The following is a 461,373-nucleotide window of genomic DNA, read 5'->3' on the forward strand; positions in this document are numbered from 1 at the left end:
CAACAGGAAGAGTATGTTCATAAAGAAGAAGTAGTTAATAACTGCTTGGCCCTTATACTACATGAGGCATTGCGCGTGCAGCCACCAACGGAGGCCAGCGCACCTCCTAGCGCGGCTATGCATCTCACGCAGCGGTTCTTAGGGCTGCTAGAGCGGCAGTTTCCTCTCGAAAGCCTCGAGCAACAGCTTGCTTTGCGCACCGTCCAAGATTTTGCTAGTCGCTTGGCGGTGCACGTCAACTACCTCAACCGCTGCGTGAAGGAAATTACGGGCCGGCCCACCTCGGCCCACCTTGCCGAGCGCTTAGTGGCCGAGGCCCGGGCGCTGCTGCGCCACACGCGCTGGAGCGTTGCCGACATTGCCACATGTCTGGGCTTTGCTTACCCCACTTATTTCAATAACTACTTCAAGCGGGAAACTGGTCAAACGCCTGCTGCCTTTCGCAAGCATCAGGTTTGATAATTATACTTTTTGGGTTTGATTCTCATTAACCGCCGACGGTTGAGGGCACGCAATTTTGCACCACCTAGCAGCTAGCTTCAGTAGAGGCTGCGCTGGCTAGGCTTACGCACGCCTTTCTTATGAACAACCCTCAAGTTTTTGCGCCCGAAGCCGCCAGCGTGGTGCCGGCTGCCGTGCAGCTCACCAGCACAGTCGTCTCGCTTAGCCCAGTCGTACTGGCTGCCCCAGCGCGAGCCGTCGATTTGCAGTTGCGCATCTCTCTGCCCCGCACGGGGCACGACTTGCCCATTTTGCTGCTCTCGCACGGCCACGGCGCGTCAAACTACCTTTCTTCGCTGGAAGGCTACGCGCCATTAGCTAACTTCTGGGCCGCCCGCGGCTTCGTCGTTATTCAGCCCACGCACCTCAGCTCTAAAACGCTGCGCCAAGACCCGCGCGTGCTGCATGCGCCTGGTGCGCCATTTTTTTGGCGCTCCCGCCCGCAGGATATGAGCTACATTCTCGACCAGCTGCCCACGCTGGAGGCCGCCGTGCCTGAGCTAACTGGGCGCCTCGACCATAGCCGGGTAGCGGTGGCCGGGCACTCGCTAGGGGCGCACACGGCCAGCATGCTGCTAGGTGCGCAGCTTACCGAAGACGGCACCAAGGTCAGCCTCGTGGACACGCGCATCAAGGCGGGCGTGCTGCTTACGCCGCCTGGCAATGGCGGCGCCGACCTCACCGCGGCGGGCGCCGAGCGCGTGCCCTTTTTCCGCTATCCTAGCTTTGCGGAGATGACGACCCCCACCCTCGTGGTAGTGGGCGACGAGGACCTTTCGCCCCAATTCACCGTACGCGGCGCCGATTGGCACGCCGACTCTTACTTCCTGAGCACCGGCCCCAAATGCTTGCTGACAGTATTGGGCAGCGGGCACTTGCTAGGTGGTATCTCGGGCTACGACGCGGCCGAAACGACCGACGAAAACCCCGAGCGGGTAGCATTGGTGCAACACCTCACCTGGGCCTACCTGCGCACCGCGCTCTACCCCGAAGACCCAGCCTGGCCCAACGCTTGCGCTCAGCTACAGCAACAATCGCCAGCTTTAGCCAGGGTAGAATGCAAATAAGCAATTAGCTAGGCTTCCCTAGGTACTAGTAGCCTCCTATATAAATGCAAAAGAGCCGCAGCAATAGCTGCGGCTCTTTTAGTTGCCAGCAGGATGTAAAGGTGTGAGTGGTTCCGGCTGCTTGGTCTTGATTTTCTTAAGGTGCACCACTTACATGGCGGGCTTGAAGAGGACATTATTTAATAAGTAGCTGTATCCGTAAAAATTGAGCACAAAACTTCGGCAGTATGCGCTAGTAACAGGGAGACCTCAACACTGTTAGTGACGCTCAACCATTTACACTGGGCGTTCGATAAGCAGGAGTAGTGGTGAAAAGAAGTATAAGTTGGCTATTTCTAAGAAAAGCTTACTACCAGAATGGTGGCCGTTCTACCCTTACTTTGGGCGATTGTTCTTTTCTCCACCGCCGCCTAGCCTGCTCCATGACTGTATCTACTACTTTTTCCTGGCTGCTGGCTATGCAGCTGCTCCCAGTGCCAGCCCTCTTGGCCCAAAGCCGGCAGGAAATTATTTTGAGCCCAGATAAACGCCTAGCGCTCACGTTGTCTTTTGCCGGCGACCAGCTACAGTATAAGATACTATTTAGAGGCAAGCCAGTTATCGAGCCTTCGGCGCTGGGGCTGCAGCTTGGCACACAGCTGGTGGGCCGGGGGCAGGCGTTTGGCCCAGTGCAGCGCACTAGCTTTTCGGAAACCTACGCTTGGCGAGGCGTGCATAGCCAGGCCACCAATGCCTACAACCAAGCGAGCCTGCCGGTTACGCCTACTGCGTCGGCGGCCGCCTTCCGCGTGGAGGCCCGGGTGTTCAACGACGGCGTGGCGTGGCGCTACGTGGTACCGCAGGCCGGGGCAGGCCTCGTGCGCGCCGACAACACGGAGTTTACTATTCCGGCAGGCAGTACCGTATGGAGCCAGCCCGATGTCGTCAACTACGAGGGGCGTTATCAGCCGCAGCCCATCGAGGCAGTGCCGGTAGGCCAGCTGGCGGGGCCGCCCCTCACCGCCGTGCTCCCGAACCGGCAAGGCTACCTGGCCATTACGGAAGGCGGGGTCACAAACTTTGCTGGTATATCGCTGGCGGCCAGTGGCCCTAGGGTGTACAAAGCCAATTTAAAGGGCACCGTGACTACTGAGGCCACTATCGAAACGCCTTGGCGCATTGTGGAAGTAGGAGCTGACTTGAATGCGCTGGTAAACTGTGATATTGTGCACAACGTGTCGCCCAAGCCCGATGCCCGCCTGTTTCCGCAGGGCTTTGCCACGCCCTGGGTCCAGCCTGGCCGCAGCGTTTGGTCGTGGCTCACTGCCAACCGGGCCGTGACGTTTGAAAACATGAAGCGATTTTCTCAATGGGCCGGCCAGCTAGGTTTCGAATACAACCTAGTGGACGAGGGCTGGTCCCGCTGGAACGACGGCGGCAAAGACCCCTGGACCCTGCTACAAGAACTTGTAACTTATTCGGCCACCCAACATGTGAAGGTCTGGATATGGAAGGCCTACCCCGACCACGACGGTACCCCCGGCTTGCAGCAGGCAGCGGCGCGGCAGGCTTTTTTCCGCCACTGCCGCGATATTGGTGTGGCAGGGGTAAAAATAGATTTCTTTAATGGCGAACCACAGCAAGTGCTTCAGTTTTACCAAGCTGCGCTGCGCGAAGCCGCCGAGCTGCACTTGCTGCTCGATTTTCACGGGGCCAATAAGCCAACTGGTGAGTCGCGCACCTGGCCCAACGAGCTGTCGCGGGAGGCCGTGCGGGGTTTGGAAAGCGAAAAGGTGTGGCCGGCGCACGATGCGGCTCTGCCCTTTACGCGTTACCTAGCAGGCCACGGCGACTATACGCCCCTCACTTTTGGGCCCCTAGGCCAAGGCACGACCCTGGCTCACCAGGTGGCCACGATGGCTACTTTCACATCGCCTTTTCTGTGCGTGGCCGCTAATCCGGAGGAGATACTGACTAGCCCCGCGCGGGAGTTTATTACCAGTATCCCTACGGTATGGGACGAAACCATCGTCTTACCCCAGAGCGAGCTAGGGGCCCTGTCCTTGCTGGCTCGCCGCCACGGCACCACTTGGTACCTAGCTGCCTTAAATGGGACTGCAAGCCAGCAAGTGTCCGTTAGCCTCGCTTTTCTGGGTAAGGGCAACTACCAGGCCCTGACACTCGCCGATAGCCCCGACTCGCCGGCGCAGGCGGTTAGTAAGCGGCCCACCGTCACGCGCCAAACCTCACTTACTATCACTCTACAAGCGGGTGGGGGCTACCTCGGCATCTTCCGCAAATAAGCTTGGCTATCAGCCATTAAGCGGCGCATCGTGGTTTCTTGCTAGCGGAGCAGGTTGTTTACTCTTACATCCTAGGTTCGCGCACTAGGCAGCTCGGTCCCAGCGGCTATCTAGTGCGCGAAGGCGGGGCAGCTATAAGCTTCTTCAGTAGCAGTTTCTCACTAAACTAACTCTTAGGGAGTCTTTCTGCGTCTAAAAACGCTTGGCTAAAACGATATAGCTAGAGCACAGTGTATTATTGCAAACGTTTGCGGACGCTACCTGCACCAGGTGAGCTTCTTAGCAAGAAAGCTTTTTATTCATTTCCCACCCTACCCCGTTCTTATGCGGATAAAAAATCTACTCTTACTCTTGGCCCTAACAAACCTAGGCCTGAGCCGCGCGCATGCGCAAACCGCGCCCATACGCTCGCTGCTCATTGACTTTGGCGTCAGTGACGGCACAAATGGAAATATTACCTCTAGCCCCGACGCCAATGGCAGCTATTGGAATAACCTGCTCAATAGGACGGGTGTAGCCGATACCTTTCGGCTCGTAGACAAGCAGAACCAGGCTACCGGCGTGAAAGTAAAAGTTGGTCCCAATTTCTTGACCAATGGCATTCTCAATGGGGGCTTGCTGAGCCCAAGCACGACGCTGCTCGGTGAATACGCCGTTTCTACGGCCACGCAAGACTACTTTTTTGTGCAGGGCACGGGCAGCACTAGCATGGCTACGCTGCGCTTCAGCGGCTTAGAGGCGAGCCGGCGCTATGTGTTTCACGTGTTTGGTTCGCGTCAGACCGCGGACGAAACTCGGATATCACAATACAAATTCACCGGGGCCAACGTCAGCACCATCACCCAGACAACCACGGGGCCTGGCGTAGGGGCCAACGGCTACCCCGGCAACAACAACACCATTACAAAATCGGATACTCTGACAGCTGACGCGGCGGGTGGCATCACCCTGGAGCTAAGTAAGATAAGGGGCTCGTTTGGTTATCTTAACCTGATGCGGATAGATGTTGTGCCGGGCCGCGCCACTACTACGCCACCCGTGTACTATGCCTTCCAGAACCCAGGCTTCGAGTTGGGCAACCTAGCGTACTGGACTACTGCGGGCGGCAGCGCCGGCGGGGGCAGTGTCGGCCAAGCCCCGAAGCACCAGGGCTCATTTGCGGCCCGGCTCACCGGCATGAACAATTTGCGCCTTGAGCAACGTATTAGCTACCAAGCCACTAGCAGCGTGAGTACCTACCGCCTCAATGGCTGGTTTCTGAATGCCGCCGCTAGCGCCCTGAGCGGGGCGCAGGGCGCCCACCTAGAGCTGCTGTTTTATAACTCGGCCAATGCGCTGCTCGGGCGCTTCAAGTCCGACTCGGTGCAGGCCAGCACGCCCACCGATACCTGGGTGCGGCTATCAGCAGTGGGCGCCATCCCGGCGGGTACGGCCTTTGTGCAGGCGGCCGCCGTGTGGCACAATAGCGCTGGCCTGGCTACGGGCAGCGTGTACTTCGATGACCTAGCCGTGGAGCCCTACATACCGATTAACACTGCTAAAACGATTTATATAGGCTCGTCAGTACCTTATGGTACCGGCGCCACCGGCAACCGCGGCTATACCACGCTCTATGCCGACTTGTTGGCGGCGCGCAGCGCGGCTGGCATTGGCGGCCCTTGGGTGACCGCCAACGTATCGGTGCCGGGCAACAATACGGTGGACGTGACCAATCGCTTCGACAACGACATCTTTCCGCAGAATGGCAAGTATGTCTTTATCGGCCTCTCACTAGGTAATGAAGGCATCACGGGCAGCAATAAAGACAACACGTTCAACCAGTTTCGGGATAATATGCGGGCCCTTATCACGCACGCCCGCGCTAATGGACTGGTGCCGATAGTGGCCGGCAACTATGGCCGCAACGACTACACGCCCACCGAATATGGCTACGTGCAGCGCATCAACGCCCTGCTCAATGGCTGGAGCGTGCCTACCGTGAACCTCCTCGGGGCCGTAGACGACCTTAGCGGCAACGGCCGCTACACCCCCGGCTACTGGTTTGATGACCTACACCCCAACGATGCCGGCCACGCCGAAATGGCCCACGCCATCGTGCCCTCGCTGCTCGATGCGCTGGCCGCCAACAAGACCCAGCCCCGGCGCCGCGTGAGTGCCGGTATTACCCTACGCAACTCGGCCACCGCACCCGCTCCGCTGGTGCGCCTGGTGCCCGAAGATGTGGTGCATCCTTTCACTACCACGCTGCGCTTTCGCACCGCCAGCCCTGGCCAACTCATGCAGGTGCTCGATAGCGCGGGCCTCCAAGCGGGCACCATCCAGGTGGCCAGCACGGGCAAGCTGCTTTACACGTCGGCCAAGGGCCGCACCATTGCGGGCACTAAGGTGGTGAATGACAACCGCTGGCACAAGTTGGTACTCACGCACTACTACGGTCGGGGCCTCACGCGGCTTTATGTGGACAGCCTCGCCGAGGGCACGGCCGCTGAGCGCCTGCGCCCCACCCGACTTGACCTAGGTGGCAACGCGGCCCCGGCGCGCGTGCAGCTGCGCGATTTCTTTTTCTATCGCTCGGGCATGAACGAGGGCGAGGTACTGGCCATGGCCGCCGACTCGCTGCTGAAATCGAGCCTGGAGCTTTACGCCCCGCTCGATGGCAGCCGCGCCGTGGCTGCTGACTCGCTCCTGAACCTAGCCCAGAGTCTGAACTCCCTAACCCGAGTGGCGGCTACTCCACTGGCCGCTCGCGAAAGTGCGGAAGCCGCTGCTATCAGCCTCTACCCCAATCCCAGCACTGGCTTGGTGCATTTGCGCGCTTCTACCAACCTCAACGGCACGGTGGTACAGCTGCTTAATGGGCTGGGCCAGCTCGTGCTGACTGCTACCGTGCGCCAGGGCAGCATCGACCTAGGGGCTTTGCCAGGGGGGGTATTTATTCTACAATTTCAGGTGGCCGGTGAAACCGTTCGTAAGCGCTTAGTGCACCAAGCGAAATAAACGTATTTAGGCCCATGCTTTTAAAGCCCCGCTGCCAGCTGGCAGCGGGGCTTTTGGTTTACAGTAAGATAGTCGCGCCGGCCGGTGAGTACTTGCTAGCGTTGGCCAGCACGCTGCCCAGAACCAAACCAACCAAAAAGGGCGCAACGGCAAGCTCGACTACCGCAACCCGGACAAGCACGTGTAGCAGTTCCAAGTGCACATGCAATAGCGCCGAGCGGCGGGACCAAGAGCATACTGGGCTACTGGGCGGCGGCCGGGTGAGAGCAGCTACTGGCAAGCCAAAACGCACCAGCCGCCAGTTCATGAAAAACACCTATCTAACGCCGTAACTTAGAACGGCTTCTTAAGGCTTCTGCCCTACCGGCCCCTACTTACGGGCCACAGGTTATGCCCGCCCAATTTGGCTTGTGCGGTGCCAGGCTAAAGCACCGGTCGCCTTCGCCTCTACTACATCTTTTTATCATGACTACGCTGCTGAATACGCTCGCCATCAGCTTTTTTAGTATGACCTTTACCGGGTTGCCTGCTAGCTTGGCCCAAACTGCGCCGGCCCCAGCCTGGCACACCTCGCTACCCGAGGCGCTGGCGCTGGCCAAGACCAGCCAGAAGCCAGTGCTGGCCGTGTTTTCGGGCTCCGACTGGTGCAAGCCCTGCATGATGCTCAAGCAGGAAGTATTTGACCAGCCCGAGTTTGCCAGCTTCGCCAAAGACCGGTTTGTGCTGGCCCGCTTCGACTTTCCGCGCAACAAGAAAAATCGCCTCGACCCGGCCCAAACTAAGCTCAGCGAGGAGGCCGCAGCTCAACTCAATAAAGAGGGTGCGTTTCCGGCCGTGGTACTTCTTTCCCCCGAAGGCAACATCTTGGCTCGCACCGGCTACCGCCCCGGCGGGGCCGCGGCCTACGACGCATATCTAACCCAATTGCTACCTCAGAAATAGTGCGCTATGCCACGCTTTTGGTTAGCTACCCGCTGGGCCATAGCTCTGTTAATCAGCATTTCGTTTGAACTGCTGCTCAATGGCCCCGCCGGTGCGCAAGCTGCGCCCCGCGCCCGGGCCTACACGCGCAGCGCCCACCTCATGGGGTCTCACTTTACGTTCACGGCGGTATCGGCCGACGACTCGCTGGCCTGGCGAGCCTTGCGGGCGGGCCTGCGCGAAACGCAGCGCATCGACCGCCTTTTTTCTTACTGGGATTCGACCTCGCAGGTAACTAAAATTAACCGCTTGGCCGGTATCCGCCCCGTGGTGGTCGACCAAGAAGTAGTTGACTTGATTGCGCGCACGCTAAAAATATCGGCGCTGAGTGGCGGTGCCTTCGATATCACGTTTGCCAGCGGCGACAAGATTTATAAGTTTGACCGGCAGGCGCACGCCAGCCTGCCCGACTCGGCCACGGTGCGCCATTCGGTGCGCCGCATAGGATGGCAAAAAGTGCAGCTCGACCCCATTAAGCACACGGTCTTTCTACCCGGAAAAGGCATGCGCATCAACCTAGCGGGCATCTTGCAAGGCTATGGCGTGCGCCGCGCCCAGGAGCTGATGAAGAAAATGGGCATCGCGGGTGGCCTCATCAATGGCTCGGGCGATGTGTACTGCTGGGGCCAGCAGCCCGACGGCAGCGGTTGGCGCATTGCCATCGGCGACCCTGCCCGCCCGCAAAGCGTGTCGTCGTGGCTGACGGTGAGCGACTTGGCCGTGGTCACGGCCGGTAACTACGAGCAGTATTTCACGGTGGACGGGCGGTACTACGGCCACATCATCAATCCTCACACTGGCTACCCAGCCACTGGCCTGCGCTCAGTCACCATCATTTGTCCCGATGTGGAACTGGCCGACGCGCTCGACGATGCCGTGTTTGTACTAGGGCCCGTCGAAGGGCTGGCTTTCATCAACCGGCTGAAGGGCGTCAGCTGCACGCTTATCGACGACAGCGGCCAAACCCTGGTTTCTAAGGGTATGCAACTCAATTCTTACCACAGCGCGGCCCCGGCGGCCGCGGCCCATCCTACTTCCAAACCATGAGGTACACTACCTTATTTCGCCCATCATTGCTGGGCTTGCTACTGGCTGGCGCGGCTACGCTGCCCAGCTGCGTGTCGGTGGCTGCCTACCAAAAGGCCTACCTCAACGACGAGGATATGAAGCTGGCCACCAAAAAAGTGGAAACCCCCGAAGTCAATTTTGAGAGCTACCGCGAAGGGGCTGGCGGGGCCAATGGTGGCAAAGTAGGCGGCGGCTGCGGCTGCAATTAAGTAGCGCGGAATTTTAGTCCGCAAGTGACCAGAACTGCTATTCGTGAGCAACAAGCTCGCGCCATACCACCTACTACCTTGTTAATTAAACACTTATTATTCCTACTAGCGCTTGCCGCGCCCCTGGCAGCTTTGGCGCAGGCCACCCCTACTCCCAACCGCCTCGATGGCTCGGGCCTCTCGCCCAACGCAGCGCAGCTGCCCGCGCCTGGCCGCTACGGCGAAACGGAAGTGGACATCCTAGGTAGCTACTACCAGCAAAACGGCGACCACTCGGCCGTGGAGGGCGGCATTGGTAGCCAGCACCTTACCGACACAGCGCCGACCATTTTGCTCAACGTGCCGCTCGACTCGACCACCCGCCTGGCGGCCAACGTGGGCATCGACTACTACACCTCGGCCTCGTCCGACAAAATCGACCAGGTGATGTCGTCGCCCTCGTCGCACGATGCACGCTACCACGCCGACTTTGGCTTGGCGCGCGTGCTAGCCGACAAGCTCACCACGGTGGGCCTAGGGGCTGGCGTATCGAAGGAGTATGACTATCTGTCTTTTAATCTGCTAGCCAGCTGGGCGCGGGCTTCCCAAGATGGCAACCGGCAGCTGAGCGTGAGCGGGCAGGCGTTTCTGGATAAAATCACGCTCATTACCCCGGCCGAGCTGCGTGTGGGCGGCACCCGCAACAAAAACTACGGCTCCGACAACCGCCAAAGCTTCACGCTGTCGGTGGTGTACGCGCAGGTACTTACCAAGCGCCTGCAAGCGTCCATCAGCATCGAGCCGGTGGTGCAGCGCGGGCTGCTGAGCACGCCGTTTCAACGGGTGTATTTCTTCGACAGCAACCCCGCCCTAGGTACGCCCGGCGCGCTGGGCACGGCCCAGGCCGAGGTGCTGCCACGCCTGCGCTACAAGTACCCCGCCAGCCTGCGCCTCACCTATTATGCCACCGACCTGGTGCAGCTGCGTGGCTTTTACCGCTTCTACAACGATAACTTCGGTATCCGGGCGCACACCTTCGAGCTGGAAGTGCCCGTAAAGGTGACGCCCTTCTTTACGCTTTACCCTTTCTACCGCTACCACACCCAAACGGCGGCCGACTACTTCGCGCCCTACCTCCAGCACTCGGTCAGGGAGGAGTATTTCACTTCCGATTTTGACTTATCAGCCTTCTCGGCCAATAAGCTGGGGCTAGGGTTTCGCTACGCGCCGCTCTACGGGCTGGGCCGCTTCAAAACGCCATTCGGGGGTGGCCGCATCACCAAGTTTAAGTCCTTAGATGTGCGTTACGGCTACTACCGCCAAAGCACCGGCCTGACAGCTAACATCGTCAGCGCCAACCTAGCGTTTACCATGCCCTAGCCGCGGCGCGCTACCGGGCCGTACTACCTATTTCGCTTAGCTAATTTGACTATGCAACACGTGGAGCGGCACCACACGCACCGCCTAGGCTGGCTTCGGGCGGCCGTGCTGGGGGCTAATGATGGCATTATTTCTACGGCTAGCCTGGTGGTGGGCGTGGCTGCGGCCAGTGCCACGCCGCACAACGTGCTGCTGACGGGCGTGGCGGGCTTGGTGGCCGGGGCCATGTCAATGGCAACTGGCGAATACGTGTCCGTTAGTTCGCAGGCCGATTCGGAGCAGGCTGACCTGGCGCGCGAGCAAGAGGAGCTACGCAGCGACCCCATTGCCGAGCAGCAGGAGCTGGCCGACATTTATGTGGCGCGCGGCCTGGCGCCAGCACTGGCCCTGCAAGTGGCGCAGCAGCTCATGGCCCACGATGCGCTAGGCACCCACGCCCGCGAAGAGCTAGGCATCTTCGAAGCCATTGCAGCCAATCCCATTCAGGCGGCGCTGGCGTCGGCGGCCTCATTTATGGTGGGGGCAGCTTTGCCGCTGGCGGTCATTTTGCTGGCTCCTACCGTGGGACTGGCCTGGACGGTGTCGGTCACGGCCTTGCTTTTTTTAGCGGCCCTAGGGGCGCTGGCTGCCTATGTGGGTGGCTCGGGCATGTTGCGGGCTGCCGCACGCGTCACCTTTTGGGGCGCGCTGGCCATGGGCCTCACGGCTGCCGTGGGCCACTTTTTCAGCGTTGCGCCCTAGGTAAGGCGAGCTTTATCCTAGCGTTTTTAGGTCCTATTGCTTACTCATGGGCAATTATAAAAAAGGCTTCTCACCGCGGTGAGAAGCCTTTTTTTCTTCCAAGCGAGCGACACCCGCTGCGAATTATAGGTTTGGGCGGTCGTCCTGGCCCTGTTCTTCTAGGTAGTCGGTCAGCTCCTGGCAGAGGGCGCGCATTTTGGCAGCCATCTTTTGGTCGCTGGTGGCGGTCACGATGGTTTCAGCCATCGAGCCGATGGTATCTACCACAAAATACTTCATGGCATCCGTGGGCATGTCCTTGGTCCACAGGTCAATCTTCATCGTGCCATCGGCATTGCGGTCCCAGATGGAGATGTTGATGGCTTTGGCAAAATGAATGTCCTGCCCCGCATCGGTGGCTTGCCAGCTAATAGCTTCCGGTACTTTTTGGTCGTCCAGCGCGATGCTAAAACGGATTTCAGACTTCTTCATCACAGATTCAAACGTATTAAAACAGGACCGCCAGCTTAAGCGGCTTACACATAGTTGTTAAGCATCACGGGCATCACTAGCATCAGGATGCTTTCGTTTTCATCGGCCTGGGCAGGCATCAGCAGGCCGGCGCGGTTGGGCGTGCTCAGCTCTAGGGTGATGTCTTCGGAGTCGATGTTGGACAGCATTTCGAGCAGGAAGCGGGCGTTGAAGCCGATTTCCATGTCTTCGCCGTCGTACTGACAGGCCAGCGTTTCCTTGGCTTCGTTCGAGAAGTCCAAGTCTTCGGCCGAAATCACTAGCTCCGAGCTCGTGAGGCGCAGGCGCACCTGGTGAGTGGTTTTGTTGGAGTAGATGCTGATGCGGCGCACCGAGTTAAGCAGTTCGGCGCGGTTGATGGTCAGCTTGTTGGGGTTGCTTACCGGAATAACGTTCTCGTAGTCGGGGTAGCGCTCGTCGATGAGGCGGCACACCAGGCGCATCTGGTTGAACGAGAAGAAGGCGTTGCTCTGGTTGAACTCGACGCGCACCGGCGCAGCTTCGCTCGGCAGCGAGCTCTTGAGCAAGTTGAAGGCCTTGCGCGGAATGATGAGGTTGGCGGTTTGGCCGGCGCCTACGTCTTGGCGGCGGTAGCGCAGTAGGCGGTGGCCATCGGTGGCTACGAAGGTCACCTGCTGGTCGGCTAGCTGCACCAGAATGCCCGTCATGGCGGGGCGCAGCTCGTCGGTGCTTACCGCGAAGATGGTCTTGTTGATGGCCCGCGCCAGCGACGACGACGGGATTTCGACCGGGGCCGAACCTTTCACCACCGGCACGCGGGGGAAGTCAGCGGCGTTCTCGCCGGCCAGCTTGTAGCGCCCGTTGGCCGAGCTGATTTCGATATTGTAGGTTTCCTCGTCCAGCGTGAAGGTCACGGGCTGGTCAGGCAGGTTCTTGAGCGTGTCGAGCAGGATGCGGGCCGGGGCCGCGATGCGCCCTGCCTCCTGGGCCTCGATGGGCAGCTCAGTAATCATGCTCGTTTCGAGGTCAGAGGCCGTAATCGTCAGCTTGCCCGGCTCAATCTCGAAGAGAAAATTCTCCAGAATCGGCACCACGGGGTTGTTCGTAACCACGCCGTTGATGCTCTGGAGCTGCTTGAGCAGGGCCGAGGACGAAACGATGAATTTCATAAATATAAGCTAGACAGGAGCCGGGGTTTGGGAAGGAGCAAAGATACGCCCGGCGGGCGGGGTTTAGAAAAGCTTGTGCTTTGGCTTGGGGCAACAACGCCTGGCTTATTTTTCGACCGCGTAGAAGATGTTGCTGATAGCAATCAACTTAGCTCAACAATGGCACTTTCTAGCTTCTGTGTTCAAAAACCACTCGCTCGGCGAAGCAGCCCTGCTACTACGGGCCCTAGACAGGCGTATGCCCCTAGGGCCGGCGGCGGGCTCTCCTGTGTTTAATGCAATGCCGCAAGATGAGGAGTGGGTTCATGGCAGCTGGTTGAGAAAGTCGCCATACCCATTGCCGACCAGCGCGCCCCCGTCGCTGTTCCAATGCAGCTGGTCTTGGGTGGTAGCAGTCACGTTGGCGGGCGTGATGCCGGCGAGGTGGTACGCATCCCAGTGCGGCAGGCCTAGGTAGTCGGCCGTGGTCATCAGGGCCTGGCAGCCGGCTTCCAGGGTTAGGCCATAGTGATTGGCCGCGGGCGGCACAGGCTCATTGGCATACACCCCGCGCCAAGTGTCATTGAGCACAATGATGGGGAGATTGCTGTCGAGCGCACGAATCTTACCGACCACGTATTTCAGGTCGCCACAAATAGTGTTCATGTCTGGTGTGTCGGTGACCTGGCCAGCCGTCGAAAAGCCGTGGCCGTAGTCGTTGGTGGGGCCCTCGATAGATACAAAGGCGGCGCCGGCTACATCGGCAGCGGTTAGGTCGTCGGCCATCGTGCGCAGCAGTTGGCCGGGCACGCCTTTGTTAACGATGGTTGCCAGCCCAGTGCGCGCCTGCATATAGTCTACATACACGTGCTGAAACGTGAGGGACGTGCCCAGCAACACCGCTTTTTTGCCTTTAAATGGCTGCTTACCGCCCGCGTTGCTTTTAAAAAACGGCTTATAATTGGCGGGTACCTTGCCCCCGTAGATGAGCATGGTAGTTGGCAGGGCGCCGGTTTGGATGGAAATTCGCACGTAGGCGGCTTCCTCGGGTGCGATGCCATCGCCAAAAGGCGCCAAAAACTCTTTATCAGCGTCATACCAGGCGCTGTGTACCAAGTTATTATTAGAGGCGTAGCGCACCCCCGGTACTACCGGGTAATAGGCAGAGGCGCTGAAGCTTGGCACGGTGTATTCGGTGCCGTAATAGCGCTCATTGATGGCGTACCCCGCCTCATTGCCGGGGTCGGTGGGGTTCAAAATATTATCGCCGTCCTGTGCATTAGCTGCATTGGCAGCGCTCAGTGATTTTGCGGCGGCACTGCCGGTGGTGTTTTTCGAGTGCTGGACCGCCGCGGTCTGGGTCGGCGGCACTTCTGTTTTTTGCTGCGCACAGCCTGGCGAGCCAAGGCCCAGGCAGGCCACGGCCAGGGATAACAAATACTTTCTCAACGCCATAATGCGCACTACTAAGGTTAGGTCTTTTAGTTTGTTGGCAGCCCCGGCAGCTAGGTGTGCGGCATGGCGAGAGCTGGGAATTGCGTAGAGACCACGGGCTGCTGGGGCCATAACTAGTGAATAGTCCTGCTTGTTCGGCCAGCCGGCGTATTAGCGCTAAGCGGCCGCCACAGCCACCTAGGCGAGTGCGCCGGGTAGCTTCTGGCAGCGGGCAACGCCCCACAAACTATTGGTTGCTGATTTTGGCGTAGATTTTTGACCGATTTAGCGACCTGCAGCCGGTGGGCAAGGGCCCTAGTTTTGCCAGGCAGGGCTGATTCGCAAGGGCCCTGCACTTACCTCCCACCCACGTAGCATGAAAAATAGTTGGTTAGCCGTACTCGGCTGCGCGCTGCCGCTGCTAGCAGCAGCCCAGAAACCGGCTGTCCCGGTTATTCGCAAGAATATTCCGTTGGACTCCATTGGGCTGAGTGACCCATTTATTCTGGCCGATGCCAAAACGCACCAATACTATATGACGGGCACCGGGGGCATGCTTTGGAAAAGCCCCGACCTAAAAACCTGGGAAGGCCCCTACCAAGTAGCCCGGCCCGACCCTACCTCCTGGATGGGCCCCAAACCCATGATTTGGGCGGCCGAGATTCATCCCTTCAAAGGCAAGTATTATTACTTCGCCACCTTCACCAACCGGAATATTAAGATTGACACCGTGCAGGGCAGCGCCCTAGAGCGCCGCGCCAGCCACGTGCTTGTCAGCAACCAGCCCACCGGGCCCTACGTGCCCATGGGCGATGCCACGTACTTGCCGGCCAACAAGTCTACCCTAGACGGCACGTTTTGGATTGATAAAGATGGCAAGCCCTACCTGGTGTATTGCCACGAATGGGTGCAAAATCAGGATGGCACCGTTGAGAAAATAGAGCTAAAACCCGACCTAAGCGGGACCCTAGGTACCGGCCAAGTCTTATTCAAGGCCAGCGCCGCGCCCTGGAGCCGCGAAAATCCACGCACTGGCCCTGCCCGCCCCAACAAAGTAACCGATGGCCCTTACCTGTTCCGGACTAAAACCGGCCGCCTAGGTATGCTCTGGACCAGCTGGGTATATGATGTATACACTCAAGGCGTAGCCTATTCCCGCAGCGGCACCCTCGATGGCCCCTGGCTGCAAGAGGCCGCCCCCATTACGCCGCCCAACTACGGGCATGGCATGCTCTTTCGCACGTTTGAGGGCAAGCTGCTCATGTCCCTGCACAGCCACAAAGACATAAAGGGGCACTACCGCCGCATCCCGCACTTGTTTGAGGTCGATGTATCGGGCGATAAGCTGGTGCTTGGTCAGCCTTATCGGCCGTAGCCTATGCAAGCGTTAGCCCAGCTCGACGACCCTAGGTGGCTAGCACAGCTTTCGGCAGATGCAGGCCGAACTGCTAAACAGCTGCCAAAGGTGATAGCAGCAGGGCCAACAAATACAACTAATTATTGTCCTAAAACCAATCTTTTTTAGTTTTTTCACCAGGCTACATTGCGCTCTAAAGCATGGCATATGCGGTGCTAGGCCAGTTTTTAGAGTTCGGCCCACTCCACAGCGCCCGGATAAGCTGGCAAGAAGCCATGTCGTAAAATCAAGTTAATTGTCCTTGGTAACTGCGCGCAGGGTCGCGTCCTTTGATATCATTCCTGCAACGCTACGCGGCGCATCTCTACTATCTATTCCCACCCTAGGTCAATTACCATGAAAATTCTGTTTTTAGTTGCCTCCATATGGTCAGGCGGTGGGGTTGCAGTTTACCACATCTTACCACTGTGGGCTTTGGTGGTTTATGGACTGCTTTCGCTCTTCTATCTGGCCACGTGGCTGACGCTGCGGCGCGGCTTTTACCCAGTAAAATAGCCAAGCTCACGGCGTACTCTCAACTACTTTTTTACCACCAAAAACCCCGCTTACCCAGCGGGGTTTTTCTTTGCCCGGCCGCTAAGCGCTTAGCAGCCTGCTCCTAGGTTACTTCAGCGCGCCTTTGCGCCCCCTAGCCGCATAACTGGTCTTGGCGGGCGGCCATTACGAAGGGTGTGCGGCTAGGGGGCTGGCCATAAGCTGTAGGGGCAGTGGTGCCTCAGCTGCAGGCCGGGAAGAAGCTACGTGCAAGCACACTTGCAAAGGCTTTGTCAATACTGGCCAGTGTTTTGCTAAGCTGCACACATGAAATATTTTACTCATCGCTACTGGTCCTGCTTTTCCATCCTACTGCTTGCGGGCTTGCTACCTCGGCTAGCGCACGCCGAGGATTTAAAAGCAGTCAATATTTTATTTCAACTTGCCCTGCTCGGCATCGTGCTGCTAGCTATGGCGTTACTCCTGCTCGCCTTGCCTTTTGTACTAGCAGCCAAGTGGAAGCGGCTGTCTACGGAGGCAAGATGGCTCGGGGTAGTGAGTTGGTTGGGAGTACTCATGCTGACTGGTAACATCCTTCGGGCAGGGCTTGGCTCGCTCTGAGGTAAGGAGCGGCCTCAGGAAAAGTGGGCAACATTATTACCAGGTAGCAGGACACTCCCTAGGCGCCATCGGGGCTCAACTACAGGACAAGACTGCATCCCCACCTAGGGTCGCGGCCTTGCGTGAGTGCTTAGCTCTTATTAACTAAGTAACTGAGCGACACTTGAAATGCTCGGTTATAAGCAGTAGGCTGATTATCATACACCTGCCCATTGTACTGATAAGGAACCGCCGAATTGCGCAGTCCCAGACTATAGCTGGCTTGTACCTGCACTCCCTTTACGCGGTAGCCTACGCCAGCTTGCAGGCCGCCATCAAAACGCTGCGCATATCTGTTGTCTCCATCAGACGCAACGCTGGCTGGCTTTATTTTTCCTCTCACCTCCTCGAAACTACTAATCTTATCGCTGTAATTGCCTCCTACGAGCAGGCTCACATACGGCCCCGCAAAGACTTGGAAGCCTTGCCCATCGCGCCCCAGGGTGAAAGCTAGGTTGAGCGGCAGCGTCAAGTAGTTGAGGCGTACTTCTTCCTCGTAGGAGGTGGCCATATCGATAAGGAGCCGGTAGCCCGAGGTGCGGTAACCTTTTTGAGAAAACAGCAGGCTAGGCTGCACGGCAAAGTGGCCAAACTGCACTGTGCTAGTTAGCCCTGCCTCAAAGCCTAGGCGGCGCGTAGCAGAAGCCTGCTCGGGAAAGGCCCGCTCTGCCGTTGAGAAATGACCGGTGGAAACATTTAGCCCAACGCGCGGACCTATACTGAATGTAGTTTGCGCCTGTGCCGCACTAGCTAGCGCTAGGCCGCTAACTACGAGGAGAAGAAATTGCTTCATAAAAAACAAGGAAAAGTAGCTTCTTGGTGAGCCACTGGGCGGGCAAACGGTTGCAGTAAGCGGCAATAAAATGGTACCCTGGTAATTAGCTTCTCCCCTACTGCCCTGACTTACGAAGGCCTCGCAAGCCAACTATACTACTTACCTAGGTGGCCACTCTATCTGCCCCGAGCTTATGTCTCATACTAGGGCCTTTATGCACGTCAGCCACTCCCTTGTGACATGCATTTCGCCGGATAGTAGCCCTCATAAGGCTCCAACCTGTTAGTATTTGCCATAATTATAACAGGACAGCCTAGCACTATTACAAGCGCATTCTGCCTGGTAGCCGTGTCGCTTTTAGGGTGCCTTTGTCCCTGTGCAGCAGCACACTGCATCGTAGGTTTGACTGTCCTTCCGCCTTGGTCAGCGCCCCCACGTTATTCCGAGCTAAGCGCGACCGCCGTACTCTGCCATCCTTCCGGAATAAGGTCTTCTTATTCCTCCTTTTCCACTCCCACCCAATCCTTTACCATGAAAGTCGGAACCAACCGAGCCGCTCGGCCACTGGCCCTCTTCGGCACCTTGCTCACCCTGCTTTTTTCTGCCTGCCAGAAAAAAGACGAGTTGCCTACCCCAACATCTCCCCAGACGCTGGCTGCGCCCGGGGGTGTTTCGACAAATGCAGTCGGCGTTAGCGGCGCTAAAACAGTGTGCTATGTAGAAGTCAATAATAATAACTTCTATAACGTAGGCAAGTACTCGCTGGCCTCTGGCCAACCACTATTTGATATCGGTATCATTTTCGCAGCCAATATCAATTATAATACTTCTACGAAGAAAGCGACCCTCTTTTTTAATACGCAAGTCACCAACGTTCTCAACAACCGAGCTACGTACATCCAGCCGGTGCAGGCCAGGGGCATCAAGGTACTGCTCTCCATCCTGGGCAACCATCAGGGGGCGGGCGTTTGCAATTTTACAAGCCAGGCGGCGGCCCGAGAATTTGCCCAGCAGTTGGCGAGCGCCGTAACCACTTATGGGCTAGATGGCATAGACTTCGACGACGAATATGCCGACTACGGCACGAATGGCACCGGACAGCCCAATAGTTCTTCGTTTGTGTACCTAGTGAGCGCCCTGCGAGAACTGATGCCGAACAAGATTATTTCGTTCTACTACTACGGGCCAGCCGCCAGCCGCTTGTCCTACAATGGCGTGACAGTAGGCTCGAAGGTGAACTACAGCTGGAACGCCGTGTACGGCACCTACTCGGTACCGGCTGTGCCGGGCTTAGCCAAGGCCAATTTAGGCCCAGCAGCCGTCCAAATCACTGCTACTTCTTCCGCAACGGCCGCCACACTTGCCACCCGCACCAAAACCGACGGCTACGGCATCTACCTCACATACGACTTACCTAACACAAACTCCAGCAGCTACTTATCTAGCATTTCTAATATCTTGTACGGGCAAGCTACCACGTACACTCCCTGAGCTAGCAGGAGTACCTCACAGCGAAACCTAGCCGCTTTGCTGACGCACGTGCAAGGGCCATATCAGAGCCGGTGCTACTTGCTTTAAAGAGAAACTCCCACTGTACTTGATTTACAGTGGGAGTTTGGTTTGCAGAGAGGAAGGAACTCATAACTTGAAATAGACAGATACAAATACTGTGTCAACGCCGTTTTACAGGCTTTTTAGGCACATTATGCAACGCTATTTGTAGCACGTTTTATCGCTTTTGTTTTACGCGTGTTTTACTCATCAAAAATACTGCGTGCCTTTTGGGTTAATTCTAGCGACTCCAACTCCCCATAGTAGCCTTCGGTTTGCGCAATGCTATGGTGATTGAGCATGTCCCGCATGTCGGAGGCCGATATACCACGTCGGCGGCCTCGGTCGGCAAAGCTGTGGCGGGCGGTGTGGCTGGTAAGGGTTTTTTCGATACCAGCCAGTCGGGCCACCCGCTTCAAGTTCCCATTAATACTGGTGGTAGCCGACTCAACTTTGCGTAGCAGCTGCATCCATAGCGGGCGGTATTCCGGTAGTCGGCTCAGCTCGGCCCAGGTCAGGCCTGCGGGGTACTGCGCATAGGGTGCCTCGGTTTTGAGATAGGGTAACACAAAATTATTCGGGTTATCGCTCCGCTCGGCCCAGCGCGCCAGCACTGTGTTGAGGCGGGCCGAGCGTGGGGAGAGCTTCGCCTTACCTGTTTTGTGTTCGGTAAAAAAGATTTCCTCGGCGCGCACATCGCGCCAGCGCATGCAAACGGCATCCCCTACCCGTGAGCCCAGCAGATAATATTGGAGTAGCCACGCATCGCGGGCGCTCAATTCGCCGCGGGTCAATTGCTCGGCAGGCAAGGCTTCCAAGCGGGCTACTTCCTCATCGCTGAGCTTAGCCTTTGGGCGTGCCTTGCCTTCTTTAAGCTTGATTTTCTTAAATGGGTTTTTGGCCTCGGGTAGCTTATCCTCATCGATGGCTTGTAGTACGACTGTCTTGAGAAAGGACAGCTCCTTGTTTAGGGTGGTTTCCCGATTGCCCAAACCCGCCAGGTAGATTTCGTAGTCCCGAATCAGGCGCAGGGTGAGTTGTGAGAACGGCAGCGTTACCGTGGCCCGCTGCGTTTTTATATCGTCTGACTCATTACGTAGGCCGTAGCGGCCCTTGGGGTGCGGGATGCCTAGGCAGAAGCTTTGGAGCTTGCTGCGAATGCTAGCAAATTTTTCGGCCGTGCGCGGATGCCCTGCCTTGCGGCGGCGCTCGATGTCTTGCTGCATGTAAGCCAAAAAATCGTCACCCCCGCCCCCATCCAGTGCGTCGCGCACTTGCTTGGCTGACCATAGCGGGTTTTCATCGAGCAGCTGCTGCACTTGGCGCAGCAGCTTGCGCAGCACGTCATTGTAGCGACGTGCCTCTGGGTGCGTGCCACGTACCCAGTTTTGCTTTTCCAGCGTGCCAGCTTCATTCCAGTGCTTGGCTGATACTGCCACGTCGGGAATGGCGCGGTACGTAGGCTGTCGGTCGGAGGTCAGGCGCAAGTGCACAGGGTGCAGGCCATCCTTCGCGCGAGGTGGGCGAAGGACTAGCGCGAAAGTGGTGGCCATAGGCTACGACAGCAAGCGCACGGGCACGATGCCGTAGAATTCGCGCACCTCCAAAATAGTGTTGATGTCCTTGCGCGCTACGGTGAAGCTGCCACCCAGCCCGCCCGTTGCGTGCAGAGTCAAGCCATCTGTGTTGTTTAGGTCATTCTTGAGAATGGCCTTCACTGTTACCTCTTCGGCATAGGCAACCACGCAGATGGTATTGTGCAGGTATTCCCACTTGCCCTCCGGAATAGGCCAAGCAATTACCTGCTGGCCGTCGCGCAGGCTCGGCTCCATGCTATCGCCTTCGATATCGAAAACGAGGGCATCCTTATAATCTTCTTCGGTGCGGCCGGGTGGGAGGCGGAATAGTACCGTGTCGAAGATGTCGGCGTCTTTAAAGCGCTGCATCTGCATGTATCCAAAGCTAGCACGGGCCTTGAAACTCAGGCGCCTCAGCTTGATGACCGGGATATCAGAAAGCAGACCTGTAGCCTGCACATTGGTCTGAAATGGTGGATAAGGCGGGTCGACTACCACTGCATCAATTTTTCCGGGCTCCTTATACAACAAAGTATTTTGTGCCCCTGCGCTTGGAAGCTCGGATTTATACATATCACCAACACCGGTCACCAACCAATCTAGACGTAAATGCGGGAACGCATCTGCAATCTTTGCTAGCAAATCGAAGCTTGGTTTATTCTGACGTTTGCCAAACATATCAGTTATAACCCCAGTCCTGACGCCAATACGTCTAGCCATCTCAGACATATTGCCCCCAGCGAGCTGGTCAAGGACAATTTTTAGTCTTTGATGAACAGGCACATACGTAATATTTGACGCATTTACGTCAAAATTTCTCACGCTTTTACTTGACTCTTCCAACGTATTTACGTTAAGTTTGCAATACCAATACCAATAATAGAAAGGTACGGCAAGCCAATGGAAGCAATTGCAGAGAAAACCACCGGAACTACCCCAACCGAGCTAAAGGCACGGGTACTAGCCGTGCGGCCCCGTCTGCCGCAAAACATCCGTGCGCTGGTGCTGGAGAAGTACAGCGAGTACGATACAGCCCAAGGCAGCCGCAAGCTCAATAACGTGCTGGCTTTTGCTAGCTCTGACCTACGGCTAACAGAGATTCTTGAGGGCTTTGCGCTGTCAATAGCCGCCTAAAAGCAAAAGCCCCGGCCACACTACGAATGCGACCAGGGCTTAGAACCTACAACGGTTCAAAGATACAACTTAATCCCCTAACCTACAACCACAACACTGTCATGCAGTCGCCTGCAACCACCATCGCCGCCCTAGTGCCTACGCTTACTGACGTATTCAATAAGCGAGTCAAACACAACGCCACCACCCTGCAAGGTGGCGACCAGCTCCACTTCACGGCCCCCGTGCTGGGCTTCCCCAAAGGTGGGGTGCAGGCCATTTACGGCTACTGCGTCTACACCGATGAGCAGGGCCAGGCCTACGCCGTGACGGCTTACGTGCGGGGTGGCCAGCATGCAGTAGCCTACACCGACCGCGAGGCCCGCCGCTACCCTACGGCCAACCAGCGCGAACAGTGGTTCGGCTCGGTGCTCATGTACCTCACCGAAATCGACTTAACGGACTACGCCGACTGCCTGCGCCTAGAGCGCCTGAGCGAACGCGTAACTCCCTTGCTACCTGCTGCTACCATCACTTACCGCCAAGCTGCCTAAGCCATGCAAGTGCCAACACTCGACCAGCATGAGGCTTTGGCCCGGCAGCTAGCCGAGGCGCTGGCCCGCATTGCCAAACTAGAAGCTGCGCAACCCGACTGGCTACGTGAAGAGGAGGCCATGTCCCTGACGGGCTTATCTCGGTCTACGCTGATTCGGGAGCGCAAAAAGAATGATACCCCGCTAGTCATCACCGACTCTGGCCCCTTGCGCTACCTGCGCAGCAGTGTCGAAGCCTTCAACGAGGCGCGCATGCTGCGCAAAACCACTCTTCGCCTCGCCGCCTAACCTTTTCTCTGCTACTGCCATGTGCCTGCCCAACCCCCTCAAGCGCGCCTTTGACCACGCCAGCTGCACCGCCGAGGGCGCCCAGCGCCTCCTGTCGCTGCTCACTCCGCGCTTGAACGCCGAGACTTACACGGAGGCGCGCGCTTTGTGCGACGAGCTAGCGGCTGAGGCCGAGCAGGCACGGCTAGCCTATGAGGCAGGTCAGGCGCCCATCACCACCGAGCAAAAGCAGGCGCTCATTGCGCTCAGCAATCACCAGTTCGTGCGGGCCAATGAGAAAGGCGAGATACGCTACGGCCTCGACCAACTGACCCAGCAGCAAGCGGCTGACCGCATTCGACTCTATAACAAGATTATAGATAGCCGCTACCCCAAGAATTACACCGTGCGCGCCGAAGCCTACCAGGTACGGCCCGCCGCCTAACTCCCTCACTTCATGGACACTTCTCAACCGCCCTAGGCAGGGCTGGCCTGCCCGACGACTGCCTACATCTCACAACAACCGCCTACCTCTTAACCGCCTACGGGCATTTCAAAAACTCAAAATTTTATGTCATCTGCCTTCATCCCCGAAACTTATGTAGCCCCCGTTAGCGGTGGCGATTACACCAAACTGCAAGACGGCACCACTAGCCTGCGCATCCTATCGGAACAGCCCCTGTTCGGCTGGGTCTACTGGAACACGGCCAATAAGCCAGTTCGCTTTGAATTTGCCAAGCACCCTGGCCAGCCCTCAGATGCCCGCATCGGTGCAGACGGCAAGCCTGATGCCGTGAAAGAGTTCTGGGCAATGGCAGTCTACAACATCACCAATAAAAAGGTGGAACTGTGGGAGGTTACGCAAGCGCAGATTAAGAATGCGCTGACTGCTCTAGCAAAAGATGCCGAGTGGGGTCACCCTACACAGTATTCCATTAAGGTCAGCAAGTCGGGTACTGGCAAGGACACCAAATATGGCGTGCTCCCCACGGCCCCAAAACCGCTGCCCGCTGAGATTCAGGCTGAAGTCGATGCAAAGCCTGTCAACCTGCGCGCCCTCATAGACGGCGGCAACCCCTTCGATTCGCAGCCCAAACCGGGCGCTGCGCCTACGCCTGAGCAGGCTAAAAATTTGGCGCCCACCGACGACAACGACCTGCCTTTCTAAGTCATGGCCAAGCTCACGCCCGCCGCCTTCGCCGCCTGGGTGCTCAAGCACATCGACCAGGACGTGTGGCTCACCGAGGCCACGCTGGCCCGACGCTTGGCGGGCGTGGGCAACTGCCCTTTCACGGCGCCCGGCCTGTTCGGGGCGCTGGTGCGGGCGGGGTGGCTGACCCAGCACCCGAAGTACCCCCAGGAATACATCATGGCCAGCGTGTGCTGGCTGAGCGAAAAACCAAAAGCCCCCGCACGGACGAGGTGCGAGGGCTCTCAAATAATTGCCCATTCATAAGTCAGAGCCCTACAAAGGTATGGAAGCCAAGGAAATAAAGAAACTCGCCAAAGAACACGCAAAGCAGCAGCTTGGCGATGAGCAGTTTAAATCTAATAAAGATGCGGCCCGAGCAATCGCAGAAGACTTTGAAGCTGGTTTTACTGCCGCTCAGTCTGCCCTAGGTGCCGCCGCCACCCCCGCGCCGCTGGCCGATGCCGAGCTGGCCGAGTTGACGCGATTGATGAACAGGGCTACACAAGGTCGTTGGTGTGTAGCTGAAAAGCCACAAGGCTACGGTGATGAATACATAAGCGACCACATTGTTGGTGTTGAAGCTATTCAAGCCAATGGCTTAGAACTGGTTGTAGGTGAAAATATTGATGGCGAATACGCGCTAACTAGCCAAGCTGACTTTCGCCTGATAGTAGCCATGCGCAACGCCCTGCCCGGCCTGCTGGCGCGGCTGGCGGCGGCGGAGGCCTTCAAGGGCCAAGTGGTGAAGGTCCTGAATAAACGCCGTGACAGCGCCCACGCTGACTTCCTGGCCTATTTAGATGATGGCGGCGACCCCGATGAGCCTATTCCTGGCGCTGAGGCTGGTGAAGAAATCAACAAAATTGCACGCGACCTAGGGCTGACTTTAGGCGAAACGGTGAAAGGAGGCCAGCAAAATGCTTAGCCCCGCCGTTCGCGCCGCTGCCGACCAGTACGCTATTAGCCGGGGCATTGCACCCACTGGTGGGCCCATTTTCAAGGAGGTAGTTTATGGGTATGAAACCGGCTATCATGCTGGCTTCATTGCCCGCCCTCAAGTCGAGCGTTTCCCCCTCTCTGGCCAGCGTGAGTTCCTGCGCGTGCTGGCGCCCTATGTGGCCGAAAACATCACGGTCTACCATCCGCACTCGGGCCGCTACGGCCTGCTGCGCGGGCTGCCCGCCACCTACGAGGGGCAAGGGGAGCCGCTGGCTGATGTCGAGTTTTATTGTGATGCCGAGGCCCGCGGAGAGGGCGGCGGGGATATTACCGAGCCGGTTTCTAAGATTCTGCCGGTGCTCTACGCCTTCGAAGACCTAGCCACCGAGCTGACGCTGCCCGATGGGCGGCGCGTGGTGCCGGCGGTGGAGGTGGCGAAACTCAACGGCGGGCATGACAACATAGATGGGGCTGAGATGACTCAGGACCTTTTTAGAAATAATATCCTTTCGCTCACGGCCAATGGCATACACTGCTGGGCTTTATATCGACATGATTTTTTTGCGGCTGATACTGGCTATGGGCTGCGAGAAATCAACTGGCTGCGCACCGCCCACTTCGCCATAGGCCTAGCCCCCTACCAGTACCACCGCCGCGTGGTGGGCGTCGACTACGCCAGCGGGCAGAAGCCTTTTCAATACCTGACCCTAGGTGAGCCGTTGCCGCTGGTGACGCCGTGCCCTAGCAGGCGGAATGATTGCCCTAGTGGCTGCCCAAAGTGCCCAACGGAAAAGGAGGTCAGCCGTGCTTAGCAAGTTCACCCACCCCACCACCGGCTCGGTGCTCTTCATCCAGCGCCCCAAGGAAGTCGCTGACTTCGTGGCCCGCCAGCCCCGCCTCGTGCCCACAGCGCCGCCCACGGTAAGTCGTGGCGTCATCTGGCTGGCTATCCGCCTCATGGCCTTCGTGCTGCTGGCCCTGGCCATCACCGCCGCCTTTTTCCTCTTTGGCGAAGAGCGCCCGACTTCCGTGGTGCGCCCCGCCCTCACCAACGCCCAGCGGGCGAAAGCATTCAGACTATAATGGGTACTATCAAAGAACGGCCCATCCTGTTTTCGGGGGCCATGGTGCGGGCGCTGCTCAATGGCAGCAAGACGCAGACTAGGCGGGCTATCAAACCACAACCCACGCAACCGCGCCAAGCTGGTTATATTCTGCACAGCACTGACAAGAGCCGTGAGGGTGGCTTTCAATGGAGCGATGCGGATTGCAAAAACCTGTCTGAGCCGATACACTGCCCCTACGGCCAGCCCGGTGACCGGCTGTGGGTACGGGAGACGCTGTTTTGGTCGGCATGCGATGACGGTTGGTGCTATCAGGCAGATAACGACATGTTGCAGTGCGAATACCACCTAGCGCCCATTCTGCTAAAGGACTATAAGCCTGCTATTCCTTCAATCCACATGCCCCGCGTGGCCAGCAGGCTGCTGCTTGAAATCACGGCCGTGCGCGTCGAGCGTTTGCAGGATATCAACACGGACGATATTAAAGCCGAGGGCATTCGCCACACTATTGACTACGGCCCAATTCTTTACGAAGAGTGGCAGCTGCTTTGGGAGAAAATAAACGGCCCCGAGTCGTGGGCTGCCAACCCCTGGGTGTGGGTGGTCGAGTTCAAGGTTATCGACGGGAAGGAGGTGGCTAGTGCTTAGCGACTTCACTATCGTAGACCTCGAAACCACGGGCCTCGACCCCGTGGCCGGGCGCATCACCGAGATTGCCGCGCGGCGGTATCGGAATGGGAAGCTGAGCGGCGCCATGTCGGCCCTGGTGTGGGCAGGCGTTGACCCCGAGCCCGAGGCGATAAAGCTCAACGGGCTCACTTCCGACAACCTAGAGCGCCACGGCATCACCGAGTGGCAAGCCCTGGAAATGCTGCAAAAGCTACTAGGCACCTCGGTGCTGGTGGCCCATAACGCTGCTTTCGAAATGGCGTGGCTCAACCAGGCCTGCTGGCGCTGGCAGGATGCGCCCTTTGCCCAACCCTTCCTGTGCACTAAAACGCTGGCCGTGGGGCTAAAGGCAGGCTCGGGCCGCAGTTACTCGCTGAAGCAGTTGACCCATGATTATAACATCGTGTGGACGGGCGTGGCGCATCGGGCCATGCCGGATGTGCAGGCCACCAAGGCGCTGCTTGATATCCTCTGCCACAGTGAGCAACACTTTGCGCAGGCTGGGCCGCTGCTAACTGAGCTGCTCAACTGCTGCGGCACCAATCCCAACAAGGCCCTGGTGGGCGCTCACTACCCGCTGCCCGCTGGGCTGCCGGACCATGCGAAGGAGGTGAAGCAATGAGCACGGCCCGAGTAATAGCTAACAGTGGTGGGCGCACCAGTGGCGTAATGGCCCTGCGTGAAATGGCTAAGGGCCTAGGCCCCGCGGATTATATAGTTTTCTGCAACACAGGCAAAGAGCGTGAAGAAACCCTGCGCTTCCTACACTTGCAAGAAACCGTGCTGGGGGTGCCCATTATCTGGCTGGAGTACTGCCGCTTCAATAAGTGGAAGCGCGTGAGCTACGAAACAGCTAGCCGCAAGGGCGAGCCATTTGAGGCACTACTTACCAACCGCCGGAATGGTAAGGTCTACCTGCCCAACTTCATGACGCGCTATTGCACGCAGGAGCTGAAAATCCGCGTGATGCGTGATTTCATGCGCAGCCAGGGCCATCGGCATTACGTGTCGCTCGTCGGCATTCGCTACGACGAGCCACGCCGCCACGCCAACGGCAAAAACGACCGCAGCCACGATGTCGAGCACCCGCTTTACCACGCTCGCATTACTAAGCCTGATGTCCTAGCAATTTGGAAAGCACAGCCTTTTGACCTGGAGCTAAAAGACCACGAAGGCAACTGCGACCTGTGCTTTATGAAAGGCGAGGCCAAGCTACTCGACATTATCCGCAGCGACCCCAATGCGGCGCAGTGGTGGATTGATGGCGATGCCGCAGGCAATGGGCGCGGCTTCCGCCCAACTGGGCGGGCTAGCTACGCTGATTTGCTAGAGCGCACCCAAGTGCAGCCCATGCTCGACTTCTGGCCCGAGGCTCAAGAAGAATCTCTCACTTGCTTTTGCACTGACTAAGATGGGAGCTATTCAATTAAGGGAGTACCAACTCCAAGCCATCGCCGAGCTGCGCACGGCCCTCGCTGCGCCCGCCAGCTCAGCCGTGCTGGTGCTGCCGACTGGCGCCGGCAAAACGACGGTAGCCGCTGAGCTGACTAGGCTCATGGTGAGCCGCGGCAAGCGCGTATGGTTTGTGGCCCACCTGTACGAGCTGGTGGCCCAGGCCCGCGCCCGCATGGAAGCTTTTGGGCTGACCGTGGGCGAGATAGCCAGCGATGCCCACTACTGGGGCAACCGGCCGGTGCAATGCTGCATGGTGCAAACGCTCAGCCGCCGCATCGCCAGCATTCCCGCCCACGAGCTACCCGACTTCATTTTCTTCGATGAGGGCCACCACACGGCCGCAGGCACTTACCAGAAGGTGCTCGACGCCTGCCCGACTGCCCGCCGCATTGGCCTCACCGCCACGCCCTACCGCCTCGACGGCAAGGCGCTGGGTGAGTGGTACCAGAGCATGGTGGAGCCCATCACCATTGGCCAGCTGATGGAAGCCGGCCACCTAGTGCCCGCTCACTACGCGCTGGCCGAAGTGGACCTCGACGGCCTAGGCGAGCGCGGTGGTGACTACGCCGCCGACCAGGCCTTCAAGAAATTCAACAAGCGCCAGCTCTACGCCGGCACCGTGACGCAGTACGAAAACTACGCGCCGGGCGAAAAGGCCATCTGCTTTTGCATCAACGTCGAGCATAGCCTAGCCACGGTGCAGGCCTTCAATGAGCGCGGCATCGCGGCCGCTCACCTCGACGGCGCTACCCCGCTGGCCCAGCGCAAGCGAGTGCTGGAGGAGTTCGCCGCCGGCAAGTGGCAGGTGCTCAGTAATGTGGCTTTGTTCACGGAAGGCTTTGACCTGCCGAACATTAGCTGCGTGATTCTAAACCGGCCGACCAAGAGCAAGGCGCTGTACTTGCAGATGGGCGGGCGCGGCCTGCGGCCCAGCCCCGGCAAAAGCCGCTGCCTCATTATCGACATGGGCGGCAACGTGAAGGCGCATAGCTTCCTCGATACCCCGGCCGAGCACTCGCTGGAGTCGACGAAGAAAAAGAAGGGCACTAGCGTCGGGGTGCGGCCGATGAAGGACTGCAAGTTCTGCGGGCTGTTCTGGCCTATCTCGGCCAAGGCCTGCGAGGGCTGCGGGGCTGACTTCCCCATCGAGGTGGCTAGGCCGCAGGAAGTCACCTTCACCGTGGTGACCGATACGCGCCAGTTTCTACCCCCCTCGGTAGCCAAGCGGCGCGGTGGCCCTAAGGCCGTGCCGGCTGACCTCGAAGGCAAGAACATGCACGACTGGAGCGATGCCGACTGGCGCCGGGCCTGCGCGCTCTCGGGCTATAATCCTGGTTGGCGCAAGCACCAGGGCGCCTGGCAGCGGGGCGCGGGCCTGCGCGAAGGGCTGTATCAGCCGGAGCCCCAACAGCAGGTAGCATGAACATCCCGCCCACCCAGAACCCCCGCGCCTACGCCACGCACCTGCTGGCCGCCTGGCAACAGGAACTGGCCCAGCGGCACTACCAAGGCATCGCCCGGCCGCCGAGGCTGCTGGCCCTGATTACGCAAGAACTCGCCCGCCGCCAAGGTGCGGCAATTCCCAACTCAAAATGATGGTTTCGCTCTTTCCTCAAATCAAAGCCACCACGGGCGGGGAGAAATTACCTCTCGTGGAAGTGCTCGCCGGCATCATGTCGGGACTCTGGCGCGCCCAGGTCGAGGCCGTGCGAGCTGAACAACCGGGCAGCGGCGCCTATGACATGGCTAAACGTGCCCTGCCTTACTTCACCCCTAGCGGCACTTTCGAACGCCGCGCCGTGGGTGGGCTGGTGCAGCACTCGGGCTTTATGAGCCTCGACCTCGACGCCAAACCAAACCCCGATACCGACTGGGCCCAGGTGCGGGCTGCCATCGAGGCTGATGAGCATACCTACGCCTGCTTCCTGTCAACCGGCGGCGTGGGCCTGTGCGTGCTGGTACCAGTACCGACCACTCACCACCTCGGCAGCTTTCGGGCGCTGGAGGTGTATTACGCCGAGCACTTCGGGGTAAAAATCGACCAGAGCTGCAAGGACGTGAGCCGCGCCCGGTTCGTGAGCTACGACCCCAAGTTGTTTCTCAATGAGCAGGCCGAGACGTTTGCGGAGCTGGTGGAGCCCAAGGCGGCCACCATTCCGGCCCGCCAGCCCCAGCCCGTAGCCACCACCGACCTGCGCAGCACCGACACGGAAGATAGGCTTATCGCCATCGGCGTGAAGATGATACGTGAGGCCCAGGACGGCGGCAAGTATGTGCAGGTGCGCAACGCCGGCCACCTAGTGGGCGGCTACGTGGGCTCAGGCTTCGTCGAGGCTGGCCGCGCGTTTGACGCGCTGTATTCGGCACTGCTGGCCAAAGAGAACGTAGCTGACCCCAAGGCGGCCGAGAAGGCCCTGCGCTCAGGCCTCGAGGTTTCGGGCCCGGCGCGGCCGCTGCTGCCCGACTGGCTGCAATACAAAGTGCGGCAGGAATTGCGCGAGCACAAGGGCAACCCTGGCGCGGTGGTCACCATTGCCCACCGTGAGGCGGCAGCCGCGCACGTGGCGCCGGCCGGCGTGCAGGCAGCAGTCGAGGCCATTGCCGCCGAGCAGGCGCAGGAGGTCGAGCTACTGACTTTTTGGGGCCTGGTCGATGGCCCAAAGCGGGACGGCCCCAAGCGGCTGCTGCTGAGCCTCGACAAGTTTATTGCCTGGCTCGGCACCGAGGGTTTTCGCAAGTACCGTAGTGCGGCCGGCGGCTACGCCACGGTGCGCGTGGTGGCGGGCGTGGTCAGCGAAATCGACCGCGGGCAGCTCTTCGACCACGTGCTGGGCTACCTGGCTGGCCTACCCTTCGAGTTTGATGGGGTGTATGGCTTTCAGGTGCGGGAACTGGTACTGGCCCAGGAGCGCAAGCTGCTGGATGCTAACTTTCTGCAAGCCCTGCCGACGCTCGACGAAGACTGGCTGCGCGATGGCCCCAGCCAGGCCTACTACTTCTTTCGCAACTGCTGGGTGACGGTGACGGCCACCGGCATCGCCACGGCCGAGTACGGCAGCCTGCCCGGCCAAATCTGGGCTGAGCAGGTGCGGGCACATGACTTCGTACTGCTGGCCTCTGCGGAAGCGGCGCTGCAAGCTGACTTTCACCAGTTCACCGTCAACGTGAGCGGCGGCAATGCTGACCGCCTGGCGCTGCTCCGGGCCAGCCTGGGCTATCTGCTGCACGGCTATAAGGAAGAGCAGAATGCGAAGTGCGTGATTTTCGTCGATGAGGTGGCCACCACCGGCAAGCCCGATGGCCGCACCGGCAAGTCACTTTTGATTAAGGCCGTGGGTGAATTGGTGCAGGTCACCACGATTGCCGGCGCGACATTTCGCTTCGAAGACTCTTTCCGCTTTCAGCGCATCAGCGCGGCCACGCGCCTGGCCTACTTCGACGAGTGGGACGGCCGTAGGCTGCCGTTCAAAAAACTCTTTACCGAAATCACCAGCGAGATTGCCGTGAACCGCAAGAACCACGCGGAGTTCACGATACCCTTTGCCGACAGCCCAAAGTTTGCCATCACCACCAACGATGTGGTGAGTGGTGAGGGCGGCAGCCACGAGGGCCGTAAAATCGAGATTCCGCTGGCCCCGCACTACTCGGCTCGGCATACGCCCAAGGATGATTTCGGCGTCGGCTTTTTCAAGGAGGGCTGGGATACGGCCGAGTACAACCGCTTCTTCAATCTGGCCCTTGGCTGGGTGCAGCAGTTCCTCTCGGGCGGCCGCCAGCTCACCCAGTTGGCCTCAGCGGCGCTCGACGCCCGCAAGCTGGAGGATTCGACGAGCCCGGAGTTTTTGGAGTTTGCGCGGACTGAACTGGCTGAACTGCAAGGCCGCGGGCACACGATATGGGCTGAGCAGGCCTACAAGGACTACCTGACTTTCGCCGGTGAGAGTGACCGCCGCTTTCCAATGCGCCGCTTCTACCACTGGATGGCCAAGCTGGGTTTCGAGCGCAAACGTTGGAAGCACATCGGGGCCGACCGGGATAAGAGCTACTTCGAGAAACCCGAGGCTAGCTCAGAATAGCTAAAACCCCTGGGGCACAACTTTTAAAAACGAGTTGTGCCCCAATGTGGGACTTTAATAATCAATTAGTTATGGTACGTTTTCGGGTATCATTTTCCAGCCTCACAACTTCCCTATACAAAATTGCATTTTTCTTTTACACGCGTTTGTATTATAAGAAGAATATATAAGTAAAGTACAAATAGGGGTCTAATAAAAATACTCTTTTATAGCCGGAAGTATTAGAGACGGTAAAAGCTACTCCGCAAAGGCCGCCAAACGCTAATAAAATCAATCACTTACACCGGGGCACAAGTAGTTGTGCCCACTTCTGCCCTGAACGATATGAGCCACCCCGCCGCCCCCTACGCCACTAGTTCGCCCGCTTTCACGCCGCTCACCGGCCCTGCCTTCGGGGTTGCTGCTACGGCCGCACCCAAGCCTTATGCCCTCATCCACAAAGAACCCGAGGCGCTCTGGGATGAAAATGCACTCCAGCAGGAAGCCTTTCACTGGATGCGCCACCACTACCCCCACCAAGAGCAGTCGCTCATCGCCATTGCCAATGGGGGCCTGCGCACCGCCGCCACCGGCCAAACGCTCAAGAATACGGGCCTCAAGCGCGGCTATCCTGACACCGCCCTAGAACTGGCCCGCAAAGGCTACTACGGCCTGCGCATCGAGCTTAAAATCATCGGTGGCACCTGCGAGTGGAAAGGCCAGACCATCAAGCGCAAGCCCGGCACCGTGAAGCCTGAACAGCGTGAGTGGCACGCCCGCCTTACGGAAAATGGCTACTGCGTGGTAGTGGCCTGGGGCCTGCAAGGATTCATCGACGCTATCACTGAATACCTAGGTTAAGATGCCCGACCTGCGCCTCCTCTTCCCGCCAGCCCTAGGCGAAACCACCGCCACCCTGGCCGAAGGCCCAGACCGCCAAGTATGGCACCGCTGCCAGCTCGACGCCCACCAGCTGGACTACTTCTGCCACGAAGACCTACACCCCGGCTGGCGCTGCTGGACCCACGAAGGCCGCTACCTGTCCGATGCTTCGCTGCGCTACCTGGTTGGCCAGATGTGGCCGGGTTATGGGCCGCCCGATTAGGAACGAAACTACTTGCTCAAACCTTTCTGCATTTGTACCTTAGATAGTTATTCCGTCCTGCTTATGCTACCCGCTTACGACCCTATTCAACACATCCCCCCACCCATTGATTTACTGCCTACCCTGCGCCTAGTGTACCTAGGCCGGGAGTATGCAGGCCAATACCGGGCCTACCTATGCAGTGCCCTCTGTGAGCGGCTGCAACTACGGGCTTACCAGCCCATCGACCTGGTACCGCCTTCTGGCCACAGCCCGTACTGGCACCTCGATCTGCGGCCCGAAGCCAAGCGCCGCCTAGCTCAGTATGCCGACACCCGCCCGCGCATCAGCAGCCTCAAGCTGCCAGTCGGCCTAGTCGAGCCAGGTAGTGCCTTAGTGCTGCAATTGGTGAACCAGCCCGCCTTCCCTGGCTTTTACCCCATGCTGCCCCATGCCCTCGCTGCCTAAGCCAACACGCCGGCCCTGGCAGCCCGCCCCCGCCAAGCGCGTGTATCAGCAGCACGAGGCCAGAGATAGCCGCTACGATACGGCCCAGTGGCAGGCTGCCCGTAAGGCGCAGATAGCTCGCTGCCCGTGCTGCGTGGTGTGCACTAGCCTAGGCCGCACCACACCGGCTACCGTGACTGACCACATCACCCCAGTAAGGCTAGGCGGTAGCTTCTGGGACGCTAACAACCATCAGAGCTTGTGCCGCGCTTGTCACCAGGCTAAGAGTGCGTCAGAGCGCACGCAAACAGCTCCTAGGGGGTAGGGGGTCGAAATCCTCCCGGCCCATCACGCCTACACCGTAGCCCTGAGTCAAATTTTCACGCTGTCAGGTTAGACTGTTTTTTCACATATTGTATTTTACAAATATTTATTGAACTATGCCAGGCCCACCCCCCAAACCAGCCCGTCAGAAGCTCTTAGAGGGCACCCACCGCCGGGACCGCGAGGCACCGGGCGCGTTGGACTTCGACCCCACCAAGGACTTGCCAGCACCCCCAGACGACCTGCGGCCGGATGCCGCACGGCAGTGCTGGGAAGTGTGCGCGAAAGAACTGCACGCCAAGGGCATGCTGGCCACGGTGGACCTGGCGCTGTTGCGGGCCTACTGCTACCAGACGGCCTTGATGCTGGAAGCCGAGGAACAACTGGAGCTGAACGGCAAGACTGAAACCCGCTTCACGGCCAACGGCTCGCATCAGGTGCGCTCGCCCTGGGTGGCCATCCTGTCGGACGCCACCGAGAAGGTCAATAAAATCGGCCAGCAGTTTGGCTTTAGCCCGGCCAGCCGCACGCGCATCAGCGCGCCCGAAAAACCTAAGGAGGACGCTAAAAGCGGCTTTGCCGTGTTCCGCAAATGAGCAACTTATCTGAACTTTCTACAGCCCAGCTACAAGCTGAACTGGTGCGCCGAGGCCAGCGCCGCGAACAGATTTGCCCGACCTGCAACGCGTGGGCGGCCTATATGGGTTGTTCGCGTAGCTGGCGGGAAGAACTTCACTGCTGCGGCTGCCGGAAGGCTGTAGCGCTTTGCACCTGCCGTCGATGAGCAAGCCCCGCAACTACATCGCCATCGCCAACCAGTATATCGAGGACGTGCTAAGCGGGCGCGTGCTAGCGTGTGAGTTGGTGCGGCTGGCCTGCCAGCGCCAGAAAAACGACTTGCAGCGCGCAGGCACCGAGGCGTTTCCCTACTGGTTTGATGAGGAAGAGGCCGCTAAGCCCTGCATGTTCATCGAGCTGCTGCCGCACATCGAAGGCGAGTGGGCGAAGAAAAAGCTTAAGCTGGTGCTCGAGCCCTGGCAGATATTCATCATCACCTGCCTGTTTGGGTGGCTCAAAGAAGATGGCAACCGCCGCTTTGTCAAGGCCTACATCGAGGTGGCCAAGAAGAACGGTAAGAGCGCGCTGGCCTCGGGCCTCGCGTTGTACATGCTGGCCGCCGATGGCGAAGAGGGCCCGCAGGTGTATTCGGGCGCTACCCGCCGCGAGCAGGCCGCTATTACGTGGGAGGTCAGCCGCAAGATGGTGGAGAAATCGCCGGACCTGCAGCGTGAGCTAGGGGTAAAAGTCAGTGCCAATACTATCTACTGCGAGCTAAACGGTGGCTTTTACCGGGCCCTCAGCAAAGAAAAGGGCGGTAACCAGGATGGCATTAACACCCACTTCGGGCTAGCTGATGAGCTGCACGCCCACCCTAAGCCCGACCTGGTGGAGAACATGGAAACCAGTATGGCCGCCCGCGCCCAGGCGATGCTGTTCCAGATTACCACGGCCGGCTTTAACCTGGCCGGGGTGTGCTTCAACACGCGGGCGCTGTGCGTGAAAATTCTGAAAGAAGTGGTAGATGCCGAGCACTATTTTGCCATCATCTTCACCATTGATGAGGAAGATGACTGGACCGACCCCGCCGTGTGGCCGAAGTCAAACCCCAACTGGGGCGTATCCATCGACCCTAAGAAGTTCGCGGCCGAGGCTGCCGAGGCCAAAGCCGACGCTACCAAAGAGGGCTACTTCGTTACCAAGCGCCTCAACGTGTGGCGCAATGCCAAGGCCGCCTGGATGAACATGATTGCCTGGAAAGCCTGCGCCAATCCGTCCTTAACGCTGGAAGATTTTGTAGGTGAGGAGTGTTACGTCGGGCTCGACCTCGCCAATTCGACTGACATTGCCGCCCTGGTTTTCATCATCATTCGCGGCAACCAAGTATTTGTTATTCCGCGCTTCTATCTGCCGGAAAGCGAGGCCGAAACGGGCGAGGGTGCTCACTACGCCGGCTGGGCCATCGACGGCCATCTGACGCTGACGCCCGGCAACGTGACCGACCAGAACCTGATTCAAGACGACCTGCGGGCCGCGGCCAGCGTGGTGCACATCAAAGGCATGGCCTACGACCCCTGGCAGGCCAAGAAGTTCGCCACCGAGATTGAGCAGGAGGGTATCGCCACGATAGAGTACCGCAACACGGTGCCCAATTTCAGCGCACCCATGAAGTCAGTGTTTGCCATGGTGAAGGACGTGCTCACGCCCGAGGAAAAGCGCAGCGCCAAGAATTACCAGCTGGTCCACGACGGCAGCCCCGTTATGGGCTGGATGATGAGCAACGTAGTGGCCAATATCGACGCCAAGGATAATATCTACCCGCGCAAAGAGCAGGCGAAGAATAAAATCGACGGGCCAGTAGCGTTGATTATGGCCGTGGGTGCCTGGGGCGGATTCGAAGATGCCCCCACCAGCATCTATGAAGAGCGTGGCCTGCGGGTGCTATAGGCGCTTGCCCCGCCTTGCCCCGCCTAAGATTGCAGCCCGCCTAGGGTCAGTCGGAGCTTTGACACAGTTCAAGCCCGACTATGCCTTTCAACTTCTGGAATAACTCTGCTGCGCGCTCCGCTGCTACCCCGCTTCAAGCGGCGGTGTCGGCTGAGCGCGAGCAGCGCAGTGCTGGCGTAGTCGAATCGGTTAGTACCGAAAGCAATGATGCCCGCCTGCTGGGCATCCTAGGCTTTGGCGGTGGTAGTGTGGCGGGTGTGCCCGTCAACCAGCAGACGGTGATGAGCATTGCCGCGGTCTATGCCGCAGTTAATGCCATCAGTCAGGATATTGCCGGGCTGCCCTGCCAGTTGTTCGAGCAAACGACTACCGGCCGCGAGCGGGTGAGTGGCCATGCCGCCACGCCTATTCTCAATCTAAAGGCTTCGGGCCTGCAAAACAGCTTCCAGTTTCGGCAAACGTCAATGGCCGTCACGCTGCTGCGAGGCAACTCCTATGGCTTGATTGAGCGCGCTGGCAAGCTAAAGCCGGTGCAGGTGCATTTCAAGCACCCCGACGAAACGACCGTGTTCAAGTCGGGCGGCCGCCTGTGGTACCGCTTCAGTGGCGACCCCAAGACCTATGCTGACTACGACGTGCTGCACTTTCGAGGCCTGAGCCTCGACGGCGTAATGGGCGTGTCAGTCATTCACTATTTCCGCGAAACGTTCGGCAAGGGTCTGGCTGCGTCGAAAGCTCATACTAGCTTCTACCAGAACGGCGCCAAGCCCTCGGGCACGCTGGAGATGGAAAAGGGCACGCTGACCGACGCCGCAGCAGCTCGCCTCTCCGCATCCTTTGCTGCCCAATACGCTGGTATTGAAAATGCTGGCAAGCCCATCTTATTGGAGGAGGGCCTGAAATACAAGGCCATTAGCCTAACACCCGAAGATGCTGAATTTATCAGCATCCATAAGCTCACGCGAAGCGATATTTTTAGCATTCTGCGCTTTCCGCCGCACAAAGGTGGCGATTTGGAGCGCTCGACTAACAACAACATTGAGCAGCAAAGCCTCGACTACGTGGGCGATACGCTCATGCCCTGGCTGCTGAATTTCGAGCAGGAGTACCGGCTGAAGCTACTACTGCCTTCTGAGGTCGAAAACCGCTATTTCAAACACAATCTGGCCGCCCTGCTGCGCGCTGACGCCACGGCCCGCGCCAACTACTACCAGAAGCTGGTGCAGGCCGGCATCTATTCCATCAACGAGGTACGCGAAATGGAAGAGCGCAACGCCATCGACGGTGGCGACCGCCACTTGGTGCAGGTCAACCAGATGCCGCTCGATAAGATGGACGAAACACTGGCCGCCCGCAACGCTAAACCCGCTAATACGCCGCCCCCGGCCCCTGAAAATGAGTAAGCCCCTGCACCTACCCGAAGGCCGGGAGGCCCGTGTTGTCACCACCCCGCCCAGTATTGAGTACCGCGCCATTGACGGTGGTGGGCAGGAGCCTGCTGCTTTTATCGGGCAGGCCATCGTCTGTGGCGTGCGTAGTAGCCCCCTAGGCTACGCCGGCTTTCGCTTCGTGGAAATCATCGACGCCCGGGCCCTGGATGCCACGGACATTTCGGATGTGATTGGGGTATTCAATCACGACCCCGACCAGCTGCTGGGGCGCACTCGCAATAACACGCTGGAGCTCACCCGCACGCAGGACGGTGGCTTGAGCTACCGCATCCCCTACGACGCACAGGACCCCGACCACCAGCGGGTGATGCGCAAGATTGAGCGCGGCGACGTCGACGGCAGCAGCTTTTTGTTTCGGGCTAAAAAAGACGACTGGCAAGAGGAACAGGACGCAGCCGGTGGCAGCCTCTACGTGCGCACGGTGTTAGAAATCGAAACCCTGTACGACGTGTGCCCGGTGACTTCACCGGCTTACCCTGATGCCACGGCGGCCAAGCGCAGCCACGACGCCTACCAGCAGGAGCACCCTATGCCGCCCATCGGGCCGTGCATGGATATGCTTGAAAAAGAGCTTGCTCTTGCCATCATTAGTTAATTCACTCACTCACCTTTTTTCTGCAAATTTTTTATGAACGAACTGCAACGGCTGCGTGAGAAACGCGCCAAGAAAGTTGAAGAGGCTCAGGCCATTTTCAACAAAGCCAAGGGCGAAAGCCGTAGCCTGAACGCCGAAGAGGTGCCGGTCTACGACAGACTCATGGCCGAGGTGCGCAGCCTTGCCACTGACATTCAGCGTGCGGAAGAGCAAGAAGAACTCGCCCGTGAAACTGCTGGCAATACCCAGCCAATCAACAACCATAATACGCAGGAGGCCCGTGACCTGTCGAAGTACTCGCTGCTGAAAGTGGTGCGCTCCATGTCAGGCGGTGCGCCCCTGGAAGGCATCGAGCGCGAAATGCACCAGCAAGCAGTTGCTGAAGCACGCGCCCTAGGCCAAGACGTGAATGGGGTAGGCATTCCGCAGATGCTACTCAGCCGCCGCGACAACTCGATTACCCAGCCCACCCAGCCCGAGGATGGCTCGGCCGTGAAGGCTGTGGACACGGTTCGCCCCATCATCGACTTGGCCCGCCCTAAATCGGTGCTGCGTGCGCTAGGCGCTACGTTCCTGACGGGCTTGGTAGGTGACGTTGGCGTGCCTTCTCTCTCGCAGGGTGCCAAATCGACGTTCAAGGGTGAAATCGAAACCCTTGACAAGTCGAATCAGAAGTTCAAGGACGCGAAGCTCACGCCGCACCGCATGGGTACGTGGGTGCGCCGTAGCAAGCAGTTTTTAGCCCAAACCTCCCCAGGCGTCGAGGCGCTGCTGCGGGGTGACCTCGAAAAGAGCGTGGTGCAGGAGCTGGAGCGCGTGGCCATCAATGGCGACGGCCAAGACAACGAGCCGCTGGGCATCCTCAATTACAACGACATTCTGCAATTGGTGCTGGGCGCCAACGGCGCAGCGCCCGACCGTGACACCCTGGTGTTGCTGGAAGCCTTGGTAGAAGGTCAAAACCTGGCGCTCGACTCGTCGGGCTATCTCATCAACGTGGCCACTAAGGCGAAGCTCAAGCGCACGAAGGTGGACGCTGGCTCGGGCTTGTTCTTGATGAACAGCAACACGGAGCTTAACGGCTACCCCGTGCAGGTAACGACCAACGTTCCGCGCGACCTGAGCAAGGGCACCAGTGCCAGCAAGCTATCGGCCGCCATTTTCGGCGACTGGAGCCAGTTGCTCATCGGCCAGTGGGGTGGCCTCGACATCACGGTGGATAACATCACCCTAGCCAAGCAGGGTCAGGTGGAAATCATCATCCAGACGTTCCACGATGTGCTGGCGGCCCAGCCCAAGGCATTTGCGGCCGTGAAAGACCTGCTCACTGAGTAGCATAACCTGAAAAAGCCTGGCTGGCAGTAGCTGGCCAGGCTATGGTTTTACCCTAATTATTCCGTGTTATGTCGCAAACTGCTGAGCAAAAGGCCGCAAAAGAGGTCGAAAAAGCCCAGAAAGAAGCCGAAAAAGCAGCAAAAGAGGCTGCTGACAAGCAAAACCAGCTTGAAAGCGGCGAAAAGGCTGCTGAAACCCAGAAAATCAAGTTTTTGCGCTCGCATCCGCGCTATGGCTACTGGCCCGGCGATACCGCCGACCTCGCGGCTGAGCATGTGGAGTTACTGACTAGTGGCGGCTTTGCCGAACTGGTAGCGGCGCCTGAAACCGAGTCTGAAAACGAAGAATAACCTCCTAAGATGCTCACCCTCGCCGACGTAAAGACCCACCTCAAGCTCGACCCCACCGCCACGGATGAGGACGCGCTGCTGACTGGCTATTTGGCGGCGGCGCTGGGCATGTTCCGCACCGAAAGCAAGCGCCGCTGGCCCGACGTGGGCGAGCCGGCGCTTGCCAAGGCCAGCGACCCGGCTATCAACCCGCCCACGCTGGTATTTCTGCGCTACGCGGACTATACCGTGCTCAGTCCCGACGAGCAGGCTATGGCTGACCAGTATATCCTACTCACCCTAGGGCACTGGTATGAAAACCGCGGCTCGGTGGCGGTGGGCCTGAACGTGACAGAGGTGCCGCAGACGGTCAAAATGCTGATGAATCTTTTGAGGGAGCCAACGCTATGAACTTCGGCCAGCTCGACCGCCTCATCACCCTGCAAAAACCCATGCCCGCCCCAGCCAACAGCTTCGGCGGCTCGGGTCAGCAGTCCACGTTTACCGATGTGGCCCAGGTGTATGCCAAGGTCGATAGCGTGCCGGGCAGTGAGGGCTTTGTGGGCGACCAACTCACGGCCACCCAGCGGCAGAAAATCACTATCCGCTACCGGGCCGATGTGGCACCCGACTGGCAGCTGGTTATCGACGGCCGCACCTTTCAGATTACTGACTTACAGCAATTCGGCCGCCGTGTAGGGCTGCTTTTATTCGTCTATTCCCGTGGCTAAGAATTTATCCTTTGTAGGCATTGAGGAGCTAGGCCAAGTGCTCGACGGACTATCGGGCGATAAGAAGCTCAGCAACAAAGTGGTGCGTGGCATCCTCAACAAGGCAGCTAAACCCATCATTGCTGAGGCTCAGAGCCGCGTTTCGAAAGAGAACGGCGACCTACAAAAAAGCATCGGCTCCATTCCCGGCCGCGGCCGTGGCAAAGGGGAGCAAGTATACGTCGGGCCTCGGCGCGGCGGGCGCTTCAAGGGCTACGCGGGCCATTTAGTTGAATACGGTACGGCTCCGCACATCATCAAGGCCAAGGCAGCCGGCGGGCATTTGCACCTGCGCGGCAACGTGTTCGTCGAAGAGGTGCAGCATCCGGGCGCAGTGGCTAAGCCCTTCATGCGGCCTGCCTTCGACAGCAAGAAAGACGAGGCTATCGGCATCATCAAAGCCGAGTGCAAAAACATCATTGAAGACGCTTTTAAATCAGTTTTTAAATAGTGGAAGCCGGCGCCATCCTAAATACGCTGCTCAGCCAGGCCGCCCCCGTGGTAGCCCTGCTCGGCTATGTAGATAAGGACCACCAGCAGCAGGTCCGTATCTACCCGGTGGTGGCGCCCCAGAAGACACCGCGGCCCTACTGCACTTACCAACTGGTGAGCCTAGTACCCGAAGCGGGCAGTTCTGCCGTGTGCCGCCTCGGCGATGTAGGCCGCGTGCAGCTCAGCCTCTACGCCGATGCCTACGACACCTTGGCTGCCCTCACCACGGCCGTGCGCGGCGCGTTGGACTACGCCGAGCCTGAGCCCGGCGTGTTTCTCGAGCCAGACAATCAGCAGGACCACCATGACAAGGATGCCGTCTGCCTTTTCCGCAGCTTGGATTACCTGGTCGAATTGCCCTAACTCTCTCACCTTTTTTTCTGCAAAATTTCTATGGCACTAGACAAAGTACAAGGCCGTGACGTCGGCATTGCAATTCAAAAAACAATCAATGCGGCCCTCGTTTACGCGCTGATTGGCTGCCTTACCGACTCAACATTTGATGTCGATACCGAAACCGACGAAGCGACTTGCATTGCCAGCGGGCAGTTCAAGGAGTTCATTGGAGGCCAAACTGGCTGGTCGCTGGGCGGCACGCTCAACGTACGCCAAGCCACCAACGACGCCAGTGGCCCCGGCGCTACGGATGCCGACGATAACGTGACGGCTGAGAACCTGCTTGATATTCAGTTAAGCGAAAACAATCAGGTGCAGGTGCGCTATCGCATTGGCTCCAAGAAAGGCAGCGCGTGGTACACGGGGACGGGTATCATCACCAAGAGCAGCTTCAAAGGTCAGCTAAAAGGCATCGCTACCTACGCAATTACCATTCAGGGCTCAGGACCACTAGTCAAGACGCTGGCACCCGCCTAGGTATCACTTCCAGGTGTTTCACAAAAAACCCGCCCGGCTTCCGTGGCGGGCTTTTTGGGCGAAACCCATTCTCTTTTTCTGCAATCATGGAAGTCAATACCACCCCCAATACCGCCCGCGGTGAAGTGCGGCTTACGATTGCTGGCCAGCAGCACCCCGTGCGCTTCAACCTCAATGTGATGCGCGATTGGAGCAAGCTCAGCGGCCGGCCGGCCAGCGAGTTCAACCTGGCTATCATCGAAGACCACATCGAGGCGTTTTCCAGCATCATCACCTGCGCCATTCGCCGCTTCGTGCCAGCCTACCCCGAGTACGCGCAGGACTTGGCAGTGGACCTGCTTGAAGAAATGCCCCAGGCCGAGGCGGATGCCATCGCGGAAGCGATTACCGAGGCGACCGTGACCGTAAACCCTCTGCTGGCGTCGATGAGCAAGCAGTTAGCGGCCAAAATGCAGGCGCTGACTCCATCGACGCCGAGCGAGAATGGCGCGACTTCCGAGACTTCGCTTACGGCGAGCTAGAGCTAAAGCCGGCCGAGTTCTGGGAGCTCACGCTAGCCGAGTTTGACAGCATGGCTCGGGGCTACCGGCGGCGGCAAGAGCGCAAAGAACGTGAGGAGGTAGAGCAGTGGCGCCGCACGCGCTTGGTAGCTACCATTCTAGTAAACGCCCACCGTGGGGCCAGCCAACTGGCCCAGTCGCCTGAGGAGTTCATGGCTTTGCCCGGCGACCCGCCCCCAGCTCCGCCCATGAGCGAGGAAACATTTGACGAGACCATGGCCCGCCTCGCTGAATTTGATAACCTACAAACTGCCGCATAAATGGCTGATATTCTAGCTTCCGTTTCCGTCGTCCTAGGTGCTGAGGTCAGCGCGTTTAAAGCTGCGATGGCAGATGCCAAGCGTGAGCTAAAAGGCCTACGCGAGGCGGGACTAGCTATGCAGGATATTGGCGGCAACCTGACGAGGGCCGTTAGTGTGCCGCTGGCCTTGCTAGCTACGGGGGCCGTGGCTGCTAGCGCTAAGCTGGAAAGCCTAAAAAACGGTCTGCAAGCTATTGCCCGGCAGGAGCTAGGTAAGCAAGGGATTACGGGTCTAACTGGTATTCAGCAGGCAGCCACGCAAACGGGGGAGCGCATTCAGTTGCTCCAGCAGATTGCCAAGCAGCCAGGCCTCGGCTTCGAAACAGCTGAACAGGCGGACATTCGCCTACGTGCGGTGGGTATCTCGGCCGAACAATCGGCCAAGAGCATCAAGGCCTTTGCCAATGCCATTGCCACCACCGGCGGCGGCAAAGTAGAGTTCGGTACCGTTACCACCCAGCTCTCGCAGCTGGGCGCCAAGGGCAAGGTATTGGCGCAGGACCTACGCCCCATCATCGAAGCCGCGCCCGCCGTAGCCGCCGCGCTGCAAACGCTCTACGGCACAGTGGACAGCGAGGAAATCTCAAAGAGCCTGACCAAGCAAGGCCAGAGCAGCAAAGACTTCATTCGCATTCTGACCGATGAGCTAGCCAAACTGCCCCAGGTGACGGGCGGGCTGAAGGCTGTGTATGAGAACGACCTTGACGCGCTGCTGGTAGCCAGTGCCAAGGTGGGTGACGGCATTGCCAAGGCCTTCAACCTGCAAGCCGTCGGCGAGCGACTGGGCGACCAAATCACCGCCATTGGTGATGACTTTGCCAACCTCTCAGCCCCCACGCAGGCGGCAATCGTGACGTTTGCCGGGCTGGCCGCCGCCACTGGCCCGGTGCTGGTGGGCCTCGGCGCTATCGGCGCCGGCCTGCCCGCCGTGAAGGCGGGGCTGGTGGCTGTAGAGTCAGGCGCGCGGCTGCTGAGCACGGGCTTCGTTTCGCTACTCAACCCTACCACACTAGTCATTGCAGGCGTAGCCGCGCTGGCTGCTGGTGCCTACTACCTGGCCACGGCCAACCAGCGCCTGCTCGACACTTACCGCGAGCAGACTGCCGCCACTCAAAAGCTCACCACCGAGGTCAGCCCACTGCTTGACCGCTACGACGAGTTGCGGGCGAAGACTACCTTAACCAGCAAAGAGCAGGACGAGCTGCGCGCCATTGTCGAGAAGGTCACGTCCGTCATGCCGGCCGCTGGCCAGGGCATCGACAGCTACGGCAACTACATCGGGCTGGCCACCGACAAAGCGCGCGACTTTATCAAGGGCAACCAAGCGCTTGAGAAAGCCATCGCGCTGCAAAGCCTGCCCGCCCAGCGGCAGAAACTGCTGGAATTAAGCGACGCCTACGACCGCTTGCTCAGAGAGCGCGACCAGCTCAACCGCGGCTCCTTCAACGGCGTGAAGGTTGAAGACCTCGGCGCGCAGTTCTTGGTTGATTTCCGGCAGGAGCTAGCCACCACCGCTACGGAGCTAGAAAAGCAGAAGCGCCTGGTATCAGAGCTAGGCACCGCAGCGGGCATCACGGCCACCCAGTACGACGCCCTAGGCGCCACCTTCCCCACGCTGGCCGCCAATCTGGCCAAGCTGGGCAATGCTTTCCCGATTCCCAACTTTGCCGGCAACGCAGTTGACATCACGGCGCAGGTCGGCCTGCTAAAAGGGCTGCACGAGCAGTTAAAGCAGCTAAAAGAAGACCAACAGAACGCGGGCACCGAGAAACAGGCCTTATCCTTCAACCCGCAGATTAAAAGCCTGCAGGAATACATTGCGCGGCTGGAAGGGGCAGACAAGGCAAATAAGAAGGTCACTGACGCCATCAAGAAACTCCGCGAGGAGTTGGCTCGGCTCACCGCGCTCGATAATATTCTAGGTAATACCCCTAGCGAGGTCGAGGTACTGGAGCGGCGCGTGAATACGCTTACGAGTGGGCTGAAAAACCTAGTAGACGCAGGCGTAAGCACTAGCTCAAAAGCTTTCCGCGGCTTTGCGGCTGACCTGGTGAACACCAGCCAGGCGCTCGACAAACTGCGGGCAGCTGGTGGGGACCTCAACTTAAAGCCAGTCGAAGTAAAGTCGCTCATTCCGCGCACGATTGGCGACACGCTGCCGCAGGACGTGGCCCGGCTGCTCGGCGACTATGCCAAGCAGGTCAAGCCGTTCGAGCTGCCGATAGCGGCCAAGCTCAACATGCAGGCTATTACGGAAGCGCAGCGGCCAGTGCAGTTGCTGAGCAGTGAGCTGCTGCGCCTAGGTGACATTCAGGTGCAGCCCAAGTTTGACGGCCTCGTGTCGAAGGGGCTTTACAATGAGCTGCTGACCCTAGGTGCTGGCTTCCGGCAAGTGCAGGCGAATGCCGACCTGTTTGGGGGCAGCTTTGATGCAGCTGGGGCCAGGGCTAACATTTTACAGGGCACTATTCAGAACCTCATCTCACAAGGATTTAGCCCCCAAAGCCAAGCCTTGCAAGATTTAAGCAAGCAGCTGCGCACCTATTCGATAGAGTCGGAAAATGCCCAGATTTTAACATCATCCCTAAAAGATGGAGCCGCAACGCTAGGCAACGCCCTAGGGGATGCCATTGGCAAAGTAGCTTTTGCCGGGGCAGGCGTAGACACGCTCTTTGCTTCCATCTTCGCCGGCATCATCGACGCCTTGGCTGATTTTGCCGAGAAAAAAGGCCGGCTCCTCATTGCCATCGGTATTGCTGACTTAGCCACCCCCGGCCTACAAGCTGTGGGGGCTGCCGAGTTGGCGGGTGGCATCGGCCTGCTGGCGGCGGCGGGTGTAGCACGCGCGGGCGCGGCAGCCATCAGCGCGAGTGCTGGCTCAGGCAGTGGTGCAGGTGGCACTACCCCCACGGCTAGCAATTATGGCCAGAAGAGCAGCACCCAGACCGTTAAGGTTGTCGGCGAGTTTCAGCTACGCGATACGACGCTAGTGGCTGCACTACGCCAGGCTGAGTATCGCTCAGAGGTATCGGACTAATTTTGCCGCTTATAGGTTACCACTGGTGCTTTATAAGACAAGGCTAGTCGGCTCATTTCCTGCCATGCGATACCTGGTGCACTACCAAACGCACCCCGATAGTCAATGGGGGTATCGCCTAAGCGCATGCTTGGCATTTTGCACATGCCTCGCACCTCAATAATGGCACCTTCTTTACTAGGCTTGATTGAAAACCGATAAGCGGCTTCTACGGCTCGGTTTTGGGTTGGTCGGTAACTGGTATTGATATACCCAAGCTCTTTATCTGACCTGTCTATTGGATAGCCACCATCCAAGAGCACACGGCCAAGCTTAGAATAGGCTACCGCAACACTATCCGTAGTGTGCAGAATAATAACGTTATCTCTCTTAGTTGGCTGCGCAGCCTCCTGCCCAGCGGGCGGCGCAGTCTGAGCCAGGGTGGGAATAGCGGCCAGTAGCAGGCCAGCGAGTAAGAAGTGCTTCATAGTACTAAACTACTACTTACCCCGCCTTGCCCCGCTTTCGCCGCCACCCCGCCTGAGCCCGGCCGGAACTTCGGGCATGGCTTACCTACTGCTGCGCCGCACGGTGCTGCCCAACCCTGTTGGCAGCCCCTTGCCTTACCGGGTTACTGAAATCTATTTCGACACTGAGAAGCGCACTCGCACCCCCACGCAGTTCGACTCGTCGGATAACACGACGTTCAACCCACCCAGGGGCGCACGGGTCTACGATTACGAGTACGCGCCCGGCAAAACGCGCTACGTGTACTACGATGGCAACGGCAGCGTCTACACGCAAAACCAAGTAACGCCCGTGCAGGGTGGCGGCACTAGCCTCAAGCTGAAGCTCATTCCAACCAGCCCCGGCACAACCGACCAGAACGCCCGCGACGCCTGCTTCGACCTAACGGGGCAGTTTGGCGTGGCCCCGTACCAGCTGGAGGTAATCGGCCAAAAAGGCAACGCAGCGGGCTACTATAAAACCGACACGTCCAAGCTGGAAATCTACCCGGTCCGGTTTTACAATCTGGCGGCCGGACAGTACCTGCTGCGTGTTACCGACGCCACGGGCGCCATTGCCACGCAGTTGCTCGACATCGGCGTAACGTTTTATGGCTACCCCCGCGGTACTGTCCTGGCTGACTTGCTGAACGCTGGCCGGCTCTTTCGGCGCTGGTGGCTGATGAATGAGCTAAAGGTGGAGCTGCGTAACTATTCCATCGAGCAAGGCAAGGACAACTTTAGCCTGCCTTACGGCACCTTAGTAGACGGTTACTTATTGCCCGGCTCCAACGGCCAGACGTGGCGCCAGGTGTATGCCGACGGCGTGGGCGGCGTGTTTGAGGAGGGCGTGTACTTCGTGGACACCCCCACCACTGTTAGCAGTTCGCTCGAGCTCGAAAACCTGATTTTATTCAACCCCACCTCGGGCCCCGAGCAAAACGGCGGCTGCGTCGTGGAGGTGCGGGCTAGCGCCCCGCCCGTCAAGTTTACCCTAGGTGGCGTGACCAACACCACCGGCCGCTTTGACAACCTCGGGGCGGGCATGTTTTCGGTGGTAGTAGCTGACGCCAATGGCAACACCCTCACCGTCAGCTTTACGCTCACCCAGCGCTACGCCGTGCACTGGTATCTCGACTTCTCGGACCTGCACGGTGTGCCTTGCCGGCTGGAAATATGGGAGCGTGACTATAAGGGGGCGCCCGTGCTCATCAAGGGCCAGCGCAATCCGGTAGTGATTAAAAGCGACGGCCTCAATACCAGCCTCGGCGGCCGGGGTGATTTGCCGCCCGTCGTGGGCACCACGTGCCAGCTCAGCCTGAGGGTAGCGCTCGGCGAGCTCGAAGACCTCACCGTCGGCGATGACCGCCTCGGGCGCGTGGACGTGCGCCGCGCGGGCAAATTGCAATTTCGGGGCTACGTGCAGCCGGACGTGTACGAGGGCGAGCTACAAGATGGGCTGGTGAACGTGAACGTACTGGCCACCGATGGGCTCGCCGGGCTAAAAGGTACCTACTTCACCGGCCATAACGGCCAGCGCCTGACCGGCTACCGGCCTATTTTGAACAGCCTGCTGCATTGCTTTAGTCGCTGCGAGGTATCGCTGCCCGTTTACCTCTACACCAACAGCCGCGACGCGAGCATGGCCACGCTCGACGCGCCCGAGGAGGCCAGCGCTACCAACCGCACGGGCTACTACTTCCCCGATAAGGATGAGCCCGAGAACTGCCGCACCGTAGTCGATGCGCTAGCGCAGGCGCTACGTGGCACCTTGGTGCAGCGTGAAGGCACGTGGCAGGTGCGTAGCATTCTGGAGGCGGCCACCGACGCCCCTGGCCGGTCTTATCTGCCGGCTGGCACGGCGCAGGCGCCCGTCGTGGCGCTCGCACCCAGCGGCACCATCCAACCGCCGCGGGTGGGCGCACTGCACTGGCTGCGGTCGGTGGAGGCGCAGAAGCTTTCGGTGCGCCAGAGCTGGAAATCACTCACGGGCAGCACGGATACGGGCTGGCTCAAAAACGCCTACCCAGCCGGCGACGTGTTTTCGGATAGGTACGCCTGGCTGGAAGACCTGAGCCAACTGCGGACTATCACGGGCTGGGTGGCTCCGCCCCGGCTGCCCTTTCCGCTGGTGCTGGTGCGCGCGGGCGAGAAAGGCGGCGACCTGGTAACGCAATGGGTGCGCAGCCTCGGCCTGAGCCAGCGCGATGACCGCTACCTGCAAGGCCCGGCCCTGCCGCTGGTGGGTGGCCTGGAAGCCACGCCCGCGTTTCTCACCTTCACAGGCAGGGTAGTGCCTACTGAGACATTCCTCGATTACGAGGGCAACGCCGTGAGCTCGCCCACCACGGCCGCCGTGGGCACCTTGCCCTACGAAATCCTAGTTGATGGCCACAGCCTAGGCGTGCAGCTGGCCACGCTCAAGCTGGCGGCCGATGGCAAGGATAACACCTTCGAAGTGCCGTTGGCCCCGCTGCCCTCCGGCACGCAGGCCGCCACCTTGCGGGTGTATTCCTGGCTGGCACCCGACACCAACCTGTTTCGGGATGCACCCAGCTACTCGCCCTACTCCGACTACAAGAAGGGCGACGTGGTGCGCGATGACTACGCCAGCGGCAAAAACCTGTTTGTGGCCCGGCGTGACCAAGCCAAGTTCGTGACGCCGCCGGCCACCTTCCTGCCGCCCGAGGAGTGGGCGCGCATTCAACCCGTCAACGCCGCTACGGGCAACCTACTGCTCAGCAGCATCGGCGTGCAGCTGCGCCCGCAGGGCGTTACCTGGGACGGGAAGGATAACTTCCGCGCCGATGGCCCGGCCGGCACCGTACGGCCCACCGAGGTGCTGAACGTCTACCACGCCGACGTGCCCATCGGCGCAGGCCTGTTTTCGGGCAACCTACCGGCCTTCGGCAAAACCATCGCCAACGTAGACGGCACCATGACCACCAGTTGGAGCCGGAGCCTTGACCTGCTGCCCGCCCCGCTGTTTGAGTCGGTGGTGCTCGACGGCCTAAGTCTGCGTTCAGGCAATAGCAAGCTGCTCACGGGCGCGCTGAGCCATCTAGGTACGGAGCCCATCTACCTGCTTGATACCCTCGACGCGCCCACCGATGTGCCTGGCCGGCGCTTCTGCGTGGGTAGCACCGAGTGGAGCCTGAAGCTGGGCTACACCCGGGTGTCGCTCATCGAGAACGGCGCCGGGGCCGATGCACCCGACCCCTACGCCCAGCTGAGCAACGTGCGCGTCACCCACCAGCTCTACGAGTACAAGCCGGCCTTCTTCGCGCCCGTGGCCCGCGGCACGCACGACGGCAGCCTGCGCGTGCGGGGGTAATTACTTGCCCCGCCTTGCCCCGCCCGGCTTCTTTCCCGGCCTAGGTCGCGGGGGAACTTCGGGGCATGGGTGTCAAGGTTCTCCGCATTTATCAGCTCGACGGCATCGTCAACGCGCGCCTGGAACTGGTGGGCGGTTTTTTCGAAGTAGAGGTGCCCGCCGGCCCCGTCGCGGGTGGCTTTCAAAACAAGCGCCTGAGCTTCGAGCAGCTGGCTGACCTGTTGGGTGGGGGTGGTGGCCAACTCACCGCCGACCAAGTAGCCGCGCTACAAGTACCTGGCGCCAACGCTAATAACCAGTTCGTACTCAACAACGACTACCGCCTAGACCCTAACCTGCTGCACCTGCTGCCAGTAGGCTCCCGATGCTATATGTATGGCCCAGATGATGGGAGCAACCAGTACGGCAAGGATGGAACGGGCATCGGTCACGTCGATAACGTGTATGGCTTCGGCATGAGCGGCGGGACGTTTGGCGACAACCATTATAACAACACCTACGACTCGGGCCTGACCGATAGCGCGTTTGGAGATAGCCACAACGGCAACACCTATGGCGCGGGGTTGCAGCAAGGCACCTTCGGCAAGAGCCATCGCAACAACCACTATGCCAACGACACAGTGCGCTGCACATTCCGCGATAATCATACCGGCAACACCTATGGCAACGGTTTAAGCGACAGCACGTTTGGCAGTAACAATCGCTACAATATCGTTGGGGATAACTGCTCAGACATCATCACTGGGACGGGCGTTAATGAGTGTCAGATTGGGCCTAATTGCAGTGGTATTCAGCTTGGCATTAACTGCAAAAACGTCAAGGTATTTGACACCCGCAACGGCAGTAATGTAACCGACCCGACCGGCGTGAGCAGGCTTGTAATTCCAGCCGGCACGCAAAACGCGGTGTACCGGCGTGGGGTACTTGAAACTGCTAACTCGGGCACCCCTGGCACGCCCGGCACGGGTGTGGTTGCCGTGGACGTGTCGGGCGACAAGCGCAAGCAGGTAGCAGCTGACATCGCGGCTAGCGTGGCTGGTGGCGGGCAGGCGCGCATTCAGGAGCCTGATACCAGCTTCACCGAGAAGCACTTCACCGACAATCGCAACCCCAGCGCACCCTACTTCTTCTGGGCCTTGCAAGAGGACAATCCTGACACCAGCACCACGGAACTGTGGTGGAACCGCTTTCGCATCCAATAGCTATGCACGCCGATACCATCAAGGAATTGCAGCAGGCGGTCGCGCCGATTCAGACCTCCGTAGCAGGTTTGCAAACAGTCGTGGGCACCAACGAGAGCGGGGTGCCAGTCAACATAGATGACCGCTTTAGGGTAGCGCTCGGGCAAGACTTTCCCGTGCTACCCGAGGGGCAGACGTGGCCGATGAGCAGCCGCAGCAACTACTTCGCTATTCAACTGCTGAAAGCGCAGTTTGCGACGCTTAACGAAACGGTTAACAACACCTTCCCGGCGCTTTCGCTGCGCCTGGAGCAAACCGAATCGGCGCTTGCGGCTCTGCAAGCGCAGCAGGATGCCGATGACCTGGCCGAAGTGGCACAGGACGCTTACGCCCAGCAGACCCGCGCCCTAGCGCTGGCTGCCGATGCTAAAGCCGTAGCCGCGCAGGCCACGGCTGATGCTGCGAAGGCTGCTAACCTGCTGACCGATGCCAAGGCCGCCGCCGCGCTCAGCGCAGCGGCGGTGGCTGACGGCAAAGCGGTAGCAGTACAAGCAAAAGCAGACGCCGACGCAACTGCCACAGCACTACTTCAGGCCCGCCTCACCACTGATGAGGCGGCCATCGCTGCCGCTCAGGCGAAAGCTGAGCAAGCACTGGCCGCGGCGCAGGCTGCTCAAACAACGGCTAACACTGCCCAGGCCAAAGCGGATGCCGATGCCAAAGCAGCAGCTGATGCGCAGCTCACCGCCAACCAGGCCCTGGCCCTGGCCACCACGGCGAGCAACACGGCTGCCAGTGCCCAGACTGCCGCCACCAATGCGCAGGCCTCGGCTACCACGGCCATCAATAATGCGGCCGCCGCCCAAACCACCGCCACCGCCGCCCAGGCGGCTACCACGGCACTGGCTGCCAAGTTCCGCGAGAAGCGGGTGCCGACCAACCAGATGGCCCTAGGTGCCACGATTACGCAGGTCGTCACCTGGGATACGCCCTTCAGTGATGACAAGTATTCACCGATAGCCGAGCTGACTGGCTCGGGCGTGCTGGGCTTGCGGGCCGACGTGCTGAGCTGGACGGCCGCCACCGTCACGGTGCAAATAAAAAACACCCTGGGCCTCGTGCTAGTCGCGGGAGCTGGCACCCTCATCATAACCGCCAAACACGACTAAGATGGCCGCCCTAATCCTTACTGCGGACCCCACTTTCACCGTTCCAACTTGGAGTGCCGGCGGTGTTACGCCTGTCCCTAGCACTAAGTATACCGCTAGTTCCGCAGATTTTCAGAGCAACGTTCGGGATAATGCCTTAGCAGGCACTACGGCCCGCAACCGCTGCGCATTCGCCTATGTGGAACATAGGTTTTCTAACGGGCTACCGACCCAGGCTAGCATTAAGATGTTTAGCCGCGTCTACGGCCGCACGATTGCCAACAGCCAGGTAGGCATTGCCGTGTTTGTAGATGGCACTTTCGTGGGTATTGCCAACCCTACCGCCGCCGATGTCGAGCAGACCATCCCCTTCGCCCTCAGTGGCGCCAGCGGCAACCACGTCGTACGCTTTCAAGAGCCCTTACAGGAGCAAGGCAATGTCGGGGATTACCGGGGCACTTCTATCATTTCCATAGACTACGGGCAAAACGCACCAGCTTACAGCGTGGTCGCGCCTACCGTTTCGGCTACTACCATAGCCTGGAACTCCAACAGTATCGGGGTGGGCACAGGCACCGACATCCCGCAGCGCGATGGCGTGCAGGCTGTCCTAAAGGGCTTGATGGGCAATACAGCCAAGTTTATCAGCTTGGGGGCCGGGGGGCGCAGAATATCCGACGCTTACCCCGACCAAGCCGCCTGCGATGCGGAAATGCTGCTACTGGCTAAGGCCTGGCAAGGGGTAGCTAATCCAGTTTATTACTTGTCTATCGGGGTAAACGACATCCCGGCTGGCTTTAGCATTAGCCAGGCTGCGGCCGCTGCTGGCCGCATTTTAGATACCGTACACGCCCGCTACCCCAAAGCCCGCGTTCTGTTCCAAACGCCGCTACTCGTGTCGGGTGCAGTAGCCAATTATACAGAGGCCAACATGGTGCCCTTGCGGGCGGCCTTCGTTGCCCTGGCGAACGCGCGGCCCTGGGTAGAGCTAGTAAACGGGCTGGGCTTACTTGCTAGCACGCAAAAGCTCATTGATGGCCTGCACCCGAGCAATGCGGGGGCAGTAGAGTACGCCACCAACTTGTATACCAACTATTTCGGAACGTACTCGGAATCTGGTAACGGCGCCATTTTTGACGAAGACAATAGCTCCCTGCGCTTCCCCGATGGGGGGTACACGGTCGAGAACAGCACCCTCTATATTAACGGCCGAGGATATTCTACGCAAGAAGTAGATAAGCGCGCTCGGGTGAAGTTCTACAACCCTACCCCGTTTAAAATGGCGGCTAGTTATCCGTTGGCTGCAGACAAGGGCGGGGCATTGCTGACGCTGATAGACCGCACCAGCCAAGAGGCTGTGCTTAATGTTAACTTGAAACAGTCGCTGCCACTCGGCAGTACGTCGCAGCCTTCAGCGCAGCGTTACGTGAGCGCGAACACGTACCCAGCAGGCCATTACGAGCTAATCTTCCAAAGCAACCCCGCTATTGCGACAAGAAAAATTTCTTTCGACCAATGCCGCGTCGTAGACCCTAGCACGCCTTCTATCGGGGGCGAGGAGGTTGTTTACGATATCACTTTTAACACGCTCCAGCACGCCCCGCTAGATGGGCAAGATAACTGGACGGACTACACGCCGAACAAGGACCAGTACTTGGTTACGAGCACCGGCCTCACGCTAAAAGCGGGGTCTAGCTTCGATGCCAACCCTCGGGGTGCGCTCTATAACTACCAGTTTCTAAACGGGGAAATTCGCGTGCGGCTAAACAAGCTGATTCCGACCGTAATGATTCGGGCCCGGCACCAGCTCAGCACTGATAGGTGCCTCGCGTTTTGGTGCCGCTTTGATGATGTCGCCAAAAAGTTCGTGTTTGATGCGGGCGTGATTCAGGGCACCAGCGTCGCGGTGCTTAGTCCCACCGTGGGCCCTTACATGCCTACGGTGGGGGTAGATGATTTTATCATGGCCTTCAAGCTAGTAGGCAATCAAGTAGAGTTGCGCGCTTATAGCCAGTTCGCGCCTTACCCCGAAACGGCCTCCTACACGACCACGCTACCCGATGACTACAACCTGCCCGCAGGCTTAGTGGGCATCTGTGCCCTCTCCTATGAGGCAGAGGCTTATGAGTTCGTCCTGTTTGCCTAGCCATCGCGGCTAGCGGCCCCACCCTCACTGTATTTGCTTATCGCCCCTAACCCTATGCACATCCATCTCCTCGACGGCCAAGCCGTTGCCTGCTACGACCCCGACCTGCTCAAGCCCGTGCATGTGAGCGGCCCCAAGCCGACTGGCCTACATCCGGAAGAGCGCGCCCGCCTCGAATCTGAGCGCGCCTGCCTCATTCGTGAGCGCCATAACACCCAGTGCGGCATCGACCACATCACGGCTTTGCTGGCTGCCTAGTACTCATGTCTAATAACGACAGCACCATCGACAAGCTCAAAATCTGGGCTTTCCCGGCCCTGTTGGCGGTGCTGAACGTGCTGCTCACCACCCAGATTAACAGCGCCGCCAACGACATCAAGGAAACGCGCAAAGACATCATCGAGCTCTCGACTACGGTGAAGCTCGAAACGATGGAGCGCCAGTACCTCACCCAGCGCGTCACCAACCTGGAAGCGGCCAAGCAGGAGGCGGCTGCTACACATAAGGAGTTCGAGCAGCGCATCAATTCGCTGGAGCAGCGTGCGGCCATGTACGACCAATTCATGAGCACCCACAAATGAAAGGAGCCAGCCGCCACCTGCGGGAGTTCTTCGAAGATGCCCGCGGGCACTTCAACGCCTTCACGCTTATCGCTCTCACCGCCGGCATAACGCTGGCCACGGCCCCGCTGGTGTGCCGCATCATGACGTGGCCCACGCTCAACCGCGACGAGATAAGTGCCCTGAGCCTCGTGTACTGCATCTCGGCCCTGGGTGATTACCTGCTGGGCATTTTCCTCAACAAGATGCCCTCGACCCTGGTGCAGCAAAACCAAGGCGACGGGGGCATGGCCATCGGCGAAGGTGCCACTGCCGGCCCAGTTGGTGAGCTGCCGCCCGCTTCCTAACTGTCACACCCTCTTTTTCTGCCAATGCCCAAGTACCTACTCCTACTATCCCTGCTGGCCCTAGGTGCCTGCCACCCGAAAGAGTCCACCGTGCCCGCCATCGTGCGCGCCGCGGTAGCACAGGCCCGCCGCGACAGCACCAAGGCCGCCCGCCTGGATAGCACCGCCCGCTACTACCGTGACCTCGGCCAGACCTACGAAGATTCTGCCACGCTCTACCATCTGCAAAGTACCCATGTCAAAGCTCAAGCTACTGCTGCTGACAGCGCTGCCCTTCAGCGCTTTTTCGCAGGCTATTAAACTCATTCCGCCACCCGGCCCCACCGTCTGCATGCCCGTAGCGCAGGCGGCTAAGGTACGCGACAGCCTCACGGTGCTGCCCAAAGTGCGGCGGGAGGCGCGCACCTGGCGCAAGGCGGCTACCACCTACCGCACGGCCGCCGATACGGCGCAGGCTGCTTACGTGCGCCAGGTTGCAGCTATAGCCAACGTGCAGCTGGCCCTGCGGGAGGAAACCATCGAAGCCACCCGCTACGAGGTCAGCGCCAAGAAGTGGAAAGGCAAAGCGCAACGCCGGGGCTTCTGGAGCTGGCTGGGCTGGGCTGCCGCCCTTGGTCTCACCCTAAGTATTGCCGCTCGCTAGCATGGTTATTTCCATCATTCGCCAGCCGAGCGCCAAGGGCGCGACGCTGAGCACCTGGTACATCGAGGGCCAAAAAGTATGCGTCGGCATTGAAGACGTAGTGCGTGGTCCGAGAGAGGCCAAGGTCTACGGCAAGACGGCCATACCTGCCGGTACCTACCGCGTGATTGTCACGATGAGCAACCGCTTCAAGCGCCGGCTGCCGCTGCTGGTGAACGTGCCCGGTGGCAGCATCCGCTTCGGCAACAACCTCATCGACGACTGCGGCGTGCGCATCCACCCCGGCAACACGGCCGCTGATACCGAGGGCTGCCTGCTGCCCGGCTCGGCCTTCGGCGCCGACGGGGCCAGCGTTTCGGCTAGTCGCGTGGCGTTCGACCGCCTGTTTCTGCGCATCGAGACGGCCGTGGCCAACGGCGAACCTATTACCCTCACCATTAAATAATCTTTTCTGTGAAAAAGTATCTCGCAATCATTCTTTGGGTAGCAGCTGCTGCCATGTTCATAGCTGAGCCCCTCAACCCTGGTTCTGGCTGGGTAGTCGGTGGTATTGGCTTCACAGCCGTGGGCTGCATCGTGGCGGGCTACAGCAAGTACCGCACGGGCAAGTGGTTTACCAACGAGTCAGGAGGCCACTAGATGCTTGCTATCACCTATCAGCTTTTCGCCATCCTGTGCGGCTGGCTGGAAGCCGTGCTCTACGCGCGCCGCGGGGCTGAGGCCTTCACGGGCAATGAGCACACCGGCATGATGCTGCAGCGCATCGCCGCCTGGCTGCTGGTACCGGTGTCGCTACTCGCCCAGCACTGGATAGGCGAGTGGGCCCTGGTCGAGATAGTGCCGGCCGGGCTGCTCTTCCCGCTCTTCCATGATGAAGCCTACAACTTCACTCGGCTCTGGATTGACAAGCGGGCGCAGCTCAATACAGGCCTAGGCATCCTGGCCCCTGAGGCGACTCGGGACAAGCTAGCTTGGCACCAGGCGTGGGCAGCCTACGCCTACGGCTACCAGTCGCCTACTACCACTGCCCGCAATGATTTCAATGGCACGCAGCGCACTTGGCTGGCCCTAGGTGGCCTGCTGGTACTGATAGCTGGCTACTGGTTACTTCTCAAATAGCTCATCAAACTTGATAAGCTGCTTGAGAAGCTAGCCTCATAATCTATATCGGCGGGAAGGGAAGGCTCGCCACGTGTTCTATTGTTCGTGACCTATTAGCTATAAGTAAAAAGCCCCGGCCTGACCAGTCGGGGCTTTTCTATTCAGCTATGTGATAGGGCGTAGCGCCAGTGCCTTCCCGGTAGTGGGGCTTTCTTGTATAATTCTTGTAACATCTTTGTAGCATGAAAGAACCTAAAGCCGCCCGCCGTAACCCCCAAGTGAGTATTGCCCTTGCCCCTGAGGATAAGAAATTTATAGAGAAAGTAGCCAAAGCACGAGGGTTAAGCATGAGTGCTCTGCTGCGCACGCTGGCCTATGATGAAGGGCGGCGACTAGGTATTGCGGACCCAAGCAAATAGCCGCCCCAACCTGACCGGCCGGGGCTTTTTTAGTCAAGCACAAACTCAACTGCCGTCCACGTGTAGTGCGCGTCGGGCAGGCGCTTATATTCTTTTTGAAATGCCTGTAGGATAGGGCCCCTCATTTTATCCTCGTTGGAGCAACCGATGATGCCACGCCCGAGTAAGGCAATGACAATAGTGGCTGGCTCATGGCGCTCGATGTACTGACTAAGCAGGAGCATGCCTTCTATATTGGTTGTAATCTGAGGGCCGTCGCTGTCTATTTCTGGCAGGCGGATGTAGCGGATAATTCTATTCTTATAGGAAAGGTCATGAAACAGGTAACGCATCTACGGAATCACTTCAAAGTTTCGCCTAGATTACGCGTTGCGCGTATCCAGAGTTCAACATTAGTGCTACTGTCGCTGCATCTAGCTGTATAATAGCAGGTATAAGTAGTATAATGAAGAGATACAACCTAACCATCTAGCGCTTTTATTTGCGCTATGTACACCCTACGCCGTCTGCGCTACGCGACCCGCTGGACGCGGCGCCTCAGTTTTGCGCTCCTTATTGTCTTGCTGTTGTTCCTTAGCTGGCGTGCCTATCAGGCCCGGCAGCAGACCTATCAGCCAGCACCAGCCCCAGTTACGCAGCTAGCGTAGCATGACCTGCTACGCCTTCCGCCTGCTCGCGTCCGTCGCTATCAATCAGGCAGCACAGAGTAAGTTGCTAAGCGAGCAATCACTTCCTTACCTTCCCTATTGCATACACTCCCGCTTTGGCTTTCAATGAATCCGGCCAGGCTAGCGCCTTAATGGACACGTAGCCTATTCTAGTCTCGCTTAATCTTATTGCAATCTGGCCCCACTCGGGAGTTACGGGCATTACCAGGTCTACTGTATCGCCCGCCTCTACAATTGCTTGGGGCCTCTTAGAGTCGGCGGTCCATATCTGGGCATGAGCAGTAACGGCGACGGGGTAAGCAAGCCTCTCAGGTTTGCAGGTAACTAGAATTCCAAGCGTGCCAATAAATAGTAGTTTTTTCATGCTTGAAAGCTACAAAAAATTCCCCTTCCCGTGCAAGTACTACTATACTGCTAAGACGTGCATATTTGTAGGGAATCCCTCACGGAAGGAATTCATACTAACCAAGAAGAAAGCCTCGTTTGCTTCAAGCGAGGCTTTTTCATGTATCAGCTACCCATACACTACAAAAAAGACTCACCTGAAGCAGATGAGTCTTTCTGAGCTATGAAAACAAACTAGCCCGAAGGCCATCGCAAAATTAAATAAGCTGAACAAAAAAGGCCAGCCCTAGTAGAGCTGGCCTTTTTAGATTGTGAACTTAGAAAAGCAGCGCGCTGCCTTTCTACTATAAAGATAAAAGCCCCGACATGACCGGCCGGAGCTTTTTAATTATGCACATAGAATGTAGTTCAGTTTTCTACCGACGCACACCAACTCGCTCAGGCGAAGAGTTTAAAGGAGTGAGCAAATCGAGTGAGTAAAGAAACCAAGTGATGAAAGCAGTAATCAGCAGCGACGTTAGTAGGCGCGCTAGTAGTTTAAGCAGGACAGTCGAGGTAAGCTTTGCCATGTGTTAAAAGGTGCACCAGCTGAAATCAAATTATGACGGGCTGAGGCATTGTCGGTAGTGCGACACAACCACCACTAGCTACTTGCTAAACCACTTCTCCCACTGCTCAGGCGTCACTACCAGCAGCCTTATGCCTTCGCCCACAGGGATTGGCTCGATAGCCACATTGCCATCCTTACGTCGGGTGATTTGCAGCTCGTAGCGCTGGCCTACTCGAAAGCCTAGCCAATTATCATCTACGCCAGCAGCAATTTCGCCGAGATAGGTGCGGGTTTCGGTAGTCATAGAAAAAATTAATTAAGAGAGTAGCGATAGAGTAGCGGCTCTATGCGCGTAGGCAACCGCTCAGTAGGCCGTGGAAGGCGACTATCGTAGTGCGCGCGGCCACGTGCTAGCAGGGCCAGCCCCTGAATTGTAGCCTTATTAGGTAGCGAGAAATAGGGCATTGTTTGACGCTTGTTTTACTCAAGCAAAAAAGCCTACCGTAAACACTTGATTTACAGTAGGCTTTTGAAACACTAGCAGAGAGGAAGGGATTCGAACCCTCGATGACCTTTTGAGCCATACACACTTTCCAGGCGTGCTCCTTCGACCACTCGGACACCTCTCTGAATGGGGCTGCAAAGATAGGTAAAAAAATGAGCAGGTGAGAAAGGAACGAGGTGAGGAAGGCGAAAGAAGTCGTTTTTCTCGCTGTCCTGCGCCGTCCTTCTGGCCGCTTTGCCCTCTACTGCGGCGTGATTTCCCCGCGGAGGTCTTGGCTGAGCAGCGCCCGCGTTTGGGTTTCGTCTAGCTCTATGCCCAGCACAAACATCAACTTGGTAATGGCCGCTTCACTGGTGATATCATCGCCGCCAATTACGCCTAAGTTGGTGAGGTGGGCGCTGGTTTCGTAGCGGCCCTGCACCACGCGGCCTTCTTCGCACTGGCTAACATTCAAGATATAAACGCCGCGCTGGCGCGCGCGCTCTAGGCACTGCAAAAACCACGGAGCCGTGGGCGCATTGCCTGAGCCGTAGGTTTCGAGCACGCAGCCGCGCAGGCCCGGCACCCCCAGCACGGCCTCCACCACGGCCGCCGTAATGCCCGGAAACAGCCGCAGCACGGCCACGTTTTCGTCGAGGCGCTCGTGCACTTTGAGGCGAGCGCTGGGCAGCAGCCGAATATCATTGTCGGCAAACGTGAGGTTGATGCCAGCGCGAACCAGAGGCGGATAATTCTCGCTCCTAAAAGCGGCAAACTGCTGGCTTTCAACTTTCTTAGCCCGGTTGCCCCGAATGAGGATATCATCAAAAAACAATCCTACCTCGGGCAGCTGCACCGTGTGGGCTTGCGGGTGGCGAGCCGCAGCTATCTCTAAGGCCGTGAGCAGGTTGCGGGCCGCATCGGAGCGGGTGCGACCCACCGGCACCTGCGCTCCCGTAAAGATGACGGGCTTGCCTAGGTGCTCGAGCAAAAAGCTGAGCGCCGCAGCCGAGTAAGCCATGGTATCGGTGCCGTGCAACACCACAAACCCATCGAACTCGCTGTAATACTGCTTGATAAGCTGCGCCAGACGCAGCCAGTCGGTAGGTGTCACGTTGCTGCTATCGATGAGCTGCGGCAGGGTCAGCAGCTCTAGCCGGTAGGGCAGTTGCCGCAGCTCGGGCACCAAGCGGTCGAGCTTACTGAAATGCATGGGTACTAACTCTTGCCGGGTGTTGACGACCATGCCAATCGTGCCGCCCGTGTACAAAATGAGTAAGCGCGGGGCGGTGGTATCAGTAGCGGGGGCGGCCGTCGGGAGGGTCAGGAGCGGCAAGTCGGCAAGAGTATCTGGCATAGCACAAAGAACGGTAGCGAGGCTGAGGTAACGCATTAGCTACTTAGTGCGCTATTCGATGCTCTACGGACATGCATACCAGCAGCGGACTAGGTTATTGGACCTCGCAAGGGTGCACCTTGGCAATTAAAATGCTACAAGTTAACAAATTATATAAAATTGCAACATTGTTACAATTAAGGCAAAGGCATTCAGCTCGACAACAGAGTTTTTATGTGCAACATTGTTTCAATAATAAAATAAAGAGACTGTGAAAAATTCAAAAATCTGATTTATAAGCCTTTACTCGCCTATCATTTGCTCAGGACAATTGAAAGAGTTGCTGGGCATTGCGCGTAGTAGCAGCGGCTACGGCTTCGGGGTCTTGGCCAAGTAGCGTGGCTAGGCGGTGCAGCACCAACGGTAGGTAAGCGGGTTCGTTGCGCTTGCCGCGGTAGGGCACGGGCGCCAGGTAGGGGCAATCGGTTTCGAGTACTAGGTGCTTGACCGCTACGTGCGGCAGCACTTTATCGAGGCCGCCATTCTTGAAAGTAGCTACGCCGCCGATGCCCAGCTTAAAGCCACCTAGGGCAATGATGCGCTCGGCTTCGGCTACGCCGTCGGAAAAGCAGTGGAACACGCCGCGCAGCGTGCCATCCTGCGCTTCGGCCACTAGCTCGAAGGCCTCTTCAAAAGCGCTACGGGTGTGGAGCACGATGGGCAAGTCGTATTGCTTGGCTAGGCGCAGCTGTACTCGCAGGGCTTCCTGCTGCTGCGGCAGAAAGGTTTTATCCCAATATAAATCGATGCCGCACTCACCTACTGCCACGAAGGGACGCTTGCTGAGCCAGTCTTCTAAGCGGTAAAGTTCTTGCTCGAAGTCAGCCTTTACCGAGCACGGGTGCAGGCCCATCATGGCGTGGCAGGTTTGGGGAAAGTCAGCTTCCAGCTCCAGCATACCGTCGATGCTAGTGTGGTCGATGTTGGGCAGCAAGATGGTTTCGACGCCGGCCGCTACGGCTCGGTGCAAGGCCTCGGCACGGTCGGGCCGAAACTGCTCGGAGTAAAGGTGGGCGTGGGTTTCGATTAACTTCATTTCGTTTGTTGGTATCCTTTTTTCGCTGGTTATTTTTTGCGCCTCAACACGCACTGCTCAGTCAACAAGACCTAAAAACAACCAGCGAACAATTCATTTTAGGGCAGGTAGCGCCGCAGCCGCATGTAGGGAATCGGGCCTTTGTAGAAAATATCGCCCTCGGGCTGCAGCCCAAACCGCCCGTAAAAAGCTAGTGTGTTGTGCCGGGCATCGCACCACAGCGAGTGCGCCCCCTGGGCGGTAGCCGCCGCAATGGCGTGCTGCAACAGCGCCGAGCCAATGCCCTTCCCCTGCCACGCCGCTGCAGTGGCAAACTTGCGAAAGCGAGCCACATCATCGGCATCGACAAACAGTGAAATGACGGATACTAGCTCGTCGCCTTCGAAAGCGCCGAAGTGCTGCCCTAGGTGGTCATCGGGCAGTTTGATGTAGTCGAGCGGCTTGGTGGGCCACAGCACGGCGTGGCGCAGGGCGTAGGTTTGGGCAGCAGTAATAGATTGAATAGTCATGTTTTCATCGAGGAGGACGTAGATAGATAAGATTACGCAAGAAGGCCGCAAAAGTCTCTTTATTGATAATGGCGGCCCTTCCAATCGACCCCGCGGCGGCCAAATAGCCGGCTTAGGGCCAAGTGCGTGGTGAGTGCCAACGAGAAAAACTCATATCCCACCACTACGGCCACGGCTGGCATGGGCAAGCCCGCCCGGCGCGTAGCCACCCGCAACATAAGGGCTTGGGCGCAGATTTTCAATAGCATGGCCCCTAGGGCCCAGTCGGGCCGCCCGAGCAGCAGTAGGCCGGCCACCGCTAGCCAGTAGCCGCTAAAGAGCACCAGCGCCACCTGCACCCGGCGCGGCAGCGCCGCCACCCCGCGCACCCAGCGTAGGCGCTGCCGCAGCAGGGCAGCCCACGCGCCCGCTGGTAGCGACGAGGCGCGCACGGCCGGCTCGAATAGCTGCCGGAAGCCGTAGCCCTGCGCATTCACAGCCTCAAACAGGGCAAAGTCTTCGATGATGGTAGCGGGCATGGCTTCGTAGCCGCCGGTGGCCTGGTAGGCTGCGCGGGTCACGAGCATGTTGTTGCCCATGGCCGTCATGGGCTGGCCGCTGTCGGTGGCGACCTGGATGGACCCCAGCGACAGCAGCCAATCAACGCCTTGCAGCTTAGCCAATAAGCTAGGTCCCTGCACCACCGTGAGGCCCGTGACGGTGCCCACCCGCGGGGCGGCGTGCGCCAGCAGGCCCTGCACCCAGGTGGCAGGCACGGCAATGTCGGCGTCGGTTAGCAGCCAGTAGTCGGTGGTGGCGAGGTGAGCCAGGTGGGCCAGCACATTGGCCTTGCCCCGCGCCTGCCCTAGGGTACCGGTGATGGTCACCACCCGAAAGCTACCGGCAAAGCCCTGCATGGCAGCTTCGGCCACGGCGCGGGTGCCATCGGTGCTGGCATCGTCGCCCACCAATACTTCGAGCAAGTGCGCCGGATACTGGAGCGCGCGCACGCTGGCCAGGCAGCGCGGCAGGGCTGCTTCCTCATTGCGGGCCGCGATGAAGATGCTGACGCGAGGCAGCGGCTCGGGCAGTGGCACAGGCGCCGGGGCGCCGGCCCGCGTGGCCAGCCGCTGCATAATGTACCCTAGCCAACCCAGCCACAGGGCGCAGTACACGACACAGCCATACGCTACAGCACTTATCAGCAAGGGGTTTTACTTAAAGCGTGGCAAATTCATAGCCTAGGTCGCCGTAGTGCGCCAGCAGCCGCGGTAGCAGAAAGCGCAGCGAGCGGCTGGCCTTGCGCGAGTCGTGCAGCACCACAATATCGCCGGGGCGGGTGGCGGCTAAAGTCAGGCGCAGGGCCCGCTCGGGCGAGAGGTCGCGGTCGTAGTCGCGGGTGAGCAAGGACCACATAATGACGCGGTACTCGGCCCGCAGTTGCCGCAGCACCGGCCACGTGAGGCGGCCGTAGGGCGGGCGAAAAAGCGGTTGCTGCGCCGCGCTGGGCACTCCTAGGTCGGCTAGCTGCCGCTGGCACGCGGCTACATCGGCTAGATAGGCGGGGCGGGGCGTGTTCCAGGCGCTGCGGTGGTGCTGGGTGTGGTTGCCGAGGCGGTGGCCAGCAGCCAGTGCAGCGCGGGCAATGTCGGGGTGGCGCCCTAGGTTGTCGCCCACGCAAAAAAACGTGGCTTGCGCCTGGTAGGCCGCCAGTTGCTCTAGCACCCAAGGAGTTTCTTCCGGAATGGGGCCGTCGTCGAAGGTGAGGTAGAGCCGCGGGCGGCCCGTGGGGCCGGTGGGCGCGCCGCGCCATTCGCTGCCCGAAAAAATGGGCCGCAGCCAGGCGGGCGGACGAGTGAGCGGATTGGGAGGCAGCAAAACGAAACCGAAGCCAGCGCAGACCGGTACTAAGCTACCTAGGTGCCCACTTCGGACTGCAAACTTACCCCGCCCGTGTCGTAGCGGGCCGCCCGACTTGGCTCCTACCCCCTACCTTTTTTAACTCATCACGCAAATTCGCCATGCCTCGCAAGTCTTTTTCCGAACTCATCAATAGCCCCGGCATGCCCGTGCTCGTCGATTTTTATGCCGACTGGTGCGGCCCTTGTAAGACGATGGCGCCCATCTTGCAGCAAGTGGCGGCCCAGCACGAAGGCAAGCTGCGCATCATAAAAATCGACGTGGACAAGAACCCGGCCGTGGCGCAGCAATTTCGCGTGCAAAGTATCCCTACCCTCATTCTTTTTCATAAGGGCCAGCCCGTGTGGCGGCAGGCGGGCGTGGTACCCGCTGCGCAGCTCAACCAGAGCGTAGGCGCTTATTTATAAATGAATTTTGAATGAAGTTATAGGGTATATGCAAACTAAACACTTTCGGGGTGCGTTGGCTACGCGCCACGCCCCCGTGGTGATTACTTTGCAGTATGAGTCAGATTGCCCTACGCAATAGTGTATTAATTAGCTTATTAGTTGTCTTATTACCCGGCGTAAGCCTCGGGCAGGTGCGCCATATCCTGAGCGGTATTGTGCGCGCGGCCGATGGCACGGCCCTGCCCGGCGCCACGGTGGCAGTACCAGCCCTAGGGCTGGGCACCGCTACGGAAACCGACGGCACCTACCAATTGGACCTACCCGCTGGGCCGCAGCAGGTGGTAGTGTCGTTTGTGGGCTATACTTCCCAAACGGCCGAGGTGAAGCTGACCCGCAACCAGCACTACAACTTCACGCTGGCCGCCAGCCAGAGCGAGCTGGGCGAGGTGGTGGTACAGGGCCAGCAGTCGCTAAAAGAGAAGCTGACGACCACTCAGATGGGCGTCGAGCACCTCAGTATTCGGGAGGCCAAGCTGCTGCCGGCCCTGTTTGGCGAGGTCGATATCCTGAAAACTCTGCAGCTGAAGCCGGGCGTGCAAAGCGGCGGCGAGGGCAGCAGCGGTTTGTTTGTGCGCGGCGGCTCTTCAGACCAAAATCTGATATTACTCGACAATGTACTGGTTTACAACCCCAACCACTTGTTCGGGCTATTTTCGGTGTTCAACTCCGACGCGGTGCAGAGCGTCGATTTATACAAGGCGGGCTTTCCGGCGCAGTATGGCGGGCGGCTGTCGTCGGTGGTCGATGTGAAGCTGCGCGAGGGCGACCGCCAGAAATTCACCACGTCGGGCGGCATCGGGCTTATTTCGTCACGCCTCACCTTTGAGGGACCCATTAACAAGGGCAAAGGCTCGTTTTTGGTGAGCGGGCGGCGCACGTACTTCGACATTTTTACCCGCGCCCTCAACCGGGCCAACGAGGGCAAGGAAGATTACAGTCCTATTCCGGACTATTACTTCTACGACTTCAATGCCAAGGCTAACTATTCGCTGGGCGAGAAGGACCAGCTGTTTTTCACGGGCTACCTAGGGCGCGACATTTTCGGCTTTACCTCACCCAATGGCTTTAAGTCGAATTTCACCTGGGGCAATACCCTAGGCGTACTGCGCTGGCAGCACGTGTTTTCGCCACGGCTCACGCTAAATACCTCGGCTGCCGTAACGACCTACAAGTACGACCTCAACAACAGCATCGACCAGTTTAGCTTTACCCTAGGCTCGACTATTCTGGATTATACCCAGCGCGCCGACCTCGACTATGTACCCAACGAGCGGCACACTATCAAGGTGGGCGCGATGCTCACGGAGCACAATTTTGGGGTGGGCCGCTTGCAACGCAGCTCGCAGGACAACAGCGTGAACTTCGGGGCCGATGTCAACTACACTGGCCAGGAAGCCGGCCTCTACGCCTCCGACAACTTCAAGGCCAGCGACAAGCTCCAGCTTGAAGGCGGGCTGCGATTCTCGGGCTTTCGCAGCGGCACCAATACCTATGGCGGCATCGAGCCCCGCGCCTCGGCCCGCTACTCGCTCACCGACAAGGTAGCGCTCAAGGGCAGCTACGCCCTTATGTACCAATACGTTCACTTGGTATCGAACTCGGGCGCCTCGCTGCCCACCGATATCTGGTACCCCTCGCGCTTGTCGGTGAAGCCCGAGCGCTCGCAGCAGGTGAGCACCGGCGCAAGCTTTTTGCTGGGCGATGGCAAGTACTTGCTTACTAATGAGGTGTATTATAAATGGGCGCGCAACGTCATTGATTTCAAGGACGGCGCCCAAATTTTTGCTAATAACGACCTCGATTCGCAGTTCCTCTTCGGCCGCGGCTGGGCCTATGGCAATGAGCTATACCTAGAGAAAAAAACTGGCAAAACCACCGGCTGGATAGGCTACACCCTGGCCTGGACCAAGCGCAATTTTCCACCTCAGCTCGGCACCACGGGCATCAACGGCGGCCGCGATTTTTATCCCAACTACGACCGCCGCCACAACCTGAACGTGGTGGTGCTGCACCAGCTTAATGCGCGTATCAATCTCACAGCCAGCTTTGTCTTTACTAGCGGTGCGCCTACTACGCTGCCCCTAGGTCGGTTTGCGTTGCAGGATATCTACCAGGGCGGTATTCAGGCGGTGCCTATTTACCCCGACCGCAATTCGTACCGCCTCATCCCCTACCACCGCCTCGACCTAGGCGTGGTGTACAAGCTGCGCCCCTCACGCATCGGCGGCGACCGCGACCTGACCTTCAGCATCTACAACGCCTACAACCGGCGCAATGCTTACTTCATTTATTTCGACCAGACCCGCGACAAGGCCACCGATAAAGTGACCGGCTACGCAGCGCGGCAAGTGTCGCTGTTTCCATTCATTCCGTCCGTGACGTACAATTTCCGCTTCTAAACCACAGATTCAAAATAATTTAATAGGTTTCGTAGATACGCTTGCTGACGTTGGTTTTTGATGCTTTCAGTTCAGATGGTTTTCGATTATTTCATGGATAGCCTTAGTTTTAGAAAATTAGTTAGGACGCTTATCTCTGGCGCGCTGCTAGGTGGGCTGGCGGGCTGCGGCAGCTTGCAAAAGGATATCAACGTGCCGCTGCCGGCCTATGCCAATCAACTAGTGGTGGAGTGCTACCTCGAAAACGGCCGCACCCCACGGCTGGCCGTCACTGAGTCGGTGCCTTACCTCGATGACGGCCAAGCCGCAGCGGCCGGCTCCTACTTATTGAAGCTACCTAACGGCCAAAATGTGCAGCTGCCTACTGACGTAGCCGCGAAGCTGACCTTGCCCAACGGGCGGACGATGAACCTAGTCTTCAGGCCCGGCCTAGATGCGGCCACGGGCAAGTACTACACTCACATCGGCACCGGGCCCATCACGGCGCGGGCCGGGCAGCAGTTTGCGCTGGATGCGCAGGACCAGCGCGGGCGGCACGTCACGGGCACTACGGTGGTGCCCACATTTATTCCTATCGACTCAGTTAAATATAAGTTTAACACTCAGACGGATACCAGCCGCCGCGCGTATTTTATGACCAAGTGGACCGACCCCGGCGCCACTACCGACTTTTATCGTCTGATGCTGCACAAGGGCCGGCCATCGAACAACTCCGAAACCGACAACGACATCCGCGACCGGCTCTTCAACGGCCAGTCTTATGCGCAGGTCACGCGCTACCGCTTTCGGCCCTACGACACCATCACGGCCACGCTCTACCATGTCGATTCGCTGTATTTTGACTTCCGCCAGTCGGTACGCGATGCCCGCAATGCCAACGGCAATCCCTTTTCGCAGCCTTCGGCCATTCACAATACCGTGCAGGGCGGCATCGGCGTCTTCACGGTACTCGTGAAAGACCAGAAGGTGTTGATTTTGAAGTAGCCTACTCGCTGCCCTAGCTCCTACTCAGCTGCCAGCACGGCCTTCATGAGGGCCGTGAGCCGAGGCTCGGCCACGGCCGCGGCAGCCAGAATATCGGCAATTACCACCGGCTTGAGCTGGCCGGGATAGCAGAGGTCCGTAATAACCGACACGGCCAGCACGGGCAGCCCTAGGTGCCGCGCCGCAATGACTTCAGGCACAGTGCTCATGCCCACAGCATCAGCCCCGATGGTACGCAGGTAGCGGTACTCGGCCGGCGTTTCGAGCATGGGACCGGGCACGGCCACGTACACACCACGCTGGGTCGTTTCGTTCTGGCCTAGGGCCACGGCCGCAGCGCGAGCGCGGGCGAGCAGTGCCGGGTCGTAGGCAGCGTACATATCGGGGAAGCGCGGGCCGAGCTGCGCGTCATTAGGCCCGATGAGCGGGTTGCTGGGCAGTAGGTTGATGTGGTCGTCGATGAGCATCAAATCCGAGATTTGAAACTCGGGGTTGAGCCCCCCAGCCGCGTTGCTCACAAACAATTGCTTGATGCCGAGCAATTTCATCACGCGCACCGGAAACACCACCTGCTCCATCGAGTAGCCCTCGTAGTAGTGAAAGCGGCCTTGCAGCACCACCACCTTTTGACCGCTGAGCGTACCTAGGAGCAGGCGCCCGGCATGGCTCTCCACCGTGCTAACCGGGAAGTGCGGAATGTCGGCGTAACTGATTTCGTGCTGAATTTCAACTTCTTTGGCCAGTGCCCCTAAGCCAGTGCCGAGAATGATGCCGGTGCTAGGCGCAAAGTGCTGCGTTTGGGTTTGGATGAAGGCGACGGCTTCCTGGAGGTGTTGCATAGGTATAAACGAATAAAAGCGTCTGTCATGCTGAGCTTGCGAAGCATCTTCTCACGTTAGAGTGACCTAGCGTGAGAAGATGCTTCGCAAGCTCAGCATGACAGACGCTTTTTCAAACTTCTTGCGGTTTTACTGCACCGTCAGCCGGTCGTTCTTGGTGTCAGCGTCCATATACAGGCCGTGGTCGAGCGAGACGGCGCGCACGGCTTTGCTACCGGGCACCGTGATGCTGGCTTGCTGTTGGTTGGCGCGCCAGAGCTCAGGGGTGCGGTGTAGGGTTTCGGTGCTGCCGTCGGCGTAGTCCACTTTCAGGTCCACGGGCACGGCGAAACCACCGATATTCTTGATGCTGACGGTCGTGCCCTGGGCGGTTTTATCGGCTTTGGTGAGGGCCAGGTCGATGTAGTTGTTGCTGAAAAACCAGTTCTGAAAAAACCAGGTCAGGTCCTGCCCCGAGGCGTTGCTCATGGTGTTGAAGTAATCCCACGGAATGGGGTGCTTGCTGTGCCAGCGGTCCATGTAGGTATGCAGGCATTTCTTGAACAGCTCATCGCCGAGCATATCCTTGAGGGCCAAGTAGCTGAGCGACGCCTTGCCATAGGAGTTGTTGCCGTAACCGGCCTTGAGTTCGCTGCTGGGCGTGATGATGGGCAGGTCCTGGGCGGTGCTGGGATTGTTTATCCAGTTGGTCACCCGAAACTTACGGTAGAAGTCGTCGGCCGCTGCGGTGCCGTTTTCGGCCCTGCCAATGAGCAGCTCAAACGTGGTAGCCCAGCCCTCGTCCATGAAGGCATAACGGCTCTCGTTGATGCCCATATAAAACGGGAAGTACGTGTGGGCAATCTCGTGGTCTTGTACCAGCTGCGCAAACTGCAAATCATCGGCCGGGCTGTCGTTCACCATCATGGGGTATTCCATGTCGGCAAAGCCCTGGAAAGCCGTCATTTTCGGATACGGGTACGGCACGCCCGGCCAGTTGCGCGAAAACCACCCTAGGGCGTTCTGCCCAAACTTTACGGAAGAGTGAAAGTCCTTAGTCGCGTCGGCAAAGGCGGCCTGCACGCTGGCCCGGCGCTTGGTGGCGGGGTCCACGATGACGCTGGCCGCATCCCACACGTAATGGTCGCTGAGGCCCACCGTCATGTCCGGAATATCAGTGGCCTTCCACACCCACGTGTTCATCGGCTGCTGCGCCGTAATGCTTTTCTTGGCGAGGTCGGCGGCGGTGGCCACGTGAATCAGCTCATCACTGGTCATCGACTTTTCGAGGCGCTTGGCCGCCGCGGGCTGCAGCACCTGCTTGGGGTTTTGGAGCGTGCCGGTGGCCCACACGATGTAGTTGGCGGGCGCCTTCACGCGCAAGGTGTAGTCGTTGAAGTCGTTGTAAAACTCCTTGTCGTTCAGGAAGGGCAGCCGGTCCCAGCCGTTGTAGTCGTCGTAGACGGCCACCCTAGGGTAGAAATACGCCAGGAAGTACGTGGTCTTGTCAATCATGCCCTCGCGCCCGCTCTGTACTGAAAGGGGGAAGTGCCAGGCCACGGCGAGCTTCACCGAGTCGTGCGGGGCCAGCGCCTTGGGCAGGCGCACGCTTGGCGCGGTACCTAGGTCGGGCGGCAGCGGGCGCAGTTGGCCCGCCACCTGGAAGCTGTCAATCACGACGCCCGAAGTGAGGTAGTCGGGCGATACATTGCCCTCCCGCGCCGCCTCGGGCTTGTGCACATTCATGATGATGCGCAGTACCAGCTGCTTCAGCGTGTCGGGGCTGTTGTTAAAATACGTTATCGTTTCGCGCCCCCGAATGTCGCGCGACGGCGGCGCGGCCTGCACCGTGATATCGTAGCGGCCGCGATTTTGCCAGTACTTGGGGCCGGGGCGGCCATCGGCGGCGCGGGTGCCGCGGTCAAACGCCCGCTTGATGTCGCGGGGCTGGTAAAGCGTGGGGGTGGTTTGGGCGGTGGCGGCGTGGGCGAGGCCAGCCAGCGCTAGAGCACTTAAAAAAACGGAACGCATGGGGTGGGCTTAAAACTCAAAATCGTCTATCGTGCCGACGAAAGGGCATCTTGGTAGTGACGCTGCAATGACGCAAGCGAACGGGCCAAGATGCTTCCTTCGTCGGCACAACAGACGATTAGGCAACAGACAAACTATTCAACTATTTAATTTCTAGCTCATAAGGCAGGCGAGCTTGCACGCCGCGCATTTGCATCAGCTGCTGGTATTGGCGCACGGCGGGGTAAAGTGGGCCCAGCTTAGCTTGCAGCAGGCGGGCTTCGGCAGCAGCCTGGTCTTCATCATCACCACCAAAGCGGCTGAAGAATTTCTCAATGGCCGATTTCTGACGCGGCAGGCGCTGCACTTTGTAGTCGTCGGCCTTGAGGTGGGCGCGGCTGGCCGCAATCTTCAGGGCATCGTCGTACGAACCCAGCACATCGACCAGGCCAATGGCTTTGCCCTCGCTACCGCTCCACACGCGGCCCGACGCAATGCGGCGCAGGCGCTCGACGGGCATGTGCCGACCTAGGGCCGCCTTGCTCGTGAAGTCGGCATATATCTCGTTTACTTCCAGTTGCAGCTCTTTTTTCTCGTAGTCGGTAAGCGAGCGGGTAATGGTGGGCAAGTCCGAGAACTTGCCCGTATTCACGCGGTCCACGGTGATGCCGAGCTTGTCGGCCAGCAGCGGCTGGATGTTGGGCAGCACGCCAAACACGCCGATGCTCCCTGTAATGGTATTGGGGTGGGCCACAATAGTATCGCAGGCCATAGCAATGAAGTAGCCGCCCGAGGCCGCCACGTCGCTCATGCTAGCGATGATGGGCTTCACTTTCTTAGTCAGCAATACCTCGCGGTAGATGATGTCGGACGCCAGCGACGAGCCGCCCGGCGAGTTGATGCGCAGCACCACGGCCTTCACTTTATCGTCGAGGCGAGCCTTGCGGATGGCCTCGGCAAACTTGTCGCTGCCGATGTTATCGTCTGACCCGCGGCCCGTTACGATGTCGCCCTCGGCGTAAATAACCGCGATGCGGTTGCCGCTGGTATTGCCTTCCTTCTCATCGGCCTTGTCGGCGTCTTGGTACTCACCTAGGGACACGAGGCCGGGCTTTTTATCCTTAGCTAGGCCCAGTTTGCCGCGCAGGTAGTCCTGCACCTCGTCAAAGTAGCCAAGCTTAGTCACCAGCTTCAGGCGCAGCGCGTCCTTGGCGTTGTGCACCAGCATGGAGTCAGAAATCACTTTCAGGCGCGGCTCAGGTATCTGGCGGCTGGCAGCCACCTGGCCGAGCATGTGGCCATTGAGCGAGTTGAGGTAGGCCACCGTCTGGTAGCGAGCCGAGTCCGAGAAGTTTTCGCGAAAGAATGGCTCTACAGCGCTCTTAAACGAGCCCACCCGGAAGATATACGGCTCAATCCCAGCCTTGTCGAACAGCCGCTTGTAGAACATCACCTCTGAGCTTAGGCCGTTGAACTCCAGCGTGCCCAGCGGGTGCAGGTAAATCTGGTCGGCTACGCTAGAGAGGTAGTAGCTTTTCTCGGAGGCGATTTCGTGATAGGCCACGATGAATTTGCCGCTCTTTTTAAAGTCGAGCAGCGCATCGCGCACTTCCTCCAGGCTGGCCATGCCTCCCTGCACCAACTCCAAGTTGAGCAGAATGCCTTTGATGTCGCCGTCGGTTTTGGCCCGGCGAATTACTTCCTTTAAGTTGACCAGCCCGATGGTGGCTTGATTGCCCCCTAGGGGGTTCAAATCGGCGCTCTGAGCGCGCTCCGAGATAGGCTTATCGAGCTTCAGCTCTAGTACCGAATTAGATGCCACCGACTTTTCGGTACTGCTGCCCAGCGCCTTACCCAGCCCGATGAGCAGGATGAAACCCAACACCGAAAACAGCACCAGCCCCACTATCGTGGCCAGCACAAACTTAAAAAATTGCCTCACAGGACCGCAGATTATAACGGATTAAACGGATTTCGTAGATACGCCCGGCGCCGCCGGGCTGACTAACTCGGGCGGCAAGATACGGCCGCTGGTTTCTGCTACCTCTATCGCGACGCGGGCTCTGGCATTACACTGGTACTAGCGCGAGTTTAGCGCAGCGTAACTCGTGCTGGCTATGACGTGGAGGCTGCGCCTCCACTGCCGCAACGCGGCAATTTTCCACTGAAAGGTAGTGTTGGCCAAACGTGGGTTGCCGCTAGCGCGGCAGTGGAGGTATAACCTCCACGTCATACCTAGGCACGAGTTACGCTGCGCTAAACTCGCGCCAGTGTTGGGCTAGTGTTGGTAGTCAGCCCGCCGGAGGCGGGCGTATCCGTTAAATCCTAAAAATCCGTTTGAATCTGCGATTAATAGTCGTACTTGTCTTGCCACCAGCCGCGCAGGCGCTCCCTTATTTTGGCCTCCAGCGGGTTGTCGCCGGGGTCGTAGAAGCGGGTGCCGCTGAGGGCGTCGGGCATGAACTCCTGGTAGGCAAAGTTGCCCACGCCGTTGTGCGAGTACTGGTAAGCATCGCCATAGCCTAGGCTTTTCATGAGCTTGGTGGGCGCATTGCGCAGGGGCACCGGTACAGGGTGCACGCCGTGCTGCCGCACCTGGGCTTGCGCCGCCCGGATGGCCGTGTAGGCCGCGTTGCTCTTGGGCGAAGTAGCGAGATAGATAACCGTCTGACTCAGAATCAAGTCGGACTCGGGCAGGCCAATGACGGTGCAGGCCTGGAAGCAGCTTTGGGCCAGCAGTAGGGCGTTAGGATTAGCGTTGCCGATGTCTTCGGAGGAGAGAATGAGCAGGCGGCGGGCGATGAATTTGACGTCTTCGCCACCTTCCAGCATCACGGCCAGGTAGTAGAGCGCCGCGTTGGGGTCCGAGCCTCGAATACTCTTGATGAAGGCCGAAATCACGTCGTAGTGCATCTCGCCGCCCTTGTCGTAGCGCGCAATGGGGCGCTGGGCGGTTTGCTGCACGGCGGCATCGGTAAGTTGCACGCGGCCGTTAGCATCGGGTGGCGTGCTCTGTACCACCAGTTCCAGCAGACCTAGGAGCTTGCGGGCGTCGCCGCCGCTGAGAGCTAACAGTGCGTGGTCCTCGATAACATCGACCGGGATTTTGCTCAGCACCTCGTCCTCGGTCAGCGCCCGGCGAATGATTTCGCGTAGCGTTTCGGCGCTCAGGGCCTCCAGCGTGTACACCTGGCAGCGCGAAAGCAAGGCCGGAATTACTTCAAACGAAGGATTTTCGGTGGTGGCGCCGATGAGCGTGACGGTACCGTTTTCGACCGCGCCCAACAGGGCATCTTGCTGCGCCTTGCTAAAGCGGTGAATCTCATCAATAAAGAGCACCGTGCCCGTCTGCTTCTTGGCGCGGTCTATCACGTCGCGCACGTCCTTCACGCCCGCATTGATGGCTGACAGCATAAAGAAAGGTCGCTTCAGCTCCTCGGCCAGCAGCAAAGCCAGGGTAGTTTTGCCCACGCCCGGCGGGCCCCAAAGTATGAGCGAGGGCAGGCGCCCAGCGGCCAGGTAGCGGCGTAGCACGCCATTTTCGCCCAGCAGGTGGGTTTGGCCAGCGTAGTCGGCCAGGCGGTGCGGACGGCGGCGCTCGGCCAGGGGGGCGGTAGTAGGATTATCGAAAAGCGAGGCCATAGAGCAGTGTTGCGCGAACTTTGTAGTTCGCGTCTGTTAGCGGGCAACCAAACGGACGCGAACTACAAAGTTCGCGCAACGTGCGCCCCTCCCCTATGGTTTCTAAGTTTCGCCTGCACACGGCGCTGTTTCTGGTGTCGCTCATCTACGCCGGCACCTATAGCCTCGCCAAGGACATTATGCCGCACTACATGCAGCCGCTGGGCATCGTGACGCTGCGTATCAGCGGGGCGGCGCTGTTCTTTGCCTTGCTGAAACGCATAGTCGCACCCAACGACAAAATCACGGGTCGGGCCGACAACATTCGCGCGGTAGCCAGCGGGCTCCTAGGTATCGCCCTCAACCAAGTCACCTTCTTTGCGGGCCTCAACCTCACCACGCCCATCAACGCCTCGCTGCTCCAAACCGTCTCGCCCATCGTGGTGGTGCTGGCCTCGGCGGTGCTGCTGAGCGAGAAAATCACGCCCACCCGGTTGCTAGGCATCTTATTGGGCGCGGCTGGCGCGGCGGCCCTTATCCTAAGCCGCCCCAGCACCGGCAAGGTGCCCGCCAACTTGCTGCTTGGCAACACCTATTTGCTAGTGAATGCGGCCGTGTTTGGGCTGTATTTGGTGCTAGTGGCGCCGCTTATGCGCACCTACCATGCGTTTACGGTGCTGGCGCGCATCTTCTTAGTGGGCGCCATTGTGGTAGTGCCCCTAGGGCTGCCGCAGGCCATCGCGGCCGACTACGCGCGCTTTCCGCTCTTCATCTGGGGCGAGCTGGGTTACATGATTTTCTTTCTTACTATTCTAGCTTACCTGCTGAATAACTGGGCGTTGAAGTTTGCCTCGCCAGCGCTACTAGGCGTGTACATCTACTTGCAGCCAGTGCTGGCGGTGCTTATCGCGGTGGCCACGGGCAAGGACACGTTTACGCTGGATAAGGCCTGGCAGGCGGCGCTCATCTTCCTAGGTGTCTGGCTGGTGGGCCGCAAGCCCAAGGCGGCTGTGGAGGCCGCCCCCAGCCCGGCCGCAAGCTGAACCGTGCGGCCCGCTGGCCAGCATTGCCCTAACCAAGTTAAAAAAGCCTCGTTGAGTACGCAGCGAGGCTTTTTTGTACCCGCCCGACCTCATTATTCCTTCATCTTAAGATGACCGAAACTACTACCTCGCGTGCCACTGCGGCCGGCACGCTCATCGCCCTAGGTATCGTGTACGGCGATATTGGCACCTCGCCGCTCTATACCGTGCGCGGCGTGTTTGAGGGCCGGCCCGTGAGCGAGGCCGTGGTGCTGGGCACCGTATCGGCCGTTATCTGGACGCTCACGCTGCTCACGACCGTCAAATACGTGCTCATCGCCATGCGGGCCGACAATAACGGCGAGGGCGGCATTTTGTCGCTCTACGCGCTACTACAGCGCCTCAATTACAAGTACTTGTACCTGCCGGCTATCGTAGGAGCTGCTGCCCTGCTGGCCGATGGCGTCATTACGCCACCCATCTCGGTGTCGTCGGCCATTGAGGGGCTGCGCATTCTAAAGCCGGAGTTGCAGACGGTGCCTATTGTGCTGGTTATTCTGCTGGGGTTGTTTACCATTCAGCAGTTTGGCACGGCCATTATCGGCAAGCTGTTCGGGCCGGTGATGCTGGTATTTTTCACCATGCTGGCGGTGCTGGGCGTGCAGTTTCTGGTGAAAGATTTCAGCGTTTTGCGGGCCTTCAACCCCTACTACGCCCTGCACATGCTGGCGAGTGAGCCGGGCGGCTTCTGGCTCCTAGGTTCCATTTTCTTGTGCAGTACGGGGGCCGAGGCGCTCTATGCCGACATGGGCCACGTGGGGCGGCCCAACATTTACGTGTCGTGGGCTTTTGTGAAAGTGTGCCTGGTGCTCAACTACCTAGGACAGGGCGCGTGGCTGCTCCAGCACCTAGGGCAGCCGCTCGGCGACCGCAATCCGTTCTTCGCCATGATTCCGGCCTGGGGGCTGCTGCCGGCCATCGGGCTGTGCACGCTGGCCACCATCATTGCCTCGCAGGCGCTCATTTCGGGCTCGTTTACGCTCATCATCGAGGCGCTGCGCCTGAATTTCTGGCCCAAGGTGAAGGTGCTCTACCCTACCGACTTGCGCGGGCAGGCCTACGTGCCATCGCTCAACTGGCTGCTGTGCGCGGGCTGTGTGGGGGTGGTGCTATACTTCCGCGAAAGCTCGAACATGGAGGCGGCCTACGGGCTGGCCATCACCTTTACCATGCTCATGACCACGGTGTTGCTGGCGTTTTACCTGCACCTGCGCAAAGTCAGTCCCGTCTGGATAGGGCTGCTGATACTGGTCTATTTTACCATCGAGGGGTCGTTTTTGGCGGCCAACCTGCGCAAGTTTCCTGAGGGCGGCTACGTGAGCGTGCTCATGAGCCTACTGCTACTGGCCGTGATGGTGAGCTGGATACAAGGTGGCCGCCTACGCGACAGCTTCATCAAGTACGTGCCACTGGCCGACTGGCTGCCCCTGCTTAAGGAGCTGAGCGCCGATACGTCGGTGGCCAAGTACGCTACCCACCTCGTATACCTCACCGATTCGGCCGACCCGGCGCAGGTCGAGCGGGGCATCACGCACTCTATTTTTCAGAAAAGCCCCAAGCGGGCCGACGTGTACTACCTCATCCACGTCATCACCACCGACGAACCCTATACGAAAGAATATCACGTCGATACGGTACTGCCCGACGACCTGGTGCGCATCGAGTTTAAGCTGGGTTTTCGGGTTGACCACGCCATCAACTACATGTTTCGGCAAGTGGTGACGGACCTGGTAAAGACCAAGGAAATCGATATTACCTCGCGCTATAACTCGCTGCGCGAGCAAGACGTGGTGGGCGATTTTCAGTTTGTTATCCTCAATCGCACCCTACCCTACGCGCAGTCGCTGAGTGCCTGGCAGCGGCTGGTGGCGCGGCTGGCCGGCGGCCTGCGCTGGCTGGGCATCACGCAGCAAGAAAGCTTTGGGCTGGATAACTCGTCGGTGACGTTCGAAAACATCCCATTGCTCATTCCGGAGCGGCCCGAGCTGGCCCTGACGCGGGTATAAGCCGGCCGTAGGGCAGACTAACAGCCAACCTTGCTTCCACTTGGCCGTTAGCCTACCCTAGTTTTAAGCTGGCTCATTACCTCATGGATTTTACTGGAAAAAACATTCTACTCGTCGGCGCTTCGTCGGGCATTGGGCTGGCTACGGCCCAGCTGCTGCACAGCGCTGGCGCCACTCTCTACACAGCCTCGCGCCACCAGTCGGCCGAACTGGCGGCCCTAGGTACCACCCACATCACCTACGATGCCACGCAGCCCGTGGGCACTGCCTTCGACCAGCTGCCCGACGTATTGCACGGCCTCGTGTACTGCCCCGGCTCCATCAAGCTGCGGCCCTTCGAGCGGGTGCCGGTCGAGGATTTTCGCAGCGACTTTGAGCTGAACGTGCTCGGCGCGGTGCAGGCGCTGCAAGCAACTATCAAGCGCCTCAAAAAGGCCGAAGGTGGCGCCAGCGTAGTGCTGTTCAGCACGGTAGCTGCGGCCGTGGGCATGAGCTTCCATACCAGCATTGCCACCGCCAAGGCCGCCGTGGAAGGCCTCACCCGCGCCCTAGCCGCCGAGTACGCCGCCAGCGGCCTGCGCGTCAACTGCTTGGCGCCCAGCCTCACCGACACGCCCCTGGCCGCCGCCCTGCTCAACACGCCCGAGAAGGCCGAGGCCGGCGCCAAGCGCCACCCCTTGCAGCGCGTGGGCCGGCCCGACGACCTAGCCGGCATGGCCGCCTTCCTACTCTCCGACCAAGCCACGTTCATCACGGGCCAGGTGCTAGCTGTGGATGGCGGCATGGGCAAGCTGAAATAATATTAGCCTGTTGCTTGGACTTTGTAGTCCGAGCGCAGTGAGCAGTTACGTCAGGCTGACTCCTCACACACAAGATGCTCGCTGCGCTCGCACTCGGGTTACAAAGTCCAAGCTACTTTCTTCCTGCTCTATTTTCTATGAAAATCAGTATTTTCTGGCATCGGCGCGACCTGCGCTTTCAAGACAATGCGGGGCTGGCGGCCGCGCTGCAAAGCGGGCACCCGGTGCTGCCCTTGTTCATTTACGACCAAACTATCCTCGAAAAGCTACCTAGGGACGACGCCCGTCTCACCTTCATCTTTGACCACGTGGAGCGGCTGGCCGACGAGACACATGAGGCCGGTGGTGGCTTCGTGGCCCGCTTCGGCAAAGTGCCGGAGGTGTTCACGCAGTTACTGGAAGACTACGACGTGGCCGCCATCTACACCAACGAGGACTACGAGCCCTACGCCACCGAGCGCGACACGGCCGTGGCCAAGCTCGCCGAGAAAGCCGGCGCAGAGTTCAAGGCCTTTAAGGACCAAGTTATTTTCGCTAAAGATGAAATACTGACCAAGAATGGCAAGCCGTCGAAGGTATTTGGCGCCTATTCCAAGGCCTGGCAAGCCCGTGTGAAGCCGGAGGACTTCAAGCCACGCCCCTCACAGCGGCTGTTTAAAAAAGAGAACCTAGCGACGCTGAAAGCCGGCGACAAAAAGCGCCCTACCCTCAAGGACCTAGGCTTTGAGCGGCACGAGCAGCTGACGCCACCCGCTCGCTTGCCCGACGCCGACGTGGTGAAGCACTACGACAAAACCCGCGACTTTCCGGCCGATAACAAGGGCACCACGCACCGCTCGGTGCATCTGCGGTTTGGCACCATTAGCATCCGGCAAATCATGCAGCAGGCCCAGGAGCTGAATAACAAGCTCTTGAATGAGATGATATGGCGCGACTTCTTCATGATGCTGCTCTGGCACTACCCCAATACGTCGTATGAGGCCTACGACCCCAAGATGCGCCACCTCCCCTACCGCGACGACCCCGAGCAGTACCAGGCCTGGACCGAAGGCCGCACCGGCTACCCGCTCGTGGATGCCGGCATGCGCCAGCTCAACCAGTCGGGCTACATGCACAACCGCGCCCGCATCGCGGCGGCGGGCTTTTTGGTCAAGCAACTGTTCATGGATTGGAAGATTGGCGAGCATTACTTCTCCGAAAAGCTCATCGACTACGACATGAGCAATAACATTGGCAACTGGCAGTGGATGGCCGGCACCGGTGCCGTGGCCGCGCCCTGGTTTCGGATATACAGCCCCGAAAGCCAGCTCAAGCAATACGACCCTGATTATAAGTACGTAAAGCAGTGGGTGCCCGAGTTTGGCACCGACGATTACCCGGCCCCGATAGTAGACCATAAGTTCGGCCGTGACCGCGCCCTCGACCTTATCCGCAAGGGCCGTAAATAAGCGACCTAGGCCCGAACCACCCCCGTGCGGTGGTGGTTATACCACCATGGAAACTACCGCTCTCAAAGCCGCCTACCTCGACTACCTGCGCCGCCACGGCCACGCGCCTAAAACCGTGTTTGCCTTCGCCGATGCGCAGGGTATTTCGGAAGGCGAGTTCTACCGCTCGTTTGCGTCGTTCGCCGCCATCGACCGCGAAACCTGGGCTGATTTCGGCCGCGACGCCCGCGAGCAAGCCGCCCAGGAGCCCGCCTGGCAGAACTACAGCAGTCGCGAGCGTTTGCTGGCCTTCTACTACACGCTGCTCGAAATCCTGAAGAATAACCGCAGCTTCGTGCTGCTCACCCTAGGTCGCTCGCAAAAGCGGATGCCGGCCATCATACCCAAGGTCTTAGATAAGTTCGAGGCTGATTTCAAGTTCTTCGTGGAAGAGTTGCTGCACACCGGCCGCAATACGGGCGAGGTCGCTAGCCGGCCCTTCCTACAGGATGGCTACGTTCGCATTTTCCTGCGCCAGCTCCAGTTTATCCTGCTCTACTTCGTACGCGACGAGTCGGCCAACTTTGAGCGGACCGATGCCGCCGTGGAGAAAGCCGTGACGCTGAGCTTCGACTTAGTAGGCCGCAACACATTTGACTCGGCCCTAGACTTCGGGCGGTTTTTACTGCAAAAGCGGACCTAGGAACGCAGCCCCCAAGACATCGCGACACTGCCTCTCAATCGTCTGTCATGCTGACGAAGGAAGCATCTTATCAGGTTCGCATGACTTACCCTAGCGTGATAAGATGCTTCCTTCGTCAGCATGACAGCTGTTTTTGAACAGCCATTTTGGAGCAATTCCGCTAGCCCTTTTCTATCCTTTTCGACCTATCCCAATAATGTCTGACCAACCTCAGGAATCGCTGCCGACCTCCAAAGTGGCCCGCGCCGCCCGTTTCGCCAAAACCGGCTTTAAGGTAGGCGCCAACTACGTGCAGCACTATGCTAAAAAAGCAGTGGGCGCCGACTCCACCACCGCCGACCTGCACCAAGCCAACGCGGAGGAGCTCTACGGCACGCTCAGCGAGATGAAGGGCTCGGTCTTGAAGGTGGCTCAGATGCTGGCGATGGAAAAGAACCTGCTGCCGCCCGCCTACGCCGAGCAGTTCCGGCAGGCGCAGTACCAGACGCCGCCGCTATCGGGGCCGCTGGTAGTGAAGGCGTTTCGGGATGCGTTTGGGCACTCGCCTAGCGAGGTTTTCGACGAGTTTGACCCCAACGCCCGGCAGGCGGCCAGCATTGGGCAGGTGCACTTTGCCCGCAAGCTGGGCAAGGACCTAGCGGTGAAAGTGCAGTACCCCGGCGTGGGCGCCAGCATTCAATCGGACATCGCGATGGTGAAGCCGGTGGCGCTACGCATCATGGGCCTGAAGGAGGAAACCCTGCGGCCTTACATTGCCGAGGTCGAGGCGCGCTTGCTCGAAGAGACTGATTATAAGCTTGAACTAAGCCGCGGCCAGGCCGTGGCGGCCAAGTGCGGCCACCTGCCGCATTTGCAGTTTCCAACCTACTACCCAGCCCTGTCGTCGGCGCGCATCCTCACCATGGACTGGCTGCCCGGCCAGCACATGAAGGAGTTTCTGGCCGAAAACCCCAGCCAGGAAGTGCGCAACCAACTCGGCCAGGCCCTCTGGGATTTTTACCAGTACCAGCTGCGCGAGTTGCGGCAACTACACGCCGACCCGCACCCCGGCAACTTCCTCTTTAGCACCACGAACGGCGGCACCGTGGGCGTGCTCGATTTTGGCTGCGTGAAAGATGTGCCTGCACTAGAGCAGCAGCAGTTTCTGGCCCTGCTCGACCCGGCCACCCTCGCCGACCCCGGCCGCCTCGAAAACCTGCTGGCCGAAGCCGGCGTGCTGCGCCCCGGCGACGCGCCAGCCCTGCGCGAGATGTATCTGCGCACCCTCACCCAGTCGCTGGGCCTGGTGGGCCGCCCCTTCCGCGAGGACACCTTCGACTTCGGCGACCCCACTTACATGCAAAGTCTCTATGCATTAGGCGACGACCTGATGCAGGACAAGGACCTGCGTCAGCAGCGCGAGCCCCGCGGCTCGGCCCACTTCGTGTACCTCAACCGCACGTACGTCGGCCTTTTTTCGCTGCTAACTGACCTTGGGGCAGTAGTGCGCACGGCGCCGGCCACTGCCTAGCGAGCGGCTTCCATTTCCAAGCTGGCCATAATGAAGGGGCCGACACCCTTGAAATCATTCTTCTTCAGCGGCTCGCTGAGGTAGTATTCGTAGGAGCCGTCGCGGTAGGGCGAACCGCCCAAGCCGCCCACGCTCACGGTGCCCGTGAGCGCCAGCAAGCCATCCGGCTCGGTCTGCACAAACTGCTGAAGGATGCCCGCGTAGCCTTTCTTGGTTACAGCCGCGTATTTCTTGTCGAGGTACCCTAGGCGCACGCCCTTGGCCAGGGCGTAAACAAACATGCACGAGCCCGATGCTTCGACGTAGTTGCCGGCCCGCTGGCCTTGGTCGGTAACCTGAAACCAACAGCCGGTTTTGGCATCTTGGTAGCGGGCCAGCACCGGCGCCAAGCGCTGCAAGTACTTGACTAGCTGCACCCGCTGTGGGTGGTTTTTGGGGAAGTAGTCGAGCACATCGACCAGCGCCATGGCGTACCAGCCCATGCCCCGGCTCCAGAAATTGGGCGACTGGCCGGTGCTGGGGTTGGCCCACTTTTCGGCGTGGCTTTCGTCCCAGCCGTGGTAGAGTAGGCCGGTTTTGGGGTCTACGAGGTGCTTTTCTACCAGTGCAAACTGCTGCGCCACGTGGTCAAAACCTGCCGGCGCCTGAAATACCTGGCTGTATTCGGCTGCGAAGGGCTCGGCCATATACAGGCCATCGAGCCACATTTGGCTGGTGTATTTTTTCTTGTGCCAGTAGCCTCCTTCGCTGGTGTGGGGCTGCTCGGTTAGCTGCTGGTGCAGCAGCTGGGCCGCCTGCCGATACACGGCTCGGCGCGGGCCGGGCGCCCGACCTAAGGCCAGCAGCACCCGGCCCGTATTGATGTTGTCGAGGTTGTAGTCCGCCGCCTTATAGCCCAGGATGGTACCATCACCGGGCAGTAAATAGTCCAGTGTGCGCACCACATAGTCGTGGTAGCGGGGCAGGCCAGTCCGCTGCGCCACCCGCTCAATAGCCAGCAGCATCAAGCCCTGCTCGTAGCCCCAGCGGGCCGCTTTATTCTGAGTTAGGCCCAGCGAGTCAGGGTACCAACGCAGAAAAGCATCGGCCATGCGCTGCGAGTAAGGCTTGGGCGCCGCAGGTTGAGCCAAGGCGGCAGTACTGAGCAACAGGCAGATGAGAAAGCGAAGCATAAACAAAATAGCGTGGACTCTGCGAGTCCGCGAGTGAGCGCAGCGAGCATTCTACGTTCTAATCTATCCAAACGCAGATGCTCGCTGCGCTCACTCGCGGACTCGCAGAGTCCACGACTACTGGCTGACTTTAAGGCATTTTTTGGAGGCCTTCCCACCGCACTTTCCACCCTTTGGGAATGCCAGGGTTGGCCTCTTTGCAGCCGTCGTAGCCAGCGCACATGAGGGCCACGGCGGCGAGCAGGCCGCCATTGCCGGGCAGGTAGAGGGGCAGGCGGCCTTCCTGATAATTATGGCCATTGGGGAGGTAAGTATTAGTGCGCACCTTCATCAGCAGGGCGTCCACCGCCTTTTCGGGCAGGCCTAGGCGGGTGGCAGTCATGGAGGTGAGCGGGAAGTCCCAGCCCCAGGTTTTGTCCCAGCTCCAATCGGTCCACACGAGGTCGAAGGTGCGGCGCATGGTGGCGGCATCTTGCTGGCCGGTGGCGGGCATGAAGCCTAGGGCCCCAAGCACGGCCGGGTGGTCGGTTTTGTACTCGGGGTTGGTGTAGGAATCGGGCGCGCTTTCGGCCGCCATGTAAACGCCATTGGCCTGAGGCAACTGAGCGAGCTTGGCTAGCACGTCGTCCCACTGCGGGTTGCGCGGCTGCCCTAGGCGCGCTCGCCATTTTTGCGCCGTTTCGAGGGCCCAATGCCAGTACACCAGCTCGAAAGTGGGGTTAAAAGTCTCCTCCGCTTTAAATCGCTCCTGAGCCGGAATGACACCCTTGCCGAGGATGTAGCGCCCTTTTTCTTTCTCAAAAAATGGGTACGAAGCGATGAATTCGGCAGTCTGATTTACCCGCTCTTGGTACAGCTTGAGGGTGGCTGCGTTGGGGTGAGCGCGGTAGGCTTCTTCGGCAAAATAGATGGTGTGCGGCTGCTGCCAAATGAGAAACGCGCCTACCGACGACGGCCCTTCGGCGCCCCAGGGGTCGGTCATTTTTTGCCAGCGCCAGCCAGCGTAGCCTTGGCGCTGCGCAATGGCGCGGGCCTCGGCCTGCACATCGGGGCGGGCGTACCAAGTCAGGCTGCGTTCCAAAATTTCGGGGCGGCCCCACAGCGCGAAATGGGCCGCGTGCCACCAATGCATTTCGAGGTGCGGGCGGCCGTACCAGCTATTAAGCAGCAAGCCAGTTTCTTGCGGGGGCTGCGAGCCAGCATTGTGTACCTTGGTGAGGTACTGCGAGAGCACAATGCGGCGCTCTAGCTCGGCAGCCCTAGTGTCGGCGGTGCCGCTAAAATCGACTGCGCCGCCGCTTCGCCAAAAGGTGAGCCATTGCTGCTGGCTATTAACGCGGGTGACGGCGAAAATGGGCGCGGCAGTTGGCTTGCGCGGGGTGAATAGGGCGCTTATTTCCAGCGAATTGCCCTGTCGGCCCGGCGTGAGCACAAACTCATGCGGCCGACCTTGGGTTAGCGTGGCCGCCCCACCCCACCCTAGGGCCACGAAATACTTGGTCGTATCGAGCTGATGCGTGAGCAGGGCGCGCCCAGCTTTTTGCTCCGCAATAGCCGACTTATGCGCCTCAGGATGCGAATAATCGGTAGCCATATCAGCCCAACCAGCCGTTGGGAAAGGAAAGCGAAGTGCCACCTTAAGCCGCCCGGTTTTCAGCAACTCCGACGTGACCTGGGCCGCCACAGCATCTTGCGTTTGGTGGCCCACCGTGACCACGTCCACGGCCGTGCCCTCCACCGTGAAGTGGCTGCGGATTTCGCCCGTCCACGGATTCAGCTCCTGGCGGATGTTCTTGATGTCCTGCACCGTGGCGGGCTGACCACTCTTCTTCAGAATAACGAATCCTAGGTTGCCTAGCTGCAAGCGGTGCGGGTTGGCCCGCAGGTAATCCACGGCCTCTTTGTTGCCGGGCGTTTTTACCTGCACCGCATAGGGCACGGGGCGCCCGTTCAGCGTGTACGTGCGCAGGCTTGCATCAAACTTGTAGCCCTCTTTATTGGGAAAGCGGTGCCAGCCCCACTCCGACTCGGTGCCCAGCGGCAGGCCTTTTTCGTAGTGCAGCGGGAAGGTTTGCAGGCCCGTCATGTCGGCCGTGAAGGCAAATTTGCCGTTGCCCACCGACAGCGAATTGAGCGAGTCAGTAGTCGTAACAACGACTTTGTGGCGCTCGACAAGCGCTTGGCGGTCAATAGGTGCCGGCTGCGCAGCAAGGGAGCGCGAGGCTAGAAACAGCAGTCCACTAACGAGGGCAGAACCAGTATTTTTCATAAGCATCTACAATCAATCGCGACCTAGCGTCACGCTCATCAACCCTATCACCACATCGTTGGCCAACGTCCGCACAATCAGGTTTTTCAGCTTTTTCTGGGGGTCGAGCGGCAGTTCCAGCACAGTGGCTGCGCCGCCGTCGATGGCTTTGGTGCTGAAGCCTTTGATGGTGGTGTACTGGTTGAAGTCTTTGGTAATGAGGCCGGTCTTGAGGTGCACACGGTAGGGTTTGGGCGCACCTAGGCGGAAGGCGAAGCCATCTTCCACGTAGTCTTGCTCGATGGGCCACCAGGTATCGGGGTTGCGCAGAGGTAGCGTGGCGGTGCTGCCGTCGGAGTAGGTCACTACTACTTCACCATTAATAAATTGGCTCTGCATGGCGCTGGTGCTGCCGGCCATCAGGAGCACGGCGTGGCGGGCGCGGCCGCGCAGGGGCACGGTAGCCTGCCGGGGGTAGTTGTCCCACTGCGATACGAAGAGGCTATTCTTAACCCCGGACGCGCCCGGTGTGCGCAGGGGCACACCGCTAGGCAGTTGCACTTCGTTTCTCACACCTGCCAGCCGGCGTAGGCCGCTGTCGTCGATGTTGGCCTGCGTGAGGGGGTAACACCAGTTGCCGATGCCTTGGGTTGGCAGTTCCAGCGTAGCCGTTTCGGCCCGCGGCGAGAGGTATTTATTCTGAAAAATGCGGGTTATCTGGTCATTGAAGTAGGCCCCTAGGTCCACCGTTTCCCACTTGACGGGCGCTGAGGCGCCGGCGGCCGGCGGGGCGGGCGGCGGGCTCGACACGCGCAGCTTCACGGGCTCCCACCACTGCAAATCGCCTTGCCGCAGTTGCACAAACGCCGAGCGGCTGCCCGGCTGCCCAGCCACTCGCGCCGCCAAGCCGGTGGCACTGGGCTGCGGCTGGCCCAGCGCTTGCTGTGGGTCGAATACCGACCCCACCGTGGCCGGGGCAAACTGCGCGGTAAAGCTGCTGCCAGAGGCCACCGCCACTTCAGGCACTGCGGGGCACGGGGCCTGCCCCTTCCATTGAATAGCAACTACATAGCGCGCTGCTGGCGCACTGCTAATTTCGAGGAGCGGACGGCCTACCGCGCCGGGTACGTTGCGCCAGGGAGCGGGCTGGCCGTTCACCGTCACTTGCTCGACATGGTCGGCCAGGGCGGACACTTGCAGGCGCAGGGCCAGCCGCTTAGGTAGCTGCTGGCTTATTGCATACACCTCGCGTTGCCCTTGGCGGCGAAACTGAAACGCCATATCGGGCACCGTAAGGCGGGCCGAATCCCAGGCGGCGGGCAGGCCGGGGCGCACCAGCAGGGTATCGCGCAGGGCGTTGGGCTGAATGCCAAACAGGCCCTCGACTAGCGAGCGGGCGGCCACCCCAATGGGGTCGGCAAAGTCGCGGTAGAGCTCGCCACGGTTGGCGTCGTAGAAGCTGATTTGCTGAAAGTTGCCGGGGCTGGTGCCTAGGTACATGCTTTCGAGCAGGGCACTTTTCCAGAGATGAAAGGCGTCTTCGCGGCGGCCGGCCTGCCAGTAAGCTAGCGTAGTGTGCAGGTTTTCGGCCAGCACCACGTTGTTCAGAGACCAGTCGTAGGGCTGCCAGTTGGTAGTCGAAAGCAGCTGATAGTTTTCATCGGGCAGCCCCGCCGCCTGCACCGGAATGTGCGGAATTTCCGCATCGACGTAGCGCAGCGCCTGGTAGGCCTGGAAGGCATCGGGCACCTCCGAGTCAAGGGCATGGTAGATGGTCCAGAGGCCAGCGCTGGGGTGCAACGCCTTCAGCCCTAGGGCATCCTGATACTCGGCGTACCACCCTAGGGCCGGCAGCCACAGGCGCTGCCCTAGCGCGGCCCGGATGCGGGCGGCCTCCTGGCGGTAGGGCGCGGGGTCTTCGCGCAGCAGCGTGGCCAGCTCGGCCGCTTGCTGGTTGGCGAAGTAGTTGTAGGCTGAGGTGTGGGTCACGGCGCCGCCGCTGTACTGCAAGGCGTCGCTGGCCCAAATGGCGGCGTAGGCATCGTAGAGGCCGTCGCCGTCGGGGTCAAAGTTGCGCTTCTCCCAGGCCAGGTGGCGCCGAAGGGTTGACCACAGCGCGCGGGCCTCGCGTAGGTCGCCGGTCCAGCGCAGGTGGCGCAGCAGGGCATCCACGTACACAAGGTTCATGTCGTAGTGGTGGGGCCGAAAATCGCCGCCGGGATTGCGGCTGATGTAGCCGCTGCTGAACACGGCCGTGCCCAGTTTTTCGAGCTGCCGGGCCCGGTGCAGGGCCGTGTCGGGCGTAACCGGACCGCTGGGTGGCGCCGTCAGCTGCGACTGCGCATAGGCTCCAAAGTGCTGGCTGGCGCGGTCGTGCCAGCCCAACGGGTCGGCGGCGTAGGGCCCGCGCCAGCCGTTGAGCCGAATGCGCCAGGCCACCGCGCCGTGCAGGTACGAAGGGGTTTCCCAAGTAGCATTGGCGGCCACGGCCAGCGCCCCGCCGAGGGTATTGATATAGGGGTCGGGCGTGCTGACCTGCACCCGGCTGGCCAGCGTGGCCCGCGCGGCTTCGGCCTGCGCAAAGGCCCTAGGTAGCTCTTTGTAGGTCAGCGCCTTGCTAGCCGCGGGCTTTAGAACGTTGAAATACAACACTTCGCCGGCTCGCACGGGCAGCACCCCGGCCACCACTGGCGCGGCCATGGCCGCCGAGGCTAGCAGCTGTGCTGGTGATTCTTGCTGTGCAGCATCGGCTAGCCGGAGCTGCACAGCGGGCGGCCCCATCCCGGCCAGCAGCTTGGGGGCGGGCGGAGTGGCCGTGGCTTTGGCCGGCTCCCCTACCCCGTAGGTCAGGCTGAAGGCGTTGTTTTTCAGGCTAAACTCACTGCCCCGGCAATACTCTGGCTTGAGGTAAAAGCTGGATTCGGGGTCGGCGCCGATGTCGCCGTCGCGGCTGAATTTCTTGCCCGTAGCGCCACCAAAGGCCCATAGCAGCTGCACGCTTTTGGCCGGCACGTTGTCAAATTGCGCCTTGATGAGGACGCCTTCAGCCTCGGCCATCGCTTGCACTTCAAGATGCAACCGGCCGGTGCCCAGCAGCGGGTCGGTAATGTCATACAGCATCATGCCCGGCCGATAGCGCGCCGTGATGCTGGTGGCTTGTATTAACCACTTGCTCTGGCCATTAGCCAGCAGGCCAAACTTTAGATTGCCACCCATGCCGGGCAGGTAGAGCGCAAACTCGGGCAGGTCGCCAGCCTCGACGCGAAAGGCGGTATTAGTGCCGTACAGCGCCCGATTGAAGCGGTGCGTGCCGTTGGTAATGACAAAATCTTGTCCCTCGGGGTGGTAGCGCAAGGTGCGCGGCTGGTTGTGCCAGAGTGGGGCTTGCGCATGCGCAGCGCTGCTCAGCAGCAGGAGCAACAACAGGCTGGCCTGGCAGCCAATGGCAAAGCGCTCGCCTAGGCCGGCAAGCAGCACACTCCGCCAAGCAGAAAGAAGAAACACGGCCATGCGTGAGGTGGGAAAGGACACGCGAAGGACGCCCTAGGTCCTGCCCCCACTCTCCTGTACTGTGTGGGTAGGCAACATTAAAAAAAAGGCCAGCTTGAGACGAGAATAGCTCGTTCCAAGCTGGCCTTTTAAGTAGACTAGGCACTAAAATTTATTGTCTGTCATGCTTCGCTACGCTCTGCATGACAGACGTATTTTTCAGGATGCTTTCTTACCCCGCTGCGTGCACATAGGGCGTGGCTAAGCGGCTGATGGGCTGGTAGTCCACAAAATCCACTTCAGGCGACAGGTAGCCGTCGCGCACAGGCTCTTCGCGCAGCAGGTCGGTGCTGAGGTACTTCTTGTTGCTGTCGCAAAGCAGCGTCACGACGGTGGCCTCGGGGCCCAGCTCGGCGGCCAGGCGGATGGCTCCGATGACATTGGCACCCGACGAGATACCCACCGCCAGCCCGAGCTGGGTAGCCAGCTTTTGGGCCACCAAGATGGCGTCGCCGTCCGAGGCCTGCACCACGGCGTCAAGCTCGTCGAGCTTCACAATGGCCGGAATAAACTCATCGGAAATGCCCTGGATGCGGTGCGAGCCCACTTTGTGGCCGGTAGTGAGGGTCGGCGACTCAGCTGGCTCCAGGGGGTGAATGCGCACGTCTGGAAACTGTGCCTTGAGGTAGCGGCCGGTGCCCATGACGGTGCCGCCCGTGCCCACGCCCGCCACGAAGGCATCGGGGCGCCGGCCCACGCTGGCTAGCTGAGCCATAATTTCGGGGCCGGTGGTGCGGGCGTGCGCCTCGGCGTTGTAGCAGTTCTCAAACTGTTGGGTCAGAAAGACGCGGCCATCGGCGGCAGCCATTTCTTGCGAGAGCTTGATGCTACCTAGGAAGCCACCCTGCGCCTTGCTGATGAGCGTGACCTCGGCCCCGAGCGAGCGAATGATGTCGATGCGCTCGCGGCTGAGCCAGTCGGGCATCAGGATGCGCACGGGGTGCCCGAGGGCCTTGCCGATGGCCGCAAACGCGATGCCCGTATTGCCGCTGGTGGCCTCCACGATGGTGTCGCCGGGCTGGATTTTGCCCTGCTCGTAGGCCTGCTGCAAAATGTAGAGCGCCATGCGGTCCTTGAGGCTGCCAGTGAGGTTGTAGTGCTCGCACTTGACAAAAATGCGGCCCGGCTGGCCCTGGTAGGTGTAGTGCAGCGCCAGCATGGGCGTGTTGCCGACCAGGTGCCAGAGGTGTGCAAACTTGTTGGTAACGGCCGAGGGCAAGGGCGCACCGGCCACAACGTCTTGGTACATATAAGTAAGGAGAGAGTGCCTAGGTAGGCCGCACGGCTCGCCACCGGGCTAAGCGTTGCTATTTGGCTGCAAATAACTGAGCTAATTTAGCTTGCAGCTCTTCGCCGCGCAGGTTCTTCGCAATTACTTTACCTTGGGGGTCTACCAAGAAGTTTTGGGGCACGGCGGCGATGCCGTATTGCACAGCCACGGCGTTTTTCCAGCCTTGCAGGTCCGAGAGCTGGGTCCAGGCCAGGCCGTCGGTTTCGATGGCTTTCACCCAGGGTTCCTTTTTGCCATCGAGCGACACGCCCAGCACCTCGAAGCCCTGGCCGTGGTACTTGTTGTACATAGCCACTACGTTAGGGTTTTCGGCGCGGCAGGGGCCGCACCAGCTGGCCCAGAAATCTACGAGCACGTACTTACCCCGGAAATCACTCAGCTTCACCTGCTTGCCATTGACATCGGCCTGGGCGAAGTCGGGCCGGGTACCTAGGGCCGTTTTGTCGTAGGTCGTCATAAACTTACTGACGCTGCGGCCTGGCTCCGAAGCCTTAGCCACGGGGCCCAGCTGCTTGTAGAGCTTGCTGGCCTCGTCGTAGTCGGGAAAATCGACAAAGCGCCACTGCACCACCGAGGCCGCCACTACCGAGTTGGGGTGCGCCTGCACGTAGGCCTCGGCTATCTGCTTCGACTCGGCACTAAGGGCCGCGAAGCGGGCGTCGCCTTCCTTGCGGGCTTCGGGCGTGGCTTCTTTAGCGCCAGCCGGGGTGGCCTGCTTCAGCATTTCATAGATGGGGCCAGCTTTCATCGTGATGGCCTTCCACTGCTTGTCGTAGGTGGCATACTCGTCTTGCGTGGCCGAGCCCTTCACTACGGGCGCCTGCTGGGCATCAGCGGGCAGCTCTACCGTAAGCGGATGGTTTTCAACGAACAAGCCAGCGTAGCGCTTCACGGCCGGCAGGCGCAGCCCGTACCAGGTGGGCTCGGCCACGCGCCCTTTAAAGGCAAACTGATTGCCTTGCACCGTGGTCGAGTCTTTGGTGGGAGTCGTTCCGAAGCTCATCAGGTACACCTTGGTGCCGTCGGGGGCATCTACTTTGCCTTGCAGGGTGTAGCCAGCGGTAGCGGGCTTCGGCTTGGGGCGCGCGGCTACCAGTTTTTTCTGGGCAGCGGCCGAGCCAGCCGTAAGCAGGGCAGTGCTCAGCAGTAGGGCGCCTAGGTTGCGGGAATAAGTCATGGTTGAAAAGGACTAAGACTAAGTGGTGTATTTTAAAACGTAGTGGCACGGTGTATTCAAAAGCGTTTGTCATTGCGAGCGCAGCGAAGCAATCGCATCACTACGAGCCGTTCAGGTGCGATTGCTTCGCTGCGCTCGCAATGACAAACGTTTCCTTGTGCAAACCCTGACTCTGTTAATACCCAGGGTTCTGCGTCAGCGCGGGGTTAGCCAGCAGCTGCGTGGCCGGGATGGGCCACATGTTGTCGTTAGCGTCCCAGGTGGTGCCCTTATAGGCACCTAGGACCGCCGCCACGCGGCCCGTGCGGATGAGGTCGAACCAGCGGTGGCCGTACTCGGTGAAGAGCTCTAGGCGGCGCTCATTTTCCACGGCCAGCAGGGCATCGGCCTGGCCTAGGGCCGTGGACAAGGCAGGGGCCCCAGCGCGGGCGCGCACCACGTTGAGGTCGGCCAGGCCATCGGCTACTTTGCCCTGCCGGATGCGGGCTTCAGCCCGGATGAGGTACTGCTCGGCCAGGCGCAGCACTACGCTGTACTCGGTGGCGGCACCGGCGTTGGCCGTGGGTATCCGCTGCTGATACTTGAAGGGGTAGCGGTAGGTGGTGCCGGCCACGGCGTAGGAGTTGGTCCAGGTGGTACGGCGATTGTCGGGCGTGCCGAAGGCGTTGTACAACGTATTGGTCAGCTGATAGGTAGCTGCGGGCGCCACCGTGAGAGAGGACGGCACGAAATAGGCGCCCTCGGCGGTGTTAGTCGAAACGGTGCCCGCGCGACGCAGCTGCCAGATGGCCTCCTGGCTATTAGCTAGGAATACTTGGTTGAGGGCTGGCAGGGTGTAGAGCGTGGTTTGGCCGAGTACGGCGCTGGCCTGGGTTTCGGCGGCGGCCCAGTTTTGCTGGTACAGGTACACGCGGGCCAGCAGCGCCGTAGCGGCGGCCTGGTTTACGCGAGTGCGCTCGTTGCTCACAGGGTAGGTGGCGGCCAGCGACTTCTGCGCGTCGAGCAGGTCGGTGACTACGGCGGCGTACACGTCGGCCTTAGGCGTGCGGCCTAGGGTGCTGTTGGCGGCGTAGTCGGTGCCGAGCACCAGCGGCACATCGCCAAATAGGTTGGCGAGGTAGAAGTAATTGAAAGCCCGCAAAAACTTGGCCTCGCCCAGCAGCTGCGTCTTGAGGCTCACCGTGAGCGTTGTGCTGGCCGTGAGGCCGGCCACGGCCGTGTTGCACTGGTAGATGTTGGTGTAGGCCTGGCTCCAGAGTAGGCTAGGGCCGTTACCGGCCGGGTTCACCTGGTTGAGGCGGTACTCGTCGAAGGCGGTGGTGGCATAGAGCAGCTCGTCGGCTTCCAGACCCAAAAAGGTCGAGAGGGCCGCGTCGTTGGCGATGCCGGGCACGTTGGTGCCCCGCGAGGTGAGGCCGATATAAATGCCCAGCACGCCCGCCGTGGCCGAGGCGTCGGCCGAGTACACGGTGGTATCCACGACCTGGGTGGGCGGCGGGCCCACATCCAGGAAGTTGCAGGCCCCTAGGCCTAGCAAAGCCGGCAAAAGCAGCCGGCGCGAAAAACGAAATAGCGTTTGCGTTTGCATAACAAGTTAAGTTTCTAACCGACAATTAGATGGACACCTGCACCCCACCCGTGAGCACGCGCTGGGGCGGCAGCGCAAACAGCGGCACCTCGGGGTCGAAGCCATTGTAGCCCGTGATGGTGAACAGGTTCTGGCCTTGCACGTAGAAGCGCAGCCCTTGCAGGTGCCAGCCCTGCACAGTGGCGCTAGGCAGCGAGTAGCTCAGCGACAGCGTTTTGAGGCGGATAAACGAGGCATCGCCAAACACCGTGGGCGAGTTGGTATAGTTGAAATACGTGCTGTAGGCGGTGCCAAACGACGAAGTAGCCTTCGGAATGTCGGTCACGTCGCCGGGCTTTTGCCAGCGGCGCAGGGCGTCGGTAGTCCAGTTGCTCAGGCCCTGGCCGGGAGGCCCCTGGGGCACGTAGCTTCTGGCCGTCTGGCGGGTAAATTGCAGGAAGAAATCAAGGCTGAATCCTTTGTAGCTGAGGCTATTTTGCAAGCCGCCGAAATACTTGGGGTAGCCATTGGTGCGCACCTGCGTCGAGAGCGCGGGGTTAACCGTGTACAGGCCGGTGGGGCTCACGTAGGCGCCGCTGGCCTGGCCGGTGGCCGGGTCGATGCCGGTGTAGTTGTAGAAGCGGGTCAGGGTCGTGGACTCGCCCAGCAAAAACTGGCCGTTGTAGGCCGAGGCCGCTAGGTTCGGAAACTCCAGCAGCTCGTTGTGGGGCACGGTGAGCGTGGCGGCCGAGGTCCAGGTGAACTTGCCGGTCTGGATGTTGGTCGTATTCAGGCTGAACTCGAAGCCCCGGTTCAGCACCACGGCCGGAAAGTTGGCGGTGATGCTCGAAAAGCCGGTTTGGCTCGGAATGGCGAAGCCCACTAGCTGGTTATCGGAAATGCTACGGTAGTAATCAGCCGTGAACAAAATCCGGTCTTTCAAAAAGCCCAGCTCGATAGCCAAGTCCAGCTTCTTCACGTTCTCCCAGCGGAAGTTGGTGTTGCCGAGCCGGGTAGGCCTTAGGCCCAGCAGCGAGCCATAGGCCGTGCGACCGGTGGACTCAAACGTAGCCAGGTAATCGTAGTACCCACTGGTGCCTAGGTCGTTGCCAGTGATGCCGTAGCTGGCGCGCAGCTTGCCGTAGCTCAGGGCTGGCAGCGAGTTTTTGATAAAGCCTTCCTCCGAAAATAACCAGGCCACGCCGCCCGCCCCGAAGTTGCCCCAGCGGTTATCGGGCCCGAACTTCGACGAGCCATCGCGGCGGAAGGTACCGTTGAGAATGTACTTGCCCTTGAGGTTGTAGTTCAGGCGCCCAAACACCGACTGGTAGCGGTAGGTGAAGGCGTTGTCGGTGTAGTAGGTTTTGGTGCTGGCGGCGGTCAGGTTTTCGAGCACCGCGTCGGAGATGTAGTCGGTGGCCGCTACGTAGAGCTGCTCGGAGGTAGTCTGCTGAAACGTGCCGCCGGCCAGCGCTTGCAGCTCGCCCGGCCCCACTTTGTGGTTGTAGATTAGCTGCGGCTCGGCTAGGTAGGTGGTAGTAGCGGCGTTGGCAAACTCAGCCGAGGCTTTCGCTGGGCCGAACAACGTGCTGACCGCGGCAGCGGGCGTGGGGCTGAACTGCTCCATTGTCAGCCGGTTGAGGCCGGCGCTTACCTTAGCCGCCAGTCCTGGCAAGATGGTGTAGCTCAGGGCCACGTCGCCAAGCAGGTTGCGGCTGGTGTTGGTGATGCCGCGCAAAGCCAGCGCGTAGGGGTTAGTCAGGCTCGTGCTGAAGTTGAACGTGCCGTCGGCGTTGTAAGGGTTGTAGTTAGGCGGCAGCGTAATAAGGGTAGTATAATCCTGCGCCGCCTGCTTGTTGTCGGTGTGCACGTAGCCCATCGAGGCGTCGAGGTGCAGACGCCCGTTGGCCGAAGCCTGGTTGATAGCTAATCGGCCGTTGTAGCGATTGCTGAAATAATCGCCTAGGTAGATGCTGCCCTGGCGCCGGAAGCCACCCGTGAGGGCAATGCGCGTGAGCGCGGTGCCGGCCGTGTAGCTGGCCTGCGCATCGGTCACGGAAGCCGTGTTGCCAATCAGTGTTTTCTGCCAGTCGGTGTAGCGGGTTTGGTCGAAGGAAACGAGGTCAGGCGCGTTGCTGGCCGTGGGCGTAATGCCGTCATTGGCAAAGGCTTCGCGGCGGAGGGCTAGGTACTGCTCGGTATTGAGCTGATTGATGAAGCGGGTGGCCCGGCCCGCGCCGGTGTACACGCTTACATCGAGCTTACCCTGGCCGGTTTTGGCTTTTTTAGTAGTGATGAGCACCACGCCGTTGGCCCCGCGCGAGCCGTAGATGGCCGTGGCGTCGGCGTCTTTCAGCACGTCGATGCTGGCAATGTCGGCGGGGTTGATGCTATTGAGCGGGCTGTCGTAGCTGCCCTGCGGTGCAAACGCGCCGAAGGCTGCAAAGCTGTTGAGGCCAGTAGCCGCGTAGGGCACGCCATCGACCACATATAGCGGTTGGTTGCCCCCTAGGAGCGAGTTTTGGCCCCGAATCTGCACATTTACGGTAGAGCCGCCAAAGCCGGTAGAGGGCGTTACGAGCACGCCCGCCAGGCGGCCCTGCAAGGCCTCGATGGGGTTGCTAACCGGCTGCTGCGCAATGGTCTTGGCATCGAGGGTGGCCACGGCGCCGGTGTTTTCGCGCTGGGTGGTGGTGCCGTAGGCCACTACCACTACGTCGTCGAGCTTGCTCACCCCGCGCCGCAGTTGCACCTCGATGCTGGTTTGGCCGTTCAGCGCAATTTCCTGGGGCTCGTAGCCCACGTAGGAGAAGATGAGCACCACATCGGGGCCAGCCACCGTGAGGTTGTAGTGGCCGTTGGCATCGGTGGCGGTGGAGGGCGCCAGCTGCGCCTGGCCCGACTTCACGCGCACCGTCACGCCCGGAATGGGCACGCCGCTTTCGTCGCGCACGATGCCCGTGATTTGGATGGGCGCGACCACCGCCGCCCGGCTGGTCGGCTTGGCCTTCACAATAATCGACTTGTCCTCAATAGTGTACGTCAGCGCCTGGCCGGCAAACACTTGGTTTAGCGCCTCCGCGAGGGTGGCGCGCTGCAAGTTGAGCGTGACGGGCCGGGCCGCCTGCACCATCTGGGTGTTGTAGAGAAAGGTGTAGCCGCTCAGTTGCTCGATTTTCTTGAGCGCCTGGCTTAGCGGCACGTTGCGCTCCACAAGCGTGATGCTTTGGGAGGGCGTGGCCGCCTGCGCGTAGGAGGCGGTGTGCAGCTGCCCGGCCCCCAGCAGCAACCCCACGGCGGTGGCTTTTGACCAGCGCCCTAGGGGGCGTCCGGCGCCCAGGCCCAATTGGGAGAGTACAGGAGTATAATTCCTCATCGTCAGTGGTTTGGTGAAAGAAGCAGAAAGGCGTAGCAAGCAGCGCCCTTGCCAAAACCGGGGCAAGGCGCGGCCCAGAACCCCTAGGCAGGGGCGCGGGCAACCAATGGGTGGGCAGGAAAGGAAGAGGCAGGGTCTAGGGCTGCACCGTAATGCGGCGGCCCTCGGTAGTGAAGTGGACGGCGCCAGTTAGCGCCAGCACGCGCAGCACATCGGCGGCGTCTTTGTAGCGGGATATTTTCCCGTTAAAGTCCTTGTTGGTCAGCGTGCCCTGGTACTGCACGTCTACGTCGTACCAGCGGGACACCTGGCGCATAATGGCCTCGATGGGCTCGTCGTTGAACACGAAGTAGCCATTCTTCCAGGCCACCGCGTGCTGCACGTCCACCTCCCGGACCTGCACCCGGCCTTGGGGCCAACATCGGCCCTGCTGGCCTGGCTGCAGCAGCGCCTGCTGCGTGCCCTGGCCCAGGCGCACCGACCCTTCGAGCAGCGTAGCGGCCAAGGCGGGTTCGTCGTCGTAGGCCTGCACGTCGAAATGGGTACCTAGGACCGTAACCTCGGCCCCGCGGGCGGTTACTTTAAAGGGATGCTTGGCGTCCTTGGCCACCTCAAAGTAGGCCTCGCCCGTCAGCTCCACGCGCCGCTCGGCCCCGGTGAAGGCCACCGGAAAGCGCAGCGACGAGGCTGCATTCAGCCACACCTGGCTGCCATCGGGCAGGGTGAGCTGGTACTGCCCGCCGCGGGGCGTGGCTACCGTATTATATAGGAGCTGGCTAGCACTGGCAGCGCTGGCAGCGTAGCGCAGTTGGCCGTCGGCGGTTTTTTGCACTTGGCTGCCGCCTTGCTGGGCCAGCAGCCCTAGGTGCGCTTGGTCGAGCAGCACGGTGCGGCCATCGGCCAGCGTGAGCAGGGCCTGGTTGCGGCCGGGGCGCAAGGCCACCGGGGCGGCCGGTCGAGCGGGCCGCCGCGCCACGGCGGGTGCCGTGCGGTGCTGCCAGCCCCAGTAGCCCCCTACCCCAGCCACTAGCACTACCACGAAGGCTAGCAGCGCGGCCCACGGCGTGCGCCTCCGCCGGGCAGGCGCCGGCACGCCACTGTGCCGCAAGCGCTGGAAAATAGCAGCTTGCGTAGCTGCCTCGTCGCCGTGCTCGGCCTCTTGCCAGGGTAAATCGGGCAGGTCGGCGGTCCCTAGGGTTGCCTCAAAGCGCGCCCGCTCGGCGGGCGTGGCCGTGCCGGCTTGGTGCTTTTCGTACAGGTCTAGGTACTCTTCGTCGGTCATGGGGCGGGGCGCTTACCTAGAGAGAGTATTTTTCGAGCCCCAACACACACACTTCTGGTAAAGAAAACGTAATTATTTTTTCACAAGCAGCTTAACTAGGTAATTTGCAGCGTCTAATTTTTACTTGCCAGCTTTATATTTAGAGAAGCGGCCCGCACGCTTTGCTGTATCGGCCCGCTTTTCGGTTCATCTCCGCCCTACCCCGCCATGCCCATCCCGGATGCTGCTTTGTGGGAAGCTATTCAGGCCGACGCCGATACGGCGGCTTTTGCTACGCTTTATGAGCGCTACTGGCGGCGCTTGTTTACGGCGGCTTTTGCCCAGCTCAAGGACCGGGAAGCGTGCCAGGAAATCGTGCACGATATCTTTCTGACGCTCTGGACTGAGCGGGCACGCTTGCAGATTCAGGCCTTTCCGGCCTACCTAGGGGCCGCCGTGCGCTACCAAGCGGCACGCCACCAGCGGGCCCTTAGCACCAGCCCCCTACGCTACGCCGATGCCCTCGATACCCTGAGCACCGCGGCCGACTACAACTACGGCGAAACCCAGCTGCTGGGCCTCGACCTGGAGCAGCGCCTAGCCGCCGCCCTCGGCCAACTACCACAGCGCTGCCAAGAAATCTTTCTGCTGAGCCGCATGCAGCACTTCTCCAACGATGAGATTGCGGAGCGCCTGCACATCTCGCGCCGCTCGGTCGAAAACCAGCTCACCACGGCGCTGCGCCACTTGCGCCTCACACTCAAGTGCATGGGCGTGCTGTGGGTGATTCAGAATCTAGGATAGTTCGCGTGAGGCGCCCTCTACAACGCGTAGCCCAGCGTGAGCAGAAAATTGCGCGGCGCGCCCGGAAACAAGCGGATGTAGTCGTAGCCCCCGACCCAGTAAGTGCGGCCGGCTAAGTTGTTAGCGTTGAGCTGCATCGTGACGCGACCGGTGCGGTAGTAGAGCGCCGCATTGAGCAAGAAATAGCTCGGAATGGTCTGGGTTGTGTTGAGCGAGAGCGTGCGCACCGTGGCTAGGTTTGAGCCGAAACCGATACCTAGGCCACGCAGCGCGCCCCGGTCGAGGGTGTAGCGCGTCCAGAGGTTGGCAAGGTGGCGGGGGGCGTTGGGCTTTTGCGCACCCACCTCGGCGGCCACCGGGCTCTCGGTAATGCTGGCTTCGTTGTAGGCGTAGGAGGCCGTTACGCTCCAATTCAGCGAGAGCTGACCTAGGACGTCAAATTCGAGACCTTTTGATTCCTCCGCGCCTACCTGGCGCAGTAGGTCAGGCTGGCTGGCGTCGTTGGCATTGTAAAGCACGTTGGTTTGGCGAATGCGGTAGGCGGCGGCCGTGATACTGAGCCGATCTTGCAGCCAGCTCGACTTGCCGCCCACTTCCAGCATATTGCTTCTCAACGGGTTGAAGGGGCCGCCCGCGTTGGGATTAGCGATGGTGGCCGCCGTTTGGGGGTTGTAGCCCTGCACGTAGGTACCGTATAGGTTCACGTGCTCGTTGAGGGTGAACACCAGCCCGGCGCGGGGCAGCAGGGCGTGCTGGTTCACCTTGGTTTCGGCGGCCGTTTTGTAGCCCACTAGGTCGGTGTAGCGCTCGTAGCGCAAACCCAGTAGCGCCTGAACGCGACCTAGGCGCAGTTGGTCCTGCACGTAGCCGGCGTGTAGGTTGTAGTAGGTGGGGTCGAAGGAACGGGGCGTGAAAAAGAGCTTGCTATCATCCTGCATGCGCTGCGAGCCTAGCACGTCGGTGAGGTCGAAGTGCGGCACGTTGGGCACGGGGTTGCCGCTGGCGTCGAGCAGGTAGCGGGTGCGGTTGGCGGGCACGTAGGTGGCGATGGCGGCCGTGTTGGCAGCGTTGCGGTAGCCAGCGGCCGTAAGCTGCGAGGCGCCGGGCGGCAGGGTTTCGCTGCCGTAGTCGTAGCCCAGCACGAGGCGGTGGGCCACCGGCCCGGTTTGCAGGTCGTAGTTGACGAAGGCCGACAGGTTGTCGATGTAGCGGCGGCGCTTGCGGGCGAAAACCTGCATGGCCACCTTACTGTCAATGTCTTGCCCCGCTGCGTTTTGGGCGTAGGCATTGGCGCTGCGGTGCTCGTAGAGGTCTTCTGCGTAGCCAGTTTTGATGTAAGAAAGGTTGCCCGTGAGGCCTTTCGTAAACTGGTGGCTCAAAGAACCGGTTACGTTGTAGGTCTGCTCGTTGAGGTAGTCGTTGCCGGTGGCCAGCGACTGCGACGTGGGGGTCGAATACAGGTCGTTTTTATAGGTCGCCTGGCCGCGGTCGAGGCGGCTGTTCGAGTTGTTGTACACAATATCGACGTTGAGTCGGGTGCGCGGCGAGGGCAAAAACGAGAAGGACGGCGCAATGACCAAGTTGCGGTCAAACTGTAAATCGCGGAACGACTGCGCGTCCTCGTACCCTAGGTTGAGGCGGTAGAGCAGCGTGCTGTCCTTGCTCATGGGACCGGTAAAATCGGCCAGCGCTCGGAAGTTTTGGAAGCTGCCCAGCGATACACTCAGCGACTTGCGGTTCTCATTCAAGGGCTTCTTGGTCACGCGGTTGAGCACGCCACCGGGGCTGGCGTTGCCGAACAGCGCCGACGATGGACCTTTCAGCACTTCTACCCGCTCGAGGTAGTTGGCCAGCGGCTGCTTCCAGAAGCCGGTGCTGGTGCGCAAGCCATTCAGCAGCTGCGTATTGCTCTGCCCATTCACCCGGAAGCCGCGAATCACGATGTCGTCGTAGAACGTGAACTGGGTGACGCCGCTAAAGTTCTTCACTACCTCGCCTACCCGCATCAAACCCTGGTCGGCAATAAGCTCCTTGCTGGCGTAGGACACGGACTGCGGCAGGTCTTTAATCTCGGTTTCCGACTTGCTACCTAGGAAGGTGGCCTTGGTACGGTAGGTAGTTTCCTTACGGCCCAGCACCTCGACTTGCTGCAAGGCCTGGTGGGCGTTTTGCAGGGTAGCGGGCAGACGCAGGCCGTGAATGGCGGGCAGCGTGAGCGTGCGGCGTTGGGCTTCGAAGCCCACATAAGTCAGGCGAATGGTGTAGTGTTGGCCTGCGACTAATTGCAGCTCGTAGCGGCCTTCGGCGTCGGTGGTGGTACCTAGGGTAGTGCCCTCCACTACCACGCTCACGCCGGGCAGCACTGCGCCAGCGGCATCTTTTACCTGGCCTTGCAGTGTACCAGCGGGCAGGCTCTCAGCTGCTTGTATTTGCTGTCCCCAGGTAACGTAACAGCAGAAAACGAAGAGAAAGAACGTACAGAAAAAGTGCCGCATGCCTTATTTAGAATGATTAAAAACAAGGCAAAGGTATTCGGACCGTCTACGAAAGCAAGCAAATGGGTAAAAGAATAGTACCACGAGCACTGGCAGCAGCGCCTAGGCTATAAGCTGGAGCACTCAGAATGATTAACTTATCTGTGGTCAAAATTTTACCCCTACCCCACTCACCAAGCCGCCTTCCGCAACCACCCGGCCCGAAAGCAAAAAGCGGCCGCCCTAAGTAGGGCGGCCGCTTCACTAGCTGCTGTTGCTAAGCATAATGGCTCTGAGCTATCCTACGCAGGCCGGCGCTTAGCTACTTCACGGCAACAATGCTGGCTTGCCGGGCGGTGAGCCGCCAGCCCGCTTTCGTTTTCAGCCAAACGTCGGTGTACTGCCGGGTTTCTACTTTGCCGGCAAACTGCGTGGCCCGCTGCGGCGTCACAGTTTCATGCCCCATAGCAATGGCTAGGTTGTCAACAAGTGTCACGCGCTCCACTACACGCTCGACCGTCGAGTAGTCGAGCTGGCCCCTGCGCATAAAGGCGAGAATTTGGGGCCGCGTCACGATTTGATTGTAGGGGTTGTTGACCACGAACTCGTGGTGCCAGAGCTGGCGCAGGGCCAGGGTATCGCCCCGCTGCACGGTGGTGATTTCGAGTGCTTCGAGCCGCCGGATGTCGGCTTCGACGGAGCGTTGGGTTTGGGCCCACGCGGGGGCCGCGCAAACGAGCAGGGCAATGCCCAAGCCGAAAAGCTGCTTCATGGAACGTGCGGAAAAGGGTGGTGGAATACTAGCCCAAACCTACCCACCAGCCGCACCGGGGTAGTGGTAAAAAATCCGCATTCTTAGCCCCCCAGGCGCGCCAGCCGGTCGGGGGCCTGCGCCTGGGCCAGCAATAAGGCGGGCGGGGTAGCGTGGGCAAACTGCCGAAAGTCTTTCCCTAGGTGCTGGTAATCGTAATAGCCGCAGGCCACGGCCACGTGCAGCCAGTCTAGCTCTGGGTGGGCGTGCTTGAGGGCGTGGGCACGGCTGAAGCGAGCGATGCGCGCATACAGCTTGGGACTCACGCCGAGCTGCTGCACAAACCGCCGCTCTAGCTGGCTCACCGAGAGGCAAGCCTCCTGGGCCAATTGGTCGAGGGAGTAGCGGTGGGGAGCGGCCGCCAATGCGCGTAGGGCGCGGTCGAAGGGCTCAAACGTGATGCGCAGCCGCTGAACCCGCCGCCAGAGATACGCCTCGACTTGCGCCAGGATAGCTGCGTAGGTGGGGGCATTAACGAGCTGCTCCTGCACCTGGCGGATTTCGGCCGCCAGCACCGCTTCTGCATCAATGCGCGCGTTGGTAAACTCGGGCAGGGGCAGGCGCAGAAACTTGGTCAGCACCCCGGGCTGAAACTGCACGGACAGCATCCGGAAGGGGGAGCCACTGTAGAAGTCGAACCGGGTAGACTGGATGCCATTGAGCGCGATGGGCGCGTACACGGTGCGCGTGCCCGAGTCGAGGTGGCTGGCCGTTACGTGCCCGTGTAGGTAGAACACCAGGCACTGCTCGGTATTGGCCGCCAGGGCTTTCACCGGCACCACCTCGCCGGGCCCGGCCACTACATCTAGCAACAGCAGCTCCCGGATGAAAGGCCGCAGATGCACGGAAGGAAGACAGGTATGATAGTAGACATCCATCACTGCTGGCAAGGTGCCTATCTGCTGCCCGCGCTTCTTGCCGTAAGGGAAGATACGTAAAAGATTTTGCGTTAGCGGTAGCGTTAAGGACTCGCGAGCACGCTCCCAACCGAGTCACCTCCTACCAAGAGCATGTATAGAACTGAAAAACGGTCAGGCTGAGTTTGCCGAAGCATCTTTATCGCCCCGTTGCAAGAAGCGGCAGAGATACCTGGACAAGCTCAGCCTAACCGTTTTTCAAATTCTCAAACTCCCAGATACCCCCCTAGTAGCCGGCGTTTTGGTCATACAAGCCGGGGGCGGCGCTCAACTCATTCTGGGGCACGGGGTAAAGCAGCAGGTTGGCCGTGATGGGGCGGGTGATTTTGGCGCTCACATCGTCTTTAAGCGCCCAGGCGTTCATCACGTCTAGGGCTAGACCTGAGCGCACGAGGTCGTTCCAGCGCAGGTTTTCGCCGGCAAACTCGCGGCGGCGCTCCTCCATGAGGCTAGCCAGCGTGAGGCCAGTGAGGGCGGGCTGGGCAGCGCGCGTGCGGATGGGCGCAAGCAGGGTAGCCGCATCGGTGGCCGAGCCACCTACGCCGCGCACCTGGCATTCGGCCTTCATCATCAAGATGTCGGCGTAGCGCATCACGATGAAGTTGATGGGCCAGTCGCCCCGGCCCGTGCCGCGGCCGGTGGCACTGAAATACTTCTTGTAAAACGGCCGGATTTCGGTGATACCCGCCTGGGTATAGCCCGTCGTTAGAATGTTGAATGTCTTGCGGGTATCGGTAGTGGCGTAGGAGGTATTTACCAAGTCATTAGAGCAAGGTTTAATCTCGACCGAGCCGGCCCCGAACGGCAGGCCGCTAAACGTGTAGTAGGAGTCTGGAATCACGACGTTGGGAAACGACCCACCCAGGCCCAGCGACGCATTCGAGATATACTGAATGTCCCACAGCACCTCGGCGTTGTTCTCATTGTTGTACGCGAACACGTTGGCGTAGCTCGGCAGCACCGAGTAGCGCCCGCTGTTGATGATGTCATTGAGCAGTGGTAGGGCTTTGTCGTACTCTTTGCTGTCTAGGCCGGGGCCGTTGATGCCATAGGTGGGGCCCGAGCGCGTGAGGTAGGTGAGCGCCAGCAGGCCTTCAGCGGCGTACTTGGTGGGCCGTCCTAGGTTGGCCGCGGTGTAGGTGGTGGGCAGGTTGGCAACGGCCGTTTGCAGGTCACTGATAATGAGTTCGTACACTTTCGTTACCTCGCTGCGGGGCGTGGAGGCCACTTCTTGCGGGCCTAGGGCCTTGTCTAGCACTGGCACTTTGCCAAACTTGCGCACCAAGTCGAGGTACATGAAAGCGCGCAAGAACTTGGCCTCGCCCTCGTAGCGGGTACGCAGCGAGCCAGTGACGGCACCATTGGTGGCCAGCTGGTCGAGCAGGGTATTGGCCCGGAAGATGGTCAGGTAGTCCGAAGTCCACGCGTCGGCCACGTAGGGGTTGATGACCAGCAGCGAGGCCGAGAAATTGTTGATGGGGTCCCAGTCGCGCGAGCCAATAGCGCTGATAGCGTACATGTTATCCGAGCGCGCCTCCGACAAAATCACTTCCCGGTCGGGGTAGCCGCGTAGGGTGTTGTACACGGCCGTCATGGCCTGGTCGAAGTCGGTAGCGGTTTTGTAAAACGTATCTACCGACCCGTTGGAGATAGGAACTTGGTCGAGGTCTTTTTCGCAGCCGCCCAGTGCGAGGCTGCACGCGGCCGTAATGAGTAAGAATAAGCGCTTCATGGGAATTCTTAGAAAGAGAGGTTGAGGCCCAGCACCAGCGACTTAGCCAGCGGCAGCCCGCCGTAGTCGGAGCCCGACACGAAGTTGCCGGTGTTGCTGGTGTTCACGGCGTCGGGGTTCAGGCCGCCGTAGTAGTTGTCGTGGCCAAAGAAGTTTTCGGCCGTCACGTAGAGGCGGGCGCCCTGTGCGACGCGCTTATTGATGAGGCGCCCTAGGTCGTAGCCCAGCGTGATGGTGCGCACCCGGAAGTAATCGGACGAGTACAGCCAGTCGGTGTTGCGGATGAAGCCGAAGCTGCCGGTGGCTTTGCCCTTCACGCCGTCGCCGGGGTTGTCGGCCGAAAACCAGCGGTCGCGCACGCGCCCTAGGGCGTTCTCCTTATAGCCCACGCTGGTGCGGTCGATGGCGCGGCCCAGGGTTGAGTAAATTTTGCCGCCGTTCTGACCCTGCACCAAGAAGCTCAGGTCGAAGCCTTTGTAGCGCAGCGTGTTGGTGATGCCCCAGGTGTATTTGGGGTTGGGCTGGCCCACCACCTGGCGGTCTTTGCTGTCGATTACACCGTCGCCGTTGTAGTCTTCGTAGCGGGGGTCGCCGGCGGTTTGGGCGCCGAAGCGGGCTACCCCCCCATCGACGTCAGCTTGGGTCAGAATGCCGGTTTGCTTCACCACAAAGAAGCTGTACACGGGCAGGCCCACTTGCAAGATGTTGCTGGGCGTGTCGAGGCCGTTGGGCACCTCGATGGTGGCATCGCCGGGCCCTAGGTGCACTACTTTGTTCTGGTTGTGGCTCAGGTTGAACGAGGTATTCCAGGAGAACTCGCCTTGTAGGTTGCGCGACGATACTTCCAGTTCCCAGCCCTTGTTCTGCACCTCGCCGATGTTGGTGAGGTAGTTAGTGTAGCCCGAGCCCGAGGGCACTGGCACGTTCAGGAGCAGGTCTTGGCTGGTTTTGGTGTAGTAGTCGGCCGAGGCCGTGATGCGGTTCTGGAACAAGCCAAAGTCCACCCCGAAGTCTACGGTGCGGTTGCGCTCCCATTTCAGCAGCTCATTGGCGGCGCGGTTGGGGGCTTGGCCGGTGGCTTGCGCGCCCGCGTTGCCGCCGAAAACGTAGTTGTAGAAGCCTAGGGTGGCAATGCTGCTGTAGTCACCGATGTTGTTGTTGCCCGAGTAGCCGAGGCTGGCCCGCAGCTTCAGGTCGCTGAGGGTGTTGTTAATCGGCTCCATAAACTTCTCTTGCGAGATGCGCCAGCCCGCCGACACGGCCGGGAAGATGCCCGAGCGGCTATCGGCGCCGAAGCGCGACGAGCCATCGCGACGGATGCTGGCCGAGAGCAGGTACTTGCCATCGAAGCCGTATTGCACGCGGCCGAAGTACGAGAGCAACACGTTCTGCGTCTCCGTATTAGCCGACGACACCACGATGGCCGCAGCTCCGTTCAGGGTCGTCACGGAGTTGTTGATATACCCGCCCGACGAGGCCAAGCTGGCGTCGTTTTCGAGCTTCGAGAAGTTGTACGACTGGCCCACCAGCACCGTGAAGTCGCTCTTGCCCACCACCTTGCTATAGGTGGCAGTGTTCTCGTTGGTGAAGGTGCGGCGGTGGTAGGCACTGTACGAGCCCGACGCTAGCGACGTAGTGAGGGTGCGAGTAGGCGGCGAAAACGACTTCGAGGTCACGTCGCTGTTGTCGAGGTTCAGCGTCGAGCGGATGCGCAGGCCGTTGATGGGCTGGTACTCGGCGTAGGCGGTACCTAGGGTCCGAAAATTGCGGCTATCGCCTTGATACGCTTTAATAACGGCAATGGGGCTGGCCGTGCTCACGCCCCAGCGGTAGGCCTCATTTTTGCCATAGGCGGTGTTTACGCCCGCGGTGTCTTCCACCACCGGCGTTTCGGACAGCAGTTGGTGAAAGCGATTGTCCTTGCCCTCGATGCCGGGGTCGACGGAGATGGAGTACGTCGGCGTCAAGTTCAGGCCAAACTTGAACTTGTCGTTGGCTTTCACTTCCACGTTGGCACGGGCCGAGTAGCGCTTGTAGTCGGTGCCGATGGCGAAACCCTGCTGCCGGTTATAGTTGCCCGACACGTAGTAGTTGACATTAGGCGTCGAGCCAGCGGCGCTCACCTGGTAGTTCTGGGTGCCGCCGGTGCGGTACAGCTGGTCTTGCCAGTCGATGTACTGCAGGCCGGGGTGGCCCTCCTGCGCCCAGCGGTCGTCCAGCATCAGGTCAGGGTTCACGTTGTTGCCGGTGAGGCCCAGAATCTGGCGGCGCTGCGCGGTGGTTTGGCTGGCCGTGCGGCCGGCGCCCGACTTTACCCAGTTGTTATTGATGATTTCGGTGGCGCGCGCCGTCCACTCGTCGCCGCTCAGCAAGTCCAGTTTTTTGGCCGCCCGCGAAATACCCGCAAAGGCATTGACGCTGATTTGGGCCTTGCCGTTCTTGCCGCGCTTGGTAGTGATGAGCACCACGCCATTGGCGGCCCGCGAGCCGTAGATGGCGGCCGCGGCGGCATCTTTCAGTACCTCAATGTTCTCAATGTCATTGGGGTTGATGTTATCGAGCGGGTTGCCGGTCGAGTAACGGCCGCCACCGTTGGGCGCGGCTTGGTCGAGCGGAAAGCCGTCGATAACGTACAGCGGCTCGCTGCCCGCCGTGATGGAGCCCGCGCCCCGCACCCGCACCGAAAAGGCGCGGCCCGGAATGCCCGAGGTTTGCTGCACCTGCACGCCCGCCAGCTGGCCCACCAGCGCCTGGTCGACGCGCGTGATGGGGCGCTCTTCGAGCTTTTCGGCGTTGAAGGTGGCAATGGCGCCCGTAATGTCGCCGCGCTTCTGGGTGCCGTAGCCCACTACTACCACGTCGTCGAGGCTTTTGGTGTCCTCGCTCAGCTTCACGTTGATAGCGCCCGGGCCGGTGAAATTGTGCTCTTGGGTAGTGTAGCCAATAAAGCTAAAAATGAGCGTACCCGCTTTATCGGGGGCATTCAGTGAGAAGCTGCCGTCGGGGCCCGAAGTGGTGCCGCGGGTGGTGCCCTTCAGCACCACCGTCACACCGGGCAGGCCGCCGCCCTTGGCATCCGTCACGCGGCCGGTCAGCTGCCAGTCGGCCACAGCGCGGGGGTGAGAGGCGTGGGCCAGGGCAGCCACCGGAGCCACGCCCGTGAGCAGCACCGGCAGGCAGCAGGCCAGTAGCCGGCGGCGGGGCCAAGCGTATTGTTTCATCATGAGTAAAGGGTGGGGTTTATAAAGACAGAAGGAGAAAGCGAGTGATGAAAAACTCACTGTTTGGTGACCAATATTACCGGCTTGTTTTTCAGACACTCTCCTGTAGAGTACTGGCTATCGCTATTTTTAAACCCTGCTAACTACCCAGGGAATTGCGCTAGCTAAAGCGTAGCACAAACGCCGAAGCCGTACCCGCCGCCCCACCCTGCGAAGCGCAGAATAAGTACTCGGGGTGCCCATTGCGCAGCAGCAGTTGGGGGCGTTCCAAGCGGCCGTAGCGCTTGAGGTTGCTCGGGGCCGGCGGCTGTTGCACGCCGTAATTGGCCAGGGGCAGAAAGGCGATTTTGGGAAAGCTCCAGGCTTTGCCATCGGCCGACTCTAGGTAGAGTCCTACGTCCTGGCTATACACGCCCATGTCGCGGGCCAGCAGGTTAAACTTATCATGCTGCCGCCACACAAAAGCGTCTTCAAACTGCTTGTTTTGGCCCTGGCCCGAGAAGTCGATAACCGGGTTGCCGGCGTACTTCACGTAGGGGCCGCCTAGGTGCTCGGCCACGGCCAGGCCGTACTTGCGGTTACCCCTGATGGCCTGGCCCTTAGCAGCCTCATACTCGGCCGTGTTCCACGACTTATAGTAGAGCCAGTACTGGCCATTGGGGTGCTTGATAAAGGCAGGGTTGGTGGTGCAGTGGTCGTCCCAGGCGCCGGCGGGGCCGGGTAGCAGCAGCGGTTGGTCGGGGCGCGTCCAGGGGCCTTCGAGGGTGGGCGCGGTAGCCAGGCCGATGCGCTTGGTGTCGGTTTTGCCGTTGGAATTGCCCATGAAGAAGAGGCAATACTGCCCATCAACCAGCTGAATGCTAGGATTGTGGCAAGTGGTGGCATCCCAGTAGCCAGGGCCCCTAGGTGCCAGTACGGTCTCCTGCACGGCGAAAGGCCCCTCGGGGCGGTCGGCCACGGCGCGCACTATTTCAGAGCCATTGAGCCAGCCGCCCATGCCCTTCTTGGCATCCCAACGCGAGAAAAAGACGTGCACCCGCCCATCGGGCCCGTAGATGGGCGAACTGCACCACACGTAGTAGCCAGGCAGCTCCAGCGCCCGCCCCACCGGCCGTAAGTGCCGGCTGATTTTGGCAAAGTCGCGGCGCGGGTAGGCGCTCGGCGGGGCGGCGGCAAAACCGGCCCAGGCGCGGGCCAGCGGCGCTAAGGCCAAGGTAGAGAGGAAGGTGCGGCGGGTGGGCATGGGGCAGGTTGAAAGCACCCTCAAGTTGGCCCGGCGCCCGCCCGCCACTCTCCTGCACTGTGCGGGTAGGCGGCGCGAAGCTACTAACCTAGGTGGCCCGCTGAGCAAAGCAATTTCGGCCTTTTAAACAAAGTACTCCGGTTGAGGGGTGTCTACCTTTGCCTTATCAAGTAGCGCTGCTCATCGCTACAAACCACCTAGTAAACAGCTATCCACAACCACCCATGACTGCCAAAGAGCAAAACTGCTACGCGGACCTAGTAGCAGTCTGTAGCGGCGACCAACGCTACGGGGATGAGAAAACCTTTGCTGACAACGTGCTGGTGAGCGTGCTCGCTGGCGAGCTAAAAGTGGTGCACGCCAACCGCACGCACTATTGCGGCGCTGGCGATACGGTATTGCTGCCCCGCAACCAACCCGCCACCCTGCTGAAGCAGCCCAAAGATGGCCGTGCCTACCAGGCTGTGCTCATGAAGCTACCTAAGGCCCTGGTACAGGCCTACTACCGGCAGCATACCCCGGCGCCGGCCCAGCCAGCACTCAGCGGCCCGTTGCTATTCCCGAAAAACCCGCTGTTGCAGAGCGTCTTTGCCTCCCTCCTCCCCTACCTAGAGCTGGAGCACCGCTTGCCGGAAAACCTGCTCACAGTGAAAATAACGGAGGTAATCGAGATACTGCGCAGCCTCGACCCGCACAGCGATGGAGTGCTGGCCGATTTTTCGGAGCCAGGCAAGCTGAACCTGGTCGAGTTTATGGAAGCCAACTACATGTTTAACATGCCCTTGGCAACCTTCAGCTACCTGACCGGCCGCAGCCTCACCACCTTTAAGCGAGACTTCAAAAAGGCCTTCCAGCTGAGCCCTCAGCGCTGGCTTACACAGCGCCGGCTGACACTGGCGCACTACCAGCTAGCGGAAAAGCGGCGCAAGCCCGTGGACCTGTACCTGGAGGTAGGCTTCGAGAATCTAGCGCATTTCTCCTACGCTTTCAAAAAGCAATTTGGCTACCCGCCGACCGCCCTGGCCGGGCAACCGAGGCACCAGCCAGCCGCGGCCTAGACCCACGGGCCACCCTAGGGCTCGCCCCAGGCGAGGCATCGCCCTAGGTCGCTCCTATCCCTCTCCTTACTAGCCACCTCATCCTAGTCAAATTGACCGGGCAGAATGGTTCTGCCCGTTAGTTTCCTACTCACATTCAACAAGTTTCACTGATGAAATCAGCTTTGGTCACCGGCGCGAATAAGGGCATCGGCCTGGAAGTCGCCAAACTACTCGCCCAGCACGGGTTCTTTGTGTATATCGGCAGCCGCAACCTCGAAAACGGGCAAGCCGCCGTGGCAAAGCTTCAAGCGGCGGGGCTCACGAACCTCGAAGCTGTGCAGCTAGATGTCACGCAACCAGATTCCATCCGGGCGGCCCGGGCGGCGATTGGGGCTAAAACGCCGGTGCTGGATGTTCTGGTCAACAATGCCGGCATTTCGGGCGACCTAGCTCAGTCGGCTCGCGAGACCACCCTTGAGCAGTACCAAACTGTGTTTGCCACCAATGTATTCGGGGTAGCCGGCGTCACGCAGGCGTTCCTGGATTTGTTGGAGCAGTCGCCGCAGCCACGCATCGTTAATGTGAGCTCGGCAATGGCTTCCCTCACCTTGTTTGCGGACTTCGAGAACGCCAATTCTGCTTACCGGGTGCCGGTGTACCAAGCGTCGAAAACCGCCCTGAATATGTACACACTCAACCTGGCCTATGAGCTGCGCGGTACTCCTTTTAAGGTGAATGCCGTGTGCCCGGGCTACACCCAAACCGACTTTACGGGCCACCAAGGCACCAGCACGGTTGAGGAGGCCGGGCAGCGCATCCTGAAGTACGCGCTGCTGGGCCCGAATGGCCCTACCGGCAAGTACTTCAGCGAAGAGTATTTCCCGGCCCCGGCTACGTGCCCGTGGTAGGTTTGGGCAGTTTATCCTTGACCTAGGATAGTCTTTAGAGCGGCCTAGGTCTAGGATATTACTACAGCTGCTCAAAGGCAGCTAACTAGCTAGGCAGCAAGCTATGTGCTAGTTAGCTGCCTTTTTCAGGTACTTCTTCAGGCTCAGGCCCTTGGCCTGCCGAATGCCCTGGGCCACCAGCTCGGCATTTAGGCGGGCGCCGGCCTCGATGGTGTGGGTGTGGTCGGTGGCGTTGAAGTATGTGCTGCGCACAGTGGCCTCGCCCACTTGGTCGTAGCGGTCGGCGATAAGCTGGTTGAGGTCAATGAAGGTGGCGTGGCCCTGGCAGGCGGCCTCGGCGGCCCACTGGCCGTAATCGGCGCGGTTGCGCTTGACCTTGCCGTCGGCCCACTCGTTGCGCGGAATAGGCGAGCACACGATGACCGTGGCGCCCAGCTGCTGGGCCTCGCTGATGTACTGGCGCAGGTACCAGCCGTAGCTGTGCACCACTTCCTTTTGCTTGGTGAGGTAATTATACACCTCCTGGCTTTCGTCGCCGTTGCTCTTGATGGTGCCCCGCGCCCGCGTCGAGTCGGTGAGCGGACTGCTATCGTTGTGCCCAAATTGCATCATCACGTAGTCGCCGGGCCGGATTTTAGGCCGCACTTTTTCCCACCAACCCTGGCTACGGAAAGTGCGAGTACTAGTGCCGCCGCGCGCACCATTCTCCACGCGCAGCCGCACCGTGTCGAAGGCCACGGGCAGATAGTAGCCCCAGCCCCAGAGGCCGCCATCGCCCCGGCCTTGCCCGTTTTTCACCGTCGAGTCGCCGATGAGGTAGAGCGTGGGCCGGGGCTTGGGAGCCGCCATACTCAGCAGCCAGCCGCTGAGTAACAAGAGCGTGGCCAGGAGCGGCCAGCGGCGAGAAAGGGTTTTCTGGGTGGGCATGAGCCAGACGGGGAGCGGTTTGGAAAGAAAGAGCAGCAAGCAAAGTACTTGTCGAAAGTCCTTGCGGCGGCAAGTACGGCGCAGCCACTCCTAGGGGCTTCCCGCACCCTCCTGCTCGGGCGTGCCCTGCCCTACAGCACAGGACGGTGAGCAAGCGCCTTGCCGAGTACTTGCAGCTCTCTTACTTTGCGAGCGATGCTACTTTTCTTACGCAGGCGCAGCGACCTGCTTCTTCTCCTAGGGCTGCTACTGGGCTCGGCCAGCGCATGGGCGCAGCACCCCGCGGGCCGGCTGGCACCCAAGCCCCTCTACCGCGACCCGGTGTATGATGGCGCCGCCGACCCGGTGCTTATCTGGAACAAGAAAGCCAAAAAATGGTGGATGTTCTACACTAACCGCCGCGCCACCGACACCACCGCAGCGGGCGTGACGTGGGTGCACGGCACGCGCATTGGCATCGCCGAATCGGGCGACGGCGGTGCCACCTGGACCTACCGCGACACGGCCAACATCAACTACCGGCCCCAGCCGGGCTACACCTTCTGGGCACCCGATGTGGTGGAGGACAAAGGCACCTACCACATGTTTCTGACCTACGTGCCGGGCACTTTCACCGACTGGAATCACCCGCGCACCATCGTGCACCTCACCAGTCCCGACCTAGTAAACTGGCAGTACGTGAGCACCTTGCCCCTTGCCACCGACAAAGTCATCGACGCCAGTGTGTTCCGCTTGCCCAATGGCACCTGGCGCCTGTGGTACAACAATGAGCGCGACCACAAGAGCACCTACTACGCCGACAGCCCCGACCTCAGGACCTGGACCGACCACGGCCCGGCCCTACCCGACCGCGGCGAGGGCCCAAAGGTCTTTCGCTGGCAGGGCCAGTACTGGCTTATCATCGACCCCTGGAAGGGCTTAGGGGCCTATCATTCCACTGACCTCCTGCATTGGACCGCCCAGCCCACCCACCTGCTCGAAGCCCCCGGCCGCGGACCCGACGACCAAGCCATCGGCGGGCACGCCGACGTGGTGGTGAGCGGCGACCGGGCCTACTTGTTTTATTTCACGCACCCCGGCCGCGGCGCGGCTCACCCTGCGCCCCCAAACAGCATCGCGGCCAAGCGCAGCGTCATTCAAGTGGTAGAGCTGCATTACCAAAACGGCCAGCTCACCTGCGACCGCGACGAGCCGACTTATATGCAATTGAAGGCAGGGCGGTAAGCCAGACGGGAAGACCCCACCCCCGGCCCCTCCCCTCCGGGAGAGGGGAGCCCGACGACTGCGAACGTGACCTGACGTTAGGCTCCCCTCTCCCGGAGGGGAGGGGCCGGGGGTGGGGTAAACACATTAATTGCCATCCGGCTTGGTCACTGCGCTGCGGGGGCTTTCGGGCCAGCGCCACTGGGTTAGCGCATCGGGCTGGGCTGGGTCGAAAGGCGGCAGGCCGGGGTGCAGGTATTTTACTAGGTCGAGTTTAGCTGCCTTCATTCCTTCGACCACGCAGCGGGCCACCTCGTAGGCGCCGTAGGGGTTGAAGTGCGTGTTGTCGGCCAGCGGTGCGGGCTGGGCAGGGTAGCTATTGGCGGGGTAGTGCACGAAGGCCTTTTTCGACTCCTCCTCCCCCATTGCTTCGTATAGCTTGGTGGTCATGGCGTTAAGGTCGATTAGCGGCACCTTCTCCTGCTGGGCAACTTGGCGCACAGCGACCGGAAAGTCACCTAGGCTGTTTTCTACCTTGCCCCCGGCCCCAAACGAGCGCCGACTGGTGGAAGTCACCAAAACCGGAATGCCGCCTCGCTTGCGCGCCTCCGCCACATACAGCTTAAGCCGCTCGGTATAGGCTAAAAAAGCTCCGTCGTTCGGGCCTTTTTCTTTCTGGTCGTTGTGCCCAAACTCGATGAAGAGATAATCGCCGGGCTTCATGACGCTGAGCACTTTATCGAGCCGATGCGAACCAAGGAAGCTGGCTAGGCTTAGGCCCGATTCGGCGTGGTTGGCTACGGCCACGCCGGGCCCAAAGAAGCGTGGCAGCATCTGACCCCAGGCGGCCCAGGGCTCGTCGTCCTGGTTTACCACGGTCGAGTTGCCGGCCAGGAAAACGGTGGTAGCGGCCGGGGCAGGCGTTATTTCCAGCGCTACTAGCGCGCTGGGCGTTCCGTCAAACTCTAGCGTCAGCTTATCGTCCCAATCGAGCTTAGCCAATTCGCGCGGCTTTAGGCTGACCTCGCCCCCACCGGCAATGCGACGGTTTTTAACGTTGATAGTCCACGTCTGGGTCACAAACTGACCCGGCCGTGTGGACGTGGTTTCGAGCAGCAGCCGGCGCGATTCAGCCTTAATAAAATTAGAGGACGTGCCCTTGAGGTCGCCTAGGGTCACGGTCACGTTGTAGTTGCCTTCAGGTACGTTTACCGAGAAATAGAACGGCTGTGCACTGGTCACGAAGTCAGCCTTTAAGGCATCTTTGCCGCCGCGGTCTACGCCAGTAGCGGTAGTGCCGAAGTCGAAGCCGTAACCCGCTTCTTTGGTGTAAGTGGCTGTGGACTGCACCGGCTGGTAGCCGGCGGCCGCCCGGCCGGGCCCAAAGTCAAATTTAAACGCCGGCCCAGCCGATTGGGCAGCCGCACCGGTTGCCCAGCTCAGCAAGGCTGTGCTTAGCAAAAATCTGGTTTTCATAGCAAAAGGCCCATTATATCTACATCAAAGACTTCCGTCCTGCTGAAGCAGGAAGCACCTTGTTGAGTCAGAGCCGCGCGATAAGATGCTTCCTGCGTCAGCATGACAGATGGGAGGAAGCTGTCTTTTGATGTAAGCCACTGCTAGCTGGCCGGCCGCAAGTACTTGCGCAGCGCCAGCTTTTTATCGGCGCGAATGCCATCGGCCACCGATTCGGCGTTGAGTTGCGCCCCAGCAGGGCTGGTATGGGTGTGGTCGGTAGGGAAGAATTTCTTGGTTTCTTCGGGGCCTAGCTTCTCGTACTTGCGGGCTGTGCGGTCGTTGAGATTGATGAAGGCGACGCCTTCCTGCTGGGCCACCTCGGCGGCCCACTTGCCAAAGTCTTGGTCGGCGCGCACGACTTTACCGTCCTTCCATTCATTGCGCGGAATCATGGAGCAGACTATCGGTGTGGCGCCTTTGGCCTTAGCCTCCCGAATGAATTTGCGCAGGTACCAGCCGTAGGTATTCACCGTTTCGGGGTGGCCGTCGGGCCACACGAGGCTTTTGGTTTCGGGGCCGGTGCCGCGCAGCACACCGCGGCGGCCCGCCTTAGTGGTGTCGGGCACGCTGCCTTCGTTGTGCCCAAACTGCATAATCAAAAAGTCGCCGAGCCGAATGGCCGCAATGGTCTTGTCCCAGCGCCCTTCCGAAATGAACGTGCGCGTGCTGCGCCCGGCCATCGCATTATTGACAATATGCACCCGCGTGGTATCGAAGTAAGCGGGCAGCGCCGTGCCCCAGCCCTGGTAGCCGGGCGTGGTATTACGCACTGTCGAGTCACCGATGATATAGAGCGTGGGAACAGGTGCCGGCTTAGACAGGAAAGCACTGAGGCTTAATAAGAAGCCAAGCGCTAGTAATAGGCGAAATTTAAACATAGCTTTCAGTAAATCACTACCAGCGCGGTAACCCCACCCCCGGCCCCTCCCCTCCGGGAGAGGGGAGCCCGACGACTGCGAACGTGACCGTTAGGCTCCCCTCTCCCGGAGGGGAGGGGCTGGGGGTGGGGTCTTTACGTTACCCTAGACTCATTCAGCCACCACGACCTCAGTGGGCTGCTCGGCCTTAGCCGTAGCTGGCTTTTCCGAGCCTAGGTAGTTGCCGTAGCCTACAACTACGGTAGAGAGCACTACGGCCAAGATGCCCAATTGCACCGTGCGCATAGTCAGCTTATTAGCCCCGCGCCACTCGTGCAGCAGCAGGCCCCACATCGAGCTGAAGGCGATGATAAAGGCCATGTGCAGCGTCCAGCCCGAGAAGCGGTACTCGCCCATCTGGCTGTCGCCCATACCGTAGAAGAAGAACTGAAAATACCAGGTCGTACCCGCCAACGCGCAGAAAATGACGTTTCGCAGCGCCGGCATCGTGGGGTTGAGGTAGTCGGTGTACGTCTTGTTTTTGATGTTGAGGTAGATGCACCACGCAGCGTTGGTGGTGAGGCCGCCGAGCAGAATAATGACCAAAATGGCATTATTGACGAACAGCGGGTTCGTGCCGTTTTTGGCGGCTAGCTCGGCAATCGGTTGCCCAGCGGTGAGCCCAAACGACATGCAGGCGCTCATTACCCCCGAAAACACCGCTACCAGTAGCCCTTTGCGCAAGTCAAACTCTGCAATCGAGGCCTGCTTCTGCTCTTTCGTTAAGGTCTTCTCTTTTAACAAGCCAGCACGGCCACAAATCAGGATGCCCAGCACGCATACGGCCAGCCCAAGCATGATAAATCGCCCAGAGGAGGAGCCAGTCAGCTCGGCCATTTTACCTTCGTAAATGGGCGGCACTAGCGTGCCAAACACGGCGCACAGCCCTAGCGTCACGGCCATGCCAAGGCTCAGCCCTAGGTAGCGCATGGCCAGCCCAAACGTGAGCCCGCCCATGCCCCAGAGCACGCCCCAGAAATATGCCCAAAAGATGGTGCTACTCGATGCCTGGTGCAGCACGTCAAACAGGTGCGGTACGGTGAGGTAGCCCAGTATCCAGGGGGCCGCCAGCCACGATACCAGGCCGCCTACCAGCCAGTAGCTTTCCCACGACCAGCCTTTAACTTTCTTGTAAGGCAAATAAAAACTGCCGGAAGCGAAGCCCCCGAGTGCGTGCAAAATAACGCCCCAGATAACGGCCATAATTGGGTGGGAATGTGGTAACAGAGAAGGATAGCGGCAAAGCTGCGCGCCACCTAGGGCCAAACTCTCCTGTGCTCTCCTGAGAAAAATAGGCCGCTAGCCAGAAGTCAAGAGCCGTATCTTTTTTGCCTGCAAGCAGGAGAGTGCAGGAGGTTGGCGCCGCCGCGGCCGCGCAGTTTTGCGTTAAATTAAACGCTGGTCATTTCCCGGCCGACCATTCCGACATCTCTATGCACCCTACGCTCACTTTCCAGCACGTCAGTTACTTGTGGGATGAAGCCAAAGCCGCCGAGCTGGCCGGCGACGAAGTGGCCCTGTTCCTGTACCGCTCCAACCTGCTCGGCGCCGACCTGCGCCTGACCAACTACGCCGGGGGCAACACGTCGGTCAAAATCCAGGAAACCGACCCCGTGAGCGGCCAGCCCGCCGAGGTGATGTGGGTAAAGGGCTCGGGCGGCGACATCGGCACGCTCACCAAGGCCGGCTGTGCCAACCTCTACGTAGAGAAGCTGCACCAGCTCAAGAACCGCTACCGCGGCCTGGCCCACGAAGACGAGATGGTAGGCCTATTTGAATACTGCCTCTTCGACCCCAAGTGCGCCACGCCCAGCATCGACACCCCGCTGCACGGCCTACTGCCCTTCAAGCACATCGACCACCTGCACCCCGATGCCCTCATCGCCATCGCGGCCAGCAAGGACGGCGAGAAAATTATGCACGACATCTGGGGCGACACCATGGGCTGGCTACCCTGGCAGAAGCCAGGCTTCGACCTAGGCTTGCAACTCGAGAAAATCGTGCAGGACAACCCCAACCTGCGCGGCGTTATCCTAGGTGGGCACGGGCTCTTTACCTGGGGCGAAACGAGCTACGACTCCTATATCAATACGCTGGAAGTCATTGAAATGGCTGCCACGTACCTAGAAGCCAACTACGGCAAGAAAAGCCCAGTTTTCGGCGGCGTGAAGCTCGCCGATGGCCCCGACGCCACCGAGCGCCGCCGCCTGGCCGCCGCCACCATGCCCGTGCTACGCGGCCTCGCCAGCAGCCAGCGCCGCATGCTGGGCCACTACACCGACGATGCGCGTGTGCTGGAGTTCGTCAATTCTAATGACCTAGGGCGCCTTGCGGCCAAAGGCACCAGCTGCCCCGACCACTTCCTGCGCACCAAAATCCGCCCGCTCGTGCTCGACCCCGCCCAGATGCAGGGCGACACCGCCGGCGTAAAAACCTACCTAGAAGGCCTGTTTGCCGCCTACCGCGAAGACTACAAAGCCTACTACGACCGCTGCAAGCACGACAACTCGCCCGCCGTGCGCGACGCCAACCCAGTGATTATTCTGTGGCCCGGTGTGGGCTTATTCTCCTTCTCCAAGGACAAGCAGACCGCTCGCGTGGCCGCCGAGTTCTACACCAACGCCATCAATGTGATGCGCGGCGCCGAGGCCGTGAGCGAGTACCAGGGCCTGGCCGAGCAGGAAGCCTTCAACATCGAGTATTGGCTGCTCGAAGAAGCCAAGCTTCAGCGCATGCCCAAGCCCAAGAGCCTCTCGGGCCAGATTGCCTACGTCACGGGCGGCACTGGCGGCATTGGCCTAGCCATCTGCGAGCTGCTGCTGCAAAACGGGGCCTGCGTGGTCGCCACCGACCGCGACCGCCTCGACGAAACCCAAACCAACCTGCGTAAGAAGTTTGGCAAAGACGTAGCCCTCACTGCGCCCATCGACGTGCTCGATGCCGACGCTATTGCCGAATCATTCCGCCAAACGGTGCTGCAGTTTGGTGGCGTTGATATCGTGGTCAACTGCGCCGGCCTGAGCATCAGCAAGCCGCTGAGCGAAACCACCCAGGCCGATTGGGACATCCTCAACGACGTGCTCGTGAAGGGCCAGTTCCTAGTGAGCCAGCAGGCCGTGGCTATCCAGCGCCAGCAGGGCCTAGGTGGCGATATCGTGAACATCGCCAGTAAGAACGGCCTCGTAGCCGGTCCCAACAACGTAGCTTACGGCACCGCCAAAGCTGCCCAACTGCACATGAGCCGCCTGCTGGCCGCCGAGCTCGGCGCCGACAAAATCCGGGTGAACACCGTGAACCCTGACGCCGTGCTGCGCGGCTCCAAAATCTGGGAAAGCGGCTGGGCCGAAGGGCGCGCCAAAGCTTACGGTATCTCGGTAGCCGAACTACCCCAACACTACGCCAAGCGCACGCTGCTCGGCGAAGAAGTGCTGGCCGAAGACATCGCCAAGGCCGTGCTCGTGTTTGTGGATGGCTCGCTAGCCAAGAGCACTGGCAACGTGCTCAACGTGGACGGCGGCGTAGCCATGGCCTTCGTGCGCTAGCCGACCTAGGTATTCCATAGAACGTCAGGCTGAGCACGCTCGGCCTGACGTTTTACGTTTAATAGCTTGTTGTTGCGCGGACTTTGCAGGTCGCGTTCGTTAACGAGCAGCCGGACGGATGCAGCCTACAAAGGCCGCGCAGCGGCATAATAACAGTCTTTTTAGTGGTTTGCAGTAGCTTTGATGTCCTACGCTTCCCACCTCATTCCTTCTGCACTATGTACACGTTACAGCTCAAGCCGCTCGATAAAACGCCCAAGTACAAGCAGATTGTGCAGTCCGTCATCATGGACATCGAGCGGAGCGTGCTCAAGAACGGCGACCAGTTGCCAAGTATCAGCGAGCTCAGCATTGAGCACTACCTGGCCCGCGATACCGTAGAAAAAGCCTACCGCGAGCTGCGCGAGCGTGGCTTTATCACGTCGGTGCAGGGCAAGGGCTACTATGTGCAGGCCCGCGACACGAACAAGTTGAAAATATTGATGATTTTCAACAAGTTGAGCTCCTACAAGAAGGAAATTTATTACGCTTTTCTCGAAGTTCTGGGCGACCGCGCCACCGTCGATTTACAGATTCACCACTACAACGTCAATCTATTTCAGGAGATAATTGAGAAGAGCCTCGGCAAGTATAACTACTATGTTATCATGCCGCACTTCACGCTCGACACCGATAAGGCGCTGTACCGCAACATTATTAATACCATTCCAGCGCACGAGCTGGTGCTGCTGGACAAGGACTTGCCGGAGCTTAAGCAGGAGTGCCTGCGCGTATTCCAGGACTTCGACAAGGACATTTTCAACGCCCTCGTCAATACCCAAGACCTGCTGGCCAAGTACTCGCGGCTGGTGCTCATCCTGCCCTCCGACGCCAACCACCCCGAGGAGCTGCCCTGGGGCTTCCGCTCCTTCTGCCTCAGCCGCGACAAGGAGTTTTCGGTGGTCGAAAATGCTAAGAATGAGGTTTTGAGCGAAGGCACGGCCTACGTCGTCATCCGCGAAACCGACCTAGTGGAACTGGTGAAGAAAATTCGGCAGACGAGCTTCCTCCTAGGTCGCGAAATCGGCATCATTTCCTTCAATGAGACGCCCCTCAAGGAGCTGCTCAACATGACGGTGATTACCACCGACTTTGTGGCCATGGGCCGCACCGCTGCCCAGCTACTGCTGGAAAACAAGCGCGTGAAGGTGAACAACCCGTTCTACACCATTCGGCGCGGCTCGCTATAGGCAGCTAGCCTTGCGTTGACTTGAATTTCATAAGTTTACTTTATGAAATCAAGCGAGGCTATTGCGGAGTATTACCGCCAGCACGGCCACGGGCACCCCGACACGGGCCAGGTGGCGATTTACCGGATTAGAGAGGTAGCGCAGCCCGTTTCCTTTCCGCACGTGCGGCGAGACTTCTATAAGATAAAGCTGCTGTGCAATGCGCAGGGTATCCTGTCGTATGCTAACCACCGGGTCGTGGTGCAGTCCTGCGCCCTGGTTTTTGTGAACCCGCTGATTCCATATTCCTGGGAACGCACGGCGGGCAGCGAAACCGGCTACGCCTGCTTGTTTACGGAAGACTTTATTACGCAACAGCTTAAAACTGCCAGCGTGGCCAGTTCGCCTCTCTTCCGGGCCGGGGGCAATCCGGTGTTGTTTCCGCCACCGGAAGTAGTGAGCCGGCTCAGTGGCCTTTTTGAGCAGTGCCTAGCTGAGATTCAATCATCTTACGCACACAAGTACGACTTGCTGCGCAACTACTTACAGCTCATTCTGCACGAGTCGCTCAAGCTGGCCCCAGAGCCAGCCCTGTACCAACCGGGCACTTCGGCGGCTCGCCTGAGCTCGCAGTTTTTAGAGCTCCTAGAACGGCAATTTCCGCTGCTTTCGCCCCATAGCCCCCTGCCGCTCAAGACAGCGCAGGAGTTTGCCGGACACCTAGGCGTTCATCCCAACCACTTGAACAAGGTGCTGAAAGAAACGACTGGGCTCACTACCACCAGGCACATCGCCAGCAAACTGGTAGAAGAGGCCAAGGCCTTGCTGCGCAACAGCAACTGGAGCGTGGCTGAAATAGGCTACTGCCTAGGCTTCGAGCACGCTTCCAATTTCAACAGTTTCTTCAAAAAGAACACCGGGCAGCCACCAAATCAGTACCGGCGCCAGCCGGAGGTACTTTCATAAGTTTTGGCTTGATTCGCATAATTCTGCCGCAGCAGCTGCCGAGACCTTTGTGCTATCATTTTTGATTCACTAAATGGCAGAAACAGATGGAGAATGTGAAAGGTAAAGTCATTGCGATTACGGGGGCTAGCAGCGGCATCGGGGCCGCCACGGCCCGGCTACTCGCGGCGCACGGGGCAAAAGTGATACTTGGGGCGCGCCGGCTCGACCGTCTGGCGGCGCTCGCAGACGCCATCGTGGCGGCGGGCGGCGAGGTGGCCTACGCTCGCACCGATGTAAGCCAACGCGCCGATGTTACGGCGCTCATCCAGCTGGCTTGCGAGCGCTACGGCAAGCTCGATGTACTCATCAACAACGCCGGTATCGGCCTAATTTCGCCGCTTGATGAATTACGCGTTGAAGATTGGGAGGCCATGATTGACGTCAATATCAAGGGCACGCTGTATGGCATTGCGGCGGCGCTACCAGTTTTCCGACGGCAGGAGTTTGGTCATTTTGTGAATGTGCTCTCTACCTCGGGGCTCAAGATTGTGCCGTTGCAGTCGGTATACGCTGGCACCAAAAATGCCGTGCGCGCCATTTCAGAAGGACTACGGCAGGAGGCCGGTGACAAGCTGCGCGTGACTATTATTTCGCCCGGCTTCGTACATACTGACTTCGCCGACAGCATGACCAACCCTGAAGCCAAGGCCCAAATACTTGCGGCGCGCGACAAGATGGCCATCTCGCCCGATGCCATTGCACGGGCTATTGCTTTTGCCATCGAACAGCCAGCCGATGTAGATGTCGGCGAACTAGTAATTCGACCCACGGCACAGAGTTAAACTCACAGAACACACGCTTGTCATTGCGAGCGCAGCGACGCAATCGCACCCGAACGGAGCCTAGGTAGGCTCGTCTTGGTGCGATTGCGTCGCTACGCTCGCAATGATAAGTGGACCTTCTATATCGCTCCTGCAAAGAGTGGTTCTTGATGCGCGCACTGTATACAGGAGAGTTCAGAAGAGTTTGGGCGCGGGAAGCGGGGTAATTTGCTACTCTCAAAAACCGGCTTATTCCCCACCCTAGCGCCATGCTCACCGAAGACCAACTCCACGACCTGAACCAGCCGCTGCTGGCCGAGCACCACTTGCAATTTGACTACCTGGCCGACCTGCTGGCCCGCCGCGGCCAAGATGCACACCAGCTTATTCTACAGCTGGTCGAGTTTCAGGTGGCCATTCCGAGTTGGGCGCTGGGCACGGGCGGCACGCGCTTCGGGCGCTTCCCGGCCGGCGGCGAGCCGCGCTCGCTGGAGGAGAAAATCGGCGATGTGGGCTTGCTTAATCAGCTTAACGGGTCGTCTAATTCTATTTCATTGCACATTCCCTGGGATATTCCGCAGGACATTGCGGGCCTGCACCAGCTCTTGAAAGAGCAGGGCTTGTCGATTGATTCGATGAACTCGAACACCTTTCAGGACCAGAAGGAGCAGGCGCACACTTACAAGTTTGGCTCGCTGAGCGCCACCGACCGCGCCGTGCGCGAACAGGCCATTCAGCACAACATCGACTGCATCCGCTACGGCACCGACCTAGGGGCCAAAGTGCACACCGTATGGCTGGCCGACGGCTCTAACTTTCCGGGCCAGAGCCACTTGCGCCGCGCCTACCTGCGCACCCAGGAGAGCCTGGCCGCCATCTACGAGGCGCTGCCTTCCGACTGGACCATGCTCATCGAGTACAAGCCCTACGAGCCGAATTTCTACTCGATGGTCATTCCCGACTGGGGCACCTCGTACACGCTGTGCCAGAGCCTCGGGCAGCAGGCGCAGGTACTCGTGGACCTAGGCCACCACTTGCCCAATACCAACATCGAGCAAATTGTGGGCCGCTTGCGCCAGCTGGGCCGCCTAGGTGGCTTCCACTTCAACGGCTCGGGCTACGGCGACGACGACCTGACTACCGGCAGCGCCAAGCCCTTCCAGCTCTTCTTAATTTTCAACGAGCTAGTAGACGCCAACCAGGATACCAGCCTGACCGCTAGCACCGTGGCCTATATGATAGACGCCAGCCACAACACCAAGGACCCGCTCGAAGACTTGCTGCAATCGGTTGATAACATCCTAGGTGCCTACGCCAAGGCGCTGCTCGTAGACCGCACCGCCCTGCAAGAAGCCCAGGAAGCCAACGACACCGTGCGCGCCGAGGAGATTCTGCGCGACGCCTTCCTCACCGACGTGCGCCCGCTCGTGGCCGAGGCCTACCGCCAGAGCGGCGGCGCCCTGCACCCGGTGCGCGCCTACCGGGCGGCCGGCGTGCGGCAGCAGCTCATCGCGCAACGCGGCAAATTCAGCTTATCTACTGGCCTGTAAGCAATGGTGACGAAGAAACCCGTGTACGCCGTTTTCGACATCGGCAAAACCAATAAGAAGCTGATACTTTTCGATGAAGAGCGGCAGATTATTGACGAGATGCTGCACGTGTGTACCGACGTGCTCGACGACGACGGCTTCCCCTGCGACCACCTGCCGCGCCTCACCCAGTGGATGCAGGACCACTGGCACCGCCTGCGCCACCACCCGCACTACACCGTAAAGGGCGTCAATTTCACGGCCTACGGGGCCAGTTTTGTGCACCTAGGGGCCGATGGCGAGCCGGTGCTGCCGCTGTATAACTACCTGAAGCCCATTCCGGAGGACCTAGCCGCTCGCTTCTACGCCGAGCTAGCCGAGTCGCCGGAAGATTTCACGGCCACGACCTGCTCGCCCAAGTTAGGCATGCTCAATTCGGGCTTGCAGCTCTACTGGCTCAAGCGCGCCAAGCCCGAGCAATACGCCAAAATTCACACCTCGCTGCACCTGCCGCAGTACTTGTCGTACTTGCTTACGGGTGAGAAGTTTAGCGATTTCACCAGCGTAGGCTGCCACACGGCGCTCTGGGATTTTGAGCGCGGGCAATACCACGATTGGGTGCAGCGCGAGGGCCTCGATGAGAAGCTGGCGCCGCTCACCAAAGACTCTATCGCGTCGGTAGTCGATGGCATCATGGTGGGCGTGGGGCTGCACGACAGCTCGGCGGCCGTGATGCCCTACCTGCTCGAAGTGGATGAGCCGTTTATGCTGGTGAGCACGGGCACGTGGTGGGTTACCATCAATCCATTTAATAGCCAAGCGCTTACACCCGAGCTGCTGCGCCGCGACGTGGTGAGTTTCCTCACGCCGCGCGGCCAGCCCATGCGGGCGGCCCGTGCCTTCCTAGGTCGTGAGCACGACTACCAGGTCGAGCGCATCGCGCAGTACTTCCACGTGAAGCCCGATTTCTATCGCTCGCTGGTGCTGGCCCGGCCCTACGACGAGGCCTCGGCTTGCTTCGTGCCCGCGTGCCTAGCCGGCGGTGGGCCGCTGCCCGATGCGCCCGAAGGCGAGTGGGACCTCTCGGGTTTCCGCACTGCCAACGATGCCTACCAGCACCTCATTCACGGGCTGGTCAACATCCTGCTGGCCTCGATGAAGCTGGTGTGGCAGGGCGAAAAAATCATCTATGTGGACGGTGGCTTTGCCCGCAACCCGCTGTTTATGCAAACCCTAAGCTGGAACTTCCCCAAGGCGGAAATCCGTACCTTAGAGGTGCCGCAAGCCACGGCCCTAGGTGCCCTAGTGCACCTCGAGCAGGGCGAAGCGTGGAAAAAGACCCAGCTGTTATTTAGCTGATTTTGATTACGCGTAGCTTGTCATTGCGAGCGCAGCGAAGCAATCGCATCAAGACGAGCCGTTTGGGTGCGATTGCCTCGCTGCGCTCGCAATGACAAGCGTTTCTTACTTTATTCGAATAGCTTTTTAGCTACCTCGCGTTAGTGTTGAATACTTCCTTATGAAAGTTGCCCTATTCGTCCCGTGCTACGTCGACCAGTTCTATCCGCAGGTTGGCATTGCTACCTACCAGCTGCTCGGGAAACTAGGCGTGCAGGCGGCCTTCCCAGCTGCTCAAACTTGCTGTGGCCAGCCCTTGGCCAATAGTGGCTGCGAGCGCGAGGCGCTGCCTATCTATAAGCACTTTGTAGATACGTTTCAGGACTATGACTACACAGTGGTGCCCTCGGGCAGCTGCGTGTATCACGTGCAGAAGCACTTCGACAAGCTGGAGCAGACGCCCGCCGTGCAGCACGTGCGCGCCACTACCATTGACTTGATTGATTTCATCACGAACATTTTAGAAATCAAAGAACTACCCGGCTCTTACCCTCACAAAGTAGGCCTGCACCTGAGCTGCCACGGCCAGCGCGGCCTGCACCAGGCCAACGAGTCGGAAATGACGCCCGTGCGCGACGGCCAACTGCGCCGTCTGCTGGCCGGCCTAGGTGGCATCGAGCTCACTGAGCTCGACCGCAACGATGAGTGCTGCGGCTTTGGGGGCACGTTTTGCGTGAGCGAGGCCGCTATTTCGGGCCGCATGGGCCACGACCGCGTGCAGGACCACGTGCGCAACGGCACGCAGGTACTCACGGGCGGCGACATGTCGTGCCTGATGCACCTGCAAGGCATCGTGCGCCGCCAAAAACTGCCCCTGCAAGTGCTGCACGCGGCCGAAATCCTTAACGGCCTGACTTCTTAATTCATGTCCTACCTCACCCACGCCAGCCGCGCCGAGGCGTTTAACCTCGACCACGAGCGCACCAGCTGGCACGACGAAACGCTGTGGTTTGTGCGCCAGAAGCGCGATAAGGCGGTGTACGCCGTGCCCGAGTTTCAGGAGTTGCGCAACCTAGCTTCGGCCATCAAAGACCACACGCTTAGCCGGCTCGATGAGTACCTGGCGCAGTTTGAGGCCGCCGCGCAAACCAATGGGGTGCGCGTGCACTGGGCCGCCGACGCGGCCGAGCACAACGCCATCGTGCTCGATATTATCCGGGCCCGCGGCGCTACCCGCGTGGTCAAGAGCAAGTCGATGCTGACCGAGGAATGCCACCTCAATCCTTACCTGATTAAGGAAGGCATCGAGGTGATTGATACCGACCTAGGAGAGCGCATTATCCAGATGCGCGACGAGCCGCCGAGCCATATCGTGCTGCCCGCCATCCACTTGAAGAAGGAGGATGTGGGCGCGACGTTCTTCAAGCACCTAGGTACCGCCGAGGGCCTCACCGACCCGCAACAGCTCACGGAAGCCGCCCGGCAGCACCTGCGCGCCAAGTTCCTGGCCGGTGAAGTGGCGCTCACGGGCGTCAACTTCGCCATTGCCGAAACCGGCTCAGTAGTGGTGTGCACCAATGAGGGCAACGCCGACCTGGGCGTGAGCCTAGCGCCGGTGCACGTGGCCAGCATGGGTATCGAGAAGCTGATTCCGCGCCTGAGCGACCTAGGGGTGTTTACGCGGCTGCTGGCCCGTAGCGCTACGGGCCAGCCCGTTACGACCTACACCTCGCACTACACCAAGCCGATGCCCGGCCGCGAGATGCACATTATCATCGTTGATAATGAGCGCACGCAGCAGCTCGGCCGGCCCGATTTTCGGGCTTCGCTCAAGTGCATTCGGTGTGGGGCGTGCATGAATACCTGCCCGGTGTACCGGCGCAGCGGCGGCCACAGCTACGACTTCACGGTGCCGGGCCCAATTGGCTCCATCCTCTCGCCCAACATCGACCTCAAAAAGCACAGCACACTGCCCTTCGCTAGCACGCTCTGCGGCTCGTGCACCGACGTGTGCCCCGTCAAAATCGACATTCACGTGCAGCTCTACAAATGGAGGCAAATCGTGTCGGAGGCCAACCACCTGCCCACGGCTAAAAAGATAGGGCTGAAGTTTATGGGCCGGTTGCTAGCCAGCCCTACGGCCTTCAAGCTCAGCGGCTCATTTGGTCGCCGGGCGCTGCGCTTGCTGCCCTACGGCCTCACCCACAACCAAACCGTGAACGCTTGGGCCATCGCCCGCGAGCTGCCCGAGCCACCCCAGCAGAGCTTCCGCGAGTGGTTTGCCCAACAACCCCAACCCGCTACATGAGTACCGCCCGCGACCGCATCCTGGCCGCCGCCCGCGCCAACAAACCCGCCGAAACGCCGCTGCCCACCGTGCCCGACTTTTGGGGCGATAATTCACTGGAGCGCTTCCGCACCGTGCTGGCCAGCATAGGCGGCGAAGTAACTCGGCTAGCTTCGCTGGATGACCTGGAAGCTACCGTGCATGAGCTTTGGCCCGATGCAAAGCTTATTGCCTCGCCGCTCTTCACCCCTACCCTGCGCATCGACCAGCATACGCCTACCGACGTGCTGGCCGACGTAGACCTAGCGGTGCTGCCCGTCGAGTTTGGCGTGGCCGAAAACGGCGCAGTGTGGCTGCCCGAGGCCAATATGCTGCACCGCGCCCTACCCACCGTGACGCAGCACCTAGCTTTTGTGCTCGACCAGCGCCAACTCGTGGCCACCATGCACCAAGCCTACGCCCGGCTGCCCGATGGTCCCGGCGGCTACGGCATGTTCGTCGCCGGCCCTTCTAAAACGGCTGACATTGAGCAGTCGCTGGTGATTGGAGCGCACGGCGCCCGCAGCTTAGTAGTGCTGGTTTACTAGGACCTGCGGACAGTACCGCATTTACTATCCGTTACAATCGAAACGGTCATGCTTGGCTGCGCGCTGCATGACCGTTTCGATTGTAGGTCACTTCAAAAGCAGACCTAGGTCAGGTTATACTCGGGCTGCCACTTCTCGATGGTGTGGTTGTAGATGGCTTTATTGGCTAGGTGCACGGTGCACGCCGCCCGGGCACCGGTGAAGACGTTGGAGTCGGGCAACTTCTTCTCGTTCACGGCGCGGTAAAAATCATTCAGCGCGTACCAGGAGCCGTCTTTCAGGGGCTCGGCGCCGGTCGTAATCGGGATGCCGCCGTCCTTGTTCCAAGTGATTTTGGTAGCGCCCGTTACGCCGTCCACGGTGCCGTACTGCTTTAGCGTATCCTTTTCGGGGTAGTATACGCCCTCATCGACGAGCAGCGAAATGGTGCCCTTGGTGCCCTTGAGCTTGAAGAGGTAACCGTCGCGGGCATTGCCGCAGGTGGCGCCGAAGTTGCCCACGATGCCTTCCTTGGCGTAGCGGGCCATTACCTGCACGTTGTCGTAGGTTTCGCGGCCGTCTTTGTAGTAGTCGATGCCGCCGGTGCCAAATACTTCGTCGGCGTGGGTATCGAAGGCCCAGTTGATGAAGTCCATCTGGTGCGAGAGCAGTTCGGCCGCCAAGCCGCCCGAGTACTCGCGGTACATGCGCCAGTTGATTTTGCGCTCCAGGCTAGGTTCGGGCACGGGGCGGCGCCAGCTGCCATTGCGGTCCCAGCGGCAGTCTATCTGCGTCACCTTCCCTAGGTAGCCCTGCTTAATCATTTCTTTCACACGGTAGTACAGCGGCGAGTAGCGGTACTGGTGGCCCACCTGCAAGGTTTGGTTGGGCCGCAGCTGCGCCAGCCGCACCAGCTCTAGGGCCTGCGGAATGTCGTAAGTCATGGTCTTTTCCAGGTACACCTGCTTGCCGGCGGCCAGCGCGTCTTTGGCCACCTGAAAATGCAGATTCAGGGGCACCGAGATAATGACGGCATCCACGATGTGCGCATCGAGCAGGGCGTGGTAGTCGGTATAGGTTTTCGCCTTAGCGCCCGAGCCAATTTTTTGCGCCGCCGTTAGCCGAAAGGGCAAGTCGTCGCACAGCGCTACCACCTCAAACTTATCGGTCAGCTCCTGCAATATCTTGAGCAGGCCCGTGCCCCGGTCACCGCAGCCGATGATGCCAATTTTGAGTTTGCCCGCTGCCACTGGAGTTACAAAGGCGGCCGCCAGCTCTTGATGCAGCAGCAGCCCGCTGGTCAGCAGGCCCGTTTTCTTGAGGAAATCTCGTCTTGGAAAGTCCATTACTCGTGCACTAGTAAGCGTTGAAACCCCGGCGTGGCCGTGTCGGCAACAGTCCCGTCGGGGCGCTGATAAATCAAGTAAGCTTGCAGGCTAGCGTGGCGCTGCAAAAAAGCCAGCGCGTTGGCTAAGCCCATGCCCATCAAGGCGTTGTCGTAAGCATCGGCGGTAAGCGCATCGGGGGCTACCACCGTCACGCTAATCAATTCATTCTGAAAGGGGTAACCAGTCGTAGGGTCGATGAGGTGCGCGCTTTTTACGGCGCCCCAGCGCTTGAATTTACGGTAATTACCCGAGGTAGTCACGCCGCCCGCGGCCAGCCGAATGACTTGCTGCATGCTCGTAGGCAGCAGGTCGCTGGTGTCGGGCCGTTCAATGCCGATGCGCATCAGCTCGCGGCTCGGAAACTTGCGCCCCCGCACCCGGATTTCGCCGCCCAGCTCCACGAGGTAGTTGCGAATGTGGCGGCTTTCGAGCAGGGCCGCCAGCACATCCACGGTGTAGCCCTGGGCGATACCATTGAGGTCGAGGTGCACGGCGGGCTGGTCTTTCGCCAGCGAGTCGCCACGCAGGTGCAGCTTCTCGGACCCTACTCCCTTCAAAATATCCTGAATAGCGGCCGCCGACGGTGGCGCTTCGGTGTGCTGAGTACCAAAGCCCCAGGCCCGCACCAAGGGCTCGACGGTGGCATCAAACCGCCCATTGGTGTCCTGATACACCTGCAACGCCTTGCGCACCACCGCCTTGAGATGCCGGTCGGCCACGATGCCCCTGGCCGCTGCATTAAACTGGTTAATCAACGAGCCCGGCTGGTAGAGCGACAGGGAAGCATCAATCTCCGCCAGCTTGCGGGACACGTCCGTACTTGTCACGACGCTATCGGCAGCGTAGTAAGTAATAGCATAGGTGGTACCCTGCGCGTAGCCATTGAGCTGAAATGCCCGCAACGCAGCCTCCCTAGGGGACACCAGCCACAGGCTAAGCGTAAGAAGGAGACAATTCAACACGATGGAGAAGGCTGAAATTTACCGAATTACGTCATGCTGTATAGGAGACACTTGCGGCCCTGCCGACCTAGGGCAAGTTTGTCTATTCTTAGGTCATGCAGCGCGTAGCGAAGCATCTCGCGTGGCGCAGTACTTACTAGCGTTTGCAGACGTCAGCACGCGAGATGCTTCGCTACGCGCTGCATGACAAGCGTTTTGAATTTTGATTGATTCGGGGACAAGGCACTCTATTTCTACCTCAGTAACATGGCGCGTGAGCAAGTTACACTTCTTTCAACAACCGAGTTATCCTAGGTACTTCCGAGCCTGCCAGTACGGCGCAGGAGAGTTAAAGCCAACTATTTTCTCAGAATTGTACTAGCGTTCTCCCTAGGTAGTAAGCAGCTCGCCCCGGTAGGCAAAGCACTGTGGCGCTTATACCTAACTACGCTGCTCAATCTAGCAAGTGCCATAAATTCCAGCCTACATTGCCACCCGATAGTTGCTAGGCGACAGCGCGTTTAACTACTAACCTCTCCCCTATTTCCCACCCAATGACTAGACCCGTTCTTTCCAGCGGCGCCCTGCTGCTACTCGTCGCTTGCTTTTCGGAGGCTGCGGCCCAGCAAACCGAGCCAGTGCGCGTGACCAAAGACGCCAAGGCGAAAAAGATTGATGTGTTTGTGGGCAAGCAGCTGTTCACCAGCTTCCTATATCCCGACTCGCTGGAGAAACCGGTGCTCTACCCCCTGCGCGCTGCCAACGGTACCGTCGTGACTCGCAGCTTCCCGCTCGACTCCCGGCCGGGTGACCCGACCGACCATCCGCACCACATCGGCGCCTGGTTTAACTTCGAGAACGTAAATGGGCTGGACTTTTGGAACAACTCCTACGCCATTCCGAAAGAGAAAAAAGCTAACTACGGCTGGATTAAAACCGACCGGATTGTGAGCACCAGCAGCGGGCCCATCGGCGCGCTCACCTACCACGCCAACTGGACCAACCAGCAAAACGAGGTACTGCTGCAAGAAACCACCCGCTTCGAGTTTAGCGGCACCGGCCGGGCGCGCACCATTGACCGCGTCACCACCCTCAAAGCCGACCGCGACGTCACCTTCACCGATGCCAAAGACGGCCTGCTGGGTTTGCGCCTGGCCCACGAGCTGCAAATGCCCAGCGACCAGGACCAAAAGTTTACCGACAGCAAAGGCATCGTGACAACGGTAAAAGCTGGCACCGACCAGCTGGCCAACGGCACCTACCTCACCAGCGCTGGCAAGCGCGGCAACGACGCCTGGAGTACCCGCGGCGCCTGGTGCAAAGTATACGGCAAGATGGGTGCCGACTCCGTCACGGTAGCCATCCTAGATTACCCGCAAAACCCGAACTATCCGACGTTTTGGCACGCGCGCGGCTACGGCTTGTTTGCTGCCAACCCCCTAGGTGAAAAGGTATTCACCAACGGCAAGTCGGCCAAAAACCTTCAGCTCAAGAAAGGCGAGTCGGTGACGTTCCGCTACCGCATCTTGATTGACGAAGGCACAACAACCCTCTCGACTCAGCAGCTGAATGAGGCCGCCGCCGCATTCGCTAAGAAGAGCTTGGCGGCCGTGAAGTAAGGAAGTTTGCAGCCCCGACCTAGGGAAGCGTGAGTTACCTATAACTGGAGGATAAAAAAGAGGCCGCTCCCAGGGGAAGCGGCTTCTCGCATTTATCCACTTTTCAAGTACCTAGGGCTCAAAATTTGATTTTTGAGCTATTCTGCACGGCGATAGGCTCTTCGTCCTGGGCCGTGATATTGACGTTTTTGATAATCCAGTCTTTGGCGTAGCTGAGGCCGCCGGCGGTGGCCGCGGTCATCGTCACGTTGTCGAGGGTCATGCCTTCGAGCAGCGAGTTGGGCTGGCCTTCGGCCGAGATGGCGACCTTGGCATTTTGCACCTTAACGTTGCTAATCACCACGTCGCGGAAATGCGGCAGGCCTTTTTCGGGGTCTACTTTGGTCAGCATGGCTTTCCAGTGGGCGGGCAGGGTGGCCTCGGTGTAGCCCTCGGGCAGGGTCGAATAGCTGTAGGCAGGGTTCCAGTTCATGGTAAGCAAGATGGCCGTGCCCACACCGTCCATCTCAATGTTATCGACCCGGATATCCTCGACCGTGCCGCCCCGGTTGAGGGCCGACTTGATGCGAATGCCCACCTTGGTGCCCTTGGCCTTGAGGTTGCGGGCAATGACGTGGCGGATGCCGCCCGACGTTTCGGAGCCGCAAGTGAAGAGGCCATCGCCGGCGCCGGCTACGCAGTTTTGAATGACGATGTACTCGGCGGGGCGGTTCACGCGCAGGCCGTCGGCGTCGCGGCCCGCTTTCAGGCAAAAGTTGTCGTCGTTGCAGTCGATGTCAGCATTCTGCACCAGCACGTAGCTACTCGAATCGATGTCGATGCCATCGGTGCTGGGGCCGTGGCCGCCTAGGTTGTTGCGGACGGTGATACCGTCAACGGTCACGTTCTTAGAGTACAGCACGTGCACCGTCCAGAAGCCCGAGCGCTGGAGCGTTACGCCTTTAATGGTGATGTTGCTCGAATTGGCCATTACCAGCAGGCGCGGGCGCTTGGCATCGTAGTCTACTATCCAGCGCAGGCCCTTTTTATCGTAGTCTTTGCGCAGGGCCCAGTAGCTGTCCCAGAATACTTTGCCCTGGCCATCCACGGTGCCTTCGCCGGTAATGGCGACGTTGTCCTGGTCAATGATATTGATGAGGGCGGCGGGCCACACCATCTCAATGCCGGCCACGCGGGTCATGCGGTCGGGGTAATCTTTGAGGTCCTGGCTGCCGAGCAGCGTCACGCCTTTGTCTAGGTGCAGCTCCACGCCTTTTTTCAAGAACAGCGAGCCCGTGAGGTACTGGCCGGGCGCCAGGGTCACGACGCCACCCTTCTTGGCCGCGGCGTCGATAGCCTTTTGCAGCGCCTGCGTGTTCAGGGTTTTGCCATCACCCACGGCACCGTATTTGGTGGCGGCAAATGCGGCTTTGGCGGTTGGCATCGTCTTGGCCCCTACCTGCTTCACCCAGGCGGGGTCGGCATCGGCGGTCGGGGCGGCGGGGTGCACAAAGGCACTCAGCGCCAACAGCAATACGGGGAGGATGCGGGTGGGAAGGAGTTTCATTCAGAGCAGAGAATCGGCCGCGCTGGTTAGCAGGCCGGTAGTGGTTTCAAAGGTGCGGCAAGCGCGGCAGGCCACCTACCCGCACTCACCTGCCAACTTGCAAAATGAAGGCTTATTCTTGATGAAACACCCGAGCTAGGGTCGTCACGACCGGCGAATTATCGGGATTAGTTTCCATTAAATCAGCCATGTAGGCCCACCAGCGCTGCATTACGGGCAGGCCGGGCAACGCGTCGGCGGTATGGTCCGGCAGACGCTTCTGCACCCCGAAGAGCCGCCCACTGGCCGCATCGAGAAAGATGGAATAGTCGCGAATACCCGCCTCATGCAAGGCCGCTGTCAACTCGGGCCAGATTTCGTCGTGTCGGCGCTGGTATTCGGCCGCTACGCCGGGCTTGAGCTGCATGGTAAAGGCTATTTCTTCCATTGCTTACAAACGTCTGTTTAGTACTGTATCACTTAATTCCTCCTCTTCGTCTGTCATGCTGAGCTTGCGAAGCATCTTTTCACGCCTGGGCTAACACGCCTCACGTGAGAAGATGCTTCGCAAACTCAGCATGACAGACTACTAAAGAAAGCAGCTTGCTACAACGGTGGCCCACCTGCCGCCATGGGCGTCAGCGTCACCGGACCTAGCAAGCCCGACTCGATAGGCGACCACGGTGCGGCCGTGAAAAGACCATCGGCCCCGCGGTTCTCCTTGAGCTTGGCGGCCATGTTCACATTGTAGAATTTCTTCCACTCCTGGCCAGTGCGGTCCATGTCGGCAATGCGGTTGGCCATGCCATTGCTTACGCTCACGGCTAGTATGTTGCTGGCTTTGAGCTGGCTCTTAGGCACGTATAGCTGGTAAGCGGGCCCAATCAACGTACCTAGGTCCTGGCCATTGAGCTGCACGCGGGCGCTCTGCCCCACGCGACCTAGGTCAAGTAGGTAACCTTCAGCGGACCCTGAGGGCAGGGTAAAGCTGGTGGTATACGAAGCCGTGCCAGCGAACTTCTGCCCGGCCTCACCGGCCAGCTTCGTCCATGAGTCGAGTTGCGTGGCGCGCATGGGCGCGGGCAGCGTAGGCCCACCCGACACAAAGCGTACATCCCAAGGCCCGGCCACGGGTTGCGGCGCACTGGTAGGGCGATAATAGACGTAGGCTGGGCCGGTAGCCGCAGCTGTAGCTTTGGTGTCGAGGAGGCACGAGCCGCCGGGCGGCAGCTGCACATATACCTCGGGCCGCCCCTTGGTTGATTGCCGCAAGGAGGCTACTCCCAACTGCCCGGTTAGGGGGTCGTAGAGGTTGGCCGACTTGGCAGACGTGGCCAAGGGCACCCAAGCGTTCAGCGGCTGGTCGCCCCAGTTGGCCAAAAAATAGGTGTGGCCGCCCGTAGTGCGGCGACGCTCAAACTGCAAGCCACTGTCTACAAGCGTTTCGCGCTGCACGCCGGCTTGGGCTAGTAGCTGCGGCACATCGGCACCTAGGAGGAACGCGCCCTTGCCAATAGTGGCACGTTGCCCACCAGCGGTGGGGTTAAATTGTAGCTGCGCGGTCAGCTTTTTGAAGGCCGCTTGACGCTGCGTGAGGTTACCTAGGCCGGGTACATCGGTAGGCAGTTGCCCCTGCACCACCACCGTGGCGCCCGCCTGCGCCAGCCCTACTAGGTGCTGCCAGGTGGCCAGCGGCATAGTGCGCGCCGCCGGCACCAAGATGGTGCGGTACTGCGCGCCGCCGCTGGTGCGCAGGCCAGTGCCGCTGGCTTGTACTTGCTGCACCTGCTTGTCCGAAATGAAATCGTAGCCGAAGCCCTGCTTGAGTAGCAGCTCGCTGGTGGCGTCGATGGGCAAGCCTTTGAAGCCGTGTTCGATGCCGTCGAAGTGCTGGAGCAGCACCTTGCCCGGCCGCTGGTAGGCGTCGTACTGGGGTAGGTAGAGCAGCACGTCGTTGGCGGGCTGGCCAGCTTGCAAGAAGCTTTGGCAGCGCGCTGCGTAGCGGTTCAGCTGGCCGAAATCCTGCCAAAACGGGTTTTGCGGATTGAACTCGACGGCGGCGTAAAACAGCCAACCGGGCCACGCCGCGGCTTGCGGCGAATAGGCCGTACCGTGATAAAACACGTGATTAACACCACCTAGGAGCATGCGGTCCACGGCCTTTTTCACGTTGCTCAGCTTCGAGAGAAAGTGGTCGTTTTCCCAAGTCGCCGTCTCGGCCGAGGTCAGCGGCTTGCCCGTAACATGCGCGGCCGACGAGGCAAATTTGATGCGCGTGAGATTCTCCCCCTCAGTTTCGGGGATATCAGTAGCGGCGTACAGGTCTAGGATATTGGCCGGCGAACCGTGGGCTTGGTTACGGATTTTTGCGCCGTAGCCGTGGGCCCAGGTGGCCCAGGTCTGGGTGTAGTTTTCGAGCAGCAGCTCCGAGATGGTTTCGCGGTAGTCGGTGAGTACGCGGGCGTTCTCGTCGGCGCTGGCTTTAGCGAACAAGGCCGGCAAGTGCTGGCGCAAGTCGTAGCCCCGCCGCCGTTGAAACTCACTGAACATCAACGGTGTCCAGTTAGCTTCGCCCTGCGCATCGTCTACCTCATACGAGTCGTTGAAAAAGGCCCGGACGCCCTTGACGTCGCGGCCCTTAAACGCCTGGTCGAAGCGCTGCAAGTAATGCTGGGTGGCCACTTTAGAGAAGTGGTCTACCACGTCGCCCTCGCCGCCGGGGCCGGCGCGCTCCACCTGCTTGCCGTGCCAGCCCTGGAAGATGGCGTAGAGCGTCCAGGTGCCCGCCGGGGCTGTCCAGCTGAGCTTACCGGTGGCATCTACCTTGCTCGTGAGGTCGATGGCCGCTCCTTTTTCGGGGTAAGCCATGAGGGCTTGCAGCGGCAGCGGCTTCTCGAAACGCACCTGCTCCAGGGCCAGCGCTTGCAGGTTGGCGTTGGTGGCCACAGGGTCCTTAAGCTGCTTGATATCGACTTTGTGGCCGATGGCGGTGGCAATCGGCTTCTGCATAAAGCTGATTTTCTCAGCCAGCTGCTCGCCCCCTTTCACCGAGTAGGTTTGGTAGGCTACGTACTTGCAGGCGTCGGCGGGCGTCACCCAGGGGCCACCGAAGGGCCAGCCCGAAGCCTGCGCCACATCGACGCCTAGGTTCAGTTTTTTACCCTCGGTGAGGGTGTGGCCTAGCATATCGAGCCACTTCGGCGAAATAAAGTCAATGAACTGACTTTCCGCACCTTTCACCCCGTAGATGGCCGTTATCTCGACGCCACCTAAGCCCGCCTGCTCATACTGCGTCAGCAGGTGCGTGAGGTCGGGTGCATTCACGGCGCTGCCCTCCCACCACCAGCGCGTCCAGGGGCGATTTTGCTGGGTGATGGCGGGCCAGGCGGGCGCCTGCGCCCGGGCGGGCAATTGCGGCAGGGCGGCACCTAGGGCGAGGGCGAGAGCAAGTGGCTTTTTCATGGAATACTATGCTGTCGTGCTTCGGCAAGCCCAGCAGGACAAACGTTTTTGTTCTTTTACTTCAACTTATACACCTCGCTACCAGCCAGCAAGAAGCACCCTAGGCCGTAGTCCTCAAAGTCGGGCTTGCTGGTATAGCTCACCGGCTGGCCGTCTTTCGGCTCTTTGCCAGTGCCTTGCACGTACCCTAGGGCCCCGTCGGGGTGCACGCATTCGGTGGCCATCGCGTTCCAGGCTTTGATAATAAGAGGCTGGTACTGCGCCTTATCCAATAAACCCTGGCGCACGCCCCAGGCCATGCCGTAGGTAAATAAGGCGGTGCCCGACAGCTCTTTGCCACCAAAGTGCGTCGGGTCGTGCAGGCTTACATTCCAGTAGCCATCGGGGCGCTGGAGGCGGGGCAGCGCCCGCATCATTTGCAGGTAGGTTTGCTCGTACTCGGCGCGGTGGGGAGCGTCTTTGGGCATGATGTCGAGCACGCGCACTAGCGCGGCCACCACCCAGCCATTGCCGCGGCCCCAGTAGCAGTCCTGACCATTGGGCTCCTGGTAGGGCGGCACAAAGTCTTTGTCGCGCCACCATAGGCTGTCCTGGGCATTATACAGGCCGTGGCCGCCCTGCTGCAGCTTGGTGTGGCTATAGAGGCGATACATTTTGCCATAATAGGCCGTGTCCTTGGTCATTACGCCGAGCTTGGCAAACACGGGCATGGCCATTTGCAGGGCATCTATCCACCACCAGTCGTCTACTTTGTCGCTGTGCACCATGTTGTCGATGGCGGCTTTCAGCTCCTTGATGCGCTCGGGCTGGGGGTCGATTTGGTAAAGGTCGAGGTAGGTTTGGCCGGCGCATTGGTTGTCGGCGTTGCGGTCGGTGGGGCCGTTGCGCAGGCCCCACTGGTGCTTCTGGCCCCAGTCGACGGCGTAGTTGTAGTACTGCTTCTTTTTGTCGAGGCCATAGAGCGCCATCAGACCCTCATAGTACACGCCGCGCGTCCAGATATGACTGGGCCGCAGCTTATTGGTCATGATGTCCTTGCCAGGGTCGGGCCATTGCTTCATGAAGTAGGCATTGGCCTGCGTCATTTTCTTTAAGACTTCCTTTTTCTTGGGCAACTGCTGCGCGGTAGCACTGCCAGCCAGCAGCAAACCAAGACCTAGGAGCCCGCAGCTTATCTTCTTAATGTCAAGCATAAATCTCATTTTTTACGAAGCGGCCTTAGCGATTTCTACCGCGTACACCTGCTCTTTCCCTTCAAAATTGGCCCTAAAAATCACCCACTTGCCATCGGGCGAGAAGTGCACGTTGGGCTCTAGCTTGTAGCCGTGGTGCGCCATGCTCACCAGCTTTTCGGCCTGAAACTGGTCGCCCGCGGGCCGAAACAGGTATATCCATTGGCCGTCAGTTGCCTTGGCTACCTGGCCGGGGTCGCCGCCGTCGCCAGCGAAGAGCGTTTGGTCGGGCGAGATGTTGTAGTGTATCGACCACTCGTTGCGCTGCAACTGGTAGCGCCGCTCGGGGCCGCCCGCCACCGGCGCGCCGGCTAGGTAAAACGTCACGCTGCGCGGCTGCTGCAAGTCAAACCAGATGGTTTTGCCATCGGGGCTAAAGAATTCGTGGCCCGCAATTTCGCCGTCCACCGTGCGCTGGTGCATCAGCTTGGTAGCGTGCGTTTTGATGCTAATGTGCCAGATACGGTCCACCTTGCCCCAGGGACCCTCGTGGCAGTACATGAGCAGGTCGGGGTCGGTGGGCGAAAATTGCACGTGCCCCAGCCAAGTATTCTCCTGGTAGATTTCCTCCCGCTTGCCCGTCTTCGTGTTAATGGTGAACAGGATGTGCTGCACCTTAGCGTCATAGATGCGGTTGAAGAAGTCGCTCTTGGCCGGGTATTTCTTGAAGATTTCGCGCGCCTCGGCGCCACCTAGGGAGCCGGCCAGCAGGGTCTCGTCGGCGTTCAGCGTCGAGATGCTACCCGGAAAATCGCTCGGAAAGGCGTAGACCTTGCGGTTTTTGCGGGTGTCGGCGTTGATGGCGTACACTTGGTTTTCAACCTGATAGTACACCTCGTGGCTGCGGCGGCCCACTATTTCACCCACAATGCGCTTGTAATAGCCCGTGAGCGGCCGCACTTGCCGGGTTTGCAGGTTGAGCAGGCGCAGTTGCTGGCCCTGCTCATCGGTGTGGTAAAACACCATTTCGTCCTGGCCGGCCACGGTCTTCAGAAACGGATTATTGTGGAAGTAAAAACTGCCGTTGCCCCCATCTAGCGGCGTGAGGCGCTGCACTTTGTGGCCAGTGGCTTGGTCTACCCACTCGGCGGCAGGCATGGGTTGCTGGCCGCCAGTCTCGAGGTGGGCCTGGGCGCGCGCGCCTAGGGTGGGCAACACGGCCGCTGCGCCCAGCAGCGCCGCGGTTAGATAGTTTCTCATAGGAGCAGGTTGGGTGGGGAAGACAGCAAAAGAGAAGAGACGCGTTACTTAACCTTATCAATCAGCGATATAACGCGCCACATCGCGCAGGGCTACCACGCGGTAGTGGTGGTCGTGCAGGTACTGCAAGTATTCTTCAAACAGGGCCGGCGGGGTCGTCACCCAATCGTGGGCCAGGTCGGGCACGCCATGAATAGTCAGCACCACTAGGCGCCCGTCTTTAGCCTGGGCCAAGGCGTCCAGAATCTGCTGGCGGTTGGTAGCCAGCGTGGTATAGCTTGGGATTAGCAGCGGATTGTCGCGGGCGGGGTCGTAGGGGCGGTCGCCGCCGGTGCGCGCCAAGCGGTAGCCTTGGCGGCGCAGCACTGGCAGGGCCCGCGGGGCGGTGTCGTAGCCGGGGTAGGCAAAGGTGCGGGGCCGCGGCAGGCGCTGGGCTCGGCAGCGGCTTTCCAGCGAATCAAGCTCGGCCACTAGCTCGCTTTCGGTCAGCTTGTTCACGTGCCGGTGCGTGAGGGTGTGGCTGCCCACCTCAAACCCCTGCCGGTGCAGCTCCCGAATCTGTGCCCAGCTCATGTACTTGGTTTTGTCGGCGAAGGGCGGCTCCCGAAACTCGCACACAAAAAAGGTAGCCCCAAAGCCGTACTTCTTCAGTAGCGGCGCCACGTAGGTGGCATGGGTCAGGGCCGCATCGTCGAAGGTGAGCACCACCAGGCGGTCGGGCACGGGGCGGGGGCGCGCGCCCACCCGCTCGGCCCCGGCGAGCAGGCTCAGCACTAGTAGCAGGTGGGTGGGGAGGTTCATAGCGCGGCCCTCCTGCCTAGGTTGGCAGAAGGGCCGCAAGAAGGCACCCTCCCCTAGCCGAACTGTCCTGTACTCTTCGGTTTGGCCGGGTCAGCTATACGTTAAAGACGAGCATCACTCCTGACGCTACCCTAGGCTACGGCTGATGCCCAGCTCCAGGCCGCGCAGCTCGGCCAGGCCACGCAGGCGGCCGATAGCCGAGTAGCCAGGGTTGGTTTTCTTGTGCAGGTCATCAAGCATCTGGTGGCCGTGGTCGGGGCGCATGGGCAGGCGCACCTGGCGCTGGCGCATCACGTGCACCAGCTCGCGCATCACGCCATACATGTCCACGTCGCCCTCTAGGTGGTTGGCTTCGTAGAAGTTACCATCGGCATCGCGCTGGGTGCTGCGTAAGTGAATGAAGTGAATACGGTCGGCAAACTGGCGCACCATGCCCGGCAGGTCGTTGTCTTCGCGCACTCCAAACGAGCCCGTGCAAAAGCACAGCCCATTGCGTAGCGACGGCACCGCCTGGGCCAACGTCACTACGTCATCGGCCGTGCTCACCACCCGCGGCAGCCCCAGAATGGGGTACGGCGGGTCGTCGGGGTGAATGGCTAGGTTCACACCCACCTCCTCGGCCACGGGCACTATTTCCTGCAAAAACAGGATAAGATGCTGGCGCAGCTTGTCGGCGTTGATACCCGCGTACGTATCCAGCGCCGCCTGAAACTGCGTTAGCGTGAAGCTTTCCTCGCTACCCGGCAGCCCGGCAATGATATTACGCTGCAATAGCTGTCGTTCGGCCTCTCTCATGTGCTGAAAGCGCTGACGGGCTGCCGCTAGCTCGCTGGCCGAGTAGTCGCCCTCAGCCCCTTGGCGGCGCAGCAGCAAGGTATCGAAAGCCACGAAAGCCGCTTTTTCAAAGCGTAGCGCCTTGGAGCCATCTTCTACTTCATACGCTAGGTCGGTGCGCGTCCAGTCGAGCACGGGCATGAAGTTGTAAGTGACCGTGTAGATACCGCAAGCAGCCAGGTTGCGAATAGACTGCTGATAATTAGCAATATATCGCTGAAAATCGCCGGAGCGCGTCTTAATATTTTCGTGCACGGGCACGCTTTCCACTACGCTCCACGTCAGGCCAGCTTCGGCAATCAGGGCTTGGCGCGCCTGGATTTCGGCCACCGGCCACACCTCGCCATTTGGAATATGGTGTAGCGCCGACACGATGTCAGTAGCGCCAGCCTGGCGAATGTCGGCGAGGCTTACGGGGTCATTGGGGCCAAACCAGCGCCAGCTTTGGAGAAGAGACATTATTTTAAAGCAGCAATTAGCAATGAGCACTTATCAACTTTCTGCCCGCCATGTTGCGCGCGAGGCAAACGAGCATGGCGCATGAGGCAGTAAAAGTAGACGCGGCGAGCTAGTGGCCCTTTTAGCTTCTTGCTGTTAGCGCAGCCCGTTTGCCCCACCTAGGGCCCGGTAACATTCGCCGGGTCAGTTGTTATGGCACCATACTTCCTTTCTCTCCTTATTATGAAAAAAATTCTGCTCTTTGTAGCGGCCGTTTTTAGTAGCGGCGCGGCCGTAGCCCAGGGCCCCAGCGCGGCCACCGTACTCAGCTGCTGCGCTCGCCCAGCCACCGCCAGCGCCACCGAAGCCTTCGCCATGCTGGCCAATGACCAGGACTTTATCGGCGGCCATGATGCGCCCCTGCCCTACTCCTATGCTGGCGAGGGCCAGATGATAGAGTTTAAAACTACGGACGGCCAAACCGGCCACGCCTTCGAAATTAAAAGCGCTAAGCCCAGCAACAAGTACTTGTTTGTGTACCAGGAGTGGTGGGGCCTCAATGACTACATCAAGAAAGAGGCCGCCCGCTTTGCCGAGGAAATGCCCGGCGTGAACGTACTGGCCGTGGACCTCTACGACGGCCAAGTAGCTACCACCCCCGAAGAGGCCGGCAAGCTGATGCAGAGCATCAAGACCGACCACGCTGCGGCCATCATCAAGGGCGCGCAACTTTATGCTGGCCCCAAGGCGCAGTTTGCCTCGGTGGGCTGGTGCTTTGGCGGCGGCTGGAGCCTGCAAAGTGCCCTGCTCGGCGGTAAGCAAACGGTGGGCTGCGTCATGTACTACGGCATGCCAGAGAAAGACGTAGCCAAGCTCAAAACCCTCAATTCGGACGTCCTAGGGCTATTTGCCGAGCAAGACAAGGGCATCAGCCCGGCCATCGTAGCGCAGTTTGAGAAGGACATGGCTGCCGCTGGCAAAAAGGTAACCGTGAAGGAATATCCGGCCGTGCACGCCTTCGCCAACCCCTCCAACCCCAAATACGACCAAGCGCTGGCCGCCGACGCCCACCAGCGGGCGCTCGCCTATCTCAAGGCCCGCCTCAAAGCGTAGCTGCTGGCCAGCTTACTCTACAAAAAAGCCCGCGTCCTATACCTAGGGCGCGGGCTTTTTGTGGTTGCCGTGGTGCGATGCACGATGTTAGCTCGCCTGCCGCAGCTCGGCGGTGCGCTGGGCAAAGCTGCTGGCGCGGCTCCCAACCTCCGCTGAGGCGAAGGGCAGGGCGTGCGGCCCGGGCGCCGGGCGTTGGGCCAGGGTCAGCTCGGCCGTTAGCTGCTGCACCTCGGCAAGCAACTGTGCCCAGTCGTGCGCCACAAAGTAAGGTTGGCTTCCGGCTTCGGGCACCAGCCCCGCGGCGGGGGCACCTAGGAGCCGCAGCCTCCGGGCAGCCCCGGCCAAGGGTTGCAAACTTTCGGTGGGGGCAGCGGCGGCCGCGTGCAGGTGGCGGGCCGAGGTCAGCAGCGTGAAGCCGTACAACTGGGGCTTTTCGCTAGCGGGCGCCAGCAGCCCTAGCTCAAAAGTGGCCCGCGTGAAGCGCCGCAGCAAAGCCGTGGTGGCTGACGTAGTAGCCAGTGCCCAAGCCTGACCTAGGGCCTGCAGCGCCTGAGCATAAGCGGGCTCCAGTAGCAAAGGCAGCCGGCCCATCACTTCCGAAAACAAATCGACGCCGTGGGCCGGCTGGTCAAATTCGGCAAACGTGCGCAAGCGCGTCACGAGCGGCAGTTCGCGCTGGGCCAGGGCCGCATAGTACGCCGCCTCGGGCAGCGGGCCGCCCACCGGGCGCAGCGTCCAGCCGGTGCGCTGGTATACCACCTGGCTCAGCCGGGCCACCTGGGGCACTTCCTCGCGGCGCAGCCCTAGGGCTGCCACCCCAGCCGCAAACGCCGGGCACGCCCGACGGTGCAGCAGCGCGTGCTGGCGGTCGAAGAGCATCTTCCAGACCATGCCCGAGGCGGGCGTGGCAGGGTGGTGAGGGTGGGCGAGCAGGTGCAAAGTCATGGTGCGTCGCGGGGGTGAAAAGGGTAAAAAAAAAGCCCGATTCCTGTCGAAGGAATCGGGCTAAAGCTTAGTTTGAGGCTAGAAGGGAAACCATTTCTTTATCTCCCTGGTGGCCGGCTATGCCGCACGATTCCGAGGCCCAAATTGGGTCGCTTAATCATTAGGCAATAAATGGTCGAGAAGCCGGTCATGTCGGGGGCAAATATACGAGGCTTTATAAATTGTGCAACTAGCTCAGCTTTTTTCGCGAAAAAATTTATCAATTATCCTATTTCAGCAATAGCCACTGGTAGGCGGGCCCAAACTCGCGCCGCCAAAACCACTCGGCGTGCTGGCCGTCAACAGGAGTTTTGAAGGCAATGTGGGTGGAGCTGAGGCCACGCGCCAGCAGGGCGTCGCGCACTTCGGCCATGTGCGGCACCATAGTAGGCCCTTCGGCCGGGCCAGCCACAAAGTAAAACCGGCTTTTGCTAGGCGCCGGGCGCCGCCGCACAAATGCCAGCACCGAGTCTTTCGCAAACCAGAATGCGGGTGAGAAAACCCCTACCCGGCCAAACACCGCCGGGTACTTTACCCCCGCATACAGCGAAATAAGCCCGCCCATGCTAGAACCCATAATGGCGGTATGGGCTGCATCGGGGCGGGTGCGGTAGTGCTGGTCGATATAGGGCTTGAGGGTGCGCACCAGAAACTCGACGTACTGGCTGCCTTCGCCGCCTTTTTTGAGGCGCTCATTCACCCAGGGCGAATACTCATCGAGCCGGCGCTCGCCGCCGTTGTCGATGGCTACTACGAGGCAGCCGGTTGGGTCCTGGCCGCTCTTCTTTAGCTGATTGAGAGTCTCATCAACGGCCCACTCGCCGGCGTAGGCTGTGGCCTCGTCAAATACATTCTGGCCATCGTGCAGGTACAGCACCGGGTAGCGGTGCCCGGACGTAGCGTAGTCCGGCGGCAGGTAGAGCCAGATGCGCCGCCGACGCCCGCCTAGCTGCGGCAGCCGAAAGGAATCGGCCAGAATGCGCACATTAGGCGCGGCGGTATGGGGCTTGGGAGGCACTGCAACGGAGCCACCGGGGCGCTGGTCTTGCCAGGCGGCTACTCGCAAGGTAAGCGTGCGCGGGCCGGTCCCAAAGTCGGCGCGCCGATTGGGCCGGGGCTGAAAGCTGCTGTCGGCCTCGCCGGTTTGCCACGAGCCGCGCGTGAACTTGAACTCCTGGAGCCCGCGCACGGCGGCGGGCAGCGTGAGCTGGTACGAGCCATCGGGCTGGGGCCGCAGGGCAAAATCGGGCGCGGCGGGGTTCCACTCATTGAAGGAGCCCGCTACGTAAATTTTCTGGCCGGCAGCTGGTGCCGGGCCAGGCAGTAGCCGCAGCGTGACCTGGGCATTGGCCAATTGGCTGCCTAGGCTAGCCGCCAAGCTCGCTGCCAGTAGGCGGCAGTAGCTAAGCGCGTGCATAGGTGCCGCGCACAAGTTTTTTTAAAAGCACCAATTGCCCTAGGTGGTAGTGCAGATGTTCTACGGCGCCTTGCAGGTTCTTGTAAGCAGAAGCGTAACCTGGCAAGATGGTATCGGGAAGCTTAGCTTCGTCAAAGCTGCGAATCGCCGCCGCTAGCTCCTGGGCCGACTGGCGGCTATCGGCCAGCAAGGCCTGCCAATCGGCCTCCTTTTCAATCGTTGGGGCATCAAAGCCATTGGCTGGGCCTACCTCAGTGGCCACCCCTTGGGCGCGGCGCGCCATTACGCGGTTCCAAAACGTGAGGTGGTGCAGGAGGGTGGCAATGGTATTGGGCGAGGCGGGCGTCTGAGTAATGGCCTCGCGCCACGTCACATCGTGCAGCGTCGGCAAGATGGCTACTTCCGTCCAGTTATCGCCTTCGTACACCTCGAGCACGTGCTGCGCAATAGCTTCGGTGAGTTCCATAACCAGTGGGATTAAACTAGCGGATAACCTCGCCAGCGCCGGCGCCCCGCTCCGATACGTCAATCTTGCGCAACGTGTACGCCGCCCGCACCGAGTCGACGCCAGGCAATCCATTGACCTCGAAGTTAATACGTGAACCCCGCTTTTGTGGGCCACTTACGAAGTGGCGGTATTCTTCGGCTGACTCGCGCACGACGTACAACTCGCCAGGGCTAGGCACCTTGAGGCGGGCGTAGGTGCTGCGGCCGTCGGGCGCGGGGTAGCGCTTTTCACTACTGGCCAGCAGGCTCACGCCCGTGAGGCGAAAGCGCTCATCGTCGGCGGCCTGGCCAGGTGGCGAGTAGTTACCTAGGCCATCCACAAAGACTTCGCGGCGGGCTACCAGTTCTTCCAGCGGCGTAGTTTTCAGCAACGGCAGATTTTTCTCCTCCATCAATAGCTGCTGCACCGCCGTGCCGGGGGCAGCCTGTTGGTAAAAAACCAGGACAGGGTCTTTTATTTTTATCTTACTAATAATGAGCTGTGGCTTGGCCTCTTCCTCGACCACGCGCTTGGCTGCCTCCACGGGCGGCGGCGGGGGCGGCGGCGCTTTTACCCCAGGTTTACCTTTCACCGGTGCCTTGCCGGGCACGGGCTTCCGGGCTTGGGCAGTTGCCGAGCCTACTGTGGCACCTAGCAGGGCTAAGGCGAGTAAAAAAGAGTAAAGCGTAAACTTCATAGTAGCGCAGAATCGGTCAAAAGTACAAAATTGGCGTGAGTTTGCGCAACGAACTGGCTCTTTGCCACCATCCAAAGCCAAAGCTACTGCCGGAATGGGATGCAGCCCATCACCCACTTAGCTTCTTGGCGCAGCAATGGCTTGCAGCCCTTGCCCGCAGCAGCTACGAGGCACCTAGCGGCGGCGGATTTTCGAAGCGGCACCCATAAGCAAGTCGAATGCCAGGCTCCGCTTAGCTAGCCTTGGTGCCCAGCCTACTAGCACGCCTAGCACCCTAAAATTACGCAGCTCGCCCCCTTACGCAGGCCCTTACCAGCTGCTAAACCGTCCTATTGCGAGTATGAATATTTCTGCTGCATGCCGACTAATGCATCATTTCGGCGCTTGCGTACTTAATTTTGCGGAATCGATTTCGTAAGCTCCTGCGCGTGCCTTCGGGCACGCCAGCTTAGGGAGGCGGAGAAAGCTGTTTTGTGGAAAAGGAGCCTTTTTCAAAACCTTCTCCCCGCTGCTACCTGTTTACCGCTCCCCTTTCCTTACGGATTATTTTTCCCACTTTTTTCCCCACCCGATTTGTTGTTTATGAAGCAACCCTACCTGGCGAAACTCCGGTTTCTGCTATTCTTATTACTCAGCTTAGCTGGCCCCCTAGGGGCAGCGTGGGCGCAGGCCACTACCGGCACGGTAACGGGCCGCGTGACGGACACCAAAAACGAAGGCATTCCGGGGGTAACGGTCGTGATTGAAGGCACGCAGCTCGGCAGCAGCACCGACGTGGATGGCAACTACACGATTTCCAACGTACCGGCCGGCGGCCGGGTGCTCGTTATCTCTTTCGTTGGCTACACCACCGTACGCCAGCAAATTGCAGTAGGTGAAGGCAAAACCCTGACGGTGCCCGCTCAGGCACTCAGCGAAAGCGCTACCCAGCTCGGCGAGGCTGTAGTAGTAGGCTACGGCACTCAGCGCCGCCAAGACTTGACCGGCGCCGTAGAGCAGATTTCTTCGAAATCCTTCGTGAAAGGCCAAGTAACCAACCCCGAGCAGCTTGTGCAGGGCAAAGTGGCTGGCGTACAGATTACGGACGCGGGTGGTGCCCCTGGCGCAGCTACCCAGATTCTGATTCGCGGCGGTTCGTCGCTGTCAGCCTCCAATGCACCGCTCATCATCATCGACGGTGTGCCGGTTGATAACACGGGCATTTCGGGCGCCACCAACCCGCTGAGCCTCATTAACCCCAATGATATCGAGAGCATTACTGTACTTAAGGATGCCTCTTCAACGGCTATCTACGGGGTGCGCGCTTCGAACGGTGTTATTCTGGTGACTACTAAGCGTGGCGTAATAGGCGACAAAGTACAGGTAACGGCTTCGACTCAGCAGTCGGTAGCTACGGTAGCTAAATATTCCAATGTACTGAATGCCGACCAGTTCCGCTCGTTGGTAAATACCTATGGCACCACCGGCCAGCGCGCCGTGCTGGGCACCGCCAACACCGACTGGCAGCGCGAAATCTACCGCCCCGCCTACTCGGCCGACAACAACGTGAGCGTGAGTGGCGCGGCCGGCAACCTCCCCTACCGGGCCTCGGTAGGCTACCTCTCGCAGCAGGGCCTGCTGAAGCGCAACGACCTAACCCGCTATACCGGCTCGCTGAGCTTGACGCCTGTGCTTTTCAAAGGCAGCCTGCGGGTAGCCCTGAACCTGAAGGGCTCGTGGGTAGACAACAACTTCTCGAACCAGGGCGCCGTGGGCGCTGCCACCTCATTTGACCCCACCCAGCCTGTGCGCTCTACTGCCTCGCAGTACTCGGTGTTTGGCGGCTACTACGAATCGCTGAACCCCGACGGCAGCCTCAACACGCTGGCCGTGCGCAACCCAGTGGCGCTGTACGACCTGCGCCGTGACCGCAGCACCGTGAAGCGCAGCATCGGCAACCTGACGCTCGACTACAAAATTCCATTTGTGCCAGGCCTGAGCGCCAACGTAAACGTGGGCTATGACGTGCAGCGCGGCCGTGGTACTACCTTCATTCCGGCCAATGCTGCTGACAGCTACGTGCGCAATGGCCAGAATAACTTCTACTCGCAAGACCTCAACAACTACCTGCTCGAAGCCTACGGCAAGTATGAGCGCACCCTAGGCCCCGGCCGCCTCGAATTTCTGGCGGGCTATTCGTACCAGAAGTTTGAGAACCGCTCGTATGTATTCGACGACCGCCGGGCCGATGGCAGCATCTACAACCCGGTAGCCCTGAGCTACAGCGGCCAGAGCACGTATTTGAACACCAACGTCCTCATTGGTTTCTATTCGCGCCTTAACTACAACATTGCCGATAAATACCTGTTCACCGGCACGTTCCGTGCCGATGGCACTTCGCGCTTTGCCCCCGGCCGTCAGTTTGGCTACTTCCCCTCGGGTGCCTTTGCTTGGCGTTTGAAAGGCGAGGAATTCCTGAAAAACTCGTCGGCCATCTCCGACCTGAAGCTGCGCCTAGGCTACGGCCAAACCGGCCAGCAGGACCTAGGCGGTAGCTACTACCCCTTCCTAGCCAACTTGTCGCTCAGCAACCTGACGGCGCAGTACCAGCTGGGCAACACCTTCTACCGCACGCTACGCGCTGACCAGTACAACCCCAATATCACGTGGGAAACCACGACGACCTACAACGTGGGCTTGGACTACGGCTTCCTAGGTGGCCGCCTGTATGGTTCGGTTGACTTCTATAAGCGCGACACCAAAGACCTGCTCAACTTCGTGCAAGTAGCAGCTCTTCAGGGCCTTTCGAACTATGGCAACTTCAACGTGGGGTCGCTCACCAACAAAGGGGTAGAAATCGTTACTAACCTGGATGTGGTGAAAACCGACAAGCTGAGCATCACCGTAAATGCTAACGCTACCTACAACCAGAACCGCATTACGAAGCTCACTAACTCTGACTCGCCCAACGATATTGGCCAGCTGACCGGCGGCATCTCGGGTGGCGTAGGCAACACGATTCAAGTAAACTCGGTGGGCTACTCGGCCCAGTCGTTCTACGTGTACCAGCAGGCGTATGACACCAACGGCAAGCCCCTCGAAGGCGTGTACGTAGACCGCAACGGCGACGGTACCATCAACAGCTCGGACCGCTACCGCTACAAGTCGGCCCGCCCTAACTGGATTCTGGGTGGCGGTGCCAATGCCACGTACAAAGGCTTCAACTTGGCCTTTACGCTGCGTGCCAACCTAGGCAACTACGTGTACAACAACGTGCGCGCCAGCTCTTTCTACGACGCCAGCACCAACAACTTCCTGGTTAACCGCAACCGCGAAGTATTGAGCTCGGGCTTTACCTCGGCTCAGTACTTCTCCGACTATTTCGTGGAGAATGCTTCGTTCCTGCGCATGCAGAACGCTACTCTCGGCTACAACTTTGGTGAACTGCTGAAGAAGGGCACGAACTTAGGCTTGTCAGTTGCGGTTCAGAACGTATTCGTAATCACCAACTACAAGGGCATTGACCCCGAGATTTTCTCGGGCGGCGCCAACCCAACGATTGGCATCGACCAAACGATTTATCCGCGTCCGCGCACGTTCACGGTTGGTCTTAACCTCGGCTTTTAATTTCCCACCCATCGCATATGCAAACTAAATTCACTCGCACGCTCGGGATGCTGGCGCTGGCCGCTGGGTTAACAGCCCTCTCGACAGGCTGCACCAAGGACCTAGACCAAGTGCCCGACTACTCGGCCAACGCCGAGGTAGTATACAGCGACCCCGCCCAGATTCAACAAGTACTGGCGCGCCTCTACGCCACTTATGCCGTGAGCGGCCAGCAGGGCCCATCGGGCCAGGCCGATATCTCGGGCATCGACGAAGGCTTCTCGAACTACATCCGGGTGTACTGGCAGCTGCAGGAAATCACGACCGACGAGGCCGTGCTGGGCTGGAACGATGGCAACCTGCCTTCGATTAACACCATGACTTGGAACGCGGACAACGAGTTTGTGCGCGCTACCTACGACCGCATTTACTACCAAATCGGCCTCTGCAACGAGTTCATTCGCCAGACCACCGATGCCAACCTGGCGAGCCGCGGCATCACGGGCGCCACGGCCACTACCGTGAAGCAGTACCGCTCCGAAGCGCGCTTGCTGCGCGCCATGAGCTACTGGCACATTGTGGACCTCTTCGGGGGTGGGCCGTTTGCCACCGAAGCCGACGTACTGGGCACCCTGCCGCAATACAAGACCCGGGCCGAAATCTTCGCCTACGTAGAGTCGGAATTGAAAGCCCTCGACGGCACCGACGCCAGCAATGGCGGCCTGCTGGCGCCTAAGGCGGTGTATGCCCGCGCCGACCAAGCCGTGTGCTGGACGCTGCTCACCAAGTTGTACCTGAACGCGCAGGTATACACCGGCACGCCCCGCTACACCGACGCCGTGACCTACGCCAACAAAGTGCTCGCAGCCAATTACCAGCTGTGCACCACGCCTTCGGCACAGTTCTCAGCCTACCAAAAGCTGTTTTTGGCTGACAACAACACGAGCGAGGCCCGCAACGAAATCATCTTCCCCATTGCCTTCGACGGCACCCGCACCCGGGGCTACGGTGGTATGACCTACCTCGTGCACGGCGCTGTGGGCGGCACGCTTTCGCCCGCTACCATCGGTATCAATTCGGGCTGGGGTGGCTTCCGGGCACGCCAGCAGTTTACGGCCCTGCTCACAAACAATACCACTAGCACTTCAGACGCACGTCGCAGCATACTCTACACCTCGGGCCAGCGCCTGAATGTGGATACGCTCACGGCTTTCCGCAACGGCTACCTGCTGCCGAAGTATAAGAACGTAACCTCGACGGGCGTGAAGGGCTCGGATGCCGCGGGTGACTTCCCGGATACCGACTTCCCAATGTTCCGCCTCGCCGACGTGAAGCTCATGTACGCCGAAGCTGTGCTGCGTGGCGGCACAGGCGGCACCGCCGGCACGGCCCTCGACCAAGTAAACGAAGTGCGTCGCCGCTCGGGCTCGGCTAACCTATCGGCCGTAGCGCTCAATGACATCCTCGACGAGCGCGCTCGCGAGCTGTACTGGGAAGGCCACCGCCGCACCGACCTCATTCGCTTTGGCCGCTACACTACCGGCTACAACTGGGCGCTGAAAGGCGGCGTGAACAGCGGCCGCGACGTGGATGCCACCCGCGCCCTGTTCCCAATTCCGAACACGGACATCGTAGCCAACCCCAACCTGCAAGGCAAGCAGAACCCTGGTTACTAACGCATTTTTATTTTTTGAGCGCCGGAATTCTTTGGTATTCTAGAGGGTTTCGGCCTCAAGAAAAATGCGACAGTGCCCCGCTTTTACCCACCCGTATTTTATCGTTCCATGAAAACTTGGATTACCCAAACGGCGGCCGGCGTGTTGGCTGTTGCCGCCTTCAGCCTGACGGCTTGTAAGAAAGACGAGGTGCAGGCTACTCTCACGCCTACCAACTCAGTATCGCTGACTGCCTCGACCACCAGTGTGGTGCTGACGCAGGCCAATGCCGCCGCCAACGCCGCCACTTTCACGTTTACGCCGCTCACCTATTCCTGGGCCAACGTAGACAAGCCCTATAGCCCAGCCACTACCTATACCCTGCAAGTTGCCAAGCAAGGTACCAACTTTGCCAATGTCGTTTCGTCTATCGACCTAGGTGCGGGCCCGAGCAAGACTTTCACCGTGGGCGACCTCAACACGCCACTGCTGGCCGGTGGCCTACCCGTGGGCACAGCCACACCGCTCGACATTCGGGTGAAGGCCGTGTACGCAGCCAATGCCCCAATGTACTCCCCTACGCTGCCCCTCACGGCCACCGTGTATTGCGCACAGCCAGCTGCCAACCAGGCTTGGTCTATCATCGGTGCAGCAGCTAAAGGCTGGAGCACCGATGCGGTGATGACGTATGACTGCGCTCAGAATGCTTTCACGTACACGGGCTCGTTTGCAGCCGATGAGTACAAGTTCCGCTACGGCGCAGACTGGAAAGCTAACCTAGGTGATGGCGGCAGCACCGGCGTCCTCAAGCAGGATGGTGGTAACCTCAAAATCACTAAGGCTGGCACCTATACTATCACGCTGAAGCCGGCTTCGCTGAACAGCGACGGCAAAGTGTCGGATGGTAGCACGTATACCGTTAAGTAGTAGGCGCTACTATTTTGCTTTTAAAAAAGCCGCTGCTGGTCAGCGGCTTTTTTTATGACTACTACCCGGCGATTTTCGGCACCAAAATGGCTATTCTCGACGTTGCTTCACCTATTATTGCCAGCGCCGATAGACGCACCCTTCCCTACTTCTATGCTTATTAAGCACTCCATTTTCTTGCTATTGCCGTTGCTAGCTGGCTCTTCGCTAGCCAGCGCCCAGGTAGCCTCCACTATCAAAAAGCCGGCGGCCGCTGGGGCTGCTGCTACTTCGGTCGAGGACCGCGCCAACGCCCTCACTACCAATATGGCCCAAGCGCTGGGCCTGACGCCCGCGCAGGCAGAAAAGGTCCGCGTTATTAATACCAACTCGGTGCGCAATGTGGAGGCTGCCCGGCAGCGCTTTCGCCAAGACCCCACCAAGCTGCGTGGTTACATTGAGGACATCGGCCTGGCCCGCCTCGAGCAGTTGAAAGAAGTGCTCACGCCCGCTCAGTTTACCCGCTACCAGCGCAAGCGCGAAGAGAAAATGGGCATTCCAACTTCACAGGGCGCCCAGGGCACCCCGCCGCCCGGCCTAGGTCGCCCAGATAGTGAATAGCCCCGTGCTACAGCCAAAAAAGAAAAAAGCCCGCGCACAGTTGTGCGCGGGCTTTTTTCTTTTTTGGCTGTAGCACGGGCCCTAGGGGGCTCTAGCTCATCTACTCGTTGTTGCGGCGAGCCTCCTGCTTGTTGAGGGTCGTGAGGAAAGAGCGCGTGATAGGCGTTTCACTTTCGTAGCCGCTGCGGCGCTCGTTGGCAGCTGGGCTTTCGCCGGTGGCGGGCAGGGCGCGGTTTACCCAGGCCAGCACATCGACCGTAGTACCCGGCAGCACGCCGTGGAAACCTGCCAGCAGCTTGGCCGGGAGCGAAAGGATAATTTCGCCATCACCGCGGCGGGCGGCGTTCCAAATGCGGCGGGCGGCTTGCTCGGCGCTCATCGTGAATCCTGGCAGCGCATCGGCAATGCTAAACCAAGCGTACTCTTTCTCGTGCTGACCCTTTATTTCGGCGTGGCCGGGGCTGCCTGTGCGCAGCAAGCCGGGGCACACCGTGGTGACATAGATGCCGTACTGATTCAGCTCGGCGCGGAAACCTTCGGATAGCCCGACAAGGGCAAACTTGCTGGCGCTATAGGCTGTGAGGTGTGGAATAGCCACTTTGCCACCTAGGGAAGAAATATTGATGATGCGCCCCTCACCGCGCTGCTTCATGCCGGGCAGCACGGCTTGCATAGCGTGGAAGGGTGCCCAAAAGTGGGTGTTCATGGCATCCTCGAAGTCGCGGGTATCCATGTTTTCGAGCGGGCCACCGATGATAATACCTGCATTGTTGACGAGCACATCAATGGGACCTAGGCGGTTTTCAACTTCTTCCACGAGCGTGCGCACGTCGTTGGCATCGGTGAGGTCGCGGGAGAGGGCAAGCACGGTGGACTCAGTACCGCCGTAGTCGAGCAGGTCTTGCCGCGCCCGGGTGAGTTCTTGTTCATCGCGGGCGCAGATGGCTACACGGGCGCCTTCCGACACCGCGCGGCGAGCCAGCACCAGCCCTAGGCCCCGCGACCCTCCCGTGATGAGCACGGTGCGGCCCGTAAGCTCATACGAGCCCCGGCGATTGCGCCAAACAGTGGTAGCAAGGGCCGCTAGGCCGAATCCGGCGGCCCAGAGCCAAGAAGTAGTGCGTGGAGTTGGCTTCATGCTATGCTGTATGGCAATTGGCCCGGAAAGGTTGCACAGCACTTGGCAAAAGCGTGAGCATGCCTTAATCTTGTTTGCACTTTTGCGCTTCCTTCTCTCCTATCTCCCTCAGCTTGGAAATCGCTCCCTATATCGCTGCTGTGCTGCTGCTAGTAGTGCTACTTTGGTGTGTAGTGGGTGTGCTACACGAGGCGGGCCATGCCTGGGCGGCCCTGACGTTGCTGCCAGGCCCCGTCACGGTACACCTCGGCACCTATGGCCAGCCTACCAGAAATCTGCGCTTCCAAGTTGGCCGCCTACAAGTATTCGTAGCGTACACCGTGCTGCTGTGGCGCGGCGGCTACTGCGAGCACCAAGCGACTACTGCTGCCTGGCGCAAGGCGGCCATCATAGTAGCGGGGCCTCTGCTACCGCTTTTGCTGGCGGGAGGTGGCGTGGCAGTCGCTTTTTCTCAGTCTAACTATCCTCTGCGAGCGCTTGCGTGCTGCCTGCTGGGGTTGGCTACTGTAGGGTTCTTCTTCAACTTGGTGCCACGTACCAGGCCTATCTTATTAGCCGACGGTCGCCGAATCTTTAATGATGGCCAGCAGCTAGTAAACATCTATCGACTACCCGAGCTAGGCCGGCGCCTGAATGCGCAGCTGCAACAAGCCGAAGCCTGCCGGGTGGCCGGCAACTATGCCGAAAGCGCTGACCTCTACGTGGCGCTGCTGCCCAAAGTCGTGCCCACGGCTTCTATCCTACAGCACGCTTACTATGTACTGACACATGCGGGCCGGTACGCCGAAGCCTTACCGGTGAGCATGCAGTACCAAGAAGAATTTGCGGACCAGCTAACTGATGACGACCAATTTACCCATGCGCTTATTCTGTCGCGCCTAGGCCAGCACGCCGCCGCTATAGATGCCTACACTGCCCTCATCGAGCAGCCGCAGCCCTACGTTAATGCCTATAATAATAGAGGCTATACCCACAACTTATTGGGCAATTATGCGCTGGCACTCGCCGATTTTGACCACGCTATTGCCTGTGAGCCTGGACAGGCCTACGCCTACAACAATCGGGGTTTGGCGCTGCTCAAGCTAGGCCAAGAAGCGGCGGGCCTAGCCGATATCCAGCACGGCCTAGCGCTCGACCCTGCCAATGCGTATGGCTACCGCAACCTAGGCATTTACCACCTCGACCGGGGCGAGTATGCAGCGGCACTTCATCATTTTGAACAGGCGCAACAGCTCGACTCTGCTACGCATGAGCTAAGCACATACATGCAAGAAACCCACCAGCGCTTGGCACAAAGCACTGGTGGGTCACTGCCGTAGCGGACACTTAGCGATGATAGCGGGCTTATTTACCCAGCTTTTCTTGGAAGAAAGCTAGCGTGAGAGCCCAGGCCTCGGCGGCGGCCTCGGCATTGTAGCTGGGGCGTTCGTCGCAGTTGAAGCCGTGGTCGGCGTAAGAAATAACCGTGTTGATGTAGGGTTTGCCGGCCGCTTCCACGGCCTCGACCACTTGCGTTATTTGGTCTTTGCTGATGTGCTGGTCGAGCCCACCCCAGTAGAAAAGGTGCGGCGCGTGCAGGTCAGCGGCTAAGTTGGTGATGGTGTGCGTGCCGCCACCGTAGTATGACACAGCCGCAGCCACGGGCACCACAGCATTAGCCCGGAACGACACCTGCCCACCTAGGCAAAACCCGATGCTGCCAACTTTATCTTTTTGCACGTCGTCCTGGCTTTGCAGCCAGTCATAGGCGGCCTGAATGTCTTGGTTCAGGCCTTCCGGCGTGATAGCCTGGTAGTGCGGCATGGCCTGGGTGGCAAATTCGGTGTAGGGAATTTCGAGGCCCGGCTCGGCCGAGCGGTGAAACAGCTCGGGCGCTACCACCACGTAGCCGGCTTGGGCCAAGCGGTCGGCTACGTTACGAATGTGACCATTCACGCCGAAAGCTTCCTGAAACAGCAGGATGCCGGGTGCTGGGCCGTTGGCTTGGGGGCGAGCTACGTAGACGTGCATCTGGGTGCCGTCGGCTACGGATAGCACAAGCGAATTAGGAGTACTCATGGTTGGCTAGAGAGTGGAGAAGGAAAGTGCTGCCAGCAACAGGGCTCCTAGGTAGCTTGTTTTTGGTGATGCAAAGAGCAGTTGCGGTTGGCTATGAGTGAGTCGTTGCTGACTTAGCTACCTAGGGCTTGAAGCGGTCGCCTACCAGACACACTGTAAGCTCATTACTCCTGGTGCTGCATAAGCGAGCCCTGTTTCTTAGTTAGCAATTTTAGCTAGAGCCTTATAGTCTTCATTAAAAATTCATCATAAATAGGTGCCACTGACAGATTTATAATTTTAAGTTTATTTGGAACATATCTAAACAAGCCGCATATTTGCCCTTGAATTGAATGATTCTAAATAAGACTATGCGCCAACACCTACTTCCTTTTCTTCTCTCGAGTAGTCTATTTCCTGCCGTTGCCTTTGCCCAAACGCCTGCCACGCCGCCACGCCCACACCATGCTCACCGAGGCCGCCTAGGTACCCTGACAGGCCACGTAGTGCTGGCCGACGGCCAGCCTGCCGACCACGTATCGGTAATGGTAAAAGGCACGCCCCACGGCACTACTCCCGACGCGGCCGGCAATTTTAGCCTGGAGGCTCCCACGGGCTGGCAGATTATCACGGTAACCGGCCTAGGGTACTCGGCGCAGGAAGTTTCGGTAGAAGTGCTGGAGGGCCAAGCTACTGCCGTGCCCACGCTGACTTTAGTGCGGGGCCACCGCCAGCTCGATGAGGTCAACGTGCTGGGTAACAAAACCCTCAACCAGCGCCCTACTGCGGTAGGCAAAATGCCAGTAGCCCCGCTCGACCTGCCCCAATCAGCCATTACGGTTGGGCAGCAGGTACTGGAAGAGCAGCAGGTGCTGCGCATCAGCGATGCGGTGGTGAACACGCCCGGTCTCTACGTGATGGGCAACACCGGCGGCACCCAGGAAGAGCTAGCCAGCCGGGGCTTTGCTTACACCAGCAATAACACCTTCAAAAACGGGGTGCGCTACAACAACGCCATCTTCCCCGAAGCCAGCTCCTTAGAAAGGCTGGAAGTACTGAAGGGCAGCGCGGCCATTTTATACGGCAACGTGGCAGCCGGTGGCGTGCTCAACCTCGTCACCAAAAAGCCCCGCTTTGAGCGTGGCGGCTCGGTGGGCCTGCGCCTAGGTAGCTTCGGCTTCGTGAAGCCCACCTTTGACGTGTATGGCGCGGTAGGCACCAGCGACAAGGTAGCCTTCCGCCTAAATGGCACCTACGAGCGCGGCGACAGCTACCGCGACCAAGTGACGGGCAACCGCTTCTACGTCAACCCTTCGCTCCTCTTCCGCCTCACGCCCAAAACCGACCTAGTGCTGGAAGGTGACTTCTTGCGCGACCGCCGCACGCCCGATTTTGGCATTGGGGCCATCAACTACGAGATTATCGACTCGCGCAGCCGCTTCCTCAACGTGCCCGGCGCGCTCAACTCGACCCAGCAAATCAGCACCACGGCCACCCTCACCAGCCACCTCAGCGATAGCTGGAGCATCCGGGCCATCGGCGGCTTTCAGCGCTACGAAAACGAGCTGAAGAGCGGCGCCCGCCCCACCAACGTAATCAGCACCCCCGGCGCCACCTACGGCAACTGGACTCGCACGCTGCAACGCAGCGAAACGTACCAAAACTACTTCCTGGCCGAAGTTGACCTGACCGGGCAGTTCCGCACCGGCGCCATCGGCCACACACTGCTGGTGGGGGCCGATGCCGACCAGTACCAAGGCAGCACGCTGGCCTACACCAATCCGGCTTCGTCCACCAGCGCTACCACGGCTGTCTCCGCCTATGATGTTATTAATATCTTGGACCAGAGCCGGGTACTTACTCAGCCCACCTCGCGCCTCAGCGGCTTTGAGGCGCTGGTAAACAACTCGCTGACCAAGGACAATACCCGCCGCGCCGGCTTCTACGCCCAGGACCTAGTGAGCCTCGGCGAGAAAGTGAAAGTGCTGGCTGGCCTGCGCTGGAGCTACCAGGAAACTCCCAGCGACGTGTACTACTACAGCAATCCGGCCACGCTAACCGCCAAAACGGCCGGCACCTACGTCGAAAACCGCCGCTACGACAACGCCTTTTCGCCGCGCCTCGGGGTGGTGTACCAGCCCGTGAAGAACTCGGCCGTTTTCGCATCTTACTCTAACTCCTTCACCCCCAACTCGGGCATCGACGTGACGGGGGCGGCGCTGGCGCCTTCGGTTATCGACCAGTACGAGGTGGGCATCAAAAACGACCTGTTTAAGGGCGCGCTATCGGCCAATGTCACGCTGTACCGCATCGTGAACAGCAACCAAACCCAGACCGTGCTGCAATACTTGAGCGGCACCAACACCCCCAACCCCAACTACAACGCCGCCTACCCCAACGCCCAGGAAATGGCCGGCCAAGTCACCAGCAAGGGCGTAGAGGTCGATGTGCAAAGCAAGCCCTACCTAGGGTGGTCGGTGCTGGCGGGCTACAGCTACAACAACACGGCCTACACCAACAGCAACGTGTATGAGAATGGCAGCCGCCTGCGCTACAACCCCGCACACACCGCCAACGCTAGCGTCTTCTACAACTTCAACTCGGCCTTCGACGGTGGCTTTTTGCACGGCCTGTCGCTAGGGGCAACGGGCTACTACGTGGGCGACCGCCTGGCCGGCCGCAACCCGCGCTTGGTAAACCCCACCACTGGCGCTCCCAATTACACCGATGCTTTCAAAATCATCGCCCTACCCAACTACTTTCTCTTCGACGCCAACATTGCCTACACCTACCAACGCTTTACGCTGCGCGCCAAAGCTGCCAACCTGCTCGGCAAGCTGAGCTATAATGTGCACGACGACAACAGCGTGAACCCCATTGCGCCGCGCACCTACGCTGCCACCCTCAGCTTCCGGCTATAGCAGCGGCAAAAAGACTCGCTCTGCCGCTACTTTTCACCTATTAATCGTCAAGTACTTGACCCACCGGCTTGCCGGTGGGTTCTTTGCTAAAATTATTTATCGGTCATGAAGCTGTTTTTCCGCCGCATTCACTTGTACCTCGGGCTAGTGTCGGGGCTGTTTTTGGTCGTGGTGTGCCTCACGGGCAGCATCCTAGTTTTTGAAGAAGAGCTAGAGCATGCGTTTCACCGCGAGCGCTACTTTGTAGATGCCGCTGCTACGCCGCGCCTTTCCTTGGCCCAGCTCACCGCCGCCGTGCGGGCTGCTAAGCCCAAAGCCAAAATCAACGGCTTCAAAGTTTACGCCGACCCCACCCGCACTGTAGAAGTGAACCTAGGTGGCGCCGGCCGCCCAGGCGGCTCCCAAGGCGAGCCGCGCGGCGCAGGCAAGAGCGCTAGTGGCCCACAAGAAGGTGCCGGCCCAGGCGCTCGCGGCCGCGAGCGCAGCCAGGCGGGTGGCCCTGCTAATGCCAAGGGCGGCCCCGGCAAAGGTGACCGAGGCCCCACGCTTTTCCTGAACCCCTACACCGGGGCAGTGCTCGGCGAGTTTAGCAAGCAGCAGTCATTCTTTCACTTCGTAGAAGAAATTCACCGCGGCCTGGTAGCAGGCCGCGTGGGCAAGCTGGTGATGGGTATTAATTCTATCATATTCGTCTTCATCTTGGGCACCGGGCTGGTGCTGTGGTGGCCAGCCACGCGCCGCGCCCTCAGTTCGCGCCTGCGCGTAAAATGGGACGCCAGTTGGAAGCGCGTTACTTACGATTGGCACACGGCCCTAGGGTTTTACAGCTCGCTGTTTCTGCTTGTCATGGCGCTCACGGGTGTAGGTATGGCTTTCGATTGGGTGGGCAAGGGTATCAATACGCTCACGCACTCGCCCCAGCAGCGGCCCGAGCCACCCACTTCGACGCTGCCCACCGGGCCCGCCCCTGCAGCCTTTGGGGCCGACGCAGCCCTGGCACTAGCCCGCCAGCAGGCCCCCGCGGCCACCAGCTACACCCTACAAATGCCCAAAGCTCCCGATGGCAGCATCCAAGTAGGCATTTTGCGTCCCGATGCTATCATGGAGCGAGCTACTGACGACGTATACCTCGACCAGTACACCGGCCAGGTGCTGCGCCAGCAGGCCTATGCCGAGAAGCCTGTGGGGCAGCGCATTCGGGGGCTGTTCAAGCCCATTCATACGGGCGCTATTTTTGGCTGGCCCACCAAGATGCTGGCCTTGGTAGTAGTACTACTGGGCGCCACCTTCCCCGTCACGGGCACCCTCATGTGGTTAAACCGCACCCGCAAATCACGCAAAAAGAGTACGCCCCACGTGGCGGTAGCCTAGCCTCTCCGCCGCCCCAACTCTCTCCTAGGTTAGCCAAGCCGCTGCTCCCGAAGCTGAACGCCACGGGAGCAGCGGCTTTGTCGTACTGGCCCGCGATGCTAGGGCAATGGCTGCCCTAGGTGCCCCTATCTAGAAGCTTAGGCTTGATACATATCCCAACCTAGCTTCATAATAAACCCGCTGACTACTAACAAGAACAGCACTCGCACGAAGCTCGTGCCGCGCTGTAAGGCCAGGCGGGCGCCCAGCGCCGAGCCTAGCATGTTGCAGGCTGCCATGGGCAAAGCAATATGATAGAGCACTTGCCCCGTCGAGATAAAATACGCCAGCCCCGCGATGTTGGTAGCCACGTTCACCACCTTGGCCGAGGCCGAGGCGGCCAGAAAATCGTAGCCAAATAGCCCCACAAAGGCAAACAGCAGTAGGCTGCCCGTACCCGGCCCAAAAAACCCGTCGTAAAACCCTAAGGCGGCGCCCAGCGCTACACCCGTCAGCAGTTCACGGCTGCCATGCAGCCGCGGCGCGTGCAGGCTGCCAAAGTCTTTGCGCCAAAAAGTATAAGCTGCCATGAGTACCAGCAAAGCCAGCACCAGCGGCCGCACCAAGTCTTTGTCGAGGCCACTCACGGCGCGGGCACCTAGCAGGGCAAAGCAGCCCGCTACTACCGCCGCCACGCCTACTGTGCGCCAGCGCATAGGTACCGCACTACTACCCCGTAGGTAGCGCGTCAGGGCGGCGCTCGTGCCAGCCAAGCTAGCTACTTTGCCGGTACCTAGGATGGTGGGCACTGGCACCTCAGGCAGCAATAGTAGCAGCGCGGGCAACTGAATGAGCCCGCCCCCGCCCACCATGCCGTCAATCAGGCCCGCCCCAAAGGCAGCCAGGCAGAGCAAAAAGAGAGTGAGAATAGATATGACCACTATAATGAAGCCAACTGAATGCGTAAGCAAGTCAGAATAATAAATGCGGCCACGATGTACAGACAAATACGAAGCGGCTTCACAACGCTTCTGCGTGCAAAGCTGGCTTCATTAGGCACTCGCTTTTTCAGCAGAAGCCATAGACCAGTACCCCAGGCGCCCCCAGCACCACCCCTAGCAACACGGATGAATTAATAGCCCAAAGCAATACAAAGCAGCCGATACTCACCCACAAGACGTACCGTGCAAAGCTTATTTGCCCAACCTCTTTCAAGGACTGAAAGGCCATAATACCTCCAGCCAGCGGACCAAAAATCAACGAAAACCAAAAAAGCGCTACGGGAGAATAAATGCTTACTCCCTCCTCTTCAGTTGACTGATTTATCATCATGTGTACCGGCTAATAATAGCCCTAAAATGGTGGCTCCTCGCCAAAACTGTTACTCTTAGGAAAGGGCACTGGCGAGGGTGGCGCATCATTCATGCGGCTACCTAGGCGGATAGTTTGCGGCTGACCAAAGCCCGCATCGCCGCCGGCTGGCCCTTCGTTGTCGAAACTGCTGCCTGGCAGGGCATTGGGCGAGTATGAGGCATCGCCAAAACCACCGGCCCCGCCCCCATCGAAGCCGTCGAGGTCGGCAAACTTGGTAAAGCGCCCGATGAACTTGAGCTGCACCGTTTCGAGCGAGCCGTTCCGGTGTTTGGCAATGATAACCTCACCCATACCCTGGGTAGGATTACCCATTTCGTCTTCGGTAATCTTGTAGTACTCAGGGCGATACAAGAAGATAACCATGTCTGCGTCCTGCTCGATAGAACCTGATTCACGCAGGTCACTTAGCTGGGGCTTCTTGTCGCCGCCCCGCGTCTCTACCGAGCGCGAGAGCTGTGACAGGGCGATAACCGGCACGTTCAGCTCTTTGGCAATGCCCTTAAGCGCCCGCGAAATACTGGCAATTTCCTGTTCGCGGTTGCCACCCTTGCCCCCATCGTTGCCGCTCATCAGCTGCAAGTAGTCGATGATAATGAGCTGGATATCGTGCTGCGACTTGAGGCGCCGGCACTTGGCCCGCAGCTCCCGGATGCTGAGCGCTGGCGTATCGTCGATATAAATCGGGGCGGTAGAAAGCGACGAAATCTTGTGGTTGAGCTGCGACCATTCGTAGTCGGCCAGATTGCCCTTTTTGATTTTCTCCGAATCCAACTCCGCCTCGGCCGATATCAGACGGTTGACGAGCTGGAGCGACGACATTTCGAGCGAGAAAATGGCCACCGGTTTTTTGAAATCGACTGCTGCGTTACGCATCGCCGACACTACGAAGGCCGTGTTGTGCGTCACGGTGCAGTCGGCCAGCAAAAACAGGTGGTTGCCGTCAATTTCGAAGCCGTAGTAGTCGTCTTCCTTGTCGAACTCGACCGAGATGCCCGTCAGGCGCCAATCGACAGGCGAAACCCAAGGCTGAGCTTTTTTGCGGGCCACGCGCACCGGCACGCGCTCGATGTCGCCGTAAATCCGCACGCGGTACACTTCGCTTTCGTAGCCAATTTTGGCGATTGCGGCGCGCTTTGTTTTTAGCGACGTGCGGAAGCCCAGCGAGTCGGCCAGAAACTTGATTTGCCGGGCCAGCTCTAGGTTCTTCTGCGTAATCTCGTAGCCGTTGCTCACGGGGTCGAGGTGCCCGTCCGAGTCGATGAGGCCAGCCAGCAGCCGCAGGCGGTTGGCAGTCGAGTTGATGAGGTAGCGCTGCGGAATGTGCTTATTATGCAATACGCTTAGCTGGCGCAGTTCGTCCTGCACCGAGTACTGGGCTAGGCTACCGCCCCGCCGGCCCCGCGTGATGCCGTAGCTGTTGCAGCGGTCGGCTACCACGCCGGTCGTTACCTGTAGCCCTAGGTCGCCAGCGTACTCATGCAGGTAGTCAATAATTTCGGCGTCCTGCCCAGTAATGCGGGAGTTACCTGACGCGCCATCGCCCAGCCACACCCCTAGGAAATACGGGTCGAGCGGCAGCGCTTGTTCGATAAACTCCACGGCCACTTTATAGCCCTTGTAGTTCGATTGAAACTTGGGACTTTTTTTCAGCCAGTCGCGCACTTCAATGTTAAGCACATCGCCGTGGCGGTGCGGGCCCTCGTTGCGCGAGCGCTTGAGCGACAGGATGTGACTTTCGTTTACGCGGTAGTCGTCGCTCTTATTTTGGCGCACCCAGTACATATTCTCGCGGCCGCGGGCCAAACTCAGCACCCGGCGCGGGGTCGAGTCGTCGCCCATCAGCAGGTCGCCTATTTGCACGTCTTCCACGTTGCGCAGCGTGCCATCGAACATGACTACTCGCGTGCCCTTCGCGAGACACTTGCCCATGCCGGGGCGTGCCGCCACAATCACAAGGTCAGATGGCTGCCAGCCGCTCGTGACGCGGTCTAGGGCCGAGAAACCGGTGGGCACGCCCGTGAGGCCGTCCTTTTGGTGCTTCTTTTCTTCGAGCTCCTTGATGGCTTTCACCATCAAGTCCTGCATCGAGTCCACGCCCTTGCGCATGTTGTCCTCCGACACCTGGAAGATATTCTTCTCCGTGGAGTCAAGCAGCTCAAATACGTCGGTGGTTTCTTCGTAGGCGTCGCGCAGAATGTCGGTAGCCGTGCGAATAAGCTCGCGCTTGATAGCCGCTTCCAGAATCACGCGGGCGTGTGCCTCGATGTTGGCGGCCGAGTTGATGTGCATCGTCAAGCCGGCCACGTAGCCCACACCGCCCGCGGCTTCGAGCTCGCCCATTTCACGCAGTTCCTGCACTACGGTGAGCTGGTCGATGGGCTCCGACTTGTCGAACAAGTTACTGATGGCCTTGTAGATGCGCTGGTGACCTTCTTTGTAAAAGCTCACCGGCTTCAGAATGTCTACGACCGTCGTGAGCGCATCCTTCTCTAGCATAAGTGCGCCGAGCACGGCCGCCTCCATTTCGAGGCGCTGCGGGGGCAGCTTGCCGGTGGGCGACGTAGGCACGGGCACGCGAGTGCCGCGCACGCCTTGGAAGGCGGCAGCGGCGCGGGCCGCAGATTGCTTGAGGCGGTCGTCCATACGGTCGTTCATGGCGGGAGGGAAGCGGGAGGCAAAAGATAGAATAGCAGCGCGGACGCTCAACGCAAGTAGTCCGCGCTGGCGGGGCCGGGGAGGGCCCGAACTAACAAAACTAACCAGTAAGCGTTCGAAAAGAAAGTGTGAATAATCGGTTTCTTTTTAGTATGCAAGCGGCCCTGGGCGACCTAGGGCCACCGGCGCAGCCGTATTTTCGCCTCCTCAACAAGGCGGGCCACCCGGGCATTTTCGGCCTGGCCCGCGCCTCGCCCCTAGCTACCCCACCACTTGGAAAGTATTCACCTTATTGCCGTTGGCGGCAGCATCATGCACAACTTGGCGCTGGCCCTGCACCAGCGCGGCGCCCACGTCACGGGCTCCGACGACGAGATTTTTGAGCCAGCCCGCACCCGCCTAGGTAACGCTGGCGTGCTGCCTGCGGCCGAAGGCTGGTTTCCCGAAAAAATTCACGCGGGGCTGGCGGCCGTCATCGTGGGCATGCACGCTCGGCCCGACAACCCCGAGCTGCTGCGCGCCCAGGAACTGGGGCTCAAAATCTACTCCTTCCCTGAGTATATCTACGAAGCCAGCAAGGACAAACAGCGCGTGGTTATTGGTGGCTCGCACGGCAAAACGAGCATTACGGCGCTCATTCTGCACGTGCTGCGCTACCACAGGCGGCAGTTTGACTACGCCGTGGGTGCGCAGCTAGCGGGCTTCGACTTAATGGTGCAGCTAACCGACGACGCGCCGATTATCATCATTGAAGGCGACGAATACCTTTCCTCGCCGGTGGATAGACGCCCCAAATTTCACCTCTATCAGCACCACATCGGCGTGATTTCGGGTATCAGCTGGGACCACATTAACGTGTTTCCGACCGAGGAAATCTACCGCGAGCAGTTCGAGATTTTTGCTCGCCAAACACCCAAGGCCGGCGTGCTCATCTACGACCGCGATGACGAGCAAACCCAGCTCGTGGCCGTGCCGACCAGCCCCGACGTTACCTATGTGGGCTACGGGCCGCATGAGCACGTTATTCGCAACGGCCAGACATTCTTGCTCACCAAGCGCGACGACGAAGTACCCATCCAAGTGTTTGGCGAGCACAACTTGCGCAACATCTCGGCGGCTAAGGAAGTCTGCAAGCAATTGGGCATCAAGGGCAAAGACTTTTACCAAGCCATCACGAGCTTTAAGGGTGCCGCGCGGCGCCTCGAGTTGGTGCAGGCCGGCCCTAGGTCGGTAGTGTACAAGGATTTTGCCCACGCGCCCAGCAAGCTGCGCGCCACGGCCCAAGCCCTAATAAAACAGTTTCCGGAGCGGCAATTGGTGGCCTGCCTCGAGTTGCACACGTTTAGCTCGCTCAACCCAGAGTTTTTGCCCCAATACGCACACTGCTTCGACGCACCCGATGTGGCGGTGGTGTATTTTAATCCCCATGTGCTGGAGCACAAGCGCCTGCCCCCGCTGGCTCCTGAGGCGGTGGCGGCGGCTTTTCAGCGCCCCGACCTGCGCGTATTCACCGATAGCCAAGCCCTGGCCGCTTTCCTGCGCACGCAATCGTGGCCCAATACTAATTTGCTGCTCATGACCTCAGGCACCTTTGATGGGCTAGACCTGGCTGGGTTGGCGGCTGAGGTGGTGGGGCAGCACTAAGCAGAACAGTACCTAGGGACATGAATTTTCCATGTCCCTAGGTATAAGTTTTTACGTAAGTAGCGAACCAGTTCAGCTTATCTAGCTAAATTGCTCTTTCATCTCCGTTCTATGCATCATATTGCCTACATCAGCCGCGCTGTGCGTCCCCTCACCGACGAGGACTTGCACGAGTTGCTGACGCAGTGCCGCCGCGACAACGAGCACCATCACATTACAGGCATTCTTTTTTATAGCCATGGCAATATTGCCCAGCTTTTCGAAGGTGAGCCCGAAGTAATAGAGCCCTTATTTGCCCGCATTTCGCGCGATGGCCGCCATTCGCACGTGCAGAAGCTCATCGACAAGCCCATAACGGCTCGCAGCTTCGCCGATTGGTCGATGGCCTTTCATCCGCTCGAGCCGGTAGCGTTTGAGACATTGCAGGGCTTTTTATTGCCGCACCACGTGCCTGCGCCACCTAGCACGCTCAGCATCGCCGATGCAATGCTTATCGACTTGGTGCGGCTAGCTGTTTTTGGTGGTGCCACACCACCACAAGCTCCCGCGCCTACTGCTGGCCTAGACCCAGCCTAGACGCTGGCCAGCCCTTGGAGTGCCCGCCGGGCGCGTCTGGGGGCCGGCTTACCCTACCCTTCTCATGCGCGAGCACTCTGAACAAACAATTCTGCGCCACATGCCAGCTGGCGTGGCTACGCTACAGGGCCCTGAGCTATGCTATGGCTTTGTAAATGAGGCGATGGAGACCGTACTCGGGGGCCCAGCCCCAGAGGGCACGCCCATTGCCAAGCACCCAGGTTTTTTGGCGGCCGACTTGCTCGATGTCATGCAGCGCGTGTACGAGTCGGGGCGGCCGTTTATGGCTAAGGCGTACTGCCTGGCGTTACCCGGCCCCGACTCTCCCAACCGCTACTACGACCTGACGCTGGAGCCCTTCCGCGAAACCGGCGATGTTATTAGCGGCCTGCTTTTGTTTGCGGTGGATGTCACGGCCCAGGAGGAGGCGCGCCAGCAGGCCCACCGCCTAGAAGTCGAAACCCGCCGCCTAGACACCCGCCTACGTGTGCTCACCGAAACCGTGCCTCAAATCACGTTTACGGTCGATGCCAAAGGACACTACGAATACGTGAGTCCGCAGTGGTACTACTTTACGGGGCAGCCGCCTACGGCGGCAGTGGATGCTATTTGGCCGCTACTCATTCACCCCGACGACCGGCTCCGGGTGCTTTACCAGTCGGAAGCGGCCCGCGCTGCGGGTACTGGCTGGAGCTACGAGTACCGCTTGCGCCGCCACGATGGGCAGTACCGCTGGCTGCTGAGCCGTGCCCTGCCCGAGCAGCTGCACACGCCCGGCGAGCCAGTGTTTTGGCACGGCGCCCTCACCGAAATTCACGACCAACGCGAGCTTACCGAAGCCCTACGCCGGGGCGAGGCCGAGTTGCGCTTCTTGGCCGATAGTATTCCGGAGCTCATCTGGACGGCGACCGCCGAGGGCTTTATTGATTATTACAACCGCCACACCGGCGAGTACACCGGCCTGACCCAGCAGGAGTTAGGCCCCACAGGCTGGGTAAACCTGCTGGCCCCGAGTGAGCAGGCCGAAGCGGCCCGCCAATGGGTGCACAGCATGGCCACGGGCGAGGCCTTTGAAGGAGTATTTCGGATGCGCCGCCACGACGGGCAGTATCGCTGGCACATCATTCGGGCGCGGCAGTTGGCCGACGGGCAGGGCTTGCGTTGGTTTGGAGCCTGCACCGATGTCGATGACCAGCATCGCCTACGCGAAGTGCTGCAAACCCAGTACAACGAGCTTGCCCGCACCAACCACGACTTAGACACCTTCGTGTACACGGCTTCGCACGACCTGCGCCAGCCGCTTATCAACCTGCGCGGCCTGTTTGAGGAGCTGTCACGCGTGGCCTCGTTCGACGACCCGCAGGCCAACTCTATGCTGCACATGGTGGAGGATGCCCTGGCGCAGCTTGAGCTCACTATTCAGGACCTAGCCGCCACCGTGCAAGACCAGCGTGGCTTGTCGGCGCCTGCCGAGCGCCTCGACCTGCGCAGCATTGCCGACGAGATACTGATGGGCCTGCGCGCACAGTTTGTGCAAGCGGGCGCCACGCTGGAGTTCGACCTCGACGGCGCGCCTACCTTGCACTATGGCCGCGCCAACCTGCGCTCCATCCTCCACAACTTGCTCAGCAACGCCCTCAAGTTTGCCCATCCCGAGCGCCCAGCTCACATTCAGGTGCGTAGCTACCTGCACGATGGGCAGCCCGTGCTTTCGGTGCAAGACAATGGCCTAGGTATGGTCGTGCCCTCGCCGCACAGCCCAGGCTTCCGTCCTTTTACTCGGCAGCATACGCACGTGCCAGGAGCCGGCGTCGGCATGTACCTAGTGCAGCGCATCTTAACCAGCCGGGGCGGGCACCTAGAGGTGACTAGCACCCCGGGCGAAGGCACCACCTTTACGGTGCATTGGACCGCCGCCCAACCCGGCATCTAGCAGCAGCCTCTCCGAGCTAGCTCTTTCGTGCACAATACGCAGTACAAAAGCCCACTAGTTAGTGGGCTTTTGGGGTTTAGGTCGGCCGCTGTCATTGGCTAGCAGTATGGCGAGGGCGGCGAGCGAAAAGCGAAGCAGCCACTTAGTAGTCGGTTTCATTTGACGGGGAAAAATGCATTTTCATTCAGCACTTGAAAGGCGCAGCTGTTGCCGCCTGAGTTGTCGCCGCATGACGAGCCGATAATGCGGCTGCCCTCAAAATCGAAAAAGCAAGTAGGGCAGCCATTGCCCGTGAGTACGTAGCGCTCGGCATCGGGCGTCAGCAGCAGCGCCCCGTTGCCGGTGTCGCGCAGGGGTAGTGCCATGGCCCGAAAATGCCCATCGCGCAAACCCATGCCTACCAGATAATAGGTAGCTTTCTCCTTAGGCGCACTAGGTGAAGGACGCACGAGCACTTTATCGACCACCGTGCCATCGTTAAACTCCCGAATGAAGGCGGCCGCGAGCACCGCCTGCCCCATTTTGAAAGTAGGTGGGCCGGACTCGTTTACCTGGGCTATTTGGCGGCTGCGGGCGGCCCGGGCAGCAGCCTCATCAGTGAGGCGCTGGGCCTCGCGGGTAGGGTCGCTGCGCTCGCGGGTGCGGGTGGCTTCGCACGAGGTGAGCAGCAGCAACCCCGCCAGCAGGCCCAGCAACCCAATGCCTAGCAGACGAGGTAAAACGCGCATCAATAACATGTTGATATACTAAAAGTTAATAAAATAAAGATGGACAAGTACAACGAACTAATGATTATGCTTACTATATAATTTTCAATAATTTATCACGCTGCCGGCACACCTATCGCGGCTTATAGTACTTCTGCGCCTCGGGCAGTAAGCGCTCGATATCGGCAATGCGGGTGGCATCGGCGGGGTGGCTCGACAGGAATTCGGGGGTCGAGTTCTGACTTTGGGCCGCCATACGCTGCCAGAATGGAATGGCCTGCGCGGGGTTGTAGCCCGCCATGGCCATAAAAATGAGCCCTAGGTGGTCGGCTTCACTTTCCTGGTTGCGGCTAAACTTGAGTAGCAGTACTTGGCTGCCCAACTGCGTGCCGGTGCCCACGGCGCTGGCAAAAATGCTCTGGGTAGCGGCTGGGTTTTTGGTGAGGGCCGTTGAGATGGCCGAGGTACCCAGCTGCGCCAGCATCTGGTCGCTCATGCGCTCCGAGCCGTGCTTAGCTACGGCGTGGGCTATTTCGTGGCCCATCACTACAGCTAGGCCGGTTTCATCGCGCGTGATGGGCAGAATGCCGGTGTACACGGCTACTTTGCCGCCGGGCATACACCAGGCGTTTACGGTCTTAGGGTCGTCGATAAGGTTAAATTCCCACTGGTAGCCTGCAAGCTGGTCGCTCTGGCCCTGGTCGCGGAAGTACTTTTCGACGGCTGCCTGGATGCGCTGCCCCACGCGCCGCACCATCGCCACATCGGCCGAGTTAGTCGACAGTTTCGACGTGGTCAGCGTTTCCTTATACTGCGTCATAGCCAGCGAATTCATTTCGCTGTCTGATACTAGGTTGAGAGTGCGGCGCCCAGTGATGGGCACCGTAGTACAACCAGCCAACAGGGCAATACTCGCGGCAACAATAGCTTTTTTGAATAACATACAAGGTCGGGTTTTGGGAAAGAAAGAATAGCGAACGCCGCGCCGCCTAGGTGGCAGATTTGGGGCCAATGCCGGCAAGATGCGGGTGGTAGCTATACGCAACCAGACGGGGAGAATGTTTACTTTGTGCTTTGGGTATAAAGCCAGCTTGAGCGAGCGGTTACTACGAAGAAAAGGCCATATCTTGAAAAAAACCAACTCTTCTATATACTATCCAATTTTTTCCTCGTTCTCTGCCTTCTGCCCCTTCTTCTCCGCCCCGTCTTATGAAAATCATCTGCATCGGCCGCAACTATGCCGACCACATTGCCGAGCTTCAAAACGAAACGCCCACCGCGCCTGTCATCTTTCTTAAGCCCGAAACAGCGCTTATTCAGCGCGGCCAGCCCTTCTTCTACCCCGACTTTTCCAAGGATGTGCACTATGAGCTGGAGCTAGTGCTGCGCATCAGCAAAAACGGCCGCCATATCGAGGAGCAATTTGCCCACACCTACTTCGACGCCATTACCCTAGGTATCGATTTCACGGCCCGCGACCTGCAAAGCGAATTGAAGAAAAAGGGCTTGCCTTGGGAGCTGGCTAAGGCCTTCGATGGCTCGGCCCCGCTCTCGCCTACCTTCAAGCCCGCCACCGAGTTCACCAATTTTAGCAACATCAACTTCCGGCTGGAGGTGAATGGCGAGGTGCGCCAGCAGGGCAATTCGGGTCTGATGCTGCATCCATTTGCCAAGATTATCAGCTTCGTATCGCGCTACATCACCCTCAAGCAAGGCGACTTACTCTTCACGGGCACGCCCGCCGGCGTGGGCCCTGTGCAGCCCGGCGACCAGCTCGTAGGCTACCTAGAAGACGAGAAAATACTGAACGTGGCCGTGCGGTAGGCAGTGGGCTCGCCCCCTCCCCGCGCCCTAGGTCCCATTACTTAAGCAGGAATACGGCAAGCCTTGGCCTGCCCTAGAAGTTATTTATTTTGCTGACTATCAAATTTATGCGCCGGCTTGGGTGGTCGGTTGCAGGCGGGTTGCTATTGCTATCTACCGTTAGCCACGGCCAGGACGATGGCAGCGACGACACCACCAGCCACAAAGTGAGCGGCCCCATCAGGCCGGCCACGGCGGCCACAACCGTGGCAGTGGCGCCGGGCTATTTTTTGCTGCCCATTATGCCGGGCCAGCAGAACTTTCTAGCTGCCAGCATGGGCGAGCTACGGCCCAACCACTTCCACGGCGGGCTCGACATCAAGACGGCTAGCGTCATCAACAAGCCCGTGTACGCGGCGGCCGATGGCTACATTTCGCGCCTCAAGCAGTCGTCGTTTGGCTACGGCAACGTACTCTATATCACGCATCCCAATGGGTTGACGACGGTATACGGCCACCTCAATGAGTTTCTGGACCCGGTGCTGACCGAGCTGCGCCGCCAGCAGTACGAAAAGCAGACCTATGAACTGGAGCTATTTTTCAAGCCCGGCCAATTTCCGGTGAAGCGCGGCGACATCGTAGCCAAATCGGGCAACACCGGTGGCTCGGCCGGCCCGCACGTGCACTGGGAAGTGCGCGACGGCCAGGACCGCCAGTTAAATCCCTTGCAGTGGGGCGGCTTTCCAGAGATACAAGACCACCTAGGGCCCATTTTACAAGCCTTAGCGGTGGAGCCGCTGGCCATCACGGCACGGGTGCGGGGGCAGTTTGAGCGGGCGGTGCTGGTGCCCAAGGCGCAGCCGCTGCCGGGTGCCAACACGGTGTTTCCGGATACTGTGGCGTGCGTGGGCCAGGTGGGCCTACTGCTGCAAGGCTTCGACCGGTTTGACCAGGCTTGGAACAAGAATGGCATCCAGCGCGTGACGGTGCGCGTGAACGGGCAGCCGCACTACCAGCACGTTATTGACGCGGTGCCGTTTCCGAACGGCTCGCGGCAAGTCAATAACTTCGTGGACTACGCCTACCACATGCAGGCGGGCCGCATGCTGCAAAAGCTGTGGGTAGACGAAGGCAACGACCTGCCATTCTACACCCCGCCCGGCCTAGGCCAAGGCAAGCTAACGGTGGAGCCTGGCAAGGTGTATACTATTGAGTATGAGCTGGCCGACTCCTACAATAACAAGGCTACGGCGCGGCTGGTGCTGCGCGGCGAGCCCACCGAAGACTACGCCGCGCTTACCCCAGCCCCGGCCCCTACCCCTACTGCCAAGCCGCTGCTGCGCTACGACATCACGCGCAACCTGCTGCGCGCCGTGGTAACTAATGCGCCCCTCGACACCGCCGATGTGCCGGCCAACTTAATACTGCGCCGCAGCGGCCGCGAGCTAGCTCTGCGCCCCAGCTACCGCAAGGGCCGCGAAACTACCTACCTCTACGACCTGCGCGCTGGCCTGCCCGACTCGCTGGTTTTAGGGGAGGTGTCGAAGCGGTTCGACCGGCAAGTGATGATACCAGCAGGCCAGGAAACCAGCTACACGACGCCGCACCTCAACTTGGTTTTTGGGCCGCAAACGCTGTTTTCGCCGCTTTACCTGAGTACCGCATACCGCCCCGCTACCGCTGCCGCGCCCGAAACCTGGGTGGTAGGCTCGGCCCTCACGCCACTCTACCTACCGCTGCGGGTTACTCTCAAAACCACTACCCCACCCGCCGACCGCGAGCGCACGGCCGTGTACAGCGTCACGGCCAAGGGGGGCCGCGCCTACGTGGGCGGCAAGTGGGACGAAAGCGGCCAGCAGGTGTCGTTCAACACCAAGGTTTTTGGTCAATACCGCCTCTACACCGACACCAAGGCACCCGAAGCCCGCCTCCTAGGTAAGCCGGGCGGCCAGCTGCTGTTTCGGGTCGGCGACGACTTGTCGGGGCTGGCCTCGTACCGACTTTTCGTGGGCGGGCGCTTCCGACTGCTGCGCTATGAGCACAAGAACAGCACGCTATTTACCGTGGCGAACGACCCGAATGCCCCGGCGCTGCACGGCGCCGCCGAGTTGCGCCTGACCGACCAGGCCGGCAACGAGCGGGTTATTCCGCTGGCGTTGTAATGTGCTAGCCGCGCTCCGTCTTTCCGCGGAAAGGTTGGCGCAAGCTTCGCAGTAGACAGCTACAATTCACTTGATTAAAAATCTCCATATGCTTCCCGAACCCGGCACCCCCGCCCCCGATTTCACCGCTCCCGACCAGCACGGCAATCCTTTCACGCTGAGCAGCCTGCGTGGCCAGAAGGTAGCCCTCTATTTTTATCCTAAAGACGACACGCCCGGCTGCACTGCCCAGGCCTGCAACCTGCGCGACAATGAAATGCAGCTGGCCGCCCAAGGCATTAAGGTAGTGGGTGTGAGCACCGACGACGCAGCTTCGCACGGCAAGTTTGCCCAGAAATATGACCTAGGCTTTCCGCTGGTGGCCGATGCCGACAAAGCCATCGTACAGGCCTACGGCGTGTGGCAGGAAAAGAAAAACTACGGTAAAACCTACTGGGGCACCGTACGCACCACGTTTTTGCTCGACGAAAATGGTGTGATAGCCCGCGTAATCAAGCGCCCCGACACCAAGGAACACGCCGCGCAATTGCTGAAATAATCGGGCCGCTGAGCCAGCTTTTTGCTTACCTTGCGCCTATGCACCTGGCTTTCTGCACCGCGCCGCGCCTTCGTCCCACCCTATCCTCTCGCGGCTTCTTCTGGTTATTCATCAGCGCCTTGGCGCTGCTATTGTCGGCCTCGGCCGCTCGGGCGCAAAACGCGCCGCCCGAGCGGCCCAAGGTTACGCGCCTGCTCTTCCTGCTCGATGCGTCGGGCTCGATGATGGCGCCCTGGGAAGGCCAGCCGCGCTGGGAAGTGGCCAAGCGCCTACTGGCCAAGATGGCCGACTCACTCAACGCCTACCCCAACCTAGAGCTGGGTTTGCGTGTGTATGGCCACCAAAGCCCCAATTCCGAGCAAAACTGCGAGGACTCGCGCCTGGAAGTGCCCTTTGCACCTAAGAACGCCGCCGCCATCAAGGCCAAGCTCAAGACGCTGAAGGCGCAGGGCAACACGCCCATCACGTATTCGCTGGGGCAGTCGGCCAATGACTTTCCAATTGATAAGACATCGCGCAACGTACTTCTGCTCATCACCGACGGGGTAGAGTCGTGCCAGGGCGACCCGTGCGCTACGTCGCTGGCCTTGCAGCGCAAGCATATCTTTTTAAAGCCTTTCGTGATTGGTATCGGGGCCCAGAAGGATTTTGGCAAGGCGCTGGACTGCCTAGGTCGCTACTATAACGCGGCCGAGGTCAAGACCTTCAAAACGGTGCTCAACGACGTAATCGCCCAAACGCTGGCTAAAACGACGGTGGCCGTAAACCTGACCGACGAGGCCGGCCGCGCCGTGGAGTCGAACGTGAATATGACGTTCATTAACAACGTCACGGGCCAGCCTGAGTACAACTATGTGCACTACCGCGACGCTGCGGGCAAGGCCGATGAGCTCGCTATTGACGCTTTGCAGAGCTACGATTTGGTTATCAATACGCTGCCGCCCGTGCGTCAAGCCAACCTTGTTATCAAGCCCGGCAAGGCTAACGTACTGAACTATAAGACACCACAGGGTACGCTAGCTCTGCAAGGGCCTAACCTCAGTCCCAACCCCTACGGGGGGCCGGTGCAGGCGGTGGTGCGCACGCCAGCGGGCGCTACAGTAGTGGCCCTACCCTTCGGCGCTAAGCAAAAGCTGCTAGCTGGCAACTACGAAGTGGAGCTGCTGACGCTGCCGCGCACGGTGCAGCGCATCAGCGTGCGGCAGGGAATGACTAGCACCCTCACCTACCCTGCGCCTGGCACCCTCAACATTACCAGCGACTTGAAGGGCCATGGCAGCATCTACCAGGTCGATTCGGACGACTCCCAAACCTGGGTAGCTAACCTGCCCGAAACTAGCAGCAAAGTCAACCTAGCCTTGCAGCCGGGCACGTATCGGCTGGTGTTTCGCACGGCCACTAGCACCGGCAGCAAGTTTACCGATGTGCGCAACTTCACCATCCGCTCGGCTCAGACGACTTCGGTAGCCATTTTTGGGCGGTAATGGGGCCTGCTGCTCAGGAGAATTTCCTGCTTGATGTATTCCTCCCTCTAGTCGAGTGGTTTGCCTGGCTGCTCCCAAAGGATAAAGCGGCAACAGAAGGACGCCGCTTGCAGCGGACTCGACGCGACCAGTGAGGTAGTACATTAAACCCGGCGCTATTCCCGTCGTCTAACCAGCCCGCTCGCCCCACTCCGCGCTTGGAAGACCACGAAATCCTCGCCAAATTTCAAGACCCCGCCAGCCGCAATCTGGCGTTTAATCAGCTCGTGCGCAAGTACCAACAGAAGGTGTACTGGCACGTGCGCAAGATGGTAATTGACCACGCCGATGCCGACGACCTCACGCAAGACGTGTTTGTGAAGGTGTGGAAGCACCTAGGCGACTTTCGGCAGGATGCCCAGCTTTTCACCTGGATTTACCGCATCGCCACCAACGAATGCCTAAGCTTTTTGCAAAGCAAGCGGCGCAAGTTTTTCCTGCCCCTCAACGACGTGGGCGCTGAGCTGGCAGCCAAGCTGGAGGCCGACCCCGCCGTAGCGGGCGACGAAATCGAGCTGAAGCTGCAAAAAGCCATCCTGCGCCTGCCCGATAAGCAGCGCCTGGTGTTCAACCTACGCTACTACGACGAAATGCCCTACGAGCAGATGGCCGAGGTCACCGGCACCAGCGTAGGCGCCCTCAAGGCTAGTTACCATCACGCCGTGCGCAAAATCGAGGACTACGTGACGGCCGCCGACATGCGAGGCTATTCTTCTGATGACGCTAATTAAACCCTAGGTCAGAATTTTCATCTTATCCTTATATGAAACCCTCGTTCCGCCTCGACCAGCACCCGCGCCGCTGGCCCCAGCCGCTGAGCGCGCCGCCGGCGGGCTACTTCGAGCAGCTACCCACCCGCGTGATGGCGCAGGTAGCCGCGCCAACTCGCCCTTGGCAGCTAGCCACTTGGCTGCGGCAAGCCCCGGCCTACGTGCGCACCAGCCTGGCTTCTACGCTGCTGCTGGGCACGTTTGCGGCGTCGCTATGGCTGGGCGCAGGGCCCGCGCGGCAGCCTAGCGTAGCTGCGGGCCTCGACGGCGTGCCGCAGGAAGAACTCGTGGACTACCTAGCCAGCGAAGCCCACCTCGACCTGACGGACCTGGCCGAACTGCCTGCACGCCCCCTAGGTATTACCCATCACTACCTGCACCCCTCGGCCCCCGAGCTAGCCGACGCCCTCGATGCTCAGCCCACCGATGAAGCTGCGTTGCTCTAGGTTTCTTAGTTACTGTTTATGAATATACTACGCTCTTTTCTTTTTGGCTGCTGCTTGCTAGCGCTGGCTGCCCAGCCGGCGCGGGCGCAGGTGCGCCCGCGCGGCGGGCTAAACCAGCCGGCCGGCCGACGCCTCACGCAGCTCGATAATGCCCGCATTGCCTTCATCACGGCCCGCGTGGTGCTGACCCAAGACCAAGCTCAGCGGTTCTGGCCCATCTACAATGAATTTATTGGCAAGCGCCGTGACCTCAACCGCTCGGCCCGCCTACTGCGCCGCGATGCCGACAACGCGAGCCTGAGCGACGCGCAGCTGCGCGAAAATTTCAACCAGGATTTTGCCATTCGCCAGCAGCAGCTGAATCTGGAAAAAGATTATTTCGAGCGGGTGCAGAAAGTGCTTTCACTGCGCCAGGTAGCCCAGCTCTACCAAGCCGAGCGAGACTTTACGAAGGAGGTGCTGCGGCGCGTGGGCGGCCCCAACCAAGCCGATGCGCTACCAGAACCTAGGTAGCTCAACCTTTTTAGTTAGCAATCAAGTATTTTCAGCAAATAAGCGAGGTAGAGCCCCCAGGTATGCGGCGCTACCTCGCTTATTTGCTGCTACCTACACCACCGGCTCACCAAGCATCGGAAAGCCGCGCTGATGCCAATAGGGATAGATGGGTGGCGTGGCGCTGGCCGCATCGAGCTGCGCCACTTGCGCGGGCGTCAGGTTCCAGCCTACGGCGCCTAGGTTCTGTCGCAGCTGCTCTTCGTTGCGCGCCCCAATCACGAGGTTGACCACCGTGGGGCGCTGCAATAACCAGTTGAGCGCCACCTGGGCCACGGTTTTGCCGGTTTCGGCGGCCACCGCATCAAGTGCGTCGATGATGCCAAACAGCAGGTCGTCGGGCACCTTGGGGCCCTGGCTACCGCCCTGCGCCAGGCGACTGGTTTCTGGGATGGGCTGGCCGCGGCGAATCTTGCCACTGAGCAAGCCCGCCGATAGTGGGCTCCACACGATGGTGCCCACCCCCTGGTCGACACCTAGGGGCATCAGCTCCCACTCAAATTCACGGTTGGCAAGCGAGTAGTATGCCTGGTGCCCCACGTAGCGTGCCCAGCCATAGCGCTCCGATACCGACAGCGACTTCATCAGGTGCCAGCCCGAGAAGTTGGAACACGCGATGTAGCGCACCTTGCCGCTCTGGACCAGCGTATCGAGGGTGCGCAGGGTTTCCTCGACCGGTGTGTGGGTGTCGAAGCCGTGCATGTGGTAAATGTCGATATAATCGGTACCTAGGCGACGTAGCGAGTCTTCACAAGCCTTCACCAAATGCGCCCGCGACGAACCGTAATCATTGGGCCCCTCGCCCATCGGAAAGGTCGCCTTGGTGGAGATAAGCACTTCGTGGCGACGGCCCTCTAGGGTCTTGCCTAAGATTTCTTCGGCCATACCCTGCGAGTAGACGTTGGCCGTATCGAAGAGATTAACGCCCGCCTCCAGGCAAATGTCCACCAGCCGGCGAGCCTCTTCTACCTGGGTGTTACCCCAGGCCTTAAAGAATTCATTACCACCCCCAAAAGTGGCTGTACCATAGCTTAGCACGGGTATTTTCAGGCCCGAGCGGCCTAGTTGTCTGTATTCCATAGTTAGTACATAGGCCAGCCCAAGTTATACCGGCCTCTTCCTAACAACCGCCCGCGGCCGCCCTAGGTTGGCGGTACCTTTGTAGGTGTTATGCTAACCCCCCGCCAGCTTTTTCTCCGCCACCAGGCCCAAACTTCCGGCTTCCCGCTCCTGCTAGAAATCGAGCGGGCCGAAGGTGTGTTCATGTACACGCCCGAAGGCCGGCCTATCCTTGACCTCATCTCCGGCATCGGCGTCAGCAATGTAGGCCACCGCCACCCTAGGGTGCTCCAAGCCATTCACGACCAGCTCGATAAATACCTGCACCTGATGGTATACGGCGAGTTGGTGCAGGCCCCACCCGCCCGCCTGGCCCACGCCCTGGCCGCCACCCTGCCCGCTCCCCTCGACACGGTATATTTCACCAATTCAGGGGCCGAGGCCATCGAGGGCGCCCTCAAGCTGGCCAAGCGCCACACCGGCCGCACCGGCCTGGTGTCGGCCTACAATTCGTACCACGGCTCCACCCACGGCGCGCTATCTATTACCGGCTCCGAGGGCTTCAAGAACAGCTACCGTCCGCTGCTGCCCGACGTGACGCACTTGCGCTACAACGAGCTGGCCGACCTTGCACTGATAACCGAGCACACGGCTGCCGTCATTCTTGAAACCGTGCAGGGCGAGGCCGGCGTGCGGGTGCCCGCTCCCGACTATATAGGCGCTGTGCGCCAGCGCTGCACCGAAGTTGGTGCCTTACTCATCCTCGACGAAATTCAGTGCGGCTTTGGGCGCACGGGCACGCAGTGGGCCTTCGAGCAGTTCGGCGTTGTGCCCGACATCTTGGTGTGCGCCAAGGGCATGGGAGGTGGCATGCCCATTGGCGCCTTCATCTCATCGCCCGAAATCATGGTCGGTTTCCAAACCAACCCCATCCTGGGGCACTGCACCACGTTTGGTGGGCACCCGGTGAGCTGCGCGGCGGCCCTGGCCACGCTCCAGGTCATTCAGGACGAGAATCTGCTGGCCGGTGTGGCCGCCAAAGCCGCCCGCATCCGAGCCGGCTTGCAGCACCCGGCCATCCGAGAGGTGCGAAACCAAGGCTTACTAATGGCTGTGGAGTTTGAATCGTTTGACGTGCTCAAGCCCATTATCGACCAAGCGTTGGCCCACGAAAGCATTCTCACTGACTGGTTTTTGTTCTGCGATAACTCGCTGCGCATCGCCCCACCGCTCACCATCACCGATGAGGAAATAGACCAAGCCCTAGGTGGTCTATTGCGGGCCATTGAAGCCACTGTCGGCACTACAGAATAAAAAAGGTATTTCGGATGAGGCGAATTTTGTAAGCAGCAAGTAGTACGGCTGTTTACAACGCGACCATTCGCAAAAAAGGCCGCCTAGTTAGGCGGCCTTTTCTAGTTTAGTGATGTCAGGAGCAGTGCCCTGCAAAATCCGCCTCATCCGAAGAATCCGCGGCTCCGACAGTGGTTTTACCTCTGTGGTATGTTGTTGTAGTTCAAGAAAGAAAGACTTTCTTCTTTGATGCGCTCGCGGGGCATAGCGTCTTTCACCCCTTGCGAGATTTTGCGTACCAGTACGCCCACAATGGCTTTGCGGAAGCCGAGCTTCTCAGCCATCATAATGCAGAAGTCCATTTCGGTTTCATCCACGATGCCGTCGGCCAGCATCATATCGACCAAGTCGAAAATCTGGTCGAAACGCTCCGAGTCGTTGGTTGGAATGTCCGAATCGCAGTTGGTCTGACCTAGCACGAGCTTACGCACGTTGGGGGCCGACATGCCGTTTTTTTTGCCAACCGTGATGATAAAATTCATCTCACGGTCGTCAATGTGCCCGTCGGCCTTGGCCAGGGAGGCTAGATTACACAAATGGCCTTTAATTTTTTTGGCCTGCTCATTTTCGAAAAAACCAAACATAGAGCGGAAGAAAAGAGGTGGGAGAATGTTCGGCCGCGGGCCGGGTGGGAAGTGACCGAAAAATAGGGAGAAAAAGTGTGATAAACTAGCGCTTTTCCTATAGGCAATGAGACTAATACGCAAGCGCCATAAAAATGTCCGGCGAAAAACCTCAACCCTACTCAATAACTGCCGCTCACGTACGACCTTTGCGAGCTTAACGGCGGCCAGCCCTGGCTAGAGGCCAGCTGGCGCTACTTAAGAAACCGGTTTTATGAAGCGAATTGGAGTTTTCACCAGCGGCGGCGACGCACCGGGCATGAACGCCTGCGTCCGCGCGGTAGTGCGGGCGGCCGTGTACCACGGGCTGGAAGTATACGGCATCATGCGGGGCTACAGCGGCATGATTAAGGGCGAGTTTGTGCGCATGGATTCGGCCTCGGTGGCCAACACCGTGCAGCGCGGCGGCACGATACTAAAGTCGGCCCGCTCCCAAAAATTCATGACTAAGGAAGGCCGCCAGCAGGCCTTTGACCAGCTCGTCAACAACGGTATTGAGGGCCTTGTGGCCATCGGGGGCAACGGTACCTTCACGGGCGCTACCATCTTCGAGCAGGAGTTTGGCATTCCAACCGTAGGCGCACCAGGCACCATCGACAACGACCTCTACGGTACTGACTACACCATCGGCTACGACACGGCCGTGAACACGGCCCTAGAGGCCATCGACAAGATTCGGGACACCGCTGACTCGCACGACCGCTGCTTTTTTGTAGAAGTAATGGGTCGCGACTCGGGCTATATCGCTATTCCGTGCGCCATCGGCGGCGGCGCCGAAATCGTGATGGTGCCCGAAACCGCTATGAGCGTGGAGGCCGTAATTGAGACGCTGCAAAACAGCTACAGCCGCCACAAAACTTCGTTTATCGTGATAGTGGCCGAGGGCGAGGAAGAAGGCAACGTGCACAACGTGGCCCGCCGCGTAAAAGCCGCCCTACCTCAACTCGACACCCGCGTCACCATCGTGGGTCATATTCAGCGCGGGGGCTCGCCCACGGCGGCCGACCGCCTGTTGGCCTCGCAGCTCGGCATCGCGGCCGTAGAAGGCCTCATGAATGGCATGAAAAACGTGATGGCCGGCATCGTAGACCGCAAGCTCATGTACACGCCCTTTGACGACACTATCCACAAGCGTAAGGTTATCAACCAGAGCTTTATGCGCATGGTTGAAATCCTATCAGTGTAGCACTGAGCCAGTAAAAGCTAACTACTTTGCGGGGAAGCCCCACGCAGCAATCGCACCTGAATGAGCCCACCTAGGTCCCATTCAAGTGCGATTGCTGCGTGGGGCTTCCCTCAATCATAAGGTGCTTTCTTATTTCAAGTCAACCCACTGATATCCTGCGTCGCGGCGCAGCCAAGTAAGCTGGCGCTTGGCATAGTGGCGCGTATTGCGCTGAAGTAGGCGCACGGCCTCGGCGTAGTCATAACTGCCATCTAGGTAGCCAAAAATTTCTTGGTAGCCCACTGTTTGCAGCGCCTGGTGGTGGCGGTAGGACACTAGGCCCTCCACCTCCGCTACCAAGCCGGCCGACAGCATAGCTTCCACGCGCTGATTGATGCGGTCGTAGAGCACCTCGCGCTGGCGGTTCAGGGCCACTTTTACTACCCGAAAAGGCCGCGCGGCGGCCGTGGCCGCCGCTGCCACCGGGCCCGTGTGGAAGCTGGAAAACGGCCGCCCCGTTCCACGCGTAATTTCGAGGGCGCGCACCACACGCTGGTGGTTTTGCAGGTCTACGCGCTGGTGGGCTACGGGGTCAGTGGCGGCCAGTTCGGCCACCAAGGCGGGCAGCCCTAGGGTCTGTAGCTCGTGCTGTAGCCCTTGGCGCACGGCGGGGTCCACGGCGGGCAGTTCGTCGAGCCCATCGGTGAGAGCTTGCAGGTACAGGCCCGAGCCGCCAGTAAGCACCACCACCGGCAGGCACCGAAATAGCTCGCCAAGCACCCCTAGGGCATCGGCCGCAAAGCGTCCAGCACTATAGTCCTGCGTAATGCTGTGCGAATCAATAAAATGGTGCGGCACACCCTGCATTTCTTCAGCCGTAGGCTTAGCGGTGCCGATGCTAAGCTCGCGAAAAAATTGGCGTGAGTCGGCCGATAAAATTTCGGTACCCAACTGCTGAGCAAGGGCCACGCTCAGGGCGGTTTTGCCCACCGCTGTGGGGCCAGCCAAGGCAAGCAGCACAGGGCGCGGGTCGGTAGCCGTGGGGGCCAACTGAGCTAATAAATCGGGGGCAAGCATAGGGTAACACACAAATAGTAACGTGCACAGCCACCTAGGGAGCCCCAGCAGCTGTGCAATACAAAATTCGCACTACGGCATTAGCCGCGCGTCAACAGTGTTTGATATAAACCAATCAATGTTTTTTCTTCCTGCTGCCAGTTCCATTCGTGGCGAGCGAGGCGGCAGTTAGCGGCTAGGCGCCGGTGATAGGCGCCGGGCTGCCCGCCGGGCAGTAGGCGAGCTAGCTCGGCCACCAGCGTGGCGGGGCCCAGGTCGGGCACTAGCGCGGCCACTTCGTGCTGCGCATTGAGGGCGCGATACTCAGGAAAGTCGATGCACAGCTGCGGCACGCCAGCCTGCACGTAGTCGAAAAACTTGTTGGCCAGCGAATAATAGTAGCTCAGGCCAGTGTTTTCGAGCAGCATGATACCTACTGTGGCCTGGGCCGTGAGCTGCCGCAATTCGGCGGGCAGTACATAACCTCGGAATTCAACCTGCCCAGTGGCCAGTAAGCCCAAGCGCTCGGCGTGCTGCCGCAGCTCGCCCGAACAATCGCCCTCGCCGCAGATAACCAGCCGCGCCGGCACTTGCGGCATGGCGTCGAGCAGCTGAGCCAGGCCACGGCCTACATTCAGCACTCCTTGGTAAAGAAGCACGGGGGCCTCTTGATAGCGGGTGCTTGGTGCCTGGAGCTGAGCATCTAGAGCCAAAGCGGCGCTTACCGCTGCTAGAGGTTGCTGCCTGTCACCTAGGGGCGTAGCGCTATTCTCCCACCCCATAGGCACATTGCGCACCACGGCGAAGAAACAGCCTGCATGACGCTGCTCAAATAAGCGGGCTAGTGAGGGCCCTACTGTGTAGCGCAGCTGGGCGCGAGGCACAATAAAATCTTCGACCCACTGCCAAATACGTTGTATTTGCGGCCTACCTACCACCTCTGGCACTTCGGTAAAAAGCTCGTGCGCATCGTACACAAACAATTGACTTCCAAACCTAGACCTAGCCCAGATAGGCAGCGCAGCATCGAGGTCGGCACAGCCCCACACATCGGCCCGGCGACGCAACAAATACCAGAGCAAACGTATAGTATATTCTAGATAAAATAATTTACCTTTTTGAAACCAGCCACGCAAGCGGTGCTGCTTATAAGGCTGAACAGTTAGCGCTACAGAACTAGGTCGCTGCCAACCTATTAACTCAACTATATAGCCAGCTTTGGCTAGGCTACCGCATACCCGCTGCATGCGCTGGTCGTAATTCAGGTCGGTAGTCACGGCAAAAACCAGGCGTGGAGCCGAGGTGAGAGAAGCGACCACAGCGAACAGAATACTAAAATTAATTGTGAGAACAGAATTTGTACCCCAAATTTAGGCTTTAGTAAGCTGCTGCGTGCTTAATTAGTAGTTATTATTGATGCCGATAGGCTATTATGCGAGGTTTCTTAGCTCCCCCTTCCCCTACCTTACCCCCCGCCTCGGCCTTGCTCGACCAGCTCCAGCTGGCTTATATCTTGCTCGACCGTCAAGGGCTGCTAGTGGAGGTTAATGAGACATTGCTGACCCTAACGGGCTATACGAGAGCTGAAGTACTAGGCCAATCATACCACGAGCTTTTCTCGCCAATAAGCTACCGCGAGCAACGGCAGCAGGAGCTGCTACAAGTACTACGCGAGCAGACCGCCGAGCCTTACTACGAGCATGACCTGCTGGGCCGCGATGGGCAGCTCGTGCACTTGCACTGGCAGCAGCAATTGCTGCGCGACGCCGATGGGCAAGTGACGGGCCTATGGGCCGCTGGCCATCAGCTGAGTACTGTGCGGGACATGCCTAGCACTACCAGCCCCGAGGCACCAGCGTACCTGCAGGAGTTTTTTAATGACTCGCATGACCTCATTCTGCACCTAAAGGCCGATAACTCGTTCTTATTCATCAATAAGGCGGGCGAGGAAACCCTAGGATACCAGGCCAGCGAACTCACCAGCCGGTCGCTGGCTGACATTGTTCACCCCTATTACCGCGCCAAGCTGCTGCACCAGTTGCGCCGGCTCTACGAGGGCCAGGCCCTCAACAAGCTTGAAACAGTGCTCATGACGCGCACGGGCCGGCCAGTGCACCTTATTGGCTCAGTAAGCTGCGTGCGCACCCCGGACCAGCCGCTCAGCGCTCGGGTGGTGCTGCACGACATTACCGACCGCATCAAGGCCGAGCGGCTGCAGAAGGTTTATTACAGCATTGCTAACCTTGCCATTTCGGCGCGCGACCTGCCGGCCCTTTACGGTGCTATCCATCGTGAGCTAAGCAAGATACTGGAAACTAACAACCTGTATATTGCTCTGTGTGACGACCAGCGCACCATTCTACGCTTCGCCTACCACATCGACCAGTATCCGCAGCTCAACTCTGGGGCGTCGCGGCCGTTCTCGTCGGGCGTGTCAGAATACGTGATTCAGCAGGGGCAGCCGCGCTACTTCAGCCGGGCCGACTTGCTGGCGCTATTGCACGATGGTACCATTACGGCCTTTGGGCGCCTGCCCGAGGTAATGCTCGTGGCTCCGCTTAGCGTGGGCGAGCGCACCATTGGGGTGCTGGCTGTGCAAGACTACGACCGGGCCGATACTTATGCGCCTAGTGACCTTGACATTCTGCACTTTATTTCGAGCCAGGTGGCGCTGGCCATCGACCGCAAAAGCCAAGAAGAGCACCTAGCTCGGCAAAATGCTCGCCTCAACGCTATTTTCGAGAGCGGCACGCACTTGCTATGGAGCGTGACCCGGCGCGGTGACCTCGTGTCGTTCAACCGCAACTACGCCGACAGCTACTTCCGCCGCAACGGTGTGATGCCCGCACCGGGCATGAACTTGTTTGAGACCGAGCGTATTACGACGGCGCCCGAAACACACGACACTATTTCGACCTACTACAAGCTGGCGCTCCAGGGCCAGCCGCAGCAGTTCGAAGTGAATACGCCCGACACCCTAGGTAATCCTATTTGGAGCAGCGTTAGCCTCAACCCCATCTACCTGCCCGACGGGTCGTTTGAGGAAGTATCGGCCCGCGCACAGGATATTACTGAAAGCAAAAACTCGCAGTTGGCCCTAGCTGCGCAGGAGGAGAAATTCCGCTCAATTTTTGAGTCGTTCCAGGACATTTATTACCGCACCGATGACGAAGGCTTCTTCACTATTGTGAGCCCTTCGGTGCGCGATATCCTAGGCTACGAGCCGAGCGAGGTGCTGGGCAAATCGGTGCAAGATTTTTATTATCAACCCGAAGAGCCCTTTACACTGCCCAGTGAACTGAAGCGTGGCGGCGAGCTGCGCAACCGCGAAATTCAGCTACGCCACCAGGATGGACGCCCAGTGACGGTGCTCATCAACTCGCGCATCACGCCGAGTGGCACCGAGGGCATCGCCCGCGACGTAACCGAGATTCGCCAGATTCAGGACGACCTGCGCTTGGCTAAGGAAGAAGCCGAGGCCGCGCTGGCCGCCAAAACGCAATTCTTGGCCAACATGAGCCACGAGTTGCGTACGCCCATGAACGGCATCATCGGCATGATTGACCTGCTGCACCAAACCGGCCTGAGCGCCGAGCAGGCCGATTATGTAGATACTCTGCGCAAAAGCTCTGATGCGCTGCTCACCATCTTGAACGATATTCTGGATTTGTCAAAAATCCAGGCTGGCAAGCTGCGTCTGCAAGAGGCCCCGCTGGTGTTGCGCGGGCTGCTCGAGCGGCTGCACTCGCTGTTTGCATACCGCGCCAGCCAGAAGAACCTGCGCTTTACCTACCACATCACCTCGCACACGCCGCCGCTCATCATTACTGACGAGATGCGCTTGCTGCAGATTCTGTCGAACTTGGTAGCCAACGCGCTCAAGTTTACGGCTCAAGGCACAGTGAGCGTAGTAGTGTCGTCGGTGGCGACCGAGGGCGAGTTTCACACGCTGCGCTTTGCGGTGCAGGATTCGGGTATTGGTATTTCGCCCGATGATGCAGTGCGACTCTTTACCAGCTTTACGCAGCTTGATACGACTCCAAGCAAGGCCTTTGGTGGCACAGGCCTAGGCCTAGCTATTAGCAAAGAACTCGCCGAGCTCCTAGGAGGCGAAATCGGGGTATTCTCGGGTGTGGGTGAGGGTAGCGTGTTCTGGTTTACCATTCGCTGCCGCGTGGCCACAGCCCCGCTGGTAGCTCCCAGCGACGAGGCCGCGCCGGAGGTTAAGGTGGAGTTGCCCCTAGCCTTGCAGCTTCCTACTACGGGCCCCACTCCACGCATCCTGCTCGTCGACGACAATGCCATCAACCAGAAAGTGGCCGCTCGCCTGCTCGACAAGCTAGGCTGCGAGGTCGAAATAGCGAGCGACGGCTACGAAGCTATTGCGCGGGCTACGGCGCTGGATGCCAAGTATCAGCTCATCTTGATGGATATTCAGATGCCTGGCCTTGACGGCGTTGCGGCTACCAGCGAAATAAAAGCGCGCCTAGGTGAGCAGTGCCCGCCCATCATCGCCATGACGGCCTATTCGATGCCCGACGATGCAACGCGCTTTGTGCAGGCGGGCCTCGACGACTACCTGGCCAAGCCCGTTAAGCACCAGCAGCTATCGGATATGCTGGCCCGCTGGCTACCCGAGCCCCCACCGGCTCCCGCCCCCACTAATATCATTGCGGCTACGCCTGCTCCGGTCACGCTCGATACCGAGGTACTCAGCCAACTGCGCCAGCTTGGAGGCCATGAGTTCACGGCCGACTTGTATAGCGATTTTGAGCAGGAAGCGGGCGATTTGATTAAGCAGGCCGCCGCGTGCATGAGCGCCGCCAACTGGGAAGGGTTGCACCCGCTCATGCACCAGCTCAAGGGCACGTCGGCTACCCTAGGGTTGGTAGCACTAGCTGGCCAAGCTCTACGCCTCGAACAACTGCTGAAAAACTCGACTACAGGGGCCCTACCCATCGAATTTAAACTTTTACAACATTACTTTGCTCAGTTCAAAGCCGTATACCCCGGTGTAGTAACGGCCCCTGAGCCCCTACAAGCTACGGCTTAATACCCGCTTTAACTCTCTCTTATCTAGTCCGTTCTCTCGTTGTTCCACTCGCTACCCGTCTTACGCAATGCCCGCTGAAAATACCCCTAAAACTATCCTCATTGCCGAGGACAGTTCTGTTATCCTGAACCTGACGCGTAAAATTCTGGAGCAGCAGAAATACAAAATTTTGTTGGCGAAGAACGGGGGCGACGTGCTACCGCAACTCGAGAAAAACTCGGTAGATGGCATCCTAATGGATATCAACATCCCAGTGAAGGATGGCATGCAGTGCACCCGTGATATTCGGGCACACGCCGATGAGCGCATTCGGTCGCTGCCAGTTATCGCCATCAGTGGCAACGCTAATGACTACACCATGGCCGACTTTCAGGCGGCCGGCGTAACAGCCTACCTGCCAAAGCCGCTCAATTTTGACGAGCTGGTACGCATGGTGCGGCAGTACGTAGGCTAAAGCCAGTTATGAATTTTGAGTTATGAGTTTTGAGTTACTTACTGGCTTTGTGCTTCTAGCATCATAAAATTGTTCGGTAAATGCTCACCAACTCATAACTCAAAACTTAAAACTCATAACTCTCCTTGATTATCACGTTTCTCGGTACCGGCACTTCTTCGGGCGTGCCGATGATAGGGTGCAACTGCCCGGTGTGCCGCTCGCTCGACCCGCGCGACCAGCGCTTGCGTGTGGCCGTGCATTTGGCGGTAGAGGGACGTAGCTTGGTCATCGACACGGGTCCTGACTTCCGGCAGCAGATGTTACGCGCTCGCGTGAGCCATCTCGATGCCGTGCTGTTCACCCACGAGCACAAAGACCACACAGCGGGCCTCGATGATATTCGGGCGTTCAATTTTCGGCAGCAGCAGGAAATGCCCGTGTATGCCGAGCCGCGGGTGATTAACCAGCTCAAGCAGGAGTTTGCGTACATTTTCGCCGAGCAGAAATACCCTGGGGTGCCGCAAGTGCGCCTCCACCCCATTGAGGCCGACGACCAGCCATTTGACGTGGCGGGCGTGGCCGTGCAGCCCCTACGAGCCCTGCACTACCGGCTGCCAGTGCTAGGCTTCCGCGTGGGTAGTTTTGCCTACCTCACCGATGCCAACTTCATTGGCCCCGAAACGATGGAGCAGTTGCGCGGAGCCGATACCATTGTGCTGAATGCTCTGCGCCGCGAGCCGCATATTTCGCACTTTACCCTCGGGCAAGCCGTTGAGGTTTTAGAAAACCTAGGACCGCGGCGAGCTTACCTCACACATATCAGTCACCAGCTAGGCCGCCACCGCGAAGTAGAAGCTGAGCTGCCGTCTTGGATTCGGCTGGCGTATGATGGGCTAAAGATTGAGGTGTAATATCCTACGCCTTAGACGGTAGTCCTACGGTATGCACTTACTGGTCTGCTTACGCCGGCAGTATAGCTCTCCGCTACCGCCTACGGTGTTGCAGCGGCGGCACACGGTTCCGCCACGCCCAACAGGCCTATTTTGGGGGCTAGGCATTCGCTACCTGCCCTGCTGGGATGAGGTAGCACCTGCTAATCACTCTTTTCGGGGCCGGATGCGCTGGGGTCGCTCCAGTGGCGTTGTCGTGCGAGGGCGCTGGCAGGAAGCCCCTACCAGCCCACCCTTGGCTGGTACGGTTGTGCAACTAACTATCCATTCTACTTTAATGGAGTTACTGACCAGCCTCTGTTTCCTGGTTATCGCTGCTAGAGGCATGGGGCTATCGCGCTCGGCCGATATATTGGTACTCCTGCTATTACCAGGCGTTATGGCTTTGTTTTGGACTGGCCTTTTTTGGCTGGAGATTCGCTGCGCTGAACGCTATTTTAAACAGGCACTTTTGCTGACCAAAATGTAAGTTAGGCCTGTCCTCTTCTCAACATGCACACCAACTATTATTTCCTGCGTCAGCTAGCTCCGGCTCTCACCAAGCAGCTACACGGCTACCGTGTGGCCAGCTGCTTTTCACAGGAAAAGGACGAATTGGTAGTAGGCTTACTGAGCAATACGGGCACTGAATTTTGGCTAAAAGCACAATTGGGGGCTGCCTTCCCGGCCCTGGCCTTACCCGAAACCTTCCAGCGCGCGCGCCAAAACTCGGTAGACCTACTGCCCGAGCTGCTGAGCTGCACGGTGGCCGAGGTCACGGCCTGGCCCCAGGACCGGGTGCTGCAATTCACATTTGCGGAAGACGGTGCTACGCTTGTCTTCAAACTATATGGGCCGCGTCCGAACGCTATTTTTCGGCCCGCTTCGGGTGCGCCGGCCCAGCTGTTTCACCAGCGCTATACCGCCGATGCCGACTTGCAGCCGGCCGCCACAGCCGACCTTCCGCCTATCGGCGCCACCGGTAAGCTACCGCCCGCGCTGGCCGACCTGCCGGCCCGCTTTCTTCGCGAGCAGCGCGGCTATGACCCTGCCCCACCCGAAACCAAGCAGCGCTTAGCCCAAGAATTACTTGCCGAACTAGAGCAACCGGCGCATTACTACCTCATCCAGCTGGATGGGCGCACCCGGCTTAGCCTCGTGCCCCTAGGTACCCTGCTGCAAACGCTACCAGGCGATGACCCCATTGGGGCGCTACGGCGGTTTGTGCCGCTGGCGCTGGGCCGCCGGGCGCTCGAAACCGAACGCCGCCAGCTGCGCCAATTGCTCGAGCGCCGGGCCGATGAGGCCAGTACCAGCGCGCACCTGGCACGGCAGCGCTTACATGCGCTGGCTCATGAGGCTGGCTATCGCCACCGGGCTGACTTGCTGATGGCTCACCTGCACGAAATTCAGCCTGGCGCTACGCAGCTTGAGGTTATTGACTTCTACACCAACGAGCCAGTGGTACTTAAGCTCAAGCCCCTCGAAAAGCCGCAGCGTACCGCCGAAAACCTTTACCGAAAAGCCAAAAACCAGCAAATAGAGGAGCGCCAACTTAGCGAGCGCATTACCCGGCGCGAAGCTGAAGCCCTGCAAATGCTGGAGCTGCTGGAAGAGCTCGATACACAGCCTACGCTGCACGAATTGCGCAGCCTGCGCGCTTGGCGCAAGCAGCACGGCCTAGACCCGGCTACGGCGGTCAAGGCAAGCACTGAGCTACCTTTTAAAATATTCGAAGACCATGGCTTCACCATCCTAGTGGGGCGCAACGCGGCCAACAACGACTTGCTAACTCAGAAGTACGCGCACAAAGACGACCTCTGGCTGCACGCTAAAGATGTTACGGGCTCGCACGTGGTTATTCGGCACCGGGCTGGGCACACGGTGCCTGAGCCCGTGGTAGAGCGCGCCGCCCAGCTAGCGGGCTGGTATTCGCGCCGCCAGCACGACTCGCTGTGCCCCGTAACGGTGACGCCTAAGAAGTTTGTGCGCAAGCCCAAGGGCGCACTGCCAGGGCAGGTAGTGGTAGAGCGTGAGCGCGTGGTGTTGGTGGTGCCCGCCAATCCCTTTGAGCAGGCTGCCTAGGTAGCCGCTCGGCTCGCTCCTATCAGCCAAGCGAGTAGAAAGCTGTAATACCAAAAAAGCCCGCTTTGCAGCGGGCTTTTTGTTTTTGCGTGCGCGCGGGGAGATTCGAACTCCCACACCCGAAGGCACCACCCCCTCAAGATGGCGTGTCTACCAGTTTCACCACGTGCGCAAAAGGCAATCGGCAACTTGGGCGGCTTATTGGCCGGCTTCGCTGAGGTGGCAAAGCGGGTGCAAATGTACGCGCCCAATTTGCTTCTACGCAACACTGGACCAAAAAATGCCTGAAAAATTAAGCTCTTCAATTGTCCTTCATGAAGCCTGTGAGTTCTTTGGCAAGGTCTTAGCTCAGCTTTGCCTACTCATCTTTTTTTCAATTTTCGCTCATGGCTGCTACCAAACAATCCTTTTTTGGTCGCTTTGCTGAAAAAACCACGCAGTACTCGGGCTCCACGGCCGTATTTGTAAGCGCGGTGGGCCTCGTGCTGCTGTGGGCTGCAACGGGCCCCTTTTTTCAGTATTCCGAAACCTGGCAATTGGTTATCAACACGAGCACTACCATCATCACCTTCTTGATGGTATTCCTCATTCAGCGGGCCCAAAACAAAGACTCGCTCGTGCTGCATCTCAAGCTCAATGAGCTGCTGGCTGCTACCAAAGGAGCCAGCAACCGCTTGATTAATGCCCAGGACTTCTCAGAGGAGGAAATCAAGCTTATTCACCAGTTCTACTGCCTGCTGGCCGAAAAAGCCAAGGAGGATAACGACCTAGGCGAAACCCATTCGGTAGAAGAAGCCGAGGATAACCACCACGAGAAGCTGGCGGCCCACCGCGAGTAGTGGCAAGCATCGCTTAGCCAGTGGCCAAAGGAAAGGGGCCCGGTCAGTATTGACCGGGCCCCTTTCCTTTGGGCTTGTACTTGTGCAAGACTAGCGGCGGTGGCGCTTGGCTTTGGTCTTGGTAACCTTCTTAGCGGCCGTATGATGCGTAGTGGCCTTTTTAGTTTTTGTCTTAGTCTTATGCGCAACTACCTTCTTGGTGGTGCGGTGCGCAGTGGCTTTAATGGCCTTGGTGTGGCGAGCGGTTTTGCTGCTACGCTTGGTGGCTTTGGCCTTGGTAGCGGTGCTGTGGTGGCGGGTGCTGCGCGCGCGGCTGTAGTGGCGCAGCGCCGTGTGGCGCTCGGCGTGCGTGACGACGGCTACGTCTTCGGGACGAACTTCGGCAGCTTCGGCATCGTGGGTAACAGCATCTAGTTCGGGGGCAGCAGTGCTTTCCAGCTCGGCCGACGAGGCCATCACCTTCGTCATTTCAGCCATTTTCTTGCGGCGGATGGGCATCAGAAAGTCGCGCTCGGCCCGCTCACGGATACTCAGTTTTTCCTCGCCGGGCAGTTTGGTTACGGCCGGGGCTTTATCGGCTTGGGCCATAGCGGCTGAAGCGCTCAGCAGCAGGGCACAAAGGGCAATTAACTTCCGCATCAATAACTTAATGAGTTGTTTAGGAAAAACAAAAATAAGCCGTTGACCCTGACCTACCAAGGCTGTGGCACCTCTAGCAACGGTCTTTTTTCAACCGCTGCTCGCGCTGGCGACTGCCAACTAGCGCTGTATCAGAGGCTCTAACGCCGGGTACCGCAAGCAGTGCTTGAAGCCGGGATTTATCCTATTTTGTGGCTTCGGCAATGTGCAGGCGCTGCCCCGCCGACTGCGCCCCAAACTCGGGTGCGTACAGGCACTGCACCTGGCTAAGGCCGCCCGAGAAGTCGCCAGCCTGGCTGGCCCGCAGTCGGTATTCGAATACGTGCGTGCCCCGCGGCACCACCCCTAGGAAGAAATTGGTGGCTGCGTCGCGGGGGCTCTCGTAGTACCCTAGGCCGTTTTGGTACCGGTAACCGCTGAGCTGATTGAGAGGCTCGAGGCCAGCAGCGCGCTGGTCTTTGAGGTGCACGTATTCGAGGGCGCGGTCGGTGCGTAGTACGAGGCGCACCACCAACGCATCGCCTACGCGCAGCGGCGTGGCCGCCGTGAGGGGCTCAAGCTGCGGACCGCTAGCGGTGCGAGTTTCGCGGTAAAGCTGGCGCTCCAGGCTGAGCGGCGTGGTGGCGGGCGTCACCTTGTCGAGGTCCTCAAAGTACTGCCAGTAGAGCGCGCCCCAGGCCACTCCCGGGCTGGGCTTGGTCAGGGTAACCTTACCTAGGGCGGGCTTTACTTCAGCGGCAGGCCAGGTAGTTTTGAGGTAGCCAGTACCCGCCTGGGCGGGGGCCGCCGGGGCAGGCTGGCCGCCCACGGTGGCTTGCAGCGTGGGCGCGGTGGCCGTCCAGTCGGTGCCGCGCAGCAGCAGGGCATAGCAAGCGTCGGCGGTGGCGCGAGTGCTTTCCCAATGCTGAGTTTGCTTTTGGGTAAGCAGCCAGAGCTTCATCTCCTCTACCGACTTCTGGTCATTCTTGATTTCATCAAAAGCCTCGATGAGCGTGGCTTGGGTTTCGGTGGGGGCCTCGCGCCAGTAGTAGCCGCCGCGCACGTCTTTCCAATACATGCCTAGGTCGGGCGAGTGCAGGGCATTTTCGGTGAGCGCACGCAGAATGGCTTGGGTTGCCGGGGCAGCTTTGTTTTCGCGGTGCAGCGTCAAGGCTAGCTGGGCTTGCAAGTAGCGCGATTGGGCGGGCCAGTAGGTAGCGGCCTGGCCGCGGTAGTAGGTATAGGCCGCCTGAGCAGTCGCGGCCGGGGCGGGCTGGGTCCAGAAGCTGCGGGCATACAGCGCCTGCACCGCCAGGTCGCCTAGGTGGTCGGCGGCGAGCTTCACCCCCTTTTGCTGCCGCAGCTCGGCGTAGTCGCGGGCAGTAGCGCCATCGAGGTAGCGCAGCGCATTTTGTAGCAGCGGGCTGGCTACGTCGTTTTGGCTAGCATCAAAGGCACCTAGCTTCTTGAGCTTGCCGAAGCCCGCCACGATGAGCTGGGTGATGTAGCGGTCGGCCGGCATCTTCTCAAACCATGGAAACGAGCCATCGGGCAGTTGCATGGCTTGCAGCTTGGCCAGGGCGCGAGTGGTTTCGGCTTGCAGGCGCGGCTCGTCGAAAAGGGTACCTAGGCGGGCCAGGCGCTCGGTTTCGGTCTGGGCATCGCGCACCCAGGGGGTTTCTTGCAGCAGCAGATTTTTGAGGTCCTGGTTTTGGGCAAGCTTGCTGCTAAGCTGCTCGCGCTGCGTCGCAGTGCCGCTCTGGGCTTGGCGCTGCCACTCGGCCAACATGGTTTTGAAGCGCGGGTTAGCCTTCAGGATTTGGGCCGCCAATAGGTTAGCGTAGAGGCGGCTGAATACCTGCTCGGAGCACTCGTAGGGGTACTCCATGAGGTAAGGCAGGCTTTGCACGGCGTACCAGGCGGGGTTGGCGGTCAGCTCCAGCGTGAGGGAGTAGTTGCGCCGGGTGGAGCTGCTGGTGCTAGTGAGCTTCTTCAGCTCGAAGGTGCGGGTGCCAGGGCCCACGATGGGCAGCGGCAGGCTTTCGGTAATAAGGATTTTGTTGGGCAATACGGGCAGGGTATTTTCCTCGCCGTCGGAGTAGATGGCACTTGGCGCTGCTTGCTTTTTAGTACGCTTGCCTTTCGCGTCTTCTCCCCCGGCTTGAGCTACGACTCGGTAGGTCACGGCTGTGGGCGCAAAGTCGGCGGGTAGACTCAATTGCCACCCTAGGGCCACGCTTTGGTGAGCGGCGGCCGTTACGGATTGCTGAGCGTTGCCTTTTAGCAGCTGGCTGGTGAGGTCTTGCCCGGTAGCGGCATCGAGCAAGAACAACTGGGCCGTGCCGCTGAGAGTGCGGTCGGTGAGATTGGAGAACTTGGCGGGGAAGGTAAACGTGTCGCCGGGCCGCAGGAAGCGCGGCGCGTTGGGCGTAATCTGGATTTCCTTCTGCGTCACAAGCTGACGCGCCAGCTGGCCAGTATGCAACTGCTTGTCGTGGGCCAGGGCCAGCAGTTGCCAGCGCGTCACGGCCTCGGGCATCTGAAATTCGAGCACTACATCGCCGGTTGCGTCGGTGTGCAGGGCGGGCTGCCACAGGGCCGTTTCGCGGAAGTCGGTGCGGGTGGCCACAGTGGCAAGGTCAGGACCTTGCTGATTTTCTTGCTTGCTATGCGCAGTTTGGCTCGACCTTACTTCACTGTCTTTTGCTACAACAGGAGGAGTAAATTTTACTGTATCTACCTTGGGAGGGGCAGGCGCCGCCGCGGCCATGCTACGCATCGCATTGGCAGGAGCCGAGTCTGCTTGCGGTGCAAGCCCACCTCTTACAGTACGAGTAAGCATTACCCTGCGCTTACCTCGGCTATAAACAATTCTCTCTCTTATTTCAACGGTCTCTGCTAGATGCTGTTGCCAATCATTTAACTCTGGATAATTGACGATTTCTAGGTCTGAATCAGCGTCCGTAGTACCGTCCAAAGACTCCGAATTCACGCCCTCAAAATTCCCTTGCCATCCAAACCGCGCTGGATAGTATTCTCCACTAAAATCCAGCTCCTCAAAGCTGTGCTTGCGGAATACATCTAGGCTCTGGTCATAAAGTGTGGCTAGCAACTCGGCCTCAGCGGGGCGGCCGTTGGCTTGCCGAATGGTCACACGCCAGGTTTCCTTCTGGCCAGGCTGGAGCCGGTCGCGGAAGGTGGCGATGCTGAGGCGCAGTGGCTGGGGCTCCTCGACCACCTGCACGGTAGCATCGTGGCGGTAGAGGCGGCCGTCGCGCACTTGCGTGGTGTGGATGTGCAGCGGACCTAGAGCAGTGGCCAAGCCACTTTCTACTTCGAGGCGGCGCTGCTCGCCGGCCTTCAGGGTCAGCCACTCTTGTCGCAGGAGCTGGCCGCCGCGCTCTACTTCGAGCAAGATGCGGGCGTCGGCCTCGCGGCTGCCTAGCAGCACGAGGGTGCGCCCACCGGGGGCCACCGTATCAGCGGGCACCGCAAACCAGTCGGGCGTGGCGTAGGGCACGGTGCTGGCCTGGGTATCATAGAGCACAAAGTCGAGGCGGGCATGGGCGGCCGTGTCGGGCGCTGCGGCCTGGGCTTCGAGGCGGTAGCGGCCGGTGGGCACGCCCGCCAGCAGGGCGCCTAGGTCGAGCGTGGCGCTAGTTTTAGTGTCGAAGGGCAGCGTCTTGACTAGCTCGGCGGGCGCCTCGTTGTCCGGGGTTTCGGGGGCGGGGCCGGGCACGCCAGGCGGGTTGGGGCGGTAGCGGCGAGCCAGCAGGCGCAGGGTGCCGGTGGCGGGCAGCGGCTCGCCGGTGGCGTTGGTGCCGAGCAGCGTGACAGCCGGCAGGTGCTGCCGGTCGATAAGTTCGGGGCCGGCGAGCTGCAAGCTGAGCGGATTGCGGCCAATGACCACGTTGCGGGTGCCGGTGCGGGTTTCGCCGGCGGCATCGGTCACATCGGCGGTTATTTCGAACAGGTAGCCTGGCTCCCAGCGGCGGCCCGACTTGGTAGCGGGCAGCGGCGGCGTGAAGGTGAGCACGAAGCGCCCCTCAGCATCGGTAGTGGTAGTGCCATGGGCAATTTCCTGGCTGCTACGCCCCCCACTGGGTGGGTAGATGCGGCGCCCACGGGAACCGCCGTACTCGGTAAATAGCGGCCATAGCTCGCGGCGCGTGATGCGGTATTTCACGGTAGCCCCATCGGTGGCCTGCCCGGCGTAGGCGCGCGCACGGCCGTTCAGGGTCAGCTGCTGGCCAAGCTGCGGGCGGCCGGGGACCGAGTCGAGCGTTACCAGGAAGGTAGGCCGCTTATAGTCTTCTACCGAAAAGCCCAGGCTGCCATTATCCGTTTGCAGGGTCATCTCGCCGTTGAGCAAGCCCGCTGGTAGCACCAGCGAGCCGTTAAACGAACCGTATTCCGAGGTGGTAAAGGTCAGCGTTTGGGCGGTTTGGCCATTTACATCCACGAGGCGCACGCTCACGGGCTGGCCAGCTAAGAGGCTGTTTTTGGCACCTAGGGTCTCGGTCAGGATGCCTTTGAAATAAAGCGTTTGGCCCGGGCGGTAGATGGCGCGGTCGGTGAAGAGGAAGGTGCGGCGCTGCGCTTGCGTGGCAGTAGGGCTGCCAGGATAATAGCCATTGAGCGGCGTTAGCAATGTATCGCGGCCCAGCCACGAGCGCACGTTGCGCAGTTGCTCGCGCCCTAGGTTGTCGGTGGCTGGGTTGGGGCCCGGTAGCTCTACCTCGCCAGTGGCACCGGTGGCCCGCACGTCGCCCAGGCGGTGGTCGTCGCGCTGCTTGGCACGATTGTACACGTTGAAGCTGGCCTGGCTTTTCACCCCAGCCAGCGGTGCCCCGGTAGCCCGGTCGAGCAGTAGCAGCGAGGTGGCGCCGCTGGCCGCGGGGCGGTGCACGAGGCTAAGTTGGCTAGCGCCTAGCAGGGCATAGGCCGTCACGGTACCACCTCGCGCCGAGCTTGCAGCTGGGTCAGTCGAAAGAACAGCTTTATTGCTGAGCAAAACGAGGTAATATCCGGCTGGCAGCGCCGCACCAGCCGCCACCGACTTGTGCTCTTTGTAGTCGAGCGGGTGCGCGGGCAGCGGTAGCGGCCAGGTAGCGGCCGGCGCTGCCTTCAAGGCCCGGGCAAAGCGTTTGGCCAGCGGCCGGTCTTGCGGGTCATAACCAGCACCCTGCTCCCACTCTTTCGAGGTGATGCGATACGCCCAAGCGCGCAGCTCGGTCACGTTGCGAGCCGTAACATTGAGGCGCCAGGGCTGGCCAGGCACCACAATATCGGTGGCCGTGAAGGAGACCTCGGGCTGCTCCAGCTGGGCGCGTAAGGTCCGCGCCCGTGCCGCGCCGCGCGACTTGGGAAACCGGGCTTCGGCCTGGCGCGCCAGGGCCACGGCCGCTACGGGGTTGGCTTCGCGCTGGGCCTCGGCCTGGCGGGCCATGAACTCTGTACTGATAGGAAGCGCTTTGTAGGCGTCGGCCAAGCGGGCCAGGGCGGGCTCATATTGGTCACCTAGGTCGGTGTCCTGCGTCAGGCCGTGCAGGTAGTCGAGGCGCTGCAAGTCCACATCGGCCAGCGCGGCTAGGTTATCGGCACCTAGGCGGGCCGTGGTGAAGCGCTGCAACAAGCGAAGCACGTGCAGCTGGCCATTGAGCGAGTCGGCGGCCGGGGCATCGAGCTTGAGCGCCGCAAACTCCTGGGCGCTGCCGAATAGCTTGGGGTCGGTGGGCTCGAACTGCTGCTCGGGCCGGGTGATGTAAAGCTCCTGGTCTTGCAGGCCCGCGATGGCGCGCTGGGCCAGCAGGTCGTAGAGCGTGGGGCGCCGCTGGCGGCCTTCGGCATCACCACCGGTGGCGAGGTCACCTAGGGCGGCCAGGGTAGTTTTTAACTGGCGCTGGGGCTCATCTTCTACCGACTGGTAGTAGTGCCGCACAATGGCCGCGCCGAGGCGGCTGGCATCCCAGGTGGCGAGGCTAGTGCCACCATCGGCCGCGCCGGGTGTGGCTTGGTCGGCGCTGGGCGCGGCGCCCGGGGTGCGCTCGTAGAGCTGGTAGCGGTGCTCGTTATAGTAGTTGGCATACAGCCCCGCCAGCAGTGAATGTAGAATGGGCCGGGCCGGAAATTGCGCTGTTTTTAGGTCGGCTTCGAGCAGGGCAATGGCCTTCTCGTCGGCGTCGTTCTCTTTATTATTGAGCAGCCTGATTTTGTAGAGCAGCGCCCGCACGTAAGCCGGGGCGTTGTTTTCGCGCTTGGCCTGCTGATATATTTTTTCGACCAGCGGGGCGGCGGTGGCCGTCTGGTCTTTTTTGAGCAGGGCATCAATTTTCTTCCACTGCGCGGGCAGCGGTGGGTTAGGGCCGGGCGCGGCCGAATCGGCCAGAAAAGCAGTCATTAACAGCGAGCCAACTAGGCCAAGCAGCAGTAAGTAGCGCATGGGAAACACAACAGTGATACCCCAAAGATGCCAGAACCGCGCCAAGTGCACATTTAGCAAGGAGCAATGCGCAGACTACTTAGTCAGTCTGTCAATTGCTCCTTGAACCTACCCCCTCCCCCGCCGCACCGGGAAGAATAACAACTGCACTATCAGCATAACTACGCTGGTGTATAAGATGCTCACACCCACCCGCCCTAGGGTGACGAGCGGGTGCTGCAAGGAACCCAGCTCGAGGAAGAAAAAGGCTAAGTGATGCACCGTCACGAGCAGCGAGAGGTACACCAAAAACCACTGCCAGCCCATCTGGTGCACGTTCACAGTGTCCTGGGCATCGTAGCCATCGCGCGGGGTGAGCAGGCGCAGCACCCACGGCCGTAGGTAGGCCAGCAGCACGGCCGCGGCGGCGTGCAGCCCGCCCGTATCGTGCGCAATATCAACAGCAAAGCCCATGCAAAAACCTAGCAGCAGCTGCAAGGCAATGGGCGTATTGATGGGCAAGAACAACAGAAACCCTAGGTAGAAGAAATTCCAGCCCAGGCCAAACAGTACCACGCTGCTGTTGTCGAACAACAGCACGTAGAGGCCTACATAGAGGGCGAAGCGCAGTAGCTGTCCGCCGATGGTTGCGACGATGCTCATGGCTTTTTGGCTTTAGCGGCTTGGGCCTGGGCCGCCTTCACGGGGGCCGGCAGCTCGCCGGTATGCTGCTCTAAGGAATCGCGCTCGGCGCGGGGCGGCGTGGGCACCACGTACACGTAGGTGAGGCGGCTAAAATCGACCCCTAGGCGCAGCGTTACGGTCGAAAAATTCTTATTGGGCTCGGTCGTGAACGACTCAATAGTGCCGATAAATACGCCGGCTGGAAACACCGAGTTATAGCCCGAGGTCACCACCGAATCGCCCTTCACGAGCTTGTTTTGGCGCGGAATGTAGTCGAGCATGGCGTGCGAGTAGTCAGTACCCTCCGGCCAGCTCACGCTGCCAATGGTGCCATCGCGCTTGATTTGGGCCGCCACTTGCAGCTTGGAGTGCAGCACCGAGGCCACGCGGGCGTAGTGCGCGCTCACGGCTTGCACTTTGCCTACCACCCCCGCCGCACTGATAACGCCGCGGTCGGGCTGCACACCATCGGCACTGCCTACGTTCAGGGTCAAGTAGTTATCTACGTCGCGCAGCGAGTTATTAATCACGCGCGCTGGCACTAGCGGCAGGGTGGCCTGCTTGCTGCCACCTAGAAGCAGCGTGTCGGGCCGTAGCGAGTTTTGAGCTTTCAGCTTGGCATTTTGCGCGAGCAGGCCCTGGCCCTGCGCCGTCAATACCTGTGGGGTAGCGGGGTGCAGGTGGCGGTACACGATGCGGCCCAGCGTGTCGCGGCCCACGGGCAGCGAGTCGGCTTCGCGGTGCGCAAAATCGGGGGGGAAGAGCTGGCGGCGCAGCTGGGCATTGTCAGCTTGCAGCTGCTTATTCAGCTCATCGAGCCGGAAGTAGTCAGTGACCTGAGTGCGGCGAGCCAGCAGCACGCCCATATAGGCATTGGCCGAGTTGAAAAACGCGGCCCGCTGGTACGAGCTGTTGGTCAAGAAGAAGTACAAGCTCACCACCTCCAGCAGCACAAAGAGCATAACTCCTTGGTAGCGCAGCAAAAAAGCAATGAGATTACGCATAAACAGTTGTCATGTTGACGAAGGAAGCATCTTGGTAGGCTAGGGTTAGTTTTTAGCACTAACGCCAGCCTGCCAAGATGCTTCCTTCGTCAGCATGACGAATAAGAAATTAGGTGAGTAGCACGCCCCGGAAGGCCACGATATCCTTGATGGCCTTGCCGGTGCCGCGCACCACAGCCCGCAGCGGGTCTTCGGCAATGTGGATGGGCAGCTTAGTCTTGGCGGCCAAGCGCTTGTCGAGGCCGCGCAGCAAGGCGCCGCCACCCGTCAGATGAATGCCGTTCTCGTAGATATCGGCCGACAGCTCGGGCGGACTGATTTCCAAGGCTTTCAGCACAGCTTCCTCGATTTTAGCCACCGACTTGTCGAGCGCAATGGCGATTTCGGAAGACGTTACTTTAATCACCTTCGGGATGCCCGTCATCAGGTCACGGCCGCGCACCTCGTAGTCGGGGGGCGTTTGGTCGAGCTCGGTGAGAGCTGCGCCCACTTCGATTTTGATACGCTCGGCCGAGCGCTCGCCGATGAGCAGGTTATGCTGGCGGCGCATGTAGTCGAGAATGTCCTGGTTGAATACGTCGCCGGCCGTCTTGATAGATTGGTCGCAGACGATACCCGACAGGGCGATAACGGCGATTTCAGTGGTACCACCTCCGATGTCGATTATCATCGAGCCCACGGGCTGCTCCACGTCGATGCCGATGCCGATGGCGGCGGCCATGGGCTCCTGTATCATCCACACCTCCTTGGCCCCGGCGTGCTCGGCCGAGTCGCGCACAGCGCGCTTCTCTACCTCTGTGATGCCGCTCGGAATGCAGATAACCATGCGGTGCGAGGGTTGAAACAGGCGCGTGCGAGTGTCGATGAGTTTGATAAGACCCTTTATCATCTCCTCCGCGGCGTGGAAGTCGGCAATAACGCCGTCTTTCAAAGGCCGGATGGTCTTGATGTTATCGTGGGTCTTTTCGTGCATCTGCTGGGCTTTGCTGCCCACGGCGATGACTTTATTAGTAGTGCGGTCTTTGGCAATGATGCTAGGCTCATCCACCACGATTTTATCGTTGTGAATGATGAGCGTATTGGCCGTGCCCAGGTCAATGGCGATGTCGCTGGTCAGGAAGTTGAAGAAGCCCATTATAGAAAAGGCGGCGAGAAGCAGAGGAAATGAATAGACAAAGGTACGGCCGAAACGGCCGCCCTAACGTCCAACTTTTAGTGCTTAAAGTGCCGCACCCCGGTCAGCACCATTGCCAGCCCTAGGCGGTCGCAAGCATCGATGCTGTCTTGGTCCTTAATGGAGCCGCCGGGCTGCACCACGGCGCGCACGCCAGCGGCCGCCGCAATCTCGACGCAGTCGGGGAAAGGGAAGAAGGCGTCGGAGGCCATTACGGCCCCTTTCAGGTCGAAGCCGAAGCTGCCAGCCTTCTCAATGGCTTGGCGCAGGGCATCGACGCGCGAGGTTTGGCCCACACCCGAAGCCAGCAACTGGCCAGCGCGCGCCAGCACAATGGTGTTGCTCTTGGTGTGCTTGCAGATTTTAAGGGCGAACTCCAGCGCCTCGGTCTCGTCGTCGGTCGGGGCCGACTTGGTTACGGTGCGGAAGTCCTGGGCCGACTCGGTTTGCAGGTCGGCATCTTGCTCGATAACGCCGTTAAGCAAGGTCTTAATCTGCTTTTTGGGGAAGTCCACCGGCTTTTGGCGCAGCAAAATGCGGTTCTTCTTGCTTTGCAGCAGTGGCTGCGCATCGGCGGCGAAGCTAGGCGCGATGAGCACCTCAAAGAACAGCTTGTTCAGCTCTTCGGCGGTGGCTAGGTCTACTTCCTTGTTCACGATGATGACACCGCCGAAAGCCGATACTGGGTCGCAGGCTAGGGCATTAACGTAGGCCGTGTGCAGGGTTTCGGCCTGGGCTACGCCGCAGGCGTTGGTGTGCTTGAGGATAGCCACGGCGGGTGGGCCTTCGGCAAACTCGCGCATGAGCTGCACGGCGGCATCTACGTCTACCAGGTTGTTGTAGCTCAGTTGCTTGCCGTGCAACTGGTCGAATAGAGCGCTTAGGTCGCCGTGGAAGGCCCCGCTCTGGTGCGGGTTCTCGCCGTAGCGCAGCACGGTGCTGGGGCCTTGGCTGCCACCTTCGAGGCTGGTACCCTGGCTCACGTATTTGAAAATCTCGGTATCGTAGTGGCTAGTAGCGGCGAAGGCCGCAGCGGCATACTGGCGGCGGTCTTCTAGGGTGGGGCTACCGTTGGTTTTTTCGAGCAGCTCGGTTACGGCCTCGTACTGGTCGCGCGAGCTTACTACCAGCACGTCGCGGTAGTTTTTGGCGGCGGCGCGCAGCAGCGCAATGCCGCCGATATCAATTTTTTCAATCACGTCGGCCTCAGGCGCGCCGCTGGCCACGGTTTCTTCAAACGGGTACAAGTCAACCACGACTAGGTCGATGGGCGGAATGCCATGTTGCTGCGCCTGGGCCAAGTCGCCGGGCTCGTGGCGGCGGTGCAGGATGCCGCCGAATACCTTAGGGTGCAACGTCTTGACGCGGCCGCCAAATACTTCAGGAAAGCCAGTAAGGTCTTCCACGGCCGTGACTTCGGCGCCTTGCTCTTCTAAAAACTTTTGGGTACCGCCAGTGGAGTACAGCTGCACACCGAGGCGGCGCAGCGTGGCTACCAGCGGGGCCAGCCGGTCTTTGTGGTACACTGAAAGCAGGGCGGCGCGAATGGGTTGGTCGGACATATAAAACGGGGAGCAGTGAAGCGCAAAAAATGGAGAAACCGCGGGCGGTGGCCGGGCTAGGCCGGTGCAGTGAGCGGTTTGATGCCGCGAAGGTACACCCGCTAGCAGGCGTCCCCAAGCTGCCCGCCGGCCTCCTAGCGCTCCGCATTTAGTACACTAGAGGTAACTCGCAGGGCCCTTTTACAGTTAAGATTAGTTCATACGGCACTCATTTTGACCGACTCGCGCTCTTATTTTATGCTAAAGGACTTACCATCGGCTGTTACCGCCCAGTCGCTGTCGCCCTTACTTCCGCTTGGCGTGGCGTGCGCCAGCTGTCCGCCTACCCCAGCCCTGGCCGTGACTACGGCCGCTCGCTTGGCCCCGCACCTATTGGCCCGCGCCGCTGACACCGACCAAGTGGGTGGCTTTCCGACTCAGGAATTTGCTTGGCTGCGCGAGGCCGGGCTACTCACGGCCGCGCTGCCTACTGCCCTAGGTGGCATGGGCCTAGGCGAGCCTACCGCTGCGCTGGCGCTGCTGCAAGTACTCTACCACGTGGGCCGTGGCAACCTAGCCGTAGGGCGCTTGTTTGAGGGCCACGTCAATGCCTTGCTGCTAATACAGCGCTTTGGCACACCGGCCCAAATAACTCGGTTTGCGGCCGATGCCCGCGCAGGCCACGTGTTTGGGGTTTGGAACACCGAGAACCCGGCCCGCGGCGTGCGGCTGGAGTTTCTGGCCGATGGGCGCTACCGCCTGCACGGTGCCAAAACGTTTGCCTCGGGGTCAGGCCATATCACGCGGCCGCTGCTCACGGGCGCGCTGCCCGGCAACCACGGCTGGCAAATGCTGGTGCTGCCTGCTGACGAACAGCGGCCCGCGCTAGACCGCAGCTTTTGGCGGCCCCTAGGCATGCGGGCCACCGCTAGCTTTATCGCCGACTTCGAGCGCCTCGAAATCGAAAATGACTGCCTACTAGGCAAGCCCAATGACTACTACAAACAGCCGTGGTTTGGGGGCGGCGCGGTGCGCTTTGCAGCGGTGCAGCTAGGTGGCGCCGCGGCGGTGCTCGACGAAACCCGACGCTTTTTGCGCAGCCTAGGCCGCACCGACGACCCCTACCAGCGCCAGCGCCTGGGCGAGATGCTGACCATGCACGAAGCCGGCCAAGGCTGGCTACGCGGCGCCGCAAGCCGCGTGCCGCTGCCGGTGCAAGCCAGTGATGTTCCTGCCCCAGCCGCCATTAGCGCGGCCTTGGCCTACGCCAACCTCATGCGCACCGCTACCGAAGAAATCTGCCTCCGCACCTTGCAGCTGGCCGAGCGCTCGGTGGGCGCGCGGGGCCTGCTGCAGCCTGAGCCCTTCGAGCGCCTGCACCGTGACCTCACACACTACTTGCGCCAGCCCGCCCCCGACGCCATTCTGGCCGAGGCAGGCCGCTTTGCACTTGACTCAGACAAGCCCAGCTTTGAGCTGTGGCAACCGCTGTAGATTGAGTTTTGTAGTTCGAGCCACCTTCTTTTCGCCTCTACGCAGCATCCCTTGTCTTCTCCCGATTCTCCCTTTCTCGCCTACCCCAGGCGGCCCGCCGACTTTGCTGCGACCCTAGGTTCCACCGTCATCGTCATTCCGCACCCCGATGATGAGGCGCTGGGCTGCGGCGGCCTATTGGCACTTTTACGCCAGGCTGGCCAGCCCGTAGCAGCCGTGCTCACCAGCGATGGCAGCCAGTCGCACCCGCACTCCCAAGATTTTTCGGCTGTGGCCCGGCGCGAGCTGCGCTACGCCGAGCTGCGCCACGCCCTGAGCGTGCTCGGGGTAGACGAGCGCGATGACAATGTGCGCTACCTGCATTTGCTCGACGGCTCACTGCCCACCGAGGGCCAGCCCGGCTTTGCGGAAGCGGCGGCGCAGCTCGCCGATTTTCTGCGCGAAAAGCAGCCCGACACCGTGCTGGTGCCCTGGCGCCGCGACCCCCACCCCGACCACCGCGCCACCAGCCAGCTTACGGCCGCGGCGCTGGTACAATTGCCGCAGCCCCCGCGCCGCGTCGAATACGTGGTGTGGGCCTGGGAGCGCGCCGCTCCCGAAGACCTACCTAGGGCAGAGGAAGCCGTGGGCTTTCAGCTCGACATTGCGCCCGTACTAAACCAAAAGCAGCGCGCCATCCGGGCACACCGCTCGCAGTTGGCGCCGGGCATCATCACCGACGACCCCAGCGGCTTTCTGCTGTCCGAATCTATGCTCGCGCATTTTGCCCAGCCTACCGAAGTCTTTCTAGAAGCTCCCACCTTATGAACGAAAACCAACCCAATACCCTCGCGCCCGATTACTTCGACGACGTGTACCGGGCTAATACCGACCCCTGGCAGTTTGCGAGCAGCCCCTACGAGCGTGAAAAGTACGCGGCGACCTTAGCTGCCTTGCCCCGCCCCCACTACAATCGGGCGTTTGAGATTGGCGGCTCTATTGGGGTACTCACGGCCCAGCTGGCCCCGCTGTGCGACTACCTGCTGAGTGTAGATGTAAGCGAGGCAGCCCTGGCCCAAGCCAAGCAGCGCTGCGCAAGCTTGCCGCAGGTGGAGGTCAAGAAGATGCAGGTGCCCAACGAATTTCCAGAAGGCGAGTTTGACCTGATACTAGTGTCGGAAGTGGGCTACTACCTCTCGCCGGCCGACTTGGCCCGCGCCGCCGACCAAATGCTGGCGGCCCTGCCAACTGGTGGCCAGCTTCTGCTAGTGCATTGGACCCCCGTTGTGCCCGATTATCCCCAGACCGGCGATGAAGTGCACGAATTTTTCTTAGCCAAAGCCCAGCCAGATGGCCCGCTACGCCACCTCACGGGCCAGCGGCACGACAAGTACCGGCTCGATTTGCTAGAGAAAAACTAGCCTAGATTTCTACGATTGCCACAAGTAAAAAGGCTCATGGGTTGGGCAGCGCACGGTGCGCTGCCCAACCCATGAGCCTTTCCTATTCTATTCCGCGTTAGCGGCGGCCGAGCTATCAGCCAGCGCTAGCAATAGTTCTCTCCTTGGCGCACGGCCTGGCGCAACCAAGCCAAAGCTTCGCTGAGCGGCACGCGGGTATCGTAAGGCTGCTCTAGTATGGCGCTGGCGCGGGTGCCCAGCACCCATTCCCAAAACGCTCCGAATGACTGGGCGGCATGCAGCCTATCATACATATCTCCGGCCTGCACGCGCAGCATCAGGGCCCATTCGCGGAAGCCTGCGGGCGTGGGTTGGCTGCGCTGCTGCCAGTAGGCACGCAGCTCGCGACGAGCCTGCCATAAGGCGGCGAGCTGGCGCGGACACTCTACCTCAGGCTCACGCTGCTCTTGGGCATTGGCAGCCCACTCACGCAGCTGCCACGACAGCCCCACCTCTACGCGGCCTTGTTGGCGGGCCGAGGTGCTCACGCGCACCCTAGGGCTGTGGCGCACGGGCAGGTCGTGGCGGCACAGGGCGCGCCACAAGGCTTCGTCTTCGAGGTAGCGCACCACGGGCAGGCCGCCTACTTGGCGGTAAGCCGCTACGGTAAGCGCCAGGCTGGCGCCAAAATGCTGGTGGTGGCGGGGCCAAGGGTCATGCTGGCAGGGGTCGAGCAGGCACTCTAGCTGGTTGCGCAGCAAGTGGTAAGTAGCATCGCGAAGCTGGGTGCGGCGCACGGCCAGCGCGTCGCTCACCAAGGGCTCGCTACACGGGTTTATGGCTACTAGCTCTTCGGGCTCAGGGTCGTCGGGGCGGGTGAGGATGCGCCCACCTACGGCCGCGGCACCGGCCGCTACTTCGGCCTGGCAGGCGGCGAGCCAGTCGGGTGCTACCAGAGTATCGGCATCGGTGCTGAGAATGAGGCCATTGGGGCCGGCAGTCAGCTCTAAGCGCTGGGCGGCGGCATCCATAAGCAGGCGGCGCGCTTGGCCTACGTGGGCTAGCTCGCCGGGCAGTTGGAGTTCGGCCACGTGCAGCGCCAAGCCGGGGTAGCAATACGCCAGCTGGCGCACCACGGCGGCGGTGTGGTCTTGGCAGTTGTTGGCCAGCACGATTATCTCTAGGCACCCTAGGGACAGGGGCGTGCCGTCGAGCGCAGTTTGGGTAGCCAGCGCAGCCAGGGTAGCGGGTAGGTGATGCGCCTCATCCTTGGCCGGAATGATAACGCAAGCCCGCAACTCGGGGGCAGGCGGGGGCAGCTGGCGCCACAAGGCACGCGCTAGTTGCGCGGGCGTGGTGAGGGGCCGTGGTAGCCGGGCTTGCCGAGGCAGCAGTGCTGGGGTGGCCATGGCTTCACGCGTGGCGTGAAAACGGGCGGGCGTAGCAAGATTGCTCATAGGGTAGTAGGTGTACGCCCCTTTGCACGCCCAGGATAGGCCACTACTTGGTTATGAGACCCAAACAACTCGCGTTATAAGCTCAGTGGCTTCAAAATGAGCTGGGTATTTTACTAAAAAGCAACTGTTTAGCAAAATCCAATTTTTCATAAAAAAACTAGTATTATTAGTCACAATAAACCTCAAGCAGTAGCGAGAGTCAACTGGGCACCTAGGCAAAAAAGCCACGCAACCGAGGAGGCTACGTGGCTTTTTTGGCGTCAGTCTTAGGCGCGGGAGTCTTTTAGCTAGCTTTAGAAAGCTTCGCCAATGGCGAAGTAGAAGCCGGGGTCGGTGCCAAAGGCGTAGTCAAAGCGTAGGTTCACGCGGTCGCGCCGGATGAAGTTGAAGCGTGCTCCTACGCCGCCCGCCGTGTGAATGCCGCCGAAGGTGTAGTCGCTGATATTATAGCCCACTTGCCCCACGCCTAGGAAGGCAGCGGCATCGAGGCGCCAGAACAGGTGCTGGCGCAGTTCGGCCTGGGCGGTCATCATCTGGCGGTCGCGGTAGCGTTGCTCGTAGATGCCGCGCATCAGGTTGGCGTTGTCGTAGAGCGTGCCGCCTAGGTTAGCGCCGAGGCCAGCCAGCGCATGCCACGGCACTGTACCCGAGTGGAATTGCCCGAGGTACTGCAGGGCCAGAATGGTTCTGTTGCCGAAGATGGGCTGAAAGTGGCGAGCGTCAATCTGGTAACGTACGAAGTTATAGTCCGAGCCGACGTACTTGCCATTGAACATCACCTGCAAGTCAAGCAAGTTGCCCCGCGAAGCTCCTAGGGCCACGTCACGCGTGTCGAGGGTAAACACCGGACCTAGGCCCGACACGCCAAAGTTTTGGCGCTGGCGCGCGTCGAGGCGAGGGTCGCCATCCTGAAAATAATTAGTGCCGCCAATCTCGTCGCCGTTGTCATTCACGCGGCCCGGCTGTGGCGCAATGTTGTACACCCGCGAAAAGCGGTACTGCAAGCCCACAAACCGGTTGGGAGCGATGCTCTTCTGGAAACGCTGGTTGATAATGAACAGGTTGAAGTCCAGAAACGAGCGATTGCTATTCGATACATCGTTGCCGATGCCGAAGTAGTAGAGGCGGTTTTTGTAGGAGCTAACCTCGCCGTTGAGGTAAAACTTCTCGCCCGGCGAATAGATAGTGTGCACAAACTGGAGCAGGTTCTGGCTTTCCTGCGTGGTCCAGTACTGCACACGAGCGTTTGATGAGCGCGTGATGGTATCGGTGCCAAAGCGGCCGCTTAGCAGCCCACCCAGGCCGTAGCCAAAGCCCGTTTCCTGCTGATAAAACAGCACGGGGATAGGCAGAATCGTGATTCTCTTGGTCGGCTTAGGAATATTAACGGGCGGAGGGGGGGGCGTACCAGGCGTGCGGGTAGTATCGGGCTGGCCGGCTGGCAGGCCCTGGCCTTGGCTCACGAGCGACCCACCTAGTAACCCTGCCAGCAGCAGCGGAAAAATGCGCATATATAAAGATGAAGAAAAGAAGTAGTGAGGGCCTCAACGGAATTAGGGGCCTGCTGGTTGGCCCCTACCCACCCAGGTGCCCGGCCAATCCGCAAGCCCAACCAGAAAATCGCGCTAATTCTCTACGTTTCAAGGCGCCTTTACGCCAGCAACATGCTCAATACACCGGCCAGCATAATGCCCTTGCACCACGCGCTAAGTTGCCGAAAATGCCGGCGGCGGTCGGCGCGCCACAGCAGGCGGCCTAGCCACACCAGCGGCAAAAGCACTAGCAGCAGCAGCCAAGCACCTAGGGCCCAGCGCCCTAGGCTTATTAGCTCATAGGCCGCGCCTAGCACCAGCACGCCCAGGCACGCTAGAAAGCCGCCGGCCACCCACTTGCTGCGCACCACACCCCACACAAGTGGCAGGGTGTGGCAGTCGTGCTGCGCATCGCCGCGCATGTCTTCAATATCTTTTACTATTTCGCGCACCGCAGTGAGCAAAAAAGCCGCCAGTGCATACAGCCACACGGCTTTTTGGCCTGTCAGCAGTTGCAGCTCGGGCAGCAGCACTAGCGCCGCCGTGAGGGTGGCGATGCTGACGTTGCCTACCAGCGCCACGCGCTTGAAGCGGGCCGAGTAGCCCCACAGCAGCAGCGCTGCCCCGAGGGTCACAAGCCCCAGCCGCCACGACAACGCCGCGGCCAGCACTACCCCTACCCCACTAAGCACCACGTGCGCCAGCATGGCCTTGCGCCGCCCTAGCAGCCGCCCCACCACCAGCCGGCTGGGCCGGTTGATAGCGTCGATTTTAACGTCGTAGTAATCATTGATGATATAGCCTGCGGCGGCTACCAGCAGCGCCGCCACCACCAGCAGCCCAAAGCTGGGCGCCAGCAGCGCCGCCCCGAGCGGCCGGCCGGGCTGCAATAGTGGCCCGCGCACCAGCACCAGGCTTAGCAGCATGATGGCCAAGTTGGGCCACCGCACCAGCCCTGGCAGTGCCCGCAGCAGCGGCCCGGGCGGGGCCGTCGGGTCAGGAGTGGGGCGGGCAGAAAACATGATGCGCAGGAAAAGGGGCTTAAAGATACTAGTGCTGGCGCGCCGCAAGCAGCGCCTCCCCAGCACTACCCACGCAAAAAGCCCGACCTCCTTGCGGGGGCCGGGCTTCTATTAGGGTAGGCTTGCCTACCTAGGACTATTCTGCGCGGGTGAGCGGCGACTCCACTACGTGCTCCGACACGAACCACACTTGCAGTTCGTTGGCACGCATCACGTCACTTACTACGAGGTCATTGGTGCCATCGTCGCCCGACTCGTCGGCCTTCTTAGCATACTCGTGGCAGTTTTTCAGGATAATCTGGTGGGCTTCCAGCAGACGCGAAATCTGTACAGGAGCTTCTTCACGGTCGCGCGGGGGGCGCGGAATGCTCGTGATTTCGGCCACGTCGAAGGCCATTGCTACGGCCACGCCGCCCAGAATCTGGATGCGCTCTGCAATGGTGTCTACTAGCTCGGCTTGCTCCTCGTAGTGTTTGTCGAACAGCAGGTGCAGCTGGTAGAACGTAGGGCCTACTACCTGCCAGTGGCTTTTCTTATACAAGTCGCGCAGGCTGATGGTGTCAGCCAGCAACTGATTGAGCATCTGCACGCTCTCTAGACGCACATGGTCATCGAGGCCGATGGGCAGGCGCTGGCTTACAGTGCCAAAGCGCTGCGTGGGGTTAGGTGCCTTTATCTGCTGGTTAAGAATCGGCTGCACGTTCACGGCCGAGTTCGTTTGGGGCTCACCGGCTCCTTTCATCGAAGTCAGGCCGCTTTGGTTGTCTTTTTTGGGGTGTGCTTGGGCGTCGGTAGCCATAGAACAAAGAAGTTGGATAAACAAAAGGAACGCAGCGCCTAGGTCGGGCCGGGGCCCGCGGGTGGCTGGCTGCTGGGCTATCTACGTAAGGCTACCGCCGAAGTTGGGATAAATTCCTTTCTTTAGTGCAGTTTTTGCCCCGGCCGTCACCACCCCGGTTTTCTTACCCATAGCGGCACTTTACTCTTAAAACTCCGCTTTCTACTCCTACTATATTACTGTATCTGCCTGATGGCTTTTCCTTTTTTTGGCGACGATAAATCAACCGTAGCCCGCTTGCTCGCCACCCTGCCCCAGCAGGGCCGGCTCGAATGGATAGGCCTGCGCCCAGCCCGTCGCGCCGAACTGCTAGCCGTGCCCGAGGCCGAGGTGCTCACCGACCAGCGCTTGGCCGGCGACCATGCCAGCCCCAAGCCCGGCGGCAAACGCCAGCTCACTATCATTCAGCACGAGCATCTAGGTGCAGTAGCAGGCTACCTAGGGCTGCCCGAGCCGGTGGCACCAGGCCGCCTGCGGCGCAACTTGGTGGTGAGCGGCCTGAACCTGCTGGCCCTCAAAGGCCGCCAAATTCAAATCGGCGAGGAAGTGTTGCTCGACATCACCGGCGAGTGCCACCCCTGCTCACGCATGGAGGAAGAACTGGGCCCCGGCGGCTACAACGCCATGCGCGGGCACGGTGGCCTCACAGCGCACATTGCGCAGGGCGGCATTATTCGGGTAGGCGATGCCGTGCGGGTAGTGGTGCCGCCTAGCCCGAGTGCCGCGCCCTAGGCACCTAGGCAGGCACAAAAAAAAGCCTTCACCAAAGGAGAAGGCCTTTCTACTTATGAAAACACGACTCCAAAGAGCCTGCCCCATTTACGCGGCGGGCAGACTAGCCGGATTTAGCGGGGCCGGAAATAATCAGGCCCCGTCCATGCGCACGATTTTGGGCGTGAAGGAGCCTAGGACATCTACCAATTCGCGCTGGCTGGCCATCACAGTATGAATGTCTTTGTAAGCCATCGGGGCTTCGTCGAGGCCGCCACCAATGAGCTCCACACCATAGTCGGCGAGGTGGCGGCGCACCTCGGCTTCGCCTAGTTCGGCCTTGGCGCGGGTGCGCGACAGCAGGCGCCCCGCCCCATGTGAGGCTGAGGCTAGCGACGCCGGTACCCCGCGCCCACGCACAATAAAGCCGGGCGCCGTCATGGAGCCGGGAATTATGCCGAGCACGCCCGCGCCGGCCGGTGTGGCGCCCTTGCGATGTGTAATGACCTCGCGGCCATCGGCTAGCGTTTCTTTCCAGGCAAAGTTGTGGTGGTTTTCCACTTTCGCCAGGGGTTTCTCACCCAAGGCTTTGGCTAGGCGCCGGTGTATCTGCTCGTGGCAGGCCGAAGCATAGTCGCCGGCAAGGGTCATGGCGGCCCAATACTCCTGGCCAGCCTCAGTGTCGAGGCCCAGCCAGGCCAGGTATTGGGCTTCGGCGGGCAGCTTGCACACATCGCGGGCCAGGCCGGTGTAGTGATTCGCCACACTCGCGCCCAGGCCGCGCGAGCCCGAGTGCGAAAGCACGCCTACGTACTGGCCCAAGGGCAACCCTAGGTCGTTGGTCGGGTCGGTGATTTCGACCAGCCCAAACTCCACAAAGTGGTTGCCCGAGCCCGAGGTGCCGATTTGCTCCACGGCTGTGGCGTGCTTGTTTTTCAGAAACGGTACCGTCGCAAATTCGTCGCGCTCCAGCACGTCGTGCCCTAGGCGCTGGCCACGGTCCCAGCCACGCCCGCCGCCAAAGCGAGTGTTGGCAAGCAGCAAATTGCGCAGCTCCTGGGTACGCTGCCCTAGGTACTTAGCCGGCAGGTCAAACACCGAGAGCGCCATGCGGCAGCCAATGTCCACGCCCACGGCGTAGGGAATCACTGCGTTATCGGTAGCCAGCACGCCCCCGATGGGCAGGCCGTAGCCGTGGTGGGCGTCGGGCATGAGGGCGCCGGCCACCGTCACGGGCAGTTTCATGGCCGTTTCCATCTGGTGGATGGCGCCTTGCTCGATGTGCTCGGCCCCGAAGGTGGCGTACTCCTTGCGCGGCACCAGCGCCACGTGCCGCGACGGGGCCGGCAAGAGTGCGGCCGCCGTGTGGCTCCAAGCCAGGTCGGTGAGGTAGTCGGTGGGGTTAGTCAAGATGGTCTTGAGCAGCGCCAGCTGCTCGGTTTGGGGCAGGCGCTTGTGTTCTTTGCGCTGCAATTGCGCTAGCGCCAGCCCGATAGCGCGGCCCTCGGGAAACCCGAGCTGCCGCAAGTCATTGCCACGTAGTTGTGAGGCCATGAGTTTAATTATTAATGGTTAGTTAGTAATGGTTAATGACTAGTGGAACTGGCTGATGAATGAACCATTAACCCTTGACAATTAACCATTAATGAAAAGCCGGAGCGATAAGCGGCCCGCGCAACGGGCCTAGGCAGGCCCGACGGGACAGGTCGGAGTAGCGCGGGCCTACGGCATCCGGCTGGTTTTTAGTTTGATATAGTTGAGACGGCGTTATGCCAGGGCGTAGTACTGGTCCCATACACGGTCGATGGCGCTGATGCCCTCTTGCCGCAGCCAGCTGAGCACCCAGCCGCTTTCCTCGGCAGTGGGAGAGCGGTTGTACTTGCCGCGCACCTGCACCAGCCGCCGCTCGGGCGACAGTTGCAGCGTGAGCTTGCGGGCCCCGCCCAGGGTGAGCGAGTAGATACCCGCCTGGCCGCGCACGCAGCGGTGCATAAACGACGCCACGCAATGCTGCATCTGTTGGCCTTCTTCGAGCAGCTCGGGGTAGCTTAGCAGCTGTCGGATGCATACCCAGTCGCCCGTGCCGCCCACGAAACCCGGCACCGGCAAGCCCGGCCAGGTCGTATTGAGCAACTGGTTGAAGTGCGGGTTGGCACGGGTGCGGCCGAGGCTACGTTGCCAGCGGGCCGTGCCCGCCAGCAGCGAGGCCAGTGTGCGGCCGCGTACCGAAAAACCAGGCTGGGCCGGCTCGGTGGGCGTGCCTTGATAGCGCCGCAGGCGCACGTAGTCGCACACCGGCCCAAACTGCCAGGCGTCTACCTCCGGCTCGGCCCGAAAGAGGTCGAGCACGGCCAGGTACAACTCATCGTCGGCACCAATGGGCAGGCGGCCCAGCGGCGAGGCCAGCATCACGCCTAGGTACTCGGGCGCCCCGCGCTCGGCCAGCTGGGCATAGCGGTAAGCCTCGTGGAAGGTGCAGCCGGCTGGGGCCTGCTGCATCAGATGCGCTTGCCGCTTGCTGAGGTGCACTGGCAACCCTACAAAGCTGCGCAGGGGCTGGCCGCTACCTAGGTGCACTAGCAGGGCACTTAGGCAGAGGTCGTTGCGCTGGTCGGGGGACTGGCCCCAGCGGTGGCGCACCCAGGCCGGCACATCGCCAAAGCCATCGAAGAGGTGGCGCACCAGGCTGTCGAGTTGCCGGAAGGCGTTTTTCGAAGGCGGCTGCCAGTCGTCTAGCTCGCGCCGGCGGCGGTGGAAGTGTAGGCCTAGCTGCACGAGGGCCGGCGCCAGTTCGGGGCGTGAGAAAAGCACGGTGCTGCGCAGGGCCAACTGGCGCAGCAAGTGCCCGATGCGCCATTGCTCGTTGGCCGAGCGGCCACCTAGGTGGCGATGCAGCGCGGCCAATAAGGAATGCGGCTGGGCCAAGCGACTGATTTCGGTTTCGCCTTCGGCCGAAAATAGAAAATTGATTTGACGCGGCAGCGGCCATTTTTCCCAAGTGGGGCGCTGGGCCAGGGCCACATCGGCGGCCTGGGCCACGCGCACGCGCCAGGGTAAAGGTTTGTGTCGGTTTGCCATAAATGCAGGGCCGGCGCGGCCCAGGGGCGGCCGGCTTAGGGGGGTGAGAGACGCGAGAAAAGCATAATCGAGGCGGTCGGGGCAATGTCGTTTCGCATGATGAAGTAGGCTTTTAGCCAGCTGCTAGCCAGCGTGATACAATAAGTTAAAACCCAGTAAATGGGGTAATAAATGAGTAGTGACCTAGGGTGACAATTCAGCTTTCGGTCACTCAGCCACCGCGCCGTCAGGCACGGGCAGAATTCGAACCTGCGGCAACCTGGTAGGCCATGGCATTCAGAAGTAGCGCTGCGCTACGGCATCCACTTCAGCTACTAATAAGCTGGGCAACAAGCGCAAAGCCTGCCAATACGTGCTTTGCCATTTTAAGCTACCGCTGGAAATTGCTGCTACATCAGTCCAGCGAGCGGGATTCGAACCCGCAATCCCGTCGTCCCGAAACGAAGTAAGGCCCTGCTACGGCACCAGCTTAAGTAGTAAAAAATTCAAAAAGCAACCCAGGCAACAAGCGGTCGGCGGCATTCCCGAGGCCGGGGCCTCGGAACGGGGAGTCGAACCCCAACTCTGATTTACAGTCAGATTTCACCAAGCGAAGGAGCGCCAGCCTACGGCACTGGGTTTTGATTTTTAGTTTGGGGCAATAAGCGCCCGGCCTCCATATCCTGCTCTACCAAGCTGAGCTACAGCCGCTGCCGGAGCAGCCACCGGCAGGACTCGAACCTGCGACCTGGGCATTAAAAGTGCGAAGTATGGCCGGGCTACGGCACCCAAACAAAAGGGAAAACGAGGCGACAGGCGGCGAGCCATCCTGCTCTAACCAACTGAGCTACACTAGCTGCCGAAGCTACTAGCGGCGGGGCTCGAACCCGCGACCCGGCGAATCGCAATCGAAGCAAGGCTCGCCTACGGCACTCGTTTTATAAGTTGCTACTCAAGCGCAGCGTAAAAAAATTGTTTTCACGTCAGAAAGAGATTTTTAAGGTCAATACCTCTCAAGCTGCCGGGGTAATAAGTTGCCTGCGACTGCTACTCTACCGTTGAGCTACTCAGCCAGTTTGACAAGTGGCGGCCGAGATAAGAATCGAACTTATAACCCGAAGGAACGCCTGGCTACGACACCCGGCAGCGAGTAAGAATACAGGGCAACGGGCAGCCAGCGCGTTGTTTGCCGCTAGCCAAGGCTAGCGCCGGGACTCGAACCCGCAGGCCCTACCGCAGTAGCACCCGAAACCGACCACGAAGTAGCGCCAGCCTAACGGCACCTGTAAGAGAAGGAGTTGGCCCTAGGTGTGGAACGGGCCGCTGGGGCAGCGAGGCCCCAGCGGTAGTCCGTTCCGGCCAGCGGCTGTCCTTAAGAGGTCAGCCGTTTGCCTAAGTTGTGTAGCATAGAAAATGCTCGTTTAGAAGGTGGTACAATTATGCTGCCAATTCTTTGCAATCAAGGGCTTCTTCAAAAGCGCGCAGCACGGCGTGCGGCGGCTTAGGGTCAAAAATGGCGAAGGCTATGCACCGAAAACGGCCCCGAATGGCCGGGTCAGCCAGCGCCTCGGCAAAGAGCAGGGCCACCTGCGCCGGTTCGTTGGCGAAGACGCCGCAGCCCCAGGCGCCGAGCACCAACGCCTCCACACCGTGGCGGGCGGCAGTGGCCAGCACCAGCCGCACCCGCTGGCGCATGGTGGGCACCAGTTGAGGTAGCAGGTGAGGCGCGTTGCGAGCTAGCGCACCAGCATTCACGGCCGGAGCCGTGATGATGTCGAGCAGTAGCGGCTGGGGCCGCCATTGGCCGTCATCGGTGCGCAGCACAGGCACGCTAGGCGAGTAGATGAGGTAGTCGCTGTAAAGCGCCGTACTGGTAGGCAGACTGTTATAGGTGTACATCTCCGCAAACTGCGTGAGGCACGGGTACAGTCCCGACGACCGGGCCAGGCTTTCTTCCTGGGCTTGGCTGCCACCTAGGAAGCCGCCGCCAGGATTGCGAGCTGAGGCAAAATTCAGCACCCCTACCCTGCCAAACTCGGCCGCCAACTGTGTGGCGGCTTCGAGTGTGGTGGCGTTTTGCACCCGCACATCGGCCAGCGGGCCGGCGGGCCAGGTTAGCTCGCGCAGCAGGTCGGCCGCATCGGCTGGCCGGTAGAGGCGGCTGCCCGCCTCAGTGGCCCGCTGGGCGGCCGCAAACTCGATGCGGCCGGCGGGGCCATTGTAACAGCCGTTTTCGAGAGCAGCCAGGGTTTCGCGGGCCAGTTGTTGGCGGTAGTCGCGGTTCATGATAATGGTTGTCAGTTGTTACTTGCTAGTTGTCAGCCTAAAGCCGCTACTAGCAGCTACTTATGTGGCGGCCGGGGGTTCCGCTTGATTGCCCGACCGTTCAGCTTAGGTTACAGCTCTATTTTCTGGATTTCGGTGAGGGCGTCGCCGCCGTTTTCGAGGGCTGCCAGCACGTCAAATACTTTATCGGACCAGCCGGCAATGAGGGCCACGCCGTGCTCGGCGCGCACATCGAGCGGAGTAGGGCCGTGCCCAGCTAGGTCGAAGAGGTACAAGCGGGCCTGCGGGGCTACGTTGGCGCGGTAGGCGGCCCATTCCTGAGCTACCTCGACGCCCCGGCCGCTCCACAGCTGGCAGTCAGTGAAAATCATAACTTTATCGACCACCTCGCGGCGTTGGCGCAAGTCCTGAATCACGAGGTAACCATTGGTGGAGTACCCCACCTCGCCCTCGCGGCGGTATAGCTCCTGCACGTTGCGCAACACTTGGCCCTGGGGTAAGGCGATGCGCTTCCAGGTATTGCCGAAGATGCCGGTGACAACGTGCTGGCAGCGGCTTTGCAGCAACATGCCCAGTACCAGGCCTACGTCGTAGAGCAGTACTTTGCTGCGCGGCGAAATAGGCTGCTGCATCGAGCCCGACACGTCGCAGGCCACCACCACGCGGGTGTTGCCGTCGAAGCCGCGCAGGTTGGCCACGCTGGCCGAGATGGCCGCTTCGAGCGCTGCCAGCACTGGGGGCGCCGCGCCGGCACCTAGGGCCAGCACCTCGCGGTAAGCGGCCAAAAAGCGGAAAGGCAATTGCTTGGCGCGAGCTACCTGGCTGGGGTTGGCCAAGGTGGCGCAAGCGTGAGCCAACACCTCTGCACTTACCTTGGCCTCCAGCAAGTTGCGCAAGTTGCGCAGCAAGGCCATGTAGCCGAGACGACCGCTGGTGACGAGGGTTTCCCAGGTGTGGGCTACGGCAGCCTGGCGCTCGGCGGGCGAGGCGTAGTCGACCTGCCCGGCCGCCGAAAGCTCGGTTTCCCAAGTGTAGGGCGTGGGCAGGGTACCGGCCACCAACTGGTCGAACACCGCCTGCTGGCCTTCATCGCGCGGCTTGGGGTGCACTAAGAACAAGGCATCGCGCAAGCGCACAGCCCCGTCGCGGTTGTACTTGGCTAGCTGGTAGGCGTCAAACTTATTGAAGGCTAAGGCTAAGCCGTGTTGCACCTGTTTGGATAGCCGCCCTAGGGTCTTGGTTCCGTTGCGGCCGTTGGCCTGGGCGTAGAAGGCCAAAAGCTCTGGAATTTCATCGGCCCGCTGCACCACCCGCGCCACCAGGCGGCTCACCAAGTTGTCGCCCCGGTGGATGCGCGCCAGTTCCACGGCCAGCACCAGCGGCACCGAGCGCAAGTACAACTGCTCGCGGGCATACACCGCTAAGCGGGCTACGAACTGCGGCTCATTCTTCGCCACCAGTTCGCGCAAGCGGACCAGGCGGGTGTCGGCAGTTTCGTAGAACTGGTCGCTAAGGGCAGCTGTAGCTACAGCGGCATATAGCTCTAAGGCTGGTGTGAGCACGTAAGCGGGTGCGCCTTCGTGGTTGCGAACGGGAGCCGGCGGCGCTTTGCGAAAATTAAAGTTGAAGCGCATGGTGGGTGGAAGTAGAGATGATGAATAGGCAATCAATTAATTCAACGGGCAATTATTTTTGAATTGCAATGGCAATACTTTTCCCGTCGAATAAAATAGCTTTTTATTCGTTTAGCAATTACAAAAAAAGCCCGGCTTGTAGGGGCCAGGCTTTTTCAGTATGCAGTTACGTCACTAATTAGTGACGCTTAAATCGCAAAGAAAAAACGTGGCCGTGCCGCTTACTCCAACCGCGTAGGGGCTGGCTCGAAAGCTGCTGCAACGGGTAATTGAAGTGGATAGATGGCATCGGGCAAGAGGGATAAGCGGTTGACTAACCGGCTAAACACAAAAAAACCCGAGCTTAGAGGCTCGGGCAGTGGCAGTTCTAACCTAGGGTTAGAGGCAGGCACATGTACCGAGCAGCGGCAGCCTTTCTGGCTGCATCTTATCCGAATTCCGGCGGCTGAGTGTGAGGTGATACATGGCTGTGGTGGTTTAGTGTGACAAAGGTAGGCGAACAATTTTTATATATCCAACTAATTTAAAAAATTATTTTAATTATTTTTTAAATTAGGATTAGTGTTTCCAAATCATGAATTAATAAATCAATTAACTATTCGCATTCAGCAAAGTAAATGCTTCGAATAATATCCCAATAGAATAAGAGACGTATTTCTACTGCCAATTACTTTTGTTTTGATGGCTGACTCTTCGCTTCCCCTACGCCGACCGCTGCCCGAACGCATTACAGCCACAGAGCCAACCAGCACCCCGACGCAACAGGCTTTCCGGCAAGCCATTGAAGCGGTGGAAGAGCTCCGTGGGCAACTACATACTCTGCGTGCAACCCAAGCGGCCACGCGCCAGGCTTATTGGCGGCAAGTTGGTCCCCTCGCAGCGGCTACCGTGGAGGCACGGCGGGCACTATACGCTCCTTTAGAAAATGCGTTGCTGGATGGCTATCTAAGCCGGGCCGAACTGCAACAAGTCACCGAGTTGCTGTTGCAGAATGCCCGCAGCCTGCAAGAACGGTTTGGCGAAGACGAAGCAACCATCATCAATCGCTATGCTCCAGCACCGGCGCCAACAGAGCCACCTCTAGAAGCAGAAGCTACCGATACCAATGCTCCTCCCTTGCTTCCTCATGAGCGGGCCGCGACGGCCGCTCGTGCCCGGCGGCAACAACGGGCGCAAGCCGCCCGTGCTGCAAAAGCCCAAGCTGTCGATACTGAAGACCAAGCGTTGCTCCAAAATACCAAGGCAGCCTACCGCCAACTAGCTCGCCTGCATCACCCCGACCGTGCGGCTCAGGCCGACGAGCCTACTCAACGGGCGCAAACCGAGTTGATGCAGCGTATCACAGCCGCCTATGCTGCCAACGACCTAGCCACCTTACTGACACTATTGGCTGACGCGCCTGCTACCAGCTCACCTACCGCCGAAACAGAAACTTTGCTGCAACGCTATACCCAAGCCTTAGCCCAGCAGCAAGCGCAGTTGGCAAAAGAGCTTACAGCGGCACAATGGACCGACACTACTGCGCCATGGAGCGGCACCGAGAAACAACAGCGCACCCGCCTGCGCCAACTTAAGCGAGATTTGCGAGCCGAGTTAGATTACCTAGGCTACTTACTGCCGCAGCTAGCTGACCCCGCAAGCCTGAAAGCGCTGCTGCGGGCGCTAACTAGCCGGGACCAACATACTCTCTAACCAGTGAGCTGCTTCCCTAGGCTCGGCTATAGACCTAGGGCCGCCACGGCGGCTTGTACCGCCGCGGCCCGGTAGGCGGGCGCTGTAGCTGGGGCTTGCAATAGCTTAAGCAGGTTCATGTATTTGCGGCGGCCTTCGGCTAGCATCTCGGCCGGTACTTCGAGTGGAAAAACACCGAAGGGCTCGACCTTTTGCACGCCCACCAGCAAGAAGCGCTCAGCTCGCAGGGCATCGGTATAGAAGGCAGCCTGGCGGTCATAATCGTAGGCCGAACACTGCCAACGGAAGTGGTCGGCATCGCGGGCCAGTGTGGTTTTAAAATCGATAACCGTGTAAGGCTGGCCGGGCTGGTCGAGCACAAGGTCGGCACGCAGCTTACAGAGCGTGCCCGTGGTAGGCTCCGTGAAGAGGGCACTGCGCTCGGTGAGCCCTTGGGCAAGCAGTTGGTTGAGCTCGGTATTCAGCTTCACGCCCTCCACCAGCCACCAAACGAGGGTATCGTTGAGGCCGGGCTGCCCGGCGCGGTAGTCATCGGGCTCAAGGAGCGCCGTGTGAAAAGCCGTACCAAAGCTCAGCGCGCCCGAGCCTGAGTCGGTGCGCGGGGGCCGACCGTCAAGGGCATCGCGCAAGCGAGACAAGTCGGAGTTGGCAATGGCGGGCAGAGCCCGGTAGTCGTCGTAGGATACGCGCAGCAGGTCGGGGCGGTGGGCGGGGGTCGGAAGCAAATCGGGCACGGTAGCTTAACAGTAAAACCCAGCCGAAAGTACCGCCCGCCACCGCCGTAACCAGTATTTTTTTACGCTTCTTTTCTAAGTGGCTTAGTATAAATAAAAACTGCCTCGAACATTTACGTCCGAGGCAGTTCTGAGAGCACCCTAGGGGCAACTTAGCTGATGCTAATTGTTGCTGATGAGGTATAGGCGCAGTTGCAGCTTATTATTGGCGCGGTTGGGTCCACCTAACACTACCCGCTCAGGCGTGGCCGGCGTTATCGTGTTGAGAAGTAAGCCCTCATTGGGCACCGTTCCATTTATCACATCTTTGCAATACTCAAGCACAGACCAGCGGTAACCCGCTTGATTAATCCCTGCCAGATTAGCTACATCCGTTCTGTAGTCGAACGTGGTAGGAGTGCCACTAGCAGAAACATCACTTTCCAACCGAGTATTTTGCACTAAGGCAACAGGTTGATTGCTCCGGTTGCTTCTGTACAAGCTCAACCTTGCTGGTGGAGCGAGGTTATTGCGTATACCTGAAGTATTATCCGGCTCTTGCGCCGTCATCACCGCGCTCGTAACAATGATATTCCGTCCGAAATTACGCAGGTTAGTGAGGTAAGGAATTTCAATTTTGGTTTGTAATCCCAAAAGCCCCTGAATGTAGGTCTGCTGCGTGGTAAGCGCGGAAGGAAGTGCCTGTAGCGACGTGGTAAGGGCACCTAAGCCTGCGGTAACCGAGCGGTCGGCCTCAGCTTGGTAAAAGTGCCGTCCAGTGCTCAAAGCAAATGAGTAATTAAGTACCGTAGCAGGGTCAGCCAACTCGTGGTAATAGAGTACGAGTGCCGCCGTCTCACTATTTGCCGTAAACTGTACCAATGCAGCTTCGTCGGTAGCACCGGGCAGTATTGCGAGCCCAGGAAACCGGGCGTCTAGTTGCTCTTGGCTAGTGAGCTGCCGCGATTTGCCCGCATCCAACAGTTCCTGGCCGAAGGTGCTTAGCAACCGTACGCGTAACGTCGAAAGGTTGGGGCGTGCCCGGCGCACTACTACCCGGTTAGGGTCGTTCACCGACTCGGCCCGCACTCGGCTGCTCATTGGGGTAAGCTTGGGCGAGGCATAACCGTACTGTGAAGAAGGCACAAACGAGTTCAAGCGATGCACATCAACCAGTGTCTGCGTCTTGGTTGTGTCACCGTAGCGGTAGGTATTGGGCTTCAGCACCAGTACCAGCGAGTCGAGCACCTGGGTTTGGCTGGGCGTGAAGTTGCTCGGCAAGCTCATCGTTACGTAGCTCTTAGCCGTGATAGTACCTAGCTGTGGGTCGCGGTAGCGCCCCACCAGTAACAGGTTCGACGAAGAAGTAATGATGGAATCGCGCAGTACCGTCGAAGCACGAACAGTGAGTGTGTCTACCAAATAGGCGCCCGTATTGGCATCAGCGCTGGGCAGGCCGACGCCAATATTGCCGGGCGTGCTGGAGCAGGCCGCTGCTACCAGCAGCAAGCTCAGCCCCAGCAGTAGCCGTTGCCACCCGGTAGCCAGTACTACTGGCGCCGAGAAACTAGCAGGCTTATTGTTGCGCAGCATTCGGGTCAAAATTCCAGAAATCGTCGAATGCTGTAGCGCCCGTAGCCCCTAGGCCTACGTAGCCCGTGTTGCCAATGCCAAATGCCACGGGCAGCGAACGGCCCGAGCCCGTGAATGGGTTCTTTAGGGTCCAGTTATCAGCTGCTGGGTCGTACTCGTAGCAGGTCAGTAGGTTGCTGCCATTGTTGCCTACCGTTACATAACCCTTGTTATTGACAGCAAAAGTTGCCGTCTGGGTACGGGCTACCCCGCTGTAATCGTAGCTTCCAGTCGAGTTGCTGATGTTAGCTAGGCTACGCTTCGGAGTCCAGGTGCTCGATGCGGGGTCAAAAGCCCAAAACTGCGTATCGGTCGTGTTATTGCTGGTACCGAAGCCCATGTACATCACGTTGTTGAGCGTAAAGGCCGAGGCGTTTACACGCTTGTTACCGGGGAAGCCGATATCGGTCCACGAGTTGGTGGCCGCGTCGTACTTATACATGTCTTTCTCGTAGTTGCCGCCGAAGCCGCAGCCTACGTAGCCTACATTGCCTACGCTACCAGCCACAGCGCCGCGGCGGCCAGTACCAGTGGTGGTCAGCGGGAAGTCCTTAATGCGCGTCCAGGTACCGATGGTTGTGGTCGTGGTCGTGGTGCCGTTGGTCGTAGTGCTGGTCACGGTCGGCGTGGCAGGGTCAAACTGCCAAAAGTCGCTGAGGTAAGTACCATCTTGGGCAAAACCGGTGCCTACGTAGCCTTTGTTGTTAGCGGCAAAAGCAGCAGCCATGTAGCGAGCCGGCGCAGCGGCAGGCATAGGCGTTAGCTGGGTCCAGCTACCCTTGGCGGGGTCGAAAGCATAGAAGTCTTTGAGACGGACGCTGCTTACATCGTTACCCGTGCCTACGTAGGCGATACCGTTGATAATGAAACTTACGGAGCCACTGCGCGTTACTCCTGGAAAGGAGTTGCCGGCCGTCCAGTTACCAGTTACTGTGGTAGTCGTGTCATCCTTTTTGCAGCTGCTCAGCCCAAGGCCGACGAGAAGGAGCGCCAGGGTCAGGAAACGGCCTGCCCGCAACGAAAAGTTTTTCATGTAAAAAAAGTAATGGATTGCGCTTAAGAGTAAGCCAGCGGGCAAAGTGGTTGCGTTAGCTCGAAGTAAAAAGTAAAAATGGGGCTGACCTAAAGCCCTGCAAGGTACGGCGCAACCCGCTTTTACCCCAATTCTCATCGGCTAACACGGGCTTTTTACCGCGCAACCAGCTGAACAATGGGACTAGCCGGGGCCGTAGCTAGCACAACGCCAACTGAGCAGTTTTCTTGCCCGCCGCTAGTCAAATCGGATGGCCACCATGGGCTTGATGCGGGCAATGAGGTACGTAGGAATAAGCACGGCCAAGCCCGAAGCTACCAGCGTAGCCACGTTGAGCAGTATCATCATGGTAGGGTCCCAGGCAATGGGCACGCGGTCCATGTAATAGTTTTCGGGGTCGAGAGGGATAAGTCTGAAATAGTATTGCAACGCGCAGAAGCCCAACGCTACGGCATTGCCAATGAGCAAGCCGCGCAATGTAATGGACACGCCTCGGAAGAAAAACATTTCTCGAATCTGGTTGTCGCTCGCCCCTAGGGCCTTCAAAATGCCTATCATCTTGGTGCGCTCCAGAATCATGATGAAAATGGTAGCAACCATGTTAAAGGTAGCCACGAAGATGATGAGCACTAAGAAGATAATAACGTTGCGATTGAGCAATTGCAACCAATCAAAGAGCTGCGCATACTGGTCGGTCACTTTCTCTACGCGTACCTCGTAGGGCAGCTCCTCATAAAACTGATCGAAGGTGCGGTCGAGTTGTTTGAAGTCACGTAGGCGCACCTCTAGCCCGCCTACTAGTGAGTCGGGCCAGGCATTCAGTTCCTGCACTTGGCGCAGGTCGCCGAGTACATATACCTCATCAAACTCATCTAGGCCGGTCTGGTAGATGCCCGATACCCGAAATTTACGCACCCTAGGTGGCTGCTGAATGAAGTAAAACAGCGCCTCGCTGCCCACTTTCAGCCGCAGCTTGTCAGCCACCTTGCGCGACACGACAATGTCGGGGCTGGCCGCCGTGTCGGTGAAGGTGATAAACTTACCATCCACCATATTTTGGCGCATCGAGTTTGGGCCATGCTTCTCGTTAATGCCTTTGAGCACCACGCCGAGCACCTCGTCGGTAGTTTTAATGATGGCCGTTTTGCGAGCGAAGGGCTGCACCGACACCACCTGGCGATAGGCACCTAGGCGCTGGCGCAGGTCAGGCTCGGAAAGCGGGGCCACTTCAAGCGAGTTGGTATTGTCGTAGCGCGAAAGCTGAATGTGGGCGCCAAACGAGAATATTTTACCCTGGATTTGCTCGCGGAAGCCCTGCAGGATAGAAAATGACACCAACATCACGGCAATGCCCAGGGCAATGCTCACCGTGGCAATGCGGGTGACCGAATGGGTGAAGGAGCCGACGTCGGCCCCGTCCATCTTGCTTGATATGTAGCGGGCAATGTTCACTAGCGGGCGTAAAGCTACGGCCGGGCTGGCGTTGGGCGGCGGCCGGACGCCAGAGAGGTGTAGTTTTGAAGTATGATAACGCGCATTTTGGCCGGTGCCAGCTTCCTAGGTGCCCTCGGTTTGGGAATGTTAACTCACCGCAACGACCTGCCGCCGATGGCCCGGCCCGATGCGGGGCCCACCATTCAGGTGGGTGCTGCCCAGTTGCCTGCCTACCTACCTTGGCTGCAAGGCAAGCGAGTAGGCTTGGTTGTCAACCAAACCTCGCTGGTAGGGCGCACCCACCTAGTCGATACGCTTAAAAGCCGGGGCGTAAACCTGACGGCCATTTTTGCTCCTGAGCACGGGTTTCGGGGCGAGGCGGCCGATGGCGCTACTATTGCCGACGGGCGCGACGCTCGCACTAGCATTTTGGTGCGCTCCTTATATGGAAAGACCAAGAAACCAACGCCTGAGATGCTGGCCGATGTCGACATGCTGGTATTTGATATACAAGACGTAGGTACGCGCTTTTATACCTTCATCAGTACGCTGCACTACGTGATGGAGGCCGCCGCCGAGCAAGGCAAAACTGTGGTAGTGCTCGACCGCCCTAACCCTAACGGCGCAGTGGTCGATGGCCCAGTGCTCGACCCCAAGCATCGGTCTTTCGTGGGCCTCGACCCGCTGCCTATCTGCCACGGCCTCACGGTGGCCGAATTGGCTAAGATGCTGAACGGCGAAAAGTGGCTGGCCAATGGTCGCCAGTGCGCGCTGAAGGTGGTGCCGATGACCGGGCGCTACACCCATGCCCAGCCTTACGCCTTGCCTGTGCGTCCTTCGCCCAACCTGCCTACGGCGCGTGCCGTGGCGCTGTACCCTAGTATTTGTTTATTTGAGGGCACCAACGTGAGCGTAGGCCGTGGCACCGAGCGGCCGTTTGAGGTAATTGGCGGGCCCACGCAGCCCGCCAGCCGACCCTACCTATTCACACCCCGCCCCAATGCGGGCTCCCCCACTCCACCCCTAAACGGCCAGCTCTGCTATGGCCTCGACCTGCACCAGCCCGCCGCCCAAGAGCCCGCCGAGTTTTTCACGCTGAAGTATTTGCTTGACTTCTATCGGCAGAGCACTGACAAGGAGCACTTCTTCACTAAATACTTCGAGCAGCTGGCCGGCACCGACTCGTTGCGGGCACAGGTTATCGCGGGCCGCTCGGAGGCTAGCATCCGGGCTAGCTGGCAGCCGGCCCTAGGGCGCTATAAGGCATTGCGCAAAAAGTACCTGCTATATCCCGAGCGATAGGCCAGAAAGCTACTACTAAGCTACATAGCGCGCAGCACCAGGTATAAAACCGACTGTATAGCAAAGCCAGCCTGGCCGGCACCTAGGTGGCATTGGAGGCAGGCTGGTTACTTTCGCGCCGCGCTCGGATGGCCTAGGTTGCTGGCGGGCGCTCCCGATTCCCTATGTCTACTCCGCTCCGTCTCATCTTCATGGGCACGCCCGATTTTGCCGTGCCTACCCTCGAAACTTTGCTGGCGCTGCCCGAAGCGCGGGTAGTGGCCGTCGTCACGGGTCCCGACCGGCCTGCTGGCCGCGGGCGGCAATTACAGGCCTCCGCCGTGAAGCAAGCGGCCCTAGCTCACAGCCTACCGGTGCTACAGCCTACCAATTTGAAGGACTCTGGCTTCCAAGAAGAGCTGCGTAGCTACGCCGCCGACTTGCAGGTGGTAGTGGCCTTCCGGATGCTGCCCGAGGCAGTATGGAATATGCCCCGTCTGGGCTCAGTTAACATCCACGGCTCATTGCTGCCGCAATACCGGGGCGCGGCCCCCATCAACTGGGCTCTGATGCACGGCGACCAGGAAACGGGTGTTACGAGCTTTTTTCTTCGCCACGAGATTGATACTGGCGACTTGATTTTGCAGGAGAAATTGGCCATCACCCCTGACGATGACTTTGGGTCGGTCTACGACAAGCTAAAGGTCCTAGGTGCCCAGTTGGCGGCCCGCACGGTAGCGGCCATTGCGGCCGGCACAGCACCCAGCACGCCCCAGCCCACCGCACCCGATGGCCTACGCCCTGCGCCTAAACTCACCAAGGAAACCGGCCGGCTCGACTTCAGCCGCTCGGCTGCTGAGCTGGTCAACCAAATCCGCGGTCTTAGCCCAGCGCCCGCTGCCTACACCGCTTTGCCCGATGGACGGAGCCTGAAGGTATTTCGCGCAGAGGCGGTCGATGCGGCCTCCGATACGCAGGCTGGCACCTGGTCCACCGATGGCCGGCAGTCGCTCGGAGTGACTACCAGCAACGGCTGGCTCAAGCTGCTGGAGGTGCAGTTAGAAGGTAAAAAACGGATGAGTGTAGAAGAGTTTTTGCGCGGCACCAAGCTAACCTTCTAGGTACTACCATGGGCATTGAGCCGCTTAGTACTCACAGCAGGGTACCTACTGCTCTTAGCTCATCATCATTAATTGCTCCTTGATTTAGATGGTTTCTCTTATCGTAGCCGCCGCCGAAAATGGTGTTATCGGCCGCCAGGGCCAACTGCCCTGGCACCTACCCGCCGACCTCAAGCACTTTAAAGACCTTACCCTGGGGCATCCTATTATAATGGGTCGGCGCACATTCGACAGCATTGGGCGGCCACTTCCGGGACGGACCAATATTGTGCTTACGAGTCATCCTGGCTGGTCGGCGCCAGCGGGGGTGCTCGTGGCGCACTCGCTGCCCGAGGCGCTAGCACTGGCGGCTGGCCAGCCAGGGGGCGATGAAATCTGCGTTATTGGCGGGGGCGAAATCTACCGCCAAGCCTTGCCTGGCGCCGCTGTAGTGCACCTTACCGAGGTGCATACTACCGTGGCCGATGGCGACACTTTTTTCCCTACCCTTTCGCCCACCGAGTGGCGCGAGGAAACCCGCCATCGATACCCCGCCGACGACCGCCACGCCGTGGCTTATAGTTTCGTAACGCTACGGCGCAGGTAAGAGTAAGTGATACGAAAAAGGCTCGTCTAATAAAATTAGACGAGCCTTTTTCGTATCACTTACTCTTATTACTACCGCAGCAGCACGAGTTTGCCCCAGTCTTTCTGGAAGGCTTTGTCGCCGGCTGTAGCGCGCTGGCTGAACTGTCCATTCGGGTCGTTGAGCGAAACTCGGTAGAGGTACGTGCCATTGGCTAGGCGGTCGCCGTACTGGTCGGTACCGTCCCAGGCGTAGTCCGTGATGTTATTACCAATGTGCAGTGGCCCCAGCTCACTCATGAAAATTTCGCGCACCACTCTGCCAGTCAGTGTCATAATTTGAATTTTCATGTCGCGTGGCAGCTCTTGGCCCGTTACTGTGAATACAAAGCGGGCTTTACTTGTGACGGGATTAGGATAAGGGAACACGTTGGTGATTGTCGATTCCTTTACCACTTCAAACTTAATCTGGTAGGTCTGCGTGCCAGCAGCATTGCCCGAGCGGTCGCGGCCCTGCACTTGCAGCGTATAGATACCGTTTTCGAGCGGCGTCGTTTTGCCCGGCTGGAAGTCGAGACGCGCCACTGAGCCCGCCTGCGAGGTCGAATCGATGGTAAATTGAATTTCTGAGTTGCCTAAGGTATTTATCAGCGTGGGGGTCGTCTGGCCGGGCTTTTGGAGCAGCACTGTGAAAGCCGAAGCATCCTTAATATGCCGCAGCTTGTCTTCGTCCTTAAGCTGAATGCTGACAACCGGTGTCGGCGACACCAAGTCACCGTTGAGCAGGTGTCGACCATCCACGGCCACGTCGAGCGTAGGTGGCACGTTGCCATCACTGATGGTGTAGGGAGCCAGCGTGAGCGTATTATTGAAGAAATACAGTTCGGGCTGGCGATTGGTCACCGGGTTCACCGTTACTACCGGCGTGAGGGTGCCAAATACTCCGACCACGTCTAGGCTTATTTGCACGGTCATGCTTTCGCCAGCTTTGAGAATGCTAGGAGCCGTGAAGGTGGCCGACTTCACCGAAACGCCGCTGGCATTGAGCAAGTCGATGCGTGTGGTAAGCGGGGCGCCAAAATCGATACCGCCAATATTCTGGAACACTACCGGGAATGCAATCTTTCCATAATTAGTGGCCTGGCCAGCTAGAGTGGCGGGGTCATAGCTAGCGCTGGATACTAAGTCGCGCCGCACTGTACCCTCGGGCAAGCCTTTATAAGCCACGAGCCACTGCCGCAGTTGAGGCGGCACCCGGTTCACCGAGTCACGCAGGGTTACTTCGAGCTGTAAGTACGGGTACTTGGCAGCCGCCACCGATGTCAGGCTATATGACTTGGTTTTAACATCAGGAGCCAGTTCGGTAGTGGCGTTGCTGGCATCAACGCCGAGCACGCGCAGGGTATAATCCGAAGTAGTGTTTTCGCGCTTAATAACGTTGAAAAGCGTTTGCCATTCCTGCGCGGGGCCGATGCGGGTGCTCAGCACCCTACCACCTTGACCGGGGGCGAGTACTGTATCCACAAGGCTCACTAGCTGGTTGTAGCTGGGCTGGGCTAGGGTACGGTCGGGGCCTTGCTCACGCACGAGGTTGCCGCCCGTAGCCATCTTTTTTGCCAGCAATACCCAGGGCTCGCCATTGCGCAGCTGCCCACTGGCAGCAAGCTGGCTGCCCAGCAGCTTAGTGAGTGCTGTGCGCACGCTGGCCGGGAAGGCTGCGTAGCGCAAACGGTTCATGCTAACGAGCGCCACATAAGCACCATCGGGTACGTTGTTGAGGAACGTTACGAGCTGTTGCTGACGCGCTGCGCTATTGTTCAGGTTGTCGAGGGTATCGCCACTGGTGCTACCAAAATGATAGAACAGCTGGTCGTTCGGGCCGCAAGTGCTATACGGGCCGCCGGGCACGGCCACGCGCTTGAGCGTGTGGCCATCCAGGGCTACCAGCAGTAGGTTAGGTGAGTCGGTACCGCAGTCGCCTAGGTAGGGGGGCACCGTCACATCAGTCCGAATACCATATCCATTGCCGATGTTGAAAGTACTGCCAGACCCAACACCGCCCCCGCCTACTGTGAAGAGTGCCACTGGCTGACGCTGGTCGGCAAAGCTCCAGCGTCCAGTTGGCGCGGCAACGGTTACATTTTGTAGTTGGTCACGCTGAAACTGCGCATGATGGCTCTGCGACCAACCACCCGCTACAGCACCCGAAATAATGCGGAAAGATGACTGCTGCCAGTTGGGGTCTTCGCCTGCCGCGGGTTGGCTGAAACGCACCCGCCAGTACCACACTACCGAGTCGGGGCGCGCCCCCACCAGCGTCGGCGGCTGCCAGCTCACTACGGCCGGTCCCGAAAGATTGAGCGCCTGCTTAAGGGCACCGCTGTTAAAGGTAGCCACGGTATCGACCTGAAAGTCGTAGCCTCGCACAGCGGCCGTAGCATCGTTGTTTTGCGCTACGAGCAGAGGCAGGTTGGTGCTCACAATCGCAAATTCAGTGGGCGTAACTAATGTCATTCCACCTTTCAGGAATGAATAGGTGATGGTAGCCGCATTGTTGGTTTCATCGAGTTCAGCCACTTTGTTGGCGTAGTCCAGCTCTACCTTGAAGGTATTGTCGCCATACACATCGCCCGTGTTACCTAGTGTAATAGTGTAAGTCGTATCGCGGGCCCACGCCTGGCGGAAAGTTTGGGTCAGCACCTCGGCCGCCCGGCCCCCACCCGGCCGGTACGTGCGCGTCACCCTGATTTCAACTGCATCTGTGGTAATGCGGGCGGGGTTGCTTACACCTACCCGCAGCACAAAGGGCGCAGTAGGTGTAATAGCCGAGGCCCCCGGCGCTGGCGCTAGCGACAAAGTGGCATTGCTGGTAATAAAGTCGGGTTTAGCCGGCGCGTAGAGGCGCAGAGCAGGGTCGCCCTGCCAAGTGGTGCTCAGCAGTTGCTCTTGGCCTACCACCGATTGGAAAGCCGCCTTGGTTTGCATTTGGCGCACTACTTCGTTGTACACCTGCGTCACGGGTTGACCAAACCACGTCGCATTGTTGAACAACAGTTCGTACATCTTATCCTGCACGGGGTCGAGCAGATAAGCATACGATTCGCACGCCTGCGAAAGCATGCCGATAGAACCCTTTTGCGGCGCTAATAGCCAGCTAATGCCAAAAATGCGTGTATTAAAGGCAAAATCGCCCGCGATGCAGCCGTTGTACATCAAAATGGGGTAACGTCCCACATTCTGATAACCGTTGGAAGCATCATCAATGTTGCCAATATCTAGATTAAAGTAGTTGAGCGCACCGTGGCCAAAGTAAGTAATGGCTGCTAAGCCAGTGTTCAGCTCCGTCGAGATGTTGAGTGGGACAATAAACTGATTTGTCGTGTTTTTACGGAACGTGGTAACCTTGCCTCCTAGCAGCGGCCGCGGCACTCGGCGAGCATAGCCATCGAGATAACCTGCAAACTCCCGGAATTCATCACTGGTGGCGCCCCCTGCTAGGTGTACCACATTTTTGCGCCAAGTTTGAGGGTCGGTCGGGCTGTAGGTAGTTAGCTTTTCTTCGTGCTGCTGCAGCTTGGCCAGGTAGTTCATCACCTCTTGCGGGCTGATAGCCGGCACGCGGCCAGTGGGCATGCGCGCCACAAAGTTGTTGTTAGGCCAGTCGCTAGAAAGAAAATTGTCCGACGTAGAAGCGGTCGAAACCGGCACCAAATCTATACCTTGCTCGCCCAAAATTCGGCTGGTTCTGGCCGCCACAATGCCCCCACCCTCCAGAATGTAATCTTGGCCGGGCTGCGTGCCGGGGCCCAGGCCTTTACCTAGTAGCAGCAGGTATTTGATTTGCGTGGCGGGCGATGAGCCTACTAGCCAGAGCGCAAAATGGCGGAGGGCCATCACCGACCGCTCACCGTAATGAAACTGGTCATATAGCTGAGGGGCCGTTACCATTAGGGTATCGTAGCGACCACCAGCCACTGAAGCACGATAGTTGGCGTAGGCCCGGGCGGCGTTAGGCGCGCTGCCAGCGGCTTTCATCAGCTGCGGGTGAGTGATGATGACAAAGTTTGGCTTGGCCGGGTCTATCGGCCGGAAGGTGATACGCTGCGCCGCCGCAGGTACTAGCCACGCGTTGGCATCAGCTAGCAGCAGGCGGTGCGTACTCTGCTCTGTGGCTCCTGGGAATACAAAGCGACGGGCGGTGCCACCCATCGTTTGGGCGGCCGTAGGTGCCACACGCTGTACATTCCAAGGGTCCTGCACATCGTAGCCAACTACCGTAGCCGGTACATTATCAAGCTCGTAAGTAGCAGGCCCAGCTAACAGCGAATCGTTTTGAAACCACATGGTGCGGCGGTCACTAAACCACACGCTTTGCTGCGGCGCCGTTACTTTCAGGTAAGCATAGCGCCATACGTCATAGGGCGCTGCTGGGCGCTGATTGAGTGCTACGCAATGCATCTCAACCGTGCCGTTATTAACGTCTTCGGGCCGAATAGCGTAGCTACCGCGAATAGGATTGTAATTCTGAAACCTCATTACTCCCACTTCTCGCTGAGCTCCAGTCGGCGGCACGACACGCACACTAGTTATATGCAGGCCGGCGGTGCCACCATTACCGCTAGGTACGCTGCCGCCTACTAGGCACACCTCGGCTTTGATAGCAGGGGTTCCACCCTGCGTGGGCAGAGCTCGCAGCAGGCTGTCGGTGCGCACCGAAAAGTCACCCGTCGTGCCAGAAAAGAACCCCTCGCTGCTCTCCAGCCACGGCATATGGGCAGTACCTTCTGTAGGCCCTTGCACATAGCCGCCTACTACCAGCTTTAGCGACGTTTGGAGGCGCCAGGCATGGGGCGTGCCACCAGCCGCCGCTGGCTGCGCCACGCGCTTGCCAGCCCGGCTACCCCAGGTAATGAAGTAGGTAGCCGTATCCGTATAGAAGCTATAGTACTGGTGAGCTTGGTCGGCAGGATTTTTATAGAACTCGCGGTCTAGCTTGCCATCATTGCGCTGGCCATAAAACTCTAGGTAGCTCGTGGCATCGAGCGTGGCCTGGTTGCCCCCTTGGTACAGGGCTACCTCTTTACCACGCCGCCAGAGTTGAAACTGCGTGGGGGCCACGCCCGCGGCATTGAGACTACGCAAATAATTGTAGTCGAGGCGGTAGATGCCATCGCGCCACACTTTCAACTTGTAGTAGGGTTGGCCCGCCACTATCCATTCGTTGCCGTAGGGGCCCGACTGTGCACGCGCGCCAATGCTTAATAGCACGCCCAGCACGATGAGCAAGCTTCTACCTAAGCCCCGTAGTATAGTGGTATTTTGCCAACCAGCGGTGTACTGCTGTGTCATCGCTTAATTAGATAAGCCGGCCTGCGCCAGCGATATAGAAATAGTGAGTTGCAGATAAAATGGCGGCTTCCTGGCCGACCTAGGTGCATAGCGCTTAGTTGCTGGTGCGCAGGCCACCCGCCCGGCTCCCAAACCCGTAGCCTAGGCTCACAATTAAGGAATTGACGCTGGACGATTGGTCGAGCGCCAGCCGCGACAATGCCAAATCAACGCGCAGGCCGCTAAACGCCACACCAGCGCCTAGGCTATACTGGCCTTTCCACTGCTGTTGCTTGCCAAAATCCCTTATTTTCTGGTAGTTGCCGGCGCCGCCACGCAAGAATACCAAGTTACGGTAACCCACTTCGACTCCTATCCGTGGGTCAATACTCACGGGCTTGGCCGAAACGAGCGTATTGCGCTGGCCATCGGTAGTGGCCTCTAGGTCGGTAGCCACTAAGGCCGTAAAATCGGCAGGCAACTTAAACTGATAGCCTACCCCTACTACCAACCTAGGAAGCGTCAGCTCGGTCGAGTTTGTAGGGATGGCTTCGTTAATAGTAGTAGCCTTAAAATTCTCAGCGTTGATGCTCCAGGCGTTGAAGGTTGTTGTGATATCGCGGGCCGTCAGGCCAAGGCGCCAACCGCCATGGTTGTACTGCACGCCAGCATCTATGCCAAAGCCATAGGCATTGGCATACGAACCAATATTGCGATAGATGAGCTTGGCGTTGGCACCAACACTTAGGCCCTCGGGGCCCAATTTGCGGGCGTAGCTGAGTAGCAGCGCATAATCAGCCACTGAAAAGTACGTGATTCTATCGTACTGAATCTGCCCATATTCGTTGATGAGCGCCCGAGTATCAGCAATGTTATCGACCCCCGAGCGTAGCAGCGTAGCACCGACCACGGTTTTGTCGTCTAGGGGCATGGCGAAGGCAGCATAGTCATTTTTCACGACACCCGAAAACAGCTCGGAATGCATCAGCACGCCATCGTAACGAGCCTGTAGGTTGGGGAGGGCGGCGGGATTCCAGTAGCCAGCCGTGGCATCGGTAGCTAGGCTTACTTGCACTTTACCCATACCTAGGGACCGCGCTCCAGCGCCTAGGTTCATAAACTCATTGCTGTATTTAGGGGTGTTGGTTTGAGCATGCGCGCCTGCTATGGCCGCCAGAGCCAGCCCCAAGCTTAGGCTCCACTTCATGCGCCAAGACCGAATAACAAGAGTAGATGTTAGCATAGTAGGTATAAAGACCAAAAAATTGTCACGCCAACGCAAGTTACTGCCAGATAGTGCGAGTAGCTACTTGCCCGGTGCTAGCTTACTAGCACCAGCTTTGCACAAGCAACTCGCATTCCGCTGATTAGCTCGTCAGTTAGTGGCTAAAGGATAGATAGGACGGTAGTGAGCTAGTATTTTCTTGAACTTTTCTAACTACGCCTCCCAGAATTCTTGCTGCAGAGCAATAGGTTACTGAATGCAAAAAATATTTTTAAATCGATTTCTTCTGAAACGAAACAAAAAATTTTACGCCAAGTATTATGCAATACAAAGTACCTGCACTACATTTGTACTGTTCCTCACCTACTACTAGCCCATACCGCCCATGAAACTAGAGAACACCCAGGTGCAGATGCGCAAAGGCATCCTCGAATTCTGCATTCTGGAGATTATCGGCCGCGGGGAGGCCTACGCCAGCGACATGCTGGAGGAGCTCACCCAAGCCCGCATGATAGTGGTGGAGGGTACGCTCTACCCGCTACTCACGCGCCTCAAGAATGCCGCCCTGCTCGACTACGTCTGGAAGGAATCGACTTCCGGCCCACCCCGCAAGTACTACACGCTCACCGACTCAGGCCGCCAGTTTTTGGAAGAGCTGCGCCAAACCTGGGAAGAAATGGCTCTCTCGGTAGGCATCATTCGCCAGCCTCGCCGCCCAGCTTAGTCACCCTGCTTTTACGCCCCACCTCTTTCAGCTTAAAACTGCCGCGCTTCGCCGCCTGCGGCCTTTCTCATGAAAAAGAACATCAGCATCAACTTGCAGGGTATCATCTTCCACATCGAAGATGATGGCTACGAAGTGCTTAGCCGCTACCTCCACGAGGTGAAGGCGCACTTTGCCAGCTACCAGGGCCACGAGGAGATAGTGGCCGATATCGAGGGCCGCATTGCCGAACTGTTTTCGGCGCGCCTTTCGGCCGTTAAACAAGTCATTACCCTCACCGACGTGGAGGAAATGACTGCCAAGATGGGCCGCGTGAGCGACTTCGCCTCGGAGCCTGACGAGGACGAGGAGGCCTATGCCGAGCCTACAGCCACTGGCCAATCGGCCGGCTTTGGCCGCGGCTACACGGGCGGCGCTACGCCTCCCTATAGTGGCCAGGGCACGGCCGATGGCCAGCCCCGCCGCCTCTACCGCGACCTAGCGCACCGCAAAATTGCGGGTGTGTGCGCTGGCCTGGCGCAGTATTTCATGATAAACCCGCTGGTAGTGCGGCTAATTTTTCTGGCCTTGGTGCTACTGCCCAATGTGGTTGGGGTGTACGACCATATTCCCGGCACCGGCATATTCCGCCACCGCTTCGATTTTGGCGGCATTGCGCTCATCGCCTATATCATCTTGTGGATAGTGTTGCCTAAGCGCGACGACGCCCCCACCCCCATCGATACGCTCGATTTTGGTGGCTCGCTCACCGGCCGCAAGCTGTTTCGCGATGTAGATACCGGTAAGATAGGTGGCGTGTCAGCTGGCCTGGCAGCCTACTTCCGCACCGATGTAGTGCTGGTGCGTGTGCTATTCTTGCTGAGCTTGTTCCTAGGTGGCTCAGGCTTTATCATCTACCTCATCCTGTGGGTAGTAGTGCCCGAGGCCCGCACCGTATCAGAAAAAATGCAGATGCGCGGCGATGCCGTTACGCTTTCGGGCATCGATAACACTTTGCGTACTAGCGCCTTTGAGGGCGACGCTACTACGCCGGCCGGCAGCCGCTCGGTAGGCACTTTTCTAGAGGGGGCGGCGCGTAGCGCCAAGCCAGCGGCCTCCTTCCTAGGTACCATTATCCGCTGGCTAGTGGGCTTGTGGCTGATTTTTTGGGGTGGCTCGTGGCTAGTAGCCGTGATGGCCATGCTAGGTGCTGCCCTCAGCATCATTCCTTTCTCGGCCGTAGAGCACACAAGCAACGGCTTTATGTTCGACAATGAGTTTGGCTCGGTGGTGCGCAACCTGCCACCGTGGGGCGCGGTTGCCGGTGCCCTACTCACCAGCATTCCGGCCATTGGCCTGATACTGCTGGGGCTGCGCCTGATAATGCGCCGCTGGATACTGGGCCGCAACACGGGACTAGTGCTGCTAGGTTTATGGCTGCTCGGGGTAGCTGGTTCGGCTGCAGCCGCTTTGCAAGTGGCCCGCGAGTTTCAGGCTAAAGGCACTTATAACACGACCGTGCGCCTGGATGCAATGGCGGGCCGGGGCATCGTACTCGACTCGCGCGATGTGGAAGACCGCATGGAATGGGTGAACCTGAATGTGGCTCCCGCCGATAGTGGCAAGGCTCCCTACATCGAGCAGGAGTTTCGGGCCAACGGCCGCACCGAAGAGGCCGCCCGCCTCACGGCCCAGCAAACGATGGTGTACAACATCGACCAGCGCGACTCGACCATCACCTTTGACGAGGGTTTGCGCCTCAAGGATAATGCGCCGTACCGCAACCAGAAGCTGCGCCTGACCTTGTATTTGCCACTTGATAAAGTGTACCGCCTCACGCCCCGCTTCCTAGACCACCTCAACGATGACGATTTCACCGATGGCCATCGCCCCAACACCGACGGCGACCGCTCGTACCGCGCCCGCTTCACCCGCGAGGGCAAGTTTACCTGCCTCAACTGCCCGCCTGTTGACCAAGATGATGCTGACAACGACAATGACGGCGACGAGGTGGTAGACATCGACGCTGATGGCACCAAAATGAAGCTGCGCGTAAACACCGATGGCAACGAGCCTACCGTGCGCATCAGCACTAGCACCCCCAACTTCAACACCGACCCCGGCCACTACGGCACTGGCCGCAAGACGCTCAATGGCAGTGAGGAATTCAGTGAAATTGAAGCAGCTGGCCTGTTTCGGGTGCTGGTGCGGCAGGGCGATGGCTTTAAGGCCGAAGCTGCTGGCCGCACGAGCGACCTCGACGACGTGCGCCTCGAAGTACGGGGCGAGCGCCTCATCATCCGCGGCCGCCGCAACAATGGCTTGTTTTCGGCCTTAGGCAGCAACCGCAACCCGATACTGGTAACTGTGACGCTACCCCGCTTGCGCCACCTCGAGTTGAGCGCCGCCTGCCAAGCCGACGTAAGCGGCTTCCGCGACGAAGACTTGCGGGTGAACGCCTCTAGCGCTGCCTCTGCCCGCCTCGCTGTCGAGGTACCGCACCTCGAAATCGACCTCAGCAGTGCAGCTCACGCCGAGTTGAGTGGCTCGGCCAACGAGTTGTCGGTAGACGGCTCCAGCGCCAGCTCACTCGACGCCCTAGGCTTGCGCGCCACTAATGCGTCGGTCGACCTCAGCAGCGGCTCCGAAGCTAGCGTGCGTGCCACCGACGTGCTGAAAGTAGACCTCAGCAGCGGCAGCCAGGTGAAATACGCTGGCAGCCCCAACCGCATTGAGAAAGACCTCAACAGCGGAAGTTCGCTAGAGCAGGTGAAAGAATAACGCTTAGCTAGTAGCCACTAATAGTTGATGCCGCACAATGCTCCGCTTGGGAGTTGTTGTGCGGCATCAACCATTAGTAGCTACTAGCTAAGCGCTAACTTATCCGCCTATCTGCTTCGCTTTGTAGCCTTCCTTCAACAGCACTTCCAGCACTTTAGCGCGGAAGTCACCTTGGACTACTATCTCGCTGTCTTTAGCGCTACCGCCCACACCGCACTTGGTTTTGAGCAGTTTCCCGAGGGTCTGTAAATCTTCATCACGGCCCACGAAGCCGGTAACGAGCGTCACCTGCTTGCCGCCACGCTGCTTTTTATCGAGCTGCACGCGCAGCTGCTGTTGCTGAGGCGGTAGCGTGGTCGCTTCGGTATCGCCACTGGTTTGGTACGAAAAATCGGGGTTGGTAGAGTACACCACGCCCTGGCGCTGGTCTTTTTTCATAACCGAAAATTACGCAGTGGCCGGCTCTTGAGTTAGCGCCGCCTGAATGCCATCCCAAAGCAAAACGCGAGCAGCCATGCCTTGCTGGGCTACTTCGGCGGCCTGCTGCCAGCGGGCTGGGTCGGCGCCGCAGAGGTCGCGCACCATTTGCTGAGCTAGTGGGGCGTGGGTTTCCTCATCAAGCTCGATATGGCGGTTGAGGTAATAAATGAATGTGTCGAGCTGGCCAGGGAAGCGCCGCCCTAGGTCGGTCACTAGGTGCCGAAACATATCGGGGATAACATCTTCGCGCCCAAACGTGAAAGCCGCCGCTACGGCGTGCGGCTGCCCAGCCGCAATCACGGCAAAGGTCTGCTTCACAAACTCCTGTACGGCCGCTGGGGCCTGAGCTGCGGCTAGGGCGGCGGGTACGCTGGCCCCCTCCCCTAGGGCGGCGAGCAGGCGCTCGGCGGGCGCGGTATCGGCCCCGCACTCGCGCATGGCGCGTAAATACAGCTCGAAGTGGCTAGTAGGTCGGCCTTCGGGGTCAACGTCGGTTTCTTCCTCTAGCACTATCTCGTTGATGAGGCGGCGCGTGGCGGGGTTGCCGGTGGGCACCCACGGCAGCGTGGTGCAGGTAAGGTCGCGCTGCAAAGCCTTGAGCAGCGACATAAAATCCCACACTGCAAACACGTGGTATTCCATAAACACCCGCAGGTCGTCGAGCGAGCGGATGCTGTAGTACAGCGAGTGGTCGACCAGCTGCTGCCGCGCTGGCTGCAATTCTACTTGCAAGTCCTTAATAAAATCCTGAGCCATTTTCGTTTATTTTAATTCGCTACGTTGAGTACTACCTGCCTAACAGCCAAACACGGTAGATAGCTTACGCACTACCTAAGAGCTGCCAGTACGCAGCAGCTTACGACGAGCAGCGGCCAGCGGATTGCCGTGTTTACTCACTACACGGCCACTTCGAGGGCTAGGGGTAGCAAATCAAACTCAAAATCGGTGCCGTGGCCTAGGTAGTCGCCATCGGCGTGGCAGCCAATAGGGGTAGCAGCCCGCACCGTGGTGTGGCTGGTGCGGCTATAAGCCGCGCCGCCGGTGCGCGGCAGCGTGCCTAGGGCCATGCCCAGCACCACCTGCACGGCCCGCCAAGGAGGCAGCGCATCCATGAGGCACATATCAAGCAGGCCATCTTGCAGGTTGGCATCGGGCGCGATGTAAGCGTTGTTGCCGTACTGCGAGGCGTTGGCAAAGGCCAACACGTAGCAATTGGTTTCGAGGGTCACGCCGTTAGTTTCAACCACCACGGGCACCGATTCAAACGTTCGATACTCACTTAGTGTCACGCGCATATAGGTACTCAGCCCCCGCGAGCCAGCCTGAGCAAACTGTTGGCTCACGCGCGCATCGAACCCCAGCCCGGCCGTGCAAAAAAACGGCCGACCATTGACCCGCCCTACATCCATGCGGCTGAAGGCAGGCTCGCGCAAGCGGCGCAGGGCTCGCCCTAGGTTTAGGGGCACCTTGAGGTGGCGGGCTAGGCCATTACCCGAGCCGCGCGGCACGATACCCATGGCCGTATGCTCTTGGTGTAGCAGCCCCTGCCCTACCTCATTCACAGTGCCATCTCCTCCCACGGCCACCACTACTCGGCAGCCTGCCCGCGCGGCAGCTTGTGCTAGCTCAGTGGCATGGCCGGGGCCTTCGGTGGGGCGCAGCACGTAGTCTCCCCGACTTTCAGTGCCAAAATACCGAGCTAGCAGCTCCGGAAACTCGGCCCGGCGGCCGGTGCCCGCCGTCGGATTAAAAATAAAACAAGTACGCGGCATACCTTCTGGCGTCGCCCGCCAGGCGACTGTTCAATCAAGACAATAAAAAAGGCCCGCCTAGCAGGCAGGCCTTTTTCTAATAAGTAGGAGCTTGTATCAGTTGTTAAGGTCATTCCTCAACAACCAATCCTTCGCAACTAACTACTAACCATTCATTTTCTCGCCTAGCTTCTGGATGAGGTCAGCAGTACGGGTCGAGTAGCCAAACTCGTTGTCGTACCAGCCTACTACTTTCACCAGCGTGCCATTGGTCGAGGTGAGCTGCGAATCGAAGATGCACGAATGAGCATTGCCTACGATGTCGATGCTTACCAGCGGGTCGGTGCTGTATTCCAAGATGCCTTTCAGGGGACCTTCAGCTGCCTTTTTGATGGCTTCGTTGATTTGCTCCTTCGTGGCTTCGGTCTTCAGAATAACGGTCAGGTCGGTAGTCGAACCGTCCGGAATGGGCACGCGCATGGCGATACCATCAAGTTTGCCTTTCAGCTCGGGCAGTACTAGGCCTACGGCCTTAGCGGCACCGGTGCTGGTCGGGATGATGCTATAGGCTGCAGCGCGGGCGCGACGCAGGTCTTTGTGCGGTGCATCCTGCAGGTTTTGGTCCGAGGTATAGGCGTGCACCGTCGTGATGTAGCCCTTCTCGATACCGAAGGCATCATTCAATACCTTGGCCATTGGGGCCAGGCAGTTGGTAGTGCAGCTAGCGTTCGAGATGATGGTCTCGTCGCCGGTCAGGGTGTCTTCGTTTACACCTAGTACTACGGTTGGGATGTTGCCGGTAGCCGGAGCCGAAATCACAACTTTCTTAGCGCCTGCGGTGATGTGCTGACCTGCGCCAGCCTCGTCTACGAAGCGGCCAGTCGACTCTAGCACTACATCTACGCCCATGTCTTTCCAGGGTAGCAGCTTGGGGTCGCGCTCGGCGAGGGCCGCAATGCGCTGGCCGTTTACGGTGAGGCTATCGTCGTCGTAGCTCACGGTGCCGTCGAAGCGGCCGTGCACCGAGTCGTACTTGAGCAGGTGAGCCAGGGTTTTATTATCCGTGAGGTCGTTGATAGCCACAATCTCCACGTTGTCGCGCCCGAGGAGCGACTTGAAGGTGAGGCGGCCAATGCGACCGAAGCCGTTGATGGCGACTTTAATTTTTGCCATGGTATTGGGAAAAATGGAAGTAGGCTGGGCCGTCTTGGCGGCACCAGTGAAATGTGGGGCGAAGGTACGCGTTGAGGTCGTTTTACCGAATATGCATCCTAGTGTCTCCTGCTCGCTTTAACAAATACACTACGCCCACAGTTTTTTTTCAACTGAAAATCAGCGCCGTTTTAAATCTTCGGTATCTTTATCAGGCTCAACATTTGGTTTGAAACTAAATCGTCGTACCTTTGCACCACCAAAACAAAAACGGTCCGTTCGTCTAGGGGTTAGGACAGTAGATTTTCATTCTACCAACAGGGGTTCGATTCCCCTACGGACTACTAAAAACCCGCTCTACAGCAAGTAGAGCGGGTTTTTTTGTTATTGGAGCATAGCCGAGGGCAAAAGAAAAGCTTAGGGCGGGTAGCGGTTGCCCTACCTTACTTCAAACTCGTAGCTAAAGTCTTGCGCGGGGCTTGCCTGCGAAATGCCGGGCGTTGTTGGCGTACTATACTCAGTCCACGTGAAGATTGGCGCAAAGTGGGTCTGGTAATGGCCGACTGGTAGGTAGCTGGTGGCAGCATGGCGGCAAAACTGGGACGTTGTCGGATAGGTTGCCTCTTCGACCCACGGAATGGAGAAGGTGTACGTTTGCCCAGCGAGCAAGGGAGTTCCGCCCTGGTAGGTGCAAAAAATATATTCGTAAGGTTTGCCAAACGACACTCCCACCCGATTAGAAATACTCAGAAAGGTAGCCGGGTCGAAGACGGGATTGGGCAGAAAGATGGCGTGGTCGGAGTTGTTGTGCACTTGGAAACGCAACACCATGTTTTGGCCCTGCGCAAATACAGTTGCGGGTTGCCCTTGCCCATTCAGTACTTGCAGCGAGCCCGTTACCGTCGGGGCTGGGGCAGCATCGTTTTTATGGCAGCTAAATACTGTACTGCCTAATGCAATAGCTAAGAGGGGTAAGTATTTCATCTGCGAATGAAAAGAGGACGGTACCTAGTGATTACTAAGAGCCCTAGGTAGCGCCTATGGTTGCGTGGCAGGGCACCAAACAACTTGCTTCAGCCAACCGATAGCAAAAGCACGAAGCCACTTTCCAAAGTCGCCTTTAGAAAATGGCTTCGTACTTTATTCGTCTACTATCGTGTTTCCGCTTGAAAGCAAGGCAACTCCGACCTAGGTCTTGAGGCGCTGCGACCGGAAGCCTCTTGCAGAGAGTTTCACCGGTGGGCTTGCTCAACCAAGCGAAAAGTACCGAAATCGATGGTAAGGAATGCTGGTTGCATCCGCAAACCTTTCTCTCTCAATGGACCATCCTAGCACTCATCGTGAGCCTTGTTGATGGGGCTGCCTGAAAACAGTCTAGGTCTCGGCGCTAGGAGCAGTTAGCGTTCCAGCAAGATTTCCGAGTCTAAAAGCACTAGGTCTACCCGACCTTTCAACGTTTGGTCGATGAAGGGTGTGTTCTGGGATTTAGATTTCATAAAGTCCCGTGTGAAGGTAGTTTCCGCCTCGGTATCGAACAGAACGCAGTTGGCTGGCTGGCCGATTTCGATGCTGGGTACTGGCAGGCCCATCAGGCGCCGGGGCTCGGCCGAGTAACGCTTCACTACCAAGTCCCACCCAAACTTGCCGGGCTCGACGAAGAAGTGGTGGAGCGAGACCAGAGCCGTATCCAGGCCGGTGATGCCGTTGGGAGCGCTGATAAAGTCCTGGGCTTTCTCGAAGGGCGTGTGCGGCGCGTGGTCGGTTGCAATGAGGTCAAACACGCCTTCGATGAGTCCTTCGAGCAGCGCATCACAATCGGCTTGCGTGCGTAGCGGCGGGTTCATCTTATAGTTGGTGTCGTAGTCGCCAATGTGCTCATCGGTGAATAGTAGGTGGTGCGGAGCCACTTCGGCCGTCACTTTTACATCGCCGCGCGATTTCCACCAGCGGATAGTTTCCATACCGAGCTTGCTCGATACGTGCTGGATGTGCACGTGCGCGCCCGCCGCCCGGGCCAACCGGATGTCGCGGTCGATGATGATTTCCTCGGCGCACGCCGGTGAGCCCTTGATACCTAGGCGATAGCTCATCACGCCTTCATTGAGGGCGCGCGGCCCGGCCAGTTCCGGCACCTCGCAGTGGCTGGCAAAGAACATCCCAAACTCGGTGGCGTATTGCATGGCCCGCAGCAGCACCGCCGGGTCGCCGGTAGTATCGCCATCGTCGGTGAGCATTTTCACCCCTAGCTCGCGCATGCCCTCGATTTCTGCCAGTTCCTTGCCTTCGCGGTTTTTAGTGACGCAACCGGAGGTGTACACCGGAATACGAGACCGGTCTATGGCATTCTCCAGCACGGTAGCCACGGAGGTAGCGGAATCAAGGGCCGGGCGCGTGTTGGGCATCATCACCACCCCGGTAACGCCGCCATTGATGGCCGCCTCGCTACCCGTGGTAATGGTTTCCTTGTTTTCAAAGCCGGGAGCCCGGAAATGGACGTGGGCATCAAACATGCCGGGCATAAGTACCCGGCCGCGTGCATCGATGACCCGCGCACCCTCGGGAATAGCTAGTTTGGTGCCGATGTCCTGAATTTTTCCTTCGACAATTAGGACATCGCTCTCAAGCAGCACGGGTGAATTTTCGGAAGCGATGCGGGCGTTTTGAAGGAGAAGCATGAAATAATAAGTACTGTAAACCGCAAGGGTTATGGGAGATATAAATAAATGGCGGAGTTAGGTACCTAGGGCATCGTTATCGCTGAGCCAGCACGCGGTCGCGCGGCATAAGCTTCCTGCTTTGGAAATTCTCCGCCCGGCGTGAGCCAATCGAGCACGGCCATGCGAATGGAGATGCCGTTTTCGACTTGGTTGGTGATAAGGCTGCGCTCATAATCCATGACGGCGTCGCACAGCTCAACCCCCCGGTTCACGGGGCCGGGGTGCATGATGTAGAGGCCGCGGTCGCGGATTTCTGCCAGCCGGGTATTGGTGATGCCGTAAACCCGGTGGTATTCGCGCACGCTAGGGAAAAACTGCACATCTTGGCGCTCCATCTGCACGCGGAGCAGATACACCACATCGGGCGTCCAAGCCATAGCTGCTTCATAGTCGGTAAAGCGGCGGATACTTTCCGGAATATACTTGGGTACCAGCGAGCCCGGCCCGAGGTAAGCAACCTCGACACCTAGCTTTTGCAGCAGAGTACTAGTAGAGCGCGCCACGCGGGAGTGGAGGATATCGCCGATGATGAGGACTTTTTTGCCCCTAGGGTCGGGAAATTTCTCTTTGATGGTGAAGGCGTCGAGCAGGGCCTGAGTGGGGTGCTCGTGCGCCCCGTCGCCGGCATTAATGACCGACGCTGTGGTTTGGCGAGCAATCATACCAGGCAGGCCAGAGTGGCTATGGCGAACAACGATGTAGTCGGTGCGCATGGCCTGGAGCGTCTCGATTGTCTCACGCACCGATTCGCCCTTGGTGATGGAGGAATGGGCAACGTCGAAATTTGTCACTTCCGCCGAGAGGCGTTTGGCCGCAACTTCGAAGGAAGAGTGTGTCCGGGTGCTGGCCTCATAAAACAGCATGAGCACGGACTTGCCTTCGAGGGCCGGAATTTTCTTCACCGAGTGGGTGAACAGTTTTTTAAAGGACGTGGATTGGTCGAGCAAAAACTCGATTTCCTCACGGTGGAGGGAGGCGATGTCGAGCAGGTCTTTACGTGCCATACCGATAGTTGAGGAAAAATGGGGTTGTCTAGCTAAAAACGGATAATGTGGGTTCTTATCTGCCACTATCCATAGCAGGGAAACCGGCTAGTGGCGTGGTTGCCGCGCTGGCAGCAGTCTATAGCTGGGGAGAGGCGGCCAGCAGCTACAGTAGTTATTAAGGTTTGAGACCGAGCAGCATATCACGGCCTCAATGGACATAAAAAAACCGTTTCGGAATCCGAAACGGTAGCGGGGCAATACTCAGAAAATAGAACGGAAACGCCAAAGGCAAAATCGGAAAAACCAATGGTAGCGAAGACCTTCCGGTCTACTCGCGGCTCCTTGCTGAACAGGATTACGCGCTTCGTTAACAAGTTTTTTGGATGAAGCATTATGCAAAGCTACGGCATTGTTACGTATCCTTTGAGAATGCCAGTCAAAATTTCCGGAGAGGCGACTATATGTATTGCGGACAAATAATAAACAGAGAAGATGTTCTCAAGTCACTAAGGTTACCTATTCTATGGTAGTTAGGTTGGTAAGCGAGTCCTACGGTCGCGCAGTTTATTTTTAGGCCTATTACCACTGCACTGGCTAGCAGTAACGAGGCCCTGCCATCGATAGGAATAGCATCTTGATTGGCGGTTGGACTGGGAGCAGACCCACCCGCAGTAAGCGCCTAGGTTAAAACTCGGGTAGCGCAAGCAGCCTATAGATTAGTGCATCACTTCGAATGGTCAGGTTGCTGTTGGTGAAGGTCACCAGCTAGCTCACACGCACGCCGCCGTTGTTCAGAGTAAGACAGGCGGCGTTATTCATGTCAAACTGCGCACCTAGAGTTTGTATCTAACCTGGAGGGTTTAAAAGAATCGTCTAAGATTCTTTATCATATGGCTCACAGCAATGGAATCAACTTAAAAAGAAAAGTCCCGACCAGTGGTCGAGACTTTTCTTTTTAAAGAAGTGTGGGCGTAGGACATCTGGCCATCGCTCCAATGCGTCAGTTGCGCAGGCACTACGCTTATTCCCTGCGTATCTACCGTCGCCTAGTCATACTCAAAAATTCAGCGGCTAGACATCGCTAGTCTAACTACCGGGGCAACGGGCTAGCGGCCATCTCGCGGTTACTTTTTGGCGACAATGACGTCGCTTCCGTCCGTGATGGTGAGCGTATTGCCCACAACAGTGCCTAATTTCTGCCCATTCTCAAATAATTCGTAACCTGTGCTGGCGGCCTTGACCTGCACAAGGCCACTGTCACTCGTATCCGACATTCCCGTGACCTTGAGCGTAACGGTCATGTTCGTCTCGTCCTGCTTGCCAGTAACTACTGACACGTTGATGGTCCCCGATATAGCAACGCCATTGGCAGCGAAGGGGAGAGCTATCGTTGTGCCATTAGAGGTAATGGCTGTCATAGTATAAAGCCCCGCAATAGCCTCGGCTGGTATTTTAGGCACAGGGTCATCTGTTTTGTCTTTGCTACAGCTTGCCAGCAGTAGTAGACTGAAAATGAAGCAGAATAGATGTTTCATTTACTTTCGAAGTAAGCTAGACTATAGCTCTCGCTTATTATTTACCTCAATTAGACTATATTAAAGAACTGTTTATCAAATAACAAACGCTTACTTTATAGTAGAAGAGGGTGTACTTTCGCTCGCAGCAACAGACTGATTAGTAGGATGTGGCCGATAGATAGCTCCCGTGGCAAAATCAACTCCGACCCCAAGCAATCCTACTAATAGAATATCTGCGATTAGAGCTCCAACACGCACTTCTCGTTGTGGCTGCCCTGGCAATGGCCTCGTTTTTTGATAATCAGTTATTTGCCCACCAAAAACAGTGGCGCAGCTAGAAAGCGAGCTAGCAATGAGACCGCACGCAATCAATTGACGAAATCTGTACATGAGAAAAGTAAAAAATGGGTAATAAGATGGTCAAGAAAATGATGGAAAAAATCAATTTTAAAAGACATAAAAAAACCGTGACGCTCAACTAAGTAGCAAGTCACGGCTTTTTTTATTGGTAGGTTGTAAGCCCTATTTACCCTGCGGTTTATAGATAGCTCCAGTAGCAAAATCTACGATAGTGCCAGGCCAAAACAGAAGAATATCTGCCACAAGAGCCCCCACGCGCACATCACGCTGCGGTTGGCCTGGAGCAGGCTTTGTTTTTTGGTACGTACTAACGGGGCCACCAAAGACAGTAGCGCAGCTGCTCATCGAGATAAGCGAGGTAGCTACTAACCCAAGGGTGATGATTTGTCGAAGTTTTGACATGAGATATAAAAAGAAACGGTTGGTGAAAAAAGTAATAGGCGCAGACGAATACCGATTATATTATTTGTTATTAGAAATTCAAGTAAACGACTTTAGTACCGGAAAACCGGTCGTGCCAGGCTAGGGCTCGACGACTGAATACTAAACTCAACGGTTCTAAGGGAAGAAAGCGCAATACAGTGCGGAGTAGCAGCTTGCTTTGAGTAGGGGTATCGTCACTTGTCGTAACAATATGTGTGCTTGTAAAAAGCTTGCCCAAGGTGCGTTTAAAAAGTAGCTCAGCTAAAATGTAATAGCTAAACATGACACCTAATATTATAAAGCGATAATTGTTAACGGCAATAAGCCCAGCAGGTAGCACACGCAATACTGCAAGAAATAGAAATAATACACAGCCACTATCAATAGCGAAATTGGCTAATCGACGCCACTTAGATGCTTCCATAAAGTATTAGGAGTTAATAAATAATAAGTATTGAGCGTCTTTGGAAGAAATAAAATACTTTGTTGAATCTACTTTTAAACTGGGCTATATTAAATGCTCATTTCCTCACTATACTATTACAGTATATCACTTAATTTTTGTCTAAGAAAAAAGCTGCTAATTTGCTTTTTCACTTATAAGCATGTATTCTTTCCAATTAAGAAATTGCACAAGCGGTAACTAACACAACTTACTTTAAAGCATCTATATAAATACTTTATAAGTATGTCAGACAATGAACTATAGGATTAATAAAATTGCACAATTTCTGTAATAGATAAAATTAAATAAGTTTTATATGTATTATATTCCATCAATGTTAATTTATAGTTAATTATAATATAAATCGTAATAAAGCTCTGTATTGAACATAATAATACAATACCAAAGCTTATGACACGTGCTGCAAAGGTATATTCACCAATTATGTAAATGCAAACTAAATTGCACTTTTACAAACTATTATAGATAATATTCAGTTAATCAGCAAGTTATTCTTAAATACAACTATCTCTTAGCACGTTGGATGTAGGTTGACAAATCATTTAAGGAACACTTTGTAGCAAATCAAATTATCTATAACAAACTATTTATCAGCCCAATAATACGTTTTCTGATTTGTTATCAGTATAAAAGCTCAACTAAAACTCTCGCTTGCTTTAATCACTTAAGGACGGAATCTATAATGATAAATAATCGGACGCGGTAACGCGTGCAATAATGTCGAACGAAGCCACCCAGGTTGCGTCGGCGTTTTCACAGCTAAGCTACTTTTGCAATGCTATAACTATCAAAGCTTTACTATAAAAAATTGCACCTAGCATCTCGATGCTAGGTGCAATTTTTTATAGTCCTAAAAGAGCTAAGGCCGCCCCTTATACAGCTTAGCAAAGCGCAGTGAACGACAGCGTTAGTACTTTCTTATAGCTCATCTCATTGCGACCTATTAACCCTCAGTTTCTATGAGGAATTTATAGGTAATAAAGGGATGCGTGAAAAGCCGTAAATAGGCTGGCTCAATGGCACGCGCAGAACTCGTAGAAGAGTACAAGAGACCTAGGTTAATTTTTTAAGAGGGCGCCCACGCTGCCGCGGGTGGCGGCCGGCGCTTTCTTAGAAAGCTGAATCTGGTAGCTAAAGGCCGTTGGCTTGGCGTACACCTTATAGGGCTCTAAGGGCCGGGGGCCGCAGCCATTGGAGCCTACCCCTAGGGTTTTATGGCTGAGGCAGAGGACGGTGCCCTTGCTGGCGGGTAGGTCTATCTTATACTCCACCGGGTCCATCTCTTCGTCGGTGTAAGGCAGAGCCGATACTTGTAGCAAGGTGGTATCGGCGCGCACAGTTAATCCTATCCCTTTGGCAGAAGTTAGGTGGGCCCAGCGCACGTCTTCGTGGTTGCCGCACTCCATGGGCTTCTCGTAGGGTGTGAGCTGCTGGCTGACGCTGCTGGCGTAGTGTCCCACGTCGAAGCCACTCTTGCGGTCGGCGTAATTTTCCATCGGCCCCCGGCCTAGGTAGTCAAATTGGTCAAAGTCTTTGGCGAGCTGCATGCGCACGCCAATGCGGGCCAGCACTAGGTTGGGGTCGCTAAAGGTCACCTGGTTGGCCACGTTCAGGAGGCCGTCCGCAGTGATGGTGTACACGACCTGGTGGTGCACCACGAAGTTTTGCTTGCCGGTGCCCGTCAGCGTGGCCTTGATTTCTACCGTGCCGGGCGCCAGCTGCCGGCTGCTCACGTTGTCAGTGGTCCAGGTGAGGTTTTTCAGGCCGTTCTTCTCCCAGCCCTCGTAGGCCCACATGTCATCTATTTGGTGCGGGGCACGCCACAGGTGCAGCATCGGGCCGCCGCCTTCCTGGAGCAGGTGCTCGCCGCCCTTGTCGAGCTGCACAAATGTTCCCTTGGCCTTGCTGAAGTCACAAGTGAAATCTGAACCGATGACCTTGATGTTGTCTTTCGAGTCGGTGAGGGCCAGGCTGCCGGTGGGGGTCGGCACGGGGGTAGGCGGCACCGCCACCGGCAGTGCAAATTGCTGCGCGGCTACCTCGTAGCCTTTTGGGGCCCACCGCTGGCTGGCAGCCAGGGCAAACGACACCCGCAAGAAATATTCGGCACCGGGCTTGGCCTGCACGTGGTAAGGAATGGTGAGGTCCTTTTCCTTGCCCGGTGCAATGGGTCCCACAGCCAGCGCCCCGGTGGCTACCGTGGTGCCGTCTTCGCTCAGCTCCCACTTAGCCGTTAGGTCAGTCAGGTTCAAGAATTGGTAACGGTTTTTAATGGTCACCACGCCCTTTTTCGCGTCCTTCGGGCGGATGGTAATCCACTGATAGGCATGCTTCAGCTCGGGGTAATGAGGTTTGGGCGCGCGGTTTGAAAACACGACGCCTTTGTGGATGAAGTAGTGGTCGTTAGGGTACTCGCCAAAGCCGCCGCCGAAGGCCGTAATCGGGTGCTTGGGGTCGCGGTTGTTGTAGACACCTTGGTCTTGCCACTCCCAAATGGCACCACCTAAGAGTTGCGGGTACTTGTCAAACAGCTCATTGTAAAGGTCCACCGAGCCCATTGAGTTGAACATGGCGTGGGCATACTCGCACAAGTAAAAGGGCTTAGTGAGCGTGTTGTCGTTTGCAATTTTTTCGACTTCCGCTATGCCTGTGTACATGTGGCTGTCGATGTCAGCCGGGTTTTTCTCCGCAATACCAAAGCCTTCGTAGTGCGTGGGCCGGCCGGGGTCGATGGCCTTCACGGCGCTCAGGGCCGCCCGAAAGTTGGTGCCGCCGCTGCCGTTTTCATTGCCCAGCGACCAGGTAACCACCGACGGATGGTTCTTGAAATTCTCCACGTTCGCCACGTTGCGGTCGATGATGGCCGCCTTAAATGTGGGCTCCTCGTTGAACTGGTTCTGGCGCTCGTGGCACTCCACGTTGGCTTCGGCCACTAGGTAGATGCCGTATTCGTCGCAGAGCTCGTACCAGCGCGGGTCGTCGGAGTAGTGGCAGGTGCGCACGTGGTTGCAGTTGGCTTGCTTGATGAGCACGAGGTCCCGAATCATCTGGGCCTCCGTTACGGCGTGGCCATCGTCGGGCCAGTTCTCGTGCCGGTTCACGCCCTTCAGCTTGATTGGCACGCCATTGACCGTGAACAGGCGCCCCTTGAGGGCCAACTCGCGGAAGCCGGTGCGCGACGAAAGCGTTTCTACAGTCGAGGCGCCCGCTTGCAGCGTTAGTACAGTGGTATAGAGCCTAGGGGTTTCAGCCGTCCACTTCTGCGGATTGCGCACGTGAAAGCGTAGCATTACGGTCGTCTCCTGTCCTGGTTTCAGAGCGGGCACGGGCTGGCTGCCCACGGCCCCAGCTACTGCTGCGGTGCCGTCGTAAAGCGTGGCTTTCAGAGTGCGGGCTGGCACGGCGGCGGTGCCGTAGTTTTTCACCTTAGCCGTTACCAGCACGTCGGCATCGCGGAACTGCTGGTCTAGGTCGGTTTTGAGGAAGTAGTCGCGGATGTGCTCTTGGGGGGCGCTCCAGAGTGTGACGTTGCGAAAAATGCCGCTCAGGCGCCACATATCCTGGTTTTCGAGGTAGCTACCACTCGTAAAGCGGTACACCTCCACGGCTAGCGTGTTGCGGCCGGGCTGCACGTACTTAGTAAGGTCAAACTCGGCAGCGTTGCGGCTATTCACGCTGTAGCCCACCTTACGGCCATTCACCCAGATGAAAAAGCCGGCATCTACGCCATCGAAGGTGATGAAGGTGCGGCGGGCCTGCCAAGCGGCCGGAACGGTAAAGTCGCGGCGGTAGCTGCCGACCGGGTTGCGCTCCTTAAAATTGGTGTACTTCTCCGAGGGCGTACCCATTACCCTAGGAAAGTCGTTTTTGAAAATGTAGGTGTAGTTGCTGTAGTTCGGCGTGCCGTAGCCTAGCACCTGAAAGTTGGACGGCACTTTGATGTCCTTCCAGCCCGACACATCATACGAAGGCTTGTAAAAATTCACCGGGCGTTTTTGGGGCCAGTCCACCCACTTAAATTTCCATTGCCCGTTAAGGCTCCGGCTAAAGGACGACGCGTGGCGGTTCGCTTTCAGGGCTTCTGGCAGCGAGCCGTAGGGCATGAGCGTCGCGTGGCTAGCCTCTTTGTTGATACCTAGGCACTCGGGGTTTTCAATTTCCTTCGGCACCGCGGCCGTATCCGTCTTGGCTAGAAATTGGGCGTCGAGGGCTTGCTGGCTCCAGCCAAGCTCGGCGCTGAGAAGCAGCGAGGCCACTAGCAATAACTTAGACGTAAGCTTATTAACTATCATAGAGGTCACGCTACGCGTTGAAGAAGACATCTTATCTGATTGATTTTTCTGAGTCGGGACGGACCTAGGGCGGGCTTCTACCTAAGTGCAAGCTGCAATGCAAAAGCTTGCGGTAGTCCCACCCTAGGCCCGCCCCCTACCCTTTCGGGCCGCCGGCCTCGAATCTACTCTAATACCCAGCGTTTTGCACTAGTTTGGTATTCTTCGCAATATCCTCCTGCGGAATAGGCATCCAGTTCTGGAAATCGAAGAAGCGATTTTCAAACACCTTCACCTTAGCGTAAGTGAGCTTACCGGTAGCCTTGTCGGGGGTAATGAGCATCCCCATCGAGGGCGTGTTCAAGACGCCGGTGGAGCCGGCCGTGATTTTCCAGCGCCGGATGTCAAACCAGCGCTTGTCCTCAAAGGCCAGTTCTATGCGCCGCTCCCGGCGGATGTAGTCGCGTAGCTGGCTCTGGCTCATGCCCGCCGCAAGGTCGGGCAGGCCAGCGCGCTTCCGCAGCTGGTTGAGGGCGCTGTACACGCCGGCGCCGGGGCCGACCGCTTCGTTTTGCGCCTCGGCGTAGCTGAGCAGCACCTCCCCAAGGCGGAAAATGACGTAGTTCGCGCCGCTAGCGTTTAGCGCGCGGCTGGTTTGAGCCGGAATGCGCTCGTCTAGGGTCTTGCGGCCATAGTAGCCCGTATTGCTGATGTCGCTGGTTGAGTTCAAGTCAATCTGGTTGTTGCCCCCGATGCGCATCGTGAGAATGTCGCTTTGCCACGGCGCGCCATCGTAAAGGATGGACTGGTAGAAGCGCTTTTCGCGGTTCGCATATGGGTTCTGCGGGTCGTAGCCGGAGGCCGGGTCAGTGATAGGCAAGCCGTTGCTCATCAAGTAGTCATCGACCAAGCTCTGGGTAGGCTGGTAGTTGCCCCAGCCCTGCGTTACCCCGTTCACGTTTACCGGCCCGTAGGTACCCTCCTTCGAATGGCCCGCCGTTACGGCAATGTACTCCTTGTTGAAGATAACCTCTTGGTTGTCATTATTCTCCTGCAAAAAGAAAGTCCCTAGGTCCGGGAACAGCGAGTAGACATTCAAGTCCAGCACCTGCTTGTTGGTGGCGGCGGCGGCGGCCCACTTGGCCACGTCGTTGCTGGTATTGGCGAGCGGGCTGGCGGCAAACAGCTGCGCCCAGCCTTTCAGGGCCAGCGCCGCTCCCTTAGTGGCGCGGCCGTCGCCCTTGCGGGCGGCCGTTGTGGGCAGGCTAGCGGCCGCGGCATCGCAGTCGGCCACGATGAAAGCCAGCGTCTGGTCGATGGTGCTGCGCGCCACAAACAAGCCGTCGGGGTCAGTGGTAGCGTCGAGGGGCTTGTCGATGAGCGCCACGCCGCCGTAGCTGGTAAACAGGTACGTGTAGTAGAGCGCCCGCAGAAATTTCACTTCTCCTACGCGCTGCGTTTTCCAGCTAGCCGAGAAGTTGGTCGAGTACTTCTCGACGTTTTGCAAAAACAAGTTGCACTTCCTGATTCTGCTGTAGTTGTCTTCCCAACGCCACATGCTGCTGGGGCCGTTGGGCACGTTGGCCGGCGAAATGGCCCCGGCGCGCACCACTGATTGCCCCGTTTCCCAGCCTGCCCCGCAGAAGCTGTTGTCGGCATACTGCTCCAGGGTCTGGGTGGGGTCGTTGCTAGAGCTGGGGATATTGTTATAAATGTCGTTTACGATAAGGTCGGCGTTGGTTTCGTTGCTGTAGGCGCTGACTTCGGTTACCGCGCTCTTGGATTCTACGTTCAGGAAATCGTCGTTTTTGCAGCCGTTCAGCAGCAAGGCGGCCCCAAGCAGCAGGGCGGGGGCGCGCCGAAGGAGGGTGGGAGTTGGCATAAAACAGGATAGGTTAAAAGTTCGCATTCAGGCCGACCGAGAATACCTGCTGCTGGAAGTAGTTCTGGTTGTTGCTGCTATTATCTGGGTCAATAGTTTCCCGGATGTAGGGCGTCCAGGTCAGCAGGTTCTGCCCCGACACGAAGAGGCGCACCGACTTGAGGGCGTTGTGCAGCAGCGCGCTGTCGAAGGTGTAGCCGACCTCCGCACTCTTGAGGCGCACGAAGGCGTTATTGCGTATCCACCAAGAGGATGACTGGGTATTGTTGGCCGTGGGGGTGCCAGTCAGGCGAGGGTAGAGCGTGTTGGTGCGCTCGGGCGTCCAGTACTCCTCGAAGGCCAAGGTAGTAGCCGAGCTCGACTCGTCGAAAGGCCGCACGTGGTAGCCATTCAGGTAGATGTTGCTACGGGCCGTACCCTGCACTAGAAAATCCAGGTCAAAGTTTTTGAAGCTCAGGCGCGGCGCCAGGCCGTAAATAATTTGGGGCGTCTGCGATTTGCCAATGACCGTCTGGTCGTTCACGTCAATCTTGCCGTCGCCATTCAGGTCGGCATACTGGATGTCGCCGGCCCGCACCGGGCCGAAGGTGGGCACCGGGATACCGGCCTTGAGGGTGGTGCCATCGGCGGTGAAGTCGCTGGTGCTGAAGTAACCTAGAGCCTCGTAGCCAAACTGCGTGCCGATGGGCCGGCCGGCAATGCGGCGGTTGGGGTTGTCGTAGGTGGCACTGGTTTCAAAGATGTTTACCTGGGTGTTGCGGGCGTAGGTGAAGGTGCCCGTCACGTCTAGGTTCCAGTTCTTGCCGAAATGGCGCGAGCTGCGTACCGTCAGGTCGAGGCCGCGGTTAGTGATAACACCCGCATTCACCAACCCTACCCCCACGCCATACTCGCCGGGCAGCACACTGGCGCGGGTGGTCAGCACGTTGGCGCGCTTCTCGTAAAAGAAATCTACTTCCAGGTTCAGCAGCCCTTTCCACAGCGAGGTTTCGAGGCCGATGTCTGTTTTGTTGGCTCGCTCCCAGGTAATGTCGGGATTACCCTGGCGCGCCTCGTACAGGCCTTGCACTGCGGTGCCGCCTATCACGCCGGCCGGGCTATAGGGAGTGTACGGGCTGAGGTACTGAAAATCAGCGATGTTGCCATTGATGTACGGAAATGCCCCCGACTGCCCCCACGACCCGCGCAGCTTCAAGTTGTCGAGCCAGGTGTAGCGGTTTTTCAGGAAGCTTTCCTCGCTTATCCGCCAGCCGGCTGAGAATGCCGGGAAGAAGCCGAAGCGCCGGCCGGGCGCAAACACGTAGCTGCCGTCGTAGCGGCCCGAGGCCTCAAAGAGATACTTGCCGGCGTAGGCGTAGGTGGCGCGGTAGATGAGACCTAGTTGCTTTCTCTTGTAGGAGCTGCCCCCGTTGGTAGCGTCGGATGCGCCTGGACCGCCAAAATCCAGCTCGTCAATCGACGTGTTGTAGTTGACGCGGGAAGCCTGAAACTGCTGGTGCGTCAGATTGCGCGACTCCACCACCGCCAGGCCCGTTACCTCACTCTTGCCGAAGGTGTTGGCGTAGTTCAGGTAGCCCTGGTAGGTGAAGGCCCAGTCCTGCGCGTAGTACTCCGTAAACGAGGGTTTGGTATTGCCCTGCGTGCCCTGCTTATAGGTGTAGGGGGTAGTGCTGGTATCGACGTTGTAGAACGTGATGGGGGTCCTGTAGATGCGCTGAAACGAGCTACTGGGGTCAAAGCTGGCAGTGCCCTTAATACTGAGACCTTTGATAAAAGGCAGCTGCTGCTCAATCAGGAACTGGGCCTGCAACGTGGGGTTTTGATTTACCTGGGTGCCGCTGCCGTAAATCTCGCCAATTAGCGACTCGGCGATGTAGCCCGAGGGCAGCCCGTTGCTGTAGCGCACGGGGGTAGTGGGGGCTTGGCGCTGCGCCTGCCGCAGGATGGATCCGGCCCCAAACGTGGGAAAATGCTGCATCTCCACCCAGCCATTCAGCGACAAGCCCACGCGGGTGGTGCTGGTGGCCTCGGCCGTCACGCTCAGCGAGGCGTTGTACTTATCGAGGTAAGTGGGGTCCCACATGCCCTGCTGGTGGGTGTAGCCCAGCGACGTGAAGTACTGCACCTTGTCGCCGCCGCCTGCCAGCGACAGGTTGTGGTAAGTGAGGATGCGGTTTTTCTTGATAACGTCACGCAGCGGCTCGCCGTCGGGGTGCCCGTCGGGGTCCGAATGGTCCTGGAACTTCTGCAAGTCATCGGGCGAGTACGGCAGCGTGCGGTTGGGGTCGTTGGGGAAGTCGTTGGCTACCGTGGCGTTGCGCATCAGCGCGTACTGGTAGGAGTTGACGAACCTAGGCAGCCGCGTCGGGTTCTGAATGCCCACGTAGCCATTGTAAGAGAGCTGCGGCGGCCCTTTGCGGCCCCGCTTGGTGGTGATGAGCACCACGCCATTAGCGCCGGCCACGCCGTAGGGGGCTACGGCGGCGGCGTCTTTGAGCACCGTAATAGTTTCAATAGTATTCGGGTCGAGCCGGCTAAAGTCGCGCGGCACGTTGTCCACGATGTACAGCGGCTGGGTGCCGCCGGTCGTGCCCACGCCGCGAATCTGAATGTTGGCCCCATCGAACCCCGGCTCGCCCCCACCCTGCGTCGAGATGACGCCCGCCACGCGCCCCGCCAGCGAGTTGGTCAGGTTCACCACGGGCTTCTGCGCCACATCGGCGGCGGGCAGCGTGGACACGGCGGCCGTGGTCGAGGTTTTCTTCTGAGTGCCAAAGCCCACTACAACTACCTCGTCCAGCGAGTTGGCCTGCTCGTTGAGCTTAATGTCCACTTTGCCGCCATTCTTGGCTTCCACCTCTTGGCTGACAAACCCCACGAAGGAAAAGACCAGCGTGGTGCTGCCCTCTGGCAAACTCAGCGAGTATTTGCCCGCGCCGTCCGTCACTGTACCGACAGATTGGTTTTTGACCCGCACGCTCACGCCCGGCAGCGGCTCGCCCTTTTGGTCTACTACCTGGCCGCTCACGGGCACCGCCTGGTAGATGGCCGCCCTAGGTGGGGCAGCCGCCGCTGCCACGCCGGGCAGCAGGGCAAAAGACAATGAGAAATACAGGCCCGGTACTTTTTGGCGTATCGTCTTCTTCATGAAGTAGGAGGTTGGGTGGGAGAAACAGTAGCAGGTAGCTCGTCGCACGCTGTAGCCGCGCACGGCTCCGCCGGGCTGCGAAGCAGCGAGCATTTTTGGAAAGAAGTGTTGGGGGCTGATGCGACCGCGGCGTGTCGGCTGCTCAGCCGCAGAGCGGCAGACGCGCACCGGCTAAGACCAGCGCAATTGGTCGCCCTAGTCGATAATCAGCAGTAGTAAGAAAGCAGGTGGCTGGTGACTCTGCCAGCGTAAACTCGACCTAGAAACCGGTGGCGTCTTACCCGCCCTAGGTCATTGCGCGGCTCATGATTGTATCAAGGCTAATGGCATGAATTGCTCTTTCGGAACACTGCAAAACTATTGGGCCGTTTTTGACTTAACCCGGTATTTTCAGGTATAAAAACCGGGTCATTTTTGATAACAGCGATTAAGCAGCCACTGTTATATAATTGTTTTTCTGACATTTAATAAAAATCACAGGAAGAGGCCAGCTTTTAGCCCTCAGCGGAAGACCCGCCCTGCCGCCCACTCCTGGGCAGGAGAAATAGCCTCGGTCCCACTTTGCAAACCATGCCGGGAGTAAGCTAAGTGAGCCCCCATCTACCGAGATAACTCTCAGTAAATGGGGGCTCACTTAGCTAAGGAGCAAGTCAGCGACGGCACCTGGGCGGGCTTAATTGTGAGCCCAGCAGCCTAGGGTAAACAAGCAGCCTCAGCCCACCTCAAGGCGGCTCAGGCATACCCTTCCCCTACCCTAGGTCGGGGCCGGTCGCTAGCTAGCGGAAGCCGATGATTCTCGGCTGAGCCGATGCTGCCGAATATATTCGGAGGGCACTACACCGTAGATTTTCTGAAACGTTTTGCGGAAGTATTTCTCGTCCACGATGCCCACTTGGAAGGCAACTTCTGAGACGCGCATCTGGGTTTGGGCAAGTAGCTGGGCGGCGCGCTTCATGCGCACATCCCGAATAAACTCAACCGCCGTCTGACCCGTCACGCCCTTGAGGCGCCGGTAGCACAGCGACTGGCTCAGGCCCACCTCACGCGCCAGCATCTGCACGCTAAATTCGGGGTTGTCGAGGTTGCGCTCTACAGCGGCCATGGCCGCGTCCAGAAACTGCCGGTCGGCATCAGCTACCACGATTTCGGTGGGCTCCAGCAAAATCTGACGCTGGTAATATTCGCGCAGCTGCCAGCGGTTGCGCAGCAGCGTCTGCACCTTGGCTTGCAGCACCTGCGGGTTGAAAGGCTTGCTTACGTAATCGTCGGCCCCCACGCCTATGCCTTCTAGCTCGTGCAAGGCAGCGGTGCGAGCCGTGAGCAGTACCACCGGAATATGCCCGGTTTTGGGGTGCTGCTTGAGCTGCCGGCAGAGGTCTAAACCATCGCTGTGGGGCATCATCACATCCGAAATAATTAGGTCGGGCAAGTGACCTAGGGCTTTCTTCCAGCCTGCCTGGCCGTCCTCGGCGGTCAGCACCTCGTAGCTGTCCTCAAACAGCTGGCTCAGGTACTGCCGCACTTCGTCGTTGTCTTCTACCAGCAGCAGGCTCGGTAGCTTCGCCGCCAGCGCGGGAGGCCCTAGGTCGGGCTCGCTAGGCGGTAGCAAGGCCGGTGCGTCAGTGGCCAGCTCTGTGGTAGGGCTTTCAGGCTGCACGTCGTCGGGGTGCAGATGCTGGCGGCCGAAGGGCAGGCGCAGCTCGAAGGTAGTGCCCACCCCTTCCGTACTCACCACGTTAAGCCGGCCCTGGTGGCGCTCGGCAAACTGCTTGGCAAGCGACAAGCCAATACCTGTGCCCCCAATGCGCCGCGCCGCGGTGTGCGCCGCCTGGTAGTAGGGGTCAAAAATGCGCGCCAACTCACCGGCCCGAATACCGGTACCCGTGTCACTAACGGTGATTTCGAGATAATTACCAACCAGTTGCTCTTGGCTGTACACAGCTTCTCCACCCGGATTGCCGACAACTGTCGCGGCCAGCTCGACGCGGCCGTGGGCGGGTGTGTAGGTAAAGGCATTAGCCAGCAGGTTGGTCAGGATGATTTCCAGCTTGCTGCGGTCGAAGTACAGCCGCACCGGCTCGGCCGGGATGTCCAGCCCATAATCGATGCCCTTTTCCTCGGCTCGCAGGCGGAATACGGGGTAGAGGCTGGTCAAAAAGCTTATTGCATCATCATGGCTGGCACGCAGCGGCACGTGGCCCATTTCTACCTTCCGGAAATCCAGCAATTGGTTGACCAGCTCCAGCAGCTTGCGCGCCTGTCGGTGCATGAGTTGCAGCTTGTCCTGGCGCTTTGCCTCGCCTGACCCGGCACCGGTTATCAGCTCTTCGAGGGGCCCTAGGATAAGCGTGAGCGGCGTGCGCAGTTCGTGCGAGATGTTGGTGAAGAAGCCAAGCTTTAGGTCAGTCAGTTCCTTTTCTTTCTCCGCCTGAAACTGCTCTAGCACCAGCTGGCTCTGCAAGCGCTGCTGCCTTAGCTCTATGCGTCGGTAAATGGCAACGGCGCCTAGGGCGGCTAGGGCATACAATAGGTATGCCCACCCGGTGCGGTACCAGGGCGCGAGCACCGTAAACTGCATCGAGGCCGGCTGCCGCGACCACACGCCCTCGCCGTTGCTGGCCTTCACGCGCAGGGTGTAATGGCCAGGCGGCAGGTTGGCAAAGCTGGCAGTGCGCTGGCCCGCCGCCGGCTGCACCCAGCCGTGGTGGTAGCCTTCTAACTGGTACGCGTAGCGGGTTTTTTGCGGGCTGGCGAAGTTCAGGGCCACAAAATCAACCGAGAAATCGTTTTCCGACGCCTTAATAGTTAGCTGCTGTGGCACGGCCAGGGCTTGCGCCAGCAGTACCCGGCCGTGCAGTTGGGTGCCCACTCCTACTGGCTCGTTGTGCACGCGCAGGCCGGTCAACTGCACCACGGGAGGATACGGATTAGGCTGAACAGCCCGCGGCTGAAAGTAGCTAATACCATTTTTACCACCGAAGTAAAGCGTGCCATCTTGCGCCCGGTAGGCGGCCCCCACCTTAAAAGCGTTGCTCTGCAACCCGTCCGATACGTCGTAGCGCAGGTACTGGCCGGTGCCGGGTCGGAAACGGTAGAGTCCGGTCCCCCCCACCCAGAGATTGCCGTCATCGTCGGCCAGCAAACTCTCTACTTCGCTCTCCGGAAGCTCCGGCTGGTACGAGCGTACCATCTCCCTACCCTTGGCATCAGTCACAAGCTGGTGCAGCCCCCCGCCGATAGTACCAATCCAGAGCGCTCCCTGCCGGTCAAAAAGCAACGGCCACGTGTAGTTTACTTGCAGACGCTGCCCTGGCGGCGAGTGATAAGCAAATTGCCGCATTACGACCACCGAGTCGAGCGTGACGCGCAGCTTGAGCAGCCCCGCGTCGCAGGTGCTCGCCCACAGCACGTCTTTCGTGCGGTCGTAGAGCAGGTACGTGAACTGCGCAGTGGGCAGCGGGTGGTGGGGAGCCGAGTAGGCATTCAACAACCTTCCATCCTGGGTGAGGTGGTACAGCCCCCCCTCGCGAGTTCCTAGCCAGAGCATGCCGTACCGGTCTTCGGCGATGCTTTCGATACTAAGTTGGCTCAGCTCTAGAGCCCCTTTGCCCACGGTCGTATACGTTGTCCAGTGGTCGTGGCCATGGATGCGGGTAAGTGCCATCAGGCCATTGCCGCGGGTGCCAAACCATAGCGTCCCGTTAGAGCTTTGAAAGATGGATAACACGTTGCCCTCCGAAGCGTCGGGCTGCTGGTTGAAGTAGTAACCAAACTGCCTAGTTGTCAAGTTGTAACACGCAGCCCCATTACGTGTGCCGTACCAGAGCAAGTTGCGCGCTTCCTCTTTATAAATGGCGTTGACATAGTTATTGGGCAGCGTAGCTTGGCCCAACAACTGCTGGCGAATGCGTCCAAAAGGCTTCTGCCGCAGATTTACCCAATTAAGTCCCCCAGCTGCCGCGCACAGCCACAGCAGCTGGTTGCGGTCCTCAAAAATCTGGTAGACCTGCTCGGCATTGAGGCTATGCGTTTCCCCATCACTAGGCAGAAAGCGGTGCGGTGGGGTAGGCTGCAGAGGCGGGTAATTGGCGGCCGGCGGCCCGGGCTCCCACACGTAAAGCCCATAGATAGTGCCCACCCACAGGCGGTTAAACGAGTCAAGATGCAGCGACTGCAAAAACGGCAGCCGCTGCGGCAAGGCTGTGGCCGTCAACTCTTCCGGGCGGCGGCCCGCCGCGCCGTGCACCCACAGTACCGTATGGTTGGTACCCACCCACAGGTCACCACGGCGGTCTAGGTGCAGAGCCCGTACGCTGGCCGTGGCAACGGGGGTAGCGCGGGCTACCGGCCGGGCCGCAGTGGCATCCACCACCTGTAGGCCCACGTTGTACGCGCCTACCCAGAGGTTGCCTTGCTGGTCAATGGCCAAGGCGCTCACAGTAAATGCCTGCCTTGGCGCTGCCGCTGGGGGGATAAGTGCCAAGCTCTGCACCTGCTGGTGGTCCGGCCCGAGGGTTAGCACAAATAACCCTTGGCTGGTGCCCACCCAAAGCCGGCCCCGCGTGTCGGACACCAGCGACGACACATCTGCCTGCGCCAAATGGCGCAGCAGGCGCCGCTCAGGCGGCGACACCGACTGCGCGGCCAGGCTCCGAAAACGGTCATGGCTGGCGTCGTAAAAACTTAGGCCGGCGCGCTCGGTACCCACCCAAAGCTGACCCGCCCGGTCGGAGTATAGTATTCGGATACGATTGGCCGACAATCCATTTAGTGCGTTTACTGGCAGGGCATACGGCTTTAGCTCATAGCCATCGTAGCGGTCTAGGCCGTGGTTGGTGCCCACCCAAATAAAGCCGGTCTTATCCTGCGTGACGGCCGTGGCGTCACTATGCGCGAGGCCCTCATCCACACTAAGGTGCTCGAAGCGGAACTCACTCGGTAGAGCAGGTTGGGCCACAGCGGCCGGCGCCATGCCCAAGAGGCAGGTCAGCAGAACCCAGCCCCAAAGGCTATTAAAGCAGGAGTAGCGCTTATTGCGGTGCTCAAGCAGGCCAACAAGTAATGAGGGAAACGAGCGTAACAAGAATGACTGGACGAGCTAGGAATATGTTCAGCGACAGGTAACGAATATAACGCAGAGGCTGAGATAGCCAGGAAGCTGTGTAGCAGCCGACTGTAGGCTGCCAGTCTCGCTCCGCTGCGTTCTAGACGTCAGACCTAGCTGGCTGCTACTCTCAGCCGAGCACTACCACGGCTTTGCCTTTCACTTTACCCTGGCTGGTCTCCTGGTAGGCCTGCCGGACGTTGGCTAGGTCATACACCTGCTCCACCGGAATTTGCAGCCCGTCCTGAGCGAAGCTTGCTAGGGTGTTGAGGCCCGCCGCTGTGGGCTTCAGGATAAGAATCTTGCGCTTTCTAGATGAGAAAAGGTTGTGAAAAAATGAAAGAACAAGGCTTTGCGGCGAAGGCAGCGTATTGACAAACGTGGCCCCAGGCTTCAGTAGCTTCTTGGCCGCTTTAAAGGTGAGCTTGTCTGACAGGTCAATAACAGCGTCAAACTGCTGCGTCAACTGGCGGACATCCTGCTTGGTGTAATCAATGACTACATCTGCCCCCAGCTGGGTGGCCCGTTGCACACCCGCTGGGCCGACCACGGCTGTGACCCGAGCGCCGCGTTTTTTAGCCAGCTGAATGGCAAACATCCCCACGCCTCCGGTCGCCCCATTTATCAATACCTCGTGGCCCCGGCCAATGACGGCCAACTGGTCGACAATCTGTAAAGCAGCCAGTCCAGCTACCGGCAGAGATGCTGCCTGGTCAAACGAAATAGCAGCTGGCTTAGGCGCAATAACTGCCTCCGTGACAACGACATAGTCGGCTAAGGCCCCACCTTTGAAAACGTCCAGCAGGCCGAATACGGAGTCGCCCAATCGAAAGCGTGTGACGCCAGGGCCCACCTGGGCAACGACGCCCGCAAAGTCGATGCCGACGCCCTTGGGCAGCTTTGACCCCGACAAGAGCTTCATTTCGCCCCGGTAAATTTTCCAATCCAGGGGGTTAATGGAAGTCGCTTTTACTTGAATCAGCAGCTGATTTTTGGCGATGGTGGGGGTAGGTTGTTCTTGCACCTCCAGGACTTGTTCGTCACCAAATCGGTTATACAGTACTTTACGCATGGCGTTGGGTAAGTGAAAATGTGAGGTAGGAATGGGCGGCTTTTGAGCGAGGCGCCCAGCGTCGTTGCCACGAGGTCACCTAGGCCCTAGTTCTGGCTCAGGCTATTGTGGGTCTCAAATCGCTTGGCAAAGGTGGGCGGCCTGTGGCCCCTACCCCTACTCCAAAAAGGCAGAAAATCAGCTCTATCGGGCAACTAAACCAGGCTGTCGCATTGGACTGTTTTTGTGCCTTTTTGGAGTAGTACCAGGGGCCGCGGCCCCCTCACCTTTGCCCCACACTTTTACTCCTCCACATGGAAACGCACAAGCAGTCCCCCGTTACCCTAGGGCCCGAGCAGGGCGAAACGCTGGCCGTGATGGGCAGCAACTACCGCATTCTGGCCGGCGGCAAAGACACGGCCGGCACCTACGCCACCATCGACATGCTGGTGCCGCCTGGCGGTGGCCCCGGCCCGCACGCCCACGCCGACATCGAGGAAACCTTCTTCGTGGTAGCGGGCGAGGTAGAAGTCAAATCGGAGGCTGGCACGTACACAGCGGCGGCTGGCTCGTTTATCCGCATTCCTAAGGGGGGCGTGGTGCACGGCTTCAAAAACAAAAGCACGCAGCCGGCCCGGCTGCTGTGCACGGTGGTGCCAGCGGGTTTGGAAGAGTTCTTCCAGGAAATCGGCGAGCCGGTAGCCCCCGGCCAGTTTCTACCGCCGCCGGTGCTCGACGCGGCAGCTATCCAGCGCATTCAGGCGCTGGCTCAGGAGTACGGGCAGCAGGTGTTCCCGCCCAATTACCTCGGCTAACACCCCCTAGGACTGCGCGTAGCGCTTGGGGTTGAGGCCGTAATGCTTCTCAAACAGTCGGCTGAAATGGCTTAGGTTGGAAAAGCCCAGCTCGTAGCCTACCTCGGCCACCGAGTGCTGACCCTGTTTCAGCAAAAAAGCCGCTTCCTTCATGCGGGCCTGCTGGTAGTAGGTGTACACCGAGCTGCCGAAGGTCTGCTTGAAGAGCTGCTTGAGCTTGGTTTCGCTCATGGCCGCCTGCTGGGCCAGCTCGCGCAACACGGGCGGCGTGCTGAGGTCGCTAAGCAGCAGGTTGTGCACTTGTAGCAACCGCTCGGCGTCGGCGCTGTTGATAGGCTGGTGCGGGGCCGATTCGCGCAGCACCAGCTGCCGAAATACCAGGTACAGCAGCTCCTGCACCTTCACCTGGGTATAGAAATGACTGAGGCTGTCCTGCTGGTTTACTTCCGTGATGTGCTTGAGCAACAGCTTGGCTTCGGCCGTCATCCGCTCGAAAAACAGAAACGAGTTGTCCGCTTCCGTTAGGGTGCTCAGCACCGCATGAGACTCGCTACCCGCCAGCATCGCCTTCAGCCGGGGTGCTTTGATGGCGACCACCAAGTAATGCACAGCGTGGTGCGCAGGGAAGCAGATAGTGGAGCTCAAATCATTGGAAGTCAGCTGAACTGCCGACTCGTCGCGCTGCGAAAACCGGACCTGCGCATGGTTGGTGTAGGCAATGTCCAGCGGCTGCTCGTTATTGTAGAAGAAGATAGTAATCTGGTCGCTGCCCCCACCAAATGCCTGGCGCTTGATAAGCAGGTCTTCGCGCAGCACATAGCGATGAATAGTGAGCTTGAAGTCGGCCCCGAACAGCAACTTGCGCACGTAGCCTTGGCCTAGGTGCTCGGGCAGCACCACCTGGCCTAGGTGCTCGGGCACCTGCAGGTACTGCGCAAACTGGGTGATAAAATCAAAATCGGGCGTCGCAAAGAAACTGAACGTCATTCTGGGTAACGAGGGTAGCGACTACTGAGCAAGGCCCTGATGCCACTTATAGGCTTGCTCAGTGCCCTTGCCAAAGCAGGGCCCAAGTGGAGAGCGAATATAGAGAACTGCCGAAAACAATAGCCGCTTATTAGCTCAGGACTACTTGCTACACATTGATACATTAGCTCAACTAGCTGATGTTTATTTATAGTGTTAGGCTCGACTAATTAGATGAATATCTAATTAGCAAGTATATTAGGGCGATGAATTTGCTGTTCAAGGCCCTACATGACCCGACACGACGCGCCATTTTGGAATTGCTCCGTGAGGGCCCACTGACGGCTGGCGACATCGCCGAGCAATTTCACCTGTCCAAACCTACCATTAGCCACCACCTCGACTTGCTCCGCCAAGCTGAATTGGTGACTAGCCATAAGCAAGGACTATACATTACTTATTCCTTGACTACAACCGTCCTGGATGACCTCCTGAGCTGGCTGCTGCAGTTCAAGTCCTAACTATTAGCTGGTTTTCTTATGAAACGTTCGCTTTCTATTTGGCACTTGCTATCATTTCTTGTGCTGGTGTTACCTACGCTGTATTTGATTTGGGCCTGGCCGGCGCTACCCTCCCGTATTCCCTCTCATTTCGGCATCGGTAGCATTGATAACTACACCAGCCGCAGCCATGTATGGCTGCTTACTTCGGCCCTGCCAATTGGTACGTATCTGATACTGACTTTTCTGCCTCGCTTTGACCCACGCCGACGGCTAGCGGCCGATAGCCGCAGCTTTCACAAACTATCGCTGCTACTAGTAGCAGGCCTTAGTGCGTCAGCTTGTTATTGCCTCTACCTAGCCTTGCATCCCGAGCAATTACCCGACTGGAAAATGGGAGCTGGCATCTCCTTATTTCTAGCTTTGGTCGGCAACTACCTCACGACCGTGCAACCCAACTATTTCCTAGGTATCCGCACGCCGTGGGCATTGGAGAGCGATATTGTTTGGCTAAAAACGCATCGGCTTGTAGGTCGCCTACTCTTTGGAGGTGGGCTGGGCCTCCTGGCCTTGGCAGTACTAGGCCCGCTGACATGGTTTGAGCCTGCCTTATTACTCGTAGTACTGGGCATAGTAGGGTTAAGCTATGGCTACTCCTATTGGCTCTACCAGCAGCTCCTGGCCTCAAATACTTAGTTAGTTGTTCCTGCCTTCGAGTCCCTGGGACTTACAGAAGGTAGACAGCCCTAGGCCTTTCCATTCCAGCGATTATATGCGTAGCTTCCAGGCTTAGGCCACTTAGTCGTTTGCTTATGACTGTTTCGTACTCGCTAGGTCGCCTTCGACCTGCTCTCTGGTTTGGATTTCTGCTACTGCTGCTTATCGGCATAGAGCTGATGATTACCACCTCGGTACTCTTCAGTCAACGCCCCATACTCCCCTACGCGGTTACCTTCGACCTACTCGTTGGCATACCTGCTCTTTTCTATTGGCTAATGGTGCGGCGCTATCAGCTGCCCCTCAGCAGTTTGGTCGGCGTAATAGGAGCCTGTCTAGCACTGGCTTATTGGCTATTACCAGTTGCCCAGCAGGCCCCGCTGCAAGCCTTACATTTCTTGCCGGCCCTCTTGGAGGGTACTACGCTACTGCTACTCGTGGCCAAAGGCCGGCGACTCGTGCGAAGCTACCAGCAAGCGTATCAACAGCAGCCGCACTTCTGGCCCTGTGCGCAACTCACTGTGCAGCAAACGCTAGGGGCAGCAGGCGTCTTACTCGTCGCAGAGGTCGAAATGCTGCGCTATGCCGTGCTCGGCTGGTGGTCTCAGCCCGAAATAACACCGCAAGCCACGGTCTTTACTTCCTATCGTGACTCAGGCTTTACGGCCTTCGCCAGTGTGCTAGGCATTGCGTTAGTGGTTGAAACGGTTGTGGTGCATCTGCTAGCCTCTTTATGGAGTGCGCACCTCGCGGGCTGGCTCTTGCTGGTTGATGCTTACACACTAATTATGCTCCTGGCCCATGCGCATGCCGTCCGGTTACGGCCTGTGCTGCTCACGGCTGATACGTTGCACCTACATGTGGGCTCTGTATGGCAGTTGACGGTGCCAGTAGCAGAACTAGTAGCTGTTGTGCCCTTACGTGACAATCCTACGCCGGCCCCTGACCTGCTTAATCTAACGAAGCTACTTTTCACGCCCCCAAACCTATTACTCACCTTTAGCCAGCCAGTTACTATAAAAGGCCCTTATGGTATCCAACGTACAGGTAGGCGCTTAGCTATATATCTCGACCAGCCACACCAGTTTGTGGAAGCATGGAAACTACAATAGTCTTTGACTGGCTACCAAGCAACAAACTACGCTGTAAGGCGGGCTAGGTTGCTCGCTTTTAGAGCCAGACCGACTACTCTTCACCAATGGTTTTCATTCAGTGTAATGTGAAACCTAGGATGAGTAGCCGCCCCAAGAAGGTGGCTGGCCGAGCTGCTGCTGGCAAAGCCCGCTTTCCCGCCCTACTTTGCGCGCCAAACGTGACAAAGCTGGTGCAGCCTCGCTTCTTCTTGCACTAGCCGGTGGCGCGTCCCTTCATGAACCGCGTGTTCACTTTTCTGAAAAGCCGGGAGTTTTACTTAGGCCTGTGTCGCTACGGCTTGGGCTTGACCATGATTCCCTACGCTGTTTCTAAGCTCCTGCAGCTGCAATTCGTTGTGCTGCCCCTGCACACGTGGCAGCAGCCGCTCGAGCAGCTCCCGGGCCCGCTTCTAGCATGGGCGTTTCTGGGGCATGCGGGTTGGTTTCAGGTGCTGCTGGGGGTGCTGGAGCTGGTGCCCGCGCTACTGCTGCTATTTCGGCGCACGACCCTACTAGGGGCCATGCTGCTACTGCCCCTGACGCTGAACGTGCTGCTAGTCAACGAGGCGTTTACCCTCTGGCCCGAAACCCGTCTTACAGCGCAAGTACTGCTGGTCCTGAACGTGGGTCTACTGGTGTTTGAGTGGTCTAACATCAAGGCTATCTTACTTATCATCTTACAGCGCGAGCGCACGTACCGCCTCAACGGCTGGGAAACGGGCATTAACCTGTTACTGGTCGCAGTGGTGGCAGGCCTGATAGGCAGTCAGTTGCTAGATTACGCCCGCCAATCCGACGAACTGACCGGCGACTGGCACCACCGCCACCCTAACGAGTGGGTATTGCAGCCCGAGCCGGCCAATCCGGTTGACCGCCAGCGAAGCTACTTCGGCACGTATGGCAGCTACGAAGAGGCTGGCCCGGCAGGCCTCAACAAGCGCCTCAGCTGGTACAAGCTCGACCGCCAACACCACCAGCTACAGCTCGGCCCTAGGCCCGACAGCGTGGCCCAAACCTATACCTACGCGCTGGTAGGCGACTCGCTGCTGACGCTGCAGCCGGTGGCCGGCGCGGCGGGCAGCCCGCCGGTACTCAAGACATTTAGGCGGCGCGTCCTCAACACAGGTGCCAGGTAAGCCAACTGCTAGCAGCTCGATTGCCTCGCCCAAAAATGCTCGAGCCACTAAGGAGTTTCCGCGCCGACTTGAACAGCTGGGGCGTGTCGTCTACCATCGCGACGACACGCCCCAGCTTTTGCCACTTGACAAGCCTTGCAGCTATTGGCTATCGCCCAGCAATGCGCCGCATTAGTAGTTTGTCTCCTGGGCCGTCAGCCCACGCAGATAGCCCGTATCAGCTTCCCCCTGGGTGCTCGGACGGGTAAGCAACAGCAGGCGCCAGTCGGCCAGGGCAGCCCGGCGGATAGGTGCCACCTGATTAATGTAAAACTCGCTCTCCACCCAGCGCCGAAAAACGCCTAGGTTCCGGTATTCTACCAGGGCGACGGCGTCCCACTGCTCGCCGGGTAAGCCGGCGAGTTGTGCCTGGGCTGTACCCTGAAAGACGATGGTGAACTCAGCTGGGTCATTGTACTGTAGAAAGGCGTCAACGTACGCCTGAAATGCTTGCTGCCCAGTAAGTGGCGGCTCAGTGGTGGGGGCGTTGTAGGCGGCCTGGGCGCGGTAACGCAGCAGATTGAGCATCACGACGGGCTGCTCAGCAGGCAAGGCCGCCGCGGCGGCTACTATGGCGTCGAGACGCAGGTCGGGAGGGGTATCCAGCATTGCAGGAGGTAGCTTAAAAAGTAGTAAAACGTGGCTGCAAAGCACGCTTTGCTACTCCTCCCTCCTACTTAAACTACTTTAAGAACGTGTCGGCGGAGTATGCTTGCGGCGCAACATGCTCAAAAACTCGGGCGTGACGCCTAGGTAAGCCGCAATATGCCTTTGCGCCACGCGGTTGAGGAGGCGTGGGTATTGCCGATGGAAGCGCGTGAAGCGCGCCTCGGCCGTCAGGCGCAGCATCGACACCAGCCGGCGCTCGAGCAACTGGTAGCCCCTTTGGGAAAGCAGCCGGAAGAAGCGCTCAAACTTGGGCACCTGGGTGCATAACTGCTCCAAATCGGGCAAACTGAGCGAGAAGAGGCTAGTCGTTTCTAAGGCTTGCAGGGCCAGCGTGGCCCGGCCACCCTCAAAAAAACTGGCCGAGTCGGTGCACCACCAACCCTCGGTCGAGAAAGCCAGATTGTGTTCTCGCCCTTGGGCATCGGTCGTGTACGTGCGCACGCAGCCACTTTCTACAAACCAGAGACTAGCAGCCCGCTCGCCCATTACCAGCAGGTGTTCGCCGCTCGCCACTTGCTGCGTGCCCAGCAGGTGGGTGAAGGAGAGAGCCTCCTCAGGCGTCAGAGTGATGTGGAGGGCTACATTAGCTAATATCTGCTGGTACATAGGGGCATAAGAAATAAGGTGGCTCTAGGAACGCGGGTTGGTGGTGAACAACCGATATCCTAGTGATACAGCTATCAGAATTGTTAAGCAAACTCGCGTATCAACTCAGTACCGATAAGTCCTCCCCGCCAGCTCCAACCGAATGGCCAAGGCTAGTAGGTGTTGCTTACAGAAGGTTAGAAAATCAATTCAGAAACTGGGCCCGGTACTCGCGAGGCGTCAAGCCGATTTGTTTCTTGAAGAGACGTGAGAAATACGTCGGGTTGTCGAAGCCGAGTTGGTAGGCCGTTTGGGCAATCGTGTTGTCGGTACCTAGGAGCAGGTTGCGGGCCTCACCCAGCAAAAACAGGTGGATGTGGTCGAGGGCCGTTTTGCCCGTTTCCTGCTTCAGCAAGTCGGTGAGGTAGCGGGGCGAGGTGTGTAGCTTGTCGGCTAGGTACTTCACCGTGGGCAGTCCTTCTCGCTGTAGCTGCCCATCCTCAGCATAAGCTGTGAGCAAGGCCGTGAACCGCGCTACTGTGCTGCCCAACAAGGCGCTACGATTGAGAAACTGACGCTTATAGAAGCGCTGCGAATATTTGAGGATGGAGGCTAGGTGCGTCAGGATGATGTCGCGGCTGTACTCGTCTTGGTTATTGCCGTACTCGAAGCCAATCTGATGATATAACTCCCACAATATCTGCTCCTCGCGCGGGGCCAGGTGCAAGGCCTCGTTGACTTCGTAGTCGAAGAAGCCGTACTTTTTTATCTCGCTGTGCAGGGCGCTTCCCAATAGGTAGTCTTCGTGAATGATGAGCACGAAGGCCATTTCAATAAGCTGGAGGTCGGTGATTTGCATCGCCTGCCGGGGCTGCACAAACGACAGCGCGCCAGCCTCGTGTTCGTAGCTGGTTTTGCCGTAGAGAAACCGGCCGCCCGCTTTCATTTTGCGGAAGCTAATCATGTAGAAATCCGTGGTCAGCGGCGCATCGCCAAACGAGCAATGCAACAACTGCTGGCACGTGAGCAAACTCAGCAACGGATGCTGGGGCGGCGGATACCCGCAAGAGCGGTGAAACTCGCTGATGCTCTTGAAATGTCTCATGGTCGGAGTACTTACCTAGGCCGGTAGCCACAAACTAAAGATAACCAAATCAGTCGCCGCCCTACACTGGCGCGGAACTGCTGGCTGGCGGGCTAGCCGTGGGCCTGCTCGGCCACGGGCTGCCACTCGGCCCACTCGGCGAGGCGCTCGCCATACACTTGCTGCGCCCAGGGGTAAGCAGCCCGCCCCATAAACAGGTGCAGCGGCGGGTTCTCCGCATCAACCAACTCAAGGATGGCGGGCACGGTGGCCGCCGGCTCGCCATAGTTTTCGGGCTGGAAAGCGGGTAAGGCATAGAGCGACGCTTTCGCCTGGTCGTAGGCGGCGATGGTGGGGCTGTGCACGGCGGAGGCACCGCCAAAGTCGGTCTTGAAAACGTTGGGTTCGACTACCGTGACGTGAATTCCGAATGCTTTTACTTCGTGGTAAAGAGCTTCGCTGAGGCCCTCCACGGCAAACTTAGTGGCACTGTAAATACCCGAAGCCGGTGCGCTGGTAATACCTAACACGCTGGATAGCTGGATAACGTGACCGCTTCCCTGAGCCCGCATGAGGGGCAGGGCCGCCTGCGTGACCCAGAGCGTGCCGAGCAAATTAGCGTCGATAATGTCCCGAACTTGGTGCTCCTCCAATTCCTCTACGGCCCCGAACAGACCGTACCCAGCGTTGTTGATGACAACGTCGAGCGAGCCGAACTGGACGTGGGCTTGCTGCACCGCGGCCACGCACTGCACGCGGTCGGTGATGTCGAGGGCGAGAGGCAGGAAGGTGGCGCCGTAGGTCGCGGCCAGGTCTTGCAGGCCGGCCACGTTGCGAGAAGTAGCGGCTACGTTATCGCCGCGCTTCAGGAATGCTTCGGCCCAAATTTTCCCGAATCCGCGGGAAGCGCCGGTGATGAAGATTGTCTTTGCCATCTGGTTTTTGGTGGTGAAGTGATGGCACAAAATTCCGGCGGCACCCTAGGGCTGGTCTGATACAAAAGGCGAAAATTATGATACAGATTAACGGGCTGCCCGACCCGGCTTCTGTGGTAGACGGGTTGTTTTGCCCCACACCCTGAAAGTGCTACCCCCAGCGGCTCTCGGTGTTCGAAGGGAGCCGCCCCTAGGTCAGTACTTACTTGGCGAGCATGTTGTGCGCTTATCGGCGCTACTAGCAGGCCTAGGGCAGCTGGCCGTTTGCGTGCATGGTACCAGCGGCTAGCAGGCCGCAAAAAAGGCCGCATTGGCGCGGCAATAAGCCAGCTTAGCAGTCGGCCATTCGGGAGCGCCGAGGCAGCTGGTATCTTTGACACTATGCCCACTCAGCCCACCCACGCAACTTCGATACCTCGGCGGCCGCTGGTGCCGGGGCCGGTTATTGCGCTGGCCTGGCTGCTGTTTAGCGGTTTTATGGTGGTGCTGGTATTCGCCCAAAACTTATCGGCGGGCACCCCTACCCACTGGGGCGAGACCCTAGGGGGGCGGCTGCTGCACGGCCTTATCTGGGGGCTGCTCACGCCGGTGGTTTTTGCCCTGGCCACGCGCTTCGACCTCACCGAGCGCCGCCGCTTGCTGCCCAACCTGCTGGTGCACGCAGCCGCCAGCTACGGGCTGGCGCTCATATACCGCTTGGCCTACGCTGGGCTGATGACCTTATTTGGGATGCTGCCGGAGGGTTTTTCGCTGACCACGGTGGTGGCGAATGCCAATACCTGGGTGCCTATTTATTGGATGTTGCTGTGCATGGCCTACGCTGTGCAGTACCGCGAGCGGTTTCGCCAGGGCCAGGTGCAGGCCGCGCAGCTAGAAACCCAGCTTGTGCAGGCGCAGCTGCAAGCCCTGAAAATGCAATTGCAGCCGCACTTTCTATTCAATTCGCTGAACGCCGTTTCGGCCCTGATGGGCACCGATGTGAAGGCTGCCCGGCGTATGCTCGCCCAACTCAGTCAGTTTTTGCGCCTGGTGCTCGAAGGCAGTGATACGCAAGAAGTGACGCTGGCTCAGGAGCTACACCTGACGTGCCTCTACCTCGAAATCGAACAAACCCGCTTTCCCGACCGCCTAGCGGTGGCTTACCACATCGCGCCCGGTGCGGAGGCTGCTATTCTACCTGCCTTGCTGTTGCAGCCAGTGGTGGAGAATGCCGTGCGCCACGGCCTGGCGCCGCAGGCGGGGGTGGGCGAGCTGGCCATTAGTGCCCGGCAGCAGGCCGGCCGCCTCCTGGTGCAGGTGCAAGACAACGGCCGGGGCAGCGCCGATACTGCCGTGCGCGGCATTGGGCTGCGCAACCTCGAAAGCCGCTTGGCTACCCGCTACGGTGCTGACTATGATGTGAGCGTAGAAACCGCGCCCGGCCAAGGCTACTGCCTACGGCTGTCGCTACCATTTCAGGCCGCGGCGCCCGCTGGCCCCTCCCCCCTAGCGGCATGAGTACGAGCATCCGCACCCTGCTGGTAGATGATGAGCCGTTGGCCCGCGGCCTGGTGCGCGAGCTGCTCGCCGATTTTCCCGACATGACCGTCACAGGCGAGTGCCAGAGCGGCACCGAAGCCCTAAGTGCCTTGCAAACTGGGGCCTACGACGTGGTGTTTCTAGACGTGCAAATGCCGGACCTCGACGGGGTGCAGGTGCTGCAACGCCTGCGGGCTGCCGGCCAGCCGCTGCCGTTGGTAGTGTTTGTCACGGCCTACGACCAGTACGCCGTGGCTGCTTTTGGGCTGCATGCCGTGGATTATTTACTCAAGCCGCTTGACCCCGACCGGTTTGCCGAGTGCGTGGGCCGGGTGCAGCAACAGGTAGCGCAGCGCCACACCCACGTTCTTGGGGCCGACCTAGCCGCTTTGCTCCAAGCCTGGCCCATGCCGCCCAGTCCGGCTCCTCCCCCCGCGGTCGAGTACCAAGACCGGTTTGTGGTGAAGCAGCCCGAGCGGCAGTTTTTCGTGTCAGCGGCCGAGGTGTGCTACCTCGAAGCCACCGGCAGCGGCGTGCTGCTACACACGGCCCGCGCGGCGCACCCGGTGCGCACCACCCTAGCGCAACTCGCCGAGCGGCTCGACCCGGCCCGCTTCCTACGCATCCACCGTTCGTTTGTCATCAACACCGACCACATTGCGGAATTCAAGTCGTGGGCCCATGGCGAGTACCTGTTTCGCATGGCCAATGGGCAGCACGTCAGCTCCTCGCGCAGCTACAACGCGGCCATTCAGCAGTTTTTGAAGCGCTTCGCTTAGCCGCCAGCGGCCAAAAAGGCCAACTCAGAGCCGCATAAGGCCAACTGGCCACAAGGCCCTAGCAGCCGCTTAGGGGCACCCGTAAGTTTGGCTATCAATCAGTTGCACAGCTGACCCTGTTCTGCGCAGATGCGGGCAGCCAGCAGCAGCATCTCAAAACGCCTTGCTATGAGCGCCGTTGCCAAGCCTTTCCGCCGCTTATTTCTGCCTGCCGGGGCCATGTTGGGGGCCGCATTTGTGGGCATCCAATTTGTGCATCCACCGTTGGAGAACCCGCCCGTGACGGGTGATTTTCAGGCGCCGGTGGCCGTGAAAAGCATCGTGCAGCGCGCCTGTTACGACTGTCATTCCAACCAAACCAACCTACGCTGGTTCGATAAAGTCGCACCCGTATACTGGCAAGTTGCTGACCACGTGAAGGATGGCCGGGCCGGACTGAATTTCTCCACGTGGCAGAGCCTGCCCCCTGCCGACCAAAAGGCGAAGCTCTGGGAAGCGGTTAACCAAATTATTGCGGGGGCCATGCCACTCAACGAGTACACTCTGGCGCACCCCGCGGCCAAGGTATCGGCCCAAGACGTGGCCGTGCTCAAGCAATACGTAGCCAGCCTAGCCAAGAACCCGCCCGCCGACACAGCCAAACTCAACGCCGCCGACCGGCAGTACCGGCACTGGCAGCCGGGCGCGGCTCAGCCCGCCGCCGTGCCGGTGGCGCCCAACGGCATCGCCTACCTGCCCGACTACAAAAATTGGCAGGCCATCAGCACCACCGAGCGTTTCGACAACGGCACCATGCGCGTGATATTCGGCAATGCGGTGGCCGTGAAGGCTATCCGCGACAAGCACATCAATCCCTGGCCCAACGGCACGGCCTTCGCCAAAGTGGCCTGGGACCAGCTGGCCGATGCCCAGGGCAACGTGCGCCCTGGCGCCTTCAAGCAGGTGGAATACATGCTCAAGGACGACCAGAAGTACGCCGCTACTAAAGGGTGGGGCTGGGCCCGCTTCAAAACCCCCAAGCTGGTGCCCTACGGCAAAACTGCCCTCTTTACTACCGAGTGCATCCGCTGCCACCAGCCGATGAAAAACAACGATTTCGTTTTTACCCAACCTCTCAGCCACTAGCCCGCATGCAAACTAAACCCATCGCCCTAGGGGCCCTGCTGGCGCTCAGCGCCTGTAGCCAAAACAAGGTGCCGGCCGGCCAGCTCAACAAAGCCGCCTCGCTACCCACTACTTTTAATTTCAGCATGTTGGGATTGCGGGTGCTCACTACTTTCATCAACCGCCGGCAGGCTACCACGGCCACCCTGTACGGCAACGACCGGGCCCGCCAGGCGGCCCTAGGGGGCACCGGGGCCGCTCAGCCGGGCGAGGTACTGGCCCTGCTCACCTGGCGGCAGCAGGCCGACCCTAACTGGTTTGGGGCCCGCATTCCTGGGGCGCTGCAATCGCTAGAGCTACTGCGCACTGGGCCAGGCAGCATGGGCAGGCCAGCGGTGAGCTACCAGTACTTCACAGGCAAAGACTTAACGCAACGGGCCGACACATTGGGCCAGCAGGCGCGCATTGCGTACCTACTGGCCCAACGGCCGGCCGTGTTACCCTAGGGCTTACTTACTATTAATCAATTTAGTTATCAACCTCCTCTACACTTGGCGGCGGCGCGAAAAACATATTGTACTTGGGCGCGAGGCCTAGGGCACGCTGCAACTCGCCCATGTCGGGCGGACTGGCGGGTAGCGGGTCGGTGGCCACGGCCGGGCGAGCGGCCTCATCGAAGAAAGCCTGGTGCAGCTGGTTGGCCGTGCTAAGCAGCCGCGCGGGCTGGTTGGTGCGGTTGGCGAAGCCGTGGAAGGCATTGGGCGGCACAATGAGCGTGTCGCCGCGCTCGCAGCTCACCCACTCCTGCTGGCCATCGGCGAGGCGCATGAAATCAACGCGCCCGTCGAGAATATAGAATACCTCGGCGTAGGGGTGAGCGTGCAGCGGCACGCCCTTGCCGGGGTCAAGCGGCAGTTCATAAATAGCAAAGGCGTAGCCAGTGTCGGCGGCCTTGGCTTTCCAAGTGAAACGCGAATCGGCGATGTCGAAGTGCTCGCCTTGGCCCGGGCCTACTTTACGCACGCCTTCGGTAGGCGGAATTTGCAATGCAAGAGGATGCATGAATAAAGAAAAAAGTGGAAAATGAACTCCCGCCATTGCTAGCCGGAGCTTTTACAGGGTCAAAACCCATAGTGGAAAGCAGCCATTAGGTCGCCGGAGCCCCTAGGCCGCTCCGACGCGGAAGCAGGCACCCTAGGGCGCTCCAATGCCGCGGCCCTATTTTATGAATCACTCGAAATGAGCATTATACTTTTCCCGCAACCCTGCTTTAATTGGCAGAGAGTACTTGCGCTAGCTTTTGCGATAGCGCGTCACCGCGCAGATTCTTGGCCACAATGCGGCCCTGCGGGTCGAGCAGAAAATTTTGGGGGATGGCGCTGATGGCGTACTGCTGCGCTACCTCGGTGTTGAAGCCGTGCAGGTCCGACACCTGGGTCCAAGTCAGGCCGTCGTCCTGAATGGCTTTGAGCCATGCGGCCCGCGCCGACTGATTATCGAGCGAGATGCTGATGACCGTGAAATTTTGGTGCTGGTAAGTGGCGTAGGCTTTGGCCACAGTCGGGTTTTCGGCCCGGCAGGGCTTGCACCACGAAGCCCAAAAATCGACCAGCACGTACTGGCCGCGCAGGTCCGAGAGCTTCACGAGCTTGCCACTGGGGTCGGGCAAGCCGAAATCGGGGGCCTGCGCCCCAAGGGCCGTGCGCTGGAGGCGCGCCAACTGCTGCTGCATCAGCTGCCCCTGGGGCGAGGTGCGCACGCTAAGGGCCAACGCCTGAAAAAGAGCCGCGGAGGCAGCGACATCGGGCTGATATGCTTCGTATTCGGCCAGCGCGTAAAGGCTGTAGGGGTTGGCAGGGTGTGCCCGGAGGTAGGCCGCGTACACCCCTTGGAGCTGCTGGTTTAGTCGGGCTTCCTGCGCATCGGTTTGGCGTGCTAGGGCAGTGTCAGCGGCTGGCTGGCGGCGCCGTGCTGCGTACAAAGCCGCTAGCTGAGCTTGGAGCGGCGCGGTTTGGGCAGTGAGGACGGTGTGCTCGTGGTTGAGGGGCGTACCGGTGGCTACGGCTTGCATCGGCTGGCCAGGGCCCGTGACGGTGATGGCACCTTTCTCTAGGTAAATAGTTGCCACGTCTTCCGCCAGCATGTGGGTGTAGGGGGTGCCGGGCGGGGGCAGCAATAGGCTGGCTTGCTGTGGGTCGGCCACTACCCCTTTAAACTGAAAGTGCCCCTTGATGACCACCGCAGAATCGACTACGTAGGTTGCGCCGTGGTGGTAATTAAGGTAGGCTTTGTGGGCCTGGGTGGCGGGCAGGTAGCCGCGCACTACGAAGGGCCCGGGCGCCGCCACAACAGCGGCAGACAGGGGTAGCAGCGCCGCTAAAGCACTCAGAAACTTAACTATACACAAGGGCACCAAAGGGAAGTGATTACGAAGCACAAAGCAACCACCGCGCATTGTAAACCCCTGTTAATTAACGTTAAATAGTGTTAAACGCCCACCAGCCGACCAAGCCAGCAGTACTTTCGCCCTGGCTTTTGGCTACTTCCATGCAACACCGTATTCGCCTTATCACGTGGCTGCTCGCCGCCTGCGTGCTGGGCATCAATGGCTTTCAGGCGTACTGGCTTTACAGCACTTATAAGCTCACCACGGCGCAGCTCGACCGCGCCGCTCACCAGGCGCTGGTAGCCGCAGTGCAGCAGCAGCTGATTGCCGGGGTTGAGGCCTTGCGGGCACCGGGTGTGAAGCTAGTTTTATCTGGCACCAGCAGCACTCGGGTAGGCGTTCGGCGCGAAGTGACGGCCGCCAAAGTAACCGTGGTACCCAAAGGCGCTTCACGGGCCATCGCGGCACCGGCCGGCCAATACGCCCACATCGTTATTGACGACTGGAGCCGCGGCGAGCGCCTCAAATTAGCCGCCCTTACCCATGCTTATCGCTGGAAACTACACCAATACGGAGTCGATTCGGCGGCCGTGCTCGATACCTTTTCTATTCGCGGCACCGATGCGGCACCTAGGCCAGCCCCAGCGCTGCGAAGCCAGTTAGCCCGGTTTCCGCGGCCGACGCCGCCCGTCTTGCTCAGTCCCAAAAAGGAAATGTACGTGCGCGCCCACCTGCCGCCACCCACGCACTATTTGTGGCAGCGCCTAGGGGGCTTGCTGGGCGGCTCAGTGCTGCTGCTGCTGCTCACGAGCGGTTGCTTTGGGCTGGTGCGGCACACCCTGGTGGCCCAGCGCAAGCTGGCCGAGGCCAAGAACGACTTTATCAACAACATGACGCACGAGCTGAAAACGCCACTGACCACCGTATCGGCGGCCGTCGAGACGCTGGAGCGCTTCGGCTTGCAGGCTGACCCCGAGAAAGTGCGCACGTATTTTCGCATCTCGCACACCGAGCTGCGCCGCCTCTCCGACCTAGTAGATAAGGTGTTGAGTATCGCGAGCAAAGAGCAGCAGGCGCTGGTGCTGCACCCCGAGCCGGTGCACCCAGCCGAGCTGGTGCAGGCAGCCGTGCACCGCCACCAGCTACAAGGCAGTAAGCACGTGCACTTTGAGGTAGACGTGGCACCGGCCGACGTAGTGCAGGCCGACCGCCTGCACCTAGATGGCGTCATCAATAATTTGATTGATAACGCTATTAAATATTCAAAAGGGCACGTCACCATTGCTCTGCGCAGCAGCCGCACGGCGAGCGGCTGGCAGCTCACGGTGCAAGACAATGGCATCGGCATTGCCAGCGGCTACCAAGCGGCAGTGTTCGACCGCTTTTTCCGGGTGCCCACCGGCAATCTACACACCGTCAAGGGCTTCGGACTGGGGCTGTACTACGTGCGCCAGGTGGTAGAGCGTCATGGCGGGCGCATCGCCGTGCGCAGCGAGTCGGGCCGGGGCAGCACGTTCACACTCTGGCTGCCGCATGCCTGAGTACCAGGCAGGCCCCCTAGGGGGCCAAGAAGCCACCGTCTGCTTATTACTAATTGCTCCTTGATAATTGCTTAGATGCCAACCATTCTATTAGTAGAAGATGAGCTTTCGCTTGCCCTCATTGTAAAAGACAACCTAGAGTCGCGCGGCTTTACGGTGCTGCACGCGGCCGATGGCCAGGCTGGCCTCGACCTGTTTCGGCAGCACGACCCCGACCTGCTCGTGGTTGATGTGATGATGCCCGTGCTCGACGGCTTTTCCTTGGCTGAGCAGGTGCGCCACGCGCACGCCACGGTGCCCATTATCTTTCTCACTGCCCGCGGGCAAACCGCCGATGTGGTGCGCGGCTTCGAGCTGGGCGGCAGCGACTACGTGCGCAAGCCCTTTAGCATCGAAGAGTTAGTAGCCCGCATCAATGCTCGCCTGCTAGCGGTGGCCACCCCTACCCCACCCGCGCTGGTAGCCATCGGCCAGTACCAATTCGACTACCCCCACCAACGCCTGCTGCGCCAGGGCCATGCCCAAACCCTCACGAACCGCGAGGCCGAGGTGCTCCAGCACCTCTACCAGCAGCGCAACCAAGTGCTAGCGCGCGCCGAGGTGCTACAGGCCTTGTGGGGCGACAATACCTTTTTCAACGGCCGCAGCCTCGACGTGTACATCACGCGCCTGCGCCGCTACCTCCGCGCCGACGCCCAGGTACAAATCGTGAACGTGCGCGGCATTGGCTATAAGCTGATGCTATGAATGAGTTAACTGTCTCCGCTTAATTCTTGGCCTTCAGTGTACTAAGAGCTAAATAACTAGCGCATCACCCCGACCTAAATAATGTATGACAGCTCCTTTCGTCGCCTACGCTACCGCTTTGCTGCTGGTGGCGGGCCCCACTAGTAGCACAGTTCCCAGCCCCGGCCACTTGCCCGGCGCGTCGGTAGCCATTCGGGCCGGGCAACCCCTCGCGCCCGACTTCCGGCAGGCCGACCCACAAGGCAAAGTAGTGCGGCTTTCGGCCTTGCGTGGGCAATACGTGCTGCTCGATTTCTGGGCCTCCTGGTGCCCGCCCTGCCGAGCCGAAAACCCGGTTCTGGTTCAGGCCTACCACCGCTACAAAGGCAAGAAATTCACCATCCTGAGCGTATCGCTCGACCACAACCGCGCCGCCTGGCTTAAAGCTGTGCAGGCCGATGGCCTCACATGGCAGCAGGTATCAGACCTGAAAGGCTGGGACAATGCCGCCGCCGAGCGCTATCATATCGTAGCCCTACCACAGAATTTCTTGCTTGACCCCACCGGCCACATAGTGGGGCAAAACCTGCGCGGAGCCGCTCTAGAGCAGCGCCTGGCCCAATTGCTCGGTGAGTAGCGCCCACTGCTGTGTTTGCGCACCACACACATCGCTTACTTACGCCAGCGCCTTTTCGCGGGCGAGCTGCTGGTATTTTTCTACGGCCGCGCTTTTTCCGCTCTGCAGTTCAGCCATTAAGCTAGGGTCCGCAATGGTGGGGCAATGTTTGGCGCCCCACAGCACGAGCTCGACGATAATCGGGACAGTATCCAGGCCTTTTTCCGTCAGGCGATAGGTGAACTTCGATTTTTTGTCGGCAGCCACTGCCTTGGTTAAGAGGCCCTGCTCCTCCAGAACCGCCAAACGGTCGGCTAGAATATTGGTCGCCATTTTTTCCGCTGACTGCAGGAATTGCCCATAGGTGGACTTGCCCGCGAACACCATGTCCCGCAGAATGAGAAGGGTCCATTTGTCTCCCAGCACGTCGAGCGATGTGCTAACGGGGCAGGTAGAACGCTGTTTTAGCTCCTTCATAAAAGAAAATTTATTTTTACTTGCTTTTTGCAAGTAAATTATTATACATTTGCACTTGCAATTCGCAAGCAAATATACGCGGCTTTCGCTTGCGCTAGCACCGGGAGCCAAACTGCCTGCTGGCACCCTTCAGAACCATAGCCGTCACTAAACAGCCCTTTTGCCGACCACGCAGCAGTGGTCTTTATTTCTGTTTAACCATGATTTTAGTAACTGGAGCCACCGGTGGCCTAGGCCACGCAACCATCGACTGCTTGCTTACAACCACCCCGGCCGCAGAAATTGCTGCCCTGGTGCGCGATGCCAGCAAAGCCACCGACCTCGTGCAGCGGGGCGTCGATGTGCGGCAAGCTGACTACTTCGACTACCCCGCGCTGGTGCAAGCCTTTCAAGGCATTGAGAAGGTGCTATTAGTTTCTGCCGTGGCCTTTACCGACCGGGTGAGTCAGCACCGCAACGTCATCGACGCCGCTAAGGAAGCCGGAGTGAAGCACCTGTTCTATACTAGCATCCAGCGCAGCTCCGACTTTGTAATGACGGAGGTGACAGAAAGTGACCTAGCCACCGAGGCCTACCTCAAAGCGTCTGGGCTGGTGTACACCATTCTCAAAAACGGCTATTATTTCGAAGGCCTGCGGTATCTAATTGGCAGCGAGGTACCGGAGACAGAGATACGCTTCCCGGCGGGAGAAGGCAAGATAGCCTTTATCAAGCGGACCGAACTGGCCGCCGCCACAGCCGCCCTGCTGACCAGCGAGGGGCATGAAAACCAAGAGTATACTCTGACCGGGAGCGAAGCCTATTCGTTTCACGACATCGCCCGGGAGCTCTCTGCGCTAGCGGGCCGACCCATCACGTACCACAGCAGCGAGCTGGCGCCTTACATCGCGCAGACAGTAGCCGCTGGCTTCCCCGAACCCGTCGCCAACTTCTTCGCCCAATGGGGTGCCGCCACCCAACACGGCATGCTGGCTGGCACGCACGATACGGTGGAGCGACTGCTAGGCCGCAAGCCAACTTCGCTGCGGGAATACTTGAAAACGACCTATTTTCCGGGCACCTGACCGCTCGTAGCGGCGGCCGACACCTAGGGTCTCAAGTCAACCAGACCGGTCCCGTTCATCACCTAGGAGCTGGCTAGCATGCTCCCAGCTGAGTTCCTAGGTGATGAACGGAGCCGACAGAAGTGGTGGCCAATTTGACTGACCTCTACGAATAGGACCCTCAAACGCAGTGCCACCAGCTTCAGGCGCTGAGCAAGGCCTGCACACCAAGGGGCATCACTAAAGCTGCCAGCTACGCACTAGGGCTGGGCAGCAAATCAGGAGATAGATGCTACCTGCCCTGTGCTGTTTTTACTTAATATAGCCACCTAGCACGTCCTTAATTCAACTCGCGCATAATCGGATACTGCAAGTGATAAGGGTGGCCAGGCCCAGCGTGCGCATAGAGCCAAGCCAGCCGCGCATCCGGGTCGGCGGCGAAGGCCGGTTCGGCACGCAGCTTGGCCTCAAATGCAGCTTTTACCGCCGGGTCGGTTGCCAGCAGGCGCTCGCCCAGCGCGGCGAGCACAAAGGCGTCGGTGCTGGGTACGGGGGCCAGCATTTCGGGGAAAAACCCCCAGGCCAGAAACGAATCCTGGCTTTCCGGCTCCAGCAATGCGGCCGCTAGCAGCCCGTTGGGCTGGTTGGTGGGTACGCGTACGCTGCCCGCTGGCAGGGTTTGCTCGCCCAGCTCATGCACGAAGGTGGCTGCCAGCGGCACGCGCCCTTCGCTAGGCTGTAAAAGCTTAGACTCTACGAGTCGTACTTGGTCGAGCCGCAAGGTGCGCGGCGTGGCTGTTGTCTCAAACGTGATGCCGTGGAGGCGTAGCCGGTCGAGCACCTCTGCTTGGGCGGCGGGCACCCACCAGGCTTTGGGTAGCCGCACTGACTCGGTCGGTTGCTGCCCAATAATGGGCATGCAAAAAGTAATCGGCTGGCCAAGCCAGCGCTGCTCTAGCCGCCCCGAGGCTGGCGACAAATACGTGTCGAAGGCGATGCCCTTGAACTGCTCGACCCAGCCTATCGGCTGCGGGGCGGGCATCCAGCGGGTGAGCAATTCGGTGGGCCGGCTCGCCCGGTCTGTTGCCTTGGCCGCGGCGATTCGGGTGGCATCAGTCGCGGCAATCTTTAGCGCGGCTTCCAGCAGCACATAGGTGCCGAGCACGCGCTGGCGATACGGCTTGAGCATGTGGTTCTCAACCAGCACGGTCGGCACGCTGATAAAATCGCCGTAGCCGGTGGAGTAGCGGGGCCCCTCGGGGCTGTAGCGGATGCCCTTAGCCGGGTCGCGGGTGTCGATGGGGCTGGGATAAATCGTGGGCGTATGCCCCGCCTTGGTCAGGGCCTGCGTTACGGCCGGGCCGAAGCGCCCTTGCAACCAGTTGGCTGTGGCCCGGTGGCGCGCGTAGGTGCCCCAGCCCGCGTATGTGAAAGTCACGTCGTATTGCATGTCGAAGCCTTCACTGACGTGGCAATCGATATAAAGCAGTGGGTCGAGCTCGCGCAACAGGCCAATCATGGCTCGCGTTTCGGGCGCGTCCGCTTTGGCATAGTCGCGGTTCAGATTGATGTTACGCGCGTTTGCATCACGCCCCTTCTCAAGGGGGCCGCGCAGGTGCGGGAAGTTCCACACACTCAGCTGCTCGTGGCCATCAATATTATAAATTGGCACAAACACGAGGTCCACGCGGTCGAGCAAGTTGTCCTTGCCACGCAGGGCAATATCGCGCAGCAGCATCAGCCCGGCATCCTTGCCGTCGATTTCGCCCGCATGAATTCCCGCTTGCACCAATACAACTGGCTTGGGGGCACCGCCCTTGCTGGCACGCACGTACAGCAACTCACGCCCCTCGCCCGTGCGGCCGAAGCTATGCAGGGTCATCAGGGGCGAGGCGGCCGCGAGCTTTTGCAGCCAAGCTTTGACCTCGGCATAGCGCGGTGTAGTCTTGAAGTCAGCCGCCTCGGCCGGCGTAATCCACTTATCGCCTGCTTTGACAAGCAACTGCTCGCTTTTACCAGACCACGGACGGACAGGAGGTAGGTCTAAGATATTCTGTGCTGACACGTTTGTAAAACCTAAGCATATCAACCCCGCGAGCGCCGTCGCGTGATAAAATCTAGCAATCATTAGTTAATCACTCAAGTAAAATAGAAACGCCTACCTAGGAAGGCGTTTAAAAAGCAGCCATCATTCCTAATACTCCGCTCACGCTATAGCTGGCGATGACCAGCACGGTCTACCTGGCAGGAACAATTTATTGCGCTGCTTATTCATACGCCTCAAGCGCTGCCACAGCCTACAACAAGTACTTGGCGCACCACTTTACAGTTGTGAGCGGGTTTCCCGAAAAGCTAGTTTCGTTCAGGGTAGGCATTGACTGACCTACGGCTCCTAGCGGATGGTGACCGGGAAGGTTGTATCGAAGTCGGTGCTGCCGGGCGTTTCGGTGCCATCCTTGGTACCCACTTGGTGGCGCAGTATCACGCGCAGACTGCCGTTGCCCGCGCCCGCCGTAGTGGCCCGCGCCTGCAAGCCAAAAGGCAGGCCCTGGCTGTCTTTGTCAGTGACCACTACCGTGAGCGGCGCACCCGTGGGCTTGTACACGAACAAGTGATTGGTAGCCTCGCGCACGATTTCGGGCGTCACGTCTTCGCTCGTGGTCGAGGTCTCATTGAGCACAGCATCAACTGTGAGCGTGTACACGGCGTTGGCTGGCAACGTAATGGCGTCGATAACGGGCGGGTTGCCGCCCTGGCCATCCAGGTCTTTCCAGGTGGCGAGGCGCACGTCGGTGGGGCTGGCCTGGTTCACGAACTTGAGGCGCAGCGAGGTTATTAACTCGTTTTCGCGCACAGCGGGCAGGGGCGTTTCGTCCTTCGAGCAGCTGCCCAGCAGACCTAGGGCGAGTACAACGGGGGCCAACAAGGACGCGGGGCGGGAGAAAGCAAAAATCATATTATCAAAGGCTTAAGGGGTAGAGGAAGCGGCCGGCGACTGGCCAAAGGGTACTGTGAGGCGCAGGGCCACATTGCGGCCTACCTCGGGGGCGAAGTAGCGGAAGGCGTTGAGGTAGTCGCGGTAAGTGGTGTTGAAGAGGTTGTACACGCTCAAACTCAAGGCCACGGGGCGGCCCAGCAGGTGAGCCTCGGTGCTGGCGTCGAGGTGGCAGAGGGTATAGGCAGCGGGCGGCGGGGCGAAGTCCTGGTCGTCGCGCACGCGCCACTGGCGGGCGGTGTGCTCCACGCGTAGACTCAGGGTATTGTCGGCTAGGCCGCGCCAGGTGGGCAAGGTCAGGCGCACAGCCGCAGCCGTGCGGTCGGCCGGAATCAACTCTAGGTGCCGGCCGGTCTCGCGGTTGTAGGCCCGCACCGCCGAGTAGCTGGCCGTGGCCGTGAGCCAGTCGGCCACGCGGTAACTGGCCGTGGCGTCGGTGCCGTAGAGCGCGGCATCGACCTGAACGTAGTGGTAGGCCAAAAACGCGCCCCGCACCGTGAGCACGGCCTCGGTGCCGGGGCGCAGGTAGATGTAATTGTTGAGGCGATTGTGGTACACATTCAGCTCGCCGCTCAGCCGCTCGCTCTTTTTGGTCACCCCGCCGTAGAGGTTCAAAGTGGATTCTTCGCGCAGGTTGCGGTCGCCCTGCTCGAAGCGGGCGCTGCCGTGGTGCACGCCCTGCGAAAACAGCTCGTTGATGGACGGCGGCCGCCAGCCCCGGGCCGCGCCCGCGCTCAGGCGCCAGCCAGCCGACAGCTGGTAAGCCGCGCCCACCGTGCCCGTAAGCTGCCCGTAGCTGAACTGGGGCCGGATTTCGGGGCTGCGCTGGTCGGTGGGCACTTCGCGCAATCGGGCCTGCATGTGCCGGGCATCGTAGCGGGCGCCGGCCTCTAGCTCTAGGTGCCCGCGGCTCCAGCGCTCGGTAGCGAAGGCGCCCAGGCTGCGATTGGTGAAAAACGGGATGAGGTAGCGGCCATCGTAGTAGTTCTGCTGGTGCTGCGCGCTCACGCCCACCTTGCCCCGCAGGCCACCTAGGGGGCGGTGGTCGAGGTAAGCATCCAGGGCCTGGGTGGTGAGGTTGAAGCGCAGCTGGTACTCGTGCTCGTAGGCCTGGCGCACCAAGTCATACTCCTCGCGGTTGTTGCGCTGGTAGCTGTAGCGCAGGTGCAGCTTGCCCAGCCTAGGTAGCTCGTAGTGCGCGGCGGCCCGCACCAGGTGGTGGCCGATAAGCTGGTAGGGCCGCCCGATGGCGTACGAAAAATCTCCCTTCACCAGTGGCTCGGAGCGCGCAATAGCGGCCAGCAAGTCGGTAGTGTTGCCGATGTGCGCGCCCTCAAAAATGCCTAGCTGCGAGTTGAAGGTGCTGGCGTATAGCTCGGCCGCAAAGGCATTCTTAGCAAAGCCCAACGTGGCCGAGCCGTTGTATTCCTGAAAGCCCGTGTTTTTCAGATGATAGCCGGGCACGCGGGCATTAGCCGCCTGCCGCGTGCTCAGCTGCACCCGGTAGCCAAGCAGGCCCTGGGGCCGGGCCCCTTCGGCCGTGGCTGACAGCGCCCCAAGGCCGTTGTTACTCATCAGCACCGACTCGATGCGGCCCCGCAGGCCGGGCCGGTAGTCGAGGGCATCGGGCTCGACCAGGATAACGCCGCCCACAGCATCGGAGCCGTACATGACGCTGGCCGCGCCCTTCACCACCGTGAGGCGGCTGGCCACGAAGGGGTCTACCTCGGGGGCATGCTCGCTGCCCCACTGCTGCCCCTCCTGACGCACGCCGGCATTATAAATCAGCACCCGGTTGGAGTGCATGCCATGAATGACGGGCTTGACGATACTAGGTCCCGTTTGGATGGTACGCAGACCTGGCACGCGTTGCAAGGCCTCGGCCAGCGTCTGCCCCCGTGTGAGCGCCAGCTCATGCAGCTCAACGCTACTTTGTTGCATTAATGGCGTATCATAAGCTCGCTGACCGGTAGCCGTCACCTCACCTAGGGTACCCTCTAATGGACGCAGTACCACGGGCAGCTCTGTACTAGCTGCTAGAGTCAGAGAATGTGTAGCGGGCTCGAAGCCTAAGTAGGTCACTACCAGATGGTAGGCACCGGAACATAGTCCAGCTAAGTAATAATGACCATTGTTATCGGCCATTGTGCTAATGGAAGTGCCTTCTAGACGCACGGTGGCGGCGGGCAGTACCTGGCCGGCCTCGTCGGTTACCACGCCCGCCACGTGCAGCTGGCAAGTCTGCGCCGTGGCCGTCAGGGGCAGGCTGAACACGCTTAGTAAGCTGAGCATTGCTCCTATCCCAGCACAGGACAAGGGGTGAAGCCGAAAGAGTAAATGATATTTTTTTATTGCAACCACGTTTCAAAAGTAGGACGCGCTTGCTTAGGTTTGCAAAAAAATTCACGAAAACCTCATTTCATTTCTTCCCTTTTCTACCATGAAGCACCTCTTTTCATCGGCTCGGCTGGCGCTGACTATCGCGGCGGGTTTATCGCTTGCGGCTTGCAACAAGGACAACGACGACGTAACCCCGGTTGACCCTGACGCGGGCAAGGAGTACCGTTTTGTGCGCCTGCTGGTGGCCGACGAGCAGGCCAGTACCCTCACTCAACTCACGCCTTTCGACGGCAGCACTGCTTCGTTTAGCGCCAAGTATCCGCTGGCCACGCTCTACCCCACGGCCTCGGGCCGTTACGCCGCCGTGCTGTACCAGAGCCAGAACCTAGTGGAGATGTTTGACACCGGTCTGGAATCGCACGATGGCCACGCCGATGTGAAGGGCACGGCCAAGTGGGCCGCCATCTCGGCTACGAGCCCCAAGCCGACGCACTTCAAGAGCCATGATGAAGAGACGCTAATTTTCAACGATGGTGATGGCACGCTGAGCGTGGCAGACGAAGACGACTTCCACACGCCGGGCGCTAAGTTTCGGGTTATCAATGCTGGCCTAGCGGCTCACCACGGGGCCATGGCCCACTTCAGCAACGACACCTACGCCGTAACCGAAACCCAGCCCGGCAGCACCGCGCCCACCGGCGTGCGCATCATCAACTCAACTGGCGGCCTGGTACACGCCGCCACCCTGCAAACTGGCAGCCTCCACGGCAATGCCAGCGATGGCGAAAACGCTGTATTCGGCGCCTGGACCACCACAGCTAACACCAGCGGCAGCGTGCTAGTAGTCAACAAGTCGGGTCAGCAGCGCCTCATTGCTAATCCCGCCAGCCTCGGTGCCAACCGCCTAGGCACCATTTTATATGCTGAGGGCGCTAAGAAATTCATCGGCTACTCGGCCACTAAGGGCGCTTACCTCATCGACTTGGCGGCAAATAGCATGACGCCCATCTACGACGGCACCGACGCCATTCAGTGCAAGCTCGACTACGCCGGCAAGCAGCTACTGGTACTGACGCTTGGCGGCCAACTACGAGTCTATGACTTGGCCACTAACTCCTTGAAGCAGCAGGGCACCGTCATTCCCGCCACTCCCGCTGCCGATGTGTACAAGCCCGTGCTAGAGGCCTCGGAGCGGTTTGCCTACATCGCCGTGCCCGCGCTGGGCGAGGTGCACCAGGTGCAGCTCGACAACCTGAGCGCAGTAACGAAGCATAAAGTGACAGCACGCCCGGTGCGCCTCACGCTGCTCGGCATCGAAACCAGCGAATCGCACTAGGTTACCGCTTGATACTTTAAGAGTAACTGTGATTTTTAGAAAGAGGGTTCGGCTACTAAGCTGAGCCCTCTTTTGCTTGAGTAGTACTACTCGCCTCTCCCTACGAGCATTGCTGATTAGCAGAGAAGCGGGTGCATTATACTCTCTCCTACCCTAGCCAAATAGGCTACTCTTCATTTTCAGGATGGCACGCAAGTAGCCTTTGCACCGAAATGTGTTCGCCACCTCACCTCCTCACACCTCGAGTCACGGGGCACATTTCCCCTGTCCTAGGAGTCCTGATTCAAAGCCACAGACCACACTAGTTTGCTAATTCTTAGGGTTGCATTCGCACGTAGCAGCCGTGAGCCGCGCCTCCCCTAGGGGGGATATTCTTTAAGCTAGGTGCGCAGGTAGTATGGCACCTAGGGATTTAGCTCCTGCCTAGGGAGAGCATTATACACGCCAAATTGGCTCCACTTATACTGATTGCACTTAACTAATAATTAGTTATTTATCCATTTGCGTAATACCTTGTCTACGAGCAACTATACTTCTTGCTATTCTACTTTGCTATCGCTTTATTATGCAATTACAGCTCCTAAGCGCTCCTGCTTGCTTAACTATTTATTACGACGCCACTTCCGATTGCTTATTCCTCGACTGGGCTGGCAAGCTCACTCTATCCGCTGTGCAGGAAGCCTGCGTCGCCGTGGCCCAATGCTACACAGTGCGGCCCTACTCTCGCGTGCTGAGCAGCACGCGGTTAGTAACGGATAGTGAGTCGAGGGTTGGCCCTTGGCTACGGGCCGAATTTTTCCTGTACCTAGCCGTGACCGGTGTTCAGCAGGTGGCTTGGGTTAGCGCCCCTTCTCTCCAGGGCCGTCATCTCGCGCAGTCCCTTGGGCATCGACTGCCAGGCTTAGCACTGGCCTTCTTCGACACGATTGAAGCGGCTTTTACCTGGCTACAACAACCGATGGCCGCACCCGCTGAAGCGCTTTTCTCGTCGCGGCCGACAACTACCCATGTCCGCTTAGCACAAGGTGTTGAGGTTATTCGGCAGGAAATGCGGTTGGTGCAGCAGGAAGTGCAGTTGCTGCAGCAGAAAGTAGTGGGCAGACCAACTGCCTCGCAGCGGCCTTAAACAGGAGGCACCATTTCCGCTTACACAATTTTTAGTAAGACTGCCTCGACTGCTCAAGCCGCATAGTACGAGCGAGTACTTGGAATAGTCTAGGCGAAAAAGAAGCCGCTAGCACAGTACCCATGACTTCCGCTTCGCAGAATAAGCTGGTGCCAGACTACTGCAACGGTAATGAGGATTACGCGGAGTTGGCTCTGACCTAGTGCTATAGCTGGGTGCCCACGAGCAGGGCTTTTCAAAAAGCGTTTTACTGATGTCTCGGTTAGCGCATAAATTGCTCTCTCAAGGCACCTAGGGTATGCTGGGCTCCGCTATTAGGGCTGGGCTGCTGCCACGGCTATCATCGGCTTATCGCTTCTTTTCATTTTTCTTCCTACCACAATGGCAACTTTCACCTTGGCTGTAGTTGGGTATCTGGACACATTGCCTAAGCAAACTGGGCTGACTTTCGAGCAAGTAAAAACTACGCTGGAACAGCATCGCGAACTATATCCCACACGGGTTCAGCGCGCGCTCGCGTGGGCCGAGAGCGCGAGCCCCGGCGAAAGCTGGCAAACTGATACCGACCTACGCGAATCGGACCAAGCCGACATCTACCTGACGCGGGAATAAGGTTTCCCCTGAATCCTGCGAGGGTTTACTCTCAGCTCGGCGGCATAGGCTACCGGCTAGGCAGGTGGCCACCCCGCTGCCCGAGCGTAAACACCAGGAGCTAATCAGGCAAATTTTACCCTTAACTACTAACCACTTAGCTACTACTCGTCGGTGTAGGCATCGCCGCCAATAAAAAGTAAGTCATTGGACGGCCGCGCCGGGGTGCCTTTAGCTCCAATCGCAAACGACTTGCGCACAGTACGCCCGTCGGCATAAGTCAGCGTAAGCGTATGGCCTTGCAAGCGATAGGTGCCGCTGGCACTGCGCCGACTGCCACCCGCCGCATTGGCCGTCATAACGCCTCCATTGGCACCTTCGGTGAAGTGGCTGGCATCTACGAAATTTAGCTTACTGATAACTAGGCTTGTAGCTCCACCCACGCTGCCGCCGCTAGCGTTTTTATACGCTCGCTTCAGCGGCACGGCCCCTGCCGCGTAGGCCGGAAACCAGCTACCCGAGCCAAGCTCATAGGAATTAGGCCGGCCCTTGGCGTCGGTGAGCACGAAGGCGCTCCCGTTCTTGCGCCATGTGCCCCAGGCGGACGGGCGTTGGGCGCGGTCGGCAGCGAGGTCTAGGCTTTCTAGAGGGCCTTCTCCTACATCGCAGTACTGCCCACTGGCCAGCAGCGCCACCGGCTCGAAGGTGAGTCCGCCGTAAGCGTTAGAACGCGCGCGGAAAAACCATTGCGCCCCGACTGCTGTGCCCGGGGCGGCCGGGGCCGAGCGGGCGCCATCTGTGGCAGCAGGAGCTGTCTTGGCACCCGCACCAGCACGTTTTACTAGGCCTCGCTCACTCAGCGTTAGCGCGTTCACGTCTATCTTAAAAAGCTGTTGAAATCGTGTAGCCACACCGCGTCGAAACGCCGCGGTCTTGGCTTCGTCGGTTCCTTGCGCGCCTACACTCACCAGCACCGTTTGCAATTTTAGAAGCTCTCCTAATTGCGCCGCCACGCTGGCCGGGCGGCCAGCCAAAACGTGGGCAGCGGTTGGGGCAAACTGCTGCCGCACAGCGGCCGTGGGGCCGGCCGGTAAAATTGTACCCCCCGGCACTTCGCCGTGGGCAACCCGGTAGGTGGCCACCAGGCAGGCAGCAAAGGCATCGGCCACGTTATTGTCTTGCAGCCCCGAACCCGGCAGCAGCTTCGCGTACAGCGGACCGTAGTCAGCGGAACCGCTCGGCCCAAACATGGCCGCGAATTTGGAAACTGTGGCGGGTGTGGTGCCAGGTTGGCGCCGCGCAAATTGTTCGGCAGCCGTGCGCCGCATAGCGGTGGTAGCGGTGTAGCGCAGTTGAGGCGCCGCAGCAGAGGCTGCCTTAGCCGCAGCTGAAGGGGTTGCCCGCCCGCCGCTCCGTGCCTTATTGCGGCGAATGCTTTCGTCCAGCATGGCCCTGTTGAGCTGCGAATTAGTCAGCGCCATCATGTTGCTAGAGTAGATTTCCATCGTTAGCTCTGGCGATTGGCCATAGCTCATGACTGGTGCCAATAGGCTAGGCAGCGCACCTAGGCTCCCTAGAAACAGCTTTTGCAGACTCATAGCCAAGAAAAAATAGTGATAAGCTGGTGCAGTGCCCAGCCGCTACGCACTAGCGATAGCTCCCGCCTTCCATCAATACCAGACACTAGACGTAGCTGGATGTTGGTAAGTAACATATAACGAGTCCTTCAACAGGAGGTTAACCCATGTAGAACCGCTTCACTTGCACCACACACCTAGATTACGATGGAGAATACCTAGGGCCTGTACAGCAAGCTTGATGACGGCGCAACAGCTTATCTGAAATGACCACCCGTAAACTGTATTGGTACCATAGGCGCCGTTTTACAGCGGCGTCACCCCATCTATTATAGCGCAGCCACCTGTGCCCTTAAAGGCGAGCAGCTAGGCGGCTTCTACCTGCGGGCATGTTTGCCCATATTTTTTCAGTTGAAAATCAACCTGTTTTAATTTCGACTGTTTTTTTTGAGTTCGAGATTAAGCTACAAGCGAAAAAACCAGTATCTTTGCACCACTAAAACAAAAACGGTCCGTTCGTCTAGGGGTTAGGACAGTAGATTTTCATTCTACCAACAGGGGTTCGATTCCCCTACGGACTACATAAGAAGCTAAAGATTAAGATTTTTAGCAATACAGATAAAGCCACTCAGCTTGCACTGAGTGGCTTTATCTGTATTGCTTTTGATTAACTTCCTACAACTGGCCTAGCTATAAGCTAGGCCGGCTGTCTTTCTTTAGCAGCTATCCATAGTTAGCGATAAACGGTTTTAAAGCATCTATTCTGTGAGGTGTAGGCTAAGCTCACTGGTTACTAGAATGGTGTGTTATCAGCTAGCCGCACCACGATACCCTAGGGCCAGTAACCGCCCGCCGCGGCGGTTACATTCAACCCATTGCAGCAAGGAAGTAAATACTCTTGCTGCAATGGGTTGATAATGATTCACCTACCTTCTCGACAGGTGGCCTACCTCGTCAGTTTTGCTTGAGCAGCAAGCAGGCGCCTCCGCCAGGAGCCAGCTTTATTCGGATGACATCCATGGCGCTCACTTGTCTGGTATCGGTGGTGTAGCTTTCGTGCTGCGTACGGTAGTCGGCCTGGGGGCCATCCTGCATGAGGGACGCCGTGTAGCGCCCTTTGCCTAGGAAAGAGAGCGGAATGGTTAGCTCGCGGGCTTGTTCGTTTGTGGCAGCACCCACTAGCCATGTTTTATCCTGGGCCTGCCGAGCCATGACGATGTACTCGCCAATCTCGCCTTGCACCGTTTTGCTGGCCAGCCACGGCATTTTTTGCGCAGCAATAAAACGCAGTAGCTCCGGGTGCTTTTGATAGTTTTCCGGGATGTCGGGAATGATGGTAGCCCCCGAAAACACGATGAGCGTACGCGCGGCTTCGCCCGCCAAGGTCGAGGGTACGGGCGAGGAATTATCTACGCGGCCAGTCTGCGTGAGGCTGGCAGAGCCATTGTTCATGTCCAGCGGGCCCGCTACCATGTTGACGAAAACCGACGTCACGAAGGTCTTGGGCTGCACTACCTGGTGGCCGTCGAGCTGCGCTTTGCAATACTCCCGGGTCACGGCGTTGGGGAAGGTACGCATTTGCCCGTAGGGGTGCGTAGGCCCATCATGAAAATCACACAGCAAGCGGTTCTGCGCGCACAGCTCCGTAATCAGGCGTGTGCGCTGGTTTTTCTCGGCAGGGGTGCCCGACATAAAGCCGTATTTGATGCCGACCGCGCCCCAGTCGTGGTAACGCTTCAAGGTTTGGGCTAGGTCATAGTTACGGCCGCCAACGTCGTTGAGGTAAAGCCAGATGCCTACACCTTTTCCCTTACCGTAGGCAATGAGTTCGTGCACCTGCGCCACCTTGCCGCCCTTCACGGGGTCCGATTCTTTGCCAAATTCGGGGCCATACCAATCGGCATCGAGCACGAGGTAGGGCAGCTGGTTAGTCGCGGCGAAATCCACCATTCGCTTCCACGAAGGCAGCGACATATTGTAGGTGAAATTTTCGGTGCGGGCGCCGTTAATGCGCCAGTCCCAGAGCGCCACCCCCGGCTTGACCCAGGAGAAGTCCTGGCCCTTGGCGAGGGGTGGGCATAGCAACTCGAGTAGGTGTGAATCGACGAGGTCGCCCGGGGTTTTGCCGTACATAATCACCTTCCAGGACGTGGTCGGCTGCGACGCGATGGTAAAAATGGTCTCGCCCTTCGCAGCCTGCAGTTGCAGTGGCTCGCCGCTGCTTAAGTCGGCTTCGTGCAGAGCCAAGTACGTCGCACTGTCCACTTTCACGGTCATAACGGGCGAGCGCTTACCCGCGCAATCGGCTAGCTTTTCGGGCCCTAGGTTATGGTTTTCGCCGTTGTAGTACCACGCCGTGTAGTTACCGGCAAAGGCAAAAGTAGTCCGCTCAGTAGGGGCTTGACCGGCAGGATAAACGTAGCGAAAAGCGATGCCTTCGTTGTAAGCCCGCGCAATGATTTTATACGTTTTGAGGTCGAGGGTCAGCTCGTTGTACTGGTCGGGCACTAGAGCCCTTTTGCCCCAAACCGGTTTCCAAACAGTATTAACGGCCCGCCGCAAGATGGTGGGCACTACAAGGGCACCGGGCTGCTGCAGGCCGAGCTTGGAATCTTGCAGCAGCACTTTCGACTGCGCCCTAAATGTGTAAGTGAGAGCGCCGGCCGGGTCGTAGCCAAGTTGTAAGTGAAGTGCCTTGTTGGGCGATACTAAGGTGGGCAGAGGCTCCGCTGGCGCGGTTTGGGCTTTTGCCACTGGCTGCTTCGGCTTGGCAGCAAGCAGTTGCGGTGCTAGTAGCAGTAGAAACCAAAAGCTGGCTCTCATAGGCATTACGGTACGAATAGTTGGCACAAGGGCGCGGCAAAAGCCCTTGCACCCTAGGGCTAGTGCCCCGAGCAAAGTAAGCGACGAACACCCTACTTGGCCGACCAGCCCTAACCCAGACGCGCCCTCACTGGCACAGCAAGGATAATATGATACAATAGATAGAGAAAATGATACACGGATGACGCATACCATCGCAATAGCTTTGCGAGTGAAATATGTTAAGCTTAAGAAGCTTGATGAGCCATATTTCAAAAATCATTTGAATGAATAATTTACGCGTTCCTGATTTAGTAATCATTGGCTTGTATTTGCTAGCCATGATTGGCGTTGGCATTTATTTCTCTCGAAAGAATGACAACGCCGAACAATACTCGCGCGCGTCCGGCTTAATTCCTGGCTGGGCCATTGGCTTATCCATCTATGCTACTTTTTTAAGTAGCAATACTTTTCTAGGTGTGCCAGGCAAAGCCTTTGGCAGCAATTGGAACGCGTTTGTATTTAGTATTTCCATGCCATTCGCCGCCTGGATTGCCACTAATTACTTTATTCCTTTCTACCGCAGCACTGGCGAAATATCAGCGTATACCCACCTAGAGCATCGTTTTGGGCCTTGGGCACGCACATACGCTGTCACCTGCTTTCTGCTGACGCAATTGGCTCGTATCGGCTCCATCTTCTACGGCATTGCCCTCACGCTGCAAGCGCTTACTGGCTTTTCGATGGATATGATTATGCTCATCACGGGCATCTGCATTATTATCTATACAGTGCTAGGTGGTATAGAAGCCGTTATTTGGACGGAAGTAGTGCAAGGTATAATTAAGACCGTTGGTGCTTTACTTATCATCGGCTTGATTATATATGATATGCCAGGCGGCGTAGCGAAAATCATAGACATCGGTCAGGCCGATGGTAAGTTTAGCTTAGGTGGGTTTAATTTAAATTTCACTCAATCTACCTTTTGGGTTGTGTTTTTATATGGCTTCTTTATTAACCTAAGCAATTTTGGGGTCGACCAGAATTATGTACAGCGTTATCATACGGCGGCATCATTGCCGCAAGCCGCCAAGTCTCTGTGGCTATGCGTGTGGCTGTATGTACCTGCGTCCCTCTTGTTCTTGGTTATCGGCTCTAGTCTATTTGCTTATTACCAAGTACATCCCGAGTTTATTCAAGCAGTTAAGCTACAAGTAGCCGCGGCGAACCTCCCCCCTACCGCAACAGCAACCCAACTAGCTAGCGCGGCCATGCGCTTGTCGCCTGCTGACTACGGCGACAAAGTGATGCCGCACTTCATAGTCACCAAAATTCCGGTGGGTTTTGTGGGGCTCATTGTATCCGCTATTCTGTCGGCGGCCATGAGCACCATCAGTTCCGGCATGAATGCCTCGGCTACTGTCTTCACCGTCGATATCTATCAGCGCTATTTCAAATCCGGCATGACCAGCCGCCAAACGCTGCGGCTCTTGCACCTTGCCACCGTTTGCTTTGGCTTGCTTGGCATGGGCACCGGCATTGCCATGATTGGCGTCAAGAGCGTGCTAGATACTTGGTGGGAACTCTCTGGCATCTTTGCCTCGGGCATGCTGGGCTTGTTTCTACTCGGCGTCATAAGCCGCCAAACCCGAAGCCACGAGGCGTTGACGGCGACCATTATCGGCATCTGCGTTATTGTTTGGATGACCTTCTCAAGCCGTCTGCCCGAGGAGTATGCCAGTTTGCGTAGCCTATTGCACAAAAGCATGATTATCGTGATAGGCACCCTCACCATTTTCCTAACTGGACTCCTGCTCACCAAGTTGCGAAAAGGCACGTCCGCTTATAGCCCGGCAGAGCCCGTTAATCAACCGGCTCACTAACTGAGCCCCTCCTCTTCTTTCCGACTACCTACTAATGGAAAAATCACGAAAGGGATTTGTCCCAGTCATGCTCATGCCATTCCAAAACGATGGGCAAATTGACTACGACTCACTTACTAAGCTGACAGAGTTGTACTTAGCAGCCGGCGCTACTGGCTTATTTGCTAATTGCCTCTCCAGCGAGATGTTCGAGCTAACCCCTGAGGAGATGCTCAAAACCATCACGCATATCATAGACCTAGTAGCTGGTGCCGTGCCAGTGGTAGCCACCGGCACCTTTGGTGGCCTAATTAGGCAACAAGCTGACTTTGTGAAGCGCGTCCATGATACCGGCACCGAAGCCGTTATTACGATTACCGGCTTACTCGCCAGCGCAGACCAGTCTGACGAATACTTTAATGACCAAGTATTCCAACTACTCGACCTGACACCCGGCATTCCCCTCGGTTTCTATGAATGCCCGGTGCCCTATAAGCGCCTGCTATCGCCCGAGCAGCTGAGAAAGTTTGTTGAGACTGGTCGCGTTATCTACCACAAAGACACCTGTCTCGACCTAGGCCAAGTGCAGCAAAAAATCGGTGCCACCGCAGGCTACAAGTTCGGCTTATACGATGCCTACATGGGGCACGCAGTCGACTCGCTCAAAGCCGGCTCGGCTGGCCTATCCTGCATTCAGGGCAATTTCTATCCCGAGCTAATTGTATGGTTGTGTAACCATTATGATGACACCTCACGCGCTGACGAAGTAAAGGCTGTAGAACAGTTTTTCGTACACAACATGCATGTCATGCACGATGTATACCCCATCGTAGCCAAATACTCTCTCAAGCAACGTGGCATCGACATTTCAACCTTTACGCGGCGAAAGGTTGGCATTTTCTCGAGCGAGATTAAAAAGAATATTGAAAAACTAAACCTTGAATACGCGCAACTGCATAAAAGCTTGGAGTACGCTCTCTAATTCCTACTTCTTACCTACCCTAGGCGGCTGCAAATTCTTTACGGTTATGACTTAAGTAATTGCGCTTATATTCCAACGGTGTCATTTTAGTTATTTTCTTAAAATGACGGTAGAAATTAGATACATTATTAAAACCACACTCAAAGCAAAGTACCTCAGTAGGTAATTTATCTTCAATCAGAAGGCGGCAAGCGTGGCTAATACGAATTTCAATAAGGAAATCGTAGTAAGTCTTTTTAGTAATAAACTTGAAATATCGGCAGAACGATGTCACACTCAAGTTACTAATAGAAGCAATTTCTTCAAGCGTTATTTCTTTTTTATAGTTTGTCAATGTATAGCTACACACTTTGTTAATTCGTATCGTATCTGACTCATTTGATTGTGCAAAGGCATGGTATGTTGTAGCAATGGCTTCGCTTTCATCAGTTTCGGCTAGCACCTTCAAAATAGAAAGCAGCACAATAATTCGATTGAGATTAGTGGCTTTAACCGCTGCATACATTAAGGGAATGAGCTTTTCTTTGGCCTCGCCGCTCACTATCAAGCCATTTTTTGCTTTCTCGAATAGCTTCGGCAGGAGATACGCCTCGGGTAAGCCAAGCAGATAGCGCCCTAGGCAATCGGGCAAGAACTGAATAACGATAGCTTCAACAGCTAATTCAGAATTTTGCTGAAAGTATTCTTCTTTGCAGCGCCATGTATGAGGAAGGTTTTCTCCAAGCAAGACAATCTCATTTGAGGAAAAATTACTGATATTATCACCTACTAATCGCACGCCTTCTCCCCTGATTACATAGTGCAATTCTAATTCGGGATGATAATGCCAAATAGTGCCAAAATTCGCTCGGCGCTCGTGCCGAACGCTAAATGAGTTTTGCGTACTAATAGGCACTTTGTGAAAATAGGCTTTCATAAAATCTGAATTAGCGAGGGTGGGAGAATAGTAGCGGAGGCAACTCTTCGGAAGAGCAATTATTAAGGATGCATCGGTTAAGGCGACGCAATTTTAGTTGTGCTGACAAGCCATTTTTTATTTATAGATTAAGCAAGCACAAACGCTTCTCCTAAACAAAGGCCATTGATGGAGCAGTATAGCCTTTTAGAGCTTTACTCTACAATCTTATCCTTTGGCCTGACTTTCGGCAGACTGAAAATCACCGCCTCTGCTGTAAAGCTTTGGCGGCAGAAGTCGGCGCTAAAGTTGGCGTAAGTTACTTGAATTATCACTTTCTACCGGGTCTACTTTCATTTCGCAAGCCTCACTGTAAATAAGGCGGCAAGGCCCTAGGTGCAACTCGTACCTATACATTGACAGTCAACACCATGCACTACCCCCAAAAGCAATCAATTGCTTCTTAAAGCCAGTGCAAGATTACCCTAGGAGTCCCTGCGCGTTGCGACCGCTGCGAAGCCGGGTCTCTTAGTATCTGTTCTCAGTCGGGTATTCCACTTAACGTGTGCTTTCTAGCTCAGCTGTGGGCTGAAGAATTTGCTGTACACCCAACAAATGGGCAAGCAGAGCAGGCAGCTTTGGGCTACCTAGCTAGCCCATGGTAATATCCTACAGTAAGTAGATAATAACGAGTAATGACGCTGATTGCCGGGCAATCATATTTGCATATCCGCTCAGCAAGCCTTTCAGGCTCAGATTATTTCGGGGGCAGTTAATACTTCTTATACCTTACTAAAGGTGTAGGCTGGCTATCTGCTGCTGCTTTTTGAGTGGTTTTTGAATTAACCATCGCTTCAACTTCTACTCGAAGCAATTACTACTTACACCTGCAATGGATTCTACTCTAAAAGAAGTCTTATTAGTTGCAAGTGGTGATTTGCGATTAGCTGCTAATCAAGACTGCTGGGCGGCGCAATACGAAATGGAGCAGTTGCTTGCTGCAGCCTTACAAAAGCAAGGATGGTCGGTAAAGCGCGCTCATCTATATGATGCCCAGAAACAGCACGGATTTATTGATTCCCAGAAAATGGGGATGGAAGTATTTCGCACGCTCGATGCAACGCAGCCCTTGATTGTGGCCGAAAGCGTGTGGCAATACACCCACCATGTACTAGCTGGCCTTACCACCCACCAAGGCCCTATTCTAACGGTGGCTAACTGGAGCGGACAGTGGCCTGGCTTGGTGGGTATGCTGAATCTGAATGGCTCCTTAACCAAAGCCAACGTAACCTATAGCAGCCTGTGGAGCCAGGATTTTACGGATGAATTCTTTGCGCGCGGTCTGCAAGAGTGGCTTACGACTGGCACCATTACGCAAGATGACAGCCACGTCACCGACCTAGGCTCAGTTCAGCTGCCCGCCGAGGAGGAGCATCTAGGCCGGGGCTTTGCGCGCCAGCTAAAGCGCGACAAAGCCATTATGGGCGTGTTTGACGAAGGCTGCATGGGAATGTATAATGCTATCATTCCCGACGAACTGCTGCACCCTACGGGCTTATTCAAAGAGCGTTTAAGCCAGTCGGCTCTGTACGCGGCGATGCTTACGGTACCCGATATAGAAGCCCGCCAAGTGCTGGACTGGCTGCTGGCCAAGGGCATGAAATTTAACTGGGGAACTGATGGCGTGACCGAGCTAACGGAAGCCCAAACGCTGGAGCAGTGCAAGATGTACATCGCTGCGCTGCGCCTGGCCGATACCTTTGGCTGTGCCACCATCGGCATTCAATACCAGCAGGGCTTAAAAGACCTTACGCCCGCCAGCGACCTAGTAGAAGGGCTACTGAATAACCAAGACCGGCCCTCCGTGTACTCGGCAGAGGGCAAGGAACTGTACGCTGGGCAAGCCCTCCCGCATTTCAACGAGGTAGATGAGTGTGCTGGTCTCGACGCGCTGCTCACCTACCAGCTGTGGCAAAAGCTGGGGCTGCCAGGCGAGACTACACTGCATGATTTGCGCTGGGGGGAGCACTTTACCGGCCCCGGCATCGATGCCTTTGTATGGGTTTTTCTGATTTCGGGGGCAGCGCCGCCGGCCCACTTTGTGGGGGGCTACGCAGGCGCTAGCAGCGAGCGGCAGCCTCCCATGTACTTCCGCCTAGGTGGGGGTAGCCTCAAAGGAATTAGCCGACCCGGTGCCATTGTGTGGAGCCGCGTGTACGTGATGGATGGCAAGCTGCACTGCGACCTAGGGGTGGGCGAAGCCGTTACCCTGCCAGAAGCCGAAACTCAGCGCCGCTGGCAAGAAACTACTCCGCAGTGGCCGATTATGAATGCCACACTCAAGGGCGTGACTCGCGACCAGATGATGGCTCGCCACAAAGCCAATCACATTCAGGTGGTCTACGCGGCCGACGAAGCCAGTGCCCAACGCGCCTGCCGGATTAAGGCAGCGGCTATGGCCGAGCTAGGTATCGAAGTACACTTCTGCGGCCAGGTAGAGGTAGCTAAAGTCACCTTAGCAACCTACAGTGGCACAGCGAACTAGCTCCTGGCGCCTCCTACATCAGCTGCCTTACTAAGTCGGCATTTTCAACGTCATCTACCCATCATTCCCACCTCTACACCACTGCTTACATGAAAGGAAGATTACTAACCTTAACGTTTCTGCTTGGGGGGCTACAAGCCAATGTGCTGTTAGCAGCTGCCTCTCCGAGTGAGAATTATTGGCGGGCGTGCTTCGATAGCGACGAGCCGACAGCCGACAGGACCATTCAGGGACGGGTCACTGATAAGAAAACCGGCGAAGGCATTCCGGGCGTCACCGTCGTGCTGAAGGGAACGACCAAGGGCACTACGTCCGATTTGAACGGCAACTACACCATTGGGGTGAATGGAGCCGCCGATGTATTGGTTTTCAGCTCAGTTGGCTTCTCGAGCCAGGAGATTACCATCGGGGATAAGAACTTACTCAACGTGGTATTGGAAGCCGCCAACCGGGCGCTCGATGAGGTAGTGGTGGTCGGGTACGGCGCCCAATCTCGGCGCAACGTGACGGGAGCGGTGGCGAAGGTGGACATGAAGCAGACCGAGAACCTGCCCAATACCAACGTCACCCAAGCGTTGCGCGGGCGGGTAGCGGGGGTGCAGTTCACGGATAATGGCCGGCCAGGTCAGAACGGCTCCATTCTCATTCGGGGGCCCCGCTCGCTGAGCGGGGGCAACAATCCGCTAATTGTTCTAGACGGTATTTTCTTCAATGGCAGCTTGTCCGACATCAACCCCAACGACATTGAGTCGATGGAGGTGCTCAAGGATGCTAGCGCGGCGGCCATTTACGGCTCGCGGGCAGCAAACGGGGTCATTCTGATTACCTCTAAAAAGGGCACTACTCAGAAGCCCACGGTTCGCATCAATGCCTTTACCGGCATATCGGAAATGGGCCACACGGTGAAGCTTCTGAGCCCGGACCGCTACCTGCAAAAAACGCTCGACTACCGCGCCCAAAGCGGCCTGCCCGCCGACCCCGCCAATGTGGCGAGCTACCTAACTACTTCGGAGGCTGCCAACTACAAGGCCGGAATCACGCTCGACCCCTGGAAAGCGGCGTCGCAGCCGGGGCGCATTGGGTCCTACGACTTGAGCTTGTCGGGCCGCAACGACGCTACCAATTACTACTTGTCGGCGGCTTATACAGACGAAAAAGGGCTGATTTTAAACGACAACCAAAAGCGCGTTACCCTGCGCGCCAACGTCGAAAACCAGGTGGCAAAGTGGCTGTCGGTGGGGTTGAACTCGACCTTTATTCGGCGTGATTTGTCGGGCCGGGAAGCCGACGTTTCTAGCATTTACTACAGCAGCCCTTTTGGAACGTGGACGTACCCCGACGGGGAGCCTACGCTGTACAGCGTGCCGGAAGAGCAAATTTCTGGCAACCCGCTGCGCAGTGTATTGCTGACGAAGAACGAAGAAATTTACAACAACTTGTTTAGCAATTTCTACGCGATAGTTAATGCGCCATTTGTAAAAGGGCTATCATACCGGGTCAATTTTTCGCCTAATTATCGCTGGAACCACACGTACAACTTTACGCGGCAGGACCGCCGCTTGCCGAACAACACAACCAGCGCCAGCAAATACAACCAAGAAAGCTATGACTGGGTGCTGGAGAATATCCTTACCTACAACAAGCAAATCAACGAAAACCACGGCTTTGACCTGACGCTGCTTTATGGCCGCAACCACCAGCAGTCAGAATCGACCACGGCCAGTGCCAATCAGCTGAGCTCGGACGCCCTAGGCTGGAACAGCCTGACGCTGGGCGGCACGCAAACCACCCTTTCGGATGCCGCCAAAATTGACGGTATTTCGTCGATGGCCCGCTTGAACTACCGGTTTAAAGAGCGGTACCTCGTGACGCTAACCGCCCGGCGCGATGCCAGCTCGGTCTTCGCCGAAAACAACAAGTACGCCACCTTCCCGTCGGCCGCCATTGCCTGGATAGCATCGGACGAGTCGTTCCTGAAAAAGGCGACATTCATTGACTTGCTCAAGTTTCGCGTGTCCTACGGCTCGGTTGGCAACCAAGCCATTCAGCCTTACCAGTCGCTCAGCCTATCAGGCATCACGCAGTACGTATTCGGGGATAGCGGGCCAACGTCGGTGGGAATTTTTCCTGCTACAATGGCCAACAACGACCTGAAATGGGAAACCACTGCCACCGCCAACGCCGCCGTGGACTTCACCTTGTTTAAGGGCCGATTGGGCGGCACTGTCGAAGTGTACAATAGTGACACCAAGAACCTCATCGTGCAGCGGACGCTGCCTAGCCTGACTGGCTACACCAGCGTGCTGACCAACCTAGGGGCCACCAATAACAAGGGCATTGAGGTAACGCTGAACACGGTCAATTTGCGGCGGCGCAACTTTGAGTGGAGCAGCAGCCTCGTGCTGTCGGCCAACCAGAACAAGATTGTGCACCTCTACCGCTCCGACACGAACGGCGACGGGCGAGAAGATGACGACCTGAGCAACCGGTGGTTTATTGGGCAGCCCATCACCGTTTACTACGACTACGTTTTTGACGGCATCTACCAAAAAGGTGATAACCTGCCGGCCAACGCCAAGCCCGGCGACGTGCGGCTGAAAGACTTGAACGGGGACGGTAAAATCGACGCCACCAACGACCGGACGATAATTGGGCAGGGCGGCCAGCCGAAGGTGCGCTGGGGCATCACCAACAATTTCAGCTACGGCAATCTGTCGCTGTCCGTGTTTGTGAACGCCATGCAGGGCTGGATGTCCGACTTCATCTTGCTGGACCCCAATTCGACCCGCAGCGAAAACTCGCCGGGCCGCGCTCTCAACCAGATTGACGCCGGCTGGTGGACCGCCGACAACCCCTCGACGACCCGTCCCTCGCTGGTGTACACCAACCCCCTGGGCCACAACTACTACGTGAGCCGAAATTTTGTCCGCATTCAGGACGTATCGCTGGCCTACAACTTCCCCGCCCCAGTGATAAGCAAGCTTGGCTTTGCTAACCTGCGCGTGTTTTTAAGCGGAAAAAACCTGTACACCTTCACCGATTGGCCGGGCACCGACCCCGAAAGCGGGGGCACCACGAAGGCATCTTTCTTCCCGATGCCCCGCACCTACACCCTAGGGCTGAACCTAGGCTTCTAGCCCTTCTTTTTTCCCACTCCTTTACTACGCATTCGGCGCTGGTTTATATGCAATTAAGTCAATTCAATACGCGTCTTCTGTCGCTGGGCAAGCGAGCCAGCTTGTGCGCCGGGCTCCTGCTGGCGGGCGCTTGCCAAGACAAATTTTTGGACGAGGTTCCGCTTTCGTCCCTCAGCTCAAGCGTGGTGCTTACGTCCAAAGCGGGGTTCGACAACTACATCACGGCACTGCACCAGTCTGCCCGCGACGAGCTGTCGCAGGAAGACCTAGGGAGCTTCTACGACATGCAAATCGGGACCGACGTGGCCACGACGGGCCAGGAGCAAACGGTCAATTTCCGCAACTACGCCACGTTCTTGACACCTTCGGCCTCGGCGGCCAGCAGCTTCTGGAACTGGGGCTACACCCGGATGATACTGCGGGCTAATACTATCATTGAGTACGCCAGCAAGCCCGAACTCAGCGGCATTTGGGCCAGCGACGCCGAGCGCAACGCCATTATTGCGGAAGCTCGTTTTTTCCGGGCTTACACCTACAACCTGCTCGCCAACCTGTACGGGGGCGTACCCATCGTGGACGTGACGTACCAGAGCCCCAAAACCGACTTCGTGCGGGCCGAGCGCAAAGCCGTGTACGAGTTTGCCAAAGCCGACTTAGAATTTGCGCGGCAATACTTGCCCGTCACGGTTGCCAAGTCGCTAGAGGGCCGCATTGTGCAGGGAGCGGCCGACCACCTGCTCACGGAGGTGTACATCAACCTAGGCGAGTACGACAAGGCCATCGAGAGCGCGAGCCGCCTGATAAGCTCAGGCACGTACCAGCTGATGACCAGCCGCTTTGGCGCCAGAAGCGCGCAGCCGGGTGACGTGTACGCCGACTTATTTGCGGAGGGCAACCAAAACCGCAGCAGCGGCAACCTAGAGTCCATCTACGTGTGGCAATACGAGAATCTGACGCCGGGCGGCGCCGGCACCAACAACGGCAACAATACCATTCGGGGCTGGGTACCGTTCTTGCCCAATTTGAAAGACCCGGCGGGCGGCTCGGGCATGATAGTGTCGGATAGCCTAGGGCGCGGCGTGGCTTACAGCCGTCCTTCTTCCTACTTCCTATACGCTCTCTGGAAAGACAACTGGAGCAACGACATTCGGAACTCGGTGTATAACATCCGGCGCAAGTTTTACTACAACAACCCCGCCTCGACCTACTTCAAAAAGCAGGTAGAAAAGCGGACGGCCAACGAGGACACTATGCGCAACGTGTACCCCTACCTGCGCAAGCTCGAAGGCCGGCCCTTCAACGGCTCTAACACCTCGGGCCGCACGGGCAAGGACTTCATCGTGTATCGGCTGGCCGAAACGTATCTGCTGCGGGCCGAAGCCTACTTCCGCAAGGGCAACCTGACCGCCGCCGCCACCGACATCAATGTCGTACGCAACCGGGCCAAGGCCAAGCCCATCACGGCCGCCGATGTCACCATCGACTACATCTTGGACGAGCGGGCGCGGGAGCTCATTACCGAAGAGCCGCGCCGCCGCACCCTGAGCCGCATGGGCAAGCTAGTTGAGCGCACCCGCAAATACCAGACGAGGGCCGACGTACGGAGTACCATTCAGGACTACCACGAGCTGTACCCCATTCCGCAATCGGCAATTGATGCGAATTTTAGCGCCAAGCTAACCCAAAACCCAGGGTATTAACTGATACCCTAGTACTATTAAGGTGCAGGCCCCGACAGCTCAACTTGCTCGGGGCCTGCTATTTTACCCGATGGCAAACACACGCTTAGGCCTCGCGGCCCTCCTGACCCTGGCCAGCCTGGCAGCACGGGCACAAACGGTGAATTCCCTAGGTATGAAACTCGTGCCTGTGCCAGCGGGTGCGTTTTACATGGGGTCGGAGCGCGAAGGCAAGGATGCTGACGAAAGCCCGGTGCACCGGGTGTCGCTGTCGTCGCCGTTTCAGATGGGCGCTACGGAGGTGACCAATGCGCAGTACGAGGCGTTTGACCCGCAGCACAAGCAGCTGCGCGGCAATCGGGGTTTTTCGACGCAGGATGATGAAGCCGTCGTCTTCATAAGCTACGCGCAGGCCGTGGCCTTTTGCGAATGGCTGTCTCAGAAGGAAGGCAAACCCTACCGCTTGCCCACCGAAGCCGAATGGGAGTATGCCTGCCGGGCCGGCACCGTTTCTGACTTCTCGACCGGCAGCTCGCTGCCCAAGGCCTACCAGAAAAACCAGGCCACCGACCGCAACACGGCCGTGGTACCCTTGAAAGTGGCCCAAACGCCCGCCAACCCCTGGGGCTTTTACGACATGCACGGCAACGTGGAGGAGTGGTGCCTCGATTGGTATGGACCCTACGCGGCGGGCGAGCAGCGCGACCCGGTGGGGCGGGCGGCGGGGCTCTACCGCGTGAGCCGCGGCGGCAGCTTTGGCACGCCGGTTACCTTTTTGCGCTCGGCCAACCGGCTAGGCATGCTGCCAGAAGACAAGAGCTGGCTAGTGGGCTTCCGAGTGGTACAGGCCGCTATGCCCACCACCGCACCCTTGCCCCCGGCCGTCACTCCTAGCTACAACGCCCCGCTCTCGCAGCAGCGGTATGCCTGGAAGCCGCTTGCCGCTGACAAGCCGCTTTTTCTGGAACCCCAGCGCTACGTTAACAAACCGGCCTGCGACCACGCGGTGCCGTTTTACAGCCACAACCACCAGCCGGCCGTGGCGTGGTGCCCAAACGGCGATTTGCTGGCCATCTGGTTTTCTACAGATGAGGAAAGCGGGCGCGAAATGACGGTGTTGTCGAGTCGCCTCCGCCCCGGTGCCACCAAGTGGGAGGAGCCCGCCGAGTTCTTCAAAGTGCCCGACCGGAACATGACCGGCTCCTCGCTGTTGCACGATGGCAAAGGCACCCTCTTTCATATGAACGGTGTGGAAACCGATGGCGACTGGCAAGACCTAGCCATGGTGCTGCGCACCAGCCAAGACAACGGCGCCACCTGGTCGACGCCCCGCCTTGTGGCGCCCGAGCACACCAAGCGCCACCAAGTGATAGGCGGCATGAGCCAAACCAAGGCCGGCTGGCTCATTCAGCCAGCTGATGCTGACCCCGGGCCAGCTGGCGGCACGGCCATCCACCTCAGCAAAGACCACGGCAAAACGTGGATGAACCCCGCCGCGGAGGCTGCCACGCCCAGCTTCGGCGCCGGCGAAACGGGTGGCCTGATTGCGGGAATTCATGCCGGCGTAGTGACGCTAAAGAACGGGAATCTGCTGGCCCTAGGTCGAAAAAATGACATCAAAGCCCCCGGAAGCGCTGAATTGCGAATGCCCCTGAGCCTATCCAAGGACATGGGCAAGACCTGGACCTACACCGCTTCGCCTTTTCCGCCGGTTTGGAGCGGGCAGCGGCTAGTGCTCACTCGCCTGAATGAAGGCCCCCTGCTTTTGGTGTCCTTCACGCACCACCCAGACGAAAAAGACGAAGCGGCGGCCGGCATGCCGTTCAAAGCCGCCGACGGCCACACCTACAAGGGGTACGGCATGTACGCCGCCGTGTCGTTTGATGAGGGCAAGACCTGGCCGGTCATCAAGCTTTTGACCGATGGCAAAGCCCGCTACATGAATGGCGGTGCCTGGACAGGCGCCTTCGAGATGGACCAGACCCATGCGGAGCCCAAGGGCTACCTAGCCATCACCCAAACCCCCGACAATACCATTCACCTGCTGAGTAGCAGCCTCCACTATCAGTTTAACCTGGCCTGGCTGAAACAGCTACCAACGGCAGCAACGCAGTAGCCTGCCGCACGGGGCGGCTCAGCATGCTGGGGCCCAACTTCCGGCTCACCTTCCACGTTGAGCTAATACCCCGGCCGCGCAGGCACCCTTTGCCAGAGGCACACCGGCACTGCAGCGCCCAGCTACCAACCTAGGCGCCGCGGTGCCGGCTCTTGCTAGTGGCCGGCGGCTTGCCATGCCTTTTCTGCTGTATGCACTACGTTTCTGAGAGCTTTGAAGCGCCCCCGCTGGTTACCAGTGCCCCCCTTACCTGGCCCGGCCTACGGGTGGAGCAGTACCACTTAAGCGCGATGGCACTACCAGCACACTACCACCGCCACCACCTGGTTATGCTTTACCAAGTCGAGGCCCCCCTGGTAGTGCAGCGGCGCAACGGCACACGGGTGCAGCAGGAAATCTACCAAACAGGTGACCTAGGCATTTACCCAGGGGGCGAGTACGGCAAAATAACTTGGACGGCCTCTAGCTGTAACACCTACCTGACGGTGGATGACCACTACCTAGAGCGCTTGGCCCGGCAGGGCCTGGACCTGGCCTATTTCGCGCTGCAGGAGCGCGTAAAACTTGCCGACCCCTTGCTGGCGCAGCTTGGCCGGCAGTTGCTGGCGGTGGCTAGTGCCCCGCCCGCCCTAGGGTCGTTGTACACCGAGTCGCTCATCAATGCTCTGTGCTACCACCTTATTGAGCACTACGGACGCTATGAGCGGCGCCTGGCACCGGCGGGCAAGCTGCCGGCAGCCGTGCTGGCGCGCCTAGATGCCTACCTAGAGGCCCACTTGGGCGACGTTATAACCCTGGAAATCCTAGCGGACTTGGCCAATCTGAGCGTGTTTCACTTTGCGCGCTTGTTTAAGCAAACCACGGGCATGGCCCCCTACCACTACGTGCTGAGCTGGAAAATCAAGCGAGCGCAGCAACTGCTGCGCCTAGGTGGCCCATCCGTGACGCACGTTAGCGAAGTGCTAGGCTTTGCTTCCCCAGCCAGCTTTTCTGCGGCTTTCAAGCGCGCCACCGGGCAGGGACCGCAAGCCTTCCAGCGGGCGCAGGGCGCATAAGCGTGGCACTGCGCAAAAAAGCAAGAACGGACAAGTAAGATAGCAAGAATAGCACGGCGCCTCAATAGGCGACAGAGGACCTTTGCGGCGATACTGCTCGCTTGCTCATCGCGCCCTAGCGGGGCGGCTACTTGTTGGCGGGCAGCGGTAGTACCGACCTAGGGCCCATCGGGGCCATGCACTCTACCCTAACCTCTCCGTATTCCTATTGCTGCCATATGGCAACTTCCAGCAAAGAGCCCCTACCCTTCGACACTGAGGTCCTCGTCATTGGGGCGGGGCCTATTGGCCTCACTACCGCCAACGCCCTGCGCCACCACGGGGTGGCGTGCCGCATCTTAGAAGAAAAACCAGCACCTAGCAAATACTCGAGGGCCAACAACGTGTGGGCACGCCCGCAAGAGTTGCTTGACAGTGTGGGGCTGCGGGCCCCCCTAGCCGAGCGGTCCTACCTAGTAGACCGCATCCACATCTTCATCGACGAGCATCCGCTTGATGATGTAAAGCTCGGCGAGGCGGCTAGCCCCTTCCCGCAAGCCTTGTACTCGGGCCAGGATGTCATGGAAAAAACCCTGGCCGAGCAGCTGGCCGCGCGGGGCGTGCAAGTAGAGCGCGGCCGCAAGGCCATGCGCATAGAGCCCGACGACGAGGGCATAACCGTGTGGGTGGCCAGCACCGAAGAGCAAGCTGCCGCCCACGGTGAATTTGAGCGCATTAGGTGCCGCTACCTGGTGGGAGCCGATGGCGCCGAAGGCACTGTGCGCAAGGCTGTGGGCCTCGACTACCAGCCAGAAAAGTTTAAGGGCCGGGCCAACCACCAAGCCGATGCTAAGCTGAGCTGGCAGCGCTCCACGGAGCCCAACCAACTGTGGTTTTTCGCTTACCACAACGGGTTTGCGGGGGTGATGCCGGTATGGGGCGGCTACCACCGGCTGTTCTTTCTGGAAGACGAACAGCTAGTACCCGACCGCGACCCGACCCTAGCCGAAATTCAGCAGCGGGCCCGCGAGGTAACCGGCGATGCCACGCTCACGCTCACCGACCCCATCTGGCTTACGCACAGCCGCTTTCAGCATGCCGTGGCCCCCGCCTACTCGAAAGGGCGCGTGTATCTGGTGGGCGATGCGGGCCACCTGACGCTGCCCATCGGCGGGCAGGGCATGAACACGGGCTTTCACGACGCGGTAGGCTTGGCCTGGCGCCTAGCCCAAACCCTGGCCGGCCACGCCGGGCCGGCAGTGCTGGACAGCTATTCGCCCGAGCGCCACGGCATCCACGCCGCCCTAGATGCGGAGCAGGCCAAGGGCTTCAAGCACCTGCTGTATCGCAATCGCCTAGAGGACAAGTTACTCGGGGCAGCGGGGCAGTTATTTCCGCATATTGGCTGGCAGTTGCTAGGCAGCGGCGATGGGCAGCAGCTATTAGTGAGCTACGCCGACAGTCCGCTAAGCGAAGACCACCTGCGCTGGCGGCAGCTGCTGCACCCTGGCGGGCCGCGAGCCGGCGACCGCGCCCCCGATGCCCAGGTAACTACCCCCGAGGGCGAGGCAATGTCTTTGTTTGCCAGCATCTACAACCCCGACGGGCAGACCTATGGCTGGAGCCTGCTGGCCTTCGATGGCCGCCAGGCCGATGCACTGCCGCAACTAGCAGCAGCCATTGCGGAGGTGGCCGGCTGGCCGTGGGTGCGGCCGCGGCTGGTACTTGCCGCCCCGCTGGCCTCGCCCGCGGCTGCCGGCACCGCTACCTGCCTGGCCGACCGCGATGGCCACGCCCACAAGGCCTACCACCTAGAGGGGCAGCCGGCCCTGCTACTGGTGCGCCCCGATGGCCACCTAGCCTTCCGGGGCCCAGCCGACCAGCCAGAACTGCTGCGGCAGTACTGCGCCCGAATATTAGGAACTCCTCAAGCCCCGCCGCAAGCCTAACAACGCATGGCACGTGATAGCACAGTCACCGACGCAAACCTAGCCTGGCACGAGCAGGTGTACACGCAAGTGCGCAAGCAAGTGTGGTACCTGCGGCACCCGGTTTTGACGCCCGCTACCCATCTCCAGCACGATTTGCAGCTCGACCTGCTCGAACGAGTGCAGCTAGGCATTCGCCTGGAATACAGCTTAACACTAGAGTTTCCCGATACGGAAATAGGACAGTGGCAAACGCTGGCCGACGTCTTGGCGTGCGTGCAGCGCCACCTGCGCGCCGCGGCCGCCCAGCAGGGCATCCTCACTCCCTGTCGGTCATAATCACCCTGCTAGCTCGCCACCCTGCCTCAACTCGGGGCTAGCAGGGCGAATGTGGCACGAGAATTGGAAAAGAAAACAGCTAAGAAACCCTAGCCGGCATAGCTTGCACTTAATTAATAATTAATTGCTTAGCTGCTTAAAAAGCAGTTTGTGCCGCTTAAGATTTTTCGCTGCACATGAACCTACGCCTACTCCGCCAAACTACCTGCCTGAGCGTTTACCACGACCTTACCAACGATTGGCTTTACCTGGACTGGCAGGGTGAGATTACCTTGCCTCTGGTGCAGCAGGCCTGCCTAGAACTGGCGGCCTGCTACCTAGAGCGGCCCTATGCACGCGTTCTCAATAGCAACGAGCAGGTAACAGGCGTGAGCTGGAGCATCGCCGCGTGGCTGGTCAGCGATTTCTTGCCCTATATGGCGCTGGCCGGCATTGAGCACGTAGCCTGGGTATACTCGTCCTCGTTGCGGGGCTACAACATGGCCGCGACCGTTTTGCACTGGCTGCCCGGCTCACTTATTACTTCTTTCGACACGGTGGCCGAGGCGGCTACATGGCTCGCGCACACGCGCACCGAGCAGCCCCAGAGCTACCTTATTCCGCAGCGCACACCCGCCACCCAGGCCAAGCTCGCGCAGGAGGTAGCGGCCCTGCACCAGCGCATAGCCACTCAGCAGCTTCGGCGGCACACTGTATAACCCGCACGTCCACCCGTTTTTAGCTATCTAGATATACTCGCTGCGTGGCGCCATAGCCTTCTTGTTGCTGCCATTCCTAATAAGGCTACTGCCGACCATATCGGGGCCGCGCCGCGGCTGGCGCCGTGCGCACGGCGCTGCCCTAAGGCAACGTGAAAGAGCGCAGCAAATCGAGCAGGTGCACATCTACCAAGGGGAGGCGGGCCGCATCGAACGTCACATCGGCAGGCCGCAAATAGCCCATCAGTTCGTCGAACTGCTGCGGCGTAGCGGCCTCGAATGCCATGGACCACCCGGCAAATGCGCGCTGCGTAACGGCCTTATCGGCATAGGCCGCCACATTGCGATGGCGGCCATCGAGCTTGATATGCTCGTAAAGCTGACGCACAGCAGGTTCTTCACCTTCAAGCACTTGCAAAAAACAGCCATTGCCATAAACTAGGATGCCTGTGATGTCGGCTTCGGTATTGTGGCGGCGGGCCTGCTGTAACAGGGCCTGCAACTGCTCATCAGAAAAAGGCTCCGTAGCCCAGCTTAAATAAATAATGTGGTGCATGAAAGGGAGAGTGTCCAGCCACGTGCATACGCATCTAGAGCCCCTTAAAGCCATTTTTGCGCAGAATAATTCGACACGTGAAGCAGGCACAAACTGCTTGCGGCTGCTACTGAATACTATACAAGTAGCTCGCTAAAAGGCAACCTAGGTAGGCCGCCCGCCGCCGGGCGCCTCTACCGCCACGGCGTGCGCCCCGCCTGCGAGGGCAAGCATCTAACCGGGGCAAAGGCACCGCCCGCAAGGGTCGCATTTGCCAGCTACTGTGTGCGGGCAGGCTCACAAAAACGGCCCGAAATAAGAGAATAGGTCGCCGGCGCTGTTGTAGCTGCCCGTGGCACTTCCGCGCAGCAACCGCTGGCGGGGCTAAGGGGCTTCTTTTTTACTTTCTAGGTTGCGCTGCGCGCCGCAGCGTTCTAGGTTGCCTTATGACGAAACAACGCTACTTCTCCCTTATTCTCATTTTGGGAGCGCTTACGGCCCTAGGGCCGTTTTCTATCGATATGTACTTGCCGGGCTTCCCGGCCATTGCGCGCAACTTGCATACCACGGCGGCCCAGGTAGCCCTGTCGCTGTCAAGCTTCTTCATCGGCATTTCGGCCGGGCAGCTGCTGTATGGCCCGCTGCTCGACCGGTTTGGGCGCAAAAAGCCGCTTTACTTCGGGCTCGCGCTGTATGTAGCCGCATCTATCGGCTGCCTGGCAGTGCACCGCATCGAAACGCTGATTGCCCTGCGCTTTGTGCAAGCCATTGGTAGCTGCGCGGCCTCTGTGGCGGCAGTGGCCATGGTGCGCGATTTGTTTCCGGTGAAGGAAAGCGCCAAGGTTTTTGCCCTGCTGATGCTGGTGCTGGGTGTTTCGCCTTTGCTTGCGCCCACCCTAGGGGGCTACGTGACGGAAGACTTTGGCTGGCGGGCAGTGTTTGTGGTGCTGGCGGCACTGGGCGCGCTGTTACTGCTGGCCACAGCACTATGGCTGCCCAACAGCTATACCCCCGATACTACGCTCTCGCTGCGGCCGCGGCCTATTCTCACCAATTTTTGGGCCGTACTGCGTGAGCCGCAGTTCACCACCTATGCCCTCACCGGGGCCATCTCATTTAGTGGCTTGTTTGCCTACGTGGCGGGCTCGCCGCTGGTGTTCATGGATATTTACCACGTAGGCGGCAAGGTCTATGGATGGATTTTCGCGTTTCTCTCCACCGGGCTTATTGGGTCGAGCCAGCTTAATAGCCTGCTGCTACGGCGCTACCAAAGCGAGCAAATAGTGCCAGTGGCCCTAGGGTGCCAGCTGCTCACTACCGGGGTGCTGCTCGCCCTCACCAGCGCGGGGGTGCTGGGCCTAGGCGGTACCATTGCGCTGCTGTTTTTGTTCTTATGCTGCCTGGGCTTCACTAGCCCCAATACGTCGGCCTTGTCGCTCGCGCCATTCACCCGCAACGCGGGCAGTGCCTCGGCGCTGATGGGCGCCATTCAGATGGGGGCCGGCGCGCTAGCCTCGGTGGGAGTTAGTATGTTTGATGCGCGCACGGCAGTGCCGATGGCGGCCCTTATGGCCGGGCCTTCGCTGTTGGCACTACTAGTGCTGCTGGTGGGCCGGCAGTGGGTGGCGCACCCCGTGGCTGCCACGGCGGGGACGAGCGGCGCGCTGCATTAGCAAGCCCGCAGCACACCCTCAGCGCCTCACGGCTGTGGATGCGGAGAAGGAGTGGCCGTAGCCGGCTCGTCTTTGTGGTGCAGGGTTTCGCGGATGAAGCCCTGACGCAGGTGCTCGTACAAGGAATGCGGGTCGACGAGGGCGGCCACGGCCTGGGCCAGCAGCGCCCCGATGAGCAGTTGAAAAATGGCCGAGTGCCGGTCAGTCATTTCCAACACCAAAATAGCGGCCGTGAACGGCGAGCGCACCACCCCCGTGAGAAAGCCCACCATGCTCACCAAGATGATAAGGTTGCGGTCGGCCACGGCCACATTGGCCAGCTGGGCTACGGCATCGCCGAGCAGCGCGCCCGCGCTCAACGAGGTAGCAAACACGCCGCCTGCCCCGCCGCTGCTGTAGCTGAGGGCCATGCCCGCAAAGCGCACCGGAAACAGGTAGCCCGGCGTGGCCCCGTTGTTTTGAAACAGCAGCCGGTTGATAATCGGCTTGCCGGTGCCCACGCCCTCGGGTCCCACTAGGTAAGCCAGCGCTGCCAGCACAAAGCCGCAGCCCACCACCCAGCCCGCCTGCGCCAGCGGAGTAGCAAAACGCTTGCGGTAGTTGTTGAGCCAGAGCAGCGTTTTGGCAAAAAATGCTCCCGCCAGGCCACACACCACGGCTGCCACCATCACCAGCGCTTGGTACCAGCCGGCGGGCGACGTGATTTTGGGAAAGCCTAGGTAGAGGTAGGAGCCTAAGAACTGCTGGGCCGTGAGCCCCGCAATAATCACGGCGCTGAACACCGCCATGCGAAAGCGTGAAAGGTGAATCTGAGTCAGCTCCTCAACCACAAACACGATACCGCCCAGCGGCGTGTTGAAGGCGGCCGCCAGGCCTGCCGCGCCGCCCGTTACCAGCGCAATCTGGCGCGAGAGCTGCGGCCAGCCCGACGGTTGTAGCCGATTGATAGCCCTAAAAATGGCCGCCGCCACCTGAATAGTGGGTCCCTCGCGGCCAATGACGCCGCCCCCCAGCAACAGGACCACGCTGCTAACCACCTTCACTAGCGCTACCCGCAAACTCAGCAAGTAGGCCGTGTGTCGGTGCTGCACGGGATTGGAAAGCTCAATGCCGGCCATCACCTGCGGAATACCACTGCCGCGGGCCGCCGGGGCAAACCACTTCACCAGCGCCCACGACGCCAGAAAGGCCAGCGGCGTAAGCCCGAAGGCCTGCAGCGGCATCTGGCGCAGCCAGCTGAAACTCAATTCCTCGGCCCAGGCAAAAAGCTTTTCGTAGCCCACGGCCATAACCCCGGTCAGCAGCGAGGCAATCCAGAAGGGCACACTCTGCAAGATGAGCCGCCGCACGCGCGCCGTATAAAGTGGCTGAATGAAGGTGTGGTCGAGCCACGCCAGCACGCGGGCATAGCGGGAGGGAGAATCGGGCATAGAGAACAAAGGTGCGAGATAATTCGGGGGCAACCCAGCGACCCGCCCCTCAACGCTAACCTAGGCAGTATAAAGGCTGATAGTGGGCGCCCTTGCTACTTGGCGGCTGGGGCGGTGAGGTACTGGTACATGCTCAGGCGCAACCGAAACTCGGCGCGGGCGCTGATGAGCTGGCTGGCCGCCTGCTGGGCCTGGGCCTGGGCGTCGAGCAGGTCCGAGAGGTTAGTGAGGCCGGCGCGGAAACTGTCGCGCTGCACCTTCAAGTTTTCGGTGGCTTGGGCCTGGGTTTGGGTGGCGAGGCCGGTTTGCTGGTAGGCTTCGCGCAGGCTGTAGTAGGCCTGCTGAATACCTACTTGCAGCTGATTGGTACCGTTTTGCAGGTTGTTTTCGGCGATGGTTTCGTTGAGGCGCTGCTGGCGCACTTGGTTGCGCGCCGCGCCCCAGAGATTGGAGATAGGTAGGTTGACGATGGCTAGGCCCGTGGGCGTGAAGGTGCTGCCGATGCCCCGGTCTATCACCCCAGCGGCCGCCCCGCTCACACCCACCGACAGCGTAGGCCGGAAGCTGGCCCGCTTGAGGCGCGTTTGGAGGCGGCGGGCTTCTACGGCGGTATTCAGTAGCTGGTAGCTGCGGGTGTTTTTTGCGGCTTCGGCGGGCGGCACATACACGCTGGCGGGGTTAAAAATGGTAGCCAGCGTATCGGTGAGCACGGTGGTCGAGTCGGTGGGCAGGCCGGTGTAGAGCCCTAGGTCGAGCAAAGCCAACTGGCGGCCGTTGCGCGCCCTGCTCTCGTTCAGTAATATCTGACCGCGCTGCACCTGCACCTTCAGCAGGTCGTTGCGAGCAATGAGGCCGGCTTTGAGGTTGTCGCGCAGCTCTTTCAGCAACTGATTGAGGTAGCGCTCGCTGGCTTGCAGCGCGCGTAGCTGCTCCTGGGCCTGCACCACCTGCCAGTATTTCTGCTCGGTTTCCATGTTTACCGAGTCGCGCACATCGGCGTAGCGCACCTCGCTCACCGAGCTTTGCAGGCGGGCCAAGCGGTTGCTGAGGCCTACCTGGCCACCGGCATAGATGTTCTCGGTGGCCGACAAGCCGGCGATGTAGAAGTTATTGACGCCCCTCGGCAGAAGCTCCGGAATGGGGTCCACAAAATTTCGAAACCCATACAAGCCAATGCCAAACCCGCTGACCGTGGGGAAGTACGCCCAACGTGCCGCCCGAATGCCTTCCAGCGCCGAGGTACGCCCTAGGTCACGGTTTTTAATGGCGACGTTGTTGCTCAGGGCTGCGGCCTGGGTTTGGGCCAGCGTAAGGGCTTGTTGGGCGTGGGCGGTGAAGGTGGCTAGGAGTAGCAGGAGCAGCCAGGCGTGGGTGCCCCAGCCCCGGCCCTTCGCCGCCGGGAGAGGGGAGCCGGACGACAGTATGGCGTTCGCTCGCGGTTGGCACCCCTCTCCCGGAGGATTCCGTGCATCAAGCGGCGAAGGGCTGGGGCCAATCACCTTCCGCAAGCAATTCACTAGCAATAATTTACTTGATAAATCCATAGTTACTCGGATTGATTTTACGCCGCCTGTGCCACTGTTTCGCCCTCTTGTGCCTGCGGCTTCTGCGCATCCTCCTTGCGGAAAAACAGCCAATACAGTACCGGCAGGGCAAACAGCGTGAGCACCATCGAAAACAGCAGGCCAAAGCAGATAACGGCCCCTAGGGGTCCCCACAGGTCGGAGCCGCTGATTATCATCGGAATAACGCCCACCGCGGCGGCGGCCGACGTCAGGAAGATGGGCCGCATGCGGCGCTCGCCGGCGTGGATGGCCGCATCCCGCACGCTCATGCCTTCGTGGGTGCGCATCTCGCCCGCAAAGTCGGTGAGGATGATGCCATTGCGCACCACGATGCCGCACAAGCTCAGCAACCCCAGGAAGGACGTAAAGCCAAACGGATATCCCAGCACCAGCAGGCCAAACGAGGCGCCGAAGATGCTCAGCGGCAAGGTCATCAAACTCAGCAGCGCGTGCTTGATGCTCTGGAAGTGAAACAGCAGGATGAAGAATAGAATAACCACGCTCAGCAGCAGCGAGAGGCCCATCGGCGTGAGATTTTCCTGCTGGGCCTCCAACTCGCCGCCATAAGTGATGGCCACGCCAGGCGGCAGCTTGATTTTGGCAATCTCGGGCTGCAGCTCGGCCAAGATGTTATTGGCTAGGCCGCCCAGCACAATGTCGAGGCGCACGGTTAGGGTACGTACGCCGTTGCGGCGGCCGATTTCGCCAAACTCCCAGGCCGGATGTACCTCGGCCACCTGGCGCAGCGGCACCACGGCGCGGGTGCTGGGGGAGGCCACCGACAAGTCGCGCAGCTGGCGCACGCCGCGGCGGTCGCCTAGGGGGGTGCGCACCTTCACATCCACGGGGTAGTCTTCTTCCCATAGTTGGGTGGCCTGCACGCCCTGCAGGTTCATGGCCACGACATTGGTGAGGTCTTGGCGGCTGAGGCCTAGGCGACCGGCCTCGTCGGGGCGCAAGCGCAGGGCGGCGGTGGGGTGCATCTCGTCGAAATCGGTGCGCACCCACGTCACGCCCTGGGTGCGGCGGGCCAGCGCCTGCACGCGACTGGCCACGGCCTGCAAGTCGCGCAGACTGTCGCCAGAAATGCGAATTTCAATCGGGATGTTGGGGCCCATGCTCAATTGCTTCATTCGCACGTGGGCGTCGGGGAAGGCATTGGCATACTTGCGGGCATACTCGCGCAGCACCTCCACGGTGGTTTCCTCGGTGGTGGTGTTCACCAAGATTTGGGCGTAGTTGGGCGCGGGCGTGTTGGGGGCGTAGAGGGTGTGAAAGCGTGGCGAGCTGCTACCTATAAAGCTAGTGTACTGCTCGATGCGCTGGTCGCGGGCCAGCAGCCGCTCCATGCCCTTCACCACCGAGTCGGTGCGGGCCAGGTTGTAACCGCTGGGCAGGTAGATTTCGATGGCTAGCTGATTGCGCTCCACCGTGGGGAAAAGCTGCTGGGGCAGGCGGCCCATCATGAACAAGCCCGCCAGCACGGCCGCGCCGGTCAGCCCTAGGGTCAGCCAGGTGTGGTCAAACGCTTTACTCAGCAGCCAGTTGTAGCCATTCTGCACCCGGTCGAGCATGGTTTTCTTTTCGGGCTGCCCTCCCCTACCCGGCTGGCTGTCACTGGCCGGCTCGCCTTGCTCTTGCTTTTCCTGCTGGTGTAGCCCCTTTTTGATAAACAGCGTGTTGAAGGCCGGCACCAGCAGCATCGAGATGATGAGCGACAAGCTCAGTGCCAACACAATAGTCACCGGAAAATCGCCCAGAAAGTCGCGGGCCGTGCCTTTCATAAACACGATAAGCGGCGCGAACACGGCCGAGATAGCCAGCGTAGCCGTGAACACCGACGGAAACAGCTCGCGGGCACTTTCGCGGGCGGCATCCCACACGCTCAGGCCGTGGTCGAGCTTCTCCACATGGTTGTCAATCACCACAATGGGGTCATCTACTACGATACCTAGGACGATGATGAGCGCCGCCAGCGTCACCGTATTCAACTCGATGCCCATCACGAACATGAAGGCCAGCGTGCACGAAATGGTGATGGGAATAGTAGCCCCCGCCACCGCCGCAATGCGGAACGGCAGCAGCAGCAGCGTCACAATAACCACTGCCACCAGCGCGATGCCAAATTCGCGCATGAAGTGCGAGATAGACTCGTCCACGACCGCGGGCTGGTTGGCGAGCTTCACCAGCTTGATGTCGGGCGGGAAGGTGCGCTCTAGGGCCGCTAGATGCTCATCGACCTGCTTGCCGAACTGCACGATGTTGCGGCCGGACTGCATTTCGAGGCTTACAATGAAGCTTTTCACACCGCCCGAGGTCACGTAGCTGGCTGGGTCGGGGTCGTACTCGCGGCGCACGGTGGCTACGTCGCGCAGGCGCACCACCTGGCCTTGCTGGTCGGTTTTCACAATTTGGTCGGCCAGCTCGGTTTCGCTGCGGAAATAGGTGCTCAGGTGCACCGGCACGTTGAGGGCGCCGGTTTTGAGGTCGCCTGTGGGGCGCACGCTGCCTTGCTGCTGCAAGGTTTGCACGAGCTGCCCGGCGCTGAGGCCGTACTGCGCCAGCTTGTTGTTATCGATGTAGAGGCTCACCTGCTCGGGCAGCCCACCCGAATCGCTGATTTTGGACAAGCCTTCGAGCTGGCGCAGGTTGTTCTCGATACCCGTCACGTAATGCCTTAGGTCCTTGTAGGGACGGCTTTTCGACTCCACCGCCAGCAGCACGGCCGAGGTGCTGCCAAAGTCGCTATTGACGATGAGGCCTTGCACATCGGGCGGCAGCGAGGTGCGCTGGAAGATGAGCACGCCGTTTTTGAGCTTGTTCCAGAACTCGGCCGTGCCGTTGCGGTCCACCTGCTTGTTTACCTCCACGTAGATGTAAGCGATGCCGTCGCGCGAGTACGAGTACGTTTTGGTTTTGTCAACTTCCTCGAAGCTAAATAAGTAAGCCTCGACCTTGCTCGTAAGCTGCTCTTCTACCTGCCGGGCCGAGGCGCCGGGGTACACCCCTATCACGAGCCCCTGCCGGATGGTGAAGTTGGGAAACTCGTTGCGGGGCATGTTGAACAGCCCGTACACCCCGAAGGCCATCAGGGCAAAAACCACGGCCATGACCACGGTTTTGTGCCGCATGGCCGACTCGATGAGCGTGGGCTTAGTCGGTGTGTCGTCTTCGTGCGGGTTCGCCATAAGGGTCTGCCTCAGTACCTGATAAGTATGTATCGTTGCTTGCTCACGTGTTGACCCCACCCCCGGCCCCTCCCCTCCGGGAGAGGGGAGCCTGACATTTGCTAACGTCTGCCTGCGATGAGCACCCCTCTCCCGGAGGGGAGGGGCCGGGGGTGGGGGCTCACGTTAGTTAAGTACCTTGATGGGCGCCTGGTCGTAGAGCTTTTGGTAGCCATCTACCACCACCTGGTCTTGGGCGGTGAGGCCGCCGGTCACGGCCAGGCCATCGCCTAATAGGTCGCCAGTTTGCACCTCGTGCCAGCGCACGGTATTGCCACGCACTAGGTACACAAAATGCCGATTGCGCTCATCTACCTGCACGGCGCGTAGGGGAAGCACCAAGGCCGTGGGGCCAGTGGCCGACTGCCGGGCTGCCGCCTGGGTGAAGGCTACTTGAGCTGTCATGCTAGGCTTTAGACGCAGGCTGGGGTTGTCCACGAGCACGCCAACAGTGAAGGCGTGCGTCTGCTCGTTGGCCACGGGACTGATGTCGTCGATGCGGCCGGTGAGGGGCGCGTCGGTAGCGGCGCCCACGCGCACGGTGGCACGGTCGCCGGGGCGCAAGCGGTTTATTTCGGTTTCGGGTACGGCCACGTTCACCTTCACCTGGCGCAGCTGCACCAGTGTGGCTATCGGCGCACCGGGGCTGGCCACGGCCCCTAGGTCGGCCTGCTTGGTGCCGATGTAGCCCTCAAAGGGCGCTAGCAGGCGGGCATGGGCTACTTGCTGGTAGGCGGCGCGGGCGCTGGCGCGGGCCTGCTCGGCTTGCTGGCGGGCCTGCACCAGCTTGGTTTCGGCAATGCTGCCCTGCTGGTACACTTCGTTTACGCGGCGATAGGTGTCTTCGGCTAGCTTGGCTTGGGCTAGCTGGGCCGCGTACTGCTCGCGGTAGGTGGTCGCATCGACGGCCGCGATAAGCTGGCCTTTTCGCACCCGCTGCCCTTCCTCGATAGGTAGCGCCGTGATGGTACCCCCCACCTGAAACGACAGCGTAGCCCCACTGCCCTCAGCTACGGTGCCGCTGTATTGGGGCGCTTGGCTAGGCCCAGCCGGACCGGCTGCACTGCTGGCACCGGCTTGCTGCACCCGCACGGGCACGGCTACGCGGGCGGGGGGCAGCTGGTCGTCGGCTTTGTTTTTGCCGCCGCAGCCGGCGGCCAGCAGCAAAGGGCCACCTAGGGCCAATAGGTAGCAGTAGCGCGTGTGCGGCATCAATATCCAGGATTTAAATAGGACGATAACTAGCTGACTTACGGGTAGTCGCTTGTTCCGTTGGGGGAATGCTGCTGAATCGGCCTAATCAAGACTTGAACCGGCCCGAACCAGACTGGAATCTCCCGTGCGGAGGAAGCAACGCTTACTTGGCCAGCAAGGCCATCCTAGGTAGCTACTGCGGCCCAGGTGCACCCTAGGCCACTGGGTCAGCATGGGCTTGCACCCAACGCAAAAGCCCTCCCCACCAGACGGCAGAGAGGGCTTCTATAAAGTCGGCTATCCTAAGGACGCTTACTTACGCTTGGCAGGAGCCTTTTTGGCAGGTGCCTTGCGGCTGCGGGGCGAGCCGGTACCAGTGGTCTTTTTGCCGGGTAGCTTCTGACCGCTAGCGCGGATTTCCGAGATGCTCGGAGCCGGGCCGTATTTGGTTTCGGCAGCATTGGCCTCACCAGTCAGGTAGGGGTCAAAGTCAACGCGGCGGTTCAGGGCCTGGCCGGCTTTGGTTTTGTTGTCGGCAATCGGCTTGGTTTCGCCGTAGCCACGGGCTTCGATGCGCTCAGCGGGGATGCCGTGGTCGAGCATGTACTTGCGGGCAGCAGCGGCACGCTCGTAGCTCAGGCGCAGGTTGTAGTCATCGGCACCTTGGCTGTCTGTATGACCAGCGATGCTGAGCGAGTAGTCGGGGTACTCGTTGAGAATCTGTACCATCTGGTCGAGGCGAGCATTCGACGAAGGCTTCAGGGTAGCCTTGTTGAAGTCGAAGTTGATGTACTTGGTGGCTTCGTTCAGAATCTTCTTCTGCTCGGCCTTAATCTCGGGGCAGCCTTTGTTGCTGGCGGGGCCGGCACGGTCGGGGCAGCGGTCCTGGTAGTCGGGCACACCGTCACCGTCGGTATCGAGCGGGCAGCCATTGGCATCCACTTTCACACCCGAGGGGGTGTTGGGGCACTTGTCTTTATCGTCCGACACACCATCGCCATCGCTATCAAGCGGGCAACCCGAAGCATCTACTTTCACACCTGCGGGGGTGTTGGGGCACTTATCGTCCGGGTCAGCTACACCGTCGCCGTCCGAGTCGGGGCAGCCGTTCAGGTTAGCCAGGCCCTTCACATCGGGGCACTTATCGAGGTAGTCAGCTACGCCGTCGCCGTCGGTATCAATGGGGCAGCCGTTTACGTCCACTTTTACACCAGCTGGGGTGTCGGGGCACTTGTCCTTTTTATCCGATACGCCGTCGCCGTCGGTGTCCTTGGCTTTGCCTAGGTTGGCACGCACACCAGCCGTGAACTGCAGGTAGCGGTCTTTCTTATCCCAGAAGGTAGTGGCTTGGTTATCCACACCATCGAGGCGGCCGTCGTTGGCTTGCAGGTAAGCCTGGGTGGCTTGCACGTAGAACGTAGCACCCTCACCTAGGTGGAAGTCAAGACCACCACCCACGTGGCCCCCAAAGGTGCCAAAGCGAGTGAAGTTGTTGGGGCCCGTGGGCGTGGCGTAGCGGTCAGACAGTACCCAGCTCCACTGCGGCTCTACCAACAGGTAGGGGTGCAGGAAGAACTCATCCTTCACCGGCAGCTTCAGCTTAAAGCCTAGGCCAGCTTGGTACATCTGGGCCCGAAAGCGCTGACCCGTACTGTTGAACGTGTTGCGCTCGTTGGGGAAGCGCAGCCGGGTGTAGTCCAGGTCTAGGCGCAGGTCGAGCCAGCGGCCGATGTACTGCGTGATGTCGAGGCCGCCGCTGTAGGGCATGTTGTCCCACTTCCAGAAGGCATTGCCTAGGTCGCCCCGGTACTGGGTAGCGTTGGCGTGCAGGCCAATGGAAGTTTTGCGGTCGGCGGTTTGGGCTTGGGCCTGCGTGGCAGCGGCCAGCAGTCCAAGGCCTAAGAGAGTAGCTTTACAAGCTGAGTGGTTCATATAGGCTGAACGGGAGAGTGAAAAACGAGTATTAAGGATGCGGAGGCGGGCCACAGGACTGGCAGCATTGATAACAGCCCCCCAAGCCCTCAAATAGGCAACTGCGCGAGTGCCTGATTACTAGCAGCTACCAGAGCTAAACTAGAATAGTCCAACTTTTGGTGAATTAAAGGAATTTCCTCCCTGAACGGAAGAGCCGCTGTAGGGTTTCTGCCGGTGGTCTAAACTCGACTATTTAGTTCCATTTTTCGCTTTCTTTCACCCGTAAATTGGGTAGGTTCAGCTAGCGCTCCGCTTTGTTCAGCGCCTAAATTGACTTATTCGGCTTTTTTTTTGGGTCCAAGAATTTGCACCGACTCGTCAGCAAGGTTTCTGGCTATAGGGGCCGTAACGGCCCATTGTAGTGCACCTAACCCGGGGTTTCTACCAGCCGTGGGGGCGGTTCGGGTCACGCTTGGGTTTACTCAGGGGGCAATTGAGCTTATTCAGCCTGAAAGTTGGCGTTTGCGACAAACGGCGGGCTGAATTATCGTTTAACATGATTTTCGCCTGAACGCGCCCCGCCCTAGGTGGCAGGCGTGCGCCTCTTTACCTTGCCAGCGTAGCCCAAGCCGCTTGGCAGTGTAGCAGCCGCTATTCTTTCGCTCTTTTCTATGAATCAACCGGTACTTACTGCAAGCAGCCCTGCCGCGCCGCGCCGCGGCCTGCCCCAGCTGGTGGTGCCGGTGATGTTTTCACAACGGGCCTACTTGCTCATTGCACTGGCTATCTCGCTGGTTTTCGGGATGATTGCCTTGCCCACAGGCGTGCTGCCTCGCAGCTATGCCACCCCAAGCGAGGCCCTGCTGCTGTGCCTGAATGCCGTGCTCATTTTCGAGATTCAGTTTTGGCTGCACTTCCTGCTGCGCTACCGCCCTAGCGCGGTGCAGCGCTGGTTTGCCCGGCAGTCGCTGCTCGTCGACCGTGGGCTGCGGGCGCTGCTCACGGCGCTGCTCGTGACGGGCTACAGCCTAGGGCGTCACTACCTCGATGCTCGGCTAGGTATCGCGTTCAACCAGCCTTCTATGCCCCTGCTGCTAACGCTGGCCCAGATAGTCAGCATCGTGGGGTTGTCGTGCCAGCTAGGCATCGAGCTGGTTGAGCGCAGCCGCTACCTGGCACAAGAAGTCGAAACCCTAAAGCGCGAGCAATTGCAGGCCCGCTACGAAAGCCTCAAGCAGCAGCTGAGCCCGCACTTTCTGTTCAACTCCTTGTCTACGCTGAGCGGGCTGATATACGACGAGCCAGCCGCCGCCGAGCGGTTTGTGAACGAGATGGCCCAGGTGTACCGCTACTTGCTGCGCCACGGCGAGCAAATGGCCGTGCCCTTACACGAGGAGCTGGCCTTTGTGCGCTCCTACGCCTACCTGCTGCAAATGCGCTTTGGCGAAGGCCTAGAGGTGCACGTAGACCTGCCCCCCGAAGTGCTCGACCGGCCGCTGCCGCCGCTGGCGCTGCAGTTACTAGTCGAAAACGCTGTGAAGCACAACACCGTGAGCCGCCGCCAGCCGCTGGCCATCACCATTAGCCTGGCCAGCGCCGACCAGCTGCGGGTGTGCAACCCGCGCTACCCGCGCCTCTCGCCCGAGGCCAGCAGCGGCACTGGCCTCAGCAACCTCACTACCCGCATCAGGCTTCTGCACCAGCAGCGCCTGCTGGTCGAGCAAACCGACCACGAATTCTGCGTCTTACTTCCCCTACCCGCTTCCTTATCGTAAACCGTGACTGTTCTTATTGTTGAAGACGAGCCGCGCACGGCGCGCACCATCGAGCGCCTGCTGCTAGGGCTGCGGCCCGAGGCCCAAGTGGTGGGCCAGCCCGAGTCGGTGGCCGCTACGGTGGCCTGGCTAGCCGAGCACCCCGCCCCCGACCTTATCTTGATGGATATCCATCTTTCCGACGGCAGCAGCTTCGAGATATTTCGGCGGGCCACCGTCAGCAGCCCGGTCATTTTCATCACGGCCTATGATGAGCACGCGCTGGAAGCCTTTCAGGTCAATGGCATCGACTATTTGCTGAAGCCCATTACGCAAGAAGGCTTGCAGCACGGTCTGCGCAAATTTGAGACTTTGCGCCAGCACTATGCCGACTGCGCCGCCGAGGCCGTACCCAACCTGGCCGCCTTGCTGCGCACCGTGCAGCAGCTGAGCAGCCCCCCGGCCTACAAAACCAGCTGGCTTATTCCGTTCAAAACGAAGCTAATACCCGTGGCGGCCACCGACGTGGCGCACTTCATTATCCGCAACGGGCAGGTGAGCCTGACCACCCTCGAAGGCCAGCACTACACCCTCGACACGCCCCTCGACGAGTTGGAGACCCAAGTAGACCCTAGGCAATTTTTTCGGGCCAACCGCCAGGTGCTGCTGGCGCGCCCGAGCGTGACGGCCCTAGAGCCCCACTACAATGGCCGGATGCTGGTGCACGTGCAGCCCGCCGCCGCCGAAAGCATCATCGTGCCCAAGCCCCGCGTCACGGAACTGCGCCACTGGGTGAGCGGAGGCTAGCGCAGAAAACGCAAACTGCTACTAGTGCGATAGTTTCGATGGTCTACCTGCTCACTAACTGCCGTATTTATACCGGCACCGAGGTGCTCACCGGGCATCAAGTGCTTATTGAAGGCGCGCGCATCGCGGCCTTATTTGCGCCGGGGCAACAGCTCCCACCGCTACCCCAGGTCGATGGCCAGGGGCTGCACCTGTGCCCCGGCCTGATTGATTTGCAGCTCTACGGCGGTGGCGGAAGCGCCTTTGGATTTGCGCCCTCGCTGCCAGCCTTGCAGCAGCTGCGACACCACACGTTGCGCCACGGCACGACTAGCTTCTTGCCAACCGTGCCGACTAATGCGCCCGCGGTCGTCGACCAAGCTTTAGCAGTTGTTAAGCAGGCCTTGCCAACCATGCCTGGGCTGCTAGGTTTGCACCTAGAAGGCCCCTATATCAGCCCCGCTAAACGGGGCGTGCACCCCGCTGAATTTGTGCGGCAGCCTACCCTAGGCGAACTGACCGACCTGCTCGACCGGGGCCGGGGCGTGCTGCGCATGCTGACGCTAGCCCCCGAAGTAGTAGGAGCCCCGGAAGCTGCTTTTTTGGCCACAACCGGCCTTGTCCTCTCAGCGGGGCATTCTAATGCCAGCTACGAGCAAGGCATGCAGGCGTTTGCCCACGGCTTTGCGGCGGCCACCCACCTCTTCAATGCCATGTCGCCCCTCACAAGCCGGGCGCCAGGCCTGGTGGGCGCGGTGTACGACGACCAAGCCGTGCGCGCGAGTATCGTGGCCGATGGTCGCCACTGCGCCTACGCCAGCGTGCGCATTAGCCACCGCCTGCTAGGCGAGCGCTTGTTCCTTATCAGCGATGCCACAGCGCCGACGCAGCAAGGACCTTATCAGTTTCGTGCGCAAGATGATTATTTCGTAGATGCCGCTGGCACGCTCGCCGGCTCTGGGCTGACTCTGCTACAAGCCGTGCGCAACTGCGTGCAGCACGTGGGCCTACCCCTGGCCGAGAGCTTGCGCATGGCCTCGCTTTACCCAGCGCGGGTGCTGGGTCTAGACCAGCACCTAGGGCGCATTGCGCCGGGCTACCAAGCCGACCTCTGCTTATTCGATAACGACTTTCGGGTGCACGCAACCGTGCTAGCGGGGCAGTTGCAGTGGCATCACTAGGCTAGAGTAGCTTGTTAGTGGCTTGCTACTCCAGCCTACGTCTGCGATGCCGCTGCTAAGAACAACCTAGGAAAGTGCTTCCGCATGCTAGTAAGCACCTAGCGCTGTGAGCAACAGATAGCCTGGATTTATTCTACAGCCAGCCGGCTTGTGGCGGTGCCCGCGCGCACCAGATACAAGCCTGGCGACAAGCCGGCCAAGTCAAGCACTACTTCGGTGGCATGGGCCGGCAACGCTTGCTGGCGCACAAGATGACCTAGGGCATCGAACACGGCAACGGGGAGCGGCTTTGCAATAGGAGCCGGCAACCGCAAAGTAGCGGCGTGGCGAGCCGGATTGGGAAAGAGCAATAGCGCAGCAGGTCCTTCGGCTGCCTTGGCAGCCAGCGGCCGACCAGCCGCGCTAGCCACAAAAGCGGCCTGCTGGTTGGTAGTAGTCAGCGCTAGGCTGCCAAAGGTGGCGCTAGGATTAGAAAAAGTACCCGCCATCACGAGTTGCCCAGTGGGCGACATTGCCGTGCAGCGCAACACAATGCCAGCCGAGCTGCTTGCCCGCAAGAGCGGTGTCGTTACGCCAGTAGCCGTGGTGGCAGTGGCTTCGAAGCTGGTATTATCTTCAGTAAAGCGGGTGTAGCTGCCATCCCGATTCAGGATGGCCCGTCCGCCGGGGCCCACGCCTCCTTGTACCTGCACCCAACTGCCCGCGGCATTCAGGCGGGCCAGAAAGGGGTAGGCGTTATTGCCGGTTGGGTTTTGCAAGGTGAGCGCACCAAAGGTGCCTTGCGAAGTGGTGAGGCTACCGGCCACGAGGGCATCGCCGTTGGTATCTAGGGCCAGGGCAACTTCTGCGGCAGGGCTCGCGCCGGGACTGGCATAGGCAAGCTGCGTCCAAGTGCCATCTAGGCCAAACCGGGCCACAAACAGCGCCTGGTTGCCGCTACTAGCTGGAACAGTTACTGTTTGGGCACCAAAAGTAATCGGCATGTTATTGGGCACTTGCATATAGCCCGCCAACACGAGCGTGCCGGTTGCATCCAGAGCAATCCCCCCTACCCACAGGTAGCTACCGTTGGTAGCGTAGGCCACATGCACCCATCCCGTACCTGGGCGGTACCGGGCCACAAACGTATTGCGGATGACGGGCGTAGGTAGCACCACGGTGCCAAAGGTGGTGTTGGCATCGAAGTAGTTGCCAACTAGCAGTATATCCCCGTTTGCCTCCGGCAAAATGCGGTCAACTCCTACCAAGTTCTTCGCCTGCGCTACATGCTGCCACTGCCCACCCGCGTCCCAGTTAGCGAGGAACATTCCGTTATAAAAACCAGACACTGAGGTACCACCAGTCAATGTCGCGCCGCCCAGCGAGAGGGTATTATTAAAACCTCCTGCCACCCACACGGCGCCCGCCGCGCTCACCGCCACGGCCGTAATGGCTTCATTATTCGGGCCGCCTAGGCTAGTGGCTTGCAGCCACACGCCGGCCGGGCTGAGGCGCGCCACAATGCCATCGGTGCCTCCCGCGCTAGTGAGCGTGAAGGTGCCTAGCGTCACGGTGCCCCGAAACGAGCCAGCAACTACGGTGTTGCCTCCCTCGTCGAGGGCTACTGCCGTGAACTCTACCAGTCCGGCCGTGCCGCTGCTTTGTGCCGCGGCCCATTGCCAAGCTTGGCCCTGACTAGGAAGGCTAGCGGCCAGCCCAATGCTCCACAGTAACCCAACAAGTAAAAATTTAATCATGAAATTCAAATAAAAATCAGTGATAATCAATCAGGTAATGGCATAAGCAATTTACTACCGTGCCGATGCCCGCGAGGCCAAGCCCTTAAAAGCAATTGTAAAATACTGGCGGCGCAACAAGTCTCCGATAGTCTCCAAGCTGTTTCTATCACAACACGTTATCTATGAAGGCAATTATTATTCAAACACTTAGAACCTACTGTTTTTAAGCCGCTAGCTTTTGGCCTTGAATAGCTGCCGCCATCAGCTCTGGAAACCGCGCGGGGGTGCAGGCAAAGCTGGGGATGCCGAGGGCAGCGAGCTGCTCGGCTACGCGGCGGTCGAAGCTCGGCGCGCCGTCGTCACTGAGGGCGAGCAGTACTACTATGTTGACACCAGCGGCCTTGAGGGAAGCGGCGCGTTTTATCATTTCGCGCTCGTTGCCGCCCTCGTAGAGGTCGGTGATGAGCACCAAGATGGTGTCGGTCGGGCGCGTGATAAGCTGCTGGCAATACCCTAGGGCCAAATTGATGTCAGTGCCGCCGCCTAGCTGCACACCGAATAGCAAATCGACCGGGTCGCGCAGGTTTTCGCTGAGGTTGACAACGGCCGTGTCGAAAACGACCATGTGCGTTTTCACAGCTTTCAACGAGGCCAGCACCGCCCCAAATACACCCGCGTACACCACCGACGAGGCCATCGAGCCGCTTTGGTCTACGCACAGCACGATTTCCTTTAACGCCTGTCCGCGCCGGCCAAAACCTACCAGCCGCTCCGGAATCACGGTTTTGTGGGCGGCCTGATAGTGCTTGAGGTTGGCTTTGATGGTGGCGCCCCAGTCGATTTCGTGGTAGCGTGGGCGCGGGTTGCGCACGGCCCGGCTCAGGGCGCCCTGCACGGCTTGGCGCAGTGGATTGGCAAGCTTTTGCTCTAGCTCGCGCACTACTTTGGTGATGACCTCGCGGGCCGTGGACTTGGCCTTCTGCGGCATCACGCGGCTCAGGGACATGAGGGTGCCCACTAGGTGCACATCGGCCTGCACCGTGCGCATGATTTCGGGCTCCAGTAGCAGCTGATTGAGACCTAGGCGCGTCATGGCATCTTGCTGCATCACGGCCACTACCTCGGTGGGAAAGTACGTGCGGATGTCGCTCAGCCAGCGGCTCACGCGGGGCGCCGAGCCGCCGAGCCCGGCCTTGCGCTCGGCCTTGTCGCCGTCGTAGAGGGCCGTGAGCACTTCGTCCATGCGGCCGTAGTCGGGCGGCAGCGGCACGGCGTCGGCCGCGTCGGCGGCGCTGCCCAGCACAAGTTTCCAGCGGGTAGTATTCATATGGATAGCAACTGCTTAATTGGCGTCTACGTGGAGGCGGTGCTTGCCACAGTGCTGGCATTGGAATAGATAGCCCGTCATATCGCCATCCTTGTGCAGGTGGTGCTGGATATTTTCCTCACCCCAGCCGCTGGCCACTGCATCGGCGCGAACCTCTGACCATACAGGAGCTAGCTCTTTGCTACCCACGTACCCTAGGAAAATGCAGGCATCCCCACAGTGTCCGAGCCAAACGTCACCCTGCCAGGAAGCGTAGCCGGGCGTGTGGCCGCTCACTTGCGCCATGGAGGCTTCGGACATCGGTAACCCCAGTTCTCTTGGGTCGGGATTCAGCCCTTCAAAATCAGACACAAAAGAGCCCTCGTACTTTTCGGCGGCACTGCCATCGGCAATGCACCAGGGGCAGAGCGCATCTATAGCAGTCGTGCAGTAGAAGTTGCCCCTATAGTGAAAATCGCGCGCCTTGCCACAGCACTGGCACGTAATAGGCCGTTGCTCGATGATGCCGAGCGCGTACGCATTGGGGCTGTAGAAGAAAAAGGGAGGCGTTTCCATAGTAGCTTTTAGCAATACTGGTGACCTAGGCGAGCGTGGGTACCGCTAGCAATTGGTAGAGCCCTGGCAGCACCAGCGCCCCACGTTCCCAATCGAACGCTACTTCATCGGCGCTGGCCACGGGCGCCGCCGCATCGCGCCCAGCTAGCTCCAGAAGCTGTCGCCGCTCGGGCAGCGAGAAGTCGGTGAAGGCGCGGCGCAGCAGGGGCACAATCTCGCGGAATGTTTCTTCGGGCAGGCTACCTAGCCAAGTGTCGAGCAGGCCAAACAGCTCGCGGTGGTGAATGAGTAGTAGGCCACTGCCGCGCAGAAAGCCCTCAATCCAAGCCGTGGCGTAGTCGGTGGGTTGGGCGGGGGCTAGCGCTAGGCCCAACATAGTGGCCGTGACGGTGGCATCAGCTTGCTGGGCATCGAAGAGAAAGCGGGTGGCGGCTCCGGCCAGCAGGCCGTTGCTGGCGGCATTGCGCTGCACGGCAGCCAGCGCGGCGTACCAGTCGGCGGCGTGAGCCGAGTTTTCAAGCAGCCGAATGGCTTGGTGACTGGCTTCGATGCGCTCTAGCAGCGGCTGAGCGGCGGCGTAGTCGAGGCCGGTGCAGGCGGCGGGCAGGCCAATGCAGAGGCGCGGCACCAGTTGCTGCACCACCTGGGCCACCTGCTGCGTATCGGTGCGGCGCACGTTGCCGTAGCGCAGCACCTGCACCAGCGGGGGCAGAGCGGCAAGCAGGTGCGTCACGTCGCGGGTGCTGGCCCCAATGCTTTCGAGCCGCGCTACCAGCGCCGGAATGGCGGGCCCTAGGTCGGCGCGCAGGGCGTCTTCTAGCAGTTGGCTCACCGCTTCGAGGGTGGTGGCTTCGGCGGCGCGGGCGGTGGCGCGGGTCGCGGCGGCGGCCAGCACCGTATTGCCCCAGCGCCCGGCCTCAATCACGGCCAGCGCTAGTTCGGGCTGCCAAGCCAGCTTCCACAATTCGTGGAACGTGCCGCTTTTGCCGGCTACTTCTTCGGGCTGGCCCCAGGTGATATCGAGCAGGCGCAGGCGGTGCAGCAGGTGGCTGCGGTCGAGTTGGGTAGCCTGGCGCAGGTCGAGGTCGAGCGGCTTGGGCAGGGCTTCGGGCTTGAGGCGCAGTGTTTTTTGCTGCTGGGCTAGGTCTTGCTGCAAAGGCGTGGCGGGCAAGCCAGCGGGCACTTCACCCAACTTCTCGCCAATGACCAGCGCCCGGTGCACGAGGTCGAGCGGCTCGGCATAGCCGCCCCCTAGGATGGCCACAGCCGCCTCTTGCAGCTCGTCGATGCCCGGCAGGGCCAGGCCCCGCACGGCGGCCAGCGCGGTCGCCAGCCGCACCCCCTCAATGGCGTGGGCCGAGGACGCATCTACGTCTTGCCCGCGCAACAGGCGCGTGGCCTGCACCATCCAGTGGGTGAGCACCTCGGCGCGGGGCTGGCTGAACAACACCTCGTACCAGGCCGGCGACAGCACCCCCGCCCCATAGCCCGAGCTAAACGACAGCCGCTCGTAAGTCCACGGAATCCAAGTGGTTTCGGTGGGCACTTTCTTTAGGCCTTTGAGGCGGGCCTTGTCTTCTTTCTTGAGCAATTCGGGCTGTAGCACCGGCGCGTGCCAGGCACCGCACACCACCGCCACGCGGGCGTAGCCCTGGCCGAGGGTGGCGCGCAGGGTTTCGCGCATGAAGGCCTCGCGCAGCAGAGTTTCCTCGGTTTCGGGGCGGGCCAACTCTTCGCGCAGGGCCGTCATCAGGTCGAGCACCACGGCGAAGGTATCAGCGTTGCCGGGGGCGTGTTCGAGGTGCGTTTCCCACCACTGCTCCGAGTCGGCATAGCCCGCCAGCCGGGCGATGTAAGCCACCGGGTCGGCTTCGAGCGCGTCGGCTGGCTCGCTAGCGGCCGGGGCGGCGCTGTCTTCAGGCCCTAGGTCCGGGGCAGCGGCAGCGGGCTCGGGGGCGGTAGGGGGCGCTAGGGCCTCGGCCACCGCGTCTTTTATCCCGAAGCGCAGCGCCATGGGCAAATCCATGCAGCGTACGTGGGCCGCGTGGCGGGCGCACCACTGAATGGCCTGCCACTCGGGCGAGAACTCGGCAAATGGCAGAAACGACGCCTGCCCCTGCTGCTTGGGGTTGTAGACGAGCAGCGCCACCGGCGGCCGCAGCTCGGGGTGGGTAGCAGTGACTAGGGCCGCTTCCGCATCGGCGGGGCACTCGAGCAGCACGATGTCGGGCCGGAAGGCATCGAGCGCGGCCACAAGGCTAGCCGCGCTGCCGGGGCCGTGGTGGCGAATGCCGAAGAGGCGCAGGTCGGTGGGCATTTTCAATGCATATTCATGAATTCCAACATTGTTCCAAACTCATCACAGTTTGCTTTATAACTCATTAAGGCTTTATCTGTACAATAAAACAGGTGAATTGAGCTTGGATTAGCTTTAACTTGATTGGTAGGCCATTTCAGAAATATAGTTGGTTGATATGGCCCGACATAAGACAGTTCCCTTCTAAAACCAAGTACTTCTCGAATAATATTTTTTTCAATATTTGTATTTTTACATTCAACTCCTATGTAAATATCCGTGTGCTTAGGATATTTGAAAATACCGGGTTTTATGAGAGCAATATCAAGTTCATGATAATTGCCCGGAACAGATTCAATTACAGTTCCTGTTTTGTGGTTGCTCAATGTAGCAAAATATACATCATTCCATAGCTCAGCTTTCACTTTCCCTAATTTTGATAATTCAAAATGTGGATATTTTGAATTAAGCCATCCCCCCTTTTGCTTCAGGACTAATTTACTTGATTTTAATAGTCTGATACTATAGCCCTCAACAGTATTAAGTTTTTCTATTATCTCAGAAAGAACAAGTACCTCGTACAACTTTCCATGTATAGAGGCTGGCTTGAATGCCATTAATGCACTAGCCCTCTTAGGAGCCACTATCGCATTTGCACGCAAGGTTGTACGAATACGTGCCTTTATACTACTGATTGTAGTAGCAGACATTGATTTTCTCATTGTTTTAGCCATTTATTGTTTCGTTTGAATCGTCTAGCAATATTACCCTGCGAATTGAGGTTAATTCTTCAATTAAATTACTGTAGTCCGGCACATTGCGCAAATCGTATTCCTCCACTTCACCATCAGTCAGTGACAATTCCACTACTATTGATTCCAATCGAAAAGACTCTATTGCTTCAGAAGAGTCACTACCTCGGGATTGAGAAATATTATTGTTTATTCTATTGATAATGCTTTGGTATGCATTATTAGATTTACTTTTTAATGAATCAGTGATTTCGCTTATATATCTAAGCAGGTAATCAACTGAAGACAATTGATTATTTTCCTCAATTACTTCATGCATCTTGATTAAAGCATCTTCTCTTATAAAAGAGAATCCATTTTTGTCTAGGTTTTGGCTTATATAGTTTACCAAGTGCTTCGCTTGCGAATTAGTCATTTGTGTCAAATTTTATATGAAAAAATCGTTTCTATTCCACCACCTCGCGGCACGCCCGGTACAAATCCTTCCAGCCGTCGCGCTCCTTTACCACGGTTTCTAGGTATTCGAGCCACACGACGCGGTCGGGGGCGGGGTCTTTAACCACAGCGCCGGTGAGGCCGGCGGCTAGGTCGTGGGCGCGCAGGGTGCCGTCGCCGAAGTAGGCGGCCAGCGCCAGGCCGGCGTTCATCACGGAGATGGCCTCGCCGGTGCTGAGGGTGCCACTGGGGCTCTTGAGCTTGGTTTTGCCATTGTCAGTGACGCCCGCCCGCAGCTCGCGGAAGATGGTGACTAGGCGGCTGATTTGCTCTAGCGCCGGGGCCTCCACGGGCAGCTGCAAGGCCCGCCCCTGCTTGGCCACGCGGGTTTGCACGATTTGGACTTCCTCGGCCAGGCTAGCGGGCAGGGGCAGCACCACAGCGTTGAAGCGGCGGCGCAGGGCGCTGCTCAGCTCGTTTACGCCGCGGTCACGGTCGTTGGCGGTGGCAATGACGTTGAAGCCCTGGGTGGCCTGGATTTCGGTACTCAGCTCGGGTATCGGCAGCACCTTTTCGGAGAGCATGGTCAGCAGTGTGTCCTGCACGTCGGAGGGGATGCGGGTGAGTTCCTCGATGCGCACGAGCTGGCCGGTTTCCATGCCTTTGTAGAGCGGGCTGGGCACCAGGGCGGCCAGCGAGGGGCCCTCGGCGAGTAGGCGGGCGTAGTTCCAGGAGTAGCGCAGACTGTCTTCGGCGGTGCCGGCGGTGCCCTGCACCAGCAGGTTGGTGTGCCCGCTGATGGCGGCCGTGAGGTGCTCGCTCACCCAGCTTTTGGCGGTGCCGGGCACGCCTAGCAGCAGCAGGGCGCGGTCGGTGGCCAGGGTAGCCACCGCAATTTCCATCAGTCGCCGCTGGCCGATGTACTTAGGCTCAATCTCGAAGCCATTGTCGAGCTTGCCCCCGAGCAGGTACGTGACTACGGCCCATGGCGAAAGCTGCCAGTTGGGCGGTTTGGGGCGGTCGTCGGCGGCTTTGAGGGCGGCGAGCTCCTCGGCGTAGAGGTCTTCGGCGTGGGGGCGCAGCAGGTCGGTCGGCAAAGAGGTAGCCATGCGGAAATTAGGATAAAGAGGGAGTGAAAGGTTCGGTAAGGCTGGCGGCTAGCTGCTGGCGGAAGCGCACCGACTCCAGAAATTGCTCGACGAGCGTCGCCACGGGCGGGTGGGTGCTGGCTAGCGGCTCTAGGGTGTGGGTGCAGGCCGCCAGCTGCTCGATGGGCGCGGCGCTCGCCAAGCGCGCCCACAGCGCCGAGAGGCGTTGGTGCGGTTCGCCGTAGTAGTACGCCACGCTCGGGACCAGCACCTTAGCAGCAAATTGAAGCACCGCCTGCACTACATCGGCGGGCCAGGGCGCGGATACGTGGGCTAAGAACTCGGGCAAAAACCTAGGTAGCTCGCTCGTGCGGGGCGGTAGCTGGGTACGGAGCAGGGCGAGCTTCTCGTCCTCGCTCAGCAGGGCCAGCAGGTGCGTGGCTTGCTGCTGGGCCAGCAAATGGGGCTGCGCGAAATGATGCAGAAGCAGCGGCACCGCAAACCCCTTATCCTGATGCAGAGAAGCCGCCCGCGCCCAAGCGCGCAGCAGCAGCGTATGCCACTCACTATCCGCGGCCAAGTCCAGTAGCTCCTCGGCCGATGCTCCTAGGTGCGCCGTCCAGCGGCTGGGCGGCAACAGGCTCAGCAGTTGGCCTAGCCACCCGGCGCGCTCGCCGCCCTCAATGCTCGTCGTTTTCTGCTCGATGCCCTCGGCCTGCCACGATTTATCCCAGCCTTCCGGCAGCTCCACGAGCAGCTTATTGCGTCCCAGAAGCGGGCGTTTCAGACCTAGGAGAGACACGGCGCGCTGCCATAGCCGCTCCTGCAATTCTGAGTTAGGTAGTCGCACTAGCAGCAGCACCACGGTTTGGCGCACCTCTTTGCTTTTAGAAGCAAGATAGGAGGTTAGCAGCGCCGCATCGGCCGCCTCGACGGTAGGCGCCAACTCACCCAGCAGGGCGGCCTGGGCAGCGGCGGGCTCGGCGGGCAAAGCGGCACCTAGGAACTGCCGGGCCTGCTCGGCATCAGTCTGGCGCAGCTGCCTGATAAAGTGCTTGCGCTGGGCTAGCGTCCCCGTTTCCCAGACGCTTAGGTCATCGGCTGACTGCTCGGGCGCCAGCACCGCGTGCCAGTCGGGGTTTTGTTGCGCCAGCCACCGGCCGCGCTCGCCCAGCAGGGCCAGGTTGCCGGGCGAGTGCTGCCGAAAGCTTTCGTTTTGCAGGGCCGCTACCAGCAGCGCCGGCGGCACCAGGCGCTGGTGCTGGGCCATTTGCTGCCAGTAGTCGGTGCGGAAGGCAGTGTACTGGCTATTAGTCAGCAGCGTGCGGAAGGCGTCGGCCCCTAGGGGCCCGAGCGGCTGCCCGGCATCGGCGGGGGCCGGCTGGGGCGGCTCCTTAGTGGCTTTGGGAGGCTGGGAGCCGGCCTTTTGCATCAGCGCCAGCGTGCCCGCCGCTAGCAGTAATTGCTGCTCGGGGCTGTCGGCTGAAGCGGCCAGCCCCGGCAGCGGCAGCACTGCTTCGCCGCTTTGGCGGGTGCCTAGCAGAGCGATGCGCAAGAGCTGCGCGAAGGGAGGGAAAGCCTGCCTAGGGGTATTTTCGGGAGCCGACCCGGCTGTTGCGCCCGCTACCGGCGCTGAGGCAGTAGAGCTAACTGGCGACGACGCCTCCGCACTAGCCAGCGCAGGCTGAGGGGCCGCGGCCTCCTCACGCGCAGCTTGGCCAGGCCAACTGCTGAGCGGCCGAAACGCGCGCCCATCCCATTCGCCGAACAGCGTAAGGGGCTGGCCGCCGCTCCGCGCCAGCAGTTGCCAGGGTGCGTCATCGGTCGTGAAGCGCAGGGGCAGCGCCACGGGGTCGGTGGGGTGCACCAGCACCCAGTGGCCGCCGGGCTGCTGCGCTAGTTGCATCTGCCCTAGGGTAGCGGGCCACTCGCGCAGCCAGGGCTGGCGGCCCAGCGCCTGCGCGTACTCCTCGAGCAGCTGGCTAGGCTGCTGCGCGGCCTGGGCACCAGTCAAAGGTGCAGAACCTAGGAAGGTGAACGCAACTGGGGCGGCGCGCAGCGGCAGGGCGCCTGGGTAAAACAGCAGTCCTCCCGCGTAGATGCCCTGCGGCACCAGTGGTGTCGCAAAAGCTTGGCTGCCAAACGCAAATTCCAGCACCAGCGCGTAGCGGCCGGTGCCCAGGCCATAGAGCCAGCTGCGGCGAGCCGTCAGCCGCTCTTCGTCCCAGGTGAGCTGGCCCACTACCTGCCACTCGTCGGCCACGGGGCTGGCGTAGGCGGGTAGCTCTTCTTTTTTGATGGTGATACCTACTTGCTGCAGCACTTCCTGCCGGGTGGCGGTGGGCAACTGCGCGTGGTTTTGAAAGGCGCGCACTAGCCAGTAAAGCTCGCCTAAGCGGCCCAGCAAGCGGGCGGGCCAGTCGGCGTGGGTGTGGCGCAGGGTGGCCAGCTCGCGCAGCGTGCTTGCCAGGCCGGGCAGCTGGTTGTCTACCAGCCGGGCGGCTTGGCTTTCCCAAAACTTGGCGGGCTGCTGGTCGAGCGTGGCTAGCCCGTGGCGCACTAGGTCAAGCAGCCAGACTTCCAGCTCGTCGGCCCCCTGCGCCATGCGGGCTAGCCGGGCGGGCGCTACCCCGCCACCGGGCGCACTAGCCGGCTCGGGGCCGGCCGGGCTGACGGCTGCGGTGGTCGCAACTTCTGGCACTGCTGGGCGGGGCGCGGCCGCTTTTTCTTCTTTCTTAGCCTGGGTTTGCTGGCGTTTGGCCAGCCATTCCTCTAGCCATCCAGGCGGCGTATTAGCCGCAAAAAGTGCGGGCTGACGGGCCAGCAGTAGCAGCAGGCCCGCCCCATGCTTGCACGGAAACACGCGGCTGGGGCACGAGCACTTAAAGGCTGGCTCGCGCAGGTCGATGCCCGTTAGGTAGGGCTTTGAGCCACTGCCCGCGCACTCTCCCCAGGCGGTGTCGTCGGTGCGGCCTAGGTTGTTCCACTTGGCTGGCTGGGCCAGCTGCTGCCCGCGTTGCAGCGTACCCGCATCAGTTACGAAGGCCCGAGCCTGGTCTTCGGAGTAAGAAATCATGTTAACAGGCTTGGCAGTAGCGGCACATATTGCGGCACAAAGTAGCACGGAATAGTAACTCCTCCCCTACTGGCCGCCCTTCTTCTTTTTTAGAAGAAAGTCGTGACTACAACGAGAGGATTTTACCTCTTTTACCCAAACCTCTCGGCTGACTCCCAAAAGTCGCCGTGGCGGCTGGCGAAGCATTCTCCTACCTTTGTCCACTTCTGTAGTGCGCCCTGGTTTTAATTATGCTTCGTCCCATCATGTTTGTCGGCACTGCCTCCGATGTGGGCAAAAGCGTCATAACCGCGGGCTTCTGCCGGCTCTTTCGGCAAGACGGCTACTCGCCGGCGCCCTTCAAGGCGCAGAACATGTCGCTCAATAGCTACGCCACGCCCGAGGGCCTAGAAATAGGCCGGGCGCAGGCCGTACAGGCCGAAGCCGCCGGCATTCCATGCCACGTCGATATGAACCCGGTACTGCTCAAGCCGACCTCCGACCAGGCCTCGCAGGTGGTGCTCAATGGCCGGCCCATCGGCACGCAGTCGGCCTACGAGTACTTCCGCGCTAACGACCGGCACAAGTTGTTTACGGCAGCCACTCAGGCCTTCGACCGGCTGGCCAGCCGCTACTCGCCGGTGGTGCTGGAGGGTGCCGGCAGCATCTCGGAGCTCAACCTCAAGCGCCGCGACATTACCAACCTGCGCATGGCCCGGCACGCCGGCGCGGCCACCTACCTCATAGCCGACATCGACCGCGGCGGCGTGTTTGGGAGCGTGTACGGCACGCTGGCGCTGTTAGAGCCCGAAGAGAAAGCCTGCATTAAGGGCATACTTATCAATAAGTTTAGGGGCGACGCGCGGCTATTTGACGATGGCCGGCAGCAGTTGGCCGCGCTCACGGGCGTACCAGTGGTGGGCGTGCTGCCCTATTTCCGCGACATCTTTATCGAGGAAGAAGACTCGGTGGCGCTGGCTCGCAAGCAGCGGGGGCCGGCCGCGGCTGGCCGCGTGCAGGTAGCCGTGGTGCTACTGGGCCGCATGTCCAATTTCACCGATTTTGACGCCCTAGGGCACGACTCGCGCGTGCACCTGTTCTACACGCACGAAGCGGCTGAACTAGCCGCGGCCGATATCATCATCTTACCGGGTAGCAAAAATACGATTGACGACCTTATCGCCTTAAAGAACACGGGCTTGGCAGCGGCCATCATTCAGGCGCACCGGGCCGGTAAAACGGTAGTTGGCATCTGCGGGGGATACCAAATGCTGGGCCGCTCGGTAGAGGACCCCGACGGAATAGAGAGCCGCGTAGCCGCTACGGCCGGCCTAGGGCTGCTGCCCGTGCGCACCGTACTACAAGGCGAAAAGACCACGCAGCAGCGCCATTTTGCCTTCCGCGATGCGCCCGCGGCCGACTGCCAAGGCTACGAAATCCACATGGGCCAGACTACGCCCGATGGCCCCGCGCAGCCTGTGGCCACGCTGGCCGATGGCGCGCCCGATGGCTACTATGCCGGCCCCACCTGCTGGGGCACCTACCTGCACGGCATTCTAGACAACCCGCCAGTTATCGAGTACCTGCTGGCGCCTTACACCATGCAGGCACCCAGCGCGCCCCTCGACTTTACGGCCTTCAAAAACAGCCAGTTCGACCGCCTGGCCGACCTCATCCGGGCCAACGTGGATATGAATCAAATTTACGCCGCCCTCCAACGCTAGCCCCTCCCCCATGCTCCACGGCCACGGCGACGACGGCTACCGCCACGCCTCCCCCATCCGCGCCGACTTCAGCACCAACGTGTGGTACGGCGGCCCCCCGGCGGGCCTGCAAGACTACGTATTCAGCCAGTGGCCCAGCGTGAGCCGCTACCCCGAGGTGCTGGCCGAAAGCCTAGCCGCCCGCATTGCGGCCCACCACGGCGTGGCCCCCGCGCAGGTGCTCGTGAGCAGCGGCACCACCGAAAGCATTTACCTGGTGGCGCAGGCCTGGGCGGGGCAGCGCAGCACGGTGCTCACGCCCGCCTTTGCCGAGTATGAAGATGCTTGCCAGCTGCACGGCCACTCGCTACATTTTTTGCCCTGGGAGGACCTAGGAACCACCCAGGCACTAGCCAGCGACCTAGTTTTTATCTGCAACCCCAACAACCCCACCGGCAGCGTGCTAACGCCCGGCCTGCTGCCGGCTCTCCTGGCGCAAAATCCCGCCACCGTGTTTGTGCTCGACGAGGCATTTATCGAGTTCACGGCTAGTATCGAGTCGGCCATTCCGCTGCTGACAACCTTCGATAACCTCTTGATAATGCGCTCGCTCACGAAGGCCTACGCCATTCCGGGCCTGCGCCTAGGGTACGTGGTGGCCTCGGCGGCGCTGGTAGCGCAGCTCAGCCGCCATAAGGCGCCGTGGGCGGTAAATGCGCTGGCCGTGGCGGCGGGCCACTACCTCTTCGAAAACTACGCGCAGGTGCAACTGCCTCTCGCCCAACTACTGGCCGAGAAAGCGGCTCTGGTAGCTGCGCTGGCGCAAAACCCCGGCTTCGACATGTTGCCCAGCCACACCCATTATTTCCTGGCGCGCACGCGGCGCGGCACAGCCGCCGAGCTCAAGCGCTGGCTGCTAGACCAGCACGGCCTGCTGATTCGCGACGCCAGCAATTTTAGAGGGCTGACGCCGGCGCATTTCCGCATCGGCACGCGCGGCCCCGCCGACAACCAATTTCTCCTCACCGCTCTCGCCGCATGGACCGCTTCACCCGCCTAGCCACGCCCTTGGCCCTAGGCTACGCCCTCGACCTATGGCTGGCCGACCCCGAAGGCTGGCCCCACCCCGTGCGCACCTACGGCGCGCTCATCGCCGCCGGCGAGCGGCACCTCAATCACGGGTCGCACCGCTTCGCTAAAGGTACCGGACTGGCCGCCGGGCTGGTGGGCGGCACGTTCTTGACCTTTAAGCTGCTGCACCAGCTGTTGCGGCGCCTGCCCCCAGGCTGGGCCGTGGCTGCTGATACCGTGTGGGTATTCTACGGGCTGGCCAATACGGGCCTGGTGCGTGAGGGCCGGGCGGTGTTTGTAGTGCTGGATAGCGAAGGCTTAGAAGCCGGCCGCCGCCAGCTGGCCCGCATTGTGGGGCGCGACACGGCCCGGCTCGGTGCCCAGCAGATACGCACGGCCGTGCTCGAAAGCCTGGCCGAAAACCTGAGCGATGGCGTGGTAGCCCCGCTCTGCGCCTACGCCCTAGGTGGTGTGCCGGGGCTCATGGCGTACAAAATGGTCAACACCCTCGACTCGATGGTGGGCTACCGCAGCCCGCGCTACGAGCAGTTTGGCAAGTTTGCGGCCCGCCTCGACGACGTTGCCAACCTGCTGCCCGCCCGCCTCACGGCCGGGCTACTGGCGGCGCTGGGCGGCAGCGGGCGAGCGCTTCGGTTTATCGGGCGGTTTGGCAATCAGCACAAAAGCCCCAACGCTGGCTACCCCGAGGCCGCGCTGGCCGGTGTACTCGACTGCCGCTTTGGGGGTCCCAATTACTACCACGGCCAGCTCGTGCCCAAGCCCTACATCGGCGACAACCCGCGCCCCATCGGCCCCACCGAAATCGAGCGGGTGGCCCGCCTCAACCACGCTGTGTGCGCGGTGGTAGTAGCTGGCATTATAGGGCTATTCTGGCTGCGCCACCGGCGCCGGGCCGGCGAGTAGCGCTTCAATAAACGCCGAGTTTTCGCCCCAGTACAGGTGCACGTAGGACGCCCATACGTTACCCTGCCGGTAAAGCGGGGCGGGCACGGCCACACCTTTAGCATTGGTAATCAGCGCCGGGGCGGGCGTCAGGCCGTGGTCGGCGAGCTGGGAGTAGTGAAACTCGTGCCCCTTGACAGTCAATTCATTCCAAGCCACCGTGCGGTAGCCGAGCGTCAGCTTGGCCCCGACCATCGAGGTGGTGCAAGGCAGGGCGCCCACCATAGAGAAGCTTTGGCCCTGGGCATCGAGCAGGTGCTGCCCTAGGTACATGAGGCCGCCGCACTCGGCGTAGGCCAGGCCGCCCCCGGCGCAGTAGGCCGCGATGCTGGCGCGCATGGCTTCGTTGGCGCTGAGAGCTTCGGCAAACAGCTCGGGATAGCCGCCGGGCAGGTACAGAAAATCGGTGCCGGGCGGCAGCGCAGCATCGGCCAGCGGGCTGAAATAGGTAACCTCGCCCAGGCGGGCTAGGGCTTGCAGGTTTCGGTGATAAGTGAAAGTAAAAGCCGCGTCTTGGGCCACGGCAATGCGCCGCGGAGCGGGGCAAGCCGCCACGGTTGTATGCGGCGCGGCCGCCGCTGGGGCTGCCGTGCGCGTTACGGCCAGTAGGCGGTCGAGGTCTACGGTTTGGGGCAGCGCATCCGCCAGCGCCTCCACAATGGCTTCGTACTGAATAGCTGTATCAATCGACAGCCCTAGGTGGCGCGAAGGAATGACAAAAGCTGGATTGTTAGGCAAGTATCCCAGTGGCTCCACGCCCACGTCCTCACACGCCTCGCGCAAGAAGTGGTAGTGCGAGGCCGTATTCACGAAGTTGAAAATAGCCCCAACCAGCCGGATGCCGGGATAAAAATTCTTGAACCCAAACAGCAGCGGGGCCACCGAGTAGGCCATGGCCTTGGCATTAACGACCAGAATAACCGGAATACCGAGCTGCTCGGCCACGTCGGCGGCGCTGCCGCGCATGCGGTCGGCCCCGTCGAAAAGGCCCATTACACCTTCTACCACTGCCACATCGGCCGCGGCCATGGCGTCTGCGTACGTGGCCTGCGCGTGGCCCACCGACGCCATAAACAAGTCGAGGTTGAGGCTGGGGCGGCCGGCCGCCTGCGTGTGGTGGTGGGTGTCGAGGTAGTCGGGGCCACACTTGAAGGGCTGCACCACGAGTCCGCGCCGGGCCAGGGCCCGTAATAGGCCCAGCGTGAGCGTGGTTTTACCGCTGCCGCTGCTGGGCGCAGCGAGCAAAAACTGGGGTTTTTCGGGGGTAGAAGGCATGAAAAGGCGAAAAGGCGCGAGCTTTGCGGGCGCGTCGGGGCCGGGTAGCGGCTTGCTGCTAGCTAGGCCAGGCGCTGGTTATTTAGGTTATTACATGGCCCTCTACGTGATTTCGGGCGGCCCTGGGGCCGGCAAAACTACGCTGCTGGCGGCCCTGCGCCGGGCGGGCTTTGTGGGCGTGGCCGAGGTTTCGCGCGCACTCATTCAAGAGCAGGTGGCCCTAGGTAGCGGACTGGTGCCGTGGCTCGACCTAGGCGGCTTTGCCGAGCTGGCGCAGGCGCGCATGGTGGCCCAGTACGTGGCAGCCAGCCAGCACGCCGGCCCCGTTTTCTTCGACCGGGGCCTGCCCGACCTACTCGCCTACCTGGAGGTGGCCAGCCAGCCGGTGCCCGCGTCCACCCACGCGGCAGTGGCGGCGCACCCCTACCAAAGCCCGGTTTTTCTGGCCCCGCCCTGGCCCGACATCTACGTAAACGACGCCGAGCGCTGGCAAACCTTTGCCGAAGCCCAGGCCCTGTATCAAGCCCTGCGCCGCACCTACCAGGCCCTGGGCTACCCGGTGCTCGACCTCCCCAAAGCCTCCGTAGCGGAGCGCGTTGCCTTCGTGCAGACGGTGGTAGGGACCTAGGCAGCCTGGTCGCATAAGCGGCGCTTCACATTCTGGACCTACCTTTGCCCCAGCAAATGGTCGTGGCTTCCGCGGTGCGGGGCCGCGTGAAAAGGGAATCCGGTGTAAATCCGGGACAGTCTCCGCTGCTGTAACCCCTCCACCAAACCGACTGATACCTAGGCGCCACTGTTTCCGATGCAGGAAATGGGAAGGCCATCAGTCGGCGGGGAAGTCAGAAGACCTGCCATTTACTACATACAGTCCTGGCCTTCGGTAGAAAGGCTCGTCGTACCATGCCCCACTCATTGCTACCCACCGGCCAGGCCGGTGGCGTACCGTCGTTTTTTTCGTTTCGCCGGAGCTTCGCGCTCGCGGCCTTGCTGCTTAGCTCGCTGGCTAGCGCGGGGCAGGTAGCGGCCCCTAGGGCTGCCGCGCCCAAATCCGCCACACCACGCGTGGCGCCGCCCAAGCCTGCCGCCACCGCCGTGCGAGGCCGCACTACGGTAGATTTCGCCAAGGGCTTCACCATCAGCTACGTGCCGGGGGGCAAGGTGGTCACCATCCTGAGCCCCTTTGAGCAAAAAACGACCGCCACGCGCTACCTGCTGGTGCCGCGCGGGGCCGCTCGCCCCAAGGGCTACGCCGACGCCATTGTGATAGAAACGCCTCTGCGCACGCTGGTAGGCTTGTCGTCGATGCACGTGGCACTGGTCGATTTCCTAGGCGCTGCCGATGTACTGGTAGGCCTCGGCAATCTCAAATACGCCTCGGCTCCGCGGGTGCGGCAGCGCATTGCGGCGGGCAAAATCATCGAAGCCGGCCAAGGCAAGGAGCTTAATAACGAGCAGCTTATTGCCCAGCACCCCGACCTCGTGATGGCCACCGGCTGGCCCGGCGAGGGCCTCACACGCTACCAGACGCTGCAAGCCGCTGGGGTTCCCGTGATGATTAATTCGGAATGGGTGGAATCGACTCCGTTAGGCCGCGCTGAGTGGGTGAAGGTGGTGGCCGCCCTGCTCGACAAAGAAGACCTAGTAAACCAGAAGTTTGGGCAGGTAGTGCGCGAGTACCAGCGGCTGGCCGCCCTAGGCCACCGGGCCACCAAAAAGCCGCGCGTGATAGTGGGCCTGCCCTTTAAGGACGTGTGGCACGTGCCCGATACCGACAGCTACATGGCGCAGTTTCTGCGCGATGCGGGCACCACCTACCAGTGGGATAAAACCAAATCGCCGCAGGGCAGCCTAGCGCTCTCCTTCGAGGCCGTGGCCCCGGTAGCCCTCACCGCCGATTACTGGCTGCAAACCGGCACGGCCACCACCAAGGCCGACATCGTGGCCCAAGATGCCCGCTACGCGGCTTTCGCGCCCTTCAAGACCGGCCGGCTTTACAACAACAACCGCCGCACCAACGCCCAGGGCTCCAACGACTACTGGGAATCGGGGGCGGTGCGGCCCGACCTGTTGCTGGCCGACTTAATCAAGATTCTGCACCCCGAGCTGTTGCCCACCTGGCAGCTGTACTACTACCAGCAAGTCAAGTGAGGCCCGCCCAACTTTCGGCCACGCCCGCCTCGCTAGCGGCGGGCCCGCGGCGCCCGGCCTGGCTGCTGGCCCTGGCGGGGCTGGTGCTGCTGGGCTTCGTGCTCGACATTGCCCTGGGGCCGGTGCGCATTCCGGTGCTGGCGGTGGTGAAGATTCTACTCGGCCAGCCCACCGATAATCCGGCTTGGGCATTTATCGTGCGTGAAATTCGCCTGCCCAAAGCCCTCACGGCCCTGGCCGTGGGTAGCGGCCTGGCCGTAAGTGGCTTGCAGATGCAAACGCTCTTTCGCAATCCCCTGGCGGGGCCTTCGGCGCTGGGCCTCACGGCCGGCGCGGGCCTAGGGGTGGCCGTGGTGATGCTGGCCGGCGGCAGCGTGGCCAATGGCTTCGCCATCCGGGCACTAGGGCTAGCCGGCAGCTGGACGCTGGTGCTGGCGGCCACCACCGGCGCGGGCCTGGTAATGGCGCTGGTGCTGGCCCTTTCGGCACGGGTGCGCGACAACGTGGTGCTGCTCATTGTGGGGTTGATGCTAGCGAGTGTGACCGGGGCCATCGTGAGCCTGTGGCAGTACTTCAGCGCCCCCGAGCAGATTCAGGAATATTTGCTCTGGACGTTTGGCTCGCTGGGCGGCGTGGTGGGCAGCCACCTGGCCGTACTGGCGGCCGTGGTGGGCGTGGGCCTGGTGTTGGCTTTTGCTTCGGCTAAACCGCTAAATGCGTTGCTCCTAGGTGAGAACTACGCTCGCAGCATGGGCCTCACGGTGGGGCGTTCGCGCACGCTCATCATTGCTAGCACGAGCTTACTGGCGGGGGCCATCACGGCCTTTTGCGGGCCGATTGGCTTCGTGGGCATCGCTGTGCCGCACCTCACGCGGGCGCTGCTGCGCACCGCCGACCACCGCCTGCTGCTGCCCGGCGCCTGCCTGGGCGGGGCGGCCCTTACGCTAGCCTGCGACTGTGTGGCCCAGCTGCCCGGCAGCCAAACCTCGCTGCCCCTGAGCGTAGTGACCTCGCTGCTCGGCGCCCCAGTGGTGCTGTGGGTAGTGCTGCGCCGCCAAAACATTCGCTCCTCCCTCACCTAATGGCTCTCCCCTCCCCCGCGCCGCTGCTCACTGCCGCCGACCTAGTGGTGGGCTACGCCGCCAAAAAAACGCCCCACCCGGTAGCTGGGCCCTTGCAGCTAGCCCTGTGGCCCGGCGAGCTGGTGTGCCTGCTGGGTCCCAACGGGGCCGGCAAGTCGACGCTGCTGCGCACGCTGGCCGGCTTGCAGCCCGCCCTAGGTGGCCAGCTCGCAGTGGGCGGCCAGTCGCTGGCCGACCTGCGGGCACCCGAGCGGGCGCGCCAGCTCAGCATCGTGCTTACCGACCGCATCGACGCCGGCAACCTCACCGTGCGCGAGTTGGTGCGCCTAGGTCGCCACCCCCACACGGGCTGGCTAGGTGGCCTTTCGGCCCACGACGAGGCGCAGGTGCAGGCCGCCCTAGAAGCCACCGGCACTGAGGCCTTCGCGCCGCGCCCGGTGGGCGAGCTCAGCGATGGCGAGCGCCAGAAGGTGCTGCTGGCCCGCGCCCTGGCCCAGGATACCCCCGTGGTGCTTCTCGACGAGCCCACCGCTCACCTCGACCTACCCAACCGCGTGGCCCTCATGCGCTTGCTGCACCGCCTGGCCCGCCAAACCGGCAAGGCCATTCTGCTCTCGACCCACGAGCTCGACCTAGCCCTGCAAGCCGCCGACCGCGTGTGGCTGCTGCCCGCCACCGGCGCGTTGCGCACCGGCACACCCGAAGACCTGGTGCTCAGCGGCGACTTCGCGGCGGCGTTTGTGCACGAGGGGCTGGCCTTCGACGCGGCTACTGGCACCTTCGCCCTACACGCGCCCACTGGTCCGGCAGTGCAGCTGGTGGGCGATGGCGCCGCCGCTTTCTGGACGCGCCGGGCACTGGAGCGCGAGGGCTTTGTGCCTACTACCGGGCCGGCTGACCTGCGCGTGACGGTGCCGCCCGGCAGCCCGGCCACTTGGCTTAGCCAGGCAGCCGGCCAGCCGCCCCAGACCCATGCCACAGTGGAAGAGCTACTGCGTGCGCTGCGCCAAACCCCAAGTGGCCAACTAGCTGGCCCCGCCGCTAACAACGGGCTCCGGTAGTCCTACTCCTACTAGTCACCATCATCCACGCTGCTTTTTATCAGCTAGCAAAAATTTATGAACCCACATTTTCCCCAACCGCACTCGCAAGCCCGCCGCCTCGAAATTCAGCTAGCGCTAGCCGCGCTGCTAGCCGCGGGCAGCGTGCGCGGGGCGCAGGCCCAGGTGGTGGCCGACACGCTCAAGCAGCAGAACCTGAGCGAGGTAGTAGTGACGGCCACGCGCTCGGCTACTGAGCGCAGCCGCGTGCCGCAGCAGATTCAGGTTATCAGCCAGCGGGATATCCGGGCCACGCCCAACCAGGAGTTTACCGACGTGCTGAAGAAGAATGCCTCAGTAGACATCATCCAATACCCCGGTTTGCTGGCGGGGGTCGGCATTCGCGGGTTTCGGCCCCAAACCAGCGGCCTCAACCAGCGCGCCCTGCTACTGGTAGACGGCCGCCCGGCTGGCACCAGCAACCTCGCCACCCTCGACCTAGGTAGCGTGGAGCGGGTGGAAGTGCTCAAAGGCCCGGCCTCGGCGCTCTACGGCTCGCAGGCCATGGGCGGCGTCGTGAACGTGATTACGCGCCACTCGCGCGGGCCGGTGCGCTCGACGCTCTCCGCCGAATACGGCAGCTATCAGACGCTGCGGTTTGGGGGCGTCACGGGCGGCAACCTGACCAAAAATCTCGATTTTGACTTGTCGCTGTCGATGTACGACCGCGCTCAGGACTACAAGCTGGGCCAGGGCGGTATCTTCCGCCGCTGGCTCAAGGGCGACTACGCCACCAAAACCTATGCCGACGGCACCACCCTCACCACCGACGACGCCCGCGCCGACGACCAGCGCCGCAGCTCGACCAAGCTCAACTACTACGCCGGGGCGCTGCGCCTAGGCTACCAGCTCGGCGACCACTGGCACGTGGACGTGCGCGGCGAGCGCTTCGTGGCCCGCAATGTGCAGTCGCCCAATGATATTTTTTACGGCGACCTAGGGAATACTACCAAGGACATCGAGCGCCAAAACCTCGACCTGAGCGCCACCGGCAACTACGCCAACCACCAGCTATTTGTGCGCGGCTATACCTCGAGGGAAGCCAACAACAACAATACCCTCTACAACGGCAACACGGCCATCGCGCCCTACCGCTCGTTTCAGAGCCAATACCTCTGGAAAGGCATTCAGGTAAAAGACGTTATCAAGCTGGGCAACCAGAGCATTACAGTGGGCGTGGACCACAACGAGGCCACCAGCAACTCGCTGCGCTTTAATGCCACGGGGGCCACTATTGCGCCCTTTAACCCGAACTACGAGCTGAATACCACGGGCATCTACGCCCAGGGCCAACTGAGCTTTTTGGCTGACCGTTTGATAATTACGCCCGGCGTGCGCTACGACTTCATCACCTACAATGTGAAGGCGACCGACCTGCTCACCACCTTCAACCCCGGCAAAACCACTAACCCCTTCTTCAGCCCCAGCCTAGGGGCGCAGTTTGAGTTGGTACAGGGCCTACGGGCGCACGCTACTATCGGCCGCGCCTACGTTACGCCCGACGCCTACAACGTGGCTGGCTACTCGCAAACTACGCCCAACGCCAACCGCCAAGTATCTATCACGCAAGGCAACGCCGACCTCAAAAACGAGAGCAGCGTAACCTGGGACGCTGGCCTGCGCTACGGCCTGCCCACCAGCGGCTTCTCGGCCGACGTGACGTTCTTCTCGACCCAAGTGCAAAACCGCATCACCACCCGCACCACCAACCCCGTGGGCGAAACCACACCCGAGGGCTACCGCGTAGCCTCGCGCACCACCTACGTGAACGCCAACGATAGCCGCATCCGCGGCCTCGAAGCCGAGGCGGGCTACGACTTCGGCGCGCTCACCGACAACCGCTATTCGCTACGCGTATTTGCGGGCGGCACGAGCATTTTCAAGGCCGAGGACGTGACCAACAACCCGGACGGCTCGCAGACCAACCGCGCCATTTTTAACGTAGCCAAGCTGAGCGGCAATTACGGCGTGGCCTATGCCAGCACCCACAATGGCCTGAGCGCCCGCCTGGCCGGCCACTACGTGGGCCGCCGCCAGGACACGGATTTTACGGATGTGCGCTCGCCCCAAATCGAGTACCCGCGCTATATGACCCTAGACTTTTCGGCGGGTTACACCTTTGCCGGCAAGCACACTATCTCGGTGCTGGTGAACAACCTAACCGACGAGAACTACTACGAGAAGCGCGGCTACAACCTGCCGGGCCGCAATATTTCGGGCCGCTATAGCATCACGTTCTAGTGGTGCTCTACTACATCTCCGGCGGGCAGCGCTCGGGCAAGAGCCGCTACGCCCAAGACCTGGCCTTGCAGCTCAGCCCGAGCCCCGTGTACCTGGCTACCTCGCGGGCCTGGGACGACGACCACCGCCAGCGCATAGCCCGGCACGTGGCCGACCGCGATGCCCGCTGGACCACCCTAGAGGAGGAGAAATACCTCAGTCGCCTCGACCTAGGGGGCCGCGTAGTGGTGTTGGATTGCGTGACGCTCTGGCTCACCAACTTCTTTACCGACGCCAACTACGAGGTCGAAACCGCCTTGGCGCAGGCGCAGGTCGAGTTCGACAAGCTGCTCACCCAGGACTGCACGCTGCTAGTTATTTCCAATGAAATCGGGATGGGCCTGCACGCCACTACCGAGGCCGGCCGCAAGTTTACCGACCTGCAAGGCTGGCTTAATCAGTACATTGCCCAGCGGGCCGACCACGCCATCTTCATGGTATCGGGGTTGCCGCTGACGGTTAAGTAGTTTGTTCTGAACCGAAAAAAATGTCTGTTATGCTGAACGCAGTGAAGCATCTCGCGTGGTGCAGTAATCAATGTATTAGCAGCCAAGCGAGCAAGATGCTTCACTGCGTTCAGCATAACAGACATTTTTATTTACCACGCATTTAAAATCAATAGTTTATGAAAATCTACACTAAGAAAGGTGACGATGGTACTACCGGCCTGTTTGGCGGCTCGCGCGTTTCCAAAAATGACATACGCGTGGAGTGCTTTGGCACCCTCGACGAGGTCAATTCGACCCTAGGACTGCTGCGCGTGAAGCTGGGTAACGACCACGCCTGGCAGCCCAAGCTGCACAAGATTCAGAAGGACATGATGGATATGATGTCGCACCTGGCACGCCCATCCGACGCCAAAAAAATCAACCCCAACCCCATGCCGACCGACGGGGCGCAGTTTTGTGAGGAGTGGATTGATGAGCTGGAAGGCGCGATGAAAACGGCCTCCGATTACTTCCTGCTACCGGGCGGCAACGAGGTATCGGCCCTGTGCCACGTGGTACGTACCCAGATGCGCCGCGGCGAGCGCCGCCTAGTAAGCCTGATGGCTGTGGACACCGTGGACCCTGCCATTCCGGCCTATATCAACCGCCTGTCGGACTTGTTTTTCACCTTGGCCCGCGCCGAGATGGACCAAGCCGGCGTGGCCGAAGAAAAGTGGCAGCTCTTTCTCTACAAGCGCTTTAAGAAAGCCGACGAGCCTGCTGCCCCCACCGAGCCCACCGCCGAATGAAGTGGAATATCACCCCGCCCGACCCGGCGCTAGCCGCCGCCATCCAGCATAAGATTGACACCAAGACGAAGCCATTGGGGGCCCTAGGTCAGCTCGAAAGCCTGGCCCAACAAGTCGCCCTGGTGCAGCAGACGCTGACCCCTGAGCTGCGCCGACCGCACGTATTGATATTCGCTGCCGACCACGGCATCGCCCAGGACGGTGTCAGCCAGTACCCGCCCGAAGTCACGCACCAGATGGTGCGCAACTTCGCCAGCGGCGGGGCTGCCATCAACGTGTTTTGCCGCCAAAATGGGCTGGGCCTGACTATCGTGGATGCGGGCGTGCGCGGCAGCCTGACCGACCTGCCCGCCGTGCGCCACGAGAAGCTAGCGGAGGGCACCCAAAACTTTGCCCACACCCCGGCCATGACCGCCGCCCAGTGCGCCGATGCCCTAGGGCGCGGTGCCCGGCTGGCCGACGAGCTACACGCCACCGGCTGCAACGTACTGGGCCTAGGTGAGATGGGCATCGGCAACACGGCTTCGGCCGCCGTGCTCATGCACCTGCTCACGGGCCGGCCGCTAGCCGAGTGCGTGGGCCGCGGCACCGGCCTCGACGCGGCGGGCGTGGCCCGCAAGCTGGCCATCCTGACGCAGGCCGTGGCGGCCCACCCGGCGCTAGACCCCGCTGACCCGCTAGCGGTGCTGGCCACTTTCGGGGGCTTTGAAATTGCGCAACTGTGTGGGGCGATGCTGCGCGCCGCCGAGCGGCGGATGCTGCTGCTCATCGACGGGTTTATTGCTTCGGCGGCGCTGCTGGTGGCGGCCCGGCTGGCTCCGGCCGTGCTCAACTACTGCGTGTTCTGCCACGAGTCGGGCGAGCAGGGACACCGCCTGCTGCTGGCCGAGCTGGGCGGGCAGCCCCTGCTGCGCCTAGGGCTGCGCCTGGGCGAGGGCACGGGCTGCGCCCTGGCCTACCCGCTGGTGCAGGCCGCCGTCAATTTTCTCAACGAAATGGCGTCCTTTGCCAGCGCTGGCGTGAGCGACGACTCCGGCACCTAAGCTTCTTCGTTACGTGCATGCGCGCCCACCTTCGTTTGTTGCTGCTTGCGGTGCAGTTTTATACCCGCCTGCCGGTGCCCGCGTGGGTCGACTACTCCGACGAGCTGCTCAATAAGGCCACCGTGTATTTTCCGCTGGTGGGCTGGCTGGTGGGCGGCGTGGCGGCCGGGGTTTTTGCGGGGGCAAGCTTCCTGTTTCGCAACGCCGACGTGGCGCTGCTGCTGAGCATGGTAGCGAGCATCCTGCTCACCGGCGCGTTTCACGAAGACGGCTTTGCCGACGTGTGCGACGGCTTTGGCGGCGGCTGGACGCAGGACAAAATACTAGCCATCATGAAGGACAGCCGCCTGGGCACCTACGGTGCCGCTGGCCTAGGGCTGCTGCTGGCGGGCAAGTTTTTGGCCCTGCGCGGGCTGCCAGCGGCGGCCGTGGTGCCGGCTCTGCTGGTAGCCCACCCCCTTAGCCGGGCCACGGCGCTGACTTGCATTTTCAGCCACCACTACGCCCGCGCCAATGAGGACAGCAAGGCCAAGCCCGTCGCCAAAAAGATGCGCCTAGGTGAGCTGGCTGCCGGCCTGACGCTGGGTGCGTTGCCCTTGCTGGCCTACGCGGCGTGGCAGCACCGGCCGGGCGTGCTGCTGGTGCTGCTGCCACTGGCGGTCGCTAAGACCATCCTGGCCCGCTACTTTCAGCGCTGGATTGGCGGCTACACCGGCGACTGCCTAGGGGCCATTCAGCAGGTGGCCGAGGTGAGCTGCTACCTTTTTTTACTAGCTGGTTTTGCATGGAAATTTATTTGATTCGCCACACGGCTGTGCAGGCGCCTGGCATTTGCTACGGCCACTACGACGTGCCGCTGGCTGACACCTTTACCGCCGAAGTAGCTCAGCTGCGACCCAAATTACCTCCGCCACCCTACCGGGTATTCAGCAGTCCTGCCCTGCGCTGCCAGGCCCTAGCCGAGACCGTAGCCACCGAGATACTACCCGACGAGCGGCTGCGCGAAATGAACTTTGGCACCTGGGAAAACCGCCTGTGGGCCGAGCTGCCTTCTGCCGAAACTGCCCCCTGGATGGCCGACTACGTGACGCTAGCGCCACCCCAGGGCGAAACCTTCGGGGCAGTGCAGCAGCGGGCCGCTGCTTTTCTCGACGAGCTAACAGCTACTGCCGCGGAGGAGCCCACGCTGGTATTCACGCACGGCGGCACCATCCGAGCACTGGTGTGCCATTGCCTAGAAATTCCGCTGCGCAATGCCTTTCGCATGCAAATAGACTACGCCTCCGTTACTAAGCTCCAACTGCAGCACGGGCGCTGGCAGCTGGTATTTCTCAATAAGTAGCCTGCTGCGGCTGCGGAGTTTAGGAAGACCTAGGGGACGCTGCGCCGGCAGGTGGCTGGGTAGCTCAAGCATAGTGGTATTCAAGTACTCGGCCTTTCTTTGCCGCATGAGCCCATCCCCCGTTGCTACTGCTGCCACCCCGGCTGCTACTTCTACGCCGCACTATGTTGTCTTGGATGGCTTGCGCGGGCTGGCGGCCCTGGCCGTGGTGGTGTTCCACTTCATGGAGTTTGTGGTGCCCGACTACACCCGTAGTTTCATCGCCCATGCTTACCTAGCCGTTGATTTTTTCTTCTGCCTCTCGGGCTTTGTCATCGGCAGTGCCTACGACACCAAGCTGGCGCGCATCGGCGTGGGTGCCTTTCTACTGCGCCGGCTCGTGCGCTTGCATCCGCTGGTGCTGGTGGGCTCGGTACTGGGCTTACTTACGTTTGTAGGCGACCCTTTTAGCCACCTCTACGCCACCTACGGGCCGGGGCTCACGGCGCGCATGTTTCTGTCTTCGTCCCTACTGGTGCCCTACCCGCTGGTGCACGAGCGCTACTTCAACTTGTTTCACCTCAATCCGCCCACTTGGTCGCTGTTTTGGGAATACATGGCCAATGTGCTTTATGCAGTTTGGCTGGTGCACGTGCGCCCCACTACGCTTTGGCTGCTCCTCGCTGTGGCCGCCGGGGCATTGTGCTACGAAGCCTCCCACGTGGGCAACCTAGCGGTAGGGTTTGACGGCAATACGTTTTGGGGCGGCGCCGTGCGGATGGCGGCTTCTTTCCTGCTCGGCCTGGCTCTGTACCGGGCCGGCGCTATCCTGCCTACGCGCTTGGGCTTTCCGGCTTTGGGCGCGCTGTTGCTGCTGGCCTTTATACTACCCTTTGTGCCAGCGGCCAACTGGCTGTTGGAGCCCGTTGTGGTCTTGCTTTATTTTCCGGTGCTGGTGGCCCTAGGGGCCGGGGCCCAGGTTTCGGCGCGGTGGGCCACCGTCTGCCACTGGAGCGGCGAGCTTTCGTACCCGCTCTACATGGTTCACTACCCATTTCTGTGGCTCTTTTTAAGCTACCTCGAAAAGGTAAAGCCTTCGTTCCAGACCCAGGTGCTGTGGATTCCGGTAGGCACCTTGCTTTTGCTGCTGCTGGCCTACCTAGTACTGGTAGGGGTAGATGCACCCGCGCGCCGGTATCTACGCCAGTATTTACCCCGCTGATGCCCGCTAGCTGGCTTTCCTGGCTTTAGCTCGCGGCCGGGCTGGGGCCTTGAGATAGGTGTGCGCGGGCACAACGCGGTAGGTGGGGTTAGCGCTCAGCAATTCTTCCTGCACCTTCACGTGGTTTTGGCCGAATATCACCAACAAGCGCTGTGCGCGGGTCTTTTGCTGGGCCCGTAGCAGGTTTGAATAAATTTTGAGATTGCGGTTGTAAAACAGCGTGATATAGTGCGCCCCTATATAAGCGGTGTCTACCCGCCCTAGGTCGTTGGTATTGGTACCGCTGGCCGAAAACGTGCCGCTCGTCACGTACGCTGGCGTGTTGAACAGCGCCCGGTGGCTCAGCGCCACCAGAGCCGGCTGGTTGATAAGGGCCAGATATTCATAGACAGATAGGCTGTCGTGCTGCACCTGGCGCCGCAGGGGCCGGGCCGCCGCTTGCAGCTCTTGCAGCCCCTGCTTGAACACCGCAATATTGCGGCCGGTGCTCAGCAGCCCCTGCGAAGTAGAGGTCATGTAGTCAACCCCTTGGGGTGCCGGCAGGTGCAGCTCCTTCGCCAGCGCAAACCCGATTTGGTAGCGCTCGCTGCGCCCGTAGGGCAAAGCCGCCAGCTGTAGCTGGCCCTGCTGGTAGGCGGCATACAGGCTATCGAGCTGCGGCTGCTCCTTGGGCTCGGCTTCTACTAAAATGAGGTCGGGCTGAAAGCGTCGCAGTTGGGCTCGCAGTTGGGCCAACTCAGCCTGCTTCTTGGGGCTGAGCACGTCTGACCTAGGGTCTTGGGCCGTGTACAACTGGGCCAGGTGGTCGCAGCCCAGGACCATTACCTCTACGGGGCGGGTGGGCGCCTGCGCCAGGCTGGGCGTGGGTGCCAGCCCACCTAGGGCTGCTAGCAAACCGGCCAGCAGATAATGTGGCCCCCGGGCGCGGGCAAGAGCAGTGCGCCACGTGGCGCCAAGCGTAGAGAGGGACATGCAGGAAAAGGTAAGATGGTAGCGCACAAAGAAAACAAACACTGCTACACTGGCCCAGTACTAAGCAGCTACTTGTCGAAATAAGCGGCGCGACCAGGAGTACTACTCCCGCTTTAAGCCACGATTTACTTACACGCTTTATTTCTTTACCTAGCCATAGCTACCACCTTCCCTAGGCTACACTCAGTGGCCTGGGGAAGGCACTCCGGCCGCGCAGGCGTTACTTTACAGGTCTAACTTTCTTCGCTACCATGGCCGCCAGCTCTTCTACCTACGACACCGACGTGCTCCTTATCGGCGCCGGGGCAGCGGGGCTGCTGGCCGCTCGCGACCTAGCCACCGCGGGCCTGCGCGTGCTGCTACTAGAGGCGCGCGACTACCTAGGGGGCCGGGCCCACACGCTTACGCCCGCGGGCTTCACGCAGCCCATCGAGGCGGGGGCCGAGTTTATGCACGGCGAGGTACCCCTCACCCGCGCCCTGCTCACGGAGGCGGGCCAGGGCTGGCAAGACACGGCGGGCCGCACCTATGTGGTGCGCGAGGGCGAAGCCCGGGACGACGCAGATTTTTTTGCCCACCTGCCCCAGGTGCTGGCCAAGCTCGAAGAACTACAGGAAGACCTGCCGCTGGCCGATTTTCTGGCCCGCGAGTTTCCGGGGCCGGCCCATGCCGAGCTGCGCACCGCCGCCATTCAGTTTGCCGAGGGCTACGACGCGGCCGATGCGCAACGCGTGAGCTCCTGGGCCCTGCGCGACGAGTGGCAGGCCGGCGGCGCCGAAGACTCGCCCCGCCCCGAGGGCGGCTACGGGCCACTGCTGAGCTGGCTAGCCGAGCAGGCCCAGGCCGCTGGAGCTATCATACACCTAGCCACGCCCGTGCAAGAAGTGCGCTGGCAGCCAGGCCATGCCGAGGTAGTGGCCACCACTGGCGCCACCTACCGCGCCCAGCGCGTGCTATGTACCGTGCCGCTAGGCGTGTGGCAGCGGCCTGCCGGGCAGCCCGGCTACATAGGCTTTAACCCCGACCTGCCAGCCCACCGGGCGGCGGCCGCCCAGCTTGGGTTTGGGGAAGTTATCAAGGTTGTGCTTGAGTTCCGCACCGCCTTCTGGCAAGACACGCTGCCCGAGCTTGAGTTTTTGCTTTCCGAAGCGCCAGTGCCTACCTGGTGGAGCCAGTTCCCCGACCCGCGCCCCCTGCTCACGGGCTGGGTTGCCGGACCCGCTGCCCAGCGCCTGCGCAGCGCCTCGGCCGATGCGCTGCTGCACCTGGCTCTAGGCTCATTGGCGCAGCTTCTGCACACTCCCGTGGCCGAACTGCAAGCCCAGCTCTGCGGCAGCTACGTCCGCAACTGGGGAGCCGAGGCCTATGCCTATGGGGCCTACTCCTACCCCACGGTGGGGTCGCCCGCCGCCCGTGCCGTGCTCGCCGCCCCCGTAGCCAACACGCTGTACTGGGCCGGTGAAGGCCTCTACGAAGGGCCCGCCGGTGGCACCGTCGAAGCAGCGCTGGTCAGTGGCCGGCAAGCGGCCCAGGCATTGCTGGCTGCTTGGCCCGCCTAGGGCTTTCCTAGCGCGCTGCCCGAGGCTGCGAGGCTCCGCAGCCTTATTAAATTATAAAATACTATCGACTAGGGTCTTACAAGAGCTATTTACATAAATAGCTGCTTTTTGGTACAGTTTTCGGTAGGAGACTGCTTACGCGGGCCGCTTTGCTTGGCTCGTGAGCACCTCATGCTGAGATACTAATACGGCTGAAAATTCTAGATGAGAATCGGAAATTTTTCATCATCCGAATAGTATTTTTCCTTACTTTTACACCTTCTAACTACTTATAAAATTATCTAATGAAAAGCGAACAAGAACGGCGCGACATGGTGGCTGCAGCCCTTTCCTGGACTAAAACCACCTCTCTTACGCCCAGCCTCTACGAAGAACGCCTTCTACAACAGTATATCCAAGGCGTGCTAACTATTGACCGCGTAATTGAACTATTGGATGAAAATAATAAAAACCAAGTGAATTAAGCTTGGCCAATGTTATCTTTTTAAAATAATTGTACGAAAGAAGTATCAACGCTCAGTTTTATTCTATAACTTTAGTTTATGAACTATACCTATCCCGCCCAACAATCTTTGCCCGTCACTGCACTCGTCACGGAGCAAAGCCGCCAACGCTTGATTAAAGCCGTTATTTCTTATAAGCAAGGAACTGCTTATACCACCGAGCCCGCTCAGCAGCACCTGCTCAACCAGTTTGTGCAAGGCCGCCTGACTATAGATGAAGTTGTATATTACTTAGAAACAACTGCACCGTCTAAAAGCTAAGCGTCCAGCACTGCCCAAGCAGCTATGCCGCCCTGGCTTTACGCCTTTAGCAGAGCCGACCTAAACGTCGGGTTAACCAAGTCTTACTACCACTTACTCTACCTTCCAATAAGAGCCCACAGGCCGCTAACGCTGGCTTGTGGGCTCTTTCTATTTAGGATTGACTATTAAGGGTTTAGGTTTCTCTAAAATATCCTTTCTACTGTCATGCTGAGCTTGCGAAGCATCTTATCACGCTAGAACGACTCCCTTAGCGTGATAAGATGCTTCGCAAGCTCAGCATGACAGTTTTTAATATATAATAATCTGGCGGTTACGCAAATCAAGGAAGAGTACTAGCGAGATGGTTTATTCTTGCGAAAAGAGCCGCCATGCTAGGGCTACTTAGCAGTCTGAGTATAGATTCGACTCTGAAGCTCTACTCGTGGCGTCGCTACCCATACTCATATCACTACCCGCTAGCTGCTCCTAGGTAAGGCCGGTCGGCACCTATTTATACAGGCATAATTGAGGAAGCTATAGCACTAACGCAACTGCTAAAAAGCTGCGCTGCTAAGCGCAGCGCAGTATCTTGCCCGCCGTGTTGCCCGTGGCATTGATTGTTGCGGCGGGTGCGAGGCTTCGTTGCGCCCAGCAACGTGGCTGTACTTCTCTCTACGTTTTCATTCCATACTCCCACCCTATGGCCCTCGCCCCCGGCTCCGCGCCTGCCGCCACCTTAGCACCGAATCCTGCTGGCAGCCAGCGCTTTTTGTTTCCGTTCATTCTGGTTACCTGCGTGTTCTTTTTGTGGGGCATGGCGCATAACCTAGACTCCATTCTGATTCCGCACCTCAAAAAAGCTTGCCAGCTCGACAACCGGCAATCGACGCTAGTCGATACCGCCGTGTTTCTGGCTTACTTTCTGATGGCTATTCCGGCCGGGATGCTGCTCAAGCGGGTGGGATACAAAAACAGCATTATCATTGGGCTGGTGACGTTTGCGGCGGGAGCCTTTTTGTTTGTGCCGGCCGCGGGGGCGCGGTCCTACGCGCTGTTTCTCACGGCCTTGTTCATTATCGGCTGCGGCCTTACTACCCTCGAAACAGCGGCCAATCCTTATGCCGCCGTGCTGGGGTCGCCGGAGGGGGCCACGGGCCGGCTCAACCTAGCGCAAGCCTTCAACGGGCTGTCGGCGATAATTGCGCCGGTAGTGGGCACGCGCCTCATTTTATCGGGCAAAGAGTACAGCGCCGCGCAGCTGGCGGCCATGCCCGAAGCCACGCGCCTGGCCTACCTAGGGCACGAGGCGGCAGCCGTGAAGCTGCCCTACATCACGCTGGGCGTGGTGTTGCTGGTGGTGGCCCTACTGTTCTACTTGGTGTCCTTGCCCGAGGTGCGGGCCGCGGAAAGCGAGCCGTCGGCGGGTGGCGGCTTCTTTTCGGTGCTGCGGCACCGGCATCTCACCTGGGCCGTGGTGACGCAGTTTTGCTACGTGGGGGCGCAGGTGTGCGTCACCAGCTTTTTTATCCGCATGGCCAAGCAGGGTGGCGGGCTCGACGAAAAGACCGCGGGCTACTACCTAGGGCTCTACGGCCTGCTGTTCACGGCGGGGCGCTTCATCGGTACGGCCCTGCTGAAATACGTGTCGTCGCAGCGGCTGCTCTCGATTTATGCGGTCATTGCCATTGCGCTGTGCGGCGTGGCAGTGCTCGGCAATGGCGCCTACGTTATTTACGCGTTGGGCGGGCTGGGTTTCTTCATGTCCATCATGTTTCCCACCATTTTCTCGCTGGGCCTGGCCGGCCTGGGCGACGACACCAAGCCCGGCTCATCGTGGCTCGTGATGTCGATAGTGGGTGGGGCCGCCATGCCCTACCTCATGGGCACAGTCATTGATTTGCAAGGCGATGCCATTCAGGCGGGCTACGTGGTGCCGCTGGCCTGCTTCGTGGTGGTACTGCTATTTGGGCTGTACGGCTACCGGGTAAAGGGGCGCTTGGTGTAAGGTCTTAGAGCCTTTTAATAAGGTTATTTAAACAGTTGAAAACCAGCATCTGTCATGCAGCGCGTAGCGAAGCATCTCGCTCGCACCGTTGCTAAGGTTTGGGATTACTGCGCCACGCGAGATGCTTCGCTACGCGCTGCATGACAGACGCTGGTTTTCGATTTTCGAGACTTAATTAGCGACTTTGCATAAAACAGCCTTAGCAATCTGCCTCTTTGCGAAGCAACCTAGGGATACAAAGACCGGCTGTCTACCTAGGGCAGTCGATTTTTTTGTGGCCCATGTGCCCTAGTGCAACATAATTTTCACTGCCCGGTCTCATGCCTAGATGCGCACCCTGCCCACCTCCTCCGCTACCGACCAGCAGCTTGTGGCCCAAGTACTGGGCGGCAACACGGCGGCGTTTGGGCAGGTGGTGCAGCGCACCGAAGGGCTGGTCACGCAGCTAATATTCAAGATGATTCGGCACCCCGCCGACCGCCCCGACCTAGCGCAAGAAGTTTATCTCAAGGTTTTTAAGAACCTAGCCGGCTTTAAGTTTCAAGCCAAGCTCTCGACCTGGGTCGGCCAGGTCACTTACAATACCTGCCTGCACTACCTCGAAAAGAAGCAGTTGGTACTGCTCGACCCCGCCGAAGCCGTGCCCGACGACGCAGCCGAAGATGGTCGCCGCGCCCTGCCCCCCGCTACCTCCGACGACCCCGAAACGGCCCTGTTCGACCAGGACCTGGCAGGTATTCTCGGCGCGGCCATCGAGCAGCTGCCGCCGCTCTATCGCACACTCATTTCCTTGTATCATCAGCAAGAACTGAGCTACGAGGAAATTGCCCAGATAACCTCGCTGCCCGACGGCACCGTGAAAAATTACCTCTTCCGGGCCCGGAAGCAGCTCAAGCAGCATCTCCTGGCCCGCTATCACCGCCACGACCTATGACCACCAGCCCCCACCTTTCCGAACGCGCCCTGCAAGAAGCTGCCGAATCGGCGGCGTTACTCCCGGCGGCCCAGGCTGCCCACCTACGCGGCTGCGGCTTGTGCCAGGGCCGGGTAACTACCTACCGGCAGCTGTTTGGAGCGGCGGCCCAGTTGCCGTCCCCGGCTTTCAGCTTTGACCTCACGGCCAGCGTGCTGGCGCAGCTACCTAGGGCGCAGCCGGCCTCGCCGTGGGTGCTCGGCGGCGTAGCTGCCTTGGTGGTGGGGGTGGTCGTCGTGTTTCTAGTGCTGTTTGGTGGCGTGCTGGCGCAGGCGGTGCAGGGCCTGTTTACCGTGCTGGGGGCTGGCCTAGGCCTAGTGGCGGCGGTGTTCGCGGCCGGGCAGGGCTTGGAACTGCTGGCCCAGCACCGTCGCCACCTGCGCCTGCTCACTTTTTCCTAATTTTTTGCAACCCGAATAGCGCGAGCCGGTCTAATCCGGTATCGCCCCTATTTTCTCCCTTATGAAATGCTCTCTGCTGCTCCTGCTGTGCTGCCTGACTGCCGGGGGCGCCGCGGCTCAGGCCACCTCCATGCCCTCCGATTTCGGCGCGCTATACCCCTACGCTAAACAGATTTTTCTGCCTGTGTTTGGGTTTTACCTGCTGTGCAGCTTCGTGCTGGGCGCCATAAAAACGGTGCTGAACTACCTGCTGAAGCGCCAAATCATGGCCGCTCCCGTGTCGGATAGCATGGTGGAGCGCCTGCTACCCAGCCCCCAGGACGAGCTGAATAAAGTAGTGAAATGGATAGCGCTGCTGCTCAGCACCGGCGCTGGGCTCGCGCTTTGCAACTGGTCGATGCCCCTGGGCCTACACTCGCTTATCATCATGCTTTTCAGCACGGCGTTTGGGTTTCTGGCCTATTATTTCTTTCTGCGCCGCCAGGCTAAATAGCCTCCGCGCCTAGGTCTGCTACTTGTGTCTTTTTAGCCCTTAACCGCTCTTAGGTAGCGGCTGAGCCTGGGCTGCTACTGTCCCAGCCATTCCTTTTTCTGTCACCTTAACTATCAACCCTGATGAGCCAGCAGGTACACTCAGCACTTTTTACTAGGTATTGCCTGGTAGCTTGCATAATAAACAACATTATTAATCAACTATTTGCAATATTTGGCAGCCTCGCCAGCTCTATACTGCCAGCCCGCTGTTGGCAAGCGGCCCAGCTGAATGCACAGCGGCTTGGTGTGCTCGCGCTGCTATTGCTAGCCTTGCTACCAGGCTCGCTATGCGCACAGACCCTAGGTGAAGTATCGGGCACCCTGCTCGACCAAGGCACGCGCCAGCCGTTGCCCTTTGCTAATGTACTGTTGCGGCGGCTGCCCGATTCGGCCGTGGTAGCCAATACTCAAACCTCTGAAAAAGGCAGCTTTACCTTAGCCAAAGTACCCCTAGGGCGATACGTGCTGCGGGCTGAGGCACTAGGCTACCGGCCCAGCAGCCGGCCCGTCGTGCTGGATGCGGCTACTCCGGTGCTTCGCTTAGGTGAGTGGCAGGTGGCCCCGGCGGCCGTGCAGCTCGGCAGCGTGGTGGTGCAGGCCGAAAAGGCGGCCATCATCGACGACCTAGACAAGAAAGTCATCAATGTCAGCAAGGACCTGAACAGCGTGGGCGGTACGGCGGCCGATGTGCTGCAAAAAGTGCCTTCGGTGGCCGTAGATGAGAACGGCCAGGTGAGCTTGCGCGGCAATGCGGGCGTGACGCTATACCTCGATGGCAAGCCCGCGCCCAGCAGCCTGCGCCTAGACCAGCTGCCCGCCAGCCGCCTCGAAACCATAGAGGTCATTACCAATCCCGGTGCCCGGTACTCGGCCCAGGGCACGGGCGGCATCATCAACTTGGTGCAGAAAAAGCAAACTCAGGAGGGCTGGAACGGCGATGCGCTGGCCACCGTGGGCACCCGCGACAAGTATAGCGCCTCGCTCAACCTAGGCCGCAAGATGGGCAAGTTCAATTTTTACAGTAATGTAAACGGGCTCAACAATGAGTTTCGGGGCAGCTCGGCCTTGCAGCAGGTAGCCACGGCCGAGGGCCGCACCACTGCCTCCGACCAAGCCGGCCGCACTGCCCGCCACCAAGCCAACGAGGCCCTGCGCCTAGGGGTCGATTATGCCCTGCGCCCCGAGCAAAGCCTGACCCTGACCGCCGAATTTTATAAGAACGACCTGCGCCAAACCAACGATTTCACAACCCGGCTCACGCGCGGCACCGACCCGGCTATCACGCTGCAGAACCAGAACCTCGAAACTGACGACCTCTACACCATACGCCTGGCCACCAACTACCGCCGCACCTGGGCCACCCACCCCGGCCGCGAGCTCACGGCCGGGGCCGTGTACATCCTGGATGGTGGCACCGTGACCACCGAGCAGCGCGTGCTCGACGGGCCCACCGACTACGCCCGCCAGGCGCGCCGGCAGTTCCTCGACGTGACCATCCACATGCCCTCGGCGCAGCTAGACTACGTGCACCCCCTAGGCGACAAGCGCCGCTGGGGCGCGGGCCTGAAAACCGACATCATGCTGACGCCTGGCACGGCCGACTACGCGGTGCAGCCCGCGGCGGGCGGCGAGTTTGTGCCGCAGGAGGCCGGCTCGTACCGCTATCGCTACCAACAAGTTATTCCGCAGGCCTATGGCACCTACCAACACAAGGCCGGCCTCTGGGACTACCAGGCGGGGCTACGGGCCGAGTTTACCGGGCTGCAAGCCCAGGTGCAGCCCAGCGGCTCGGCTAGCCAGCGCATTTTCAACTTGTTTCCGTCGGCCACCGTGGCGCGGGCGCTGCCCCACGACCAGCGCCTGCAGCTCAGCTACGCCCGCCGTCTCAACCGGCCCAATTTCCTGCAAATTGTGGCCCTGCCCATCTACTCCGATGCGCGCAACTACGTGGTCGGCAACCCCGACCTGCGCCCCGAGTACGTGCACGTGGCCGAACTGGGCCACCAGGCAACTTGGAAGTCCACTACGCTGAGCACTACACTGTTTGGGCGCTTTGCCAGCCAGGCCATTCAGAGCCTGCGCACCGTCGATACGCTAGCCACTCGCCTCAGCGGCCAGCCCGATTTTATCACCCGCACCAGCTACGCTAACTTCGGGGGCACCATCAGCTACGGGCTAGAGCTTTCGCTGACGCAGACCCTCACCAAGTGGTGGAAACTCGTTGCCAACGGCTCGTTCTACCGCAACCAGGTGGCTAGCTACACCGGCGACGGCACCCGCGCCAACCTCACCGGCACGGCCTATCTGCTCAACACCTTCAGCCCGACCAAGACGCTGGCCGCGCAGCTCAGCGGTACTTACCGCGCTCCGCAGGTGGTGCCGCAGGGTCGCGTGCTGGCCGTGTACGGGGTCGATGTGGCCCTGCGCCAACGTCTCTTCCAAGACCGGGCGGCCCTCACGCTGCGCGTGAGCGACCTCTTCAACACGCGCCGCCAGCGCACCCAGCTCGGGGCCCCCAACCTCAGCACCGACCTGCAAACCAAGTACGAAACCCGCGTGGGCTACCTCGGCTTCACGTGGTTCCTAGGTACCAATAAGCCCAACAGCAACCTCGACAACCAACCCAAGGGCGACCCGGGTGGATTCGGCGGGTAATATAGTCCTGTCCTTCCTAGGTTGCCGGCGCTGAACGGGAGCAAGCACCTCAGCCACTGGGCCGGCTGTCCGAGGGTGCATTTTATATTGGCTGTTACTCATACTAGAATCTAAATGAGTCTTAGCGCAGTATTCACTACCTCAATTGGATTTGAACCTTTCTTTATTTTAAGTGGAAAGCCTAGAACATCAAGTATTTTTGAAGATATATCGACATTCAAATACACATCATTATTTTCAGTTAAAACGCTAAGATGAAATAAGCTCGACTTTGCTCCGAATAAATTATTTGAATAGGCCCTTAATTCTGCTTCCGTCGTATTGCTATTTATCGATGCGAGAGCAGGTGAAACAATGGCAAGAAGCAAATCACGTATCGCTTCAGATTCATTTATCTCCTTAGCTGATGAACAGAAAACCATAGAGCGGACTATGTCACAGTAATGAACTTTAACATCTATTACTGAATCTTCCAAAAGGCCGTTAACTTCATATGAAGCAGCGTTGGGCTTTTGGTCATTAGTCAATGTTGCGGCATGCTTATAGTAAGCTTCAATAGTGCCTTTTCTCAAGATAAAACAACCCAATCTTTCTAAGAAATCTAGCAATGTAATTAATCTATTTCTTATAGATGTCCACTCGCCAGCATTATTAATATTGCCCAGCGAATCAGGCCCGTTACTCATTAACCAACAAAAGACGCTTCTTCTTTTTGCAATTACTTCATCTTTAGACATATCACGATTAACCCAGTAGTAATGAGTTGCGCAATACACTTTCAAGTCATCCCAATTACTCAGTACAATTTTGCAAAAATCATCATAAATATCCTTCGCAAATTTAGGAGCATCTCTATGACCCATTTCACTAGCAATTTTATTAGCTAGTGCTTGATTAGTGAAAACAGATATTATATCTAAATCATCTGTTATTGCGTCTGCATCTGCAAGTAGAGCAGGCACTTTGCCAATTAATCTAAATAGCTTTACTACAATAGCAAATTGACCTTTTCCTGTTACAGGCAGTATTTGAGAGCCTGCTGCTTCCAAATTCAGGCCTAGCTTTCGACTTAAAGCTGAGCAAATAATTTCATCACTAGGCCCTTCGACCAGTAATGGAGTATGACAAAACAAGGCAAGCTTATGCTCTTGGCCTAATCTTGTTAATAAAGCTTGTAGCTTTCTGTTTTGAAACTCGCTAATAGTTGGGTCTATTTGAATTGGCTCTTTCATAACGTCTTCACAGAACACAATGGAAGCCAATTGGCTAACTGAATTTAATTGTATAAATTCAGTCGAATGAGTTGATATAAAGATTAGTTTTTTCCTGACTCAGATGGATAACCTGCAACTTTTATAATTTCACCCAATAGAAATGATTGTAATTGAGGATGAAGAGAAACTTCTGGTTCATCAATTAATAGACAACCAACTTCATCGTCATATAGAGCAGACAATACTGCCACCAGATGCAATAGTCCACTGGCTTCTCGCGCTGAAGAATAATTATCACCTGCAATTTGCTCGAATCTAGAAAAGAACACCTTCAATGTCCCTCCATCCCAATCGATAAGCAAATCTCTTTTGAATAATTTCCTCAATCTTTCCTGCACCTTAATTAAGATATCAGGCCTTTCAGCTAAGGTTGCAAAATCACCAATAACTGTTTCATTCAGATGCCTTCTTACAACATCGCCTTTACTACCGAATTGCGCATCGTCAAATGACGGATTGTGCCCTCTATATCCGTCATAGTCAGACCTATACACTTCCATAGGCCCTAATCTACCAGCAGAAATATATCTTATTTTTTTACCATTCGCATATTGATGCAAGCTCATTTTTAGACCGCGTAATAACTGCGTTTTACCCGAGCCATTCGGACCTAGAAATGTTGTAATTCCACTGTAAACCCTTATAGTAGGATTATTAATACCTGCTATACGTGATTGAGTAAGGTTTACGCTTATACCGAAAGGAAATGCCATTTTTTGATTTTTCTAAATTTAAACGATAGTACGTCTTCTTACTTCACTTCGACACAACAGAAACTTTTGCTGCCCTAGCTTCACCATCACCCACCAATACTTTCTTCCTCAACCACTCCCGCACCGGCTCATCGTAAAACTTCAAGCACCCATACGCCAGCGCCACCGCCGCTAGATAGACCAGCGCCGCCACGGGCAAGCCCTCGCGCAAGGACACTTTGTGGGTAGCGACCCAGGCCGTGTAGGTGTAGATGAGCGGGTAGTGCGTGATGTAAATTGGGTACGAAATATCACCTAGGAAGCGGCACAGACGCTGGGCCGCGCCCGAGCGCACCGCCCCGCTGGCCCCGAAGAAGATGATAGCGGGGAAGACGAAAATGATGCAAAGCGCATCGTAGAGCCCATTTTGCCAGAGCTGCGTGGGGCTGCCGATGCGGGGCATGGCCAGCACGACCACTACCGCCAGGCTGCACCATAAAAAGGCATTTTGCACCGGCCGCAACCGGGCCAGCCGAAACAGCAGCAGCCCCGCAAAAAACGGATACGTCATGCGCGCGAAGCCGATGTGCAGCTGCTCAGGCTCTAGCGACCAGCCCCCGATAACATCGCCCTGCGGGCTGGTGAGGCCTAGGTGCAGCAGCGCCCCCGCCGCCAGCACCACCAAGATGCCCAGCGCCACATTAGAGAAGCGGCGCACTACGGTGGCGTACAACACATTGGCTATGTACTCGAAAAACAGCGACCAGCCCGGCCCGTCGAGCGGATACGTTTCGTGCCAACCCCGAATGTCGAGCGAAACCGGTACCGGCACCATAAAGCAACCTAGGAGCATGACCAGCAGCATCTTCCACACCGGCGTTTGGCCGATGATGGGGAACAGCGCCGACGCCTGGAAATAGTACATCGCCGCCCCTATCACCATGCCTAGCACCACCATGGGTTGCAGCCGCACCAGCCGCCGCTTGAAGCAACTGCCCACTGTGAGGCGGCCCCACCGGTCGTCGTAGGCGTAGCCAATCACGAACCCTGACAGCAGAAAGAAGAAATCCACCGCCAGGTAGCCGTGGTTAATCACCTGGTCGAGGTGGCTGGTGGCGTGCGCCTCGCACAAGTGAAAGGCCACGACTATGAGCGCCGCCACGCCCCGCAGGCCGTCAAGGATGGGATAATGGGGTTTGGTAGGGAGCGGCGTTGGCTGCATGCAGGTTAGAGTTGGGCTGGGAAGGAGCACAAACCTAGTTGCTTTACAAGTCTTTCGACGTTGGCTTGGAGGCTAACTTCCCACCTAGGGGCTATTTAGTGGATGTAATCGCTTCGCGGTGCTCGCAAGAGTATTCCAATAAAAGAAAGTAAAAAGAAGGTCATGCAGCGCGCAGCGAAGCATGACGGGTATTCTTTTCAGCTTCGCTAACTCAAGTACAATTCCGACGACTGCGCACAGTCCCTAGGCCCTGCCACCTTAGTAATTGACTGCTTGGCTCCTCCCTCCTAATGCCCTCCTACCTAGGGCCTGATTTCAGTTTCTTTCACCGGTTATGCTGAGCTTGCCGACGTTTATTGCTTCTTTTGGTCATTCATTAGCCGCTTCCAGCGGCCCGGAGCTTCCTTAGTCATGTTTAGTTTAACCAACAAAAAGGCCGTCATTACGGGGGGTGGCAGCGGCATTGGCCGGGCCATTTCCCTACTTTTTGCTCGCCAGGGCGCAGAGGTGCACATCATCGAGCTGACGGCCGAAGCCGGCCAGCAGGTGGCCGACGAAATCAGGCAGGCTGGCGGCACGGCCCACGTGCACGCGGCCGATGTCAGCCAGCAGGCGCAGGTGGTGGCCGCTTTCCAAGCCATCGGCCAGGTCGATGTGCTAGTGAATAACGCGGGCATTGCGCACGTCGGCAATGTAGAAACAACCCCCGAAGCTGACTTTGAGCGCGTGTACCAAGTCAACGTGAAAGGCGCCTACAATTGTCTATTTGCGGCCGTGCCGCTGATGAAGGCGCAGGGCGGCGGGGCCATCGTGAACATGGCCAGCATTGCGGCGCACGTGGGCCTCACCGACCGCTTTGCCTACTCCATGAGCAAGGGCGCCATCTTTGCCATGACGCTCTCGGTGGCGCGCGACTACCTAGGCAGCAATATTCGCTGCAACAGCATCTCACCGGCGCGGGTGCACACGCCCTTTGTCGATGGCTTCATTGCCAAAAACTACGCTGGCCGCGAGGACGAAATTTTCGATAAGCTTTCAAAAAGTCAGCCCATCGGCCGCATGGGCCAGCCCGACGAGGTGGCCGCCTTGGCGCTCTACCTCTGCTCTGACGAGGCCGGCTTCGTGACGGGCTGCGACTACCCGCTCGACGGCGGCTTCATCAAGCTCAACACGTAAGTCATGCAGCGCGCAGCGAAGCATCTCGCGTGGTGCAGTGAATCCTAACGCTAGTAGACGTCAGCACGCGAGGTGCTTCGCTACGCGCTGCATGACAACGATTTTAATACGCAACATTTACTTAGCTTCATGAAACTCATTCGCTACGGCCAGCCCGGCCAGGAAAAACCCGGTGTACTTCTCCACGACCAGCGCTATGACGTATCGGCGTTTGGCCAGGACTATACCGAAGAATTCTTCGCTACTGATGGCCTAACCCGGCTCGCCGCTTTTGTGCAAAGCCACGAAGGCCAGTTGCCGCAGGTAGCGGATAGTGAGCGCCTAGGGCCGCCCATAGCGCGCCCTTCCAAAATCCTGTGCATCGGCCTCAACTACGCCGACCACGCCAAGGAAACCGGCGCCACGCCCCCAGCCGAGCCGGTGCTGTTTATGAAATCGACCACGGCCTACGTGGGGCCCAACGACGACATCATCATTCCCAAAAACTCGGTAAAAACCGACTGGGAAGTGGAGCTAGCCGTGGTCATTGGCAAGCGTGCCTCCTACGTAGAAGAGGCTGATGCCGAGCAGTACATTGCGGGCTACGTGCTGCACAACGACGTGTCGGAGCGCGAGTTTCAGCTTGAGCGTAGCGGCACCTGGGACAAGGGCAAGGGCTGCGACACCTTTGCGCCAGTGGGCCCCTTCCTGGCCACGCCCGACGAGCTAGGCGACGTAGACAACCTGCGCCTGTGGCTGACCGTGAACGGCCAGATGATGCAGGACGGCACCACCGCCAACCTCATTTTTAAGATTCCCTTCCTGGTGTCTTACCTCAGCCAGTTTATGACCCTGCTGCCCGGCGACATCATCTCGACCGGCACGCCGGCCGGCGTGGGCCTAGGCTTTAAGCCGCCCGTGTACCTCAAGCCCGGCGACGTAGTTGAGCTGGGTATTGATGGCCTAGGTACCTCGCGCCAAGTAGTGAAAGCCTATGCCGCGCATTGATGCTCACCAGCACTTCTGGCACTTCGACCCGGTACGCGACGCCTGGATAACGCCCGACATGGCGGCCATCCAGCGCAACTTCCTGCCCGCCGACTTGCACCCCCTGCTACAGCAGCACGCCCTCGATGGCTGCGTGGTCGTGCAAGCCAGCCAGAGCGAAGCCGAAACCGACTGGCTGCTGGAGCTAGCCGATGCTCACGACTTCATGAAAGGCGTGGTGGGCTGGGTCGATTTACGGGCTGATAAGGTGGCCGAACGCCTAGGTCACTACCAGCAGTTCGCGAAGCTCAAAGGCTTCCGGCACGTGCTGCAGGGCGAAGCCGACCGGGCGCTGATGCTGACGCCCGCGTTTCGGCGCGGCATTGGGGCGCTGGCGAAGTTTGGCTTTACTTATGACTTGTTGATTTTGCCTGACCAACTCGGCTACGCCGCTCAGTTGGCCCAGGCATTTCCCAACCAGCCGTTTGTGGTTGACCACATCGCCAAGCCGCCCATCAAAGCCCAAGAAATTGACGATTGGATGCGAGACATTCGGCGGCTGGCCGCGCACGAAAACGTGTGCTGTAAGGTGTCGGGCCTCGTGACGGAGGCCGACTGGCAGCACTGGCAGCCGCAGGATTTTCGCCCCTACCTCGACGTGGTGTTTGCCGCCTTCGGCCCCGAGCGCGTGCTCTACGGCTCCGACTGGCCGGTGTGCAACGTGGCCGGCGGCTATAGCCGGGCCCTAGGTCTGCTAGAAGACTACTTAGCGCCGTTCACACCCACCGAGCAGGCGCAGTTTTGGGGCGACAACGCAGCGCGCTTCTACGGCTTAAGTGTTTGAGACTAGGTCATGCTTCGCTGCGCTCCGCATAATGGCTTTCTTTGCTCATCGATAATTGCTACTTAACAAGGATGGATTTACAGCTTCAGGATAAGGTTATCATCGTGACCGGTGGGGCCAAGGGCATCGGGGAAGGCATTGCGCAGGTGCTGGCCCGCGAAGGCGCGGTGCCCGTCATTGTGGGCCGCAATGCCGCCGACAATGAGCAGGCCGTAGCTGCCATCACGGCCGCGGGTGGTCGTGCCGGGCAAGTGGTGGCCGAGCTAGCCGAGCCTGCCGCGTGCGCCAGCGCCGTAGCGGAGGTAGTAGCGCAGTTTGGCCGCATCGACGGGCTGGTAAATAATGCCGGTGTTAACGATGGGGTCGGGCTCGAAAGCGGCGACTATGAGCGCTTTATGCAGAGTCTGCACCGCAACGTGGTGCATTACTACCTCATGGCTCACCATGCCCTGCCTGAGCTCATCAAGAGCAAAGGTGCCATCGTCAACATCTCATCCAAGACGGCCGAAACCGGCCAGGGCAACACCTCGGCCTACGCCGCGGCCAACGGCGGGCGCAACGCGCTCACCCGTGAGTGGGCGGTAGAGCTCCTCAAACACGGCATCCGGGTAAATGCCGTGGTGGTAGCCGAGTGCTGGACGCCCGCCTACGAAACCTGGATTGCGACGCTGTCCAATCCCGAGGAGAAGCTGCGCGAAATCACCAGCAAGATTCCGCTGGAAAACCGCATGACCACGGCCGAGGAAATCGCTAACACCACGGCCTTCCTGCTCTCGGCGCGCAGCAGCCACACTACGGGGCAGATTCTGCACGTCGATGGCGGCTATGTGCACCTCGACCGCGCCCTGGCCAATGCCTAGTTGCGTGTTGAGTTGAAACACTCATAGCATCTAGCTAAGTCAGCGCCTCAATGGCGTGGGCACAGTTCCGCCCCATCGGCAGTAAGCTCCCTCACAACGCCGGCAGGATGTGCTTCTTAGCAAGTATTGTCGTTCGCCTTGTTTTTTCAGGACTTAGGGAACTAACCAGAAGTTTTCAACGCATTAGGCCATCAGTCGGCACGCCGGCTGGTGGCTTCTTCGTGAAAGCGCCGCAGCTAAGTCCGTGGCACAGAAATTGTCAAAACACGCGGGTCGGGCGCTGGCTATTCAGCGAAGGCGCGCGTATTTTGGCGGCGATTTACCTCGAGGTTATTGGCGTTGACGCCTTACCTGCCTCGGCCAGCGGCTCCCCTACCGCAAAAAGTAACTTTGCTCCTTATCGGCTTGTTTTCCTAGCTCAGCCCCGAGCTGCTATTCTTACCATACTCAAGTGGGTACGCTCAGTACCTAAGTACTTAACATGAAAAAAATTGCATTGGCAGCTTTTGCCCTGCTGGGTGCCTCGCAGGCCCACGCCCAGATTCTGGCCCCCGTTCACTGGAGCTACGCTGCCAAGAAAACCAGCCCCACCGAAGCCGTAGTGCTTATCAAAGCGACCATCGACGCGGGCTGGCACGTGTACTCGCAGCACGTAAAAGATGGCGGCCCCGTGAAGACCACTGTGAAGTTTGACCCCTCCAAGGCCTACACCCTGGTGGGTACCACCCAAGAGCCTAAGCCGGTTACGCGCATGGAAAAGACCTTTGGCATGGAAGTAAGCTACTTCGCCAATTCGGTTATTTTTCAGCAGAAAGTAAAGCTGACCGGCAAAGGCCCCGTCACGGTGAAGGGTAACCTAGAGTTTATGGCCTGCAACGATGAGAAGTGCTTGCCCCCCGACGAAGTCGCCTTCAGCATCCCCGTTAAGTAAGCGCCAAAATGAAATTTCGTACTCCCTTCGGGGTCTTCGGCTTTTGGCGCAAGCACACGGCCTGGCTGCTGGGCTGGTGGCTGACCCTAGGGCTGCTAAGCGGGCTGCCGGCCCTGGCGCAAGACACCGTCTCGACGGCTGATATCGACTTCACGCCCATCGAGGCACCGGCGCCAGCCGCCCAGACTCCCGCCGCAGCAACTCCGCAGACGACTGCCGCCGACACGCCAGTGGCCAGTCCAACCGCCCCTACCAAGAGCAGCGCCGCTACCGCCCCCACGACGGTAGCCCCGGCTGCCCCACGCCCCGCCCCGGCCGATACGTCGCTATGGGTCACGTTTCTGGCGGGCCTAGCTGGTGGTTTCGCGGCCATTATCATGCCGTGCATCTTCCCGCTGCTGCCCATGACGGTGAGCTTCTTCACCAAGCGCTCGGGCACCCGGGCGCGCGGCATCCGCAATGCGTTCATCTATGGTCTCAGCATCATCGTCATTTACGTGGCGCTGGGGCTGCTCATTACAGTCATTTTTGGGGCCGATGCCCTGAACGACCTATCTACCAACGGGATATTCAACTTCTTTTTCTTCCTGCTACTGATTGTGTTCGGAGCCTCATTTTTGGGGGCTTTCGAGATAATGCTGCCGACCTCGTGGGCCAACAAGATGGATGAAAAAGCCGATGAAGGCGGCTTGCTAGGCATCTTCTTCATGGCGGCCACGCTCTCGCTAGTGTCGTTTTCGTGCACCGGTCCCATCATTGGCACCTTGCTGGTGCAGGCTGCCAGCATGGGCCAGCTGCTCGGGCCGGCTGTGGGCATGTTCGGGTTTGCGCTGGCGCTGGCGTTGCCCTTTACCCTGTTTTCGCTTTTCCCGGGCTGGCTGTCCTCGCTGCCCAAGTCGGGCGGCTGGCTAAACTCGGTGAAAGTGACTCTAGGCTTCTTAGAGTTGGCGCTGGCGCTCAAGTTCCTATCCAACGTAGACCTGGCTTACCACTGGGAATGGTTTGACCGGGAGGTATTCCTGGTGCTGTGGGTGGTCATTTTTGGCATGATGGGCTTGTACCTACTCGGCAAGCTGCGCTTTTCGCACGATAGCGACATGCCCTTTATCACGCTGCCGCGGCTGTTTTTAGCTATCATCACGCTGGCGTTCACGCTCTACCTAGTACCTGGCTTATGGGGCGCTCCGCTAAAGGCCGTTTCGGCCTTCTTGCCCCCGCAGGACACGCAAGATTTCGACCTTTATACCCCTAGTCTGCTAGGGGGCGGCACGGCTGCCACAAGGCCCGAAGCCGACGCTACGCCGCATAAATATGCCGAGCTGTTTCACGCGCCTCTAGGTCTCAACGCGTTCTTCGACTACGACGAAGGCATGGCCTACGCGCAGAAGATGAACAAGCCAGTGCTCATCGACTTCACGGGCCATGCCTGTGTGAACTGCCGCAAGATGGAAGCCAACGTGTGGCCCGATAAGCAGGTGCTGCCCCTGATTCGGGATAAGTACGTGCTCATTCAGCTTTACGTAGATGATAAGACCGAGCTACCCGCTGCCGAACAGTACGTGTCGAAGTACAGCGGCAAGAAAATCAAGACCATTGGCAATAAATGGAGCGACATGCAAGCCAGCCGCTTTAATGCTAACTCACAGCCCTACTACGTGCTGCTAGGGCACGAAGGCAAGCAACTAGCGCCGGCCGAAGGCGCCAACTACGAGCCCGATAATTTTGTGCGTTTCCTCAGCGGCGGCTTACAGGCTTATTAGAGCCTCGGTGCTACCCTAGGTACTCAATATCTAGTGTCTAAAGGCCCAACCTCCCGATGGTGTTCTGGGAGGTTGGGCCTTAATCTTTTTAGCCCGCCCGCATTTAGTTGAGAGGCGTTTCATCTAGCACACTACATACAGGCTGAGGCTATTTACGCACATGCTAGCAATGTCACTCTGCCTGAAATAATCTGTAGATTGCTCACACAATCGTTAATGCTATTAATGCAACAGGGCATGCTATAGTCTATTAATTGAACAAGTAGCAAGACTTTACCTTTTTTATGAAGTATGAACCTAATTTTTTCAGCTAATAATATTTTTCTTGCTGATTATTATTTATTAATATTGTCACGATGTTACCTCGCGCGACTTACAGCGTGGCGCCTTTTTAAGAGCTAACCCTTTACATTTCAATACTACCGCAGTAGCGGTTTTTTATTAAGAGCATGCACAATCGATTGTGCATGTCTAAGGATTATCTTTCCCTAGCTGGTTGCTGCGCCGCCTCAGGTATGCAGCAGCCACAAGTGCACTTACCTCCTCCTTTTTCCCACCCTCTATGGTAAAACCGCTACTACTGCTGCTGCGCGCCCGGTGCTGGGCCCTATTAGCATTCCTGTTGGTGGCCTGGCTGGCTTCGGCCCCGGCCTACGCGCTGCAAGGCGCCCTAGGTATGCACGACCCCTCTACTATCCTGAAGAGCGGCAACACCTACTGGGTATTTGGCACCGGCGACGGCATCGCCTGCAAGTACTCGACGGACCTAATCAACTGGACGGACGCCAAGTCGGTGTACACCAAAACACTGTACCCGAGCTGGATTAACAGCAAGGTACCGGGCTTTGCGGGCACGTTTTGGGCGCCTGAGTGCAAGTTCATGAACGGCAAGTACTACCTGTACTACTCGTGCTCGACGTTTGGCTCGCAGGTGTCGGCTATAGGCCTGACCACTAACCCTACCCTCGACCCCACCAGCCCCGACTACAAGTGGACCGACCAAGGCGAGGTTATATCGAGCAACACAACCAGCGTGGCCAACGCCATCGACCCCGCGCTGTATACCGATGCCAGCAGCAATCTGTGGCTTATTTATGGCTCGTATTTTGGCGGCATCCGCATTACGCAACTCGATGCCACTACGGGCAAGCCGCTCAATGTAAATACACAATACACCGTGGCAAACGGAGGCGTGGAAGCCGCTTATGTAGCCTATAATAATGGCTACTACTACCTATTTGTGAATCGCGGCACGTGCTGCAATGGGGCCGCCAGCACCTATTTCATCCAGGTAGGGCGCTCGGCTAATCCCACTGGTCCTTTCCTCGACCAAAATGGCCAAGACCTGAATGCTAACGGCGGCACCACGCTGCTGAGCCGCGCCGGGCGCTACATCGGGCCGGGCCACGCTGGGCTTTTCACCGAAAACGGCGTCACGTATTTCAGCCACCACTACTACGACGGCTTCGACAACGGCGCGCCCAAGCTCGGCCTGGCCCGCCTGACCTGGGGCGCCACCGGCTGGCCCACCGTGAGCCGCGACTGGCTGGCCGCGGGGCGCTACACCATCACCAGCCAACAAAGCAAGCTGGTGTGGGACGCGTGGGGCTGCACCGGCGCCGCGGGCCAAATGATAGCCCAGGGCACCCCCAGCGGGCTTGCCTGCCAGCAGTGGGATATGGCCCCCCTAGGCGCGGGTGCTTATAAGATTACCAATGCCCTGGGGGGGCTGGCCGCGGACGTGACCGGCTGCCTACCTGACGCGGGCACCAAGCTGCAGCTGTGGCCTACCAATGGCCTGGTGTGCCAGCAGTACATAATAGAGCGGGCCAGCAATGGCGATTATATCTTCACCTCGGCCACCGGCAACAACGTGGTGGAAGTGCCCAACTGCTCGACCACGCCGGGCCAACAGCTGGGCCTGTGGTACTACAATGGCTTTGACTGCCAGCGCTGGACGGCCGCGCTGGTAACGGCTCCGCTCGCCACGGCCGCCGCCCAGCGCTTAGCGGGCGTCAGCATTTATCCGGCCCCAGCCCCGGCTGGCAGCTTTAGGGTAGACCTAGAGAACCGGTCCGGCATAGGAGCAACAGAGGTGCAAGTGTATAACTTGCGGGGCCAATCAGTGTATCGGCAGCAGTTTGGGCCGCAGCAAGCCAAGTTGACCATTGAGGCCCAGCTTGGGGCAGGCATCTACCTGGTGCAGGTGAGCCGGGAGGCTGGCACGTTCACCCAAAAGCTGAGTGTACTGTAACCCTTATTCTTTCATTTTTCATGCCCACCTCCCCCCGCTACGCGCTTTTGGCTACCGGCCTGAGCACCGCCTTGCTGCTGGCCAGCTGCGATTCTAAACCCACCACCAGCCAAGACTCGGCGGCAACTACCACGACGGCCCCGGCCGACTCGGCCGCCACTGGCACCAACGCATCCGCCATGCCTACCTCTGCTTCGTTCGGCAAAACTGCCGACGGCCAAGAAATTCAGCTTTTCACCCTCACCAACGCCAAGGGGATGAAGGCCACCATCAGCACCTACGGCGGCACGCTCACCAGCCTGCTCGTGCCTGACAAGGACGGCAAAATCTCCGACGTGGTGCTGGGCTTCGACAAGGCAGAAGGCTACCTCAGCCCCGAGTTCCGCAAGTCGAACCCCTACTTCGGCGCGCTCATCGGCCGCTACGGCAACCGCATCGCCAAAGGCAAATTCACGGTTGATGGCAAAGAGTACCAAGTGGGCGTGAACAACAACGGCAACTCGCTACACGGCGGCAAGCTAGGCTTCGACCAGAAAATATGGACTGCCAAGCCCGGCTCCGACAGCGATGGCCAGACGCTGACGCTTACTTACCTGAGCAAGGACGGCGAGGAAGGCTACCCCGGCAACCTCAACGTGACGGTGACTTACACCCTCACCAACGACAACGCCCTCAAAATTGACTACGCGGCCACGACCGACAAGGCCACGCCCGTCAACCTCACCAACCACGCCTACTTCAACCTGGCCCTAGGGCAGAGCAAGGACGTGCTAGCCCACCAGGTCACCATTCCGGCCGACCGCTACACGGTGGTTGATGCCAACCTCATCCCGACCGGCGAGCTGAAACCGGTGAAGGGCACGCCCTTCGACTTCACCACGCCCCACGCCATTGGCGAGCGCATTGCGCAGGTGCCCGGTGGCTACGACCACAACTGGGTATTGAACCAGGCCACCGGCCAGCACAGCGCCGCCACCGTGTACGAGCCTACTACCGGCCGCACCATGGAAGTGACCACCGACGAGCCCGGCGTACAGTTTTACACCGGTAACTTTCTGGATGGCACGCTGAAAGGCAAGGACGGCGTGGTGTACGGCAAGCACGGCGGTTTCTGCCTCGAAACCCAGCACTTCCCCGACTCGCCCAACCAAAAGGAGTTTCCGAGCACCGTGCTGAAGCCGGGCGAAACCTACCACACCACCACCAGCTACACGTTTGGGGTGCGGAAATAGCATTTCTGTCATGCTGACGAAGGAAGTATCCTATCACGCTAGGTAAACTACCTGTGTTAACCGGATGAGATGCTTCCTTCGTCAGCATGACAAACGCTCTTACTATAACTATTCATAATTAATCAACCCGTGCCAGAACAAACCGCCTCCCCGGCCTACGTTATCGGCCTCGACTACGGCACCGACTCGGCCCGCGCCTTACTCGTGGATGCCCGCACTGGGGCCGAAATCGCGCAGGCCGTGCACTACTACCCGCGCTGGAAGCAGGGCCAGTACTGCAACCCCGCCAAAAACCGCTTTCGCCAGCACCCGCTCGACCACCTCGAAAGCCTGGAGGCTACGGTGAAAGAAGTGGCCGCCAAAGTGCCCGCCGAGCAAATCCTAGGTCTCGCCATCGACACCACCGGCAGCACGCCCGGCCCGGTGAACGAGCAGGGCCAGCTGCTGGGTATGCTGCCCGAGTTCGCCGAGAATCCCAACGCGTTGTTCGTGCTTTGGAAAGACCACACGGCGCTGACTGAGGCCGCCGAAATCAACCACAAGGCCCGCACCTGGGGCGGCGAGGACTATACCAAGTACGAAGGCGGCATCTACTCGTCGGAGTGGTTTTGGGCTAAAATCATGCACATTGTGCGCGAGGATGAGGCTGTAGCCAACGCCGCTTACTCTTGGATGGAGCACTGCGACTGGCTCACGCTGACGCTCACCGGCCAGCCACTGGCCGAGTTCAAGCGCAGCCGCTGCGCCGCTGGGCACAAGGCCCTGTGGCACGCTAGCTGGGGTGGCCTGCCCCCCGAGGAGTTTCTCACGCACCTCGAACCTAAGTTGGCCGGTTTACGCAATCGATTATTCACGGAAACGTACACAGCTGACGAAGTAGCCGGGCACCTTTCGGAAGAGTGGGCCCAGCGCCTAGGCTTGACTACCAACACGGTAATTGCCGTAGGTTCGTTCGATGCGCACGCCGGCGCTGTGGCAGGTGAGATAGAATCCTATTCGATGGTAAAGGTGATGGGTACCAGCACCTGCGACATCGTAGTGGCCCCGACCGCCGAGGTGGGTGACCACCTAGTCGCCGGCATTTGCGGGCAGGTCGATGGCTCGGTTATTCCCGGCATGTTGGGTCTAGAGGCTGGGCAATCGGCTTTTGGCGACCTGCTGGCCTGGTTCCGCCAGATGCTGGAGTGGCCCTTGCAGGCAGTGCAGTCGAAGGTATTGACGGCTGAGCAACAAGCTGCTTTCCGCCAGGAAGTGAGCGACAACCTCATCGTGCAGCTCACCAAAGCTGCCGCGGAGGTTGACCCTGCCGAAAGCCACGTGTTGGCCCTCGACTGGGTAAACGGCCGCCGCACGCCCGACGCCAACCAGGCCCTGAAAGGCGCCCTTACGGGCCTCACGATGGGTACTTCGGCCCCGCAGGTGTTCCGTGCGCTGGTTGAAGCCATTTGCTATGGCTCCAAGCAGATTGTGGAGCGCTTTGAGAGCGAAGGCATTCCGATTAAGCAGGTGATTGGCATCGGCGGCGTGGCTAAGAAGTCGGCTTTCGTGATGCAGACGCTAGCCGACGTGCTCGACCGCCCCATCAAGATTGCCGTGTCGGAGCAGGCGCCGGCCCTCGGGGCCGCCATGTACGCGGCCGTGGCCGCGGGCATCTACCCTGATGTGCTGGCTTCGCAGAAGGCCCTAGGTAGCGGTTTTGCTGAAACCTACACCCCAAACCCCGAGAGCGTGGCCCAGTACGCCACCCGCTACGCGCAGTACCAGGCGCTGGGCAAGTTCGTGGAAAGCGTGACGACCAGCCACTCGGAAGACGCGGTAATGGAACCCGAAACCCCCGCCATCACCACCGCCTAAATGAGCCAGTTCCAAGACCTAAAGCAGGCCTGCTACGAGGCCAATATGCAGTTGCCGGCCCTCGGGCTGGTGCTCTTTACCTTCGGCAACGCCAGCGTGGTAGACCGCGAAAAGAGCGTGTTCGCCATCAAGCCTAGCGGTGTGCCCTACGCCACACTGAAGCCGGAGGACATCGTAATTGTGGACTTTGACAACAACATCGTGGAAGGTACTAAGCGGCCTTCTTCCGATACCAAAACCCACGCGCTGCTCTTCAAGGAGTGGACGAACATCGGCGGTATTGTGCACACGCACAGCACCTACGCTACGGCCTGGGCCCAGGCGCAGCTTGATATTCCCATCCTAGGCACCACCCACGCCGACCACCTTACGGCCGACGTGCCCTGCGCGCCGCCCATGAGCGACGAGCTCATCGCGGGCGACTACGAGCACCAGACCGGCTGGCAAATCATCAACGAGTTTGAGAAGCGTGGCCTTTCGCACGCCGAAGTCGAGATGATACTTGTGGGCAACCACGCGCCATTCACCTGGGGCAAAACGGTGGAGAAAGCCGTGTACCACAGCGCCGTGCTCGAAGAAGTGGCGCGCCTAGCCTACCTCAGCTGCACGCTCAAGCCGGGCGTGGCGCGGCTGAAAGATGCCTTGATTAAAAAACACTACGAGCGCAAGCACGGCGCTAATTCTTACTACGGGCAATAGGCTGTACCGTGGACCCTGCGGGTCCGCGCGTGGCAGCACCTAAATCCTTAACTCGCGGACTCACAGAGTCCACGGTACTACCCACCACCATGATTGACATTTCAAACTACGAAGCCTGGTTTATCACGGGCAGCCAGCACCTCTACGGCCCCGAAACCCTGGAGGAAGTAGCCCGCCACTCGCAGGAAATCGCAAAAGAGCTGGGCACCAAGCTGCCCATTAACATCGTGTACAAGCCGGTGCTGACGGGCCCGCAGGAGATTTACAAGCTTATGCAAGAGGCCAACAACACGCCGAACTGCGTGGGCCTGATTGCCTGGATGCACACCTTCTCGCCAGCCAAAATGTGGATTAACGGCTTGAAAATCCTGCAAAAGCCGCTGGCTCACTTGCACACGCAGTACAACCGCGACATTCCGTGGGATGCTATTGACATGGACTTCATGAACACCAACCAGTCGGCGCACGGCGACCGCGAGTTTGGGTTTATTGGCTCGCGCATGCGCCTGAGCCGCAAGGTTATCGTGGGACACTGGCAGAGCGAGGATGTGCGCGAGCGTCTCAGCATCTGGAGCCGCGTGGCTAGCGCCTGGGCCGACTGGCAGGGCGCCAAGTTCGTGCGCTTTGGCGACAACATGCGCTACGTAGCTGTGACCGAAGGCGACAAAGTAGAAGCTGAAATCAAGTTTGGCTACGAGGTGAACACCTACGGCATTGGCGACCTAGTAGCCGAGGTAAACGCCGTGACCGACGAGCAGATTGCCGGTCTGGTAGCCACCTACGAGCAGGAATACGAGCTGGGCGACAACCTGAAGGAAGGCGGCGAGAAGCGTGAAAGCCTGCGCGACGCAGCCCGCATCGAGCTGGGCATGCGCAAGTTCCTGACCGACCGCAATGCCAAGGGCTTCACCGATACCTTCGAAGACCTGCACGGCATGAAGCAGCTGCCCGGCATCGCCACGCAGCGCTTGATGGCCGACGGCTACGGCTTCGGCGGCGAGGGCGACTGGAAGACCTCGGCCCTGGTGCGCGCCATGAAAGTGATGGGCGCCGGCCTGCCCGGCGGCAACTCCTTCATGGAGGATTACACCTACCACTTCGCCCCCGGCAACGAGCAAGTCCTAGGTTCGCACATGCTCGAAATCTGCCCCACCATCGCCGAAGGCAAGGTGCGCGCTGAAATCCATCCCCTTGGTATCGGCGGCAAGGAAGACCCGGTTCGCTTGGTGTTCAACTGCCCCGCTGGCCCGGCCCTCAACGCGACCATCGTGGACATGGGCAACCGCTTCCGCATGATTGTGAACACCGTGGAGGCCGTGGCACCTGAGCAAGACCTGCCCAACCTGCCCGTAGCCCGCGTGCTCTGGAAAGTGCACCCCGACATGAAAACCGGCCTCGCTGCCTGGATTTTGGCCGGCGGCGCCCACCACACGGGCTACAGCCAGAACCTGACCAGCGAGTACCTAGAGGACTTCGCCGAGATGGCTGGGATTGAGTTCTTGGTTATCGACGAGGACACCAAGCTGCGCACGTTCAAAAACGAACTGCGCTATAACGAAGTAGCCTTCAAAGGCTAAGCCACAGGCACGTTACGCTGCGCTGGCGCGAGTTTAGCGCAGCGTAACTCGTGCCTTATCATGAGGTGGAGTTTTCAACTCCACTGCCGCGCCAGCGGCAAAATCCGCGCCCGGGCAGTGGCGCTATAGCCACTCTACCTAGGCGCCCTGCAAGCGTAGCATTGCCGCTAGTGCGGCCGCGGAGGCAGAGCCTCCACCTCACAGCCGGCACGAGTTACGGCTTCACCTAAACTCGCGCCAGTACGGCCTGTTCCCACCCATCCCCACTTTATTATGATTAGTACTACTCGCTTTCCTGCCCTGGCTACCGGCCTGGCGCTGCTGGGCACCCTAGGGGCCAGCGCGCAGTCGGCGGCCCCGGCTAGCCTCACCGTGCAGGTCAACAAGCCCGGCGCAGCCGTCAATAAGAACATGTACGGCCTGTTTTTCGAGGACATCAATTTCGCCGCCGACGGTGGGCTGTACCCCGAGTTGGTAAAGAATAAGTCGTTCGAAACTGACGCTCGCCTGATGGGCTGGCGCGCCCTAGGTGGCGGCGCTAACCTCGATACCTACGCTGTGCGCAACGAGCAGGGCATCAACAACCAGAACAACTCGCACTACCTACGCCTCACCACCCGCAACGGCGCTGGCGGTGAGGCCGGCATCGAAAACGAAGGCTTCCGGGGCATGGGCGTGAAGCAGGGCAGCGAGTACAAGCTTTCATTCTACGCGCGGCGTGGGGCGGGCGACGTTGGCGGCCTCACGGCTACGATAGTAGGCCAGCGGGGCGAAACCCTGGGTCAGGTAGCCGTGAGCGGCTTCACCAATGAGTGGAAGCAGTACACGGCCGTGCTCAAGTCTACCGGCACCCAAAACAAGGCGCACCTCAAGCTGGTGCTCAGCGGCACCGGTACGGTAGACCTAGACGTGGTATCGCTGTTTCCGAAAGACACCTGGAACCAGCGGCCCAACGGCCTGCGCACCGACCTGGTGCAGCTGCTCAAGGACATGAAACCGGGCTTTTTGCGCTTTCCGGGGGGCTGCATTGTGGAGGGGCGCACCCTCTCGGAGCGCTACCAGTGGAAGGAAACCATTGGCGACGTAACCGCCCGTCTGCCCATGATAAACCGCTGGAACATGGAGTTCCGGCACCGCTCGACGCCTGACTATTACCAGTCGTTTGGCCTCGGGTTCTTCGAATACTTCCAGCTCTCGGAAGACATTGGGGCTGAGCCGCTACCGATTCTGAACGTGGGCATGGCTTGCCAGTACAACTCGGGCGAGCTGGCCCCGATGGGTACTGCCAGCACCAAAGGCGGCCCCAATGCTGGGGAAACTGCCCCGCATAACCACGCCACCGACGACCCGTCGCTGGACATGTTTATTCAGGATGCGCTCGACCTCATTGAGTTTGCCAATGGGCCGGTTAGCTCTACCTGGGGCGCCAAGCGCGCCGCCATGGGCCACCCGGCGCCCTTCAACCTCAAGATGATAGGGGTGGGCAACGAGCAGTGGGGACCGCAGTACCTCGAGCGCTACGTACCGTTTGCGAAGGCAGTAAAGGCCAAGTATCCGAACATCGACCTAGTGAGCAGCGCCGGCCCCAGCCCCGACGGCGAGCTGTTTGACACGGCCAGCAAGCGCCTAGGTGAGCTCAAGGCCGACTACATCGACGAGCACTACTACGCCAAGGCCGACTGGTTTCGGGCGCACGCCGACCGCTACGATAAGTACGCCCGCGGCGGCCCCAAAATCTTCGCTGGCGAGTACGCCGCGCAGAGTGTGAACACCGGCAGCCCCGAAAACAAAAACACCTGGGACTGCGCCATTTCGGAAGCCGCCTTCATGACCGGCCTCGAGCGCAATGCCGATGTGGTGGGCATGGCCAGCTACGCTCCGCTGTTTGCCAACGTAGATGCCTGGCAGTGGACGCCCGACCTCATCTGGTTTGATAACCTGAACTCCTATGGCTCGCCGAGCTACTACGTGCAGAAGCTCTATGCCCTCAATAAAGGCACCAAAGTGCTGCCCGTGACCATGCCCGGCGGGGCTAAAAACGGCACGGATAACCTCTTTGCCAGCGCCGTAACCGACGAGCCCACTGGCGAGGTGGTGGTGAAGCTGGTGAATTACTCTACCAGCCCGCGCCCCGTCAGCATCAACCTGGCTGGCGCCAAAGGCCTCGGCAAAACTGGCCGTGCTCAAACCATGGCCAGCGACGACCTGCAAACGCAAAACAGCTTGAAGGAACCCAAAAAGCTGGCGCCGCAAGAATCAACCTTCGCCATGAAGGGCTCGACCCTGAGCTACACGCTAGCGCCTAACTCATTCACGGTGCTGCGCGTGCCGGCTAAGAAGTAGCCTTTTTTGCCCCTAAAAGGCCAGCTTCGGCTGGCCTTTTTATTGCCCCTGTATTTGCCTATGTCATTGACTCAAAAATGGCTAAGTATTGCCCTAGGCAGCTTAGCGCTCGCTAGCCCGGCCCTGGCCCAAAAAGCTACTTCCAAAACCGACTTTCACCAGTGGGCCCCTACCCCACCCATGGGTTGGAACAGCTGGGACTGCTATGGCCCCACCGTGACAGAAGCCGAAACTAAGGCTAACGCCGACTACATGGCCAGAAACCTGAAAGACAGCGGCTGGGAATATGTAGTGGTCGATATCCGCTGGTATGTGGGCAACGACACGGCCCACGGCTACAACGAGAAAAACCCCGATTGGAACATCGACCAGTACGGCCGCTTTGTGCCCGCGCCCAACCGGTTTCCATCGGCGGCGGGCGGCAAGGGCTTTAAGCCGCTGGCCGATTACATGCACGCCAAGGGGCTGAAATTTGGCATTCACCTCATGCGCGGCGTGCCCGTGATAGCGGTGCAGCGCAAGCTGCCCATCAAGGGCACCAAGCTTACGGCCGATGCCATCCACAGCAAGGAAGGCCAGGCAGCGTGGCTGCACGACATGTACACGGTGGTGCCCGGCAAACCCGGCGCCCAGGAGTACTACAACTCGCTGTTTGAACTGTACGCGAGCTGGGGCGTTGATTTTGTGAAGATTGACGACCTGTCGGAGCCCTACCACACCGGCGAGATAGAGATGATACGGAAGGCCATCGACCGCACGGGCCGCCAAATCGTCTTCAGCATGTCGCCGGGCGAGACGCCGATTGCCGATGCCAAGCACGCGCAGCAGCACGCCAACATGTGGCGTACCGTAGGCGACTTCTGGGACTCGTGGGAGCAGCTCAAGGAGCACTTTGAGGTGTGCAACCGCTGGGCGCCTTACATCATGACTGGGGCATGGCCCGATGCCGACATGCTGCCCCTAGGTCGCCTAGGTATCCGGGCCGAGCGCGGCGACGACCGGCAGACGCGCTTCACCCCCGACGAGCAGCGCACGCTCATGACCTTGTGGAGCATTTTCCGCTCGCCGCTCATGTTTGGCGGCGACCTGCCGAGCAACACGCCCGCCACATTGGCCCTGCTCACCAACCCTAGGGTGCTAGCCGTGAACAAAACTAGCATGAACAACCGCCAACTGTTCCGGCGCGGCGACCTCGTGGCCTGGACCGCCGACGACCCCAAAACGGGCGACAAATACCTGGCTGTGTTCAATGCCCAGGACCAGGAGTTGGCGCCCACCAGCGCGGCCGCGGCAAAGAGCCCGCTTATCAATCGCCAAACGCCGCAAGCCACGCTTGACGTGGACATCACTGGTGCCCAAAAGCTATACCTGAGCGTGCGCGGCGGCGACGACGGCACTGCCTGGGACCATGCCGACTGGCTGGCACCCGTGCTCAGTAACGGCACCAAAACCATGCCCCTCACCGAGCTACCTTGGCAGAAAGCCAGCGCCGGCTGGGGCCAAACTACCCTCAACAAAAGCGTGAGCGGCGGCCCGCTCGTGGTAGCCGGCAAAACCTACCCAGCTGGCATCGGCACGCACGCAAACTCTGTTATTGAGTACACGTTGCCGGCGGGCTACACGCGCTTCCAGGCTACCGTGGGCCTCGACCAGGCCGCGGCTGGGCAGAATACGGGCGGCTCTTTTCAGGCTTTAGTATTCACCAAAAGCCCTTACCAACCCGCCCCCGCCGACTCGGTGCGCGTGCCCGTGGCGCTGGCCGACCTAGGGCTGGCGCCCGGCTGCATTGTGCAAGACCTGTGGAGCGGCCGCCAAGTGGGCAAGTTCACCACCGAGTTTGTGCCTTTCATACGGCGGCACGGGGCGGGCTTCTACCGCATCTCGGGGCCGAAGCTGGCAAAATAAGGGCTTACTCAAAGTAGCTCGGCTTACTCTCTGGTAATCAGTCATAGTAAAACGTCTGTCAGGCTGAGCTTGCCAAAGCACCTCTACCGCACCATACGGGTTATGCAGTGGAGATGCTTGGGCAAGCTCAGCCTGACAGACGTTTTTTTTATCATTTCTTTGACTCTTAGGACTACGCTGTCTTTTTCCCACCCCTAGGTTTCTTCCCTTGCGACTACTTCGTCTACGCGCTCTTAGCGGGCTTTCTTTCCTACTTATTGGGTTTTCTGCCGCCGCTCAATCTGTTGCGCCCATTGTTATCGAAACGGAGCACATGAGCCTGGTCTTGGCTGTGGGCCAGCGCCAAAAGCTCTACCAGACCTACCTAGGACCCAAGCTAGCTACGGCGGCCGAGTACCAGCAGCTACCGCAGCGCCACGAGGCCTACCCGCCGGCTGGCACCGACAACCTATTTGAGCCCGCCCTGCGTGTGGTGCACGCCGATGGCAACCCCGCACTGGCCTTGCAGTACGCCGACGTACAAACTGCCAAAGCCGGCGAAGGCATCACCAACACGACCATCCGCCTGCGCGACCCGCTGTACCCGGTGGAGGTGCAGCTGCACTTCGTGGCTTACCAGCGCGAAGACGTCATTAAGACCTGGACCGAGATAGTGCACCGCGAAAAGAAGCCGGTGGTGCTCACCAACTACGCCTCGGCCATGCTGCACCTCGATGCGCACCAGTACTACCTGACCCAGCTGCACGGCGACTGGGCCGAGGAAGCCCAGCAGCAGGAAAGCCCGCTTACGAGCGGCGTAAAAGTTATCGATACCAAGCTCGGCACCCGCGCGGGCATGTACCAGACCCCGTCGTTCTTCCTGGCGCCCGACCACCCAGCCACCGAAACTACCGGCGACGTGCTGGCCGGCTCCCTGGCTTGGACCGGCAATTTCCGGCTGGCCTTCGAGCTGGATAACGAGAACATGCTGCGCCTGTCGGCGGGCATTAACCCATACGCCTCGGAATACACCCTGCCGGCCGGACAGCCCTTCATCACGCCCGAGTTCATCTTCACCTATAGCACGCAGGGCAAGGGCCAGGCCTCGCGCAACCTGCACCGCTGGGCCCGCCAGCAGGGCGGCACTCTCGACGGGACCCAGCCCCGCCTCACGCTGCTGAACAACTGGGAGGCCACGTTTTTCGACTTTGATGAGCCTAAGCTTGATGCTCTCATGGGCGACGCGGCCAAGCTCGGCGTCGATTTGTTCTTGCTCGACGATGGCTGGTTTGGCAACAAGTACCCGCGCAAAGACGACACCCAGGGCCTCGGCGACTGGCAGCCCACCAAAACCAAGCTGCCCAACGGCGTGGGCCACCTCGTGCAAACCGCCACCAAGGAGGGCATCAAATTTGGCATCTGGATAGAGCCCGAAATGGTGAACCCCAAGAGCGAGCTCTACGAAAAGCATTCTGACTGGGTACTGAAACTACCCAGCCGCCCCGAAGACTACTACCGCAACCAACTGGCGCTAGACCTCACCAACCCCAAGGTGCAGGACTTCGTGTACGGCATCGTGGATGCGCAGCTCAGCCAGGGTGCGGCCTACCTCAAATGGGACTGCAACCGCATGCTGACCAATGCCTATTCGCAGCACCTAGGCAAAGACCAGTCGCATCTGTACGTGGACTACGTGCGCGGCCTCTACCGCGTGCTCGACCGGGTGCGCCAGAAGTACCCGCACACGCCCATGATGCTGTGCTCGGGCGGCGGGGCGCGGGCCGACTACGGCGGGCTGAAGTACTTCACCGAGTTCTGGCCCTCAGACGACACCGACGCGCTAGAGCGGGTCTACATTCAGTGGGGCTTTCTCAACTTCTTCCCGTCTAATACCTTGGCGAGCCACGTCACGAACTGGAACCAGAGTCAGAGCTTGAAATTTCGCACCGACGTGGCCATGATGGGTAAACTTGGCTACGACATCGAGGTGAGCAAGATGACGCCCGACGAGCTGAAATTCAGCCAGCAGGCGGTGAAGGACTACAAGCGCTTGAGCCCCGTTATCTGGCAGGGCGACCTGTTCAAGCTGCGCTCGCCCTACGAGAGCAACCAGGCGGCCCTGATGTATGTGGCACCCCAGCAAGACAAGGCCGTGCTCTTTGGCTACGACCTGCGCCCGCGCTACCACGAAACGGTGCTGCCCGTGCGGCTACAGGGCCTCGACCCAGCGCGCCGCTACCGCCTCACCGAAATCAACCTGCTGCCCGGCCGCAAGCCCGAAGTGCGCGCCAGCGGCCAAACGTACTCCGGCGACTACCTCATGAAAGTGGGCATCCTGCTGAACAACGGAGAGGCCAAGGCACTAACCAGCCACGTGCTAGAACTAACCGCGGAGTAAGCCCTAGGTCAGCTTTTTTGCCCCGACGACTCGCGCACGACCAGCTGCGTGGCCAGCACCATCTGGCGCGGGGGCACCTGGCCCTGCGCTTGCTCCAAAAACAGCAGCGCCGCCGTGCGGCCCATCTCAAACGTGGGATGCATCACGGACGTGAGCATTGGCTCGACTACGGTGGCGTGGTATTCGTCGGTGAAGCCTACCAGCGCCACATCGGCCGGAATGCGCAGGCCCTGGCGCTTGATTTCCTTCATGGCGGCGAAGGCGGTAGTATCATTCACACCGAAAATGGCATCGGGTGGCTGCGGCAGGGCCAGCAGCTGCTGGGTGGCGGCCGTGGCACTTTCGGCGCTTAGGTCGGAGGGCACGAGCAGCTGCGCATCGAAGGCCAGGCCCTCGGCGGCGAGGCCTTCGCGGTAGCCCGCCACCCGTTCTTGGCTGATATTGAGCGCCGGTGGCCCCGCAATGTGCGCAATGCGCCGCCGGCCCTGGGCTACAAAATGCCGCGTGATGCGGCAAGCCGCCGCTTGATTGTCAACCACCACAGTGGGCACTTCGGTGGAGCGGCATACCCGGTCGAAAAACACGAGCGGCGTGCCGGCCGCCAGCAGCGCATCGAAGTGCGCGTAGGTTTTTGTTTCCTGCGACAAGCACATGATGATGCCTTCCACGCGCAGCTGTAGCAGGTTGGCCAGGCACTCCTGCTCTTTCTCGAAGCTTTCGTAGCTGCACCGAATCACGATGTAGTAGCCGTGCTCGATGGCTACGCTTTCGATGCCGCTGATGATAGACGCGAAGAAATGCGTGACCAGCGCGGGCACAATGACGCCGATGATGCGCGTAGCATTCTTGAGCAGGCCCATGGCCAGGGGGTTGGGGCTGTAGCGCAGCTCCTGGGCTAGCTGCTGCACCCGCTGCGTCAGTTCGGGCCCAATGTCGGGGTGATTGCGCAGGGCGCGCGACACGGTGGATATCGACACGTTGAGCGCCTGGGCCAGCGTCTTCAGCGAAACGGGGCGTTTGCTCATGGCGATTGCTTTTGGAGTAATAATAAGGTAATGATACAGGCCACCCGCCACATATAAGCTGAACTAGCCGCCAGCTGGACTGGTGCCAACGGCCCTGTCTACTAAATGAGAGCTGCCAGCTATGCGCAGGCAGCCGAAAACTATTTTTTCTCCGCAAAGCTTTGCGCAAAGCTTTGCGGAGAAAAAATTACAATAACTTGATAAACAGTTGTTTTTAGTATACTAGCTTTGGCCACTACTGCCTCTCAGGAGGCAATTCTCTTCTGGCCAATCTAGCTATTCCCACCCATGCACTACCGCCAGCTCGGCCGTACCGACATGCACGTATCGCTCTTAAGCTTAGGGGCTTCGGCCCTAGGTGGCGTGTTTGCCGACATTGACCCGGCACAGGGCATCCGCACGGTGCACGAGGCTGTGGACCAGGGCGTCAATTTTATTGACGTAGCGCCATACTACGGCTTCACTAAGGCCGAAACCGTGCTTGGCCAAGCCTTGCGCACCCTGCCTAGGCCGCAATACATGCTCTCGACCAAAGTAGGCCGCTACGGCCAAAATGGCGTAAAAACCTGGGACTACAGTGCCGCCCGCGTAGCGCAGAGCGTAGAGGAAAGCCTGGCGCGCCTGCACACCGACTACCTCGACCTGCTGAGCGTGCACGACGTAGAATTTGCCGACCTAGAGCAGGTAATTCACGAAACCATTCCGGCGCTGCAGGCCCTAAAGGCGGCTGGCAAAGTGCGCTACATCGGCATCACGGGTCTACCGTTGGCCAAGCTGCGCTACATCCTCGACCGGGTGCCCGCTGGTACCCTCGACACCGTACTTTCCTTTTGCCACTACTGCCTCAACGACGACGCCCTAGGTGAGCACGTGGCCTATTTTCAAGAGCAGGAGGTAGGCGTCATCAATGCTGCGCCGCTGGCCATGGGTTTGCTTTCGGCCCAGGGGCCGCCGGCCTGGCACCCGGCCTCGACCACGCTCAAAAACCACGCCCAGCGTGCGGCGGCCCACTGCGCCGAGCGCGGCTATCCTATTGAGAAGCTGGCCATTCAGTTTGCAGTGAGCCACCCGGGCGTGGCGACTACGCTGGTGAGTGCCGCCTGCCCACGCCTGATGCGGCAAAATATCGAGTGGGCCGCTACGCCGCCCGACCCCGACCTGCTGCGCGAAGTGCGCGCCCTTCTGCACCCCGTGCTGGGCGAAACCTGGGACAACTCCTAAAACATACCCCCTCTTCCGCTCATGGCCTACCTCGAAGACGCCCGCCCTACCCCATTCAAGCGCTATTGCAAAGGGCTGAGCCTGCAAGCCGACGCCGAGTTGCTGGCCACTTACCGCCGCCTGCACGCGCCCGGGGCCGCCTGGCCCGAAATCACGCAGGGCATGCGCGAGGTGGGCATCCTGGATATGGAAATCTACCTAACTGGCAGCCAAGCCTTCATGATAATGGACACGGTGCCCGACTTCGACCACGACCAAGCTATGCAGGCGCTGGCTACCAAGCCCCGCCAGGCCGAGTGGGAAGCCCTAATGGCCTCTTACCAACAAACTAGCCCTGATGCAACTGCCGCCGAAAAGTGGCAATTGCTAGAGCGCATCTATAAGCTGGGCACCTAGGTTGCCTCCGCGTAGCTTCAGCGCCCTACTACCTCGAGGCACCGCGCCTTGTGCTGCTTCAACTTCTCTTCTACCTATTTCTGCCTCCATCCCACCCGTGACCGCTGCCCGCTCTACTACGTTTGCCGTTGGCCTGATAACCTGCCTATTCTTTCTCTGGGGCTTTGCCTTGAATCTAAACCCGATTCTGATTCCGCACCTCAAGAAAGCCTGCCAGCTTACCGATGGCCAGTCGGCGCTCATCGACTCGGCCTCCTACCTGGCGTATTTTCTGCTGGCGCTGCCGGCCGGGCAGTTTATGAAGCGCTTTGGCTACAAGGGCGGCATGCTGCTGGGCCTAGGGCTATTTGCGCTGGGGGCGCTGCTATTCTACCCCGCGGCGGCGCTGCGCTCCTACGCTTTTTTCTTAGGGGCGCTGTTCGTTATTGCTTCCGGCCTCACCTTTCTTGAAACGGCGGCCAACCCTTACATCACTGGCCTGGGCAGCCCCGAGGGCGCTACCCAGCGGCTAAATTTTGCGCAGTCATTCAACGGCCTGGCGGCTACGCTGGCCCCGCTACTGGGCGGCATCTTTATCTTATCGGGCAATAGCCCAAGTCGCGCGCAGCTGGCCGCGTTGTCGCCGGCCGCCCTAGGGGCCTACCTCGACCACGAGGCTACGGCCGTGCAGGTGCCCTATTTGCTTATTGGCGGTGGGGTGCTGCTGGTGGCCTTGCTGCTGTGGCGCACGCCCCTGCCCGCCCTGGCCGAAGAGGAAGCCGCCACTGCCGACGAGGGCGGCCTGTGGCAGCAGAAAAACCTACTATTCGGCGTGCTAGCGCAGTTTTTTTACGTGGGGGCGCAAGTGTGCGTGAGCAGCTTCTTTATCCGCTTTGCGGGTAGCGTGGCGGATATGGATGAGAAGCTGGCGGCGCAGTACTTAGCGGTGGCACTGTTTGGGTTCATGGCGGGGCGCTTCCTAGGTACCGTGCTCATGCGATTTGTGCCGGCGGCCCGGCTGCTGGCGCTCTACAGCGTGCTCAACGTGGGGCTGCTGGTGCTGGCCACCACCCTGCACGGCACGGGCGCAGTATATGCGCTGTTGGGGGTCGAGTTTTTCATGTCCATCATGTTCCCGACCATTTTCTCACTTGGCATTCGGGGCCTAGGGGCGCGCACCAAGGATGGCTCCGCGCTGCTCATTATGGCCATTGTGGGTGGGGCGGTGGTGCCGGTTATCATGGGCCACGTGTCCGACGCCAGTACCATCCAAACCGCCTACTTGGTGCCCGCGTTGTGTTTCTTGGTGGTGCTGGGCTTCGCGCTGCGCAACAGTTCGGTAAAGCAGCTTACGCTCTCCACGGCCCACTAACCTGCCTACTTTTTCTTGTCAACTACTTTCTGAGCTATGAATACTTTAGTGTGCACTGAACCCGGCCACTTTGCCTACGATACCCGGCCGGCCCCCGTGCCGCAGCCGGGCCAGGCGCTGCTGCGCATTCGGCGGGTGGGCATATGCGGCACCGATTTGCACGCCTTTGAGGGCACGCAGCCTTTCTTCGCCTACCCTAGGGTGCTGGGCCACGAGCTGGCTGGCGAGCTTGTGGATACGGGCGGCGCCGAAGGCTTTGCCGTGGGCGATGCCGTGACCTTCATCCCCTACTTCAATTGCGGGCACTGCGTGGCCTGCCGCGCTGGCAAGCCCAACTGCTGCATGCACATGCAGGTATGCGGCGTGCACGTAGATGGCGGCATGGCCGAGCTGCTGGCCGTGCCCGCCACCGCCCTGGTGGTGGGCCAGGGCCTGGGCTATGACGAGCTGGCGCTGGTGGAGCCACTGGCCATTGGGGCGCACGGCGTGCGCCGGGCAGGCGTGCAGCCCGGCGAGTGGGTGCTGGTGGTGGGTGCCGGCCCCATCGGACTGGGCATCATGGAGTTTGCGCGCATCGCGGGTGCCCAGGTCATTGCCCTCGATGTGAATGAGCAGCGCTTGGCCTTCTGCCGTGAGCACCTCGGCGTGGCCCACACTATTAATGGGCGGAACACGGACGTGGCCGACGCGCTACGCACCATCACCGATGGCGACATGCCTACGGTGGTTATCGACGCCACGGGTAGCCTAGGAGCTATCAACCAAGGATTTGCCTACCTGGCCCACGGCGGGCGCTACGTGCTGGTGGGCTTGCAAAAGGGCGAACTCAGCTTCTCGCACCCCGAGTTTCACAAGCGCGAGGCCACGCTTATGAGCAGCCGCAATGCCACGCGCCAAGACTTCGAGCATGTCATCAGCGCGCTGAAGCAGGGCTTGGTAAGGCCCACTACTTACATCACGCACCGCACGGGCTTTGGCGAGGTAAAGGCTGAATTTGCCTCCTGGCTCAACCCCGCCACTGGGGTTATCAAGGCCATGATTGAGCTAGCCTAGGCCCCAGCGGCCTGCTCTTTCACGCCCCTACACAATCGATTGCTAACCCAGCGACTTTAGGCCGCCGGCTAGCGCACGCCCAATCTGTACTTCATTTTTCCCACTCAACTACTTGCAAACCATGAAAGTACCATTTTACTTGCTTTTGTTTGCCACGCGCCGGCCATTAGGCTTGGCGGTAGCCGGCCTAGGGCTAGCCCTGGCTCCGCTGGCAGCCCAGGCGCAAGCCGCCCGCACCGTAGCGGGCACCGTGACAGACAACACCGGCGCCCCGCTGCCCGGCGTAACCGTGCTCCAGAAAGGCACTACTAACGGCCAGAGCACCGGCGCCGATGGCAAGTTCAGCATTCCGCTGCCGGCGGGGCCGGCCACGCTGCAATTTTCCTTTGTAGGCTACGCCAGCCAGGAGGTGCCCGTCACCGACCAGGCCACGCTGGCCGTGACTCTAGGGGCCTCGGCCAAAGGCCTCGACGAAGTAGTGGTGGTAGGCTACGGCACCCAGAAAAAAGCCAACCTAACCGGCGCGGTGGCTACCATCTCGTCGGGCGATATCGACAACCGGCCCATTACGCAGGCGTCGCAGGCGCTGGCGGGCTTGGCGCCCGGCGTGCAGGTGCAGCAGCCCAGTGGCCGGCCGGGGGCCAACGGGGCCAACATCACGGTGCGGGGCATTGGTACCTTCAACTCGGGCAGCGCGCCGCTGGTGCTGATTGACGGCATTGCGGGCTCGATTGACGACGTGGCGCCCGACAACATCGGTACCATCACGGTACTCAAGGACGCGGCTTCGGCGGCCATTTACGGCAACCGGGCGGCCAACGGCGTTATTCTGATAACGACCAAGCGCGGACAGCCGGGCAAAATCGACATCAGCTACAGCAATTACGTGGGCTGGGAAAAGGTGGCCAAGCTGCCGCAGTTCGTGAATTCGGCTACCTACGCCCGCCTTACCGGTGCCTCGGCCCAAACTGTGGCCAACTACGAGGCCGGTACCGACCCCGACAATTTCCCCAATACCTACCACCTACGCGACTTACTCAACTCGGGCTCGGGCTTTCAGCAGTACCACAACCTGAGCTTCGCGGGCGGCGAAAACAAGACGACTTACCTGTTATCGGCCAGCTACCGCGGCCAGGATGGCATCACGGCCGAAACCAACAACAAGCGCTTTGATATCCAGGCCAACATCGACAGCAAGCTGCGCGACAACTTAACGCTGAAAACCAGCCTGCTGGGTTTCTCGCAAGTTCGCAACCAGCCCGTGTCTAACTCGGGCAGCATCGACGACATTATTGTGTACGCGGTGCGCGAGCCCAACACCTACGCCGGGCGCAAGTCGGACGGCACCTACGGGCACCAAGACTACTATGCCCCCGAGGCCTGGCTCGACAGCGAGAGCTTCGATAAGTTTCGGGCCAAGAACTTCTACGGCAACACGGCCCTCACCTATGAGCCCATCAAGGGTCTGAGTTTGAGCGGCACGGCGGGCTACCACTACTACACCGGCACCACCACCACGTTTCGGCCCGACATCAACCTCGACAAGAATACCTATGTGGGGCCAAATAACCTCTACAACAGCACCTACGACGGCCAGGAGGTAACGCTGATTGGCCTGGCGACCTACGCCAAGTCTATTGGCGAGCACAACTTTAAGTTGCTGTTGGGCTACCAGCAAGAAGACCACCGCGACAACTCGTTCTACGCCTCGCGCGACCGGTTTCCCAATAACCTGCTCTACCAGCTCGACGCGGGCGCTACCACCAACCAGCAAAACGGCGGCTCGGCCGGCGAGTACGCCTTCCGCTCCTACTTCGGCCGCCTGAACTACAATTTCAACGAGCGCTACTTGCTGGAGTTTGATGCCCGCTACGATGGGTCGTCGCGCTTCGCGCCGGGCAACAAATACGGCTTCTTCCCGGCCGTGTCGGCGGGCTGGCGCCTGTCGGAGGAGCGCTTTATCAAAGACCAGGTTTCCTGGCTCGATGAGTTAAAAATCAGGGGTTCGTATGGCACGCTTGGCAACGCTAATATTGCCAACTACCCCTATCAGTACACCTTCAGCACCAGCCCGAAGTACACGTTTGGCGGCGTTATCGCGCCGGGCGCGGCGGTGACGTCGGCAGCCAACCCCGATATTCAGTGGGAAACCACCACCTCGGGCGATATCGGCCTGGATTTCAGCTTCTGGAAAGGCAAGCTCAGCGGCTCGTTCGACGTGTACGAGCGCACGGCCAAGGACATTCTCTACCGCGTACCGGTATCGGGTGCCCTAGGGCTCGATGCACCCATCGTGAACGCCGGCTCGATTCGTAACCGGGGCTTTGAGGCCATTCTGACCTACAACGTCAGCGCCGGCGGCTTCCGCCTAGCGGTGTCGCCCAACTTCACCTACAACCAGCAGCAAGTCACCAAGATAGCCGGCGACTTGCAGTCGGTGATTCCCAACTTCTTCCTAGGTCAGCAGTTGAACCCCATTTACGGCTACGTGGCCGACGGGCTGTTTAAGGATGCGGCCGACGTGGCTAGCTACCCCACCCAGCCCAGCGGCGGCCAGCCGGGCGCCATTCGCTTCAAGGACATCAGCGGCCCCGATGGGGTGCCCGACGGCAAGGTGGACGCTACTTACGACCGCACCATCATCGGCAACAAGAGCCCTAAGACCTCCTACGGCCTCAACATTACGGCCAGCTACAAGGGCTTCGATTTGGCCATGCTGTTTCAGGGCCTAGGGGGCTATACCGTGCAAATGGGTTCGTATCAAGCTTTTGCCTACTACAACGGCGGCAACATTCAGCAGTGGCAGGCCGACAACGCCTGGACCGTAGACAACCCTGACCCCAATGCCAAGTACCCGCGCATCACCAGCCTAGGGCAGGGCAGCGCCAACGTGCAAACCAACTCCTTCTGGAACCGCTCGGGCACGTTCCTGCGCTTCAAAAACCTGCAAATCGGCTACACGCTACCTGCGGGCGTGCTGCAAAAGCTGCACATCAGCCGACTGCGGGTATTTGCCGGGGGCCAAAATCTATTCAGCCTCAACAGCTTCTACCCCGGTTGGGACCCCGAAAACAGCCAGGGCTCGGGTGGCGGCGCCAGCTTCTACCCCCTCACCAAGGTGTACACCTTTGGCCTGAACGTCAAGCTCTAAGGCGGGCCTATTCTCTGGACTATTCAACTGGCTATTATCATGAAATTCCCTTTCCTGCGCCGGCCCGCCGGGGCTATTCTTACCCTAGGGCTGCTGCTTGGCACGGCTACCAGCTGCAAAGACCTGCTCGACAAGCAGCCGCTTTCCTCGATTTCGGACGCCACCTTCTGGCGCACCGCCAACGACGCTACCCTGGCCCTGAACGGGGTGTATGACACGGGGTACGGCTACACGCACTACACGTTTTGGGCCGGCCAGTCGCTGCTGGGCCTCGACCTAATGGCCGGCGACGGGTCGGAGAAGGAGTACATTCCCGACCAGTTCACCGACGGCACGCTCAACTCGGCCTATGGCTTTGTGCGCGACTACTACACCCAGACCTACCGGCAGATTACGCGCTGCAATAACTTCCTCGACAACATCGACAAGGTGACGATGGACGCTGGGCAGAAAGCCATTATGGTGAACGAGGTGCGCACCATCCGGGCCTACGACTATTTCAACCTGGCCTTGTACTTTGGCGACGTGCCGCTCATCGAGCACGTGCTGTCGGTGGAAGAAGCCAACAGCGTGTTTCGCACGCCCAAGGCCGATGTGTGGGCCTTCTGCGAAAAGGAGCTGAGGGCTGCCGCTGCCGTGCTGCCGCCCTCGGTGCCCGATGCCAGCCAGGGCCACATGACGGCCGCCAGCGCCCTAGGCATCCTAGGGCGCCTACAGCTGGCCCAGAAGAAGTGGGCCGACGCCGCCACCAGCTACAAGACCATCATGGACTTTGGCTACTACAGCATCGACCCGCGCTACCGCGAGCTGTTTCTGAACGCCGGGGAGCTGAGCCACGAGGTCATCATGTCGCAGCAGTACATCCGCAACAGCTACGACCATACCCTGCTGCAATACCTGACGCCCGAAACCTGGGGCGGCTGGCACCAGTATTCGCCCTTCAACGAGCTGGTAAAGGACTTTGAGTGCATTGATGGCCTGCCGATTACGCAGTCGCCGCTCTACGACAAAAACAACCCCTACGCCAACCGCGACCCGCGCCTCGACCTCACGGTCTTGATTTCGGACCGTAGCACGTTCCGGGGCCGCACCTACTCGGCGCTGCCTAATACCACCCTGCCCGACCGCCTCAACCAGTATCCCGGCATTTGGAGCGGCTACGCCATCTACAAGTTTTTGGAGGATGACCCCAACGTGGCCACCACCACCAACGACGGCAACAACTTTACCATCATCCGCTACGCCGAAGTGCTCCTAGGGTACCTAGAGGCCAAGCTGGAGGGCGGTGCCCCCGTAGACCAGGCCCTGCTCGATGCTACCATCAATAAGGTGCGGGGCCGGGCGGCCATCAAAATGCCCGCCGTCACGACCACCGACCCGGCCACGCTGCGCACCGTGCTGCGCCGCGAGCGCCGCGTAGAGTTTGCCTTCGAGGGCCTGCGCTACTTCGACTGCCTGCGCTGGGGCATCATCGCCTCCGAAAACCAGAAGCAGTTTACGGGCATGAAGCTCACCAATAACCCGAGCACCTACACCGCCTTCCCCGTCGATGCTGAAGGCTATTATCTCTACAAAAAGCGCAACTTCATCGTGGGCAAAAATGAGCTATGGCCCATCCCGCAGTCGGAGCGCGACTTGAACAAGAACCTGACGCAGAACCCGGGCTACTAGGTTTGTATACTGAGTTGCTCGAAGCATTTGTCATTGCGAGCGTAGCGAAGCAATCGCATCGGCACGGAGCCTGGCGAGCAAATTCAACAGGTGCGCTTGCTTCGCTACGCTCGCAATGACAAACGCTTTAAAAGGCTTTTTACTTGAATTAATCCCGCACCAAGCTGCTTCGCACCCCACTCTCTCCACCCCTTCTTTACTTCCCCATGAATCGTAGAACCCTCCTCAAAAACCTGGCCCTAGCGGCCCCCGCCGCGTGGCTGCCCGGCGTAGTGGCGGGCCTCAACTGGAGCCCGCTGGCGCTCACGGCGCCTAGCCCTTTCAAGCCCACCTGGGATTCGCTGGCCCAGTACCAAACACCCGAGTGGTTTCGCGATGCCAAGTTTGGGCTGTGGGCGCACTGGGGGCCGCAGTGCCAGCCCGAGCGCGGCGACTGGTACGCCCGCGGCATGTACGAGGAGGGCTCCGACCAGTACAAGTTTCACTGTGAGAAGTACGGCCACCCGTCCAAATTCGGCTTCAAGGACGTGATAAACGAGTGGAAGGCCGAGGAGTGGAACCCCGACGAGTTGCTGGCGCTGTACAAGAAAGCTGGGGCCAAGTACTTCGTGTGCCTAGCCAATCACCATGACAACTTCGATCTCTACGACAGCAGCCACCAAACCTGGAACTCAACCCGCCTAGGTCCGAAAAAAGACCTGGTGGGCGGCTGGGCCAAGGCGGCCAAAAAGCAGGGCCTACGCTTCGGCGTGAGCGTGCATGCCGCCCACACCTGGAGTTGGCTGGAAGTATCCCAACGCGCTGACAAGAATGGCCCGCTGGCCGGCGTTCCCTACGATGGCAAAGTGACGACCGCCGAGGGCCAAGGCAAGTGGTGGCAGGGCTACGACCCGCAGGCCCTCTACGCCCAAAACCACCCCCTGAGCGAAAACAGCCAAGACAACGGCGTGATACACCGGCAGTGGAACTGGGGCAACGGCGTGACGCCGCCCAGCAAGGAGTACTGCGAGAAATTCTACAACCGCACCATCGAACTGCTCGACAAATACCAGCCCGACGTAGTGTACTTCGACGACACGGCCCTGCCGCTGTGGCCCGTGAACGACGCCGGCCTGCGCATCGCATCGCACATGTACAACACTAGTACGCAGCGACACGGCGGTCGCAACGAGGCCGTGGTTTTGGGCAAAATTCTGACGCCCGAGCAGCGCAAGTGCATGGTGTGGGACATCGAGCGCGGCCAAAGCAACGAAATTGAGCCCCTGCCCTGGCAAACCGATACCTGCCTAGGCCAGTGGCACTACGACCGCCGCATCTACGACCAGCACGGCTACAAAAGCGCCAAGACGGTCATCCACACCCTAGTGGATGTGGTGAGCAAAAACGGCAACCTGCTAGTGAGCGTGCCCGTGCGCGGCAATGGCACCATCGACGACCAGGAGCGCGCCATCGTGGAGGGCATCGGCGCCTGGATGCAGGTAAACGGCGAGAGCATCTACGGCACCCGCCCCTGGAAAATATTCGGCGAAGGCCCGGCCCAACAGGCTGCTGCCGCCCTCAGCGCCCAGGGCTTTAACGAGGGCAAGGGCAAGCCCTTCGGCCCCGAGGACATTCGCTACGTCACCAAGGGCAAGATGCTCTTCGCCACCGCCCTAGGGTGGCCCACCAGCGGCAAGCTGCTACTGAAGTCGCTGGCCGTAGGCGGACCGCACTATTCGGGTAAAGTGAAGCAAGTAGAGCTGCTGGGCGTGCCGGGCAAGCTCAAGTTTGAGCACACCAAGGACGGGCTGGCCGTGACGCTGCCCGCTCAACAGCCAAACGCCATTGCCTACGCGCTGAAGATTACGCCGGCCTAAGTGCCCACTAACTTAGCGACTATGCAAAAAGCGGTTGCCGTTGCTGTCCTGGACAGCAACGGCAACCGCTTTTATCGTTAGGCTTCTTGGGGTGCGTTTACTTGGCGGCCTGCACGCCCTCGGTGGTCATTTGTACGCGCTTCAGGGTGCCGTCTTTGTTGTAGTAGAGGTAGTCGATGCACACCGAGCGGCGGTAGCTGCTGCCCTTCACGTCCATGCCGCCGTTGTGATAGATGAAGTACGATTTGCCTTTGAAGTCGATAATGGACTGGTGATTGGTGTTTGAATTGCCAGCTATTTCGTTGAGTAGCCCTTTGTACTCCCACGGCCCGTCGAGGCTGCGGCTCATGGCGTAGGCTATTTTCTCTGGGAATTCAGTGGCGAAGCTTAGGTAGTACCAGCCGTTGTGCTCGTGCACCCAGGGCGCCTCCGTAAAGCGCGGCAACCCACTCACGGTCTGGATGGGGCCATCTAGCTCGGTCATATTGGGCTTGATCTTGGCGTAGTAGCAAGCCGTATTGCCCCAGAAAAGATAGCCTTGCCCCTTCTTGTCGATAATTACGGTAGGGTCAATGTCGTCCCAGCTGATAGTCGCCGACTTGGTCATATCGTTGGTAATCAAAGCCGAGCCGCGGGCGTCTTTAAACGGGCCGGTGGGGTTGTCGGCCACCGCCACCCCAATGGCCTTGCCGGGAATGGTGCCGTGCTCCACGGCCGCGTACCAATAAAACTTGCCGTTGCGCGCAATCACCTGCGAAGCCCAAGCATCATCCTTGGCCCAAGCAAAATCGCTCACCTTCAGTGGCGACGGGTGCTCGGTCCAGTTCACCATGTCCTTCGACGAAAAGCACAGCCACTCGTGCATCACGTAGCGCTCCTGCGGGGCGGGCGCTTCGTCGTGGCCGGTGTAGAGGTACACCGTGCCGTCCTGCACCATCGCGGCTGGGTCGGCGGTGTATTTGGTGCGGATAATGGGGTTGCCACCCGGGCTGGCTGGGGCCTGCGCCGAGGCAGGGCCAGCCGCCAGCAGCAGACCTAGGGCAACGTTAGGAAGTAAAAGCGACAGGGTTTTACGCAACATGGGAGATATGGGAGTGGGATGGGAAAGCAAAGTTGTTTTAGTTGACAACAACCGCTTGTCATTGCTTCGTCGTGCCTCCTCGTAATGACAAGCGAGTTAAGGTTTAAAGCTATTTGGCGGCCACGGTGGGCCAGCCAGCGGCGCTCCAGACAAGGGGCTCGATGCGCAGCTTGGGGCGGCCGCGGTCGTGGCCGTCGTAGCCGTGAAATATGAGATAGTCAACCTTATCGAAGGTTGCCACGGCGTTGTGGCCCACGCCAAACCAGTCGGCGTTGCCCTGCAAAACCAGCGTGCCGCCGCCCTGCTCCATAGGCGTGCCGGCCTGGTCGAGGTAGGGGCCAGTCACGGCCTTAGAGCGGCCCACCATCATCTTGTAGGTGCTTTGGGGACCGCGGCAGCAGTAGTCAAACGACACAAACAGGTAGTAATAGTCGCCGTGCCGGAAAATGAACGGCCCCTCAATGGCGCCATCGCCGGGCAGCGAGTCGGTGAGGGTGGCCGTGCGCGGGCGGCGGGCCAGTGTGCGCCACTGCGCGAGTTCGGCCGGGCCGGTGAGGTCAGGCTTCAACTGCACCAGCTTGATGCCGTTCCAAAATGAGCCAAACGTGAGCCATGGCGTGCCGCGCTCGTCGCGCACCAGGTTGGGGTCGATAGCGTTCCACATATCGCGGCCGGGCGCCGACTCGATAACTGGGCCGTGGTCGGTCCACTTGAAGTCGGGCGACTTAGGGTCCAGCGTTTTATTGGTAGCCAGCCCAATGGCCGAGCGATTCTTACCAAACGTGGAGATGGAATAGAACAAGCTGTACTGGCCGTTGTGATACGAAATATCGGGCGCCCAAATGTGCTCCTTAAATCCCGGCACATCGCGCTGCGCCCAGGCCGGCGGCGTGGCAAAAACCGGCTTTTCGGCAATCCAGTTCTTGCGGTCTTTCGACGACCACACCGTGACGCCGTTGCCCGTGCCGAAGAGATAGTACGTGCCGTTTTGCTGTGTCAGCACCGGGTCGTGGATGGGAATGGCCGGTGAGGGGGCCTGCGCTTGGCTGCACAGGCCACGGAGCAGAAGCCCCAGCAGTAAGAGTTTTTTCATAAGCGCGGCTTTACATAAACGATTGTGTAAAGAACTACGAAGTACGCGTTTTTTCCGGAATATATAGATAGGCAAGACACACTTCCTGCAACAAACCGAGAAGGTGCCACCCTAGCTCAACCAGATTATAACCTATCTATCGCTTACGCACAAACGTTTGTGCTTACGGATGGGTTTGCACAAGTAATAACTACAATAAACGTCTAGGTTAACTAAGGAGTCACTTGCTAAGCAGGAGCTTAAAAACCGGCACCTAGGGCCAAAAAAGCCATTTTTTTTCTTCTCCCCTTAGCTTTGTGGTTGCATCTGACCGGCCTTTTTGCTGCCGGCTCGCCGTGCAGTTATGACTCCCCGCAAAAAGCAACCGACTACCACCCCGCACACTGTTTCGATGGCCGACCTCGCCCGGGAGCTAGGTGTGTCGATGACGACCATCTCGCGGGCCCTGAGCGACCACCACAGCATCGGGGCGGCTACCAAGCAGCGGGTGCTCAAGCTGGCCAAGAAGCTCAACTACCAGCCCAATCACCTCGCCGCCGCTTTACGCAAGGGCCAAAGCCGCTTGCTGGGCGTGGTGGTGCCCTACATTGAGGGCAAGTTTTTCCCGTCGGTTATCCAGGGTATCGAGCAGGCCGCCAGCAAGGCCGGCTTCAGCGTCATCGTGTGTCAGTCGCACGAAGACGTGCAGATAGAGCGCCGCAACGTGGAAACGCTGCTGCACGCCCAAGTAGCGGGGGTGCTGGTATCGCTGGCTCGCAACACGCAGGAGTTTCACCACTTTGACAAGGTGCGGGCGCGCGGCATTCCACTGGTTTTCTTCGACCGCATCCCAACCAGCGAGTATGTCAATTCGGTGGTGCTCAATGACCAGGCGGGCGGCTTTGCGGCTACCAACCACCTATTGGAGCAGGGCTGCCGCCGCATTGCGCACTTAGCGGGGCCGCAGCACCTCAACATCTACCGCGAGCGGCAGCAAGGCTACCTCAACGCGCTGGCTGCCCACGGCATCGCACCTGAGGAAGAGCTCATTATCTACTCCGACATGACGCAGGAAGACGGCGCGCAAGCCACGCGCCAGCTACTCATGCTGCCTACCCCCGTCGATGGCATCTTCGGGGCTGGCGACTCGGTTATCCTAGGTGCCCTGCAAACGCTCAAGAGCCAAGGCATCCGCGTGCCGCAAGACATTGCCCTGGCAGGCTTCAGCAATGAGGGCTTCACGGCCATTACGGAACCTAGGCTCACTTCTGTTGACCAGCGCTGCGAGGAGATGGGCGAAGCTGTAGTACGCTTGTTTTTGGAGCTATCCACCGCGCCCGAGGCTCAGTTTGTGCAGCGCCAAGTAGTGCTGCAGCCCGAGCTATTCATTCGTGAGTCGTCGCTGCAAGTCCCGGCTTAGCTCTGTCAGCCCAGCCAGCGGCGAAGCATATAGTCTAAAAGCGTGTTCGAATAGTAAAGAACTACGGTAAGGTATTTTAACTTGAATTGCCAGTGGGCAGAGAGGCCTTTTCGGTAAGCTAGCAGCCGGCGAAGCGCAGGATTTTATAGCGCGTGCGGCAGGAACTGGTGCAATCTCAACGCCTCATTCAACCTTGACCGCGGCCACGCTACCTTAGGCTACCACTTATCTCCCCAAGTTGAAGCCGGCCTGCTGAATTACATACTTTAGCTCGCTGTTCATTGCAACTAGACCACCCAACCAGTAGCAGAGCCACTTCTGTGCTTCTATCGCATGAGCCCTAGCCCCTCCCCCCTCCTCAATTTAGAGTTGAAGGGCTTCAAGGTGTACGAGAAAAACTTTACGCTGCAGGAGACGGAGCAGACACGACTTGCTGCACAGCTATTTAGCCGGCGCGACTATTACAAAGTGCTGTTGATGGAAAGCAAGTGCCTGATTCACTACGCGCACCAAAGCCTGGAGCTGGACGGGCAGTACTTGTTCTTTACCAATCCGCATATTCCCTATTCGCTGGAGCTGCGCACAGACCGGCTGCGCGCCCACGCCTGCTTGTTTACTGAGGAGTTTGTGAAAGCCGCCGACCGTTCGGAAAGCCTGCACCAGTCGCCGCTGTTTCGCATTGGCAGCCCCCCGCTATTTAAACTCCCTGCGCAGCAAGCCGAATATGTCAGAAGTATCTTTCACAAGATGTTGGCCGAGCAGCAAGGGGACTATCCGTTCAAGGGCGACCTGATTCGCACGTATGTGCAGTTGCTCATTCACGAGGCGCTGCACCTACAGCCAGTGGATACGTTTTTTCAACCTAAGAACGCCGCGACCCGCCTCACGTCGCTCTTTCTGGAACTGCTGGAGCGCCTGTTTCCGATTGAGCTTCCAACGCAGCAGTTGCCCCTCAAAACGCCGCAGGAATTTGCCGACCGGCTGGCTGTGCAAGTCAATCACCTCAACAAAGCCGTGAAGCAGGTAACGGGCAAGCCGACCAGTGCTCACATTGCCGGCCGCATCCTAGACGAGGCCAAGGCACTTCTACAGCACACCGACTGGAGCGTCGCCAGCATTGCCGCTTGCCTCGGCTTTGAATACCCTACTTACTTCAACAACTTCTTCAAGAAGCACACCGGCCACACGCCCCTCTCCCTCCGCCGCAAGGCCTAAGCGGACTTGGTGGGCCCCGCTGCCCCGTCGGCGCACCCTAGGTAGCTGCCGCGCCTGGGTAAGCATGGCATGTTTTGTATACTTTTTAGATTGATTTCAGTTACCTGCCCGTTTGAGCAGGCCTGGAACTTTGCATCTGTCTTTTATCAAGAAAATGAGTCAGATGGAAAGCAACCAAAATCAATATCAAGACCTCGCTGGTAAAACGGCGTTGGTAACGGGTGGCACCAAAGGCATTGGCAAAGCCATTGCGGACAAGTTGAGCCAAGCAGGCGCCCAGGTTATTATTACCGCCCGCCAGCATCCTGAAGAAACCAAACTGGCCCATCATTTTATCGCGGCCGATTTGACCCAGCCGCAACAGGTAGACCAGCTCGCCCAGGCCATCAACGAAAGGTTTGGAGGCCTAGATATTCTAATTGATAATATCGGCGGCGTGACGGCGCCAGGTGGAGGATTTAGTAGCTTAACGGACCAGCACTGGGAGCAGGAGTTGCAATTCAACTTACTGGCTGCTATTCGACTAGACCGCGCGCTGCTACCCAGCATGATAGCGAGAAAAAGCGGGGTGATTATTCACGTCTCGTCAGTGGCTGGTGTAAAGCCCGTGTGGTATCAGAATATGGCGTATGCCGTGTCTAAAGCAGGGTTAAATGCTTACAGCAAAGCGCTTTCTACTGAACTTGCCCCCCAGGGCATACGCGTGTTGACCGTTTCGCCAGGGGCAACCAACACGCCCCTGATGCAACAACTCATTCAGAAGGCGGCGGCCACTTCCGGCCTCAGTGCAGAGGAAACCTTTCAACAAATGGCGGCTCGCGTGGGCGGTATTCCCATGGGGCGCATGGCGGAACCGAAGGAAGTTGCTTCGCTGGTGTATTTTCTGGCTTCACCTGCCGCATCCTACTTAACCGGCGCCAACTACTTAGTTGATGGAGGTATTGTGCCAGTAGTATAAGCTTGGCGAAGGACTGGACTTAATTTAGCAGCCGAACGGTTGGGCGATAACGGCACTATTCCTGCCAGCTACCAGCCGACGTGCGCGGCAATGGCCTGCGTTCCCTAGGTCCCTTACCATACTCTTTGTCAGTTACTAACGCAAGCCCAAGGGCAGCGCGCCTAAATTCTATACAACTACCTTAAAAGCTGTCATACTGAATCTGCGAAGCATCTTTTCACGCTAGGGTTAATAACCGTGAAAAGATGCTTCGCAAGCTCAGCATGACAGTTTTTGTGCTTTAGGGCCAAAAGCTCGCTAGGCGCTTCGGTCGCTTTACGCAGAGGCCTACTCGTCCTCGGTTGGGTTGGGTGTATTCAGCCCTAGGTGCTGGCTTTGAGAAGCCGCGGGCTGGTCGGGTGCCTGGCCGCCGTAGCCCCCGGTATAGGGGTTTTGGTCGGTATCTGTTTGGCGGTCGCTCAGGTCTTCGCGGCCGCCGCTACTGCCTACCCCACCCCGTTGGCTGCTCTGGTCGTAGCCACGGTCTTCGTCGCCGGTATCGGCAGTCTGGCCCATGCCCATGCTGCGGCCCACGTCGCCGTAATGGCCGCCGGGAGCGGCGCCTTGCTGCCGTTGCTGGTCGAAGTCGGAGCCCTGAGCTGTTTTGGCCTCGGAGCTTGCATCTTGCTGGGCCGATGCACTATCTGTATCAGCTAGCACCGGCGACATGTCGTGGGCATCGTCGCGCGAGGTGGTGGCGGGGCCTTGGTCGGCGCCCAATTGGGTGGGGTCTGGCGGGCGCTGTTGCTCGCCTGCGGGTTGGTCGGAGGTAGCCATAAGTGGGTAGGAAAAGAATGGTGTGAAGCACGCAACAAGAGCACTGAAAAGCAACTCCCGGCGGCGTATCCTTTCTATAGCCTACTGCGCTCACGGCAGAAAGTTGCGGGTGGCTGGTGGTGCTATCACCCGTTGGGCGTGCTGCCTAGCCGGCCAGCGCCCATATTTCTGCTACCTTAAGGCTCATACCGATGCCGCAAGCGTCGCTAATAAGTCTCATTCCTCTGTAATCCTCACTTTATGCCTGCCTCCTCTGCTACCTTACTAGTACTTGGCGCTTGCCTGCTAGCACCTTGCTCCTACGGCCAGGCTGGCCCGGCTGCCAAAGCCAGAACGACACCTGACACTAGCACTACGCGCGGCACTGCCTACTCTATTCCGCTGGGGCCCTTGGCCAGCCAGCGCTTAGTCAAGCCCGAACGTGTCTTCCAGGGGCCAGCTCATTACGCGGCAACACTACCCGTGCGGCGCAATAAAGAAGGCCGCATTGGCATCACGGTGGCAGTCAACCCCCAAGCGCACAGCGTGCAGAAACTAGACGCGCTCCTCCTTCCACTCGACGCTGCGGTGACCTACCGCCAGCTTGGCCAGGGCATTGGCCGTTACGATGCACCCACGGGCCGTTATTATTTCAGCGCGGTTTACCAAACCATTCGCAAGCTGCCTAATGGCTACATCAATTATGACCCCGGCCGGGTGATTACGGGCTGGGTCAAGCCTGGCACCTCGCAGGCGGCAGTAGCCGACGAAGCTATTCCTAATTAAGGGAGCCGGTAAAAGCACCTGGCTTAGGGTCAGCCGAATAAGTCTGGACCAGCTACCGTGAGCACTCCGGCGCGGCGCTATCACCAGCAACTTTGCAGAAATAAATCGGGTGCCGGCCGGCAACCTGCGGAGGCAAACCGTAGACTATGGCCTAGCTCCGAAATCGATTTCTGAAAGAATGCACAAGTCTTTGTTTGTACTGCTACTAGCCGCTGGCTTGCGGGCGGCCGCGCAGTCCCCTACCCCACTCACCGCCCGCCTCGACAAGGTGAGCCTCAGCTTCGCCCTAGGTGCCAATGGGCAGCCTTCTTATAGCATAGCCTACGGCCAGAAGCCGGTGGTGCAGCCCTCGCGCTTGGGGCTGGTATTCCAAGATAACCAAGGCTTTGATGGCGCGCTGACCCTGACGGGCAGCGAGGTGAAGGACGTAGATGAAACCTGGCAGCCGGTGTGGGGCGAGGTTAAGAACATCCGCAACCACTACCAGCAACTGACGGTGCACCTGCGCCAAAAAGCCGCTCCCGGCCGCCGCCTGGACGTGGTATTTCGGGTCTTTGCCGATGGTGTGGGCTTTCGCTACGAGTTTCCGCGGCAGCAGGCGCTCGGCAACTTCGTGGTACTGGACGAGCTTACTGAGTTTGCCCTGCCCGCCGACCACCAGGCCTTCTGGATACCCGGCGACTATGACACCAACGAGTACCTCTACACCAAGTCGCGGCTGAGCGCGGTTGATAATTCGGCGCAGGTGAAGTCCTCGACCGAGATTGCGGTGCGCGTAGCACCCGATGCGCAGGCCGTAGCCACGCCGCTCATGCTCAAGGCCGATAACGGCCTGTACATCAACATTCACGAAGCAGCGCAGGTCAACTACCCGGCCATGCAGCTGCATGTGGACCGGGCCAGCCACCGCCTCACGGCCCGGCTGGTGCCCGATGCGGTGGGTAGCAAGGCCTTCTTGCACGCGCCTGCTAATACGCCCTGGCGCACAGTCATTGTCAGCGATAAGGCTACTGATATCCTAGCCTCGAAGCTAATTCTTAACCTCAACGAACCTAGCAAGCTCGCCAACACCGATTGGATTAAGCCCATGAAATTTGTGGGCGTGTGGTGGGAAATGCAGATTGGCAAGTCGGACTGGAAGTACGCTAACAGCCTCGACACGCTCGATGCCAAGGGCCAGCTCATCCCGACCGGCCGCCACGGCGCCAACACCCAAAACGTGAAGCGCTACATCGACTTTGCCGCGCAGCACCACCTAGGCGGCGTACTAGTAGAGGGTTGGAACACCGGCTGGGAAGACTGGTTTGGCAACTGGAAGGAGAACGTATTCGACTTCGTGACGCCCTACCCCGATTTCAACGTGCAAGAAATCAGCGACTACGCCAAGAGCAAAGGCGTGCAGATGATAATGCACAACGAAACCTCGGGCGCCGCCACCAACTACGAGCAGCACCTCGATACAGCCTATCAGTTCATGAACAAGTACGGCTACCCGGCCGTGAAAACGGGCTACGTGGGCCGCATCATCCCGAGGGGCGAGCACCACGACGGGCAGTGGATGAGCAACCACTTTGTACGGGTGGCCGAAATGGCCGCCAAGCACCACGTCGCGGTCGATATGCACGAGTCGGTGCGCCCCACCGGCCTCTCTCGCACCTACCCCAACTGGATGGCCAGCGAGGCCGGCCGCGGCAACGAGTACAACGCCTTCAGCATCGGCAGCCCGCCTGAGCACGAGACCATTATGCCTTTCACCCGCTTCATGGGCGGGCCGATGGACTACACGCCCGGCATCTTCAAGCTGCAGAATTACGAACCCACCGGCAAGCGCCAGGTGCAAACCACGCTAGCCAAGCAATTGGCCCTGTACGTGGTGCTGTACTCGCCCCTGCAAATGGCTGCCGACCTGCCCGAAAACTACAACGAGCACCTCGACGCCTTTCAGTTTATCGAAGACGTGCCAGTGGATTGGGACGATACGCGCATCGTGGCCGCCGAGCCCGGCGACTACCTCACCACCGCCCGCAAGGCCAAAGGCAAGGATGAGTGGTACCTAGGCAGCATCACCGACGAAAATGCCCGCCAGCAGCCCGTGAAGCTGGATTTTCTGACGCCCGGCCGCCGCTACCAAGCCACCATCTACGCCGATGGGAAGGGCGCCGATTGGCAAAAAAACCCTGCAGCCTATCAGATTACGAAGCAGGTCGTGACCAGTAAATCGACCCTCACGCTGCGGCTGGCACCGGGCGGCGGGGCCGCCGTCAGCTTCAAGCCGCTGTAAGTTTGGCTTCCCCACCACGCTTTTTACCCCTCATGGAATATCCAGAAGCCGCCCGCCCTACCCCTTTCAAACGCTATTGCAAAACCCTGAACCTGCAAGCCGATGCGGAGCTGATAGCCGCTTACCGCAAGCTGCATACGCCCGAAGGCGTATGGCCCGAGATAGCGCAGGGCATGCGGGAAATAGGCATCCTGGACATGGAGATATACCTGCTTGGCAACCAAGCGTTCATGATAATGGACACGGTGCCCGACTTTGACCACGACCAAGCCATGCAGGTGCTGGCCACCAAGCCCCGCCAAGCCGAATGGGAGCAAGTAGTAGCCGCCTGCCAGCAAACTACCGCCAACGCTACTGCGGCCGAAAAATGGCAACTGATGGAGCGCATCTACAAGATGGAAGTATAGTCCTGTTTTTTGTGTAGCAGAAGCTACGATTTGTGTAGGCGGCCCCAGCCGATTTACGTGGACCTTTGAAGAACCTAAGCGCGGACTTACTCGCGCTTAGGTTCTTTGCTTATGAATCTTACTGATTTTCGCACCCTAGGGCGCTCGGGCCTGGTAGTGAGCCCGCTGGCGCTGGGCACCATGACGTTTGGCACCCCGCGCTGGGGCTCGGCCGACGACGTTTCCGAAAGCATTTTCCAGGCCTACGTGGAGGCTGGTGGCAATTTTATTGACACCGCCGATGTGTACGCCAAAGGCCGCAGTGAGGAGCTAGTGGGCGGCTACATCGCCAGCCGCGGCCTGCGCGACCAGCTGGTACTAGCCACCAAGTTTGGCTTCAATACCCAGCCCGGCAACCCCCACGCGGGCGGCAATGGGCGCAAGCACATCCACCAAGCCCTCGAAGGCTCGCTACGCCGCCTAGGTACCGATTACATCGACCTGTACTGGCTGCACGTGTGGGACATGGTGACGCCCGTAGAAGAGGTCTTACAGACCCTAGGCGACCTAGTGCGCGCCGGCAAAATCCGCTACTTTGGCTTTTCCGACATGCCGGCTTGGTACGCTACCAAGGCCGCCACGTTGGCCCAGGCCCACGGCGTGCCCGGCCCCATCGCCATGCAGATGGAGTACTCGCTGGTAGCGCGCACCCTCGAAACCGAGCACGTGCCCGCCGCCCGCGAGTGCGGCCTGGGCATCGTGCCGTGGAGCCCACTCGCGGCAGGCTTCTTAGCCGGCAAGTACGAGCGCGCCGAAGCAGGTGCCACCGGCGAAGGCCGGCTCAGCGGTCCTAATCCATTCGGCAATACGAAGTTTAACGACCGCAACTGGCAGGTGCTCGACGTGCTGCGCCAAGTAGCTACCGAGGCCGGCCAGCCGCTGGCCCAAGTAGCTTTGGCCTGGGCGCTAACCCGACCGGGCGTTAGCTCGCTCATCGTGGGAGCCAGCAAACTGGAGCAGCTGCGAGATAACATGGCGGCGTTGGAAATCCAGCTTACGCCCGAGCAGCTGCGCGCGCTGAATGCCGGCAGCGTGCCCGACCCAGCTTTCCCGGAGGGGTTCTTCTCGGCGGGACTTCAGCGCGGCATTTTCGGGGGGCACGCAGTGCAGGGTTGGCAGTAGCGGCCCTAGGGTAGCCGTGTTTTGTGTTGCAAAAGCACGATTTTGTATAAGCCCCGCCCTAGGTAGCTGCCGGACCTTTGTTAGGTAAAACAACCAGTTTACCAACTCCTTATGAATACCCTCAAACGAGTAGCCTTGGGCACCCAGGGCCTAGAAGTACCCATCGAAGGCCTAGGCTGCATGGGCATGACGGGCGGCATCAACGGCATGAGCGTGTACGGCGAAGCCGACGAAGCCGAGAGCCTGGCCACCCTGCACCGCGCCCTAGAGCTAGGCGTGGACATGCTCGACACCGCCGACCTCTACGGCCCGATGCTCAACGAGCGCCTGGTGGGCAAGGCCATTGCCGGCCAGCGCGACAAGTTCACAATCGCCACCAAGTTCGGCTTTGAGGTGGACGATAACGAGCAGTGGACCGGCGGCTACAATGGCCGGCCCGAGTACGTGCGCAAGTCCATCGAGCGCTCCTTGCGCAACCTAGGCACCGACTACGTGGACCTCTACTACCTACACCGCATCGACCCCAACACGCCCATTATGGAAACCGTGGGCGCCATGAGCCGCCTCGTGGAAGAAGGTAAAGTGCGCTACTTAGGCCTGAGCGAAGTGTCGGCCGACGTGCTGCGCCAGGTGCACGCCGTGCACCCCATCACGGCCCTGCAAACCGAGTACTCGCTCTTCGACCGCCACGTGGAGGAAGAAGGCATTTTGGAAGCCGCCCGCGAGCTGGGTATCGGCTTCGTGGCGTACTCGCCCCTAGGTCGAGGGTTTTTGTCGGGCGACATCAAGACGCCCGACGACTTCGAGCCCTCCGATTCGCGCCGGTTTTTCCCGCGCTACCAGGGCGAGAACTTCTATAAGAACCTGGAGCTGGTGCAGAAGCTGCAAATCCTGGCCGCGGCCAAGGGCGTCACCGCGTCGCAGTTGGCGCTGGCCTGGGTGCTGGCGCAGGGCGTGGTGGCCATCCCGGGTACCAAGCGCCGCAAGTACTTGGAGCAGAACGTAGCCGCCGCCAGCATCACGCTGACTCCGCAGGAACTAGCCGACCTCGACGCCATCATGCCGGTAGGCAGCGCGGTGGGCGCGGCCTACCCGGCAGGACTGTAACTTGCTAACTACAACCTAAAATAACGTTTGTCATGCTGAGTCTGTCGAAGCATCTCTACTGCACCGTTGGATGAAGCAGTAGAGATGCTTCGACAAGCTCAGCATGACAAACGTTATTTGACTATCCCATTCTAAAAGAAGACAATATTCTTAGCTATGAAACCAGCCGCCAACGACTTGCAGGTGCTTCACACCGTTACGGAATATGCCCGGTTTTGCGGGTTGGAGGCACCGCGGCACCCGCTGCTTACTATCATTGACCTGGCCACGACGCGGGGCCAGCCGCGCCCCACGGGCATGACCCCGATAGTGCAGCAGTTTTACACTATTTGGCTCAAAAAGGGCATCAAAGGCACTATCTATTACGGGCGGCAGTCCTACGACTTCGGCGAAGGCGTACTAGGCTTTCAGGCGCCGGGCCAGGTCTTCGCCATCGACGAAACGCTGGACCTCTCCGAAATCAGCGGCTGGGGACTGGTAATTCATCCCGACTTTCTGCACAAGCACCCCCTAGGTAAGAAAATAGCGAGTTACAGCTTTTTCTCTTACCAGGTGCACGAAGCACTACACCTGTCGGCGCAGGAAGAACGGGTGCTCGACGGCATCCTCACCGGCATCCGGCACGAGTACGAGCAGCCCATCGATTCCTTTAGCCAAGACGTGCTCGTGTCGCAGCTAGAGGTGCTGCTCAACTACGCCAACCGCTTCTACCACCGCCAGTTCTTGACGCGGCGGCCGGCCGAGCACGACCTGCTCAGCCGCTTCGAAGGGCTGCTGACGGATTATTTTGCCCAGAGCGGCGAGCAGCCATTGCCCACCGTGCAGCACTTTGCCGACGCGCTGCACGTATCGCCGGCCTACCTCAGCGACATGCTGCGCACCCTCACCGGCCAAACCACCCAGCAGCACATTCACTACGGCCTCATTGAGAAAGCCAAGCAACTGCTGCTCAGCACGTCGCTTTCTATCAACGAGACGGCTTTTCAGCTGGGCTTTGAATACCCGCAGTACTTTACGCGGTTATTCAAAAGCAAAACTGGCCTGACGCCGGCCGCCTTCCGCCTCTCGGCGCAGTAGCGCCTAGGCCGGTATTGGAAATGTACCGTGGACTCTGCGAGTCCGCGCGTGAGAAGCTGCCCTGAGGCGAACAACTCGCGGACCCGCAGGGTCCACGGTACAACAAGGTCATTACTCGGTCAGCAAATCGGCTTGGTCTTTCAGGGCCACGCCCGAAAGTTGGCGCCGCAATGCCTCGCGCAGGAGCCAGCTTAGCTTGGCCGCGGCAGCCGCATAGGGTAGCCCGGCCGAGCGGATATTCGACACGCAATTGCGCGCCTCGTCGGTGAGGCCGGGCCGCGGGCCGTAGGTGAAATAGGCACCTAGGCTGTCGGGTGCGCTCAGCCCCGGCCGCTCGCCGATGAGCACCAGCACCAGCCGCGCCCTCAGCAGGTGGCCGATTTCGTCGCCTAGGGCCACGCGCGCCTGTTCGGCCAGCACGAGCGGCCCCAGGTGCAGGCCCGTAGCGCGCAACTCTGGCAGCAATAGGCCCAGCAGCGGCACGGCGTGCGCGTTGATGGCGGTGGCCGACAAGCCATCGGCCAGCACAATGGCCACGTCGCATTCAGCGTCAGCGACTAGGTGAGCTTTTGACTCTTCGGCTAATTGGCGGCCGTGGTCGGGGCGCTGAAGGTACTCTTGGCGGTTTTGAGCTCGGCTGCTTACCTGGTGCAAAGGCAGACCTAGGGTGGCTAATTCAGCTAACAGTCGCTCCGTATCTAGCACCGAGTACACGGCATCGCGGGCGTGGGCGTGGGCCAGCTTGAAGGCCAGCGCCTCGTGCAGGGGCACGCTGGCACCCGTGCGCCCTAGGGCGATGCGGGCGGCGGTGAAGGCGCGCAGGCTGGCCCACGGGTCGGGCTCCGGGGCAGCGGGCGGTAGGTCGGGCAGGTTGCTCATGGCAAAGATTTCAGAATACCGACTTGGACTATATGCCTGTCATTGCGAGGAGGCCCGACGAAGCAATCGCACCTGAGCGGCACCTAGGCGAGCTCGTTCTGATGCGATTGCCTCGCTTTGCTCGCAATGACAAATGATTTTATTCGCACTAGCGCAGCGCGGGCGGCAGCTGGCCCAATAAACGCGCCGATGCAGCGGGCAGCAATTGCCCTTGCGCACTGAAAATACCTTGTTGCGCCAGCCACGCTTCAAACTCGGGCGCGGGGCGCAAACCTAGCACCTGCCGCACGTATAGCGCATCGTGGAAGGACGTGGACTGGTAGCCGAGCATAATATCATCGGCCCCCGGAATGCCCATGATGTAGTTGCAGCCGGCCACGCCGAGCAGCGTCAGCAGCGTGTCCATGTCGTCTTGGTCAGCCTCGGCGTGGTTGGTGTAGCACACGTCTACGCCCATCGGCAGGCCCAGGAGCTTGCCGCAAAAGTGGTCTTCGAGGGCCGCCCTGATGATTTGCTTGCCATCGTAGAGGTACTCGGGGCCGATGAAGCCGACCACCGTATTGACGAGCAGCGGCCGAAAGCGCCGGGCCACGGCGTAGGCGCGGGCCTCGCAGGTTTGCTGGTCGAGGCCGTGGTGGGCATTGGCCGATAGCGAGCTGCCCTGTCCGGTTTCGAAGTACATCACATCCTGGCCCAGCGTGCCGCGGCCCAGGCTGAGCGTGGCTTCGTGCGCCTCTTGCAGCAGCCCTAGGTTGATGCCAAAGCTCGTGTTGGTGGCCTCGGTACCGCCGATGGATTGAAAGGTCAAATCGACGGGCACGCCCTGCTCGATGAGCTGCAAGGAAGTCGTGACGTGGCACAGCACGCACGACTGCGTCGGGATGGCGTACTGCTCGCGCACGGCGTCGAGCATGTACAGTAAGTCGCTCACCGCCTTAGGATTGTCGGTGGCCGGGTTGATACCTAGCACGGCATCGCCGCTACCGTAGAGCAGGCCATCGACGAGGCTGGCGGCGATGCCGCGCAGGTCGTCGGTGGGGTGGTTGGGCTGCAGGCGGGTGGCCAAGTGCCCGCGCAGCCCCAGGGTATTGCGAAAGCGCGTGATGACCTCGACGCGCCGGGCCACGGCAATCAGCTCCTGGTTGCGCAGCAGCTTGCTCACGGCGGCCACCATCTCGGGCGTGAGGCCGGGCGCCAGCGCATGCAGCGCAGTGGCATCGGCCGCGTCCGACACGAGGTAATCGCGCAGCTGCCCCACCGTGAAGTGTGCGATGGGGGCAAACGCTGCCGCGTCGTGCGTGTCTAGTATCAGGCGCGTAACCTCATCTTGCTCGTAGGGCACCAGCGGCTCGTGCAGAAAGGTGCGCAGCGGCACATCGGCTAGGGCGTACTGGGCAGCCACGCGCTCTTCGTAGGTGGCGGCGGCCACGCCGGCCAGCACGTCGCCCGAGCGCAGCGGCGTGGCGCGGGCGAGCAGCGTTTTCAGGTCGTTGAAGACGTAGGCGCGCTGGCCGATGGTGTGGCGATACATGGGTTCAATGAGCAATTACCAATGAGCAAGTAGCATAGCTTCACCATTCAGGGTAGAGACGCAATACCTTGCGTCTTGCGCTAGAGTACGTTGCTGAACAACGCAAGACGCAAGGTATTGCGTCTCTACCCTGAATGGCGATGCCCGGCGGGGACCTACGCCTTACCACGCCCCAGCAGCCGATACAGCATCATAGACACCAACAGCCCCGCTAGGAAGATACCACTAAGCAGTAAATTACTATAAACCAAGGCCCCTAGGCTCACCAATGCCAGTACCAGCGCCACTAGCGGCACCAACGGGTAACCCGGCACGGCAAAGGGCCGCGCCAGCGCCGGCTCGCGGCGGCGCAGGACAAACAGGCTCACCAAGCTCACGATGTACATTACCAGCGCGCCCAGCACCGAGAGGATAATGACTTGCGCGGTGGTGCCCGTGAGTAGTGCCAGCAGCCCTACCCCACCGCCCGCCACCAGCGCCCAGTGCGGGGCGCCCCGGCCATTGAGCCGCGCCAAAAAACCCGGCAGATAGCCGCCGCGCGCCAGCGCGAACACCTGCCGCGAGTAGCCAATGATAGTGCCGTGAAACGACGCCACCAGCCCAAACAACCCGATGCTGGCGAAGAACTTGGTGAGTGGGCTGTCTTTGCCCAGCACCAGTGCCAGGGCCTCGGGCAGGGGGTAGTCGAGGTGACTGAGGCGGCGCCAATCGGTAGCGCCCCCCGTGAGCACCATCACGCCCAGGGCCAGCAGCACCAGCGTGCTCAGGCCGTAGCCGTAGCCCAGGGGCAGCGTGCGGCGGGGGTCTTTCACTTCCTCGGCTACCATCGCCACGCCCTCGATGGCCAGGTAAAACCAGATGGCAAACGGCAGCGCCGCCAGCACGCCTGTCAGTTGCAGCGGCACTGGGTGCGCCAGAAAATTGGCCATCCGAAAGTGGGGCGCCAGCACCCCCATGAAGACCAGCAGCTCGGCCACCGCCAGCACCGTGACCACCAGCGAGAACCGAGCCGACTCTTTGATGCCGAGCAAATTGATAATCGTGAACACCACGTAGCAGCCCACCGCCGTGCCCAGCACCGGCACCCTAGGGTGCAAAAAGTGCCCGTAGCTACCCAGCGCCAGCGCAATAGCTGGCGGCGCTAGCAGAAACTCGACTAAGGTGGCGTAGCCAGCCACCAGCCCACCTAGGGGCCCCAGCGCCCGGTGCGCGTAGGCAAACGGCCCTCCCGCCTGCGGGATGGCCGTGGTAAGTTCCGTGAAGCTAAGAATGAAGGTGATGTAGAGCACCGTCACGACCAGCGTGGCCACCAGCAGTCCTACCGGGCCAGCTTCTGCCCAGCCCAGGTTCCAGCCAAAGTATTCGCCCGAAATAACCAGGCCTACCGCGATGGCCCACAAACCCAGTGGCGTCAGCGTTTTCTGGAGGCTGGGGACGACGGACTGAGACATAGGCTAGTGCTAGGTGACGAAGCGCTAAGGTCAGCCGTATTAAGCTAATAATCACTATGAGTAGCCGATTCCGGCGCCTTTTCGTCGCACAGGGCGCAGCGGCTAGCGCACGGGGGCGCGGAGGCTGCGTGGCTGGCTACTCACACCAACGCCTACCCTACTGCCCCGTTTAAGAAGCAGAAGAGTAGGCGTTTGAATAATATTACGCAGTGGGTTTACTACCGCAGGTCGGCTAGGGCCACCGCGTCCATGTCGGTGTACTCCAGGTTTTCGCCGGCCATGCCCCAAATGAAGGCGTAGGCGGCCGAGCCGCAGCCGGTGTGAATAGACCACGGCGGCGACAAGATGGCCTGCTCATTGCTGACCCACAGCGGACGGGTTTCCTGCGGCTCGCCCAGCAAGTGCAGTACGCGCTGGCCGTCGTTCATGTTGAAATACAGGTAAGCCTCCATGCGGCGGTCGTGCACGTGCGAGGGCATGGTGTTCCACACCGAGCCGGTCTTGAGTTGGGTGAGGCCCATCACGAGCTGGCAGCTCGCGATGCCTTCGTTGTAGATATACTTGTAGATGGTGCGCTCGTTGGCGGTTTCTTGGGCGCCCATTTGCACGGGCGTAGCCTCGGTCTGGGTGCGGCGGGTGGTGGGGTACTCTTTGTGCGCGGGCGCCGAAAGCAGGTAAAACTTGGCTGGCTCGGCGGCATTCACGCTCTTAAACTCTACTTGCTGGCTGCCTTTGCCCACGTACAGGCAATCTTGGTTGCCTAGGTCGTAGGTGGTACCATCGACCACGATTTGGCCCGCGCCACCCACGTTGAGGGCGCCCAGCTCGCGGCGCTCTAGGAAGTAGTTGGCCTTGAGGTTGCCGGGATTCGGCAGCGGCAGGCCGGCCTCAGTGGGCATGGCGCCACCCACTATCATGCGGTCGTAGTGGGTGTAGGTCAGCTCGATGGCGCCGGGCGTGAAGATGTTTTCAATCAGGAAGTGCTCGCGCAAACCGGCCGTGTTCAGGCCGGCCGTTTCGCGGGCACTAATGGCAAAGCGTTGTGTCATAAATCGCAGATTCAAACGGAGTAAACGGATTTCGCAGGTACGCTTGGCTGTGCCAAGCTGATTGCTTTTGATGTCGGTTATTGCTTTCTAGGTGACGATGTTGCGTGCTCGCCACGCATGGTGGCGCGTGCAACTGCCTGAACTTACCTGCCCATCCAGCCGCCGTCTACGGTGAGGATGGTACCGTGCACGTAGGCGCCGGCTTCGGAAGCGAGAAATACGACCGGACCTTTGAAGTCAGCGGCTTCGCCCCAGCGGCCGGCCGGAATGCGACCTAGAATGCTGGCCGAGCGGTCGGGGTCGTTGCGCAGGGCCTCAGTGTTGTCGGTGGCGATGTAGCCCGGCGCGATGCCGTTCACGTTCACGCCTTTGCCGGCCCACTCGTTGGCCAGCGCTTTCACTACCGAGCCAATGGCACCTTTGCTAGCAGCGTAGCCCGGCACGTTGATACCACCTTGGAAGGTGAGTAGCGAGGCCGTAAAAATGATTTTACCCGAGCCCTGCTTCATCATGCGGCCGCCGATGGCGCGGGCCAGGCGGAAGGGCGAGTCGAGGTTGATGGCCAGCACGTCGTCCCAGTCTTGGTCGGAGTGCTCGGCGGCGGGCGCGCGACGGATGGTACCGGCGTTATTCACCAGAATATCAATCTGCTCGAAGTCGGCCAGCACCTGGGTGGTGAAGGCATCGGCGCTGGCGCGCTGGCTGAAATCGGCCTGGTAGGCGAAGAACTGCCGACCTAGGGCCCGCACTTGCTTGCCGGTCTCGCCACCGTCGGCAGCCATCGTGGCTGATACGCCAATGATGTCGGCGCCGGCCTCAGCGAGACCTAAGGCCATGCCCTGGCCGATGCCGCGGTTGCTGCCCGTGACTAAGGCGATTTTGCCGTCGAGGCGAAAGAGAGAATCTACACTCATAAGGTGGCGGGAAGTAAATCGATTGTGCCAAAAGTAAGAACGCCGCCCGCAGTACGGGCGGCGTTCTTTTATTTAAATCCGGGCTTATTTCTTGCCCGCCACAATCTCCTCTACTACCAGCGGGTCGAGCAGCGTGGTGGTGTCGCCTAGGTTCGAGGTTTCGCCCTCGGCCACCTTGCGCAGGATGCGGCGCATGATTTTGCCCGAGCGGGTTTTGGGCAAGCCACTCACCAGCTGAATCTTATCGGGCTTAGCGATGCGGCCGATGTGGGCCACCACCGCCTCGATGATGCTACCCTCCACGCGCTGACGGTCGAGGTCATTGTCGGGCAGGCCGTTGCGGCAAATGACGTAGGCGTAGATGCCCTGGCCCTTCACGTCGTGGGGGTAGCCCACCACGGCGCTTTCCACCACATCGGGGCTTTCGTTGATGGCGCTCTCAATTTCGGCGGTGCCGAAGCGGTGGCCACTGACGTTTATCACGTCATCGACGCGGCCAATGATGCGGTACAGGCCCTGCTCGTCGCGGCGGGCGCCGTCGCCGGTGAAGTAGTAGCCGGGATAGGGCTGAAAGTACACCTGGCGGGCGCGCTCGTGGTCGCCCCAAGTGGTGCGAATAACGCCCGGCCAGCTGGCCTTAATGGCCAGGTAGCCTTCCTGGTCATTGCCTTCCAACTCGGTGCCTTCCTGGCTCAGCAGCACGGGCTGCACGCCGGGCAGCGGCAGGCCGGCGCGGGCGGGCACGCTGGGCGTGATGCCGGCCAGGGCCGAAATCATAATGCCGCCGGTTTCCGTCTGCCACCAGGTATCCACGATGGGGCAGCGGCCCTTGCCCACGTGCTGGTGGTACCAGTGCCACGCTTCCTCGTTAATGGGCTCGCCCACCGACCCTAGGACGCGCAAGCTGCTGAGCGAATAGGCCAGCACATGGTCGAGGGGCGCAGCCATGAGCGAGCGGATGGCCGTGGGCGCGGTGTAAAAAATCGAGACGTGGTGCTTGTCAATGACCTCCCAAAAGCGGCCCGGCGACGGGTACGTAGGCACCCCCTCAAACAGCAGCGAGGTGCTGCCGCTCAATAGCGGGCCGTAGAGCAAATAGGTGTGGCCCGTGACCCAACCGATGTCGGCGGTGCACCAGTAAATGTCGTTTTCCTCAACCTGAAATACGTTTTGGAACGTGTACTGGGCCCACACCATGTAGCCGGCCTGGGTGTGCACCACGCCCTTGGGCTTGCCGGTGCTTCCGCTAGTGTAGAGGATAAACAGCGGGTCCTCGGCCGCCATTTCCACGGCTGGGCAGGCTTTGGCCACGTTCCGCACTTCGTCGTGAAACCAGATGTCGCGGTCTTCTTTCATTTGCACGGGCCAGCCGGTGTGCTCCACCACCAGCACGCCGCGCACGCTGGGGCAGGTGAGTAGCGCATCATCGACCACGCTCTTCACGGGGATTTGCTTGGCGCCGCGGTTCAGGCCGTCGGCCGTGACCACGAAGGAGGCTTCAGCGTCGTTCACACGGTCGGCGATGGCCGAAGCCGAGAAGCCCGCGAACACTACTGAGTGCACCGCCCCGATGCGGGCGCAGGCCAACGTGGTCACAGCCAGCTCGGGTATCATGGGCATGTAGATAACCACGCGGTCGCCCTTCTTAACGCCGTTGTTGAGCAGCACGTTAGCCATTTGGCATACCTGCTCGTGCAATTCGCGGTAGGTCAGGCGGGTGTGGCGGTCTTTGGGGTCGTTGGGCTCGAAGATGATGGCCAGCTTGTTGGCGCGGGTGGCGAGATGGCGGTCGAGGCAGTTTTCGGTGATGTTGAGCGTGGCGCCCTCAAACCAAGTGCTGGTGCCCGCGGGCGAAAACTCGCCGCCACGCACCGTGTCCCACTTTTTGCGCCAGGTAAATTCTTCGGCCACGTTGCCCCAGTACATATCGGGGTGCTCGGCGGCCTGCTGGTAGGCGGCGTGGTATTCTTCGAGGGTGCGAATGCGAGAAGCCATTTTTAAGAGTTGGTTGGGAATTTAAGAATATGATGTTAGAAGTAATAGCCGCCTAGGTGGCGTTTGTCATGCAGCGCGCAAGCTAGGCAACGTGTGGACTCGCAGAGTCTGCGGTACTGAGCAGCTCGCGGACTTTTTCCATGAGCTGGCGGGTGCTGAAAGGCTTGGGAATATACAGGTCGGCGCCGGCCGCATAGCCCAACTGTACGTCGGCAGGTTGGCTTTTGGCCGAGAGGAAAATGACCTTGGTGGCGGCGCGGGCGGCATTATCCCGAATGGCGCGGCACACTTGGTAGCCATCCACATCGGGCATCATCACGTCGAGCAGCACTAGGTCGTAGGGCGTCTGGTCGATGGCGGCGAGGGCCTCGGTGCCATTGCGCGCAATGCCGACCTGGTAGCCATTTTTGCGCATCAGAAATTCGAGCGACATCACTATATTCGGCTCATCGTCAACGATTAATATTGCAGGCATAGCTAGGCAGAATAAGAAGAACTGAACGGTATTGTAGCGCGCACTGGCGGCGCCAGCGGTAGCTCCACGAAGAAGCGGGCGCCCTGCTCGGGCGCACTCTCTACCCAAATGCGGCCCTGGTGCAGCTCCACTAGCTTTTTGGTGATAGCCAGCCCTAGGCCCGAGCCCTCAGGCTTGCGCATGTTCTGGTGCTGGGCTTGGAAAAACTTATCAAAAATCTGGTGGTGCTCGGCCGAGGCGATGCCTTTGCCATTGTCTTCCACGCACAGCAGCAGGGCGTCGGCAGCGGGCCAGGCCAGCACTCCAATGCGGCCGGTGCCGCCCGGCGGGCAGGCCTTCACGGCATTGCTGAGCAGGTTGATGAGCACCTGCATGAGGCGGTCGCGGTCGGCGGGCAGGGCCGGCAGGGCGGCGGGCACGTCGAGGTGCAGCGCAATGCCTTTGGCGCGGGCGAGCTGGCCCACGGCCTCGGCGGCTTCGGCGGCCACCTCGGCTAGCGCCACGGGGGCGCGCACCAGCGTGGCTTGGCCGCTCTCCAGCTTCTCTAGGTCGAGAATTAGCGAAATGAGGCGCGTGAGGCGCTCGGCCTCGCGGCCAATGGTGTTGTGGAATCGCTCGCGCTCTTCTTCTTCTAGGTCGGGATTGTCGGCTAATATCTCGGCCAAGGCTCGGATGCTGGTGAGCGGCGTGCGCAGCTCGTGCGTCACGGTGTATAAGAATTCGTCTTTCTGCTGGTCCAGGGCTTGCAGCTGCTGGTAGGCCTGGCGCAACTCGTCGGTGAGGCGCTGGAGCTGGCGGCTTTGCTTTTGCAGCTGGCGGTTGGCTTCGAGTAATTGCTGGCTTTCCTTGAGAATGCCTACCACGTTGTCGTAGCTAATTTGCTCTTCGCCCGCCACCGAGGCCAGTAGCAGCCGCGCCGAGGCCGGCCCTAGGGTGCCCGCCAGCAGCTTTTCGGCGTACAGCAGCAGGCGTGGGTCGGCCGGATTCGGGGCTTGGTACGTAGCGTCTAGTAGCTGGGCTTGAGGGTCAGTCGCGGCTGATTGATAGCTGGCGCCTGCTACTTGGTCATTGTTAATTGCCAAGGCGTCGGGGAAGCGCTTGGCGAAGGTTTGCAAGGCTTGGTTGGTCCGCTTCTTACCTAGGAAGCCAAGGAGCAGGGCGCGCACATCGGGCAGCAGTGGGTGGCCCTGCCAGCCGGCCACCTCCTCGGCTAGGCTGCGGCGCCGAAACACATCGACAAACACGTCAGCCTGGCGCAATTCGAGCGCGCTCGGTGGCCAGGCCAGCGACGCGCCCACGTAGAGGCCGATGTTGAAAAACCAGCTCCAGAACAAGCCGTGCGACAAGTAATCGAGCCCCTCCAGTCCCAGCAGCGCGCCGGGCCGCAGGGCGCTGATGCCCTCTACCCCGGCCGTTAAAATGGACTCGGGCAGCCGGCCCGGCCCCACCACTGTGGGCACCACCAACGTGAAAAACCACACCGCAAACCCCGCCAGCAGCCCCAGCGTAGCCCCGCGCCGCGTGCCGCCCTTCCAGTATAGCCCGCCCAGCACGGCGGGCACAAACTGCGCCACTGCCGCGAAGGAAACCAAACCAGTGTTCACCAGCGGCAGCTGCCGGCCCACGGCCACGTAGTAGCCGTAGGCTAAAGCCAGCACTAGCACCACGGCACCACGCCGGCTTTGCAACGCCACCCGCCCTAGGTAGGCAAACCGGCGCTGCTGCCCGCCCGCCCGGCCCGATACCTCACGCACCAGCAGCGGCATCAGCAAGTGATTGCTAATCATCACGCTGAGTGCCACCGTCTCCACGATAATCATGCTGCTGGCCGCCGATAGCCCCCCTAGGTAGGTGAGCAGCGCTAGCCACGAGTGCCCCGTGGCCAGCGGCAAAGCCAGCACAAACGTGTCGGCGTCGAAGTTGCTGTCACCCAACCGCAGCATTCCCCCAAAAGCAATGGGCAACACGAAAATATTGATAATGAGCAAGTACAGTGGAAACAGCCACATGGCCTTACGCAGGTGGTCCTCAGCTACATTTTCGACCACCGCCACCTGAAACTGGCGCGGCAGCAGCAGCACCGCCGACATACTCAGCACTAGCAGCGTGAACCACTCGGCACTGCTAGTGCCGGCGCCATGCAGGGTAAAGAGCCGGGCCAGCGCCGGCCGGGCCGCCGCCTGGTCAAACACATCGTCAAAGCCGTGAAATAGCCCAAACGTGACGAAGCCGCCCAACACTAGAAAGGCCAACAGCTTTACCAAACTTTCTAGGGCCACGGCCAACACAATGCCTTCATGGCGCTCGGTAGCCTCGACCGAGCGCACCCCGAAGAGAATAGTGAATACCGCCAGCACGCCGGCCGTAAACAGCGCCGCCACGCTAGCCTCGACCCGCCCGCCGCTGCCCACCAACACTACAAAAGAGCCAGATATAGCTTTGATTTGGAGTGCAATGTAGGGCACCACACCTAGCACGCACACCGCTGTCACGAGGGCACCTAGGGCCGCGCTCTTACTGTAGCGCGCCGAGATGAAGTCGGCAATGGACGTAAGCCGCTGCTGCCGGCACACCCGCACTATTTTGCGCAGCACCAGCCACCAAGCCGGGGCCAGCAGCGCCGGCCCTAGGTAGATACCCACGAAGCTGAGCCCCTGGTGCGCCGCCCGCCCCACCGAGCCATAATAGGCCCAGGCGGTGCAATAGACGGCCATGCTCAGGGCGTACACGTAGGGGTTGGCGACCAGGCTTTGGCGAGTAGCCGACCGGCGCTCGGCGGCGTAGGCCACGCCGAAAAGCAGGGCCAGGTAGCCGAAGGAAAAGCCGATAACCAACAGTTTATTCACCGCAATAGCCGGTTTGCCGGGGCGCGCCCCGCGTTCAGGAAGTCTTGCTGACCAGCCAGCCGGTCAGGCTAATAAGCAGGGCCCAGATGAGCAAAATGTACCAATACAGCACGGGCACACCCGCCACGCGCCCCCCGTAGTCGAACGCGGCCAACAAAGGAAAATTGAGCAGCACTCCAAACAGCCCCGCCACGAACAGCAGCCGCTGCCCCCGGGGGCGCTCGGTATCGGGTGGGGTTGGGTCAGGTTTCATAAGGGTAGGCCTTCACTTTAAGCAAAAAACCCGCCTGGCGCTTTGCCAGGCGGGTTTTAGCGCGGACTTTTGGTCCACTAGCGCATGTGCAACGGGTACTCGCGGACTAGCTGTCCATCAGCTTTACGTTGCGGGTGTCTTTCATCATGGCCATGCCCACTAAGAAGCAGATTAAGGCAATGACCACTGGATAAACCAGACCCACTAGGCTGCTGTGCTCCTTGGCAAAGGTGCCAGCTGGCTGAGCTGCGGCCCACACGCCGATGGATGTAGCGATGAGCGGCACGAAGCCACCAAACACACCATTACCAATGTGATAAGGTACCGATAGCGAGGTGTAGCGCACGCTGGTCGGGAACAGCTCAACGAGGTAGGCGGCGATGGGGCCGTATACCATCGTCACGAACAGCACGAGGCAGAACACGAGCGCAATCATGGCCGGAATGTTGGGCGTGAGGGCCTTCATAACGGCGGGCACGGCCTTACCGGCGGCGTCCACGGTGGCGGGGGTAATCTCGGTGAGCGGCCCAGCAAACGCCTTGATGCCGTAGAAGAGCGGAATGGTGAACAGCGCCCCACAAATCATGCCCGTCATGATGATTTTCTTCCGCCCGATGCGGTCGGAAAGTGAGCCAAAATACACGAACAGCGGCGTGGCCAGCAGCATGGCCACCACCATGATAATGCTCGAATGCACGATGTCAAGTTTCAGCGTGGCATTCATGAAGGTGAAAGCCTGAAACTGACTGGTGTAGAAGATAACACCTTGGCCCATAGTCACCCCGAAAAGAGCGATAAGCACCAGGCGACGGTTAATCGGGTTCACGAAGGAGTCGCGCAGCGGGCTCTTGCTGGTGGTACCAGTAGCCTTGGCTTTTGCAAAAAGCGGCGATTCGTGCAGCTTCTTGCGGATGTAGTACGAAGCGATAACCAGGGCGCCCGAGAGCAGGAACGGAATGCGCCAACCCCACTCTTTAAAGGCCTCCTCGCCCATGAGCTTGCGGGTAATCAGGATAACCGAAATGCTGAGGATAAGGCCACCCGTGGCCGTAATCTGGATGAAGCTGGTGTAGTAGCCGCGCTTGGCATCAGGGGCGTACTCGGCCACGTAGGTAGCCGCCCCGCCGTACTCGCCACCTAGGGCCAGGCCCTGCAACAAGCGTAGAATCACAACGATAACCGGGGCCGCGTAGCCAATAGAATCGTAGCTCGGAATAAGGCCCGTGATAAATGTGGCCCCGCCCATAATCAGCAGCGTGACCAGAAAGGTGTATTTGCGCCCTATCATGTCGCCGAGCCGGCCAAAGAACATGGCCCCGAATGGCCGCACCACAAAGCCCGCCCCAAACACGGCCAGCGCCCCAAGCAACGTATCCTCAATCTTGCCGGCGTGCCCAAATAGCACCGGCCCGATAATGGCCGCGAGCGAGCCAAAAATGTAGAAGTCGTACCACTCGATGACCGTGCCCACCGACGAGGCCGTGATAACCTGCCGGATGGTTTTGGTATCGACGTGGTTGTTGTCGTGCGCCGCTGGCGCGTCCAGCGCCGCGCCGTAGGCGGCGGGGTTTAGGCTTTGTTCCATGAGATTTTTGGGTGGGGAAATAGAGTTTTTAATTGTTAATGGTTAGTTATTAATTGTTAATGGCAACTTATCAACGCTGGGCATTAACAACTAACAACTAACCACTTATAGAAACACCTGCGTTTGCAGCGTGATTTCGGGGCGGTGGCGCACCTCGCCGGCCACACCCACGCCACCTACCGTGGTCATGTTGAAGTCGGGACGCTCGCGGTAGTTGAGGGTCACTTTGGCGTTGTGGCCATCGATGAGGAAGTTGAGGCCCGCATCGTACACATTCACGCCTTGCACTTCGCCGGCGGCGTTGCGCAGGCCCTCGTAGTTGCTGTGCAGGTAGGCCACGTAGGGCTGCAAGCGCACCTTAGTACCTAGGGTTTTCTTGCCTAGCAAAAAGCCTAGCTGCCCATATACCGAGCCGCCGGTGCCCGACTGTGGCACAGCATTGCCGCGGTAGGCGCTGGCGCCGTAGCCGGGGTTTTCGGCCCCCACAAAGCGCACGTAGTTAGGCCCAAAGTTGTAGTTGTAATACACCCCGTAGAAGGTGACGGCCGTGCGCCGGGCCGTGTCGAGCGGCGTATCGAAGAACGCATCAACGCCGAAGAGCTTGATGTCATGCTTGGTAGTGGGCACAGTGGCAAACAAGTCTGGCGTCGCAGTGGAGTTCGACAATGTCACAACGTTATTGGTAGGCCGCGAGTACATGCCGTTTTGGTTGTACATGAAGCCTGCGCCAATGCTCAGCACCTTCTTAGTGCCTAGGTAGGTTCCCTGCGTGTAGGGCAGCAGATTGGACTCGGGCTCAAAGAAGTTGTAGCTGAAATAACCCTGATAGACATGGCCATCATTCTGGGGGTTATAGTTGGCTACGTTGGTACCCGTGCTGGTGATGCCAATGGCAGTCCCTTGCGTATTAAAATTAGTTACGCTGTTTCCTAAGGCCAGCGGGTTGCCGGTTTGCACGCCCCCCACCACGTAAGCCGTGTTAGTGGGCAGGTTGGTCAGGAAGGGGTCGCTCATCGAAACTCGGTAGTCAAACTTGCCCACCCGGCCCTTGGCAAACACCCCAATCCAACGCGCAAACTGGTCGAGCGCGTCGATGGTCGGGAAGTTGGTGAGCGGCAAATCCATCGACAAGATGCTCGTGGTGCTGGCGTTGCTCAGGCGCGAGATACCGTTGTAGTAGTGCAGGCCCGCCCCCAGGTTGAGGTACTTGTTGACCTTGTACTCCGTCACAGCCTCGTGAATGAAGAACTGCGGCTTTTTACCATCGACCGTAGGCGATACGCCGCCGCTCACGTTGTTTTGGTTGTTTATACCTAGGTGAGTATAAATGAGGAAGCGAGGGCTAAGCTGGGCCAGCAGCACCATGCGCGAGCGCCGGATACCGAAGTCGAGCTGGCTGCTTTTGGGCTCGCTGGGTCCGCGCAGCGTGCCCGTGTTGTTCTCGTTGTAGCGCACATACACCTGGGTCCAGGCCATCAGGCGCACATACTTCTGGCCATCAGGCGAGAGGTTGAACTTCATACCTGAGCCATAGGGCACCGGCTTGGTGGGGGCCGGCGGCGTAGGCGGCGGCGCAGGGGCAGCGGGCGCAGGCGCAGGCGCCGAAGGAGCCGGCGGTGCTACTTGTGCGGTGGCAACCCCAGCCAGCAGCAGGCCGCTCAGCGTGAGCGAATAACGAGTAACTTTCATGAAGAGTGGGTGGAAGTAGAACGGGTGAGCCAACAGCCGCAGCCTTGACACTACCAAATAGCAACCTCCCTACCCCTGTCGCTACCACCCAGCTATACTTTTGCTAATCATATAGCCAAAGTATTTATTTTGCTCAAATACAGCGTTATCCATCTTCTGACTCGAATACCTAACTGTTTCTTTCAGTATCAATATTGCTTTTCAAGCTAATTATTACAATTTTCGAAGCTATACCTAGCAAGCAAACCTATAGTAGTTTAGCGATAAAGAGTATAACTTTGGGGCTTACACTATACGTTTTACCTTAAAAGCCAAACGGCAGCCCCTGCGCGGAAGCTGCCGTTTACCAACCACTTAGGGCGGTCAGTTGCTGCGAAGGCTCTTACTCCACATAGTTCAAGTCCTTAGAATAGGTATCGGGGAGCGTGCTGGCGCTGAAAAACGCTAGGGCCAGTAGCACGGCCCCAATGACGCCCGCACTGCCAACCATGCCTAGGGCGGGCACCGTGCGCAGGTATTGAAAGCAGGGCACTACTACCACCGTGGCGCCCCGGGCAAAGTTGGGAATGGTAGTGGCTACCGTCGAGCGCAGATTGGTACCAAACTGCTCGGCGGCCACCGTCACAAACAGGGCCCAGAAGCCCCCCGCGTAGCCAATGGCGAAGCAAGCCGCATAAAATACTGTGCTGCTAGCCCCGCGCAGCCCAAGTAGGTATACCGCCACCATGATGCTAGTGGCCACGATAAAGAGCTGCAGCGTGCGGGTGCGGCTGCGCAGCAGCTGGCTCAGCGCGCCGCTGGTGAAGTCGCCCAGGGTGAGGCCGAAGTAGCACCAGAAGATGCTGAGGCCGCCCGTCACGGGTGCTTGCAGGCCAAACTGCTTGCCAAACTCCGGGGCTAGGGTAATAAGAATGCCCACTAAAAACCAGAACGGGGTGCCGATGAACAGGCAGCGCAAGTACTTATAAAAGCGTGGTCCGTTGGTAAATAAGCTTAGAAAATTACCCCGCGCCACGTCGGTAGTCTTAGCCTGCTCAAACATGCCCGACTCGAACACGCCCGCCCGCAGCGCCAGCAGCCCTAGGCCCAGCCCGCCCCCAATAAAGTAGGCGTTGCGCCAGCCAAACTGCTGCCCTATCCAGTACGCCACCATGGCGCCCGACACGCCCACCGAGGCCACAATCATGGTGCCGTAGCCGCGCTTTTCTTTGGGCAGGCTCTCGGCCACTAGCGTGATGCCCGCGCCCAGCTCGCCGGCCAACCCGACGCCCGCAATCAGGCGGAGCCACGCGTACTGCTCTACACTGGTTACAAAGCCGTTGGCAATGTTGGCCAGCGAATACAGCAGGATGGAGCCGAACAATACCGAGAGCCGCCCGCGCTTATCGCCGAGCACACCCCACAAGATGCCGCCCAGCAGCATCCCCCACATTTGCATGCTCAGCAGGTGCAGGCCCTCGTCGGTGAGGGTGGCCTCGGGCACCCCAATGCCCTTCAGGCTTTCGACCCGAATGATACTGAATAGCACCAGGTCATATATGTCTACAAAATACCCTAGGGCGGCTACCACAACTACGGCGCTGAACAAGCCAACGGGAGGCCGCTCGGCCGCCGGAGAGGAAGATTGAACTGCTTTCATCAAGAAGTAAAAGAAGGAAAAAGTATGCTGCTCTACGCCAGCCGCGGCCCCTACCCTGCCCGAAACCGCTCCCAGCGTATCATCATGTATTTGTCGCCCAGCTCCGTCACGACCAAACCCGCGCTTTTCAGGTTTTCTGGCTTCTGAAAGAATTCTGACAACTCCTTTTGATTCAGAATCTTGTAGGTTGGGTGATAATCAGTCTGGCGGGGCACTTTAATGCCATATTTCTTTACCCAATTCATCACGCTCACGTGGCTCACGCCGAGCAGTCGCTCTATCTCGCGGTAGCTCACGCCCTCAATGTAGAGCTGCAAGGCCTTTACTACGTAGTAGGGGTTTACCTCGCGCCCTACCTTATCCACGGTGTAGTGGTAGCTGCAGGCTTTGCACTTAAAGCGCTGGCGCTCATTTATCACGCCACTTTTGGTCGCTTCTTTCGAGTCGCATTTGGGGCAGGTAGGTACCGACATGGGTGGGAAAGGTAGGAGCACCTAAAGCTATAGGTAGTAAGCAAATGTATAGCCTTTTAGCAAGTATCCTAACGCGATTTTACAGGTAAGCCCAGCAGCTACGGGCCGAGCGCCTGGCGTGGGGCCGTGCCGACCCGCCGTAGCTTTGGCCTCTCAACTGCTAGCTACTTATGTCTATCCCTGCCACCCGCCCCGTTGACCCTGCCGAGCTGCCGACCAACGACTTTTACCAGTTCATGATTAGCTCGGTAGCGCCGCGCCCCATCGCGTTTGTCAGCACCGTATCGGCAGCGGGCGCCGTGAATTTAAGCCCTTACAGCTTCTTTACCGTGGTGAGCTCCAACCCGCCTATTTTGGTATTTTCGCCCACCAGCCGGGGCACCGATAACTCGGAGAAGGACACGCTGCGCAACGTGCGTGAGGTACCCGAAGTGGTGGTTAATATCTGCGATTATTCGCTGGTCGAGCAGCTGTCATTGGCCAGCGCCGAGTACCCGGCCAGCGTCAATGAGTTTACCAAGGCCGGCCTCACCGAAGTAGCTTCGACCAAAGTGCGCCCGCCCCGCGTGGCCGAGTGCCCAGCGGCTTTCGAGTGCGTAGTCGAGCAGCTGATTGGCCTAGGTGATGGTCCCGGCCACGGCACGCTGGTGGTGTGCCGCGTGGTGCAAGGGCACTTTCGCGAGGCGCTTCTGCTAGATGGTCGACCCGGCCTCGACCCGCGCAAGTTTGAGGCGGTGTCGCGCCTCAACGGCGATTGGTACAGCCGCCTCTCGCCGGCCAGCCTCTTCTCAGTGGCGCGGCCCAACCGCCGCCTAGGCATCGGCTTCGACGAGTTGCCCGAGCCCATCCGGCACAGTAGCTTGCTTACCGGCAACCACCTGGCACGCCTCGCCAACACCGAGCGCGACGCCCTGCCCACCCCCGCCCAGGTCGAAGAAATCAAAACAGAGCCGATGGTGGCCTACCTCCTTAATAAGCACCGCGCCGATGCCACTGAGCAGGCCACCCAGTTCACGCTGCTGGGCCGGCAGTGGCTGGAAGAAGGCAAAGTAGCCGAAGCCTGGCGCGTGCTGTTGCTGGCACTAGCCCCGGCTACCTAGGGCTCTTTTGCAGCTAAAAAAAGGCCAAGCTACCTACCTCAGCGAAGGTGCGTAGCTTGGCCTTTTCGAGTAGTTAGATGACTGCCGACGCTTACTTTACCGTGAAAGAAGCAGCGGTTTTAGCCCACTCCATCGTCACTTTGCCCGACTTATCGGCCATGATGGTGAATTGCTCAACGGGCGTGGCGATAGCCTTTGGCTTCACCTTCACCCGCAGCACGTCGTCAGCGGCTTTGTAGTCGTAGGCCCCCCACTGCTTGGCAGTTTTGTTGAAGATGATAGTCCACTCGCTGGGGCCGGGGATGGTGAACAGACTGTAGGTACCTGCGGGCAGCGCCTGGCCTTCAATCTTCACGTCCTTGCTCACTGTGAAGGTGGTGGCTTCGTTAGCGCCCGTGCGCCACACCTCACCATTGGGGGCCAGGGGACTTTTCTCGCCAAAGGCCGCGCGGCCTTTCAGCGACGGGCGGCTGTAGTCGATGGTGACGTCGGTGCCGCGCACCGTGGTTTTGACCACGGCCGGCGGGCTCGGACGCTTAGATTTATCTTCGGGCATCTTGGCCGGCGCGGTGGCGGGCGCCGGAGTTTGGTCTTGCGCCTGGACTGAATGAGCACTGAAAGCAAGCGCAGTAGCCGTGATAGCAGCTACCAAAAGCTGAGAAGAATAGAAACGCATATGGGGAAAAAGTAAGGTGTAGGCAGGAAAGTAGAAAGCCCAGCAATTAGTTTACGCAAGCATGTTATCCCAACTAAAAACCTATTGGACAGCAGTAGCTAATGTAGTGGCTAACCGGCCTTATGGCCCAAACGGCGCCGAAACGCGCCCCGCTAGCAAACACTTTGCACCAGGCGCTAAAGTCTACATTATCGACTACTTTCCTGGCACATGCAGCCGCGTAGTAGTGATAGGCTTGCATCGCAAGACAAAGCGCATGATAAAATTGATATTGGCGGTAGATTTTCTAGAAAATTTCAAATCAAAAGTCTGCTATACTCCAGCTGTCATTGCCTTAATCGAAGCGCACTTTGCCAGCGGTGATATTACGCGCTTGACTAAAGAATTCTCAGAATCACTGTGTGCCACCTTACCTATTTGGAAAGCCGAAGAAGTGAAGTACAAGACTCAGGAAAGACCGGCTTCTTAGGATACATCCATATGTCCGCGTGTGCGGGTTTCGCCCATGCGCCAGTATACTAGCAGCGAAAGCAGGGCACAGCCCGTCACGTACCAATAAAACCACTCTTCGCGGCCTTGCTCCTTGGCAAAGAGCGCGATGTACTCGGCAGTACCACCAAAGATGGCTACCGTGAGGGCGTAAGGCAGCCCTACGCCGAGAGCCCGCACCTGGGTTGGAAACAGCTCGGCCTTCACAATGGCCGAAATACTAGTGTAGGCACTCACCACAAACAAGGCTGCCACCAGCAGCCCGAAAGCCGCCCATGCACTGCTGGTGTGCGCTAGCAGCCGCAGCAGTGGCACCGTACCTAGGGTGGCCGCCACCCCAAAAAATAGCAGTACCGGCCGCCGCCCCACCCTATCCGAAATGGCACCCAGCAGCGGCTGAAACACCAGCGCCACCGCCATCGCCCCGAAGGAAATAAGCGTAGCCTGCTCTTTGCTGAAGCCGCTGGTGTTCACCAAAAACTTCTGCGCGTAGGTCGTAAACGTATAGAATGCTAGTGTGCCCCCTAGAGTAAGGCCCACCACCGTGAGGCTGGCCCTAGGATAAGCCAGTAGCTGCTTGAAAGCCGAAGGCTTGGCCGCGCGCGTGGCGGGAGCATCCTTATGCTCTTGCTCAAAAGCGTCTGTTTCGCGCATGTGCTGGCGCAAATAAAGTGCCCCTAGGGCCGCCCCGGCGCCAATTACGAAAGGTACCCGCCAACCCCAGTCCGTCATTTCGGTGGGCGACAAAAATTGCTGTAGGGTCAATTGCACGCTCAAAGCCAGCAGTTGCCCACCCATAAGCGTGAGGTACTGAAAGCTCGACCAAAAGCCCCGGTGCCGCGCCCCCGCCATTTCGGAGAGATAGGTGGCCGAGGTGCCGTACTCGCCACCCACGCTGATGCCTTGCAGCAGCCGTGCCAACAGTAGCAAGGCCGGCGCCCCCAGCCCTAGGGTGGCGTAGCCAGGGCTACAGGCTATGAGCAGCGAGCCGCCCGCCATCAATTGCACCGAGAGCAGCAGCGCCGCCCGCCGGCCCCGCTTATCGGCATACGCCCCGAGCAACGCGGCACCTAGGGGCCGCATCAAAAAGCCCACTGCAAAGATGGCCGCCGTATTCAGCAGCTGCGCCGTAGCGCTAGCCTTCGGGAAAAAGACCGGCGCGAAATACAAGGCAAACGCCGAGTACACGTACCAGTCGTACCACTCGACTAGGTTGCCGATGGAGCCAGAAATAATGGAGCGAAGTGGGGAAGCAGCCATAGCCGCGAAGGTAGCCGCGAGCGGCTTCGGACTGTTGAAGCCTGACGCCATTTTAGCACAGTGTACATCGCACCTGCTTATGGCATGGCAACTGTGCCTCCACTACCACAACACGGCAAACAGCACTAGCAATCATTGCAACGGATAACCACCGCCGCTTACCACGTTGCGGCAGATGAGGTGTAACCTCGTCATCAAGAGTTGGCACGAGTCATAGATTCGCCTAACCTCGCGCCAATCTCCGAAATTTATTTATCTGCCAACATAGCAGCAAAAAGTATAATGTGCATTCAGGCTTTAGCTAATATTTTATTTCGAAAGAATTTCCATTGAATCGATACACACCACTTGGATTTGCTCCTCCAAACCACAATTCACCTTGTTTACTTTTATATATAGTCCAAATATGCTTGCTTTCAATTCCGTTTTCTTTAGTAAAATTTTTCACGGAACTACCATTATATCTCCACACGCCGGACCCTACAGTCCCAAACCAGATATTACCTGCAGTATCCTCTGCAACTGAAAAAATCTTTTCAAGAGAGTTACCTTTCGTATATACCTTCTTTAACTTCTGCTGCGCAGTGAAATTGATTACCTTTTCTCCATCATATTTCAGAACGCCTATTCCATTATTACCAATCCAAATATTTCCTTTTCTATCTTCAATTATACTTCGAATATGCAAAAAACCGGTTTCTGCGTTTAACCCAAAATACTTATTATCCAATATATTAAAAGCTGAACCATTATACCTTATTATCGCACCGTAGGCCCCAAACCAAACGACTCCATTTTTACCTTTGACAAAAGGTGTTGAAATATAATACTTAAACCCATCCTCTGGCCTAGGTGTAACAGGAAACAGGCGGTAGGAAAGACTTTGGCCGTCGTACTGATATACCCCAGGATACTTCTCAAATTTATTGTAGCCCTCAATTTCATCGCCTTTAAACCAAAGGTCATCTTCAGCTAGCTTCCAATCGTTCTTTAAAGTATAGTTTCGTTCTTTATACGAAGCCATTTTCTTGCCATCATAGGTACTTAATCCTCTCCCGCATTCAAACCAAATTACACCATTTTTATCCTCATAAATATTCCTTACTTGGTTATCACTTAGCCCTTCCTTTGTTGTGAAATAGCGCAGCTTTCCGTCATGCAGTAAACACACTCCTTCGCTGTTGCTACCAAACCAACTATTTCCCTTGCTATCTTCTAAAATTGAGCGAACTCCAGTTGTATATTTTAGCCTTATGGGGCTTTGCTTATTACAAGAGCTTATTACAACACTCAGAAATACACCGTAAAGAATAAAGTTATTTCTGCATTTTAATTTCTCTCTCATACTGCCTTTTTCCTCAACTGGCGCGAGTTTAGCGCAAGGTAACCCGTACCAGCTGCGTGTAAAATTCAGAATTTAAGCACCCTAGGCGGCTTCAATCGTCTTAATTATCCTAGCCGGAATGCCGCCCACGATAGTATTGGCCGCCACGTCTTTGTGCACCACGGCACCTGCGGCCACCACGGCATTTTCACCCACCGTGACGCCGGGCAGAATGGTGGCGGCGGCCCCAATCCAGGCGTTGCGCTTTAGGTGCACGCCTCCTAGCAGCAAGGTCTTGCGCTGGGCCGGGTCGGTGGGATGGTTTTCGGTGATGAGGTTGACCTTGGGGCCAATCTGCACGTCGTCCTCAATCGTGATGCCGCCTAGGTCCAACATGGTGCAGGCGTGGTTGATAAACACGTTCTTACCGATGACGATGTGCCGCCCAAAATTGGTATGAAACGGAGCAAATACCCTTGTGCTGGCGTCGATGGGCCGGCCCGTGAGCTCGCTCAGCAGCGCGCGCACCTGGCTGGTGTCGGTGGCGGCGTTGAGAGCGGGCGATAGGCGCAACGCTCTGCTCACCACCGCCCACATCGCCGGTATTTCTGGGTCGTCCATGCGAATGGTGCCCCCAGCCAGCATTCGTGCGAAAATATCCATGCGCGCTTCGTTTTAATAGGGTGGATGGTTGGGCAGGTGGGCGGCGGGCTAACACTGGCCGCTCGCAACACTAGAATGCCCGTAGCGGCTAGGTCGCTAGGTGGTTGAGGGGCACGGGATATAGTATATCTCTATAGTGTCCCTAGGTCATTTCACTTTTAAACTATACCGTTATCGAATCAGTGAAAACTACTTCCTTACTTCATAAACCCCTTTTTCATCATTCCAAACGAGTTTACTATGATTCATGTCCCAGAAATTTTGCCACCACTTTGCATCCTTACTGCTATCAAATTTTGTATCTCCTAGCAGCATTCCTAAATAGGCAAATGTGTATGTATCAGGATTACAATACGACGCAGAAGAACCTTTGTCTTTTGGCATCTCATCCAAGTTATAGACTTTCTTTAGGCAGTTTTTTACTAGCTGTTGCTTTTGGGGATTGTCTTGTAAAGAAGTAATCAACGCTTGCATTGCAACTAAACTACTTATTTCCGGAATTTTTGCATTCTTATATTCAATAGGCTGATATTGCTCGACAGGCTTATTCGACAAATAGGCTAACCACTTACCTTTTAGCTCTTCAAGTTCTTTATCAGTTGAATTGGCAGTTACGAAACCAAAATTCTTATTAGTCAAGTTTTGCAGTAGCTGATTAGCTCTACCGCCAACCCTGAACAAGTCATTATCTACGACTAGACCTTTCCCTTCAAATAAAATATCCTTATTAAGAATTCTATCCCAAATAATCAACCTGCTTGTCCCTTGCAATTTAGTTTCTTGGTTATTCGCTAGCTGCTTAGCAAGACCCTCTAAATAAACTGCGTCTTTCGAGTAATTATTAACAGAAGCGTTTAAAGTTAGAAAGACAGCGCTCCAAGTTTTATCATTTATATTTTTCAGAAGAAGTTCTGATGACGTAAGGCCTTGGGCTGCATCATACATCTCCTTTGTATAATTCTCGATATTTTGCTGACTCCAAGAGGTCAATATCTTTTGAGAGAAGGATTCATAAGAGCAAAATACTAGCGATACGAGGAAGAATATTTTTTTCATGCCTGTCTTATATGGTCTGTAATAGCAAGACCAAGTGCGCCACAAGTATAAGTATTACTTGATACTCACGCCATTTGAATGGCTCACTTAGTCATCGTAAATTTGCGCTTGCTTAACGGCTAACTCCCGTTCGCCTACTTCATGAAACAAGAACTAGACCTGGCCCTCGCCCCCGAGGTAGCCTACAACGAGCTGGCCCGCTACGAGGCCATTCTGGCCGCCGCTGGCCTGCGCCCCGGCGAAGCCGATTTTGTCCACATCCGCAAGCGCTCACTCGATGCGCGGGGCCGCCGGCCACTCATCCGCCTGCGGGCCGACGTGTACGACCGCGCCACGCCTGCCCCCACCCGCGAGCTACTGGGACCATGGTTTGAGTACCCCGATGTACGCCAGGCGCGGCGGCAAGTCATTATCGTGGGGGCCGGGCCGGCGGGGTTGTTTGCGGCGCTGCGCTGCATCGAGTTGGGCATTCGGCCCATCGTGCTGGAGCGCGGCAAGGATGTGCGCACCCGCCGCCGCGACCTAGCCGCTCTTAATAAGGAGCACCTCGTGCATCCCGACTCGAACTACTGCTTTGGCGAGGGCGGTGCGGGCACCTACTCCGATGGAAAGCTCTACACCCGCGCTACCAAGCGCGGTGATGTGGGCCGCATCCTCAAGCGACTGGTGCAGCACGGCGCCACCCCCGATATCCTAGTGGACGCCCACCCCCACATCGGCACCAACAAGCTGCCCGCCGTGGTGCAAAGCCTGCGCGATGCCGTAATCGAGGCCAGCGGCGAGGTGCGCTTCGAGACGCGGGTCACGGATTTTATTCTTGAAAACAACCACTTGCGCGGTGTGGTCACGCACCGCGGCGAGGCCATCGAGGCCGAGGCTACCGTGCTGGCCACCGGCCACTCGGCCCGCGACATCTACGAACTGCTGCATCGGCGCGGCGTGCTTATCGAGGCCAAGCCGTTTGCCCTAGGGGTGCGCGTCGAGCACCCGCAGGCACTTATCGATCGGGCGCAGTATGGGCGGCCCGAGCGCGGCATTTTGCCGGCGGCCAGCTACGCGCTGGTCGAGCAAACCAAGGTGCGCGACGCGCAGCGCGGCGTGTTTTCGTTTTGCATGTGCCCCGGCGGCTTTATTGTGCCGGCAGCCACCGCGCCTGGCGAGGTGGTCGTCAATGGCATGAGCCCCAGCCGCCGCGACTCGCGCTTTGCCAACTCGGGCATCGTGGCGGCCGTGGAGCTGGCTGACATGGACGTAGCCCAACACGGTGTGCTGGCGGGCCTGCGCTTGCAGCAAGAAATAGAGCAGCGCGCCTGCCGCCTGGCCGGCAATACCCAGCTGGCCCCCGCCCAGCGCCTAGGTGACTTTTTGCAGAAGAAACTCTCCCCCACCCTACTCGAAACCAGCTACCAGCCTGGCTTGGTGAGTGTAGAGATGGACGCTGTACTCGGCCCTGCTCTCAGCGAGCGGCTGCGGCAGGGATTTCGCGCTTTCGGCCGCAAGATTCCTGACTTCGCCACCAACGCGGCCCAGATTGTGGGCGTCGAAAGCCGGACTTCCTCTCCGGTGCGCATTCCGCGCGATAACCACCACCTAGGGCACCCCGTGGTGGCCGGCCTGTACCCCTGCGGCGAGGGCGCGGGCTATGCGGGCGGCATCGTGAGCGCCGCGATGGACGGCGAGCGAGTGGCCGAAGCGCTGGCCGTATCCGTGGGGCGCTAAAACCCGTTTACCATTCCGGCTGTCATGCTGACGAAGGAAGCATCTTGTCAGGTTAGCTAATGACTGTCTCAACCTGACAAGATGCTTCCTTCGTCAGCATGACAACCAATTTTTAGCTTAATAAACCATGAAAACTCTCGTCCTAGGTGCCACCGACAACCCCGACCGCTACGCTTACCGCGCCGTGCATTCCCTCAAGCGCTACGGCCACGAAGTAGTGCCTGTGGGCATCCGCAAGGGCCAGGTGGCGGGCCTCGACATTCGCCTCGACCGTCCGCAGGAAACTGATATTGACACCGTAACGCTTTATGTGGGTCCGCAAAACCAACCCGGTTGGTACGACTACATTTTGAGCTTGAAGCCCCGCCGTATCATCTTCAACCCCGGCACTGAAAACCCTGAGTTGGAGCAGAAAGCGCAGGCCGCCGGCATCCAGACGGAAGAAGCGTGCACGCTAGTAATGCTGAGCGTGGGCCAGTACGAGAAGTAGGCCCGTCGGCCGCCTTCCACACTTGCCCTAGGTGCGGCGTGTCAGCCAAAAACTAAGAGGCCCCGGCTGCGGATTGGTAGTAGTACCAACCCGCGGCCGGGGCCTCTTACTGTGCTGCGCTCAGCCTTAGTTAGGCTGAGATACAGCGCGGAGTGCGTTTACGCGGCCATAGCCGTAGTACGGGTCGCGGCCCGGCTTGCCTAGGTCGTCGACTGAAGCACGCAAGGCAGCTTCTACGCGGGCGGGGTCCATGTCGCCCCCGTTTTTACCGATGAGGAGTGCGGCTACGCCGGTGGCGTGCGGTGCGGCCATGCTCGTGCCGGCCATCCAGGTATAGCCGCCTTGGCCAGCTGAGGAGACGCGGCCGGTGCTCAGCACCATATCCAGGGCCCACACGTACTGGCGCTGGCCGCGGAAGGTCACAATCTCATTCGTAGGGTAAGCGAAATCGCCACCAGGCGCGGCAAACGTGATGGCCGGCGTGCCATAGTTGGAGTAAGAGGCAAAGCGGTCCAGATTGGCGGTGAGGGGCGCCAGGGCCCAGCCAATGGGCGCCGTGGCCGAGATGGAGATAACGCCCGTGGCATCGGCCGGAATGTGCGCTACCGACTTATCCTGGTTGCCGTTGTTGGCATCGTTGCCGGCCGAGGCAATCAGCGTAACGCCGTTTTTGGTGGCGTAGCTGGTGGCTTTGCTCAGGGCCACCAACAGTTCTTGGGTGGCTTTAGTGTCGTTTATAACATTGCCAGCGTCGTCGAGGTACTTGCCATTGCGCGGCACGGCGGCCCCTAGGCTCATGTTTACCACGTCGGCGTGCTGCTGCGTGGCGTAGAGGATGCCCTGGATGAGCCAAGAGAAAGAGCCCGAGCCCCCATCACCTAGTACCTTCACCAGCAATAGCTTGGCTTTGGGAGCAATACCGATAACTCCAATGCTATTATCGGCGGCGGCGATGGTGCCGGCCGTGTGCGTGCCGTGGCTAGAGCTCGTGGCCGGGCCCGAAAACTGCGCCGACTCGCCGGGCACAAAGGATATGCTGCCCACGATGTTATCTACTAGGTCGGGGTGCTTTAGCTCAAAGCCACCATCGAGGTCGGCCACCAACACGCCCTGGCCCTGGTTGCCCGTATTCCAAGCGGCTGGGGCCTGAATAGCAGTTGCGCCCCACTGCAAGGGAAAAAGCGGGTTGCTATCGCCGGTGCTGGGAGGGTTCACGTTGATGGAAGTTTCCTCCATCACGCGGTTAGGCTGCGGCTCAAAGCCTTGGTACGTAAAGTCGTGTACCACCGAGCGCACGCCGGCAATCTTGGCAGCTTTGGCCGCAAAGTTGGGGTCGTCGGATGTAGCAACGGCCAGGCCCACTTCGCGCAGCTGGCTGGTTACTTTGCCATTAGCAGCGGTGGCTTGGGCTTCGATATTGGCCGGAAGCTGGTCGCCAGTAGCAATAATGATGTATTGCTTAGAGCGCAGTACAAAACCGGGCGAGGCCTGGGCATCGCGCAGTAGGGCGTTGCTGCTGAGGCTAGCATCAACTCCGTTGTTAAGACCGGCCGTGGGCGATGGGTTCTCTTTGGTGCACCCAAAGGCGCTGAGCAGGCCTAGGCCCAGTAAGGGTAAAAACTTCCGGGAGGAAAACATTTGACTCATACTAACAGGAAAAGGATGGAGATAAGGGGACTGATAGCCAAAGCGCTTAGCAGCATTGGCAACCAAATCTAATCTTCCTATTCTTATTATTTTACATTTTATTCACACAAAATGCATCTTTTAAGGGGTTTACCATAATAATATTAATATTACTATGTATTTTTTAGCAGCTCCTTAAATCGTACTAGCTTAATTCTTGTCAGCCAGTTAGTAGCCGGTTGATTCGGTCACTGCTCACCCTAGTCCACCTAGCAATTATTTTTTGCTAGGCCTATTAGTCGCCTCTAAGATTTAGCAGGCTGCTTGGTGCCAGCCCGCCGCCAATGGCTTGGCCTGGGGCCTTAGTGCCTTTGCTCAGTGGTGATATTCCAGTAAAATGTTGCTTATTGCCTGCTGAGTGCGATTAGAATACTTCTGTTCGAGACCACTGCCTATCTTCTCAACCAACCTAGATGACAAAACTTTACTTATTAGGGCTACTTGGCACCGGGCTGCTGGCCTTGCGGCCTGCTACCCCTACCCCTCCGGTGGAACCGCTAAAAGCACAGGCCATTCAAGACCTACAGGCACACTATGCCGACTACCGGCAGTTGGCCCAGCGCATCTGGGGGTTTGCCGAAGTAGGCTATAAGGAAACGCAGAGTTCGGCGCTCTTGCAAAAGACGCTGCGCGACCACGGCTTTGTGGTGCAGGCGGGCGTGGCGGGCATCCCCACTGCCTTTGTGGCTACATATGGCAGCGGGCAGCCAGTTATTGGGGTGCTAGCCGAGTACGATGCACTGCCGGGCCTAGCCCAGCAGGCAGTGGCGACTAAAACGCCCATTGCCGGCCAAGATGCGGGCCACGGCTGCGGTCACAACCTATTTGGTACGGCGAGCGTGGCCACGGGGCTCGAACTACAAAAGCTGCTGAAGGAAGGCAAGCTGCACGGCACCGTGAAGGTGTATGGCTGCCCGGCCGAAGAAGGCGGCAGCGGCAAAGTGTATATGGTGCGCGAGGGCCTCTTCAACGGCGTAGACGCAGTAGTGCACTGGCACCCAAGCAACAACAACGCCGCCATGACGGGCCAGTACATTGCCAATAAGTCGGCCAAATTTCGGTTTCACGGTGTGGCCGCGCACGCCGCTGCCTCGCCTGAGCGCGGCCGCAGTGCCCTAGATGGCGTGGAGGCGATGGATAATATGGTGAATATGATGCGCGAGCACGTGCCGCAAGAAACGCGCATTCACTACGTTATCACGAGCGGCGGCAAAGCGCCCAACGTGGTGCCCGACTACGCCGAGGTGTATTACTACGTGCGCCACCCCGACCGGGCCGTGGTGCAGTCTGTATTTGAGCGTGTGGCCAAAGCCGCCGAAGGCGCCGCCCTAGGCACCGGCACCACCATGGACTATGAGATAATCGGGGGCACGCACGAGTTGCTGCTCAACGAAACCCTGGCCCACGCCCTGCAAACCAACCTAGAGCAAGTAGGCGGCGTGAGCTACACGCCAGAAGAAATAGCCTTCGGCAAGCAGCTGCAAGAAACCCTAGGTGCAGCTGCGCCGCCCGTAACCCAAGCAGCGGAAATAGGGCCTTACAAACCGCGCGATGGCGGCGGCAGCAGCGACGTAGGCGACGTGAGCTACGTAGTGCCGACTGTGGGCCTCACAGCCGCCACCTGGATACCCGGTACGGCTGCCCACAGCTGGCAGGCTGTGGCGTGCAGTGGCAAGGAGATTGGTGCGAAAGGCATGATGGTGGCCGCCAAAACCATGACACTCAGCGCCATTGACTTGTTTACCAATCCTGAGCTGCTAAATAAAGCCAAGGCCGAACTCAAGCAGAAAGTGGGCAGCTACGTGTACAAGCCTTTGCTCGGCGACCGCAAGCCGGCGCTCAATTACCGCGATTAACAAGCGTTCTTCTGCATGAAAACCCTGGCCGACTTGGTCCTGCTCGGCGACCCGCGCCTCTATGAAGTTTGCGAGCCTGTGACCGAGGCCGACCTGCCGCTAGTGGCTGGCTGGGTGGCCGACCTGCACCAGGTCATGCAGGAAGTGCGCGCCCGCTACGGCTTTGGGCGCGGCATTGCGGCCCCGCAGCTCGGCCTCATGAAGCGCCTAGTGTACTTGCACCTCGACGGCCGCTCTCACGTGCTGCTCAACCCCGAGCTGAGCGAGTGCAGCCCAGCCATGTTTGAGCTGTGGGATGATTGCATGTGCTTTCCTAATCTCTTGGTGCGGGTGCAGCGGCACGAAGCCGTGACCGTCACCTACCGCGACGCGCAGTGGCAGCCGCAACGCTGGCCCGTGCAAGGTGCCGTGGCCGAACTGCTACAGCACGAGTGCGACCACCTAGATGGTATTCTGTGTACCATGCGAGCGCTGGATGCCCAGTCGTTTCGATGGCGGCCCTAGGTTGTTCACCCTACCCCGACCCCTTCCCTCCGGGAGAGGAGAGCCTGACGTTTGCTATCGTCTGTCTGGCTCCCTCTCCCAGAGGGTAGAGGCTGGGGTACCACAAGCGGCGAGTAATAAAATTTCTTTTTCCGCAGGCAACTCCTACCGCCTTTCTTGCATCTAGCGCCCCAAACCCTGTTGCCTCTGCCCTACCCTTACTTGAAAACGTGACTGAGCCCGACCTCATTGCCGCCTGCCTGCAGGGCGACCCGCGCGCCCAGCGCCAGCTCTACAACCAGTTTGCGGGGCTGATGCTGACGGTGTGTCGCCGCTACCTCAAGCGCCAAGAAGATGCCGAAGAGGCGCTGCTGTTAGGCTTTGCCAAAGTATTCCGGGCGCTGCCCACGTTTCGGCAAGAGGGCAGCTTTGAGGGCTGGGTGCGGCGCATCATGGTAAACGAAGCGCTGATGGAACTGCGCCGTCGCGAGCCCATGCATTTGTCGTTTGAAGACTTTGCGCAGCCCGAAAACCTGGCCAGCACTCCCGCCACCGCCGACACCCAGCTGCAAGCCGAAGAGCTGCTAGCGCTGCTGCAAGAGCTCCCTACCGGCTACCGCACCGTGTTTAACCTCTACGCCTTAGAGGGCTACTCGCACCCCGAAATTGCGGAAGCCCTAGGTATCACGGAGGGCACTAGCAAGTCGCAGCTCAGCAAGGCGCGGGCGCTGCTGCAGCGCCGCCTGAGTGGCGGCCGCGCGGCAGCGCAGACCAATCAGCCTGTTTATAGTTTATAACTTATTAGCCGCTCTATCCCGATGAATCCCGAAGATATAGACGACCTATTTCGACAGAAACTCGACGGCCACGACTCGCCGCCTGGCGATGACCTGTGGGCACGCCTGCAACTGCCTAGCCCTGCCCCTACAGAGCCGGCAGAAGTAGAGCCGCTCGACACGCTGTTTCGGGCGGGCCTGCACGGGCACACTACCCCGCCGCGGCGCGAGCTGTGGGAGCGCCTCGAAGACGAGCACCTGCGCCCGCAGCCCCGCCGGCGGCGAGTGGCAGCCTGGTGGCAGTACTCGGCCGCGGCTGTGCTTTTGCTACTAGTGCTGGCGGGTGGCGCAGGCTTGTGGCGTGGCTCCTTCGGCGTCAAAGACGGTGGGCTAGCTACAATCCAGTCGCAAAACGGGTCGCTGTCGGAGCGCTCGGCACCTGCTAAAGAAAGTCTTTCAGCTCTTGCCGCCCAAGAGCAAATGACTGCTACCCCAGGTGGCCCGGCAGCCGACCAAGCAGTAGCACAGGCAGCTACCGCAGCTCCGAAAAAAAACCAACAAATTTTTTCCGGCCAGGCAACCGCCCCCCGCACTTCTACATCTAGCACCTCGATAGCCACCACTACCCGGCCGCGCCGCGCCGCTGCAGCCGACCGGGCAGTTGGTAGCCATCACCAGCAGCCGGACGCGGCCGCCGGGCAATTGGCCACCACCGGGAAGCGGCACCCGGCTAGCCAGTTCTTGACTACCCAACCAGTACCCGATAACCAAGCCACACTACCCACCACCCACGCACCCGCCGCTACCCTAGCAGTGGCTTCTGCTACCACAGCTGAGCCCGAAATTATTGAAGTGGAGGTGCGGCGCGGCCCAGCGCCGGTTGCTGCAGCGCCACCGGTGGTGCTAGCAGTGGTCGAGTCTCAGCCCGCCCCCACCCGGCGGCGCCTGCGGCTCGGAGGCCTGCTGCGCCAAGCCGACCACCTCGTGCACGGCGAGTCGGTGAACCTGGCGGAGGTTACCAGCCCAACCGAAACCGTGACCCTGCAAGCCCGCCTAGGTGGCCGAATGCTTTCGAAAACCATCCGGCTCTAGGCCCCGCGCCTACGGGCCTTCCCTTTTCCAAAACTACTTTTCTACTTAAGCCCAGCATTGCTTGCGGGGCTGTACCTCACCCTCTTGCCTTTTTTTCACCATGAAACCTACTATTTTTTCTGCTGCTTTGCTGGCGCTATTTGCCGCCGCTGCCACTGGTGCTCAGGCCCGTATGCTGGCCGCACCGCCCACCGACACCATTGTGGTGCGCCTGCCCAACAAAGCCACCATGACGCTGGTGGTACGCGATGCCCAGCAGCTGCGCCAGTTGCCACAGTACCACCTCGACTCGCTGGTGGCGCGGCTGGGCACCTACATCAAGCGGGCCGATGAGGCGGCCAAGGGAGCCAAAACCGACCGCGTCACGATGGAATTCTTCCCCAACCAAGACGCCCCCGGCCAAAACCTGCCCGAGCAAATTCGCATCACCACCCACAAGTCGGCCAACCGTGCCTACGGCCCTAGCAACAAGGTAGAGGTGCTGCTGGAGAAGAAGTTCGGCATGGTGGTGAACATCGACCGCAAGAACAACGACCAGCCCCGCGCTGCCGCCAGCCGCGCCGACCGCCAGGCGCACCGCGACTCGCTGCGCCTAGCGCACATCGAGAACAAGTCGTTTTCGTCGGACTTCGTTTTTGACCTAGGCCTAAACGCCTTGACTAATAAGTCGAACTCTGCGCCTGCTTCGCAGCGGCCCGAACTGCGGACCCTAGGCTCGCGCTACGTCAACCTTGGCATCAGCTACAAGCAGCGGCTGGGTGGCAAGCGTAGCCCACTCTATCTGGCCGCGGGCCCCGAGTTTGCCTTCAACAACTACATGCTGGAAGGCAATAATAAATGGATTAACCAGAATGGCCTTACCTCGGTGGTGCCCGAAACCAACGGCCGCCAGTACCAGAAAACCAAGCTGGCTACCTCCACTTTCACCATCCCGCTCATGCTAGAGCTCAAGCTGCGCGATGACCACCACCGCCGCACGCTCACGCTGGGCGCGGGGGGCTTTGTGGGCTACCGCCTTGCCAGCTGGACCAAGCTTAAGTACTTTGAGGAAGGCAGCATGTACAAAGACAAAGACCACGGCTCCTTCAATCTCAACGATTGGCAGTATGGCTTACAAGGCGTGATTGGCTTTAAGTCGCTGACTTTCTTTGCCAAATACAATCTCAACGACCTTTTTAAAGAAAACCAGGGCCCGCAGGCCCAAACCCTGAGCTTCGGCCTGCGGCTGTCAGGCAAATAAAGCCATTTTATCGCGTGTCCTTGCGCGGAGACAAGACGAAATAATCGTATCAGAAAGGAACCTAGGCAGGCCCTTACTGGTGCAATTGCTTTGTCTTGCCTCCGTGCAAGGACACGTATTTTAGGAAGAGCAGCGCGCTTGCGCTTTACAAATTCCGAAAAAAGTTATCGAGCAAAATGGCGGCTGATACGGCTACGTTGAGGCTTTCGGCACGGCCGCCGGGGCCGTGCGGAATGTGCAGCCGCCGCGTGAGCTGCGCCGCTACGTCGGGGCTGAGGCCGTGGCTTTCGCTGCCCATCACGAGCACGCCGGTGGGCTGCAGAGTGAGGTGGTGCACGTTGTCGCCTTCGAGGTCGGCGCCGTAGATGCCGACTTCTGGGGGCAGCGTGCCTAGCCAGGCCCCCAGGTCGCGGTCGGCCCACACGGGCACCCGGCCGAAGGCGCCCATGCTGGCGGCCACGGCTTTGGGGTTGTAGGGGTCGGCGCAGTTTTCGCTCAGCACCAGGCCGGGCAGGCCGTACCAGTCGGCCAGGCGCCACAGGGTGCCTAGGTTGCCGGGGTCGGCCACGTTGTCGAGGGCCAGCACGAGGCGGCTAGCGGGCAGGGCGGCGGGCAGCGGTGGCTGGGACGGCTGCGATACTACGGCCAGCGCGGCAGCGTTGGTTTGCAGGGTGCCGAGCTGGGTTAGCTCGTCTTCGGAGGCCAGGTGCAGGGGCACGCCGGGCGGCAGCGCACGGCTGGCGGCCAGCTGCTCGGCAAAGGCGGTAGTAGCCACTACGTGCTCGATGCCAAGGCTGGAGCTTAGCAGTTCTAGCACGCTTTTAGCACCTTCAACCAGGAAGGCGGCGTGGCGTTGCCGATATTTGCGCTGATGCAGCGCCCGGATGTATTTGGCGAGGGCTTTAGATACCATTGGAGAAAGTACGCAAACTTACGCTGGCCCCCGGCCTTGGGCTGCTAACCGCACTGCTGTGGCTGGCGGCGGGCTGCTCGCCGCTGCGCCTGCTACAGCCTAATCAGCGCCTGCTCACGCAAGTAGAGGTAGAAAGCCACGACCTGAGCCCAGCCCAACAAGAGCGCCTGCTGACGCTGGTGCAGCAGAAACCCAACCGCAACCTGCCTATTCCTAGACTAGCGGTGTACCAATTTGGGCACTCTTTTTACGACTCGGCCAAGATTCGCAAAAAAATTGAGCGCATCCAAACTAAGTACGCCAAGAAGCTGGCGGCGGCCAGTACCGATTCGGCCAAGGTAGGCAAGCTGACAACCCGGCGCGACCGCCTGCTGCAACGCAAAGAGCAGGCACTGGCCAAGGGCAATGCCATTATGCGCCTCGGTGAGCCGCCCGTTATCTACGACCCTGATTTGAGCCGGCGCACCGTCGACCAGCTCACGACCTACCTGCGCTCGCAGGGCTTTTTTCGGGCGCAAGTCACCTACACCGATTCGGCCCGCTCGAAGCGCAGCCTAGTCGATGGCATCTTGCGGGTATTGCAGCTGCGCAACAAGCCCGTGCATGCCGTGCCGCTGCGCGACTCGGCGGGTCAGCGCCTGCACCGGCGCGTTACGGTTACGTACCAGGTGCAGGAAGGCCCCGGCTTCACGCTCAGCCAGTACACTCGCAGCATTCCAGACTCGGGGGTGGCGCAGGTGGTGGCGCGAGGCCAGGGTAGCGCACTGCTGCACGTAGGCGATGCCTACAATGAAGACCTCATTGGTCAGGAACGGCAGCGGCTTGAAACGCTACTCAAGAATGCCGGCTATTACGATTTTAGAACTCAATTTATTACCCTAGAGGCTGATACCAGCTTCGAGAAAACGCAGGTGCGGCTGCGGCTGCTCATTGCTAGCCCCGCTGGTGGGCACCGCCGCTACCGCCTGCGCGAGGTCACGATGCTGGCCGATGCGGGCCAGGGCCAGGTGCTGCGCAGCCTAGCCGGCGATACAGCCCGCCTAGTCCGCCGCCGGCGCCTAGGTCGCCGAAACGCCGCCACCGCCCCCGAAGCTGAAGGCTCTATAGGCAGCATCTCGACCGCCAACATGCCGGCCGGTGTGACGCCCGCTGCCGTGGCCGACTCGCTGGCCGCGCGGCGCCGGGGCCGCGCCCGCCTCGCCCCGCGCGACACGGTGCGCTACGACTCCGTGGCCTTTGCTAGCCGCGGGCCGCTGCCCATCAAGCCCAGCATCCTCACCCGCCAAATAACCCTGCGTCCCGGCCAACTCTACAACCTAAACCGCACCCAGCGCACCACTCGCCAACTGTCGGCGCTGGACATGTACCGGTTTAGTAATGTGTCGTTTAGCAAAGTACCCGATGCTAAGCCACTTGCTTCTGACACTATTGCGGCGCCGGCTACCGACCACTACCTCGATGCCTTGGTAACGGCCTCACCCAGCCCGCGCTTTGCCGAGACTACTGAATTTGGAGGCACCTACGTAGCCGATAGGCTAGGGCCTTTTGCTAATCTGCGCCTTAAGTGGCGCAATCCCTTTCACGGGGCTGAGGTGCTAGAATTGAGCGGTCGCATTGGCTTTGAGGGACAGTACACCCGCCTAGGCACATCGGATGGCGGCAATGCCGTTCAGAATAGTGTGTACACGGTGCAGTATGGCGCGACAGCCGCTCTATTAATACCAAAGTTTCTGGTGCCTTTTGGCATAGGCCATTCGCTACGTGGCTACCAGCCCCGCACTCGCTTCTCAGTTTCTCAGACCTACACTCGCACCCCTTTCTATACCCGTACCAACGCCGAGTTTACCTTTGATTACCTCTGGCAAACGTCGCCTTACCACCAGTATATTTTTACGCCGATTGATGCGGCGCTCGTCAAAACGCCCTTTATCCGAGATGACTACCGCGATAGCCTGCAAGCCTACCGTCGCCGGGGCAGTCCACTCTATCAATCGTTCCGGTCTATTTACGAGCCCAGCTTCAGCTTCACCTCGATTTATAATTCCAACGACATCAACCAGACGCACAGCGCTCGCTACCTGCGTCTGTTTGTGGAAGTCGGGGGGTTGACGCGTAATCTGTACCGCACCAAAACGTGGTTTAGGGGTGACCGTGAGCCTGAAAACCAGACGGAGGCTTATGATTTTGCCAAGCTATCAGTAGACTACCGCCGCTACTACAAGCTGTCGCCCCTCACCTACCTGGCCTGGCGCCTCAACGGAGGCGTGGCGCACGCCCTTACACCTACGCCGACAGCTAGTGACCCGAACGTGAGCACTTACACGATTCCTTACGATAAGTATTTCTTCGTGGGGGGCTCTAACAGCGTGCGGGCTTGGCAGCCGCGCCGCCTAGGTACTGGCTCTTATGCTACGCAGTTTGCCAGTGGGCAGCGGGACTATATCACGGAGCAGCCAGGCGAGTTGCTGCTAGAGGGCTCGGTAGAGTACCGTTTCCCGGTCTACTCTTTTATCAAAGGTGCTTTATTCACAGATTTTGGCAACGTCTGGACGCTGCAACCCGACCCAGCCCGGCCAGGCGCAGAGTTTCGTTTTAATTCCTTTGCCCAGCAATTTGCCGTAGGCTCAGGCATTGGTATTCGCCTTGACTTTACGTTCCTGATTCTGCGCTTCGACATTGCCACTAAGGTCTACGACCCCACCGCGCCCGAGCGCTGGACCATCCGCAATGTCTTGAGCCAGACTCGTAACCAGACCGCGCTCAATATTGGTATTGGCTATCCATTCTAAGTTAGGATAGCTCGGCTTCTTGTAGCCTGGGCTATGCTACAGCGCTACCACGGTGCCACCTTTCATCACCAGCTTTACCTGGCGCAGGGCCTGTACTTGCTGGGTAGGGTCGCCGGCTACGGCCACCAGGTCGGCGAGCAGGCCGGGTGCGAGGCGGCCGCGGTCGGCGAGGTGAAAGATGCGGGCGTTGCCGCTAGTGGCGGCGCGTAGCACTTCCAGTGGACCTAGGCCGTATTCCTGCACTAGCAATTCCATCTCGCGGACGTTGTCGCCGTGGGCAAACACCCCCACGTCGCCGCCCACGGCCAGCGTTACGCCGGCCTGGCGGGCGGCTTGCATGGCGCGGCGCTTGTCGAGGATGCGCTGCGGTTCGGGCTGCTGGCCTTTCTTCCAGCCGCGGTATTGCGAGGTGGCATCGGTGGCGGCTACCGTGGGGCAAAAAGCCACGCCGCGTTGCTTCATCAGGCGAAACACCTCCAGCGTGCCGCCATCGCCGTGCTCGATGGTTTCGACGCCGGCCAGCGTGGCGCGGCGCATACCTTCGGCAGTGCTGGCATGGGCCACCACACCCCGGCCCGCCGAGCGCGCCGTTTGCACAATGAGTGCCAGCTCGTCTTGCGAGAACGTGGGCTGCGCGGTGCCACCTAGGCCCCAGCGGTAGTCAGCGTACACCTTTATCACATCGGCGCCGTGCCCAATTTGCTCGCGCACCGCCCGGATAATGCCATCTACCCCATCGGCCTCTTGGGCGCCCTGGGGCAGGTCTTCCACGGCGGCTAGGTGCGGGCCGTAGCTGCCCGTGGCTACCAGTGCCCGGGTGGCTACTAGCAATCTAGGGCCAGGAATAATGCCTTGGTCAATGGCCTGCTTGAGGCCCACATCGGCGTAGCCAGCGCCTTCGGTGCCTAGGTCGCGGGCGGTAGTGAAGCCCGCCTGCAAGGTGCGTTGGGCATGCACTGTGGCCCGCGCCACGCGCAAGGCCAGCGGCTCAGTTAGCACCTGGTCGTTCCAGCTGGTTTCGTTGTAGGGATGCAGCAGCAGGTGCGAGTGCCCCTCGATGAGGCCCGGCAGCAGCGTGAGGCCGGGCAGCTCCAGCGTAGTAGTGCCAGCCGGAGCCGTGAGCTGCGCGGCGGGACCTAGGGCCTTTATTTTATCGCCCTTCACCAGCACAGCCCAGCCGGGGTGCAGGTCTTGGCCATCGAAGACGGCGGCGGGGCGTAGCAGCGTGGAGGTCGCCTGGCCGCTGCCTAGGAGCGGCACCAGCAGCAATAGGCAGCTTAGTAGTTTGTGCATAAAGAAGCGTCCTTATTCGCCAGGCCGATACGCGCGCTCTACATGCTGGGCCACGTCTTCGGGGTAAAACCACACGTCTTTGAACTGGCCTTCGCAGTACAGCGGGGCTTGGTCGGTGAAGTGCTTGGTACCCGGCTGGCTGCTGGCACCACCCGTCACCACCGAGCGGGCCACTACCCTAGGGCCAAACTCCACCACCGCCACGAAGCTATTGCCCACGTAGCCATAGCGCTTGGTAGTGCCGGGGTAAGTTTTGGCTCCAAACGCGGCTAGCGAGCCCCAGGCCGACGACGTAAACGCCACTGGCTGACTGGGCTGCTTGTCGTCGTAGGTTTCTTGGATGCGGCCGGTCAGGCGCTGGTAGCGGTTGACATCCCCCCAAGGTGTTTGCCACTTGCCAAAATCCCGCTTGAGCTCGGCCAGGGTCTCGGTGAGAGCGGCCACTTTTTCCTCGGGCGTCGTTTGCGCGATGGTGAACGCAGTCAGGCTGAGGTAGTCGAGCGGTTTGCCGGCAGGCACGCGGCTGCGGCCAAGCTTCAGAATGCGCTCGCCCCAGTAGATGGCCAGCGTCTGAGCCACCGAAGTTTTGGCGTAGCGCAAGTCCCAGCCGCGCAGCACTTCTATCGCTTGCTGCAAGTTTTGCGGGAAGGGGTCGCGCGGCATGTCGGCCAGCAACTGATAATCATTTAGCAAGGCCGGCACTAACTGCTCGAAGCCTGCTAGGTAGGGGTCATTGGCGGCCGCGATGAGCGTATCGAGCGTGAAGCTTTGCTTGCGGCTCAGTACTCGCACGGCGTTGATGCCGCGGTAATTTTCGGCATCGGGCGCCATATAGGCGGGGTACTTGGCTTTGTCGGGGCTGCCGGTTGGGCCCGATACGGTGTAGGGCGTCGCGTTGCAATTCTGAATAAAGCCACTGGCCGGGTTTTTCACCTGCACCAGGTCGCCTAGGGGGTGTAGGCCCTGCCACTCGGTGCTATCCGAGCGGCCTTCCACGGGCTGGTTCCAGTCGTAGCCGGCCGGGCGGCGCGGCATGAAGTTGCCGTGCCAGTACGCGATGGTCCCGTTTTTATCGGCAAAGACCGTGTTATTGGTCGCGTTACCATTTAGGGCCATTACCTTCTGAAAACTAGCGTAGTCGGTGGCTTTGGTGCGCAGATACGACTGCTCGAGGGCGGCCAGCGGCGTATCCATCATTTTCACCGTCACCCACTTGCCATTCAGCTCGCCCACCACCGGGCCGTGGCCGGTGCGGTAAATCGTGAATTTGCGGCGCAGCAGCTGCCCGTCTTTTCGGTAAGCCAGCGACACTTCTTCGGTCTGCATGGGGCGCGGCTGACCGTTGTACTGATAGGTGTACTTGCCATCTTGCTGGGTCACCGTTTCGAGGTATTCATCCATCGAGTCGGCTTGGCTGCTGGTGTGCATCCAGCCGCAGTGCTCGTTAAAGCCTTGGTAGATAAAAAACTGCCCCCATGTTACGGCGCCGTAGGCGTTGAGGCCCGCCTGGCTGGTCATCTGCACCTCCGAGCGGAAGTAGAACGAGGTGTGCGGGTTAATCAGCAGCAGCGCGTGCCCGCTAGCGCTCTTGCTGGGCGCAATGGCGAAGCCGTTGGAGCCCGTGGGCTCGCGGTCATATTTATCGAAGTCGGGCCGCTGCCACGAAGTCGTTTTTTGCTGGCTGTAGAAGGCCTTGATGCGCTCAACGGGCACCACGCTCACGTTGCCACCGATGCTACCCTCGCTGAAAAGCAGCGGCATCCAGGGCTGAAACCGGCGTAGCAGCCGAGGCCGCACGGTGGGGTGCGTAGCCAGGTAGTAGTTGGTACCCGCCGCAAAGCCGTCGAGCAGCTGCTTCATCCAGACCGGGCTTTGCTTGTACACGGCAATGGCCCGCGTGGTGTCCATAAAGAGGCGCGCCCGCAAGTCGGTGTAGAGCGCCGCCTCGCCTTCCACCTCAGCCCGCCGACCTAAGGCCTCGATGTAGTTGTCTTCGACCCGTGCAAAGTCGTCTTCGCACTGCGCATAGAGCAAGCCGAACACGGCATCGGCGTCGGTTTTGCCACTCACGTGAGGCACGCCCCAGGTGTCGCGCGTGATGCGCACTTGCTGCGCTTGCTGCCGCCAGCGTGCTACCTCGGTGGGGGTGAAGGCCTGGGCGTGGCTGCTAAAGGCACCTAGGGCGCACGCCGTACTAAGAAGAAATACCCGCATAGACGCGCAAAATACACCAACTGCCGGGCTAGGCTGCATGAAGCTGACCTCTGGCCACGCGGGCAGCGCGCATAAAAAACCGGCCAGGCAGCTTACTAAGCTACCTGGCCGGCTCTACGTAGGCTAGGTGCGTGGCACTAACCTTAGTTCTTGCCTAGGATTTGCTCGGCTAGTGCGGTGTGCTGCTCGTCGGCTTGCTTGGCTTCGGTCAGGCATTTGTGCAGGTCTTCGGCTACCTGGGTCAGGCCGGTCTGCTTGGCGTAGTTGGTTAGCGTGCCGAAAGAGGCAATCCAGTAGTGCAGGGCCAGTTGGCCCGAGGCAATAATACCTAGGTCACGCGAGTAGTCGTCCTTGGCTTCGCCGCGGATTTTCTTGCTAACCTCATAGTGAGCTTCCAGAATGGGATTTTCTTCGTCGCCCTTGCCGCCAGCGGCCTCATACGACCGCTCGATGCGGTCGGCCCACTGCTTCGACTGCTGATTGCCCTGCTCTAGTGCGGCTTTCAGCTGCGAGTCGGTGGCGTCGTCTTGGATATCGTCGGTTGCTTTAGCGGCTATTTTGCTGCCTTCTTTCAAGGCGGCTAGGCCTTGCTGGATAAGGATGTTCAATGATTCGTTTGCCATGGCTGAAACGTAGGAATTGGAGAGTGTGCCTAGCCTTACGGCCGGTAGCTGCCCAGGACCACAGGCAGGCTCGCTTTTACGTACTTACCCCAGCTTTTCTACGTATATCATCCCCCTTGGCGGGTGGTCGGGCGGGCGCCTAGGTCCCCCACCCGACCACCCGCTAGGCTAGGCCTACCTTAGCCAGCTCGCGCCAGTAGCTGGGGTACGACTTGCGTACCACCTGTGGCTCGTGTATCGTGAGCGGGCCGCGCAGTGCCAGCGGCGCAAAGGCCATCGCCATGCGGTGGTCTTCGTAGGTTTCGATTTCTTGGCCATTCACGGCAAAGCCATTCGACTGAATCTCGAACACGCCCGACGCTACTTCCACCATATCGCCGCCGAATTTGCGCAGCTCGGTTTGCACGGCCGCCACGCGGTCAGTTTCCTTGATGTACAAGCTATCGAGGCCAGTGAGGCGCAGCGGCACCCCTAGGGCCGCTGCCACCACGGCCACCGTCTGGGCTAGGTCGGGGCAATCGGTGAAGTCGAGCGGCTGGGCCAGCAGGCTCTCCGTGGCCAGCGGCACCTGAGTCAGGCGCACGCCCCCCGCCTCGGGCAGAAACTCGGTGGCTACCCCCAACGACGTCATAATATGCTGAATGACGTGGTCGCCCTGCCACGACTGCGCCCGCAGGCCGGGCAAGGTTATCGACGAGCCGGCCGGGGCCAGCGCCACCAGCGCATACCAGTAGCTGGCCGCTGACCAGTCGCTTTCTACCTCGTAGTCGGCTGGGCGGTAGCCGCCGGGCTGCGCGGCCACTAGGTCGGGCGCTGCCTCCTCGGCTGCGGCGCCAAAGTGCCGCATTAGGTTTAGCGTAAGATGGATATAGGGCCGCGAGCCTACCGGCCCAGTCAGCCGCAGCTGCAAACCACTGGGCAGCACCGGCCCTAGCATCAGCAGCGCCGAAATATACTGGCTGCTGATGTCGCCGCGCACGGCCAGTTCGGCGGCGGGCGTCGTTAGCTGCCCTCCACCAAAGCGCAGCGGCGGGTAGCCTTCGCGCTCCACGTAGTCGATGGTGGCACCTAGGGCACGCAGCCCGTCCACGAGCACCGCTATGGGGCGCTGCTTCATGCGGGCCGCGCCGGTAAGCACGCCCCGCCAGCCGCTCGCGGCCAGGTAGGCGGTCATAAAGCGCATCACGGTGCCCGCGTCCTGGGCGTCGAGGAGGTCGGCGGTGGCGGCCTCGTCGAGTAGGCGCGTCATCAGCACAGTGTCGTTGGCCTCCGAAAGATTGGTGAGAGTGCCGTCGCCAGCCAGCTTTTGAAGCAGCAACGCGCGGTTGCTTTCGCTTTTAGAAGCCGGTAAGTGGGCCGTGCCTTGGAGCGGGCCACCGGCCCAGGTTAGATTTTGGTGCATGTCGTTATTAATCACTAGTCATGCAGAGCGCAGCGAAGCATCTCGCGTGGTGCAGTAAAATCTTACGCATTGATTACTGCGCCACGCGAGATGCTTCGCTGCGCTCTGCATGACGGATGAGGTTAATTAAATGGAATTGTAATACTGCAATGAGGCCACTATCTCGGCCAGCGTGATGGGCTGGTCGAATACGCCGTGCCCTAGGCCATGCAGCAGAGTGCAATTGATGGTAGCCCCGCGGTTTTTCTTGTCCTGCACGGCATAGGCCGCAATGGCCTCCGTCTCGGCATTAATAAAGGAGATTTTGCCGAACGCTGCGGCTACTATCGCTTCTACCTCGGCTAGCTCGGCAGTCGTCAGCAGCCCGCGCTGCACCGAGAGCCAGCTTTCGCAAACCAGGCCCGCCGCTACGGCTTCGCCGTGGCGCACCTCGCGGCCGGGCTGCGTAAGCAGGTAGCTTTCGAGGGCGTGGCCCACGGTGTGCCCAAAGTTGAGCAGCTTGCGCGGCCCAGCCTCTTGGGGGTCTAGGGCCACGATTCGCTCCTTCAGCGCCACCGAGTGCCGGATAATGGGCGTCCAGTCGGCCACCGCCGCCACGTCGAGCGCGCGCAACTCCTGAAAAGCGGCCGCGTCGGCAATGAGCGCGTGCTTAATAATTTCGGCGTAGCCCGAGCGCAGCTCGGCCGGTGGCAGTGTGGGTAAGAAGCCGGGGTCGATGAACACGCCCGCTGGCTCTTGAAACACGCCAATGTGGTTTTTAAAGCCATCAAAATCGACGCCCGTTTTGCCGCCTACGCCAGCATCGACCTGCGCCAGCAGCGTGGTCGGCAGCACCGCGCACGCAATGCCGCGCTTGTAGGTAGCCGCGCAAAAGCCTCCTAGGTCCGTCACGACGCCGCCGCCCAGGCAAACCAGCAGCGCGTGGCGGTCGGCCTGATGCTGGGTAAGCCAGGCCCATACTTGGCCACAGGTAGCCAGGGTTTTGTATTCCTCGCCAGCCTCGATGGTAAGCTGCTCGTGGGCGGGCAGGTGCGGCGCCAGCAAGGGGTAGCAGTCGCGGGCAGTATTCGTGTCAACCAACACAAAAAGGCGGCTCGGCGCGTATTGCCGAATAAAATCGGCTAGCGCGGGCAGCGCTTCAGAGCCAATGACGAGGGGGTTATTCACTACCAAACTACTAGGCTAACGTCAACAATCAGCCGCAAATAAACGGCGCCCGGCCCAGCATTTCTTTACTAATGCCTGCAACCAAATTGCAAATCACCGCCTCTCTTGCGTACCTTACAACTCTTCCCACTCTCCCAAGCTCCTTTTTTCGCTCTATGACCAAGCCTCTCCTCATCGCGCTGCTCGGGCTGTTTTCACTTACCGGCTGCGAGCGTAGCGCCGACGAAATACGGCCCGCCAACTACGATATTTTGGCTATGGAGACCGGCCACTGGGAGTGGGATAAAACTGCTTTTTTTGGGCCGCAGTACACCCCAGCTACCGAAGGCTACGCCCGCCAACTGATTTTCACGGCCAACAACCAGCTGCTGCTACGTCGCTCTAACCAATCGGACGAATCATTTAGCTACCAGCTGGCAGTGGGCCAAGGAGGCGTACCCACGGTTACATTTAACACTAAAGAGGATAAGCTGACCAATAACGAGGTAAAATACTACCGTGTGACGCAGCAAAATGGCCAGCAGCTTCTGCAGCTAACCGGCGAAGAGGCCTACCGCGATGGGGGCGGCTACGAGACCTACCACTGGGTAAAAGAATAAAAGGAATAGGGCGCTAGGTTGATTTACTTAGCGCCCTATTCCTTTTAGCTCATCTACCTACAATCCGGGACCTAGAGGACCGGGCCCGTCGATGGGGCGGCCGTTAAGTATTTCGGTTTGCAGGCGGATACTTTCGATGTGAATAAGCTTGTACAGCTCGCCCACAAACTTATCGTTGATGTTCAACTTATTGCCCCACTCCGGGCGGGTCTTAAAGATTTCTTGCCAGCGCTCTAGCTGCAAGATTTTCACGTTGTTCTCCTTTTTGTACTCGGCCAGCTCCTGAATGAGAGCCATGCGGCGGGCCAGCATCTCTAGAATTTCGTGGTCAGCGGTGTCCATTTTCTGGCGCAGCTCCTCGGCCTTATTGCGGTAGTCGACGTTGTCGGAGCTGCGGTAGCGGTATTTCAGTTCGCTCAGTAGCTCTTGCAGGCGGGCGGGCGTCACTTGCTGGGCCGCGTCGGAGAGGGCGTGGTCAGGGTCGGGGTGCGTCTCGATGATGAGGCCATCATAGTCGAGGTCCAGCGCTTTTTGCGCAATGGGCAGCAGCAAGTCGCGCTTGCCACCAATGTGGCTCGGGTCGTTGATGAGCGGGAGCTCGGGGTAGCGCGTTTTTAGCTCAATCGGAATGGCCCAAGTTGGCGCATTGCGGTAGCGCGAGGGCGCAAACGTGCTGAAACCCCGGTGGATGGCCGCCAAGTCGCGGATGCCCGCCCGCTCGAGGCGCTCGATGGCCCCGGCCCACAGCGCTAGGTCAGGGTTGACGGGGTTTTTCACCATCACCGGCGTGTTGGTGCCGGCCAATGCATCGGCCAGCTCCTGCACCGCAAAGGGATTCACGGTAGTGCGAGCGCCTATCCAAAGCACATCAATGCCGTGCTTCAGGGCGTCTTCGACGTGCTTGGGCGTGGCCACCTCAATGGCCATTGGCAAGCCGGTTTCGGCGCGAGCCGCTTGCAACCACGGCAGGGCAGCCGTGCCACGGCCTTCAAAGCCGCCGGGCTTGGTACGCGGCTTCCAAATGCCGGCGCGGTACATGTCGGCCTGGCCGGCCGCTTTGAGGGCGCGGGCCACGGTTAGCACTTGTTCTTCCGACTCGGCCGAGCACGGGCCAGCGATGATGAGGGGTTGGCCCTTTTGGGCCAGCCGACGGGTGAAGAAGGTGTCGGCAGTAGAGGTATTTTCCATTCGTAGAGAGCAGCGCGGAGTGGCACTCCGTGCCCACCCTGCCGGGCGGCAGGCGAGGTAGGTACGCGGTAACAACGCAAAACGGAGTGCCACTCCGTATTACAACCCTAAAAGTACTTCGGCCGTGCCGAACCGGGTTCTAAAGGCCAATGTTACCTTCGTGGCGCCAAGCGCTTCCTCCCCCCTCCCACTCACCGTTAGTATCTATAGTTTATGGCTGCCCCTGTTTCTGCCGTGCCCGTAGCGCCCCTCTCTTTCGACGATACGCGCATTGCGTTCGAAGCCAAATCCGATACCGAGCTGCGCAAAATGTACGCCCTGTTTGCGGCCATGAATAATGGCAGCTTGGTCAAAACGGGCGGCGGGCTCATGAAAACCGCCTTGAAATTCAGCCTGCCCGGCACGAAGTTTTTAATTAAGCATTCAATTTTCAAGCAGTTCTGCGGCGGCGAAACCATTCAGGAATGCAAGCCGGTAATTGCCGAGCTAGGTCGCTACCACATTGGCACTATCCTCGACTACTCGGTGGAGGGCACCGGCAATGACCAAAGCTTTGACCGCACTCGCGACGAGATTCTGGCTACCATTGCGCTAGCTGCTACCACGCCCAATATTCCGTTCTCGGTTTTTAAGGTCACGGGCTTGATGCCGACTGCATTGCTCGAAAAGGTGCAAGCCAGCACCGCACTCACCGAGGCCGAGCAAGCTACCTTCGAGCGCGGCCGCCAGCGCCTCGATGCCCTGTGCGCCAGCGCCCACCAGCACGGCGTGCGCCTATTTGTGGATGCTGAGGAAAGCTGGTTTCAGCAAACCATCGACGACCTAGCCGAAGACATGATGCGCCGCTACAACCAGGAGCGCGCCATTGTGTGGAACACGTACCAGCTCTACCGCCACGACCGCCTCGACGCGCTGCAAGCTGCCCACGACCGCGCTGAGCAAGGTAACTACTACCTAGGCGTGAAGCTGGTGCGCGGTGCCTACATGGAAAAAGAAGCCCGCACCGCCAAGCAGCGCGGCTACCAAAACCCTATCAACCCCAGTAAGCAGCATACCGACGACCTCTACAACGAGAGCCTACGCTACTGCATCGCCCACGTCGACCGCATCAGCCTGTGCGCAGGCACCCACAACGAGGCCAGCTCGCTACTACTTACGCAGCTGATGCAGGAAGCTGGCCTAGCCCCAGAAGATGACCGCGTGTGGTTTGCCCAGCTCTATGGCATGAGCGACAACCTAAGCTACAACCTTGCCCACGCCGGCTACCACACCGCCAAGTATGTGCCTTACGGCCCCGTAGAGGCCGTGATGCCCTACCTGCTGCGCCGCGCCGATGAGAACACCGCCATTGCGGGCCAAAGCAGCCGCGAATTTTTGTTAATTCAGCGCGAATTGCGTCGCCGCCAAGGCCGCTAGGTGGCCCTTCAGAAAAGTTTGGCAAGATTGCTGTGGGGCAATGCAATAGGGCGCTTCTGAGCGCCTACGCGAGGACTGCTCTGGCCGGCTTGTAGCAATCCGGGGAATAGTTAGTCCGCGTATATACTCAACTATTTCGTTACTTTAGCAGCCTGCGCAGCACCCCTCCCACCCTACGGCTGCACGGCCTTCTGAGGCTGTTTTTCCCTACTTTTTGTATGATTACCCGCCTTCGCCATTACCTTATTCGCTACGCGCGGCAGCAGGCCGGCACTGTTAGCTACCTTACGCTATTGCAAGAGACTGAATTAGGGCTTAACCTGGACATTTCGCACGAAAAATCGCGGCTCAACGAAATGCTTGCCGAGATTTCGACTGAGGAGCATGCCGCTGGCCGGCCACTATTAAGCTCCTTGGTGCGCGTGCAGGGCTCTAAAGGTCAAGGCGATAACTTCTACAAGCTATGCGAGCGCCTAGGATATGGTGAGTGGCGCAGCCTGAAGCAAAACGAAGATTTTCTTAAAAGTTTGATAAAAGAGTGCCGCGAGTTTTGGCAGAAAGAAGCTAACTACACGCAGCATGTCCTCAACGAAGCCTAGCCTTCGGCTGCTCGCTGGGTAGTACCTAGCAGTCTGCAAGAAAGCCCCGACCTAGTGTCGGGGCTTTTTTTGTGCGCGATGCCTTGAGTTAGCCAAGCTAGTAGTTGCCTACAAAGCCCGGCGGCGCAACCCCCGTTCGACTTGCCTCGTTAACTCAGCAAATGCCAGCCATATCGTGCTGGCTACATTCCACCCAATCCACCTTCGCCATGAATACTAACGATGCAAACAACCCGATGAACACCGGCACCGGTGCTGGCTCTAACTACGGCACCAGCAACACCGGCACCGGCCTCGGCAACAGCGGCTTGACCAGCAACGAAAGCACCAGCTACAACGCAGGTACCGACTACAGCAGCGCTACGGGCGGCTCGACCTCGTCGTCGGCTACCGAACTTGATTCTACTACGGGCTCGCCCCTCTCTACCACTTCGCCTACTACCCCCACCAACGCCGCTGACTCGGACAGCCGTCCCGGCGACGACTACAGCGCTACCGCTAAAGGTGCCGCAGTAGCTGGCACTGCTGGTGCCGCAGTAGGCCGCGGCGTTGATGCCGTACAGAATACCACTGACCGCGCCGCTCACGCCGTGAAGGATGCCTTCACCGGCGAGAATGACAGCTACGATAACGACTACCGCGAAGGCAGCACTACGAGCGGTATCTTCCGCGACCGTAGCAGTGCCGAGCGTGCTTACCAGTCGCTGCATGAGCGCGGCTACAGCAAAGACGACGTGCATTTGATGATGTCGGACGAAACCCGTGACCGTCATTTTGCTGACAATAGCGAGCACACCGAGCTAGGTGACAAAGCAATGGAAGGTG

The 461,373-nt window shown here is 59.5% G+C and carries 370 protein-coding genes, 4 tRNA genes and 1 riboswitch (2 of these 375 only partly in view); of the genes, 215 read left to right on the plus strand and 159 right to left on the minus strand.

Going from position 1 to position 461,373, the window contains the following annotated elements; genetic code table 11:
• The 9 genes from FNT36_RS03000 to FNT36_RS03040 all read left to right on the plus strand — a co-directional run.
• Nucleotides 1–459, plus strand: partial view of a helix-turn-helix domain-containing protein gene (locus FNT36_RS03000; RefSeq protein ID WP_233635633.1) — the 3' portion only. It extends 414 nt beyond the left edge of the window; only the last 459 of its 873 coding nucleotides appear in the window; its start codon lies off the left edge, out of view; it ends in the stop codon at nucleotides 457–459.
• A 122-nt stretch (nucleotides 460–581) separates the two neighbouring features.
• Nucleotides 582–1,568 (plus strand): alpha/beta hydrolase family protein, encoded by a 987-nt coding sequence (locus tag FNT36_RS03005; RefSeq protein ID WP_233635634.1) that lies wholly within the window; start codon nucleotides 582–584, stop codon nucleotides 1,566–1,568.
• Nucleotides 1,569–1,990: 422 nt separating this feature from the next.
• Nucleotides 1,991–3,850 carry a glycoside hydrolase family 97 protein gene (locus FNT36_RS03010; protein ID WP_144844174.1) on the plus strand — a complete coding sequence of 620 codons (1,860 nt, stop codon included), beginning with the start codon at nucleotides 1,991–1,993 and terminating at the stop codon, nucleotides 3,848–3,850.
• 351 nt (nucleotides 3,851–4,201) lie between these two features.
• A complete protein-coding gene (locus FNT36_RS03015; protein ID WP_233635635.1) occupies nucleotides 4,202–6,847 on the plus strand; it encodes a GDSL-type esterase/lipase family protein in 2,646 nt (881 codons plus the stop codon).
• A 465-nt stretch (nucleotides 6,848–7,312) separates the two neighbouring features.
• Nucleotides 7,313–7,789: a thioredoxin family protein gene (locus FNT36_RS03020; protein ID WP_233635636.1), complete on the plus strand. Its 477-nt coding sequence runs from the start codon at nucleotides 7,313–7,315 to the stop codon at nucleotides 7,787–7,789.
• A 6-nt stretch (nucleotides 7,790–7,795) separates the two neighbouring features.
• Nucleotides 7,796–8,875, plus strand: a complete 1,080-nt coding sequence (locus FNT36_RS03025; RefSeq protein ID WP_144844183.1) for an FAD:protein FMN transferase — start codon at nucleotides 7,796–7,798, stop codon at nucleotides 8,873–8,875.
• Nucleotides 8,872–9,105 (plus strand): DUF4266 domain-containing protein, encoded by a 234-nt coding sequence (locus FNT36_RS03030; protein WP_144844186.1) that lies wholly within the window; start codon nucleotides 8,872–8,874, stop codon nucleotides 9,103–9,105. Before FNT36_RS03025 ends, FNT36_RS03030 begins: the two co-directional genes overlap by 4 nt.
• 78 nt (nucleotides 9,106–9,183) lie before the next feature.
• Nucleotides 9,184–10,464, plus strand: a complete 1,281-nt coding sequence (locus tag FNT36_RS03035; RefSeq protein WP_233635637.1) for a DUF3570 domain-containing protein — start codon at nucleotides 9,184–9,186, stop codon at nucleotides 10,462–10,464.
• Nucleotides 10,465–10,515: 51 nt separating this feature from the next.
• Nucleotides 10,516–11,205 (plus strand): VIT1/CCC1 transporter family protein, encoded by a 690-nt coding sequence (locus FNT36_RS03040; RefSeq protein ID WP_233635638.1) that lies wholly within the window; start codon nucleotides 10,516–10,518, stop codon nucleotides 11,203–11,205.
• A gap of 123 nt (nucleotides 11,206–11,328) precedes the next feature.
• On the opposite strand, the gene gldC is transcribed toward FNT36_RS03040, so the two are convergent.
• The 3 genes from gldC to FNT36_RS03055 form a co-directional block, all read right to left on the minus strand.
• Nucleotides 11,329–11,676 carry a gliding motility protein GldC gene (gene gldC, locus FNT36_RS03045; protein ID WP_144844195.1) on the minus strand — a complete coding sequence of 116 codons (348 nt, stop codon included), beginning with the start codon at nucleotides 11,674–11,676 and terminating at the stop codon, nucleotides 11,329–11,331.
• 44 nt (nucleotides 11,677–11,720) lie between these two features.
• Nucleotides 11,721–12,845 carry a DNA polymerase III subunit beta gene (gene dnaN / locus FNT36_RS03050; protein WP_144844198.1) on the minus strand — a complete coding sequence of 375 codons (1,125 nt, stop codon included), beginning with the start codon at nucleotides 12,843–12,845 and terminating at the stop codon, nucleotides 11,721–11,723.
• Nucleotides 12,846–13,148: 303 nt separating this feature from the next.
• Nucleotides 13,149–14,390 carry an SGNH/GDSL hydrolase family protein gene (locus tag FNT36_RS03055; protein ID WP_144844201.1) on the minus strand — a complete coding sequence of 414 codons (1,242 nt, stop codon included), beginning with the start codon at nucleotides 14,388–14,390 and terminating at the stop codon, nucleotides 13,149–13,151.
• A 244-nt stretch (nucleotides 14,391–14,634) separates the two neighbouring features.
• Between FNT36_RS03055 and FNT36_RS03060 the strand changes: the two genes are divergently transcribed.
• On the plus strand, nucleotides 14,635–15,633 hold the full coding sequence (locus FNT36_RS03060; RefSeq protein ID WP_144844204.1) for a glycoside hydrolase family 43 protein: 999 nt from the start codon (nucleotides 14,635–14,637) through the stop codon (nucleotides 15,631–15,633).
• Between the two features lie 378 nt (nucleotides 15,634–16,011).
• Entirely contained in the window at nucleotides 16,012–16,170 is a 159-nt protein-coding gene (locus FNT36_RS25340; RefSeq protein ID WP_233635639.1) for a hypothetical protein, read from the plus strand.
• 730 nt (nucleotides 16,171–16,900) lie between these two features.
• Here the strand turns inward: FNT36_RS25340 and FNT36_RS03065 are convergent.
• A complete protein-coding gene (locus tag FNT36_RS03065; RefSeq protein WP_144844207.1) occupies nucleotides 16,901–17,602 on the minus strand; it encodes a porin family protein in 702 nt (233 codons plus the stop codon).
• A gap of 513 nt (nucleotides 17,603–18,115) precedes the next feature.
• On the opposite strand from FNT36_RS03065, the gene FNT36_RS03070 reads away from it, so the two are divergent.
• Nucleotides 18,116–19,075, plus strand: coding sequence for an endo-beta-N-acetylglucosaminidase H (locus tag FNT36_RS03070; protein ID WP_144844210.1), 960 nt, complete (start codon nucleotides 18,116–18,118; stop codon nucleotides 19,073–19,075).
• Between the two features lie 263 nt (nucleotides 19,076–19,338).
• Here FNT36_RS03070 and FNT36_RS03075 read toward each other — a convergent pair whose 3' ends face one another.
• Nucleotides 19,339–20,688, minus strand: a complete 1,350-nt coding sequence (locus tag FNT36_RS03075) for a site-specific integrase (RefSeq protein ID WP_144844213.1) — start codon at nucleotides 20,686–20,688, stop codon at nucleotides 19,339–19,341.
• Nucleotides 20,689–20,691: 3 nt separating this feature from the next.
• On the minus strand, nucleotides 20,692–21,081 hold the full coding sequence (locus tag FNT36_RS03080) for a S24 family peptidase (RefSeq protein ID WP_233635640.1): 390 nt from the start codon (nucleotides 21,079–21,081) through the stop codon (nucleotides 20,692–20,694).
• Between the two features lie 531 nt (nucleotides 21,082–21,612).
• On the opposite strand from FNT36_RS03080, the gene FNT36_RS03085 reads away from it, so the two are divergent.
• The 33 genes from FNT36_RS03085 to FNT36_RS03240 all read left to right on the plus strand — a co-directional run bounded on the left by FNT36_RS03085 (nucleotide 21,613) and on the right by FNT36_RS03240 (nucleotide 46,123).
• Nucleotides 21,613–21,846, plus strand: a complete 234-nt coding sequence (locus FNT36_RS03085) for a hypothetical protein (protein ID WP_144844219.1) — start codon at nucleotides 21,613–21,615, stop codon at nucleotides 21,844–21,846.
• A 101-nt stretch (nucleotides 21,847–21,947) separates the two neighbouring features.
• Nucleotides 21,948–22,379: a hypothetical protein gene (locus tag FNT36_RS03090; RefSeq protein WP_144844221.1), complete on the plus strand. Its 432-nt coding sequence runs from the start codon at nucleotides 21,948–21,950 to the stop codon at nucleotides 22,377–22,379.
• Nucleotides 22,380–22,382: 3 nt separating this feature from the next.
• Nucleotides 22,383–22,667: a hypothetical protein gene (locus FNT36_RS03095; RefSeq protein ID WP_144844224.1), complete on the plus strand. Its 285-nt coding sequence runs from the start codon at nucleotides 22,383–22,385 to the stop codon at nucleotides 22,665–22,667.
• Nucleotides 22,668–22,686: 19 nt separating this feature from the next.
• The gene (locus FNT36_RS03100; protein ID WP_144844227.1) at nucleotides 22,687–23,091 is read left to right on the plus strand and encodes a hypothetical protein; all 405 of its coding nucleotides are present in this window, start codon (nucleotides 22,687–22,689) and stop codon (nucleotides 23,089–23,091) included.
• A 126-nt stretch (nucleotides 23,092–23,217) separates the two neighbouring features.
• Nucleotides 23,218–23,814, plus strand: coding sequence for a hypothetical protein (locus FNT36_RS03105; protein ID WP_144844230.1), 597 nt, complete (start codon nucleotides 23,218–23,220; stop codon nucleotides 23,812–23,814).
• Between the two features lie 3 nt (nucleotides 23,815–23,817).
• Nucleotides 23,818–24,102: a hypothetical protein gene (locus FNT36_RS03110; RefSeq protein WP_144844233.1), complete on the plus strand. Its 285-nt coding sequence runs from the start codon at nucleotides 23,818–23,820 to the stop codon at nucleotides 24,100–24,102.
• 19 nt (nucleotides 24,103–24,121) lie between these two features.
• Nucleotides 24,122–24,763: a hypothetical protein gene (locus FNT36_RS03115; protein WP_144844236.1), complete on the plus strand. Its 642-nt coding sequence runs from the start codon at nucleotides 24,122–24,124 to the stop codon at nucleotides 24,761–24,763.
• On the plus strand, nucleotides 24,756–25,589 hold the full coding sequence (locus tag FNT36_RS03120) for a hypothetical protein (RefSeq protein WP_144844239.1): 834 nt from the start codon (nucleotides 24,756–24,758) through the stop codon (nucleotides 25,587–25,589). The genes FNT36_RS03115 and FNT36_RS03120 overlap by 8 nt, the downstream gene beginning before the upstream one ends.
• Nucleotides 25,582–25,860 (plus strand): hypothetical protein, encoded by a 279-nt coding sequence (locus FNT36_RS03125; RefSeq protein WP_144844242.1) that lies wholly within the window; start codon nucleotides 25,582–25,584, stop codon nucleotides 25,858–25,860. The genes FNT36_RS03120 and FNT36_RS03125 overlap by 8 nt, the downstream gene beginning before the upstream one ends.
• On the plus strand, nucleotides 25,860–26,489 hold the full coding sequence (locus tag FNT36_RS03130; RefSeq protein ID WP_144844245.1) for an ASCH domain-containing protein: 630 nt from the start codon (nucleotides 25,860–25,862) through the stop codon (nucleotides 26,487–26,489). Before FNT36_RS03125 ends, FNT36_RS03130 begins: the two co-directional genes overlap by 1 nt.
• Nucleotides 26,482–27,132 (plus strand): 3'-5' exonuclease, encoded by a 651-nt coding sequence (locus FNT36_RS03135; RefSeq protein WP_233635641.1) that lies wholly within the window; start codon nucleotides 26,482–26,484, stop codon nucleotides 27,130–27,132. Before FNT36_RS03130 ends, FNT36_RS03135 begins: the two co-directional genes overlap by 8 nt.
• Nucleotides 27,129–27,920, plus strand: a complete 792-nt coding sequence (locus tag FNT36_RS03140; RefSeq protein ID WP_144844251.1) for an adenine nucleotide alpha hydrolase family protein — start codon at nucleotides 27,129–27,131, stop codon at nucleotides 27,918–27,920. The genes FNT36_RS03135 and FNT36_RS03140 overlap by 4 nt, the downstream gene beginning before the upstream one ends.
• A 1-nt stretch (nucleotide 27,921) precedes the next feature.
• Nucleotides 27,922–29,388 (plus strand): DEAD/DEAH box helicase, encoded by a 1,467-nt coding sequence (locus FNT36_RS03145; RefSeq protein ID WP_144844254.1) that lies wholly within the window; start codon nucleotides 27,922–27,924, stop codon nucleotides 29,386–29,388.
• Nucleotides 29,385–29,561, plus strand: coding sequence for a hypothetical protein (locus FNT36_RS25345; protein ID WP_233635642.1), 177 nt, complete (start codon nucleotides 29,385–29,387; stop codon nucleotides 29,559–29,561). The genes FNT36_RS03145 and FNT36_RS25345 overlap by 4 nt, the downstream gene beginning before the upstream one ends.
• Complete coding sequence (locus FNT36_RS03150) at nucleotides 29,558–32,041, plus strand: BT4734/BF3469 family protein (RefSeq protein ID WP_144844257.1); 2,484 nt, start codon at nucleotides 29,558–29,560, stop codon at nucleotides 32,039–32,041. The genes FNT36_RS25345 and FNT36_RS03150 overlap by 4 nt, the downstream gene beginning before the upstream one ends.
• A 300-nt stretch (nucleotides 32,042–32,341) precedes the next feature.
• Nucleotides 32,342–32,881 carry a PDDEXK family nuclease gene (locus tag FNT36_RS03155; RefSeq protein WP_144844260.1) on the plus strand — a complete coding sequence of 180 codons (540 nt, stop codon included), beginning with the start codon at nucleotides 32,342–32,344 and terminating at the stop codon, nucleotides 32,879–32,881.
• 1 nt (nucleotide 32,882) lies between these two features.
• On the plus strand, nucleotides 32,883–33,125 hold the full coding sequence (locus FNT36_RS03160; RefSeq protein ID WP_144844263.1) for a hypothetical protein: 243 nt from the start codon (nucleotides 32,883–32,885) through the stop codon (nucleotides 33,123–33,125).
• A 63-nt stretch (nucleotides 33,126–33,188) separates the two neighbouring features.
• Nucleotides 33,189–33,572 carry a hypothetical protein gene (locus FNT36_RS03165; protein ID WP_144844266.1) on the plus strand — a complete coding sequence of 128 codons (384 nt, stop codon included), beginning with the start codon at nucleotides 33,189–33,191 and terminating at the stop codon, nucleotides 33,570–33,572.
• Nucleotides 33,556–33,876, plus strand: a complete 321-nt coding sequence (locus tag FNT36_RS03170; RefSeq protein ID WP_144844269.1) for an HNH endonuclease — start codon at nucleotides 33,556–33,558, stop codon at nucleotides 33,874–33,876. Before FNT36_RS03165 ends, FNT36_RS03170 begins: the two co-directional genes overlap by 17 nt.
• A gap of 115 nt (nucleotides 33,877–33,991) precedes the next feature.
• Nucleotides 33,992–34,471: a phage terminase small subunit P27 family gene (locus FNT36_RS03175; RefSeq protein WP_144844272.1), complete on the plus strand. Its 480-nt coding sequence runs from the start codon at nucleotides 33,992–33,994 to the stop codon at nucleotides 34,469–34,471.
• A 184-nt stretch (nucleotides 34,472–34,655) separates the two neighbouring features.
• Entirely contained in the window at nucleotides 34,656–36,380 is a 1,725-nt protein-coding gene (locus tag FNT36_RS03180) for a terminase large subunit (protein WP_144844275.1), read from the plus strand.
• Between the two features lie 80 nt (nucleotides 36,381–36,460).
• Nucleotides 36,461–37,783: a phage portal protein gene (locus FNT36_RS03185; protein ID WP_144844278.1), complete on the plus strand. Its 1,323-nt coding sequence runs from the start codon at nucleotides 36,461–36,463 to the stop codon at nucleotides 37,781–37,783.
• On the plus strand, nucleotides 37,776–38,426 hold the full coding sequence (locus FNT36_RS03190) for an HK97 family phage prohead protease (protein ID WP_144844281.1): 651 nt from the start codon (nucleotides 37,776–37,778) through the stop codon (nucleotides 38,424–38,426). The genes FNT36_RS03185 and FNT36_RS03190 overlap by 8 nt, the downstream gene beginning before the upstream one ends.
• 33 nt (nucleotides 38,427–38,459) lie before the next feature.
• Entirely contained in the window at nucleotides 38,460–39,761 is a 1,302-nt protein-coding gene (locus tag FNT36_RS03195) for a phage major capsid protein (protein WP_144844284.1), read from the plus strand.
• A 68-nt stretch (nucleotides 39,762–39,829) separates the two neighbouring features.
• On the plus strand, nucleotides 39,830–40,111 hold the full coding sequence (locus tag FNT36_RS03200; protein ID WP_144844287.1) for a hypothetical protein: 282 nt from the start codon (nucleotides 39,830–39,832) through the stop codon (nucleotides 40,109–40,111).
• Between the two features lie 9 nt (nucleotides 40,112–40,120).
• Nucleotides 40,121–40,501 carry a head-tail connector protein gene (locus tag FNT36_RS03205; RefSeq protein ID WP_144844291.1) on the plus strand — a complete coding sequence of 127 codons (381 nt, stop codon included), beginning with the start codon at nucleotides 40,121–40,123 and terminating at the stop codon, nucleotides 40,499–40,501.
• Nucleotides 40,498–40,821, plus strand: coding sequence for a phage head closure protein (locus FNT36_RS03210; RefSeq protein WP_144844293.1), 324 nt, complete (start codon nucleotides 40,498–40,500; stop codon nucleotides 40,819–40,821). The genes FNT36_RS03205 and FNT36_RS03210 overlap by 4 nt, the downstream gene beginning before the upstream one ends.
• Entirely contained in the window at nucleotides 40,814–41,311 is a 498-nt protein-coding gene (locus tag FNT36_RS03215; protein ID WP_233635643.1) for an HK97-gp10 family putative phage morphogenesis protein, read from the plus strand. Before FNT36_RS03210 ends, FNT36_RS03215 begins: the two co-directional genes overlap by 8 nt.
• The gene (gene gp17, locus FNT36_RS03220) at nucleotides 41,311–41,715 is read left to right on the plus strand and encodes a tail completion protein gp17 (protein ID WP_233635644.1); all 405 of its coding nucleotides are present in this window, start codon (nucleotides 41,311–41,313) and stop codon (nucleotides 41,713–41,715) included. Before FNT36_RS03215 ends, gp17 begins: the two co-directional genes overlap by 1 nt.
• A 30-nt stretch (nucleotides 41,716–41,745) precedes the next feature.
• Nucleotides 41,746–42,225, plus strand: coding sequence for a phage tail protein (locus FNT36_RS03225; RefSeq protein ID WP_144844299.1), 480 nt, complete (start codon nucleotides 41,746–41,748; stop codon nucleotides 42,223–42,225).
• Nucleotides 42,226–42,311: 86 nt separating this feature from the next.
• Nucleotides 42,312–42,746, plus strand: a complete 435-nt coding sequence (locus FNT36_RS03230; RefSeq protein ID WP_144844301.1) for a hypothetical protein — start codon at nucleotides 42,312–42,314, stop codon at nucleotides 42,744–42,746.
• A gap of 50 nt (nucleotides 42,747–42,796) precedes the next feature.
• On the plus strand, nucleotides 42,797–43,045 hold the full coding sequence (locus FNT36_RS03235) for a hypothetical protein (RefSeq protein WP_233635645.1): 249 nt from the start codon (nucleotides 42,797–42,799) through the stop codon (nucleotides 43,043–43,045).
• Entirely contained in the window at nucleotides 43,046–46,123 is a 3,078-nt protein-coding gene (locus FNT36_RS03240; protein WP_144844305.1) for a tape measure protein, read from the plus strand.
• On the opposite strand, the gene FNT36_RS03245 is transcribed toward FNT36_RS03240, so the two are convergent.
• On the minus strand, nucleotides 46,120–46,590 hold the full coding sequence (locus FNT36_RS03245; protein ID WP_144844307.1) for a hypothetical protein: 471 nt from the start codon (nucleotides 46,588–46,590) through the stop codon (nucleotides 46,120–46,122). The two genes, FNT36_RS03240 and FNT36_RS03245, sit on opposite strands and share 4 nt — an antisense overlap.
• Nucleotides 46,591–46,666: 76 nt before the next feature.
• Here FNT36_RS03245 and FNT36_RS03250 point away from each other — a divergent pair, with 76 nt between their 5' ends.
• From FNT36_RS03250 to FNT36_RS25350, 13 genes are all read left to right on the plus strand, one after another.
• A complete protein-coding gene (locus FNT36_RS03250; protein WP_144844309.1) occupies nucleotides 46,667–49,942 on the plus strand; it encodes a hypothetical protein in 3,276 nt (1,091 codons plus the stop codon).
• Between the two features lie 65 nt (nucleotides 49,943–50,007).
• Nucleotides 50,008–51,144 carry a hypothetical protein gene (locus FNT36_RS03255; protein ID WP_144844311.1) on the plus strand — a complete coding sequence of 379 codons (1,137 nt, stop codon included), beginning with the start codon at nucleotides 50,008–50,010 and terminating at the stop codon, nucleotides 51,142–51,144.
• A 2-nt stretch (nucleotides 51,145–51,146) separates the two neighbouring features.
• Nucleotides 51,147–52,292, plus strand: coding sequence for a hypothetical protein (locus FNT36_RS03260; RefSeq protein ID WP_144844313.1), 1,146 nt, complete (start codon nucleotides 51,147–51,149; stop codon nucleotides 52,290–52,292).
• Nucleotides 52,293–52,518: 226 nt separating this feature from the next.
• Entirely contained in the window at nucleotides 52,519–54,417 is a 1,899-nt protein-coding gene (locus FNT36_RS03265) for an SGNH/GDSL hydrolase family protein (protein WP_233635646.1), read from the plus strand.
• 54 nt (nucleotides 54,418–54,471) lie between these two features.
• Complete coding sequence (locus FNT36_RS03270) at nucleotides 54,472–54,675, plus strand: hypothetical protein (RefSeq protein ID WP_144844317.1); 204 nt, start codon at nucleotides 54,472–54,474, stop codon at nucleotides 54,673–54,675.
• A 5-nt stretch (nucleotides 54,676–54,680) separates the two neighbouring features.
• Nucleotides 54,681–54,998: a hypothetical protein gene (locus FNT36_RS03275; RefSeq protein WP_144844319.1), complete on the plus strand. Its 318-nt coding sequence runs from the start codon at nucleotides 54,681–54,683 to the stop codon at nucleotides 54,996–54,998.
• Complete coding sequence (locus tag FNT36_RS03280; RefSeq protein ID WP_144844321.1) at nucleotides 54,995–55,324, plus strand: hypothetical protein; 330 nt, start codon at nucleotides 54,995–54,997, stop codon at nucleotides 55,322–55,324. Before FNT36_RS03275 ends, FNT36_RS03280 begins: the two co-directional genes overlap by 4 nt.
• 24 nt (nucleotides 55,325–55,348) lie before the next feature.
• On the plus strand, nucleotides 55,349–55,624 hold the full coding sequence (locus FNT36_RS03285; protein ID WP_144844323.1) for a hypothetical protein: 276 nt from the start codon (nucleotides 55,349–55,351) through the stop codon (nucleotides 55,622–55,624).
• The gene (locus tag FNT36_RS03290) at nucleotides 55,560–55,967 is read left to right on the plus strand and encodes a hypothetical protein (RefSeq protein ID WP_144844325.1); all 408 of its coding nucleotides are present in this window, start codon (nucleotides 55,560–55,562) and stop codon (nucleotides 55,965–55,967) included. Before FNT36_RS03285 ends, FNT36_RS03290 begins: the two co-directional genes overlap by 65 nt.
• Before the next feature lies 1 nt (nucleotide 55,968).
• A complete protein-coding gene (locus tag FNT36_RS03295; protein ID WP_144844326.1) occupies nucleotides 55,969–56,412 on the plus strand; it encodes a DUF5675 family protein in 444 nt (147 codons plus the stop codon).
• Nucleotides 56,413–56,420: 8 nt separating this feature from the next.
• Nucleotides 56,421–56,606, plus strand: a complete 186-nt coding sequence (locus tag FNT36_RS03300; protein WP_144844328.1) for a hypothetical protein — start codon at nucleotides 56,421–56,423, stop codon at nucleotides 56,604–56,606.
• Complete coding sequence (locus FNT36_RS03305; RefSeq protein ID WP_144844331.1) at nucleotides 56,607–57,086, plus strand: hypothetical protein; 480 nt, start codon at nucleotides 56,607–56,609, stop codon at nucleotides 57,084–57,086.
• 224 nt (nucleotides 57,087–57,310) lie between these two features.
• A complete protein-coding gene (locus FNT36_RS25350; RefSeq protein WP_233635647.1) occupies nucleotides 57,311–57,487 on the plus strand; it encodes a plasmid mobilization protein in 177 nt (58 codons plus the stop codon).
• 29 nt (nucleotides 57,488–57,516) lie between these two features.
• On the opposite strand, the gene FNT36_RS03310 is transcribed toward FNT36_RS25350, so the two are convergent.
• On the minus strand, nucleotides 57,517–57,819 hold the full coding sequence (locus FNT36_RS03310) for a hypothetical protein (protein ID WP_144844333.1): 303 nt from the start codon (nucleotides 57,817–57,819) through the stop codon (nucleotides 57,517–57,519).
• 156 nt (nucleotides 57,820–57,975) lie between these two features.
• Between FNT36_RS03310 and FNT36_RS25355 the strand changes: the two genes are divergently transcribed.
• Nucleotides 57,976–58,134, plus strand: a complete 159-nt coding sequence (locus FNT36_RS25355; RefSeq protein ID WP_233635648.1) for a hypothetical protein — start codon at nucleotides 57,976–57,978, stop codon at nucleotides 58,132–58,134.
• Between the two features lie 79 nt (nucleotides 58,135–58,213).
• On the opposite strand, the gene FNT36_RS03315 is transcribed toward FNT36_RS25355, so the two are convergent.
• The 8 genes from FNT36_RS03315 to FNT36_RS03350 all read right to left on the minus strand — a co-directional run bounded on the left by FNT36_RS03315 (nucleotide 58,214) and on the right by FNT36_RS03350 (nucleotide 64,332).
• Nucleotides 58,214–58,519 (minus strand): hypothetical protein, encoded by a 306-nt coding sequence (locus tag FNT36_RS03315; RefSeq protein ID WP_144844335.1) that lies wholly within the window; start codon nucleotides 58,517–58,519, stop codon nucleotides 58,214–58,216.
• A gap of 628 nt (nucleotides 58,520–59,147) precedes the next feature.
• Nucleotides 59,148–59,354 (minus strand): hypothetical protein, encoded by a 207-nt coding sequence (locus FNT36_RS03320; RefSeq protein WP_144844337.1) that lies wholly within the window; start codon nucleotides 59,352–59,354, stop codon nucleotides 59,148–59,150.
• Nucleotides 59,355–59,591: 237 nt separating this feature from the next.
• Nucleotides 59,592–59,679, minus strand: a tRNA-Ser gene (locus FNT36_RS03325).
• Nucleotides 59,680–59,796: 117 nt separating this feature from the next.
• Complete coding sequence (locus tag FNT36_RS03330) at nucleotides 59,797–60,891, minus strand: asparaginase (RefSeq protein WP_144844339.1); 1,095 nt, start codon at nucleotides 60,889–60,891, stop codon at nucleotides 59,797–59,799.
• 301 nt (nucleotides 60,892–61,192) lie between these two features.
• Entirely contained in the window at nucleotides 61,193–61,966 is a 774-nt protein-coding gene (locus tag FNT36_RS03335; protein ID WP_144844341.1) for a TatD family hydrolase, read from the minus strand.
• A gap of 98 nt (nucleotides 61,967–62,064) precedes the next feature.
• Complete coding sequence (locus tag FNT36_RS03340) at nucleotides 62,065–62,475, minus strand: GNAT family N-acetyltransferase (RefSeq protein ID WP_144844343.1); 411 nt, start codon at nucleotides 62,473–62,475, stop codon at nucleotides 62,065–62,067.
• Between the two features lie 59 nt (nucleotides 62,476–62,534).
• Nucleotides 62,535–63,662 (minus strand): glycosyltransferase, encoded by a 1,128-nt coding sequence (locus FNT36_RS03345; RefSeq protein WP_144844345.1) that lies wholly within the window; start codon nucleotides 63,660–63,662, stop codon nucleotides 62,535–62,537.
• Between the two features lie 10 nt (nucleotides 63,663–63,672).
• Nucleotides 63,673–64,332, minus strand: coding sequence for a polysaccharide deacetylase family protein (locus FNT36_RS03350; protein WP_233635649.1), 660 nt, complete (start codon nucleotides 64,330–64,332; stop codon nucleotides 63,673–63,675).
• Nucleotides 64,333–64,475: 143 nt separating this feature from the next.
• On the opposite strand from FNT36_RS03350, the gene trxA reads away from it, so the two are divergent.
• The 3 genes from trxA to FNT36_RS03365 all read left to right on the plus strand — a co-directional run bounded on the left by trxA (nucleotide 64,476) and on the right by FNT36_RS03365 (nucleotide 68,206).
• A complete protein-coding gene (gene trxA / locus FNT36_RS03355) occupies nucleotides 64,476–64,781 on the plus strand; it encodes a thioredoxin (RefSeq protein ID WP_144844347.1) in 306 nt (101 codons plus the stop codon).
• 95 nt (nucleotides 64,782–64,876) lie between these two features.
• Nucleotides 64,877–67,222: a TonB-dependent receptor gene (locus FNT36_RS03360; protein ID WP_144844349.1), complete on the plus strand. Its 2,346-nt coding sequence runs from the start codon at nucleotides 64,877–64,879 to the stop codon at nucleotides 67,220–67,222.
• A 93-nt stretch (nucleotides 67,223–67,315) separates the two neighbouring features.
• Nucleotides 67,316–68,206 (plus strand): DUF4249 domain-containing protein, encoded by an 891-nt coding sequence (locus FNT36_RS03365; RefSeq protein ID WP_233635650.1) that lies wholly within the window; start codon nucleotides 67,316–67,318, stop codon nucleotides 68,204–68,206.
• Between the two features lie 20 nt (nucleotides 68,207–68,226).
• On the opposite strand, the gene FNT36_RS03370 is transcribed toward FNT36_RS03365, so the two are convergent.
• From FNT36_RS03370 to FNT36_RS03385, 4 genes are all read right to left on the minus strand, one after another.
• Complete coding sequence (locus FNT36_RS03370) at nucleotides 68,227–69,045, minus strand: purine-nucleoside phosphorylase (RefSeq protein WP_144844353.1); 819 nt, start codon at nucleotides 69,043–69,045, stop codon at nucleotides 68,227–68,229.
• A 129-nt stretch (nucleotides 69,046–69,174) separates the two neighbouring features.
• On the minus strand, nucleotides 69,175–71,055 hold the full coding sequence (locus FNT36_RS03375) for a M1 family metallopeptidase (protein WP_144844355.1): 1,881 nt from the start codon (nucleotides 71,053–71,055) through the stop codon (nucleotides 69,175–69,177).
• Between the two features lie 142 nt (nucleotides 71,056–71,197).
• On the minus strand, nucleotides 71,198–72,976 hold the full coding sequence (sppA, locus tag FNT36_RS03380; RefSeq protein WP_144844357.1) for a signal peptide peptidase SppA: 1,779 nt from the start codon (nucleotides 72,974–72,976) through the stop codon (nucleotides 71,198–71,200).
• A gap of 407 nt (nucleotides 72,977–73,383) precedes the next feature.
• On the minus strand, nucleotides 73,384–74,676 hold the full coding sequence (locus tag FNT36_RS03385) for a replication-associated recombination protein A (RefSeq protein WP_144844359.1): 1,293 nt from the start codon (nucleotides 74,674–74,676) through the stop codon (nucleotides 73,384–73,386).
• Nucleotides 74,677–74,771: 95 nt separating this feature from the next.
• On the opposite strand from FNT36_RS03385, the gene FNT36_RS03390 reads away from it, so the two are divergent.
• The 6 genes from FNT36_RS03390 to FNT36_RS03415 all read left to right on the plus strand — a co-directional run bounded on the left by FNT36_RS03390 (nucleotide 74,772) and on the right by FNT36_RS03415 (nucleotide 82,183).
• Entirely contained in the window at nucleotides 74,772–75,698 is a 927-nt protein-coding gene (locus tag FNT36_RS03390; protein ID WP_144844361.1) for a DMT family transporter, read from the plus strand.
• A 110-nt stretch (nucleotides 75,699–75,808) separates the two neighbouring features.
• Nucleotides 75,809–77,743, plus strand: a complete 1,935-nt coding sequence (locus FNT36_RS03395) for a KUP/HAK/KT family potassium transporter (RefSeq protein ID WP_144844363.1) — start codon at nucleotides 75,809–75,811, stop codon at nucleotides 77,741–77,743.
• 83 nt (nucleotides 77,744–77,826) lie between these two features.
• Nucleotides 77,827–78,543 carry an SDR family NAD(P)-dependent oxidoreductase gene (locus tag FNT36_RS03400; RefSeq protein WP_144844365.1) on the plus strand — a complete coding sequence of 239 codons (717 nt, stop codon included), beginning with the start codon at nucleotides 77,827–77,829 and terminating at the stop codon, nucleotides 78,541–78,543.
• Between the two features lie 137 nt (nucleotides 78,544–78,680).
• Nucleotides 78,681–79,991 (plus strand): cryptochrome/photolyase family protein, encoded by a 1,311-nt coding sequence (locus FNT36_RS03405; RefSeq protein WP_144844367.1) that lies wholly within the window; start codon nucleotides 78,681–78,683, stop codon nucleotides 79,989–79,991.
• A 46-nt stretch (nucleotides 79,992–80,037) separates the two neighbouring features.
• Nucleotides 80,038–80,673, plus strand: a complete 636-nt coding sequence (locus tag FNT36_RS03410) for a TetR family transcriptional regulator C-terminal domain-containing protein (RefSeq protein WP_144844369.1) — start codon at nucleotides 80,038–80,040, stop codon at nucleotides 80,671–80,673.
• Nucleotides 80,674–80,869: 196 nt separating this feature from the next.
• Nucleotides 80,870–82,183, plus strand: a complete 1,314-nt coding sequence (locus tag FNT36_RS03415; protein WP_144844371.1) for an ABC1 kinase family protein — start codon at nucleotides 80,870–80,872, stop codon at nucleotides 82,181–82,183.
• Here the strand turns inward: FNT36_RS03415 and FNT36_RS03420 are convergent.
• The 8 genes from FNT36_RS03420 to FNT36_RS03455 form a co-directional block, all read right to left on the minus strand.
• A complete protein-coding gene (locus FNT36_RS03420) occupies nucleotides 82,180–83,355 on the minus strand; it encodes a glycoside hydrolase family 88/105 protein (RefSeq protein WP_233635651.1) in 1,176 nt (391 codons plus the stop codon). The genes FNT36_RS03415 and FNT36_RS03420 overlap by 4 nt on opposite strands.
• 130 nt (nucleotides 83,356–83,485) lie before the next feature.
• Nucleotides 83,486–85,624, minus strand: coding sequence for a hypothetical protein (locus FNT36_RS03425; RefSeq protein ID WP_233635652.1), 2,139 nt, complete (start codon nucleotides 85,622–85,624; stop codon nucleotides 83,486–83,488).
• A gap of 12 nt (nucleotides 85,625–85,636) precedes the next feature.
• Complete coding sequence (locus FNT36_RS03430) at nucleotides 85,637–89,134, minus strand: DUF4450 domain-containing protein (protein WP_233635653.1); 3,498 nt, start codon at nucleotides 89,132–89,134, stop codon at nucleotides 85,637–85,639.
• Nucleotides 89,135–89,324: 190 nt separating this feature from the next.
• On the minus strand, nucleotides 89,325–90,401 hold the full coding sequence (locus FNT36_RS03435) for a PLP-dependent cysteine synthase family protein (protein WP_144844375.1): 1,077 nt from the start codon (nucleotides 90,399–90,401) through the stop codon (nucleotides 89,325–89,327).
• Nucleotides 90,402–90,459: 58 nt separating this feature from the next.
• Nucleotides 90,460–91,620, minus strand: a complete 1,161-nt coding sequence (locus FNT36_RS03440; protein WP_144844378.1) for a TlpA disulfide reductase family protein — start codon at nucleotides 91,618–91,620, stop codon at nucleotides 90,460–90,462.
• A gap of 175 nt (nucleotides 91,621–91,795) precedes the next feature.
• Nucleotides 91,796–93,208 (minus strand): RagB/SusD family nutrient uptake outer membrane protein, encoded by a 1,413-nt coding sequence (locus tag FNT36_RS03445; protein WP_144844380.1) that lies wholly within the window; start codon nucleotides 93,206–93,208, stop codon nucleotides 91,796–91,798.
• A 25-nt stretch (nucleotides 93,209–93,233) separates the two neighbouring features.
• Nucleotides 93,234–96,563: a TonB-dependent receptor gene (locus tag FNT36_RS03450; protein ID WP_144844382.1), complete on the minus strand. Its 3,330-nt coding sequence runs from the start codon at nucleotides 96,561–96,563 to the stop codon at nucleotides 93,234–93,236.
• Between the two features lie 136 nt (nucleotides 96,564–96,699).
• Nucleotides 96,700–97,845, minus strand: coding sequence for a FecR family protein (locus FNT36_RS03455; RefSeq protein WP_144844384.1), 1,146 nt, complete (start codon nucleotides 97,843–97,845; stop codon nucleotides 96,700–96,702).
• A gap of 207 nt (nucleotides 97,846–98,052) precedes the next feature.
• On the opposite strand from FNT36_RS03455, the gene FNT36_RS03460 reads away from it, so the two are divergent.
• Complete coding sequence (locus FNT36_RS03460; RefSeq protein ID WP_144844386.1) at nucleotides 98,053–98,628, plus strand: sigma-70 family RNA polymerase sigma factor; 576 nt, start codon at nucleotides 98,053–98,055, stop codon at nucleotides 98,626–98,628.
• A gap of 17 nt (nucleotides 98,629–98,645) precedes the next feature.
• On the opposite strand, the gene FNT36_RS03465 is transcribed toward FNT36_RS03460, so the two are convergent.
• From FNT36_RS03465 to FNT36_RS03490, 6 genes are all read right to left on the minus strand, one after another.
• Nucleotides 98,646–101,123, minus strand: coding sequence for a TonB-dependent receptor (locus tag FNT36_RS03465; protein ID WP_144844388.1), 2,478 nt, complete (start codon nucleotides 101,121–101,123; stop codon nucleotides 98,646–98,648).
• A gap of 301 nt (nucleotides 101,124–101,424) precedes the next feature.
• Complete coding sequence (locus FNT36_RS03470; protein WP_144844390.1) at nucleotides 101,425–101,874, minus strand: nuclear transport factor 2 family protein; 450 nt, start codon at nucleotides 101,872–101,874, stop codon at nucleotides 101,425–101,427.
• Between the two features lie 83 nt (nucleotides 101,875–101,957).
• Complete coding sequence (locus FNT36_RS03475) at nucleotides 101,958–102,791, minus strand: AraC family transcriptional regulator (protein ID WP_144844392.1); 834 nt, start codon at nucleotides 102,789–102,791, stop codon at nucleotides 101,958–101,960.
• A gap of 265 nt (nucleotides 102,792–103,056) precedes the next feature.
• Complete coding sequence (locus tag FNT36_RS03480; RefSeq protein ID WP_144844394.1) at nucleotides 103,057–104,562, minus strand: RagB/SusD family nutrient uptake outer membrane protein; 1,506 nt, start codon at nucleotides 104,560–104,562, stop codon at nucleotides 103,057–103,059.
• A gap of 8 nt (nucleotides 104,563–104,570) precedes the next feature.
• Complete coding sequence (locus FNT36_RS03485) at nucleotides 104,571–107,786, minus strand: SusC/RagA family TonB-linked outer membrane protein (protein WP_144844397.1); 3,216 nt, start codon at nucleotides 107,784–107,786, stop codon at nucleotides 104,571–104,573.
• Nucleotides 107,787–107,943: 157 nt separating this feature from the next.
• Nucleotides 107,944–109,026: a glycoside hydrolase family protein gene (locus tag FNT36_RS03490; RefSeq protein WP_144844399.1), complete on the minus strand. Its 1,083-nt coding sequence runs from the start codon at nucleotides 109,024–109,026 to the stop codon at nucleotides 107,944–107,946.
• A gap of 224 nt (nucleotides 109,027–109,250) precedes the next feature.
• Here FNT36_RS03490 and FNT36_RS03495 point away from each other — a divergent pair, with 224 nt between their 5' ends.
• Together FNT36_RS03495 and FNT36_RS03500 are read left to right on the plus strand one after the other, a co-directional pair.
• Complete coding sequence (locus tag FNT36_RS03495; protein ID WP_144844401.1) at nucleotides 109,251–110,084, plus strand: helix-turn-helix domain-containing protein; 834 nt, start codon at nucleotides 109,251–109,253, stop codon at nucleotides 110,082–110,084.
• 152 nt (nucleotides 110,085–110,236) lie between these two features.
• A complete protein-coding gene (locus FNT36_RS03500) occupies nucleotides 110,237–110,974 on the plus strand; it encodes an SDR family oxidoreductase (RefSeq protein WP_144844403.1) in 738 nt (245 codons plus the stop codon).
• A gap of 108 nt (nucleotides 110,975–111,082) precedes the next feature.
• On the opposite strand, the gene FNT36_RS03505 is transcribed toward FNT36_RS03500, so the two are convergent.
• Nucleotides 111,083–111,901 (minus strand): rhamnogalacturonan acetylesterase, encoded by an 819-nt coding sequence (locus FNT36_RS03505; protein ID WP_144844405.1) that lies wholly within the window; start codon nucleotides 111,899–111,901, stop codon nucleotides 111,083–111,085.
• A 195-nt stretch (nucleotides 111,902–112,096) separates the two neighbouring features.
• On the opposite strand from FNT36_RS03505, the gene FNT36_RS03510 reads away from it, so the two are divergent.
• Nucleotides 112,097–113,125 (plus strand): glycoside hydrolase family protein, encoded by a 1,029-nt coding sequence (locus tag FNT36_RS03510; RefSeq protein ID WP_144844407.1) that lies wholly within the window; start codon nucleotides 112,097–112,099, stop codon nucleotides 113,123–113,125.
• Between the two features lie 126 nt (nucleotides 113,126–113,251).
• Here FNT36_RS03510 and FNT36_RS03515 read toward each other — a convergent pair whose 3' ends face one another.
• From FNT36_RS03515 to rhaT, 3 genes are all read right to left on the minus strand, one after another.
• Nucleotides 113,252–114,580 (minus strand): rhamnogalacturonan acetylesterase, encoded by a 1,329-nt coding sequence (locus tag FNT36_RS03515; RefSeq protein WP_144844409.1) that lies wholly within the window; start codon nucleotides 114,578–114,580, stop codon nucleotides 113,252–113,254.
• A 143-nt stretch (nucleotides 114,581–114,723) separates the two neighbouring features.
• On the minus strand, nucleotides 114,724–115,500 hold the full coding sequence (locus tag FNT36_RS03520) for a rhamnogalacturonan acetylesterase (protein ID WP_144844411.1): 777 nt from the start codon (nucleotides 115,498–115,500) through the stop codon (nucleotides 114,724–114,726).
• 150 nt (nucleotides 115,501–115,650) lie between these two features.
• Nucleotides 115,651–116,742 (minus strand): L-rhamnose/proton symporter RhaT, encoded by a 1,092-nt coding sequence (gene rhaT / locus FNT36_RS03525; RefSeq protein ID WP_144844413.1) that lies wholly within the window; start codon nucleotides 116,740–116,742, stop codon nucleotides 115,651–115,653.
• 230 nt (nucleotides 116,743–116,972) lie between these two features.
• On the opposite strand from rhaT, the gene FNT36_RS03530 reads away from it, so the two are divergent.
• The 9 genes from FNT36_RS03530 (at nucleotide 116,973) to FNT36_RS03570 (ending at nucleotide 127,799) form a co-directional block, all read left to right on the plus strand.
• Entirely contained in the window at nucleotides 116,973–119,081 is a 2,109-nt protein-coding gene (locus FNT36_RS03530) for a bifunctional aldolase/short-chain dehydrogenase (RefSeq protein WP_144844415.1), read from the plus strand.
• A gap of 218 nt (nucleotides 119,082–119,299) precedes the next feature.
• The gene (locus FNT36_RS03535; RefSeq protein WP_144844417.1) at nucleotides 119,300–120,310 is read left to right on the plus strand and encodes a GntR family transcriptional regulator; all 1,011 of its coding nucleotides are present in this window, start codon (nucleotides 119,300–119,302) and stop codon (nucleotides 120,308–120,310) included.
• A 42-nt stretch (nucleotides 120,311–120,352) separates the two neighbouring features.
• Nucleotides 120,353–121,255, plus strand: coding sequence for a helix-turn-helix domain-containing protein (locus FNT36_RS03540; RefSeq protein ID WP_144844419.1), 903 nt, complete (start codon nucleotides 120,353–120,355; stop codon nucleotides 121,253–121,255).
• A gap of 86 nt (nucleotides 121,256–121,341) precedes the next feature.
• Entirely contained in the window at nucleotides 121,342–122,079 is a 738-nt protein-coding gene (locus FNT36_RS03545) for an SDR family oxidoreductase (protein ID WP_144844421.1), read from the plus strand.
• A 248-nt stretch (nucleotides 122,080–122,327) separates the two neighbouring features.
• A complete protein-coding gene (locus FNT36_RS03550; RefSeq protein WP_144844423.1) occupies nucleotides 122,328–123,608 on the plus strand; it encodes a TIM barrel protein in 1,281 nt (426 codons plus the stop codon).
• 3 nt (nucleotides 123,609–123,611) lie between these two features.
• The gene (locus FNT36_RS03555) at nucleotides 123,612–124,946 is read left to right on the plus strand and encodes an FGGY-family carbohydrate kinase (RefSeq protein WP_144844425.1); all 1,335 of its coding nucleotides are present in this window, start codon (nucleotides 123,612–123,614) and stop codon (nucleotides 124,944–124,946) included.
• Between the two features lie 160 nt (nucleotides 124,947–125,106).
• Nucleotides 125,107–125,847 (plus strand): (Fe-S)-binding protein, encoded by a 741-nt coding sequence (locus FNT36_RS03560; RefSeq protein ID WP_144844427.1) that lies wholly within the window; start codon nucleotides 125,107–125,109, stop codon nucleotides 125,845–125,847.
• Nucleotides 125,848–125,850: 3 nt separating this feature from the next.
• On the plus strand, nucleotides 125,851–127,233 hold the full coding sequence (locus FNT36_RS03565) for a lactate utilization protein B (protein ID WP_144844429.1): 1,383 nt from the start codon (nucleotides 125,851–125,853) through the stop codon (nucleotides 127,231–127,233).
• A complete protein-coding gene (locus FNT36_RS03570) occupies nucleotides 127,230–127,799 on the plus strand; it encodes a LutC/YkgG family protein (protein WP_144844431.1) in 570 nt (189 codons plus the stop codon). Before FNT36_RS03565 ends, FNT36_RS03570 begins: the two co-directional genes overlap by 4 nt.
• Nucleotides 127,800–127,903: 104 nt before the next feature.
• Here FNT36_RS03570 and FNT36_RS03575 read toward each other — a convergent pair whose 3' ends face one another.
• Nucleotides 127,904–129,124, minus strand: a complete 1,221-nt coding sequence (locus FNT36_RS03575) for a Gfo/Idh/MocA family protein (protein WP_144844433.1) — start codon at nucleotides 129,122–129,124, stop codon at nucleotides 127,904–127,906.
• The gene (locus tag FNT36_RS03580) at nucleotides 129,124–130,125 is read right to left on the minus strand and encodes an FAD:protein FMN transferase (RefSeq protein WP_144845644.1); all 1,002 of its coding nucleotides are present in this window, start codon (nucleotides 130,123–130,125) and stop codon (nucleotides 129,124–129,126) included. Before FNT36_RS03580 ends, FNT36_RS03575 begins: the two co-directional genes overlap by 1 nt.
• Nucleotides 130,126–130,661: 536 nt before the next feature.
• Between FNT36_RS03580 and FNT36_RS03585 the strand changes: the two genes are divergently transcribed.
• Nucleotides 130,662–131,726 carry a DUF6807 domain-containing protein gene (locus FNT36_RS03585; protein WP_144844435.1) on the plus strand — a complete coding sequence of 355 codons (1,065 nt, stop codon included), beginning with the start codon at nucleotides 130,662–130,664 and terminating at the stop codon, nucleotides 131,724–131,726.
• Between the two features lie 118 nt (nucleotides 131,727–131,844).
• On the opposite strand, the gene FNT36_RS03590 is transcribed toward FNT36_RS03585, so the two are convergent.
• From FNT36_RS03590 to uxuA, 7 genes are all read right to left on the minus strand, one after another.
• Nucleotides 131,845–133,272 carry a glycoside hydrolase family 28 protein gene (locus FNT36_RS03590; protein ID WP_144844437.1) on the minus strand — a complete coding sequence of 476 codons (1,428 nt, stop codon included), beginning with the start codon at nucleotides 133,270–133,272 and terminating at the stop codon, nucleotides 131,845–131,847.
• Nucleotides 133,273–133,384: 112 nt separating this feature from the next.
• Nucleotides 133,385–133,699, minus strand: coding sequence for an L-rhamnose mutarotase (gene rhaM / locus FNT36_RS03595; protein WP_144844439.1), 315 nt, complete (start codon nucleotides 133,697–133,699; stop codon nucleotides 133,385–133,387).
• Between the two features lie 158 nt (nucleotides 133,700–133,857).
• Nucleotides 133,858–136,713, minus strand: coding sequence for a glycosyl hydrolase (locus FNT36_RS03600; RefSeq protein WP_144844441.1), 2,856 nt, complete (start codon nucleotides 136,711–136,713; stop codon nucleotides 133,858–133,860).
• Nucleotides 136,714–136,769: 56 nt separating this feature from the next.
• A complete protein-coding gene (locus FNT36_RS03605; protein WP_144844443.1) occupies nucleotides 136,770–137,915 on the minus strand; it encodes a glycoside hydrolase family 88/105 protein in 1,146 nt (381 codons plus the stop codon).
• Nucleotides 137,916–137,918: 3 nt separating this feature from the next.
• Nucleotides 137,919–139,145 (minus strand): oligogalacturonate lyase family protein, encoded by a 1,227-nt coding sequence (locus tag FNT36_RS03610; protein ID WP_144844445.1) that lies wholly within the window; start codon nucleotides 139,143–139,145, stop codon nucleotides 137,919–137,921.
• Between the two features lie 57 nt (nucleotides 139,146–139,202).
• Nucleotides 139,203–139,946, minus strand: coding sequence for a polysaccharide deacetylase family protein (locus FNT36_RS03615; RefSeq protein ID WP_144844447.1), 744 nt, complete (start codon nucleotides 139,944–139,946; stop codon nucleotides 139,203–139,205).
• Nucleotides 139,947–140,072: 126 nt separating this feature from the next.
• Nucleotides 140,073–141,239, minus strand: coding sequence for a mannonate dehydratase (uxuA, locus tag FNT36_RS03620; protein WP_144844449.1), 1,167 nt, complete (start codon nucleotides 141,237–141,239; stop codon nucleotides 140,073–140,075).
• A 222-nt stretch (nucleotides 141,240–141,461) separates the two neighbouring features.
• On the opposite strand from uxuA, the gene FNT36_RS03625 reads away from it, so the two are divergent.
• Nucleotides 141,462–142,331: a dienelactone hydrolase family protein gene (locus FNT36_RS03625; protein ID WP_144844451.1), complete on the plus strand. Its 870-nt coding sequence runs from the start codon at nucleotides 141,462–141,464 to the stop codon at nucleotides 142,329–142,331.
• Nucleotides 142,332–142,418: 87 nt separating this feature from the next.
• On the opposite strand, the gene FNT36_RS03630 is transcribed toward FNT36_RS03625, so the two are convergent.
• From FNT36_RS03630 to FNT36_RS03645, 4 genes are all read right to left on the minus strand, one after another.
• Complete coding sequence (locus tag FNT36_RS03630) at nucleotides 142,419–143,276, minus strand: hypothetical protein (RefSeq protein ID WP_144844453.1); 858 nt, start codon at nucleotides 143,274–143,276, stop codon at nucleotides 142,419–142,421.
• A gap of 268 nt (nucleotides 143,277–143,544) precedes the next feature.
• Nucleotides 143,545–144,732: an alpha/beta hydrolase gene (locus FNT36_RS03635; protein ID WP_144844456.1), complete on the minus strand. Its 1,188-nt coding sequence runs from the start codon at nucleotides 144,730–144,732 to the stop codon at nucleotides 143,545–143,547.
• Nucleotides 144,719–145,198 (minus strand): DinB family protein, encoded by a 480-nt coding sequence (locus FNT36_RS03640; protein ID WP_144844458.1) that lies wholly within the window; start codon nucleotides 145,196–145,198, stop codon nucleotides 144,719–144,721. Before FNT36_RS03640 ends, FNT36_RS03635 begins: the two co-directional genes overlap by 14 nt.
• A gap of 16 nt (nucleotides 145,199–145,214) precedes the next feature.
• Nucleotides 145,215–145,916: a hypothetical protein gene (locus FNT36_RS03645; RefSeq protein WP_144844460.1), complete on the minus strand. Its 702-nt coding sequence runs from the start codon at nucleotides 145,914–145,916 to the stop codon at nucleotides 145,215–145,217.
• A gap of 582 nt (nucleotides 145,917–146,498) precedes the next feature.
• Between FNT36_RS03645 and FNT36_RS03650 the strand changes: the two genes are divergently transcribed.
• The 4 genes from FNT36_RS03650 to FNT36_RS03665 all read left to right on the plus strand — a co-directional run bounded on the left by FNT36_RS03650 (nucleotide 146,499) and on the right by FNT36_RS03665 (nucleotide 152,683).
• On the plus strand, nucleotides 146,499–149,522 hold the full coding sequence (locus tag FNT36_RS03650; protein ID WP_144844462.1) for a SusC/RagA family TonB-linked outer membrane protein: 3,024 nt from the start codon (nucleotides 146,499–146,501) through the stop codon (nucleotides 149,520–149,522).
• Between the two features lie 17 nt (nucleotides 149,523–149,539).
• Nucleotides 149,540–151,177 carry a RagB/SusD family nutrient uptake outer membrane protein gene (locus FNT36_RS03655; RefSeq protein ID WP_144844464.1) on the plus strand — a complete coding sequence of 546 codons (1,638 nt, stop codon included), beginning with the start codon at nucleotides 149,540–149,542 and terminating at the stop codon, nucleotides 151,175–151,177.
• A gap of 108 nt (nucleotides 151,178–151,285) precedes the next feature.
• Nucleotides 151,286–152,083, plus strand: coding sequence for a SusE domain-containing protein (locus FNT36_RS03660; RefSeq protein ID WP_144844466.1), 798 nt, complete (start codon nucleotides 151,286–151,288; stop codon nucleotides 152,081–152,083).
• A gap of 153 nt (nucleotides 152,084–152,236) precedes the next feature.
• Nucleotides 152,237–152,683, plus strand: a complete 447-nt coding sequence (locus tag FNT36_RS03665) for a hypothetical protein (RefSeq protein ID WP_144844468.1) — start codon at nucleotides 152,237–152,239, stop codon at nucleotides 152,681–152,683.
• A gap of 100 nt (nucleotides 152,684–152,783) precedes the next feature.
• Here the strand turns inward: FNT36_RS03665 and FNT36_RS03670 are convergent, their stop codons facing one another.
• Nucleotides 152,784–153,821 (minus strand): SDR family NAD(P)-dependent oxidoreductase, encoded by a 1,038-nt coding sequence (locus FNT36_RS03670; RefSeq protein ID WP_144844470.1) that lies wholly within the window; start codon nucleotides 153,819–153,821, stop codon nucleotides 152,784–152,786.
• A 113-nt stretch (nucleotides 153,822–153,934) separates the two neighbouring features.
• On the opposite strand from FNT36_RS03670, the gene FNT36_RS03675 reads away from it, so the two are divergent.
• Nucleotides 153,935–155,140 (plus strand): tetratricopeptide repeat protein, encoded by a 1,206-nt coding sequence (locus FNT36_RS03675; RefSeq protein WP_144844472.1) that lies wholly within the window; start codon nucleotides 153,935–153,937, stop codon nucleotides 155,138–155,140.
• A gap of 25 nt (nucleotides 155,141–155,165) precedes the next feature.
• Here the strand turns inward: FNT36_RS03675 and FNT36_RS03680 are convergent, their stop codons facing one another.
• Nucleotides 155,166–155,879, minus strand: a complete 714-nt coding sequence (locus FNT36_RS03680; RefSeq protein ID WP_144844474.1) for a dienelactone hydrolase family protein — start codon at nucleotides 155,877–155,879, stop codon at nucleotides 155,166–155,168.
• Nucleotides 155,880–156,229: 350 nt separating this feature from the next.
• On the opposite strand from FNT36_RS03680, the gene FNT36_RS03685 reads away from it, so the two are divergent.
• On the plus strand, nucleotides 156,230–158,779 hold the full coding sequence (locus FNT36_RS03685; protein ID WP_233635655.1) for a TonB-dependent receptor: 2,550 nt from the start codon (nucleotides 156,230–156,232) through the stop codon (nucleotides 158,777–158,779).
• Nucleotides 158,780–158,884: 105 nt separating this feature from the next.
• Nucleotides 158,885–160,150, plus strand: coding sequence for a PepSY-associated TM helix domain-containing protein (locus FNT36_RS03690; protein WP_144844478.1), 1,266 nt, complete (start codon nucleotides 158,885–158,887; stop codon nucleotides 160,148–160,150).
• 137 nt (nucleotides 160,151–160,287) lie between these two features.
• Here the strand turns inward: FNT36_RS03690 and FNT36_RS03695 are convergent, their stop codons facing one another.
• Nucleotides 160,288–161,070: a sulfite exporter TauE/SafE family protein gene (locus tag FNT36_RS03695; protein ID WP_233635656.1), complete on the minus strand. Its 783-nt coding sequence runs from the start codon at nucleotides 161,068–161,070 to the stop codon at nucleotides 160,288–160,290.
• Between the two features lie 412 nt (nucleotides 161,071–161,482).
• Nucleotides 161,483–164,158 carry a replicative DNA helicase gene (gene dnaB, locus FNT36_RS03700; protein ID WP_144844480.1) on the minus strand — a complete coding sequence of 892 codons (2,676 nt, stop codon included), beginning with the start codon at nucleotides 164,156–164,158 and terminating at the stop codon, nucleotides 161,483–161,485.
• 273 nt (nucleotides 164,159–164,431) lie between these two features.
• On the opposite strand from dnaB, the gene FNT36_RS03705 reads away from it, so the two are divergent.
• The 3 genes from FNT36_RS03705 to FNT36_RS03715 all read left to right on the plus strand — a co-directional run bounded on the left by FNT36_RS03705 (nucleotide 164,432) and on the right by FNT36_RS03715 (nucleotide 168,311).
• Nucleotides 164,432–165,802 carry a UDP-N-acetylmuramate--L-alanine ligase gene (locus tag FNT36_RS03705; RefSeq protein WP_144844482.1) on the plus strand — a complete coding sequence of 457 codons (1,371 nt, stop codon included), beginning with the start codon at nucleotides 164,432–164,434 and terminating at the stop codon, nucleotides 165,800–165,802.
• A 111-nt stretch (nucleotides 165,803–165,913) separates the two neighbouring features.
• Nucleotides 165,914–166,378 carry a BLUF domain-containing protein gene (locus tag FNT36_RS03710; RefSeq protein WP_144844484.1) on the plus strand — a complete coding sequence of 155 codons (465 nt, stop codon included), beginning with the start codon at nucleotides 165,914–165,916 and terminating at the stop codon, nucleotides 166,376–166,378.
• A gap of 64 nt (nucleotides 166,379–166,442) precedes the next feature.
• A complete protein-coding gene (locus FNT36_RS03715; RefSeq protein ID WP_144844486.1) occupies nucleotides 166,443–168,311 on the plus strand; it encodes a PAS domain-containing sensor histidine kinase in 1,869 nt (622 codons plus the stop codon).
• A gap of 155 nt (nucleotides 168,312–168,466) precedes the next feature.
• Here FNT36_RS03715 and FNT36_RS03720 read toward each other — a convergent pair whose 3' ends face one another.
• On the minus strand, nucleotides 168,467–169,039 hold the full coding sequence (locus tag FNT36_RS03720) for a hypothetical protein (protein ID WP_144844488.1): 573 nt from the start codon (nucleotides 169,037–169,039) through the stop codon (nucleotides 168,467–168,469).
• 112 nt (nucleotides 169,040–169,151) lie between these two features.
• Nucleotides 169,152–169,961 carry a M48 family metallopeptidase gene (locus FNT36_RS03725; protein WP_144844490.1) on the minus strand — a complete coding sequence of 270 codons (810 nt, stop codon included), beginning with the start codon at nucleotides 169,959–169,961 and terminating at the stop codon, nucleotides 169,152–169,154.
• 266 nt (nucleotides 169,962–170,227) lie between these two features.
• Here FNT36_RS03725 and FNT36_RS03730 point away from each other — a divergent pair, with 266 nt between their 5' ends.
• The 7 genes from FNT36_RS03730 to FNT36_RS03760 all read left to right on the plus strand — a co-directional run bounded on the left by FNT36_RS03730 (nucleotide 170,228) and on the right by FNT36_RS03760 (nucleotide 176,773).
• A complete protein-coding gene (locus FNT36_RS03730) occupies nucleotides 170,228–170,842 on the plus strand; it encodes a fumarylacetoacetate hydrolase family protein (protein WP_144844492.1) in 615 nt (204 codons plus the stop codon).
• Between the two features lie 146 nt (nucleotides 170,843–170,988).
• Nucleotides 170,989–172,983 carry a M23 family metallopeptidase gene (locus tag FNT36_RS03735; protein ID WP_233635657.1) on the plus strand — a complete coding sequence of 665 codons (1,995 nt, stop codon included), beginning with the start codon at nucleotides 170,989–170,991 and terminating at the stop codon, nucleotides 172,981–172,983.
• Between the two features lie 88 nt (nucleotides 172,984–173,071).
• A complete protein-coding gene (gene bcp / locus FNT36_RS03740) occupies nucleotides 173,072–173,521 on the plus strand; it encodes a thioredoxin-dependent thiol peroxidase (RefSeq protein WP_144844496.1) in 450 nt (149 codons plus the stop codon).
• 38 nt (nucleotides 173,522–173,559) lie between these two features.
• Nucleotides 173,560–175,005, plus strand: a complete 1,446-nt coding sequence (locus FNT36_RS03745) for a vWA domain-containing protein (RefSeq protein WP_144844498.1) — start codon at nucleotides 173,560–173,562, stop codon at nucleotides 175,003–175,005.
• Nucleotides 175,006–175,202: 197 nt separating this feature from the next.
• The gene (locus FNT36_RS03750) at nucleotides 175,203–175,775 is read left to right on the plus strand and encodes an RNA polymerase sigma factor (RefSeq protein ID WP_144844500.1); all 573 of its coding nucleotides are present in this window, start codon (nucleotides 175,203–175,205) and stop codon (nucleotides 175,773–175,775) included.
• 32 nt (nucleotides 175,776–175,807) lie between these two features.
• Nucleotides 175,808–176,260, plus strand: coding sequence for a hypothetical protein (locus FNT36_RS03755; RefSeq protein ID WP_144844502.1), 453 nt, complete (start codon nucleotides 175,808–175,810; stop codon nucleotides 176,258–176,260).
• A gap of 18 nt (nucleotides 176,261–176,278) precedes the next feature.
• Nucleotides 176,279–176,773 carry a hypothetical protein gene (locus FNT36_RS03760; RefSeq protein ID WP_144844504.1) on the plus strand — a complete coding sequence of 165 codons (495 nt, stop codon included), beginning with the start codon at nucleotides 176,279–176,281 and terminating at the stop codon, nucleotides 176,771–176,773.
• A 93-nt stretch (nucleotides 176,774–176,866) separates the two neighbouring features.
• Here FNT36_RS03760 and FNT36_RS03765 read toward each other — a convergent pair whose 3' ends face one another.
• On the minus strand, nucleotides 176,867–177,892 hold the full coding sequence (locus tag FNT36_RS03765) for an aldo/keto reductase (RefSeq protein ID WP_144844506.1): 1,026 nt from the start codon (nucleotides 177,890–177,892) through the stop codon (nucleotides 176,867–176,869).
• Nucleotides 177,893–177,982: 90 nt separating this feature from the next.
• On the opposite strand from FNT36_RS03765, the gene FNT36_RS03770 reads away from it, so the two are divergent.
• Nucleotides 177,983–179,185 (plus strand): aspartate aminotransferase family protein, encoded by a 1,203-nt coding sequence (locus FNT36_RS03770; protein ID WP_144844508.1) that lies wholly within the window; start codon nucleotides 177,983–177,985, stop codon nucleotides 179,183–179,185.
• Between the two features lie 176 nt (nucleotides 179,186–179,361).
• Here FNT36_RS03770 and FNT36_RS03775 read toward each other — a convergent pair whose 3' ends face one another.
• On the minus strand, nucleotides 179,362–179,808 hold the full coding sequence (locus FNT36_RS03775; RefSeq protein ID WP_144844510.1) for a tellurite resistance TerB family protein: 447 nt from the start codon (nucleotides 179,806–179,808) through the stop codon (nucleotides 179,362–179,364).
• 253 nt (nucleotides 179,809–180,061) lie between these two features.
• Between FNT36_RS03775 and pfkA the strand changes: the two genes are divergently transcribed.
• Nucleotides 180,062–181,033 carry a 6-phosphofructokinase gene (gene pfkA, locus FNT36_RS03780; protein ID WP_144844512.1) on the plus strand — a complete coding sequence of 324 codons (972 nt, stop codon included), beginning with the start codon at nucleotides 180,062–180,064 and terminating at the stop codon, nucleotides 181,031–181,033.
• 129 nt (nucleotides 181,034–181,162) lie between these two features.
• Here the strand turns inward: pfkA and miaA are convergent, their stop codons facing one another.
• Nucleotides 181,163–182,089 carry a tRNA (adenosine(37)-N6)-dimethylallyltransferase MiaA gene (gene miaA, locus FNT36_RS03785; RefSeq protein ID WP_144844514.1) on the minus strand — a complete coding sequence of 309 codons (927 nt, stop codon included), beginning with the start codon at nucleotides 182,087–182,089 and terminating at the stop codon, nucleotides 181,163–181,165.
• Between the two features lie 80 nt (nucleotides 182,090–182,169).
• On the minus strand, nucleotides 182,170–183,138 hold the full coding sequence (locus FNT36_RS03790) for a glycosyltransferase (RefSeq protein ID WP_233635658.1): 969 nt from the start codon (nucleotides 183,136–183,138) through the stop codon (nucleotides 182,170–182,172).
• A 413-nt stretch (nucleotides 183,139–183,551) separates the two neighbouring features.
• Between FNT36_RS03790 and FNT36_RS03795 the strand changes: the two genes are divergently transcribed.
• From FNT36_RS03795 to FNT36_RS03815, 4 genes are all read left to right on the plus strand, one after another.
• Nucleotides 183,552–187,121, plus strand: a complete 3,570-nt coding sequence (locus FNT36_RS03795; protein WP_233635659.1) for a PAS domain S-box protein — start codon at nucleotides 183,552–183,554, stop codon at nucleotides 187,119–187,121.
• 67 nt (nucleotides 187,122–187,188) lie between these two features.
• The gene (locus FNT36_RS03800) at nucleotides 187,189–187,575 is read left to right on the plus strand and encodes a response regulator (RefSeq protein ID WP_144844521.1); all 387 of its coding nucleotides are present in this window, start codon (nucleotides 187,189–187,191) and stop codon (nucleotides 187,573–187,575) included.
• A gap of 125 nt (nucleotides 187,576–187,700) precedes the next feature.
• Complete coding sequence (locus tag FNT36_RS03805) at nucleotides 187,701–188,468, plus strand: MBL fold metallo-hydrolase (protein ID WP_144844523.1); 768 nt, start codon at nucleotides 187,701–187,703, stop codon at nucleotides 188,466–188,468.
• A 531-nt stretch (nucleotides 188,469–188,999) separates the two neighbouring features.
• Nucleotides 189,000–190,571, plus strand: coding sequence for an NFACT RNA binding domain-containing protein (locus tag FNT36_RS03815; RefSeq protein WP_144844527.1), 1,572 nt, complete (start codon nucleotides 189,000–189,002; stop codon nucleotides 190,569–190,571).
• Nucleotides 190,572–190,661: 90 nt separating this feature from the next.
• On the opposite strand, the gene FNT36_RS03820 is transcribed toward FNT36_RS03815, so the two are convergent.
• Nucleotides 190,662–190,743 (minus strand) — tRNA-Leu (locus tag FNT36_RS03820).
• A gap of 214 nt (nucleotides 190,744–190,957) precedes the next feature.
• Here FNT36_RS03820 and FNT36_RS03825 point away from each other — a divergent pair.
• Nucleotides 190,958–191,410, plus strand: coding sequence for a low affinity iron permease family protein (locus FNT36_RS03825; RefSeq protein ID WP_144844529.1), 453 nt, complete (start codon nucleotides 190,958–190,960; stop codon nucleotides 191,408–191,410).
• A 90-nt stretch (nucleotides 191,411–191,500) separates the two neighbouring features.
• On the opposite strand, the gene FNT36_RS03830 is transcribed toward FNT36_RS03825, so the two are convergent.
• The 6 genes from FNT36_RS03830 to purH form a co-directional block, all read right to left on the minus strand.
• Nucleotides 191,501–191,998: a hypothetical protein gene (locus FNT36_RS03830; RefSeq protein ID WP_233635660.1), complete on the minus strand. Its 498-nt coding sequence runs from the start codon at nucleotides 191,996–191,998 to the stop codon at nucleotides 191,501–191,503.
• Between the two features lie 235 nt (nucleotides 191,999–192,233).
• Nucleotides 192,234–198,470 (minus strand): alpha-2-macroglobulin family protein, encoded by a 6,237-nt coding sequence (locus FNT36_RS03835; RefSeq protein ID WP_144844533.1) that lies wholly within the window; start codon nucleotides 198,468–198,470, stop codon nucleotides 192,234–192,236.
• A gap of 108 nt (nucleotides 198,471–198,578) precedes the next feature.
• The gene (locus FNT36_RS03840; RefSeq protein ID WP_233635661.1) at nucleotides 198,579–199,112 is read right to left on the minus strand and encodes a hypothetical protein; all 534 of its coding nucleotides are present in this window, start codon (nucleotides 199,110–199,112) and stop codon (nucleotides 198,579–198,581) included.
• On the minus strand, nucleotides 199,109–200,137 hold the full coding sequence (gene mreC, locus FNT36_RS03845; RefSeq protein ID WP_144844534.1) for a rod shape-determining protein MreC: 1,029 nt from the start codon (nucleotides 200,135–200,137) through the stop codon (nucleotides 199,109–199,111). The genes FNT36_RS03840 and mreC overlap by 4 nt, the downstream gene beginning before the upstream one ends.
• Before the next feature lie 109 nt (nucleotides 200,138–200,246).
• Nucleotides 200,247–201,272 (minus strand): rod shape-determining protein, encoded by a 1,026-nt coding sequence (locus tag FNT36_RS03850; protein ID WP_144844536.1) that lies wholly within the window; start codon nucleotides 201,270–201,272, stop codon nucleotides 200,247–200,249.
• A 77-nt stretch (nucleotides 201,273–201,349) separates the two neighbouring features.
• Nucleotides 201,350–202,873 (minus strand): bifunctional phosphoribosylaminoimidazolecarboxamide formyltransferase/IMP cyclohydrolase, encoded by a 1,524-nt coding sequence (gene purH, locus FNT36_RS03855; protein ID WP_144844538.1) that lies wholly within the window; start codon nucleotides 202,871–202,873, stop codon nucleotides 201,350–201,352.
• 237 nt (nucleotides 202,874–203,110) lie between these two features.
• Here purH and FNT36_RS03860 point away from each other — a divergent pair, with 237 nt between their 5' ends.
• From FNT36_RS03860 to FNT36_RS03870, 3 genes are read left to right on the plus strand one after another with little or no spacing between them, the layout of a single operon-like run.
• Nucleotides 203,111–204,346: an acyl-CoA dehydrogenase family protein gene (locus FNT36_RS03860; protein WP_144844540.1), complete on the plus strand. Its 1,236-nt coding sequence runs from the start codon at nucleotides 203,111–203,113 to the stop codon at nucleotides 204,344–204,346.
• 51 nt (nucleotides 204,347–204,397) lie between these two features.
• Nucleotides 204,398–205,153, plus strand: coding sequence for a PIG-L deacetylase family protein (locus FNT36_RS03865; RefSeq protein ID WP_144844542.1), 756 nt, complete (start codon nucleotides 204,398–204,400; stop codon nucleotides 205,151–205,153).
• Nucleotides 205,150–205,746 carry a class I SAM-dependent DNA methyltransferase gene (locus FNT36_RS03870; protein ID WP_144844544.1) on the plus strand — a complete coding sequence of 199 codons (597 nt, stop codon included), beginning with the start codon at nucleotides 205,150–205,152 and terminating at the stop codon, nucleotides 205,744–205,746. Before FNT36_RS03865 ends, FNT36_RS03870 begins: the two co-directional genes overlap by 4 nt.
• 125 nt (nucleotides 205,747–205,871) lie before the next feature.
• On the opposite strand, the gene FNT36_RS03875 is transcribed toward FNT36_RS03870, so the two are convergent.
• The 4 genes from FNT36_RS03875 to FNT36_RS03890 form a co-directional block, all read right to left on the minus strand.
• A complete protein-coding gene (locus tag FNT36_RS03875) occupies nucleotides 205,872–207,182 on the minus strand; it encodes a glycosyltransferase (RefSeq protein ID WP_144844546.1) in 1,311 nt (436 codons plus the stop codon).
• A 293-nt stretch (nucleotides 207,183–207,475) separates the two neighbouring features.
• Complete coding sequence (locus FNT36_RS03880; RefSeq protein ID WP_144844548.1) at nucleotides 207,476–208,693, minus strand: BamA/TamA family outer membrane protein; 1,218 nt, start codon at nucleotides 208,691–208,693, stop codon at nucleotides 207,476–207,478.
• A 140-nt stretch (nucleotides 208,694–208,833) separates the two neighbouring features.
• Nucleotides 208,834–209,736, minus strand: a complete 903-nt coding sequence (locus FNT36_RS03885) for a geranylgeranylglycerol-phosphate geranylgeranyltransferase (RefSeq protein WP_144844550.1) — start codon at nucleotides 209,734–209,736, stop codon at nucleotides 208,834–208,836.
• A gap of 136 nt (nucleotides 209,737–209,872) precedes the next feature.
• A complete protein-coding gene (locus tag FNT36_RS03890) occupies nucleotides 209,873–210,535 on the minus strand; it encodes a Dps family protein (RefSeq protein WP_233635662.1) in 663 nt (220 codons plus the stop codon).
• 231 nt (nucleotides 210,536–210,766) lie between these two features.
• Between FNT36_RS03890 and FNT36_RS03895 the strand changes: the two genes are divergently transcribed.
• Nucleotides 210,767–211,306 (plus strand): MOSC domain-containing protein, encoded by a 540-nt coding sequence (locus FNT36_RS03895; protein ID WP_144844551.1) that lies wholly within the window; start codon nucleotides 210,767–210,769, stop codon nucleotides 211,304–211,306.
• A 132-nt stretch (nucleotides 211,307–211,438) separates the two neighbouring features.
• Here the strand turns inward: FNT36_RS03895 and FNT36_RS03900 are convergent, their stop codons facing one another.
• From FNT36_RS03900 to FNT36_RS03915, 4 genes are all read right to left on the minus strand, one after another.
• Nucleotides 211,439–212,839, minus strand: a complete 1,401-nt coding sequence (locus FNT36_RS03900; protein ID WP_144844553.1) for an RtcB family protein — start codon at nucleotides 212,837–212,839, stop codon at nucleotides 211,439–211,441.
• Between the two features lie 213 nt (nucleotides 212,840–213,052).
• Nucleotides 213,053–214,363 carry a PcfJ domain-containing protein gene (locus tag FNT36_RS03905; RefSeq protein WP_144844555.1) on the minus strand — a complete coding sequence of 437 codons (1,311 nt, stop codon included), beginning with the start codon at nucleotides 214,361–214,363 and terminating at the stop codon, nucleotides 213,053–213,055.
• Nucleotides 214,364–215,779: 1,416 nt separating this feature from the next.
• On the minus strand, nucleotides 215,780–216,628 hold the full coding sequence (locus FNT36_RS03910; RefSeq protein WP_144844557.1) for a TIGR02452 family protein: 849 nt from the start codon (nucleotides 216,626–216,628) through the stop codon (nucleotides 215,780–215,782).
• A gap of 110 nt (nucleotides 216,629–216,738) precedes the next feature.
• Nucleotides 216,739–218,262 carry a TROVE domain-containing protein gene (locus FNT36_RS03915; RefSeq protein WP_144844559.1) on the minus strand — a complete coding sequence of 508 codons (1,524 nt, stop codon included), beginning with the start codon at nucleotides 218,260–218,262 and terminating at the stop codon, nucleotides 216,739–216,741.
• A gap of 681 nt (nucleotides 218,263–218,943) precedes the next feature.
• On the opposite strand from FNT36_RS03915, the gene FNT36_RS03920 reads away from it, so the two are divergent.
• Nucleotides 218,944–219,954 (plus strand): J domain-containing protein, encoded by a 1,011-nt coding sequence (locus FNT36_RS03920; protein WP_144844561.1) that lies wholly within the window; start codon nucleotides 218,944–218,946, stop codon nucleotides 219,952–219,954.
• Between the two features lie 26 nt (nucleotides 219,955–219,980).
• Here the strand turns inward: FNT36_RS03920 and FNT36_RS03925 are convergent, their stop codons facing one another.
• The 4 genes from FNT36_RS03925 to FNT36_RS03940 all read right to left on the minus strand — a co-directional run bounded on the left by FNT36_RS03925 (nucleotide 219,981) and on the right by FNT36_RS03940 (nucleotide 224,784).
• Entirely contained in the window at nucleotides 219,981–220,688 is a 708-nt protein-coding gene (locus tag FNT36_RS03925; RefSeq protein WP_144844563.1) for a PD-(D/E)XK nuclease-like domain-containing protein, read from the minus strand.
• 162 nt (nucleotides 220,689–220,850) lie between these two features.
• Complete coding sequence (locus tag FNT36_RS03930) at nucleotides 220,851–222,260, minus strand: DUF4270 family protein (RefSeq protein ID WP_144844565.1); 1,410 nt, start codon at nucleotides 222,258–222,260, stop codon at nucleotides 220,851–220,853.
• Nucleotides 222,244–223,332: a Kelch repeat-containing protein gene (locus FNT36_RS03935; RefSeq protein WP_233635663.1), complete on the minus strand. Its 1,089-nt coding sequence runs from the start codon at nucleotides 223,330–223,332 to the stop codon at nucleotides 222,244–222,246. Before FNT36_RS03935 ends, FNT36_RS03930 begins: the two co-directional genes overlap by 17 nt.
• A 237-nt stretch (nucleotides 223,333–223,569) precedes the next feature.
• Nucleotides 223,570–224,784: an ABC transporter permease gene (locus tag FNT36_RS03940; RefSeq protein WP_233635664.1), complete on the minus strand. Its 1,215-nt coding sequence runs from the start codon at nucleotides 224,782–224,784 to the stop codon at nucleotides 223,570–223,572.
• Between the two features lie 72 nt (nucleotides 224,785–224,856).
• Between FNT36_RS03940 and FNT36_RS03945 the strand changes: the two genes are divergently transcribed.
• The 3 genes from FNT36_RS03945 to FNT36_RS03955 all read left to right on the plus strand — a co-directional run bounded on the left by FNT36_RS03945 (nucleotide 224,857) and on the right by FNT36_RS03955 (nucleotide 227,754).
• Nucleotides 224,857–226,068: an exo-beta-N-acetylmuramidase NamZ family protein gene (locus FNT36_RS03945; RefSeq protein ID WP_144844569.1), complete on the plus strand. Its 1,212-nt coding sequence runs from the start codon at nucleotides 224,857–224,859 to the stop codon at nucleotides 226,066–226,068.
• Nucleotides 226,069–226,232: 164 nt separating this feature from the next.
• Nucleotides 226,233–227,168, plus strand: a complete 936-nt coding sequence (fmt, locus tag FNT36_RS03950) for a methionyl-tRNA formyltransferase (RefSeq protein ID WP_144844571.1) — start codon at nucleotides 226,233–226,235, stop codon at nucleotides 227,166–227,168.
• An 88-nt stretch (nucleotides 227,169–227,256) separates the two neighbouring features.
• Nucleotides 227,257–227,754 carry a dihydrofolate reductase gene (locus tag FNT36_RS03955; RefSeq protein WP_144844573.1) on the plus strand — a complete coding sequence of 166 codons (498 nt, stop codon included), beginning with the start codon at nucleotides 227,257–227,259 and terminating at the stop codon, nucleotides 227,752–227,754.
• 71 nt (nucleotides 227,755–227,825) lie between these two features.
• Here FNT36_RS03955 and porU2 read toward each other — a convergent pair whose 3' ends face one another.
• Nucleotides 227,826–233,081, minus strand: coding sequence for a putative type IX secretion system sortase PorU2 (porU2, locus tag FNT36_RS03960; protein WP_144844575.1), 5,256 nt, complete (start codon nucleotides 233,079–233,081; stop codon nucleotides 227,826–227,828).
• Between the two features lie 94 nt (nucleotides 233,082–233,175).
• Complete coding sequence (locus FNT36_RS03965) at nucleotides 233,176–234,303, minus strand: putative type IX sorting system protein PorV2 (protein ID WP_233635665.1); 1,128 nt, start codon at nucleotides 234,301–234,303, stop codon at nucleotides 233,176–233,178.
• A gap of 367 nt (nucleotides 234,304–234,670) precedes the next feature.
• Here FNT36_RS03965 and FNT36_RS03970 point away from each other — a divergent pair, with 367 nt between their 5' ends.
• Together FNT36_RS03970 and FNT36_RS03975 are read left to right on the plus strand one after the other, a co-directional pair.
• Nucleotides 234,671–235,009, plus strand: coding sequence for a PadR family transcriptional regulator (locus FNT36_RS03970; protein ID WP_144844577.1), 339 nt, complete (start codon nucleotides 234,671–234,673; stop codon nucleotides 235,007–235,009).
• A gap of 69 nt (nucleotides 235,010–235,078) precedes the next feature.
• Nucleotides 235,079–237,769: a GIN domain-containing protein gene (locus tag FNT36_RS03975; RefSeq protein WP_144844579.1), complete on the plus strand. Its 2,691-nt coding sequence runs from the start codon at nucleotides 235,079–235,081 to the stop codon at nucleotides 237,767–237,769.
• A 99-nt stretch (nucleotides 237,770–237,868) separates the two neighbouring features.
• Here the strand turns inward: FNT36_RS03975 and FNT36_RS03980 are convergent, their stop codons facing one another.
• From FNT36_RS03980 to gap, 4 genes are all read right to left on the minus strand, one after another.
• Nucleotides 237,869–238,207, minus strand: coding sequence for a translation initiation factor (locus FNT36_RS03980; RefSeq protein ID WP_144844581.1), 339 nt, complete (start codon nucleotides 238,205–238,207; stop codon nucleotides 237,869–237,871).
• A gap of 9 nt (nucleotides 238,208–238,216) precedes the next feature.
• A complete protein-coding gene (locus FNT36_RS03985) occupies nucleotides 238,217–239,005 on the minus strand; it encodes a DUF3050 domain-containing protein (RefSeq protein ID WP_144844583.1) in 789 nt (262 codons plus the stop codon).
• Between the two features lie 140 nt (nucleotides 239,006–239,145).
• Nucleotides 239,146–240,021, minus strand: coding sequence for a diacylglycerol/lipid kinase family protein (locus tag FNT36_RS03990; RefSeq protein ID WP_144844585.1), 876 nt, complete (start codon nucleotides 240,019–240,021; stop codon nucleotides 239,146–239,148).
• A gap of 144 nt (nucleotides 240,022–240,165) precedes the next feature.
• The gene (gene gap, locus FNT36_RS03995; RefSeq protein WP_144844587.1) at nucleotides 240,166–241,173 is read right to left on the minus strand and encodes a type I glyceraldehyde-3-phosphate dehydrogenase; all 1,008 of its coding nucleotides are present in this window, start codon (nucleotides 241,171–241,173) and stop codon (nucleotides 240,166–240,168) included.
• 251 nt (nucleotides 241,174–241,424) lie between these two features.
• On the opposite strand from gap, the gene FNT36_RS04000 reads away from it, so the two are divergent.
• Nucleotides 241,425–241,496 (plus strand) — tRNA-Glu (locus tag FNT36_RS04000).
• A gap of 94 nt (nucleotides 241,497–241,590) precedes the next feature.
• Here FNT36_RS04000 and FNT36_RS04005 read toward each other — a convergent pair.
• The 10 genes from FNT36_RS04005 to FNT36_RS04060 form a co-directional block, all read right to left on the minus strand.
• Nucleotides 241,591–242,136, minus strand: coding sequence for a hypothetical protein (locus FNT36_RS04005; RefSeq protein ID WP_144844589.1), 546 nt, complete (start codon nucleotides 242,134–242,136; stop codon nucleotides 241,591–241,593).
• Nucleotides 242,137–242,549: 413 nt separating this feature from the next.
• Nucleotides 242,550–243,827 carry a dihydroorotase gene (locus FNT36_RS04010; protein WP_144844591.1) on the minus strand — a complete coding sequence of 426 codons (1,278 nt, stop codon included), beginning with the start codon at nucleotides 243,825–243,827 and terminating at the stop codon, nucleotides 242,550–242,552.
• A gap of 65 nt (nucleotides 243,828–243,892) precedes the next feature.
• Nucleotides 243,893–244,873 carry an aspartate carbamoyltransferase catalytic subunit gene (locus FNT36_RS04015; protein ID WP_144844593.1) on the minus strand — a complete coding sequence of 327 codons (981 nt, stop codon included), beginning with the start codon at nucleotides 244,871–244,873 and terminating at the stop codon, nucleotides 243,893–243,895.
• 1,106 nt (nucleotides 244,874–245,979) lie between these two features.
• Nucleotides 245,980–246,390 carry a hypothetical protein gene (locus FNT36_RS04020; RefSeq protein ID WP_144844595.1) on the minus strand — a complete coding sequence of 137 codons (411 nt, stop codon included), beginning with the start codon at nucleotides 246,388–246,390 and terminating at the stop codon, nucleotides 245,980–245,982.
• Between the two features lie 814 nt (nucleotides 246,391–247,204).
• Complete coding sequence (locus FNT36_RS04035; protein WP_144844598.1) at nucleotides 247,205–247,579, minus strand: RDD family protein; 375 nt, start codon at nucleotides 247,577–247,579, stop codon at nucleotides 247,205–247,207.
• Nucleotides 247,580–248,679: 1,100 nt separating this feature from the next.
• Nucleotides 248,680–251,943 carry a glycoside hydrolase family 2 TIM barrel-domain containing protein gene (locus FNT36_RS04040; protein ID WP_233635666.1) on the minus strand — a complete coding sequence of 1,088 codons (3,264 nt, stop codon included), beginning with the start codon at nucleotides 251,941–251,943 and terminating at the stop codon, nucleotides 248,680–248,682.
• 139 nt (nucleotides 251,944–252,082) lie between these two features.
• Nucleotides 252,083–253,774, minus strand: coding sequence for a RagB/SusD family nutrient uptake outer membrane protein (locus tag FNT36_RS04045; protein WP_233635667.1), 1,692 nt, complete (start codon nucleotides 253,772–253,774; stop codon nucleotides 252,083–252,085).
• A gap of 13 nt (nucleotides 253,775–253,787) precedes the next feature.
• The gene (locus tag FNT36_RS04050) at nucleotides 253,788–256,922 is read right to left on the minus strand and encodes a SusC/RagA family TonB-linked outer membrane protein (RefSeq protein ID WP_144844602.1); all 3,135 of its coding nucleotides are present in this window, start codon (nucleotides 256,920–256,922) and stop codon (nucleotides 253,788–253,790) included.
• 772 nt (nucleotides 256,923–257,694) lie between these two features.
• Nucleotides 257,695–261,894, minus strand: coding sequence for a two-component regulator propeller domain-containing protein (locus tag FNT36_RS04055; protein WP_144844604.1), 4,200 nt, complete (start codon nucleotides 261,892–261,894; stop codon nucleotides 257,695–257,697).
• 262 nt (nucleotides 261,895–262,156) lie between these two features.
• Nucleotides 262,157–263,098 carry an NAD(P)-dependent alcohol dehydrogenase gene (locus FNT36_RS04060; protein WP_144844606.1) on the minus strand — a complete coding sequence of 314 codons (942 nt, stop codon included), beginning with the start codon at nucleotides 263,096–263,098 and terminating at the stop codon, nucleotides 262,157–262,159.
• Nucleotides 263,099–263,391: 293 nt separating this feature from the next.
• On the opposite strand from FNT36_RS04060, the gene FNT36_RS04065 reads away from it, so the two are divergent.
• Nucleotides 263,392–263,892, plus strand: a complete 501-nt coding sequence (locus FNT36_RS04065; RefSeq protein ID WP_144844608.1) for a cupin domain-containing protein — start codon at nucleotides 263,392–263,394, stop codon at nucleotides 263,890–263,892.
• A 6-nt stretch (nucleotides 263,893–263,898) separates the two neighbouring features.
• Here FNT36_RS04065 and FNT36_RS04070 read toward each other — a convergent pair whose 3' ends face one another.
• Entirely contained in the window at nucleotides 263,899–264,879 is a 981-nt protein-coding gene (locus FNT36_RS04070; RefSeq protein WP_144844610.1) for a helix-turn-helix transcriptional regulator, read from the minus strand.
• Between the two features lie 245 nt (nucleotides 264,880–265,124).
• On the opposite strand from FNT36_RS04070, the gene FNT36_RS04075 reads away from it, so the two are divergent.
• From FNT36_RS04075 to FNT36_RS04090, 4 genes are all read left to right on the plus strand, one after another.
• Nucleotides 265,125–265,379, plus strand: coding sequence for an autorepressor SdpR family transcription factor (locus tag FNT36_RS04075; RefSeq protein ID WP_144844612.1), 255 nt, complete (start codon nucleotides 265,125–265,127; stop codon nucleotides 265,377–265,379).
• An 18-nt stretch (nucleotides 265,380–265,397) separates the two neighbouring features.
• The gene (locus FNT36_RS04080) at nucleotides 265,398–266,054 is read left to right on the plus strand and encodes an SdpI family protein (protein WP_144844614.1); all 657 of its coding nucleotides are present in this window, start codon (nucleotides 265,398–265,400) and stop codon (nucleotides 266,052–266,054) included.
• Between the two features lie 116 nt (nucleotides 266,055–266,170).
• On the plus strand, nucleotides 266,171–267,187 hold the full coding sequence (locus FNT36_RS04085) for a hypothetical protein (RefSeq protein ID WP_144844616.1): 1,017 nt from the start codon (nucleotides 266,171–266,173) through the stop codon (nucleotides 267,185–267,187).
• 242 nt (nucleotides 267,188–267,429) lie between these two features.
• On the plus strand, nucleotides 267,430–268,344 hold the full coding sequence (locus FNT36_RS04090; protein ID WP_144844618.1) for a hypothetical protein: 915 nt from the start codon (nucleotides 267,430–267,432) through the stop codon (nucleotides 268,342–268,344).
• A 171-nt stretch (nucleotides 268,345–268,515) separates the two neighbouring features.
• Here FNT36_RS04090 and FNT36_RS04095 read toward each other — a convergent pair whose 3' ends face one another.
• The 4 genes from FNT36_RS04095 to FNT36_RS04110 all read right to left on the minus strand — a co-directional run bounded on the left by FNT36_RS04095 (nucleotide 268,516) and on the right by FNT36_RS04110 (nucleotide 271,656).
• Entirely contained in the window at nucleotides 268,516–268,992 is a 477-nt protein-coding gene (locus FNT36_RS04095) for a hypothetical protein (RefSeq protein WP_144844620.1), read from the minus strand.
• 78 nt (nucleotides 268,993–269,070) lie between these two features.
• Nucleotides 269,071–269,658, minus strand: a complete 588-nt coding sequence (locus tag FNT36_RS04100; protein ID WP_144844622.1) for a Crp/Fnr family transcriptional regulator — start codon at nucleotides 269,656–269,658, stop codon at nucleotides 269,071–269,073.
• Between the two features lie 184 nt (nucleotides 269,659–269,842).
• Nucleotides 269,843–270,742 carry a helix-turn-helix domain-containing protein gene (locus FNT36_RS04105; protein ID WP_144844624.1) on the minus strand — a complete coding sequence of 300 codons (900 nt, stop codon included), beginning with the start codon at nucleotides 270,740–270,742 and terminating at the stop codon, nucleotides 269,843–269,845.
• Between the two features lie 92 nt (nucleotides 270,743–270,834).
• Nucleotides 270,835–271,656 (minus strand): SDR family NAD(P)-dependent oxidoreductase, encoded by an 822-nt coding sequence (locus tag FNT36_RS04110; RefSeq protein WP_144844626.1) that lies wholly within the window; start codon nucleotides 271,654–271,656, stop codon nucleotides 270,835–270,837.
• A 381-nt stretch (nucleotides 271,657–272,037) separates the two neighbouring features.
• Here FNT36_RS04110 and FNT36_RS04115 point away from each other — a divergent pair, with 381 nt between their 5' ends.
• From FNT36_RS04115 to FNT36_RS04130, 4 genes are all read left to right on the plus strand, one after another.
• Entirely contained in the window at nucleotides 272,038–273,153 is a 1,116-nt protein-coding gene (locus FNT36_RS04115) for a sensor histidine kinase (protein WP_144844628.1), read from the plus strand.
• A complete protein-coding gene (locus tag FNT36_RS04120; protein ID WP_144844630.1) occupies nucleotides 273,150–273,953 on the plus strand; it encodes a LytR/AlgR family response regulator transcription factor in 804 nt (267 codons plus the stop codon). The genes FNT36_RS04115 and FNT36_RS04120 overlap by 4 nt, the downstream gene beginning before the upstream one ends.
• A 168-nt stretch (nucleotides 273,954–274,121) precedes the next feature.
• Nucleotides 274,122–275,078, plus strand: coding sequence for a heme-binding domain-containing protein (locus FNT36_RS04125; protein WP_144844632.1), 957 nt, complete (start codon nucleotides 274,122–274,124; stop codon nucleotides 275,076–275,078).
• Between the two features lie 5 nt (nucleotides 275,079–275,083).
• Complete coding sequence (locus FNT36_RS04130; protein WP_144844634.1) at nucleotides 275,084–275,563, plus strand: hypothetical protein; 480 nt, start codon at nucleotides 275,084–275,086, stop codon at nucleotides 275,561–275,563.
• 22 nt (nucleotides 275,564–275,585) lie between these two features.
• On the opposite strand, the gene FNT36_RS04135 is transcribed toward FNT36_RS04130, so the two are convergent.
• Both FNT36_RS04135 and FNT36_RS04140 read right to left on the minus strand, forming a co-directional pair.
• On the minus strand, nucleotides 275,586–276,119 hold the full coding sequence (locus tag FNT36_RS04135) for a cupin domain-containing protein (protein ID WP_233635668.1): 534 nt from the start codon (nucleotides 276,117–276,119) through the stop codon (nucleotides 275,586–275,588).
• A gap of 208 nt (nucleotides 276,120–276,327) precedes the next feature.
• Nucleotides 276,328–277,404, minus strand: coding sequence for a TlpA disulfide reductase family protein (locus FNT36_RS04140; protein ID WP_233635669.1), 1,077 nt, complete (start codon nucleotides 277,402–277,404; stop codon nucleotides 276,328–276,330).
• Nucleotides 277,405–277,604: 200 nt separating this feature from the next.
• Here FNT36_RS04140 and FNT36_RS04145 point away from each other — a divergent pair, with 200 nt between their 5' ends.
• The 3 genes from FNT36_RS04145 (at nucleotide 277,605) to FNT36_RS04155 (ending at nucleotide 280,347) form a co-directional block, all read left to right on the plus strand.
• Nucleotides 277,605–278,984, plus strand: a complete 1,380-nt coding sequence (locus FNT36_RS04145) for a sensor histidine kinase (protein WP_144844640.1) — start codon at nucleotides 277,605–277,607, stop codon at nucleotides 278,982–278,984.
• Between the two features lie 75 nt (nucleotides 278,985–279,059).
• Nucleotides 279,060–279,731: a response regulator transcription factor gene (locus tag FNT36_RS04150; RefSeq protein ID WP_144844641.1), complete on the plus strand. Its 672-nt coding sequence runs from the start codon at nucleotides 279,060–279,062 to the stop codon at nucleotides 279,729–279,731.
• Nucleotides 279,732–279,816: 85 nt separating this feature from the next.
• Nucleotides 279,817–280,347, plus strand: a complete 531-nt coding sequence (locus tag FNT36_RS04155; RefSeq protein ID WP_144844643.1) for a TlpA family protein disulfide reductase — start codon at nucleotides 279,817–279,819, stop codon at nucleotides 280,345–280,347.
• A 39-nt stretch (nucleotides 280,348–280,386) separates the two neighbouring features.
• On the opposite strand, the gene FNT36_RS04160 is transcribed toward FNT36_RS04155, so the two are convergent.
• The gene (locus tag FNT36_RS04160) at nucleotides 280,387–280,803 is read right to left on the minus strand and encodes a winged helix-turn-helix transcriptional regulator (RefSeq protein ID WP_144844645.1); all 417 of its coding nucleotides are present in this window, start codon (nucleotides 280,801–280,803) and stop codon (nucleotides 280,387–280,389) included.
• Nucleotides 280,804–281,003: 200 nt separating this feature from the next.
• On the opposite strand from FNT36_RS04160, the gene FNT36_RS04165 reads away from it, so the two are divergent.
• The gene (locus tag FNT36_RS04165; protein WP_144844647.1) at nucleotides 281,004–281,867 is read left to right on the plus strand and encodes an SDR family oxidoreductase; all 864 of its coding nucleotides are present in this window, start codon (nucleotides 281,004–281,006) and stop codon (nucleotides 281,865–281,867) included.
• Between the two features lie 319 nt (nucleotides 281,868–282,186).
• Here the strand turns inward: FNT36_RS04165 and FNT36_RS04170 are convergent, their stop codons facing one another.
• From FNT36_RS04170 to FNT36_RS04180, 3 genes are all read right to left on the minus strand, one after another.
• Nucleotides 282,187–283,911, minus strand: a complete 1,725-nt coding sequence (locus FNT36_RS04170) for a M14 family metallopeptidase (protein WP_233635670.1) — start codon at nucleotides 283,909–283,911, stop codon at nucleotides 282,187–282,189.
• 327 nt (nucleotides 283,912–284,238) lie between these two features.
• Complete coding sequence (locus FNT36_RS04175) at nucleotides 284,239–284,802, minus strand: hypothetical protein (protein WP_144844651.1); 564 nt, start codon at nucleotides 284,800–284,802, stop codon at nucleotides 284,239–284,241.
• A 12-nt stretch (nucleotides 284,803–284,814) separates the two neighbouring features.
• Nucleotides 284,815–287,115 (minus strand): TonB-dependent receptor, encoded by a 2,301-nt coding sequence (locus FNT36_RS04180; protein WP_233635671.1) that lies wholly within the window; start codon nucleotides 287,113–287,115, stop codon nucleotides 284,815–284,817.
• 166 nt (nucleotides 287,116–287,281) lie between these two features.
• Here FNT36_RS04180 and FNT36_RS04185 point away from each other — a divergent pair, with 166 nt between their 5' ends.
• The 3 genes from FNT36_RS04185 to FNT36_RS04195 all read left to right on the plus strand — a co-directional run bounded on the left by FNT36_RS04185 (nucleotide 287,282) and on the right by FNT36_RS04195 (nucleotide 290,255).
• Nucleotides 287,282–288,517 carry a hypothetical protein gene (locus tag FNT36_RS04185; protein WP_144844655.1) on the plus strand — a complete coding sequence of 412 codons (1,236 nt, stop codon included), beginning with the start codon at nucleotides 287,282–287,284 and terminating at the stop codon, nucleotides 288,515–288,517.
• Between the two features lie 565 nt (nucleotides 288,518–289,082).
• On the plus strand, nucleotides 289,083–289,643 hold the full coding sequence (locus FNT36_RS04190; RefSeq protein ID WP_144844657.1) for a hypothetical protein: 561 nt from the start codon (nucleotides 289,083–289,085) through the stop codon (nucleotides 289,641–289,643).
• A 381-nt stretch (nucleotides 289,644–290,024) separates the two neighbouring features.
• Nucleotides 290,025–290,255, plus strand: coding sequence for a hypothetical protein (locus FNT36_RS04195; RefSeq protein ID WP_144844659.1), 231 nt, complete (start codon nucleotides 290,025–290,027; stop codon nucleotides 290,253–290,255).
• 143 nt (nucleotides 290,256–290,398) lie between these two features.
• On the opposite strand, the gene FNT36_RS04200 is transcribed toward FNT36_RS04195, so the two are convergent.
• On the minus strand, nucleotides 290,399–291,832 hold the full coding sequence (locus FNT36_RS04200) for a DUF6683 family protein (RefSeq protein WP_144844661.1): 1,434 nt from the start codon (nucleotides 291,830–291,832) through the stop codon (nucleotides 290,399–290,401).
• A 488-nt stretch (nucleotides 291,833–292,320) separates the two neighbouring features.
• On the opposite strand from FNT36_RS04200, the gene FNT36_RS04205 reads away from it, so the two are divergent.
• Nucleotides 292,321–292,392: transfer RNA gene (locus tag FNT36_RS04205), tRNA-Glu, on the plus strand.
• Between the two features lie 373 nt (nucleotides 292,393–292,765).
• Here FNT36_RS04205 and FNT36_RS04210 read toward each other — a convergent pair.
• Entirely contained in the window at nucleotides 292,766–294,634 is a 1,869-nt protein-coding gene (locus tag FNT36_RS04210) for a glycoside hydrolase family 97 protein (RefSeq protein WP_233635672.1), read from the minus strand.
• A 266-nt stretch (nucleotides 294,635–294,900) separates the two neighbouring features.
• On the opposite strand from FNT36_RS04210, the gene FNT36_RS04215 reads away from it, so the two are divergent.
• Nucleotides 294,901–296,496: a sodium:solute symporter gene (locus FNT36_RS04215; RefSeq protein WP_144844665.1), complete on the plus strand. Its 1,596-nt coding sequence runs from the start codon at nucleotides 294,901–294,903 to the stop codon at nucleotides 296,494–296,496.
• 34 nt (nucleotides 296,497–296,530) lie between these two features.
• Entirely contained in the window at nucleotides 296,531–297,457 is a 927-nt protein-coding gene (locus FNT36_RS04220; RefSeq protein ID WP_144844667.1) for a dihydrodipicolinate synthase family protein, read from the plus strand.
• 19 nt (nucleotides 297,458–297,476) lie between these two features.
• On the opposite strand, the gene FNT36_RS04225 is transcribed toward FNT36_RS04220, so the two are convergent.
• Complete coding sequence (locus FNT36_RS04225) at nucleotides 297,477–298,373, minus strand: AraC family transcriptional regulator (protein ID WP_144844669.1); 897 nt, start codon at nucleotides 298,371–298,373, stop codon at nucleotides 297,477–297,479.
• 1,072 nt (nucleotides 298,374–299,445) lie between these two features.
• On the opposite strand from FNT36_RS04225, the gene FNT36_RS04230 reads away from it, so the two are divergent.
• The 8 genes from FNT36_RS04230 (at nucleotide 299,446) to FNT36_RS04265 (ending at nucleotide 311,828) form a co-directional block, all read left to right on the plus strand.
• On the plus strand, nucleotides 299,446–300,897 hold the full coding sequence (locus FNT36_RS04230) for a fucose isomerase (RefSeq protein WP_233635674.1): 1,452 nt from the start codon (nucleotides 299,446–299,448) through the stop codon (nucleotides 300,895–300,897).
• 89 nt (nucleotides 300,898–300,986) lie between these two features.
• Nucleotides 300,987–304,034 (plus strand): SusC/RagA family TonB-linked outer membrane protein, encoded by a 3,048-nt coding sequence (locus FNT36_RS04235; RefSeq protein WP_144844670.1) that lies wholly within the window; start codon nucleotides 300,987–300,989, stop codon nucleotides 304,032–304,034.
• Between the two features lie 47 nt (nucleotides 304,035–304,081).
• Nucleotides 304,082–305,734 carry a RagB/SusD family nutrient uptake outer membrane protein gene (locus FNT36_RS04240; RefSeq protein WP_144844672.1) on the plus strand — a complete coding sequence of 551 codons (1,653 nt, stop codon included), beginning with the start codon at nucleotides 304,082–304,084 and terminating at the stop codon, nucleotides 305,732–305,734.
• 70 nt (nucleotides 305,735–305,804) lie between these two features.
• The gene (locus tag FNT36_RS04245; protein WP_144844675.1) at nucleotides 305,805–307,829 is read left to right on the plus strand and encodes an SUMF1/EgtB/PvdO family nonheme iron enzyme; all 2,025 of its coding nucleotides are present in this window, start codon (nucleotides 305,805–305,807) and stop codon (nucleotides 307,827–307,829) included.
• Nucleotides 307,830–308,020: 191 nt separating this feature from the next.
• On the plus strand, nucleotides 308,021–308,884 hold the full coding sequence (locus FNT36_RS04250; protein WP_144844677.1) for a helix-turn-helix transcriptional regulator: 864 nt from the start codon (nucleotides 308,021–308,023) through the stop codon (nucleotides 308,882–308,884).
• Between the two features lie 218 nt (nucleotides 308,885–309,102).
• Complete coding sequence (locus tag FNT36_RS04255; RefSeq protein WP_144844679.1) at nucleotides 309,103–310,812, plus strand: FAD-dependent monooxygenase; 1,710 nt, start codon at nucleotides 309,103–309,105, stop codon at nucleotides 310,810–310,812.
• Nucleotides 310,813–310,818: 6 nt separating this feature from the next.
• The gene (locus tag FNT36_RS04260) at nucleotides 310,819–311,130 is read left to right on the plus strand and encodes a hypothetical protein (RefSeq protein ID WP_144844681.1); all 312 of its coding nucleotides are present in this window, start codon (nucleotides 310,819–310,821) and stop codon (nucleotides 311,128–311,130) included.
• 176 nt (nucleotides 311,131–311,306) lie between these two features.
• Nucleotides 311,307–311,828 carry a hypothetical protein gene (locus FNT36_RS04265; protein ID WP_144844683.1) on the plus strand — a complete coding sequence of 174 codons (522 nt, stop codon included), beginning with the start codon at nucleotides 311,307–311,309 and terminating at the stop codon, nucleotides 311,826–311,828.
• A gap of 142 nt (nucleotides 311,829–311,970) precedes the next feature.
• On the opposite strand, the gene FNT36_RS04270 is transcribed toward FNT36_RS04265, so the two are convergent.
• Nucleotides 311,971–312,384 (minus strand): BLUF domain-containing protein, encoded by a 414-nt coding sequence (locus FNT36_RS04270; RefSeq protein ID WP_233635675.1) that lies wholly within the window; start codon nucleotides 312,382–312,384, stop codon nucleotides 311,971–311,973.
• Between the two features lie 425 nt (nucleotides 312,385–312,809).
• Here FNT36_RS04270 and FNT36_RS04275 point away from each other — a divergent pair, with 425 nt between their 5' ends.
• The gene (locus FNT36_RS04275) at nucleotides 312,810–314,036 is read left to right on the plus strand and encodes a multidrug effflux MFS transporter (protein ID WP_144844687.1); all 1,227 of its coding nucleotides are present in this window, start codon (nucleotides 312,810–312,812) and stop codon (nucleotides 314,034–314,036) included.
• Between the two features lie 26 nt (nucleotides 314,037–314,062).
• On the opposite strand, the gene FNT36_RS04280 is transcribed toward FNT36_RS04275, so the two are convergent.
• The 5 genes from FNT36_RS04280 to FNT36_RS25890 all read right to left on the minus strand — a co-directional run bounded on the left by FNT36_RS04280 (nucleotide 314,063) and on the right by FNT36_RS25890 (nucleotide 323,384).
• Entirely contained in the window at nucleotides 314,063–315,466 is a 1,404-nt protein-coding gene (locus tag FNT36_RS04280; RefSeq protein ID WP_144844690.1) for a chloride channel protein, read from the minus strand.
• Between the two features lie 95 nt (nucleotides 315,467–315,561).
• Nucleotides 315,562–317,010 (minus strand): TolC family protein, encoded by a 1,449-nt coding sequence (locus tag FNT36_RS04285; protein ID WP_144844692.1) that lies wholly within the window; start codon nucleotides 317,008–317,010, stop codon nucleotides 315,562–315,564.
• Between the two features lie 17 nt (nucleotides 317,011–317,027).
• Complete coding sequence (locus tag FNT36_RS04290; RefSeq protein WP_144844694.1) at nucleotides 317,028–320,219, minus strand: efflux RND transporter permease subunit; 3,192 nt, start codon at nucleotides 320,217–320,219, stop codon at nucleotides 317,028–317,030.
• A gap of 165 nt (nucleotides 320,220–320,384) precedes the next feature.
• A complete protein-coding gene (locus FNT36_RS04295) occupies nucleotides 320,385–321,470 on the minus strand; it encodes an efflux RND transporter periplasmic adaptor subunit (RefSeq protein WP_144844696.1) in 1,086 nt (361 codons plus the stop codon).
• A gap of 294 nt (nucleotides 321,471–321,764) precedes the next feature.
• Nucleotides 321,765–323,384, minus strand: coding sequence for an OmpA family protein (locus FNT36_RS25890; protein ID WP_317129592.1), 1,620 nt, complete (start codon nucleotides 323,382–323,384; stop codon nucleotides 321,765–321,767).
• A 653-nt stretch (nucleotides 323,385–324,037) separates the two neighbouring features.
• On the opposite strand from FNT36_RS25890, the gene FNT36_RS04305 reads away from it, so the two are divergent.
• From FNT36_RS04305 to nagA, 3 genes are read left to right on the plus strand one after another with little or no spacing between them, the layout of a single operon-like run.
• The gene (locus FNT36_RS04305; RefSeq protein WP_144844698.1) at nucleotides 324,038–325,141 is read left to right on the plus strand and encodes a sensor histidine kinase; all 1,104 of its coding nucleotides are present in this window, start codon (nucleotides 324,038–324,040) and stop codon (nucleotides 325,139–325,141) included.
• Nucleotides 325,142–325,144: 3 nt separating this feature from the next.
• The gene (locus FNT36_RS04310; RefSeq protein ID WP_144844700.1) at nucleotides 325,145–325,927 is read left to right on the plus strand and encodes a LytR/AlgR family response regulator transcription factor; all 783 of its coding nucleotides are present in this window, start codon (nucleotides 325,145–325,147) and stop codon (nucleotides 325,925–325,927) included.
• Between the two features lie 38 nt (nucleotides 325,928–325,965).
• Entirely contained in the window at nucleotides 325,966–327,087 is a 1,122-nt protein-coding gene (nagA, locus tag FNT36_RS04315; RefSeq protein ID WP_144844702.1) for an N-acetylglucosamine-6-phosphate deacetylase, read from the plus strand.
• Between the two features lie 128 nt (nucleotides 327,088–327,215).
• Here nagA and FNT36_RS04320 read toward each other — a convergent pair whose 3' ends face one another.
• The 8 genes from FNT36_RS04320 to FNT36_RS04355 all read right to left on the minus strand — a co-directional run bounded on the left by FNT36_RS04320 (nucleotide 327,216) and on the right by FNT36_RS04355 (nucleotide 338,334).
• Nucleotides 327,216–328,823, minus strand: a complete 1,608-nt coding sequence (locus FNT36_RS04320) for a T9SS type A sorting domain-containing protein (RefSeq protein ID WP_144844705.1) — start codon at nucleotides 328,821–328,823, stop codon at nucleotides 327,216–327,218.
• A gap of 205 nt (nucleotides 328,824–329,028) precedes the next feature.
• Nucleotides 329,029–330,132 carry a VWA domain-containing protein gene (locus FNT36_RS04325; protein ID WP_144844707.1) on the minus strand — a complete coding sequence of 368 codons (1,104 nt, stop codon included), beginning with the start codon at nucleotides 330,130–330,132 and terminating at the stop codon, nucleotides 329,029–329,031.
• A gap of 15 nt (nucleotides 330,133–330,147) precedes the next feature.
• The gene (locus FNT36_RS04330) at nucleotides 330,148–330,687 is read right to left on the minus strand and encodes a CbrC family protein (RefSeq protein ID WP_144844709.1); all 540 of its coding nucleotides are present in this window, start codon (nucleotides 330,685–330,687) and stop codon (nucleotides 330,148–330,150) included.
• 25 nt (nucleotides 330,688–330,712) lie between these two features.
• Nucleotides 330,713–333,004: a DUF5682 family protein gene (locus tag FNT36_RS04335; protein ID WP_144844710.1), complete on the minus strand. Its 2,292-nt coding sequence runs from the start codon at nucleotides 333,002–333,004 to the stop codon at nucleotides 330,713–330,715.
• 2 nt (nucleotides 333,005–333,006) lie between these two features.
• Complete coding sequence (locus tag FNT36_RS04340) at nucleotides 333,007–333,693, minus strand: hypothetical protein (protein WP_144844712.1); 687 nt, start codon at nucleotides 333,691–333,693, stop codon at nucleotides 333,007–333,009.
• Between the two features lie 16 nt (nucleotides 333,694–333,709).
• Nucleotides 333,710–334,150, minus strand: coding sequence for a hypothetical protein (locus tag FNT36_RS04345; protein WP_144844714.1), 441 nt, complete (start codon nucleotides 334,148–334,150; stop codon nucleotides 333,710–333,712).
• Between the two features lie 31 nt (nucleotides 334,151–334,181).
• Nucleotides 334,182–335,279, minus strand: coding sequence for an ATP-binding protein (locus FNT36_RS04350; protein WP_144844716.1), 1,098 nt, complete (start codon nucleotides 335,277–335,279; stop codon nucleotides 334,182–334,184).
• 7 nt (nucleotides 335,280–335,286) lie between these two features.
• Nucleotides 335,287–338,334, minus strand: a complete 3,048-nt coding sequence (locus FNT36_RS04355) for an SWIM zinc finger family protein (RefSeq protein WP_144844718.1) — start codon at nucleotides 338,332–338,334, stop codon at nucleotides 335,287–335,289.
• 230 nt (nucleotides 338,335–338,564) lie between these two features.
• On the opposite strand from FNT36_RS04355, the gene FNT36_RS04360 reads away from it, so the two are divergent.
• From FNT36_RS04360 to cbiB, 3 genes are read left to right on the plus strand one after another with little or no spacing between them, the layout of a single operon-like run.
• Complete coding sequence (locus tag FNT36_RS04360; protein WP_233635676.1) at nucleotides 338,565–340,037, plus strand: cobyric acid synthase; 1,473 nt, start codon at nucleotides 338,565–338,567, stop codon at nucleotides 340,035–340,037.
• A 10-nt stretch (nucleotides 340,038–340,047) separates the two neighbouring features.
• Nucleotides 340,048–341,076 carry a pyridoxal phosphate-dependent aminotransferase gene (locus tag FNT36_RS04365; protein ID WP_144844720.1) on the plus strand — a complete coding sequence of 343 codons (1,029 nt, stop codon included), beginning with the start codon at nucleotides 340,048–340,050 and terminating at the stop codon, nucleotides 341,074–341,076.
• Nucleotides 341,055–342,011: an adenosylcobinamide-phosphate synthase CbiB gene (cbiB, locus tag FNT36_RS04370; protein WP_144844722.1), complete on the plus strand. Its 957-nt coding sequence runs from the start codon at nucleotides 341,055–341,057 to the stop codon at nucleotides 342,009–342,011. Before FNT36_RS04365 ends, cbiB begins: the two co-directional genes overlap by 22 nt.
• Here cbiB and FNT36_RS04375 read toward each other — a convergent pair.
• Nucleotides 341,973–343,325 (minus strand): cobyrinate a,c-diamide synthase, encoded by a 1,353-nt coding sequence (locus FNT36_RS04375; RefSeq protein WP_144844724.1) that lies wholly within the window; start codon nucleotides 343,323–343,325, stop codon nucleotides 341,973–341,975. The genes cbiB and FNT36_RS04375 overlap by 39 nt on opposite strands.
• Nucleotides 343,326–343,419: 94 nt before the next feature.
• Between FNT36_RS04375 and FNT36_RS04380 the strand changes: the two genes are divergently transcribed.
• The 11 genes from FNT36_RS04380 (at nucleotide 343,420) to FNT36_RS04430 (ending at nucleotide 354,761) form a co-directional block, all read left to right on the plus strand.
• The gene (locus FNT36_RS04380) at nucleotides 343,420–343,953 is read left to right on the plus strand and encodes an AAA family ATPase (RefSeq protein WP_144844726.1); all 534 of its coding nucleotides are present in this window, start codon (nucleotides 343,420–343,422) and stop codon (nucleotides 343,951–343,953) included.
• A gap of 40 nt (nucleotides 343,954–343,993) precedes the next feature.
• Nucleotides 343,994–344,198: riboswitch (cobalamin riboswitch) on the plus strand.
• A gap of 30 nt (nucleotides 344,199–344,228) precedes the next feature.
• Nucleotides 344,229–345,476 (plus strand): ABC transporter substrate-binding protein, encoded by a 1,248-nt coding sequence (locus tag FNT36_RS04385; protein WP_144844728.1) that lies wholly within the window; start codon nucleotides 344,229–344,231, stop codon nucleotides 345,474–345,476.
• Nucleotides 345,473–346,558 carry a FecCD family ABC transporter permease gene (locus FNT36_RS04390; RefSeq protein ID WP_233635677.1) on the plus strand — a complete coding sequence of 362 codons (1,086 nt, stop codon included), beginning with the start codon at nucleotides 345,473–345,475 and terminating at the stop codon, nucleotides 346,556–346,558. Before FNT36_RS04385 ends, FNT36_RS04390 begins: the two co-directional genes overlap by 4 nt.
• Nucleotides 346,558–347,619, plus strand: coding sequence for an ABC transporter ATP-binding protein (locus FNT36_RS04395; protein ID WP_144844730.1), 1,062 nt, complete (start codon nucleotides 346,558–346,560; stop codon nucleotides 347,617–347,619). The genes FNT36_RS04390 and FNT36_RS04395 overlap by 1 nt, the downstream gene beginning before the upstream one ends.
• A 57-nt stretch (nucleotides 347,620–347,676) precedes the next feature.
• Nucleotides 347,677–349,899: a TonB-dependent receptor gene (locus tag FNT36_RS04400; protein WP_144844732.1), complete on the plus strand. Its 2,223-nt coding sequence runs from the start codon at nucleotides 347,677–347,679 to the stop codon at nucleotides 349,897–349,899.
• Between the two features lie 2 nt (nucleotides 349,900–349,901).
• Nucleotides 349,902–350,405 (plus strand): bifunctional adenosylcobinamide kinase/adenosylcobinamide-phosphate guanylyltransferase, encoded by a 504-nt coding sequence (locus tag FNT36_RS04405; protein ID WP_144845667.1) that lies wholly within the window; start codon nucleotides 349,902–349,904, stop codon nucleotides 350,403–350,405.
• 158 nt (nucleotides 350,406–350,563) lie between these two features.
• A complete protein-coding gene (locus tag FNT36_RS04410) occupies nucleotides 350,564–351,175 on the plus strand; it encodes a cob(I)yrinic acid a,c-diamide adenosyltransferase (protein ID WP_144844733.1) in 612 nt (203 codons plus the stop codon).
• On the plus strand, nucleotides 351,172–352,218 hold the full coding sequence (cobT, locus tag FNT36_RS04415; RefSeq protein ID WP_144844735.1) for a nicotinate-nucleotide--dimethylbenzimidazole phosphoribosyltransferase: 1,047 nt from the start codon (nucleotides 351,172–351,174) through the stop codon (nucleotides 352,216–352,218). Before FNT36_RS04410 ends, cobT begins: the two co-directional genes overlap by 4 nt.
• Nucleotides 352,219–352,235: 17 nt before the next feature.
• The gene (locus tag FNT36_RS04420) at nucleotides 352,236–353,018 is read left to right on the plus strand and encodes an adenosylcobinamide-GDP ribazoletransferase (RefSeq protein ID WP_144844737.1); all 783 of its coding nucleotides are present in this window, start codon (nucleotides 352,236–352,238) and stop codon (nucleotides 353,016–353,018) included.
• Entirely contained in the window at nucleotides 353,003–353,560 is a 558-nt protein-coding gene (gene cobC / locus FNT36_RS04425; RefSeq protein ID WP_144844739.1) for an alpha-ribazole phosphatase, read from the plus strand. Before FNT36_RS04420 ends, cobC begins: the two co-directional genes overlap by 16 nt.
• A 106-nt stretch (nucleotides 353,561–353,666) precedes the next feature.
• Complete coding sequence (locus FNT36_RS04430) at nucleotides 353,667–354,761, plus strand: acyltransferase family protein (protein ID WP_144844741.1); 1,095 nt, start codon at nucleotides 353,667–353,669, stop codon at nucleotides 354,759–354,761.
• Nucleotides 354,762–354,767: 6 nt separating this feature from the next.
• On the opposite strand, the gene FNT36_RS04435 is transcribed toward FNT36_RS04430, so the two are convergent.
• Complete coding sequence (locus FNT36_RS04435; RefSeq protein ID WP_233635678.1) at nucleotides 354,768–355,733, minus strand: DUF5694 domain-containing protein; 966 nt, start codon at nucleotides 355,731–355,733, stop codon at nucleotides 354,768–354,770.
• A gap of 251 nt (nucleotides 355,734–355,984) precedes the next feature.
• Between FNT36_RS04435 and FNT36_RS04440 the strand changes: the two genes are divergently transcribed.
• From FNT36_RS04440 to FNT36_RS04475, 8 genes are all read left to right on the plus strand, one after another.
• Complete coding sequence (locus FNT36_RS04440; RefSeq protein WP_144844743.1) at nucleotides 355,985–357,292, plus strand: flavin monoamine oxidase family protein; 1,308 nt, start codon at nucleotides 355,985–355,987, stop codon at nucleotides 357,290–357,292.
• A gap of 284 nt (nucleotides 357,293–357,576) precedes the next feature.
• Nucleotides 357,577–357,756 carry a hypothetical protein gene (locus FNT36_RS04445; RefSeq protein ID WP_144844745.1) on the plus strand — a complete coding sequence of 60 codons (180 nt, stop codon included), beginning with the start codon at nucleotides 357,577–357,579 and terminating at the stop codon, nucleotides 357,754–357,756.
• A gap of 78 nt (nucleotides 357,757–357,834) precedes the next feature.
• Nucleotides 357,835–358,056 carry a hypothetical protein gene (locus FNT36_RS04450; RefSeq protein ID WP_144844747.1) on the plus strand — a complete coding sequence of 74 codons (222 nt, stop codon included), beginning with the start codon at nucleotides 357,835–357,837 and terminating at the stop codon, nucleotides 358,054–358,056.
• A 682-nt stretch (nucleotides 358,057–358,738) separates the two neighbouring features.
• Nucleotides 358,739–360,043, plus strand: a complete 1,305-nt coding sequence (gene fucP / locus FNT36_RS04455; protein ID WP_144844749.1) for an L-fucose:H+ symporter permease — start codon at nucleotides 358,739–358,741, stop codon at nucleotides 360,041–360,043.
• A 328-nt stretch (nucleotides 360,044–360,371) separates the two neighbouring features.
• Entirely contained in the window at nucleotides 360,372–360,977 is a 606-nt protein-coding gene (locus FNT36_RS04460) for an RNA polymerase sigma factor (RefSeq protein ID WP_144844751.1), read from the plus strand.
• A complete protein-coding gene (locus FNT36_RS04465; protein ID WP_144844753.1) occupies nucleotides 360,974–361,417 on the plus strand; it encodes a hypothetical protein in 444 nt (147 codons plus the stop codon). The genes FNT36_RS04460 and FNT36_RS04465 overlap by 4 nt, the downstream gene beginning before the upstream one ends.
• Nucleotides 361,418–361,478: 61 nt before the next feature.
• Nucleotides 361,479–361,910, plus strand: a complete 432-nt coding sequence (locus FNT36_RS04470) for a hypothetical protein (RefSeq protein WP_144844755.1) — start codon at nucleotides 361,479–361,481, stop codon at nucleotides 361,908–361,910.
• Nucleotides 361,911–362,197: 287 nt separating this feature from the next.
• Nucleotides 362,198–364,606 (plus strand): outer membrane beta-barrel protein, encoded by a 2,409-nt coding sequence (locus FNT36_RS04475; RefSeq protein WP_233635679.1) that lies wholly within the window; start codon nucleotides 362,198–362,200, stop codon nucleotides 364,604–364,606.
• 110 nt (nucleotides 364,607–364,716) lie between these two features.
• Here FNT36_RS04475 and FNT36_RS25375 read toward each other — a convergent pair whose 3' ends face one another.
• From FNT36_RS25375 to FNT36_RS04485, 3 genes are all read right to left on the minus strand, one after another.
• On the minus strand, nucleotides 364,717–365,838 hold the full coding sequence (locus tag FNT36_RS25375) for an ATP-dependent endonuclease (RefSeq protein ID WP_233635680.1): 1,122 nt from the start codon (nucleotides 365,836–365,838) through the stop codon (nucleotides 364,717–364,719).
• An 83-nt stretch (nucleotides 365,839–365,921) separates the two neighbouring features.
• A complete protein-coding gene (locus tag FNT36_RS25380) occupies nucleotides 365,922–366,593 on the minus strand; it encodes an AAA family ATPase (protein WP_233635681.1) in 672 nt (223 codons plus the stop codon).
• 43 nt (nucleotides 366,594–366,636) lie between these two features.
• A complete protein-coding gene (locus FNT36_RS04485) occupies nucleotides 366,637–367,794 on the minus strand; it encodes an acyltransferase family protein (RefSeq protein WP_144844758.1) in 1,158 nt (385 codons plus the stop codon).
• Between the two features lie 411 nt (nucleotides 367,795–368,205).
• On the opposite strand from FNT36_RS04485, the gene FNT36_RS04490 reads away from it, so the two are divergent.
• The 14 genes from FNT36_RS04490 to FNT36_RS04555 all read left to right on the plus strand — a co-directional run bounded on the left by FNT36_RS04490 (nucleotide 368,206) and on the right by FNT36_RS04555 (nucleotide 388,572).
• Nucleotides 368,206–368,970, plus strand: coding sequence for an SDR family NAD(P)-dependent oxidoreductase (locus FNT36_RS04490; protein ID WP_144844760.1), 765 nt, complete (start codon nucleotides 368,206–368,208; stop codon nucleotides 368,968–368,970).
• 129 nt (nucleotides 368,971–369,099) lie between these two features.
• On the plus strand, nucleotides 369,100–369,957 hold the full coding sequence (locus tag FNT36_RS04495; protein WP_144844762.1) for a fumarylacetoacetate hydrolase family protein: 858 nt from the start codon (nucleotides 369,100–369,102) through the stop codon (nucleotides 369,955–369,957).
• Nucleotides 369,944–370,780, plus strand: a complete 837-nt coding sequence (locus tag FNT36_RS04500; protein ID WP_144844764.1) for an amidohydrolase family protein — start codon at nucleotides 369,944–369,946, stop codon at nucleotides 370,778–370,780. The genes FNT36_RS04495 and FNT36_RS04500 overlap by 14 nt, the downstream gene beginning before the upstream one ends.
• A 71-nt stretch (nucleotides 370,781–370,851) precedes the next feature.
• On the plus strand, nucleotides 370,852–371,640 hold the full coding sequence (locus FNT36_RS04505; RefSeq protein WP_144844766.1) for an L-fucose dehydrogenase: 789 nt from the start codon (nucleotides 370,852–370,854) through the stop codon (nucleotides 371,638–371,640).
• A 481-nt stretch (nucleotides 371,641–372,121) separates the two neighbouring features.
• Complete coding sequence (locus tag FNT36_RS04510) at nucleotides 372,122–372,571, plus strand: protein-disulfide reductase DsbD domain-containing protein (RefSeq protein WP_144844768.1); 450 nt, start codon at nucleotides 372,122–372,124, stop codon at nucleotides 372,569–372,571.
• Between the two features lie 8 nt (nucleotides 372,572–372,579).
• Entirely contained in the window at nucleotides 372,580–374,331 is a 1,752-nt protein-coding gene (locus FNT36_RS04515; protein ID WP_144844770.1) for a protein-disulfide reductase DsbD family protein, read from the plus strand.
• A 562-nt stretch (nucleotides 374,332–374,893) separates the two neighbouring features.
• Nucleotides 374,894–376,585 (plus strand): family 43 glycosylhydrolase, encoded by a 1,692-nt coding sequence (locus FNT36_RS04520; RefSeq protein ID WP_144844772.1) that lies wholly within the window; start codon nucleotides 374,894–374,896, stop codon nucleotides 376,583–376,585.
• 20 nt (nucleotides 376,586–376,605) lie between these two features.
• A complete protein-coding gene (locus FNT36_RS04525; RefSeq protein WP_144844774.1) occupies nucleotides 376,606–377,817 on the plus strand; it encodes an aldose epimerase family protein in 1,212 nt (403 codons plus the stop codon).
• 129 nt (nucleotides 377,818–377,946) lie between these two features.
• Nucleotides 377,947–379,671 (plus strand): ribulokinase, encoded by a 1,725-nt coding sequence (locus tag FNT36_RS04530; RefSeq protein WP_144844776.1) that lies wholly within the window; start codon nucleotides 377,947–377,949, stop codon nucleotides 379,669–379,671.
• Complete coding sequence (locus FNT36_RS04535; protein WP_144844778.1) at nucleotides 379,672–380,370, plus strand: L-ribulose-5-phosphate 4-epimerase; 699 nt, start codon at nucleotides 379,672–379,674, stop codon at nucleotides 380,368–380,370.
• 89 nt (nucleotides 380,371–380,459) lie between these two features.
• On the plus strand, nucleotides 380,460–381,947 hold the full coding sequence (araA, locus tag FNT36_RS04540) for an L-arabinose isomerase (protein WP_144844780.1): 1,488 nt from the start codon (nucleotides 380,460–380,462) through the stop codon (nucleotides 381,945–381,947).
• A gap of 273 nt (nucleotides 381,948–382,220) precedes the next feature.
• Nucleotides 382,221–384,290, plus strand: coding sequence for an alpha-L-arabinofuranosidase C-terminal domain-containing protein (locus FNT36_RS04545; RefSeq protein ID WP_144844782.1), 2,070 nt, complete (start codon nucleotides 382,221–382,223; stop codon nucleotides 384,288–384,290).
• A gap of 60 nt (nucleotides 384,291–384,350) precedes the next feature.
• Nucleotides 384,351–386,195, plus strand: a complete 1,845-nt coding sequence (locus FNT36_RS04550) for an NPCBM/NEW2 domain-containing protein (RefSeq protein WP_144844784.1) — start codon at nucleotides 384,351–384,353, stop codon at nucleotides 386,193–386,195.
• A 208-nt stretch (nucleotides 386,196–386,403) separates the two neighbouring features.
• On the plus strand, nucleotides 386,404–388,572 hold the full coding sequence (locus tag FNT36_RS04555) for an alpha-galactosidase (protein ID WP_144844786.1): 2,169 nt from the start codon (nucleotides 386,404–386,406) through the stop codon (nucleotides 388,570–388,572).
• 8 nt (nucleotides 388,573–388,580) lie between these two features.
• Here FNT36_RS04555 and FNT36_RS04560 read toward each other — a convergent pair whose 3' ends face one another.
• Nucleotides 388,581–389,597 (minus strand): LacI family DNA-binding transcriptional regulator, encoded by a 1,017-nt coding sequence (locus FNT36_RS04560; protein WP_144844788.1) that lies wholly within the window; start codon nucleotides 389,595–389,597, stop codon nucleotides 388,581–388,583.
• Between the two features lie 288 nt (nucleotides 389,598–389,885).
• On the opposite strand from FNT36_RS04560, the gene FNT36_RS04565 reads away from it, so the two are divergent.
• The 7 genes from FNT36_RS04565 (at nucleotide 389,886) to FNT36_RS04595 (ending at nucleotide 400,296) form a co-directional block, all read left to right on the plus strand.
• Nucleotides 389,886–390,818: an aldo/keto reductase gene (locus FNT36_RS04565; RefSeq protein ID WP_144844790.1), complete on the plus strand. Its 933-nt coding sequence runs from the start codon at nucleotides 389,886–389,888 to the stop codon at nucleotides 390,816–390,818.
• Nucleotides 390,819–390,839: 21 nt separating this feature from the next.
• Nucleotides 390,840–391,214 (plus strand): L-rhamnose mutarotase, encoded by a 375-nt coding sequence (locus tag FNT36_RS04570; protein WP_144844792.1) that lies wholly within the window; start codon nucleotides 390,840–390,842, stop codon nucleotides 391,212–391,214.
• Nucleotides 391,215–391,311: 97 nt separating this feature from the next.
• Entirely contained in the window at nucleotides 391,312–392,565 is a 1,254-nt protein-coding gene (fucP, locus tag FNT36_RS04575; RefSeq protein WP_144844794.1) for an L-fucose:H+ symporter permease, read from the plus strand.
• Between the two features lie 36 nt (nucleotides 392,566–392,601).
• Nucleotides 392,602–393,618, plus strand: coding sequence for a zinc-binding alcohol dehydrogenase family protein (locus FNT36_RS04580; RefSeq protein ID WP_144844796.1), 1,017 nt, complete (start codon nucleotides 392,602–392,604; stop codon nucleotides 393,616–393,618).
• Nucleotides 393,619–393,739: 121 nt separating this feature from the next.
• Nucleotides 393,740–396,769 (plus strand): SusC/RagA family TonB-linked outer membrane protein, encoded by a 3,030-nt coding sequence (locus tag FNT36_RS04585; RefSeq protein ID WP_144844798.1) that lies wholly within the window; start codon nucleotides 393,740–393,742, stop codon nucleotides 396,767–396,769.
• A 39-nt stretch (nucleotides 396,770–396,808) separates the two neighbouring features.
• Nucleotides 396,809–398,440, plus strand: a complete 1,632-nt coding sequence (locus FNT36_RS04590) for a RagB/SusD family nutrient uptake outer membrane protein (RefSeq protein ID WP_144844800.1) — start codon at nucleotides 396,809–396,811, stop codon at nucleotides 398,438–398,440.
• Nucleotides 398,441–398,646: 206 nt separating this feature from the next.
• Complete coding sequence (locus FNT36_RS04595; RefSeq protein ID WP_144844802.1) at nucleotides 398,647–400,296, plus strand: alpha-L-fucosidase; 1,650 nt, start codon at nucleotides 398,647–398,649, stop codon at nucleotides 400,294–400,296.
• A 97-nt stretch (nucleotides 400,297–400,393) separates the two neighbouring features.
• Here FNT36_RS04595 and FNT36_RS04600 read toward each other — a convergent pair whose 3' ends face one another.
• Nucleotides 400,394–401,377, minus strand: a complete 984-nt coding sequence (locus FNT36_RS04600) for a glycoside hydrolase family 43 protein (RefSeq protein WP_144844804.1) — start codon at nucleotides 401,375–401,377, stop codon at nucleotides 400,394–400,396.
• A 109-nt stretch (nucleotides 401,378–401,486) separates the two neighbouring features.
• Nucleotides 401,487–402,470, minus strand: a complete 984-nt coding sequence (locus FNT36_RS04605) for an arabinan endo-1,5-alpha-L-arabinosidase (protein WP_144844806.1) — start codon at nucleotides 402,468–402,470, stop codon at nucleotides 401,487–401,489.
• A 343-nt stretch (nucleotides 402,471–402,813) separates the two neighbouring features.
• Between FNT36_RS04605 and FNT36_RS04610 the strand changes: the two genes are divergently transcribed.
• The 3 genes from FNT36_RS04610 to FNT36_RS04620 all read left to right on the plus strand — a co-directional run bounded on the left by FNT36_RS04610 (nucleotide 402,814) and on the right by FNT36_RS04620 (nucleotide 406,042).
• The gene (locus FNT36_RS04610; protein ID WP_144844808.1) at nucleotides 402,814–403,869 is read left to right on the plus strand and encodes a LacI family DNA-binding transcriptional regulator; all 1,056 of its coding nucleotides are present in this window, start codon (nucleotides 402,814–402,816) and stop codon (nucleotides 403,867–403,869) included.
• A 333-nt stretch (nucleotides 403,870–404,202) separates the two neighbouring features.
• Nucleotides 404,203–405,084, plus strand: a complete 882-nt coding sequence (locus tag FNT36_RS04615; protein WP_144844810.1) for a helix-turn-helix domain-containing protein — start codon at nucleotides 404,203–404,205, stop codon at nucleotides 405,082–405,084.
• Between the two features lie 154 nt (nucleotides 405,085–405,238).
• Nucleotides 405,239–406,042 (plus strand): SDR family oxidoreductase, encoded by an 804-nt coding sequence (locus tag FNT36_RS04620; protein ID WP_233635682.1) that lies wholly within the window; start codon nucleotides 405,239–405,241, stop codon nucleotides 406,040–406,042.
• Nucleotides 406,043–406,369: 327 nt separating this feature from the next.
• On the opposite strand, the gene FNT36_RS04625 is transcribed toward FNT36_RS04620, so the two are convergent.
• Nucleotides 406,370–406,858 (minus strand): hypothetical protein, encoded by a 489-nt coding sequence (locus FNT36_RS04625; protein WP_144844811.1) that lies wholly within the window; start codon nucleotides 406,856–406,858, stop codon nucleotides 406,370–406,372.
• Nucleotides 406,859–407,098: 240 nt separating this feature from the next.
• On the opposite strand from FNT36_RS04625, the gene FNT36_RS04630 reads away from it, so the two are divergent.
• The 6 genes from FNT36_RS04630 to FNT36_RS04655 all read left to right on the plus strand — a co-directional run bounded on the left by FNT36_RS04630 (nucleotide 407,099) and on the right by FNT36_RS04655 (nucleotide 413,656).
• Nucleotides 407,099–407,623, plus strand: coding sequence for a hypothetical protein (locus FNT36_RS04630; RefSeq protein WP_144844813.1), 525 nt, complete (start codon nucleotides 407,099–407,101; stop codon nucleotides 407,621–407,623).
• Between the two features lie 178 nt (nucleotides 407,624–407,801).
• Entirely contained in the window at nucleotides 407,802–409,904 is a 2,103-nt protein-coding gene (locus tag FNT36_RS04635; RefSeq protein ID WP_144844815.1) for a glycoside hydrolase family 97 protein, read from the plus strand.
• A 32-nt stretch (nucleotides 409,905–409,936) separates the two neighbouring features.
• A complete protein-coding gene (locus FNT36_RS04640; RefSeq protein WP_144844817.1) occupies nucleotides 409,937–410,311 on the plus strand; it encodes an L-rhamnose mutarotase in 375 nt (124 codons plus the stop codon).
• Between the two features lie 111 nt (nucleotides 410,312–410,422).
• Entirely contained in the window at nucleotides 410,423–411,472 is a 1,050-nt protein-coding gene (locus tag FNT36_RS04645) for an aldo/keto reductase (protein ID WP_144844819.1), read from the plus strand.
• Between the two features lie 111 nt (nucleotides 411,473–411,583).
• Nucleotides 411,584–412,579: an aldo/keto reductase gene (locus FNT36_RS04650; protein WP_144844821.1), complete on the plus strand. Its 996-nt coding sequence runs from the start codon at nucleotides 411,584–411,586 to the stop codon at nucleotides 412,577–412,579.
• Between the two features lie 156 nt (nucleotides 412,580–412,735).
• Nucleotides 412,736–413,656, plus strand: a complete 921-nt coding sequence (locus FNT36_RS04655) for a helix-turn-helix domain-containing protein (protein WP_144844823.1) — start codon at nucleotides 412,736–412,738, stop codon at nucleotides 413,654–413,656.
• A gap of 111 nt (nucleotides 413,657–413,767) precedes the next feature.
• On the opposite strand, the gene eutC is transcribed toward FNT36_RS04655, so the two are convergent.
• The 13 genes from eutC to FNT36_RS04720 all read right to left on the minus strand — a co-directional run bounded on the left by eutC (nucleotide 413,768) and on the right by FNT36_RS04720 (nucleotide 430,435).
• A complete protein-coding gene (gene eutC, locus FNT36_RS04660; protein WP_144844825.1) occupies nucleotides 413,768–414,535 on the minus strand; it encodes an ethanolamine ammonia-lyase subunit EutC in 768 nt (255 codons plus the stop codon).
• A 148-nt stretch (nucleotides 414,536–414,683) separates the two neighbouring features.
• A complete protein-coding gene (locus tag FNT36_RS04665) occupies nucleotides 414,684–416,066 on the minus strand; it encodes an ethanolamine ammonia-lyase subunit EutB (protein WP_144844827.1) in 1,383 nt (460 codons plus the stop codon).
• Nucleotides 416,067–416,221: 155 nt separating this feature from the next.
• Nucleotides 416,222–417,517 (minus strand): ethanolamine permease, encoded by a 1,296-nt coding sequence (gene eat / locus FNT36_RS04670; protein ID WP_144844829.1) that lies wholly within the window; start codon nucleotides 417,515–417,517, stop codon nucleotides 416,222–416,224.
• A 218-nt stretch (nucleotides 417,518–417,735) separates the two neighbouring features.
• Nucleotides 417,736–418,566 (minus strand): 5-dehydro-4-deoxy-D-glucuronate isomerase, encoded by an 831-nt coding sequence (gene kduI / locus FNT36_RS04675; RefSeq protein WP_144844830.1) that lies wholly within the window; start codon nucleotides 418,564–418,566, stop codon nucleotides 417,736–417,738.
• 143 nt (nucleotides 418,567–418,709) lie between these two features.
• Complete coding sequence (locus FNT36_RS04680; RefSeq protein ID WP_144844832.1) at nucleotides 418,710–419,480, minus strand: SDR family NAD(P)-dependent oxidoreductase; 771 nt, start codon at nucleotides 419,478–419,480, stop codon at nucleotides 418,710–418,712.
• 84 nt (nucleotides 419,481–419,564) lie between these two features.
• Entirely contained in the window at nucleotides 419,565–421,475 is a 1,911-nt protein-coding gene (acs, locus tag FNT36_RS04685) for an acetate--CoA ligase (RefSeq protein ID WP_144844834.1), read from the minus strand.
• A gap of 82 nt (nucleotides 421,476–421,557) precedes the next feature.
• Nucleotides 421,558–421,950, minus strand: coding sequence for a response regulator transcription factor (locus FNT36_RS04690; protein ID WP_144844836.1), 393 nt, complete (start codon nucleotides 421,948–421,950; stop codon nucleotides 421,558–421,560).
• Between the two features lie 2 nt (nucleotides 421,951–421,952).
• Nucleotides 421,953–424,796, minus strand: coding sequence for a sensor histidine kinase (locus FNT36_RS04695; protein WP_144844838.1), 2,844 nt, complete (start codon nucleotides 424,794–424,796; stop codon nucleotides 421,953–421,955).
• Nucleotides 424,797–424,830: 34 nt separating this feature from the next.
• A complete protein-coding gene (locus FNT36_RS04700) occupies nucleotides 424,831–425,049 on the minus strand; it encodes a hypothetical protein (RefSeq protein ID WP_144844840.1) in 219 nt (72 codons plus the stop codon).
• A 106-nt stretch (nucleotides 425,050–425,155) separates the two neighbouring features.
• Complete coding sequence (locus FNT36_RS04705; protein WP_144844842.1) at nucleotides 425,156–426,634, minus strand: MFS transporter; 1,479 nt, start codon at nucleotides 426,632–426,634, stop codon at nucleotides 425,156–425,158.
• Nucleotides 426,635–426,739: 105 nt separating this feature from the next.
• Nucleotides 426,740–428,323 (minus strand): hypothetical protein, encoded by a 1,584-nt coding sequence (locus FNT36_RS04710; protein WP_144844844.1) that lies wholly within the window; start codon nucleotides 428,321–428,323, stop codon nucleotides 426,740–426,742.
• A 382-nt stretch (nucleotides 428,324–428,705) separates the two neighbouring features.
• Nucleotides 428,706–429,962 (minus strand): MFS transporter, encoded by a 1,257-nt coding sequence (locus tag FNT36_RS04715; RefSeq protein WP_144844846.1) that lies wholly within the window; start codon nucleotides 429,960–429,962, stop codon nucleotides 428,706–428,708.
• Between the two features lie 50 nt (nucleotides 429,963–430,012).
• The gene (locus FNT36_RS04720; protein WP_144844848.1) at nucleotides 430,013–430,435 is read right to left on the minus strand and encodes an IS1/IS1595 family N-terminal zinc-binding domain-containing protein; all 423 of its coding nucleotides are present in this window, start codon (nucleotides 430,433–430,435) and stop codon (nucleotides 430,013–430,015) included.
• Nucleotides 430,436–430,605: 170 nt separating this feature from the next.
• Between FNT36_RS04720 and FNT36_RS04725 the strand changes: the two genes are divergently transcribed.
• Nucleotides 430,606–431,535, plus strand: a complete 930-nt coding sequence (locus tag FNT36_RS04725; protein ID WP_144844850.1) for a flavin reductase family protein — start codon at nucleotides 430,606–430,608, stop codon at nucleotides 431,533–431,535.
• Between the two features lie 91 nt (nucleotides 431,536–431,626).
• Here FNT36_RS04725 and FNT36_RS04730 read toward each other — a convergent pair whose 3' ends face one another.
• On the minus strand, nucleotides 431,627–432,211 hold the full coding sequence (locus FNT36_RS04730) for a DUF2911 domain-containing protein (RefSeq protein ID WP_144844852.1): 585 nt from the start codon (nucleotides 432,209–432,211) through the stop codon (nucleotides 431,627–431,629).
• Nucleotides 432,212–432,272: 61 nt separating this feature from the next.
• Here FNT36_RS04730 and FNT36_RS04735 point away from each other — a divergent pair, with 61 nt between their 5' ends.
• The gene (locus FNT36_RS04735; protein ID WP_144844854.1) at nucleotides 432,273–432,680 is read left to right on the plus strand and encodes a hypothetical protein; all 408 of its coding nucleotides are present in this window, start codon (nucleotides 432,273–432,275) and stop codon (nucleotides 432,678–432,680) included.
• Here FNT36_RS04735 and FNT36_RS04740 read toward each other — a convergent pair.
• The 4 genes from FNT36_RS04740 to FNT36_RS04755 form a co-directional block, all read right to left on the minus strand.
• Entirely contained in the window at nucleotides 432,677–433,960 is a 1,284-nt protein-coding gene (locus FNT36_RS04740) for an MFS transporter (RefSeq protein WP_144844856.1), read from the minus strand. The two genes, FNT36_RS04735 and FNT36_RS04740, sit on opposite strands and share 4 nt — an antisense overlap.
• 301 nt (nucleotides 433,961–434,261) lie before the next feature.
• Nucleotides 434,262–435,305 carry a ligand-binding sensor domain-containing protein gene (locus FNT36_RS04745; RefSeq protein ID WP_144844858.1) on the minus strand — a complete coding sequence of 348 codons (1,044 nt, stop codon included), beginning with the start codon at nucleotides 435,303–435,305 and terminating at the stop codon, nucleotides 434,262–434,264.
• Nucleotides 435,306–435,386: 81 nt separating this feature from the next.
• On the minus strand, nucleotides 435,387–435,947 hold the full coding sequence (locus tag FNT36_RS04750; RefSeq protein ID WP_144844860.1) for a DapH/DapD/GlmU-related protein: 561 nt from the start codon (nucleotides 435,945–435,947) through the stop codon (nucleotides 435,387–435,389).
• A gap of 189 nt (nucleotides 435,948–436,136) precedes the next feature.
• A complete protein-coding gene (locus FNT36_RS04755) occupies nucleotides 436,137–437,003 on the minus strand; it encodes a hypothetical protein (protein WP_233635683.1) in 867 nt (288 codons plus the stop codon).
• Nucleotides 437,004–437,144: 141 nt separating this feature from the next.
• On the opposite strand from FNT36_RS04755, the gene FNT36_RS04760 reads away from it, so the two are divergent.
• Both FNT36_RS04760 and FNT36_RS04765 read left to right on the plus strand, forming a co-directional pair.
• On the plus strand, nucleotides 437,145–438,722 hold the full coding sequence (locus FNT36_RS04760) for an NAD(P)/FAD-dependent oxidoreductase (RefSeq protein WP_144844862.1): 1,578 nt from the start codon (nucleotides 437,145–437,147) through the stop codon (nucleotides 438,720–438,722).
• Nucleotides 438,723–438,849: 127 nt separating this feature from the next.
• Nucleotides 438,850–439,212: a CoA-binding protein gene (locus FNT36_RS04765; protein WP_144844864.1), complete on the plus strand. Its 363-nt coding sequence runs from the start codon at nucleotides 438,850–438,852 to the stop codon at nucleotides 439,210–439,212.
• 126 nt (nucleotides 439,213–439,338) lie between these two features.
• On the opposite strand, the gene FNT36_RS04770 is transcribed toward FNT36_RS04765, so the two are convergent.
• Entirely contained in the window at nucleotides 439,339–440,859 is a 1,521-nt protein-coding gene (locus FNT36_RS04770) for a S8 family peptidase (protein ID WP_233635684.1), read from the minus strand.
• 452 nt (nucleotides 440,860–441,311) lie between these two features.
• Here FNT36_RS04770 and FNT36_RS04775 point away from each other — a divergent pair, with 452 nt between their 5' ends.
• The 5 genes from FNT36_RS04775 to FNT36_RS04795 all read left to right on the plus strand — a co-directional run bounded on the left by FNT36_RS04775 (nucleotide 441,312) and on the right by FNT36_RS04795 (nucleotide 446,345).
• The gene (locus tag FNT36_RS04775; RefSeq protein WP_144844866.1) at nucleotides 441,312–442,754 is read left to right on the plus strand and encodes an amidohydrolase; all 1,443 of its coding nucleotides are present in this window, start codon (nucleotides 441,312–441,314) and stop codon (nucleotides 442,752–442,754) included.
• A gap of 15 nt (nucleotides 442,755–442,769) precedes the next feature.
• A complete protein-coding gene (locus FNT36_RS04780; protein WP_144844867.1) occupies nucleotides 442,770–443,258 on the plus strand; it encodes a peptide deformylase in 489 nt (162 codons plus the stop codon).
• 209 nt (nucleotides 443,259–443,467) lie between these two features.
• Nucleotides 443,468–444,034: an RNA polymerase sigma factor gene (locus tag FNT36_RS04785; RefSeq protein ID WP_144844869.1), complete on the plus strand. Its 567-nt coding sequence runs from the start codon at nucleotides 443,468–443,470 to the stop codon at nucleotides 444,032–444,034.
• Between the two features lie 21 nt (nucleotides 444,035–444,055).
• Complete coding sequence (locus FNT36_RS04790) at nucleotides 444,056–445,105, plus strand: hypothetical protein (RefSeq protein WP_144844871.1); 1,050 nt, start codon at nucleotides 444,056–444,058, stop codon at nucleotides 445,103–445,105.
• 100 nt (nucleotides 445,106–445,205) lie between these two features.
• Entirely contained in the window at nucleotides 445,206–446,345 is a 1,140-nt protein-coding gene (locus FNT36_RS04795; RefSeq protein WP_144844873.1) for a porin family protein, read from the plus strand.
• 145 nt (nucleotides 446,346–446,490) lie between these two features.
• Here the strand turns inward: FNT36_RS04795 and FNT36_RS04800 are convergent, their stop codons facing one another.
• Nucleotides 446,491–447,258, minus strand: a complete 768-nt coding sequence (locus FNT36_RS04800; protein ID WP_144844875.1) for a TrmH family RNA methyltransferase — start codon at nucleotides 447,256–447,258, stop codon at nucleotides 446,491–446,493.
• Between FNT36_RS04800 and FNT36_RS04805 the strand changes: the two genes are divergently transcribed.
• The gene (locus tag FNT36_RS04805; protein ID WP_144844877.1) at nucleotides 447,258–450,047 is read left to right on the plus strand and encodes a BamA/TamA family outer membrane protein; all 2,790 of its coding nucleotides are present in this window, start codon (nucleotides 447,258–447,260) and stop codon (nucleotides 450,045–450,047) included. The genes FNT36_RS04800 and FNT36_RS04805 overlap by 1 nt on opposite strands.
• 36 nt (nucleotides 450,048–450,083) lie before the next feature.
• Here FNT36_RS04805 and FNT36_RS04810 read toward each other — a convergent pair whose 3' ends face one another.
• The 5 genes from FNT36_RS04810 to aroB all read right to left on the minus strand — a co-directional run bounded on the left by FNT36_RS04810 (nucleotide 450,084) and on the right by aroB (nucleotide 456,746).
• On the minus strand, nucleotides 450,084–451,340 hold the full coding sequence (locus FNT36_RS04810) for a metal-dependent hydrolase family protein (RefSeq protein ID WP_144844879.1): 1,257 nt from the start codon (nucleotides 451,338–451,340) through the stop codon (nucleotides 450,084–450,086).
• A gap of 12 nt (nucleotides 451,341–451,352) precedes the next feature.
• Entirely contained in the window at nucleotides 451,353–453,554 is a 2,202-nt protein-coding gene (locus FNT36_RS04815) for a penicillin acylase family protein (RefSeq protein WP_144844881.1), read from the minus strand.
• 143 nt (nucleotides 453,555–453,697) lie between these two features.
• Complete coding sequence (locus FNT36_RS04820) at nucleotides 453,698–454,177, minus strand: YciE/YciF ferroxidase family protein (protein WP_144844883.1); 480 nt, start codon at nucleotides 454,175–454,177, stop codon at nucleotides 453,698–453,700.
• A 163-nt stretch (nucleotides 454,178–454,340) separates the two neighbouring features.
• Nucleotides 454,341–455,579 carry a 3-phosphoshikimate 1-carboxyvinyltransferase gene (locus FNT36_RS04825; RefSeq protein WP_144844885.1) on the minus strand — a complete coding sequence of 413 codons (1,239 nt, stop codon included), beginning with the start codon at nucleotides 455,577–455,579 and terminating at the stop codon, nucleotides 454,341–454,343.
• Nucleotides 455,580–455,705: 126 nt separating this feature from the next.
• Nucleotides 455,706–456,746, minus strand: coding sequence for a 3-dehydroquinate synthase (gene aroB / locus FNT36_RS04830; protein WP_144844887.1), 1,041 nt, complete (start codon nucleotides 456,744–456,746; stop codon nucleotides 455,706–455,708).
• 155 nt (nucleotides 456,747–456,901) lie between these two features.
• Here aroB and FNT36_RS04835 point away from each other — a divergent pair, with 155 nt between their 5' ends.
• Nucleotides 456,902–457,345 carry a hypothetical protein gene (locus FNT36_RS04835; RefSeq protein WP_144844889.1) on the plus strand — a complete coding sequence of 148 codons (444 nt, stop codon included), beginning with the start codon at nucleotides 456,902–456,904 and terminating at the stop codon, nucleotides 457,343–457,345.
• Nucleotides 457,346–457,402: 57 nt separating this feature from the next.
• On the opposite strand, the gene FNT36_RS04840 is transcribed toward FNT36_RS04835, so the two are convergent.
• Nucleotides 457,403–458,533, minus strand: a complete 1,131-nt coding sequence (locus FNT36_RS04840) for a chorismate mutase (RefSeq protein WP_144844891.1) — start codon at nucleotides 458,531–458,533, stop codon at nucleotides 457,403–457,405.
• A gap of 213 nt (nucleotides 458,534–458,746) precedes the next feature.
• On the opposite strand from FNT36_RS04840, the gene FNT36_RS04845 reads away from it, so the two are divergent.
• From FNT36_RS04845 to FNT36_RS25895, 3 genes are all read left to right on the plus strand, one after another.
• Complete coding sequence (locus FNT36_RS04845) at nucleotides 458,747–459,949, plus strand: proline dehydrogenase family protein (RefSeq protein ID WP_144844893.1); 1,203 nt, start codon at nucleotides 458,747–458,749, stop codon at nucleotides 459,947–459,949.
• A 218-nt stretch (nucleotides 459,950–460,167) separates the two neighbouring features.
• Nucleotides 460,168–460,548, plus strand: a complete 381-nt coding sequence (locus FNT36_RS04850; RefSeq protein ID WP_144844895.1) for a hypothetical protein — start codon at nucleotides 460,168–460,170, stop codon at nucleotides 460,546–460,548.
• A gap of 209 nt (nucleotides 460,549–460,757) precedes the next feature.
• On the plus strand, nucleotides 460,758–461,373 hold the 5' portion of the coding sequence (locus FNT36_RS25895; RefSeq protein WP_317129593.1) for a hypothetical protein. 332 nt of this gene lie beyond the right edge of the window; 616 of the gene's 948 nt are visible here — the first part of the coding sequence; it begins with the start codon at nucleotides 460,758–460,760; its stop codon lies off the right edge, out of view.

The organism is Hymenobacter setariae (genome assembly GCF_007713685.1).
Classification (GTDB): domain Bacteria; phylum Bacteroidota; class Bacteroidia; order Cytophagales; family Hymenobacteraceae; genus Hymenobacter; species Hymenobacter setariae.

Coding starts and splice junctions, on each gene's coding strand:
- FNT36_RS04570 (WP_144844792.1), top strand. CDS start 390,840: ATGGCCTACCTCGAAGACGCCCGCCCTACCCCATTCAAGCGCTATTGC.
- FNT36_RS03645 (WP_144844460.1), bottom strand. CDS start 145,916: ATGAAGTTTACGCTTTACTCTTTTTTACTCGCCTTAGCCCTGCTAGGT.
- FNT36_RS03115 (WP_144844236.1), top strand. CDS start 24,122: ATGGAAGCCAAGGAAATAAAGAAACTCGCCAAAGAACACGCAAAGCAG.
- FNT36_RS03965 (WP_233635665.1), bottom strand. CDS start 234,303: ATGCTAACATCTACTCTTGTTATTCGGTCTTGGCGCATGAAGTGGAGC.
- FNT36_RS04245 (WP_144844675.1), top strand. CDS start 305,805: ATGGCAAACACACGCTTAGGCCTCGCGGCCCTCCTGACCCTGGCCAGC.
- FNT36_RS03095 (WP_144844224.1), top strand. CDS start 22,383: ATGCAAGTGCCAACACTCGACCAGCATGAGGCTTTGGCCCGGCAGCTA.
- FNT36_RS03390 (WP_144844361.1), top strand. CDS start 74,772: ATGGTTTCTAAGTTTCGCCTGCACACGGCGCTGTTTCTGGTGTCGCTC.
- FNT36_RS04470 (WP_144844755.1), top strand. CDS start 361,479: ATGAAATGCTCTCTGCTGCTCCTGCTGTGCTGCCTGACTGCCGGGGGC.
- araA (WP_144844780.1), top strand. CDS start 380,460: ATGATTGACATTTCAAACTACGAAGCCTGGTTTATCACGGGCAGCCAG.
- FNT36_RS03175 (WP_144844272.1), top strand. CDS start 33,992: ATGCCAGGCCCACCCCCCAAACCAGCCCGTCAGAAGCTCTTAGAGGGC.
- FNT36_RS04410 (WP_144844733.1), top strand. CDS start 350,564: ATGAAAATCTACACTAAGAAAGGTGACGATGGTACTACCGGCCTGTTT.
- FNT36_RS03255 (WP_144844311.1), top strand. CDS start 50,008: ATGGGTGTCAAGGTTCTCCGCATTTATCAGCTCGACGGCATCGTCAAC.
- FNT36_RS04120 (WP_144844630.1), top strand. CDS start 273,150: ATGAGTACGAGCATCCGCACCCTGCTGGTAGATGATGAGCCGTTGGCC.
- FNT36_RS03275 (WP_144844319.1), top strand. CDS start 54,681: ATGTCTAATAACGACAGCACCATCGACAAGCTCAAAATCTGGGCTTTC.
- FNT36_RS03505 (WP_144844405.1), bottom strand. CDS start 111,901: ATGCCCACCCAGAAAACCCTTTCTCGCCGCTGGCCGCTCCTGGCCACG.
- FNT36_RS03475 (WP_144844392.1), bottom strand. CDS start 102,791: ATGGATGTCTACTATCATACCTGTCTTCCTTCCGTGCATCTGCGGCCT.
- FNT36_RS04710 (WP_144844844.1), bottom strand. CDS start 428,323: ATGAAAGTTACTCGTTATTCGCTCACGCTGAGCGGCCTGCTGCTGGCT.
- FNT36_RS03510 (WP_144844407.1), top strand. CDS start 112,097: ATGCTACTTTTCTTACGCAGGCGCAGCGACCTGCTTCTTCTCCTAGGG.
- FNT36_RS03365 (WP_233635650.1), top strand. CDS start 67,316: ATGGATAGCCTTAGTTTTAGAAAATTAGTTAGGACGCTTATCTCTGGC.
- FNT36_RS03145 (WP_144844254.1), top strand. CDS start 27,922: ATGGGAGCTATTCAATTAAGGGAGTACCAACTCCAAGCCATCGCCGAG.
- FNT36_RS04505 (WP_144844766.1), top strand. CDS start 370,852: ATGGATTTACAGCTTCAGGATAAGGTTATCATCGTGACCGGTGGGGCC.
- FNT36_RS03670 (WP_144844470.1), bottom strand. CDS start 153,821: ATGAAGCCAACTCCACGCACTACTTCTTGGCTCTGGGCCGCCGGATTC.
- FNT36_RS04345 (WP_144844714.1), bottom strand. CDS start 334,150: ATGACTAATTCGCAAGCGAAGCACTTGGTAAACTATATAAGCCAAAAC.
- FNT36_RS04595 (WP_144844802.1), top strand. CDS start 398,647: ATGAATCGTAGAACCCTCCTCAAAAACCTGGCCCTAGCGGCCCCCGCC.
- FNT36_RS03815 (WP_144844527.1), top strand. CDS start 189,000: ATGCACACCAACTATTATTTCCTGCGTCAGCTAGCTCCGGCTCTCACC.
- FNT36_RS04800 (WP_144844875.1), bottom strand. CDS start 447,258: ATGGTATCTAAAGCCCTCGCCAAATACATCCGGGCGCTGCATCAGCGC.
- FNT36_RS03190 (WP_144844281.1), top strand. CDS start 37,776: ATGAGTAAGCCCCTGCACCTACCCGAAGGCCGGGAGGCCCGTGTTGTC.
- FNT36_RS04050 (WP_144844602.1), bottom strand. CDS start 256,922: ATGAAGAAGACGATACGCCAAAAAGTACCGGGCCTGTATTTCTCATTG.
- FNT36_RS04250 (WP_144844677.1), top strand. CDS start 308,021: ATGCACTACGTTTCTGAGAGCTTTGAAGCGCCCCCGCTGGTTACCAGT.
- FNT36_RS03980 (WP_144844581.1), bottom strand. CDS start 238,207: ATGAAAAAAGACCAGCGCCAGGGCGTGGTGTACTCTACCAACCCCGAT.
- FNT36_RS04535 (WP_144844778.1), top strand. CDS start 379,672: ATGAGCCAGTTCCAAGACCTAAAGCAGGCCTGCTACGAGGCCAATATG.
- FNT36_RS04160 (WP_144844645.1), bottom strand. CDS start 280,803: ATGAAGGAGCTAAAACAGCGTTCTACCTGCCCCGTTAGCACATCGCTC.
- FNT36_RS03295 (WP_144844326.1), top strand. CDS start 55,969: ATGGTTATTTCCATCATTCGCCAGCCGAGCGCCAAGGGCGCGACGCTG.
- FNT36_RS03205 (WP_144844291.1), top strand. CDS start 40,121: ATGCTCACCCTCGCCGACGTAAAGACCCACCTCAAGCTCGACCCCACC.
- FNT36_RS04285 (WP_144844692.1), bottom strand. CDS start 317,010: ATGGATTTATCAAGTAAATTATTGCTAGTGAATTGCTTGCGGAAGGTG.
- FNT36_RS04110 (WP_144844626.1), bottom strand. CDS start 271,656: ATGGCAAAGACAATCTTCATCACCGGCGCTTCCCGCGGATTCGGGAAA.
- FNT36_RS03635 (WP_144844456.1), bottom strand. CDS start 144,732: ATGCACGCGCTTAGCTACTGCCGCCTACTGGCAGCGAGCTTGGCGGCT.
- FNT36_RS04645 (WP_144844819.1), top strand. CDS start 410,423: ATGAATCTTACTGATTTTCGCACCCTAGGGCGCTCGGGCCTGGTAGTG.
- FNT36_RS03005 (WP_233635634.1), top strand. CDS start 582: ATGAACAACCCTCAAGTTTTTGCGCCCGAAGCCGCCAGCGTGGTGCCG.
- FNT36_RS04715 (WP_144844846.1), bottom strand. CDS start 429,962: ATGAAAGCAGTTCAATCTTCCTCTCCGGCGGCCGAGCGGCCTCCCGTT.
- FNT36_RS03130 (WP_144844245.1), top strand. CDS start 25,860: ATGGGTACTATCAAAGAACGGCCCATCCTGTTTTCGGGGGCCATGGTG.
- FNT36_RS04190 (WP_144844657.1), top strand. CDS start 289,083: ATGCAATTACAGCTCCTAAGCGCTCCTGCTTGCTTAACTATTTATTAC.
- FNT36_RS04850 (WP_144844895.1), top strand. CDS start 460,168: ATGATTACCCGCCTTCGCCATTACCTTATTCGCTACGCGCGGCAGCAG.
- gldC (WP_144844195.1), bottom strand. CDS start 11,676: ATGAAGAAGTCTGAAATCCGTTTTAGCATCGCGCTGGACGACCAAAAA.
- FNT36_RS03500 (WP_144844403.1), top strand. CDS start 110,237: ATGAAATCAGCTTTGGTCACCGGCGCGAATAAGGGCATCGGCCTGGAA.
- FNT36_RS03665 (WP_144844468.1), top strand. CDS start 152,237: ATGCTTATTAAGCACTCCATTTTCTTGCTATTGCCGTTGCTAGCTGGC.
- FNT36_RS03890 (WP_233635662.1), bottom strand. CDS start 210,535: ATGGCTACCGACGCCCAAGCACACCCCAAAAAAGACAACCAAAGCGGC.
- FNT36_RS03455 (WP_144844384.1), bottom strand. CDS start 97,845: ATGACCGACGAAGAGTACCTAGACCTGTACGAAAAGCACCAAGCCGGC.
- FNT36_RS04040 (WP_233635666.1), bottom strand. CDS start 251,943: ATGTCTTCTTCAACGCGTAGCGTGACCTCTATGATAGTTAATAAGCTT.
- FNT36_RS03480 (WP_144844394.1), bottom strand. CDS start 104,562: ATGAAGCGCTTATTCTTACTCATTACGGCCGCGTGCAGCCTCGCACTG.
- FNT36_RS04525 (WP_144844774.1), top strand. CDS start 376,606: ATGCCCACCTCCCCCCGCTACGCGCTTTTGGCTACCGGCCTGAGCACC.
- FNT36_RS04725 (WP_144844850.1), top strand. CDS start 430,606: ATGTCTATCCCTGCCACCCGCCCCGTTGACCCTGCCGAGCTGCCGACC.
- FNT36_RS04430 (WP_144844741.1), top strand. CDS start 353,667: ATGAGCCCATCCCCCGTTGCTACTGCTGCCACCCCGGCTGCTACTTCT.
- FNT36_RS03685 (WP_233635655.1), top strand. CDS start 156,230: ATGCGCCAACACCTACTTCCTTTTCTTCTCTCGAGTAGTCTATTTCCT.
- FNT36_RS03900 (WP_144844553.1), bottom strand. CDS start 212,839: ATGGCCTCACAACTACGTGGCAATGACTTGCGGCAGCTCGGGTTTCCC.
- FNT36_RS03800 (WP_144844521.1), top strand. CDS start 187,189: ATGCCCGCTGAAAATACCCCTAAAACTATCCTCATTGCCGAGGACAGT.
- FNT36_RS03460 (WP_144844386.1), top strand. CDS start 98,053: ATGCCCATCCCGGATGCTGCTTTGTGGGAAGCTATTCAGGCCGACGCC.
- FNT36_RS04275 (WP_144844687.1), top strand. CDS start 312,810: ATGACGAAACAACGCTACTTCTCCCTTATTCTCATTTTGGGAGCGCTT.
- FNT36_RS03195 (WP_144844284.1), top strand. CDS start 38,460: ATGAACGAACTGCAACGGCTGCGTGAGAAACGCGCCAAGAAAGTTGAA.
- FNT36_RS04665 (WP_144844827.1), bottom strand. CDS start 416,066: ATGTATCGCCACACCATCGGCCAGCGCGCCTACGTCTTCAACGACCTG.
- FNT36_RS03930 (WP_144844565.1), bottom strand. CDS start 222,260: ATGCTGCGCAACAATAAGCCTGCTAGTTTCTCGGCGCCAGTAGTACTG.
- FNT36_RS04065 (WP_144844608.1), top strand. CDS start 263,392: ATGGAAACGCACAAGCAGTCCCCCGTTACCCTAGGGCCCGAGCAGGGC.
- FNT36_RS03850 (WP_144844536.1), bottom strand. CDS start 201,272: ATGGGCTTCTTCAACTTCCTGACCAGCGACATCGCCATTGACCTGGGC.
- kduI (WP_144844830.1), bottom strand. CDS start 418,566: ATGACACAACGCTTTGCCATTAGTGCCCGCGAAACGGCCGGCCTGAAC.
- FNT36_RS03260 (WP_144844313.1), top strand. CDS start 51,147: ATGCACGCCGATACCATCAAGGAATTGCAGCAGGCGGTCGCGCCGATT.
- FNT36_RS03605 (WP_144844443.1), bottom strand. CDS start 137,915: ATGAGATTTATGCTTGACATTAAGAAGATAAGCTGCGGGCTCCTAGGT.
- FNT36_RS03415 (WP_144844371.1), top strand. CDS start 80,870: ATGTCTGACCAACCTCAGGAATCGCTGCCGACCTCCAAAGTGGCCCGC.
- FNT36_RS03970 (WP_144844577.1), top strand. CDS start 234,671: ATGAAACTAGAGAACACCCAGGTGCAGATGCGCAAAGGCATCCTCGAA.
- FNT36_RS03075 (WP_144844213.1), bottom strand. CDS start 20,688: ATGGCCACCACTTTCGCGCTAGTCCTTCGCCCACCTCGCGCGAAGGAT.
- FNT36_RS04605 (WP_144844806.1), bottom strand. CDS start 402,470: ATGAAAAAACTCTTACTGCTGGGGCTTCTGCTCCGTGGCCTGTGCAGC.
- FNT36_RS04630 (WP_144844813.1), top strand. CDS start 407,099: ATGCCTGCCTCCTCTGCTACCTTACTAGTACTTGGCGCTTGCCTGCTA.
- FNT36_RS04355 (WP_144844718.1), bottom strand. CDS start 338,334: ATGATTTCTTACTCCGAAGACCAGGCTCGGGCCTTCGTAACTGATGCG.
- FNT36_RS03470 (WP_144844390.1), bottom strand. CDS start 101,874: ATGAAGCAGCTTTTCGGCTTGGGCATTGCCCTGCTCGTTTGCGCGGCC.
- FNT36_RS03915 (WP_144844559.1), bottom strand. CDS start 218,262: ATGCGCTTCAACTTTAATTTTCGCAAAGCGCCGCCGGCTCCCGTTCGC.
- FNT36_RS03860 (WP_144844540.1), top strand. CDS start 203,111: ATGCTAAAGGACTTACCATCGGCTGTTACCGCCCAGTCGCTGTCGCCC.
- FNT36_RS25380 (WP_233635681.1), bottom strand. CDS start 366,593: ATGGCATTTCCTTTCGGTATAAGCGTAAACCTTACTCAATCACGTATA.
- FNT36_RS03835 (WP_144844533.1), bottom strand. CDS start 198,470: ATGCGCTACTTACTGCTGCTTGGCCTAGTTGGCTCGCTGTTAATGACT.
- FNT36_RS03055 (WP_144844201.1), bottom strand. CDS start 14,390: ATGGCCCCAGCAGCCCGTGGTCTCTACGCAATTCCCAGCTCTCGCCAT.
- FNT36_RS04015 (WP_144844593.1), bottom strand. CDS start 244,873: ATGGCACGTAAAGACCTGCTCGACATCGCCTCCCTCCACCGTGAGGAA.
- FNT36_RS04840 (WP_144844891.1), bottom strand. CDS start 458,533: ATGGAAAATACCTCTACTGCCGACACCTTCTTCACCCGTCGGCTGGCC.
- FNT36_RS03765 (WP_144844506.1), bottom strand. CDS start 177,892: ATGGAATACAGACAACTAGGCCGCTCGGGCCTGAAAATACCCGTGCTA.
- gap (WP_144844587.1), bottom strand. CDS start 241,173: ATGGCAAAAATTAAAGTCGCCATCAACGGCTTCGGTCGCATTGGCCGC.
- FNT36_RS03600 (WP_144844441.1), bottom strand. CDS start 136,713: ATGAAAAAGCCACTTGCTCTCGCCCTCGCCCTAGGTGCCGCCCTGCCG.
- FNT36_RS04705 (WP_144844842.1), bottom strand. CDS start 426,634: ATGGAACAAAGCCTAAACCCCGCCGCCTACGGCGCGGCGCTGGACGCG.
- FNT36_RS03085 (WP_144844219.1), top strand. CDS start 21,613: ATGGAAGCAATTGCAGAGAAAACCACCGGAACTACCCCAACCGAGCTA.
- FNT36_RS03310 (WP_144844333.1), bottom strand. CDS start 57,819: ATGCGTTACCTGTTTCATGACCTTTCCTATAAGAATAGAATTATCCGC.
- FNT36_RS04400 (WP_144844732.1), top strand. CDS start 347,677: ATGAACCCACATTTTCCCCAACCGCACTCGCAAGCCCGCCGCCTCGAA.
- FNT36_RS04035 (WP_144844598.1), bottom strand. CDS start 247,579: ATGGAAGCATCTAAGTGGCGTCGATTAGCCAATTTCGCTATTGATAGT.
- FNT36_RS04130 (WP_144844634.1), top strand. CDS start 275,084: ATGCAAACTAAACCCATCGCCCTAGGGGCCCTGCTGGCGCTCAGCGCC.
- FNT36_RS04510 (WP_144844768.1), top strand. CDS start 372,122: ATGAAAAAAATTGCATTGGCAGCTTTTGCCCTGCTGGGTGCCTCGCAG.
- FNT36_RS04775 (WP_144844866.1), top strand. CDS start 441,312: ATGACAAAACTTTACTTATTAGGGCTACTTGGCACCGGGCTGCTGGCC.
- FNT36_RS03150 (WP_144844257.1), top strand. CDS start 29,558: ATGATGGTTTCGCTCTTTCCTCAAATCAAAGCCACCACGGGCGGGGAG.
- FNT36_RS03465 (WP_144844388.1), bottom strand. CDS start 101,123: ATGCGGCACTTTTTCTGTACGTTCTTTCTCTTCGTTTTCTGCTGTTAC.
- FNT36_RS03895 (WP_144844551.1), top strand. CDS start 210,767: ATGGCTTTTCCTTTTTTTGGCGACGATAAATCAACCGTAGCCCGCTTG.
- FNT36_RS03250 (WP_144844309.1), top strand. CDS start 46,667: ATGGCTTACCTACTGCTGCGCCGCACGGTGCTGCCCAACCCTGTTGGC.
- FNT36_RS03385 (WP_144844359.1), bottom strand. CDS start 74,676: ATGGCCTCGCTTTTCGATAATCCTACTACCGCCCCCCTGGCCGAGCGC.
- bcp (WP_144844496.1), top strand. CDS start 173,072: ATGCTTCCCGAACCCGGCACCCCCGCCCCCGATTTCACCGCTCCCGAC.
- cobT (WP_144844735.1), top strand. CDS start 351,172: ATGAAGTGGAATATCACCCCGCCCGACCCGGCGCTAGCCGCCGCCATC.
- FNT36_RS03400 (WP_144844365.1), top strand. CDS start 77,827: ATGGATTTTACTGGAAAAAACATTCTACTCGTCGGCGCTTCGTCGGGC.
- FNT36_RS03165 (WP_144844266.1), top strand. CDS start 33,189: ATGCTACCCGCTTACGACCCTATTCAACACATCCCCCCACCCATTGAT.
- FNT36_RS03875 (WP_144844546.1), bottom strand. CDS start 207,182: ATGAGCAATCTTGCTACGCCCGCCCGTTTTCACGCCACGCGTGAAGCC.
- FNT36_RS04465 (WP_144844753.1), top strand. CDS start 360,974: ATGACCACCAGCCCCCACCTTTCCGAACGCGCCCTGCAAGAAGCTGCC.
- FNT36_RS04240 (WP_144844672.1), top strand. CDS start 304,082: ATGCAATTAAGTCAATTCAATACGCGTCTTCTGTCGCTGGGCAAGCGA.
- FNT36_RS04165 (WP_144844647.1), top strand. CDS start 281,004: ATGATTTTAGTAACTGGAGCCACCGGTGGCCTAGGCCACGCAACCATC.
- FNT36_RS04730 (WP_144844852.1), bottom strand. CDS start 432,211: ATGCGTTTCTATTCTTCTCAGCTTTTGGTAGCTGCTATCACGGCTACT.
- FNT36_RS03720 (WP_144844488.1), bottom strand. CDS start 169,039: ATGCGCGTTTTACCTCGTCTGCTAGGCATTGGGTTGCTGGGCCTGCTG.
- FNT36_RS03715 (WP_144844486.1), top strand. CDS start 166,443: ATGCGCGAGCACTCTGAACAAACAATTCTGCGCCACATGCCAGCTGGC.
- FNT36_RS04210 (WP_233635672.1), bottom strand. CDS start 294,634: ATGAGAGCCAGCTTTTGGTTTCTACTGCTACTAGCACCGCAACTGCTT.
- FNT36_RS04295 (WP_144844696.1), bottom strand. CDS start 321,470: ATGCCGCACACGCGCTACTGCTACCTATTGGCCCTAGGTGGCCCTTTG.
- FNT36_RS03280 (WP_144844321.1), top strand. CDS start 54,995: ATGAAAGGAGCCAGCCGCCACCTGCGGGAGTTCTTCGAAGATGCCCGC.
- FNT36_RS04385 (WP_144844728.1), top strand. CDS start 344,229: ATGCCCCACTCATTGCTACCCACCGGCCAGGCCGGTGGCGTACCGTCG.
- FNT36_RS04485 (WP_144844758.1), bottom strand. CDS start 367,794: ATGCAGCCAACGCCGCTCCCTACCAAACCCCATTATCCCATCCTTGAC.
- FNT36_RS03770 (WP_144844508.1), top strand. CDS start 177,983: ATGCTAACCCCCCGCCAGCTTTTTCTCCGCCACCAGGCCCAAACTTCC.
- FNT36_RS03710 (WP_144844484.1), top strand. CDS start 165,914: ATGCATCATATTGCCTACATCAGCCGCGCTGTGCGTCCCCTCACCGAC.
- cobC (WP_144844739.1), top strand. CDS start 353,003: ATGGAAATTTATTTGATTCGCCACACGGCTGTGCAGGCGCCTGGCATT.
- FNT36_RS04820 (WP_144844883.1), bottom strand. CDS start 454,177: ATGGCAAACGAATCATTGAACATCCTTATCCAGCAAGGCCTAGCCGCC.
- FNT36_RS04135 (WP_233635668.1), bottom strand. CDS start 276,119: ATGCATCCTCTTGCATTGCAAATTCCGCCTACCGAAGGCGTGCGTAAA.
- FNT36_RS03485 (WP_144844397.1), bottom strand. CDS start 107,786: ATGATGAAACAATACGCTTGGCCCCGCCGCCGGCTACTGGCCTGCTGC.
- FNT36_RS03615 (WP_144844447.1), bottom strand. CDS start 139,946: ATGAACCTCCCCACCCACCTGCTACTAGTGCTGAGCCTGCTCGCCGGG.
- FNT36_RS04230 (WP_233635674.1), top strand. CDS start 299,446: ATGGAAGTATTTCGCACGCTCGATGCAACGCAGCCCTTGATTGTGGCC.
- FNT36_RS03990 (WP_144844585.1), bottom strand. CDS start 240,021: ATGCCGCGTACTTGTTTTATTTTTAATCCGACGGCGGGCACCGGCCGC.
- FNT36_RS03885 (WP_144844550.1), bottom strand. CDS start 209,736: ATGTTTTCTGCCCGCCCCACTCCTGACCCGACGGCCCCGCCCGGGCCG.
- FNT36_RS03440 (WP_144844378.1), bottom strand. CDS start 91,620: ATGACTTATTCCCGCAACCTAGGCGCCCTACTGCTGAGCACTGCCCTG.
- FNT36_RS03655 (WP_144844464.1), top strand. CDS start 149,540: ATGCAAACTAAATTCACTCGCACGCTCGGGATGCTGGCGCTGGCCGCT.
- FNT36_RS04420 (WP_144844737.1), top strand. CDS start 352,236: ATGCGCGCCCACCTTCGTTTGTTGCTGCTTGCGGTGCAGTTTTATACC.
- mreC (WP_144844534.1), bottom strand. CDS start 200,137: ATGCGTAATCTCATTGCTTTTTTGCTGCGCTACCAAGGAGTTATGCTC.
- FNT36_RS03420 (WP_233635651.1), bottom strand. CDS start 83,355: ATGCTTCGCTTTCTCATCTGCCTGTTGCTCAGTACTGCCGCCTTGGCT.
- FNT36_RS04790 (WP_144844871.1), top strand. CDS start 444,056: ATGAATCCCGAAGATATAGACGACCTATTTCGACAGAAACTCGACGGC.
- FNT36_RS03395 (WP_144844363.1), top strand. CDS start 75,809: ATGACCGAAACTACTACCTCGCGTGCCACTGCGGCCGGCACGCTCATC.
- purH (WP_144844538.1), bottom strand. CDS start 202,873: ATGTCCGACCAACCCATTCGCGCCGCCCTGCTTTCAGTGTACCACAAA.
- FNT36_RS03935 (WP_233635663.1), bottom strand. CDS start 223,332: ATGAAAAACTTTTCGTTGCGGGCAGGCCGTTTCCTGACCCTGGCGCTC.
- FNT36_RS04330 (WP_144844709.1), bottom strand. CDS start 330,687: ATGGAAACGCCTCCCTTTTTCTTCTACAGCCCCAATGCGTACGCGCTC.
- fmt (WP_144844571.1), top strand. CDS start 226,233: ATGTCTACTCCGCTCCGTCTCATCTTCATGGGCACGCCCGATTTTGCC.
- FNT36_RS04085 (WP_144844616.1), top strand. CDS start 266,171: ATGACTGTTTCGTACTCGCTAGGTCGCCTTCGACCTGCTCTCTGGTTT.
- FNT36_RS04235 (WP_144844670.1), top strand. CDS start 300,987: ATGAAAGGAAGATTACTAACCTTAACGTTTCTGCTTGGGGGGCTACAA.
- FNT36_RS04360 (WP_233635676.1), top strand. CDS start 338,565: ATGCTTCGTCCCATCATGTTTGTCGGCACTGCCTCCGATGTGGGCAAA.
- FNT36_RS03410 (WP_144844369.1), top strand. CDS start 80,038: ATGGAAACTACCGCTCTCAAAGCCGCCTACCTCGACTACCTGCGCCGC.
- FNT36_RS04545 (WP_144844782.1), top strand. CDS start 382,221: ATGATTAGTACTACTCGCTTTCCTGCCCTGGCTACCGGCCTGGCGCTG.
- FNT36_RS04435 (WP_233635678.1), bottom strand. CDS start 355,733: ATGTCCCTCTCTACGCTTGGCGCCACGTGGCGCACTGCTCTTGCCCGC.
- FNT36_RS03590 (WP_144844437.1), bottom strand. CDS start 133,272: ATGAAACTCCTTCCCACCCGCATCCTCCCCGTATTGCTGTTGGCGCTG.
- FNT36_RS04265 (WP_144844683.1), top strand. CDS start 311,307: ATGAACCTACGCCTACTCCGCCAAACTACCTGCCTGAGCGTTTACCAC.
- FNT36_RS03360 (WP_144844349.1), top strand. CDS start 64,877: ATGAGTCAGATTGCCCTACGCAATAGTGTATTAATTAGCTTATTAGTT.
- FNT36_RS03690 (WP_144844478.1), top strand. CDS start 158,885: ATGAAGCTGTTTTTCCGCCGCATTCACTTGTACCTCGGGCTAGTGTCG.
- FNT36_RS04550 (WP_144844784.1), top strand. CDS start 384,351: ATGTCATTGACTCAAAAATGGCTAAGTATTGCCCTAGGCAGCTTAGCG.
- FNT36_RS03425 (WP_233635652.1), bottom strand. CDS start 85,624: ATGAAAAATACTGGTTCTGCCCTCGTTAGTGGACTGCTGTTTCTAGCC.
- FNT36_RS03660 (WP_144844466.1), top strand. CDS start 151,286: ATGAAAACTTGGATTACCCAAACGGCGGCCGGCGTGTTGGCTGTTGCC.
- FNT36_RS04490 (WP_144844760.1), top strand. CDS start 368,206: ATGTTTAGTTTAACCAACAAAAAGGCCGTCATTACGGGGGGTGGCAGC.
- porU2 (WP_144844575.1), bottom strand. CDS start 233,081: ATGACACAGCAGTACACCGCTGGTTGGCAAAATACCACTATACTACGG.
- FNT36_RS04150 (WP_144844641.1), top strand. CDS start 279,060: ATGCCAACCATTCTATTAGTAGAAGATGAGCTTTCGCTTGCCCTCATT.
- FNT36_RS03025 (WP_144844183.1), top strand. CDS start 7,796: ATGCCACGCTTTTGGTTAGCTACCCGCTGGGCCATAGCTCTGTTAATC.
- FNT36_RS03650 (WP_144844462.1), top strand. CDS start 146,499: ATGAAGCAACCCTACCTGGCGAAACTCCGGTTTCTGCTATTCTTATTA.
- FNT36_RS04215 (WP_144844665.1), top strand. CDS start 294,901: ATGAATAATTTACGCGTTCCTGATTTAGTAATCATTGGCTTGTATTTG.
- FNT36_RS03830 (WP_233635660.1), bottom strand. CDS start 191,998: ATGGCCCAAGCCGATAAAGCCCCGGCCGTAACCAAACTGCCCGGCGAG.
- FNT36_RS04650 (WP_144844821.1), top strand. CDS start 411,584: ATGAATACCCTCAAACGAGTAGCCTTGGGCACCCAGGGCCTAGAAGTA.
- FNT36_RS03535 (WP_144844417.1), top strand. CDS start 119,300: ATGTACACGTTACAGCTCAAGCCGCTCGATAAAACGCCCAAGTACAAG.
- FNT36_RS04735 (WP_144844854.1), top strand. CDS start 432,273: ATGTTATCCCAACTAAAAACCTATTGGACAGCAGTAGCTAATGTAGTG.
- FNT36_RS04770 (WP_233635684.1), bottom strand. CDS start 440,859: ATGAGTCAAATGTTTTCCTCCCGGAAGTTTTTACCCTTACTGGGCCTA.
- FNT36_RS03955 (WP_144844573.1), top strand. CDS start 227,257: ATGGTTTCTCTTATCGTAGCCGCCGCCGAAAATGGTGTTATCGGCCGC.
- FNT36_RS03335 (WP_144844341.1), bottom strand. CDS start 61,966: ATGAAGTTAATCGAAACCCACGCCCACCTTTACTCCGAGCAGTTTCGG.
- FNT36_RS04835 (WP_144844889.1), top strand. CDS start 456,902: ATGACCAAGCCTCTCCTCATCGCGCTGCTCGGGCTGTTTTCACTTACC.
- FNT36_RS04795 (WP_144844873.1), top strand. CDS start 445,206: ATGAAACCTACTATTTTTTCTGCTGCTTTGCTGGCGCTATTTGCCGCC.
- FNT36_RS03200 (WP_144844287.1), top strand. CDS start 39,830: ATGTCGCAAACTGCTGAGCAAAAGGCCGCAAAAGAGGTCGAAAAAGCC.
- FNT36_RS04520 (WP_144844772.1), top strand. CDS start 374,894: ATGGTAAAACCGCTACTACTGCTGCTGCGCGCCCGGTGCTGGGCCCTA.
- FNT36_RS03170 (WP_144844269.1), top strand. CDS start 33,556: ATGCCCTCGCTGCCTAAGCCAACACGCCGGCCCTGGCAGCCCGCCCCC.
- FNT36_RS25375 (WP_233635680.1), bottom strand. CDS start 365,838: ATGAAAGAGCCAATTCAAATAGACCCAACTATTAGCGAGTTTCAAAAC.
- rhaT (WP_144844413.1), bottom strand. CDS start 116,742: ATGGCCGTTATCTGGGGCGTTATTTTGCACGCACTCGGGGGCTTCGCT.
- FNT36_RS03560 (WP_144844427.1), top strand. CDS start 125,107: ATGAAAGTTGCCCTATTCGTCCCGTGCTACGTCGACCAGTTCTATCCG.
- uxuA (WP_144844449.1), bottom strand. CDS start 141,239: ATGTCTCTTCTCCAAAGCTGGCGCTGGTTTGGCCCCAATGACCCCGTA.
- FNT36_RS04380 (WP_144844726.1), top strand. CDS start 343,420: ATGGCCCTCTACGTGATTTCGGGCGGCCCTGGGGCCGGCAAAACTACG.
- fucP (WP_144844749.1), top strand. CDS start 358,739: ATGGCCCTCGCCCCCGGCTCCGCGCCTGCCGCCACCTTAGCACCGAAT.
- FNT36_RS03180 (WP_144844275.1), top strand. CDS start 34,656: ATGAGCAAGCCCCGCAACTACATCGCCATCGCCAACCAGTATATCGAG.
- FNT36_RS04445 (WP_144844745.1), top strand. CDS start 357,577: ATGAAAAGCGAACAAGAACGGCGCGACATGGTGGCTGCAGCCCTTTCC.
- eutC (WP_144844825.1), bottom strand. CDS start 414,535: ATGAGCAACCTGCCCGACCTACCGCCCGCTGCCCCGGAGCCCGACCCG.
- FNT36_RS04325 (WP_144844707.1), bottom strand. CDS start 330,132: ATGAATACTACCCGCTGGAAACTTGTGCTGGGCAGCGCCGCCGACGCG.
- FNT36_RS03315 (WP_144844335.1), bottom strand. CDS start 58,519: ATGAAAAAACTACTATTTATTGGCACGCTTGGAATTCTAGTTACCTGC.
- FNT36_RS04450 (WP_144844747.1), top strand. CDS start 357,835: ATGAACTATACCTATCCCGCCCAACAATCTTTGCCCGTCACTGCACTC.
- rhaM (WP_144844439.1), bottom strand. CDS start 133,699: ATGGAAGAAATAGCCTTTACCATGCAGCTCAAGCCCGGCGTAGCGGCC.
- FNT36_RS03405 (WP_144844367.1), top strand. CDS start 78,681: ATGAAAATCAGTATTTTCTGGCATCGGCGCGACCTGCGCTTTCAAGAC.
- FNT36_RS04680 (WP_144844832.1), bottom strand. CDS start 419,480: ATGAGTGTAGATTCTCTCTTTCGCCTCGACGGCAAAATCGCCTTAGTC.
- FNT36_RS04335 (WP_144844710.1), bottom strand. CDS start 333,004: ATGCCCACCGACCTGCGCCTCTTCGGCATTCGCCACCACGGCCCCGGC.
- FNT36_RS03320 (WP_144844337.1), bottom strand. CDS start 59,354: ATGACTACCGAAACCCGCACCTATCTCGGCGAAATTGCTGCTGGCGTA.
- FNT36_RS03905 (WP_144844555.1), bottom strand. CDS start 214,363: ATGGCAAACCGACACAAACCTTTACCCTGGCGCGTGCGCGTGGCCCAG.
- FNT36_RS03530 (WP_144844415.1), top strand. CDS start 116,973: ATGCACCCTACGCTCACTTTCCAGCACGTCAGTTACTTGTGGGATGAA.
- FNT36_RS04260 (WP_144844681.1), top strand. CDS start 310,819: ATGGCACGTGATAGCACAGTCACCGACGCAAACCTAGCCTGGCACGAG.
- FNT36_RS04610 (WP_144844808.1), top strand. CDS start 402,814: ATGACTCCCCGCAAAAAGCAACCGACTACCACCCCGCACACTGTTTCG.
- FNT36_RS04185 (WP_144844655.1), top strand. CDS start 287,282: ATGAAGCACCTCTTTTCATCGGCTCGGCTGGCGCTGACTATCGCGGCG.
- FNT36_RS04145 (WP_144844640.1), top strand. CDS start 277,605: ATGCAACACCGTATTCGCCTTATCACGTGGCTGCTCGCCGCCTGCGTG.
- FNT36_RS03450 (WP_144844382.1), bottom strand. CDS start 96,563: ATGAGGAATTATACTCCTGTACTCTCCCAATTGGGCCTGGGCGCCGGA.
- FNT36_RS03625 (WP_144844451.1), top strand. CDS start 141,462: ATGAAAAAAATTCTGCTCTTTGTAGCGGCCGTTTTTAGTAGCGGCGCG.
- FNT36_RS04690 (WP_144844836.1), bottom strand. CDS start 421,950: ATGCCTGCAATATTAATCGTTGACGATGAGCCGAATATAGTGATGTCG.
- FNT36_RS03945 (WP_144844569.1), top strand. CDS start 224,857: ATGATAACGCGCATTTTGGCCGGTGCCAGCTTCCTAGGTGCCCTCGGT.
- FNT36_RS04740 (WP_144844856.1), bottom strand. CDS start 433,960: ATGGCTGCTTCCCCACTTCGCTCCATTATTTCTGGCTCCATCGGCAAC.
- FNT36_RS03110 (WP_144844233.1), top strand. CDS start 23,818: ATGGCCAAGCTCACGCCCGCCGCCTTCGCCGCCTGGGTGCTCAAGCAC.
- FNT36_RS03120 (WP_144844239.1), top strand. CDS start 24,756: ATGCTTAGCCCCGCCGTTCGCGCCGCTGCCGACCAGTACGCTATTAGC.
- FNT36_RS03870 (WP_144844544.1), top strand. CDS start 205,150: ATGAACGAAAACCAACCCAATACCCTCGCGCCCGATTACTTCGACGAC.
- FNT36_RS04655 (WP_144844823.1), top strand. CDS start 412,736: ATGAAACCAGCCGCCAACGACTTGCAGGTGCTTCACACCGTTACGGAA.
- FNT36_RS04620 (WP_233635682.1), top strand. CDS start 405,239: ATGAGTCAGATGGAAAGCAACCAAAATCAATATCAAGACCTCGCTGGT.
- FNT36_RS03910 (WP_144844557.1), bottom strand. CDS start 216,628: ATGAACCGCGACTACCGCCAACAACTGGCCCGCGAAACCCTGGCTGCT.
- FNT36_RS04290 (WP_144844694.1), bottom strand. CDS start 320,219: ATGGCGAACCCGCACGAAGACGACACACCGACTAAGCCCACGCTCATC.
- nagA (WP_144844702.1), top strand. CDS start 325,966: ATGGTCTACCTGCTCACTAACTGCCGTATTTATACCGGCACCGAGGTG.
- FNT36_RS04220 (WP_144844667.1), top strand. CDS start 296,531: ATGGAAAAATCACGAAAGGGATTTGTCCCAGTCATGCTCATGCCATTC.
- FNT36_RS03755 (WP_144844502.1), top strand. CDS start 175,808: ATGAAACCCTCGTTCCGCCTCGACCAGCACCCGCGCCGCTGGCCCCAG.
- FNT36_RS03630 (WP_144844453.1), bottom strand. CDS start 143,276: ATGACTTTGCACCTGCTCGCCCACCCTCACCACCCTGCCACGCCCGCC.
- FNT36_RS03585 (WP_144844435.1), top strand. CDS start 130,662: ATGACTAGACCCGTTCTTTCCAGCGGCGCCCTGCTGCTACTCGTCGCT.
- FNT36_RS03160 (WP_144844263.1), top strand. CDS start 32,883: ATGCCCGACCTGCGCCTCCTCTTCCCGCCAGCCCTAGGCGAAACCACC.
- FNT36_RS04045 (WP_233635667.1), bottom strand. CDS start 253,774: ATGCCAACTCCCACCCTCCTTCGGCGCGCCCCCGCCCTGCTGCTTGGG.
- FNT36_RS04280 (WP_144844690.1), bottom strand. CDS start 315,466: ATGCCCGATTCTCCCTCCCGCTATGCCCGCGTGCTGGCGTGGCTCGAC.
- FNT36_RS04070 (WP_144844610.1), bottom strand. CDS start 264,879: ATGACGTTCAGTTTCTTTGCGACGCCCGATTTTGATTTTATCACCCAG.
- FNT36_RS03230 (WP_144844301.1), top strand. CDS start 42,312: ATGGAAGTCAATACCACCCCCAATACCGCCCGCGGTGAAGTGCGGCTT.
- FNT36_RS04020 (WP_144844595.1), bottom strand. CDS start 246,390: ATGAAACATCTATTCTGCTTCATTTTCAGTCTACTACTGCTGGCAAGC.
- FNT36_RS03825 (WP_144844529.1), top strand. CDS start 190,958: ATGGCTGCTACCAAACAATCCTTTTTTGGTCGCTTTGCTGAAAAAACC.
- FNT36_RS03210 (WP_144844293.1), top strand. CDS start 40,498: ATGAACTTCGGCCAGCTCGACCGCCTCATCACCCTGCAAAAACCCATG.
- FNT36_RS04075 (WP_144844612.1), top strand. CDS start 265,125: ATGAATTTGCTGTTCAAGGCCCTACATGACCCGACACGACGCGCCATT.
- FNT36_RS04745 (WP_144844858.1), bottom strand. CDS start 435,305: ATGAGAGAGAAATTAAAATGCAGAAATAACTTTATTCTTTACGGTGTA.
- FNT36_RS03285 (WP_144844323.1), top strand. CDS start 55,349: ATGCCCAAGTACCTACTCCTACTATCCCTGCTGGCCCTAGGTGCCTGC.
- FNT36_RS03680 (WP_144844474.1), bottom strand. CDS start 155,879: ATGAGTACTCCTAATTCGCTTGTGCTATCCGTAGCCGACGGCACCCAG.
- FNT36_RS04500 (WP_144844764.1), top strand. CDS start 369,944: ATGCCGCGCATTGATGCTCACCAGCACTTCTGGCACTTCGACCCGGTA.
- FNT36_RS03745 (WP_144844498.1), top strand. CDS start 173,560: ATGCACCTGGCTTTCTGCACCGCGCCGCGCCTTCGTCCCACCCTATCC.
- FNT36_RS04720 (WP_144844848.1), bottom strand. CDS start 430,435: ATGTCGGTACCTACCTGCCCCAAATGCGACTCGAAAGAAGCGACCAAA.
- FNT36_RS03920 (WP_144844561.1), top strand. CDS start 218,944: ATGGCTGACTCTTCGCTTCCCCTACGCCGACCGCTGCCCGAACGCATT.
- FNT36_RS03065 (WP_144844207.1), bottom strand. CDS start 17,602: ATGAAGCAATTTCTTCTCCTCGTAGTTAGCGGCCTAGCGCTAGCTAGT.
- FNT36_RS03775 (WP_144844510.1), bottom strand. CDS start 179,808: ATGTTTGGTTTTTTCGAAAATGAGCAGGCCAAAAAAATTAAAGGCCAT.
- FNT36_RS04055 (WP_144844604.1), bottom strand. CDS start 261,894: ATGGCGCCGGCCGCTGTGGCCCAACCTGCTCTACCGAGTGAGTTCCGC.
- FNT36_RS03570 (WP_144844431.1), top strand. CDS start 127,230: ATGAGTACCGCCCGCGACCGCATCCTGGCCGCCGCCCGCGCCAACAAA.
- FNT36_RS04700 (WP_144844840.1), bottom strand. CDS start 425,049: ATGAAACCTGACCCAACCCCACCCGATACCGAGCGCCCCCGGGGGCAG.
- FNT36_RS03305 (WP_144844331.1), top strand. CDS start 56,607: ATGCTTGCTATCACCTATCAGCTTTTCGCCATCCTGTGCGGCTGGCTG.
- FNT36_RS03540 (WP_144844419.1), top strand. CDS start 120,353: ATGAAATCAAGCGAGGCTATTGCGGAGTATTACCGCCAGCACGGCCAC.
- FNT36_RS04115 (WP_144844628.1), top strand. CDS start 272,038: ATGCCCACTCAGCCCACCCACGCAACTTCGATACCTCGGCGGCCGCTG.
- FNT36_RS03610 (WP_144844445.1), bottom strand. CDS start 139,145: ATGAGAAACTATCTAACCGCGGCGCTGCTGGGCGCAGCGGCCGTGTTG.
- FNT36_RS03105 (WP_144844230.1), top strand. CDS start 23,218: ATGTCATCTGCCTTCATCCCCGAAACTTATGTAGCCCCCGTTAGCGGT.
- FNT36_RS25890 (WP_317129592.1), bottom strand. CDS start 323,384: ATGAACCACTCAGCTTGTAAAGCTACTCTCTTAGGCCTTGGACTGCTG.
- FNT36_RS03515 (WP_144844409.1), bottom strand. CDS start 114,580: ATGAAAACCAGATTTTTGCTAAGCACAGCCTTGCTGAGCTGGGCAACC.
- FNT36_RS03265 (WP_233635646.1), top strand. CDS start 52,519: ATGTTTAGCCGCGTCTACGGCCGCACGATTGCCAACAGCCAGGTAGGC.
- FNT36_RS03975 (WP_144844579.1), top strand. CDS start 235,079: ATGAAAAAGAACATCAGCATCAACTTGCAGGGTATCATCTTCCACATC.
- FNT36_RS04760 (WP_144844862.1), top strand. CDS start 437,145: ATGAAACAAGAACTAGACCTGGCCCTCGCCCCCGAGGTAGCCTACAAC.
- FNT36_RS03240 (WP_144844305.1), top strand. CDS start 43,046: ATGGCTGATATTCTAGCTTCCGTTTCCGTCGTCCTAGGTGCTGAGGTC.
- FNT36_RS04580 (WP_144844796.1), top strand. CDS start 392,602: ATGAATACTTTAGTGTGCACTGAACCCGGCCACTTTGCCTACGATACC.
- FNT36_RS03030 (WP_144844186.1), top strand. CDS start 8,872: ATGAGGTACACTACCTTATTTCGCCCATCATTGCTGGGCTTGCTACTG.
- FNT36_RS03575 (WP_144844433.1), bottom strand. CDS start 129,124: ATGGACTTTCCAAGACGAGATTTCCTCAAGAAAACGGGCCTGCTGACC.
- FNT36_RS03040 (WP_233635638.1), top strand. CDS start 10,516: ATGCAACACGTGGAGCGGCACCACACGCACCGCCTAGGCTGGCTTCGG.
- FNT36_RS03185 (WP_144844278.1), top strand. CDS start 36,461: ATGCCTTTCAACTTCTGGAATAACTCTGCTGCGCGCTCCGCTGCTACC.
- FNT36_RS03010 (WP_144844174.1), top strand. CDS start 1,991: ATGACTGTATCTACTACTTTTTCCTGGCTGCTGGCTATGCAGCTGCTC.
- FNT36_RS03435 (WP_144844375.1), bottom strand. CDS start 90,401: ATGTACCAAGACGTTGTGGCCGGTGCGCCCTTGCCCTCGGCCGTTACC.
- FNT36_RS03490 (WP_144844399.1), bottom strand. CDS start 109,026: ATGCCCACCCGCCGCACCTTCCTCTCTACCTTGGCCTTAGCGCCGCTG.
- FNT36_RS03020 (WP_233635636.1), top strand. CDS start 7,313: ATGACTACGCTGCTGAATACGCTCGCCATCAGCTTTTTTAGTATGACC.
- FNT36_RS04155 (WP_144844643.1), top strand. CDS start 279,817: ATGACAGCTCCTTTCGTCGCCTACGCTACCGCTTTGCTGCTGGTGGCG.
- FNT36_RS04460 (WP_144844751.1), top strand. CDS start 360,372: ATGCGCACCCTGCCCACCTCCTCCGCTACCGACCAGCAGCTTGTGGCC.
- FNT36_RS03330 (WP_144844339.1), bottom strand. CDS start 60,891: ATGCCAGATACTCTTGCCGACTTGCCGCTCCTGACCCTCCCGACGGCC.
- FNT36_RS25340 (WP_233635639.1), top strand. CDS start 16,012: ATGAAAATTCTGTTTTTAGTTGCCTCCATATGGTCAGGCGGTGGGGTT.
- FNT36_RS03495 (WP_144844401.1), top strand. CDS start 109,251: ATGACTGCCAAAGAGCAAAACTGCTACGCGGACCTAGTAGCAGTCTGT.
- FNT36_RS04395 (WP_144844730.1), top strand. CDS start 346,558: ATGGCTCTCCCCTCCCCCGCGCCGCTGCTCACTGCCGCCGACCTAGTG.
- FNT36_RS03985 (WP_144844583.1), bottom strand. CDS start 239,005: ATGGCTCAGGATTTTATTAAGGACTTGCAAGTAGAATTGCAGCCAGCG.
- eat (WP_144844829.1), bottom strand. CDS start 417,517: ATGTCTCAGTCCGTCGTCCCCAGCCTCCAGAAAACGCTGACGCCACTG.
- FNT36_RS03840 (WP_233635661.1), bottom strand. CDS start 199,112: ATGAGCATCGTCGCAACCATCGGCGGACAGCTACTGCGCTTCGCCCTC.
- FNT36_RS04100 (WP_144844622.1), bottom strand. CDS start 269,658: ATGTACCAGCAGATATTAGCTAATGTAGCCCTCCACATCACTCTGACG.
- FNT36_RS04810 (WP_144844879.1), bottom strand. CDS start 451,340: ATGCACAAACTACTAAGCTGCCTATTGCTGCTGGTGCCGCTCCTAGGC.
- FNT36_RS04200 (WP_144844661.1), bottom strand. CDS start 291,832: ATGAGTCTGCAAAAGCTGTTTCTAGGGAGCCTAGGTGCGCTGCCTAGC.
- FNT36_RS03140 (WP_144844251.1), top strand. CDS start 27,129: ATGAGCACGGCCCGAGTAATAGCTAACAGTGGTGGGCGCACCAGTGGC.
- FNT36_RS04600 (WP_144844804.1), bottom strand. CDS start 401,377: ATGTTGCGTAAAACCCTGTCGCTTTTACTTCCTAACGTTGCCCTAGGT.
- FNT36_RS03550 (WP_144844423.1), top strand. CDS start 122,328: ATGCTCACCGAAGACCAACTCCACGACCTGAACCAGCCGCTGCTGGCC.
- FNT36_RS04175 (WP_144844651.1), bottom strand. CDS start 284,802: ATGATTTTTGCTTTCTCCCGCCCCGCGTCCTTGTTGGCCCCCGTTGTA.
- FNT36_RS04780 (WP_144844867.1), top strand. CDS start 442,770: ATGAAAACCCTGGCCGACTTGGTCCTGCTCGGCGACCCGCGCCTCTAT.
- FNT36_RS04375 (WP_144844724.1), bottom strand. CDS start 343,325: ATGCCTTCTACCCCCGAAAAACCCCAGTTTTTGCTCGCTGCGCCCAGC.
- FNT36_RS04095 (WP_144844620.1), bottom strand. CDS start 268,992: ATGCTGGATACCCCTCCCGACCTGCGTCTCGACGCCATAGTAGCCGCC.
- FNT36_RS04005 (WP_144844589.1), bottom strand. CDS start 242,136: ATGAAATACTTACCCCTCTTAGCTATTGCATTAGGCAGTACAGTATTT.
- FNT36_RS03270 (WP_144844317.1), top strand. CDS start 54,472: ATGCACATCCATCTCCTCGACGGCCAAGCCGTTGCCTGCTACGACCCC.
- FNT36_RS04350 (WP_144844716.1), bottom strand. CDS start 335,279: ATGGCTACCTCTTTGCCGACCGACCTGCTGCGCCCCCACGCCGAAGAC.
- FNT36_RS03290 (WP_144844325.1), top strand. CDS start 55,560: ATGTCAAAGCTCAAGCTACTGCTGCTGACAGCGCTGCCCTTCAGCGCT.
- FNT36_RS04060 (WP_144844606.1), bottom strand. CDS start 263,098: ATGCGTAAAGTACTGTATAACCGATTTGGTGACGAACAAGTCCTGGAG.
- FNT36_RS03445 (WP_144844380.1), bottom strand. CDS start 93,208: ATGCAAACGCAAACGCTATTTCGTTTTTCGCGCCGGCTGCTTTTGCCG.
- FNT36_RS04105 (WP_144844624.1), bottom strand. CDS start 270,742: ATGAGACATTTCAAGAGCATCAGCGAGTTTCACCGCTCTTGCGGGTAT.
- FNT36_RS03760 (WP_144844504.1), top strand. CDS start 176,279: ATGAATATACTACGCTCTTTTCTTTTTGGCTGCTGCTTGCTAGCGCTG.
- pfkA (WP_144844512.1), top strand. CDS start 180,062: ATGAAGCGAATTGGAGTTTTCACCAGCGGCGGCGACGCACCGGGCATG.
- FNT36_RS04565 (WP_144844790.1), top strand. CDS start 389,886: ATGCACTACCGCCAGCTCGGCCGTACCGACATGCACGTATCGCTCTTA.
- FNT36_RS03080 (WP_233635640.1), bottom strand. CDS start 21,081: ATGCAGCGCTTTAAAGACGCCGACATCTTCGACACGGTACTATTCCGC.
- FNT36_RS03545 (WP_144844421.1), top strand. CDS start 121,342: ATGGAGAATGTGAAAGGTAAAGTCATTGCGATTACGGGGGCTAGCAGC.
- FNT36_RS04765 (WP_144844864.1), top strand. CDS start 438,850: ATGAAAACTCTCGTCCTAGGTGCCACCGACAACCCCGACCGCTACGCT.
- FNT36_RS03640 (WP_144844458.1), bottom strand. CDS start 145,198: ATGGAACTCACCGAAGCTATTGCGCAGCACGTGCTCGAGGTGTACGAA.
- FNT36_RS04125 (WP_144844632.1), top strand. CDS start 274,122: ATGAGCGCCGTTGCCAAGCCTTTCCGCCGCTTATTTCTGCCTGCCGGG.
- FNT36_RS04340 (WP_144844712.1), bottom strand. CDS start 333,693: ATGTCTGCTACTACAATCAGTAGTATAAAGGCACGTATTCGTACAACC.
- FNT36_RS04195 (WP_144844659.1), top strand. CDS start 290,025: ATGGCAACTTTCACCTTGGCTGTAGTTGGGTATCTGGACACATTGCCT.
- FNT36_RS25345 (WP_233635642.1), top strand. CDS start 29,385: ATGAACATCCCGCCCACCCAGAACCCCCGCGCCTACGCCACGCACCTG.
- FNT36_RS25355 (WP_233635648.1), top strand. CDS start 57,976: ATGTACACCCTACGCCGTCTGCGCTACGCGACCCGCTGGACGCGGCGC.
- FNT36_RS04590 (WP_144844800.1), top strand. CDS start 396,809: ATGAAATTCCCTTTCCTGCGCCGGCCCGCCGGGGCTATTCTTACCCTA.
- FNT36_RS04615 (WP_144844810.1), top strand. CDS start 404,203: ATGAGCCCTAGCCCCTCCCCCCTCCTCAATTTAGAGTTGAAGGGCTTC.
- FNT36_RS03555 (WP_144844425.1), top strand. CDS start 123,612: ATGGTGACGAAGAAACCCGTGTACGCCGTTTTCGACATCGGCAAAACC.
- FNT36_RS04750 (WP_144844860.1), bottom strand. CDS start 435,947: ATGGATATTTTCGCACGAATGCTGGCTGGGGGCACCATTCGCATGGAC.
- FNT36_RS03880 (WP_144844548.1), bottom strand. CDS start 208,693: ATGCGCATTTTTCCGCTGCTGCTGGCAGGGTTACTAGGTGGGTCGCTC.
- FNT36_RS03520 (WP_144844411.1), bottom strand. CDS start 115,500: ATGTTTAAATTTCGCCTATTACTAGCGCTTGGCTTCTTATTAAGCCTC.
- dnaB (WP_144844480.1), bottom strand. CDS start 164,158: ATGAACGACCGTATGGACGACCGCCTCAAGCAATCTGCGGCCCGCGCC.
- FNT36_RS03730 (WP_144844492.1), top strand. CDS start 170,228: ATGAAAATCATCTGCATCGGCCGCAACTATGCCGACCACATTGCCGAG.
- FNT36_RS04365 (WP_144844720.1), top strand. CDS start 340,048: ATGCTCCACGGCCACGGCGACGACGGCTACCGCCACGCCTCCCCCATC.
- FNT36_RS03090 (WP_144844221.1), top strand. CDS start 21,948: ATGCAGTCGCCTGCAACCACCATCGCCGCCCTAGTGCCTACGCTTACT.
- FNT36_RS04270 (WP_233635675.1), bottom strand. CDS start 312,384: ATGCACCACATTATTTATTTAAGCTGGGCTACGGAGCCTTTTTCTGAT.
- FNT36_RS03340 (WP_144844343.1), bottom strand. CDS start 62,475: ATGACTATTCAATCTATTACTGCTGCCCAAACCTACGCCCTGCGCCAC.
- FNT36_RS04320 (WP_144844705.1), bottom strand. CDS start 328,823: ATGATTAAATTTTTACTTGTTGGGTTACTGTGGAGCATTGGGCTGGCC.
- FNT36_RS04440 (WP_144844743.1), top strand. CDS start 355,985: ATGGCCGCCAGCTCTTCTACCTACGACACCGACGTGCTCCTTATCGGC.
- FNT36_RS04585 (WP_144844798.1), top strand. CDS start 393,740: ATGAAAGTACCATTTTACTTGCTTTTGTTTGCCACGCGCCGGCCATTA.
- FNT36_RS03375 (WP_144844355.1), bottom strand. CDS start 71,055: ATGCGTTCCGTTTTTTTAAGTGCTCTAGCGCTGGCTGGCCTCGCCCAC.
- FNT36_RS04255 (WP_144844679.1), top strand. CDS start 309,103: ATGGCAACTTCCAGCAAAGAGCCCCTACCCTTCGACACTGAGGTCCTC.
- FNT36_RS03060 (WP_144844204.1), top strand. CDS start 14,635: ATGAAAAATAGTTGGTTAGCCGTACTCGGCTGCGCGCTGCCGCTGCTA.
- FNT36_RS03370 (WP_144844353.1), bottom strand. CDS start 69,045: ATGCAACACCTCCAGGAAGCCGTCGCCTTCATCCAAACCCAAACGCAG.
- FNT36_RS04080 (WP_144844614.1), top strand. CDS start 265,398: ATGAAACGTTCGCTTTCTATTTGGCACTTGCTATCATTTCTTGTGCTG.
- FNT36_RS03070 (WP_144844210.1), top strand. CDS start 18,116: ATGAAAGTCGGAACCAACCGAGCCGCTCGGCCACTGGCCCTCTTCGGC.
- FNT36_RS04845 (WP_144844893.1), top strand. CDS start 458,747: ATGGCTGCCCCTGTTTCTGCCGTGCCCGTAGCGCCCCTCTCTTTCGAC.
- cbiB (WP_144844722.1), top strand. CDS start 341,055: ATGGACCGCTTCACCCGCCTAGCCACGCCCTTGGCCCTAGGCTACGCC.
- FNT36_RS03100 (WP_144844227.1), top strand. CDS start 22,687: ATGTGCCTGCCCAACCCCCTCAAGCGCGCCTTTGACCACGCCAGCTGC.
- FNT36_RS03725 (WP_144844490.1), bottom strand. CDS start 169,961: ATGTTATTCAAAAAAGCTATTGTTGCCGCGAGTATTGCCCTGTTGGCT.
- FNT36_RS04825 (WP_144844885.1), bottom strand. CDS start 455,579: ATGCACCAAAATCTAACCTGGGCCGGTGGCCCGCTCCAAGGCACGGCC.
- FNT36_RS04625 (WP_144844811.1), bottom strand. CDS start 406,858: ATGGCTACCTCCGACCAACCCGCAGGCGAGCAACAGCGCCCGCCAGAC.
- FNT36_RS03245 (WP_144844307.1), bottom strand. CDS start 46,590: ATGAAGCACTTCTTACTCGCTGGCCTGCTACTGGCCGCTATTCCCACC.
- FNT36_RS04515 (WP_144844770.1), top strand. CDS start 372,580: ATGAAATTTCGTACTCCCTTCGGGGTCTTCGGCTTTTGGCGCAAGCAC.
- dnaN (WP_144844198.1), bottom strand. CDS start 12,845: ATGAAATTCATCGTTTCGTCCTCGGCCCTGCTCAAGCAGCTCCAGAGC.
- trxA (WP_144844347.1), top strand. CDS start 64,476: ATGCCTCGCAAGTCTTTTTCCGAACTCATCAATAGCCCCGGCATGCCC.
- FNT36_RS04815 (WP_144844881.1), bottom strand. CDS start 453,554: ATGCGGGTATTTCTTCTTAGTACGGCGTGCGCCCTAGGTGCCTTTAGC.
- miaA (WP_144844514.1), bottom strand. CDS start 182,089: ATGCTTGCCCCCGATTTATTAGCTCAGTTGGCCCCCACGGCTACCGAC.
- FNT36_RS04755 (WP_233635683.1), bottom strand. CDS start 437,003: ATGAAAAAAATATTCTTCCTCGTATCGCTAGTATTTTGCTCTTATGAA.
- FNT36_RS04560 (WP_144844788.1), bottom strand. CDS start 389,597: ATGAGCAAACGCCCCGTTTCGCTGAAGACGCTGGCCCAGGCGCTCAAC.
- FNT36_RS04635 (WP_144844815.1), top strand. CDS start 407,802: ATGCACAAGTCTTTGTTTGTACTGCTACTAGCCGCTGGCTTGCGGGCG.
- FNT36_RS04495 (WP_144844762.1), top strand. CDS start 369,100: ATGAAACTCATTCGCTACGGCCAGCCCGGCCAGGAAAAACCCGGTGTA.
- FNT36_RS03565 (WP_144844429.1), top strand. CDS start 125,851: ATGTCCTACCTCACCCACGCCAGCCGCGCCGAGGCGTTTAACCTCGAC.
- FNT36_RS04010 (WP_144844591.1), bottom strand. CDS start 243,827: ATGCTTCTCCTTCAAAACGCCCGCATCGCTTCCGAAAATTCACCCGTG.
- FNT36_RS03225 (WP_144844299.1), top strand. CDS start 41,746: ATGGCACTAGACAAAGTACAAGGCCGTGACGTCGGCATTGCAATTCAA.
- acs (WP_144844834.1), bottom strand. CDS start 421,475: ATGGCTTCTCGCATTCGCACCCTCGAAGAATACCACGCCGCCTACCAG.
- FNT36_RS04640 (WP_144844817.1), top strand. CDS start 409,937: ATGGAATATCCAGAAGCCGCCCGCCCTACCCCTTTCAAACGCTATTGC.
- FNT36_RS25350 (WP_233635647.1), top strand. CDS start 57,311: ATGAAAGAACCTAAAGCCGCCCGCCGTAACCCCCAAGTGAGTATTGCC.
- FNT36_RS04225 (WP_144844669.1), bottom strand. CDS start 298,373: ATGAAAGCCTATTTTCACAAAGTGCCTATTAGTACGCAAAACTCATTT.
- FNT36_RS04305 (WP_144844698.1), top strand. CDS start 324,038: ATGAATCAACCGGTACTTACTGCAAGCAGCCCTGCCGCGCCGCGCCGC.
- FNT36_RS03235 (WP_233635645.1), top strand. CDS start 42,797: ATGGCTCGGGGCTACCGGCGGCGGCAAGAGCGCAAAGAACGTGAGGAG.